Source organism: Novosphingobium resinovorum, assembly GCF_001742225.1.
In the GTDB taxonomy this organism is placed as follows: Bacteria; Pseudomonadota; Alphaproteobacteria; order Sphingomonadales; family Sphingomonadaceae; genus Novosphingobium; species Novosphingobium resinovorum_A.
Window position 1 is genome coordinate 1 of record NZ_CP017077.1, and the last position, 454,856, is coordinate 454,856.

General features: G+C 63.9%; 419 protein-coding genes and 33 pseudogenes (1 of these 452 running past the window's edge). 233 read left to right on the plus strand and 219 right to left on the minus strand.

The window, feature by feature from the left end; translation table 11 throughout:
- Window positions 1–247: 247 nt before the first annotated feature.
- The 9 genes and pseudogenes from BES08_RS25015 to BES08_RS25055 form a co-directional block, all read right to left on the minus strand.
- A pseudogene (locus tag BES08_RS25015) lies at window positions 248–1,505 on the minus strand (NAD(P)/FAD-dependent oxidoreductase).
- A 25-nt stretch (window positions 1,506–1,530) separates the two neighbouring features.
- Window positions 1,531–2,532 carry an ABC transporter substrate-binding protein gene (locus tag BES08_RS25020; protein WP_083274809.1) on the minus strand — a complete coding sequence of 334 codons (1,002 nt, stop codon included), beginning with the start codon at window positions 2,530–2,532 and terminating at the stop codon, window positions 1,531–1,533.
- Entirely contained in the window at window positions 2,529–3,311 is a 783-nt protein-coding gene (locus tag BES08_RS25025) for an SDR family oxidoreductase (protein WP_069709604.1), read from the minus strand. Before BES08_RS25025 ends, BES08_RS25020 begins: the two co-directional genes overlap by 4 nt.
- Before the next feature lie 4 nt (window positions 3,312–3,315).
- On the minus strand, window positions 3,316–4,170 hold the full coding sequence (locus BES08_RS25030; RefSeq protein ID WP_069709605.1) for an alpha/beta fold hydrolase: 855 nt from the start codon (window positions 4,168–4,170) through the stop codon (window positions 3,316–3,318).
- Complete coding sequence (locus BES08_RS25035) at window positions 4,170–4,724, minus strand: cupin domain-containing protein (RefSeq protein WP_069709606.1); 555 nt, start codon at window positions 4,722–4,724, stop codon at window positions 4,170–4,172. Before BES08_RS25035 ends, BES08_RS25030 begins: the two co-directional genes overlap by 1 nt.
- Window positions 4,725–4,749: 25 nt before the next feature.
- Complete coding sequence (locus BES08_RS25040) at window positions 4,750–5,685, minus strand: VOC family protein (protein WP_069709607.1); 936 nt, start codon at window positions 5,683–5,685, stop codon at window positions 4,750–4,752.
- A complete protein-coding gene (locus tag BES08_RS25045; RefSeq protein WP_083274810.1) occupies window positions 5,661–6,461 on the minus strand; it encodes an IclR family transcriptional regulator in 801 nt (266 codons plus the stop codon). Before BES08_RS25045 ends, BES08_RS25040 begins: the two co-directional genes overlap by 25 nt.
- A 4-nt stretch (window positions 6,462–6,465) precedes the next feature.
- A complete protein-coding gene (locus BES08_RS25050; RefSeq protein ID WP_069709609.1) occupies window positions 6,466–7,512 on the minus strand; it encodes a Rieske 2Fe-2S domain-containing protein in 1,047 nt (348 codons plus the stop codon).
- The gene (locus BES08_RS25055) at window positions 7,509–7,829 is read right to left on the minus strand and encodes a recombinase-like helix-turn-helix domain-containing protein (RefSeq protein WP_197524524.1); all 321 of its coding nucleotides are present in this window, start codon (window positions 7,827–7,829) and stop codon (window positions 7,509–7,511) included. Before BES08_RS25055 ends, BES08_RS25050 begins: the two co-directional genes overlap by 4 nt.
- A 183-nt stretch (window positions 7,830–8,012) precedes the next feature.
- On the opposite strand from BES08_RS25055, the gene BES08_RS25060 reads away from it, so the two are divergent.
- Both BES08_RS25060 and BES08_RS25065 read left to right on the plus strand, forming a co-directional pair.
- Entirely contained in the window at window positions 8,013–9,254 is a 1,242-nt protein-coding gene (locus BES08_RS25060) for an MFS transporter (RefSeq protein WP_069709611.1), read from the plus strand.
- Window positions 9,251–10,090, plus strand: a complete 840-nt coding sequence (locus tag BES08_RS25065) for an SIR2 family protein (protein ID WP_069710161.1) — start codon at window positions 9,251–9,253, stop codon at window positions 10,088–10,090. Before BES08_RS25060 ends, BES08_RS25065 begins: the two co-directional genes overlap by 4 nt.
- A gap of 3 nt (window positions 10,091–10,093) precedes the next feature.
- Here BES08_RS25065 and BES08_RS25070 read toward each other — a convergent pair whose 3' ends face one another.
- From BES08_RS25070 to BES08_RS25100, 7 genes are all read right to left on the minus strand, one after another.
- Entirely contained in the window at window positions 10,094–10,897 is an 804-nt protein-coding gene (locus BES08_RS25070; RefSeq protein ID WP_069709612.1) for an IclR family transcriptional regulator, read from the minus strand.
- Between the two features lie 55 nt (window positions 10,898–10,952).
- Entirely contained in the window at window positions 10,953–12,434 is a 1,482-nt protein-coding gene (locus tag BES08_RS25075; RefSeq protein WP_069709613.1) for an aldehyde dehydrogenase, read from the minus strand.
- A gap of 21 nt (window positions 12,435–12,455) precedes the next feature.
- A complete protein-coding gene (locus BES08_RS25080; RefSeq protein WP_069709614.1) occupies window positions 12,456–13,247 on the minus strand; it encodes an aspartate dehydrogenase in 792 nt (263 codons plus the stop codon).
- 2 nt (window positions 13,248–13,249) lie between these two features.
- Window positions 13,250–14,926: a thiamine pyrophosphate-binding protein gene (locus BES08_RS25085; protein WP_231958421.1), complete on the minus strand. Its 1,677-nt coding sequence runs from the start codon at window positions 14,924–14,926 to the stop codon at window positions 13,250–13,252.
- A 4-nt stretch (window positions 14,927–14,930) separates the two neighbouring features.
- The gene (locus BES08_RS25090; RefSeq protein WP_069709615.1) at window positions 14,931–16,910 is read right to left on the minus strand and encodes a glycoside hydrolase family 3 protein; all 1,980 of its coding nucleotides are present in this window, start codon (window positions 16,908–16,910) and stop codon (window positions 14,931–14,933) included.
- 80 nt (window positions 16,911–16,990) lie between these two features.
- Window positions 16,991–19,156, minus strand: a complete 2,166-nt coding sequence (locus tag BES08_RS25095) for a TonB-dependent receptor (protein WP_069709616.1) — start codon at window positions 19,154–19,156, stop codon at window positions 16,991–16,993.
- Between the two features lie 197 nt (window positions 19,157–19,353).
- Window positions 19,354–20,115, minus strand: a complete 762-nt coding sequence (locus BES08_RS25100) for an SDR family oxidoreductase (protein ID WP_069709617.1) — start codon at window positions 20,113–20,115, stop codon at window positions 19,354–19,356.
- A gap of 162 nt (window positions 20,116–20,277) precedes the next feature.
- Between BES08_RS25100 and BES08_RS34210 the strand changes: the two are divergent.
- Window positions 20,278–20,530 (plus strand): annotated as a pseudogene (locus BES08_RS34210) (hypothetical protein).
- Between the two features lie 261 nt (window positions 20,531–20,791).
- On the opposite strand, the gene BES08_RS25110 reads toward BES08_RS34210, so the two are convergent.
- Genes BES08_RS25110 through BES08_RS25140 form a run of 7 tightly spaced genes read right to left on the minus strand, consistent with a single transcriptional unit; the run spans window position 20,792 to window position 28,055 of the window.
- Window positions 20,792–21,811 (minus strand): NADP-dependent oxidoreductase, encoded by a 1,020-nt coding sequence (locus BES08_RS25110; protein ID WP_069709619.1) that lies wholly within the window; start codon window positions 21,809–21,811, stop codon window positions 20,792–20,794.
- On the minus strand, window positions 21,808–23,865 hold the full coding sequence (locus tag BES08_RS25115; protein ID WP_069709620.1) for a 3-hydroxyacyl-CoA dehydrogenase NAD-binding domain-containing protein: 2,058 nt from the start codon (window positions 23,863–23,865) through the stop codon (window positions 21,808–21,810). Before BES08_RS25115 ends, BES08_RS25110 begins: the two co-directional genes overlap by 4 nt.
- Before the next feature lie 27 nt (window positions 23,866–23,892).
- On the minus strand, window positions 23,893–25,449 hold the full coding sequence (locus BES08_RS25120; protein WP_069709621.1) for a class I adenylate-forming enzyme family protein: 1,557 nt from the start codon (window positions 25,447–25,449) through the stop codon (window positions 23,893–23,895).
- Window positions 25,388–26,182 carry an SDR family NAD(P)-dependent oxidoreductase gene (locus tag BES08_RS25125; RefSeq protein ID WP_069709622.1) on the minus strand — a complete coding sequence of 265 codons (795 nt, stop codon included), beginning with the start codon at window positions 26,180–26,182 and terminating at the stop codon, window positions 25,388–25,390. The genes BES08_RS25120 and BES08_RS25125 overlap by 62 nt, the downstream gene beginning before the upstream one ends.
- Window positions 26,175–26,513 carry an EthD domain-containing protein gene (locus BES08_RS25130; RefSeq protein WP_069709623.1) on the minus strand — a complete coding sequence of 113 codons (339 nt, stop codon included), beginning with the start codon at window positions 26,511–26,513 and terminating at the stop codon, window positions 26,175–26,177. Before BES08_RS25130 ends, BES08_RS25125 begins: the two co-directional genes overlap by 8 nt.
- Before the next feature lie 3 nt (window positions 26,514–26,516).
- A complete protein-coding gene (locus BES08_RS25135) occupies window positions 26,517–27,317 on the minus strand; it encodes an enoyl-CoA hydratase/isomerase family protein (RefSeq protein WP_069709624.1) in 801 nt (266 codons plus the stop codon).
- 51 nt (window positions 27,318–27,368) lie between these two features.
- On the minus strand, window positions 27,369–28,055 hold the full coding sequence (locus BES08_RS25140; RefSeq protein WP_069709625.1) for a carboxymuconolactone decarboxylase family protein: 687 nt from the start codon (window positions 28,053–28,055) through the stop codon (window positions 27,369–27,371).
- A 246-nt stretch (window positions 28,056–28,301) separates the two neighbouring features.
- On the opposite strand from BES08_RS25140, the gene BES08_RS25145 reads away from it, so the two are divergent.
- The 4 genes from BES08_RS25145 to BES08_RS25160 all read left to right on the plus strand — a co-directional run bounded on the left by BES08_RS25145 (window position 28,302) and on the right by BES08_RS25160 (window position 34,243).
- Window positions 28,302–29,510 (plus strand): acyl-CoA dehydrogenase family protein, encoded by a 1,209-nt coding sequence (locus tag BES08_RS25145; protein ID WP_083274812.1) that lies wholly within the window; start codon window positions 28,302–28,304, stop codon window positions 29,508–29,510.
- On the plus strand, window positions 29,507–30,589 hold the full coding sequence (locus tag BES08_RS25150) for a phosphotransferase family protein (protein ID WP_069709626.1): 1,083 nt from the start codon (window positions 29,507–29,509) through the stop codon (window positions 30,587–30,589). Before BES08_RS25145 ends, BES08_RS25150 begins: the two co-directional genes overlap by 4 nt.
- A gap of 80 nt (window positions 30,590–30,669) precedes the next feature.
- Window positions 30,670–32,979 (plus strand): TonB-dependent receptor, encoded by a 2,310-nt coding sequence (locus BES08_RS25155; RefSeq protein ID WP_083274813.1) that lies wholly within the window; start codon window positions 30,670–30,672, stop codon window positions 32,977–32,979.
- Between the two features lies 1 nt (window position 32,980).
- Window positions 32,981–34,243: a spinster family MFS transporter gene (locus BES08_RS25160; RefSeq protein WP_069709627.1), complete on the plus strand. Its 1,263-nt coding sequence runs from the start codon at window positions 32,981–32,983 to the stop codon at window positions 34,241–34,243.
- Between the two features lie 101 nt (window positions 34,244–34,344).
- On the opposite strand, the gene BES08_RS25165 is transcribed toward BES08_RS25160, so the two are convergent.
- The 6 genes from BES08_RS25165 to BES08_RS25190 all read right to left on the minus strand — a co-directional run bounded on the left by BES08_RS25165 (window position 34,345) and on the right by BES08_RS25190 (window position 40,108).
- Window positions 34,345–35,352: an acyl-CoA dehydrogenase family protein gene (locus BES08_RS25165; protein ID WP_069709628.1), complete on the minus strand. Its 1,008-nt coding sequence runs from the start codon at window positions 35,350–35,352 to the stop codon at window positions 34,345–34,347.
- Between the two features lies 1 nt (window position 35,353).
- A complete protein-coding gene (locus BES08_RS25170) occupies window positions 35,354–36,529 on the minus strand; it encodes an acetyl-CoA C-acetyltransferase (protein ID WP_069709629.1) in 1,176 nt (391 codons plus the stop codon).
- A gap of 18 nt (window positions 36,530–36,547) precedes the next feature.
- Window positions 36,548–37,726, minus strand: coding sequence for an acyl-CoA dehydrogenase family protein (locus BES08_RS25175; protein ID WP_069709630.1), 1,179 nt, complete (start codon window positions 37,724–37,726; stop codon window positions 36,548–36,550).
- Between the two features lie 173 nt (window positions 37,727–37,899).
- Window positions 37,900–38,679, minus strand: a complete 780-nt coding sequence (locus tag BES08_RS25180; protein WP_069709631.1) for a helix-turn-helix transcriptional regulator — start codon at window positions 38,677–38,679, stop codon at window positions 37,900–37,902.
- A gap of 6 nt (window positions 38,680–38,685) precedes the next feature.
- Window positions 38,686–39,303, minus strand: a complete 618-nt coding sequence (locus BES08_RS25185; protein WP_069709632.1) for a TetR/AcrR family transcriptional regulator — start codon at window positions 39,301–39,303, stop codon at window positions 38,686–38,688.
- 49 nt (window positions 39,304–39,352) lie between these two features.
- The gene (locus tag BES08_RS25190) at window positions 39,353–40,108 is read right to left on the minus strand and encodes an SDR family NAD(P)-dependent oxidoreductase (protein WP_069709633.1); all 756 of its coding nucleotides are present in this window, start codon (window positions 40,106–40,108) and stop codon (window positions 39,353–39,355) included.
- A 101-nt stretch (window positions 40,109–40,209) separates the two neighbouring features.
- On the opposite strand from BES08_RS25190, the gene BES08_RS25195 reads away from it, so the two are divergent.
- A complete protein-coding gene (locus BES08_RS25195; protein ID WP_069709634.1) occupies window positions 40,210–40,950 on the plus strand; it encodes an SDR family NAD(P)-dependent oxidoreductase in 741 nt (246 codons plus the stop codon).
- 5 nt (window positions 40,951–40,955) lie between these two features.
- Here the strand turns inward: BES08_RS25195 and BES08_RS25200 are convergent, their stop codons facing one another.
- A complete protein-coding gene (locus BES08_RS25200) occupies window positions 40,956–41,645 on the minus strand; it encodes a carboxymuconolactone decarboxylase family protein (RefSeq protein ID WP_069710165.1) in 690 nt (229 codons plus the stop codon).
- Window positions 41,646–41,816: 171 nt separating this feature from the next.
- Between BES08_RS25200 and BES08_RS25205 the strand changes: the two genes are divergently transcribed.
- The 5 genes from BES08_RS25205 (at window position 41,817) to BES08_RS32110 (ending at window position 46,486) form a co-directional block, all read left to right on the plus strand.
- Window positions 41,817–42,704: an SDR family NAD(P)-dependent oxidoreductase gene (locus BES08_RS25205; protein ID WP_069709635.1), complete on the plus strand. Its 888-nt coding sequence runs from the start codon at window positions 41,817–41,819 to the stop codon at window positions 42,702–42,704.
- Complete coding sequence (locus BES08_RS25210; RefSeq protein WP_069709636.1) at window positions 42,701–43,453, plus strand: SDR family NAD(P)-dependent oxidoreductase; 753 nt, start codon at window positions 42,701–42,703, stop codon at window positions 43,451–43,453. The genes BES08_RS25205 and BES08_RS25210 overlap by 4 nt, the downstream gene beginning before the upstream one ends.
- Complete coding sequence (locus tag BES08_RS25215; protein WP_069710166.1) at window positions 43,453–44,283, plus strand: enoyl-CoA hydratase/isomerase family protein; 831 nt, start codon at window positions 43,453–43,455, stop codon at window positions 44,281–44,283. The genes BES08_RS25210 and BES08_RS25215 overlap by 1 nt, the downstream gene beginning before the upstream one ends.
- The gene (locus BES08_RS25220; RefSeq protein WP_069709637.1) at window positions 44,280–45,689 is read left to right on the plus strand and encodes a carbohydrate porin; all 1,410 of its coding nucleotides are present in this window, start codon (window positions 44,280–44,282) and stop codon (window positions 45,687–45,689) included. Before BES08_RS25215 ends, BES08_RS25220 begins: the two co-directional genes overlap by 4 nt.
- 125 nt (window positions 45,690–45,814) lie before the next feature.
- Window positions 45,815–46,486, plus strand: coding sequence for a DUF2889 domain-containing protein (locus BES08_RS32110; RefSeq protein WP_420873472.1), 672 nt, complete (start codon window positions 45,815–45,817; stop codon window positions 46,484–46,486).
- 38 nt (window positions 46,487–46,524) lie between these two features.
- On the opposite strand, the gene BES08_RS25225 is transcribed toward BES08_RS32110, so the two are convergent.
- From BES08_RS25225 to BES08_RS25245, 5 genes and pseudogenes are all read right to left on the minus strand, one after another.
- Window positions 46,525–47,586 (minus strand): phosphotransferase, encoded by a 1,062-nt coding sequence (locus tag BES08_RS25225; RefSeq protein ID WP_069709638.1) that lies wholly within the window; start codon window positions 47,584–47,586, stop codon window positions 46,525–46,527.
- Window positions 47,583–48,797, minus strand: a complete 1,215-nt coding sequence (locus BES08_RS25230; protein ID WP_069709639.1) for an acyl-CoA dehydrogenase family protein — start codon at window positions 48,795–48,797, stop codon at window positions 47,583–47,585. The genes BES08_RS25225 and BES08_RS25230 overlap by 4 nt, the downstream gene beginning before the upstream one ends.
- Before the next feature lie 132 nt (window positions 48,798–48,929).
- Window positions 48,930–50,093 carry a thiolase family protein gene (locus tag BES08_RS25235; protein ID WP_069709640.1) on the minus strand — a complete coding sequence of 388 codons (1,164 nt, stop codon included), beginning with the start codon at window positions 50,091–50,093 and terminating at the stop codon, window positions 48,930–48,932.
- Entirely contained in the window at window positions 50,090–50,485 is a 396-nt protein-coding gene (locus tag BES08_RS25240) for a Zn-ribbon domain-containing OB-fold protein (protein WP_069709641.1), read from the minus strand. Before BES08_RS25240 ends, BES08_RS25235 begins: the two co-directional genes overlap by 4 nt.
- Window positions 50,486–50,977: 492 nt before the next feature.
- Window positions 50,978–51,827, minus strand: a pseudogene (locus BES08_RS25245) (oxidoreductase).
- A gap of 49 nt (window positions 51,828–51,876) precedes the next feature.
- Between BES08_RS25245 and BES08_RS25250 the strand changes: the two are divergent.
- From BES08_RS25250 to BES08_RS25295, 10 genes are all read left to right on the plus strand, one after another.
- Window positions 51,877–52,476: a TetR/AcrR family transcriptional regulator gene (locus tag BES08_RS25250; protein WP_069709642.1), complete on the plus strand. Its 600-nt coding sequence runs from the start codon at window positions 51,877–51,879 to the stop codon at window positions 52,474–52,476.
- Window positions 52,477–52,653: 177 nt separating this feature from the next.
- Entirely contained in the window at window positions 52,654–52,953 is a 300-nt protein-coding gene (locus BES08_RS25255) for an EthD domain-containing protein (RefSeq protein WP_069709643.1), read from the plus strand.
- A gap of 82 nt (window positions 52,954–53,035) precedes the next feature.
- A complete protein-coding gene (bdcA, locus tag BES08_RS25260) occupies window positions 53,036–53,746 on the plus strand; it encodes an SDR family oxidoreductase (protein ID WP_069709644.1) in 711 nt (236 codons plus the stop codon).
- Between the two features lie 269 nt (window positions 53,747–54,015).
- Window positions 54,016–54,519: a sigma-70 family RNA polymerase sigma factor gene (locus tag BES08_RS25265; RefSeq protein ID WP_069710167.1), complete on the plus strand. Its 504-nt coding sequence runs from the start codon at window positions 54,016–54,018 to the stop codon at window positions 54,517–54,519.
- Window positions 54,509–55,150 carry an NrsF family protein gene (locus tag BES08_RS25270; protein ID WP_069709645.1) on the plus strand — a complete coding sequence of 214 codons (642 nt, stop codon included), beginning with the start codon at window positions 54,509–54,511 and terminating at the stop codon, window positions 55,148–55,150. The genes BES08_RS25265 and BES08_RS25270 overlap by 11 nt, the downstream gene beginning before the upstream one ends.
- A 111-nt stretch (window positions 55,151–55,261) precedes the next feature.
- Window positions 55,262–55,843: a DUF308 domain-containing protein gene (locus BES08_RS25275; RefSeq protein WP_069709646.1), complete on the plus strand. Its 582-nt coding sequence runs from the start codon at window positions 55,262–55,264 to the stop codon at window positions 55,841–55,843.
- A 59-nt stretch (window positions 55,844–55,902) separates the two neighbouring features.
- On the plus strand, window positions 55,903–56,328 hold the full coding sequence (locus tag BES08_RS25280) for an organic hydroperoxide resistance protein (protein ID WP_069709647.1): 426 nt from the start codon (window positions 55,903–55,905) through the stop codon (window positions 56,326–56,328).
- Between the two features lie 82 nt (window positions 56,329–56,410).
- Entirely contained in the window at window positions 56,411–57,796 is a 1,386-nt protein-coding gene (locus BES08_RS25285; protein WP_069709648.1) for an FAD-containing oxidoreductase, read from the plus strand.
- On the plus strand, window positions 57,796–58,527 hold the full coding sequence (locus tag BES08_RS25290) for an aspartate/glutamate racemase family protein (protein ID WP_069710168.1): 732 nt from the start codon (window positions 57,796–57,798) through the stop codon (window positions 58,525–58,527). Before BES08_RS25285 ends, BES08_RS25290 begins: the two co-directional genes overlap by 1 nt.
- On the plus strand, window positions 58,524–60,197 hold the full coding sequence (locus tag BES08_RS25295; RefSeq protein WP_338043877.1) for an alpha/beta hydrolase-fold protein: 1,674 nt from the start codon (window positions 58,524–58,526) through the stop codon (window positions 60,195–60,197). Before BES08_RS25290 ends, BES08_RS25295 begins: the two co-directional genes overlap by 4 nt.
- 45 nt (window positions 60,198–60,242) lie before the next feature.
- On the opposite strand, the gene BES08_RS25300 is transcribed toward BES08_RS25295, so the two are convergent.
- Window positions 60,243–61,103: a LysR family transcriptional regulator gene (locus BES08_RS25300; protein WP_069709649.1), complete on the minus strand. Its 861-nt coding sequence runs from the start codon at window positions 61,101–61,103 to the stop codon at window positions 60,243–60,245.
- 242 nt (window positions 61,104–61,345) lie between these two features.
- Between BES08_RS25300 and BES08_RS25305 the strand changes: the two genes are divergently transcribed.
- The 7 genes from BES08_RS25305 to BES08_RS25335 all read left to right on the plus strand — a co-directional run bounded on the left by BES08_RS25305 (window position 61,346) and on the right by BES08_RS25335 (window position 66,757).
- Entirely contained in the window at window positions 61,346–61,645 is a 300-nt protein-coding gene (locus tag BES08_RS25305; protein WP_069709650.1) for an EthD family reductase, read from the plus strand.
- Window positions 61,646–61,751: 106 nt separating this feature from the next.
- Window positions 61,752–62,576, plus strand: coding sequence for an oxidoreductase (locus BES08_RS25310; RefSeq protein WP_069709651.1), 825 nt, complete (start codon window positions 61,752–61,754; stop codon window positions 62,574–62,576).
- Between the two features lie 27 nt (window positions 62,577–62,603).
- Window positions 62,604–63,452: an alpha/beta fold hydrolase gene (locus BES08_RS25315; protein WP_069709652.1), complete on the plus strand. Its 849-nt coding sequence runs from the start codon at window positions 62,604–62,606 to the stop codon at window positions 63,450–63,452.
- A 64-nt stretch (window positions 63,453–63,516) separates the two neighbouring features.
- On the plus strand, window positions 63,517–64,047 hold the full coding sequence (locus tag BES08_RS25320; RefSeq protein WP_069709653.1) for a VOC family protein: 531 nt from the start codon (window positions 63,517–63,519) through the stop codon (window positions 64,045–64,047).
- Window positions 64,048–64,115: 68 nt separating this feature from the next.
- Window positions 64,116–65,108, plus strand: coding sequence for an alpha/beta hydrolase (locus tag BES08_RS25325; protein ID WP_069709654.1), 993 nt, complete (start codon window positions 64,116–64,118; stop codon window positions 65,106–65,108).
- Window positions 65,109–65,138: 30 nt separating this feature from the next.
- On the plus strand, window positions 65,139–65,447 hold the full coding sequence (locus BES08_RS25330) for a GNAT family N-acetyltransferase (protein ID WP_069709655.1): 309 nt from the start codon (window positions 65,139–65,141) through the stop codon (window positions 65,445–65,447).
- 26 nt (window positions 65,448–65,473) lie between these two features.
- Window positions 65,474–66,757 (plus strand): pepsin/retropepsin-like aspartic protease family protein, encoded by a 1,284-nt coding sequence (locus tag BES08_RS25335; protein WP_069709656.1) that lies wholly within the window; start codon window positions 65,474–65,476, stop codon window positions 66,755–66,757.
- Window positions 66,758–67,223: 466 nt separating this feature from the next.
- On the opposite strand, the gene BES08_RS25340 is transcribed toward BES08_RS25335, so the two are convergent.
- The 4 genes from BES08_RS25340 to BES08_RS25355 all read right to left on the minus strand — a co-directional run bounded on the left by BES08_RS25340 (window position 67,224) and on the right by BES08_RS25355 (window position 71,789).
- Window positions 67,224–68,417 (minus strand): IS91 family transposase, encoded by a 1,194-nt coding sequence (locus tag BES08_RS25340; RefSeq protein ID WP_069709042.1) that lies wholly within the window; start codon window positions 68,415–68,417, stop codon window positions 67,224–67,226.
- A gap of 4 nt (window positions 68,418–68,421) precedes the next feature.
- On the minus strand, window positions 68,422–69,342 hold the full coding sequence (locus tag BES08_RS25345; protein ID WP_069709043.1) for a tyrosine-type recombinase/integrase: 921 nt from the start codon (window positions 69,340–69,342) through the stop codon (window positions 68,422–68,424).
- 305 nt (window positions 69,343–69,647) lie between these two features.
- Complete coding sequence (locus BES08_RS25350; protein WP_069709657.1) at window positions 69,648–70,808, minus strand: IS30 family transposase; 1,161 nt, start codon at window positions 70,806–70,808, stop codon at window positions 69,648–69,650.
- 207 nt (window positions 70,809–71,015) lie between these two features.
- Window positions 71,016–71,789, minus strand: coding sequence for an AraC family transcriptional regulator (locus BES08_RS25355; RefSeq protein ID WP_069709658.1), 774 nt, complete (start codon window positions 71,787–71,789; stop codon window positions 71,016–71,018).
- Between the two features lie 83 nt (window positions 71,790–71,872).
- On the opposite strand from BES08_RS25355, the gene BES08_RS25360 reads away from it, so the two are divergent.
- The gene (locus BES08_RS25360; protein WP_069709659.1) at window positions 71,873–72,499 is read left to right on the plus strand and encodes an MSMEG_1061 family FMN-dependent PPOX-type flavoprotein; all 627 of its coding nucleotides are present in this window, start codon (window positions 71,873–71,875) and stop codon (window positions 72,497–72,499) included.
- A gap of 83 nt (window positions 72,500–72,582) precedes the next feature.
- Here the strand turns inward: BES08_RS25360 and BES08_RS25365 are convergent, their stop codons facing one another.
- The 5 genes from BES08_RS25365 to BES08_RS25385 all read right to left on the minus strand — a co-directional run bounded on the left by BES08_RS25365 (window position 72,583) and on the right by BES08_RS25385 (window position 76,780).
- Window positions 72,583–73,380 (minus strand): helix-turn-helix domain-containing protein, encoded by a 798-nt coding sequence (locus tag BES08_RS25365; RefSeq protein WP_231958425.1) that lies wholly within the window; start codon window positions 73,378–73,380, stop codon window positions 72,583–72,585.
- A gap of 164 nt (window positions 73,381–73,544) precedes the next feature.
- Complete coding sequence (locus BES08_RS25370; RefSeq protein WP_083274815.1) at window positions 73,545–74,321, minus strand: alpha/beta fold hydrolase; 777 nt, start codon at window positions 74,319–74,321, stop codon at window positions 73,545–73,547.
- A gap of 371 nt (window positions 74,322–74,692) precedes the next feature.
- Window positions 74,693–75,589 (minus strand): sigma-70 family RNA polymerase sigma factor, encoded by an 897-nt coding sequence (locus tag BES08_RS25375; protein WP_268957477.1) that lies wholly within the window; start codon window positions 75,587–75,589, stop codon window positions 74,693–74,695.
- On the minus strand, window positions 75,579–76,022 hold the full coding sequence (locus BES08_RS25380) for a hypothetical protein (protein ID WP_069709662.1): 444 nt from the start codon (window positions 76,020–76,022) through the stop codon (window positions 75,579–75,581). The genes BES08_RS25375 and BES08_RS25380 overlap by 11 nt, the downstream gene beginning before the upstream one ends.
- Complete coding sequence (locus tag BES08_RS25385; protein ID WP_069710170.1) at window positions 76,019–76,780, minus strand: SDR family oxidoreductase; 762 nt, start codon at window positions 76,778–76,780, stop codon at window positions 76,019–76,021. Before BES08_RS25385 ends, BES08_RS25380 begins: the two co-directional genes overlap by 4 nt.
- A 171-nt stretch (window positions 76,781–76,951) precedes the next feature.
- Between BES08_RS25385 and BES08_RS25390 the strand changes: the two genes are divergently transcribed.
- Entirely contained in the window at window positions 76,952–77,407 is a 456-nt protein-coding gene (locus BES08_RS25390; protein ID WP_197524548.1) for a carboxymuconolactone decarboxylase family protein, read from the plus strand.
- 203 nt (window positions 77,408–77,610) lie between these two features.
- On the opposite strand, the gene BES08_RS25395 is transcribed toward BES08_RS25390, so the two are convergent.
- Window positions 77,611–78,522 (minus strand): LysR family transcriptional regulator, encoded by a 912-nt coding sequence (locus tag BES08_RS25395; protein ID WP_069709663.1) that lies wholly within the window; start codon window positions 78,520–78,522, stop codon window positions 77,611–77,613.
- A 96-nt stretch (window positions 78,523–78,618) separates the two neighbouring features.
- Here BES08_RS25395 and BES08_RS25400 point away from each other — a divergent pair, with 96 nt between their 5' ends.
- Window positions 78,619–78,948 (plus strand): nuclear transport factor 2 family protein, encoded by a 330-nt coding sequence (locus BES08_RS25400; protein ID WP_069710172.1) that lies wholly within the window; start codon window positions 78,619–78,621, stop codon window positions 78,946–78,948.
- Window positions 78,945–79,733: an SDR family oxidoreductase gene (locus BES08_RS25405; RefSeq protein WP_069709664.1), complete on the plus strand. Its 789-nt coding sequence runs from the start codon at window positions 78,945–78,947 to the stop codon at window positions 79,731–79,733. Before BES08_RS25400 ends, BES08_RS25405 begins: the two co-directional genes overlap by 4 nt.
- Window positions 79,734–80,109: 376 nt before the next feature.
- Here BES08_RS25405 and BES08_RS25410 read toward each other — a convergent pair whose 3' ends face one another.
- Complete coding sequence (locus tag BES08_RS25410) at window positions 80,110–81,003, minus strand: AraC family transcriptional regulator (RefSeq protein WP_069709665.1); 894 nt, start codon at window positions 81,001–81,003, stop codon at window positions 80,110–80,112.
- A 128-nt stretch (window positions 81,004–81,131) separates the two neighbouring features.
- Here BES08_RS25410 and BES08_RS25415 point away from each other — a divergent pair, with 128 nt between their 5' ends.
- The 4 genes from BES08_RS25415 to BES08_RS25430 are packed head-to-tail and all read left to right on the plus strand — an operon-like array spanning window position 81,132 to window position 83,646.
- Window positions 81,132–81,875 (plus strand): SDR family NAD(P)-dependent oxidoreductase, encoded by a 744-nt coding sequence (locus BES08_RS25415; protein WP_069709666.1) that lies wholly within the window; start codon window positions 81,132–81,134, stop codon window positions 81,873–81,875.
- A gap of 10 nt (window positions 81,876–81,885) precedes the next feature.
- Complete coding sequence (locus BES08_RS25420) at window positions 81,886–82,287, plus strand: VOC family protein (RefSeq protein WP_069709667.1); 402 nt, start codon at window positions 81,886–81,888, stop codon at window positions 82,285–82,287.
- Entirely contained in the window at window positions 82,277–82,633 is a 357-nt protein-coding gene (locus BES08_RS25425; protein ID WP_083274816.1) for a nuclear transport factor 2 family protein, read from the plus strand. Before BES08_RS25420 ends, BES08_RS25425 begins: the two co-directional genes overlap by 11 nt.
- 23 nt (window positions 82,634–82,656) lie before the next feature.
- Window positions 82,657–83,646 (plus strand): saccharopine dehydrogenase family protein, encoded by a 990-nt coding sequence (locus tag BES08_RS25430; protein WP_069710174.1) that lies wholly within the window; start codon window positions 82,657–82,659, stop codon window positions 83,644–83,646.
- A 215-nt stretch (window positions 83,647–83,861) separates the two neighbouring features.
- On the opposite strand, the gene BES08_RS25435 is transcribed toward BES08_RS25430, so the two are convergent.
- The 5 genes from BES08_RS25435 to BES08_RS25455 form a co-directional block, all read right to left on the minus strand.
- A complete protein-coding gene (locus BES08_RS25435) occupies window positions 83,862–84,590 on the minus strand; it encodes an SDR family oxidoreductase (protein WP_069709668.1) in 729 nt (242 codons plus the stop codon).
- Window positions 84,587–85,081, minus strand: coding sequence for a nuclear transport factor 2 family protein (locus BES08_RS25440; protein ID WP_231958427.1), 495 nt, complete (start codon window positions 85,079–85,081; stop codon window positions 84,587–84,589). The genes BES08_RS25435 and BES08_RS25440 overlap by 4 nt, the downstream gene beginning before the upstream one ends.
- Window positions 85,082–85,239: 158 nt before the next feature.
- A complete protein-coding gene (locus BES08_RS25445; protein ID WP_069709669.1) occupies window positions 85,240–85,980 on the minus strand; it encodes an SDR family NAD(P)-dependent oxidoreductase in 741 nt (246 codons plus the stop codon).
- A 111-nt stretch (window positions 85,981–86,091) separates the two neighbouring features.
- Window positions 86,092–86,484: a VOC family protein gene (locus BES08_RS25450; protein ID WP_069710175.1), complete on the minus strand. Its 393-nt coding sequence runs from the start codon at window positions 86,482–86,484 to the stop codon at window positions 86,092–86,094.
- 14 nt (window positions 86,485–86,498) lie between these two features.
- Window positions 86,499–87,227, minus strand: a complete 729-nt coding sequence (locus tag BES08_RS25455; protein ID WP_420873473.1) for an SDR family NAD(P)-dependent oxidoreductase — start codon at window positions 87,225–87,227, stop codon at window positions 86,499–86,501.
- Window positions 87,228–87,350: 123 nt separating this feature from the next.
- Between BES08_RS25455 and BES08_RS25460 the strand changes: the two genes are divergently transcribed.
- From BES08_RS25460 to BES08_RS25500, 10 genes are all read left to right on the plus strand, one after another.
- Window positions 87,351–87,944 carry a TetR/AcrR family transcriptional regulator gene (locus BES08_RS25460; protein WP_069709671.1) on the plus strand — a complete coding sequence of 198 codons (594 nt, stop codon included), beginning with the start codon at window positions 87,351–87,353 and terminating at the stop codon, window positions 87,942–87,944.
- A 188-nt stretch (window positions 87,945–88,132) separates the two neighbouring features.
- Complete coding sequence (locus BES08_RS25465; protein ID WP_069709672.1) at window positions 88,133–89,131, plus strand: zinc-dependent alcohol dehydrogenase family protein; 999 nt, start codon at window positions 88,133–88,135, stop codon at window positions 89,129–89,131.
- A 198-nt stretch (window positions 89,132–89,329) separates the two neighbouring features.
- Complete coding sequence (locus BES08_RS25470) at window positions 89,330–89,662, plus strand: ArsR/SmtB family transcription factor (RefSeq protein ID WP_069709673.1); 333 nt, start codon at window positions 89,330–89,332, stop codon at window positions 89,660–89,662.
- 8 nt (window positions 89,663–89,670) lie between these two features.
- Window positions 89,671–90,102, plus strand: a complete 432-nt coding sequence (gene arsC, locus BES08_RS25475; protein WP_069709674.1) for an arsenate reductase (glutaredoxin) — start codon at window positions 89,671–89,673, stop codon at window positions 90,100–90,102.
- The gene (arsB, locus tag BES08_RS25480; protein WP_069709675.1) at window positions 90,099–91,160 is read left to right on the plus strand and encodes an ACR3 family arsenite efflux transporter; all 1,062 of its coding nucleotides are present in this window, start codon (window positions 90,099–90,101) and stop codon (window positions 91,158–91,160) included. Before arsC ends, arsB begins: the two co-directional genes overlap by 4 nt.
- Entirely contained in the window at window positions 91,157–91,591 is a 435-nt protein-coding gene (locus BES08_RS25485) for a GNAT family N-acetyltransferase (RefSeq protein WP_069709676.1), read from the plus strand. The genes arsB and BES08_RS25485 overlap by 4 nt, the downstream gene beginning before the upstream one ends.
- Window positions 91,588–92,328 (plus strand): arsenical resistance protein ArsH, encoded by a 741-nt coding sequence (arsH, locus tag BES08_RS25490; RefSeq protein ID WP_069709677.1) that lies wholly within the window; start codon window positions 91,588–91,590, stop codon window positions 92,326–92,328. Before BES08_RS25485 ends, arsH begins: the two co-directional genes overlap by 4 nt.
- A gap of 347 nt (window positions 92,329–92,675) precedes the next feature.
- The gene (locus tag BES08_RS33130; RefSeq protein ID WP_156799962.1) at window positions 92,676–92,843 is read left to right on the plus strand and encodes a hypothetical protein; all 168 of its coding nucleotides are present in this window, start codon (window positions 92,676–92,678) and stop codon (window positions 92,841–92,843) included.
- Between the two features lie 160 nt (window positions 92,844–93,003).
- Window positions 93,004–93,219: a hypothetical protein gene (locus BES08_RS25495; protein ID WP_069709678.1), complete on the plus strand. Its 216-nt coding sequence runs from the start codon at window positions 93,004–93,006 to the stop codon at window positions 93,217–93,219.
- Window positions 93,220–93,221: 2 nt separating this feature from the next.
- Window positions 93,222–93,485, plus strand: coding sequence for a DUF3892 domain-containing protein (locus BES08_RS25500; RefSeq protein WP_069709679.1), 264 nt, complete (start codon window positions 93,222–93,224; stop codon window positions 93,483–93,485).
- 61 nt (window positions 93,486–93,546) lie between these two features.
- On the opposite strand, the gene BES08_RS25505 is transcribed toward BES08_RS25500, so the two are convergent.
- Complete coding sequence (locus BES08_RS25505) at window positions 93,547–94,596, minus strand: helix-turn-helix transcriptional regulator (protein ID WP_231958430.1); 1,050 nt, start codon at window positions 94,594–94,596, stop codon at window positions 93,547–93,549.
- A 49-nt stretch (window positions 94,597–94,645) separates the two neighbouring features.
- On the opposite strand from BES08_RS25505, the gene BES08_RS25510 reads away from it, so the two are divergent.
- Entirely contained in the window at window positions 94,646–98,023 is a 3,378-nt protein-coding gene (locus BES08_RS25510; protein ID WP_069709680.1) for a TM0106 family RecB-like putative nuclease, read from the plus strand.
- 132 nt (window positions 98,024–98,155) lie between these two features.
- On the opposite strand, the gene BES08_RS25515 is transcribed toward BES08_RS25510, so the two are convergent.
- The 8 genes from BES08_RS25515 to BES08_RS25545 form a co-directional block, all read right to left on the minus strand.
- Window positions 98,156–98,752 (minus strand): SOS response-associated peptidase family protein, encoded by a 597-nt coding sequence (locus tag BES08_RS25515; protein WP_083274817.1) that lies wholly within the window; start codon window positions 98,750–98,752, stop codon window positions 98,156–98,158.
- Between the two features lie 222 nt (window positions 98,753–98,974).
- Window positions 98,975–99,124, minus strand: a complete 150-nt coding sequence (locus BES08_RS33135; RefSeq protein WP_156799963.1) for a hypothetical protein — start codon at window positions 99,122–99,124, stop codon at window positions 98,975–98,977.
- A 165-nt stretch (window positions 99,125–99,289) separates the two neighbouring features.
- Window positions 99,290–99,859 (minus strand): alpha-ketoglutarate-dependent dioxygenase AlkB, encoded by a 570-nt coding sequence (locus BES08_RS25520; protein ID WP_069709681.1) that lies wholly within the window; start codon window positions 99,857–99,859, stop codon window positions 99,290–99,292.
- Window positions 99,856–100,959 carry a DNA polymerase IV gene (gene dinB / locus BES08_RS25525; protein ID WP_069709682.1) on the minus strand — a complete coding sequence of 368 codons (1,104 nt, stop codon included), beginning with the start codon at window positions 100,957–100,959 and terminating at the stop codon, window positions 99,856–99,858. The genes BES08_RS25520 and dinB overlap by 4 nt, the downstream gene beginning before the upstream one ends.
- An 87-nt stretch (window positions 100,960–101,046) precedes the next feature.
- The gene (locus BES08_RS25530; RefSeq protein ID WP_231958432.1) at window positions 101,047–101,307 is read right to left on the minus strand and encodes a hypothetical protein; all 261 of its coding nucleotides are present in this window, start codon (window positions 101,305–101,307) and stop codon (window positions 101,047–101,049) included.
- 30 nt (window positions 101,308–101,337) lie between these two features.
- Window positions 101,338–104,616 carry an error-prone DNA polymerase gene (locus BES08_RS25535; RefSeq protein WP_069709684.1) on the minus strand — a complete coding sequence of 1,093 codons (3,279 nt, stop codon included), beginning with the start codon at window positions 104,614–104,616 and terminating at the stop codon, window positions 101,338–101,340.
- Window positions 104,613–106,436 carry a Y-family DNA polymerase gene (locus BES08_RS25540; RefSeq protein ID WP_083274818.1) on the minus strand — a complete coding sequence of 608 codons (1,824 nt, stop codon included), beginning with the start codon at window positions 106,434–106,436 and terminating at the stop codon, window positions 104,613–104,615. Before BES08_RS25540 ends, BES08_RS25535 begins: the two co-directional genes overlap by 4 nt.
- Window positions 106,351–107,112 (minus strand): ImuA family protein, encoded by a 762-nt coding sequence (locus tag BES08_RS25545; protein ID WP_197524525.1) that lies wholly within the window; start codon window positions 107,110–107,112, stop codon window positions 106,351–106,353. Before BES08_RS25545 ends, BES08_RS25540 begins: the two co-directional genes overlap by 86 nt.
- 241 nt (window positions 107,113–107,353) lie before the next feature.
- On the opposite strand from BES08_RS25545, the gene BES08_RS25550 reads away from it, so the two are divergent.
- From BES08_RS25550 to BES08_RS25580, 7 genes are all read left to right on the plus strand, one after another.
- Window positions 107,354–107,569, plus strand: coding sequence for a hypothetical protein (locus BES08_RS25550; protein WP_069709685.1), 216 nt, complete (start codon window positions 107,354–107,356; stop codon window positions 107,567–107,569).
- Window positions 107,570–107,623: 54 nt separating this feature from the next.
- Window positions 107,624–108,181 carry an EcsC family protein gene (locus BES08_RS25555; protein ID WP_069709686.1) on the plus strand — a complete coding sequence of 186 codons (558 nt, stop codon included), beginning with the start codon at window positions 107,624–107,626 and terminating at the stop codon, window positions 108,179–108,181.
- A 128-nt stretch (window positions 108,182–108,309) separates the two neighbouring features.
- A complete protein-coding gene (locus tag BES08_RS34525; RefSeq protein WP_069709687.1) occupies window positions 108,310–108,567 on the plus strand; it encodes a LuxR C-terminal-related transcriptional regulator in 258 nt (85 codons plus the stop codon).
- Between the two features lie 353 nt (window positions 108,568–108,920).
- Window positions 108,921–109,595, plus strand: coding sequence for a hypothetical protein (locus BES08_RS25565; RefSeq protein WP_069709688.1), 675 nt, complete (start codon window positions 108,921–108,923; stop codon window positions 109,593–109,595).
- Window positions 109,596–109,630: 35 nt separating this feature from the next.
- Window positions 109,631–110,749 (plus strand): metallophosphoesterase family protein, encoded by a 1,119-nt coding sequence (locus BES08_RS25570; RefSeq protein WP_069709689.1) that lies wholly within the window; start codon window positions 109,631–109,633, stop codon window positions 110,747–110,749.
- On the plus strand, window positions 110,746–113,373 hold the full coding sequence (locus BES08_RS25575; protein ID WP_069709690.1) for an AAA family ATPase: 2,628 nt from the start codon (window positions 110,746–110,748) through the stop codon (window positions 113,371–113,373). Before BES08_RS25570 ends, BES08_RS25575 begins: the two co-directional genes overlap by 4 nt.
- Window positions 113,374–113,462: 89 nt before the next feature.
- The gene (locus tag BES08_RS25580; protein WP_069709691.1) at window positions 113,463–114,392 is read left to right on the plus strand and encodes a lysozyme inhibitor LprI family protein; all 930 of its coding nucleotides are present in this window, start codon (window positions 113,463–113,465) and stop codon (window positions 114,390–114,392) included.
- A 112-nt stretch (window positions 114,393–114,504) separates the two neighbouring features.
- Here BES08_RS25580 and BES08_RS32115 read toward each other — a convergent pair.
- Window positions 114,505–115,565 (minus strand): IS630 family transposase gene (locus BES08_RS32115; protein ID WP_375154548.1). Its coding sequence is split into 2 segments (ribosomal slippage): window positions 114,505–115,094 and window positions 115,094–115,565, totalling 1,062 coding nucleotides; the frame shifts between segments, so codons are not numbered across the junction.
- 185 nt (window positions 115,566–115,750) lie between these two features.
- Window positions 115,751–116,332, minus strand: coding sequence for a hypothetical protein (locus tag BES08_RS33140; protein WP_197524526.1), 582 nt, complete (start codon window positions 116,330–116,332; stop codon window positions 115,751–115,753).
- Window positions 116,333–116,493: 161 nt separating this feature from the next.
- Here BES08_RS33140 and BES08_RS25600 point away from each other — a divergent pair, with 161 nt between their 5' ends.
- Window positions 116,494–116,988, plus strand: coding sequence for a hypothetical protein (locus tag BES08_RS25600; RefSeq protein ID WP_069709695.1), 495 nt, complete (start codon window positions 116,494–116,496; stop codon window positions 116,986–116,988).
- 746 nt (window positions 116,989–117,734) lie between these two features.
- Entirely contained in the window at window positions 117,735–118,358 is a 624-nt protein-coding gene (locus BES08_RS25605) for a plasmid pRiA4b ORF-3 family protein (RefSeq protein WP_069709696.1), read from the plus strand.
- A gap of 203 nt (window positions 118,359–118,561) precedes the next feature.
- Here BES08_RS25605 and rpoD (BES08_RS25610) read toward each other — a convergent pair whose 3' ends face one another.
- The 5 genes from rpoD (BES08_RS25610) to BES08_RS25625 all read right to left on the minus strand — a co-directional run bounded on the left by rpoD (BES08_RS25610) (window position 118,562) and on the right by BES08_RS25625 (window position 123,112).
- Window positions 118,562–120,619 carry an RNA polymerase sigma factor RpoD gene (rpoD, locus tag BES08_RS25610; protein ID WP_375154549.1) on the minus strand — a complete coding sequence of 686 codons (2,058 nt, stop codon included), beginning with the start codon at window positions 120,617–120,619 and terminating at the stop codon, window positions 118,562–118,564.
- Between the two features lie 692 nt (window positions 120,620–121,311).
- Window positions 121,312–121,461 carry a hypothetical protein gene (locus BES08_RS33145; protein ID WP_156799965.1) on the minus strand — a complete coding sequence of 50 codons (150 nt, stop codon included), beginning with the start codon at window positions 121,459–121,461 and terminating at the stop codon, window positions 121,312–121,314.
- A gap of 166 nt (window positions 121,462–121,627) precedes the next feature.
- Window positions 121,628–122,086 carry an alpha-ketoglutarate-dependent dioxygenase AlkB gene (locus tag BES08_RS25615; protein WP_338043879.1) on the minus strand — a complete coding sequence of 153 codons (459 nt, stop codon included), beginning with the start codon at window positions 122,084–122,086 and terminating at the stop codon, window positions 121,628–121,630.
- Window positions 122,087–122,189: 103 nt separating this feature from the next.
- The gene (locus BES08_RS25620) at window positions 122,190–122,819 is read right to left on the minus strand and encodes a DUF2268 domain-containing putative Zn-dependent protease (RefSeq protein WP_083274820.1); all 630 of its coding nucleotides are present in this window, start codon (window positions 122,817–122,819) and stop codon (window positions 122,190–122,192) included.
- Entirely contained in the window at window positions 122,816–123,112 is a 297-nt protein-coding gene (locus tag BES08_RS25625) for a hypothetical protein (protein WP_069709699.1), read from the minus strand. Before BES08_RS25625 ends, BES08_RS25620 begins: the two co-directional genes overlap by 4 nt.
- A 336-nt stretch (window positions 123,113–123,448) precedes the next feature.
- On the opposite strand from BES08_RS25625, the gene BES08_RS25630 reads away from it, so the two are divergent.
- The 9 genes and pseudogenes from BES08_RS25630 to BES08_RS25665 all read left to right on the plus strand — a co-directional run.
- Complete coding sequence (locus tag BES08_RS25630) at window positions 123,449–123,652, plus strand: hypothetical protein (protein ID WP_008829509.1); 204 nt, start codon at window positions 123,449–123,451, stop codon at window positions 123,650–123,652.
- 237 nt (window positions 123,653–123,889) lie between these two features.
- Complete coding sequence (locus tag BES08_RS25635) at window positions 123,890–124,282, plus strand: helix-turn-helix domain-containing protein (RefSeq protein WP_008829508.1); 393 nt, start codon at window positions 123,890–123,892, stop codon at window positions 124,280–124,282.
- Window positions 124,282–125,565, plus strand: coding sequence for a type II toxin-antitoxin system HipA family toxin (locus BES08_RS25640; protein WP_008829507.1), 1,284 nt, complete (start codon window positions 124,282–124,284; stop codon window positions 125,563–125,565). Before BES08_RS25635 ends, BES08_RS25640 begins: the two co-directional genes overlap by 1 nt.
- 203 nt (window positions 125,566–125,768) lie before the next feature.
- Entirely contained in the window at window positions 125,769–127,172 is a 1,404-nt protein-coding gene (locus BES08_RS25645) for a flagellin family protein (RefSeq protein WP_069709700.1), read from the plus strand.
- A gap of 134 nt (window positions 127,173–127,306) precedes the next feature.
- A complete protein-coding gene (locus BES08_RS25650; protein WP_197524527.1) occupies window positions 127,307–127,666 on the plus strand; it encodes a hypothetical protein in 360 nt (119 codons plus the stop codon).
- 100 nt (window positions 127,667–127,766) lie between these two features.
- Window positions 127,767–127,928 carry a hypothetical protein gene (locus BES08_RS33150; protein ID WP_156799967.1) on the plus strand — a complete coding sequence of 54 codons (162 nt, stop codon included), beginning with the start codon at window positions 127,767–127,769 and terminating at the stop codon, window positions 127,926–127,928.
- Window positions 127,929–128,123: 195 nt separating this feature from the next.
- A complete protein-coding gene (locus BES08_RS25655) occupies window positions 128,124–128,792 on the plus strand; it encodes a LysE family translocator (RefSeq protein ID WP_008829503.1) in 669 nt (222 codons plus the stop codon).
- A 6-nt stretch (window positions 128,793–128,798) separates the two neighbouring features.
- The gene (locus BES08_RS25660; RefSeq protein WP_069709702.1) at window positions 128,799–129,350 is read left to right on the plus strand and encodes a hypothetical protein; all 552 of its coding nucleotides are present in this window, start codon (window positions 128,799–128,801) and stop codon (window positions 129,348–129,350) included.
- Window positions 129,351–129,528: 178 nt separating this feature from the next.
- Window positions 129,529–130,064: pseudogene (locus BES08_RS25665) on the plus strand (transposase); the annotation flags it as partial.
- 636 nt (window positions 130,065–130,700) lie between these two features.
- On the opposite strand, the gene BES08_RS25670 reads toward BES08_RS25665, so the two are convergent.
- On the minus strand, window positions 130,701–132,134 hold the full coding sequence (locus tag BES08_RS25670; protein WP_156799968.1) for a replication protein RepA: 1,434 nt from the start codon (window positions 132,132–132,134) through the stop codon (window positions 130,701–130,703).
- A gap of 695 nt (window positions 132,135–132,829) precedes the next feature.
- On the opposite strand from BES08_RS25670, the gene BES08_RS25675 reads away from it, so the two are divergent.
- The 3 genes from BES08_RS25675 (at window position 132,830) to BES08_RS33155 (ending at window position 136,636) form a co-directional block, all read left to right on the plus strand.
- Entirely contained in the window at window positions 132,830–134,011 is a 1,182-nt protein-coding gene (locus BES08_RS25675) for an AAA family ATPase (RefSeq protein WP_276526999.1), read from the plus strand.
- A gap of 1,253 nt (window positions 134,012–135,264) precedes the next feature.
- On the plus strand, window positions 135,265–136,287 hold the full coding sequence (locus tag BES08_RS25680; RefSeq protein ID WP_008827838.1) for a ParB/RepB/Spo0J family partition protein: 1,023 nt from the start codon (window positions 135,265–135,267) through the stop codon (window positions 136,285–136,287).
- A 145-nt stretch (window positions 136,288–136,432) separates the two neighbouring features.
- The gene (locus BES08_RS33155; protein WP_156799969.1) at window positions 136,433–136,636 is read left to right on the plus strand and encodes a hypothetical protein; all 204 of its coding nucleotides are present in this window, start codon (window positions 136,433–136,435) and stop codon (window positions 136,634–136,636) included.
- A 371-nt stretch (window positions 136,637–137,007) separates the two neighbouring features.
- Here BES08_RS33155 and BES08_RS32120 read toward each other — a convergent pair whose 3' ends face one another.
- Complete coding sequence (locus BES08_RS32120) at window positions 137,008–137,247, minus strand: hypothetical protein (RefSeq protein ID WP_083274821.1); 240 nt, start codon at window positions 137,245–137,247, stop codon at window positions 137,008–137,010.
- 323 nt (window positions 137,248–137,570) lie between these two features.
- On the opposite strand from BES08_RS32120, the gene BES08_RS25685 reads away from it, so the two are divergent.
- From BES08_RS25685 to BES08_RS25700, 3 genes are all read left to right on the plus strand, one after another.
- Window positions 137,571–138,836 carry a site-specific integrase gene (locus tag BES08_RS25685; protein WP_008829240.1) on the plus strand — a complete coding sequence of 422 codons (1,266 nt, stop codon included), beginning with the start codon at window positions 137,571–137,573 and terminating at the stop codon, window positions 138,834–138,836.
- Window positions 138,837–139,350: 514 nt separating this feature from the next.
- Complete coding sequence (locus tag BES08_RS25695; RefSeq protein ID WP_008829242.1) at window positions 139,351–139,833, plus strand: pyridoxamine 5'-phosphate oxidase family protein; 483 nt, start codon at window positions 139,351–139,353, stop codon at window positions 139,831–139,833.
- Window positions 139,834–139,911: 78 nt separating this feature from the next.
- The gene (locus BES08_RS25700) at window positions 139,912–140,256 is read left to right on the plus strand and encodes a hypothetical protein (protein WP_008829243.1); all 345 of its coding nucleotides are present in this window, start codon (window positions 139,912–139,914) and stop codon (window positions 140,254–140,256) included.
- Between the two features lie 2 nt (window positions 140,257–140,258).
- Here the strand turns inward: BES08_RS25700 and BES08_RS25705 are convergent, their stop codons facing one another.
- The 4 genes from BES08_RS25705 to BES08_RS33160 all read right to left on the minus strand — a co-directional run bounded on the left by BES08_RS25705 (window position 140,259) and on the right by BES08_RS33160 (window position 141,830).
- The gene (locus BES08_RS25705; RefSeq protein ID WP_069709705.1) at window positions 140,259–140,750 is read right to left on the minus strand and encodes a cupin domain-containing protein; all 492 of its coding nucleotides are present in this window, start codon (window positions 140,748–140,750) and stop codon (window positions 140,259–140,261) included.
- A gap of 337 nt (window positions 140,751–141,087) precedes the next feature.
- Complete coding sequence (locus BES08_RS25710) at window positions 141,088–141,285, minus strand: hypothetical protein (RefSeq protein WP_008829245.1); 198 nt, start codon at window positions 141,283–141,285, stop codon at window positions 141,088–141,090.
- Entirely contained in the window at window positions 141,282–141,470 is a 189-nt protein-coding gene (locus BES08_RS25715) for a hypothetical protein (protein ID WP_008829246.1), read from the minus strand. Before BES08_RS25715 ends, BES08_RS25710 begins: the two co-directional genes overlap by 4 nt.
- 195 nt (window positions 141,471–141,665) lie before the next feature.
- The gene (locus BES08_RS33160) at window positions 141,666–141,830 is read right to left on the minus strand and encodes a hypothetical protein (protein ID WP_008829247.1); all 165 of its coding nucleotides are present in this window, start codon (window positions 141,828–141,830) and stop codon (window positions 141,666–141,668) included.
- Between the two features lie 1,094 nt (window positions 141,831–142,924).
- Here BES08_RS33160 and BES08_RS33165 point away from each other — a divergent pair.
- The 4 genes from BES08_RS33165 (at window position 142,925) to BES08_RS25735 (ending at window position 145,960) form a co-directional block, all read left to right on the plus strand.
- Window positions 142,925–143,296 carry a hypothetical protein gene (locus BES08_RS33165; protein ID WP_156799971.1) on the plus strand — a complete coding sequence of 124 codons (372 nt, stop codon included), beginning with the start codon at window positions 142,925–142,927 and terminating at the stop codon, window positions 143,294–143,296.
- A 61-nt stretch (window positions 143,297–143,357) separates the two neighbouring features.
- Window positions 143,358–144,278 (plus strand): iron-containing redox enzyme family protein, encoded by a 921-nt coding sequence (locus tag BES08_RS25725; protein ID WP_069709707.1) that lies wholly within the window; start codon window positions 143,358–143,360, stop codon window positions 144,276–144,278.
- 22 nt (window positions 144,279–144,300) lie between these two features.
- Window positions 144,301–145,062: a histidine phosphatase family protein gene (locus tag BES08_RS25730; RefSeq protein WP_069710180.1), complete on the plus strand. Its 762-nt coding sequence runs from the start codon at window positions 144,301–144,303 to the stop codon at window positions 145,060–145,062.
- A gap of 1 nt (window position 145,063) precedes the next feature.
- Window positions 145,064–145,960, plus strand: coding sequence for an NAD(P)H-hydrate dehydratase (locus BES08_RS25735; RefSeq protein ID WP_069709708.1), 897 nt, complete (start codon window positions 145,064–145,066; stop codon window positions 145,958–145,960).
- 7 nt (window positions 145,961–145,967) lie between these two features.
- Here BES08_RS25735 and BES08_RS25740 read toward each other — a convergent pair whose 3' ends face one another.
- Complete coding sequence (locus BES08_RS25740; RefSeq protein ID WP_197524528.1) at window positions 145,968–146,735, minus strand: dienelactone hydrolase family protein; 768 nt, start codon at window positions 146,733–146,735, stop codon at window positions 145,968–145,970.
- Between the two features lie 280 nt (window positions 146,736–147,015).
- On the opposite strand from BES08_RS25740, the gene BES08_RS33170 reads away from it, so the two are divergent.
- Window positions 147,016–147,318 (plus strand): hypothetical protein, encoded by a 303-nt coding sequence (locus BES08_RS33170; protein WP_156799972.1) that lies wholly within the window; start codon window positions 147,016–147,018, stop codon window positions 147,316–147,318.
- A 235-nt stretch (window positions 147,319–147,553) separates the two neighbouring features.
- Entirely contained in the window at window positions 147,554–148,405 is an 852-nt protein-coding gene (gene asd, locus BES08_RS25750; protein ID WP_069709711.1) for an archaetidylserine decarboxylase, read from the plus strand.
- A gap of 100 nt (window positions 148,406–148,505) precedes the next feature.
- Here the strand turns inward: asd (BES08_RS25750) and BES08_RS25755 are convergent, their stop codons facing one another.
- The 3 genes and pseudogenes from BES08_RS25755 to BES08_RS34875 form a co-directional block, all read right to left on the minus strand.
- Window positions 148,506–149,063, minus strand: coding sequence for a type 1 glutamine amidotransferase domain-containing protein (locus BES08_RS25755; protein ID WP_069709712.1), 558 nt, complete (start codon window positions 149,061–149,063; stop codon window positions 148,506–148,508).
- Between the two features lie 373 nt (window positions 149,064–149,436).
- Window positions 149,437–151,292 (minus strand): annotated as a pseudogene (locus tag BES08_RS34775) (PAS domain-containing protein); the annotation flags it as partial.
- Window positions 151,293–151,415: 123 nt separating this feature from the next.
- Window positions 151,416–152,444 (minus strand): annotated as a pseudogene (locus BES08_RS34875) (PAS domain-containing protein); the annotation flags it as partial.
- Here BES08_RS34875 and BES08_RS25770 point away from each other — a divergent pair.
- Window positions 152,427–152,924 (plus strand): class I SAM-dependent methyltransferase, encoded by a 498-nt coding sequence (locus tag BES08_RS25770; protein ID WP_231958437.1) that lies wholly within the window; start codon window positions 152,427–152,429, stop codon window positions 152,922–152,924. The pseudogene BES08_RS34875 and the gene BES08_RS25770 sit on opposite strands and share 18 nt — an antisense overlap.
- Window positions 152,925–153,840: 916 nt before the next feature.
- Window positions 153,841–154,326 (plus strand): ankyrin repeat domain-containing protein, encoded by a 486-nt coding sequence (locus BES08_RS25775; protein ID WP_231958438.1) that lies wholly within the window; start codon window positions 153,841–153,843, stop codon window positions 154,324–154,326.
- A gap of 43 nt (window positions 154,327–154,369) precedes the next feature.
- On the opposite strand, the gene BES08_RS25780 is transcribed toward BES08_RS25775, so the two are convergent.
- Window positions 154,370–154,912 (minus strand): PRC-barrel domain-containing protein, encoded by a 543-nt coding sequence (locus BES08_RS25780; RefSeq protein WP_069710181.1) that lies wholly within the window; start codon window positions 154,910–154,912, stop codon window positions 154,370–154,372.
- Window positions 154,913–155,408: 496 nt separating this feature from the next.
- Between BES08_RS25780 and BES08_RS25785 the strand changes: the two genes are divergently transcribed.
- Window positions 155,409–155,672, plus strand: a complete 264-nt coding sequence (locus tag BES08_RS25785) for a DksA/TraR family C4-type zinc finger protein (RefSeq protein ID WP_069709716.1) — start codon at window positions 155,409–155,411, stop codon at window positions 155,670–155,672.
- 81 nt (window positions 155,673–155,753) lie between these two features.
- Here BES08_RS25785 and xth read toward each other — a convergent pair.
- The 3 genes and pseudogenes from xth to BES08_RS25800 all read right to left on the minus strand — a co-directional run bounded on the left by xth (window position 155,754) and on the right by BES08_RS25800 (window position 160,106).
- A pseudogene (gene xth / locus BES08_RS25790) lies at window positions 155,754–156,557 on the minus strand (exodeoxyribonuclease III).
- A pseudogene (ligD, locus tag BES08_RS25795) lies at window positions 156,554–159,075 on the minus strand (DNA ligase D). The pseudogenes xth and ligD overlap by 4 nt, the downstream one beginning before the upstream one ends.
- Window positions 159,076–159,170: 95 nt before the next feature.
- Entirely contained in the window at window positions 159,171–160,106 is a 936-nt protein-coding gene (locus BES08_RS25800) for a GNAT family N-acetyltransferase (protein ID WP_069709717.1), read from the minus strand.
- A 167-nt stretch (window positions 160,107–160,273) separates the two neighbouring features.
- On the opposite strand from BES08_RS25800, the gene BES08_RS25805 reads away from it, so the two are divergent.
- Complete coding sequence (locus BES08_RS25805) at window positions 160,274–160,522, plus strand: KTSC domain-containing protein (RefSeq protein ID WP_069710182.1); 249 nt, start codon at window positions 160,274–160,276, stop codon at window positions 160,520–160,522.
- On the opposite strand, the gene BES08_RS25810 is transcribed toward BES08_RS25805, so the two are convergent.
- The 3 genes from BES08_RS25810 to BES08_RS25820 all read right to left on the minus strand — a co-directional run bounded on the left by BES08_RS25810 (window position 160,493) and on the right by BES08_RS25820 (window position 162,545).
- Complete coding sequence (locus BES08_RS25810; protein WP_069709718.1) at window positions 160,493–160,753, minus strand: hypothetical protein; 261 nt, start codon at window positions 160,751–160,753, stop codon at window positions 160,493–160,495. The genes BES08_RS25805 and BES08_RS25810 overlap by 30 nt on opposite strands.
- A 4-nt stretch (window positions 160,754–160,757) precedes the next feature.
- A complete protein-coding gene (gene ku, locus BES08_RS25815) occupies window positions 160,758–161,651 on the minus strand; it encodes a non-homologous end joining protein Ku (protein WP_069710183.1) in 894 nt (297 codons plus the stop codon).
- Window positions 161,652–162,278: 627 nt separating this feature from the next.
- Window positions 162,279–162,545 (minus strand): hypothetical protein, encoded by a 267-nt coding sequence (locus BES08_RS25820; RefSeq protein ID WP_069709719.1) that lies wholly within the window; start codon window positions 162,543–162,545, stop codon window positions 162,279–162,281.
- A 117-nt stretch (window positions 162,546–162,662) separates the two neighbouring features.
- Between BES08_RS25820 and BES08_RS25825 the strand changes: the two are divergent.
- Both BES08_RS25825 and BES08_RS25830 read left to right on the plus strand, forming a co-directional pair.
- Window positions 162,663–163,156 (plus strand): annotated as a pseudogene (locus tag BES08_RS25825) (nucleoside deaminase).
- A 693-nt stretch (window positions 163,157–163,849) separates the two neighbouring features.
- Window positions 163,850–164,792 (plus strand): annotated as a pseudogene (locus BES08_RS25830) (tyrosine-type recombinase/integrase).
- Between the two features lie 85 nt (window positions 164,793–164,877).
- On the opposite strand, the gene BES08_RS25835 reads toward BES08_RS25830, so the two are convergent.
- A complete protein-coding gene (locus BES08_RS25835) occupies window positions 164,878–165,129 on the minus strand; it encodes a hypothetical protein (protein ID WP_069709720.1) in 252 nt (83 codons plus the stop codon).
- A 102-nt stretch (window positions 165,130–165,231) separates the two neighbouring features.
- Window positions 165,232–165,402, minus strand: coding sequence for a DUF6771 family protein (locus BES08_RS33755; RefSeq protein WP_338043880.1), 171 nt, complete (start codon window positions 165,400–165,402; stop codon window positions 165,232–165,234).
- Window positions 165,403–165,860: 458 nt separating this feature from the next.
- Between BES08_RS33755 and BES08_RS25840 the strand changes: the two genes are divergently transcribed.
- From BES08_RS25840 to BES08_RS25865, 7 genes are all read left to right on the plus strand, one after another.
- Complete coding sequence (locus tag BES08_RS25840) at window positions 165,861–166,469, plus strand: DedA family protein (RefSeq protein WP_069709721.1); 609 nt, start codon at window positions 165,861–165,863, stop codon at window positions 166,467–166,469.
- Window positions 166,462–167,763, plus strand: coding sequence for a diguanylate cyclase domain-containing protein (locus BES08_RS34225; protein WP_231958439.1), 1,302 nt, complete (start codon window positions 166,462–166,464; stop codon window positions 167,761–167,763). Before BES08_RS25840 ends, BES08_RS34225 begins: the two co-directional genes overlap by 8 nt.
- A gap of 167 nt (window positions 167,764–167,930) precedes the next feature.
- Window positions 167,931–168,950, plus strand: coding sequence for a MucR family transcriptional regulator (locus BES08_RS25850; protein ID WP_069709722.1), 1,020 nt, complete (start codon window positions 167,931–167,933; stop codon window positions 168,948–168,950).
- A 108-nt stretch (window positions 168,951–169,058) separates the two neighbouring features.
- Window positions 169,059–169,334, plus strand: a complete 276-nt coding sequence (locus BES08_RS25855) for an HU family DNA-binding protein (RefSeq protein WP_069709723.1) — start codon at window positions 169,059–169,061, stop codon at window positions 169,332–169,334.
- 97 nt (window positions 169,335–169,431) lie between these two features.
- A complete protein-coding gene (locus BES08_RS32130; RefSeq protein ID WP_083274824.1) occupies window positions 169,432–169,662 on the plus strand; it encodes a hypothetical protein in 231 nt (76 codons plus the stop codon).
- Window positions 169,663–170,078: 416 nt separating this feature from the next.
- Window positions 170,079–171,332, plus strand: a complete 1,254-nt coding sequence (locus BES08_RS25860) for a metallophosphoesterase family protein (RefSeq protein ID WP_197524529.1) — start codon at window positions 170,079–170,081, stop codon at window positions 171,330–171,332.
- The gene (locus BES08_RS25865) at window positions 171,319–174,804 is read left to right on the plus strand and encodes a YhaN family protein (RefSeq protein ID WP_069709724.1); all 3,486 of its coding nucleotides are present in this window, start codon (window positions 171,319–171,321) and stop codon (window positions 174,802–174,804) included. Before BES08_RS25860 ends, BES08_RS25865 begins: the two co-directional genes overlap by 14 nt.
- Window positions 174,805–175,239: 435 nt before the next feature.
- Here the strand turns inward: BES08_RS25865 and BES08_RS25870 are convergent.
- The 4 genes and pseudogenes from BES08_RS25870 to BES08_RS25885 all read right to left on the minus strand — a co-directional run.
- Window positions 175,240–175,614, minus strand: a pseudogene (locus BES08_RS25870) (transposase family protein); the annotation flags it as partial.
- Window positions 175,615–175,821: 207 nt separating this feature from the next.
- Complete coding sequence (locus BES08_RS25875) at window positions 175,822–177,315, minus strand: glycosyltransferase family 4 protein (protein ID WP_231958441.1); 1,494 nt, start codon at window positions 177,313–177,315, stop codon at window positions 175,822–175,824.
- Window positions 177,276–177,635: a hypothetical protein gene (locus BES08_RS25880; protein WP_197524530.1), complete on the minus strand. Its 360-nt coding sequence runs from the start codon at window positions 177,633–177,635 to the stop codon at window positions 177,276–177,278. The genes BES08_RS25875 and BES08_RS25880 overlap by 40 nt, the downstream gene beginning before the upstream one ends.
- Before the next feature lie 134 nt (window positions 177,636–177,769).
- The gene (locus tag BES08_RS25885) at window positions 177,770–179,659 is read right to left on the minus strand and encodes a flagellin N-terminal helical domain-containing protein (RefSeq protein WP_069709727.1); all 1,890 of its coding nucleotides are present in this window, start codon (window positions 179,657–179,659) and stop codon (window positions 177,770–177,772) included.
- Between the two features lie 392 nt (window positions 179,660–180,051).
- Between BES08_RS25885 and BES08_RS25890 the strand changes: the two genes are divergently transcribed.
- Window positions 180,052–181,650, plus strand: coding sequence for a sensor histidine kinase (locus tag BES08_RS25890; protein WP_069709728.1), 1,599 nt, complete (start codon window positions 180,052–180,054; stop codon window positions 181,648–181,650).
- Window positions 181,647–182,258, plus strand: coding sequence for a response regulator transcription factor (locus BES08_RS25895; protein WP_069709729.1), 612 nt, complete (start codon window positions 181,647–181,649; stop codon window positions 182,256–182,258). Before BES08_RS25890 ends, BES08_RS25895 begins: the two co-directional genes overlap by 4 nt.
- Before the next feature lie 940 nt (window positions 182,259–183,198).
- Here the strand turns inward: BES08_RS25895 and hxsC are convergent.
- The 11 genes from hxsC to BES08_RS25945 all read right to left on the minus strand — a co-directional run bounded on the left by hxsC (window position 183,199) and on the right by BES08_RS25945 (window position 193,543).
- Window positions 183,199–184,200, minus strand: a complete 1,002-nt coding sequence (hxsC, locus tag BES08_RS25900; RefSeq protein ID WP_231958445.1) for a His-Xaa-Ser system radical SAM maturase HxsC — start codon at window positions 184,198–184,200, stop codon at window positions 183,199–183,201.
- A 161-nt stretch (window positions 184,201–184,361) separates the two neighbouring features.
- On the minus strand, window positions 184,362–185,825 hold the full coding sequence (hxsB, locus tag BES08_RS25905) for a His-Xaa-Ser system radical SAM maturase HxsB (protein ID WP_069709731.1): 1,464 nt from the start codon (window positions 185,823–185,825) through the stop codon (window positions 184,362–184,364).
- On the minus strand, window positions 185,818–186,126 hold the full coding sequence (locus BES08_RS25910; RefSeq protein ID WP_069709732.1) for an HxsD-related protein: 309 nt from the start codon (window positions 186,124–186,126) through the stop codon (window positions 185,818–185,820). The genes hxsB and BES08_RS25910 overlap by 8 nt, the downstream gene beginning before the upstream one ends.
- A 27-nt stretch (window positions 186,127–186,153) precedes the next feature.
- Window positions 186,154–186,411, minus strand: a complete 258-nt coding sequence (locus tag BES08_RS33185) for a hypothetical protein (RefSeq protein WP_197524531.1) — start codon at window positions 186,409–186,411, stop codon at window positions 186,154–186,156.
- A gap of 303 nt (window positions 186,412–186,714) precedes the next feature.
- Window positions 186,715–187,296, minus strand: a complete 582-nt coding sequence (locus BES08_RS25915) for a hypothetical protein (protein WP_069709733.1) — start codon at window positions 187,294–187,296, stop codon at window positions 186,715–186,717.
- A gap of 2 nt (window positions 187,297–187,298) precedes the next feature.
- A complete protein-coding gene (locus tag BES08_RS25920; RefSeq protein WP_197524532.1) occupies window positions 187,299–188,600 on the minus strand; it encodes a hypothetical protein in 1,302 nt (433 codons plus the stop codon).
- Window positions 188,594–189,889, minus strand: a complete 1,296-nt coding sequence (locus BES08_RS25925) for a hypothetical protein (RefSeq protein WP_069709735.1) — start codon at window positions 189,887–189,889, stop codon at window positions 188,594–188,596. Before BES08_RS25925 ends, BES08_RS25920 begins: the two co-directional genes overlap by 7 nt.
- Window positions 189,890–189,918: 29 nt before the next feature.
- Entirely contained in the window at window positions 189,919–190,812 is an 894-nt protein-coding gene (locus BES08_RS25930) for an OmpA family protein (RefSeq protein WP_069709736.1), read from the minus strand.
- Between the two features lie 556 nt (window positions 190,813–191,368).
- Window positions 191,369–192,133 carry an SDR family oxidoreductase gene (locus tag BES08_RS25935; RefSeq protein ID WP_036530003.1) on the minus strand — a complete coding sequence of 255 codons (765 nt, stop codon included), beginning with the start codon at window positions 192,131–192,133 and terminating at the stop codon, window positions 191,369–191,371.
- 29 nt (window positions 192,134–192,162) lie between these two features.
- Window positions 192,163–192,714, minus strand: coding sequence for a carboxymuconolactone decarboxylase family protein (locus tag BES08_RS25940; protein WP_036530005.1), 552 nt, complete (start codon window positions 192,712–192,714; stop codon window positions 192,163–192,165).
- 25 nt (window positions 192,715–192,739) lie between these two features.
- Window positions 192,740–193,543 carry an SDR family NAD(P)-dependent oxidoreductase gene (locus BES08_RS25945; RefSeq protein ID WP_069709737.1) on the minus strand — a complete coding sequence of 268 codons (804 nt, stop codon included), beginning with the start codon at window positions 193,541–193,543 and terminating at the stop codon, window positions 192,740–192,742.
- A 116-nt stretch (window positions 193,544–193,659) separates the two neighbouring features.
- Between BES08_RS25945 and BES08_RS25950 the strand changes: the two genes are divergently transcribed.
- Entirely contained in the window at window positions 193,660–194,601 is a 942-nt protein-coding gene (locus tag BES08_RS25950) for a GlxA family transcriptional regulator (RefSeq protein ID WP_069709738.1), read from the plus strand.
- A 9-nt stretch (window positions 194,602–194,610) separates the two neighbouring features.
- Here the strand turns inward: BES08_RS25950 and BES08_RS25955 are convergent, their stop codons facing one another.
- Window positions 194,611–194,922, minus strand: coding sequence for a putative quinol monooxygenase (locus BES08_RS25955; RefSeq protein WP_036530008.1), 312 nt, complete (start codon window positions 194,920–194,922; stop codon window positions 194,611–194,613).
- Window positions 194,915–195,940: a zinc-binding alcohol dehydrogenase family protein gene (locus tag BES08_RS25960; protein ID WP_069709739.1), complete on the minus strand. Its 1,026-nt coding sequence runs from the start codon at window positions 195,938–195,940 to the stop codon at window positions 194,915–194,917. Before BES08_RS25960 ends, BES08_RS25955 begins: the two co-directional genes overlap by 8 nt.
- A gap of 101 nt (window positions 195,941–196,041) precedes the next feature.
- Here BES08_RS25960 and BES08_RS25965 point away from each other — a divergent pair, with 101 nt between their 5' ends.
- The gene (locus BES08_RS25965) at window positions 196,042–196,389 is read left to right on the plus strand and encodes a winged helix-turn-helix transcriptional regulator (protein WP_069709740.1); all 348 of its coding nucleotides are present in this window, start codon (window positions 196,042–196,044) and stop codon (window positions 196,387–196,389) included.
- A gap of 404 nt (window positions 196,390–196,793) precedes the next feature.
- Here BES08_RS25965 and BES08_RS25970 read toward each other — a convergent pair whose 3' ends face one another.
- Both BES08_RS25970 and BES08_RS25975 read right to left on the minus strand, forming a co-directional pair.
- The gene (locus tag BES08_RS25970) at window positions 196,794–199,307 is read right to left on the minus strand and encodes an ATP-binding protein (protein WP_069709741.1); all 2,514 of its coding nucleotides are present in this window, start codon (window positions 199,305–199,307) and stop codon (window positions 196,794–196,796) included.
- A gap of 362 nt (window positions 199,308–199,669) precedes the next feature.
- Window positions 199,670–200,575: a LysR substrate-binding domain-containing protein gene (locus tag BES08_RS25975; protein ID WP_069710186.1), complete on the minus strand. Its 906-nt coding sequence runs from the start codon at window positions 200,573–200,575 to the stop codon at window positions 199,670–199,672.
- Window positions 200,576–200,689: 114 nt separating this feature from the next.
- Between BES08_RS25975 and BES08_RS25980 the strand changes: the two genes are divergently transcribed.
- From BES08_RS25980 to BES08_RS25995, 4 genes are all read left to right on the plus strand, one after another.
- A complete protein-coding gene (locus tag BES08_RS25980) occupies window positions 200,690–201,442 on the plus strand; it encodes an SDR family NAD(P)-dependent oxidoreductase (protein WP_069709742.1) in 753 nt (250 codons plus the stop codon).
- A gap of 147 nt (window positions 201,443–201,589) precedes the next feature.
- A complete protein-coding gene (locus tag BES08_RS25985) occupies window positions 201,590–205,000 on the plus strand; it encodes an ATP-binding protein (RefSeq protein WP_156799977.1) in 3,411 nt (1,136 codons plus the stop codon).
- The gene (locus tag BES08_RS25990) at window positions 204,984–205,355 is read left to right on the plus strand and encodes a response regulator (protein ID WP_069709743.1); all 372 of its coding nucleotides are present in this window, start codon (window positions 204,984–204,986) and stop codon (window positions 205,353–205,355) included. Before BES08_RS25985 ends, BES08_RS25990 begins: the two co-directional genes overlap by 17 nt.
- Before the next feature lie 278 nt (window positions 205,356–205,633).
- The gene (locus tag BES08_RS25995; RefSeq protein ID WP_037520338.1) at window positions 205,634–207,118 is read left to right on the plus strand and encodes an ISNCY family transposase; all 1,485 of its coding nucleotides are present in this window, start codon (window positions 205,634–205,636) and stop codon (window positions 207,116–207,118) included.
- Between the two features lie 600 nt (window positions 207,119–207,718).
- On the opposite strand, the gene BES08_RS26005 is transcribed toward BES08_RS25995, so the two are convergent.
- The 3 genes from BES08_RS26005 to BES08_RS26015 all read right to left on the minus strand — a co-directional run bounded on the left by BES08_RS26005 (window position 207,719) and on the right by BES08_RS26015 (window position 211,576).
- The gene (locus BES08_RS26005) at window positions 207,719–209,611 is read right to left on the minus strand and encodes a PAS domain S-box protein (RefSeq protein ID WP_197524533.1); all 1,893 of its coding nucleotides are present in this window, start codon (window positions 209,609–209,611) and stop codon (window positions 207,719–207,721) included.
- A 575-nt stretch (window positions 209,612–210,186) separates the two neighbouring features.
- On the minus strand, window positions 210,187–211,080 hold the full coding sequence (locus BES08_RS26010) for an SDR family oxidoreductase (protein WP_069709746.1): 894 nt from the start codon (window positions 211,078–211,080) through the stop codon (window positions 210,187–210,189).
- Window positions 211,081–211,126: 46 nt separating this feature from the next.
- Complete coding sequence (locus tag BES08_RS26015) at window positions 211,127–211,576, minus strand: DUF4142 domain-containing protein (RefSeq protein WP_338043881.1); 450 nt, start codon at window positions 211,574–211,576, stop codon at window positions 211,127–211,129.
- Window positions 211,577–211,835: 259 nt separating this feature from the next.
- Here BES08_RS26015 and BES08_RS32145 point away from each other — a divergent pair, with 259 nt between their 5' ends.
- The 4 genes from BES08_RS32145 (at window position 211,836) to BES08_RS26035 (ending at window position 214,893) form a co-directional block, all read left to right on the plus strand.
- Window positions 211,836–212,276 (plus strand): DUF3597 domain-containing protein, encoded by a 441-nt coding sequence (locus BES08_RS32145; protein WP_083274829.1) that lies wholly within the window; start codon window positions 211,836–211,838, stop codon window positions 212,274–212,276.
- A 163-nt stretch (window positions 212,277–212,439) separates the two neighbouring features.
- Entirely contained in the window at window positions 212,440–212,616 is a 177-nt protein-coding gene (locus BES08_RS33760; RefSeq protein ID WP_197524534.1) for a hypothetical protein, read from the plus strand.
- Between the two features lie 109 nt (window positions 212,617–212,725).
- Window positions 212,726–214,384: an FAD/NAD(P)-binding protein gene (locus BES08_RS26030; RefSeq protein WP_231958448.1), complete on the plus strand. Its 1,659-nt coding sequence runs from the start codon at window positions 212,726–212,728 to the stop codon at window positions 214,382–214,384.
- Complete coding sequence (locus BES08_RS26035) at window positions 214,381–214,893, plus strand: DUF1543 domain-containing protein (RefSeq protein WP_036530018.1); 513 nt, start codon at window positions 214,381–214,383, stop codon at window positions 214,891–214,893. The genes BES08_RS26030 and BES08_RS26035 overlap by 4 nt, the downstream gene beginning before the upstream one ends.
- A gap of 53 nt (window positions 214,894–214,946) precedes the next feature.
- On the opposite strand, the gene BES08_RS33190 is transcribed toward BES08_RS26035, so the two are convergent.
- Window positions 214,947–215,198, minus strand: a complete 252-nt coding sequence (locus BES08_RS33190) for a hypothetical protein (protein WP_155986472.1) — start codon at window positions 215,196–215,198, stop codon at window positions 214,947–214,949.
- Window positions 215,199–215,443: 245 nt separating this feature from the next.
- On the opposite strand from BES08_RS33190, the gene BES08_RS26040 reads away from it, so the two are divergent.
- The 8 genes from BES08_RS26040 to BES08_RS34785 all read left to right on the plus strand — a co-directional run bounded on the left by BES08_RS26040 (window position 215,444) and on the right by BES08_RS34785 (window position 223,433).
- On the plus strand, window positions 215,444–216,262 hold the full coding sequence (locus BES08_RS26040) for an alpha/beta fold hydrolase (protein WP_036530020.1): 819 nt from the start codon (window positions 215,444–215,446) through the stop codon (window positions 216,260–216,262).
- 216 nt (window positions 216,263–216,478) lie between these two features.
- Window positions 216,479–217,288, plus strand: coding sequence for a hypothetical protein (locus tag BES08_RS26045; RefSeq protein WP_231958449.1), 810 nt, complete (start codon window positions 216,479–216,481; stop codon window positions 217,286–217,288).
- A gap of 39 nt (window positions 217,289–217,327) precedes the next feature.
- On the plus strand, window positions 217,328–218,716 hold the full coding sequence (locus BES08_RS26050; protein WP_036530022.1) for an NAD-dependent succinate-semialdehyde dehydrogenase: 1,389 nt from the start codon (window positions 217,328–217,330) through the stop codon (window positions 218,714–218,716).
- A gap of 8 nt (window positions 218,717–218,724) precedes the next feature.
- Window positions 218,725–219,819, plus strand: coding sequence for an alkene reductase (locus BES08_RS26055; RefSeq protein WP_036530023.1), 1,095 nt, complete (start codon window positions 218,725–218,727; stop codon window positions 219,817–219,819).
- 98 nt (window positions 219,820–219,917) lie between these two features.
- A complete protein-coding gene (locus BES08_RS26060; protein ID WP_069709751.1) occupies window positions 219,918–220,211 on the plus strand; it encodes a plasmid stabilization protein in 294 nt (97 codons plus the stop codon).
- Between the two features lie 21 nt (window positions 220,212–220,232).
- Entirely contained in the window at window positions 220,233–220,814 is a 582-nt protein-coding gene (locus BES08_RS26065; RefSeq protein ID WP_036530026.1) for a flavin reductase family protein, read from the plus strand.
- Between the two features lie 433 nt (window positions 220,815–221,247).
- Entirely contained in the window at window positions 221,248–222,357 is a 1,110-nt protein-coding gene (locus BES08_RS26070) for an IS110 family RNA-guided transposase (RefSeq protein WP_069709752.1), read from the plus strand.
- A 533-nt stretch (window positions 222,358–222,890) separates the two neighbouring features.
- Complete coding sequence (locus BES08_RS34785; RefSeq protein ID WP_420873475.1) at window positions 222,891–223,433, plus strand: transposase; 543 nt, start codon at window positions 222,891–222,893, stop codon at window positions 223,431–223,433.
- 7 nt (window positions 223,434–223,440) lie between these two features.
- Here the strand turns inward: BES08_RS34785 and BES08_RS26075 are convergent, their stop codons facing one another.
- Both BES08_RS26075 and BES08_RS34240 read right to left on the minus strand, forming a co-directional pair.
- Window positions 223,441–224,073 carry a response regulator transcription factor gene (locus tag BES08_RS26075; RefSeq protein ID WP_083274831.1) on the minus strand — a complete coding sequence of 211 codons (633 nt, stop codon included), beginning with the start codon at window positions 224,071–224,073 and terminating at the stop codon, window positions 223,441–223,443.
- Complete coding sequence (locus tag BES08_RS34240; protein WP_338043882.1) at window positions 224,070–224,465, minus strand: ATP-binding protein; 396 nt, start codon at window positions 224,463–224,465, stop codon at window positions 224,070–224,072. Before BES08_RS34240 ends, BES08_RS26075 begins: the two co-directional genes overlap by 4 nt.
- Before the next feature lie 630 nt (window positions 224,466–225,095).
- On the opposite strand from BES08_RS34240, the gene asd (BES08_RS26085) reads away from it, so the two are divergent.
- The 8 genes from asd (BES08_RS26085) to BES08_RS26115 all read left to right on the plus strand — a co-directional run bounded on the left by asd (BES08_RS26085) (window position 225,096) and on the right by BES08_RS26115 (window position 229,692).
- The gene (gene asd, locus BES08_RS26085) at window positions 225,096–225,971 is read left to right on the plus strand and encodes an archaetidylserine decarboxylase (RefSeq protein ID WP_069709754.1); all 876 of its coding nucleotides are present in this window, start codon (window positions 225,096–225,098) and stop codon (window positions 225,969–225,971) included.
- Window positions 225,972–226,425: 454 nt separating this feature from the next.
- Window positions 226,426–226,704: a hypothetical protein gene (locus BES08_RS26090; RefSeq protein WP_197524536.1), complete on the plus strand. Its 279-nt coding sequence runs from the start codon at window positions 226,426–226,428 to the stop codon at window positions 226,702–226,704.
- A gap of 111 nt (window positions 226,705–226,815) precedes the next feature.
- Window positions 226,816–227,373: a PAS domain-containing protein gene (locus BES08_RS26095; RefSeq protein ID WP_197524537.1), complete on the plus strand. Its 558-nt coding sequence runs from the start codon at window positions 226,816–226,818 to the stop codon at window positions 227,371–227,373.
- Between the two features lie 18 nt (window positions 227,374–227,391).
- Window positions 227,392–227,727, plus strand: coding sequence for a PAS domain-containing protein (locus BES08_RS34790; protein ID WP_197524538.1), 336 nt, complete (start codon window positions 227,392–227,394; stop codon window positions 227,725–227,727).
- The gene (locus BES08_RS33200) at window positions 227,724–228,122 is read left to right on the plus strand and encodes a hypothetical protein (RefSeq protein WP_156799983.1); all 399 of its coding nucleotides are present in this window, start codon (window positions 227,724–227,726) and stop codon (window positions 228,120–228,122) included. The genes BES08_RS34790 and BES08_RS33200 overlap by 4 nt, the downstream gene beginning before the upstream one ends.
- Before the next feature lie 305 nt (window positions 228,123–228,427).
- Window positions 228,428–228,673, plus strand: a complete 246-nt coding sequence (locus BES08_RS32160) for a response regulator transcription factor (protein WP_083274833.1) — start codon at window positions 228,428–228,430, stop codon at window positions 228,671–228,673.
- A gap of 176 nt (window positions 228,674–228,849) precedes the next feature.
- On the plus strand, window positions 228,850–229,146 hold the full coding sequence (locus tag BES08_RS26110; protein WP_069709759.1) for a hypothetical protein: 297 nt from the start codon (window positions 228,850–228,852) through the stop codon (window positions 229,144–229,146).
- Window positions 229,147–229,386: 240 nt separating this feature from the next.
- Window positions 229,387–229,692 carry a hypothetical protein gene (locus BES08_RS26115; protein WP_069709760.1) on the plus strand — a complete coding sequence of 102 codons (306 nt, stop codon included), beginning with the start codon at window positions 229,387–229,389 and terminating at the stop codon, window positions 229,690–229,692.
- Window positions 229,693–229,723: 31 nt separating this feature from the next.
- On the opposite strand, the gene BES08_RS26120 is transcribed toward BES08_RS26115, so the two are convergent.
- A complete protein-coding gene (locus BES08_RS26120; protein ID WP_069709761.1) occupies window positions 229,724–230,875 on the minus strand; it encodes a chloride channel protein in 1,152 nt (383 codons plus the stop codon).
- Between the two features lie 152 nt (window positions 230,876–231,027).
- Between BES08_RS26120 and istA the strand changes: the two genes are divergently transcribed.
- Complete coding sequence (istA, locus tag BES08_RS26125) at window positions 231,028–232,554, plus strand: IS21 family transposase (RefSeq protein ID WP_083274835.1); 1,527 nt, start codon at window positions 231,028–231,030, stop codon at window positions 232,552–232,554.
- 9 nt (window positions 232,555–232,563) lie between these two features.
- The gene (gene istB, locus BES08_RS26130; protein WP_069709762.1) at window positions 232,564–233,304 is read left to right on the plus strand and encodes an IS21-like element helper ATPase IstB; all 741 of its coding nucleotides are present in this window, start codon (window positions 232,564–232,566) and stop codon (window positions 233,302–233,304) included.
- 152 nt (window positions 233,305–233,456) lie between these two features.
- On the opposite strand, the gene BES08_RS26135 is transcribed toward istB, so the two are convergent.
- Window positions 233,457–233,912, minus strand: coding sequence for an RrF2 family transcriptional regulator (locus tag BES08_RS26135; protein ID WP_069709763.1), 456 nt, complete (start codon window positions 233,910–233,912; stop codon window positions 233,457–233,459).
- 90 nt (window positions 233,913–234,002) lie between these two features.
- On the opposite strand from BES08_RS26135, the gene BES08_RS26140 reads away from it, so the two are divergent.
- Window positions 234,003–234,449: a globin domain-containing protein gene (locus tag BES08_RS26140; RefSeq protein ID WP_069709764.1), complete on the plus strand. Its 447-nt coding sequence runs from the start codon at window positions 234,003–234,005 to the stop codon at window positions 234,447–234,449.
- A 123-nt stretch (window positions 234,450–234,572) separates the two neighbouring features.
- On the opposite strand, the gene BES08_RS26145 is transcribed toward BES08_RS26140, so the two are convergent.
- Window positions 234,573–237,344, minus strand: coding sequence for a sensor domain-containing protein (locus BES08_RS26145; RefSeq protein ID WP_069709765.1), 2,772 nt, complete (start codon window positions 237,342–237,344; stop codon window positions 234,573–234,575).
- A 312-nt stretch (window positions 237,345–237,656) separates the two neighbouring features.
- Here BES08_RS26145 and BES08_RS34245 point away from each other — a divergent pair, with 312 nt between their 5' ends.
- From BES08_RS34245 to BES08_RS32170, 5 genes and pseudogenes are all read left to right on the plus strand, one after another.
- Window positions 237,657–238,835, plus strand: coding sequence for a GGDEF domain-containing protein (locus BES08_RS34245; protein WP_069709766.1), 1,179 nt, complete (start codon window positions 237,657–237,659; stop codon window positions 238,833–238,835).
- Between the two features lie 65 nt (window positions 238,836–238,900).
- Window positions 238,901–239,077 (plus strand): DUF6771 family protein, encoded by a 177-nt coding sequence (locus tag BES08_RS33765; protein ID WP_197524539.1) that lies wholly within the window; start codon window positions 238,901–238,903, stop codon window positions 239,075–239,077.
- A 125-nt stretch (window positions 239,078–239,202) separates the two neighbouring features.
- Window positions 239,203–241,230, plus strand: coding sequence for an RNA polymerase sigma factor RpoD (gene rpoD, locus BES08_RS26155; RefSeq protein ID WP_069709767.1), 2,028 nt, complete (start codon window positions 239,203–239,205; stop codon window positions 241,228–241,230).
- 333 nt (window positions 241,231–241,563) lie between these two features.
- Window positions 241,564–241,968 (plus strand): hypothetical protein, encoded by a 405-nt coding sequence (locus BES08_RS34880; protein ID WP_477529342.1) that lies wholly within the window; start codon window positions 241,564–241,566, stop codon window positions 241,966–241,968.
- Window positions 241,872–242,647, plus strand: a pseudogene (locus tag BES08_RS32170) (IS3 family transposase); the annotation flags it as partial. The gene BES08_RS34880 and the pseudogene BES08_RS32170, both read left to right, overlap by 97 nt.
- A gap of 213 nt (window positions 242,648–242,860) precedes the next feature.
- Here the strand turns inward: BES08_RS32170 and BES08_RS26170 are convergent.
- A pseudogene (locus BES08_RS26170) lies at window positions 242,861–244,154 on the minus strand (IS110 family RNA-guided transposase).
- 153 nt (window positions 244,155–244,307) lie between these two features.
- Here BES08_RS26170 and BES08_RS26175 point away from each other — a divergent pair.
- Window positions 244,308–244,513: pseudogene (locus BES08_RS26175) on the plus strand (integrase core domain-containing protein); the annotation flags it as partial.
- Between the two features lie 23 nt (window positions 244,514–244,536).
- On the opposite strand, the gene BES08_RS26180 reads toward BES08_RS26175, so the two are convergent.
- The gene (locus BES08_RS26180) at window positions 244,537–246,609 is read right to left on the minus strand and encodes a recombinase family protein (RefSeq protein WP_069709769.1); all 2,073 of its coding nucleotides are present in this window, start codon (window positions 246,607–246,609) and stop codon (window positions 244,537–244,539) included.
- The gene (locus tag BES08_RS26185; RefSeq protein ID WP_069709770.1) at window positions 246,599–246,793 is read right to left on the minus strand and encodes a hypothetical protein; all 195 of its coding nucleotides are present in this window, start codon (window positions 246,791–246,793) and stop codon (window positions 246,599–246,601) included. Before BES08_RS26185 ends, BES08_RS26180 begins: the two co-directional genes overlap by 11 nt.
- Before the next feature lie 345 nt (window positions 246,794–247,138).
- On the opposite strand from BES08_RS26185, the pseudogene BES08_RS32175 reads away from it, so the two are divergent.
- The 3 genes and pseudogenes from BES08_RS32175 to ltrA form a co-directional block, all read left to right on the plus strand.
- Window positions 247,139–247,276: pseudogene (locus tag BES08_RS32175) on the plus strand (IS3 family transposase); the annotation flags it as partial.
- Between the two features lie 48 nt (window positions 247,277–247,324).
- Window positions 247,325–247,906, plus strand: a complete 582-nt coding sequence (locus BES08_RS26190; protein ID WP_069708398.1) for a UPF0149 family protein — start codon at window positions 247,325–247,327, stop codon at window positions 247,904–247,906.
- Window positions 247,907–249,040: 1,134 nt separating this feature from the next.
- Window positions 249,041–250,477 (plus strand): group II intron reverse transcriptase/maturase, encoded by a 1,437-nt coding sequence (ltrA, locus tag BES08_RS26195; protein ID WP_231958513.1) that lies wholly within the window; start codon window positions 249,041–249,043, stop codon window positions 250,475–250,477.
- A 121-nt stretch (window positions 250,478–250,598) separates the two neighbouring features.
- Here ltrA and BES08_RS32185 read toward each other — a convergent pair.
- The 3 genes and pseudogenes from BES08_RS32185 to gntA all read right to left on the minus strand — a co-directional run bounded on the left by BES08_RS32185 (window position 250,599) and on the right by gntA (window position 254,569).
- A pseudogene (locus BES08_RS32185) lies at window positions 250,599–251,729 on the minus strand (IS3 family transposase).
- A gap of 1,548 nt (window positions 251,730–253,277) precedes the next feature.
- Window positions 253,278–253,880, minus strand: coding sequence for a DUF1989 domain-containing protein (locus BES08_RS26220; protein ID WP_069710189.1), 603 nt, complete (start codon window positions 253,878–253,880; stop codon window positions 253,278–253,280).
- Window positions 253,881–253,894: 14 nt separating this feature from the next.
- Complete coding sequence (gene gntA, locus BES08_RS26225) at window positions 253,895–254,569, minus strand: guanitoxin biosynthesis heme-dependent pre-guanitoxin N-hydroxylase GntA (RefSeq protein WP_036531110.1); 675 nt, start codon at window positions 254,567–254,569, stop codon at window positions 253,895–253,897.
- Window positions 254,570–255,112: 543 nt separating this feature from the next.
- Between gntA and BES08_RS26230 the strand changes: the two genes are divergently transcribed.
- Together BES08_RS26230 and BES08_RS26235 are read left to right on the plus strand one after the other, a co-directional pair.
- Complete coding sequence (locus tag BES08_RS26230) at window positions 255,113–255,670, plus strand: PRC-barrel domain-containing protein (RefSeq protein WP_036531107.1); 558 nt, start codon at window positions 255,113–255,115, stop codon at window positions 255,668–255,670.
- A 158-nt stretch (window positions 255,671–255,828) separates the two neighbouring features.
- Window positions 255,829–256,358: pseudogene (locus BES08_RS26235) on the plus strand (hemerythrin domain-containing protein).
- Between the two features lie 348 nt (window positions 256,359–256,706).
- Here the strand turns inward: BES08_RS26235 and BES08_RS26240 are convergent.
- The gene (locus BES08_RS26240; protein ID WP_069709773.1) at window positions 256,707–256,982 is read right to left on the minus strand and encodes an HWE histidine kinase domain-containing protein; all 276 of its coding nucleotides are present in this window, start codon (window positions 256,980–256,982) and stop codon (window positions 256,707–256,709) included.
- A 115-nt stretch (window positions 256,983–257,097) separates the two neighbouring features.
- Between BES08_RS26240 and BES08_RS26245 the strand changes: the two genes are divergently transcribed.
- From BES08_RS26245 to BES08_RS26265, 4 genes and pseudogenes are all read left to right on the plus strand, one after another.
- On the plus strand, window positions 257,098–258,012 hold the full coding sequence (locus BES08_RS26245; RefSeq protein WP_069709774.1) for an NAD(P)/FAD-dependent oxidoreductase: 915 nt from the start codon (window positions 257,098–257,100) through the stop codon (window positions 258,010–258,012).
- A 129-nt stretch (window positions 258,013–258,141) separates the two neighbouring features.
- Window positions 258,142–258,789, plus strand: a pseudogene (locus tag BES08_RS26250) (IS110 family RNA-guided transposase); the annotation flags it as partial.
- 307 nt (window positions 258,790–259,096) lie between these two features.
- Window positions 259,097–259,851 (plus strand): annotated as a pseudogene (locus BES08_RS32190) (IS5 family transposase); the annotation flags it as partial.
- A 91-nt stretch (window positions 259,852–259,942) separates the two neighbouring features.
- Window positions 259,943–260,950: pseudogene (locus BES08_RS26265) on the plus strand (IS110 family RNA-guided transposase).
- A gap of 306 nt (window positions 260,951–261,256) precedes the next feature.
- Here the strand turns inward: BES08_RS26265 and BES08_RS26270 are convergent.
- Window positions 261,257–262,192 carry a LysR family transcriptional regulator gene (locus tag BES08_RS26270; protein ID WP_069709776.1) on the minus strand — a complete coding sequence of 312 codons (936 nt, stop codon included), beginning with the start codon at window positions 262,190–262,192 and terminating at the stop codon, window positions 261,257–261,259.
- 113 nt (window positions 262,193–262,305) lie between these two features.
- Between BES08_RS26270 and BES08_RS26275 the strand changes: the two genes are divergently transcribed.
- From BES08_RS26275 to BES08_RS26305, 7 genes are all read left to right on the plus strand, one after another.
- Complete coding sequence (locus BES08_RS26275; protein WP_069710190.1) at window positions 262,306–263,100, plus strand: type 1 glutamine amidotransferase domain-containing protein; 795 nt, start codon at window positions 262,306–262,308, stop codon at window positions 263,098–263,100.
- A gap of 71 nt (window positions 263,101–263,171) precedes the next feature.
- A complete protein-coding gene (locus BES08_RS26280; RefSeq protein WP_069709777.1) occupies window positions 263,172–263,468 on the plus strand; it encodes a putative quinol monooxygenase in 297 nt (98 codons plus the stop codon).
- A gap of 11 nt (window positions 263,469–263,479) precedes the next feature.
- On the plus strand, window positions 263,480–263,656 hold the full coding sequence (locus BES08_RS26285; protein WP_156799985.1) for a hypothetical protein: 177 nt from the start codon (window positions 263,480–263,482) through the stop codon (window positions 263,654–263,656).
- 17 nt (window positions 263,657–263,673) lie between these two features.
- Window positions 263,674–264,414 carry an SDR family oxidoreductase gene (locus tag BES08_RS26290; RefSeq protein ID WP_069709779.1) on the plus strand — a complete coding sequence of 247 codons (741 nt, stop codon included), beginning with the start codon at window positions 263,674–263,676 and terminating at the stop codon, window positions 264,412–264,414.
- Between the two features lie 110 nt (window positions 264,415–264,524).
- Window positions 264,525–264,818, plus strand: coding sequence for a putative quinol monooxygenase (locus BES08_RS26295; RefSeq protein ID WP_069709780.1), 294 nt, complete (start codon window positions 264,525–264,527; stop codon window positions 264,816–264,818).
- A 458-nt stretch (window positions 264,819–265,276) separates the two neighbouring features.
- Window positions 265,277–266,416 carry a glutathione-independent formaldehyde dehydrogenase gene (locus BES08_RS26300; RefSeq protein WP_069709781.1) on the plus strand — a complete coding sequence of 380 codons (1,140 nt, stop codon included), beginning with the start codon at window positions 265,277–265,279 and terminating at the stop codon, window positions 266,414–266,416.
- Window positions 266,417–266,447: 31 nt separating this feature from the next.
- A complete protein-coding gene (locus tag BES08_RS26305) occupies window positions 266,448–267,017 on the plus strand; it encodes a type 1 glutamine amidotransferase domain-containing protein (RefSeq protein ID WP_069709782.1) in 570 nt (189 codons plus the stop codon).
- A 256-nt stretch (window positions 267,018–267,273) separates the two neighbouring features.
- Here BES08_RS26305 and BES08_RS26310 read toward each other — a convergent pair whose 3' ends face one another.
- From BES08_RS26310 to BES08_RS26325, 4 genes and pseudogenes are all read right to left on the minus strand, one after another.
- Window positions 267,274–269,919: an excinuclease ABC subunit UvrA gene (locus BES08_RS26310; protein WP_420873476.1), complete on the minus strand. Its 2,646-nt coding sequence runs from the start codon at window positions 269,917–269,919 to the stop codon at window positions 267,274–267,276.
- A 410-nt stretch (window positions 269,920–270,329) separates the two neighbouring features.
- On the minus strand, window positions 270,330–271,439 hold the full coding sequence (locus BES08_RS26315) for an S-(hydroxymethyl)glutathione dehydrogenase/class III alcohol dehydrogenase (protein WP_043061438.1): 1,110 nt from the start codon (window positions 271,437–271,439) through the stop codon (window positions 270,330–270,332).
- A 215-nt stretch (window positions 271,440–271,654) separates the two neighbouring features.
- The gene (locus BES08_RS32195) at window positions 271,655–271,945 is read right to left on the minus strand and encodes a metal/formaldehyde-sensitive transcriptional repressor (protein WP_083274841.1); all 291 of its coding nucleotides are present in this window, start codon (window positions 271,943–271,945) and stop codon (window positions 271,655–271,657) included.
- A gap of 202 nt (window positions 271,946–272,147) precedes the next feature.
- Window positions 272,148–272,714 (minus strand): annotated as a pseudogene (locus BES08_RS26325) (zinc-binding dehydrogenase); the annotation flags it as partial.
- Between the two features lie 133 nt (window positions 272,715–272,847).
- Here BES08_RS26325 and BES08_RS26330 point away from each other — a divergent pair.
- Together BES08_RS26330 and BES08_RS26335 are read left to right on the plus strand one after the other, a co-directional pair.
- Window positions 272,848–273,477: pseudogene (locus tag BES08_RS26330) on the plus strand (Tn3 family transposase); the annotation flags it as partial.
- 96 nt (window positions 273,478–273,573) lie between these two features.
- Window positions 273,574–274,725: a site-specific integrase gene (locus tag BES08_RS26335; RefSeq protein WP_231958452.1), complete on the plus strand. Its 1,152-nt coding sequence runs from the start codon at window positions 273,574–273,576 to the stop codon at window positions 274,723–274,725.
- Window positions 274,726–274,782: 57 nt separating this feature from the next.
- Here the strand turns inward: BES08_RS26335 and BES08_RS26340 are convergent, their stop codons facing one another.
- Complete coding sequence (locus BES08_RS26340; RefSeq protein ID WP_231958454.1) at window positions 274,783–275,046, minus strand: hypothetical protein; 264 nt, start codon at window positions 275,044–275,046, stop codon at window positions 274,783–274,785.
- 57 nt (window positions 275,047–275,103) lie between these two features.
- Between BES08_RS26340 and tnpA the strand changes: the two genes are divergently transcribed.
- From tnpA to tnpC, 3 genes and pseudogenes are all read left to right on the plus strand, one after another.
- Window positions 275,104–275,556 carry an IS66-like element accessory protein TnpA gene (gene tnpA / locus BES08_RS26345; protein ID WP_069709787.1) on the plus strand — a complete coding sequence of 151 codons (453 nt, stop codon included), beginning with the start codon at window positions 275,104–275,106 and terminating at the stop codon, window positions 275,554–275,556.
- A complete protein-coding gene (gene tnpB, locus BES08_RS26350; protein ID WP_069709788.1) occupies window positions 275,540–275,893 on the plus strand; it encodes an IS66 family insertion sequence element accessory protein TnpB in 354 nt (117 codons plus the stop codon). The genes tnpA and tnpB overlap by 17 nt, the downstream gene beginning before the upstream one ends.
- Before the next feature lie 41 nt (window positions 275,894–275,934).
- A pseudogene (tnpC, locus tag BES08_RS26355) lies at window positions 275,935–277,335 on the plus strand (IS66 family transposase); the annotation flags it as partial.
- 24 nt (window positions 277,336–277,359) lie between these two features.
- Here the strand turns inward: tnpC and BES08_RS32200 are convergent.
- Window positions 277,360–279,426, minus strand: coding sequence for a recombinase family protein (locus BES08_RS32200; RefSeq protein WP_083274844.1), 2,067 nt, complete (start codon window positions 279,424–279,426; stop codon window positions 277,360–277,362).
- Window positions 279,413–279,565, minus strand: coding sequence for a hypothetical protein (locus BES08_RS33770; protein ID WP_197524514.1), 153 nt, complete (start codon window positions 279,563–279,565; stop codon window positions 279,413–279,415). Before BES08_RS33770 ends, BES08_RS32200 begins: the two co-directional genes overlap by 14 nt.
- 103 nt (window positions 279,566–279,668) lie before the next feature.
- On the opposite strand from BES08_RS33770, the gene BES08_RS33775 reads away from it, so the two are divergent.
- From BES08_RS33775 to cofD, 5 genes and pseudogenes are all read left to right on the plus strand, one after another.
- A complete protein-coding gene (locus BES08_RS33775; RefSeq protein ID WP_036529683.1) occupies window positions 279,669–279,911 on the plus strand; it encodes a hypothetical protein in 243 nt (80 codons plus the stop codon).
- A pseudogene (locus BES08_RS32205) lies at window positions 279,827–280,120 on the plus strand (transposase domain-containing protein); the annotation flags it as partial. The gene BES08_RS33775 and the pseudogene BES08_RS32205, both read left to right, overlap by 85 nt.
- A 192-nt stretch (window positions 280,121–280,312) precedes the next feature.
- Window positions 280,313–280,642: pseudogene (locus tag BES08_RS26365) on the plus strand (transposase); the annotation flags it as partial.
- A gap of 415 nt (window positions 280,643–281,057) precedes the next feature.
- Window positions 281,058–281,858 carry a coenzyme F420-0:L-glutamate ligase gene (gene cofE / locus BES08_RS26370; protein ID WP_231958455.1) on the plus strand — a complete coding sequence of 267 codons (801 nt, stop codon included), beginning with the start codon at window positions 281,058–281,060 and terminating at the stop codon, window positions 281,856–281,858.
- Complete coding sequence (cofD, locus tag BES08_RS26375; RefSeq protein ID WP_069709789.1) at window positions 281,855–282,820, plus strand: 2-phospho-L-lactate transferase; 966 nt, start codon at window positions 281,855–281,857, stop codon at window positions 282,818–282,820. Before cofE ends, cofD begins: the two co-directional genes overlap by 4 nt.
- 502 nt (window positions 282,821–283,322) lie before the next feature.
- Here cofD and BES08_RS26380 read toward each other — a convergent pair.
- Both BES08_RS26380 and BES08_RS34795 read right to left on the minus strand, forming a co-directional pair.
- The gene (locus BES08_RS26380; RefSeq protein ID WP_197524540.1) at window positions 283,323–284,003 is read right to left on the minus strand and encodes a sensor histidine kinase; all 681 of its coding nucleotides are present in this window, start codon (window positions 284,001–284,003) and stop codon (window positions 283,323–283,325) included.
- Between the two features lie 32 nt (window positions 284,004–284,035).
- Window positions 284,036–284,158, minus strand: a pseudogene (locus BES08_RS34795) (hypothetical protein); the annotation flags it as partial.
- Window positions 284,159–284,747: 589 nt separating this feature from the next.
- On the opposite strand from BES08_RS34795, the pseudogene BES08_RS26390 reads away from it, so the two are divergent.
- A pseudogene (locus tag BES08_RS26390) lies at window positions 284,748–285,515 on the plus strand (IS256 family transposase); the annotation flags it as partial.
- A gap of 5 nt (window positions 285,516–285,520) precedes the next feature.
- Here the strand turns inward: BES08_RS26390 and BES08_RS26395 are convergent.
- Window positions 285,521–286,894 carry a transposase gene (locus tag BES08_RS26395; protein WP_231958457.1) on the minus strand — a complete coding sequence of 458 codons (1,374 nt, stop codon included), beginning with the start codon at window positions 286,892–286,894 and terminating at the stop codon, window positions 285,521–285,523.
- Window positions 286,895–286,957: 63 nt separating this feature from the next.
- Here BES08_RS26395 and BES08_RS26400 point away from each other — a divergent pair.
- Window positions 286,958–287,428: pseudogene (locus BES08_RS26400) on the plus strand (transposase); the annotation flags it as partial.
- A gap of 28 nt (window positions 287,429–287,456) precedes the next feature.
- Here BES08_RS26400 and BES08_RS32210 read toward each other — a convergent pair.
- Together BES08_RS32210 and BES08_RS33220 are read right to left on the minus strand one after the other, a co-directional pair.
- Window positions 287,457–288,515, minus strand: a pseudogene (locus tag BES08_RS32210) (IS630 family transposase).
- Between the two features lie 123 nt (window positions 288,516–288,638).
- A complete protein-coding gene (locus BES08_RS33220; protein ID WP_156799988.1) occupies window positions 288,639–288,818 on the minus strand; it encodes a hypothetical protein in 180 nt (59 codons plus the stop codon).
- A gap of 219 nt (window positions 288,819–289,037) precedes the next feature.
- Between BES08_RS33220 and BES08_RS26415 the strand changes: the two genes are divergently transcribed.
- Window positions 289,038–289,403, plus strand: a complete 366-nt coding sequence (locus BES08_RS26415) for a nuclear transport factor 2 family protein (RefSeq protein WP_069709794.1) — start codon at window positions 289,038–289,040, stop codon at window positions 289,401–289,403.
- 21 nt (window positions 289,404–289,424) lie between these two features.
- Here the strand turns inward: BES08_RS26415 and BES08_RS26420 are convergent, their stop codons facing one another.
- Window positions 289,425–290,225: an SDR family NAD(P)-dependent oxidoreductase gene (locus tag BES08_RS26420; RefSeq protein WP_069709795.1), complete on the minus strand. Its 801-nt coding sequence runs from the start codon at window positions 290,223–290,225 to the stop codon at window positions 289,425–289,427.
- A gap of 255 nt (window positions 290,226–290,480) precedes the next feature.
- Between BES08_RS26420 and BES08_RS34645 the strand changes: the two genes are divergently transcribed.
- From BES08_RS34645 to BES08_RS26445, 3 genes are read left to right on the plus strand one after another with little or no spacing between them, the layout of a single operon-like run.
- The gene (locus BES08_RS34645; protein ID WP_156799989.1) at window positions 290,481–292,199 is read left to right on the plus strand and encodes a TonB-dependent receptor plug domain-containing protein; all 1,719 of its coding nucleotides are present in this window, start codon (window positions 290,481–290,483) and stop codon (window positions 292,197–292,199) included.
- Between the two features lie 43 nt (window positions 292,200–292,242).
- The gene (locus tag BES08_RS26440) at window positions 292,243–293,265 is read left to right on the plus strand and encodes an LLM class flavin-dependent oxidoreductase (protein ID WP_069709799.1); all 1,023 of its coding nucleotides are present in this window, start codon (window positions 292,243–292,245) and stop codon (window positions 293,263–293,265) included.
- The gene (locus tag BES08_RS26445) at window positions 293,258–294,319 is read left to right on the plus strand and encodes a class I SAM-dependent methyltransferase (protein ID WP_069709800.1); all 1,062 of its coding nucleotides are present in this window, start codon (window positions 293,258–293,260) and stop codon (window positions 294,317–294,319) included. The genes BES08_RS26440 and BES08_RS26445 overlap by 8 nt, the downstream gene beginning before the upstream one ends.
- A gap of 3 nt (window positions 294,320–294,322) precedes the next feature.
- On the opposite strand, the gene BES08_RS26450 is transcribed toward BES08_RS26445, so the two are convergent.
- The 3 genes from BES08_RS26450 to BES08_RS26460 are packed head-to-tail and all read right to left on the minus strand — an operon-like array spanning window position 294,323 to window position 295,857.
- Complete coding sequence (locus BES08_RS26450; protein ID WP_069709801.1) at window positions 294,323–294,571, minus strand: cytochrome C oxidase subunit IV family protein; 249 nt, start codon at window positions 294,569–294,571, stop codon at window positions 294,323–294,325.
- Window positions 294,572–294,586: 15 nt separating this feature from the next.
- Window positions 294,587–295,159: a cytochrome c oxidase subunit 3 gene (locus tag BES08_RS26455; protein WP_069709802.1), complete on the minus strand. Its 573-nt coding sequence runs from the start codon at window positions 295,157–295,159 to the stop codon at window positions 294,587–294,589.
- The gene (locus tag BES08_RS26460) at window positions 295,156–295,857 is read right to left on the minus strand and encodes a hypothetical protein (RefSeq protein ID WP_069709803.1); all 702 of its coding nucleotides are present in this window, start codon (window positions 295,855–295,857) and stop codon (window positions 295,156–295,158) included. The genes BES08_RS26455 and BES08_RS26460 overlap by 4 nt, the downstream gene beginning before the upstream one ends.
- A gap of 140 nt (window positions 295,858–295,997) precedes the next feature.
- Here BES08_RS26460 and BES08_RS26465 point away from each other — a divergent pair, with 140 nt between their 5' ends.
- From BES08_RS26465 to BES08_RS26475, 3 genes are all read left to right on the plus strand, one after another.
- The gene (locus BES08_RS26465) at window positions 295,998–296,375 is read left to right on the plus strand and encodes a nuclear transport factor 2 family protein (RefSeq protein WP_069710193.1); all 378 of its coding nucleotides are present in this window, start codon (window positions 295,998–296,000) and stop codon (window positions 296,373–296,375) included.
- A gap of 72 nt (window positions 296,376–296,447) precedes the next feature.
- Window positions 296,448–297,284, plus strand: coding sequence for an SDR family NAD(P)-dependent oxidoreductase (locus BES08_RS26470; protein WP_069709804.1), 837 nt, complete (start codon window positions 296,448–296,450; stop codon window positions 297,282–297,284).
- A gap of 132 nt (window positions 297,285–297,416) precedes the next feature.
- Window positions 297,417–298,631, plus strand: coding sequence for an aromatic ring-hydroxylating oxygenase subunit alpha (locus BES08_RS26475; protein WP_069709805.1), 1,215 nt, complete (start codon window positions 297,417–297,419; stop codon window positions 298,629–298,631).
- Between the two features lie 45 nt (window positions 298,632–298,676).
- Here the strand turns inward: BES08_RS26475 and BES08_RS26480 are convergent, their stop codons facing one another.
- From BES08_RS26480 to BES08_RS26495, 4 genes are read right to left on the minus strand one after another with little or no spacing between them, the layout of a single operon-like run.
- On the minus strand, window positions 298,677–299,810 hold the full coding sequence (locus BES08_RS26480) for an epoxide hydrolase family protein (protein WP_069709806.1): 1,134 nt from the start codon (window positions 299,808–299,810) through the stop codon (window positions 298,677–298,679).
- 5 nt (window positions 299,811–299,815) lie between these two features.
- Complete coding sequence (locus BES08_RS26485; protein WP_069709807.1) at window positions 299,816–300,910, minus strand: phosphotransferase family protein; 1,095 nt, start codon at window positions 300,908–300,910, stop codon at window positions 299,816–299,818.
- 11 nt (window positions 300,911–300,921) lie between these two features.
- Window positions 300,922–302,520: a phytoene desaturase family protein gene (locus BES08_RS26490; protein WP_231958458.1), complete on the minus strand. Its 1,599-nt coding sequence runs from the start codon at window positions 302,518–302,520 to the stop codon at window positions 300,922–300,924.
- Window position 302,521: 1 nt separating this feature from the next.
- Window positions 302,522–303,358, minus strand: coding sequence for an SDR family NAD(P)-dependent oxidoreductase (locus tag BES08_RS26495; protein WP_069709808.1), 837 nt, complete (start codon window positions 303,356–303,358; stop codon window positions 302,522–302,524).
- Between the two features lie 177 nt (window positions 303,359–303,535).
- Here BES08_RS26495 and BES08_RS26500 point away from each other — a divergent pair, with 177 nt between their 5' ends.
- From BES08_RS26500 to BES08_RS26510, 3 genes are read left to right on the plus strand one after another with little or no spacing between them, the layout of a single operon-like run.
- Window positions 303,536–304,231 carry a GntR family transcriptional regulator gene (locus tag BES08_RS26500; protein ID WP_069709809.1) on the plus strand — a complete coding sequence of 232 codons (696 nt, stop codon included), beginning with the start codon at window positions 303,536–303,538 and terminating at the stop codon, window positions 304,229–304,231.
- An 8-nt stretch (window positions 304,232–304,239) separates the two neighbouring features.
- Window positions 304,240–305,403, plus strand: coding sequence for an acyl-CoA dehydrogenase family protein (locus tag BES08_RS26505; protein WP_069709810.1), 1,164 nt, complete (start codon window positions 304,240–304,242; stop codon window positions 305,401–305,403).
- 28 nt (window positions 305,404–305,431) lie between these two features.
- On the plus strand, window positions 305,432–306,649 hold the full coding sequence (locus BES08_RS26510; RefSeq protein WP_069709811.1) for a cytochrome P450: 1,218 nt from the start codon (window positions 305,432–305,434) through the stop codon (window positions 306,647–306,649).
- Here the strand turns inward: BES08_RS26510 and BES08_RS26515 are convergent.
- The 7 genes from BES08_RS26515 to BES08_RS26545 all read right to left on the minus strand — a co-directional run bounded on the left by BES08_RS26515 (window position 306,646) and on the right by BES08_RS26545 (window position 313,169).
- Entirely contained in the window at window positions 306,646–307,260 is a 615-nt protein-coding gene (locus BES08_RS26515) for a malonic semialdehyde reductase (RefSeq protein ID WP_069709812.1), read from the minus strand. The genes BES08_RS26510 and BES08_RS26515 overlap by 4 nt on opposite strands.
- A 66-nt stretch (window positions 307,261–307,326) precedes the next feature.
- Entirely contained in the window at window positions 307,327–308,553 is a 1,227-nt protein-coding gene (locus tag BES08_RS26520; RefSeq protein WP_069709813.1) for an acyl-CoA dehydrogenase family protein, read from the minus strand.
- A 3-nt stretch (window positions 308,554–308,556) separates the two neighbouring features.
- Entirely contained in the window at window positions 308,557–309,189 is a 633-nt protein-coding gene (locus tag BES08_RS26525) for a TetR/AcrR family transcriptional regulator (protein WP_069709814.1), read from the minus strand.
- On the minus strand, window positions 309,186–309,998 hold the full coding sequence (locus BES08_RS26530; protein WP_069709815.1) for an SDR family NAD(P)-dependent oxidoreductase: 813 nt from the start codon (window positions 309,996–309,998) through the stop codon (window positions 309,186–309,188). Before BES08_RS26530 ends, BES08_RS26525 begins: the two co-directional genes overlap by 4 nt.
- A complete protein-coding gene (locus BES08_RS26535) occupies window positions 309,995–311,164 on the minus strand; it encodes an NAD(P)/FAD-dependent oxidoreductase (RefSeq protein ID WP_069710195.1) in 1,170 nt (389 codons plus the stop codon). Before BES08_RS26535 ends, BES08_RS26530 begins: the two co-directional genes overlap by 4 nt.
- Before the next feature lie 14 nt (window positions 311,165–311,178).
- The gene (locus tag BES08_RS26540; protein ID WP_069709816.1) at window positions 311,179–311,754 is read right to left on the minus strand and encodes an aromatic-ring-hydroxylating dioxygenase subunit beta; all 576 of its coding nucleotides are present in this window, start codon (window positions 311,752–311,754) and stop codon (window positions 311,179–311,181) included.
- A 29-nt stretch (window positions 311,755–311,783) separates the two neighbouring features.
- Entirely contained in the window at window positions 311,784–313,169 is a 1,386-nt protein-coding gene (locus tag BES08_RS26545) for an aromatic ring-hydroxylating dioxygenase subunit alpha (protein WP_069709817.1), read from the minus strand.
- Between the two features lie 92 nt (window positions 313,170–313,261).
- Between BES08_RS26545 and BES08_RS26550 the strand changes: the two genes are divergently transcribed.
- Window positions 313,262–313,462 carry a ferredoxin gene (locus tag BES08_RS26550; protein ID WP_069709818.1) on the plus strand — a complete coding sequence of 67 codons (201 nt, stop codon included), beginning with the start codon at window positions 313,262–313,264 and terminating at the stop codon, window positions 313,460–313,462.
- 101 nt (window positions 313,463–313,563) lie between these two features.
- Window positions 313,564–314,739 carry an NADH:flavin oxidoreductase gene (locus BES08_RS26555; protein ID WP_083274847.1) on the plus strand — a complete coding sequence of 392 codons (1,176 nt, stop codon included), beginning with the start codon at window positions 313,564–313,566 and terminating at the stop codon, window positions 314,737–314,739.
- 50 nt (window positions 314,740–314,789) lie between these two features.
- Here BES08_RS26555 and BES08_RS26560 read toward each other — a convergent pair whose 3' ends face one another.
- The 4 genes from BES08_RS26560 to BES08_RS26575 form a co-directional block, all read right to left on the minus strand.
- Complete coding sequence (locus tag BES08_RS26560; protein WP_069710197.1) at window positions 314,790–315,512, minus strand: SDR family oxidoreductase; 723 nt, start codon at window positions 315,510–315,512, stop codon at window positions 314,790–314,792.
- Between the two features lie 26 nt (window positions 315,513–315,538).
- Window positions 315,539–316,624, minus strand: a complete 1,086-nt coding sequence (locus BES08_RS26565; RefSeq protein ID WP_069709819.1) for an aldo/keto reductase — start codon at window positions 316,622–316,624, stop codon at window positions 315,539–315,541.
- 83 nt (window positions 316,625–316,707) lie between these two features.
- Window positions 316,708–317,148, minus strand: coding sequence for a nuclear transport factor 2 family protein (locus BES08_RS26570; protein ID WP_069710198.1), 441 nt, complete (start codon window positions 317,146–317,148; stop codon window positions 316,708–316,710).
- Between the two features lie 112 nt (window positions 317,149–317,260).
- Window positions 317,261–317,716, minus strand: a complete 456-nt coding sequence (locus BES08_RS26575; protein WP_069709820.1) for a nuclear transport factor 2 family protein — start codon at window positions 317,714–317,716, stop codon at window positions 317,261–317,263.
- 150 nt (window positions 317,717–317,866) lie between these two features.
- On the opposite strand from BES08_RS26575, the gene BES08_RS26580 reads away from it, so the two are divergent.
- Window positions 317,867–318,391: an ester cyclase gene (locus BES08_RS26580; RefSeq protein ID WP_069709821.1), complete on the plus strand. Its 525-nt coding sequence runs from the start codon at window positions 317,867–317,869 to the stop codon at window positions 318,389–318,391.
- A gap of 116 nt (window positions 318,392–318,507) precedes the next feature.
- Here the strand turns inward: BES08_RS26580 and BES08_RS26585 are convergent, their stop codons facing one another.
- The 10 genes from BES08_RS26585 to BES08_RS26630 all read right to left on the minus strand — a co-directional run bounded on the left by BES08_RS26585 (window position 318,508) and on the right by BES08_RS26630 (window position 326,179).
- Window positions 318,508–319,263, minus strand: a complete 756-nt coding sequence (locus BES08_RS26585) for an SDR family NAD(P)-dependent oxidoreductase (RefSeq protein ID WP_069709822.1) — start codon at window positions 319,261–319,263, stop codon at window positions 318,508–318,510.
- On the minus strand, window positions 319,260–320,099 hold the full coding sequence (locus tag BES08_RS26590; RefSeq protein WP_069709823.1) for an alpha/beta fold hydrolase: 840 nt from the start codon (window positions 320,097–320,099) through the stop codon (window positions 319,260–319,262). Before BES08_RS26590 ends, BES08_RS26585 begins: the two co-directional genes overlap by 4 nt.
- 15 nt (window positions 320,100–320,114) lie before the next feature.
- Window positions 320,115–320,666 carry a VOC family protein gene (locus BES08_RS26595; RefSeq protein WP_231958459.1) on the minus strand — a complete coding sequence of 184 codons (552 nt, stop codon included), beginning with the start codon at window positions 320,664–320,666 and terminating at the stop codon, window positions 320,115–320,117.
- A 19-nt stretch (window positions 320,667–320,685) separates the two neighbouring features.
- Window positions 320,686–321,075 (minus strand): MaoC family dehydratase, encoded by a 390-nt coding sequence (locus BES08_RS26600; protein WP_069709825.1) that lies wholly within the window; start codon window positions 321,073–321,075, stop codon window positions 320,686–320,688.
- A complete protein-coding gene (locus BES08_RS26605) occupies window positions 321,072–321,530 on the minus strand; it encodes a hypothetical protein (RefSeq protein WP_069709826.1) in 459 nt (152 codons plus the stop codon). Before BES08_RS26605 ends, BES08_RS26600 begins: the two co-directional genes overlap by 4 nt.
- Window positions 321,531–321,541: 11 nt before the next feature.
- Window positions 321,542–322,705, minus strand: a complete 1,164-nt coding sequence (locus tag BES08_RS26610) for an acyl-CoA dehydrogenase family protein (protein ID WP_069709827.1) — start codon at window positions 322,703–322,705, stop codon at window positions 321,542–321,544.
- Between the two features lie 82 nt (window positions 322,706–322,787).
- Window positions 322,788–323,564 carry an SDR family oxidoreductase gene (locus BES08_RS26615; protein WP_069709828.1) on the minus strand — a complete coding sequence of 259 codons (777 nt, stop codon included), beginning with the start codon at window positions 323,562–323,564 and terminating at the stop codon, window positions 322,788–322,790.
- On the minus strand, window positions 323,561–324,301 hold the full coding sequence (locus BES08_RS26620; RefSeq protein ID WP_083274848.1) for an alpha/beta fold hydrolase: 741 nt from the start codon (window positions 324,299–324,301) through the stop codon (window positions 323,561–323,563). The genes BES08_RS26615 and BES08_RS26620 overlap by 4 nt, the downstream gene beginning before the upstream one ends.
- 5 nt (window positions 324,302–324,306) lie before the next feature.
- A complete protein-coding gene (locus tag BES08_RS26625; RefSeq protein WP_069710200.1) occupies window positions 324,307–325,266 on the minus strand; it encodes a VOC family protein in 960 nt (319 codons plus the stop codon).
- A 61-nt stretch (window positions 325,267–325,327) separates the two neighbouring features.
- Window positions 325,328–326,179, minus strand: coding sequence for a fumarylacetoacetate hydrolase family protein (locus tag BES08_RS26630; RefSeq protein ID WP_069709829.1), 852 nt, complete (start codon window positions 326,177–326,179; stop codon window positions 325,328–325,330).
- A 130-nt stretch (window positions 326,180–326,309) separates the two neighbouring features.
- Between BES08_RS26630 and BES08_RS26635 the strand changes: the two genes are divergently transcribed.
- A complete protein-coding gene (locus BES08_RS26635; RefSeq protein ID WP_231958460.1) occupies window positions 326,310–327,017 on the plus strand; it encodes a GntR family transcriptional regulator in 708 nt (235 codons plus the stop codon).
- A gap of 7 nt (window positions 327,018–327,024) precedes the next feature.
- Here BES08_RS26635 and BES08_RS26640 read toward each other — a convergent pair whose 3' ends face one another.
- Together BES08_RS26640 and BES08_RS26645 are read right to left on the minus strand one after the other, a co-directional pair.
- On the minus strand, window positions 327,025–327,807 hold the full coding sequence (locus tag BES08_RS26640) for an SDR family NAD(P)-dependent oxidoreductase (RefSeq protein WP_069709831.1): 783 nt from the start codon (window positions 327,805–327,807) through the stop codon (window positions 327,025–327,027).
- Between the two features lie 40 nt (window positions 327,808–327,847).
- Complete coding sequence (locus BES08_RS26645) at window positions 327,848–329,518, minus strand: class I adenylate-forming enzyme family protein (RefSeq protein WP_069709832.1); 1,671 nt, start codon at window positions 329,516–329,518, stop codon at window positions 327,848–327,850.
- A 155-nt stretch (window positions 329,519–329,673) separates the two neighbouring features.
- Here BES08_RS26645 and BES08_RS26650 point away from each other — a divergent pair, with 155 nt between their 5' ends.
- The 5 genes from BES08_RS26650 to BES08_RS26670 are packed head-to-tail and all read left to right on the plus strand — an operon-like array spanning window position 329,674 to window position 335,857.
- Entirely contained in the window at window positions 329,674–330,876 is a 1,203-nt protein-coding gene (locus tag BES08_RS26650) for an acetyl-CoA C-acetyltransferase (protein ID WP_069709833.1), read from the plus strand.
- A gap of 40 nt (window positions 330,877–330,916) precedes the next feature.
- Entirely contained in the window at window positions 330,917–333,076 is a 2,160-nt protein-coding gene (locus BES08_RS26655; RefSeq protein WP_069710201.1) for a 3-hydroxyacyl-CoA dehydrogenase NAD-binding domain-containing protein, read from the plus strand.
- Entirely contained in the window at window positions 333,073–334,230 is a 1,158-nt protein-coding gene (locus BES08_RS26660; RefSeq protein ID WP_069709834.1) for an acyl-CoA dehydrogenase family protein, read from the plus strand. The genes BES08_RS26655 and BES08_RS26660 overlap by 4 nt, the downstream gene beginning before the upstream one ends.
- Complete coding sequence (locus BES08_RS26665; RefSeq protein WP_069709835.1) at window positions 334,230–335,096, plus strand: MaoC/PaaZ C-terminal domain-containing protein; 867 nt, start codon at window positions 334,230–334,232, stop codon at window positions 335,094–335,096. The genes BES08_RS26660 and BES08_RS26665 overlap by 1 nt, the downstream gene beginning before the upstream one ends.
- Window positions 335,093–335,857: a hypothetical protein gene (locus tag BES08_RS26670; RefSeq protein ID WP_069709836.1), complete on the plus strand. Its 765-nt coding sequence runs from the start codon at window positions 335,093–335,095 to the stop codon at window positions 335,855–335,857. Before BES08_RS26665 ends, BES08_RS26670 begins: the two co-directional genes overlap by 4 nt.
- Window positions 335,858–335,882: 25 nt before the next feature.
- Here BES08_RS26670 and BES08_RS26675 read toward each other — a convergent pair whose 3' ends face one another.
- Together BES08_RS26675 and BES08_RS26680 are read right to left on the minus strand one after the other, a co-directional pair.
- Window positions 335,883–336,659: an SDR family oxidoreductase gene (locus BES08_RS26675; protein WP_069709837.1), complete on the minus strand. Its 777-nt coding sequence runs from the start codon at window positions 336,657–336,659 to the stop codon at window positions 335,883–335,885.
- Window positions 336,656–337,657, minus strand: coding sequence for a quinone oxidoreductase family protein (locus BES08_RS26680; protein WP_069709838.1), 1,002 nt, complete (start codon window positions 337,655–337,657; stop codon window positions 336,656–336,658). The genes BES08_RS26675 and BES08_RS26680 overlap by 4 nt, the downstream gene beginning before the upstream one ends.
- Window positions 337,658–337,846: 189 nt before the next feature.
- Between BES08_RS26680 and BES08_RS26685 the strand changes: the two genes are divergently transcribed.
- From BES08_RS26685 to BES08_RS26725, 9 genes are all read left to right on the plus strand, one after another.
- Window positions 337,847–340,540: a winged helix-turn-helix domain-containing protein gene (locus tag BES08_RS26685; protein ID WP_197524542.1), complete on the plus strand. Its 2,694-nt coding sequence runs from the start codon at window positions 337,847–337,849 to the stop codon at window positions 340,538–340,540.
- Window positions 340,541–340,645: 105 nt separating this feature from the next.
- Window positions 340,646–341,575: a 3,5-dioxohexanoate:acetyl-CoA acetone transferase gene (kce, locus tag BES08_RS26690; RefSeq protein WP_069709839.1), complete on the plus strand. Its 930-nt coding sequence runs from the start codon at window positions 340,646–340,648 to the stop codon at window positions 341,573–341,575.
- Complete coding sequence (locus BES08_RS26695) at window positions 341,575–342,669, plus strand: CaiB/BaiF CoA transferase family protein (RefSeq protein ID WP_069709840.1); 1,095 nt, start codon at window positions 341,575–341,577, stop codon at window positions 342,667–342,669. The genes kce and BES08_RS26695 overlap by 1 nt, the downstream gene beginning before the upstream one ends.
- Before the next feature lie 182 nt (window positions 342,670–342,851).
- On the plus strand, window positions 342,852–345,227 hold the full coding sequence (locus BES08_RS26700; RefSeq protein ID WP_069709841.1) for a TonB-dependent receptor: 2,376 nt from the start codon (window positions 342,852–342,854) through the stop codon (window positions 345,225–345,227).
- 78 nt (window positions 345,228–345,305) lie between these two features.
- Entirely contained in the window at window positions 345,306–347,642 is a 2,337-nt protein-coding gene (gene cofH, locus BES08_RS26705; protein WP_069709842.1) for a 5-amino-6-(D-ribitylamino)uracil--L-tyrosine 4-hydroxyphenyl transferase CofH, read from the plus strand.
- Window positions 347,643–347,663: 21 nt separating this feature from the next.
- Window positions 347,664–348,320: an NADPH-dependent F420 reductase gene (gene npdG / locus BES08_RS26710; protein WP_069709843.1), complete on the plus strand. Its 657-nt coding sequence runs from the start codon at window positions 347,664–347,666 to the stop codon at window positions 348,318–348,320.
- Window positions 348,321–348,344: 24 nt separating this feature from the next.
- Window positions 348,345–349,013, plus strand: coding sequence for a 2-phospho-L-lactate guanylyltransferase (gene cofC, locus BES08_RS26715; protein ID WP_231958461.1), 669 nt, complete (start codon window positions 348,345–348,347; stop codon window positions 349,011–349,013).
- Entirely contained in the window at window positions 349,010–349,930 is a 921-nt protein-coding gene (locus tag BES08_RS26720) for a TIGR03619 family F420-dependent LLM class oxidoreductase (protein ID WP_069709845.1), read from the plus strand. The genes cofC and BES08_RS26720 overlap by 4 nt, the downstream gene beginning before the upstream one ends.
- A 72-nt stretch (window positions 349,931–350,002) precedes the next feature.
- Window positions 350,003–351,658 (plus strand): FAD-dependent oxidoreductase, encoded by a 1,656-nt coding sequence (locus BES08_RS26725; protein WP_069710203.1) that lies wholly within the window; start codon window positions 350,003–350,005, stop codon window positions 351,656–351,658.
- Between the two features lie 32 nt (window positions 351,659–351,690).
- On the opposite strand, the gene BES08_RS26730 is transcribed toward BES08_RS26725, so the two are convergent.
- The 4 genes from BES08_RS26730 to BES08_RS26745 form a co-directional block, all read right to left on the minus strand.
- Window positions 351,691–352,194, minus strand: coding sequence for a nuclear transport factor 2 family protein (locus BES08_RS26730; RefSeq protein ID WP_069709846.1), 504 nt, complete (start codon window positions 352,192–352,194; stop codon window positions 351,691–351,693).
- Window positions 352,195–352,201: 7 nt separating this feature from the next.
- A complete protein-coding gene (locus BES08_RS26735; RefSeq protein WP_069709847.1) occupies window positions 352,202–353,278 on the minus strand; it encodes an LLM class flavin-dependent oxidoreductase in 1,077 nt (358 codons plus the stop codon).
- A 61-nt stretch (window positions 353,279–353,339) separates the two neighbouring features.
- A complete protein-coding gene (locus BES08_RS26740; protein ID WP_069709848.1) occupies window positions 353,340–354,410 on the minus strand; it encodes an aromatic ring-hydroxylating oxygenase subunit alpha in 1,071 nt (356 codons plus the stop codon).
- A 14-nt stretch (window positions 354,411–354,424) separates the two neighbouring features.
- The gene (locus BES08_RS26745; RefSeq protein ID WP_069710204.1) at window positions 354,425–355,375 is read right to left on the minus strand and encodes a Rieske 2Fe-2S domain-containing protein; all 951 of its coding nucleotides are present in this window, start codon (window positions 355,373–355,375) and stop codon (window positions 354,425–354,427) included.
- Window positions 355,376–355,453: 78 nt separating this feature from the next.
- Between BES08_RS26745 and BES08_RS26750 the strand changes: the two genes are divergently transcribed.
- Window positions 355,454–356,110 (plus strand): TetR/AcrR family transcriptional regulator, encoded by a 657-nt coding sequence (locus BES08_RS26750; protein WP_069709849.1) that lies wholly within the window; start codon window positions 355,454–355,456, stop codon window positions 356,108–356,110.
- 65 nt (window positions 356,111–356,175) lie between these two features.
- On the opposite strand, the gene BES08_RS26755 is transcribed toward BES08_RS26750, so the two are convergent.
- From BES08_RS26755 to BES08_RS26765, 3 genes are all read right to left on the minus strand, one after another.
- A complete protein-coding gene (locus BES08_RS26755) occupies window positions 356,176–356,679 on the minus strand; it encodes an ester cyclase (RefSeq protein WP_069709850.1) in 504 nt (167 codons plus the stop codon).
- 48 nt (window positions 356,680–356,727) lie between these two features.
- Entirely contained in the window at window positions 356,728–357,045 is a 318-nt protein-coding gene (locus BES08_RS26760) for a 2Fe-2S iron-sulfur cluster-binding family protein (protein WP_069709851.1), read from the minus strand.
- A gap of 93 nt (window positions 357,046–357,138) precedes the next feature.
- Window positions 357,139–358,428 carry a sulfotransferase family protein gene (locus BES08_RS26765; RefSeq protein WP_069709852.1) on the minus strand — a complete coding sequence of 430 codons (1,290 nt, stop codon included), beginning with the start codon at window positions 358,426–358,428 and terminating at the stop codon, window positions 357,139–357,141.
- A gap of 147 nt (window positions 358,429–358,575) precedes the next feature.
- On the opposite strand from BES08_RS26765, the gene BES08_RS26770 reads away from it, so the two are divergent.
- The 8 genes from BES08_RS26770 to BES08_RS26805 all read left to right on the plus strand — a co-directional run bounded on the left by BES08_RS26770 (window position 358,576) and on the right by BES08_RS26805 (window position 365,769).
- Window positions 358,576–359,454: a helix-turn-helix transcriptional regulator gene (locus tag BES08_RS26770; protein ID WP_069709853.1), complete on the plus strand. Its 879-nt coding sequence runs from the start codon at window positions 358,576–358,578 to the stop codon at window positions 359,452–359,454.
- Window positions 359,455–359,594: 140 nt separating this feature from the next.
- Window positions 359,595–360,380 (plus strand): SDR family NAD(P)-dependent oxidoreductase, encoded by a 786-nt coding sequence (locus tag BES08_RS26775; RefSeq protein WP_069709854.1) that lies wholly within the window; start codon window positions 359,595–359,597, stop codon window positions 360,378–360,380.
- Window positions 360,381–360,444: 64 nt separating this feature from the next.
- Window positions 360,445–360,963, plus strand: coding sequence for a VOC family protein (locus BES08_RS26780; RefSeq protein WP_069709855.1), 519 nt, complete (start codon window positions 360,445–360,447; stop codon window positions 360,961–360,963).
- A complete protein-coding gene (locus BES08_RS26785; protein ID WP_069709856.1) occupies window positions 360,963–361,727 on the plus strand; it encodes a tyrosine-protein phosphatase in 765 nt (254 codons plus the stop codon). The genes BES08_RS26780 and BES08_RS26785 overlap by 1 nt, the downstream gene beginning before the upstream one ends.
- A gap of 103 nt (window positions 361,728–361,830) precedes the next feature.
- Window positions 361,831–363,024, plus strand: a complete 1,194-nt coding sequence (locus BES08_RS26790; protein WP_069710205.1) for a DUF1214 domain-containing protein — start codon at window positions 361,831–361,833, stop codon at window positions 363,022–363,024.
- Window positions 363,025–363,034: 10 nt separating this feature from the next.
- Window positions 363,035–363,490, plus strand: a complete 456-nt coding sequence (locus BES08_RS26795; protein WP_069709857.1) for a nuclear transport factor 2 family protein — start codon at window positions 363,035–363,037, stop codon at window positions 363,488–363,490.
- A gap of 61 nt (window positions 363,491–363,551) precedes the next feature.
- Window positions 363,552–364,646: a TIGR03857 family LLM class F420-dependent oxidoreductase gene (locus tag BES08_RS26800; RefSeq protein ID WP_069709858.1), complete on the plus strand. Its 1,095-nt coding sequence runs from the start codon at window positions 363,552–363,554 to the stop codon at window positions 364,644–364,646.
- Between the two features lies 1 nt (window position 364,647).
- Window positions 364,648–365,769: a phosphotransferase family protein gene (locus BES08_RS26805; protein WP_069709859.1), complete on the plus strand. Its 1,122-nt coding sequence runs from the start codon at window positions 364,648–364,650 to the stop codon at window positions 365,767–365,769.
- A gap of 135 nt (window positions 365,770–365,904) precedes the next feature.
- Here the strand turns inward: BES08_RS26805 and BES08_RS34265 are convergent, their stop codons facing one another.
- Complete coding sequence (locus BES08_RS34265) at window positions 365,905–366,456, minus strand: hypothetical protein (RefSeq protein WP_231958462.1); 552 nt, start codon at window positions 366,454–366,456, stop codon at window positions 365,905–365,907.
- On the opposite strand from BES08_RS34265, the gene BES08_RS26815 reads away from it, so the two are divergent.
- On the plus strand, window positions 366,391–367,653 hold the full coding sequence (locus BES08_RS26815; RefSeq protein WP_231958464.1) for a spinster family MFS transporter: 1,263 nt from the start codon (window positions 366,391–366,393) through the stop codon (window positions 367,651–367,653). The two genes, BES08_RS34265 and BES08_RS26815, sit on opposite strands and share 66 nt — an antisense overlap.
- Window positions 367,654–367,710: 57 nt before the next feature.
- On the opposite strand, the gene BES08_RS26820 is transcribed toward BES08_RS26815, so the two are convergent.
- The 3 genes from BES08_RS26820 to BES08_RS26830 form a co-directional block, all read right to left on the minus strand.
- Complete coding sequence (locus BES08_RS26820; RefSeq protein ID WP_069709861.1) at window positions 367,711–368,931, minus strand: cytochrome P450; 1,221 nt, start codon at window positions 368,929–368,931, stop codon at window positions 367,711–367,713.
- A 133-nt stretch (window positions 368,932–369,064) separates the two neighbouring features.
- The gene (locus tag BES08_RS26825; protein ID WP_069709862.1) at window positions 369,065–371,458 is read right to left on the minus strand and encodes a TonB-dependent receptor; all 2,394 of its coding nucleotides are present in this window, start codon (window positions 371,456–371,458) and stop codon (window positions 369,065–369,067) included.
- Between the two features lie 206 nt (window positions 371,459–371,664).
- Window positions 371,665–372,498 (minus strand): AraC family transcriptional regulator, encoded by an 834-nt coding sequence (locus BES08_RS26830; RefSeq protein WP_231958466.1) that lies wholly within the window; start codon window positions 372,496–372,498, stop codon window positions 371,665–371,667.
- A gap of 269 nt (window positions 372,499–372,767) precedes the next feature.
- Between BES08_RS26830 and BES08_RS26835 the strand changes: the two genes are divergently transcribed.
- Window positions 372,768–374,039, plus strand: coding sequence for an MFS transporter (locus BES08_RS26835; RefSeq protein WP_069709864.1), 1,272 nt, complete (start codon window positions 372,768–372,770; stop codon window positions 374,037–374,039).
- Between the two features lie 67 nt (window positions 374,040–374,106).
- Here the strand turns inward: BES08_RS26835 and BES08_RS26840 are convergent, their stop codons facing one another.
- Genes BES08_RS26840 through BES08_RS26850 form a run of 3 tightly spaced genes read right to left on the minus strand, consistent with a single transcriptional unit; the run spans window position 374,107 to window position 376,013 of the window.
- Entirely contained in the window at window positions 374,107–374,499 is a 393-nt protein-coding gene (locus BES08_RS26840) for a carboxymuconolactone decarboxylase family protein (protein ID WP_069709865.1), read from the minus strand.
- Complete coding sequence (locus BES08_RS26845) at window positions 374,496–375,398, minus strand: NAD(P)-dependent oxidoreductase (RefSeq protein WP_268957476.1); 903 nt, start codon at window positions 375,396–375,398, stop codon at window positions 374,496–374,498. Before BES08_RS26845 ends, BES08_RS26840 begins: the two co-directional genes overlap by 4 nt.
- A gap of 24 nt (window positions 375,399–375,422) precedes the next feature.
- On the minus strand, window positions 375,423–376,013 hold the full coding sequence (locus tag BES08_RS26850) for a TetR/AcrR family transcriptional regulator (protein WP_069709867.1): 591 nt from the start codon (window positions 376,011–376,013) through the stop codon (window positions 375,423–375,425).
- A 9-nt stretch (window positions 376,014–376,022) separates the two neighbouring features.
- On the opposite strand from BES08_RS26850, the gene BES08_RS34270 reads away from it, so the two are divergent.
- The 7 genes and pseudogenes from BES08_RS34270 to BES08_RS34800 all read left to right on the plus strand — a co-directional run.
- The gene (locus BES08_RS34270; protein WP_069709868.1) at window positions 376,023–376,226 is read left to right on the plus strand and encodes a hypothetical protein; all 204 of its coding nucleotides are present in this window, start codon (window positions 376,023–376,025) and stop codon (window positions 376,224–376,226) included.
- 117 nt (window positions 376,227–376,343) lie between these two features.
- Window positions 376,344–378,746: a TonB-dependent receptor gene (locus tag BES08_RS26860; protein ID WP_231958468.1), complete on the plus strand. Its 2,403-nt coding sequence runs from the start codon at window positions 376,344–376,346 to the stop codon at window positions 378,744–378,746.
- A gap of 49 nt (window positions 378,747–378,795) precedes the next feature.
- Window positions 378,796–379,602 carry an SDR family NAD(P)-dependent oxidoreductase gene (locus BES08_RS26865; RefSeq protein WP_069710207.1) on the plus strand — a complete coding sequence of 269 codons (807 nt, stop codon included), beginning with the start codon at window positions 378,796–378,798 and terminating at the stop codon, window positions 379,600–379,602.
- A 31-nt stretch (window positions 379,603–379,633) separates the two neighbouring features.
- Window positions 379,634–380,095: a nuclear transport factor 2 family protein gene (locus tag BES08_RS26870; protein WP_069709870.1), complete on the plus strand. Its 462-nt coding sequence runs from the start codon at window positions 379,634–379,636 to the stop codon at window positions 380,093–380,095.
- Window positions 380,092–381,465 carry a phosphotransferase gene (locus BES08_RS26875; protein ID WP_069709871.1) on the plus strand — a complete coding sequence of 458 codons (1,374 nt, stop codon included), beginning with the start codon at window positions 380,092–380,094 and terminating at the stop codon, window positions 381,463–381,465. The genes BES08_RS26870 and BES08_RS26875 overlap by 4 nt, the downstream gene beginning before the upstream one ends.
- A 140-nt stretch (window positions 381,466–381,605) precedes the next feature.
- Window positions 381,606–381,776 carry a pentapeptide repeat-containing protein gene (locus tag BES08_RS33225; RefSeq protein WP_156799991.1) on the plus strand — a complete coding sequence of 57 codons (171 nt, stop codon included), beginning with the start codon at window positions 381,606–381,608 and terminating at the stop codon, window positions 381,774–381,776.
- Window positions 381,777–381,808: 32 nt separating this feature from the next.
- A pseudogene (locus BES08_RS34800) lies at window positions 381,809–381,913 on the plus strand (pentapeptide repeat-containing protein); the annotation flags it as partial.
- On the opposite strand, the pseudogene BES08_RS26880 reads toward BES08_RS34800, so the two are convergent.
- Window positions 381,882–382,091, minus strand: a pseudogene (locus BES08_RS26880) (transposase); the annotation flags it as partial. The pseudogenes BES08_RS34800 and BES08_RS26880 sit on opposite strands and share 32 nt — an antisense overlap.
- 357 nt (window positions 382,092–382,448) lie before the next feature.
- Here BES08_RS26880 and BES08_RS33780 point away from each other — a divergent pair.
- A complete protein-coding gene (locus BES08_RS33780; protein WP_197524514.1) occupies window positions 382,449–382,601 on the plus strand; it encodes a hypothetical protein in 153 nt (50 codons plus the stop codon).
- Window positions 382,588–384,654 carry a recombinase family protein gene (locus BES08_RS26885; RefSeq protein ID WP_069709873.1) on the plus strand — a complete coding sequence of 689 codons (2,067 nt, stop codon included), beginning with the start codon at window positions 382,588–382,590 and terminating at the stop codon, window positions 384,652–384,654. The genes BES08_RS33780 and BES08_RS26885 overlap by 14 nt, the downstream gene beginning before the upstream one ends.
- A gap of 27 nt (window positions 384,655–384,681) precedes the next feature.
- Here the strand turns inward: BES08_RS26885 and BES08_RS26890 are convergent.
- Window positions 384,682–385,226, minus strand: a pseudogene (locus tag BES08_RS26890) (IS5 family transposase); the annotation flags it as partial.
- Window positions 385,227–385,534: 308 nt separating this feature from the next.
- On the opposite strand from BES08_RS26890, the gene BES08_RS26895 reads away from it, so the two are divergent.
- The 4 genes from BES08_RS26895 to BES08_RS26910 all read left to right on the plus strand — a co-directional run bounded on the left by BES08_RS26895 (window position 385,535) and on the right by BES08_RS26910 (window position 390,418).
- Window positions 385,535–385,831 carry a LysR family transcriptional regulator gene (locus BES08_RS26895; RefSeq protein ID WP_069709874.1) on the plus strand — a complete coding sequence of 99 codons (297 nt, stop codon included), beginning with the start codon at window positions 385,535–385,537 and terminating at the stop codon, window positions 385,829–385,831.
- Window positions 385,832–386,067: 236 nt separating this feature from the next.
- On the plus strand, window positions 386,068–387,180 hold the full coding sequence (locus BES08_RS26900) for a hypothetical protein (RefSeq protein ID WP_156799992.1): 1,113 nt from the start codon (window positions 386,068–386,070) through the stop codon (window positions 387,178–387,180).
- A gap of 69 nt (window positions 387,181–387,249) precedes the next feature.
- Complete coding sequence (locus tag BES08_RS26905) at window positions 387,250–389,601, plus strand: TonB-dependent receptor (protein WP_197524543.1); 2,352 nt, start codon at window positions 387,250–387,252, stop codon at window positions 389,599–389,601.
- A gap of 64 nt (window positions 389,602–389,665) precedes the next feature.
- A complete protein-coding gene (locus BES08_RS26910; RefSeq protein ID WP_069709877.1) occupies window positions 389,666–390,418 on the plus strand; it encodes an SDR family oxidoreductase in 753 nt (250 codons plus the stop codon).
- 30 nt (window positions 390,419–390,448) lie between these two features.
- Here BES08_RS26910 and BES08_RS26915 read toward each other — a convergent pair whose 3' ends face one another.
- Genes BES08_RS26915 through BES08_RS26925 form a run of 3 tightly spaced genes read right to left on the minus strand, consistent with a single transcriptional unit; the run spans window position 390,449 to window position 395,055 of the window.
- The gene (locus tag BES08_RS26915) at window positions 390,449–391,225 is read right to left on the minus strand and encodes an SDR family oxidoreductase (protein WP_069709878.1); all 777 of its coding nucleotides are present in this window, start codon (window positions 391,223–391,225) and stop codon (window positions 390,449–390,451) included.
- Window positions 391,222–392,676 (minus strand): aldehyde dehydrogenase family protein, encoded by a 1,455-nt coding sequence (locus BES08_RS26920; protein ID WP_069709879.1) that lies wholly within the window; start codon window positions 392,674–392,676, stop codon window positions 391,222–391,224. The genes BES08_RS26915 and BES08_RS26920 overlap by 4 nt, the downstream gene beginning before the upstream one ends.
- A gap of 57 nt (window positions 392,677–392,733) precedes the next feature.
- Window positions 392,734–395,055 carry a TonB-dependent receptor gene (locus BES08_RS26925; protein ID WP_069709880.1) on the minus strand — a complete coding sequence of 774 codons (2,322 nt, stop codon included), beginning with the start codon at window positions 395,053–395,055 and terminating at the stop codon, window positions 392,734–392,736.
- 307 nt (window positions 395,056–395,362) lie between these two features.
- Between BES08_RS26925 and BES08_RS26930 the strand changes: the two genes are divergently transcribed.
- Window positions 395,363–396,577, plus strand: a complete 1,215-nt coding sequence (locus BES08_RS26930) for a hypothetical protein (RefSeq protein WP_069709881.1) — start codon at window positions 395,363–395,365, stop codon at window positions 396,575–396,577.
- A gap of 16 nt (window positions 396,578–396,593) precedes the next feature.
- Here the strand turns inward: BES08_RS26930 and BES08_RS26935 are convergent, their stop codons facing one another.
- Window positions 396,594–397,244 carry a TetR/AcrR family transcriptional regulator gene (locus tag BES08_RS26935; RefSeq protein ID WP_069709882.1) on the minus strand — a complete coding sequence of 217 codons (651 nt, stop codon included), beginning with the start codon at window positions 397,242–397,244 and terminating at the stop codon, window positions 396,594–396,596.
- A 160-nt stretch (window positions 397,245–397,404) separates the two neighbouring features.
- Between BES08_RS26935 and BES08_RS26940 the strand changes: the two genes are divergently transcribed.
- Window positions 397,405–398,589 carry a multidrug effflux MFS transporter gene (locus tag BES08_RS26940; protein WP_197524544.1) on the plus strand — a complete coding sequence of 395 codons (1,185 nt, stop codon included), beginning with the start codon at window positions 397,405–397,407 and terminating at the stop codon, window positions 398,587–398,589.
- On the opposite strand, the gene BES08_RS26945 is transcribed toward BES08_RS26940, so the two are convergent.
- Complete coding sequence (locus tag BES08_RS26945) at window positions 398,562–399,665, minus strand: phosphotransferase family protein (protein WP_231958500.1); 1,104 nt, start codon at window positions 399,663–399,665, stop codon at window positions 398,562–398,564. The two genes, BES08_RS26940 and BES08_RS26945, sit on opposite strands and share 28 nt — an antisense overlap.
- A gap of 82 nt (window positions 399,666–399,747) precedes the next feature.
- Here BES08_RS26945 and BES08_RS26950 point away from each other — a divergent pair, with 82 nt between their 5' ends.
- The 3 genes from BES08_RS26950 to BES08_RS26960 are packed head-to-tail and all read left to right on the plus strand — an operon-like array spanning window position 399,748 to window position 402,411.
- The gene (locus tag BES08_RS26950; RefSeq protein ID WP_069709884.1) at window positions 399,748–401,103 is read left to right on the plus strand and encodes an acyl-CoA dehydrogenase family protein; all 1,356 of its coding nucleotides are present in this window, start codon (window positions 399,748–399,750) and stop codon (window positions 401,101–401,103) included.
- The gene (locus BES08_RS26955) at window positions 401,100–401,588 is read left to right on the plus strand and encodes a MarR family winged helix-turn-helix transcriptional regulator (RefSeq protein WP_083274855.1); all 489 of its coding nucleotides are present in this window, start codon (window positions 401,100–401,102) and stop codon (window positions 401,586–401,588) included. The genes BES08_RS26950 and BES08_RS26955 overlap by 4 nt, the downstream gene beginning before the upstream one ends.
- A complete protein-coding gene (locus BES08_RS26960; RefSeq protein WP_069709885.1) occupies window positions 401,575–402,411 on the plus strand; it encodes a MaoC/PaaZ C-terminal domain-containing protein in 837 nt (278 codons plus the stop codon). Before BES08_RS26955 ends, BES08_RS26960 begins: the two co-directional genes overlap by 14 nt.
- Before the next feature lie 47 nt (window positions 402,412–402,458).
- Here the strand turns inward: BES08_RS26960 and BES08_RS26965 are convergent, their stop codons facing one another.
- The gene (locus tag BES08_RS26965; RefSeq protein ID WP_069709886.1) at window positions 402,459–403,448 is read right to left on the minus strand and encodes an NADPH:quinone oxidoreductase family protein; all 990 of its coding nucleotides are present in this window, start codon (window positions 403,446–403,448) and stop codon (window positions 402,459–402,461) included.
- Between the two features lie 4 nt (window positions 403,449–403,452).
- Window positions 403,453–404,124 (minus strand): nitroreductase, encoded by a 672-nt coding sequence (locus tag BES08_RS26970; protein ID WP_069709887.1) that lies wholly within the window; start codon window positions 404,122–404,124, stop codon window positions 403,453–403,455.
- Between the two features lie 137 nt (window positions 404,125–404,261).
- Here BES08_RS26970 and BES08_RS26975 point away from each other — a divergent pair, with 137 nt between their 5' ends.
- From BES08_RS26975 to BES08_RS26990, 4 genes are read left to right on the plus strand one after another with little or no spacing between them, the layout of a single operon-like run.
- Window positions 404,262–405,425, plus strand: a complete 1,164-nt coding sequence (locus BES08_RS26975) for an acyl-CoA dehydrogenase family protein (protein WP_069709888.1) — start codon at window positions 404,262–404,264, stop codon at window positions 405,423–405,425.
- Between the two features lie 31 nt (window positions 405,426–405,456).
- The gene (locus BES08_RS26980; protein ID WP_069709889.1) at window positions 405,457–406,203 is read left to right on the plus strand and encodes an SDR family NAD(P)-dependent oxidoreductase; all 747 of its coding nucleotides are present in this window, start codon (window positions 405,457–405,459) and stop codon (window positions 406,201–406,203) included.
- A gap of 13 nt (window positions 406,204–406,216) precedes the next feature.
- Complete coding sequence (locus tag BES08_RS26985) at window positions 406,217–406,924, plus strand: CoA transferase subunit A (RefSeq protein ID WP_069709890.1); 708 nt, start codon at window positions 406,217–406,219, stop codon at window positions 406,922–406,924.
- Window positions 406,924–407,610, plus strand: coding sequence for a 3-oxoacid CoA-transferase subunit B (locus BES08_RS26990; protein WP_069709891.1), 687 nt, complete (start codon window positions 406,924–406,926; stop codon window positions 407,608–407,610). Before BES08_RS26985 ends, BES08_RS26990 begins: the two co-directional genes overlap by 1 nt.
- Window positions 407,611–407,789: 179 nt before the next feature.
- On the opposite strand, the gene BES08_RS26995 is transcribed toward BES08_RS26990, so the two are convergent.
- Genes BES08_RS26995 through BES08_RS27005 form a run of 3 tightly spaced genes read right to left on the minus strand, consistent with a single transcriptional unit; the run spans window position 407,790 to window position 410,261 of the window.
- A complete protein-coding gene (locus BES08_RS26995; RefSeq protein ID WP_069709892.1) occupies window positions 407,790–408,023 on the minus strand; it encodes a hypothetical protein in 234 nt (77 codons plus the stop codon).
- 1 nt (window position 408,024) lies between these two features.
- Complete coding sequence (locus BES08_RS27000) at window positions 408,025–409,587, minus strand: AMP-binding protein (RefSeq protein ID WP_083274856.1); 1,563 nt, start codon at window positions 409,585–409,587, stop codon at window positions 408,025–408,027.
- Window positions 409,587–410,261: a hypothetical protein gene (locus BES08_RS27005; RefSeq protein ID WP_156799993.1), complete on the minus strand. Its 675-nt coding sequence runs from the start codon at window positions 410,259–410,261 to the stop codon at window positions 409,587–409,589. The genes BES08_RS27000 and BES08_RS27005 overlap by 1 nt, the downstream gene beginning before the upstream one ends.
- Window positions 410,262–410,675: 414 nt before the next feature.
- Here BES08_RS27005 and BES08_RS27010 point away from each other — a divergent pair, with 414 nt between their 5' ends.
- Window positions 410,676–412,946, plus strand: a complete 2,271-nt coding sequence (locus tag BES08_RS27010) for a TonB-dependent receptor (protein ID WP_197524545.1) — start codon at window positions 410,676–410,678, stop codon at window positions 412,944–412,946.
- A gap of 43 nt (window positions 412,947–412,989) precedes the next feature.
- Here the strand turns inward: BES08_RS27010 and BES08_RS27015 are convergent, their stop codons facing one another.
- The gene (locus BES08_RS27015; RefSeq protein ID WP_069709895.1) at window positions 412,990–413,715 is read right to left on the minus strand and encodes a TetR/AcrR family transcriptional regulator; all 726 of its coding nucleotides are present in this window, start codon (window positions 413,713–413,715) and stop codon (window positions 412,990–412,992) included.
- 249 nt (window positions 413,716–413,964) lie between these two features.
- Between BES08_RS27015 and BES08_RS27020 the strand changes: the two genes are divergently transcribed.
- Genes BES08_RS27020 through BES08_RS27040 form a run of 5 tightly spaced genes read left to right on the plus strand, consistent with a single transcriptional unit; the run spans window position 413,965 to window position 418,875 of the window.
- The gene (locus BES08_RS27020; protein ID WP_069710211.1) at window positions 413,965–415,086 is read left to right on the plus strand and encodes an acyl-CoA dehydrogenase family protein; all 1,122 of its coding nucleotides are present in this window, start codon (window positions 413,965–413,967) and stop codon (window positions 415,084–415,086) included.
- A gap of 13 nt (window positions 415,087–415,099) precedes the next feature.
- Window positions 415,100–416,317, plus strand: a complete 1,218-nt coding sequence (locus tag BES08_RS27025) for an acyl-CoA dehydrogenase family protein (protein WP_069709896.1) — start codon at window positions 415,100–415,102, stop codon at window positions 416,315–416,317.
- Window positions 416,314–417,120, plus strand: a complete 807-nt coding sequence (locus BES08_RS27030) for an enoyl-CoA hydratase/isomerase family protein (RefSeq protein WP_069709897.1) — start codon at window positions 416,314–416,316, stop codon at window positions 417,118–417,120. Before BES08_RS27025 ends, BES08_RS27030 begins: the two co-directional genes overlap by 4 nt.
- Window positions 417,117–417,908 carry an enoyl-CoA hydratase/isomerase family protein gene (locus tag BES08_RS27035; protein ID WP_069709898.1) on the plus strand — a complete coding sequence of 264 codons (792 nt, stop codon included), beginning with the start codon at window positions 417,117–417,119 and terminating at the stop codon, window positions 417,906–417,908. The genes BES08_RS27030 and BES08_RS27035 overlap by 4 nt, the downstream gene beginning before the upstream one ends.
- A 4-nt stretch (window positions 417,909–417,912) precedes the next feature.
- Entirely contained in the window at window positions 417,913–418,875 is a 963-nt protein-coding gene (locus tag BES08_RS27040; protein WP_069709899.1) for an NAD(P)H-dependent flavin oxidoreductase, read from the plus strand.
- 32 nt (window positions 418,876–418,907) lie between these two features.
- On the opposite strand, the gene BES08_RS27045 is transcribed toward BES08_RS27040, so the two are convergent.
- The 9 genes from BES08_RS27045 to BES08_RS27085 all read right to left on the minus strand — a co-directional run bounded on the left by BES08_RS27045 (window position 418,908) and on the right by BES08_RS27085 (window position 427,613).
- A complete protein-coding gene (locus BES08_RS27045; RefSeq protein ID WP_069709900.1) occupies window positions 418,908–419,750 on the minus strand; it encodes an SDR family oxidoreductase in 843 nt (280 codons plus the stop codon).
- A gap of 7 nt (window positions 419,751–419,757) precedes the next feature.
- Complete coding sequence (locus BES08_RS27050; RefSeq protein WP_069710212.1) at window positions 419,758–420,666, minus strand: SMP-30/gluconolactonase/LRE family protein; 909 nt, start codon at window positions 420,664–420,666, stop codon at window positions 419,758–419,760.
- A complete protein-coding gene (locus tag BES08_RS27055) occupies window positions 420,663–421,592 on the minus strand; it encodes an acyl-CoA dehydrogenase family protein (protein WP_069709901.1) in 930 nt (309 codons plus the stop codon). The genes BES08_RS27050 and BES08_RS27055 overlap by 4 nt, the downstream gene beginning before the upstream one ends.
- A gap of 2 nt (window positions 421,593–421,594) precedes the next feature.
- The gene (locus BES08_RS27060; protein ID WP_069709902.1) at window positions 421,595–422,737 is read right to left on the minus strand and encodes an acyl-CoA dehydrogenase family protein; all 1,143 of its coding nucleotides are present in this window, start codon (window positions 422,735–422,737) and stop codon (window positions 421,595–421,597) included.
- Between the two features lie 25 nt (window positions 422,738–422,762).
- Window positions 422,763–423,194, minus strand: a complete 432-nt coding sequence (locus tag BES08_RS27065; RefSeq protein WP_069709903.1) for a Zn-ribbon domain-containing OB-fold protein — start codon at window positions 423,192–423,194, stop codon at window positions 422,763–422,765.
- 5 nt (window positions 423,195–423,199) lie between these two features.
- Entirely contained in the window at window positions 423,200–424,390 is a 1,191-nt protein-coding gene (locus BES08_RS27070) for a thiolase C-terminal domain-containing protein (RefSeq protein WP_069709904.1), read from the minus strand.
- A 70-nt stretch (window positions 424,391–424,460) separates the two neighbouring features.
- Window positions 424,461–425,816: a phenylacetate--CoA ligase family protein gene (locus tag BES08_RS27075; RefSeq protein WP_197524546.1), complete on the minus strand. Its 1,356-nt coding sequence runs from the start codon at window positions 425,814–425,816 to the stop codon at window positions 424,461–424,463.
- A 103-nt stretch (window positions 425,817–425,919) separates the two neighbouring features.
- Window positions 425,920–426,819 (minus strand): alpha/beta fold hydrolase, encoded by a 900-nt coding sequence (locus tag BES08_RS27080; protein ID WP_069709906.1) that lies wholly within the window; start codon window positions 426,817–426,819, stop codon window positions 425,920–425,922.
- Window positions 426,816–427,613 carry an enoyl-CoA hydratase-related protein gene (locus BES08_RS27085; protein ID WP_069709907.1) on the minus strand — a complete coding sequence of 266 codons (798 nt, stop codon included), beginning with the start codon at window positions 427,611–427,613 and terminating at the stop codon, window positions 426,816–426,818. Before BES08_RS27085 ends, BES08_RS27080 begins: the two co-directional genes overlap by 4 nt.
- Before the next feature lie 94 nt (window positions 427,614–427,707).
- Between BES08_RS27085 and BES08_RS27090 the strand changes: the two genes are divergently transcribed.
- Together BES08_RS27090 and BES08_RS27095 are read left to right on the plus strand one after the other, a co-directional pair.
- Window positions 427,708–428,904, plus strand: coding sequence for a CaiB/BaiF CoA transferase family protein (locus BES08_RS27090; RefSeq protein ID WP_083274858.1), 1,197 nt, complete (start codon window positions 427,708–427,710; stop codon window positions 428,902–428,904).
- Entirely contained in the window at window positions 428,901–429,446 is a 546-nt protein-coding gene (locus BES08_RS27095; protein WP_069709908.1) for a 2,4'-dihydroxyacetophenone dioxygenase family protein, read from the plus strand. Before BES08_RS27090 ends, BES08_RS27095 begins: the two co-directional genes overlap by 4 nt.
- A gap of 13 nt (window positions 429,447–429,459) precedes the next feature.
- Here BES08_RS27095 and BES08_RS27100 read toward each other — a convergent pair whose 3' ends face one another.
- The gene (locus BES08_RS27100) at window positions 429,460–430,281 is read right to left on the minus strand and encodes a DUF2889 domain-containing protein (protein ID WP_069709909.1); all 822 of its coding nucleotides are present in this window, start codon (window positions 430,279–430,281) and stop codon (window positions 429,460–429,462) included.
- Window positions 430,282–430,420: 139 nt separating this feature from the next.
- Here BES08_RS27100 and BES08_RS27105 point away from each other — a divergent pair, with 139 nt between their 5' ends.
- Together BES08_RS27105 and BES08_RS27110 are read left to right on the plus strand one after the other, a co-directional pair.
- Window positions 430,421–431,761 carry an MFS transporter gene (locus BES08_RS27105; RefSeq protein ID WP_069709910.1) on the plus strand — a complete coding sequence of 447 codons (1,341 nt, stop codon included), beginning with the start codon at window positions 430,421–430,423 and terminating at the stop codon, window positions 431,759–431,761.
- Entirely contained in the window at window positions 431,762–432,541 is a 780-nt protein-coding gene (locus BES08_RS27110; protein WP_069709911.1) for an SDR family oxidoreductase, read from the plus strand.
- Window positions 432,542–432,583: 42 nt separating this feature from the next.
- Here the strand turns inward: BES08_RS27110 and BES08_RS27115 are convergent, their stop codons facing one another.
- Window positions 432,584–433,759, minus strand: coding sequence for an acetyl-CoA C-acetyltransferase (locus tag BES08_RS27115; RefSeq protein ID WP_069709912.1), 1,176 nt, complete (start codon window positions 433,757–433,759; stop codon window positions 432,584–432,586).
- A 58-nt stretch (window positions 433,760–433,817) separates the two neighbouring features.
- Complete coding sequence (locus BES08_RS27120) at window positions 433,818–434,636, minus strand: SDR family NAD(P)-dependent oxidoreductase (RefSeq protein ID WP_069709913.1); 819 nt, start codon at window positions 434,634–434,636, stop codon at window positions 433,818–433,820.
- A gap of 133 nt (window positions 434,637–434,769) precedes the next feature.
- On the opposite strand from BES08_RS27120, the gene BES08_RS27125 reads away from it, so the two are divergent.
- The 5 genes from BES08_RS27125 (at window position 434,770) to BES08_RS27145 (ending at window position 440,082) form a co-directional block, all read left to right on the plus strand.
- A complete protein-coding gene (locus BES08_RS27125) occupies window positions 434,770–435,882 on the plus strand; it encodes an amidohydrolase family protein (RefSeq protein WP_197524547.1) in 1,113 nt (370 codons plus the stop codon).
- Window positions 435,883–435,991: 109 nt separating this feature from the next.
- A complete protein-coding gene (locus BES08_RS27130; protein ID WP_069709915.1) occupies window positions 435,992–436,753 on the plus strand; it encodes an SDR family NAD(P)-dependent oxidoreductase in 762 nt (253 codons plus the stop codon).
- Window positions 436,750–437,937: an acyl-CoA dehydrogenase family protein gene (locus tag BES08_RS27135; RefSeq protein WP_069709916.1), complete on the plus strand. Its 1,188-nt coding sequence runs from the start codon at window positions 436,750–436,752 to the stop codon at window positions 437,935–437,937. Before BES08_RS27130 ends, BES08_RS27135 begins: the two co-directional genes overlap by 4 nt.
- The gene (locus BES08_RS27140) at window positions 437,934–439,004 is read left to right on the plus strand and encodes a phosphotransferase (protein WP_069709917.1); all 1,071 of its coding nucleotides are present in this window, start codon (window positions 437,934–437,936) and stop codon (window positions 439,002–439,004) included. The genes BES08_RS27135 and BES08_RS27140 overlap by 4 nt, the downstream gene beginning before the upstream one ends.
- Window positions 439,005–439,080: 76 nt before the next feature.
- Window positions 439,081–440,082 carry an NAD(P)H-dependent flavin oxidoreductase gene (locus BES08_RS27145; RefSeq protein ID WP_069709918.1) on the plus strand — a complete coding sequence of 334 codons (1,002 nt, stop codon included), beginning with the start codon at window positions 439,081–439,083 and terminating at the stop codon, window positions 440,080–440,082.
- A gap of 43 nt (window positions 440,083–440,125) precedes the next feature.
- Here the strand turns inward: BES08_RS27145 and BES08_RS33230 are convergent, their stop codons facing one another.
- The 12 genes and pseudogenes from BES08_RS33230 to BES08_RS27200 all read right to left on the minus strand — a co-directional run.
- Window positions 440,126–440,275, minus strand: a complete 150-nt coding sequence (locus BES08_RS33230; RefSeq protein ID WP_156799995.1) for a hypothetical protein — start codon at window positions 440,273–440,275, stop codon at window positions 440,126–440,128.
- Between the two features lie 285 nt (window positions 440,276–440,560).
- A pseudogene (locus tag BES08_RS27150) lies at window positions 440,561–441,684 on the minus strand (IS30 family transposase).
- A 533-nt stretch (window positions 441,685–442,217) separates the two neighbouring features.
- Window positions 442,218–444,914, minus strand: coding sequence for an HAD-IC family P-type ATPase (locus tag BES08_RS27155; RefSeq protein ID WP_069709919.1), 2,697 nt, complete (start codon window positions 444,912–444,914; stop codon window positions 442,218–442,220).
- 30 nt (window positions 444,915–444,944) lie between these two features.
- Window positions 444,945–445,334 carry a response regulator gene (locus tag BES08_RS27160; protein WP_069710214.1) on the minus strand — a complete coding sequence of 130 codons (390 nt, stop codon included), beginning with the start codon at window positions 445,332–445,334 and terminating at the stop codon, window positions 444,945–444,947.
- A 210-nt stretch (window positions 445,335–445,544) separates the two neighbouring features.
- The gene (locus BES08_RS27165; protein WP_069709920.1) at window positions 445,545–446,168 is read right to left on the minus strand and encodes a response regulator transcription factor; all 624 of its coding nucleotides are present in this window, start codon (window positions 446,166–446,168) and stop codon (window positions 445,545–445,547) included.
- A complete protein-coding gene (locus BES08_RS27170) occupies window positions 446,158–447,726 on the minus strand; it encodes a PAS domain-containing sensor histidine kinase (RefSeq protein WP_231958515.1) in 1,569 nt (522 codons plus the stop codon). The genes BES08_RS27165 and BES08_RS27170 overlap by 11 nt, the downstream gene beginning before the upstream one ends.
- A gap of 320 nt (window positions 447,727–448,046) precedes the next feature.
- Window positions 448,047–449,330: a phospholipase A gene (locus BES08_RS27175; protein ID WP_231958501.1), complete on the minus strand. Its 1,284-nt coding sequence runs from the start codon at window positions 449,328–449,330 to the stop codon at window positions 448,047–448,049.
- Complete coding sequence (fabI, locus tag BES08_RS27180; RefSeq protein WP_069709922.1) at window positions 449,327–450,106, minus strand: enoyl-ACP reductase FabI; 780 nt, start codon at window positions 450,104–450,106, stop codon at window positions 449,327–449,329. The genes BES08_RS27175 and fabI overlap by 4 nt, the downstream gene beginning before the upstream one ends.
- Window positions 450,103–451,290, minus strand: coding sequence for an acetate/propionate family kinase (locus BES08_RS27185; protein ID WP_069709923.1), 1,188 nt, complete (start codon window positions 451,288–451,290; stop codon window positions 450,103–450,105). The genes fabI and BES08_RS27185 overlap by 4 nt, the downstream gene beginning before the upstream one ends.
- Window positions 451,287–452,687: a bifunctional enoyl-CoA hydratase/phosphate acetyltransferase gene (locus BES08_RS27190; RefSeq protein WP_069709924.1), complete on the minus strand. Its 1,401-nt coding sequence runs from the start codon at window positions 452,685–452,687 to the stop codon at window positions 451,287–451,289. Before BES08_RS27190 ends, BES08_RS27185 begins: the two co-directional genes overlap by 4 nt.
- A 1-nt stretch (window position 452,688) precedes the next feature.
- Window positions 452,689–454,446 (minus strand): PHA/PHB synthase family protein, encoded by a 1,758-nt coding sequence (locus tag BES08_RS27195; RefSeq protein WP_069709925.1) that lies wholly within the window; start codon window positions 454,444–454,446, stop codon window positions 452,689–452,691.
- Window positions 454,447–454,615: 169 nt separating this feature from the next.
- Window positions 454,616–454,856, minus strand: partial view of an ABC transporter permease gene (locus tag BES08_RS27200; RefSeq protein WP_083274927.1) — the end only. It continues 818 nt past the right edge of the window; the window shows 241 of its 1,059 coding nt (coding positions 819–1,059); its start codon lies beyond the right edge, outside the window; it ends in the stop codon at window positions 454,616–454,618.

A 454,856-nucleotide genomic window follows, 5' to 3' on the forward strand; every position in this document is an offset into this window, starting at 1 on the left:
GACACGCGAACCTCCCTATCATCGCGCCGGTGACGGGAGAGGCTGATGGCAGGCAGGATCGGGCAATGGACAGCGCGTCTAACCGGCTTCTCGACGCCGCTTTTCGGGGCGTCGTGGCAAGCGCCCACGGCCGAGCGCGACGTTGCAGCGCAACTGCTTGCGCGGCTCGAAGATCGCCGTGTGCTGTACAGCCCGAGCGAGGCGGAAGTGCCGCATCACTGCGTGCAGTCGGTAATCGACGAATCCTTCAGTCCGCAAAAAGGTCCTTCAACTGCCCGCCCGCGTCGGCAAGGCGCCCCACATCGGGCGTCGCGCCCGCTTCGACCAGCTTGCGGCCCTGCACGTAGTCCTTGACCATGTTCACGCAGTCCAGCGCCACGACCTTGCCCTGCTTGAGGTAGACCACCGAGAAGCTGCGCCCCCTCGACGTCGCCGCGCGTCACCGTCTGGTCGAAGCCCATGTTGATCCCGGCCGTCTGCAGCTTGAGATCATACTGGTTCGACCAGAACCACGGGAACGCCTTGTAGGGCTTCTCGTCCCCGCAGATCGCCTTGGCCACACACGTCGCCATGTCGTTGGCGTTCTGCACCGATTCCACGCGCATCACCGTGCCGCCCGCATAGTCGCAGGCGAAGGCCGCGCAGTCGCCGATCGCGTAGATGTCCGGCAGCGAGGTGCGGCAGAACTCGTCCACGTCCACGCCGTTGGCGCCCGAGGCGCCCGCCAGGATCAGCGGGCCCACGGCAGGGACGATGCCGATGCCGACGATCACCGCCTCGGCGGGGATCACCTCACCATCGACCAGCTTCACGCCCGTTACCCGGTGGCCGTCGCCTTCGAGGCATTCCACCGCAACGCCGGTGCGCAGATCGACGCCGTGATCGCGGTGTTCCTTCTGATAGAATTCGGACAGCTCCTCGCCCGCGACGCGCGCCAGCACGCGCGGCAGGGCTTCGAGCAGGACCACGCTCAGCCCCATCTTCGACAGCACCGCCGCCGCCTCGAGCCCGATGTAACCGCCGCCGATAACGACGATGTTCTTCGTGCCCGCATCGACCTCGGCCATCAGCGTGTCGCAGTCCTCGCGGGTGCGCACCGCGTGGACGCCCGCAAGCTCGGCGCCGCCACACGACAGGCGCCGCGGATCGCCGCCGGTCGCCCAGACCAGCTTGCCGTAGCCGAAGGTCGTGCCGTTCGAGAGCGTCAGTTCCTTCGCCTCGGCGTCCACCTTGGTGACTTCGGTGGAGAGCCTGAAGATCACTTCCTTCTCGGCCCAGAACGTCGGCGGGCGAATGTATAGCCGGTCGAAGGTCTTCTCGCGCGCGAAGTACTCCTTCGAGAGCGGCGGACGCTCGTAAGGATGCTCCGGCTCGCGGCCGATGACGGTGATGGTTCCGGTGAACCCGTTCTGGCGCAGGGCAAGCGCACACTGCGCTCCCCCATGTCCCGCTCCCACAATGACGACGTCGGCTCTGCCCTTACCGTTCGTGTTAAGGCCCGCCACCGTGTCTTGCAAATTGCTTCCCACGTTATCGCCCGACGATCGAGTTTGTGAAATAGTCAGAGGCCGACCGACGACGTATCACCAGCTTGCGTTCCAACAGTTCGCCTTCGGCGGAGCAAACAGTCGCCTCGTTGAAACGCCCCAATAACTTCAGATCACCGTAGACATGTGTGGCGAGCAACCCGAAAATACGCACGATCTCAGCATGGCTATAACCGCTGGAGGGGACTGCAGCTTCATAGCGCATCGCTGCCCCCTCCGGGTCGCGGGCAATCTGCCGGATCACCTGCAGGGTCGCACGCACGAACCTGCGCAGGACCTTCGGCTTCGCCGCGATCGTGGTTTCCGACGCCATGATCGCCTGCGCCATCGCCGGATAGATCGCATCCAGTTCCCGGTAGTCGAGCCTGACGCCCTCGCGTTCGGCCTTCACGCCCCAGTCGACCGTCCCGATGAATCCATCGATGCGGCGCGAACCGAGCGCGGCGATCAGTTCGGCCGGAGGGCGCGCCTGCGTGCTGATCCGCAGGGAGCTTCCGGGCGAGCCCTCCGCCATCTTCTGCACCGCGTAATACGAGGTGTCCTTCAGCGACGGCACATCGATGGCCTTGCCCTCGAAGCTACCCGACGTCTCGAAGCTGTCGTGCCGCGTGACAAGCGTGAGGAAAGAATGCCGGCCCAGCAGCGCGATGCCCTTGACCGGTAGATCCGCCGCGCGCAGCAGGATCGGCGTATCGCCGCTGGCCCCGCCAAGATCGCCCTCGCCGCGCGCCAGAGCCTCGCCGACGTTGAAGCCGCCCGGAACCATGACGAACCGGACGTCCAGCTTTCCGCGGCGGTAGCGCCCCTCCTGCTCCGCCAGCAGGAACGGGGCGAGCACGATCGCCTCCCTGGGCGCGGGCAACAGGTACGTGACCTTGTCAGCGGGCCGGGCAAGCGCAGGCTGCCCGAGAATGGCGGCGGCGGCGAAGGCGAGCGTGCAGAGCGCCCGTCGACGGCTGCGCCTGCCGAGAGCGAAGCCCATCATGCGAACCGCGAAACGCCGCCCGCCACTTCCAGCGCGGCGCCCGTGATGAAGCCCGCAGCAGGAGATGCCAGGAATACGATCGCCGCTGCCGTCTCCTCCGGTTCCCCGAAGCGCTCCAGCGGAATGTGCTTTTCGCGCGCGAGACCGGCGAGCCATTCCTGGTACGTGACGCCCGGAGCCGCCCGCTCCCTGTAGCGGCGCTCCCACTGACCGCTGTTGACGGTGCCGATGAGGATGGAGTTCACCCGCACCTTGGGCGCCAGTTCGACGCTGAGCGACTTGACCAGGTTCTGCACACCGGCCCGCGCAGCGGAAGTGCAGACCATGTGCGGTTCCGGCTGGCGCGCCAGCAGCGAATTGACGACCACGACCGCGCCCGCATCGCTGGCCTGCAGCAACGGCAGGAACGTGCGGGTTGGATGTATCACACTGAAGAACTTGAGTTTCAGTTCCGCGTCCCAGTCCGTGTCGAGCGTGCTGGCGAACGTGCTCAGGCGCGCCTGCCCGGCATTGTTGACGAGAATATCGACCTTGCCGAAGCGACTGACCGTGTTCTCGGCCAGGCGCTGCACGGCCTCGGGATCGAGCACGTCGCAGGCTTCGGCATGGAGATTGTCCCCGCCGCCAAGCTTCGCGACGGCGCTGTCCAGGCGCTCCCGATCACGGCCACAGATCACCACGCTCGCGCCGTCGTCGAGGAAACGGCGTGCGGTGGCGAGGCCGATGCCGGACGATCCGCCGGTGACGACCGCGACGCGGCCTGCGAGACCCAGATCCATAGCTTCAGTTTCCTCTTGCGCGATCGACGGCGGCCAGGACCGGCCGGATCGCCTCGTTGAATTGCTGCGGGCCTTCGGTCGCAAATGCATGACCAAGGCCCGGTATTTCAATGCCTTGCGCGCCCACGAAGGCCTCGGCGATGCGGCGGCAGCCGGCGGGCGGTGTCACCACGTCTTCCCCGCCCCACACCACCATACCGGGCAGCGAGACGCCATCCAGCAAGGCCGGGAGGTCGCTGGCGGCGAGCAGGCGCACCGCCTGTTCGTAGCCGTCCGGGTTCACCGATGCCATCGCGCTGCGCACCAGCGCACGCACTTCGGGCAAGGCCTTGTCGGTGACGAGGCGCATGGCGCGGCGCTCGGCCATGCCTTCGGGGCCAAGCTCGCGAATGTCGGAAATCCGCCGCGAAATGGTCTCCGGGAGGTCCGCGCCCGGCGGCACCGCATAGCCGGTCGCCGGGCTGGCAAGCACCAGCGCCGCCACCCGCGACGGTGCGATCCGGGCCGCCGCCGTCGCCATGATCGCCCCCAGCGACTGCCCGACAAGGATGCACTGAGCGGCACCCAAGTGGTCCATAAGGCGCCACAAGGCCCCGCCATAGTCCCCGGCGACGGGAGCAGCGGCCGGCAAGGGCACGCTGCCGCCGTACCCCGGCGCATTCCAGGCGATCACCCGCCGCTCGGCGGCGAACGCCTCGAACTGCCCCACCCAGCTTCCGGCATTGGAGCCGATGCCGTGCAGCAGGACGAGCGGCGTCCGCGTGCCCTCTCCGGCCTCGCGCCAGCTGAACTCGGCACCTTCGCGCAGCGGGGCAATGGCGTCGAGGCGTGCGGAAAGATCAGGCGGCGCGAGGTCCATTATGCGTCCGCGTTGATCGGCTTGGGACGCTTCACCTGCGAGAGCGGGTGCTCGGGCGGATACGTCGGCGTCTCGGGAACGTTGGTGCCCAGGCACACGATCATCAGCGCTTCCTCGATGCCCTCGTTGACGAGGCCGCGATAGATGCCCGCCGGGACCGAGACGAGATCGCGCTCGCGCACGTAGGTCTCGTAATATTCGTCCTCGGCCTCGAACATCAGCTTCACCTTGTTGCCCTTCAGGATGAAGAACACTTCCTCGACGTCGTCGTGGAGGTGGAGCGGGCCTTCGCAGCCTGCGGGGAGCACCATCGTCGAGAAGGTGAAGTGCTCTGCCGCGACGGTGTTGGTGTCGTTGGCAACGCCGGTGGCGCCGGTGCCGACGTAGCGCATCTGGGCGCGCTTGTACTTGGGATCGAAGTCGGCCTGGAATTTCAGGGCGTTCCAGTCCAGCTTGCGTGTCTCATAGCGCGCCAGGCGGCTGTCGACCCATTCGGCGAGGGTCTTGCCCTCGGGCACGATCTTGTTGCGCGCGGGCGCTGCGGTGTCTTCCATCACTGTTCCTCCTGAGATTTCGAGATCAGGCGCCGCGTGCCTGGCGCCGTGTATTGCCGTCAATGCCGCCCGCGATGGCCCATTCGGCGAACAGTTCGGGCCTCCGCTCGAACTCGCTGGGCACCCAGTCGGCGGTGCAGTAGTCGTCGTCGGCGTAGAACTCCCACGAGCCGCCCATCGGGCTGCGGAAGTACCAGAAATAGGCCGACGAGATCGGATGGCGGCCCGGACCGATATCGGTGGTCCAGGCCTTCGCGCTCATCGACAGGCCGCTGCCGAAGACCTCGTGGATGTTGCCCACGGTGAAGGCCACGTGGTTGACGCCGGGCTTGCCGGGACGACGCAGCACGAAGGCATCGTGGTGCGGCCCGGGCGTGCGGCAGCGCAGGAACGCGGCGTGGCCGGGGTAGCTGTCGCTGACCACGAAGCCGAGGCGCCTGGTGAAGAAATCCAGCGTCGCGTCAAGGTCATCGATGAACAACACGACATGGCCGATGCCGATCGGCGCGGGCCTGGTGTAGACCGTCGAGCGGCTGTCCACGCGATTGGCGCGGCCGGGGCCGTTGACCAACTGCACATCCGCTACCGCTTCGCCGCGCTGGCGCACACGGAAGCGGTGGGTGAAGCCGGTGGGATCCTTGATGCTGAGCAGGCCATCGGCGTCCGGCGCGGCATCGCTGCCAAGACGCAGCGCCAGCGCGGCAAGTGCAGCCTCGTCGGTCACGCCCCAGGTGACGGCGCGCAAGCTGGCGCCCTCTTCCACGCCGGGTGCCAGGGCCGGATCGTCGCAGTGGCGCACTTCGACTTCGGCGCCGTCACGGGTGACGTAGCGCAGGCAGGCGGAATCGCTGCCCGCGTCGGTCAGGCCCCAATCGCCGAGGAAACGCGTGGCTTCGGCAAGGTCGGTGGTCGAAAACTGGACCGCTTCGATGCCGGTCAGGCTGCTGTCGTGGAGGGCCATGCCCGTTCTCCATTGGAATTGACGAACGCTGCAGGCGATCCGCCCATCAGCGCAGAAATGGTATCGGCCGCCTCGATCACCGCGGCGCGCACGCGCACCGCCTCGGCGGCGCTGGCGCCCGCGCGGGTGGCGTTGATCGCGGCGGCAATGCTGTCACCGCGCTCGCGCACCGGCGCGGCGACGACGGCGAGGCCGGTCTCGTAATAGCCGTCGCTGGCCAGGCACCCGGCGGCGCGGTCCCGTTCAAGCTGCTCCAGCAAGGCCTGCAGCGAGGAAGGCACCGCATCGCCGCGATCGCCGAAGACATGGGCTTCGTAAAGCGCCGCAACGTCCGCGCCGGCCAGCCCGGCCAGCAGCACGCGCCCCATCAGGGTCGCGTGGGCGGGCAGCGTGGCGCCGACCGAGACGTTCTCGGTCACCGCGCCCTCGCCCCGGCAGCGCACGAGGTAGAGGATCGAGGCGCCCTGCCGAACCGCCAGGTTGGTGGTCCAGCCGGTGCTCGCGCTCAGCGCTTCCAGCACCGGCCGCGCCAGCGCGACGACATCCTGCGAGGCGAGGAATTCGTGCCCCAGCAGCAACACCCCGGCGTCGAGCGCATAGCGCCCGTCGCCGTCGCGCCGCAGCAGCCCCATGTCGACCATCTCGGCCAGCAGCCGGTGCAGGCTGGAGCGCGGGATGCCGAGCGCCGCGCCGAGATCGGCGGCGCCCAGCCGGGGCCGCTCGCGCCCGAACTGGCGCAGCACCCTGACCCCGCGTTCCAGGGAGGACTCGGGCATGGGCTCAGGCCCGCTCGTGCTCGCAGGCAGGCTCGGACGCGCTCGCGACTTCGGCCGCCGCCAGCTGGTCGAGCATGCGGCGCAGGCGCACGATGCCCCCGTCGTGGGCGTAGAGCGCTTCCTGTTCGCGGGCCTTGTCGTCCATGCCTTCGAGGATCAGGCGATCCTGCTCCAGCACGTCCCAGTGCAGCGATTCCAGACGCGCACGGTAGAGGAACTTCCACGCATTGCGCGACCAGCCCTGTACCTTGCGGCAGCGCCAGAAGAACACGCGGCAGCTGGTCTCGTCCACCGGCACGACCATGCCGACGATGCCGAACGAGCCGCCCGGCCCTGCCGACTTGCCATAGGGGATCGACAGGCGCAGCCACAGCGCGCCGGTAACGCCCACTTCGGTCCAGTCGAAGTTGACGCCGGTCTGGTTGGTCTTCTCGAAGACGAAACCGGACTCGGTGTCGCGCGCGCGCATGGTCGCGGTCTTGTCGCCTTCGGCCATCGAATGGCTCTGGGCGTGCAGGTACGCGCCGTGCATCGGGTCCATGACGTTGTCGACGGCATAGCGCCAGTTGCACTTCCAGTGCGCGGTGCACAGGATGTCGGCCCATTCGCCGCCGGAGATTTCCTCAGGCAGTTCGAGCGGCGCAGGCTCACCCTCGCCGAACCAGACGAAGATCGCGCCTGCGCGTTCCACTGCCGGGAAGGCACGGTTGAGCTGGCGGCCCTTCATCACGCACTTGGCGAGCGCGGGAATGTCCTCGATCCGACCTTCGCCGTTCACTTCGACGCCGTGGTACCAGCAGGCGACGCGGTCGCCCAGGTTCCAGCCCATCGACAGCCGCGCGCCGCGATGCGGGCAGCGGTCGTCGATCGCCTTCACGCCGCCGTCGGCGTCGCGCCATAGGACGATGCGCTGCGACAGGCGGGTCAGGCCCAGCGGCGCCTGTTGGAGCATCCAGCTGGGCGCGACGGGATACCACATCTCGCGCAGGCCTTCGTTAAGGCGCTGGCCTGCGGTGATGGGGCTCGCTGCGATCTTGGCGGGAGCGTTCATGCGGCGATGCCTCCGGAAACGGGCTGGAAGAGCGCCTGGCCGAGACGATCGAGTTCGGCATCGAGCGTCGGCTCGGTCCACGCGGCGCCGTCAGGCGCGCGGCTGCCGCCGGCATTGAGCGCGGCGACGAGTTCGGGAAACTCGAACGCGCCGGCATCGAACGCGGCGGTCAGGGCCTGCGACAGCGCCTGCTCGAACGGATCGAGCGGACCGCCGCGCGTCTGGAAGACGAAGTTGTCAACCTGATCGGGCTCTTCGATGAAGCGACCGCCGCCCTTGGCGTCGCCGGTTTCGGCGAGATAGAGATTGTACCGCATCGCGACCCTCATGTTTGATATACGAACCATTGTCTACGATATGGGATTGGTGCCGCAACGAAGCCTACCTGTCAAGCGGGGCTGATTGCGTCCGGTTTCGAGACTCCGATTTCGGGCTTTGCAAGGCGATATGTTTGACATAGGAATAATCCGTCTCAATTATGATACATGAGGGCCGCATCCATGACATCTGACGGCTCCGCACTTGCGGAATCGAACCTGGGCTATCCCGGCTGGCGCGTGCTCGCCGCCGCGGTGATCGGCCTCGCCTTCAGCCCCGGCCCGATGATCTTCGGCACTTTCGGCCTGTTCGCCCCGCATTTCGTATCCGAACACGGCTGGAGCCGCGGCGCGATCATGCTGGCGCTGACCTTCTTCAACGTCGCAGGCGTGCTCGTCTCGCCGCTGACGGGATCGCTGCTCGACCGGCATGGCGTGCGCCGCCTGCTTTTCCCGGCAATGATCGCGCTGGCCCTCGGGTTCCCGGCGCTCGCCTATCTGGCGGGAAGCCTGCCGCTGCTGTACGCCGTGACCTTCGCATGGGGTGCAACGACGGTGGCGACTCAGAGCATCAGCTATTCCAAGCTCATCACCGGCTGGTTCGTGCAGCATCGCGGCCTTGCCATCGGCATCGCGGCAGCGGGCCTCGGCGTCGGCTACGTGGTGATGCCGCTGATCGCGGGCGCCCTGCTCTCGGCTCTCGACTGGCGCGTCGCGCTCTCGGCGCTGGCGCTGCTGGTGATGACGGTGCCATTCTTCTGCAACCTGGCGCTGGCACGTCCGGCTGCCGTGACCGCCACCCTCGCCTCCACCACCGCCGTCGCCGGCCTGACGCTGGCGGAAGCGCGCCGCACCCGCGAATTCGCGCTGATGGCGGCAGCGATCCTGCTCGCCTCGGTGGCGCTCACCGGGATCGTGCCGCATATCTCGCTGCTGGCGCTCGACCACGGGCTCAGCACCGGGCAGGCCGCCGCCGTCGCCTCGGCCTACGGCCTCTCGACGATCGCGGGCCGCGTGCTGGTGGGCTGGCTGGCGGACCACTTCCCGGTGCCGCGCGTCGCCATCGCCTTCTTCGCCTGCTCGGCGCTGGGCTTCGTGCTGGCGGTGAGCGTGGGCGCGCATGCGGGTATGGGGTTGCTGGTCATGGTGGCACTCACGATCGGCCTCGGCTTCGGCGCGGAGAGCGACGTCATCGCCCTGTTCATCAGCCGCTACTTCGGCCAGCGCGCCTTCGCGGCGATCTACGGCTACCTGCTGGCGGCGTTCCTCGTCGGCTCGTCGATCGGCCCGGCGCTGTTCGGCTTCGTACGCGACGCCAGCGGCGGCTACGGCGCCGTGATGACCATCGCCACCGGCCTGATGGCAGCGGCCTGTTGCGCGCTGGCGCTGCTGCCGGTGACGAAGCGCGAGCCGGTACCGGCATGATCGTCGCCAGCTTCGAGGAGCTTGCGGCGGCGGTGCGGGACCGGCGCGTCCTGCTGTTCGCCGGCGCCGGCCTTTCGATGAGCGTCGGCCTGCCTTCGTGGCACGAGCTGATAGACCACATGAAGCGCGAACTCGGGCTGGAGGACATGCCGCACCAGTCCGGCTGGTCCTACCAGACTCTATCGGAATACTACCGCCTCAAGAACGGCAGCATCGGCCCTTTGCGCAGCTGGATGGACCGCACCTGGTCGGTCTGCAGCGACAAGGTGCGGGAATCGGAAATCCACGAGATCATCGTCGATCTCGATTTCCCGCTGGTCTACACCACCAACTACGACAACAACCTTGAGATCGCCTATCAGGCGCACGCGCGCGAGTTCGTCAAGGTCGCCAACACCAGCGACATCGTCAACGCCGAGCGGGGCCTGCCGCAGATCATCAAATTCCACGGCGACTTCGACGATGACGAATCGCTGGTCCTGGCCGAAACCGACTACTTCCGCCGCCTCGCGTTCGACTCCCCGCTCGACATCAAGTTCAAGGCCGACGCGATGGGCCGCACGCTGCTGTTCCTGGGCTACAGCATGTCGGACCTCAACATCCGCATGCTGCTCTACCGGCTGTGGCAGATGTGGCAGGAATCGGGGCGCGAGCGCGATCGGCCGCCGTCCTTTGTGTTCTCACCCAAGCAGGACCCGGTGCAGCAGATGGTGCTGAGCCAGTGGGGTATCCGCGTGCTGCACGAAACGGCGGACGATCCTTCGGCCGCCACGCTCAAGTTCCTGCGGCGCCTGCGCGACGCGGTGAGGAACGGGGTCGGTGCGGAGCTGAAGTAGCCCTCACATCCCTGCCCGGTACCCCAGCCCGCGCGAAATCTCCATGCCCGCGCGCTCCACTTGCGTGGAGATGCGGCCCTCAAACGTCTCGCGATCAAAAGTGTTGATCGGGCAGCTGATCGAGATCGCTGCCGCCACTTCGCCCGAGGCGTCATAGACCGGCACCGCAACACTGGCGACGTTGCTGTCGTAGAACCCCCAGCTCACCACCGTCCCGCGCTTGCGGTCGCCTTCGACGAGGCTGACGAGATCGCCCATGCTGTCGGGTGTGGCGTCGGTGTACTTGGTGAACTCGAAGCTCTCGTAGAGTGCCACGACTTCCGACAGGCTCATGTTCGCCAGCAGGACGCGGCCCGGCGCGGTGGCGTGCGCGGGCAGGCGCGAGCCGACGGTGACGGCGCTGATGAGGCTGGTGTTGCCCTGGAACCGCGCGATGTAGACCGCGTCGCGCCCTTCGCGCACCACCAGATGCGTCGAAGTGCCAGTGTCGTCGCGCAGGTGCGCAAGGATTGGGTTGGCGACTTCGATCAGATCCTTCCCCGCGAGGAAGCTGTAGCCGAGTTCCAGCACCCGGCTGCCCAGCTGGTAACGCTTGCCGTCCGCGATGCGCCGCAGATAGCCTGCATATTCAAGCGTATAGACCAGCCGGAACGCGGTCGAGCGGGTCGCGCCGATCTGGCGCGCCACTTCGGCGACGGTCTGTTCCTGTCGTTCGCGGGTAAAACTTTGCAGAACCTGCAGACCCCTGACGAGGCCGGGCACGATGTAGCGCTCGTCGATATCCGGCGAAGTTTCGGGATGGGTCATCGTGTCTCGACTACTAAACAGGAGCCGAAGTCTTTGACTGGCAATTACCCCTGGATCAACCCCAGCCTATGGGTTCTTCGGACATTCCCCAGTAAATCGCTTTCTGGTTCATGTAGGCCTGAATCCAGTGCCGCCCCTTCTCACGGCCGAGGCCGCTGTCCTTCACGCCGCCGAACGGCGTGGAGGAGCTGAACTGCTTGTAGGTATTGATCCAGACCGTGCCTGCCTCGATCCGGCGCGCGATGCGCCAGGCGGCCTTGTAGTCGCGTGTCCAGATGCCGCAGGCGAGGCCGTATTCGTTGTCGTTGGCCTGCGCGACGAGGTCTTCCTCGTCCCGCCACGACAGGACCGCCAGCACCGGGCCGAACACTTCCTCGCGGCAGATGGTGTCGGTGTTGGTCACGGTGTCGAGGATCGTCGGCGGATACCACGCGCCCTCGGCGAATTCGCCTTGCGGCACTTCGCCGCCGCACAGCACGCGCGCGCCCGCCGCCACGGCGGCATCGACCATCGCGGCGACATGGTCGCGGTGGCGGTGGTGGATCATCGGCGCCATCTGCGTGCCCGGCGCATCGCCCCGGCCCATGCGCAGCGCCTTCGCGCGCTCAACCAGGCGGCTGACGAACTCCTCGCGGATGCTTTCATGCACGAACAGGCGCGAACCCGCGATGCACGACTGCCCGGTGGAGCTGAACACGCCGTAGAGCACGCCCGCGATCGCCTCCTCGATGTCGGCATCGGGGAAGACGATGGTGGGCGACTTGCCGCCCAGTTCGAGCGAGACCGGCATCAGCTTGCTCGCCGCGATTTCCGCGATGCGCACGCCGGTGACGGTGCCGCCGGTGAAGGAGACCTTCTTGACGAGCGGGTGGCGCACCAGCGCATCGCCGATCACCCGGCCCGGCCCCGGCAGGACCGAGAGCAGCCCCTTGGGTAGACCGGCGCGGTAGGCCAGCCGCGCGAAGAACAGCGAGACCAGCGGCGTCCATTCGGCGGGCTTGAGGATCACGGCATTCCCCGCCGCCAGCGCGGGTGCGACCTTCTGGGCGTCGCTGGCGATCGGGGAATTCCACGGCGTGATGGCAGCCACCACGCCAAGCGGTTCGTGCACGGACATCGTCACCCACGGCCCGCGCGAGGGCGTCAGGTCCTCGTCGAGCGTCTCGAGCGTCGATGCGACATAGCGGAAGGTGCCCGCCGCCGACATCGCGAGGGCGCGGGTTTCGGTCAGGGTCTTGCCGGTGTCGCGGGTCTGCAGCGCGGCGATCGCGTCGGCATGGGCCTCGATCATGTCGCCGATGCGGTAGAGCACGCGGGCGCGCTCATGGGCCTTGAGATTACGCCACGCCGGATCGGCCATGGCAGCCTGCCCCATCGCCACCGCGTCCTCGACATTGTCCAATCCGGCGATGCCGTAATCGGCGACCAGCGTGCCGTCGGTCGGATCGATGCTGCGCGCGGTGCCGCCGCTGCCCGGCCCGAACAGGCCGCCCACGCAGATTTCGGAAAAGTCGACGTCGGAAAGCAGCTGGGTCATGGCCAAAGTCCTGACAAGTTCTCAGATAACGATCGGTGCTGCCATGCCGTGAAGCAGGCGCACGATGCTGTGCGCAGTCAGCGCGGAAGTCTTGGGGTTGGCCGCAGAGGGCGCACCGGCGATGCGGACTTCGAAGGAGCCGTCGGCGCCTTCGAAGCTCAGCTCGTGGACATTGGTGGCGATCGTCGGATCGGCAACCAGTTCCACCTCGGTACGGTCGAAGCCGATGCCTGCCAGCGCCACGGTGGCCGCGACGTTGGAGTTCTTCGGGTACGTCAGCGCGGCTTCGCGCGCATCGCCCCGGAAGAACACGGCAGGTTCGATCAGCGCGGCGAGGTCGAGGAGATCTTCGGCAGGCGTACCGCGCCATGCCAGCGCAGGCTTGCGACCGGTGTAGCGCACACGCTCCAGCCCGCCCAGACGCGCAGCGGAAAGCCCCTCGATCCCGGCCATCGCGCCCGACGCGAGGACGAGCTGTACGCCGCCTTCCTCGGCCGCTGCGGACAGTGTCTCCGCGAGCGCCGGATCGGCCAGCGCGCCAGTGGAGACGATCATCAGGGACAGTCCGGCCCGCAGCACGTCGGCACCATAGGCGCGCACCGCCTCGTGCCCCGCGCACTCAACGATGACGTCGGGGGCGCGGGCCAGCAGGTCGGCCACGGTCTCGACGCGCAGCGCCTCGTCCAGCCCCTCGCGCGGGCAGCGCGCGAGGATGCCGACGATCGGCGCGGCCCCGCCCAGCGCCTTGCGCACGGCGCGCGAAATGCCGCCGTCGCCGATCAGGCCGATGCGCGGGGGTGCGATGCTCGCCATGCTCAGTCCTTGCGCGGCGGGCCGGCGAAGGCCTGCGGGTAGGCGCCGATCGCGAGCATGTCGATTTCGACGATGGCGGCGCCCGGCGTTGCGCGCGCGCGGTCGAGCGCGGCGCCGACTTCGGCGATGTCGCTCACCTTCTCATGGCGCAGGCCGATCGAGGCGGCGACCATCGCGAAGTCCGGCACGCGGATGTTCGAGTAGTGGCGGCGGCCGCCGTACTCCACGTCCTGGATATTGCGGATCACGCCGTAGCCCTTGTCGTTCATCAGCACGAGGGTCACGTCGGGGTCTTCCTCGGCCAGCGTGGCGAGTTCGCCGAGGCACAGGGTCAGGCCGCCGTCGCCGCTCAGCGCATAGGCGCCGCCGGGCGTGCCGAAGGCCGCGCCGATCGCCATCGGCAGGCCCTGCCCGATGCCGCCGCCGACGGCATGGACGCCTGCACGGGTGTTGCCGACCTGCAGGAAGCGGTTGCCCCACATCGAGTTGGAGATCGTCACGTCGCGGACCCATGCCGCATCGGCGGGGAGACGGGCCTGGATCTCGTCGACGAGGCGGTCGTAGGCGCCCAGGCTCTTGCGCATGGCGGCGTGCATCACGTCGCGCGCGGCGCGGATGGTCTCACCCCATGCGGCGTCGTAGGTCTTGTCGTCCAGCGCCTCGAGCAGGCCCGCGAAAGTCGCCTTGACGTCGCCGTGGATGAACAGGTCGTTGGCGTAGCTGCGGCCGTCCGAGGTCTCGTCGGCGTCGATCACCGCGACCTTGGCGGGCAGGCGCAGCTTGTAGATCCACGTCTCGTTGCCGCGCAGACGCGAACCGGCGACGATCATCAGGTCGGCCTCGTCGTAGAGCGCCTGCACTTCCTTCGTGCAGTTGAACGCGCCCAGCGAGATGGCGTGCGTCTCGGCGACGACGCCTCGACCGTTGGTGGAAGTGACGATGGCGATGCCCTTGTCGGCCAGCGCGGTCGCTTCGGCCTCGGCGCCGCGTGCACCCCCGCCCAGCAGGATCACCGGCTTCTTCGCGGCCGCGAGCATGCCCGCCAGCGCGGCGACCTTTGCCGCATCGGTGGCGGGGCGCCTGGGCGAGAGTTCAGGCAGCACGGCGGGCATCGGCATGGCTGCAGCCTGCACGTCCACCGGAATTTCGATCGAAACCGGGCCGGTGGGCGCCGACAGCGCGGCTTCGGCGGCGGCGCGCATCGTCTCGATCACCTGATCGGGCGAGGTGATGCGGAAGGCGGCCTTCGACACCGCGCCCAGCATCTGCATCTGCGCGGGCGCCTCGTGGATGTAGGCGCGGTTGAGGTCGAGGTGCTCCAGTTCGACCTGCCCGGTGATGTGCATGACGGGCGAGCCCGCCGTCAGCGCCTCGACCATCGCACCCGCCGCGTTGCCCGCTGCGGTGCCGGTGCTGGTGAACGCGACGCCCAGGTTGCCGGTGACGCGCGCATGCGCGTCGGCCATGTTGAGCGCGCCGGCCTCGCCCCGCGCGGAGATGTAGCGGATCGCGCCCTGCTCGCCCAGCGGGTCGAGGATCGGCATGTTGTGGATGCTGATGACGCCGAAGACGTGGCTGACGCCCCAGTGCGCCAGCAGCTGCGCGATCAGGGCGCCAACGGTGGTCTGCGTCTCGGTGGTCGCTGCGGTCTGCGTCATTGGGGTGTCGATCACTTCCATGGTGTCAGTTTTTCCGGGGAGGATAGGAAAGGCCGAAGCCGAACGGGTACGCGGTAGCCGCGAAATCGAAGGGCACGTCCTCGGCCTGCTGCTCGACGGAGGCAGCGTCGGCGGGGAGCGCGAAGGGCAGCTTGCCCGTGGGATTGAAAGCGCCCGTAAGCACATCTGCGAGCGCGTCGTCGCCCGAACCGAAGGTGGCGATCATGCCGGGCACGGTGTCGATGAATTCGGCAAGGACGGCAGGACGCTCCATGCTCATGACCACGACGACCGGTTTGCCGGTGGCGACGGCCTTGCGGATCATCGCCAGCTCATCGGCATTGTCGGCGCCCGCGAAGACGGGGGTGCCTTCATGGGTGCGCACGAAGAAGGCCTGCCCGGTTTTGTTGTCGGCATAAGGCGCGTTGACCTTGACGACGATGACGTCGGCCATGGCAGCATCGGTCACGCTGCCCGCCAGCGCCGTGGGCGTCGCGGCGAAGCCTTCCAGCGCCACCTTCTTGCCGGGCGCCAGCGGCAGGACGCCGCCCGCGTTCTTGAGCAGGACGATGGACTTGCGCTGTGCCAGCTCGCCCTCGGCCACGTATTCGGGCGCCTTGACCACGCGCAGCGCAGCTTCGGGATCGACGTAGGGGTTCTCGAAAAGCCCCATCGCGAACATCGGTTCGAGCACGCGCTGCACCGAGACGTCGATGCGCTTTTCGGTCAGCTTGCCCTGCCTGACGAGGTCGATGATGTACGAGGTCTCGTGCTCGCCGCCGAGCTGGTCCATCCCCGCCCAGACCATGCGCCGCTCGCGTTCGATCTTCGGCTCGTCTTCCAGACCCCAGGGCTGGGCATGCATCCAGTCGGTGATGGCCACGCCCTTGAAGTGCATCTTGGTACGCAGCAGGTCGGTCATAACCTTGCGCGAGAAACTGGAGGCGACGGTGTCGGTCCAGGTCGGGATGCCGTAGCTGCCCATCGCGAAGGCCACGCCTGCGCGGAACGACGGCGCGAACGCTTCGTAGTGCAGCTTTTGCAGCTTGCCGGGATAGACTAGCCTCTTGCCATAGGGATTGTGCGGATCGAGGCCGTGCTCCACCGGGCCGTCGCCGGGGAAGTGCTTGACCGTCGCCATGATCCCATCGGGGCCCAGCTTCGTGCCCTGCGCGCCCAGGATGAACTGCGCGGCGAGTTCGCCGTTCAGCTTCGCATCCTCGCCGAAGGTGCCAGGAATGCGATTCCAGCGCGGCTCGCTGACCACGTCGGCCATCGGGTTGAGGATCATGCGAAAGCCCATCGCGCGCAGTTCAGCGGAGGCGACTTCGCCGAAACGATGCGTCAGCGCCGGGTCGCGCGCCGCGCCGAGCCCGATTTGGTCGGGCCAGCTGGAGGTGATCTTCACGCGGTCCGGCGGCGGCAGCGCGCCGCCCGGCAGGCGGTTGGTGGTGTGGATCGGGTCGGCGCTGAACACGATCGGCACGCCCAGGCGCGCGCTTTCGGCCATCTCCTGCAGCGCATTGGCCCAGCGCGCGGCATCGGCGGGCGAACCGCCCGGCGAGGTCATGATATAGCGCACATGGCGATTGAGAATGAGATCGCGGGGGCTCGGCTTGTCGGCGCGATCGAAGCCGGGCACGCCCGTCACGTTGACCGGCGGTTTGAGCGCGCCGGGAGGCGGCGGAGCCAATTGGTCGAGCACGGTGCCCCCCGCGCCGAAATAGCCCGAATTCACCGCATGCATCATCATGCCCGCCTTTTCGGGCACAGTCATGCGCGCGGTCAGATCCTTCGCGCGCTTCGCCGCGGGCAGCCGCCAGTCCTCGTAAGGATCGAGGCGGCCGTTGCGGTCGAGGTCGCGAAAACGCAGGCCGTCCACCGTCAGCACCGGCGCGGATCGGGTGCCGATCTCGGGCTGCTGCGCCTTGCCCTCGCGCGCCGCCGCCGGATGGGCGGCCAGCGTGGCGAGAGACAGGGCGAGGATGGACGTCATGCGCGGCATCGGTGATCTCCTAAGGTAAGGAAAGAAGGGGACGCGGCAGTTGGGAGGAGGATGGGTAGGCGCCGCGCCCCCTCGCCGTTTTACCAGCGGAAGGTCGCGCGCACACCATACGTACGCGGCGGCGCGTATTGGCTGCGGATGGCGCCGTAGAGGCCGCTTTGCGCCGCCTCGGTCAGCACGACGCTGTTCTCGAGATTGCGGACATAGGCCTGGACCGACAGGTTCGTATCGTCCGGCACGTACTCGAGGCTGAGGTCGGTGCGGGTGTAGGAACCCTGGCGTTCGGTCGAGCGGTTGTAGTAGCTCATCCACTGTTCCGAACGGTACTGCGTCTGCGCCCGCGCGGTGAACTCGCCGCCCAGCGCCGCGAAGCTCTGCTGGATGCCGGCGTTGATCGACCACTTGGGCGACTGGACGAGGTAGTTGCCCTGGTAGTCCACGGTGCAGACGCCGGCCGTGGTCTTGTTGGTGCAGAAGTCGCGATACTTGGCGTCGAGATAAGTGACCGAGAAGTCGATGCGGCTGCCCGCGAACAGCGCCGCGACGGTCTCCGCCTCGATGCCCTTGATGCGCGACTTGCCAGCGTTGACGACGATCGTGTCGGCGCCGATGACCTGCGAGACCTGCTGGTCCTTGTAGTCATACCAGAAGGCGCTGAGGTTCACCTGCAGCTTGTCGTCGAAGAAGCGGTTCTTCGAACCGAGTTCGTAGGCGATCAGCGTCTCGGGATCGTAGTTGCCGAGGCCGAAGTTGTTGAAGCCGCCCGACTTGTAGCCGCTGTCGACCTTGGCATAGATCATGTTCTCAGGGCTGAGCGTGTAGTCGATGCCGCCGTGCCAGGTCACCTTGGTCCACTTCGCGCGGGTGTCGTCGGTGCCGTAGGTGCGCTCGGCAACGCCGTCGCTGGTGTCCTGCGTCAGGCTGCCGACCCAGCTGTAGCCCTTGCGGCTCTTCATGTCCTCGGTGTAGCGGATGCCGCCCGAGACCCGCAGGTTGTCGAGCAGGTCGTACGACACCTGGCCGAACGCCGCTTTCGAGCGGGTGGTCACGTCATAGTGGTATTCGCGCAGGTTGACCGGCGAGCCGCTGACGTCGTTGTCGAAGAAGTTGGCGAGCGTCAGGTCTTCGTTGAAGTAGTAGAGACCCGCCTGCCAGATGAAGCCCGACTTGTTGTTCGAGGCGATGCGCAGCTCCTGGCTGAAGTCCTCGGACACCTCGTCACGGGTATAGATGTAGTACTTGTCGGCCTGGCCGTCGTTGTCCCAGCGGCTGAACAGGTCCTGCTTCATGTAGCCGGTGATCGAGCTGACGGTCGCGAAGTCGAGGTCGTAGTCGACGCGGCCAAGCGCACGGATGTTGGTGGTGTCCATCTTGCCGCGCGTGCTCAGGTCGAAGTGGGTCGCCGCACCGGCCTTGTCCTTGGGGGTGGTGGTGACGACGCCGTTCACGGTGGTCAGCTTGACGCCGTCGTAGACCGCGCCCGAACCACCCAGGTGCATGTAGTCGCCGCTGAGCAGGACCTTGAGGCGATCGGTCGGCGTCAGCAGGAACTGCACGCGGCCGCCCTTGACGTTGGTGCTGTCGCCGCGACCGGCATCGCCGTTGTTGCGGAAGCCGTCGTTGTAGCGCGAGACCGCCGAGGCGCGCATCGCGACGCCTTGTGCAATGGGAATGTTGACGGCCGCGTCGGCGTTGATCGTGTCGTAGTTGCCGCCCTCGACCGAGACGTAGCCCTCAAGCTGGTCGGTCGGCTTCTTGGTGATGATGTTCACGGCGCCGCCGGTGGCGTTGCGGCCGTAGAGCGTGCCCTGCGGGCCGCGCAGCACTTCGATGCGCTCCAGGTCGTAGAAGCTGGCGTTGATGCCGGTCGGGCGCTGCAGGTACTGGTCATCGATGCTGACCGCGATGGCGCTGTCGCCGATCTCGGTGAAGTCGCGGCTGGCGACGCCGCGGATCGACAGGAACGCCGCACCCGAGCTGGCGCCGATGTTGAGGCTGGGCGAAACCGTGGTCAGGCCCGAGACGTCGGCAATGCCGTTCTTCTTGAGCTGGTCAGGCGTGAAGACCTGCAGCGCGGTGGCGGTCTTCTGGGAGTCTTCCGAACGCTTTGTGGCGGTGACGACGATCTCGCCCAGGCCTTCGTTCTCGGCGGCGGGCGCCTGCGCATCCTGCGCGGCGGCGACGTGCGGCAAAGCGGCGACGGCGATCGCCAGCATGGAACTCGTGAATGCACTGCGGCTGAACATGGAAAACTCCCTGACCTGTGATGCGACGTTTGTTTCGTATTTCAAACGGTGTTTGTATTGCAATCAAACCGTCAAATGTGGTTTTTGTCAATGGTCTTTGTGATCGGCGCCCAGTCGCGGCAGCGCTTAACCCGGCGCACGGAAACGGCCGACGTATCGCTACGACGGCCGTTGACAATATTGGAGAAATCAAGCGATCAGGCGGAAATCAGGCCGCCATTCACCGGCAAGATTTGTCCTGAAATGAACGCGCTGGCATCGCTGAGCAGGAACACGGCCCCGCCGACGGTATCCTGCGGCACTTGCGGGCGGCGAATCGCGGCACCGTCCACGTAGAACTGCTTGCGCTGCTCGGGCACATAGTCGGTCGCCGGGACCCGCACGAGCCCGGGCGCAAGCGCGTTGACGGTGATCCCGTCCTCGCCCAGTTCGCGTGAGAGCGAGCGCGTCATGCTGATTACCGCACCCTTGCTCGCGACATAGTGCAACAGGCGCGGCGCGCCCCAGAGTGCAGTGTCCGAGGCAATGTTGAGCACACGCCCGCCCTTGGCGGAACGGCGCAGCATGGGCGCGAAAGCCCTGGTCATCAGCCAGGTGCCGCGCACGTTGATGCGCATGACCTGGTCCCACTGATCGATGTCGATTTCCTCGAAGGTCTTGCCACCGATACCGGTCGCCAGCGCTGCGTTGTTGAGCAGCCCGTCGATCCCGCCCATGCGTCGCTCGACTTCGGCCGAGAGCGCAGTGACGGAATCGGCATCGGCGATATCCACCGCGAAGCCCTCGGCGTCGCAACCGTTCGCGCGAAGTTGCTGCGCGGTGCTGGCGGCGCCCTCGCCATCGATATCCGCGATTGCGAGACGCGCGCCAGCTTCTGCGCAAGCCTGCGCGAAAGCCGCTCCCAGGCCCCGTGCGCCGCCGCTGACCAAGATCGTCCGATCTACCAGTTCAATCGCCATACTGATTGAGTCTCTTATTTGAACACACTGTTTCGCTATCAAACGTTTTGCCGATCATCAAGCGATCACTGCGTGTGCTAAAGCAAAATGCCGAAGAAGGGATGCGCGCGGGTGTCGGCATTCAGCCCTTGAATTCGTGATGATCCGCGATAGCCGCGCCCAATGATGAACATTTCTGGGACAAGTCCGAGACCATGTTCGATCTGGATGGCAGGACGCCGGTGATCGGACTGCTCCTCGAATGCGCCATGCACTTCTCGCTCTTCAAGCCTTTCACCAACGAGCAGGCACGCATCCTGCCAACGCAGCCCGTGTTCCGCGAAGGCCGCAAGACCCGGGGACATGGGTTCTCAATGCCAACGAGCTCGAAAAACTTGTCAAGCGGCTCAATACCGAGACGAAGGCAGCGCAGTAAGCCCGCGCGGTCAGGCGCCATCCCCCCGTGTTAATCACGGCGGCACACGGGGCCAGCAGCAATGGTGAACGTGACACCTAACGATCTCCGCCTGAAGCTTTCGCCGGAGAACGAACAACGACCCTTTGTCGCCATTCAAAAGTCAATTTCGCGTTCCCAGGTGCGGTCGGTCCGCTTTACCTATCGTGAGCAGCCAAATAGCGCCTGTCTGGGATAGAGCGGGCATAGACAAGGCATTGACCGAACTAACAGAAATCAAATCTACGATGCATCAACCACCAACGTTCCCTGATTGACGCCCCGGAAAAGATCGACGAATGCTGAAGGCAGCTGATCGAACCCCTCTCGCCGGTCAATCCTGACCTGGAGTTCGCCGTCAGCCGCCCATTGGCGTAGCTGCGCCCACATTTCAGGATAGTGCGACGCGTGGTCCCCAACGAGAAAACCGGAAATTTGCAACCGTCCATAAACCAGCTTCATCATATCGGGACCACGAGCTACGTCCGCACGGTCATAACTTGAGACCTGTCCGGATACGACGATGCGACCGAACGGAGCCATGTAGTCCACCGCCACATCAAGTGCCGCGCCGCCGACGTTGTCGAAGAACAGGTTCACTTTTCCCGCATCAAGTGCGCGGATCTGTCCTCTAAGATCGCCGGCCTTGTAATCGACAGCGTCCACGCCGCAGATCTCGCGTAGCCATGTGCATTTTTCCCCGCCTCCGGCAATGCCGATTACGCGGCAGCCGAGGTTGCGCGCGATCTGACAGGCCATGGCGCCTACAGACCCCGCCGCGCCGGAAACCATCACCGTTTCGCCTGCACGTGCACGTCCGACCTCCACCAGCCCGGCGAATGCGGTCAGACTGTTGGCAGAGTACAGCGTCATCGCATCCAGGAGGGTCATGCCCTCCTCCATGCGCGTCACCGGCACAGGCGCCCCGTCTGGACTAAGGACCGCGAAATCCTGCCAAGGGGATATGGCAGTGACCAGATCACCCGCCGCATATGCCGGATGGCGGGACTGCAGCACTTCCGCGCCCGTCAGCCCGCGGATGGGATCACCCAGAGCGATCGATCCGCGATAGCTCTTGCCTGGCTCATTTAGCCAATTGCGAATAGTCGGCGCGCAGGAGAACAGGCGATTTCGCACGAGGATCTGGTTGTCCTCGAGCTCGGGCGGAAGGCCAATATCCTCGCTATACGCGAAATCGTCGACCGACACCTGCTCCTGCGGTCGGCTGCGAAGGATCCAGGCGCGGTTGGCGGTGGGGCTCAAAGCCTGCCTCCGTCCAAGGCCAGTTGTTCGAGCATGGCTGCAGGACGGAAAGCACTACCATGGCGAGATTCTAATTCGCGCAAGCCTGCCACGACGCGACCGAGCCCAATGGTATTCGCCCAAAACATCGGTCCTCCCGTATGCACCGGCCAATTATAGCCAAGCATCGCCGCAACATCGATGTCCGCCGAACGCAGCGCGACCTGCTCCTGAAGAATCTTCGCCCCCTCATTGACGACCGGCAGCAACAAAGCCTCCAACAAGGCCTCGCGGTCGCTCGTCGGAGATGGGGCTATACCGCGACTTTCAGCCACCGCTGCGATGACGTCGGCTGAAATCTTTGAGGGATGCGCAGTGCGCTGGTCGTCGTAATCGTAGAAGCCGCCATTGCGCTTTTGCCCCAGCCGTTCCATCGCGACGAGATCGCCCATGATCGTGCGTTCGGTACCGTCGCGGCCTACAACATCCAGTCCAACCAGATCCATCATCTGGAAATGCCCCATCGCGAAGCCGTAATCGCGCAAGGTCGCATCGATGTCGGCGATCGGTGTGCCTTCCAACGCCAGCAGCTCGGCCTGTTCGCCTCGCGGTGCCATCAGGCGATTGGCGATGAAGCCCGGACAGACGCGGCTGAGCACCGGCACCTTTCCGATCCGCTTGGCCAGCTTCATCGCCGTCGCCACGAAGGCCGGCGCCGTCGCTTCCCCGCGCACCACCTCGACAAGCCGCATCACATTTGCGGGCGAGAAGAAATGCAATCCGATGACGCTTTCGGGTCGGGATGTCGCGTTGGCGATTTCGTCGAGATCGAGGAACGATGTGTTAGACGCGAGGATCGCGCCCGGCCGGGCTACAGCGTCGAGCTGCGCAAAAACCTGCTTTTTGACTGCCATGCTTTCAAACACGGCTTCGACGATGAGATCCGCATTGCGCAGTTCTTCGTAGTCCAGCGAGGGCGACAAAAGGCCCATGCGCTGTCCCACCTGTTCGGCCGACAGGCGACCCTTGCGAGCAGATGCCTCGTAGATCCGGCGGATTGTGGCAACGCCGCGATCCAACGCCGCGGCGGCGGTTTCAACCATCGTTACGGGAATACCGGCGTTCAGGAAATTCATGGCTATGCCGCCGCCCATCGTCCCCGCGCCGATTATGCCGACTGCCTTTACATCCACCACGGGCACATCCCGTCCGAGATCGGGGATATGAGCGGTGCCACGCACAGCAAAGAAGGCATGACGCTGGGCCGCAGATTCGTTCGTCGCAAGAAGGCCTTCGAACAGCTGCGTCTCAAGCGCCATCCCATCCTCGAAAGGAAGGGTCACGGCACCCTCCACGGCGGCGATGATGCCATCGGGAGCCTTGAATCCTTTGAAACGCCGCGCGTTTGCCTTTCGAAAGGCCTCGAACATTTCGGGGCGGTTGCGGTCCTTAGCGATCTTGTCTTCTCGATCGCGCACTCGCGGGCGAGCAGCACCCTCGGCAACGATCTGGCGGGCAAAATCCACGGCATCGTCCTGTAGGGCGCTGTCCGCGCTGACGCGGTCCACAAGCCCCAGGGCAAACGCCTCTGCCGAGCCGACCGAACGTCCGGAGGTGATGATCTCCAGTGCCACTTCGGCGCCGGTTATGCGGGGCACGCGCTGCGTCCCGCCAGCGCCGGGCAGCAGACCGAGATGCACTTCAGGGAGCCCGACCCGTGCGCTTTGGGCAGCCACCCGATAATGGCAGACAAGGCTCAGTTCGAAGCCACCGCCTAGTGCCTGTCCGTGAATGGCGGCAATGACTGGCTTGGGCGCATTCTCGATCGCGTCGAACAGCTGCGCGAAACTGGGCTCCTGCGGCGGCTGATCGAATTCGGCGATGTCCGCTCCGGCGATGAAAGTGCGACCTGCGCAGATGAGCACTATCGCCTTGACCGCGTCGTCCGCACACGCAGTTCGCAGCTCTGATAGTGTAGCCCATCGCAGCGCGGCGGAAAGCGCGTTCACCGGCGGATTGTCGAGGGTCACGACGGCCACGCCATCGCGGCTTCGGGTAACGGCTGCGTGCTTCACGAATGCTCCGTATGTTCTGGCTGGCCGTCAGGCGACGCGCTCGCCGATTTCGGTGACGGCGCGGGCCGCCATCGCCTTCTTGTCCAGCTTTCCGGTGGCGGTGACTTCCATCGTCTCCACCAGCAGCAGATGTTCCGGCCACTTCTTGCGCGACACACCCTGCCCTGCCATGTGCTCAAGCACCGCGGACAGGTCGACGATCCCCTCGCCCGGCCTCAACTTGCACACGGCGCAGGCCTGCTCACCCAGCTTCCGGTGCGGAACCGCAACCACCGCAACTTCAGCGATACGCGGATGGCGTAGCAGAACCGCCTCGACTTCCGCTGGGTCGATATTGAAACCGCCCCGGATGATCTGATCCTTGATGCGACCGACGACGCGAACAAACCCATCATCGTCGCGGATGATCTCGTCTCCGGTCAGCAGATAGCCATCCGGCGTCATCCGCTCCTGGCCAGCTCCCAGTCCTGCTGCGTAGCCAAGGAACAGCGACGGCCCCTTAACCCCGGCCTGCCCCCGTTCACCCCGAGGGAGTGGGCCCAAGTTGGCGTCGAATGCCTCTTCCTGTGTACCGGTGAACGGCATGCCATCGAAGATCTGCCGACGTTCGAGGGAATGATCGGGCCGCGTCGAGGCATGGCCCATACATTCAGACATCCCGAACATGCGCAGCGCCTTGAGACCAAGCAGGCGTTCAGCATCGGCGATCAGCTCGGCCGTCATCGCGCTGCCGCCCACGGCCATGGCGCGTAGCGGCAGGGTTCCGCCCCACTCGCCCTGCCGCGCAGCCTCGACCATCGTGAACAGGTGGGTCGGCACGGCAATCGCCCACCCGCAACCGTAAAGCTCGGCGCGGCGCAGCGCTTCCGCCGGGATCCAGGGATCGACCAGCACGAGCGGATGCCCCAACGAGAATGCGAAATGAGCCGTGAAGGTGAACCCGGGCGCACTATCCAATGGCACGATGCCAAGGATCGCGTCGCCAGGCTGCAGTCCTGCAATCGCTGAGCAGGCTCTTGTGGCGTAATTCAATGCCGTTGCGCCGTGCATGACGCCTTTGGGGACGCCCGTGGTGCCGGATGTGAAGCCGATCAGCACAGCCTGGCCATCGCGATCGTCCGACGAATAGGGGCCGGCCGCCAATGCAATCTCGATTTCGCCTGTCGCCATACCGTCGACCCGCGCGAAATGCCCCAGCAGCGCTTCGAGCGCGGCCTGGTCGCCTTCGCCCAGCTTTGGTGAATAGGGGCAGAACACGCCGCCGAGCGCCGATACCGCCAGTGCCACGGCGATCGTCCACGGCGTCTTGTAGGCGGGGACGAGGATGCGATGGCCTGCGCGCATGCCGATGCTCTGCAGACGTTGCGCCACATCACGCGCCAGGGCCTGCATCTGTCCACGCGTCCACAGCGTATCCGCGCAATCGACAAGGGCCAAAGCATCGGGTTCTGCGATGGCCAAAGCCTCGAACTGCGGCCACAGGCGGCGGTCGTCCCAGACAAACGGCGGATGGGTCAGCGCGTCAGGCAAGGGATTGTCCTCCGTCGACCAAGAACGTCTGCCCCGTGATGAAGCTACCTGCATCGGAGGCCAGCAGGGCCAACATGCCGGACACCTCTTCCGGCTTGCCGAACCTGCCCAGCAGTATCGCGGCGCGGGTCCGCTCCTGCGTCTGGGCATCAAGCGTCTGGGTCATCCCGGTTTCGATGGAACCCGGCGCGATGGCGTTGACCCGGATGCCGTCGGCGGCCCACTGCGCGGCGAGATCGGAAGTCAGATGCACGATCGCGGCCTTGCTGGTGGTGTAAGGCACGACCTGCCCGTTCTGCGGGCGGTAGGAGATGAAGGCCCCGACCGAGGCGATGTTGACGATGGCGCCGCCGCCCTGCCCGATCATGTGCCGCGCCGCATGGCGACAGGCCAGGAACGTGCCGGTGACGTTGACGTCCATCACCTTCTGCCACCCCTTGAGCGGGATATCCTGCGGCAGCCCCCACCAGGAGGCGCCCGCGTTGTTGACCAGAATGTCCAGCCCGCCGAGCCGCTCCACGACGGATGCTACGGTGGCCTCCACCGAATCCTCGCTGGAGATGTCGCAGCCAAGCCCCATCGCGGGCACCGAGAAACGCTCGGTCAGAGCGGCGGCCGAAGCCGCGCACTCCTCTTCGTGGCGCGATGCCAGGGCAACCGCGCAGCCAAGGTCGGCAAGCGTGGCCGCCATCGCCTCGGCCAGTGCGCCGCGCCCCCCGGTAATCAGGGCGCGCCTGCCATCCAGCCGGAACCGGTCGGCGGTGAAACCGGGAGAGAGATCAGGCATCGGCGCCCTCCTCAAGCAGGTCCACTTCCTGCGTGATCAGGATAATGCGCCGACCGCGCATGCCCTTAGTCTGCTCGGTCGCCGTCGCCCATTCAGGCGAGGCGAAAGCTGCATCCAGTGCCTGCTGATCGGCGAAGGTCAGCACGGCGTGGCCGTCCCAGCCGGTTCCATCTGGATTGTCGAAGTCCTTGGTCACGACCCCGTGCCGATAGGCGATAAGGCCCGGCAGCACCCTGGCAGCGGCGGCGTGAGGGCCGCGCCACCAGGCGGTGAACTGTTCCTGCGTCCAATCCGGCGGCCGACTGGCCACCACGACCATGCTGACCGCCATGGCTTACTTGCCCGTCCAGACCGGCTGGCGCTTTTCGAGAAACGCGGCGACACCTTCCTTCGCATCGGCGGAGTGATGGACGACGTTGCAGGTCATCGTTTCCAGCGTGATCAGCGAATTGGTATCCGCATCCATGCCGCGGTTGACCGCCATCTTGGTCATCCACATGCAGAACGGGCTCTTGTCGATCAGCGGTGCGCAGAAGTCCTGGATCAGCTGTTCGAGAGCCTCACCGCTGGGGGCGGACGCGTTGCAAAGGCCCCATTCGACGCATTCGGTGCCGGACAGCAGCTTGCCGGTCAGCATCAGTTCCTTGGACTTGCGCATGCCGATGTAGCGCGGCAGGCGATAGATCGGCCCGGCACCGCCGAACAGCGCGCGGCGGATGTGGAAGTCGCCGATCTTGGCGTCATCGGCGGCAATGCCGAAATCGCACGAGATGAACAGCTCGAAGCCGCCCGCAACCGCATAGCCCTCGACGCAAGCGATCGTCGGCTTCTTCATGTTGTAGATCTTGTCGTAGGTGCGCGCCGAATCGATCGCGAGCTGCAGCGAGGTGCTGGTCTCGTGAAGAACCGGCCCGACCAGCTGGCCAAGGTCGGCACCGGCGCAGAAGGTGTTGCCGCGGCCACGGAACACCACGGCGAGCACCTTGTCGTCCTCCGCCGCGCGGTCGACCGCCACTTCGAGGTCACGCAGAAGCTGCGGGCTGACGCAGTTCTTCACATGGGGGCGGTTCAGCCAGATCGTGCAGATGCCGTTATCGGCGACTTCGTACTGAATGACGTCTTTTTCGAGTGTCACTGTATTCTCTCCATCATTTAAGTGTTTTGAAGAAACGGTTCGGGGTTTGGATCAGCGTGGAATGCCGCCTTCCTCTGGCGGTGCGAGCATGGCGCCCACCGCCATCCACGCTGCGATACCTGCAGACGGAACGGCACAGAGCACCGCTTCGGCGATTTCCTCGTCGCTGGCGCCTGCATTGCGGGCCCCGCGCACATGGGTTGCCGCCATCGGGCTATAACCCGCAGCAAGGATCGCCAGCAGCAGCAGTTCGCCATATTTGGGTGACAACGGATTGGCGTCGATGCTGCCCCGACGCATGAGATAATACCCGTCCGCCGCCGCCGGGCTGAGCCGCAGAAGCTGCGCGAGCGGCGTCGGAACGGTGCCGAAGTAGGCGGTGAAGTTGTCCACGGCCTCTCCTGCTGCGGCAGTGGGCAGCGGTTGTGGCTCGGGGAGCGAAACCGTATCGAAACACTCGGCGAGAATCGCGCTGAACGTGCCCGCGGCCCCCTCGCCCCTGAGACTGGCAAGCACGATCAGCCCCGCCGTGGCTTCGGTACGCGTCAGGCCCAGATCCACGCCGCGTCCCATTTCGCGCTGCGCCAGATCCGGCTGATGACGGTCAATCGCGGCGACTGCGGCGAATAGCGCCTTGTATTTGGCCGGCACCGCGCCGTCGGTATCCACGACAGCGCGGAATGCTGCGTAGCCCGCCAAAGTGTAAGGCGCATGGCCGCGCAGCAGAGGGTCATCCATCAAAGGACTTGTCGTTGTCATATCGCTCTCCTGCCGATTAGATGATCGACCGAACGGTCGGGCGTCAACTAAAAAATTTCGCACTATCCAGTTTGACAGCCGACCGGTCGGTCGATTATCAAAACTCCCGACCGATCGGACGATCGAGTCCCCGGTGCATCCGCGGATGCGAGCGACGGGCGATCAGTCCGACTTACCAGGAGGGGTAGCTTGTACTTCGAGCAATCTGCAAAGTCTGTCGCCTGGATGGAGCGTGTACGCACCTTCATCGAGGACAATATCGTCCCGGCCGTTCCGATTTATCACCAGCAGTCCACCACCATCGATCGCTGGGCGGAAATCCCGCCGATCTTCGACGAACTCAAGGCGAAGGCACGGGCCGAGGGCCTCTGGAACCTGTTCATGCCACCGTCGGACCACGACGACGAATTCTTCACGAGCGTTGGCCTCACCAACGTGGAATATGCCCCGATCGCTGAGTTGATGGGGCGCATTTCCTTCGCCAGCGAAGTCTTCAACTGCATGGCGCCCGATACGGGCAACTTCGAAGTGCTGCATCGCTATGGAACGCGCGAACAGAAGCAGCGCTTCATGGTGCCGCTGCGCGATGGCGAGACCCGCTCCGCTTTCCTGATGACGGAGCCGGAAGTGGCATCTTCGGATGCGCGCAACATCCGCACCCAGATTCGTCGTGACGGTGGCGACTATGTCATCAATGGCCGCAAATGGTGGTCGTCGGGGGCGGGGCATCCGCGCTGCGACTTCTTCATCGTCATGGGCAAGACCGATCCCGATGCTTCGGCCTATCGCCAGCAATCGATGATCCTGGTGCCGCGCGATACGCCCGGCGTCACGCTGGTGCGTCACCTGCCGGTCTTCGGCTACGACCATGCACCGCACGGACACTTCGAAGTGCTGCTGGAAGACGTTCGCGTGCCGGCGGAAAACATGCTGCTGGGCGAAGGGCGCGGCTTCGAAATCGCGCAGGGACGCCTTGGTCCGGGCCGCATCCACCACACCATGCGCAACATCGCGACAATGGAGGTCGCGCTGGAAAAGATGTGCCGCCGCCTGCGCTCGCGCCAGACCTTCGGCAAGACCATCGCCGAGCATTCGGTGTGGGAAGAACGCATCGCTCGGGCGCGCTGCGACATCGAGATGTCGCGGCTGCTCTGCCTCAAGGCCGCGCACATGATGGATACCGTGGGCAACAAGGCCGCCCGCGCCGAGATCGCGATGATCAAGATCGCCGCGCCCCGGCTGGCCCAGCGGATCGTCGACGAGGCGATCCAGGCCCATGGTGGCGGTGGCGTCAGCGACGATTTCGGACTGGCCGAGCTCTGGGCGAACACCCGCATCGTGCGGCTGACCGACGGTCCCGACGAGGTTCATGAACGCCAGTTGTCCCGCCTCGAACTGGCGAAATACGATGACGCCAAGGAGCCCGGATCGTGAGCGGCGCGCAGCCTGCGGCCATGATCGGCCAAACCGTCGATGTTCCGCGCAATGGCGCCTTCGACGAAGCGCGCCTTGCGGCCTACCTCACAGGGCGCATCCAGGGCCTTTCCGGTGAGATCGGCGTGCAGAAGTTCGAAGGCGGTCAGTCGAACCCGACGTTTCTTCTGTCCACGCCAGATGCGCGCTATGTCCTGCGCCGCAAGCCGGCAGGCGTACTGCTCAAGTCCGCCCATGCGGTGGACCGGGAATATCGCGTCACCCGCGCCCTCTATGAAGCCGGACTTCCGGTGCCCGAGGCGCTGGTGCTGTGCGAGGACGACGACGTCATCGGCACCGCCTTCTACGTCATGCGCCATGTCCCGGGCCGAAGTTTCTGGGACCCGCGGATGCCCGGCGTCTCACCGCAGGATCGCGCCGCGATCTACGATTCGGCGAATGAAACGCTCGCACGGCTGCACCTGGTGGATCACGAGGCCATCGGTCTTGGCGACTTCGGCCGCGGCGGCAATTATTTCCTGCGGCAGATATCGCGCTGGTCGCGCCAGTACGAGGCATCGCGCACGCAGGACATCCCGGAGATGGACAGGCTGATCGAGTGGCTGCCGAACGCGGTGCCTGCCTCGACAGATCGTACCACGATCATCCATGGCGATTACTCGTTCCACAACCTGCTCATCCATCCGACCGAGCCAAGAGTGGCAGCGGTGATCGACTGGGAGCTTTCCACACTAGGCGATCCGCTGGGCGATCTGACCTATCACATGATGGAATGGTTCCGCCCCGCTGGCGTGGACGTGCGCGGTACGCTGAAGGATGCGGACCTTACCGCGCTCGGCATCCCCACCCCGTCACAGTATGCGCAGCGCTATCGCGAGCGGACCGGGTTTGACTGCGATCCCACGCACCCCTTCTACACCGCGTTCAACCTGTTCCGGGTTGCCGCGATCCTTCAGGGCATCGCGGGCCGCGCGCGAGACGGGGTTCAGACGGCCGCCAATGCCTCAGACATAATCACGCGAATCCAGCCACTTGCCAAGGCTGCTTGGGACTGTGCCCGCGAGGCCGGCGCCGAATGAGCATACCTTCAAGACATTAGAAACACGGCACGCGGGCGATCAACAATAAAACCCCGCGGCCATGATGGGAGAGTGAAGTGATGGGTAACAAGACCTTCGCACTGATGAAAGCCGCGTCGTTCGCCGGCACTGCCACGCTGGCCTGGGCCACGCCTGCGCTGGCTCAGGAAACGCCGCCACCGGCCGAGGACGCCAAAGCAGCACCCCAGCGAGCCGAAGTCGGCGATATCATCGTGACCGCCACGCGCCGCGCCGAACGCATGCAGGACGTTCCCATCGCCGTCAGCGCCCTGGGTGAACAGCAGATCCAGTCCCGCAAGATCGACAACTTCGCCGAGATCGTGAAAATCGCGCCGGGACCGACTTTCGTTCCGGTGAAAGGCACCTCGGTCATCACCGTCCAGATTCGAGGCCAAGGCACCATCAACGATTCGCCTGGCCTTGAGAACCCGGTCGGCGTGTACATCGACGACATCTACTACGGCACGCTGGCATCCTTCGATGCGAACCTGTTCGACGTTTCGCAGGTCTCGGTCCTGCGCGGCCCCCAAGGGACAACCTTCGGCAGAAACGCTGTAGGCGGGGCATTGCAGATCACTAACAACACCGCCGAAATCGGCCACTTGAGCGGCCGAGCCACGTTGACGGCAATGACCTACGATGGCGGCCGGGGCGGCTTCGAGACCGACGGCTTCCTCAATGCACCGATCGCCGAGACGCTTGCCGGCCGCGTCGCCTACAGTGTCAAGTCCGTGGGCGGATATCAGCACAACCTCGTGACCGACAATTATCTGGCAAACAACAAGGTAGCTTCAGTTCGCGGCTCGCTTCGCTGGCAGCCCGGGGATGCGTGGGACGTCGTTCTGAGCGGATCCTACCTGCGCCGCAAGGGCTATGGCGATGGCCCCACCATCATCGGCGACGGCGCTTTAGCGGCCGAGGTGGCGGAACGGACCGGCGGAAACCTGCACAAGGTCATGCTCGATGATGACGGCTTCACCCGGCGCACGATGTGGAGCGGCATCCTCAACATAAGCTACGATACGGGCATCGGCAGGATCAGTTCAATCACCGGCTATCGTTCGCTCAAGGCCCGGCTGGCGGAAGACGCAGACGGCGGCCCCAACCCGATGAATGCCCCTTCCTTCAACACCAATGACGAATGGCAACTGAGCCAGGAGTTCCGCTTCACCTCGGAGTTCGGCGGCAAGTTCAGCCTCGTAGCGGGGGCCTACTTCGGCTACGAGGACCTGAATCATACGACCGTATTCGGTTTCAACGGCACTGATCCGTCGCTTTACTTTTCTGTCCTCAACGGCGGTCAGTACACACCGAACCAGGTGTTCGAGGGTCAGATCGAGAACCGCAGCTTCGGCCCCTATGCCGAAGGCAAGTATGCATTCACCGACAAGCTGGCACTCACCGCAGGCCTTCGCTACTCCTACGAACGCAAGACCGGTTATACGCGCCACAGCGGTTCTTCTCCGTTTCAGGGTGGGCCGTACTACGTGGACCTTCCTGCCAGCGACGACGCGACGGATACCTGGTCTGGCTTCACGCCGCGTTTCATTCTTGAATACAAGCCGGTCGACAACAGCCTGATATACGCCTCGGCCTCCAAGGGCTTCCAAGGCGGCGGCTGGAGTTTCAACGTCAGAACCCCGACGGCAGCGGCAACGCCCCTGAAGGCGCAGACGACTTGGAGCTACGAGGTGGGCACGAAGACCGATTTCTTCGACAGGCTGCTGACGCTCAACCTCACGGCATTCTTGGCCGATACCAGCAATCTGCAGGTCCGCTCGCAGATTAACGGCGTGTTTCAGGACTCGAACGCGGGTTCATTGCGGGCCAAGGGAGTCGAGGTAGAAGCCACCATTCGTCCGGCAACCGGCCTTTCGTTCGCTGCCAACTACGCCTACACCGATGCCTATTATCGCAGCTTCACCGGATGCACCGCGACCGGACTGGACTGCACCGGAAACGCCGCGCCTTTTACACCCAAGCACGACCTGACCATCCTCGGCGATTACGATCTCGATCTGGCCAGCGGCGCGAGGTTGACGTTCCATGCCGATACGAAATTCGCCAGCTCATATGAGGTGACGCCCACGGGCGGAGGAAGGCCGACCGTGCCGCTGACGAAGCGCAACAACATCGCCAACGCCTCGATCACTTATACTGCCCCCAACGGCATGTGGGACGTTCGCTTGTGGTCGAAGAACCTATTCGACAAGCAATACGTCACCAACGGCCTGCAGTACGCCTTCTACCATGCAACGCGCGCGGAAGTGGCGGCCGCCGGCGGGATCGGCAATCTCGATGTCGAGCGCGTCGCCGTCGCACCGCCTCGCTCCATCGGCATCACCTTCACCGGGAGGTTCGGCAAGTAAAATGCGTAACGAAGCTATCGTCGCAGGGTCTGCTCGGGAAGGGAGGCTGGCACTGCTCGTCCTCATCCTCGTCTCGGTGTTCAATTACCTTGACCGAACGATCATTTCCATCCTCCAGGTCCCGATCAAAAGGGACCTGGCCCTCAGCGACGGGCAGCTCGGCCTTCTGACCGGGCTTGCCTTCGCGCTGTTCTATTCCACGCTGGGCGTTCCCGTTGCACGGTTGGCTGACCGGTTCAGCCGCAAGAACGTCATCGCTGCATCGCTGTGCCTCTGGAGTGCCATGACCGCGCTCAGCGGTTTCAGCACCGGCTTCGCCACGCTGGTCTTCTTTCGCATCGGCGTCGCGCTGGGAGAGGCCGGCAGCATCCCGGCCAGTCACTCGGTCATCGCCGATTACTATCCCCCCAACCGTCGGGCTACGGCATTGTCTGTCTGGGGTCTTGCCCTGCCGATCGGAGTCATGCTGGGCTACCTGTCCGGTGGCTGGCTCGCGCAGGCCATCGACTGGCGCGCGGCGCTCTGGATCATCGGCGGCATCGGCGTCCTGCTGACCCCGATCGTGCTGATGCTGCTGAAAGAGCCGCCGCGAGGACGGTTCGAGACCGCCAAGGTCGTGCAGGCCCCACCGTGGAAGGATGGCCTCAGGATCATGGCAAGGCAGAAGAGCCTTCTGCTGCTGTTCGCCGGCGGCGCGCTCAACAACTTCGTCCTGAGCATGGCGCTCAACTGGAACGCTCCGTTCTATGCGCGCGCCCATGACATGGCGCTGGGCGATATCGCCACCGCGCTGGCGCTCATGAGCGGGATCGGCGGCGGGATCGGGATCTTCCTCGGCGGATGGCTCACGGACCGGATCGGCGCGACCAGCCTGCGCATGCGCCCGATGCTCTCGGGAGTGGCCATGGTCGCGGTGATGCCGGCCGCGATCCTGCAGTTCACCGCGTCTTCGCTTTCGGTATCGCTTGTCGCGGGCGGCATCGCCGTCATGCTGATGTTCTTCTATTACTCGCCGATCATCGCCATGACGCAGTCGCTAGTCCCGGCTTCGATCCGCGCCTACACATCCTCGATCCTGTTGCTGTCCGTGAACATCGTAGGGCTTGGCCTTGGACCATGGCTGACGGGCATTCTCAGTGACATGCTGGGAGGCGGCGCGGATGGGCTGCGATATGCAATGGCATCGCTATCCGTGCTGGGACTGGTGGCGGGTGGATGCTTCCTGCTAGCCGCGAAATGGTATGGCGAGGAAACCCTGCGCTGATGGTCGATCGCCATCGGCAAACCAAAAACTTGGAGCGATGGAACCGGCACAACCGGACCCATCGCTCCAAGACTTTTGCTGACGGTGATCGGGTACTGTCTTCAGGCTGCCAGCTTGTGTCCTGACCGGGAGGCTACGTCCGATAGACGCGACAGCAGCAACACGCGCCGCAGGCCACGGCCAACCGCCAGTTCCTCGGTGACGCCCATGCCCCCGTGGAGCTGCACCGCGTCTTCCGCAAGCCGCAGCGCTGCGGTGGCGACGTAAGCCTGCGCCGCCCGCAGCGCCTCTCCGCGAAGGTCCGGTTCGGCCAGTGCTGCGCGCAGCAGCATCGACCGGGACTGCTCCAGAAGCACGAAAAGACGAGCACATCGGTGCTGGATGGCTTGGAAGCTGCCGATCGGCGCACCAAACTGCTTGCGCTGCCCGACGTATTCCACGGTCAGGTCAAGCAGCGCCCCCATCGCGCCGACCATCTCCGCGACGATCGACAACTCGGCCAGATACCCTGCCTCAGCGATCTGCCGCGGATCAGTCCCAATCACGTCGCATGCGGCATCTTCGAAGCGGAGCGCCGCTGCCATGCTGCCGTCGATCAGCCGTATCGCACTGCGGATGACGCCCGGTCCATCGGCCGCGACGAGCGCCATGACGCCGTTTTCGGCGGCAACGACAAACGCCGCGGCCTCCATGCCATCGCGGACCAGACCAGCGTCACCGTTCAACCGGCCGTCACGAACGGTGCCGCCAATCGCATAGGCCATGACCTGCTCGCCGCGTGCCACCGGTTCGACCCACCGCTCGATCTGCGCTTGGGTTCCATGGTCCGCAACAAGCGCCGCGCAGTGCAGCACGCTGTTCGCCAGCGGCGTTATCGCCATGCTGCGCCCAAGCTCTTCGGACACCAGCATGACCTCCACCGGCCCTGCACCCATTCCTCCTGCCCGTTCGGGCAGGAGGAATGCGAACAGACCCAGTTCGCCCAGCGCGAGCCAGTCTTCACGCGACATTGGTTCCTTGGCCATCGTGACGGCGTCGAAGCGGTCACCGAGAAACCGGCGCACCGTGTCGCGCATCATCGCCTGTTCCTCGGTCAGCGTCAGTTTCACGTCAAAGAACCTCGAAGACCGAGGCGTTGGAGATGCCACCGCCCTCGCACATCGTCTGGAGACCATAACGGCCGCCCCTGGCCTTCAGCGCATGGATCAGCGTGGCCGTCAGCTTGGTGCCGGTTGCACCGAGCGGGTGACCCAATGCGATCGCTCCGCCATTGACGTTGAGCCGCGCGGGATCGGCATCGAGTGCCTGCGCCCAGGCCATCGGGATCGAAGCAAAGGCCTCGTTCACCTCGAACAGGTCGATGTCGGCCATGGTCAGGCCCGCGCGCTGCAGCACCCGGCGCGTCGCGGGGATCGGCTCCTCCAGCATGATGACCGGGTCGCCCGCGGTCACCGCAAGGTTCACCACGCGCGCGATAGGGGTGAGGCCATGGGCCTTCACCGCCGCTTCCGATGCGATGAGGACACCGCTGGCGCCATCGCAGATCTGGCTCGCCGTGGCGGCGCTCAGCGTCCCCGTCTCGCTCAGGAGCTTGACCGAGCCGATCGATTCCAGCGTCGAATCCGCGCGAATGCCTTCATCGCGGTCATGGACGATCTGCTGCCCTTCAGCATCGGTGACCGGCACCGGCACGATCTCTGCGGCGAAGGCACCGCTGTCGGCAGCAGCGGCTGCCCGGCGATGGCTTTCAAGAGCGAAGCGGTCGTGCTGTTCGCGCGTGAAGCCGTACTTGTCGGCGATCATCTGCGCGCCGACGAACTGGTTGAACCAGTCCACCCCGAAACGCTCCTTGATCGAGGCCGGGAAGGGATCGGCGCCGATGCCGCCCGCCTGCGCCAGCGTGATCGCGGAACCCATCGGCACGCGCGTCATGCTCTCGACGCCGCCTGCGATGACGATGTCCTGCATGCCCGACATGACGGCCTGCGCGGCGAAATGCAGCGCCTGCTGGGACGAACCGCACTGTCGGTCAATGGTCACCGCCGGAACACTGTCGGGAAGGCCGGATGCCAGCACCACGTTGCGGCCAAAGGCAAAGGTCTGCTCGCCCACCTGACTGACGCAGCCGATGATGACGTCATCGATCGCCGCCGGATCGACGCCGCTTTCCGCCACCAGCGCATCGAGCACAAGCGCGCCCAGATCTGCCGGGTGCCAACTGGCCAGACGACCTTTGCGGCGGCCGCCTGCAGTGCGCCGGGCGGAAACGATATAGGCTTCAGGCATGAGCGATACTCCGTGTGATCACAGGCCAAGTGCGGCCTTGGCAATGATGGAAAGCTGGATTTCGCTGGTGCCTCCGAAGATCGACCAGCTGCGGCTGTTGAGATATCGGGCCGCCGCGACCTGAGCCTGCGCGCTCCCGAATGCAGGTGGCGCAGCATCGCCGTAGAAGGGACGCTGCGCGGGTAGTTGCAGCCCGGCAAGACCGAACCCGTCGACGGCAAGACGATCTATACCCTGCCGGATTTCCGACGCGATCAGCTTGGTCGTCAGGCTGCGCAGCGAAGGCCCCTCGCCGGCTTCAAGCTCCATGAGCGTGCGCAGTTCGGTCATTTCCAGCGCCTCGGCTTCCAGCCTCAGCCGCTCGGCTTGCGATGCTAGGTCGCCACGCCACGCCCCGACGGCCTTGGTCAGTCTTGCCAGATCCGCGAGCAACTGCGGCGCGAACGACGATCCGCCGCGCTCGTTCTCAAGCAGGAACTTGGCGATCGTCCAGCCCTGTCCCTCGTCGCCGATACGGTTGGCGACCGGCACGCGCACTTCGTCCAGGAACACTTCGTTGAGTTCATGATCACCCGACGCGCTGAGGATCGGGCGGACCGAAAGCCCCGGCGTCGCCATGTCGATCAGTAGAAAGCTGATGCCCTTCTGTGGCTTCACCGCAGGGTCGGTGCGCACGAGCGCGAAGAGGTGGTTCGCGAACTGCGCCTGCGTCGTCCAGATCTTGTGACCGGATACCACGTAGTGATCGCCGTCGCGGACCGCCCGCGTGCGCAGGCTGGCAAGGTCGGACCCGGAGCCCGGCTCGGAAAAACCCTGCGCCCAGACATGCTCTGCGCTGCGCAGTCTTGGCAGAAAATGATCCTGCTGCGCCGCGCTGCCGAACGCATACAGTACCGGGCCGACCAGCTTGAGGCCCATTCCAGGCAGCGCCGGCGCACCGGCGAGCGCGCATTCCTTCTCGAATATCCAGCGCTGAAGCGGCGACCATCCCGGTCCACCCGCCTCTCTTGGCCAGTGATAGACCAGCCATCCCTTGGCTTCGAGGATGGCCTGCCATTCGCGCGCGATATCCGGCTCCGCGAATACCCCGGATGTCAGGGCCGATCCGGTTCGTAGTCGCTCGGGCAATGAGCGATCCAGAAACGCTTGGACCTCATCGCGAAAAGCACGCTGCGCATCATCGAGACGAAGCTCCATCTCAGCACCCCATCAATGCTGCGGTCACCTGCCGCGAGATCGGGTGCGCTGGAATTCGTTTCCGGACCGATGAATTGGCCGGGAATTCGGGCTTTGCAGGCATGGATCTTCTCCTTGCCTGCAAGTCTAGTGCGACCCGATCACTATTGGCTTCTGACCAATGCGTCAGCGCGTCAGCGAACCATTCCCAGGTATCCCAGTTGCGCCGCCTTAAAGAGGGTCTGATCCCTGTTAACCGCGTCCAGCTTTCGCGACGCAGCCCGGATATGAAAGCGCACCGTCGTTCGCTGAAGCCCGAGAATCAGCCCGATCTCGTCATTTGTCTTGCCCACCGCAGCCCAGCGAAGGCATTCCACCTCCCGTTTGGTCAAGGACGTCCCATTCATATCGCGGCGCGGCCGCGCGGTGACAGCGAAGTAACATTGGACGAAGGCCCGAGCGATGATCGCCAGCGTGTCCGCGTGCTCTGCAAACGCTTGACTGAGATCATCCTCATCCGGATTCGGGGACAGAAAGCTGGCCGCACCGATCTGTCCAAACGGTAGGTGAACCGGCACCACGAGCGCGGCCGCCGTTAGCGCCCGCAACTGGAAGTCTGAGACGTCCAGCGCGTCGAGCAAGGGATTCGAAATGCGCGTGCGATAGCCCTGCGCATTACACCAGAACGGCTCCGCCTCGACACGGCACGCGCTTGTCAGCGGCGACAATAACGCCAGTTGCGGTGACTGCCACCAGCGGGCATCCTCATCTTCACGAAAACCGAAGACTTCGCTCGCCAGCACGTTGCCATCGCCGTCTCGCATCGGCTCGCGGCTTGCGATGTTGTCCGTCACCGCCGCACGCAGTCCGGATAAGCAGCGGATCGTATCGCGCAACGCTTCTGCCGCAGGGCGTATGCCTTCAGCATGCGTAAAGCGAACCGAACTCAGCGTGGCGTGTATGTCGATGCTCATGAAAGCTTAGACCGGGCTCTTGCTGAGCCCTTCGAAGAAGGGCCGGCATAGGGCATCGGCAACCTTTTCTGGCGACTGTTTTTTGGCGAGAGGAGGGTACCACTTGTAGGCCCAGTTGCACATTCCCAGGAACGCGTAGGTAGTCAGCGTTGGATCGCAATCGCGGAACTGGCCATTGTCGATTCCCTTGACGATGATACCCTGCAGACGCGCGAAATAAGCGTTCCTTCGCTCCTTGATTTGGTTGCGCAAGGTGCCTTCGAGATCGCCGTAATGGTCCATGAAGGCCCGCACATAGCCTGGGTGATCGGCGATCTGGCGAAGGATATCGATACATGCGCTGCGCAGCAGGACAAACGGATCGCCTGTGGCATCGTCGCTGCTCAGCCCTTCCAGCAACGCGCTCATATGCGCATCGTGGATCGCGTAGAGAATGTCATGCTTGCTGCGAAAGTAGTGATAGAGCGTTGGCTTGCCGAGGCCTACCTCGTCCGCGAGCATCTGCATGGATGCCTTGTGATACCCGACCCGATCGAACAGCACGGCGCAATGCTTCAGGATTTCGTTGCGCTTCTCCCCGTGCGCCTCGGTCGTCGGTCGCTTTTTTGTCGCTTGTCGTGCCATGATCGGCTGATACCCTTGTCTTTATCGGGCCCGCGGGCCGGTCCTGATCCTATTGCACCAATGCGCCGCCGTCCACGGCCAGCCCCGTGCCCGTGATATAGGACGATCGATCGCTCGCCAAATAGACGACGGCCTCCACCACTTCGTCCATCTTCGCCATGCGTCCGGCAGGCACGCGCGCCACCCGGCGGGCGAAAGCCTGCTCGTCCGGGTAAGCGGCCCGCGCCAGATCGCTGTCGATGGGACCGGGGTGGACGGAATTGCAGCGCACGCCATCGCCCGCATGCTGCGCAGCCGTGATCCGGGTCAGCATCGTCAGCGCCGCCTTGCTGCAGGCATAGGCCGGGTCCATGATCTGCGACTGCCCCAGCCCCGCGACGGACGCAACATTCACGATCGCGCCGCCGCCATTGGCTCTGAATACCGGCAGCAAGGCGCGCGTGCCCAGAAACGGTCCCCGTGCATTGATCGCCATGCTGCGGTCCCAGTCTTCCGGCAGACGATCTTCGATGGGCACCAGACCCGAAGCGATTGCCGCATTGTTGACGAGAATGTCCACGCCGGACCACTGCGCGACCAGATCCTGCACCGTGCCGGCCCAGTCTTCTTCCCGCGTCACGTCTAGACGGCAGGCGCGGGCATCGCCGCTCATCGCTACAATCGCTTCGATCACACTGGCGCTTCCCGCCACATCGATGTCAGCTACCGCGACCCGCGCGCCTTCGCGGGCGAAGGCGATGGCTATGGCTGCCCCCAGACCATTCGCAGCCCCTGTCACGATCGCGCGCTTGCCGGATAATTGCATCCACTGTCCCTTTTGAGCATCGACCGTCCGGTCGGCCGCCTATAGCCTTGAAGGTGAAGCAATGAATGCGCAAGACGAAACCGGGCGAGAGGACAAGTTTGATGGACCTGAATGGACGATCTGCACTGGTGACCGGCGCCAGCTCAGGGCTGGGGCGCCATTTCGCACAGCTGCTGGCAAAGCATGGCGCCACCGTGTTCGCGGCAGGTCGCCGCGAGGATGCGCTGGTTTCGCTGTCGGAGGAAACGCAGGGGCGCTGCCGACCGGTGATCATGGACGTTGTCGATCCGGCATCTGTCGCCGCCGGGTTCGACCTTATCGCACGCGAAGACGTTCCTCCCCTTTCAATCCTGGTCAACAACGCCGGGGTCGCACAGACGCGCGCCGCGATCGATGTATCGCCCGAAGACTGGCATTCAGTGCTGCAGCCCAACCTGACCGGCGCCTTTCTTGTTGCCCGGCAGGCGGCTCTCGCGATGACGGCAGGCGGCTCCATCATCAACGTCGCATCGATCCTGGGCGAGCGGGTCTCCAAGGGCCTCGCCGCCTATGCCGCCAGCAAGGCCGGGCTGATCCAGTTGACCAAGGCCCTGGCGCTCGAATGGGCACCACGCGCGATCCGGGTCAATGCACTGGCCCCCGGATACATCGAGACGGATCTCAACCGGGCCTTCTTCCAGTCGGAAGCGGGGCTGCGGCTGATCGCTCGCATCCCGCAGAAGCGTCTTGGCGCCATGCACGATCTGGACGGCCCCTTGCTGCTGCTGGTTGGCGAGCATTCGGCCTACATGACCGGCGGGGTGATCGCAGTGGATGGCGGTCACCTCGTCAGCGGGCTCTAGAACACTCAGGCGTCCATGGAGGTCGCGCCGACCACCCAGGCTGACAGGCCGCTGGTGGGCACGGCGCAGATGACCGCTTCGGCGACTGCCTGCTCGCTCGCCCCGGCCTTGCGGGCACCGTTCATGTGAACCGATGCCCAACTGCTGTAATCGGCGGCGAGCACGGTCACCAGCAGCAGCTCCGCATTCACCACTCCCAGCGCAGTGCCGGACAGCGTGCCCTCGCGCATCAGGTAATAGGCATCGGCCGCCAAGGGGACCAGATCGAGCAGCTTTCCCAAGGAAGGCGGCATCGTACCGAAGTAGTGCAGGAAATTCGCCTCGGCATCGCCGGGAGCAACATCGACCGTCTGTTCGTCGGCATGCGGACCGGCTGCGTCGCCGAACACCGATGCGTAGATGCCATGAAACCGCAAGGCCGCACCTTCTCCGCGCACGCTCGACAGGATCGCCACTGCGGCCCCCGCCTGCTCTGCCGTCAGCCCCGCATCACGGGCCGCGGACAATTCCCGGCGGGCCATCTCCTCATAGCCCTTGGTCGTGGCGGCGCAGGCGGCGAACAGCAGTTTGACACGGGCCGGAAGCGCGCCATCGCTCTCGATGACGGATCGGAAGCGGCGAAACCCCGCCACCGTCTTGGGGGCGTCGCGGCGTAGCAGGCCAAGCGTCGGCAAGGGACTGATCGAGGCAGTCATGTTCTCTCCCATATTCCAGACCGTCCGGTCGGTTCGGAACGAACGCTATGCCGAGGCGGACGGTCGGTCAATGGGCGATAAGGCAATTGACGCCCGACCGGACGGTCGATTAACGTCAGTCATGTGCCGAGTCCCGTTCAACGGAGGCCGAGCGAAGAGAGAGGAAGCGAAATGAAGGACTTCTCCGGCAAGACAGCCGTCATCACCGGCGCGGGCAGCGGCATCGGCGCAGCCTTGGCCGGGCTGGCCGCAGCGCAGGGGATGAACCTCGTGCTGGCCGACATCAACCTGCCTGATCTCGAAGCCGTGGCCGCCACGCTTGGCGGCGCGCCGGTGGCTCTCGCCCGGACAGACGTGGCCGATCCAGCATCCGTACAGACGCTCGCCGATATGGCATGGGACCGGTTCGGCGGCGTCGATCTGCTGTGCAACAATGCCGGTGTGGTCCCAGGTGGACGACATCGTCTGGTCTGGGACTATCCGCTGGAGGACTGGCGGTGGGCCTTCGGCGTCAATGTCGAGGGCGTGGTGAACGGCATTCGCAGCTTCATCCCGCGCATGATCGCCGACGGGCGCCCCGGCCATGTTCTGAACACCGCATCTGTTGCCGGGTTCGTCAGCGGGGCCGGTTCAGCGGTCTATGGGTCTTCCAAGCACGCCGTCGTACGCATCACCGAGGCGCTCTACGCGGGCCTGCGCGATGAGGGCGCGCCCATCGGGGTCACCATGCTGTGTCCGGGCCTGGTCGCCACGCGGATTTACGATGCGGAACGGTCGCGGCCCGACAGCCTGCGGCCGGAGCTTGGCAGAGCGCAGGAATCGCAGGAGCTGCAGGACATTGCGGACAATCTCTACCGCAACGCGATCTCGCCGGAGGTCGTAGCCGAGCAGGCATTCACCGGAATCCGCGAAGACAAGCTCTATGTCTTCACGTCCGATGGTTTCGATACGCCGATCGCGGAGAGGACGCAGGCGATCCTGTCCCGCACCAATCCGCAGTTCGCCAGCCTGCTCTCTCTCAGCAAGAGTGATGCACAGATAGAGGACGCCGCGTCGTGAGCGCGCTGCAGGATCGCATCGCGCTGGTCACCGGCGCCGCATCCGGTATCGGCCTGGCGACGGCCAGACGCTTTGCCGACGAAGGCGCACAGGTGCTGATCGCCGATCTGGATGCGGCAGGCCTGACCCGCGCTCTGGATGCCATGCCCGGTTCCCGCCACGAGGCCATCACGCTCGACGTCACCGATGAGCCTGCCTGGATCGCGCTTGCCTCGCGCATCGAGCGACAGTTCGGCCACCTGGACGTGCTGTTCAACAATGCCGGGTTTGGCAAGTTCGGCTCGATCGCGGATACCTCGCTGGACATGTGGCGCTCGGTGATCGGGGTCAACCTCGACAGCATCTTCCTTGCGACCAAGTACATGCTGCCGCTTCTGGAGGCATCCGGGCACGGATCGATCATCAACATGTCTTCGATCCGGGGCATAGCCGCCGCGCCCGATTGTGCGTCCTACTGTGCGGCGAAAGGCGGCGTCCGGATGTTCACCAAGGCGACAGCACTGGAATGTGCTGCCGCCGGAAACGGTGTGCGCGCAAATTCGATTCACCCAGGCCACGTCGCCACCCCTCTGACGGCAGCGGCACATGGAGATCCGCAAGTCGCCCGCCGCTTGCTCGATGACGTTCCTATCGGCCGGATCGGTGTGCCTGAGGAGATCGCCGATGCCGTCGTGTTTCTTGCGAGTGACGCGGCGCGGTACATGACAGGTGCCGAACTGGTGGTCGACGGCGGATCGACCGCGCAGTGATTTCATCCGGCCCCGTAAGCCTGACCATCGACAAGGGCGTGGCCCACCTCACGCTCACCCGCCCGGACACGCGCAACGCGATTTCCCCGGAGATAGCCGAGGCCCTGAGGGAGGCGGTCAATATCTGCGCCGCGTCTGATGACGTGCGCTGCATTCTTCTGACCGGCAGCGGGCGGTTCTTCTCGGTCGGAGGCGATATCGATCTGTTCGCTCGGGCCGGAGCCGATGCGCGCACGCACGTCTTCGATCTGGCGCAATGCTTCCACCACGCCGTCCATGGCCTCGCCACGATGCCCAAACCGTTGGTCACTGCCATCAACGGTCCTGCGGCGGGCGCGGGGATGAGCCTCGCCATTCTGGGCGATATCGTTCTTGCCGCCGCATCTTCGCATTTTACCGCCGCTTATACCGCTGTCGGACTGACACCCGACGGCGGCCTGTCATGGGCTTTGCCGCGGCTCGTCGGGCTACGTCGGGCGCAGGACCTGATCCTGACCAATCGGCGCGTGGATACGCAGGAAGCCGCCACAATCGGCTTGGTCACCCGCGTTGTGCCGGACGAGGCGCTAGCTGAAGAAGCCCAGGGACTCGCGATGCAACTCGCCACCGGGCCGGTCGGCGCGCTGGGAACATGTCGACGGCTTCTGGCGGCATCCCATACCGCGACGTTGCCTCAGCATCTGGAAGCGGAAGCCCATGCGATCGCCGCCTCCTGCGCCGGCAGGGAGGGCCGCGAAGGGGTAGCGGCATTTATGGAGAAACGACCGCCGGATTTTGTGGGGCAACGCAATCTCGAATCCATTTCAAACGACGACGGGCCGCCTTCATGAATTTTCCCACACATCCGCCACAAATCCCCATCCTGACCGCCGCACTGATCGCCTCGACCCTATTTTACGCCTCTCCCGCGCTTTCGCAGGAACAGGAGAGCGAGGCGCCCGCACAGGCATCGCCTGCCGAATCCTCCACCGTGCAGACCGTCCTGCCCGACAGCGAAGACGCGCCGCCGCCTCAGGATCGGTACAAGCGCTTCGACGATCTCAGTCTCAAGGGCTGGGCCATCACGTACCCCCGAGTTGCCGACACGATTCTGGCTGATCACGGCGGCGTGCGTGACGCACTGGCAGACATCGGCATCGGCATTTCGCCGATCAACACCGCCAATTTCCAGTACGACTTTCTGCAGAACGATCGCGGCTATAAGGGCCCACAGTTGTACAATGGACAGGACATCACCCGCACCAACACGACGGTAAGCCTGACGGCAACCTACGACATGGGGATGATCGGCATCAAGGGCGGCCAGATCGCCACGACGTTCAGCCTCGTCGACAACAGCTTCCCGGAAGTGAACGGACCGAAGAAGCTGCGCATCGGGCGTCTGCATTACTACCAGTCGCTGTTTCACGACCGCGTCGATTTCAAGGTCGGCTATATCGACAACACGCAGGAATTTCTGGGCATCAATGTCGGAGGCAATCTCGCCACCGGCAACCTCGGCCCGCAGGCTACGATCCCGTTCCAGCTGGGCCTCAGCTATGGCGGCTTTGCCGCCCCCGGCTTCAACGCCCGCGTAAAGGTCGGCAGGCATCTTTACAACAAGGTCGGCGTACAGCGCAGTCTGCCCCCCGGCGGTGCCACTGCCGAGAATGCGGTCAATCCGGGCGGCTTCCGCTTCCACCCTCCCGGCACCGGTGTGCTGGTAATCGACGAAGTCGGCTTCAACAGCCCCGCCGCGCGCGGGGAAAAGTCGATATGGATACGCGGCGGCGGCATCTACAATACGACGAAGTTCGACACTTTTGACGGCGCCCGCTCCACCAACTGGGCGACGTTTATTGCAGGCGACAAGCAGATCACCCAGCCCGATCCGCAAAAGCCTGCACGCGGCGTCTATGTGGGAGCCACCTTCAACTATGCGCCGCCACGACAGAACCTCTATACCCAATACTACGAAGGACGGGTCTACGCCGTGGGCATGCTGAAGGGGCGCCCCTTCGACCTCGCATCGCTGGTCACCACCTTCAACAAGTACAGCCCCGCAGGCTTGCGGACCAGAACCGCGCAGGGCGAAGAGAACTATCGCGCCACCTGGGCCCTCATCGCCAGTTACGCCTACCGGGTCCGTCCGGGCATCTACCTCCAACCAGGCCTCGGAGTTACGGTCCACCCGACCTACAGCCCTCGCTTCGGGACGGCTTTGAACGGCTATCTCAGCTTGGTGACGATGTTCTGAGATGAGCGCCGGCCCTTTCCCTCCACGATCCGGGTGTCCGAACCATGCGGCCACGTGAACTGCCTTACCCCGGCAACCCGGACTATGGTTCCGGGCTGTGTCGCCGGCTGATACGGGTGACCGGGATGCCTGGCGTGGTCGAGGCACACCTTGCCGACAACTTTCATGAGATGCGATGCCGTATTTTGCACGATGGTTCTGTCGTCACGGCTATCTACGGCACTGCTATTCGAGTGCCGACATCAGCCTGCCCTGCGGCGACCGCAGTTTTGCAAGAACTGGAGGGAATCGCCATCAACGTTCCCGCCGCAGATCTTTATAGTGGCGGCCAAGCCCAGAAACACTGTACACATCTCTATGATCTGGCTGTTCTAGCGATCCGACACGCCTCTCTCGGACTGCACGACACCCATTACGAGGCAATAGTGCCAGACGAGGGCGACCAGCCCGTCACGCTGACAATTTCCCGTAACGGCGCCATTTGTCACAGCTGGAACGTCCAAAACGGCTCAATCCAACTGCCCGCGTCGCTTCGTGGCAAGACTCTGGACAAAGGCTTTGCTGCTTGGGCGACGCGTTCATTCACGGACGCCGAAATTTTTGAAGCTGCCAGCATCTTGGCCAGAACCTGGCTGATCTCGATTGGCAGACGGTATCGTATGGAGATGGCTGCCGGCGAACCGATTGCAGGAAATTCGGAAATGCTGGGACGCTGCTTCGCCTATGACGCCACTCGAGCTGAACTTGCGCGATACAGTTTAGGCAATTCACGCTCATCATCCGAAATCAAGGTTTAGACTGGGCTGTTGGCCTTTTGTGACCTGATCCTTGCCGCTCACGCCGCCGTGAACGTTAGCGCCAGCCTTGCTAGTTCGGGGAAGGCCTCGGCCCGCTCCTTTGCCTGAGCGTTGGAGGCGGTGCCCCGGATCACGCGGCCCTTGATGCCGTGGAAGATCGCGGCGAGGCGGAAGAAGTTGAACGCCATGTAATAGCGATAATCCGCCAGTCCTTCGCGCCCGGTGCGACGGCAATAGGCCGCGGCGTAGTCCTCCTCGCTCGGGATGCCGAGCGCGGCGATGTCCGCTCCGCCAAGGCCCGCCACGATATGCGGCGGCATGTGGTACATCATCGCGTGGTAGGCGAAGTCCGCCAGAGGATGGCCCAGCGTCGACAATTCCCAGTCCAGCACCGCCAGAACGCGCGGTTCGGTTGGGTGAAAGATCATGTTGTCGATGCGGAAATCGCCGTGGATCACGCTGGAGGCGCCATCGTCCTGCGGCATTTCCGCTTCGAGCCACGCGATGACCGCGTCCATGTCTTCGTTGCGGCCTGCGGCCTCATCCTCGAAATACTGCCTGGACCAGCGCCCGACCTGACGAGCGAAATAATTGCCCGGCTTTCCGTAATCGCCCAACCCGATCGCGGCAGGATCGAAGGCGTGAAGCTGCGCAATCGTGGCGTTCATCGCATCGAAGATCGCCGCGCGTTCGGCGTTGGACACGCCGGGGACGGTGGCGTCCCAGAAGATGCGCCCTTCCACCATCTCCATCACGTAGAACCACGTGCCGATGACGCTATCGTCTTCGCACAGCCCATAGACGCGGGCGACCGGGAAGCCCGCGCCATGGAGCGCGGAAAGCACCTTAGCCTCGCGCTCCACCGCATGGGCGCCCTTGAGCAGTTGCCCCGGTGGCTTGCGCCGCAGGACGTAGCTGCGCGTGGGCGTGACCAGCTTGTAGGTGGGGTTGGACTGCCCGCCCTTGAACTGCTCGACGCTCAGCGGGCCGGCGAACCCTTCGACGTTGGCCTCCAGCCATGCGGTCAGCGCCGCCTCGTCGAAGGCATAGCCTTCGCGCACGGCGGTGGTGCCCGAGTTGGCTTCAGCGACGTCCGTCATGCGGGTTCGGCTTCCTTTGCAGCCGCTTCCTGCGCCTTGCGCCAGTCGCGACGGATCTTCTTGGCGAGGCTCCACTTGTGGACTTCGGTGGGGCCGTCATAGATGCGGAAGGCGCGAACTTCGCGGAACACCTGCTCGACGATGGTGCGTCCGGTGACGCCCGTGCCGCCCATCACCTGCACGCAGTTGTCGGCGATCTTCATCAGCGCTTCGGACACCGAGACCTTCGCCATCGAGCTTTCCACCGTGCCGAGCGAGCCCGTGTCGAGCACCGAGGCGCACCAGTCGATCATCAGTTCGGACTGCTTGATGAGGATTTCGTTCTCCGCCAGCATGAAGCCGACGCCTTCGTGCTCGATCAACTGCTTGCCGAATGCCATGCGGCGGCAGGCATAGTCGCTGGCGATCTCGTGCGCGCGCATGCACGTCCCCAGCCAGCGCATGCAGTGCGACAGGCGCGCCGGGGACAGGCGGATCTGGGCATACTTGAAGCCCTCGCCCGGATTGCCGAGCATGTGCTCTGCCGGAACGCGCAAGTTATCGATGGTCAGCGTGGCATGGCCGCCGGGCATGGAGGTGTCGATGGTGTTCGACACTTCGTCGATGCGGATCGCCTCGTCCGGCAGGTCCACCAGGAACATGCAGGCGCCGCCCTTGGTATCTTCCTCGGCGGATGCAGCCATGACGACCCCCACCATGGAGCCCTGCGCCCCGGTGATGAAGGTCTTGCGGCCATTGATGACCCAGTGATTGCCGTCCTTGCGGCAGGTGGTCTTCATCATCGACGGATCGGAACCCGCGCCGCCCCATTCGGCCGGCTCGGTCATGAAGAAGGCCGAACGCCCCCTGCCTTCGACCAGCGGCTTGAGGAAGCGCTCCTTCAGTTCGAGCGAGCCGACGTGGCCGATGAGGTACATGTTGCCCTCGTCGGGCGCCATGGTGTTGCAGGCCAGCGGGCCCAGCGGCGACAGGCCCGACTTGATGAGCACAACCGCCGTCTCGCGCTGGTTTAGGTGCGATCCGTCGGCGCGGATGTGCGGGGTGAGCACGCCGGCCTCGCGGGCCAGACCGCGCAGTTCCATCAGCAGTTCATCGGTCGGCGCGCCGTGATGATCGCGGCGCGGATCCTTCTCGTAGGGCACGACCTTTTCGCGGACGAAAGCCTCGACCTTCGCGGCCATGTCGAGGGCGTATTGGGCAATCTCGCTCATTATTGCAGCACTCGGATCGGATCGGAGCCGTCCCAGTCGCGGGCGGCAACCTTCATCATCTGAAACAGACCTTCTGTGCCCGAAAGCGGCTGAAGGTATTCGATTACTACGTCCAGCATTGAACGGTCGCGCCTAGCGCTCCAGGATAGTGACGGCGGAAACCCCCGGAGCGCCGTAGACGTGGCTGTATGCCGTCTTCGGCGCATTCGGGACCTGACGACCCCCGCCGTTTCCCCGCAGTTGCACGACGTTTTCGTAGACCTGGCGCAGACCCGATGCGCCGATCGGCTCGCCACAGGCGAGGCAGCCACCATCCGTATTGACCGGCAGCGCGCCGTTGATATCGGTGCGCCCCTCGGCTAGCCACTGCTCCTGCTCGCCATCGGCGCAGAAGCCGTTCTCGGCCATGTGCATCAGTTCGGCGCCCACTTCGGTGTCCTGCAGCTGGGCGACGTCGATGTCGCCCGGGCCGATCCCGGCAAGACGATAGGCATCGGCCGAGGCGATGCGCGAGGCGGTTCCGCGCGGGGCCGTGTCATCGGCCACCACGTCCACGCTCGGCGCGAAGACTTCGAAGCTGGCCGGCGGGCGCGTGCGCATGGTCGCGGCCTTGAGCCGGATCAGCGGCTTGCCGAGTTCGCGCGCCTTCTTCTCGCTGGCGAGGATCAGCGCAACGCCGCCCTCTGCCGGCGAGCAGAACATGTACTTGGTATAGGGGTCGCTCACCAGCGGCGCTTCGAGGATCTCCTCCAGCGACACCGGTTGACGACGCCACGCATGCGGCGCGTGGACGGCGTTCCGGAACGCCTTTTCCGAAACCAGCCCCAGCGTCTTCTGCGAGATGCCGAACAAGCTCATGTAGCGCATGATCTTGGCGGCGAAGAACTGCGTCGTCACCATCTGGCCGACTTCGCCGTACCAGTCCGGCAGGTTGTATTCGGCCGGCAGCGCGTTGAACGCGCCGCGCGGATGCTTGTCGAAACCGACCGCGACACCCAGGTCGAACTCGCCCGACTTGATCGCCATCTGCGCAGAGAACAGCGCCGAACCACCCGCCGCGCAGCCATTGCGCACGTTGATGAACTGAACGCCGGTCAGGCCCAGCCGATCGACCATCGTGTCCGGGTTGCCCGCAGCGTCCGAGCTGCCATAGGCGAACTGGATCTGCGGCCATTCCACCCCGGCGTCGGCCATCGCCTCGCGCAGTGCGAAGACGCCCTGGTCAACTCCCGAAAGGCCATCGGTGCGCCCGAAGCGGTGGATGCCGATGCCGACGATGCACACGTCACCGCTCATGCCGCTTCTCCTGCAGGACTATAGGCGGGAATATAGGGGCTTTCCGGATCTTCCGGGTTCAGCTGCGAAGGCGCGAAACGCACCGCCATGCCGACCTTCACATCCTCGAACGCGACATCGTTCAGCCGCGCCTCGACGATAACTTCACCGGGCAGTTCGACATAGGCGACGACCCAGGGCAAGAACGCCTCAGGCCCCAGATAGGGCGGGGTCTTCGGGCGGAAACGCTGCACGGTGTACGACCACAGCGTGCCGTCGCTCGACAGCGGAACTGGCTCGAAAGCGGGCGTCCCGGGGAATGGGAAGACGATGCGGCCGGTTTCCCGGTCCTTCCCGCCGATCAGACGCGGCTGCGCCTCGTCGGTGAACAGGCCTTCAGCTATCGCTCTCATATAGTTCGTCCTACCTGCCGGGCTTCTGCAAGCCGAGTTGTGCAAAACATAGGCACATGTTGCCATGCAAGGTGACTCACCAAAGCGTCAGCGCGAGTCACAATTCGGGATGGAGGGGCAGCCCTATCAGCTGGCAGATAAAGCATGGTGATTGAGCATTAAGCGCTCGCCCGCTGCGGCATCCACGACCCTTGCCGGACGCTCAGCGCCCGATTTTCGCTCCTCAGGTGCGGACCGACAGCTTTCCCATCCTGGGCGCGCAAGACTGGCCGGTAGGCGACTGTCGTGTTTGGAGCGCAGATATAGAGATAGCTGCCGCTCACGCTGCGTCGCCTGCCGACCAGATTACGACTTTCCGTGACGGCAATGTGGACGGCAGATTTCTCCAAAACCTGTCGTATACTTCACGAAATCGGTATGGCAGCGACGCGCCTTACATTTAGCGCCTTGGCCCACAGATGCGTTCCGCAAACCGGATTCTAATCTGCAGCCTTAATAGGCGTCGAAGCCGGTCGACCGAGAAAGCGCCTCCCACCGAGTAACTTCTACGCGTATATCGTCGAGCTTCTGATCGACCAGCCTAAGTGCATCTTCGCCGAGGAACAGCCGAACCGGCGGGTTGTCCTCCTCAACGATCGCCAGCAGCGCCTGCGCCGCCTTGGCCGGATCGTTCGGCTGGTTGCCGCTCTTGGCCTGTCGCGCAGCCCTTATGGGATCCATCACCCCGTCATAATCCGCGATGCTGCGTGGCGTCCGATCCATCGAGCGGCCAGCCCAGTCGGTGCGAAACTGCCCAGGCGCCAGCGTCGTCACTCTTACGCCGAATGCCGCGACCTCCTTGCCGAGCGCTTCGGAAATCCCCTCCAGCGCGAACTTGCTGCCGCAATAGAAGCTGATCCCCGGCATAGTGATGAACCCGCCCATAGAGGTTACGTTGACGATATGCCCGTGGCGACGCTTACGCATGCCGGGCAACACCGCCTGCATCATCGCCACCGGGCCGAACACGTTCGCGGCAAACTGCCGCTGGAGATCGTCCATCGACGATTCCTCGAGCACGCCTTCATGGCCGTAACCAGCGTTGTTCACCCAACACATCGACAGGACCGACATCATGCTCGGCTGCGGCTACCGCCGAAGGAATGGAAGCGAAGTCAGTCACGTCCAGCAGCAGCGGGCTTGCCCGGTCCGGTGCGAGTGAAGCGAATGCAATTGCGTCTTTCTGGCGCCGCACCGTGCCGATGACCCGGTGACCGGCCTTCAAGGCGCCTTCAGCAAATGCTCGGCCCAGCCCGGAGCTGACGCCGCTGATGAGAAAGATTTTTTGGCTATTGTCGGTCACGCGTACACTCCTGCAAGACAAGCTAATTATATCATGATATAGATGCACTATGAGCGAAGACAAGATGGAAACACGTACGAAGCGTCGGGGCGAGCCCGTGCGCCAGCGCGTGCTCGATACGGCAGAGCGTCTACTGCGTGACGGCAAGGCAGAGTTCTCGATGCGTGAGCTCGCCTCGGAAGCGGGGGTCAGCTTCGCGACGCCATTCAATCAGTTCGGCAGCAAGCCGGCGATCATACACGCACTGTCGGGGCGACGGATCGACTCGATGATGACTCGCTTCGATGCGACGCCGCAGCCGCCGCTTGCCGCCGATCGCGTAGCGCTCGCCATCGATATTGCGGTCGGGGTCATGCTTGACGAGCCGATCGTGAACCGCGCGGTGATGGCCTGGATAGGGACGGGCAGCGCGGCGTCGGGCGAAGTCAGATCGAATTCCACCGCCTTATGGGCGCATGCCCTAGGAGACGGGACAGGCCTGCCTTCGCTCCGCCGAGATGAGGCATGTCACATCCTGCCTGGGCAACTCGCGCTCGCTTTCCGGGGAGCGTTGTCCTTCTGGACCGCTGGCGAACTCGCCGATGAGGAACTCGGCCCGGCTGCGCGGCAGATCGCCGACACCCTGCTTAGAGCATATTCTTTCGACTAGAAAGCGGAGTTGAAGCGCTGGAGGCGTGAGTGCAACGGAGAACTCCGCTTCTTGTGTGACGCCGCCGTTCGCGCCGCGTGCTGAACGAACGGTCCGGCGAACCACTCACAATATTGAACAGAGACAATTCAATCCTGTAAGTTCACGATCATTTTCGATCGGTCCATATGCTCGCCGATGACATATGCAACACTGATCGTCACCTGCAGCGGCGGCACCTATTTCGATCGCGACCATTACGTCGATGTCCACCTGCCCTTGGCGCTTGCCTGCTGGCAGCGGCACGGGTTGGAGAGCGCCTCCGCCTTCTTCCCACGTGACGCCAAAGCTGCTGATGTTTCCGTGGGCATCTACCGGTTCCGCGACGAGGACGCGCTGCACGCCGCACTCGCTTCAGCCGAGACGGAGGCCGTGATGGCGGACGTTTCCCGCTTCACGGATGCAACCGTGTCTCGGATCGTCGGCACTCCGCTCTGATCGCGCCGGTGTCGCTAAGGCGCAGCAGACTGCGAACGACACGGGCCGACCAACTTCCTTTCTCCGATCCAGGACAAGCACGATGACATTCTCCAATCGCAAGGTATTCGTCGTCGGCGGCAGCCGCGGCATCGGTGCCGCGATCGTGCGGCGTTTCGCCGCTGCCGGCGCAACGGTGATCTTCACCTATGCCGCCTCCGCTGGCGCGGCCGAGCAGCTCGCCGTCGAGACCGGCGCGCAGGCGCTCCGGGCAGATGCGGGGGCGCGCAACGAGCTGATCGCGGCGGTCCGTGATGCCGGCCCGATCGACATCTTCGTCTACAATGCCGGTTTGCTGGTCTTCGGCGATCCGCTGACGCTCGATGCCGATGAAGTCGACCGCATGATCGACGTCAACGTGCGCGGTGCCTATTTCGGCAGCGTGGAGGCGTCGCGCCTGATGCCCGAAGGTGGGCGCATCCTCGTCATCGGATCCGACACCGCCGACAGCATGCCCTTCCCCGGACTAGCCGCCTATGTGCTGACCAAGGCGGCGATGCAGGGCATGGCGCGCGGTCTGGCACGCGACCTGGGTCCGCGCGACATCACGGTCAACGTGATTCAGCCAGGCCCTACCGATACCGACATGAACCCGGCCGATGGTCCGCGCGCGGCCGGCATGCTCGAGCCGATGGCAATCAAGCGCTATGGCACCGCCGACGAGGTCGCGAGCCTGACGCTCTATCTCGCCGGAACGCAGGCACGCGGAATCACGGGCGCCATGCATACGATCGACGGCGGCTTCGCCGCCTGACTTCCGGCATTCACCCACGCGGCCAAGCAGAGGATGCCGACATGAACGATCAGTCCGACAGCGTCAGCGTCTACCTCCCCCATCGGGGCACGACCGGAACCCACTTCGAGAAAAGTTCGACATGGAGTGACCAGGATGGCTTAGCGCGCGAATAAGAGATCATGCGCTCGGACTTCCTCTCGAGATTGATCTCAAAGCCCGCGTCGAGCACGGCGCCGGCCAGCCGCGAGCGTCCGTCCCGAACCGCGCCGGACGGCTGGAGCAGCCTGATGCTGGCGGCGCAAGACGGCCACGGCGGCGCCTATCGGCGGCTGCTCGGCGAGATGTCCGAGTGGCTCACGCGCTACTTCCAGCGGCGGCTGCCGCCGGGCGACGTCGACGACGCGGTGCAGGAAACGCTGCTTGCGATCCATCGGCGGCGCCACACATATGATCCGCAATATCCACTCGGCCCGTGGCTGGCGGCCATCGCCAAGAACAAATGGGTCGACCAACTGCGCAGCCTGGCGCGCCGCCCCGTGGACGAACTGCCCGAGCACTTAGCCGTAGGCGACCACGAGGCTTCGGTGGTCAGCAGCTCGGTTCTGGCCAGCCTGCTCGACGAGCTCCGCCCCGCGCAGGCCCAGGCGATCCTGCTGGTCAAGGTGCAGGGCTACAGCGTCGAGGAGGCATCGGGCCAGATCGGCCTCTCCGTCTCCGCCGTGAAGATGAACATCCACCGCGGGCTCGCACGCCTGACGACAATCATTGAGAAGACCCCCGATGTCGAGTGAATCCCTGATCGCCAACCTGTCGTCCGACCTCGCGCCCGTGCAGCGCCGCAGCATGGTCCGTGAAGGCGGGCTCGTCCTCGCGCTGGGCACGGTGGAGCTCGCGCTGTTTCTGGGCATGGGCGTCATGCGGCCGGACATGAGCCATATGGCCGGCTCACCGTATCTGATGTGGCGGGTGGGAAGCCTTGGTTTGCTCGCGGTGGTAGCCTGCGTGCTGGCGATCCAATCCTTCTCGCCGACGGCGCGGCCACGCCGGGGGCTGATGCTCGCCTGCGTTCTTGCGGTCGCAGCCATCGTGGTAGGCGCGTTCGTTACACCCGACGGCGCGAATGAGCGCGCGCTGCTCGATCGCATTGATCCGGCCCGCGGCATGCTGTGCGCCGTGTCTATCTTCGTGCTTTCGTTGCCGATCGTGGCGCTGCTCGGTGCCCTGATGCGGAGGGCCGCGCCGACCCAGCCACGGCTGAGCGCGCTCGCCTCCGGTATCGCTGCAGGCGCGTGCGGAGCCTTCGTCTTCGCCTTCTGCTGCCCCTTCAACGACCCGCTCTACGTAGTGGTCTGGTATACCGCCGGGTGCGCCGCCGCGGCGGCCGCAGCGCGATGGCGCCTGCCGCGACGCTTCCACCTCTAACCGGAACCAACGCGGCAGATTACGAGCCGCGCACCGCCTGAACCAACGACACCGATCCACCCGTATTCCGGGACTGGAGAGGTGCGCCTGCATCACAGAAAGGAACATGCCATGAAGACCATCACCGACGCGAAGTCCCCGGACCGCGACTGGCTCAAGACCTACTACTATCTGCGCTTCGCGGTCGCCGCGATCTGGGTCGCGCTCGCCTTCACGGTCGCGAAGGCCATGCCGCCGCTGGCTGCCGTGATGCTCATCGCCTATCCCGCGTGGGACGCGCTGGCGAACTATCTCGACGCCAGCCGGAGCGGCGGCCTGACGCGTAACAAGACCCAGATGCTCAACTTCGTCGTCAGCGTCGTGACCGCCGTAGTCGTCGCCGCGACCCTGCCGCAGGGCATGCATGCGATCCTCCAGATATTCGGCGTTTGGGCGGTCCTCTCGGGCCTGTTCCAGCTCCTCACCGGGGTACGCCGCTGGAAGTCCTATGGCGCGCAGTGGGCCATGATCCTGAGCGGCGCCCAGTCGGGGCTTGCCGGGGCGCACATGCTCAGCAAGGCCGCCGGCACGGCACCGGTCAGCATAACTGACATCGCGCCTTACGCCGCCTTTGGCGCATTCTACTTCCTCATCTCGGCGGTCTCGATGACGATCAGCGGCGCACGCCGGCGCTCGAAGGCCGTGGCGGCCTGACGCGCGCCCGAACCTCTGGCGCCGGAACGGCCTGCGCCCACTCAAGCAAGGACTGAACAATGACTGTCGACGTCAAATACCGCACCGCCGCCACCGCGAGCGGGGGCCGTGACGGCCGCACCTGCACCGAGGACGGGAAGCTAGACCTCCAGCTGTCCACGCCGAAGGAGCTCGGCGGGCCCGGCGGCGAAGGAACTAACCCGGAACAGCTGTTCGCATCGGGTTACGCAGCGTGCTTCCTCGGCGCGCTTAAGTTCGCCGCGCACCAGCTCAAGCTCCAAGTGCCGACGGATGCGACCGTGAAGGCGACCGTGGGGATCGGCATGCGTAGTGAAGGCGGCTTCGGTCTGGAGGTCGAGCTTGCCGTGGCGCTGCCGGGCGTGGAGCGTACTGACGCGCAGCGTCTGGTGGAGGCGGCTCACCAGACCTGCCCCTACTCCAACGCCACGCGAGGCAACATCGACGTGCGCCTCAGCGTCATCTGACTTGACGGGCCTGCGGAGTGCAGGCCCGTTTCCTTCCCAAGCGGCGCTTCGCGCCATGCCCACATCACGAGGTAGCCTCCGCATGCGCAGCTTCGACGCAATCATCATCGGCGCCGGCCAGGCGGGTCCGGCGCTCGCCGGCCGGCTGAACGATGCCGGCCAGTCGGTCGCCATCATCGAGCGCCATCATGTTGGCGGCACATGCGTCAACACCGGGTGCAGGCCGACCAAAACGCTGGTGGCGAGCGCCTATGCCATCCACACCGCGCGGCGTGGCGCAGACTACGGCTTCAGCATCGCAGGGCCGGTTGACGTCGACATGAAGGCAGTCGCAGCTCGGGCGGACAGGATCATCCGGGATGGACGGGCGGGTAACGAGAGCTGGCTGTTCGGCATGGCCAATGTCGAGCTCATCCGGGGGCATGCGCGCTTCGAGAGTTCCGGCGTCGTCATCGTCGATGGGGAACGACTGACCGCACCGCGCATCTTCATCAACGTCGGCGGCAGGGCTGTGGTGCCGGAAATGCCCGGCGCGGACCAGGTGCCGCTCCTCACCAATACCGACATCGTCGCGCTCGACACGCTTCCCCGGCATCTTGTGGTGATCGGCGGAAGCTACATCGGACTTGAGTTCGCCCAGATGTATCGGCGCTTCGGCACCGAGGTCACGATTGTGGAGCGGATGGATCGGCTCATCGCGCGGGAGGACCCCGATGTGTCGGATGCCGTCAGGCAGATTCTCGAGGCCGAGGGCATCACGATCCGGACGGGTGCGGACTGCATCGGCTTCGCGCGCAGCGGTGAGGACGTCGAGGTGCGGGTGGACTGCGCCGAGGACGCGCAGCAGGTCGTCGCCAGCCACGTCCTGATGGCGGTCGGGCGGCGGCCGAACAGCGACGACCTCGGGCTGGAGGTCGCCGGCGTGGCAGTGGATGCACGCGGCTATATCACCGTGGACGACAGGCTGGAGACCAGCGTCCCGGGCATCTGGGCGCTGGGCGACTGCAACGGTCGCGGCGCCTTCACGCACACCGCCTATAACGATTTCGAGATCGTCGCCGCGAACCTTCTGGACGGGGAGGATCGCCGGGTCAGCCAGCGTCTGCCGGGCTACGCGCTCTACATCGATCCTCCGCTTGCACGCGTGGGCATGACCGATGCCGAGGCGGCCAGGACCGGACGGCGGCTGCTCCATTCCAAGCGGCCGATGTCCCGCGTCGGTCGCGCGGTGGAGAAGGCCGAGACCCAGGGGTTTATGAAGGTGGTGGCTGACGCCGACACCCGCCGCATCCTTGGCGCGGCGATACTGGGAACGAGCGGCGACGAGGCGATCCACGGCATCCTCGACATGATGAATGCCGACCAGCCGATCGAGCAACTGCGCTGGGCAGTGCCGATCCATCCCACCGTTTCGGAACTGACCCCGACATTGATGCTCGATCTTCAGCCTTGGAATGGAGAGGCATGATGCGCATGATCGGCCTGATCGGGGGCATGAGCTGGGAAAGCTCGGCGGAATATTATCGACTCCTCAACGAAGGCGCTCGCGCGCGCCTGGGTGCGACGGCTTCGGCCCGTTGCCTGCTATGGTCGTTCGACTTCGCGGAAATCGAAGTACTGCAACATGCCGGCGACTGGAGCCGCCTCTCCGAGTTGATGGTGGACGCCGCACGGCGGCTGGAGGCGGCCGGAGCGGACCTGCTTCTGATCTGCACCAACACCATGCACCGGATGGCAAGCGGCGTGCAAAGCGCGGTTCGCATCCCGCTGATCCACATCGCCGATCCCACTGCGGAGCGGATCGTGGCCGCCGGTTTGCGAAAGGTCGGGCTGCTCGGCACGGCGTTCACGATGGAGCAGGACTTTTACAAGGGACGCCTGACCGAACGCTACGGTCTGGAGGTGATCGTTCCCGACGAGGAGGACCGCGCGACCGTACACCGGATCATCTATGACGAGTTGGTCGCAGGACGCATCGAGTCCTCGTCGCGCGAGGCCTACCGGGCGGTGATCGCGCGTCTTGTCGATGCCGGCGCCCAGGCAGTGATCCTCGGCTGCACCGAAATCATGCTGCTTGTCGGGCAGGAGGACAGCCCCGTGCCGATCTTCGACACTACGGCCCTCCACGCGGCAGCGGCGCTCGATCAAGCGCTGGCGACCGCCCAAGGCACTGATGAAGCGCGGCTGACGGCAGAGTGAGCAACGAAACGATGATCGAGACTGAACTGCGCCGCGGGGCGTTGTCAAAGGCGATCCGCCTTATGCTGGCGTCGGGATTGGCGTCACTCCTCATCGGCGCTGCGGAACCCGAAACGCGCTTCGCCGTGACGCTGCAGTCCGACCTCTTCGAGGATGCGAGCGGCCGGCTGTTGGTGTTCGCCGCGCCGGCAACGATCGAGAACATGACAAGCGACGCGGTCGACCTGGAGCGCGGAGCGGGAGTCTCCGTCGCCGCGCGCGACGTGCAGGGTTTCGGAGCCAGTCGCACCGTGACGATCGATACGCTGAGAGGGGCTTTTCCCAGAAGCTTCGCGACGCTGGCGCCGGGCCGCTACCGCGTACAGGCGGTGCTTGATCACAACGGGGACTACAACTTTGCCGGCCGGGGGCCTGGCGACCTTATATCCAAGGTCGTCACCGTACACTTCCCGCTTCCCTCGATGCCGATCCTCCAGCTCGATCACGCAATGCCGCCGGAGACCGACCAGTTCGACACGACCGGGCTGCCGCCCGTGGCGGCGGAGCAGATCGCCGCATCCCGTCCGCATCTTCACGATGAGCAAATAGAATCCCAAGTGCTGACACGGTTTCGCGGCACGAGCCAGGCCGTGGCCGCATGGGTGCTGACCCCGCCGGGCTATGACCCCGCGTCGCGCACGACCTATCCCACCGTCTATACGGCAGGTGGGTTCGGCGCGGGGCACAAGCTGGCCGGCCAGCAGCTTTCGCGCATGTGGCACCTGATGGAGACCGGCGCCATGCCGCCGATGATCTGGGTCGCCCTTGACCATTCTTCCCCGACCGGCACGACCGAATTTGCAGACAGCGCGAACAACGGTCGTTGGGGCGCGGCGCTGGTCGGCGAGGTGATTCCTACGCTCGAGGCCAAGTACAGGATGGACGCCAAACCGTCCGGCCGGTTTCTGACCGGGCACAGCTCGGGCGGCTGGTTCGCACTCTGGGCCATCGTTCGCTACCCGCAACTCTTCGGCGGCAGCTGGGCGACGGCACCCGACCCTGTCGACTTTCACGACTTCCTCGGTGTTGATCTCTACGCGCCAAACGCGAACATGTACCATGCCGCCGATGGCAAGCCGCGCCCGCTCGAACGCGATAACGACAAGGTGCTCGGCACGATCGCGGAAGCTGCTCGGCTGGAGAGTGTTCTTGGTCACGATGGCGGACAGTTCCGCTCGTTCGAATGGGTTTTTTCTCCTCGCCGACCGGACGGCGCGCCCGCCTTTCTGTTCGACCGGGAAACCGGCACTGTCGATCCCGCCGTCGCGGCCTATTGGCGCGGGCACTACGACATCGGGCACCGGATCGAAGCCGACTGGCCGCGGTTGGGCATGCACCTCAACGGCAAGGTCCATGTCGTGGTCGGGACCGCCGATTCCTATTATCTCGACGGCTCGGTGCGTCGGCTCGATGCCGCGTTTCGCAAGGTCGGCGGCCGCGCCGACTTCCGCTACGTGCCAGGCGCGACGCACAGCATGTCGATGCTCTACGCGAAGGACGGCGACCGCAACGCCTTGTGGAAGGAGATGTCGCGCGCGATGTATGCGGTAGCCAGACCCGGCCAGTTCTGGGGGGCGCCTTCTCACGCCGCCGTCACCGCGCCACCGTCCGCGGAAGCGCGCCAGCGCTGAAATTGGAGTTTCTCCCGGAACCTTGAGTAATTTCCGGGCCGCCCATCATGCGGTCGCGTTCACGAGATGGTCCGATACCGTCGAGATGAACGCGCGAAGACGTCTAAGACGCCGCAGGTCCCGGTGGTATCCCATCCAAATGTCTCGCGTTGGCGGCGGCGTCGGCACGTCGAGTCTGCGGATACCGGGAATCTGATTGCCGACCACGCGGGGCAGGACAGCGATGCCCACACCTTGCCTGCACATGCGCCCCTGGACGTTGCGGTTGTTCGATCGCAGCACCGGTCTCGCGTTGGGGTAACTCTCGATGAGCCAGGCAATGTCAGGGAAATGGCCCGTCGACGTGTCATGGGTGATCAGCCGGAAACCGGAGCCATCGCCATATTTGGGATCAGCCGCCTCCTCGGCGATGTAGACGCCGTATTCGAGCCTGAAGAGCCGCCGCTGAACGACATCGGCAGTGTCGAACGGAACGATACGGAAAGCCACGTCGGCCTCCCGTTGGGCAAGACTGAATTGGCGCGTGCCGGTGAGGATCTCGACGTCGACATTGGGGTAGGCTTTTGAGAAATCCGCCAGGATAGGCGGGAGAACATAGGCTCCAAACCAGTCCGCCGACGAGATACGCAGACTGCCCTTGAGATCCTGCTCCTGCCCCGCGAGCCGGCGCTCCATGGCCAACGCGCCTTCCTCCATCTGCTCAGCCAGCGCGATGATCCCATGGCCCTCTTCGGTCAGAACAAGACCGTCTGCCGTGCGCTGAAAGAGCGTGTGACCGATCGCCTGCTCAAGGGCGCGAAGGCGCCTGCCGACGGTCGGATGGCTTGTCTGCAGAGACCGCGCGGCGCTGCCGAGCGTGCCGGATCGCGCAACGGCAAGAAAGATTCTGACGTCACTCCATTCCATCGCGACCGCTCACACAAAACTGAACGCGGATAGTACAGTTATGTCAGTTCAAGAACAAATCTAAACACCTAGATTCATGCCATCGTCTGGAGGTGCTTCCTTAGCTGGATTCCCCCGCCCATGAGGGCGGCCGCTTGGCTGTGGAGCCCAAGGGAAGCTCATCCGGACTAAGCAAAGAGATTTTCGGAGCCGCGGCAGAACGCAGCGGCCCGCTCCGATGCTTACAAATGAGGACTTCGATAATGATCACGATGCTGGTGACCTATGCGGGCGATGAACAAACGCCGTTCGACCGCGATCATTGGATCAACGTGCACTTCCCGCTCGTGCGAGACAGCTGGGGACCGTACGGGCTGGTCAGCGCCGGCGGGTTCTTTCCGCAAGGTGATGGCGCCGGGCTCATCGCGGTTGGCGTCGTCAACTTCCGAGACGCGGCTGCCATGGAAGCGGCGCTCAATTCGCCGGAGACCGCCCAGGTCATGGCTGACGTCGACATCGTCACCGCCCTTAAACCGCAGCGCAGCCTCGTGAAGCCGCTCTGAGCAGAGCGTCGGTGCGTGTCGATTGCGTCGGTGGCTAATCTCTCCAGGTCTGCGCCGGACACCACGGTCAGCGGCTGCAACGTCTGAAAACAAGGGAGAAGAAGTTATGAAAACGTGGCTTATCACAGGCTGTTCGAGCGGCTTCGGCCGGCGGCTTGCCCTCGCTGCAGCACAGCGCGGCGATCGGGTCATCGCGACGGCGCGCAATGTCAGGACGATCGAGGAAATGGCCAAGCCTTTCGGAGGCCGCATGATCACCTTGCCACTCGATGTGACCGACGCGGCGGCAGCCAAGGCGGCGGTCGCAAAAGCGGTCGAGGCCTTCGGCGGGTTCGACGTGCTCGTGAACAATGCCGGCTACGCATTGTTCGGCGCGATCGAGGAAGGCACGCCCGAGGAATATCGGCCGATGTTCGAGGTGGACGTTTTCGGTCTGATCGAAATCACCAGAGCCGCGCTACCCGTGCTGCGACGGGCGGGCGGGACAATTGTCAACATGTCGTCCGGTGCCGGCATCGAGGGCCGCGGCGGCGGAGGCTATTACCACGCCGCCAAGTTTGCGGTGGAAGGGATTTCGGAGGCGCTCGCCGGCGAGCTCGAACAGTTCGGCATTCGTGTGTTGATCGTCGAGCCTGGACCGTTCCGTACCGATTTCCTTGGCCGTTCGATAACGATGGCGGCCAACGCAATGCCGGAATACGCCGCGACCTCCCGCAAGCACTATCGGGACACCAACGACGGCAATCAGGCGGGCGACCCCGATAAGGCGGTCGCAGTGATCCTTCAGGCCGTCGACGCCGATGACGCCCCGCTCCATCTGCCGCTCGGGCCGGCCGCGCACGCGATCGCCGAGCGAAAGCTGGCTGCGTTCCGCAGCGATATCGACGCCTGGCGCGAGATCACGATCGCCACCGATTTCGACCCCGTTTGAACGCCAACACCTGATTGGAGAGCGATCATGATCGCAGCTTTGAAGGGGTTTACCCAGCAGTTGGTGCCGGTGAATGGCATCAAGATCAACGCCGTCACCGGAGGCTCAGGTCCGCCCATCCTTCTGCTTCACGGCTGGCCGGAAACATGGTGGGAATGGCACCATGTGATGCCATTGCTGGCCGAGCATTTCAGCGTGGTGGCCATCGATCTGCGCGGCGCGGGCTTTTCCGACTGTCCGCAGGGCGGCTATGACAAGGCGACGATGGCGCGCGACGCGCACGAAGTCATGGTTGCCCTTGGGCATGAGCGCTACGCGGTGTGCGGGCATGACATCGGCGGAATGGTCGCCTTGCCGCAGGCCGCCATCTATCGGCAGACTGTTACTCACTTGGCCGTCCTCGACGTTCCGCTTCCCGGCTGGACTGGATGGGAGGCGACGACCGCCAAGCTCTGGCACTTCAGCTTCCATATGAACCGCGATCTGCCCGAGCGCCTGATCCACGGCCGGGAATATGACTATGTTTCGACCTTCATGGCAGAGCGGTTCTACGATCACAGCAGCTTCGATCCGCTGGACATCGAGATCTACGCAAAGGCGATGGCGCTTCCCGGCCGCACGCGTGGCGGCATGGAATGGTATCGCACCCTCGCCGCCGACCATGCGGCCGCGCTCGAGTACAAGAAGCAACGGCTCGACATCCCGGTGCTTGGCCTGGGTGGGGATCAGCGCTTCGGTGCGCAGATGGCGCCGATGCTCAAGGAGTTCGCCACCAATGTGACGGGCGGTTCGATCGCGCGGTGCAGCCACTATGTGGCAGACGAGCGGCCGGATGAAGTCGCAGCCGCCCTGATTGCATTCCTCAAGATCAATTGAAACTCGGCGCCCGCGCGGCCGTGGGCGAGTCGATAGATCGAATAAACAGCAAAGGAAAACTGTCATGACCGCACCCGTCATTCGCGGCGTCAATCATATCGGCATCACGGTGCCCGACATCGAAGCCGCAAAATCGTTCTTGGCGGAAGCCTTCGGTGGCCAGGTGATCTATCAGTCTTTCGGTCCTCAGGATCCGCCGCGGCAAGGACCCGAATTCGAGCGGGCCGTTGGCGCGTTCCCCGGAACGGTCGTACGCGCCCAGGCGATGGTCAAGATCGGGACCGGACCCGATATCGAGCTCTTCGAAATGCACGGTCCCGAGCAAGCCCAGCCGATCCGGGCGAGCGACTTTGGCATCACGCACTTCGCTCTCTACACCGATGACATCGACGCATCGGTCGAGCGCTTCGAGAAAGCGGGCGGTACCCCGCTGACGGCGCCGCGCGCCATCCCCTATGCAACCGAGAAAGGTCCTGGAAACAAGGTCTGCTATTGCCGCATGCCGTGGGGTACGACGATGGAATTCATCACCACGCCGGATCGCATGGCCTATCGTGACCAGACCGACCTGCGTAGGTGGCAGGATGAGGACTGACGAGAGCGGGAGAAGGCCCCGCATCCTCATCGTACAACAAAGAAAACTACCAATCGAGGACCGCGCTCATGGATGAACAAAGCTTCGGTGTGCGGTTGCCCGCCCGCGTGCTTCCCGCTCCCCGCTCGATCAGCGCGGAGGCGCGTGCCGCACTGAACCGTCTCGTCGGCGCCGACGGCATGCCGATCAATGCCAAGTACCCGATGCCGGATCCCGAGGATCACGAAGGCTGGGTTCGGATCAAGGCAGCGGTGGATGCGCACTATGCCGCCAGCATCAAGGGTCTTGCGGGCACGTTGCGCGCCAGCGTCGAAACCGTCCGGGTCGGCAATACCCTCGTCCACGTCGCTACGCCCGAGACCGCGATCGTCACCGGGGCCGCCTATCTCGATCTGCACGGTGGCGCACTGGTATTTGGCGGCGGCGAGGCATGCCGGGTCGGCGCGCAGATGCAGGCGGACCTGCATGGCGTGTGCTGCTACGGTGTCGACTATCGGACGCCGCCCGAGCATCCCTATCCCGCAGCACTGGACGATACGCTGGCGGCCTATGGCCATGTGCTCGAGCGGCATGCGCCATCGAATGTGGTCATTGGCGGCCGGTCGGCCGGGGGGAACCTTGCTGTTGCCATGCTGCTGCGCGCGCGGGAGGCGGGGCTCCCCATGCCGGCCGGGTTGGTGCTGCTGTCGCCCGAGGTGGACCTGACGGAGTCAGGGGACAGCTTCGAAGTGAACCGTCTGGTGGACCTCATGCTGCCCCTGCCGCTGCGCGCGGCGAACCTGCTCTATGCCAGCGGCGCGGACCTCTCCGATCCCGCTCTCTCCCCGCTGTTCGGCGACCTTTCCGGCCTGCCGCCGACGCTGCTGCAATCCGGCACCCGCGATCTTCTCCTCTCCAACACCGTCCGCATGCATCGCGCCCTGCGAAAGGCTGGCGTTCCTGCCGAGCTTCACGTCTTCGAGGCGATGCCCCATGGCGGCTTCCTGGGCGACACGCCGGAGGATCTGGAGCTGAGCGGCGAGCTCGTCCGCTTCGTCTGCACCTGCTTGCGCGGCGGCTGAGGCCTTTGGCCCACTTCTTTCAGGACACGTATGATCGACACCAATCGGCTCCTCCTACGTCCCTATGAACCTGGAGACGAGCGGGCGATTCTGGCGCTGTCGGCTGATCCCGCCGTGCGCAGGTTCATCGGCAATCTACCGGATTCCGAGGAAGGCGCCCGGACAAGGGTGCTACGCTGCGCGGGCCATTGGAGCCTCTTCGGCTTCGGCACGCTCGCTGTCGTCGAACGGCCGAGCGGCAGGATCGTGGGCGAAGTCGCCGCCTCCTACTTCCTCGTCTCGGCAATCCCGTTGACGATCAGCGATGTGCGTCGCCGCGCCAAGGCCGTGGCAGCGTGATGGGCGTCGGGTTTGGAGGTCACGGCATGGCGGTGCATGCCATTCTTTCCGTGGCGGCTGCCGCCGCGGCGCCCCTCAATGCCTCCTCGCCAGCAGAGAACCCGCTGCCGGTCGACGCCGCGCTCGCAAGATGGGACATCGACGAGGCGCGGACGCTCGCGCAGGCGATGCCAGAAGGCGCCGAGCGCTGCGCGGTCGAGGGCGTGATTGCCAACCGCGAGAACCGTATCAAGGAAGCCTCGAAATCGCTCCAGCGATGCTTGGCAATATTGGAACAATCCCATTCTCCCCGGGCACATGCCGCATTTGAGGCGCTGCTCGAATCCTATTTCCGGCAGGGCGCGTACAAGAAGGAATATGCGTTGATCGTGTGGTGGCTTGCGGCCCATGGCAAGCCCGCCGATCCCGACAAGCTTGCCGATCTGCGCGAGGAACTCGGAACGGTGGCGGTGTTGCGCGACGTGTCCGGACCCAAGGCGACAGGCAGCAGTACGGCAACCTTGCGCAGTTACCGCAATGTGCTGGGCACGCGGAATGTCGATCTAAGAGTGCGCGGCGTCACGCTCTCGTGGAATATCGATACAGGGGCTAACCTTTCCGTTGTAACCGAGAGCGCGGCCCGACGGATGCGATTGGCGGTTCGCGATACCCGCGCACAAGCGGTGGGATTGACCGGCCACTCGGTGCCAACACGAATCGCTGTCATTCACAGGCTTCCGGTTGGCGGCGTCACCCTTCGGAATGTAGTGGCGATCGTTGTACCGGACAGCGCATTGTTCATCCGGTCTCCGCTAGCCGACTATCAGATCGAGGCGATACTTGGCTGCCCCGCGCTGGCGCAGCTCGGTCGATTTCGGATCGATGCTGACGGCACGTTCGCGATCGATCGGGCGGGACCGTTGCTCAGGTCGGGAGCGACGCTCTACATGAGGCAGCTGACTCCGCTGGCCGAGGTGGAGATCGCGGGGCGCAAGGGCCTGGTGAGCATCGACACGGGGGCAAACCGAAGCAGCCTCCATGCAAGCTATGCTGCCAGATTTGCCGATCGCGCGCGCCTTTGGTCGAGTAAGCGAGACACGACATTGGGCCTGGGTGGCAGCACCGAAGGCGATGTTGCAATCGAACCCCGACTGACGATCACTGCAGGGGCGGCAACCGTCGTCGAACAGGATGTGGCCGTTACGTTGGAGGGCCACAAGACGGCGCTCGTTCTTGGCAATCTTGGACAGCCCGCATTGACGGCCAACGGCAGCTACACGTTCGATTTTCGTGCGATGCGGCTGTTGCTCGGGCCAGAGGTTTCGAATTGATGTACGGCTCGCTTCGAATCGGCGCCGCTGCGGGTGACCGCTGAATGTCGGCTCCTGACGATAGCGGATGCTCAACTTATCGCCACCCAATGACGGCTTTGTCCCAGCCCCCGTCATAAGCGGACTGACCGCTCATAGGCGCGCCATTTTCCTAATTGAACGGCCTGGATGGTGAAGGGTTTCGGGCGCTTGCGTACGAAAGCCTCCCATGCAGGAACCCGCGTGCCCGGTAGAGTGGGCTATGGGGATTTGCGCTTTCGTGTGGTGTGGCGGGGTGAAGTGCGCGCTTTGATGGAGGCACGACAGCAGCGCAGCGGTCGGTGTCTGGATGCGCCGGAGATGTGTTTGCCAGGCTGTCGATGTTGATGCCAGGAGCGGACGTGGGCGCGGCGCGTGCCGGGGGCAAGTCGGCCCTTTGACCATCGCGCGCTTTGCGTGGCCATCGCGGCAGGCGGATCATGCCGGGTCATGCGATGCGCTCCCGGATCGGCGGGGTTGGCTTGGGCGGTGCGCGGGGCTGGCTCCAGCGTGGGAAGTTTTCAATGACGATCATGCGCCCGCCGCAGCACGGGCATGGCGCGCAGGTGCCGGGCTCGGCTTCGGGCTCTGGCACCTGCGTCTCCGGTGTGACGGCAAGCAGGCGGCGGGCGAGCGCGAGATTGTCGTGGCGCGCGGCGCTGGCGAGCAGGCCGTAATGGCGGATGCGGTGGAAGCCGCGTGGCAGGACGTGGAGCAGGAAGCGGCGGATGAACTCGTCGGCGGTGAGCGTCATGGCACGCTGGCGTTCGGGTCCATCGCGGCGGTAATCCTTGTAGCGCAAGGTCACGCCGTTTTCGTCGAAGGCGATCAGGCGCCGGTTCGAGATGGCGACGCGGTGGGTATAGCGCGACAGGTAAGCGAGCACCGCTTCGGGGCCGGCAAAGGGCGGTTTGGCATAGACCACCCAGCGCTTCTTACGCGCCGGGGCAAGGTGGCGCTGGAAGGCCCGCCGCTTTGTCAGATCGGTCAGGGAGCCGAAGAAGGCGAGCTTGCCGGCATCGTGCAGCGCGTTCAGCCGGGCGAGGAAGAGCTGGCGGAACAGCGCACCCAGAACGCGCACGGGCAGGAGGAAGGCCGGACGCGAGGATATCCAGCGACTTGCATCGGGCGCGATACCGCCGCCCGGCACGATCATGTGAACATGCGGATGGTGAGTCATTGCCGACCCCCAGGTATGCAGCACGGCGGTGATCCCGATCCGGGCGCCCAGATGGCGGGGATCGGCGGCGATGGTCAGCATCGTCTGCGCGGCCGCCTTGAACAGCACGTCGTAGAGCAGAGCCTTGTTCTGGAATGCGATGTCCGCGACCTCGGCGGGCAGCGTGAAGACAACGTGGAAATAGCCGACGGGAAGCAGGTCGGCCTCCCGTTCGGCCAGCCAGGTGCGTGCCGCGGCGCCCTGGCATTTTGGGCAATGCCGGTTGCGACAGCTGTTGTAGGCGACCCGCCAGTGTCCGCAGTCCTCACAGGCCTCGACGTGACCGCCCAAGGCCGCGGTGCGGCAGGTCTCGATCGCGGACATCACCTTGAGCTGGGTAAGGCTCAGGTGCCCGGCATGGGCCGCCCGGTAGGCTGGTCCTGCAGAACGGAAGATGTCCGCGACCTCGAGGTCGGCGCGCACCGGTTCAACCGGCGTCGGCCGACCCTGTGGGTGCCTTGCCTTCCATCAGCGCCATCAACTGGTCGAGCGGGCTCGACACGGCGTGGATCGTGCGGGTCGACACCTTGGTGTAGAGTGCGGTGGTCTCCAGCTTGCTGTGGCCCAGCAGGACCTGGATCACGCGGATATCGACATCCTGCTCGAGCAGGTGCGTGGCGAAGGAATGGCGCAGGGTGTGCGGGCTGACGCGCTTGCGGATGCCCGCCACCTCGGCCGCCTCCTGAACCGCGCGGTGCAGTTGCCGGGTCGAGATGGGGTCGGTGACGTTCTGGCCGGGGAACAGCCAGCCATGCGCAATCAGCACCCCGCGCTTGTGCCCCTCACGCCACCACATCCGCAGCAGCTCGAGCAGCTGGGGCGAGAGCATCGCATTGCGATCCTTGCCTCCCTTGCCCTGTTCGACCCGGATCAGCATGCGCGTGCTGTCGATGTCGTCGACCTTGAGGTGGGCCACCTCCGACACGCGCAGGCCCGCGCCATAAGCCACGCCCAGCGCCGCCTTGTACTTCATGCCGGGCGCGGACTGCAGCAGCCGCGCTGCCTCCTCGACGCTCAGCACTTCGGGCAGCCGGGGCACGATGCGGGTGACGACCAGGGCCCGCGCCAGATCGCGTCGCCTGAGCGTGACGTTATACAGGAAGCGCAAGGCCGACACGGTGCCGTTGATGGTGCTCGGCCTGACCCCGCTCTCATGCTGCATGAGCTGAAAGCGGCGAAGGTCCTCTTCCGTTGCCGTATCGGGAGGGCGCCCCAGGAAGGCTGCAAGGCGCTTCACATGCCGCACGTAATCCTGCTGGGTGTGGGGACCGAGGCCCCGCATCATCATGTCGTGCTGCATCCGCTGGCGCAGCGGGCTGATCGGGGCGGTATTGATCGAGACAGTCATGGCAAGTTCCTCTCCGTTGAAGAACTGCCAGTCTCGCCCCGCTAAAGGCCTACATATAACACGCTACAATGCACCATGCGCCCTCCCGCGAAGCGGGTTCGTGCATGGGCGCATATCAGCCGCCCACTGATGTCGACCCTTGTAAGACGCTCAGCACCCGTTTTCAGCGCTCCAGGTGCGGACGGTCCGCAATCTGGCAGGTGTCGACCAATACTCGCCATTCCGGATCGGTGGCGGAAACGTCGGCTCACGCCGGACCAAGCCATTTGCGACGCGATAGCTATCGGCCAATAAGCACGGCGGGTTCAACGGGTGGCGGCAACACATGCCTGAAAACGCTCTGCGGGTGTTTGGTAGTCGAGCGTTTTGCGAGGGCGTTCGTTGAGCTGACGCGCCACGGCGCTCAGCTTCGCCTGGCTATATAGCGACAGATCGATTCCCTTGGGGAAATATTGGCGCAGCAGACGGTTGGTGTTTTCGTTGGTACCGCGTTGCCAAGGCGATTGCGGATCGCAGAAATAGACTTCGACGTCACTGGCCAGCGTCAGGCGCCGATGATCGGCAAGCTCCTTGCCCCGGTCCCAGGTGAGCGACCTGTAAAGCTCGCGCGGCAGCTTTTGGGTCTGCCTGATCAGCCCTGATACGACGCTCCGTGTGTCCTTGTTGGCGACCTTGACCAACATGACGTAGCGCGACTGTCGCTCGACCAGCGTGGCGATATAGCTGTTCTTAGTGCCGCCGATCAGGTCGCCTTCCCAATGCCCGGGAATGGCGCGGTCCTCGATGCAGGCAGGCCTTTCGCTGATGGAGACCATATCCTTGATCTGTCCAAGGCCATGGCGCTTGAGGCTGGCATGGCGGGAACGGCGGATCGTACGTCGTGCGCGCAGATGCTCCAGCAGTTCCTTCTTCAGGACCCCACGCGCCTGTATATAAAGGCTTCTATAGATCGTCTCATGTGACACCTGCCTGTGCAGCTCCCCCGGGAACGCGCGCCTCAGCCACCCCGCAATCTGTTCCGGAGACCATTTGCGCCGCAGCTTGGCTGATACTGCGCAACACAAAGCGGGTTCACAAGCCAGCTTGCATACCTTCGGCCGCAGCCCGCGATCCCAAGCCGCCTGATCCGATGCCGCCGCGCGGTATCGTCCCGGACCGCCATTACGCTTGATATCACGGCTGATGGTCGAGGGCGCGCGCGCCAAGCCTCGCGCTATCGAACGCAGCGCGACACCTGCGCTCAACCCACGGGATATCTCTTCACGTTCCGCAAGGCTCAAGGCCTGCCTACCACGCTTGCGTTCAGGAGGCCGGATACCTCCGCTCGGCGATATCACCGAAAACACCGATGAGGACTCCCGATCAAACCTGCGACCGATTGAACTCATAGACTCACCGCGCTGCCAACGGTCCCATATCTCCGCCCGCTGTGCAGACGAGTAATATATCCTGCGACGATAACTCATGGCTCGCACTCCATCTTCATTCAAAGATTAAAGTGTTGCCACCACCCGTTGAACCCACCACCCATGCCGGTTGTTAAGCAGTCACAGGCGAACGCGGAAAAGACCTGTTTGTCGTGCGTTTCCTGAATATAAGACGGGGGTCGGGACCATTTCGCTTCCGGCTTTCAGCATTTCGACAGCAAGGCGAATATTCAGCGATCGGCTGACTTAGGCTCCGTTGAAGTACACTGCCGGCGTTTCACCTAGCATCCGCTTGAACATCGCGATGAAGGCACTCACACTATCGTAGCCAAGATCAAGCGCGACAGTCGTCACCGCCCCGCCTTCGGCAAGCATCTCCAGCGCGCGCATAAGCCGCGCCCGTTGGCGCCAGGTGGTATAGCTATAACCGGTTTCGGCGACGAAGCGGCGGCTGAGGGTCCGTTCCGAGACGCCGGCCCATAGGGCCCAAGCGTCCATACCGCGGCGATCTCCGGGATCGTCAAGGAGGGCGCGTGCGATAAGGAGCAGGCGCGGGTCGCGTGGCATGGCTAGACTGAATGGTTCTACAGGAGCAGCCCGAAGTTCGTCGAGGATGAGCAGGGCTATGCGCTCTTGGGGCTCGTCCATCGCGCCCCCATCCCATCGCGAGGCCCGGATCACCGCCTCCCGAAGCAGAGCAGAGGCTTTTATCGTACAGGGGCGGTTGGGCAAAGACGCACAAGCCGACTCTGAGATATAACAACTCCAGCCATCCACCGCACCATGGGTATAGCCATAGTGCGGCTGCCTCGGGGGAAGCCACGCTGCGTGATCGGCCGGCACGACCCAAGCGCCCGCCTCGGTGCCCATCGTCAGTATACCGCGGCGTAAACCGGACAATTGCCCCCGCGGATGCTGGTGCATTCCAAGATGGCGGTACTCCGCCTGCGTCTCGTAGATGGCGATAATGACGGGCTCGAGCGCGTCGCTCGCTGCGAGGGCAAATCTTTCCTCGATCATGGCGGTAACTCGCTACTGAATGGCCGCGATAGCTTAGCGCCGCCCCGCCAAGTCCGCTAGCTTCGTCGAACAGGAGAACCCCTTTGACCCAGCAATGCCCCTCATGCCCGACGCCAGACCTGGACCGGCTTTACGATCCGCCTCTGGAGCACATCCAGAAGTCAGTGATGCCGGAACTGATCTCGTTCCACAGGGACTATCTCGCCAAGGCCACGTTTTTCTGCCTTGCGACCGGCCGGCATAGTGGCCTCGATGCATCCCCCAGGGGCGGGCCCGCAGGCTTCGTCAGGGTGCTGGATGCCAAAACGGTCGCGTTCGCCGACTGGCCGGGAAACAATCGGATCGAATCCATGCGCAATCTCGTCGAGGACGACCGTCTTGGAATGCTGTTCATCTTTCCCGGCCTCGACGTCTTCATGCGGATTAATGGGCGCGGCCGGATCACCGATGATGCCGACCTGTGTGCGAGCCTTGCAGAGGGCAAGAAGACGCCAAAGACGGCTATCGTCGTCTCTGTGATCGAGGTGCTGTTTCATTGCGGTAAGGCGGTCAACCGGGCAAAACTATGGGCCCCTGAATCCAGGATCGATCGCCGCACCTTGCCTACGCCTGGACAGATGCTCGCAGCGATGAACCAGCAGGATGCGGCGACCGCGGATGCCATGGACGTGTTTTACGACGATGCCATGCGCAACGATCTTTACGGCTGAGATTGCCCGCGGTCCTGCGGCGTCATCGATCGCCCGTCTGGCCTCGAATATCGCAACAAGCATCCGAATTTCCCGACCTTGGATCAGTTTTGCTTTCGCCAGACCGCTGGGGCGACACCGACCCGTTTGTGAAAGACGCGAGTGAAGTGCGCCTGGTCGGCGAACCCGCACTGGTTTGCGATTTCAGCGAGGCTCAGACGGCGGCCCCGCAGCAGGTCTGTCGCCCGTGTCACCCGGCGATGGATCAGCCATTGGTAGGGCGGCAAGCCAACGGAGCGCCGGAAAGCATGAGCAAATTGGCTGACCCGAAGGTCGCAGCATCGCGCCAGCTCTTCGAGCGCGACACCGTCCGCAAGGTTAATCTCGATCAGTTCCTTGGCGAGCCGCTCCTGCCAGGTCGACAGTCCTCCGACATATGGTCGGTGGGAGGCGAGATCCCCATAACGGCTCATCATGTAGATCCCAAAGGCCCACATAAAGCTGTCGGCATAGAGGGTATCCAGCATGTCAGGATCGTCGAAATATGGCCGAATTCGGTTTGCCATCGAGACGAGCACGGGGTCGAAGGTCAGGAAGCAGGCATCGTTGCCAAGGTGCGTAACGGCGGGAACTTCGAGGTCCTCGGCGATCTGCCGCATGAAGGCGCGGGGCAGCACCATTTCGATGCTATGGCGTCCGGAGCTGAAATCAACGAAATCGACGGCTGACAAATAGAGAATGTGCGCGAAGCCAGCGCGAGCCTCGAAGTCGAACCGCTTGCCGTGAACGGACGTTTCGCTGACTTCAGGCCGGTACCGAATCCCGATCGAGAATGCATCCTCCCAGCGCGGGAATTCGGCGTTCTGCTCGACGCCGTGTTCGCCATAGTCGACCTCGGCCATCAGTAGCCGGGACTTGAAGAGTGCGCGGGCACGCAATGTCAGCATACTTCGCGCGGAGAGGCCAAGCGGCACCGTCGCGACTTCGACTAATCGGCCAGATGTTACCATCTCCACCTCCGGACATTCCGCTCGCCTCGCAAGGACACGGGCGAGCGGATGTTTCCTTACTTACTGGCCAGCGTCGCGGTAGCCACGCGTTCAATCAAGGCAGCGACAGCTTTAGGGTTGGCAACATAGACGGCATGGCTACCAGGCGTCTCGCTGACCGTAGCGCCGGCCCGGTTCGCCATGGCCCGCTGGGCGGCGGGCGGTATCATCTTGTCATCGCGAGCCACCAGATACCAGCTCGGTTTGGCCCGCCATGCGGGCTTCGTGACCTTGCCCTCGAGCGCTGCCACGCCCCAGGGAACTTGCGAATCCGCCATGAACTGTGCTTCGTCCGGGGCTACGTCAGCGGCAAAGGAAGCGGCGAACTTCTCCTGATCGAGCATGAGGAAGCCGTCGATTGGAGGCAGGATCGGAGGAACGGGCGCGCCGGGAGCGGGATTGGCAATCAGCGCGGCGACGGATTCGTCTGTGTCGGGAGCGAAGGCGGCGATATAGACGAGCCGAGAGACCTTGGGGTCATTGCCCGCTTCGGAGACCACGACGCCGCCGTAGGAGTGGCCGACGAGAATGACGTCGCTTTTAGCGCCGGCGATCGCGCGCCGGGTTACAGCGACGTCGTCGGCGAGCGAGTTGGTCGGGTTCTGAACGATAATGACCGGATAGCCATCATTCTTGAGTTCCTGATAGACGCCGAGCCACCCTGAACCATCGACGAAGCCACCGTGGACTAGGACCACCGTCGGATGCGGGGCTGTCTGGGCTCCTGCAGCACCCGACGAAGTGACTGCCGCAGCTGCAAGGGCGGCGGTGGTGAAGATTGAAGTTGCCGTCATCGTGTTCGCCTTCCTGGAAGTGGCGCGGCTTGTCGCCCACGCTAGTTGAAGGGCTTTAAATTATCTACGGATCAACCGTCGTTCTTGAACGATTCTGCAGTGGCTGATGTAACGTCCCGGCAGGGTTTCGCCGACGCTGGGCACCACAGACCGCCTGATTGTCGTGGATCTTTTGGAAGCCGCAAGGGCATCAGATCTCAGAACGGAGCCGGCAAACGAGCAAATAGCGACGCCCGTCATGTGCTGTCCGTCCGGCAAAGCGAACGGCAGATTACGGTTGAAGCCGAGGCTTCCAGATTCCCCTCGGAATGACCGCTTCGTCCCACGACGCGGCGTTCCGCGTCCGACAGCACGCGACCAATTCACGACCTTCAGTGGCTGTGCTGAGGATGACCGTCTGTGCCGAAAGCTGCCACCACATGGCGGAGCTTGTCAGGATTACGAACTATATAGATCCCCATGATGCGGCCGTCGCGCACTTCAAGCGCAGTGGTCTGGAGCACGTCGCCCCGATCGATACTGATGTAGCCGGGCAGGCCGTTAATGGTCGCGGTGCGTAGCAGCGTCGGCGCTGACGAGTACTTCCGACGCAGCCCGGCGAACAAGCGAAGCGCTCGGTCGATCCCACGCACCACATTGCGAAAAGCGATGACCTTGCCGCCGCCATCGGAATGGATCTCGACGTCGCGAGCCAGCAGTGCCGACAATGCGACCGTGTCACCGTCGCGGGCAGCAGAAAAGAAGGCTCGCGCGATCTGATCGGCCTCCGTCGCCTTTAAGGTGAAACGTGGCCGCGCATGCTGCACGTGCTTGCGCGCGCGCGAGGCAAGCTGTCGCACGGCTGCTGGCTCGCGCCCCAATGTCGTCGCGACATCGGTCAGCGCCATGTCGAACACGTCGTGGAGCAGAAAGGCGGCACGCTCCAGCGGGGACAGGCGCTCCATGGCGAGCATCAGAGTGAGCGTCACGTCATCGGCGATCGCCTCCTCCGACTCGGTCGTGCCCATGAGCGGTTCGGGCAGCCAGGCCCCGACGTAGGTCTCCCGGCGCGCGCGGGCCGACTTGAGCTGGTCGAGGCAGAGACGCGTGACAATGCGGGTCAGATACGCCGCCGGCGTGTCAACGTTCTCCGCCCTTGCCGCCCATCGCAGCCAGGCCTCCTGCACGACATCCTCCGCCTCGCTGACCGATCCGAGCATCCGATATCCAAGACGCAGCAGTCTTGGCCGCTCGGCCTCGAAATCAGCGAGGCGTCCGTCACTGGGCAGCACGGGGGTCCTCCACTGGATGCGACCGACGACTGCCGCCTGCCGCATCGCGCCACGCCCACAGGGCGAGAACGGCCGTCAGTATAGCCGGAAGGGTCACTGCGGGAAAATCCTGGAGCAGCGCGCCCGTCCCGCAGATGCCCACAGCCACCTCCCAGAAATGGAACAGCGCGTGGCCCCCAAGCCAGAGCGCAGCGAGGGACCACAGCGTAACGCGTGTCGCCGGCCGCGCGGCACCGGTCAGCATCGCGATACCGACTAGAAGGAAGATCAGCCCGATGTCGCGCAGAAAGTGCTGGTTGAACGAGCCGGTGGTGGTGACGCCCGGGACCGCGAAGTACCAGTTCGCAGGCGAGATCAGCATGAACAAGCCATTGGCTATGGCCCCGAGACCAAGCGCTACGGCCAGCGCGATAGCAAGGCGCCTGTTCATGCCGCCTGCCCCTGCAAATGAGCGGCAAGCCACGCATCAAAACGCGTAGGCGCGATCCGAGCGTCCTCTCCAGGCACCAGCGTGTGGTCGTCGGCGGGGGCGCCGAAATAGTTGCGATCGTCGGTGACGACGATCCGGCGCGGATCATCTCGCGCGCCAAGCCAGCTGGCGGTGAATTCCGCGAGCGGCGCGCGCTCGGGTCCCGCGACTTCGACAATGCCATCTGTCGGAACAGCCGTGGCTATTTCGGCAAGCAGGGCCGAGATGTCGGAGGCGGCGACCGGCTGTAGCGCAATGCCCGGCAAGTGCGCGACGTCGCCCTGCGTATAGCCGTCCGCGATGGTCGACAGAAATTCGAAGAACTGGGTGGCCCGCACGATCGTGTAGGGAACGCCGCCAGCGGCGATCAGCTGTTCCTGCGCTAGCTTGGCACGAAAATAGCCCGAGGCTTGAAGGCGATCCGTGCCGACGACCGAGAGCGCCACGAAGTGGCCCACCCCTGCATCGCGGGCCGCTTCCAGCAGGTTCGCCGTGGTGCCGCGAAAGAAGGCGAGAGCGGCCGCATCCTCGAACGAGGGGGCATTGCTGACATCTACCACGACGGCGGCATCTGTCAGTGCTTGTGCGAGGCCCGCGCCGGACAGCGCGTCGATGCCAGTACTGGGTGAAGCGGCGACGACCTCATGACTCTCGGCCCTAAGCAGTCCTACGAGGGACCGACCGATCAGTCCCGTGCCGCCGATAATAACGATCTTCATGTCCATGTCTCCGATGCAAGTGACTGCCTGCATGACGAGATGGCCGCCTCCGGTGTGACATGGGACGCAGGCGGAAACGAAAAATATCTGCGTCATAATGTCACGATGCACCGGCGGACCTCGTCAAGTCAGCAAGCGCCGATGCTCGGCGCCGATTACGAGGAAAGCAGCATGACCGAGATGAAGCGTTTGAACTGGTCGGAAATCGCGCCCGAGGGCGCGAAGGCTCTGTTCGGTATCCATCATTATGTGACCACGAAGACTGAGCTTCCTGAAGAGCTGATCCATCTGATCTTTCTACGAGTGTCGCAAATCAACGGCTGCGCCCATTGCATCGATATGCACACCCGTGATCTCCTCAAGACCATTGCGATCGACAAGGTCTCGCTGGTGCCCGTCTGGGCGGAGGTGCCGCACCTGTTTTCTGACCAGTATCGAGCAGCGCTGGCCTGGGCAGAGGAAGTGACCAATGTCAGCACGACCCATGCTTCAGACGAAGCCTATGCCGCCGCTGCCGCCGCCTTTGCTGACAAGGACTTGGTCGATCTCACGCTAGCGATCGCGGCAATGAACGCGTTCAATCGCCTCGGCTCGCCATTCCGCCTTCCGGTCGCCGCGAAGCCATAAGCTCGCGAAAGGGGGAGCATAGCTTTGCTTCCCCTTTCGGCGGCACGCGACCAAACCTCCTATCCCTACCGATATGGTCGGCTCTCAGCGGAATAGCCGCCGCGTACCTACCTTCGCATTGCCGCCGAGCGTGTTCGCTGGCGTCCGCCATTGTTACTTCATCAAACTGCCTAACAGCATAGGCGCCGCGCTCATCACTGGGCTTAAGGCTGCGTGAGCCGTCCAGCGGCGAAATCGCGGGCGAGCGCAATAAACGCTTGGAAGGCGGCGGACGAATTGCGCCGATTGGGATAATAGAGACACAGTGGCGGGAGCGGCGGGGTCCAGTCTTCGAGGAGGCGAATGAGCCGTCCCGCCGCGATGTCCTCGCGGACATCGGTTTCCATGAAATATCCAATCCCGACGCCGTTCATTACTGCGATCCGCGAGAGTGAGGCTTCATCCAGCGTGATCGGCCCTTCGACGTCGATCTGTAGTTCCTCGCCGTCTTTCTCGAAGCGCCATTGGAATAAGGCTCCGTTTGGAAGCCGGATCCGCAGACAGGGGTAGCCGAGCAGTTCCTGCGGCACTTGGGGGATAGCTCTGCCTCCGAAGAACGAAGGGGATGCCGCCACCGCCATGCGTCGCATCTGGCCTAGCGGGATGGCGATCGCGTCGCTTGGCACCAGATCCGCGCTGCGTACCCCCAGATCGAAGCCCGCTGCCACAACGTCGACGAGCCGTCCCTCGGTGATGAGGTCGATATGAACCTGCGGATAGCGCTGCAGGTAGCTGAGCACCAGGGGCGCCATGATCTCGCGTGCCGCCGTCGCGAAGGCATTGATGCGCAAGGTGCCTGATGGCGTCTCCTGCTGAGAGCGCGCCGTGTTCATCGCTTTCTGAATGTCCTCGAGCGCTGGCTTGATCTGCGCGACGAAGATGCGCCCCGCATAAGTCAGCGAAACGCTACGCGTTGTGCGATTAAACAGTCGCACGGCAAGCTCCCGCTCGAGCTTGCCCACCGCGTTGCTGATGGCGGTGGTCGACATGCCGAGATCAAGCGCCGCCGAGCGGAACGAGCCGCGCCGGACGATGGCGAGGACCGCCTCCAACTCGATCAGTGAATGGCGTATCATTATCCCGATTTTCGTTACACGCTATCGCAATTTGTCTCGATTATCAGGCGAAAAGTCCATCACTAAGTATGCCTCATCACCATTGAGGAGATGATCATGCCATTGGACCTTCCCAAGCCGATTGCCGACTACGTCGAGGCAAATGCCCGCCTCGATCTGGACGGCATGTTGAAGCCGTTGCTGCGCGAGGCCCTCTTCATCGACAACGGCAAACATTACGAGGGACAGGCTGCAATCCGCCATCTGCTCGAAGAAGAAGTCATCCCGGTGAAGGCCATATTCACGCCCGATACCATCCGGGAAGAAGGCGGCGATGTCGTGGTAGAGGGTCCCGCTCACGGTGACTTTCCGGGCAGCCCGCTCCGGTTCACCTATCGCTTCACGCTGGTGAGCGGCGCCATCAAGACGCTGAAGGTGACGGTATGATCGTCAGAGCGGATCCCACCGAGTTCGCCGGCAAGCGCGTGCTCGTCAGCGGCGGCACCAAGGGTCTCGGCCGCGCGACCGTCGAACGCTTCCTTGCCGGCGGCGCGCGCGTCATCGCCGCGTCCCGAACGATCCGGAACCCGATCGATGCCGTCGAATATGTCGAGGCGGACCTGACCACGCCGGAGGGCAGCGAAACGCTGGCTAGGGCAGCGATCGATCGACTGGGCGGAATCGACATCGTGGCGCACGTCGTCGGTGGCTCGGCTTCGCCCGCGGGTGGCTTTGCCGCGCTGACGGACGAGCACTGGCTTGCCGAGTTGAACCTCAATCTGCTGGCGACCGTCCGGCTCGACCGTCTGCTGATCCCGCAGATGCTCGAACAGGGCAAGGGCGTCGTGGTGCACGTCACTTCGATCCAGTCCGTCCTGCCGCTGCCCGAATCCACGACCGGCTATGCCGCCGCCAAAGCTGCCCTCAGGACGTACAGCAAGTCGATCTCGAAGGAAGTCGGTCCCAAGGGTGTGCGGGTCAACGCCGTTTCACCTGGCTGGATCATGACCGAAGCCACCGGAGACTTTCTCCAAATGCTTCAGGCAGCCAACGGCGGCACCATCGAGGACGCGCGGCAGGCCGTGCTCGACGCCCTGGGCGGGATACCGATCGGCCGGGGAGCACAGCCCGATGAGGTGGCCGACCTCATCGCCTACCTTGCCGCCGATCGGGCTGCCGCGATCCATGGCGCAGAGTTCGTCATCGACGGTGGGACCATCCGGACTGTCTGAGGCCGGCGCTCGTCCGCAAAGAAGCCGCTCGAAAAACGCTGACCGGCAGCTTCTGACAGGAGCCGCTGGTCGGCCTGTCTCACGTGGACAGCAGATCTGTCCCACGACCGTCGGGCAGCAGGGACCAATCCAAGTCGTCCGTAGAACGAGGCGCCAACGACCGGTTTGCCTCGAACCGGCCATTCGCCTGGTCTGAGGGTCTCGCTCGGTAGCAATTCGGTGCGACAGGCGAATAGCTGACTCAATGACGTTTACTGCGCATGTTACTCGGACGAGTTTCTGAACGCTGATCGACGGCGACAGCCCGCCTTAGCCGATGGTTTGCCGACGTGCAGCAAACGGCCGTTTGATGAACATCTTTGCGAACGAGACTTGATCAGGATGTCGCCAGACGGAGACTTTTTACTATCCGCGATGTGTCTTTCGACGGCGGTAGGCCAAAGAAGCGGGAATACTCACGGCTGAACTGAGTCGCGCTCTCGTATCCAACGCCGAATGCAACCGAAGTGGCGTTCCCCTCACCGTTCATCAGCATTGATCGGGCATGCAGCAGCCTTATTCGCTTCTGGTATTGCAGGGGGCTGAGCGCAGTCACCGCCTTGAAGTGGCGATGGAATGCGGACACGCTCAGCGCCACCATTTCGGCTAAAGCCTCCACGCGCAGCGGGGCCGCGAAGTTCAGCCTGATCCAGCGGATAGCGTTGCCGATACGGGCGAGCGCGGTTCCTGGCGCCGCGATGTCCCGCAGCATCCATCCGTGCGGGCCCTGGAGGACGCGGTAGAGCAGCTCCCGTTCGTACGCGGGTGCGAGCGCGGCGACATCTTCGGGCCGCTCAATAAGACGCAGCATGCGAACCCAGGCATCAAGCAAATCCGCTGTCACTGGCGCGACCGAAAAGCCCGGGCTGTAGAGCGCCCCTCCGGCAGGTTTGGGCAGGTCGGCCAGCAGGTCGGCGACGATCGCCGGCTCGAGCGTCAGGCTGATCGCGAGGTACGGCTCACCCCGTTCCGACGGATGCACCGCGCCAACCGCGGGCAGATCGACCGACATGACAAAATAAGTCGCCGGATCGTAGCGGAGCGATCGATCTCCGACCGTCATCGTCTTGGAGCCGGTGAGGATGAGGTTGATCATCGGATCGTACACGGCTGCAAGGTCGTGTTCCGGGATTTCTCCCTGCACCATCGCGATGCGGGGGATGCCCGTCTCGGTACGCCGGTTCTCGGCTCCGGCGGCCAGCCTGCGCAATTCTTCCAGATGCTCGATCATGGATCGCTGCCTCTCACGTCCCGACATTAGCGCCAAGTCATAAGCAGAATCAGGCAAAAATCGAGGAGAATTGGGTGAGCAGCGGCGGACGCCCGGTCGTACTCCGGAACCGAGATCTGGAGGCACGCATGAAAGTCGTCATCATCACTGGAGGCAGCCGGGGGATCGGCGCCAGCACCGCCCGGCAGTGCGCCATGCAAGGCATGGGCGTCATGATAACCTACAACAGCAACCCGGAAGCCGCAGCGTCGGTCGTGGAAGGGATCGAGGCGGAAGGCGGACGGGCTGCGGCCCTGCGGCTCGACGTTGCCGACATCGCATCGTTCGCCTCCTTTGCCGAAGAGGTCCGTACTACGCTCGCAAGCAAGTGGAAGCGCACCGACTTCGACGCGCTCGTCAACAACGCCGGCTTCGGGATCTACAATCCGATTGCGACGGTGACCGAGGCGGAGTTCGACGGGCTATTCGCCGTCCACCTCAAGGGACCGTTCTTCCTTACTCAGGCCCTTCTGCCGGTCATCGCGGACGGCGGACACATCGTGAACCTTTCAAGCGCCACGGCCCGGGTCGCGACCGCAGGCGTCGCTCCATACGCCAGCCTGAAGGGCGGCCTCGAGGTGCTGACCCGCTACATGGCCAAGGAATTCGGTGAACGCCGCATCCGGGCCAATTCGATAGCTCCCGGTGCGATCCGGACCGAACTGGGCGGCGGGCTCAACGACGAATTCGAAGCGCTGCTCGCCAGGCAGACAGCGCTCCGCCGGGTGGGTGAGCCGGACGATGTCGGCGAGGCGATCGCCGGGCTCCTTTCGGACGGCAGCCGCTGGGTCAACGCGCAGAACATCGAGGTGGCCGGCGGCTACATCATCTGAGGAAACGCACATGCTCGATCACATCTTCCTCACCGTGAGCGACACGGATCGCTCCATTGCCTTCTACGAACGGGTGCTGCCCGTGCTCGGGATCACCGCACGTGGCGACTATGACGGGGAGGACGGACCTCCCGGCCATCCCGACCTGAAGGGCTTCGGCGCCAAGGGCCGCATGTTCTTCTGGCTTCGGCATGGCGTCGCCGCAGCGGGCGCGGTGCATGTCGGCCTGGTCGCCGACTCCGAGGCGATGGTGGACCAGGCGCATGCCGCCGCGATGGCCGCAGGGGCCAGCCAGATCCACCCGCCGGGGCCGCAGCTCCACTACGATCCGCGCTACTATGCGGCGCAGGTTCGGGACCCGGACGGCTACAGCCTCGAGTTCGTCTTCAAGAGCTGGCAGCATGATGACTGAGGCCGATCACACAGGCGACCTGCGACCGATCGCAGACGCGCTGATCGCAGCGACCAACGCGTTCGACGTCGAGGCCGCGTTGGCGCTGTTCGCGGCCGAAGCCTTGATCGACGATCCCTCAACCGGCGAGCGCTTCGACGGGAAGGCCGGCGTACGCGAGTACGTAGAACGCTTCTTCGTCGGCTACCGGACAGTCACTCGGCTGCTCTCGTTCACGAGCGCCGGCGAGCGCAAGGCGCGGCTGCGCGTCGATTTCACCGGCGATTTCGGACACGAGATCGGCCTGCTGGAGATCGTCACCGATCCCACAGGGCTGATCGTCCGCATCGACGCCGACCTCGAATGATCCAGAAGAAAGCGACCGATACGATGAACAGGCTCATGATCTATGGAGCGGCCGGCTACACCGGTCGCATGGCGGCCGCGAACGCGAAGGCGGCCGGTGTCGACGTGGTCCTCGCGGGCAGGCCGCAGGACGAGGAGAAGCTGGTCACGCTGGCCGCGAAGACGGACGCCGAGTACCGGCTGTTCGCGGTGGACGACAGGCCGGCAAGAGAAAGGGCACTCACCGGTGTCGCCGTGCTGCTCAACTGCGCGGGACCGTTCATGCGGACGGCGGAGCCGCTGATGCAGGCCTGCCTGGCCTCCGGCACGCATTATCTCGACATCGCGGCCGAACTGGACAGCTATCGCCTGGCCGAGCGGTACGATCAGGACGCCCAGGCCGCTGGCGTCATGCTGCTACCGGGCAGCGGCGGAAGCGTCGCGATGCTCGGGTGCCTTGCCGGGCATGCCGCCAAGCGGGTGGCAAATCCCACGAAACTGAGCATCGCTCTCCATGTGGCAGGCGGCTTCTCCCGGGGATCGGCCGTCAGCGCGAGCGAGAACGTGACGACCGAGACGCTCCAGAGGGTGGACGGGGCACTCGTCGGCCGCGCGGCCGACGAACTCCGCTCGTTCGACTTCGGCAACGGGCCGGCCATGTCCTTTCCGGTCACCCTCCCAGAATTGATCACGATCTGGCGGGCAACCGGTATCCCGAACATCGAGACGTACGTGCACGTGACCGAAGGCGCTTTCCCGGAGGGCGATCTCGCGGCCATGCCAGATGGCCCCACGCTCGAGCAGCGCGAAGCCAACCGTTACCATGCGGCGGTCGAAGTCACGGGGGAGGACGGCACCGTCGTCCGCTCCATTCTCGATACGGTGAACGGCTACACGTTCACGACGCTCGCCGCGGCGGAGGCGGCGCGACGCGTGGTAGACGGAGAAGCCCAGCCGGGCTTCCAGACTCCTGCCGGGCTGTTCGGCGATGGCTTCGCCGAGACGATCGCCGACACGACGATCGTCGACGCGTGATCGTCAGCACACGTTGCTTGTCCTCGCGATCGGAGGAATCCCTGGCTCTGGGCGGCACGATGCGCTGCCCAGGGCCGATCGTGGATGGACATAACGACACCCAGCATCTGTTCTAGCGTCGACCCGCGCCCGATCGACGATACGGACGCCGCCATGTACAATCAGCAGCAGATTCGACGCGGATCGTAGCTTGGGGTTCCGTGCCAACTCGTTGCTCACCAAGGCTGGCGACCGTCACTTCCGAAAAAGCCGCCGGTCGGACCGTCCTTGTCGATCAGGGCCATCCTGATCGCAGGTTCGGCGCCTTCTTCCGGTGTCAAAAAGCCCGAGTTGCCGTTGAGGTCGGTTCGAACGTTGCCTGGCTCGACCGCATTGACCTTGATGCCGAACGGCTCGAACTCCTTGGCGAAGGAGACCGTCACGGCGTTCAGCGCTACCTTCGATGACGTGTAGGCGAGAAGGTTGACGGTCGAGAACAGCGAGGCCGGATCGGTGATGAGGGTCAGTGAACCCAAGCCGCTGCTCATGTTCACTATCCGTCCGTCCTCGGCGGCCCTCAGGAGAGGGGCGAAGGCCTGCGTCACCCGGATGGGGCCGAAGACGTTTACTTCGTAGGTGGCCTTCACGTCATCCATGCCGAGCTCGCTCGGCGGGGTCTGGAGATCAAGCACCATGCCTGCATTGTTCACGAGGACATGAAGGGCGTCGATCTCATGTCCGAGCGTCTCGGCTGCGCGACGAACGCTCGCGTCATCGGCCACGTCGATCTCCACGAAACGGACGTCGAGGCCCTCGCCGCGTAGGGACTTCACCGCCTCCTCGCCTCGGGAATGGTCGCGTGCGCCCATCCATACCGAGAGGCCGGCCGAGGCGAGGCCCTTCGCGATGGCACGTCCGAGGCCCTTGTTCGCGCCGGTCACCAGCGCCTGGCGCTTGTCGGTCATCGCTGCCTCACTCCGCCGCGATTTCGGCCGGGGCGGCTGCGTGCTTGCTGATGTCGCCGAACAGGCGGGGCTCGATTTCGCGCGATGCGAAGCGCCATTCCCCGTCGTGATGCTCGAAGGTGTCGAATGTAGCGGCCGGTCACGATCGGCTGCAGCGGCAGGCCAGGCAACTCCTGGTGGACGGTGAAGTAGCAGAACGAACTGGCGGCCGTCGCGGAGGCGACGTCGATAAGCACGTTCGAGACCGAGTGCCAGGTCCGGGGCGTGTCATCGACATGGTACTGGAGGTTGTTCCGCAGGAACTGCGCGATGCTGTTGCGTCCCTCCACGATCGTACCGGCGATGTTGAACTTGGCAGCCGCCAGCAGCTCGGCATTCGCATCGACTTTCCCGTAGTCGAGATTGTGGACATATGCTGCAAGCAGACGGCGAACCTCGCTCTCGATGACGAGTTTGTCGATGGCGCTGAGGCAGGTAGCATCGGTAGACATGCTATTTCCTTCATGTTGATTTCGATGTGGCGTTCACGATCGGTGAGGTGCCATCCGTGCCCCCGGCCTGAGGGGACGGGCCGACGGCACGCAGGCTATGATCGCGGGGGGCGAGCGCGATCACGGCAGCTCGGTTGATCGGGGACAAGGATGGTCGATCAGACCTGCGAAGCGCCCCCATCGGCGAACAGTTCGGTGCCGTTGATGTAGCTGGCGGCCTCACTGCCCAGGAAGGCGACCGCGCGCGCGATCTCCTCCGGGCGACCGATACGGCCAATCGTGCTGCGATCGGCAAGGTAGGCCAGCGCCTCGTCGGCCTGCTCGCCGAGGAAGGAACGCAGCGAGGCGGTGTCCACCGGGCCGGGGCTTACGATGTTGATGCGAACGCCCGATCCCTTGATCTCCGTCACCCAGCCACGAACCATCGCGCGCAACGCCGCTTTGGTGCCGCCGTAGACGCTGAGGCCCGGACCTGGCTGGATCGAGGACGTCGATCCCACGATGACGATCGCGCCGCCCTCGCCCATAAGCGGCAGCGCCTTCTGGACGCAGAAGGTCACGCCTTTCACGTTGCTATCGAATGCGCGGTCGAAATGATCTTCGGTGATTGCGTCGAGCGGTACGATTTCGCCAGCGCCGGCATTGGCGACAAGCAGGTGGAGGCGACCGTACCTCTGCTTAACATGGGCATAGAGCGCGTCGAGGTCGGCGAGGTTCGACATCTCGGCCTGCACGCCTTCGGCTCCGCTTCCGAGCATCGCAACTGCCTCGTCGAGCTTTTCACGGTTGCGCCCGGTGATGATGACGGTGGCATTCTGCGATACGAGTTCCTGCGCGACAGCGAGCCCGATGCCCGACGTACCGCCCGTCACGATGACAACCTTATCGGCGAACGACATGGTGAGTTCCTTTATCGATGAGTGGCAGCGCCAATTCTGTCGGCGCGTCGCTGCTGAAATCGTGCGTGGGCGCGGGGACCCGACGCCGGTCCATAGCCGTGCGGACCCGACCTACTCGGTCTGGCAGACGGCCTCGATGTTGTTGCCGTCGGGGTCGAGCACATAGGCGGCGTAGTAGTGCGGGTGGTATCGTTCGCGGACGCCCGGCGCACCGTTGTCGCGTCCACCATGGGCCAGCGCCATTTCGTGGAATGCATCGACGGCCGTCCTGTCGCGAGCGGTGAAAGCGACATGGCTGGGCAGGCGGCTGCCGGTCTCCTCGTGGAACCACAGGCTCGGATATCCATCCCGCCCGAACCCATGTCGCGCGCCCCCATGGGCGGTGCGCGCCGGATCGATGCTGACGACCCGCGACAGCCCGAGCGGCCTCAACGCCGCTTCGTAGAAGCGCCGGGACGCCTCGGCGTCGGCAACGGAAAGTTCGATGTGGTCGATGACGCTCATGGCCGGATCTTCCTTCATGCCTGGGACGCTCCGCCGTCGGCGAAGAGCTCGACACCGTTGATGTAGCTGGCGGCGTCGCTGGCCAGGAATGCCGCGACTTCTGCGATCTCCTCCGGCTCGCCGATGCGGCCCATCGGGCTCTTTTCCCGCAGGAAGGCGAGCCCCTCTTCTGCATGCTCACCGAAGCCATCCCGAAGCGACTGCGTGTTGGTCGGTCCCGGGCTGACGATGTTGATGCGGATGCCGGAGCCCTTCAGATCGCTGACCCAGCTCCTCACCAGGTTGCGCACTGCCGCCTTGGTGGCGCCGTAGATGCTCATCGAGGGACCCGGGTCGATCGAGGACGTGGAGCCGACGACAACGATGGACGAACCCGGCCTGAGCAGTGGCAACGCTGCCTGGACGGTGAAGACGATGCCCTTTACGTTGGTGTCGAACTGCTGGTCGTAAGCCGCCTCGGTGATCTGCCCCAGAGGTGCGTGGACACCCCCGCCTGCATTGGCGACCAAGGTGTCGATCCGGCCGAAGTCGATACGTATCTGCGAGAAAAGCGTCTCGAGGCTGGCGGGGCTGGAGACGTCGACGACGATACCGGATGCGTTCGCGCCCAGCTCACCCACCGCGCGATCCAACGCATCCTTCCGTCGGCCCGCGATGATCACCCGCATCCCAAGGGCAGTCATTTTCCTCGCGATCGCGAAGCCGATCCCGCTGCTGCCGCCCGTCACAAGGGCAATTTTCATATCCGTCGGCATCGCTCACTCCTGCTCATCCACGATAATAGTGATCGCTACTAGCAGTGCGCAAGGGGACGTTGCAACCATTTGTAGCAAACACTATAATCTACCTGCATCCAAGAGGGTCAGATGAGCGAGAACATCCGGAAGAGGCGCCCGAGGAGGCCGTTCGATCGGCAGCTCGGGGTCGAGAAGGCACAGCGCCTGTTTCACCAAAGGGGCTACGATGGCGTGAGCGTCGCCGATCTGACGCAGGCGCTCGAGATCAATCCGCCCAGCCTCTATGCGGCTTATGGCAGCAAGGCGGGTCTCTTCGAACATGCCCTGCGCCGCTACGCGGCGGAACACTCGCTGCCGGTTTCCGAGATCTTCGAGGGCCGTGACCTTGGCGATGCCGTGACAATGATCTTCGTCTCGGCCGCCGAGCAGTATTCCAGCGATGCCGCAGCTCGGGGCTGCCTTGTCACGGAAGGCACGCGCGCAGCCGATCCCGAGGCGCGGGCGATCGCAACCGAGATCAGCGCCGCGATGGTGTCCGCGATTGGAGAGGAAATCCGCAAGCGCGTTCCCCAAAACGGAGATGCTATCGCCGACGCGGTTGTGACCATGGTGCGCGGGCTTTCAGCCGCGGCCTACACGGGAATGGAGGCCAGTCGGCTCCGTGCTGCGGCCGAGCAAGCCGCCTTCATGTTCAAGGCTGGCCTCTCTGCGCTCATGGCTTGACCGCACCGAGAGCATGTTTGTAGTGACCACTATTATCTTGTGGCAGTTCGCCTTATCGTTTATAGCGATCACTATTAGCTCGCCGCGTGCGGGCTAAGCGTCACAGGCGCATCCATCATCGGGCAGGGCTCACCGGCATTCGTGCGCTTCGCTCGGCGTGGACTACGCGCCGCTACAGCGAGAACACCATGCACCACGTCATATTTTACGAGATCGGCGGACCGGAGGTCATGAAGGTCGAACCCCTCGATCTGCCACCCGTCGGCCCCGAGGAGGTTCGGGTCAGGATCAAGGCTATCGGGGTCAACCGGTTTGAAGCACTCTATCGGCGCAACTTCTACGTCGTTCCGGCAACGTTACCCTCGGTCCTGGGTGTCGAGGGCGTCGGGGTCGTTGTCGAGACGGGATCGCAGGTCGACGGCTATGGTGTCGGCGACCGCGTCGCCATCCTTCCCGTTCAGACGCCCTTTGTCGGATCCGGAATCTATGCAAGCCACGCCAATGTACCGGCCGCGGCACTGGTGAAGTCAATCCCTGGGACGACGGAGGTCGAGGAAGCCGCCGTCTGGATGGCAGGGCTACAGGCCTATAATCTTATTACTAAGGTGCCCGTCGGTGCCGGCGATGCCGTGTTGGTGACCGCCGGAACGTCGCCCGTCGGCAGCGCCCTCATCCAGTTTGCACGCGATATGGGGATGATGGTACTCGCCACCACCCGGACCGACGCGCGCAAGCAGGAGCTGATTGACCTGGGCGCACATCATGTCATCGCCACGGACGAGCAGGCGCTAAGTGACGTTGTCATGGAGGCAACCGGTGGCAAGGGCGTGCAGGTGGTCCTGGATACGGTCGGAGGGGCTCTGCTGGCGCAGTGCGTCGCGTGCCTTGCGGAAGGAGGCAGTCTCTTCAGCTACGGTGCCCAGACCTCGCCCGACATCACGACCGCACGTGTCAACGTACCCCTTGTGGCGCTCGACCGGCGCTCCCTCTCCTTCGTGGACCTGTTCGAATTAACCGACGTACCCGAGCGGTTCGCGGCTGCGCAGGACTACATTCGTGATGCGGTCGCGAGAGGCGTCTTCAAGCCTCGGGTGGACAGTACCTTTGGGCTGGCGGACGTGCAGGAGGCTCACCGGCGCATGGAGGACGGAGTGCTAAGCGGAAAGGTTGTCATCACTACGAGCTGATTTCGATGCCAACTTCCGGTTGACGCTGAAGCGCCTGCCGTGAGTCTCGTGGGGCGCTTCCTTTCGTATAGAAAACGTTCCTTTTTCTGGACGCCCGCTCGCGACCAGACCCGTTCTTTCGTGACCGAGCGGCCAAGGTCGGCTTCTGAAAGCTCAGACGCTTCTTGTATAAATCGATGTATCCGCTAACGTGGATATGTGGAAAACGACGCAGCTATCTCGGCCCTCGGCGCGCTCGCGCAGAGCACGCGCCTCGATGCATTCCGCCTGCTGGTCCGCCACGAGCCTGAGGGCCTGGCCGCCGGCGAGGTCGCCAAAGCGCTTGATGTGCCGCAGAACACGATGTCGGTACATCTCGCCACGCTGGCCCGAGCCGGACTGATACGGTCCGAGCGGCGCAGCCGCATCATCAACTACCGCGCCAATCTCGACCAGTTGAAGGCGCTGACCCTGTTCCTGGTGAAGGACTGTTGCGGTGGCAAGGCGGAGCTTTGCGCGCCGCTGATCGCCGAGCTTAACCCCTGCTGCTGAAGGCTGACATGACCGTCGATATCATCATCTATCACAACCCCGAGTGCGGGACGTCGCGCAACACGCTGGCGATGATCCGGAACGCTGGCATCGAGCCGCACGTCATCGAGTATCTGAAGACCCCGCCGAACCGCTCGCGCCTCGTATCGCTGATAGTGCGCATGGGCATCACGCCCCGCGCGCTGCTGCGCGAGAAGGGCACGCCTTATGCCGAGCTTGGCCTCGGCGACGCGGCGCTGGGCGACGATCAGCTCATCGACGCGATGGTCGCGCATCCGATCCTCATCAACAGGCCGATCGTCGTCTCGCCGCTTGGCGTGAAGCTGTGCCGTCCCTCGGAAGAGGTGCTGGACCTACTGCCGGCCCGGCAGCGCGGTGCGTTCACCAAGGAGGATGGCGAGAAGGTCATCGACGACGCGGGCAACAGGATCGGCGCATGACCACCGCAGCGCCGACCAGGCCGGCGATCAGCACATTCGAGCGCTATCTCAGCGTCTGGGTGGCGCTATGCATCTTGGTCGGGATTGCGCTCGGCTATGCTTTGCCGGGCCTGTTCGCCGCCATTGCCTCGGCCGAGGTGGCGCGCGTCAACCTCGTGGTGGCGGTGCTCATCTGGCTGATGATCATCCCCATGCTTCTCAAGATCGACCTCCGCGCGCTGGGTTCGGTCCGCCAGCACTGGAGGGGCGTGGGCGTCACCCTGTTCATCAACTGGGCGGTGAAGCCCTTCTCGATGGCGCTGCTCGGCACGCTGTTCCTAGGCTGGCTGTTTCGGCCTCTGCTGCCGGCAGGCGAGGTCAGCTCCTATATCGCCGGCTTGATCCTGCTGGCTGCCGCCCCCTGCACGGCAATGGTATTCGTCTGGTCCAACCTCTGCGAGGGCGAGCCGACCTACACGCTGAGCCAGGTCGCGCTGAATGACGTGATCCTGGTGTTCGCGTTCGCGCCGCTGGTCGGCCTGCTGCTTGGCGTCGCCTCGATCACGGTACCGTGGGATACGCTGCTGATCTCGGTGATGCTCTACATCGTCGTGCCGGTGATCGTCGCGCAGGTGATCCGTAGCGCCGTGATCGGATCGGGCGGACAAGCGGCACTCGACCGGCTACTAGCCTGGCTCGGGCCGGTCTCGCTGCTGGCGCTGCTCACCACGCTGCTGCTGCTGTTTGGGTTCCAGGGCGAGGCCATCATCGCCCATCCGCTTGTCATCGTGCTTATCGCGGTGCCGATCCTCATCCAGGTCTATTTCAACGCGGGGCTCGCTTACTGGCTGAGCCGCCGGTTTGGGGTGGCGTGGTGCGTGGCGGCGCCCGCGGCGCTGATCGGCGCATCCAACTTCTTCGAGCTGGCGGTCGCCGCCGCGATCAGCCTGTTCGGGCTCAACTCGGGCGCGGCGCTGGCGACCGTCGTCGGCGTGCTGGTCGAGGTGCCGGTGATGCTGTCTGTTGTCTCGATCGTGAAGCGGACGCGGCCCTGGTACGAAGCGAGAGCGAGGGCATGACGCAGATCTATTTCTCGGAAGCTCGGCACGCTGATGATGTCCTGCGGCTCGCGCTTGGCGCCGCGCAACTTCCAACCGACGATCTCGGCGGCCCCGACCAGATTTTCTTCAGCCTGTCCGACGATGAAGGGCCCATCGGGTTCATCGGTCTGGAAGGCAAAGGCGCTGACCGGCTCCTCCGCTCGCTGGTCGTGCTGCCAACCCGCCGCGGCAAAGGATATGGCCGGATGCTGGTTGAGCGCCTTGAAGAGATCGCCGATGGCGCGGTCGAGCGGCTGCACCTCCTGACCAGCGGCACCGGAGAGTTCTTTCGCAGGCTCGGTTACGCCGAAGCCGATCGTGACGCTGCGCCGGCGTTCATTGCCGCGACCGCGCAGTTCACGTCGCTGTGCGGTCCGCGCGCGACTTATCTCGTCAAGGATGTTGGATGACTCGCCTACGTGACTTGGCCGACCCCGAACATCTGCCCGCCCTCGATCGAAGCATTGCTATCACCCGGCCCGGCGCCGGCATGGGTGACGATCAGCCGCCGCCGCGCATTCTGCTGCTCTATGGCTCGCTGCGCGAGCGCTCGTTCAGCCGGCTCGCGGCCGAAGAAGCCGCTCGGCTGCTGATCCTGTTCGGCGCGGAGGTGCGGATATTTGATCCAAGTGACCTGCCGCTCCCCGATCAGGTTAAGGGCGACGATCATCCCGCCGTTCATGAGCTGCGTCAGCATGCACTTTGGTCCGAAGGCATGGTCTGGTGCAGCCCCGAACGCCACGGCCAGATCACCGGCATCATGAAGGCGCAGATCGACCATCTACCGCTGGAGTTCGGCGGCATGCGCCCGACCCAAGGTCGCACTCTCGCAGTCATGCAGGTGTCGGGCGGCTCGCAGTCGTTCAACGCGGTCAACACATTGCGCCTGCTCGGCCGCTGGATGCGCATGATCACCATCCCCAACCAGTCGAGCGTGGCGATGGCGTTCAAAGAGTTCGACGAAGCCGGCCGCATGCGCCCGTCGAGCTATTATGACCGGATCGTCGACGTGATGGAGGAACTGGTACGGTTCACGGTCTTGACCCGCCCGCACGCCGACCAGCTCGTTGAACGCTATTCCGAGCGGAAGGCCGTACAGGCGGAGCGTAACGCAGCAGCCGATCTTGCCTCGCGCGCTCTCGGCTGATGGTTCCGGAGTTGCCCGCGTCCTAGACTACGACTGACCGCTTATTCTGAAAAGTGCCATTCGGCCTAACCCGTCCGAACGGCGGCAAAGTCCCAGCCCCTGTCCATCATTGTCGACCCTTCCCGGTCATTTAGCCGCCAATTTTTCGTCCTCAGGTGCGGACTGTCCGGTAACCCGCAGATCGCGACCAACTTAAGTCGTTCACTAGACTGCCGGAACAGCGGCTCCTAACAAAACCAGACAGATGGCGCCTTTTCAAAGTTCTAATTTGGAATCGGCCATTTCGAATCCGCCAACATAGATGATGTATCGCCGCGGCGCTTTGGAATGGCAGTCGCGCGGTCGAGATGTACCGCCGCTGGGGTGCCGACCGGATTGTGGGCGAGAAGAATTTCGGCGGAGACATCGTGCTCGCCATTGTCCAACCTGCGGATCGCGCTGTTGCCTACAAAGCCGTGGATGCGACGCGAGGCAAGGTCGTGCACGTCGAGCCTATCGCCGCCACCTATGAGTAGGGCGAGATCATCCCACGCGATAGGTCTACAACGCGCGCTGCCTGACCTCATGTTTCGCAGCGTCCAGTCCGACACCCGATGCGACGCGATCTGTCGCATCGGCTCGCCACATTGCGAATCGCGATGAACGAAAGTCGCGTCGAACGATGGAGAAACTTCTATGAGCAAAGGTCGAGGCAGCGGTAGCTACCGCAGCGCGATCAGCGGGCGGTACGTAACCGCCAAGCATGGCAAGGCCAGCCCCCACACGACCGTCCGCGAGAGCGCCGGTCCGAGCGGGAGTTCCAGTCCCCATTACCGCAGTGCCATCTCGGGCCGGTACGTTACGACCGCGCACGGGAAGGCCAGCCCCCACACGACGATCAAGGAGAGCTAATCATGGCGAAACGCTATGTGCGCGCCACCGGCAAGGACCGGCAGGGCGACATCACCCGACTGTGCAATTCCGGCGAATACTGGTCGCCCCGCGGCAAGGCGGATGCGATCAGCGACATCGAACTGGGTCTGCATGAATACTGGGTCAACTGGGCGAATGCTCCGGAGACCAAGATCCGCGTCGTCAACGGATCGACCGGGAAGTATCTGCGGACCGACCGCGACACCACGTCGCGCAACAATCTGGACGATCTGCCCGACTGCTGACGGCTTTGCCGCCAACGGCCGGGATCTGGGCCGGGGCTCACGCTCCGGCCCCGGAATGGCGTCAGGGCATCGAAGGAAAGTCCGAGCGCCGATATGCCGCGACCATCTGCGCGAGTTCGGGCGGCGATAGCACTTCCACCGCATCGCCCCACATATACAGATGCCAGCACATTTCGAGGAGGCCCGCGGCCCTGAACCGCACAACCAGCGAGCCGTCGGGTTCGCGCTCCGTAGTCTGGGACGGATGGAACAGAAAGCCTTCCGCCCAGCGCACCGCCTTGGGAGCAAAGCGCCAGGCGATATCGTGTATACCGCCCTCATGCTGGTAGGAGCCGAAGCAGCGCTCGGCATGGGCATTCAAGTCGAAACCCTCCTTGCGGATGAAGCTTTGCGAAAGAACGGTCGCTTCCTCGATGGCGTCGACCCGGAAATGTTGGATGCCGCCGCCGACCTTGCCGAGATCGACCGCGACTAGGTAGCGGCGCGCGCCGAGCAGCAACCCATGCGGCGCAACCACGCGTTCGCGCGCGACGGCGTCCTTCCATCCACGGTACAGGATACGTAGCTGTGATGTTCCCTTGAGCGCGGTGGAAATGGCCACGTCGACAGTCTCGCTCCCTAGTTGTCTGGGGCCTGGCCGCGCGGCATGGCCCAAGGCCATGAGGAGCGCTTCCTCGTCTGCCGCGAGCCGGCGGCTACGGTCGTCGGGAATCAGCGCCAAGATCTTGGCGTGGAGGCAGCGCAGCGCCGCCACCTGATCCTTGCCAGCTCCCTTGCCCAGCATGTCGAGCGCCACAGTAAGCGCCACCATTTCCTCAGGTGTCGGCGCCAGCAATGGGGCCACCGCCTTGTAAGGCAGTTTCCAGCGCGCCTTGTCCGATTCCTCGTCCTTCACTTTTTCCAGTTCGGGAAAGCATTGCCCCAGGGCGCGGATCAGGCGCTGCGCCGTGCGATAGTCTCGCTCGAGGATGTCCTCGATTTCGGCCAGACTGACGCCGCGCATGGATGCTGCCCTTGCCGCGACCGTCAGCAAGTCAATTGCATTGCGATAAGAAATATTACCCTCCCCCCGGAAGCGACAACTTCTGTCATGTAGTACCATCATGCTCATCTGCCATGACGAGTCGAGTGGTTCTTGCGGCGTATCGAGAGGAACAGGGATGTTGAGGCACGGCGGGCAGACGCTCTATTCCGCGAGCGATCTGGTGAACTTCATGGGCTGCGCGCACGCGACCGTGCTCGACGTCGGCAACCTTGCAACGCCGACCAGTTTCGCGCCCGATGACGACAGCGCGGTCCTGCTCCAGGAAAAGGGCATCGAGCACGAACGCGCCTATCTCGAGAGGCTTCGCGCGGAGGGGCGCTCGATCGCCGAGATTTCAAGCGAGGGCACGCTCGAGCAACGCGCGCAGGCGACGCGCGAGGCCATGCAGGCCGGCTATGACGTCGTGTATCAGGGCGCGTTCCTGGCAGGCCAATGGCATGGCTATTCCGATTTCCTGCTCAAGCGCGACGACGTTCCCTCCTCGCTTGGCGACTTTACCTATGATGTCGCCGACACCAAGCTCGCCCGCTCGGCCAAGCCCAAGCATATTCTGCAGCTCTGCGTCTATGCCGACATGCTGCGCGGCGTGCAGGGCGTAGCGCCCCCGTCGATGCATGTCGTTTTGGGCAGTGGCGACATCGCCACCCTGCCCACGTCCTCGCTCATCCATTATTTCACGATCGCGCGCGAGCGCTTCGAAGGCTTTGCCGCCGCTGTGCCGGACAGCTCGGCCGGCGATCCCTGCGGCCATTGCAGCTTCTGCCGCTGGTCAGATCACTGCACCGCCGAATGGGAAGCGGCCGATCACCTCTCGATCGTGGCCGGCATGGGGCGCAGCCAGCGATCGGCGCTCCGCGAGGCTGGCATCGACGGCATCGGCGCCCTCGCGGCCCTGCCTCCCGGCGCGAAAATTCCCGGTATGCAGGCAGGCACCGTCGCCAAGCTCGCGGCCCAGGCGCGGCTACAGGCTCACCAGCGGCAGACCGGCGAGGGGCGCATCGAGCTGCTCGAAGCCGCGCCGGGGCGCGGCTTTGCGCGCCTGCCGCATGCCGACGAGGGCGACATGTTCTTCGACATGGAGGGCGATCCGCTGTTCGAGGGCGGCCTTGAATATCTGTTCGGGCTGGTGGCTCTGGACCAGGGCGAGGATCGTTTCCACGCTTTCTGGGCGCATGACCGCGAGAGCGAGAAGATCGCGTTCGAACAGGCGATCGATTTCATGACCGCGCGGCTCGCGCGCCATCCCCTCGCGCATATCTACCACTATGCGTCCTACGAAGAGACGGCGCTCAAGCGCCTCGCCATGTATCACGGGACGCGCGAACAGGAGGTCGACGATCTGCTGCGCGGCGACCGGCTGGTCGATCTCTACAAGGTCGTTGCCGAAGCCATTCGCACGTCCGAGCCGCGCTACTCGATCAAGAACATGGAGGCCTTCTATCTTCCCGGAGGCCGGCAGGGCGCGGTCAAGACGGCGGGTGATAGCATCGTGATCTATGAGCGCTGGCGCCGGGTCGGCGGGGACGAGCTTCTCGCGGAGATCGCCGACTATAACGAGATCGACTGCCGCTCGACCCGGCTTTGCCGCGACTGGCTCCTGTCCCTGCGACCCGATAGCACGCCATGGTTCACCGGGCGGACGCTGGCGCCCGCCGATCCGGCAAAAGTCGCCGCACGCGAGGAGGCCGACGAGCGAACGCGGCAGCTGGCAGTGGCCCTGATCGCCGCGGACGACACGCCGTGGCGCCGCCTGCTGGTCGATCTGCTCGAATTTCATCGCCGCGAGGCCAAGCCCAGCTGGTGGGCGATGTTCGCGCGGCAGGAAATGGACGCGGATGCGCTGCTCGACGACGCCGAATGCCTGGCGAACCTCCAGCCCCACCCCACGCTGCGTGCCTGGGCGGACAAGAAGTCGGTAGTCCATCCGTTCACCTTCCCGCCGCAGGACTTCAAGATGAAGGTCGGCGACAAGCCGCTGCGCTCCGGCACGCTGGAGCCCGCAGGGGAGATCATGTCGCTCGACGAGGACACAGACACGATCGAACTCAAGCTCGGGCCAAGCCGCTCGGCCATCGAGCCGGGCACCGCGCTCATCCCCGAAGGCCCGGTGGGCGACAAGATCCTGCGCGCCGCGGTGCACCGCTATGCCCAGAGCGTGGCGAATGGCGATGATCGCTATGTCGCCGTGACCGCAATCCTGCGCCGCGATCGCCCGAAGCTTGCCGGACGCACCTCGGGACAGGCGATCGTGCCCGAAGGCACGGACGCGACTGATGGCGCGATCGATGCCCTGAGCTGGCTCGATGACAGCTATCTGCTCGTCCAGGGTCCGCCGGGCGCCGGCAAGACTTACACCTCGGCCGAAGCGATCGTCGCGCTGCTCGCGGCGGGAAAGCGCATCGGCGTTGCATCCAACTCACACAAGGCGATAAACAACCTGCTCAAGGATGTCGAAGCGAAGACGGCCGCCAAAGGTCTGCGCTATCGCGGGATGAAGAAATCCTCGCGCGAGGATCAGATCCTCGGTTCGGACGGCTGGATTGTCGATGTCGTCGGCGGCAGCGGAAGCGGTGTGTCGCCACATCATCAGCTCGTTGCGGGTACGGCCTGGTTGTTCGCCCGCGAGGACCTCGACGGCACGCTCGACTATCTGTTCATCGACGAAGCCGGCCAGGTCAGCCTCGCCAATGTCATCGCGATGGGAACGGCGGCGCGCAACATCGTGCTGGTCGGCGACCAGATGCAGCTGTCACAGCCGATCAAGGGCACGCATCCGGGCGGCAGCGGCCGATCGGCCCTCGACCATCTGCTCGAGGGACACGCAACAGTGCCTGCCGATCAGGGCGTCTTCCTGCCCATCTCCCGGCGCATGCATCCCGACCTCTGCACCTTCATTTCCGAAGCGGTCTATGAAGGGCGCCTCCAGGCCGAAACGAGCACAACCAGGCAGCACATCGATGTGGACGTCGCCGCGGATCCCGCTGCCCTTGCGGCCACGGGCCTGCGTTTCGTCGCGGTCAACCATAGCGGCCGTACGCAGCGCTCGCCCGAGGAAGCCGAGCGGCTCGCGACTACCTATAGCGCGTTGCTCGGGGCAAGTTGGACCGACCAGCTGGGCGAACGCCATGAAATCAGTGCCGAGGACATATTGGTCGTTTCGCCCTACAATATGCAGGTCGAACTGCTGCGGCGCACGCTGCCCGAAGGCGCACGGGTCGGGACGGTCGACAAGTTCCAGGGCCAGGAAGCGCCGGTCGTGCTGATCTCCATGGCCACCTCGTCGGGCGACGATCTCCCCCGAAACATCGAGTTTCTCTACAGCCGCAACCGCCTCAATGTCGCGATCAGCCGAGCCCGCTGCCTCGCGGTGATCTTCGCCAATCCCAAGCTGCTCGAGATCCCCTGCACGACGATCGCGCAGATGGAGCTGGTCGACGGCCTGTGCTGGGCCAAGCAGTTTGCCGACAATCAGCGAGATCAGGCCAGCGCATGACCTTGGCGGTGCCGGCGACAAGGCAAACTCCCTGCCCCGGGATGCGGAATAAGGTCTTTTTCCACAAGCTGGGAATTTGATCCGACACACGCGGGTTTTCAGTTCGGACTACGATTGGGGCAGATGCGCTCCTTAAGGAAAACGTCTTTGAATGTCCGCTGTCCCGCTGTTGGCGCTCCAAACCGGACCGAGCAGAATGTCCCATACATCGACATTCGAGGCTTCAAGGATCGTCACCATCGCCTTGGGATGGATCGGCTCGACGAGCGAATTGGCATCACACGTCACCATGGCGAAGGCGTTGCCGCCCTCGGTTGGCTTCCAGAACCCGGCGACCGCGAATACCGGCTGGTCGATCACCGAAAACCACATCTCGCCCTTCAATGGCGGCTTGCCGTCGCCGAGATCATGCTTGTCCGGCGTGAACTCGCAGAACTCGGTGAGCGGCACCACACATCGGTTCTCCGGACGCTCGGCGAGCCGCCGCCATTGCGGCATCGCCAGGTTACGCACGTTGGTCATTGGCCAGGCCGCCTTGCCGCCCAGGACATCCCAGGTCATGACATCCCAGTCTCGCACACCGCCTTGTTCGCGTATAACGTAGGACCGGCTTTTGGGTCGCAGTTCCTGGGGATCGAAGCGATTGTCGCGTGGGCGCTCGCTGAAAAGTTCGGCGATCGACCCCCAGATCGTCTCGATCTCACCTTTCAGGCGGGCGCGGTTGCACATAAGCTTGTTCCCGATAAATCGATGCACATCTCTACGGTGTGGATGCCTTCATTGCCATCGCGACGGGCGCATGACCTGTGGCGGTGCCCTGCACCGCGGCGTGTCCTCATAAATCTCGATCAGCGAACCGGTACCGCTGAGGTTCATTAAGCACTTCCAGCCAAGCCGAGGCGAACTCCCCGGCGATGAGAATGGGCAGTGCATGCAATGAGACCTGCGCAATCAGGCCAGAGCGCGCGCCTTTGCTTCAAAGGCCGCAGCGCGGCGCCTGAAACGTTCCGCGAGGCTGCCCCGGGCATTGGCGGCCCTTTCACGCTCTTCATGCGCGCGCTGCCGAAAGTAGGCAGCGTCTATCTGGTCGAACACGATCATCTCTCCTTGCGAACGCCTTTGGCGTTTCGAGCCGAGTCTCTACCAGTGATTCGCGACAAAATCACGACATTCAACCGATAATTGAATTACTTCGCCATGAATTGTCGATGTAACCAATTACATACTTTGATCTCGTCATGAAATCTCAGCGGAAGGATTATAATATTACCTCGCATATGCATTGGCCATGCTGCGAAAGGTGATGGACCACCGCGGCATTTCCATCTCGGCGATACTGTGCTCCCAATCGTATCGAGCACCCCCGCTCATGTGATATCCTGCACGTGGTTCCAGAGGCATTGAGGCCCGCGCGAAGCCTTCGCCGCGCCGTTGCCGGAAGCGCATCGTCGCGGGCTCTCCGAGCGATATGCCGATGATGTGCTCGTAGACCGGGCGATCCCTGTGCCAGCCGATGCCCGCACCTGGATCGTACCGGATCAGCAAGGCCTGGATCAGCAGATCGGGAGCAAGGCCGACAAAATGTGCTGCCCGATCACGAAACGGCTCCAGCCAGTCCGGGATCGGCGGCGCTTCCATGGGCTTGCCCGCCTCGAAGTCATAGCACCACCCGAATGATGTGGTGAACCGTTTGCCGGTCCAGCCCTGAAAGCGGAACGGCTTCAGATCGCTCTCGTCGATCCTGCGGATCAGCATTTGCTCCTCCGATCGATCGATGATGTCCGGCCGCTCGGCGAGACCGGGCAGAACGGGCGTATCGAACAGGTCCAGCATCATGCCGCCTCGCTTTCACCGAAAATCGGCAACTCGACCCCGGCGGCCAAATCCGCCGCCGGGGCCTCACCGAAATTCGACACCGTCACGCCAACCAGCCGGATCCCCTTTATCGGCGGCAACACCGTGCGTACGAGATCGATGGCGCAGCGCTGGAGGTTCTCCTGGGTCAAGATGACGCTGGGCTGACTGCGGCTGCGTGTAATCTGCTGGAAGTCGCCGTACTTGATCTTGACCGTAACGGTCCGCCCGAAGGTTTCGCGCGCCTCGCACCAGCGCCAGACGTCATCGGCCATCCTCAGGATACCGGCCTCGATCTCACCGGGCTCCGTCAGGTCGCGGTCGAACGTCGTTTCCGACCCGCATGACTTGCGCACCCGGTTGGGATTGACCGGGCGATCGTCGACGCCCCGCGCGATCGCGAAGTACCATTCTGCTGAACTGCCGAAGTTCTGCTGCAGGAAGCCCAGCGACTTTGCCCTGAGGTGGGCACCGGTTTCGATACCCAGGCGCTTCATCTTCTCAGCCGTCACCGGCCCCACCCCGTGAAAGCGACTGACCGGCAGCGTCTCCACCCAAGCTTCGCCCATATCCGGGGTGACAGCGAACTGTCCGTTCGGCTTGCGATGGTCGGATGCCAGCTTCGCGAGGAACTTGTTGTATGAGATCCCCGCCGATGCCGTGAGCCCGGTCTCGTCGAGGATGGCCTTGCGGATGGCCTTGGCCGTCCTCCAGGCTGTCTCGATACCGCTCTTGTTCGCTGTCACGTCGAGATAGGCCTCGTCGAGGGAAAGCGGCTGGATTAGGTCGGTGTAGCGCGCAAAGACTTCGTGGATCTGGCGCGACACATCCTTGTAGACCTCGAAGCGTGGCGGCACGAAGATCAGTTCCGGACAGCGGCGCAGTGCTGTTACCGAGGGAAGCGCTGACTTCACGCCGAACTTGCGCGCTTCATAGCTGGCCGCCGCGACGACACCTCGGGACGCGCCATGCCCGACGGCTACCGGACGTCCCCGAAGGGCTGGATCATCGCGCTGTTCAACGGAAGCAAAAAAGGCATCCATGTCCACGTGAATGATCTTGCGGATGGCTGAGTCGACCATGTGCGGGCCATAGCATGGCTGGAACAAATAACGAACATTTTATGCGAGGCCAGATGACCCCCGGGCGCGTGCACAGGACTTCTGCGCTTACGCAGCCCCGTCTTCCTCGTATCGACCCGCTAGCCGCAATTGCCTCACGATGCCGTTGAACGCGGCAGTCACCCCCTGCGCCCTGCCGATCTCGTTGCCCTGCCCTGCAGCATCCCAGTAGAGCTCGAGCGGCCAGCGCTCGCGGCAATGCGGGAGCAGGCACCGCAAGGCGAGGCGCACTTCGACGCTGTCGACCCGGCCGTCCGCACAGCGCACCACGCCGCCGCGCAGGATATGCACCGAAAGCGCGATGATCACGCGCTGATGTCTGGGAAGGGTGGCCACAGGTCAGTGAAAATCATGCGACTTGAAGCGAACCACGTCTTCGGGATCGCGGCCATCGGCATGCGGCGGCCAGTAGCTGTCGTGGGGTCTGGGGCTCCATTTTCCCTTGCCACGGAGAACGTCACCGCGATCCGGCGCGCTGGCATGGCGCGCTCCGTCACCCCTGCCCGTCTGGTGCGGGAACGACATCTCGCCAACCTTATGCAGCAGATCGCCATGATCGATGATCCGGTCGCAGATGACATGGATCACCTCGCCCTCCTTCTGCACCCGCCCCTTGAGCCCCACCATCGAGGCGGACATCACGGTGCGGCGCTGGGCCTCGAAGCGATCGGGCCAGAGGATGCCGTTGGCTATCCCGGTCTCGTCCTCGATGGTGATGAATAGCACGCCCTTGGCCGAGCCCGGCTTCTGGCGGACGAGGATGATACCGGCGACCTCGACCTTGCGGCCATCGCGGATATTCGTAAGGTCTGCGCAGCGCGTGACGCCGCGCCGGGTCAATTCATTGCGCACGAACGTGAGCGGATGGGCACGCAGCGAAAGCTGCAACGATCGATAGTCCTCGATTACTTCCCGGCCATCGGTCAATGGGCGCAGCGCGACCTCCGGTTCGACACCTTCCGCGCTCTTCACTTTTGCTGCACGATCCGCTGCAGCAAAAAGCGGCAGCGGAGCTTCGCCAAGGCCCCGCACCGTCCATAGCCCCTGCCTCCGGTCGGACCCGAAGGCGCGGAAGGCGTCGGCGTCCGCCAGCTTCTCAATCGCGGCGCGCGGAACGCCGGAGCGGCGCCAGGCATCCTCGACGGACTCGAACGGGATCTCTCCACGCGCACCGACGATGCTGGCGCCATCGGCATTGGAGAGCCCGCGCACCTGCCTGAAGCCGAGCCGCACGGCATGGTATCGACCTCGTGTCGGCTCGAGCGAGCAATCCCAGCGGCTCGCGTTTATGCAGACCGGCCGGACCTCGACGCCGTGCTGGCGCGCGTCGCCGACGATCTGGGCCGGGGCATAGAAGCCCATCGGCTGCGCATTCATCAGGGCGGCGCAGAAGACGTCCGGGTGATGATGCTTCATCCAGCTCGAGGCATAGGAGATCTTGGCGAAGCTCGCGGCATGGCTTTCCGGGAAGCCATAGGAGCCGAAGCCTTCAAGCTGGCGGAAGGTGCGCTCGGCAAAGTCGCGCGGATAGCCGCGGCCGACCATACCCTCGATCAGCTTTTCGGAAAAATGCGAGACCCCGCCTGTCATCTTGAAGGTCGCCATCGCGCGCCGAAGCTGGTCAGCCTCGACGGCGGTGAAGCCCGCGCCGACGATCGCGACCTTCATCGCCTGCTCCTGAAAGAGGGGCACGCCCAGCGTCTTTTCCAGAACCGCGCGCAGTTCGGGCCGCGGGTATTCCGGCTTTTCCAGCCCCTCGCGGCGGCGCAAATAGGGGTGGACCATGTCGCCCTGAATCGGGCCGGGGCGGACGATCGCGACCTGGATCACCAGGTCGTAGAAGCGGCGCGGCTTCATGCGCGGCAGCATCGACATCTGTGCCCGGCTCTCGATCTGGAAGGTGCCAAGCGTGTCGGCCTTCTGGATCATGGCGTAGACGTCGGGATCATCGCTCTGCAGGTCGGCAAGGCCGACTCTCAGACCCTTGCTTTCCTCCAGCATGTTGAAGGCCCGGTTCATGCATCCCAGCATGCCAAGACCCAGCACATCGACCTTCATCATCCTGAGCGCATCGATGTCGTCCTTGTCCCACTCGATGATCTGGCGGTCGGCCATTGCTGCGGGCTCGATCGGCACCAGATCATCGAGGCGATCGTGCGTGAGCACGAAGCCGCCGGGATGCTGGCTCGACTGGCGCGGCACGCCGATCAGCTGGCGCGCGAGGTCGAGTGTCAGGCGCAGCCGCCGATCCGACATGTCGAGATTGAGTTCCTCGGCCTGCTTCTCGCCCACGCCTTCGGCTGACCAGCCCCAGACCAGCCCTGCCAGCGACGAGGTCAGGTCCTCTGGCAGACCCATGGCCTTGCCGACATCGCGCACTGCACCGCGCGCGCGAAAGCGGGTGACGACCGCGGTCAGCGCCGCCCGGTCGCGCCCGTAGGTATCGAAGATCCACTGGATGATTTCCTCGCGCCGCTCATGCTCGAAATCGACGTCGATGTCGGGGGGCTCGCGCCGCTCGCCCGAGACGAAGCGCTCGAAGAGCAACTCGTGCTTGATCGGATCGATCGAGGTGACGCCGAGCACGAAGCAGACGCAGGAGTTGGCGGCCGATCCCCGGCCCTGGCACAGGATGCCGCGGCGCCTCGCCTCGGCGACGATCGAATGGACGGTGAGGAAGTAGGGCGCGTAGTTCAGCTCGGAGATGAGTTTCAGCTCATGGGCGATCTGGTCGCGGTAGTCCTGCGGAGGATCGCCGCCGAACATGGCGCCCAGCGCCTCGCGCGCCATTGTCTCCAGCGCCTGCTGCGCGGTCAGCCCCTCGATCACCTGCTCCTGCGGGTAGTGATAGGTGAGGTCGCCAAGCGAGAATGTGCAGGCCTCGGCGATATCGACGCTGGCGCGCAGGGCATCGGGATAGGCGGCGAAACGGCGCTGCATTTCCTCCGCAGACTTGAGCGCGCGGTCGGCATTGACCTCGCGGCGATAGCCAAGGTCGTCGACCCGGCAATTGTGCCGGATCGCGGTCACCACATCCTGCAGCAGCCGGGCATCGGGCGCATGGTAGAGCACGTCGCCGGTGACGACGGCGCGCACCCCGGCCTCCCTCGCCTGGCGCGCCAGCGCGTCGATCCGCACGGCATCGCCCGGGCGGCGGCGCTGGAACAGCGCCATATGCGCGCGCCTGCCATAGACGGACCGCAGATCGACGAGCGCTGCAGCATTCTCGGCATCCGCCTCGTGCGGCAACAGAATGGCGATCACGCCCTCGGACCAGGCTTTGAGCTCATGCCAGTGCAGCAGGCACGCCCCCTTCCCAGCCCGGCGTTTGCCGATGGTGAGGAGGCGCGTGATCCGCGACCAGGCTTGCCGGTCAGTCGGATAGAGCAGCAGACGGCGACCGCAGGACAGATCGACCCGGGTGCCGGCGATAAGGCGTACCCCGGTGGCCTTCTCCGCCTCCCAGGCGCGGACCACCCCGGCGACACTGCCAAGGTCGGCAATGCCGATGGCGGAATACCCGAGCTTCGCCGCGACCGAGAACAGCTCGTCCGGGCTCGAGGCGCCGCGCAGAAACGAGAAGTGCGTCAGCACCTGAAGTTCGACGTAGGCGGTCATGCGAACACCCCGTGCATCCACCACGAGAGATCGCCGGTCTCGCCGGCAACGCCGTCGCCGCGGCGGAACACCCAGTAGCGCCCGCCCCCCTCGTCCTCGACCCGGTAGTAGTCGCGCACGGCCCAGACTTCACCGTTGCGCCGCCACCACTCGCCATGGATGCGCTCGGGCCCGTCGCCGGCCACGACCGTGTAGGACCGTCCGCGCCATTCGAAACGGCGCGGAGGCTGATCGGGCAGCAGTGCGATGACGCGCGACAAGGGCTCGGGCCGCGCGAACAACCGCACCGGCCGCTGCCACGCCGGCCAGGAGCCGGCTGTCGCGATCGGGCTGGTCGGCCTCACGGCACGTTCGGGCACATGGCTCTCGACCGGCGCAATGCGGAAAACCGCGCCCTGTCCGATCCTGCCTGCCACGACGTCGACCAGGCGCGCCGGATCGCGCACCGTACTTTCCCCAGCGAGGATCGCCCCCAGGTTCTCGGCATCGAGCGGCTCGGTATGCGGCGCCAACAGCCTGAACTGTTCAAGACCCATGCCAGGATCGATGCGCTCGATTCTGAGCTTCAGGAGGCGCAGCAGGTGCGCCACCTCACGAGTGGGCCGAGAGGTGCCGATCGCCACCACCTGCTCTCCGCCATCAACGCGCAGAGCAGTCAGGCGCAGCGAGCGCGCACCCAGCCCCCGTCGCTGGAGCACTTCGGCCAAATCCTTCAACAGGTCGTACATGACCTGAGCAATCGCTTCGGCCGTGCCGATCGGTTCGAGCAAACGACGCTCGACCGCAGGGATGACCACGTCCTCCCGCGCGGTGATCGGTTCAGCCTTACCGCCAAGCGCTTGATCGAGCCGGTCGATTGCCGCGAGCCCGAGCCTGCGTGCCAGCGGCCCGCGCGCCACGGGGATCAGGTCGGCGATCGTCTCGAAACCGAACTTGCGCGCGGCGGCCAGCGCCCCGCCTTCGAGGCGCAGCGCGGCGACCGGAAGCGGCGACAGCGCCTTCACCACGCCGCCGTGAGGGATGATCCCAATATCCTCGCGGCCGTAGCGGGCCAGCGCGTGCGCGGCGCCCGGGGTCTCGGCAATTGCGATGCGCGCGGTGAACCCGGCGCGGCGACAGAAGGCCTGCAGCCGCTGGCAGAAACGCTCCTCCCCGCCATGCAGGTGCGCGGCGCCCGTGAGGTCCAGCCAGATGCCGTCAGACGGCGAGACCGCGGCGATCGGCGACCAGCGGCGGATGCCGAACAAAGCGAGGCGATCGAGCAGCGCCTGGTCGGCCTCGGGCTCGGAGGCGCGGAAGTCGAGATCGGAGACGAGCGCGCGGGCATGGGTTGCCACCATGCCGACATGGATGCCCAGCGCTCTTGCCGCCGGACAAGCCGCAACGATCTCGTCGCGGCGGCCGACCTTGCCGATGAGCGCCAGCGGGGCAGCCATGACCTGCGGTGCATCGCCCGCCTCTTGCGATACCACTGAAGAGACCGTCCGCTTGAACGGATGCTCTGCCGTCTCGGAGCGCCGTCCCAGTTCGCGCATCGGCGGCTTGGCGTGCAGCGGCAGCGCCGCGATCTCGCGCTCGACATCCAGGCGTGTGCGGTCCTCGCCCCTGACGGCGCCCTGCCCTCCTGCGTTCTGCCGCTCGCGAGCCCAGCGCGCACCCGGTCGCCATCCGCCCCCGCGAGGGACCGAGCAGGCACCGGGATTGTCGTCGACGGGAAGCTGGAGTGCGCGCGGCTCAGGCCGCGGCGCGGCGAACCGGTCCTGCCGTCTCAGCCGTTCGATGGCCAGGAACGGCAGGAACAGCGAGACGACCCGTCGCATCGCATCCCTCCACGATCAGGGAAAAGCCCTCGCCGCCGCGCTGGCGTGCGAGTTCGACCAGCCAGCGCGGGCGTCCGACGCCGGCGACGCCGAGCCGCTCGGAGGGCGCACTGGATATGCGCCAGCGCGTCCAGGCCGCCGAAGGGTCGGCAAACGGGTCACGATCCCGCCCGCGGTGACGCCGCAGCAGGAGCACCGGAATGTCGGCCTCGGCAGCCGCAAGCTGCAGGCGGCGGGTGGCAACCATCGAAACCTTGCTGGCTTCAGCGACGACGGCCGCCGGCGTTCCATCGCGTAACGCATCCTCGACCACGGCGAGTAGCGCCGCATCGTCGCGCGGCTGCGCGTGGATGACGTCTGCGGAAGCCAGGCCCGCCTGTTCCAGGCCCGGTGCGTACAGGTCATTGCGGCAGCTGACCCACAGGACCGGTGCGGCGGAGCAGCGGGCTTCGCGCGCGGCGATGCCGGCAAGGAACAGCGTAGCCGCGGCATCATCGACCAGCGAGCAGGTCAGCGCGGTCGCTTCATGCAGGGCGCCGGCGCGCAGGCCACCGGATCCGAGGCGGCCATCCAGAGCATCCATACCAAAAGGCATGGTCCGATGATCAGCCAGCGGGGTCGCCAGCGTGCGGAGGGCATCGATGCCCGGATGCGTAAGCGATGAAACTAAGGACATGGTGATTCTTTGAAAGACTCAGAAATGTTCGTTTTATGTTCTCACTTGGGGGCCGGTACGGTCAACCGGTTTGATGGACGAGCGGATTGCGACATGGGGACAAGCCTGTGCACACGACGCATACCTGCGGGCTTCGCAAATCCTAAGCCGCCCCGGACTGTTGGTTTGGAAGCGGCAATAAAGGAATGCGTATGGGAACAAACTGGATGCGGCGAACGATGCAGTTCAAGTTCGAGGTTCGATGACGATGACTCTGGGAAATTCCTGCGCAGCGTTCAACGACGAGGAGGTCGCGGAACTTCGCGCCATTGCGAAAAACTATCGCGAGGCGAGTGGGCCGGTGGTGAAGCTGTCGAACATGCTGGGCAACAAGATCGAAAGCGCGCTCAGCAAAGTGCCGGAAGGCTGGCAGGCCGCCGTCGCGCAGGCGACCGACATTGCCCTGCGCACGTCCTAGGCCGCTGCCAGCGGAACGCAGGCCGAGCCGGAATCGCGTAGCTACCTCAACACCGTGCTTGCCAAATGCGCGGGAGACCGCTGGCATCAAGTCGCATCGTCGGTCAGCGGCGCCATCGGCGGCGTCGGCGGCCTGACGACGCTGGCGCTGGATCTTGGCATGACGACCACGCTCATACTGCGCTCGATCCAGGAGATCGCGATCGGCTATGGCGAGGACATCGGTAACGAGGCCGTCCGTCTGCAATGCATCGGTGTGTTCGGCTTCGGCGGCCCGCTGAGCGAGGACGACGACGTCGACACCGGCCTGTTCGGCGCAAGGCTGGCGCTGCGCGGCAAGACGCTTGAAGCGATGCTGCGTGTCGTCGTCCCGCGTCTGCTGCCAACCGTTACCGCCGAAGCCGTAGCCAAGTCGATGCCGCTGGTGAGCGCGGCGGTCGGCGCGGTGCTGAATCCAGCCTTCACTTCGTATTACCAGACGATGGCCCACGTCCACTTCCGCCTGCGCAAGCTGGAGCGCGATCACGATCCTGAAGCCGTTCTCGCCTGTTTCGCGCGCGTCCTGACCGGCATTCGCCAACAACCACACAAACCGAAGGACGAATCCAGGTGAAAGCGCCGGCCTCCCGACACGCTATATCCTCTGTCCTGGAATTTTCCCGGATGTAAGCTGCGAGACAATCTTTGCCTTACGTCCCAGGGCAGGAAAATCATCGCGCGTTTGAGATTCGGGACAATCCTATGGCGGTCGACCCGCTGGGCCGGGCAGCGCAAAAGCTGGTATGGTCCCCGCGTCATCGCCGCTGTCTCCGCCCTGCTCATCGGCGCGAGCGCGAAATGCTGGCCCCCATGGCGCAGGGTTACACCAACAAGGAGATGGGACCGATGCTCGGCATCTCCGACCGCACGGTGGACGACCACCGCGCCGCGATCATCACCAAGACCCGCACCAACGGCACCGCGCAACTGATCGCCCTGTCCCGCGGCGAATCAACCTGAAGACGCCCGATCCGGGGTTTGCCCAGATGGCCCACTGGCTTGCGACACGCCATTTGAAGGCAGACGTTTCCCGAGGGAGACACCAGGCTTCCGAAGCCGCCCGCCGCTTTCACTCACCCGGTGCGAAGGCTGAGCTGAGGCGGCCCGGGAAGAGCCTGCTTGCCCCGGCTTTGTCACATGGAATTTCCAGATCGCGTAAACCTTCTGGAAAACCGTAATTTCCCCGGATCGACGCGGCGGCACTTAACAGCACACAACGGCATCCAGGAGCGCCACAGCGACGTCACAGCTGCCGCGACCGGAACTGTCACACTGTGCCCCGATACCGATCCCGCAACTGCCAAGGAGCCTCCATGCCGCACGACATTCCGCCGACCGACGGCCGCAACTCCACGCCGATAGACCACGCGATCGCCGGAGCGGTCTATCCCGTCCTCGTCGCCGTCGCCGGGGCACAGGCAGCGCGGACGATCACTTTCGAGAACCTGGTCCTCGACGCCCGCCAGCTGCTGACTGGGCAGGAACACCCGATCCACGCCCAAATCGCGACGAGCATGGGCCGCCGCCTCGAAGTGCTGCGCGGTCATACGCAGGCGTACCGGTATCCCGACCTGACAACCCTCGTCGTCAATAAGAAGGGCGAAAACCCGCTGCCCGACGTGTTCGTGCGGCAGGCTCACGCGCGCGCGTTTGACTGGTCGTCGGTGGACCCACGGTTCCTCGCCGGGCTGGGGATCGACGCCGACACCGGTGAGCACCTCCAGCGCCGCAGCGAGGAGGAGGCGAAGAACGTGATGGCTGCCCATTGGCGCGATCACGGCAAGTCTTACAGCCCGGACATGACCCGGCACCGCTCGGCGATCATCAGGGCGCTCATGCTGGGCAATGACCCCGCCGACGTCTTCGCCGCGATCGACCGGTGGCTGCGCGGACAGGACGGGCCGGTTTCGGCGCAGGTAATCGGAATGCGGCCGGCCAAAGCATCCTCGACCGCTTCTGTCGTAGCCCCGGCGCACAGGCCCCGCTAGACGACACCCCTAAACCCCAGCGGACACCGGACCTCATGCGCTTCATCCACACCGCCGACTGGCAGCTCGGCAAACCCTTCGGCCGCTTCGATGCGGAGACGCGCGCGGCGCTGACCGAGGCGCGGTTCGATGCCATCGACACGCTGGGCAAGGCGGCGGCGCAGCATGGCGCAGGCCATGTCCTCGTCGCCGGGGACGTGTTCGACACCGAGGGGCCGGACGAGCGCACCGTGGTTCAGGCCGTCTCCCGCATGGGAGCCCACGCCTGCCGCTGGTGGCTGCTCCCCGGCAACCACGATTTCGCCCGTAACGGCGGCTTGTGGGACCGCGTGAGGAAGCGCGCCGGCGCGAATGTGACGGTCCTGTCCGAACCCGCGCCGCATGAGATCGAGGACGGCGTGTGGCTGCTGCCCGCGCCGCTGCTCCACCGCCACACGCTCGACGATCCGACCGAGGCGTTCGCCCGCATGGAAACGCCCGGCGCGCGGCTGCGGATCGGGCTGGCGCATGGCTCGATCCGGGGCTTCGGCTCGCAGGGGGACACCAAGAACCTCATCGCGCCCGACCGCGCGCGGCTGTCCAATCTCGACTATCTGGCGCTGGGCGACTGGCACGGCACGCTGCAGGTCGATCCGCGCACCTGGTATTCCGGCACGCCCGAGACCGACCGCTTCCAGCCCGGCCGCGACGATCCCGGACAAGCGCTGCTGGTCGATCTGGAACTCGGAAAGGTGAGCGTCACGCCGCTGCCCACCGGCCGCTTCCGCTGGCTGTCGCGCGACTGGCCGGTGGCCGACGCGATCGGCTTCGCGGCGCTGGCCGAAGACCTCCTCGCCGCCTGCGAGCCTGCCGCCACGCTGCTGCGCCTGACGCTTTCCGGCATCGTCCCGCTGACCGACCGCGTGGCGATGCTCTCGCGCATCGAGGACGACCTGACGCACCGGTTGCGCCATCTCGACGTGCGCGACGCCGACGTGGTGGCCCGGCCCACCGAGGAAGACCTCGCCGCGCTCTCCAGCGAAGGCATGATCGGCCGCGCCGGCGCCCTGCTTCGCGCGAAGATCGAGGCCGACGGCCCCGACGCGCCGCGCGCCCGCCGCGCACTGGAACGCCTCTTCGTCGAAACGCTCCGCGATCAGGGAGACGCCGCATGAGCCTGCTGATCCGCCGCATCGTGCTGGAAAACTTCCGCAAGTTCCGCGCACCTCACGAGATCGCCGGGCTGACGCCGGGCCTCAACATCGTCATCGAGCCGAACGAGACGGGCAAGTCCACCCTGCTCGAAGCGGTGCGCGCGGCGCTGTTCCTCAAGCACGGCTCGACGACGAAGCTGATCCGCTCGTTCCAGCCCATCGGCGACAATGTTGGGCCGCAGGTGGCGCTCGATTTCGAGGTCGGCGGTTCGGCGTGGTCGCTGACCAAGAAGTTCGTCAAGGCCCCCTCAGTGGAGCTGTCAGGCCCCGCCGGACGCCAGCAGGGCGAAGCTGCCGAACAAGCGCTGCAAGACCTGCTCGGCTTCGAGGCGGGGCTCCAGAAAGACCACTTTGCGAAAAATCTGCACGGCGCGCTCGGCATGTTGTGGGTGGCACAGACGGATGGGCTTTCGGTGGAGGCCCCCGGCTCGTCCCTGCGCGATCTGATCGGCGCGACGCTGGAGGGCGAGGCGGGCGCGCTGGTCGGCGGCCCCGCGTTCGAGCGCATCCGCGCGCGCATCGACACCCAGTATTCGGCCTATTTCACCGGCCGGGCGGGCGCACCGACGCAGCGCCTGCTCGCCGCGCAGAAGCGCGTAAGCGCGGCGGTGGAAACGCTGGCCGAAGCCCAGCGGCGCGAGGAATTGCTCGAAGCCGCCTTCGCCGATCTCGATGCCGCGCGCCGCCAGCTGGCGACCCTGCGCCGCGAACTGGACGACGACCCCGACGCCGCCGAGCGCGCCGATGTCCTCGCCCGGCTCGAAACCGCACGCGGCGCGGCGCAGCAGCTCGCCACCCGCAAGGCCGAAGGCGCCGCGGCGGCATCCCGGCTCGGCGGGTTGGAGGACTTGTCCACCCGCCACGTCGCCGCGCTCGAACGGCAGGCTTCGGCGCAGGCGCGGCAGGCGGCGGCGCGCGAACAACTCGCAGGGCTGACCGAGGGTCTCGCCACCGCGCACACCCGCGCCGAGACGGCACGCGGCGCTCTCGATACGGCGCTAACCGCGCGCGACGCAGCGCGTACGGCGCTGACAGAGGCCCGCGCACAGGACATCGCGATACGCCGCCGCGCGCAGATCGCCGCCGCGCATGAACGCCTTGCGCAAGTCACCGCGCTCGAGGCCGAACGCGGCCCGCTCGATACGGCGGTGAAGCAGGCCGTGCCCGCGCGCGTGCTCGAAGACCTCGCTGCCGCCGAGCGCGAGGTGGTGCGCTATGCCGCGCTGCTCGAAGCGGACGGCACCCGCGTCGAACTGATCGGGGCGAAAGGGATCACCAAGGACGGCGCGCCGCTCGAACCGGGCGAATGGACGCTGACGCGCGAAACCCGCATCGGGTTGCCCGGCGGCGGTGAACTGGTGCTGCGCCCCTCGCAGGCTCTGGCCGGGGCACAGGCGGCGCTCGACGGCGCGCAAGGCCGCCGTGCCGCGCTGCTGGCGCAGTGGCAGGTCGCCACGCTGGCCGAGGCTCAAGGCCGCGCCGAAGCCGCGCGCGAGGCGACCCGCGCACTGGAAACGCTGGCCGCGCGCGTGCTCGCCGCCGCGCCGGCCGACCGCGATCTCGGCCTTGCCGCCGGAGCGGCACCCCTGCACGCCTTCGTCGCCGCACACCCGCTGGAGGCCGGAGAGGCTGAGGCCCCTGCCCGCCCCATCGCGGAACTGGAGGCCGATCAGGACCGCGCCGACACCGCCTTCACCCGCGCCGAAGCGCAGGCCCGGCAGGCCGAGGACGACGCGCGCGAGGCCGAGAAGGCGCGCGTTCCCCTCGCCATCGAGGAGGCCGCCGCCGCCAGCGACATCGCCCGCGTGGCCGACGAACTGGCGCTGCTCGCCGCGCATGCCGACTTCCCAGACCTTGCCGCGACGCTGATCGCCGCGCGCGAAGCCGCCGCTGCCACCTCGGTCGCGCTGCAGCAGGCCGAGGCGAACGCGCGCGCCTTCGACGAAACCGCCCTCTCCCGCCGCCTCGACACGTTCGCCGCGCGCCGCCGCACGGCACAGGAGCGCCAGAGCGAGCTGAAGGCGCAGATTGCGGGCCTTGAGGCCAAGGTGGAAAGCGACGGCGGCAAGGGCCTCGCCGAACACGCCGCCGCCGCGCGCGAGGAGGACGAAGCCGCCCGCGCCGCGCTCATCCGCATCGAGGAGGAGGCTGAAACGCTCAAACTCCTGCGCGCGACCATGGCCGAGGCGCAGGCGGAAACCGCGCGCTCGATCACCGGCCCGGTGGCGAGCCGCGCCGCGCGCCATGTCGGCCGCATCCTGCCGGGCGCCGAGCCGGCCTTCGGCGACGACCTCGGCCTTTCCACTATCCGCCGCGCCGGGGTGGACGAGGCCTGCGAGCAGTTGTCGAGGGGCACGCAGGAACAGCTGGCGATCCTGACCCGCCTCGCCTTCGCCGACATGCTGCTGGAGGAAGGCCGCCCCGTCTCGCTGATCCTCGACGACCCGCTGGTCTATTCCGACGACGTGCGCCTGGATGCGATGACCGACCTGATCGTCGAGGCATCGGAGCGGATGCAGGTGATCCTGCTGACCTGCCGCGAACGCGCGTTCCGGCATGTGGCGGGGACGCGGATTAAAATTTAGCAAGACGGCAACTCCGCAGTTTTTGCGGATACCGGTTCGCAAGGAACCGGGCCTATTGCCGCGCCTCCGTACAAATAGGGGGTACAACCATGTTTCGCAGAGCGATCCTGATTTCGGTCGTCAGCCTGTCCCTGACAGGCTGCGATGCCATCTCGAACCTGATTTCCGGCCCGCAGGGCTGCCTCGATCCCGCAGGCCAGACGACCGCGATCGATGCGGTCCGCGAAGCGGTTGAGAAATACGTCCTCAAGGCTGCCGAGAACATGGAGGGCGGATCGCAGCCCACCGGCTCGAAGATCCGCGCGACGCTGGACCAGCTCAAGTTCGTCTTCGAGGATGTGCGCACCACCAAGGAAGACCCGGACAGCAGCAAGAAGTTCTGCACCGGCCATCTCAAGGTGAGCTTCCCCGAGCAGATCCTCAAGGATGCCGACGCGGTATTCTCGCTGATTGGCGAGGAGACGCTGGGCAAGCGCGCCGACAAGGAAGGCATCCGCAAGGACGCCAATGCCATCGTCTTCGACGCCGACTTCAACGTCCAGCCCACCGATGACGGCAAGAAGGTCTATGCCGAAGTGGAGAATCCCGACATGATCACGCACATGATCGGCGATATCGTCGGCGGACACCTGCTGCGCAAGCCGGTCGAACAGGCCAACCGCAGCCGCATCGATCAGGAAGCCGCCGAGCAGCAGCAGGCAGAGCAGGCGCAGACCGACCAGCGCGAGGCGGTCTATGAGGAAGCGAAGGCCACCAACGATCTCGCCATGCAGGGCATCAACGCCTCGTGGAACGCGCTGCCCTCAGAAGTGCGCCAGCGCGTGCTGCCAATGCAGCGCGCCTGGATCAAGCGCAAGGACGCCGAGTGCAAGATCGAGGCGGCCAACACTTCGACCGATCCCACCGAGCGCGAAGCCGCCCGCCTGCAGTGCCAGGCCCGCTTCAACAACCAGCGCGCAAGCGAGATCAACGATCTCGTCAGCCGGACAGCCTACCAGCAGTCCGAAGAGACGTACTGAGAACGAGTGACGGCGCCGGTTTCGGCGCCGTCACGATCCCTCACCGCACCAGCACCATTTCGGAGCGCAGTCGGCTGATGCGCCAACGCGACGTAATACCAAGGTGCATTGATCAGAACCCATGGGCCCATTGACGCAGTCCGAGGGACATGATGCGCCAGGGCTGTTCGACGAGCTTGTTCCAGGCGAAGCAGCAGTGGTCGACGATGTCATCGTAGGATTGGAAGATGCGGTTCGACAGCCAGTTGTCGCGCATGAACTGCCAGACGTTCTCGACGGGGTTGAGCTCCGGGCACCTGGGCGGCAGCGGCATCAAGGTGATGTTGGGCGGCACGACCAACTCGACCGATCCATGCCATCCGGCCTGATCGAGCAGCAGAACGGCATGTGCGCCTGGCGCGACGTGGAAGGCGATCTCCTCGAGGTGCATGCTCATCGTCTCGCTGTTGCAGCGGGGCATGACGATGCCGGCGGCTTTACCTTCGGCGGGACAGATCGCGCCGAACAGCCATGCCGAGGAGCGCCGCTGATCCTTGGGTGCCGAGGGCCGCGTGCCGCGCTTCGCCCAGCGCCGGGTGAGCTTGGTTTGCTGACCGATGCGAGCCTCGTCCTGCCACCACAGCTCTATCGGCGTTCCTCGCGGGAGGCGCCGCCTGATCTGCGCCAGGCGGGCAGCGAAGCTTTTTAAAAATCGGCAATGTCGTCGCCCTTCTGCCCCCGATGGCGGGGCCGCGCCGAGAGCTTGCGGTAGCCCATCGCGCGAAGCTCACGCCCGAGGGTATGGCGCGTGACCGAGAGCGCGAACTCGTCCCAGATCCACTGGGTCAGATCGGCAAGCCGCCAGCGCACCACGCCATGCGCCGCGGGGATTGGCCCTGCCTCGACTATCGCCGCAAGCCGCGCGCGCTGCTCGTCATTGAGGATCGCGGCCCGGCCCGGCGCCTTGCGCGTCGTCAGACCATCGGGGCCGCCTTCGTTGAACCGCAGGACCCAGTCGCGCACGATTTGCAGCGTGACGCCGGCAACCTTCGCCGCTTCGCTCCGGCTCCCGCCGTCCAGGATCAGAGCCACCGCCAACAGCCGCCGGACCTGATCCGCATCATCGCTTCGTCGCGCAAACTGCCGCAAATCCGCCGATGTGTAGTCAGACCGAACCCCAATCGCTGCCGCCATCGCAAGCCTCCACGTGCCTGCTACGTCGAATCAGATTTTCACGAGCTTGGGAATCCCCCGCGTGAGTCAGCCTCAACGCACCTTGGTATAAGTCCCCAAGCACCCAGGCTTCGTCTATGAAGCGGTAAACATGGACCGGGCAACCACGCAGGCCCTGGCATGGTGGCTATCTTCTACATGACCTCCTAGTCTTGCAGCTCATAGGTTTCTACGCGGTCCCATTTTATCATCATTAATCGGCCACCGGACCTACATGTCACAAATTCATCCGGCAGGACCATAAGGTCCTGAACTGTCTCTCTTATCAAAAAGCCTGACCTTAGCTCTTCATCCGTCGCGCCATAGCGATCCTTAAGCCCCGCCAATTCGGCTCTTCCCATATTTCGCACATCCATCTCGGAAGGTACGGCTCCACGCGCTCTCCAATTGGCTACGGCAGGATGCTCGCAGTTTGAAATATCTGAGACAGGAACAATTACGCCGCGCGGCTTCAGGCGTTCATAAGCAGCATACGCCTCCGCGAGAATGTGGAAGCCCCTTTTCTGATTGGCTCCCGTAACGGCGGCTTCCAGAAAGCCTAGCGCAGCCGCACCGGCCAGCGCGACCCCAGGTGAACCCCAAATGCCAATTCCAGTCGAAAAACTACCGACTAGTGGCTGAGCTTCGGCCAATAGCCTTTGCCACTTCGCTATCGCCGCGGCACTGTGAAATAGCACGCCGTCAACTGCTATAGTCTTACCACCCACCATCACTTGAAGTTGCATCACACCTACTTTTCCAAGTTAAAAAATGCACCGGCTTCGCACCATCCCAGCCATCATTATTGGTGAAACAGACGGCCACCGGCATTTAATTGACCAGAGACAGTTGATTGTAAAGATGTGGCAATCTAACGGCCGGACGGCATTTTGTTAACAGGGGAATATTCGTGAAAAAGTTAATTGCGGCGGCGGTCGCGGCCCTCGCCTTTTCCTCCGCGCCAGCTGCTCTTGCCAAAGGCGTGGCAATTGAAGCAAACGGCGCACGCGCCCATTCCGTTTGGGGCGGTGAGTTTGGCGTCGGCTACAACTTCACTCTATCCGGGTTCACTCTTCGGCCGATCGGTGGTGCCTTCGTCTACAAGGGCGACAATGATCGGTACTACGAGGATCACTTCTCGAACGGTCAGTCGCGATGCCGTGACAGTTCCACCGGACAATTTGCGAACGATGCAAAGTGCAGCAACACTGCCGTGAAAGCCTACGGCAAGATCGAAGCGACCTACACTCTGCCGGCCAGCTTTGAGTTTGGCGGTGGCGCTCGATTCAGCAGCGAAAAGATCCGTCCCTACGGAACCGTCAGCTTCCCGATCGGTCCGAAGATCCGCGTGAAGGGAAACGCGGGCGACCGTTACTACGCCCTAGGCCTGCGGGCCGATTTCTAGCCGATCTGGGCCGTCTCGCGATTTCAGTGAGGCGGCTCAAAATGGCGATGATGATTGGTTCCGAACGAGATTGGCGATTACTATTCGCAGCCTGCCCCGTCACCATTTCGGTCTAGATGCCGTGGGTAAGCGTCGACACGCTCCACGCATGTCCAAGATATCCGCCGGCTAGGACAGCTTTGGAATTTCGATCTTGAAGCCAAGGTACTTGCCCTTCCGGGCACGTTCTCCCCAACACGGCGCAGTGGAGACCGGCAAGCCGTCAGGTAGCTGTTACAGGCGTAACCGCCCCCGGCGGCCGCGATCAGCCCAAGTGAGCCTCAACGGCGCAATACCGTGGGGGCTGCGTAACGCAGCTTCGCTGCCTGGTTACCTGCGATGGTTCCGATAATCCGACCAATCATTCGAAATCTTCATTCGCAATGCTCAGGAACGAAAAACGTCATTATTCCGCCAAATGGCTGCGGCGGAGCGCCGCTCTTGCTGTGACGCAGAGGCAGGCTCTCGACATTTTTCGACTAGCTGCCGGAGGATGGATTCTCGGCCAGGGCCGCGGCAATCATCGCGGCCAGCGTCTCCTCCGCACGAGCGCGAATGACGTCGTGCTTCGATTCCAGATCGTGGCGCACCCATTTAGGCGCACGTTCGGTTATGCTGCGTCCGCCTCTGCAGCTACCAACGGTGTGTCACCTTGCCTCGCCAGCCGAGACCTTGATCCCCTACGCTATCGCAGGCATGGTCGCGCCATGGCCAAGCCTTACGACCCCTACGCCTATATCATTCGCGTAGAAGCCCGGATTGTCGGTGTCGAGCCGGCTATTTCGCGCACCCTGGAGTTACCCAGCACCCTCAATTTCGCGCAGCTTCACGAAGTGTTGCAAGCAGCATTCGGGTGGACCGACAGTCACCTGCACCAATTCAATGTCGGGGGCCTTTCCATCGGTGCGCCGGAGGCCATCGAGGTTGGTGCTTACGGGCCGAAGGTCCTTGAGGCGACTGACATACAGCTCAAGGATCTGACCTTCCCTTGCGAGGACGCTGCATCGCTAACGATCACATACCAATATGACTTTGGCGATGACTGGCGCCACAGCCTGGTGCTCCGTCGCTGCCAGATCGAAGATGACGTCAAGTATCCTCGCTGCGTTGCAGGTGCAAGGGCCGGCCCGCCAGAAGATGTTGGAGGTTACCCCGGCTATGCCGAGTTCCTGGAAGCCTGGCTCGATGAGCGACATGAAGAGCATAAGTCAGTACGCCGCTGGGCGGGTAAGAACTTCGACCCTGAGCGCTTCGAACCCGATGCGACGAACAAGGCCATCGCCAGCGCTATGCGTGCGTCTCGCGGCGATTACCAAAGGAGGCGTTCTTGAGCCCGTGTTTGCACTGCCATCATTGACGTCAACTTTAGTCTATTTTCCAGCCGAGCCCGACAGCGCAGCGGCATCATAAGGCTGCCTGTAACGCCTGTCGGACAGTCCGCTCACCATTTTCCTTCATCGAACAGGACAGGTGAATTCTGACGCATCCGGTGCTCGGGTAAGAGGACACACGTTCGCCAAACGGGCAACGCCTATCAGTCCAGGAATGCTCGCATCGCGCGCGACCTGCTGGGGTGCTTGAGCTTGCGCAGCGCCTTGGCTTCGATCTGGCGGATGCGCTCGCGGGTCACCGAGAACTGCTGACCGACTTCCTCCAGCGTGTGATCGGTGTTCATGCCGATGCCGAAGCGCATGCGCAGCACGCGCTCCTCGCGCGGGGTCAGCGATGCCAGCGTTCGCGTGATCATTTCCTTGAGGTTCGCCTGGATTGCCGCGTCCACCGGGATGACTGCGTTCTCGTCCCTGATGAAATCGCCAAGGTGGCTGTCTTCCTCGTCGCCCACAGGCGTTTCGAGCGACACCGGTTCCTTCGCGATCTTGAGCACGCGCTTGACCTTGTCGAGCGGCATCGAGAGCTGTTCGGCCATTTCCTCGGGCGTGGGCTCGCGGCCATGCTCGTGCAGGAAGCGCCGGTTTGCCCGGACCAGCTTGTTGATCGTCTCGATCATGTGAACCGGGATGCGGATCGTGCGGGCCTGGTCCGCGATCGAACGGGTGATGGCCTGCCTGATCCACCAGGTCGCATAAGTCGAGAACTTGTAGCCGCGCCGGTACTCGAACTTGTCGACGGCCTTCATCAACCCGATATTACCCTCCTGGATCAGGTCGAGGAACTGCAGCCCCCGGTTAAGGTACTTCTTGGCGATCGAGATCACCAGGCGCAGGTTCGCCTCGACCATCTCCTTCTTGGCGATACGCGCCTCGCGCTCGCCCTTCTGGACCATGTTGACGATGCGGCGAAACTCGGGAAGCGCCATGCCGATGGTCGCCGCGATTTCCGTGACCTCGTTACGGATACGCTCGGCGGGCTCGGCTTCGGCGGCGGCGAACGCGGCCCATTTCTTGTCCCTGCCTGCCATCTCGGCCACCCAGGTGTCATCCAGTTCACGGCCGACGTAGGCTTCGAGGAAATCGGCGCGCTTCACCTTGTGCCGCTCGACCAGCCGCAGCATCTGGCCGCCCAGCGCCGTGAGACGGCGGTTGGACACGTAGAGGTTGTCGATCAGCTGTTCGATCTTGGCGGCATGGAATTTGACCGACTCCACCTCGGCGGTCAGTTCCGCGCGCAGCTGCAGATACTGTTCCTCGCGCGCATGAGGGAAGGCTATACCCAACCCCGCCGCTTCCGTGCGGTCCGCCTGAACCCGCTCGAAGCTGTGAAAAAGCTCGGCGATAAGCCCGAATTTCTCCAGTGCCTCAGGCATCAGCGCAGCTTCCATCTGGGCAAGGCTGATACTGCCCTCGTCCGCGTCCGCCTCTTCGGTTCGCACGGCCGCGACCGGATTGCCGTCCTCGTCCAGTTGACCGGCGCTTTGCTCTTCCGGCTCCGCTTCATCGCTGAACGATGGGCCTGCGGTCTTCTCGCTGATCTCGCCGCCGTCGTCAGCCTCGGCGTCCTCCCCGAATGTCTCGGGTTGCGGTTCCTTCGCAAGCATTGCGTCGAGATCGAGGATCTCGCGAAGCTGCATGTCTCCGGCATTGAGCGCCTCGGACCAGTGGATGATGGCATGAAACGTCAGCGGACTTTCGCACAAGCCCTGGATCATCATGTCGCGGCCCGCTTCGATCCGCTTGGCAATAGCGGCCTCACCCTCACGGGTGAGCATCTCCGCCGCGCCCATTTCGCGCAGGTACATGCGCACGGGATCATCCGTGCTGCCCAGGCTCTCCGCTTTTTTCGGCTTCGGCCCGCGGCTTTCGAAAACTGCCCCGTCGTCGACGCCCCCTACATCATCATCGGCTGCATCGTCGCCCACATCGTTACCGGGCGCCTGATCGTCGTCGCTCTCATCCTCACGCGATAAGGCGCCCCCGGCGGGCGTATCGTCGGAATCCGGGTCATCTTCGTTCTCGACGATCCTGATACCCATCTCCGACATCGCCGCCATGACGTCCTCGATCTGGTCTGCGGTCATCTGATCCTGCGGCAGGGCAACGTTCAGCTCGTCGACGGTGATCGTGCCGCGACGCTTGGCATAGGCTATGAACTTGGCGACAGACCCGCGGCTTGCCTCGACAACTGGCGCTTCCATTTCACTGCCGCGTTCGCTTCTGCTCATATCTTGGCCGTCAACTCGTTTTTGGAGTGCCGTTCACGAGACCGTGGAAGGCAATTATCGCGGCTCTATTGCCGGAGAAGGCCCCGCAGTTCCAGCGCGCTTTCCACGACTTCGGGAGTATACCGGCGCGGACGTCATTCCAGCTACCCGCATTGCCATTACCGAACTGCGGCCTCTCGCCTCAACGAATTGTTCGGCCGCGTCGAGAAACCCCAACGCCTCGAGCAACTCATGATCGACCCGTCGAAAGACAACGCCAAGACCGCGAACTTGCCCGCTCGGGAAAGTCGCGCGGATCGCTGCATCAAGGTCCTCTGGCGCTATCACAGAGTTCGGCGAGCGATCCCCAGATCGTCTCGATATCGCCTTTCATGCGCGCCCGGTTGCACATAAGCTTGTTCCCGATAAGTCGACGCGCATCTCTACGGTGTGAATGCCTTGAGTGCCATCGTGACGGGTGCATGACCTGTGTCGCATGCCCTGCATTGCAGAGCGTCCTCATAAATCGCCATCTGCAACGAGAATTGTCGACGTTGACCGGGCTTGGCCCACCTCCTGCGGTGATCTGCTCGGCGGCGACAATCGCGACACCGGAAGACCAGGATTTCGCCGAAGCAAGGGACAGGAGACAAGAATGAGCAGCGGATGCAATGAGACGTGGGCAATCAGGCCAGAGCGCGCGCCTTTGCTTCAAAGGCCGCAGCGCGGCGCCTGAAACGTTCCGCGAGGCTGCCCCTGGCACTGCCAGCCCTTTCGCGCTCTTCAAGCGCGCGCTGCCGAAAGTAGGCAGCGTCTATCTGGTCGAACACGATCATCTCTCCTTGCGAACGCCTTTGGCGCTTCGAGCCGAAGCCTCTACCAGTGATTCGCGACAAAATCACGACATTCAACCGGTAATTGAATTACTTCGCCATGAATTGTCGATGTAACCAATTACATACTTTGATCTCGTCCTGAAATCTCAGCGGAAGGATTATAATATTACCTCGCATATGCATTGGCCATGCTGCGAAAGGTGATGGACCACCGCGGCATTTCCATCTCGGCGATACTGTGCTCCCAGTCGTATCGAGCACCCCCGCTCATGTGATATCCTGCACGTGGTTCCAGAGGCCTTGAGGCCCGCGCGAAGCCTGCGCCGCGCCGTTGCCGGAAGCGCATGGTCGCGGGCTCTCCGAGCGATATGCCGATGATGTGCTCGTAGACCGGGCGATCCCTGTGCCAGCCGATGCCGGCACCGGGATCGTACCGGATCAACAAGGCCTGGATCAGCAGTAGGGGAGCAAGGCCGGCAAAATGCGCTGCACGGTCGCGAAACGGCGGCAGCCAGTCCGGGATCGACGGCGCTTCCATGGGCTTGGCCGCCTCGAAGTCATAGCACCACCCGAACGATGCCGTGAGCCGTCTTCCAGTCCAGCCCTGAAAGCGAAACGGCGTCAAATGACTCTCGTCGATCTTGCGGATGAGCCTCGCCGCTATCGTTCCCCTCGGTCATTTCCCCTGCTCCGGGGCGTTTGCAGTGGGTCCACCCGGGCCCGGAACGTCAGCCATGCGGCCCCGTTCCCCAACCGCTCCCGGCGAGAATGTCTTTGGGATTCTTCAGGTCCAGCAGCGTGCGAAGCGCTGCACGTTTGTCGCCGGCCTTGTCATAGAAAGCCCTGGCGATCCGATAGCCCACCCAGTACCCTAGATCGCCGGGCTGATCGGGGGTGCCCACGCCATTGTAAAGCCAGCCAGACAGGTCTGAGCTGTCGGCATCGGCCAGGAACCTCGCATCGATCTCATCGACGTGCCCCTGCGTCCACGACTGCAGGTGTACATTGCTCACCTGACCCGAGATCAGCTCGGCGACGAGCTCGGCAGTTCCTTCGATGAGCGATTGGCGCAGGACAGTGGTCGGCGCATTCTCATCATCGAGCGCTGGGTCCTGCTCGATGTGCCCGTATTCGTGCGCGATCAGGTGGAACAGGCGGTCCGAGGGATCGGGCTGCAACCACGATGCCCTACATGCGACCTCAAGCCCGATAAGCACACCTGACTTTCCGGTCGTCCCTCCACTGTTGTTCCCCCCGACAAGGATCGTGACGGGCGGGAAGGTGGCTTGCGGATCGAGACGGGCGAGCGTGCGAAACGCCGTCTGGAGCTTGCCGGACACCTGTGGCAGCACGGTCATACATGTTCGAGCCTCGTCGTAGACGGCACGGTTCTGCTGAATGACCTTCGCCAGCGAGGACCCGGAGATGATCCGGTTCGGTACAAACTGACGAACCCGTCACTGCCGGCCTCGATGTAATCTTGCTGGAGCACCCGGGCCGAAGGAGCGCCGCGGGCCTCGTCATAAACCCGGTAGAAGCGCGCTACGTCCTCGATGCGGATCTGGGCGAGGTCTTGCGCCTGCACCGGCACGATGAAGGCCAAGACCCCTGCTGCGCTCGCGGCCACAAGACCCAGACGTTTGCGCACCATTTACCCCCCTTAAGCTTCGATCCGCGGCAGCGTAACAGGTCGGGCGCGCGTTGCCAGAGGGGTTGTGCCGGCACCCGCCCGACGCGACCGGCACCGGAATGCGGGAGCCGAACGCGCAGGAGAGCCCCCCACGCGCGCAGGCGCTACGGCCTTGCTGCGGCGCTGCTCGCGCGGCAAGAGGGCAGCCATGCTTGAAGACGACGCCCTGGCAGCCGAACGCACCCGGCCACGACTGACCTGCCGCCATCTCGCCGAAATGGCCCCGTTCATCCCGCCCAGCCTTTCGAGGCGTCGGGGACAGGCGCGAGCATCACGCCCTCTGTGCCCCACACGAACATGTTCCATCTCAAGCTTGATGGCGAGCCGGAGTGCTGGCTGGCATCGCGCGACCGCGTGGCGCGAGAGACGGGCATCTGGCTGTTCGGCAACCTGCGACAATCGCAGGACCCCGCGGCATGCGAGGTCGAGATTTCGATAGGCTCATCCGCGCTTACGCTGCGCAATGAGGAGATTGTGAGGGCCGTCGATCTATTGTTCTGAGAGGCGTGTGCCCGACCAGGCGCTGGCCCGCGCAACGCAACGCTCCCGGCGTGCGGCGCATGATCGATTTTCGAGAGATCGCGCGCAGACATGTGCGGGCGCGCATCCCTCTCACCCTGTTAAAAATAGCGGTATTCCGCATAAAATACTCGATCAATGCGGCTTTTCGCTTGTCATGTCTTCGAAACTGAACTAGCGGTATTACGCATTCAATCGACAGGAATAGCGGCATTCCGCATGATTTATCAGCCATTCCCCATGCTGGGCCAGCAATTGCGCAAGTGGCGCAAAGCCCGCTCGCTGACCCAGCCAGCCCTTGCGCGGCGACTGGGCAGGGATCCCGCCCGGATCTCGGAACTGGAGCGCGATCTGCTGGGATCGCGGTGGGGCCGTGACCGGCTGACGTTGCTGGCCGAAGCCTGTGATGCGCTGAGCGTCGTCCCGGTTCTGGTGCCGCGCGATCAGGTGGACAAGGTGCTGGAGACGGTCGCAGGCACCGCGGGCACGGGCCACCGCGCAAGGCCCGTGACCACCGCCTTCGACGACCTGTTCATCGACCTTGGGAGCGAACACGGCAATGAGTCGGATGGCGAGCCGGGTGACGAACCGGCGAAGGACGGCACTGACTGATGGCCAAGATACCTGCCGTCATGGGCGTGCATCTGCTCGATGCGTCGCGCGGCCCGACGCGGGTCGGGACCCTTACCCGCGATGGCGACGGGGGTGTCTCGTTCGTCGTTGCCGAGACCTACCTTCAGGACGAACAGCGACCTGTCCTGAGCCTGGGCTGGTTCGATCCTTCTTCGGCCGAGGGCACGCGCGACAGGCTTGCAGCGCGCACCCAAAAGGTGGCGATCAACGGTTTCCTGCCGCCGTGGTTCTCCGGCCTGCTCCCTGAAGGGGCGCTGCACGAGATGGTGCTGGGTGAGATGGGCCCCGGGGATCATGACCAGTTCGATGTGCTCACCAGGCTGGGCGCCGACCTGCCCGGCGCCGTCCTGGTGACGCCCGAGACGGAATTTCCCGCCTCGGCCGGGCCGGCCGAAATGGTCGACACACGCGGATTTCAGGCGCCCCTGCCCAGCGGGCTCGTCAAGTTCTCGCTGGCGGGCGTGCAGCTCAAGTTCACCGCCAACCTTCATGACGAACGCCTGACGGTGCCCGGGCGCGGAGAAAGCGGGCGGTGCATCATCAAAGTCGCGAGCGAGCGGTACGCCGGCCTGCCCGAGGCGGAGCATGCTGGCATGCTGCTTGCGCGCTCACTGGGCGTGAACACCGCCGATTGCCGGCTGGTCTCGCGCGACGTCGTCGAGGGGATACCCGAGGAGATGCTGGAGCACGGCGACCAGATCCTGGTCGTCGAGCGCTTCGACCGCTCGAGCGACGGCAACCGCATCCACATCGAGGACACCGCGCAGATCCTGGGCGCTGCGGGAGAGCGCAAGTATACCATGGGTACGAGCGAGACGGTGATCAACGCCGTACGGCGCTTCAGCACCGACAACCGCAGCGACATCCTGGAGGCGGTACGGCGCATTGTCGCCGACGTGCTTCTGGGCAATGGCGACAACCACCTCAAAAACTGGTCTTTCCGTTTTCCGGCGCCCGGGCAGATCCGCCTTTCACCGGCTTACGACATCGTGCCCACGGTTCTGTTCATGCCGGGCGACACGATGGCGCTGCAATTCATCGGCACCCGCAGCTTCGAGACCGTCAACCTGCACCGCTTCGAACGGGTCGCCAGGTTCCTGGATCTCGATCCGCGATGGATGACGCGCGAGGTACGGAATATCGTAGTCAAGGCGCTGGACACCTGGCCTGCCCTGATGCCCGAGTTGCTGCCCCGCGAGCGCGCGAGCGCCCTGCTGTTGCGCCTTGAGGGCCTGCGCATCGTCCAGGAAGCGCGCGGCTGAACCGATCCTCGCACTCCTCGCTGCCCACTGCCCCGCCCCGCAATGCCCCAAGGAGAAGGCCATGATCGACTTTCGGGAGAATGCGCGCAAACAGCTGCAGCGCGCAAAGGACGAGCTTGCGAGCGCTCAAGGGAAAAGCAGTCACCCAGACCACAACACGTACGACCTACAGCCTTCCGGATTCGACAGTAAACCCGGCGCACATGCTCTCCGACCTGGTCGCCGGCGGTGCGGCGAGCGCTATGCCCCCCGGCAGCGATGAAACGCTGGTAAGCGGAACGCGGCGTTTCACATTGCCGACTTCAGACCTTACGCCCAGCGGGTTCGAGGAACTCATTAGCCCGCTGGCGCCGGAAGATCCCTCATATCTGCCGATCACCACCAACGCTGCCCGCACGTTTCAGGTGGACGCCGGCGTCACTTCAGGCCGGATAAACCTTCTGGTCGACACAGGTTCCGCCAGCTTTGAAGGTTCGAGCGGTGCCGGTGTAGTTGAAATCTGGCAGAACGGGGTGCGTGTCGCCGCATCGGGAGCGGACTATGTCCGCAGCAGCGAGGCGGTCGCCCCCGGAACGCCCGAGGCCGGGCCATTCATTCTCAGCTTCGATTACGATCCCGAGAATGGCCAGGACATTGAAATCCGCGTGCCTGCCGGTAACGCCGGTCTCGCGATCGAAGGGCTGCAGCTCCAGGATCCTGACCTTACGATCCCCGAGCCTGTAGAGCGCTGGAAAAGCGCAATTGCCTATCAGACGCCTGCAGCATTCGATTCTCCCCTCGCCTCGGCGGACCCGGAACAGGTGGCTGCGGCCAGAGACGATCCGTTTGGCGAACGTGCATTGCCCGAAGGGGTCGTCGCTCAGTTCCCATTGGATCCTGGCCCGCTGGCAGCACACATCGACATCGCGTTCGACGCCTACGAACGAGCGGATACCATGGAAATATGGCAAGGCGGGATCCGACTTGCCGCCACGGGTCAGCCGGCGGGCACGGAGGGTGCGCAAGTCGGCGAAGGTGCGGCTCGCAGCGGCCTCAGTGTCCTGAGCTTCGACTATGACCCCGCGCGCGGCCCGCTTACAGTCATGGTCAACAACAGCGAGCATGACGCCTCGAGCGCTTGGGCGGTGGGTGCGATTTCGATGGGACCCTACGGTTCTTCGCCCGCATCGACCGGCGATGTCGTTAAGGTTGTCGCGAGCTCGCAAACCACCGGACGAGGGAATGTGCGATACGACTTTGCAACCGATACGCGAGGCGGCACCGAACGCATCGTATCGCGCGATCTCAGCCTCAGATCACTCGGCCTCGATCCTATCGATTGGGACGACCCTGACAGCTTGGCGCAAAAGGTCGAAAGGGCCAGCGGAACCGTAGGTTCTGCATTGCGCTATTTTGGAGCCCACTCGGGCTCCCTTGAGGTGCGCCAACATAGTCAGACCGTTGGCATTGCCATCGCAACCGAGGCGCTCGGCAACCTGGTGGATGCGGACATGTCTGTTCAGTCGGCTCGAATTGCCGCGCTCCGATTGCGGCAGCAACTCGCTGCGCAAACACTGGCCATCACCAATCAGCAGCCGGAGTTCCTGCTGGCACTGTTCCGCACATGATCCGCGGGTGAGGGTTGCAGAGGATCTTCTGGCCAACGTACTTACAATGCCGATGTAGGGAGCTGCGAAAATTGCGTCCTAACACTCTATCCGCCATCTTGGCCGGCCTTCACATCACCCGCGATGACGAGACGATGGCCCGGGCCATCTATCCGGTACTGATGGATGTCATCCGTCGCCGCGCGAGTATTGATCTGGCGAACCTGGCCCTCGCTGTGCGCGAACGTTGTCCCGAGCCCGAGCATCCGATTTATCGGCTGAGACCTGACGATCTTCCCAGGCCGCTGCAGGTCCTGCGCGCCTTCACCTCTCCACGTGGGTACCCCGACATGACGTGTGTGGTGGTTCAAGGCACAGCGCCCCTGACCGCCGAAGATTACGCGGACCCGACGCGGGCGGCCGCTCGCGCGTTTACTTTTGACTGGCCATCCGTGGAAGAGCAGCTTGCACTGCAATGCGACAAGTGGCGCCGAGATTTCGAGGGCAGAGCATAATCAACGCGATGAGGCTATCCGCCGTCAGCGGCCTTGGCACAGATCAGGAGTTGAGATTTCAGGAGGGTTTGGACTTCCTCGTAGTGACAAAGGAACGCATATGAAGCCCAATCGCTTGTTGCGAAAATTGCCAACCAAGGTCTCTGCCGAAGCGGCGGTGAACGGCGCCGGCCGGCAGACGAGGCGGTTTTTCTCTGCAGGCTACAAGTTCGGCATCGTGCTCGAAGGACTGCGTAGCGTGGATAGGGTAGCGGGGTTTTAGCGGCGTGAAGGCAGTGTGCATATGCACGGATTTGTTCCTGCTGATCGACCAGCACCACATGCCCGACTTTCCAATGTTCGACACCGCAAAGCTGCACTGCAATGCCGCCATTGCTCTGGCGGCGCGCGCAGCCTGCGCCTAGTGACAGCGCGGCTATGCCCGCATCGCCGCCACTAGTATTTCCGAAAGACAGCCATGATCGCGTCCCTCATCACCTATTCGGCAGCGCTGGGCATTGCCGCCGCAATTCCGGGCCCAGGGGTCGCGGCGGTCGTGGGCCAGTCTATGGGCAATGGGCTGAAGGCGGCCCTGTTCCTGCTTGGCGGGATCATTCTGGGCGATCTGACCTACCTTACCGTCGCGGTCGCCGGACTTGCCGGTATCGCCAAGGCCTTCTCGGGCGCCTTCCTGGTCATCAAGGTTCTGGGCGGCTGCTATCTTGCCTACATCGCCTGGAAAATGTGGACCAGTACGGGCGGTATCGTTCAGGCGCGCGCAAAGGAAAGCCCGAGCGGCCTTGGCTCGTTTCTCAGCGGATATTCGCTGACGCTGGGCAACCCCAAGACCATCGTGTTCTACCTTGCCCTTTTGCCCACGGTTCTGGATCTCGGCGCGGTCGGTCGGACTGGCGCAATGGGCTGCGCTGGCATGCGTCACGGCATTGACGCTGGTGGTCACGCTGGCGCCTTACGCAATCCTGGCGCATCGCGCCCGCAGCGTGATCGCCCGGCCATCGGCGCTGCAACGCATCACGCGTGCCGCAGCCGCCATCATCGGATCAACCGGCGTGATCGTCTTGGGCCAGGCCGCACGGGAACTCTCGCGCCGCACCTGACCCGCGACCAGGAAGTCATTTCGAATTAGGATACCATGTTGAACTGCCAAAAAATTCGCATCCTGGCTGCGGCATCAATCACGGCGATGCTCGTTCCGAACAGCAGCCTTGCAGCCGGTCCGGCGGCACAGCCGGACTTCTTCGGCGCCGCCCTATGCGAACCCGCCTACAGCTTCGGGCTTGCTACGCAGCTTTATGAGGAAGCCGAAAAGCTCGGTCGGCCCGACACGTCAGTATTGGGTGCGATCTATGCCCTGCCCACGCCCATCGAGCGCGAAGGCCTCACAGCCCGGGCCGCTGTGTTCGCTGGCACCTCCATCGGTGTGCTGCTGGACGGCGAAGTCGCTGAACAGGCAGCGCAGCGCTATCATCTGGTCCGGGAAAACAACCACCTGCTGGGCGCATCGAAACGCGGATTTTCCCGTGAATTGCCCGATGACCGGCAGGCCATGAAAGACCTCGGGATTATCTCGATCGTGGCACGGGAAAGCGGCGCCCTTCATCGTAAAACCTTGCTGGCCTGCGAATTCGTTTCGCACGAAGACCGGAAGGCTCTGCAAAGCCTAGAGGTGGAGAAAGGACGCTAATCTCGCGAAAAGAGGCATGACCAGATCGACGCGATGGTGCGAACCCGCTTCCACAACAACGGTCGGATCTGGGCCCCCGTGAAGCGCATCTATGCACCTTCTGCGGTGGTGGCGGAGGCCGCCAGCAAACTGGCGGCCATGCTGACGGCTTCGTGCTGGGCATCGGCTTGGGCCGGGCGTGACCATGGGGCGAGACGGCCACTATGGCCGCCCCGAGGTCATGGCCTCTGCGAGGCGGCCGGCGTCGACTATGTGTTTGTTCTGCCCACCAACGCTGCGCTGCGCGCTGATCCGGTCATCGTCGTGAGCGCCGACGCCTGCGCGGTCAAGCGCGCCCAGGAAGGCCGGGTGGTTTTGCGCAATTATGCCGGGACCCGTTAGGGTGCGAAGAGCTGGAAATGTCAGCGCCGCGTCGCCGTCCCGATCGAGGCAAGCACGCTCGGGATGGACATCCGCTACGTCGTTACTTCGCTGACCAAGAGCTCGGCCGAGCACATCTACGACACGCTCTACTGCGCCCGGGACCAGGCCGAGAATCTGATCAAGCGGCACAAGGCCCAGCTCGCCAGCGATCGCACTTCGTGCCGCTCGGCCAACGCCAACGAGATGCGGCTGATCCTGCATACTGCCGCCTACTGGGTGCTGTCGCCCATCCAGCAGGCCATCCCCAAGGCCACCGCGCTCGCCACCGCCGAGTTCGCAACGCTACGCCTGCCCCGATGAAACCGTGTTCAAAGACATCGCTACCAGCCTTCCGACTGCCCCCACATAGCCACCGCGGCCGTGCCGCCCAAAGCCCGAAACCTTACCCGTCAGCTTCGAAAAGCCCCCTGATCCCGCCGCGCTGAAAAGCGCACGTGGAGGCGCTCGCCCTGATCACTCGCTCAAAAGCAGATCGCGACCGAACAAGCCTGGCGGTGCTATCCTCAAGAATAGGACAAGCTAAACGTAAACGGTCTGTGAGCGGTTCAGTCAACGAATCCGGCCCGGCATCCGGAGATGCCATGGGTAGCTTGCCGTGGTTGTCCGCATACCTACTCATATGCAAGCCTCTGGGGTGACGCTCATCGGGCAGTTGCACATTGACCCCAAGACGACCGGTTCTGTCGCGCATTGGGGGTCGCTGCTTAAGGTACGCACGGATGCACGACGGTAGTGCGGGCGTACTTCAATCAGCGATTAGGCCAATCATCTGAACGATGGCGTACAAGAGATAGCTCGAAGCTGGAGTGCTGAAACAGCTGAGCTATGCGTCGCTGTTTAAGGTATGGTATGCCCGTTGATGCGTTGTTGACGCAGTGATGCCGATAGCAGATTCTCCAATGGAGAACGGCGCTAACCTGCTTGAAATCAGGCAGGCTTCGGCCATTTTTCTACATATCGCTTCCAGCGGTCCTTGAGCTGGTCGCCCTCCAGACTGTCAATCTCGTTTCCGAGAAGTTTCCTGAAAGCATCGGCCATGACCGTCACGGAGTTGTTTGATCCAAAGTCCCTTCCGATGCGATACAGCTCGGGCTCTGCGAATTCCAGTGCACCACTTTTGGGAAAGCGTATAGCTGGGCCGGACATAACCGGCTTGGGCTTATCGGAACTGTGCAACCTCAGCAGGCCTGCGTCCTCAGGCGCTGCCTGCGCCAGCTTCCTGGCGCCCCTCTTCTCCCCCTGGATAAGCAGCATACCCTTAGTCGGCTTCTCAGCGTAACGCAGGCGGATGATGAGATCGCTCATATCGACCGAGTGACGCGCCTGCTGGTAGACACCAGAGACCTCGTCCCAGGCAGCACGCACGGACTGACGGAATTTCGTCATCGTGCTCGATTGATTCCCCAAATGCTTGGCAAGGTCAGCCCAGTTGAGGCGCACCTCTGTCCCCTGAGGTATGCGTGGAAGCCGATATGCGAGCCAGGTGTAGAGATCGAGCTTCGTGGCACTGTCCTTCAGTGCGACGATCGCCCGTTCATTGAAAGGAACCGAATGCTTCAGCAGCTCTCCATAGAACTCTTCTGACAAGACAAAGTGCGAGACAAAGGTCCCCTCCCCCGTTCTGAGACCCGCGTACCGATTGACGATCCGCATGTCATTGACTGCAAACGCACGCATCTGCTCGCTCGGAACCTTCTCCCCCTTCTTCCCTTTGCCGGCGGGTGGAGCGCTTTCGTCCCAGCGGATTGTCCATTGGCAATTGAGGATTCGATCGATTTGATCCTGAACGCTGGTGCGTGTGCCACGTTTGCCGCCAGAGGAAGTGTTCGTGATCCCCATGCGCCGCAGCCAGCTTGAAAAGGAGCTCCCCAGATAGATTTCCCGGGTTCGCGTGCGCACTGCTTCGGTCATGATATAGATCATGATCAGCCGCGCATGGCGACCATACGGTACCCCTCTGTTCACCGCTACGAATTCACCATTCGGTCCTATGGGCTCCTGCCGCTCCATAGGCTGAATGATAAGCGAGATGTTCCCGTCACGCCTGATAACCGGCGCACTCTGGTCCTTGGGCGCCTTCACTGGAAGGGACATGGCGCAAAGTGCCGAGTGCATGAAGTTTGGAAGCGATTCTTCTTCCATCACATAATGGACGGCGTCGAAAATCCGCTTTGCGTCTGGCGTGTCGGCCAGTGCCCTCACATCGGCAACTGGACTGTGCTTCAAGGCCTCGACAAACTGTGCTCCCAGTGGAAGCATGATCTGAGCATCGCTCTCGCCTGTTTTGCGCCTTGCCACAGAATCACCCTTGGGAATCACCGATCGATGCCCCGATTTTGCCGAAATGCCGGTTAAACGCAAGCTGTTGGCGGTTTTTTAGCCGGGATACCTCCGAAAGTGCCAATGGGTCGCTGATAAAGGTACGCTGCGAAAATTCCATTAAGCTTTTTTTTTTGGAAACCCCGATCGCGTCTAACCGGAGGAAGGTATCTCCCAAAGGGAGTAGGATTCGGTAGTAGGTTAGATCGCATACTTTAAACAGCGCTCGATCGTACGTTTTCCAGCGTATGTTCGTACCTTTTCCAGCGTTCCTTCATACCTTCGTCAGCGATGGTACAATTTTATCCACAGCCCCTGACTCTCCTCAAATGCCGGCAGCATCCCGATTTGCGGTTTTGACGATGAAGCTAACCAGAAACCGCCAATGGATCGCTGTTTACGGTATTCTCGAAAGCGGGATTGAGGAGTGGACCCCCATCGCGAGGTTTGAGTACCGGAAGAGATTTTGTTTGCGCCAATCATCCGGCACCGACCACGAAACCGTACCGTAATCAGCGATGACGTTTGACCTGAAGCTTGCTGGATTTTCCACTTCCGAAGCGGAAAAGTGACAAATGGTCGCTGTTTTCGGTATCTTTGAAACGGAGAAAATGGCCCATGTCTTGGGAATGAACGACAGTTCTAGATTTTCGTTGTCGAAATTCGCGATAGAACCTAAAGAAAATCGACAACGAGGCCGTGCGCCTCGATAATCCGAGAGTCACAAGAGGACAAGCATGGCGTCCCTTTCCCCTGATTTGGGCAGCACAACCAAAGAGTTGATCACCCGGTATTATCACATGGCGAGCATGGTGCTGAGCAAGCTCCAGGAGCGCAACATTCAGCACAACCCACCCCGCAGCGGGCCGACGTTCACAATTTCACAGGCCGCCAGCCTTGTCGGTCGTTCCGCATCGGCGATCCGGATCGCTGAGGCAGAGGGTCGTCTCCCACATCAAGAGCGCAATATGACCGGGCGCCGGAAGGGCTATACGCTCAAGGACCTCGACACGATGCGCCAAGTCTTCGACACGCGTCCTTGGCGCGAGGAGACCGATCCGCCGGCAATCATAGCATGCCAGAACTTCAAAGGCGGCGTCGGCAAGTCGACAATTGCCGTGCATATGGCGCAGTATCTTGCGATACATGGCTATCGCGTGCTGTTGATCGATGCTGATGCGCAGGCATCTGCGACAATGCAGTTCGGATATATTCCGGACAAGGATCTCGACGAACTCGACAGCATTTACGCCCTGCTGCAGGGCAAGCCTGAGAGGGGCATCGCCCAGATCATTCGGAAAACCCACTTCCATAATCTTGATCTGATACCGGCTAATCTCAAGCTCTATAACGCGGAATATGAAGTTGCTGCCCGCATCGGTGTCCACGGCTTCAACGTGCTCACGACCCTTGCGCGCGACATCCATAAGGTGGCAGGCAACTACGATGTCATCGTGATGGATCCCCCGCCGGCGCTCGGCATGGTTTCGCTCTCGGTTATGTACGCTGCGAACGCGCTGCTCATCCCGGTTCCGCCCAGCATTGTCGATTTCGCCTCAACGACTGCGTTTTTGGGCATGCTTGAAGAGACGATGGGCGCACTGGGTGAGCACGATATCCAGCCGGAGTATGGGTTCGTGGGAATGGTGATTTCCAAGAGCGAGGCGAACATCGAGTCTCAAAGGCAGATTGTAGACATCACCAATACGGTGTTCGGACGCAGTGTATTTTCGCAGGAGCTTCGGAGCTCTGCGGAGTTCAACAATGCCGCCAGCCAGTTGAAGACGGTCTTCGACCTGACGTCTTCAACGACGAACCACGCGGTCAGAACCCGCTGCCTCAATCAGCTCAACCAGCTTGGCTGGGAGCTTGAGGAAAACATCAAGAAACTTTGGCCATCGAGACATGGGCTCGACTGAAGCTCGCCGCCTCAATCGCTCTCATCTTGCCCCGGCCACTGTGCCGGGGTTTGCTTTTGCGGCCTGGAAGGGTTGAATGGTTGAAATGCCGCGTCCCCGCGCGTCTGCCGTGCAAGCGGAGGAGAAGGGGAGGGGGGCATTCACGGTTCGGATTGTCCCACGAATTTCGATCGACATTGCTGCCCGACATCTGGGCTCACGTTAGTTGACGGCAAGGTCATTGGCGCAGCGTCTAAACTTGGAGGCTTAGGACCTGAAGCAACAGTCATTCTCCAATGGAGAATGACGATCCGCAACCGATGCCTGGAGCTCACGCCAAGCTCGCAGCAACGAATTTCCGGGATGTCCCGTGCCGTTCTCCATTGGAGAACGGAAGACCTATCGGGTCACTCAAGGATCGCGCGGCACGCAAAGCCGCGAGATCTGCGTCAAGTGGCAATGTCTTGCGCGCGCTCTACCGCGCTCTCTCCAATGGAGAATGTGTGCTGTTAATAGCAGCTATGGCGCAAGGGTGGAAGCGAGTGTGCGAATGCGCGCGGTCGCTATCGGTGGTTTCGTGGCGCCCAAGCGGAGACGAGGAAGTCATTCTCCAATGGAGAAGGGCACCAAAGTGCGCCTGTCCGTAGGCCGCAATCACAACCATCTGAGAAAATATTCTGGACATTGCTGGCAGGGCTCCTGCGCGAACGGAGTGTAAGCCGGCAGAGCAGCTTTCCCGTATAACTTAGGTGCTTCATCGCTGACGCGTCGGCTTCGCGATTATGATTGCGAGAAGTCTCGCGGTGCCAAACTGTGATCGACCGGCGGCAGGTGCTGCGAAACTACGAGCGCATAAAAGGCGGAAGAGAGCCGGCCCGCTGCTTCCGTCGAGAGGGCAGGGCGAAGGATAGGGTCACCCTCGTCTCTCAAGTGTCACCACTTGAGCGCATTTGAATGTTGTCTGCGTAACGCTGGAGGGTGGGCCGCTACCGGAGATTACAATGAAGGTCTCCACATCCGCGGCGATCGCCCGGGCGGGCGAGGCATGAACGAATTACATGGTTCAACCCGGTTCACAGCATCGACGCCGACGCCGGGTGCTTCGTCGGGACCGAATTGCGCGGTGCGACTGTTAGGGGCGCAGGAGGGATTTGGGTACAGGGCAGGGGGCGGCCTTGCGCTTATGGAATCTCATCCGATAAACTCCCCATGGCCGGCAAGAGCGAGATTCGTTCGTTGTATTTCTGCCGGGGCATGTGAAGGGAATTGACGTTATGGCGCGCAAACCGGGTTTTGGGGCTTCTATTGCCTCGGAGGTCGTTGAGGCGTTTGGCCACGGCGATGCACCTTCCCTTCCGACAGGCGATGTACTGGTCAGTCGCGGCAAGGCGCTGAGCAAACTCGGTGCTGACGTGCAGTATGAGCAGTACGAATGGGTGGATCCCGTGCTCTGCAAACCGTCGAACCAGAATGCTCGACGCTATGACGAGCTTACCTACGAGGATTGCGAGGAACTGATTCAGTCGATCCGGTCCGAAGGGCGGCAGCGGATGCCGGCAATCGTTCGCCGCACGGAGGATCCTGCAGCGCCATACGAGATTGTTGCAGGTTCGCGCAGGCACTTTGCCATCAGCTGGCTTCGAGCGAATAACTATCCCGACTTCAAATACCTGATTGATGTTCAGCCCCTCGACGACGAGGCGGCGTTTCGGCTGAGCGATCTGGAGAACAGAGCGCGCGCCGATGTCTCTGATCTCGAGCGAGCACGAAGCTACCAGATGGCACTTCGCTCTCACTACAAGAGCGATACCGCAGCGATGGCTGAGCGCCTAGGCGTGGCGCGTGCCACGATCTACCGCTACACGGCGCTTGCCGACCTGGATCAAGTCTTTGTTTCCGCCTTTGGTGATCCGAAGTCGGTGACAGTCTCTCATCCGCGCGCCATCGCTTCGATCATCAAGGAAGGGGGAGAAGTCGCACAGCGGGTACGCGACGAGGCCATCCGGCTCGCCGGCCTGCAAGCGTTGCGTCTCAACGAGGGGGTATCGCTTATGGCACCAGCTGAGGTGATTGCGGCGTTCAGGAATGCTGCCAGGCCGCCAAAGCCTTCCGTGATCGAGAATACCACCTTCACCATTGGTGCAGCCGATGGCGGGGAAATCCTCACGTACACCAAGGCATCGAGGAAAAAAGGAATGACGATCACGTTGCCGCCAAAGTTAAGCGCCGGTCGATCGGAGGTGGAGGCAGCGTTCCAACTCTTACTCGACGAGTTGTTTGGTGCGCCCGAAGCCTGACAGCCGGAGTTCCGGAACAAAGCGGGAATTAGCTCTATAATCAATTTTGGGCTCGCTGGAGCGAGGTGGCGCCTATTAGGGTGGTACGGGTCATCTCAAGGCAGTTTACGCAGCGTAAGCCCGGTTTCCGGGGAGGCTTTTTGTGATGGGATTTGCAGCCAATTTCACTGGCGATGTCATTCGAACTCGTTTTCAGCGCTTGTATCGAGGTCTGAGCAAGTGCCGCGCCTTTTCCGGCAGCACCCAAGTGCTGCTGGATCCGCGACTTCATACGGCGAAACGGATTTACTGGACCTTCATCCGCTTCGATCGCGATAGCGGCTCTGGCTTCTCTCGCGGTGGTAACTGAGGGCCGGGGCGTTGAAGCAGGCGGCATGCTCCGCGAGTTTTGGTGTCATCGACCGCGCATAGAACTTCCGGGTTGCAGACAATTTGGCGAGTGCGATCTGGATGATCTTCCTGCCCACCAAGCAGCGATCGTGGTTTTAATGACGTGGAGCCTTGCTGAGGCGAATTTACGGCTGCTTTGTGAACGGCGGGCGGGACCTGTGGCCGGTAAGGAATAAAGGAACTGCGAAAATCGTTGTCCGCGTCGTTGTGATCGCTATAGGCAGCGGCAGGGCGATGAAGCGAACGCGATCACGTACCTCACCGCCCACTTGCGAACCTCGACGCCCGATACGACGGAGATTGGGCGGCGGTCCTGTGCGTAAAGGAAACTCAAAGGCTCGGGCTTGTTCGGCTGTAGGCAAGCGGCAAGCGCTCTGCTTCTGCCACGGCGGAAGCCTTCGTCGGGAAGGGCCCAACGTCGTTCTTGACGTTATCGGGCAGCCAGACCGGCAGAAACCACCATCCACCGGAGCGATAACTGACGGCACTACGCACAGAGCCCATGCCGTCGGCCAGAAACCAGCCTAGGTCGATGCCGTCGCGTATCCACAGCGGGGCAGGGTAGTGCATGAGTTCCTCGAAAGTGTTAGCTGATCTGGGCTTGGCCGACCAATGATACCATGCGCCGCAGATGATGCTGGCGCCCGGGCATCCCACGAATGCGATGCGCCGGCCCCGCGCCGTGGAAGCCCGCAGGAATCGCGGAATTTATACCACACGCTAAGTGAAAACGAGATAAATATACATCGAGCTATATTGCATCATCAGCCATATGCGATAATTGCAGTTATTGCAGAAGCATTATCGTGCCGGTAAGATGGCGGCCGTCCAGCGGTGTGCTGAAAAACCGGCGGTTTTGCGCGGATTGCGAAAAAGCATGGAAAAGCAGACGAATGAGCGTGCACCAGCCAAACCCAGTCTCCGGTACCGAAACACTTGGCTCCGCCGGGCACGCCAGCCTTCTCGGTGCGGCGGGTCGCCATGATGGAACAGGGGCGGGCGGCGCCCTGGTGCCGCTGATCACGTCGCTCCGGACGGCGGAGCAGGTTGTCGTGGATGCGGGTTTGCTCGAAGCGTTCCAGGCGGCGGCTTCGAAACATACGCTCGCAGCGCTGCGCTCGGATCTCTCCGCTTTCGATCTGTGGTGCCGCCAGCATCGCCGCATCACCGTGCCGGCACGATCGGAGGACGTTGCGGACTATCTCAAGCGCCGCGGCGGGCAGGGGGCCCGCCCGGCCTCGCTGGCCCGCTACAAGGCGTCGATCGCGCGGCTGCACCAACTACTTGGCCTCATCGATCCCACAACGGCTCCGCTGGTCAAGCTGACGCTGGCGGCAATCCGTAAGGAAAAGGGGGTGGCCCAGCGCCAGGCGGCGCCGCTGCGATTCAAGGGACCTGTCTCCGACATCGAACGCGACCTGGCACGGGGTCTCAATCTTCGTGCGCTGCTGGAAAGCTGCGGTGAGGACCTCGTCGGCCTGCGCGATCGCGCCCTCCTCAGTCTGGCCTACGATACAGGGCTCCGGGCCAGCGAACTGGTCGCCGTCGAAGTCGGGCACATCCTCCCTGCCATCGACCCCGATGCGCGGCTGCTTGCGATCCCGCGCAGCAAGAGCGATAGCGAAGGGGAGGGGGCTACCGCTTTCCTCAGCCCTCGCACCGTGCGTGCGGTCAAAGCTTGGCTGGACGCGGCCGAGATCAGTGAGGGCGCGGTGTTCCGCCGGGTGTTCGTGCGCCGCTACAAGGCGAGGGCCCGCATACCCGGCCGCGATCTGGCGACGCTGTCCGGGCGCGAAGGGTATCACTGGCGCAAGGCACTGCCCCAACCTGCCGTGGCGGCCCGCACCGAATACAGTGTCGGCGATGCCGCGCTTCATCCCGGCTCGATCGGGCCGATCTGGCGCGCGATCATCCGGCGGGCGTTCGAGAAGGGGGCCTTGCCTGATCTGACCCGCGACGATCTGGAGCACTGGCTGAAGCGCATCAGTGGGCACTCCACGCGTGTTGGCCTCAATCAGGACCTTTTCGCGAGTGGTGAGGATCTCGCGGGCATCATGGACGCGCTGCGCTGGAAGAGCCCGCGCATGCCGCTCGTCTACAACCGCAACCTCGCGGCCGAGCACGGCGCGGCAGGGCGGCTGATGCGAAAACTCGGCTGATCCGCCCAGAGGACGGTGATGCCAGAGGCGCTGCCCCAGCATCGGCTTGAACCCGGTCAGGCCTGTGTGCGCGCCGGTTCCGCGAAACCGCTTGGCCGCTGCGCAGGCGGCTTTCGCGCGTCCCGGCGTTCCGCATACCTTTTGTAGGCGTAGCCCCCGGCCACGGCGCCAATCAGGCCGAGCGGACCCATGCGCCGCAGCACGGTCGGGGCAGCGAATCCGAGCAGGGTGCCCGCCGTACCAATGACGCCGCGCACGTGTTCAGCGGCTTTGTTGCCCGCGATTGCGCCGATAATTCTGCCAATTCACAAAGACTAGGAGCACCGCAACGATTTGCGCGAAGAGCGCCTGAATCCGGGCCACAGCGACGTCGAATTTGGCGGCGGTGCTACTCCTGCGGACCGCGAAGGCGGCATGGCGGCGAAAGAGCACAGCCGCTCACCGGATAGGCAACGTTTGCGAAACTCAGGCGGCATACCGGCGTTGTGGCTGGAACACCCTTGAGGAGATGGCAATGTCGACTGACACACAAAAGCTGAAGCAACACCTTTGGGAAAAGATCGAAAAGGGCCCTTTCCTGATGGTCGGCCTTGCCGATGGGAAGAGCCATTCCGAACCGTTGACGGCGCAGCTCGACAAGGATCAGGTCGACACCATCTGGTTCTTCATCGGTAAGGACAATCGCCTTGCCGGCGGCGGCGCTGCGATGGCGCAATTCGTTTCGAAGGGTCAGGATTTCTTCGCGTGTCTGTCGGGCCGCGTCGAATTGGATACCAACCCTGCCATGGTCGACAAGCTGTGGTCGAACGCTGTCGAAGCTTGGTTTCCCGGAGGAAAGACGGATCCCAATCTTGCGTTGCTTCGCTTCGATATCGATGAAGCTGAGCTATGGGAATCCGATGTGTCGCTGACCGGCAAGCTGAAGATGCTCTTCGGCGGTAAGATCAGAGGCGATGAAGCGGGTAGCCACGCCGTAGTAGCGAACACTAAAATCTGAATTGCCGCTTAGAGGCAGGCCCAGCCGGAGAGCGAGCCTGCCTTGATGCGCCTATCATCATCCTCCATCGGGATTTGTATGGCTGAGCCACCCACACGCGTCGCCGGCCACCCCGTGACGCCGGACGGTCACTACTTTGTCGTGGGCGGCCGGCTGTGGCGCATGTCCGATCCCAACCTGCCGCAAGAGCGTCGCGAGGCGCTGGTCAAGAAGCTCATGTCAGCCCGTCGCGCGGTTGGTGTTGCCAGGCGCAAGGGCGATCACGACGCGAAGGAGCGGGCACATGCTGCGATCGATTCAGCAAAGCAGGCGCTGGGCGAGCGCGGACCGGTCTGGTGGGACGATGGCGCCCCCGATCTTAATCGGCATCTGGCAAGGACCGGGCCCTACGCGCAATGGTATGTGCAATTACTGCATCCCTGATTTCACGGGCCGGTGCGCGCACCCCGCTCACCGGTAACGGGATCGTAGGGGGGGTCAGGCAGCGCGGCGATCCGAGCCCGCGTGGCATCGTCCGCAGCCTCCCGGCATATATCCCAGTCCTGCCCTTGCGGATAAGCCCCGACCACTTTGAAATCCTCGTTTGCGGAAAGGCAGCGGTGCCCGGTGCCGGCAGGCAGCATCAGCGCATCGCCAGCTAATACCTCGATCCGGCGTCCGTGTGGTCCACCGATTTCCAGCGTTGCCGAACCGGAAAACACGCCGAGCACCTCATGCGCGGTCGAGTGGTAATGGCGATAGTCGAAAATCCCGTCGCGCCAGTCCGCTGGCCAGCCATGCCCGCCGAATAGCGCTTCGAAGCGATCCGCTAGGTATGGCTCATCACTATCCAGCGCCGCACTATAATTAACTACCGGAAGCCGAGCGTTGTTGGGCACCCAGCCATTCTCGGTAAGTATGAAGCTCTGGATTTTCATCGCTTGGATCCTTTGGGGCGGCGCATGGCATTGTCAGGCAAACCGATCGAGACCGGGGCAGGATCGCTCGTTTTCTCGCAGGCGCGCGGACAACGATCGACGTTTGCTGAGACCCGACCTTTCGCGGTTACCGCATTAAGCAGGAGATGGTCGATACTTCAGGCCAGCGTCGCGTGTTATCGCAAGCAATAGGAGTGCTTGGTGTTTGATCAAAAAAAGATGACTGACGCGGATTGCAGGCGACTAGGCCGGCTGCAATCCGGGCGCTAGGAAGGCGGACAATGGCGGAACGGATGGTACCGAAGTGATCTGTCTCGGCATCGGGTCGAAGAGATCGCTATTCGGCCTTCCTGATCGCGCGTTGCGCGCCATCATGCTCATTCACGCCGGTCTGCTGTTCTTGTTCAAGCTCCTGGGCGTGCCATAAAGTGCGTCCCGCGAACACTAGGACGATAACGGCCAGCAGGATCACCGCCACCATTATTCCCGCGCGGCCGAGGCGACGCGAACTGGGCTGGTCCCGTTCCGGCATCATTGCCCCGTGTTCCTGGCGCGCTGGCCTTCGGGGTAGTCTTCCGGCTTGACGGTTCCGACCGAAGGGCGGTCCTCGATTTTCTCAGGCTTCTGTGCACCTTTCTTCTGGCGGTGCGGGTCGACTGCATCGGGACGGGCGTCTCCCAGTACGCCGCGGCGGGTTCCGGTAGAATCTGTGTCGGGCATGATACGCTCCATCACATGGCGAAAGGGTGGGTCGTGGCGAGCTTTCACCCTTTCGAGGTTGCGATAAGTAAGCGCGCTGCAAGCCGGCTCGTTCCCGCATCGCCGCTCCTCATGATGCCTCGATCCTTACCGGCACCCCCTTTGCTGCGGGCGTCTTCGACAGAACGTCGTGGTGACCAAGCGGGACCAGCGGGTTCAGTTCGGGAAAATAGCCGGCAAGGCAGCCGCGCGGTAGGTCAAAGGGGGAAGACCCCCCACCTCACGGCGCTGGTGCGTGTCGCAATCGGCGACGAGCGTGACCGTCGATGCTTCTTCCAGTCCGGCCTCCTGCATGTCCTCGAGATTCATCAGGACGATCAAACGGCTGCCCTCAAGCCCGCGCGTGGCGGTGAAAGGGGCATGCGGTCACTCCTGATAGCGTCACGGCGTCAGCCGCGCGGGCAGCGGAAGCTGGGTAGGCATGCTCAAGAACTTTTTGGGGGCCAGGGTTCCGCCAGGTTGTTATACTTTAGATCTGTCCGGCCGGTCGTGAGTCTCAGGCCACATCCCCGTTCGCGGTCGTTGATCTTTACGATGCGGGTTGGCGCGGCGTTAGGCACGTCGGCCGCTTCTTCTTCTCGATCACGATAGTTTCCAACTTCTTGTCCTCGCGAAATTCCAGAACACTACGGTCACGAAGGGCGCCTTCGCCCGCGCTGCACCAGAGCATGATCTGGTTGATCCACGGTCGGGCGCATGCACCCGGCAACTCGGCACTATCGAAATGTCTGTGTCACATGCGGCGCTAACATCGGGACATCGATTCGCCAGGAGGCGCCCGTGAAGCTTACCGCTGAACTATTGCTGCGCAGAGCAAAGCAAGAGGCACGCAAGGCCGAGGATGCGCTCAGGCGCGGGAGATGCCTTGCGGCGGTGTACGCGCACCGCGAGAAGGCCGTGATGTATCAAGCCAAAGCGCTTCTCAAGAACCATAGCGAGACATGCCCATAGAAGGTGCGGCACTACGCTGGCGCTGTTAGCTCTTGGTTTTGCCCGGCGATCGAACCCCTCCGTACTCCCTTCTAGAAGGGCTTACCTTATACCGAATTCGGTCGAGATATCGCGCGATTGCCGACATGGCGAAGACGGCCGCGCAACCTTCCCTGCCACCCCAATCCTTCCGGTAACCGGTGAATGCGCATAGCGCACACCGGCCCACCATCATTGCGCCTCGATGTAGCAAATTTCGTGTCACCAAGCGCCCGTACGTAGCCGCCAACCCCGCCGGCCTCACAATATTTTCGGTACAGGACCAAAGATAAGGTCAGCAGATGGTCTGAAAGATCTGCATCGCGCTCAGCCTATCGGACGCACTCGATACTGGATGAGGCGAATGGATCAACGCTCATCCTGTCTCTCGTCCGGGTCAGCTTGTCTTATCGGTGACACTATTAAGATGAATGGGGGAGCCGGCAGTGGCGCAGCGGGATTATCGGAATATGCCGAGTCCAGTCATGCCATCACCCGTCCTTCTACTGGCAGCGCAGCCAGAAGAAATGAACGCCGTAAGAGCGCGGCTTGAACGTGAAGGCCATACCGTCCATCATTTCAAAACGGCGTGGGACGCGCTGGCCATGTTCGGCACCGTGTTCCCAGAAATGGCGTTCATCGGAAAAATCCCCCGAACCCCTTGCCGCGATCTCCTTATCGAGGATCTGAAGCGGTACGGAATCCCGATTTTGTACATCAACGCGCGGCCAATTGAGAAATCCAGCCCCGCATCCATTCGACATCCGCGCACCCCATCGGCGCGAACCGGCGTGGATCCGCCTCGGCCGCGACCGTGAGCGCATTCGCTCGTGGTCACTTCAGAAACCCACGTACCACAATAAAATTGAGGAATGCCCGATGCTGGCCTTTGCCGCCCAATCCGATCGGTCGACCGATTCTTACTTTTCCGACGACTTTCAGCAATCGCTGGCTGTCTGGAATCGGAAACGACTTGCACCCCAGTTTCCCGGCCAGAACTGGCGCGAAGAGCTGCAAAACGACGCGCGGATGCAGATGCTCGAAGGGGAATTCATCGAGCACATGCGTGGGCTGGTCCAAAAGCAGGCGATGGAAGCACCCACTGATCCGACCGGGTTTGTCGAGTGGTTCGAGAACCTCGCGGAAACCGGACCGGGGCAGAACGATCCCTTGTTCCCCTGGCTCGCCGAAGCGGCCGCCCGTGACGATTTGAGGTGGTTCTTTGAGCAGGAGGCTGCGGGCGAAGCTGGTTTCGACGACTTGGTGGCGATGACGCAGATCAAGCTTCCCGAACAGGCGAAAATGGAGCTGGCCCGCAATTACTGGGACGAGATGGGCTGCGGCAATCCCAAAGGTATGCATGGCCCCATGCTGCAGATCGTTGCTGAAGCACTCGATGTAGAACCTTCGATACAATCGACTGTGTCGGAAAGCCTTGCACTTGCGAACGCCATGACGGCAATGGCCACGACACGGCGCTACGCCTGGCATTCTGTGGGGGCGCTGGGGGTGATCGAACTGACCGCACCGGGCCGTTCCGCGCTAGTGGCAAAGGGCCTGCGGCGGATTGGCCTGTCAAATCGAGAGCGGCGATACTTCGATCTCCACGCAGTTCTCGATGTGAAGCATAGCCAGACCTGGAACCAGGAAGCGCTGCGACCACTCATATCCGAAGATGGCAACCGCGCAGCGGCGATCGCGGAAGGCGCGCTGATCCGGCTTTTGTGTGGCAAGATGTGCTTCGAGCGGTACCGCTTGAAACTTTGGGCAAACGGAACTGATCGCAGCCTTGCGGCCTGAGGAGCCTGACCCCATGGCACCTATGTCAGCATCACACCGGTGGCCGAGCACCTTATGGCTGGTACGTCATGGCCAGAGCGCCGGTAATGTGGCGCGCGATGAAGCTCATGCCCAGGGACATGCCCGTATCGCGCTCGAGCATCGCGACGTAGATATGCCTTTATCGAGGCTAGGCGAAGAGCAGGCCCGCGCGCTGGGCCACTGGTTCGCGGACGGACTTGAAGGTCAGCGGCCGGAAGTGATGCTCTCCAGTCCCTATCTTCGCGCGGTCCAATCGGCTGAGCTTTTCCGCGAGGCGGGCGGATGTTCGGCGGACCTGCGCGTTTGCCTGGACGAGCGGCTCCGCGAGAAGGAGTTCGGTATCCTTGACGGATTGACGAGCGCCGGAATTCGCGAACTCCAGCCCGAGCAGGCTCATTTTCGGCAGGTTCTTGGAAAATTCTATCATCGCCCGCCGGGCGGCGAAAGCTGGGTGGATGTCGTTTTCCGCCTGCGCGCTTTGATGGATACAGTATCCTTGCACTATGCAGGCAAGCGCGTAATGATCGTTGCGCACCAGGTCGTGGTGTTATGCATGCGCTATGTCCTGGAGAATTTGTCCGAAGCGGAAATACTGGAGATCGACGCGCTTGGCGATGTCGCCAATTGCAGCATCACCCAGTACAACCTTGAGCCGGCGGATGATCGCCTCAGCCTGCAGCGATACAATGTCACGGCGCCTCTCAAGCGGGAAGGTACGGCAACAACGCGGGAACCAGACTTAATAGCCGGTGCGCGTGGCTGACATGGGGACAGCCGTTCCTCCGGCGCTGGATCGCGCGTGTCTGCGAGAGCATCAGTTGCCGGAGCCCACGGGTGAGGTCGACAAGAACTCCCGAGGCAGGGTAACCGTCATTGGCGGGTGTCTCGAGGTGGCCGGGGGCGTGCGCCTCACGGCGGAGGCCGCCTTGCGTGCGGGCGCTGGCAAGGTAAGGATCGCGACTGTCGCGCCGATAGCTCATATGATCGGGACGCTTTTTCCAGAGGCGGCCATTGCAGCCCTGCCCGCCAGCGCGTCCGGGGAAATCGACGCTGCTGCGTCCGAAATCACATCGCTCGTAGAGAAGTGCGACGCAATCGTGGTCGGTCCAGCCATGTCGTGTCGTAATCACGCGTCACGTCTTGTCGATACGCTTCTGGACGTCGTCACGCTCGACCATCGCCTTGTGATCGATGCCGCGGCGCTCATGTCACTTGCGCAGCACGCGGACCGGATGAGGAGACGCATGCGTCCTGCCCTCTTGACCCCTCATCCCGGCGAGATCGCCGCAATGCTCGGGATTGACCCGAAAGATATTGCATCTGACGCCGCTTCGATCGCCATGTTGGCTGCCCGGAAGTTCAATGCCGTTGTGGTCCTCAAAGGTTCATGCACAACCATCGCAGATCCCTCAGGAACGATTTACCATTTCAATGGAGGTACGATCGGGCTTGCGACAAGCGGATCGGGCGACGTGCTCGCCGGCATCGCAGGAGGGTTGCTTGCCCGCGGTTGCGAGCCGTTAGCCGCAGCGCTGTGGGCGGTTTGGCTCCATGGCGAGGCCGGACGCCGGTGTGCCGAAACAATTGCGCCCCTCGGCTTCCTTGCCAGCGACCTGCTTCCGCTCATTCCCGGTCTGATGCATTCAGCGGGGCAATCCTGACAGCCCGTCAAGCCACCCTTCGGTCGACGTCACCCCTATCGGAGCGTTTGAACGAAATGTCGAAGAACCGCAGCATCGCGGCCCATGAGCTCTCATCCGCTTCGGCGTGATATCCCATTGTCGGATCGCCAAGCGCATCGACGGTGCTGTTAGTAAAGCTATGGAGGGCACGGCCATAGATACCCAGCTGCCAGTCTGCTGCTGCCAGGGGCATTTCCGCCTGAAAAGCCGCGATATGGTCAGGCGGCACAAGCGGATCGAGCCCTCCCGTGAACACCGCGATCCGCGCTTTTAGCGTGTCGCGCGACGCAGGTCGAGAAGTGTTCAGCAGGCCGTGAAAGCTTGCGACCGCGCGAACCGGCACGCCGCTACGAGCGAGCTCAAGGACACAAAAGCCACCGAAGCAATACCCCAGCCCAACCATGTCTTCAGGCTCCAGTCCCGAAATGTCGCTGAGTGCAGCGAGCGCGGCTTGGACTCGGCTGCGCAGTCTGTCGGGCTCGGCGCGGAAGCGCTTAAGTGCGTCGTGGATCGCTTCACCTTCCAGGACCGCACCCGCGCCGTGCATGTCCGCCGCAAACGCGAAGTAAGCCAGCTCTGCAAGTATGCGGGCATGGCGCCGAACATTCCCACCGATGCCATCGGCTTCATGGACGATCAGGGCTGCGCGGCCATTGCCTGCGCCGACGGGAGGAAAAATTTCGCCATGAAGTGTGACATCGCCGTCGCTGTAGGCGTGGAGTAGGCCGGCCTGGCCGCTGCGCGGATCGCACACTATCGCATTTCCTTTTCGAACCAATGTCCTTCAACCGCCGAGTATGGTCGAGGTTCGCCGGACATGATTTAATTGCTGCCACAAGGATCAGCAGCCGGCTTTTAAAATTCCATGGCCGTAGAGGGAAGCGACCACGGCCTGCTCGTTGTCTGACATTTCGCTGTCCTGAGTTTGCTTCTAGCGCCGGTTCTTGTGTCGCCCTCTTTCCTGAAATGCGCGTGAAGCCTGGCATTGGAACCTCGTGTCTATGCCGGCTTTCCTTTTCTGAAAGGAGACGGACATGGAACATACCACATCAGTGGGACCAGAAGGGCCCCGCCCAGACGACGAGCAGGACGGTGGTCCGACGATTGAGCGCGTTGACGCTCAAAGTGCCAGCGAACTCGACCTAAAGCACGGGCGTGCAGGCGTGGAGGCGAAGCCCTTTTCGCCTGCGACCGAAGAAGAACCGAAGGCAAACTCCTCGTTAGATCCACCGCGCAAAGGATTGCACGACGAAGGGTTGATCTCTGACCGCCGTACGCCCGGTCGAGATGACGCAGTAGGCAACTCAAAGACGGACGCGGACGGCTTCGAGCACTGACGCCGGTGGAGGCTCGACAGGGCTCTACAGCGGATTTAGACCCGGTTACGCTACCGAAGGAACGAGTTTTACAGTATTCCACCTGCGACTCTTCACAGATGCTCGTTGGTCGAATTTCTGCGGCCAAATGCAGACGTTAAACGTAGGTTATGAAGGGTCTCCCCGGTCAATCGGCTAGGGGCTGGCGCATCTTGAGACAGACCACTGAACTGTCGCCATTATTTCGAGGTCCACCTTGTCCGAACGTCTGCAAGCCTTGCTGCAACATATCCTTCCCAAGCAGCCCCTGACCAGTCTGGCCGGTCGCATCGCAGGCGCAAAAGGCGGCTCACTTACGACCCGCTTGGTCCGGTGGTTCATCAAACGATATGGCGTGAATATGACCGAAGCCGCAGATGCAGACATTGCAAGCTATAAAAGCTTCAATGACTTTTTCACCCGGCCGCTCAGGATCGGCGCGCGACCATTGGCCCGTGCCGACTTCATCTGCCCAGTGGACGGCGCGATCAGCCAGTTCGGTGACATTGACGACCATCACATCCTTCAAGCCAAAGGGCATCGCTTCACCGTCACAGATTTGGTCGGCGGCGATATGCAGCTTGCGGCCAAGTTCCGCCATGGCGGTTTCGCTAACCTGTATTTATCGCCGAGCGACTATCACCGAGTGCACATGCCCTGTGATGGTATACTGACGCGGATGATATACGTGCCGGGCGCTCTTTTCTCCGTGAATCCGGTCACCGCAAGGCGCGTGCCCAATCTGTTCGCCCGCAATGAGCGGGTAGTGTGTGTCTTCGAATCTGCGGCGCATGGCACGTTTGCCATGGTTCTGGTGGGCGCCACAATCGTTGGCAGCATTGCAACGACATGGCACGGCGTGGTCAATGCGAAACGCACCAAAAAGCCGTCCGACTGGACGTACCCTGACCATCGTCTTTGCTTAAAGCAGGGTGAAGAAATGGGCCGTTTTCTGCTGGGCTCAACCATTGTGATGCTTTTCAGGCAAACCGGCATTGTCTTCAACAAAGAGTGGGCGCCGGAACGGAGTGTGCAGCTCGGCGAGATGATGGGAAACCGCGCGACTTAAAGGGCTGGCGCGTGGCCCCGCGCCAACTTGAGCGGTCGGCAGCAAAATTCTCGGTCCTAGCAAAGGAAAATTCGTTTTCCGGCCCACTCAATCGTATGGGTCATGCGTCCGCGTGGCGCCCTTCGGCGAATTCTTCGACGAGCTTGGCGCAAAAGGCAGGCAGGTCGTGGGGATTGCGGCTGGTGACGAGACCCTGATCGACGACCACCTCCTGATCCGTCCAATTGCCACCTGCGTTCTCGATATCAGTCCGGATCGAAGGATAGGAAGTGAGTTCGCGGTCCTCGACCACGTCTGCTTCAACAAGGAGCCAGGGGCCGTGGCAGATCGCGCCCACGGGCTTCTTTTGCTGAAAGAAAGCGCTGACGAAGTCTACAGCCTGACCATCGGCACGCAACTTGTCCGCGCCCACCGTACCTCCAGGAATGATTAAGCCATCGAATTCTTCGGCGCTGACGTCCGCTACCGTCCTGTCGACGTCGTAGCTGCCACCCGGGTCCAGATCGCCGTTGTTGGTTTTGGCCTCGCCCGGTTCGAGACCGATAACCGTCACTATGCCGCCTGCCTGCTCGATCGCCCGCCTGGGCTGGACGAATTCGGGCTCCTCGGTCCCACGAGGGGCGATAAGAATGGCAATGTTCCTGCCTTCGAGTGTCATGTCTTATCACTCCATGAATCTGCGGCGCCGGTCGGCCACCTGACTAATTAAACTCAGAAAGCCGCTGCGGTTCCTCATCGGGACGATGGACGGTTGGCGCACGGGACGGACGGATCGACCCTATTCAGCCTTTCACCAGCCAATTTCATGCGCCCAAACCCAGTTGGTCTGCTTCATCATTCGGCATGCCCACGGCTGGCCGATGGAGGAATGTCCGATCGGGAGCCGCGCCTTGTGGATGGCCGACATTCACGCGACGTCGACTCTCGACAAACTCACGCTGCTCCTGCGATGCCCTAGGACAGTCGGCCCACGCGAAATCTGCGCTCGTAGGGCAAGCAGCGGTTGAGAAGGCACGCGCGCACTAAGTCTATTCGATCTCTCCTTCGATCACGAGACGCACAGCCGTCGCCAGTTCCTCGACCGTGAAGGGCTTGCCAATCAGATGCACGCCTGGATCGAGCACACCGTTATGGACTACGGCGTTGCGGGTATAGCCGGTGGTGAAGAGAACCTTGAGGTCGGGACGCCGCTGGCGTGCCTCGTCTGCAAGCTTACGGCCATTCACCTCGGGCATGACAACATCGGTGAACATCAGCGCGATTTCGGGATGGGCGTCGATCAGCTTGAGTGCGGCTGCCGCCCCATCGGCCTCGAGCACCCGGTAGCCAAGCTCACTCAGAGCATCGACCGAGAACTGGCGCACACCCGGCTCATCCTCGACAACGAGGATCACTTCCTGACTCTCGCCCAACGGCAGCGCGTCGTCCGTCTGGGCGCTATCCACTTCATCAACTGCGCCCATGAGACGGGGCAGATACACCTTCACCGTGGTCCCCTGGCCGACCTCGGAATAGATCTTCACATGTCCGCCCGACTGTTTGACGAACCCGTAGACCTGGCTGAGGCCAAGGCCGGTGCCGCGCCCAACCTCCTTGGTGGTGAAGAAGGGGTCGAACGCCTTGGCAATGACTTCCTCGGGCATGCCGCTGCCGGTGTCGCTCACAGCGATCATCACATATTGCCCGGCCGGCACGCCGAGATGGCCGGCCGCGTAGCGAGCGTCGAGATGGCAATTGGCGGTTTCGATTGTCAGCTTCCCGCCATCGGCCATGGCATCTCGCGCATTGACCGCGAGGTTCAGAATGACATTCTCGAGTTGGTTGGGATCGGCGAAAGTCCGCCAAAGCCCGCCAGCCAGCACGGTCTCGGGCTGAATATCAGGAAGCGTATGGCGAAGCAGATCGGACATGCCGGCAACCAGCTTGTTCACGTCTAACGCCTCGGGCTTGAGGGGCTGCTGGCGCGAGAAAGCGAGAAGGCGCTGGGTGAGTTGAGCCGCGCGCCGCGCGCCATCCATCGCCGCGTCGACATAGCGCCGGGCCCTGGGATCGGCGTCTCCCATGCGCCGGGTCAACAGGTCCAGCGACCCGACGACGACGGCAAGCATATTGTTGAAGTCGTGCGCGATACCGCCGGTGAGTTGACCGACGGCTTCCATCTTCTGGCTCTGGCGTAGCGCATCCTCGGCTCTTGTCCGCTCGGCGACCTCCTCGGCAACGCGCAGTTCGAGCCGTTCGTTAAGGTCTAAGAGTTGGGCCTCATCAGCCTTGCGCGTCGTGACGTCGATCGCAACGCCGACCACGCGACGGTTCGATATTCCACATCGTAGAGCGCGCGCTGATCAGGATCGGCGGCAGCCGCGAATGCCGCGCTGGTCGCTTGCAGATCGTCGGGATGCAGTCCCGCATAGAAGTCGCGCATGGACACCGGCACATCGGGCGAAATGCCAAACATGCCCTTGGTGCGGGCCGGCCAGATCAACACATCTTTTATGATGTCGACGTCCCAGAGGCCGACATCGGAGGCTTCGGTCGCGAGACGAAGCCGCTCTTCACTTTCGGCGAGCGCGGCCTCTGCCGCCTTGCGCTCGGTCTGATCGAGCATCGCGCCGATCATGCGCACGGGAGCGCCATCGTCACTGCGCAGCACGGCCCCGCGATCGAGCACGAATGCGTAGCTGCCGTCAGCACGCTGGAAGCGATATTCGTCGGTCCAGCCGGTGCCGCTATGATCGATCACCGCATGGATGGTGGCCTCGATCCGCGCGCGGTCTTCGGGGTGGATGTGGTCGAGCCACCACTGCGCGCTTGTCTGCTCCAGTGCATGCCCGAAGCGCGTCGCCAGCGCCTCGTTCCAGACGACGTGGCCGTCGGCGAGACGCCAGTCCCAGATGACGTCACTCGTAGCACCGATGGCGAGCCGGTAGCGTTCCTCAATCTCGCGGTGGCTGGCCTCAATGGCCTTTCGTTCGGTGATATCGAGCGAGGTTCCGACAAGGCCCACCACCGCACCATCGGCATCCCGCAGCGGTGATTTGGTCGACAGCCAGATGGCACGCCGGCCATCGGGAAAATTCACATCCTCCTCGACCTGTTCGGAACGGCCGCTGGCCATGATCCGCTGATCGGTCGCCATTACCATGGCGGCCTGCTGTTTGTCCTCCAGCACCTCCAGGTCCGTGCGGCCGATAAAATCCTCGGGTGCCTTGCCGATGAGTTCGCTCGTACCATGGTTGCCGATCATCAGCCGGCCTTCGCGATCCTTGGCGTAGACGACGCCGGGCATGGCATCGACGAAATTGGTCAGCAGCGCCCGCGCGCTGTCGCGTTCAGCCTCGATACGGCGACGTTCTCCGATATCGATAATCACGCCGGGAAAGCTTATGGGCTTGCCGCCTTCATCATGGACGACGTGTCCGTTGGCCTCGATCCAGTGATACTGGCCATCGGTGCGACAGACGCGGTATTGATGAGCATAGCGGCCACCCCTCGCGAGCGCCTCTTCAATGGCGGCGATCAGGCTGGCGCGATCCTCGGGATGGACGGTCTCGACGATCTTCTCGAGACCGAGACCGTCCCGCCTCAAGGCGGGGTCAAGACCGAACGCCTCGGCAAAAGGCTCATCGACCGTGAAGCGGTCGGCGGGTACATCCCAGAACCAGGTTCCGACGATAGCGCCGGCTGCAAGTGCGAGCTTGAGGCGGTCTGCGTCCAGACGCGAGCGCGCGACGATAGCCTGCAGGTCGTCGATAGTCTTCGCCTCGGTTCCGGTTGAGTCCAATGCCTTAAGCTCCTGATGCCCGCGACTGTATATCTGCGAGGCAAGGCGCGATCCAGTTGAAGCTGGGCGCAGGCCATCGATTTGGAAGCGGAATGTTGCTGGCCGGAAAATGCCCTGAAGCCAAAAGGGCGCACAGCGGTTTCTCCATCGAAGGAGAGGCCGATGAAAGACACAGGCTGGGTTGCTTTGTCGGAATTCTTGCGAAACCCCGGCGCTGTCGGATCGGCCTTTCCCGCGAGCATGAAGATGGTCGATCATTTACTTGGACCGCTCGACTGGTCAAAGATCGCACTGTTGATCGAATATGGCCCAGGAAGCGGTCGCTTCACCTTCGAGATACTCCGGCGCATGTGCCCCGACGCGCGGCTCATGGCGATCGAGACCGGCGCAGAGTTCGCCAGGAGCCTGCGCTCGGACTGCGACGACCACCGGCTGATCGTTGTCGAAGGATCAGCGGCGCAGGTGAACCATCACCTTGGCCGCCATGGCCTCGGCCAGGCCGACTTTGTCGTGACCGGCTTGCCGTTCTCGACGCTCGGGCCCGCTGAAGGCGATGCGATCATGCGGGAGACCGCTTTGGCGCTCAAACCTTCCGGGCAGCTTGCGGCCTATCAGATGCGCACGGCTATCAGGCCCCTCATTGAGCGGCATTTCTCCGACCTGCGCGACGCCTACGAATGGTGGAACATCCCGCCGTGCCATCTCTACTGGGCGAGCGGGCCGAACCGGAATGCCTAGCGCGCGAGAGCGCGTGAGCGAGACCAAGGCCGTTTCTAGGGAGACCACTCAGACGCCTCACCTACCCAATCAGGCGAAGCCGCCAGTCAGGTGCCGCTTTCTCCACGAAAAGTCGCAACGCGGTAGAGGTAGAAAAGCAAGACCGCGACCATGATCGCCGTGCTCGCAGGTCCGAGATTGCGGTCGACCGCATCTAAGCGGCGTCCGAGGATATATCCCGCATGGCCAAGCGCACTCGTCTAGACGCCAGCCCCGGCGGCCGTAAGCAGAACAAAGCTTGCAAGACCCATCTCGAATATCCCGGCGGGAATCGAGATCGGAGTGCGAATGCCGGGTATCAGGTGGCCCACCGGTACTGCCCAGCGGCTGTGCCGATCGAACCAAGGTTGCACGCGCCCGGAGAATAATGGAGCAACCTCGCCGCTCTCCTAACGGTTGAGCGCCTTCGCCTTGCGATCGGCCCACTCTTTGCCCGCGTCACCACCCCAGAGCAACCAGGCGATGAAGCCGGCTGATGGGTCGCTGTCCGAATTCTATTTGTGGGTTTTGCCGTCCTTGTCCACGGCATGCCGTGCGAAGAAGCTGTGCATCGCCCTCACATCGGCTTCGCTCAGGTCGCGGCGCTCGGCAAGTTGATGCGCCCGAGCGACACCCACTTGGGTTCCGCCTCAGTCGAACTTCCCGCGGAGGCGTAGCCCGCGTCGCGCAGCAGACGCCATCCTCAGCGTGGGTTTGAAACTCTGGCTCGACGTCATCGCGCTCTCCTATCGTTAAGGAGAACAATATCCAGCAGTATGGGTTTCGTCGGCGTGATTCCTTTGCATGACACACGCACTGATGTGCATCCGATCACTTCAGAAAGGCGGTCTAACTCCAATGTCCTCGTCCACTGCCGCCGCTCCCTTCGCCCGAACGGGTGCAGGAACTGCTGTTCGACGCTGCCAGGCTGGGGCGCGACGACGTGATACCGGTCCTGCTGGAGGCGGTTGCCGATATCGAGGGTGTCGGTGCGAAGGGGCACACCGCCCTGGTCCTCGCGACCTATCATGGTTTCGAAAAGACCGCCGCGCTGCTGTTGGATCGCGGCGCCGATCCGAACGGCGCGACGGCAAGCGGCAGCCCGCTGATGGGGGTCGCTTTCAAAGGACATCTGCCCATCGCCGACCAACTGCTCGCCGCCGGTGCGGACCCGAACCTGCGCAACGCTGCGGGACAGACCGCGCTCATGATGAGCGCCCTGTTTGACCGGCGAGAGGTCGTCGAACTTTTGCTTGGCGCCGGCGCCGATATCAACGCAGTGGATCTTGCTGGGAACGACGCAGCGATCCTTGCGCGAGTGCAGGGCAATGATAGTTTTGTCCAGTGGCTCACCGAGCGGCAGGAGACACATTCCTCGAGATGATTGAGCCGCTTCCGAGATTTTTCACCTGGAACAGTCAGCGGATCTAGGCCAGTCCATTCGGGGATGCTGGCCATTCCCCTTCCACCAATGTGGGTAGACTTTCGAACCAGGCGCGCGATCCCTTCAGATTCAGCTGGTCGCGGGCGAAATCTATCTCACACCGATCGATGGCTCGCAATTCTTCGCCAAGACCCCCAATCCCGCTCGAAGCCACGACAATATAGCTGACGCTGCCGCTCTCGCAGGAGAGGAGGGCTTCGACCGCCTTGCCGATCGCCTTTCCATCGCGGAGAAGGACAGGCATGCCGGCGATGCCGGTCGCAGTGAACAGGGTCGGAAATCGGGAGCGCCGACTTGCTTCGGTGGCGGACTTACCGCCATCCTCATAGGCTCGCTGCCTGCCTAGCCAGCGCCGGATACCAATGAGATTGACGAGTGTAAGGAAGCCATTGCTAGCGATGAGATTGGTTTGCTGTGACGAAAGCCCGACAACAGACCAGGCGATCGAACCGACGGTGAAAACGACAAAACCCCAGCCCGTCACACGCGCGCCAAGATTGGCCGCAGTCATCATTGCAGCGATCATCGTAGCGGCGGGCGCGATCCAACCGGCTAGATCTTCCAAAAGCAGCTCCATCACTAAATATGAAAATCGGAAACGCGAAGGGCACCTGATAACGCTCGAAATCCGAGTTCAGCTGCGTGCGTTTGCTGTATCCCCTGTGCAATAAGCTCACGCCGGACCCAAAGAGTTCCAGTGGTATGATCTGTTGAAACATTCCAGACGGTACGGGTGCAGCTTGCGATACTGCCCTCTATGTTCCGTCGGCCGGCAAGCGAGCTATGTGTCCAGCAGCCAAGAGATGATGATGCAAAACGCCAACCCGGCTTGGACGCAGGGGTTTTTCGCGCGTTTCTCAACGCCGACCTCCCTGACTTTTGTTTGTGCCGACATCGAGCAGCTTTCGATCAGCCATGCTCGCTCTCCGTAGATGCAAGAAGAGCCCATGATCCAGCCTGCCGTTCTCTCACCTGGAACCCAGGGCACCGTAACTCCATTTTAGAATCTGGAGGTCAAAGCGATGGCGAATGGCTGGGCGCGCGACGGCGCGGTGCAGGATCAGATAGACGATACGGTCAGGGACGCTGTACAGCGCGCGCGAACTATGATGCCCGCTGGCGAGAGCGCAGAGTATTGCGACGACTGCGGCGAGGACATACCCGAGCGCCGGCGGCAGGCGTTGCCCGGCACCCGTACCTGCGTTGCGTGCCAGTCGATACGTGACGCTACTCTACGTTCTGTCGGCATAAATCGCCGGGGCAGCAAGGATAGCCAGCTCAAATAATTTGCCTTCAACGTTGCTGGTCACGGCGATAGCTTGCGTGCAGATGGTTGGTCCCACGGGCAACGCTCCTTTGGTGTCGCATCACGGCCGTCGAGTGCGGCGTGCGACCTTTTTGTCGGAAAGCTCCACCCAGACGGGCGCATGGTCGCTCGACTTCTCCCAACCCCGCACATGAGCATCCACCTGGGCATCGACGAGCCGGTCACGCAGGAGCGGACTAAGCAACAGATGGTCAATGCGCAGGCCGGCGTTTCGGCCATAGGCGTTCCGAAAATAATCCCAGAAGGTGTAGATTTTCTGGTCCGGATGAATCTTCCGAAGCGCATCCGTCCAGCCCTGATCGAGAAGCCGGGAAAAGGCCGCCCGGACTTCGGGCGCGAATAAGGCATCGTCGAGCCAGCGTTCGGGCTTATAGACGTCGCGCTCGGTCGGCATGACGTTGAAATCGCCGAGCAGAATCACCGGAGCTCCGGTTTGCAACAGTTCCGCAGCATTATCGATGAGCCGGTCGAACCAGCGCAGTTTGTAATCAAACTTCGGCCCGGGACGCGGATTGCCATTCGGAAGGTAAAGGCCGGCGACGAGCACGCCGTTAACCGCGGCTTCGATATACCGGCTCTGGCTGCTGTCGGGGTCATCCGGCAATCCGCGGCGGGTCTAATGAATTTCGCCGATACGGCTGAGGATGGCGACGCCGTTCCAGCTCTTCTGGCCATGCCAGATCGCCTGATAGCCAAGCTCGCGAAAAGCGCTTTGCGGAAACTTCTCCTGCGGCGCCTTCAGTTCCTGAAGCATGACTATGTCCGGCTCGGCCTCGGCCAGCCAGCGATCGAGGACCGGCAGACGGCCGTTGACGCCGTTCACATTGTAAGTGGCGATCTTCACAAATCCGGGAGTATCTGGTCGGCGTGGCCCCAGTGTGCGAGTGCCCTGGACCGTGCTCGTCGCACCATCTCGGCGGCATCGCCGATATGCCAATGGGCCGGACTGTCGAGATCGCGCAAATCTTCCCAACTGAGCGGCACGGCAATCGGCGCGAAGGGCCGCGAACGCGCGCTGTACGGCATAACCGCAGTGGCACCGCGCTGATTGCGAAGATAGTCGATGAAGATGCGACCGGTACGTTTTGCCTTGGCGAGCGCTGCGGTGAAGCTGTCGGGGGCGGCCTGCGCCATGGCCATGGCGAAACGATGCGCAAAATCCTTGACCACAGGCCACTCGGCGGTCGGCATCAGTGGCGCGATGACATGAACGCCCTTACCGCCGGTCGCCATCGGAAAGGTCGTAAGCCCCATCTGGCCGAGCACGTCCTGAAGATGGAAGGCAGCGGAGACGACATCCTTGAACTCCAGACCCTCGTCCGGATCAAGATCGAAAACCAGTCGGTCTGCCTTCTCGACGTCCTCGATCCGGACGCCCCAGCCATGGAACTCGATCGTGCCCATCTGAACACAGGTCAGAAGTCCGGCGGGCGTGTCCACGAACAGATAGGGTTCGTCATGCCCATCCTTCTCGCGGATCGCGACATGTTTGACCTCGTCGCCGAAGCTGCCGGCATCATGCTTCTGGAAGAAGCATTTTTTGTCGCGCCCTTGCGGACAACGCACGAGGCTGATCGGGCGGCTGCCGGTCCAGGGCAGCATAATCTCCGCAACGGCTTCATAATTGTCGGCGAGTTGACCTTTGGTGAGCTTGCCCTCTGGGAAGATTACGCGCTCGCGGTTACTGATCGTGACGGTGCTCTTGGCATTCGGAACGGTCAGATCGCCGACCGGCGCTTCGATCTCGATCACCACTGCTTCGGGCTTCTTGTCCTCTCGCAGCCCCAGATAACTCGAATGGCGCAACACGCCTTGTCGGTGAACTCGATGAAGGCGACCTCGGCAACGAGCTTCGGCTTGACCCAGTGGGCACCGCGCACTGCCGCAGGGGGTGCCTTCACGGTTGCGCTCTTTTGTTCGAGCGGCGTCATCAAGGCCATCAGACGCTCGATCTCGTCGCCGGTGAACCCCGTTCCAACCTTGCCTGCGTATCGCAGCACACCCTTCTCGTTCACGCCCAGCAGCAAAGCGCGAAAGCCGCGCTGCTTGTCCGACGGTGTCCATCCGACGACGACGAACTCCTGGCGGCGGATACACTTGGTCTTGACCCAGGTCCCCGAACGCGAGCCAGAGTAACGCGCGTCGGTGCGTTTCGAGATGACGCCCTCCAGTCCCGCACCACAGAAGCTGTTGAAAAGCTGTTCGCCGCGCCCGATGATATGGTCGGAATAGCGCAAGTGGCCTTGGCCCTCGCCGATCAGCGCGGCGAGCAGCGCTTTGCGCTCCAGCAAGGGCCGCTGCGTCAGATCTACGCCGTTGAGCTCGAGCAGGTCGAATGCAAAATAATCGACCGCATTGGGGTCGCTTTTGAGCGCTGCCTGCAAAGCCTGGAAGCTGGTGCGTCCGTCCGGCAGGATCACGATCGCTTCGCCATCGATCAAGGCACTGGCTGCGTCGAGCGTGACGGCGTCGCCGATCAGCCCGGCGAAGCGGTCCGACCAATCCAAACCCGAACGCGTATAGGCGCGACCCTCGCCATTGCCGATGGCGAGCAGCGTGCGGTATCCGTCATATTTGAGCTCATGCAGCCAGCGATCGCCCGGCGGCACATGATCGACGAGAGCCGCCAATTGCACAGGCTGGAACGGCGGCAGGATACCGCCACCCTTCTTCCGCTTTGGCGCCTTGGGTGGAGTTTTGGCTTGCGCCTTTGCGGGGACGGAGGCCGCTGGCGATGGCTTGGCTTTTGATCTTGCAACCGGCTTGCCGGCCGCGATCTCTTCCATTGTGCGTCCGCTCTCGATGCTGGTCAGATGGAGCCCGACCAGATCGTCTGAGCCGCCGGCAAAGGCGTCGTTGACCTTGCGCAATATCCAGTTCTCGCCCTTTTCCTTGCCGCGCGGCTTCATACGAAACAGGATCCATTCGCCCTGCATCCGGCGCCCGTGAAGGATGAAATGAAGATGGCCCTGCGGCAGGGTCTCGCGCGGTTTCTTGCCGGCGATCGTTTCCCATGTTCCGTTGTCCCCCAGCATGACAGTGCCCCCACCATACTCGCCCTTGGAAATGGTGCCCTCGAACCGGGCGTAGTCAAGCGGATGGTCCTCGGTCCGCACGGCCAGCCTTTTGTCATCCGGATTGGCACTTGGCCCACGCGTCACAGCCCAGCTGAGCAGGACGCCGTCCAGCTCAAGGCGAAAATCATAGTGCAGACGGGATGCGGCATGTTTCTGGACGACAAAGCCGTTGCCGGCGGCAGGTTGTGTCGCTCCGGACGGTTCGGCCGTGCGCGCGAAGTCGCGCTTGGCGCGGTAGGCGGCGAGACTGTCCTTTGTCTTGGTCTGTGCCTTTGCCTTTGCCATGTCGACCTCGGATTCCTTTGTTCCTTAATCCGCAGATGCCGTGACTCGTTCCTGTGCCGCCCAAGCGTCCTGGACGTGTCGCATCTGGACACCGATCACTTTGGGTCGATTGAGCGCGCGAAACGGTAGCTGGTCTGCTCGAACTTCAAGGCCCGGAAGAAATTGTGGGAGTTCCTGACCTCGATGTCGCTCATCGCTTCAAGCCGCGTGCAACCTGCCTTGCGCAGCGACGTCATGGCTTCATCGACCAAAGCGGTGGCGATCCCTTTTCTTCGGTGCGCTTCTGTGACGAGCAGCATTGTCAGTCTGCCGACCGGGCCATGCTGGATCATGGGAATGACGGCCCAGGCGCAGCAACCGACGACCTCTCCCAATTCCGCAACGGCCATGCCGGCATCCGCCTTGAGCGCTGCCTTCAGATTTCGCGCGATGCCGAGTTCGTCAAACTTGACCGCCGACAACTGTCGCACGAGCGGGACGAGTGCCTCCGCATCGGCTGCCGTCGCGGTTCGAATGACCAGTTTCAACTCGGGGACCGGCGCTGGATCGGGGCGGCGGTCGTTTCGAGGAGATGCTAATCTGACGCTCGCAGCCTCTTTCGCGGCGGTTTTACGCTGATCTGCTGACTGCTTCTCGGCCTTGTTGCGACCTTTCGAAGGTGCTCGGCTTTGCGATTCCGACTGTCCTACCGACCTGCGTTTTGCGCGTGGCCGGATGACCGATTCCGGATATTCATCTTTGCCATCATTGCCGCCAGTGGGTCGGGCTTTCGGTGCCGGTCTGGCGGGGGTGCTTTCTGCCGATGCTTTCCAGCTGCCGGCGGCACCGGCACGCAGATAGGCCTCAACGTCTTCGGCCGACGCTTCCAGTCCGTTGGCACCGATGCCGAGCAAGGGCTTGCCCCCTGCATCGGTAAGCCCGAACTTGCCATAGTCGCCGACGCCGGGTTTGCGCTTTCGTGATTTTAAGAGCTTGAGGCCGCGATGCTGGGCCATGTCGCGCAGTTTTTCATCGCTTCCCACCTCTGCCATCCTGCCAAAACCCCTTACCTGGCGCCTGGTTCATGGAACCTCGAAACCGAATCTGAGCGTGCCTTCATCCGGCCATACTTCGGACTCGGGTCGGCTTTCGGCAGGGAACATCTCGGCGGCTCTGTCGCTGGGTGCTTATGCGCGCCTGCCGCTTCAACAATTCTTCGATGATCGAGCGTGCCGTGTTCGACGAAGCGGCAGGCACGCTGTGCATCTCGTTTCGTCAGACCGGCAAATATCTCTACCATGACGTGCCTTCCACTGTCTTCGACGACTTGTGCAAGGCCGCCTCGGCGGGCAGGTTCTTCAACGAGCAGATCAAGGGGCGCTTCGCGCACCGTCGCGACCCTGAACGCCGGCGTTTCGGTCCCACGGATGAAACTCCATCAGGTCTCCCCGAGCACCCGATAGACTGACATCAGGTGCTGGCCGGCAACGGCGCGTGCGCGGGGCGATCGCACAGTTTCCTCATTGGTTTCGTGGAGCATCGTCAGCATATCGAGCACCTCCTGACGTGGCATGCCGGTTTCGAGCAGGTGCGTGCCGATCAGCGCCAGAAGGTTGCTCCAGAGTGTGATCGCGCCCTCCGCAAACGCCGCATCATCATCGTCGTTGCTGCCGGGGGTCTTGCGAATTGGATTGGGCATAGGATTATGCCCGCTTGCGCGTCGTCTTCGGCGGGGATTTCGTCGCTGGCTCCTTGGCGGCGCCCTTCGTTGCCTTTTTGGCGGGTGCCTTCTTCCCAGCGGGCTTGGCATCGCCGCTGCCGAGCGATTTCTTGAGCGCCGCCATCAGATCGACGACGTTGCTACCCCGCGTATCAGCTTCGCTATCGTCCGCGTCGATGTTGAGGGTCTTTCCCTTCTTCTTGCGCTCGATCAGATCCTTCAGCGCGTCGACATAGCGGTCATGGAAATCGGCGGCATCGAACTTTCCGGTCTTCTTGTCGATCAGGGTGGTGGCGAGATCGAGAAGCTCGTCATCGGGATCGCCGTCGCCGATTTCGCGGAAATAGCTCGCCGCCTTATTCACCTCATCGGCATAACGCAGGGTTTCCATCACCATTCCCCGTCCGCAGGCCTTTATACTGACGACATATTCCCGCCCGCGCATCGCAAGCTGACCAAGTCCGATTTTCCGGCTGCGGCGAAGCGCCTCGCGCAGTACGATGAAGGCTTCTTCTGCCAGATCGTCTGCGGGAACGACATAATAGGGTTTTTCAAAATAGATCGGGTCGATGTCGTGGCTGTCGACGAACTGGGTCAGCTCCAAGGTCTTCTTGCTCTCCAGCTTGACGCCCTCGATCTCTTTCTCATCGAGCAGGACATATTCGCCCTTGGCATATTCAAAGCCTTTGACGATCTCGTCGAGGTCGACCGGGCCGATGCCGGGCACGACCTTCTCATATTTGATGCGTTTGCCAGACGGCTCGTGAATCTGATTGAACGCAATCGTCGCGCCGCTTTTGGTCGCCGAATAGATTTCGACGGGGATTGAAACCAGAGCCAGTCGAATCTGGCCTTTCCAATAAGGTCTTGCAGCCATGATCGTCTCCAACGCATCATGCCGATAACTGTCTCCGGCAAACAGCGTTCCTGGGCCAAGAGGCAAGCGCTTCAAGCACCATTGTGCATCAACCGCAGGTTTGGCCTACGAATGCGATGCCCGTCCTGAAATGACGGATTAATGTCCGCTGAGGAAACCGCCAAAATCGACGGCCCGTGCGTGGTCCAGCAAATGTTCGTACGGCTCGGCGACGTTGTCTGGGCTTAAAGCTGCAAGCAGCTTGAGGTGTTGTGGAAACCACCGGTTCTTGGGCAATGAAGACAGCCAGGGAGAAGAGCCTGTCTATCCGGGTTCGATCTGACCGATCTGGCGAGCGATTTGCGGGGTGCCCAGAAGGGCGAACTGCCCTATCTGTCTGCGGCGATCCAGCGCGTTGGCTGGCGCGTATCAGTGGGCATTTCACTCGGATCGTGCTAATCAAGACCTGTTCAGCGGAGATGAAGATCCGGTGGGGTCATGGATGCGCTACGCTGCAAATCGCCGCGTATTCAACGCAGCCCCAATCTCTAGCCTGAGCATGTCGCCGCTTATCGGCTGATGCAGAAACTGCGCTGACCCACCGAGGGGGGCTGCCGATGCGGCGCATCAACACCGGCAGCCGTCCCGTCAGGCCTGCATGCGCGTCGGTTCAGCGAAGCCACTCGGTCGCTGCGCGCGCGCCTTCTGCGCGCGCGCCTTCTGCGCGTCCCGCCGCTCTGCATGCTTCTTGTAGGCGTAGCCGCCGGCCACGGCGGCGACGATACCAAGCGGTCCCATGCGCCGCAGCACGGTCGGAGCGGCGAACCCAAGCAAGGTGCCTGCCGTCCCATCGACGCCGCGGACGTATTCGGACGCCTTGTTGCCGGCGATTGCACTGATAATTCTGCCAAGCATCGCGGGGAGGACGTGGCGGCCCTTTTTCCATCCGTTTTGCGGGGCGGCAGACCGCGATGGAGAGAGTTGCCGACATGCATGAATACGTACTATCCGGGCAGGGGCTCTGATCGCGGGATGCTCGACGAACAGGACCGCAAGTGGATGGAAGACGCGATCGGCCTGGCGCGAAGCAAGGGGACGTGCCCCGAAGATACGCCGATTGCCGCTGTCATCGTCATGAATGGACGCGTGCTCGCGCGGGGGTCAATATGACGCAGGAGCATTGCTATGCCACCGCCCATGCCGAGATGATGGCGTTCAGGACCGCAGGACCGAACCACGGAGATATGGACCTTCGCGGTGCCACGTTCTACTCGACGCTACAGCCTTGCGGAATGTGCACAATGGCATCGATCTGGGCGAAGATTGGGCGGATCGCCTATGGGGCAGGGCGCGACGATATTCATCGGATGTATTTCGAGGATCAACACCTCGACACCATGGATTTCATCACCGATGCCTGGCGCCAGGATCTGGTGCTGGAGGGCGGATGCCTGCGCGAGGAATGCGCCGCCCTGTATTTTGGCCCGAATGACGACGTGCCGCGGAAAGAGCAAGGCTACATCTGAGCCCAGCCTCGTGCCCGGAAACGGCGCCGTTTCGGGCTAGGGAGGAGAGCCCGCGTGGAGATCCTTGCAATCCGGTGGTTGGTGTAGCTCGCATCGGCTCTGAAACCAGTTGCGCGCGCACCGTGTTGATGTCCGGACAGACCTAGCAAAAGGAGCACGACCATGCCCGCGACACCGAAGACGACGCAAAGCCCTGCTGAGACCGGCGCTGGCGAGCGCGCCAACTGCAAGGCCTCGGAAAAGGTCTCGCCCGGTGACAGCAGCGCAACGATCGCCGGGCAGGGGCAGGGCAGCCCGGCCATCATAACGACTGCCATTGATGAGCCGACGGCCCCCGAACCGACTTCTGACCGCCCGGAGCGCGGCCCAAGCGGGGCCGCCACGGCCGGCAAGTTCCCAGACCGTTTGCCGGAGAAACCCGGAAGTTGAAGCTGGGCGCCATTTCCGTCTCAATGATCTCTCGCAGGCGAACCCTAAAGCGTATTGTCTTGCCGATGCAGTCAAAAAGCTTTGAGCGCCTTCCGGGCAGAGGAAGCAGTAGCACCCCGCTAGGCCTTACCTCAGATTTTGTTCGCCCGACAACGCTAAGCCGGACATAGTGAGAACATCTCACGCGACGAGACGTAACCTTTCGTTTGGGTCGTGAAGCGGCCGAAAGCCGGGACCGCTGAACGCCGCTTTTTCCCGCAGGTAATCGCCGGTCAGCCCGATGTGCGACCAGCCCATCGGCGACACGTGTGCAAACAGTGTTTCGTCGATTTGCATGGCCTCATCGATCCCACAACGGCTCTGCTGGTCAAGCTGACGCTGGCGGCGATCCGCAAGGAGAAAGGGGTGGCCCAGCGCCAGGCCGCGCCGCTGCGATTGAAGGGACCCGTCTCGAAGCTCGAGCACGACCTGGCACGGGGGCTCAATCTTCGGGCGCTGCTGGAAAGCTGCGGTGAGGACCTCGTGGGTCTGCGCGATCGCGCCCTCCTTAGTCTGGCCTACGACACCGGGCTCAGGGCCAGCGAACTGGTCGCCGTCGAAGTCGGGCACATCCTCCCGGCAACCGACCCGGATGCGCGGCTGCTTGCGATCCCGCGTAGCAAGAGTGATAGCGAAGGGGAGGGGGCTAGCGCTTTCCTCAGCCCGCACCGTGCGTGCGGTGAAAGCGTGGTTGGACGCGGCCGAGATCAGCGAGGGCGCACTGTTCCGCCGGGTCTTCGTGCGCCGCTACAAGGCGAGGGCCCGCATACCCGGCCGCGACCTGGCGACGCTGTCCGGGCGCGAAGCCTATCACTGGCGCAAGGCCCTGCCCCAACCTGCCGTGGCGGCGCGCACCGAATACAGTGTCGGCGATGCCGCGCTTCATCCCGGCTCGATCGGGCCGATATGGCGCGCGATCATCCGGCGAGCATTTGAGAAGGGGGCCTTGCCTGATTTGACACGCGACGATCTTGAGCACTGGCTGAAGCGCATCAGCGGGCACTCCACGCGTGTCGGCCTCAATCAGGACCTGTTCGCCAGCGGTGAGGATCTCGCAGGCATCATGGATGCGCTGCGCTGGAAGAGCCCGCGCATGCCGCTCGCCTACAATCGCAACCTCGCCGCAGAAAACGGCGCGGCCGGACGGCTGATGAAGAAGCTGGCTTGAGCGCACAGGGAGGCCGCGAGGCACCCCGGCACCCCGGCGCTCCGGCGCTCCGGCGCTCCGGCGTCGAAGAGTGCCGCGCCTTGCGTCAGGCCTGGGTCCGCGTGGGTTCGACAAAACCGCTGGGCCGTGCGCGCGGCAGTTTTTCCGCGTTCTGGCCGTCGGCATATTTCTTGGCGGCGTACGCGCCCGCTGCCGCGGCAATCAGCGTCAGCGGACTTAGCCGTCGTAGCAGGATGGGCGCTGCGGCACCCAGAAGTGCACCGCCCGTTCCATTGAGGCCTCGCACGTGCTTCGACGCCTGGGTTCCGGCGATCGCTCCGATAATCTTGCCAATCATGCGATTGTCTCCTTCGGCTCCATCAAAGACGTACCGGCAGAATGGTTCCGCTGCAGCGTATCGTGCCATGCAATTGGAACGGGAGGGGACCTTATGGCCTCATCAGGCGAAAGGTTGGCTCTGCATATCCTGGAGTGCGGCTGAAATCATCGCTGCCAGTGTCTCTTCGGCGCGCGCCCGAAGGGAGTCATCCTTGGATTCGAGATCGTGGCGAACCCACTGCGGCGCGCGCTCGATCACGGCAAGGATGGTGGAAGTCAGCAAGGTCGTCATCGCCTGCCTATGAACGCGCGGCGCGGGATGTGTCCAGCTTGCAGAAGCTCGCGGCTTTTCGCCGCCCAAAAATCGGAAAGCACTGCCGGGCGACGATCAATAGCGCAGCTACGCGTTACCGCTAATCAGAGCCGGCGAGCGCCAAGGCACATTCGCGGGAGGGGTGTGGATAACTTGGAGTATAACCAACGCAAAATCGGTGGGGAATTGGCGGATATGCGGGGGATTGCTCGATGTTCATCGGTGTTGGGTTTTGCTGCGACACCCAAGCCTGAGGCGTGGCCATCTTTGCGTGAACGGCACGGACGATCTGAACGCCGAAAAGGCTTCGAAAGAGCACGAGCGCCCATGCCCTCGGGAACGGGGTGGCGCGAAGCCTGTTTGAGAGGAGACGCATGCGGGCCTGACGGGCAAGCGGCGACGCGTGTGAAGTTGTTCAGGCCCTGGGGGCAGCGCAAATGACCGAATGGATCACCGGCATTGTCGAGAAGCTGGGGTACTGGGCCATAGCCCTGCTCATGCTGCTCGAGAATGTCTTTCCCCCGATACCCTCCGAGGTCATCATGCCGCTCGCTGGCTATACGGCGGCCGATGGCGGTCTCAACCTCGCGCCTGTCATTCTCTCCGGCACGCTTGGGACGGTTGCGGGCGCCGCCTTCTGGTGGTGGTTGGCAGGCAAGTACGGTGAGCGGAGACTGAAGGCCCTCGCGGATCGCCACGGCCGCTGGCTGACGTTGTCAGCCGATGAAATAGATCGCATCGATGACTGGTTCGATCGCCATGGCTCCTGGGCTATTCCTCTCGCGCATGTCGTGCCGGGGCTACGTACGTTGATCTCGATCCCGGCTGGCATGTTCGGCACCCGCTTCGCCCGGTTCATCGTCCTGACCACATCGGGATCGGCGGTCTGGAACAGTCTCCTGGCTGGAGCGGGATACCTTCTGGGGAAGCAGTTCTCGGCGGTTGATCGTTACCTCGGGCCTGCGGGCCTCGGGATCATGGCGGCAGTCCTGCTGTACTACATCTACCGCGTCATCACCTTCAGGCCGAGCACGAAAAATGCTTGAGGACGACATCTCCACCACCCTCATGAGGCTTGGGCTTGCGACGATTCTGGGCCTCGCTCTGGGCTTCGAACGCGAGCGCCGGGGCCACGATGCGGGCTTACGCACGCATGGACTTGTCGCGCTGAGCTCGGGAAGGGCGGCCGATCAGTTGCTGCCGGAGGCCGTCTATCGCGATCTCGTGGCACCTCTTTTTGCCATGGCAACGCCCATACTGGGATTTGGCATTCTCTACGCGGTCGTTGGAATACTGGTCTTCGTCAGTTGGCACAGCCGAGCAGTCCTCGCGCTGGTTGTGTGCTCCAGCATTGTCACCGCCATTCGCCTTCTGATCATTCGCGGGTATCACAGGGCAGGGGGAATGACCCAGGAGGTGTCGGCGCTTCGACGATGGGAGAAGCGCTACACGTGGGCAACATGTGCCTGTGCCGGCCTGATAGCGAGCCTCAATCTGGTGGCGCTCGGAGCGCCTCATCCGCTCGTCCATCTGGCCACCGTCAGCCTGATCTTCACCTTTGGCGCCGGGATCGTATCGCGCAATGCGGGCCGACCCCGGCTCTGTCTGCTTGGCCAGACAATCACAGTTGTTCCAGTCTCGCTGGGAATGCTCGTGCATGCGACGCGGATCGGTGCTTCTACCGTTACCGGGCAGTTCTTCATACTTGAGGCCATTCTGCTTCTCGTCGTGGCCGCGATGAGCATCGAATCCGTCCGACATCTTTATCAATCGGCGCTCGAGCATCTGACGACCAAGCATGACCTTGGAAACCTGGCGCGATACGATCCACTCACCGGCCTCGCCAATCGGTTGCTGGTGCGCGAATGCTTTCTGAGACAGGCGCAATCGTGCCGGGTCGATCGCCAGATCGCCATTCACTATCTCGATCTCGACGGGTTCAAGGCGATCAACGACCAGTTCGGCCATCCCATCGGAGACAGGCTGCTGGTCCAGGTCGCCGAGCGATTGGCGGCTACGGTAAGAGGTGAAGATGTCGTCCGCCGACTGGGCGGCGATGAATTTGTCGTGCTTCAGCCTGACGTTCTTCATGCGGACCAGGCGGAGCTTCTTGCGCGCCGCATTATCCGCCAACTCTCCGACAGCTACCACATCGACGATACGGAGATGCAGATTTCCGCCAGCGTCGGGATTTCGCTCGCGCCGGTTCATGGTCTCGACCTCGACAGGCTTCTGCAATGTGCCGATGCCGCGCTGTACCGTTCCAAGAGGAAGGGCAAAGCGCAGGTGCATTTCTGTGATGACCCGGTGCCGGGCGACCGGGGAAGGGCGGTTGCGTAGGCCCTCGGATTGAGCGACAGACCTTGGATCTCCCCATCAAGACGTTCCGTCCGCAAAATTCAGGATTCTTGGGCACATTGTGACTTGCAAGATGTTAGTCTGAGCATGAAAAGCATGCGGTCGCAAATTGTCGATCCTGATAGGCAGTCTTTGGAGCAGCATCTGTAATGGCCGAACCTGAAAATCCCGCCGATGTCACGGCATTGACGGTGCAGTTGCTGAGCGCATACCTCACCAATAATACCGTTGCTTCGGAGAACCTCGCCGATCTCATCCGCACAACGAGGGCGGCGTTGACGCACGACGCCGCTGATTCTGCGCCAGCTGAGGAGCCTGAGGTGCACACGCCAGCCGTGTCGGTGCGAAAGAGCATATCGTCTCCTGAGTATCTCATCAGCCTCATCGACGGGAAGCGCTACAAGACGCTCAAGCGCCACTTGGCTGCAAATGGATTGACCCCGGAGACCTACCGCGAGCGGTACAAACTGCCGGCGAACTATCCCATGGTCGCCCCGGACTTCGCGGCCAAGCGCCGCGCCATTGCGGAGCAGATTGGTCTCGGCAATCGCCCGAAAACCGCCAGCGCCGTAGGCAATGCGGAGCCCGTTGCAGCGCCCCTGGCCGGGGCAAGCACTGAGCCTGCTGCCGAGAGCAAGCCATCGGCTGCGGAGATCCCTGCGGTCAAATCGCCAATCGCCAGGAAAGGGGCCCCGAAATCCCCAGAACCAGCAGGCAAGGCGAAGCGGAAGGCGGCTACCAAGCCAGTCAAAGCTAAAGATAATGCGCCAGTTGCTGCCGCCGCCGAGGATGACAAGGTTGCTTCGGCCGAGCCAGTCGCACCCAAGGAGAAAGGCAAGCTCAAGGGCAGTCCGACGTCCGCATCGGTAGACGCGGCAGTTCCCCGAAAGAAGCGCGCGGCGAGGAAGGACGCAACGGCTGACGTCGCGCCGGCTCCAATCGCCGAAGCAATTCCGGCGGGCGCGTCGCCACCCGCTCCTACACCGGTTCGCAAGCCGCGTGGCAAGTTAGGTCTATTCGGCAAAGGACAGGCGAAGCCGGGCGACAGTGATCCTGCAGCTGAGGGTCAATTACCTTCTGAACCCGTGCAGGCCGCTAATCCGACCAAGGCGCCGCGGGGCAAGCGGATGGCTCGTGCACCGAAAGCGACCCCGAGCAACGCTGGCTGAGTTTGCCGCCTGCCCTCTCAATAATGGTCGGGTAGTCCGCGTTCGGACGTGACGGATCTGGCCGTCGGCTCTAATGGCCGCCGCCCATTGAAAGAAGAAGGAACTGCTATGAACAACAATGATCTGGCCGAGACGATCGCCACCGATGCCGGCCTAACCAAGGCAGATGCGCGCAAGGTCGTCGACGCTGTGTTCGATGCGATCGCCGATGCGGCTGCCAAGGGCGAAGAGATTTCGCTGAACGGCTTCGGCAAGTTCAAGGTCAAGGACACACCTGAGCGCGAAGGCCGCAATCCGGCCACCGGCGAAGCGATGACGATCAAGGCCGCCCGCAAGCTGAGCTTCACCCCTGCCAAGGGCATCAAAGACAAGCTTAACGGCTGAATATTGGAAAGGCGGCGCCCCCAGCGAGGCGTCGCCTTTTGCCCGAGCTACCTGACGCTGCGCTTGCCTTGTAGTCGGTGGCGGTTAAGTGGATGCAATGACTGCATCGGACCTCGAACAGCTTTTGATTGCCCTGCTCATTCGGGAAAGCGGTGGCACATCGCAAACATGGCGGCGAGCTCTCGGCAAAATCATCGTTCGCGACGCAAAAACCTATACTCATTGCAATTGGGATGTCAGGCCCAGCGGGACAGATAGGCAGCGTTCCGCCATCGAGCGACTTCTCGACGACGTACGCCTTGAACACTCAATCGTCGTTGCCAGCTGAGAGTAGGGCGCACGGGAATGGCCGGGGCTGGGACTTTCCGGGCTGTCCGCTTCGGAGCGCAAAAACAGGAAAACGGACTTTCAGATTGCATTTACGTGATGGCCGCCTCCGCCGACATTCCTGACATTTAACTCCCATGATCGGGGTCGCCAAACCGGTCATAGTGTCATTCTGGCATTGGGATGGTGGAATGCTGGAGCGTGGGACGTTCCACTCGTTCCCAAGCAACCGGTCGCATGGCAGATCTTGCCAGGACCAGCCAGCCATCGGTACCAATCGACTCATCCCAAGGCTGCCCGCCAACTACATCTTGACGAGATTGTGGAGCTCAGACCACTCCCCTCAAGTGCTATGAAATTATTATCACGAGATATTTTAGGGTGGTTTGTGCCATACTGGAGACGGGAGGCCTTCGATTGACCGAATTTACCTTTGTACATGCCGCGGATCTTCATCTCGATAGTCCCTTAGTTGGATTGGCCGGTAAATCTGCGGATTATGCCGTGCGCGTCGAGGCGGCGTCGCGCGAAGCCTTCGATAACCTGGTTTCCCTTGCAATCGAGGAGGGCTGCCGGTTCATTCTGTTGGCCGGTGACATTTTCGATGGCGATCTGCGTAACTTCCAGACGGGTCTTTATTTTATGGAAGGGATGCGCCGGCTTGACGAAGCCGGCATCGCAGTGTTCATGGTCCTTGGAAACCATGACTCCGCCAATCGTTTTGCCGACAAGCTGTCCCTATCGGGCAATGTACATGTCTTTCCCAAGAACAAGGCAATCACGCATCGTCTCGATGATGTCGGAGTCGCGATCCATGGGCGGAGCTTCCCCCGCCCGGACGTCTCCGAAGATCTGGCGCGCGAATATCCGGCAGCAACCGAGGCACTGTTCAATATCGGCGTTCTCCATACGGCCTGTGCGGGCAGCGAAGGTCATCACGCCCGGTATGCGCCCTGCACGCCCGAGCAGCTCACCAATCATGGCTATGACTATTGGGCGCTGGGCCACGTCCACGCCTATACCGTGCTCGGGGAGCACCCGCACATCGTCTATCCCGGTAATCTTCAAGGCCGGTACCCTCGTGAGACGGGCCCCAAGGGAGCCGTTGTGGTCAAGGTCAATGACGGCGGAGTCACCAGCCTCGAGCATCGCGCGCTGGATGTGGTGCGCTGGGCGTCGATCACTGTTGATGTGTCGGGAACGAGCGAACACCCGGAATTACTCGATCTTATTCGCGGCCAGATCACCCGAGGCGTTGAGCAAGCCGATGGACGGCCTCTTGCCTTGCGCCTGACGGTGACGGGAACGACACCGCTTCATTCCAGATTGATCCTCGAGCGCACCGCTTTCCGGGAGGACGTGGAAACACTGTTGGCAACGCTCACGGATGACGTGTGGCTTGAAAAGCTGAGGTTGGAAACGGCCCATCCTGAGGCGCCCGACGCAGTCGATCCAACGGTGGCTGGAAAGCTTGATCAGGAAGTGACCCGCCTCTGCCAGGACAGCGCGATTGCGCAAGTTCTCGAAGCGCGACTTGCCGAGATTCGGACGAAACTGCCCGCTGGAGCCCATGCCGATGCATTCATTGAGCAGATGCGCGCCGAGATACCCGAACGCGCCGCAGCCCTTGCGCGCAGTCTAGTCAGCGAGGCTGGTCATGCGCCTGACTGAACTCAGCCTTGAGAAATATGGCGGCTGCGCCAGTCGTGAGCTCACCATTCCTGAAACGGCGGGCCTCACCGTGGTGTACGGTGCCAATGAGGCGGGCAAGAGCACATGTCTTGAGGCGATCAGCGACTTTCTGTTCTCGATCCCCAAGAATACTCAGCGCGGCAGCTTGTTCGGATATGATGGCATGCGCATCCGGGCTTCGATGCTGATGGCTGATGGCAGCACGGTGACGCTCAAGCGCCGCAAGGGCAACGGCAAAACACTGGCTGACCTGTGTGGAACGGCGCTCGATGACACCGTCCTTGCGCCGGTGCTGGGCGCCATCACGCGGGAGCGGTTCGAGACACTCTTCGGCCTGAACCATGAAACCTTGCGCAACGGCGGGGAGCGATTGCTTCACGCCGATGGCGACATCGGGCGTCTGATCGTCGAAGCAGGCGGCGGCTTGCGCACGCTGGTATCTCGCCTCGAAAGTATCGACGGCGAAGCGGACAAGCTCTTTGATACGAGGCGGTCGGTAAATCGTGTTTTCTACCAGCAGTTGACGACATTCGAGGCAGCCGAAAAGACGGCACGCGGCGCGCAACTGACCCGGGAAACCTTTGAGCAGACGCGCAAGGCATCGCTCGCAGCCGCGGAAAAGCTCGAGGCCCTGCGCATTGAGAGGCGCAGCCTCGGCGCGTCGACGTCCCGGCTGGAGCGCGTCCTGCGCGTCGTACCCCACTTGCGTCAGCTGGCCGGCCTGACGCAGGATCTGGTCTGCTACGACGATGTCGCGTCCTTCCCGGATGATTTCGCGGCCAAGATGCGGACTGCCTTGGACCAGCGCAACAAGGCTGAAATGCGGCTCGAGGGCGCGATCGAGCGGCGGGACCGCCTGAAGGCACGGCTTGATGCGCTGGTGGTGAACCCGGGTCTCAAAGCCGCCGAACAGCGGGTGCGTGATCTGGCCGAACGCGCCATTCACGTCAGCAAGGCCCGGTCCGATCGCGCCAATCGTCAGCGCGAGATTGATGACGGCGAGGCTCAGCTAGCGGCGCTGCGCAGGATGCTTGGCCTGCCGGACGATGCAGACCTTGCACCACTGATCCCGGACCAGTCTGCCCTTAATCTTGTGCGCTCGGCTGCCGACGAGATAGTGGAGCGCCGTCCAGGTCTAGCCTCTGCCAGAAAGCGCCTTGGCGAATTGGTGGCGTCGCTTACGGTGATTGATGATCGTTTGGAAACGGCACGCCAGGCAGGGCATAATGCTCCGCCAGAGGCGTCGTCATCGGCCTTTGCTAGCCTTGCGGCCCAGAAGTCAGCACACCAAGCACGTCAGCAGGCGCTGGATACTGACAACGCAACATTGACCGGACGGCTCAAGGCTCTGGGTTTCGATACCATCGATGTACTTGCCACCCTGTCATGCCCCAGCGTTGACGATATTCGCAGCGAGCAGGCCGCGCGCGAAACGTTAACTTCACAGATCGAGTATCAGGCCAAGCTTAAGCGGCAGGCCGAGCGCGAGATTTCAACCGGAGAGGCTGAGATTGGCTCGCTTCAGGCATCCGGGACCATTGCAAGTGACGCGTCACTTGCCGAAGCGCGCATTCTGCGCGCCGATGCTTGGCGGCCGATAAAATCGGCATATGTCGCGGGACATCTGCCCGATGACGCCACCGCTCGCCTTGCCGTTGCCGACGACTTGGAATCGGCAATCGTGTCTGCGGACCAACTTGCCGATCGCCGCGCCGCAGAGGCAGAACGGGCTGCATCACTTGCACTCGCACTGCGGCGCGTGGCAGACGCAAGGACTGATGTCACGGTGGCAGAGGCCGAGATGGCCGCACTTGTCGCGCAGTTAGAAGTGCGCACTGGGCAATGGGGAAACAGTTTCCCGCAAGTACAGGCCAAACATCCGGAACTGGCCTCACTGCTTAAATTTGCCCAGGCTCGGCAGCTGGTGCTGGACGAATCGGAACGGCTACGCACCCCGTCGAATGCGCTCGAAATTGATGTGGCCCAACTTGCGCCGACCGTCGAACTGCTCGAACGGATCGAACAGAGCCGCAAGCTAGATTCTACACTGTCGTTCTCAGCTCGAGTCAGCGCGGTGCAAACCGCCATCTCCCTGCACGAACAGGCCCATGCCGGATATGTCAGGGACATGCGAGACCGGGAGGACTTCGAACGGCAACGCAAGCTGGTTGAGGCGGAAGTGCAACAATTGTCGGACGCACAGGCTGCCTGGGACGCGGCATGGCCTACTGCGACAAGTGGGCTGGGGCTCAAACCCGACATTTCGCCGACAGATGCCAACAGTGCGGTGACTGAATGGGTCGGCGCACGCGGTGTCCTATCGGCAATAGGGCAGACCCGCCAGCGGCTAAAGCGCATGGACGAAGACGAGACGAACCTTACAAAGGATGTCAGTAGTCTCGCGACCGAACTCGCCATCGAGATCGGCGAAGACTGTGTGGTTGCAGCGCAGATGCTGCTGGCCCGGTTTACCGACAACGCCACCGCGCAAACCCAATATGACGGGATACTCCCAGACTTTGAGGAGGCGAAGGTTGAGGCTGATCAGGCACAAGAGGCTCTCGGCACCGCTCGGGAGGTGCTGGCTAAGCTCGCGGCTTCGGTAAAACTCGATGGCAGCGATGATGGTATCCTTCTGGACACAGCATCACGGTGTGAAGCACGCATGGCTTTGGGCGATGAGATCGCCCTGGTAGAACGCACCGCGACGGACGTAGGCGACAAGCTTGATCTCACTGCTTTGCGGGCTGAATGGGATGAACGCGACCTCGATGAGGTTCGCGCAGAACTGACCGAACAGACATCGCGTGCTACCGAGATCGAGGGCGAAATCGAGGCAGCCATTCTCACCGAGAAGGCCGCGAAGGACGACCTTGCTGTCTATCTGAGCCAGAGCGAGGTCAATCACGCCGTTGCCGAACGCGAGGCGGCGGCAGCGCAGATGCATCTCGCCCTCGAACGCTATCTCGAGCTATCCGTTGCTCGCGAATTGGTGACATCGGCCATGGCAACGATCCGCGCAGAACAGCAAGATCCGCTGATTGCGCGGGCAGGTGAACTGTTCAAGGCGGCGACACTCGGTGAATTTGCCGGCATCGAGACAGATATCGATGACAAAGGCCATCCGGTCGTGGTCGGACGGCGCGCCAATGGCGGTATTGCTGCGGTCGTTGCCATGAGCGACGGCACACGCGACCAGCTTTTCCTCGCCTTCCGGCTGGCGAGTCTAGAAAATTATGCCAGTGCGACGGAGCCGCTGCCCTTCATCGCGGACGACGTTCTGGTGCATTTCGATGATGAGCGCAGCCGGTCCACGCTCGACCTGCTCGCCGAATTTGGCAAGACCAACCAGGTCCTGCTGTTCACACATCATCGCAGCGTCCGGGCCCTCGCCGAACCGCTGGTGCAACAAGGCCTTGCCAACATCATCGACCTAGATCGTGCGGCATGAGGTCGTTCCGCCGCCTTACCCGCCGATACTGGTGCCAGAATTATCGGCCGGTGCGGGCACGAACTGCATGAGGCAGTACAACCTATCATATTGGGGGCGGCTTAAGTTGCGAAAGGTACCTCGGAGGCATTTGAAGGACGGTATGCGCCAACGCGTAGAAATCGTCGAAAAAAGCAAAAACGGCTTTCCGGATTTCCGGCCCTGCCGCGATCAGCGGAGACGAGCGTGCTTTTGGGACGCTCGCAGAACCGCTGTTGTATAAGGCAAGGGGGCATAATGGCTCGAACTTTACAGAAAATCGGCGACGACGGCCCCCTCGTTCGCCCGGATGCCGTTGAAGCGCAAATCGACGCGGCTCTCACGCTGACTCCCCAGCCGCTTCGCGCCCGGCTTGCCATCACCGACCCACGAGACGCCGACCATCTCCGCTCCGAGACGCCGCTTTGGCTTGTCGCCTTCGATGTCGGGCAGGCGAGAGATGCCGTGTCGCTGCAGGCACCGATGCAGCGCTGAGCGGGTCAAATGGGGGATCGACGGCTGCAGGGCATAGAGGCAGTCGTCCAGCGGCAGCAGGGTGTGCCGCCGGAATGCGACAACCATTGCCTCCTCGGCTTCCGACAGGGTGGTAGAATGAGGGGCCTTCGGCCCGGTCTTCAGATCATCGACCGTCGTCCGCTTACGCCACTTCGCGACCGTCTTGGGATTGATCCCCAGCTCCCGGCTTAGCGTCGCGAGCGAAGCCTGCGATCGCTGTATTGCTGCTCGGACGGCGTGCGTGGTCGTGGCGCTCCCGTGACGAACCTGGCCCATAGTGCTTCCTTCCATTCCAGCGAAAGGATCACACCATCAAACCGTGGGATCAAACACCTAGTGGTCAGATTGCAACGGATGAGTCCCTTTCGAAGGCCAGAAAATGGCTGATTTCCAGCAATCCTGGCGGAACCATCCGATTGAATCTAACCACTAGCTGTTGAGCGACACATGCTAAGCAAAGTCAATGCGCCTGTCATTGAGACGCTACGTTGGTACTGGCTGCGACGAACTATTCGCTTGATATTGTAACACCGCCTGCATCAGCAATGCGCGGTGCAGGCGGCCTGTTTCAGTCCAGTCATACCGCTCAGCATAGCGCCGCGTTGCCGAGCGGTCGGGCATATCCGCCAGAATTTTACGAAGAACTCGTTCGATACCCATCGGCGAACGGTCTCCTGTGAGCACTCCTGCTTCCGGGCATGTGATCACGTCGGGCGACCCCCAAACGGACGTCGCGACAAGCGGTGTTCCGCAAGCGATGCTCTCCAGCAGCACATTGGCGATGCCCTCACGGTCCGAGCACAACAAGGTCAGGTCCGCCGATCCGTAGATGGCCGGAAGTTCATGCTGTTCAACATGCCCGAGAAAGCGGACCCGATCTCCAACCCCGAGGTCTGTAGCCAACTGCCTGAGCTTCATCTCTAGCGGACCGTCGCCCGCGATCACTAGTGATGCCCCAGGCAATCCGGCGAGAGCGCGAATGGCCAGATCATGGCCCTTGCGTTCGATCAGGTGCCCGACCGAAAGGATCGTCGGTCCGTGAAAGCCCAGCTTCAGGCGCAGTTGCGCGCGATCATCCGGGGGACTGAACATCTTCAGGTCCACGCCATGCTCAATCACGTGCAGCTTTCCGGCGGGCGCGCCGATGTTTTCCAGCCCCTGCACCAAAGCCTTGCACACAGCCGTCGTTGCCGCCGATTGCCGCACAGCCTTCACGATCATCTTGCGGCTAGGAAGCCAGTTCGGGATTAAGCTTACATCGGTGCCCAATGCCGACCTGATGAACGGGCGGTCAAACATCTTCGCAAGCCATGATGCTGCGACGCCATCAGGATAGAGATAATAGGAGTCGATCACGTCGAAGTCGAACGTGCGCCGCAGTCGCGCAATGTGCCTGTAAAGCGAAGCCGCCATCAATGCAGGTGCAACCGTCTGACCGAACTTCGGCACCGTCAGGTAGCGTGGATGGTCAATCGAAATCCCCCGACGCTCGGCGTCGAGAGGAATGTCAGCGTAACTGGCGTATCGCCCCCAGCGCTCATTTCGCGACGGGAACCATGGAACCGGTGCGACCACCCGCATCTCGATACCACTTGAATATGTGGCAGCGATCCGGTGCTCGATGAATATCCCATGCCGACGCTGCACCGGATTTGGAAATAAGCTCGATAAGACGAGAACTTTCATCGGGACATGGAGAAGGTCATGGAATTGCTGCCGCGGGAAATGAAAAGATTTGAAACTTTCCAAATGCTTAGATGTTTTTTCAACGCCGCTTTGGCGGCAAAATCGTTGCAAATCAAGAGCGGAATTTAGGCTGATGGAAGGAGTGTCGAAGGCTTCACCTTTAGGCAGATCCGCCCAACTTGCAGGACTGTTAGCGGAACACTGCGCGCGACTATGGAAAGTTTGTCTGCCAGTTTCGCTGCCCGAGATGATTACTCCCTGCGCTCGAAATCTCGGCGCCACTTGTCGCATTGCAGTGCGAGCTGCTCTTCCACGGATGGCCAGTCAAAGCCGGCCGCGCGTGCGGCTGCCCGCATCGGGTCCGCGTAATCTTCGGCGGTCAGGGGCGCTGTGCCTTGAACCACCACGCAAGTCATGTCGGGGTACCCACGTGGAGAGGTGAAGGCGCGCAGGACCTGCAGCGGCCTGGGAAGATCGTCAGGTCTCAGCCGATAAATCGGATGCTCGGGCTCGGGACAACGTTCGCGCACAGCGAGGGCCAGGTTCGCCAGATCAATACTCGCGCGGCGACGGATGACATCCATCAGTACCGGATAGATGGCCCGGGCCATCGTCTCGTCATCGCGGGTGATGTGAAGGCCGGCCAAGATGGCGGATAGAGTGTTAGGACGCAATTTTCGCAGCTCCCTACATCGGCATTGTAAGTACGTTGGCCAGAAGATCCTCTGCAACCCTCACCCGCGGATCATGTGCGGAACAGTGCCAGCAGGAACTCCGGCTGCTGATTGGTGATGGCCAGTGTTTGCGCAGCGAGTTGCTGCCGCAATCGGAGCGCGGCAATTCGAGCCGACTGAACAGACATGTCCGCATCCACCAGGTTGCCGAGCGCCTCGGTTGCGATGGCAATGCCAACGGTCTGACTATGTTGGCGCACCTCAAGGGAGCCCGAGTGGGCTCCAAAATAGCGCAATGCAGAACCTACGGTTCCGCTGGCCCTTTCGACCTTTTGCGCCAAGCTGTCAGGGTCGTCCCAATCGATAGGATCGAGGCCGAGTGATCTGAGGCTGAGATCGCGCGATACGATGCGTTCGGTGCCGCCTCGCGTATCGGTTGCAAAGTCGTATCGCACATTCCCTCGTCCGGTGGTTTGCGAGCTCGCGACAACCTTAACGACATCGCCGGTCGATGCGGGCGAAGAACCGTAGGGTCCCATCGAAATCGCACCCACCGCCCAAGCGCTCGAGGCGTCATGCTCGCTGTTGTTGACCATGACTGTAAGCGGGCCGCGCGCGGGGTCATAGTCGAAGCTCAGGACACTGAGGCCGCTGCGAGCCGCACCTTCGCCGACTTGCGCACCCTCCGTGCCCGCCGGCTGACCCGTGGCGGCAAGTCGGATCCCGCCTTGCCATATTTCCATGGTATCCGCTCGTTCGTAGGCGTCGAACGCGATGTCGATGTGTGCTGCCAGCGGGCCAGGATCCAATGGGAACTGAGCGACGACCCCTTCGGGCAATGCACGTTCGCCAAACGGATCGTCTCTGGCCGCAGCCACCTGTTCCGGGTCCGCCGAGGCGAGGGGAGAATCGAATGCTGCAGGCGTCTGATAGGCAATTGCGCTTTTCCAGCGCTCTACAGGCTCGGGGATCGTAAGGTCAGGATCCTGGAGCTGCAGCCCTTCGATCGCGAGACCGGCGTTACCGGCAGGCACGCGGATTTCAATGTCCTGGCCATTCTCGGGATCGTAATCGAAGCTGAGAATGAATGGCCCGGCCTCGGGCGTTCCGGGGGCGACCGCCTCGCTGCTGCGGACATAGTCCGCTCCCGATGCGGCGACACGCACCCCGTTCTGCCAGATTTCAACGACACCGGCACCGCTCGAACCTTCAAAGCTGGCAGAACCTGTGTCGACCAGAAGGTTTATCCGGCCTGAGGTGCCGCCGGCGTCCACCTGAAACGTGCGGGGAGCGTTGGTGGTGATCGGCAGATATGAGGGATCTTCAGGCGCCAGCGGGTTGATGAGTTCCTCGAACCCGCTGGGCGTAAGGTCTGAAGTCGGCAATGTGAGACGCCGCGTTCCGCTTACCAGGGTTTCATCGCTGCCGGGCGGCATAGCGCTCGCCGCACCGCCGGCGACCAGGTCGGAGAGCATGTGCGCCGGGTTTATTGTCGAATCCGGAAGGCTGTAGGTCGTACGCGTCGTGGTCTGGGTAACCGCTTTTCCCTTTAGCAAGTTGACCCCGGAAAACGCGGATGCATCGACGGCCGCGCTGATGCGGCCAAGCAGTTCCTCCATGTCTTTGCGAATGGCGGTCGCCGCGCTGAGGTCACTGCCAGAGGATTGCAGCAGCAGTGCTTTCGCCCCGAGTTGATTGACAAGGTCGCTGACCGTTTGTGCGCCAGCGATCGCAACATCGGTCGTAGACTTCCACCGGTTCAGGCCATCGCCAAGCGTTTGCTGCATGAGGATCTCTCCGCGCAGGCCCTGTGCGCGGACGAATTTCGCACTGTCGTCACGGGCTCCCGAAACGGCGAGCCCGGAAGTGAGGCTACCCTGCGTGACCTTCAGATCGGCATTGACGGTCCCCAGCACCCTTAGCGCTGTCATCGCACCGGCATTGGTCAGGATGGAAGACATCGGTCTTGCATTTCCTCTCGCACGTGGACTGCCTTTGCAAGCTGCCCGGTACGTCACACAGTCCATCCTAGGCAGGACCAGGGCGGGTTTGTCGAGAACGAGCCCCCCAGGTCACCTCGGCAATTGACTTCATGAATTGCATCGGTCGATCCGGGAAATATCCGGTGTTTTCAGTCAGCTTCCGCCGGTCGATGTTCCAAGGAGCGGCTAAATCACCTAATGAGCGGGTCTGTTGCCGCCGCGCGGCAGCAGACCCTCGCGAATTATGGCGGCGTGAGCGATATCCGGGCTGACCGTCGCTGGCACCTGTTGTCGTTTCCGGATCCGATGACAGGCTCGGTCCGTGAATAATCCGGGTTCCCCAGCGAACACGAACCGGCCACAGGCAAAAGATGACTGCCGCGACCTTGCCCCGTTTCTTCAGCGCCTTCAGGCTTCACCTTGTGGACGCGGCGTTACTGGCGATTTACGCGCTCGCTTTCGCGCTGCTGCACTGGGCGGCAAGTCCCTGGGGTGGCGCGGGGTTCTTCTCGCTCTGGTATCCTGCCGCGGGTCTGCGCTTCGCAGTGTTGTGGAGCCGCGGCACAAGGTTGACGCCGTGGCTGATGCTCACCGAAGTGCTGACCGATGGCGCAGTTGGTGTCTTCGCGCTCGTTGGACCCGCTGCCCTTCAGGCGATCACCGGCGCTGCCCGTCCCGGTTTCACCTGCGGTCTCGCCATCTTCGCGGTCCGGCGCCTGATGACGAAGCGCGACGATACACTGGCGCTGCCGCCGATGATGCTTGGTCTGGCTGCCGTTGCCGCACCTGCACTCAACGCGCTGATGGTGGTGCCGTTCGAAGCCTGGCTACCGGCCGATGCGGGGCGCTATCGCATAGGAACCGACATCGTGATCTCGTTGACCGGGCTGGCGGTAGGCGATTTGCTCGGCATCCTCGTCCTTGCTCCGCTGCTGCTGTGGGTTGCCGCGCTTCACGACGGATCGTTCCGCCGCCGCCGGCTGCCCCGCGTCGCCGTGCGCCCACTGCTGGAGGACGTGCTGGTAATGGCGCTGTGCCTGCTGCTCACGGCGGCGCTGTGGCGCGCCGGCCTCGGCGCCCAGCCGATCCCCAGCCTGCTGGCGGGCGCCTGGATCGGGCTGCGTCATGGACGCACTCCGGCCTGGTTCGCGATCCTTGCACAGGTCGCGGTGTTCCTGCCTTACTCGGCCGGCTCGCTCGACGACAGCAGGCGCCTTGAATTGCACCTGGGGCTGGCCGCCGTGGTCCTCGTCACCTGGCTGGCAGGCAGCTTTGCCGACGCGCAAAAGACGTCGCGCGCACTGCTGGACAAGCGCAACAGACTGCTGTTTCAGGCCGAGCGGCTCAAAACCCTGCGCGCGATGTCGGTGGCGGTGATCCACGAAATCAGTCAGCCCCTCTCGACGCTCGCGATCGAGGCTGCCCACCTCAAATCGGTGACCGCGCACCTCGACGCCGACACTGTCGCCAGCGCCGACCTCGTCGACCGCAAGGCCCGCGCTCTGGCCAATCTCGTGCGCCGGCTGCGCCGGTTCGGTGGCCGCGACGTGGACGAGCCTTCGCCGGTTCCCGTCGCCATGCTGGTGCAGACGGCCTGCCAGATCGTCGCCTCGGAGGCCCGGGCGGCCGGAGGCAGGCTGGAAAGCGCTGCCGTTCCCGTCGACCTCGTTGTCCAGGCGCAGGAGATCGAGCTGACGCAGGCGCTCGTGAACCTGCTGCGCAACGCCCTTGCCGCCAGCCCCGGAGAGGCCCTCAACCTCACCGCCAGGGTCCACGCCGAGGAGGTGCTGATTACCGTGTCCAATCCGGTCTTGGAGATGCCAGGCGCCCAGACCGGCGGCATGGGCATCGGCCTCGCCATTGCCCGCACCATCATCGAGGCGCATGGCGGCACCCTCTATCGCCGTGACGAACCAGGCTTCGTGCGCTTTACCATCTCCCTGCCCCTTCTCACCGGAGCTTTCGCATGACCGACGCTTTCGCTTGCGGCGTGCCTTCCAACACCGTCGCGGTGCTCGATGACGACGCCGATCTTGGTGCCACCGTCGCTCGCCTGCTGGGCCGCAATGGCATAGCCGCGCGCGCCTTTACCGCTCCCGGCGAAGTGCTGGCCGCGCTTGGCACCGAGCATTTCGCCTGCGTTGTCAGCGATATCCAGATGGGAGAGATGGACGGCTTTGCTTTTGCCGACGCATTGCGCGCGAAGGATCCGGCGACAGCTCTGGTGTTCATGACCGCCTGGCCGATTACCGCCCACGCCGTGGACGCGGTGCGCCGCCATGGCGGGCTCGACTACCTCGAAAAGCCGATCGACGAGGCGCGCCTGATCGCTGCCGTCTCCGAAGGGCTGGCGTGGTCTGTCCGCGAACGCCGCGTCGCCGCTCTCGCGGCTCTGCTGACACGGCGCGAGCGCGAGGTGCTTGGTCTCATGGTGCGCGGCTATACCAACAAGGAGATGGCCCCGGAGCTGGGCATCTCCGAGCGCACCGTCGAGGATCACCGTGCATCGATCATCGCCAAGACCCGGACCAACGGCATGGCGCAGCTCATCGCGCTGAGCCGGGGCGAAGAAATCTGAAATGCCCTATCCGGGAATTCCCCGGATCGACCGGCGGGACACAGCGGGCCAATTAGGACCCCACGTTCTACAACGAGATACCGAGTTTCCGAGGCGACCCGAGGCTTTCGCGCTCCTGATGCGAGAGCTGAACTAAGCCGGCGCAAGTCCCAAGCTTGCGCCGGCTTTTTCCCAACGATGTCGCTGCATCCAGGCGACTGTTTGACAAGGCCCCCTAAGGTGGCGCGATCCTTCAGTGCCGCATAAGTTGCGCGAAAGGCTTGGCTCTCGCTTTGCCCGCCATCAAGGGGTCCCGCGAAAGCGAAGCCGTCGTCATACGGTGAAGGCATGCTTCCTGTCAGAGCGCCGGTTGCAGAAGAGCTTCGCGTCCGGTTCGATGCGCAGGGAGTGGCTACGGATTGCCTGGAAAGCCTCGGAGGCGCGCCGCACGGGACCGCGCCACTTCCCGACTGCAATGTCGCTTTCTCACCCCCGCACGCGACGTCCTTGAGCATCAGTCGCAGCTATGCGTGCCCCAGTACCTGCGCCAGATGAGTACGGTCCGTGTTTTCAGCATGGAACAGGACAGATCACGTCCATCCGCAAGTTTGCACCAGGCGCCGGTGCGGACCCCCACAGCATTTCCGCGCGAAAGGCAGGTCATCGGCCGCGCTGTGACAAGGATATGTCCGGTCGCTGCCCGGCCCCTTGCGGTGCCGAGCAAAGTGACAAGTGCGTCGCGAGCCTGATCGGCACGGGCGGATGGGCACGGTTGGTTGGCATTGCAGGTGCCGTCCATCTCGCGGGCAGCTATTCCCGCAATGCGGATGCGAGGCCCTTCCGCGCACCAAACCGGCCCATCTCCGTCATAGACATGGGTTGGGGTACACTTGAAGCTTTGGCCTTCGGGTACGACAAGGACTGAAGCAAGGATGGGAAGCAGGATCATGATTTTGGCTGGTTACGAGGCCTTCAGGATTGGGGAAATGCCGCGGCTGTACCGGAACTTGGCGGAGCTGAAGAACCCGCCGCATTCGCCTTGCGCAGCGCATCCCTCGCACTCAGGCATATACTCCTGCTTCCAGTCGCTGATCGAGCGGCGTGAGAAGCGGCGTAGCGACGGCTCGAGGATGCAGTGCTGGCTGTTGTAAATCGAGACCTTCATACCGGCGCGATCGAGGATCCCGACCGCCTCGGTGAGTTCGGCTTGATAATCGACGGGGTCTATCCAGATCCTCTCGAGGTTGGCGCGGGCAAAGCCCGTGAGTTCGAGGCCCATCAGCGCGACGTGATCGACAAACAGGAGATTGCGGGCAAGGAACCGTGCAAGTGGTATCAGTCGCGGGACGGTCTGCTCCTGCAACACAACCCTGATCTCCACGCGGACCCCTTGCGCCTTCAGCGCCAGGATGCCGCGGATCGTCTCGTCAAAGGCGCCATCGGCCTGCACGACGTGATCGTGAACGTGCGCCAGGTCGGCATAGACCGGGATGCCCAGCATGAGGTCTGGATGTCGCACGGCGCCGAGGTCCCGGGCGAGGGTGCCGGTGGCGAAGCTGCGTCCGTTCGACAGGATATGCAGGGCTGTGTTGGGGAGATGGGACCCGGCAGCCTGAACCAATTCGATGAATCGCGCACCCAGCAATGTCGGCTCACCACCGGTGAACCCGATTTCCGTGGCACTGCGATCCATGAGGCGCAAGACCTCGAGAACCTCGTCCACGATCCAGCCGTCATCGACGGCGCGCGGGGGTTGTGAACACATCAGGCAATAATTGTTGCAGCGCTCGGTGAGGAGAAAGTGATTGTAGGCGACCGCCTTGCGGAAGAGCGTGCGGATGCCCGCCTTCGCCGGCTCGAGCCGCACGACGTCGCCATCGCCCAAATGATGGAAATCCTCGGACAGTACGGCGGCGGCGGCACCCCCGGGGATAAGCGCAAGTGTCTCGGCATCCTTGACCAAGTACCAGCCAAATCCATCGGGAATTGGCCCATGATGGTGGATGAACGCCTCGACGGCGCGCAACGGCATAGGACGGTCGGTGCGATCCGAGAGCTTTACGATCGCAGGTCCACGATTGATTGCCGACTGGTTGAATTGGGTCAGGCGACCGCGCAGAGTGATCATACGATATTTGCCCAGCGTTCGAAGATGCGGCGTACTTCGGGGTTGGCCTCCATCCTGGAGATGAGGCCGCGGAAGAGGGCGATATTGCGGGTGCAGAAGGAGGACAGAGGTTTCTTGCCGACAAAGTCGCCCTGTGTTGCATGGTGAAACACCGGCTCGGCACCGCACCACGGCTCGAAGGCGCACCACGAGCAACCGGGCACGCTTGCCGAAAAGGACTGTTCGAGCGGTTCCAACAGTGCATCGCCCATGAAAATGTCGGCGAAATCGTCGTCGTGGACATTGCCCAGAGCGAATGTGGTGTCGCCCATCTCGGCCAGCATGCGGCTTTCGTCAGAGGCGTACACGACGCCGTCGTAATTGTAGACGACCGCACCGATCCCGATCCCTGCTGGGCTCATTAGATCCACGTAACTGGTCTGAAGGGGCGTCAGCATTTTCTTGAGAACCATCGCCGAATAGTGCTCGATGAACTCGAAGCCGCCGAGGTTGAGGTCGATGATGTAGTCGAGGCCCTCGAAGAAGAATTCGAGCCACTTCTTCTGATCGTACGACGCGTAGGATTTGGTCTTGATCGCGAAGCCGTAGGGCGAAAGCGGACGCAGGAAGATTCCGCCGAAGTCCATGCGGATGTATTCGTCGATGATTGACCTGACCTGCGGCAGGCTTGCCGCGGTCGTCGTCATCAGCGCGCCCACATTGTAATGGCCCAGCGCCGTTCGTGCGCGGGCGATACCCTCCACCGCCTTTTCGTACGAATTCTTGCCGGGTCTTGGACGATTGCGATTGTGGAGGTCTGCCGGGCCATCAAGTGACGTCGAGATCAAGATATCGTGCTGACGGGCAAACTGCAGAATCTCGTCATCCAGCACGGCCAGGTTGGTGGCGATCACGAATGCGAGATTGCGGCGAGCCGTTTCTTTGCGCCGCAGGGCTTCGGCGACGATGAACCGGATGATAGGCATGTTCAGGGTGGATTCGCCGCCCTGGAACTCGATCTTGATGGCGGGTGAGGGTGAGCGGAAGGCGAGGTCGAGCGAACGTAACGCTGTCTCCTCGCTCATGTCGAATTCGCGCTTGTCGTCGTTAGCCCGCGACACCTGGCAGTACGGGCAGCTGTGTTCGCAGCGTAGCGTGGTCACGAAGATGTGCAGCCCGGTGAAATTGGCGAGCGGCGCCAGCTTCGTGCGGATCTTGAGACCCAGCAGGTCGATTGCGACCTGGGTGTCGTCATCGATCAAGAAATGCCGAGACTTCAGCTCATCGTAAACCGGCTGATCAGGCCGCAATGCGCCTCCCGCGAAATCCGAGACCTCGCCTGCCGACATCGTGACGTACTCGCCGGCCATATTGGTCGCGACATAGCTCTCGTCGTCGAGAGGCGTGAAGCGCCACGGCAGCATCGTGTAGTCCGATCGAGTGGAAGCATCGAACTCGGCCCGTTCGCGGAATTTAGCCATCCTGAAGCCCCGTGCGCGAGAAGGCGAGGCCGAGAATGGCATCCCTGTAAGGTGCGGTGCGCTCCTCGATGGAGATCCGCAGATCCTGATCGATGACCTCGCGCCGGAAATCGCGTTCAGCGGTTTCCATCGAGATCGTCGCATTCGCCGGAAGCAGGCTGCAGACGAGGTCGTCGCCGACGACGGCCACATCGACATCAAAGCGTGCCATCAAGGCGTAGGCAGCCCGCTTGGCAGCGTCCACGGAAAAGGCGGCCCGGGACAGGGTTACTGTCCGGGCATCGCCAGTAGCAATGGTCATGGTTTTTATCGTTCTTTTGAGGTCGGCTCAGTACGCGCTGGAAGAGTGCGAACTGTGGCTCGAGTGCGAACTATGGCTGGAGTGGCTCGAATGGGAGCCGTGCGCTGCAAGCTGCACCGCCTCGTCAGCCTTGGTCAGCACAAGATCCTTTGCATCGTCGGCCTGGTTAGCGAACTGCGCAACGGCTGCCGGAACAGCCATCGGAACGGTCGCGTGCGCCTGCGAACCCGCGACAAGCGTCGCGAGCGATGCAGCAAACGGCTTTAGAAATGAACGACGTGCCATCATAAACCCCTGTTGAGATATTGCTTTTGCCAACCACTGAACCGTGGTCGGTCGGTTTTTTGGCGACACCGAATTAGTATTTCAGTGAAGTGTTAAAATTCTGTCGCCCAACGACTATCGCATGTCCGTGGCGGATCTTGGCTGCCCGCTGTAGGCGCCGGCAATCCGACCCTTTTTGCCGTGTGGCGGCTTTGTCACGACACGAAGATTGTCACCAGGCTGGAACATCAAGCCAGGGGAAGGCGAGGGAGTTTCGCTTCTCCCTCGCTCCCCCATTTCCCGGCAGGTTCGCCGCGCCTCGTGTCAGATGGATCTCTGATACGGCTCCCAGTCGCCGCTGTCGGTACGACAGAAGGCCTGACTGGGAATGCCTGCCGCGCCTTGAGCCGAGCCGATCGCGCTATCGACGAATCTGCACTCGTGTCCGCCTGTCCCCAGTTGCGGGGATACGGCACTGCCGCCTCCAAGCGGCGTGTATTTGACAGGGACCAGTTGCCCGCCGTCGATCTCTGCCGTGCTGCTGACCATCCCCCGATATTGCATCGGGTTGCCGTTGTCGTCCTGGAAGCTGGTGGCGTAGTTCTCGTTACGCATCGCGGTTTCGCGCTGCGCGGCCAGAATGCGGTCCTTGCGTTTGGCGTTCGCCATCAGAACCGCGCATACGGCGCCGCCCGCCGCCGCGCCAACTAGGACGCCGGTACCCCGGTTCTTCTTGCCTGCGGCAAGTCCGCCGAGCAGCGCGCCGCCAATGACGGCCGCCACGCATTTGCCGATCGCCTTGTCGGCTTCGGTTTTGGCGTACTTGGGTTTTGATGCCGCCCAACCTGCCGGGATGCTGGCGACCATCATCGAACTGATGACGACTGCGCTGATAACCTTCTTCATGTTCACTGGCCCCCCCGAGCCTTGGCTGCTTCGATACCGATGAAATTTTTGCCGTTTCCAACATCGCCTACGTAGGCGTCGGAGACGCTGCCCGTCAGCTTGCCGTTTTTGATTTCAAGCTTAAAATCGCGCATGCCGCCAAATGGCATCTTGTCGTCGAATTCCGGCTCGCCGCCTGGAGCAGGGCTCCAGGACTGCGAGAACTTTCCGTTCTTGGACGTGACGGTGCACTCGTCCGCCGAGGCACATTGCATTGTCCCGGCGAGCGGCAGTGACTGTGGATGGTCGCCGAGCAGCACAAGCCACGAGGCGACGAGTTGATCCTTGGCGTCGCGCGCCAGGCGCAAGGTCAGCGGCTGTGCGCCGGACGGATAGAGGGCGTTGCCTTTGAACGTTTCCACGGAAACTGGGGCAAGGCTTCCCGGTCCAACGCGGCCGGTTGCCGCCGACACGAGCTCGGCCGACTGGGCGAGGAAGAACCCATCCAGGAATGCGCGATCAGGAACATTCGTGCCCTCGGGCTGGACAAGATAGACTTCTCCCAGCTCGAAATCGAATGCCGAGCGGTAGCCTTCGGTGACGCCGGCCTCGAAAGCGCCATTTGCATGCGCGTCGGGCGCTTCTCCCGCAGGACCGTCGATACCGCTGAGGTCCGAAACGATCACAAAGCGCTTGGCTGCGGTACCATTCTCGAACAGTCCGCGCGAATTGCGGATGCTTTCGAACAGTTTCGAGGCCGCCAGCGGGCCGGTCTGGCGCGATGCGGCCTGATCACCCTTGGCAGCGGCGGCTTGCAGACCACCGATCAGGCGCGTGCGGAACTGGTCCTGCTGCTCCTTAAGAGCGTCGCTATCTGAGCCGGTGAAGAACGCGCCGACCGACGACTTGCCGGAGCCGTTCGGTGCGTTCGAGGCTGCGCCAGGAACGCATCCAGAGAAGACCCGGGTTCCCGAAGCGCCATCGCTGGAAAGAACAATGATGGTCACCCGCTCGTTCGGGGCGACAAAACCGCTGGTGAGCGCCTTTACCGGGTCGGCGACGTCGACGAACAGATCGCGCAGCCATCCGTTCTTCTGGGCGGTTTCGACAGCCTTGTCGGTGCGGACAAGTGCCTTGGCATCGACGAGAAGGAAGGTTTCGCGCATCGGCCCGTCGGACGGGTTCTTGGCGCAGGCCGCAAGCGCCTTGATTTCTCCAGCGCCGCCCGCCGCGTTGTCGGCGCCGGGCGTTTCGCCGCATGCGGTTAGCGTGAGGGAGAGGGAGAGGGCGCCCATGGCGACAGGGGTACGAAGTCTGTTCAGCACTTGTAGAGTCCGATCGGAAGGTTCGCGAAATCAGCGGCAGTTAGAGCCGACCGATTGGTCATGGCGGCATTCAGGCTTTCCTGGGCGCTGAACAGGCGCTCATCGGGATCGACAAGGTCGAGCATCCGGCCAACCAAGCGCTGGCGGTATGTTTGCATGACGCCAACGATCTCGGAGTCCTTGCCGGACAGAAGGGCCAGCGCATCGCGGATCTGCGAGTACCCGTCCTTGGTTTCGATTAGCTTGGCAGAGGCCTGCAGCTTTTCGCTGTCCTGTCTGTGCCGACGCTCGGATTCCTTGAGCGGGCCAATCAGTCTGGCGCGCTTGACGCGTTCCATCTCGCCCTTTGCACGGTGCAGTTTCTCGGCTTTGTCAGCGTATTCGGGGTTCTCGTCGTGGATCCAGTAGGTAATTGCCGCACCCAGGATGAAGACGACGATATTGCCGAGCAGAAGGCTGGAGGTGCTCCAGACAACATTGGGCGGGGTGAGGCCCAGGACCTGCGCCTCTTCGATCATGGGGACGAGGTAGTAATAGCGTGCAGCAGCCACGACCCCGAGCGCCATCAATAGGAGGGCCGTAGCGATGCCGATCATGCGAAAGCCCTTGGCCTTTTGGCGTTCGTCGTAGGGCCGCATCCAGTAATTGAATGCCTTCCAGAACCGTCCGGATAGGAACGCGGAAAAACCGATTGCAATGCCCACGATGATGGTCACGCCAAGCGCCATGATACCTGTATGGATCAGTGGGGAGGCCATGAAGCTCTCGAAATTCAAGAGACTTTCAGGGATCAGGATGCTGATCGGGATCGCGATGTCGATCCATTTAGCGGGTGTTTTAGGATCGCGCTCCCCCTCCTCGACCCTGAGCTGATCGTACTCCAGGTTCAGTCGGTCAAGGTTGGCAATCCGCTCGCCATTCTCCTTGGAGAACTGCGAATGGATTTCCGCATTGCGCCGAGCGTGCTCACGCCGCAGACGGTCGTTCTCGATCTCGACAACCTTGCCGCGGTTGGCCTGGCCGATCTGAATGGCACCGCCCAACGCCTCGATCTCTTTCAGTGCTGCCTGCCGGGGTTGGGCGACACGAGTATTGAACCAGGTGTTCATGGCTGGAGTGAGATTGCCACTCGCCGTTCCGGCGTCGCCATCGCCGGTCAGTCGGATGGAGCGGTGGCGCGCTTCATCATCGACCTTCGCCATCAAATCGTCGAAGGCGCCCGAACCCTCTGTCACGGGGATCGCGAGATACTCGTCGATCCTGGCTATACCTGTACGTTCGCCGCTCATAATGCCCCTGGAAAGATGAATAGAAATGGTCAGAGATTGAGTTGAATGTTCCCTGCGCTGCGGCGCTGGGGATTGATGCTGATGGTGCGTGCCGGTTTCGGTTTGACGCCGATCGTCGTCGGGCTTGAGGGTGCGACGCTGCCTAGTGGATTCGAGCCAGGTGCGATCCTTGCTGCCGGCGATCGCTTCACTGCAAGGTTGGCCCGCGCTGGTGCCTGGACGACTTCGCGAACTGTGTAGTCGGCTTTCAGCGAAAGGCTCGCCTTGCATCGTTCCGCGTCGGATCGGTTGCGTGCCTGGCACAGATTGTCGAGCTGGTTGTCGGCAAGCCAGGTTGCCATAGCCTCGGGCTTCGCCGCAAAGAGAAACTCGATGCGCCGGTTGCGGGCAAACGCGCCCTCGTCGTTGCCGGCGACCAGCGGCATGTCCTCGCCAAAACCTATGCGCCAGATTGACGTGAGGCTTACCCCGAACTGGAAAATCTGTTCGGCAATGGCATTCGACCGATCGACCGATAGCGCTTCATTGTACTCGCGCGCTCCCCGCGCATCGGCGTGCCCGGCAACGAAAAGCGCAACATCTGGGGGCTCTTTACGCAGATTTTCTGCGATGAGGGCAGCGATCTCGATGGCCTCGGGGCGCAACCTTGAGGAATCGGTATCGAAAAAGGTGCGTTCGGGAAAGACGACCCGCAGTACAGGGACATCCGTGGCAATGTTTGACGGCAGACGCCAGGCCGGCAGCCGCGTCTCATAGAACATCGGCTGTTCGTCGGGGGGTAGGATTTCGGCGATGCGACGTAATCGCTTGATGCGGTCGCAATGCTCGAGTTCGACGAAAACGCGCCAGTCCTGAAACGTGCCGCGTGCCCCCTGTGGCAAGAGCGATCGGCAGTCCTGTGGCATCGGTCCGATCAGACGCATTGTTTGCGCAGCGACGGACCCTGACGCAGTGATACCGAGCGCCAGCAGTAAGCTGGCGAGCAATGAAGCGAATCTCGAAATGTCGTGCCCCCAAGAAAACGCGCTTAAACAGTGGTTAGTCAGCGGTTTCCATATTCTTGCAAAAATTTAATATTTATCTGCCGACCCCTCTCGATCTCTGCTCTGTTTCCGACCTTCCCCTGATCGTCGTCGTTGCAAGGATCGATTTGAAGTCTTGAGGTAGTCGACTAGACGCTAGCTTACGCTCTGCCTCATGTTCATCCGGAAAATATACGGATCGGTGGCCCTGTGTGAGTATCCACCCGGGAGGAAACAGATCGAACCGCTCCTGCCTTCGCCGAATGTTGTGTGCTACCGCGATATGCGGGTGGACTGCGCGCATGCCGCAATCACCGATGGCGATCACGCCGTTGTGGCGGCTGGCATCCGGTGGGGGAAGCAGACCGACCGCAATTGGAGACGGAAAATTTGAAGCTGAGCGGCCGGAAAGGGTCGGTGGATGAAACGGGACTGACAGGAGCCCCGTTTCAGATTCTCATGCCGCGACCGGGATTGGATTATCCGCAACGCTTTGATTGAAAGCATAAACCAGCGCATGTTCCTGCGCGCCAGGATTGTCGCGCAGCGGCTTTACCGCATCGACCAGCACTTCTGGATCATCCATTTCAAGCGCCACCAGCGTCTGTTCGATGAAGTCGTCGAGCGGCATCGCGCGCGGATCACCGCTTTTGTAGATCAGGTCGGTATCGACCCATGGCGGAGCGATCTCTTGGACCCGCACGCTGCTGTCGCGAAGTTGGAAGCGCTGTGACAGAGCGTAAGAATGCAGCGCTGCCTTGGTTGCCGAATAGATGGCGTTCGTCGCGAGTGGCACAAAGGCAAGCACGCTGGTGGTATAGAGGATAGTGGCTTCGGGCTGAGCCTTGAGCTGTTCGATCAGCGCCGATGTCATGCGGATCGGTCCCAGCAGATTGGTAGTGACGAGCCCCAGTGCCATGCCGTCGTCGATTTTTGCTGCCGCATCGTCGAAAGGCATGATCCCCGCATTGTTCAGCAGCACATTGGTCGCTGGGAAATCGCGCATGACCGCTTCGGCGGCATGAGCGATGCTGGCCGGGTCGGTGATATCCAGTTCGATCGCAGCCATGCCGGGATTGGCGGCCGTGACTTCGTCCAGCAGAGCGCGGCGGCGCCCGGAGATGATGACCTGGTTGCCGCGCTTATGCAGCGCTTCGGCCAGGGCGCGGCCGATGCCGCTGGTGCCGCCAGTGATGAAGATGGTGTTGCCGGTGAGTTTCATCGATTCTGTCCTTCTCTCTGATCGCAGGATCAGGCGGCGGTAGTTCCGACGCGAGCGACGCGCGGGAAGTCGAGGCTGGTGCCGACGATGTTGTTGATGCTGTTGGTCAGGATGCTGACCGCGACATGGGCGATCGTTTCCAGTATCTCGGCGTCGCTCAGGCCGGAGGCCCGGGCCCGATCCAGAACGGCCGTGCCAGCGCGCCCATGATCGGCGTTCACGTCCAGCGCCAGCGCAAGGATCGTTGCGGCATGGCCATCACTGGCCTCGCCGCGCTGGGCATCGGCGAGGTCGGTCGCGGACAGGCCCGCCGCACGCCCGGCCCCCGTGTGGGCGGCAAGGCAATAGTCGCAGCCATTGGCAGCTGCGACGGCAATGGCGATCTGTTCCTGAACCTTTGCGGGGATCACGCCCTCGGCGAGCGCGCCGCGTCCATCCCAGTAGACATCCAGCACAGCCGGGGCCTGTGCCATGACACGGAAGAGGTTGGGCACCTTGCCCATCCGGGCCTTCGCCTCGCGGAAGATGGCGGCGGTGTCGGGCGTGGCATCGGCATCGGAAAGAGGAGTAATGGTCGACATGATCTTGTTCCTTCTTGAAGAGAGTTCAGGCCGCTGTGCGGGCGGCAAGGCCGAAGCGGGCGGCGGGCGTGCTGGCGGGCAACTGGGGGCCAAGAGCGGCGCGGGCGGCTTCGAACGCATCCCAGAGGGCGCCGTCGGCGAGCGCAGGGATCGTGCTGAGCTCGCCGCGATCGAACCCGACCAGCGCGGCATCGACCATGTCCTCGGCGCGCATCACGATTTCCGTAGGCAGGTTTTCGACCGGCAGACCGCCGATTGCCCAGAAATCAGTGGCGGTGGCGCCGGGCAGGACCGACTGGATACGGACACCCTTGTCACCCAGTTCCTTGTGAAGCGACTGGCTGAAGGCCTGAACGAAGGTCTTTGAGCCGCCATAGACGCCGTTCAGTGTTTCAGGCGTAATGGCCACGATCGAGGCAATGTTGATAATCGCGCCCCGTTCGCGCGCCACAAAGGCGGGAGCGGCGGCATAGGCCAGCCGCATGGGGGCGGTGACGTTGAGCCGGACCATCGCCTCCATGCGGTCGACATCGCTTTCCAGCAGGCTGCTGTGCGTCCCGACACCGGCATTGTTGACCAGCATGGTGATGCTGGCGTCGCTGCGCAGCACCGCCTCGACCCGGGCGAGGTCTGCGCTGTCGCCAAGGTCAGCCGCGATAACCTCGACCGCGCGGCCGGTTTCGTCAGAGAGGCTGGCGGCGAGTGATTGCAGCTTGCCTTGGTTGCGCGCAACCAGGATCAGGTCGTAACCGCGACGGGCGAGGCGATCGGCATAGATGGCGCCGATCCCGCTGGATGCGCCGGTGATGAGGGCAGTTCCATGCGACATGGATGTTCCTTTTTCGACAAGCAGTCGGTGACTTTCGACACCCCATTTATGGATCGGATGGACCTTGTCTTAAATGACGTATAATGACATGATTTAGGACATATGGAGATGAACCGATGCCGCATGTCGCGATGGTGCTGACACCGGGCTTCCAGTTTCTGGCGTTGGGCGTGCAGGCTGCCTTCGAACTCGCCAATGTCGTGGTGGAAGAACCTTTCTACACGCTCGGCATCTACTCGATTGACGGCGGGCCGGTCGCCTCATCCAGTGGGTTCGATGTGCCAACTGTGCCTCTTGGCAAGGCCGGGCCGGTCGATACGCTTCTGTTGATGGCTGGCTTGATGCCGCCGCCGTTGCAGGATGCGAAAGCTCTGTTCGCGCTTCATGCCGCCGCGCTGCCCGCACGGCGCATTGCCGGGCTTTGCACCGGCGCCTTTCTGCTGGCGCAGATGGGGCTGCTCGATGGCCGCCGCGCCACGACGCATTGGGCCTATGCGCGGATGATGCGCGATGGCTTTCCGAATATCCGCGTCGAGGAGGATCGCATATTCATCAACGAGGGATCTGTCTGGACATCGGCCGGACTGACCGCTGGGCTGGATGTCGTGGTCGCCATGGTGGAGAAGGATCTGGGGGCGGACGTCGCGCGATCGGTTGCCCGCCGGCTGGTGATGCATCACCGCCGCGCTGGCGGCCAATCGCAGCACAGCGAGATGCTGGACCTGGCTCCCAGCAGTGATCGCATCCAGAAGGCCCTCGTTCACGCCCGCAGTCATCTGCAAAATCCCCTGACGGTCGAGGAACTGGCAGAGGTGGCGGCACTTTCCCCACGCCAGTTCAGCCGGGCCTTCCGTGCAGAAACCGGGCAGTCGCCGGCCAAGGCTGTCGAACAGCTTAGGCTCGAGGCGGCCCGGCTTCTGCTGGAAGATACGCGCCACAGCCTGGAAGCGGTGGCGCGTGAGGTTGGCTTCATCGATCTGCGCCGTATGCGCGAGGTGTTCATGCGCAACTATGGACAGCCGCCTCAGGCCCTGCGCCGGTTGATGCGCACGGCCTGAGGCATCGGCTCAACCGATCCGCCGCAATCGCTCAAGTGACGGCGGCGCAGCGAGCAGGTGCTCGAAGCGAGCGGCAAGCCCGGTAAAGGCTGGTGCAGCGGCATGGGTATCCAGCGCAGCCTGATCCGCCCATGCCTCGATCATGACGATCACGCCCGGCTCATCGCGGCTCTCATGGGCGAGATAGGCGATGCAGCCGGGCTCTGAGCGGACCTGTGGCAATATCGCCTTGATCGCGCGCGCCAGTTCGTCCGCCTTGCCCACCTGCGGCACCAGGCGCGCGACTAGATGCACGGTGGCATCGGCCGCCGCATCATTCATGCTGCCAGCCTTCCAGGACGATCTTGCCGCGCGTGGTCGCGCTTTCGATCTGGCGGTGGGCGGCGATCAGATTGGCCGCATTGATCGGCGACAATGTCTGGGTCAGCGTGGTCCTGATCGCGCCCTGATCCACCAGCTTGGCGACCTCGTCGAGCAGCCGCCCCTGTTCTGCGACATCGGGCGTATCGAACAGCGAGCGGGTGAACATCAGTTCCCAATGGACCGAAACGGCTTTCCGCTTGAAAGCGATAATGTCGAGGCTGGCGGGATCGTCGATGAGCGCGAAGCGCCCCTGCGGCGCGATCAGTTCGGCAATGTCGGCCAGATGGTGGTCGGTATGCGTGGTCGAGAAGACGAAGGCTGGTGCATCAAGCCCAAGAGCCGCGATCTGCGGTGCCATGGGCTGGCTATGGTCGATGACATGATGCGCGCCCAGGCCGCGTACCCAGTCCTGCGTTTCGGGGCGCGAGGCAGTGGCGATGACCGTGAGGTCGGTTCCCGCCCGTGCGATCTGGATCGCAACCGAGCCGACGCCGCCCGCGCCACCGATGATCAGCAGGTTGGCCGGCTCTTGTCCCACCTTGTCCTGCACCCGCAGGCGATCGAACAATGCCTCCCAGGCGGTGATCGCGGTCAGCGGCAAGGCGGCGGCTTCGGCCACTGAAAGCGCGGAGGGCGCGCGTCCAACAATGCGCTCGTCGACGAGTTGATACTGGGCATTGCTGCCATCGCGGGCGATGTTTCCGGCGTAGAAAACCGGGTCGCCGACCTTGAAACGGGTGACATCCGGACCAACGGCCTCGACGATGCCCGCCGCGTCCCAGCCCAATATGCGCTCTGCTCTGCCCTCAAAGGGCGGGGCACCGGCGCGGACCTTGGTATCGACGGGATTTACCGATACCGCCTGCACCGCAACCAGCAGATCGCGGCCTGCGGCAACGGGACGTGGCAATTCGACATCCACGAGCGCGTCTGGTCGGTCGAGGACGCCCGCCTGATGATAAGCAATGGCACGCATGAGAGTACTTCCTTTTGCAGTTGCCTTGCCTATGTGGTCACAGTGCATTCCCATGCGATACGCACAAATATCGCCTATAGTGTCGAAAAGGATACCGTCTCTTGGCCAAGCTGCGCCATTCCCGCCTGGACTGCGCGCCCGGCTGCGCGGTGGAGGCCGCCATCAGCCTGATCGACGGCAAGTGGAAGGCGGTGACCCTTTATCATCTGCAGGACGGGCCCGTCCGTTTCAACGAGTTGCGGCGTCGTAGCGGAAGCGTGACGCAGCGCATGCTCACGAACCAACTGCGCGAACTGGAAACCGATGGACTGATCGAGCGCGAGGTATTCGCGCAAGTGCCGCCCCGGGTGGAATATCGCCTTTCGGAGCGTGGAGGCACCCTTCTACCGATAATCGAGGCGCTCAAGACATGGGGCGATGCGAACATGGATTTGTTCGCTCGGCGATAGATGATGGGCCCTTGCGGGAACTTGTAAGCGGACAGTCGTTAGCTGAAAGCGAAAAATCGGTGATTGAACGGCAGCAAAAGGTAGACGGCGGGTCGGCAGCCACGTGCCCTGTTCGGCAGCATCAGCCACTTCGATGCAATCCCCAGAAGCTGCCGTCTCCGCCTAACCCGTCAGCCGGTATGAGCCGCCGTCTCTGCGGCGTAGCCCTTGAGCTTGCCTAACGGCTGCTCCTCCTCAGCAGTAGTGTCGGGCGATGTCTGCCGCTCCTGTTCGCAATTCAGCTCGGCACCCAGCAAATTTGCCACAAACGCGCTCTTCAACAGTGGGCGGCTGGAGCCGGGAATGTCGGTTCCGACAAAGCCGGGCGTGGGGACGTCAGGTGCCCGGCGGCCAAGTCGAGTGTATCAAGCAGAAGGGACGCCAATGATCATGTCGTGGACCTTCAATGCCAATGCGTCCGCTGCAAACGGCTTTGTCATCATGTCCATGCCCCCACCTAGAAAGTCGGATCGTATCGCGGCATTCTGCGCGTATCCGGTGATAAAAAGCACTTTGAGCGCTGGTCGTACCTCGCGGGCGATCTCCGCCAATTGGCGGCCGTTCATTCCCGGCAGACCGACATCGGTGACCAGAAGATCGATGCGTTCGTCCGATTGCAGCAGTGGAAGGGCCGATGTTGCGTCGGTGGCCTCGATGGCGTTGTAGCATAGTTCACGAAGGACTTCAGTAACGACGAGGCGCACCGAAGGATCATCCTCTACGACCATTACGGCCTCACCGCTCCCGAGCGGGAACTGGGCCTCGCGCCGCTTCACGACTTCCTTTTCGCCATGGCTGCGAGGTACGAACAGCTTGACCGTGGTCCCAAAGCCAAGCTCGCTGTAAATACGAACATGTCCACCTGACTGCTGGGCAAAGCCGTAGATCATCGAGAGGCCAAGTCCGGTGCCCTGACCGACAGGTTTGGTTGTGAAGAACGGCTCGAACACCTTTTCGATCGTCGATGGGGCCATACCGATCCCGGTGTCGCTGACGCTCAGGATTACGTACTGGCCTGGCTCAAGGCCCGGATGATCTCGGGTGTAATGTTCATCAAGATAGGTATTGTCGGTCTCGATGATGAGGCGGCCACCGTCGGGCATCGCATCTCGGGCGTTGATGCACAAATTGAGCAACGCACTTTCAAGCTGGTTGGTGTCGGTGGAAGCTGCCCACAGATCGGCCTGGAAATGCGTCTCCAACACCGTCTGCTCGCCGAGTGTCCGCTCGAGCAACTCGCTCATGCCGGAGACCAGACCATTGATGTCTGTAGGTTTCAGATCGAGTGATTGCCGTCTGCCGAACGCCAGCAGTCGCGACGTGAGCGCAGCCGCGCGCTGAGCGGAAGCATTACCGGCATTGATGTATCGATCGACCCGGTCAAACCTGCCGGCAGCGATATTGCGCTGGATCAGATCGAGACTGCCGACGATCCCGGTGAGCATGTTGTTGAAGTCGTGCGCGATGCCGCCGGTCAACTGTCCTATTGCTTCCAACTTCTGGCTGTGCCGCAGAGCCTCCTGCGCAGCCTCCAGCTCAATCTTGCGCGCATTGGTTTCGGTGAGATCGCGGCCAACCGCTACGAAGTTGATGCCATCGGGTTCCGGTGCGGCGGTCCATTCGATGCTTTTCCAACTGCCGCCCTGCGCGGCGATGCGGTTTTCGAAGCGTGCAGGCTCACGTGATTGCGCCATCCGCGCGATGACCTCCAGTGAATGTGCCACATCGTCCGGATGGATGATGGCGGTATACTCGCGGGTAAGCAGATCGTTCTCACTCCAGCCCAGCACCCGCGTCCAGGCGGGATTCACCGCCGACATCATTCCTGCGAAGTCCGCGCGCGCAAGCATATCCTGCGACAAATCCCATAGCCGATCGCGCTCCGCACGGGCACGTTCGATGGCCGATTTGACGCGCTCGCCGACTTCCTGGACGAGCATCTCCTCCGCCTGGCTCCAGACGCGCGGCGTCGCGTTCTGCACCGCGAGGAGACCCACCCACTGCTCCTCCTCGAACAACACAACGTCGATGAAAGCGCCGACCTCCCTGGCAGTCAGGCCTTCGCGAGCGGGGGCACTCAGCCGATCGTCGCCGGGGACATCATAGACGACCACCGGAGCCCCGTTGCGATAGGCAGCCAGCAGATCAGGCCCAAACGAGGCAAGCGAATGGACGCCCGCGATCGAGCCGACACTGCGTGAATAATCGCGCTCAACGGTCATCATGCCGCTGCTCGTGATCTCGGCATAGAAGACCCGGCTGGCATCGAGCAGTTCACCGACGCGAATTGCGGCAAGATTGGTGATCTCGGCGGGCGTTTTGAGCGACCGCAGATCGTCGGAGAGGGAAAGGAGGAACGCGCTGCGCCGCTGCGCCGCAACCCGTTCGGTCGTCTCGGAGAGGATGCAGATGACGCCCGCAGGATTTCCCTCTGCATCGGGAACTGGCGAGTAGTCGAGATCCATCCAGACCTGCTCGGGTGCTCCATTGCGCAGCAGCGTCATTTGCTGGTCGCGGTAGTGCGCGGTCTCGCCTGAAAGACCTTTCCTGATCACTGCATCGTTGAACGCGGCGACCTCGGGCCAGCTTTCACGAACTGCTGAGCCGAGAGAATCCGGGTGGCGACCACCTGCGAAGTTCGAATAGGCATCATTGTAGAGCATGACGCCGATCTGTCCCCACATCATCACCATGGGGACGCGCGAGCGCAGTAAGAGCGAAAGAGCGCTGGTGAGGCACTGAGGCCATTGCGCTATGGGCCCCAGAGAGCTTGTAGACCAATCTCGGTCTGCAATCAGTTCTGCGCAGACGCCGCCGCCCTGCAGGAACGGGAATGCTGTCTTTGTAGGGGTAAGGTCGAAAATCGGCGCAGTGAACATGGAACGGGGCCCTGAAGCCGCTTTCGGATTGCCGGTGTGGCAAGGTGGCGCGCGCTTGTTTATGGGCAAGGCATAGCCGAATTCGCGCCTATCTGGAAATCTCGTTCTACCCGCTTCCCTACATACATCGCTGCATGAATTCGTCCCGATCTTCCTAATGGCCACCAGCATAGTGTGGGGATGCGATTGGACAGGCGAATACCGACGCTATCTCATTTGCATCCGCAACCTATCGTTTGATAGTCGGCCATCTTGCCCATCCAGTTTGGAAAAGCTGCCCGTCCGCACCCGGGCATCGGAATCTGGTGGCTAAATGGCGGCAAAGGGTCGTCCATGATCTCGCGGTTCACCCGAACTTGAACTCAGAGCGCCGTCGCTACGACCTCGCGGGGAAAACCTGCCGCGAGATGATCGATCAACGCTCGCACGGATGGCGGTAGACCCCGGCGGGTCGTGAAGACAAGGTGCACAATGCCTTGGAGCCCGCGCCAGTCGGGCAGAACGTGGGCCAGCTTGCCGGCGAGCAGCGCTTCGCGACAAACGTGGTCGGGCAGTATCGCGATGCCGAGGCCGTCGATGGCGGCGTTGCGTACCGCGGCCATGTCAGTGCAGCCCATGCGCGGCGCTGTGCGGATCATATGTTTGCGGCCATCCTCGGTCTCCAGGTGCCATTCGAGATCGTCCGCGGCGTCATCGGTGGCGAGCGTCGGCAGGTTTGCGAGCTGCTCCACCTGTTTGATCTGGCATGCCAGTTCGGGGCACGCGACGAGGATGCGCGTCGATCTGCCTAGCGAGCGCATGGTAAGCGCGGCATCGCTGGTCAGCGTGGCGCGCACGCGCAAGGCAAGATCGATCCGCTCCTCGATCAGGTCCACCGCGCGGTCTGTCGCGACGAGCTGCAGGCGCACCTTTGGATAGCGGGCAAGGAACGCGGATATCAGCCCCGAGATGGGCTCGACCATGCCGGTGGGACAGCTGAAGCGGATGCGGCCATGGGGTTCGGTCTGTGCCTCGAGTACCAGCGCCTCGGCCTGCTCGGCTTCGGCGAGGATGGCTCGGCACCGCTCGTAGAAGGCAAGGCCGGTGTCGGTCACGCGGAAGCGCCGACTGGATCGTTCGATAAGGCGTAGGCCGAGGCGCTCCTCCAGCCCGGCGATGCGGCGGCTCAACTTGGACTTAGGCTCCCGGAGCGCGCGCCCCGCCGCGGCAAAGCCGCCGTGCGCCACCACTTCGGCAAAATAGCCATAGTCGTTCAGGTCGATCCGCATCATCGTTCCTCCAGTGGAACGCTAAGTGCCACATCTGCTGTCTACACGCATCATCGTTCTGAGGGCATCTCTTCTGGGCAACGGCGGTTCGCCGGAACACGAAGGGGAAAGACGATGACGAAGAAATTCAATGGCAAGGTGGTGGTGGTGACCGGTGGCACCAGCGGGATCGGTCTGGCTACGGCCAAAGCTTTCGCCGATGAGGGCGCATCGGTGTTCATCACCGGGCGGCGGCAGGAAACGCTCGATACCGCGGTGAAGGCAATCGGCGGGCGCGTCATCGGCGTCCAGGGCGACATGGCCAAGCTCGCCGACATCGACCGGCTCTACGACGCGGTCCAGCAGCAGCATGCGCAGATCGACGTGGTCTTTGCCAATGCCGGCGGCGGCGAGATGATGCCGCTCGGCGCGATCACCGAGGAGCACTACCAGAGCACTTTCGACACCAACGTGAAGGGCGTGCTGTTCACCGTCCAGAAGGCGCTGCCGCTGCTCAAGGACGGAGCCTCGGTGATCCTCACGAGTTCGACCACGAGCATCTCAGGCACGCCTGCCTTCAGTGTCTATTCGGCGACCAAGGCGGCAGTGCGCAACTTCGCGCGCAACTGGATCCTCGACCTCAAGGATCGCCGCATCCGCGTCAACGCCATCAGCCCCGGCGTAACCGAGACCGCCGGGCTCGACCATCTCTTCGGCGGCAGCGAGCAGGCGGCGGGCACCAAGGACTATCTCGCCAGCCTGATCCCCGCGGGCCGGATCGGTCAGCCCGAGGAAATCGCCAAGGCCGTACTGTTCCTCGCCTCCAACGAGGCAAGCTTCGTCAACGGCGTCGAACTCTTCGTCGATGGCGGCCAAGTGCAGATCTGATCACCACGCTCGAAGGCCGGATGGCTTGTCGCCTCGGGTGGCGAACCATCCGGCCGTTTGGCCGCCGCGTAGAAAAAACCGGACCGGCCGAAATCGGGAAGCAGAATTGGGCCGCTGAATGGCGACAAAGGGTCGGAACCATCAGATTTGGCAGGTCGCGGATACGGCCCACGTGTCTCTGCAAACGTTCGCAAATTCCTCAGTCTGGAAATATTCTGCGGTTTTGCGGCACTTTTTGAGGGAGGAAACGTTGATGGCATGCCATCAATGCCGCACTTCGTCTCATCAGTCCTTCCTGAAAGCCTACAATTGCCTCTTATCGATACGCCGGGCCAGCCTGCGGCACAGCAACTTTTCTCCGGCTCCGGTGAAATCCGCTCAATAGGTCGGGATTTGGATTGGACGCAAACGCCGCTGGGATCTGTAGCGAGCTGGCCGCAGAGCCTGCGCTCGACGGTACGCACTTTGCTGTCCTCACAATATCCGATGGTTCTGACGTGGGGCGGCGAATTTACCCAGATTTACAACGATGCCTATTCCAAGCTGATTGGAGACAGACATCCTGCCGGACTTGGCACCGACATTCGGATAACGCTTGCAGAGGCATGGGGGACGCTTGGCCCGATGATCGAGCGTGTAATGGCGACGGGCGATGCAAACTGGACACCGGCCTTACCCCTCGAGATGCATCGTTCGGGATATCGTGAAGAGGCTTACTTTTCGGTGAGCCACGCTCCGGCGGAGGATGACGCTGGTGTGATCACCGGAATGCTTGCGGTGTGCTCGGAGGTGACGGAGCAGATTGTGGGGGAGCGCCGCCTGAAGCTGCTTCGCGAGCTCGCTGCCAGGGCGGGCAGCGCGGTGCAGACGAGGCAAGCTGCGCTCGATATCATGGCCGCGCTTGCGGATGATCCGCTCGACATACCTTATGCTGCGCTGCTGCTGCGCACTGCAACTCGTCATGAGGTTGCCGCATCCTTCGGTCTTGCACCCGATATTCTCAGCCAAATGGGAGAGGGCGGCGATCCCTGGGGCTTGTCCGCTGCACTGAGTGGCTCCAGCTTCGTCATTGACGCGGCCAACACCCATGTATCTGCGCATGGCGGCGCCTACCTTGACCCTGTAGTCTCGGCTATTTGCCTGCCCGTTCTAGGTGAGCAGAATGCGGTCGATGGTCTTTTGGTGTGCGCAATTTCACCCAATCGGGCTCTTGATGAAGCGTACCGCTCCTTCTTCGAGCTTGTAGGTGGGCAGGTCTCCGTTGCGATACGCAATGCCGAGGCGCGTGAGCACGAGCAGCGCCGCGCGGCCGAAATGGCCGAACTCGATCGGGCCAAGACGGCGTTCTTCTCCAACGTTTCGCACGAATTTCGAACTCCGCTCACGCTGATACTCGGCCCCCTCGAGGAAGCGCTGAGCGATGAGCCCACCTCTATGCCGGCGCATCGCGATGCTCTCGAGCTTGCGCACCGCAACGCACTCCGCATGTTGCGTCTCGTGAACACCCTTCTAGATTTTTCCCGAGTGGAGGCGAGCCGGATGACAGCAGCGCCCGAGCCTGTCGATCTCACTGCGCTGACGGTTGACCTGGCGTCGAATTTTCGGGCGGCGATCGAAAAGGCCGGTCTGGATTTTCGTGTCGCGGCATCGCCGCTGTCACGGCACGCCCGCGTCGATCGCGAAATGTATGAGAAGATCGTGCTCAACCTCGTTTCCAACGCCTTCAAGTTCACCAACGAAGGGTCGATTGAGGTCCGTCTCAGTGAGACAGACAATGCTGCCGTACTGACGGTCAGTGACACCGGAGCTGGCATTGCTACCCACGAACTTGATAACATATTCGTTCGGTTCCACCGCATCGCCGGGCAAAAATCTCGCAGCCATGAAGGCTCGGGTATCGGCCTGGCGCTAGTCAAGCAGTTGGTAGAACTCCAGGGCGGCACTATCGTGGCCGAAAGCGCGGGTGAAGGGCGCGGGGCAGCATTCACGGTCAAGCTTCCTCTTGCGCAGCCCGGGACAGGCTCCGCTCCAGTCGGCTCAGTTGAACTCGAAACCACCTCTGCTCGCGCGAGTGCTTACGTCGAGGAGGCACGGCGATGGCTTCCTGAGCAGGCCCCGCTCTTGCCCGAGCCTGCTCCACACCGCCCACGGATTTTGCTGGCAGACGACAATGCCGACATGCGCGCCTACGTCCGCCGACTGTTGGCACCGGATTTCAACGTTACAGTTGCCTCTGACGGCGCTCAGGCTCTGGCTTTGGCCCGCGAGACGAGGCCGGATCTTGTGTTGTCGGATATCATGATGCCGCACCTGGATGGATTCGGGCTCCTTCGCGCGCTTCGAGACGACCCTGCAACGCAAACCATCCCCGTCATTTTCCTTTCTGCCAAGGCGGGTGAGGACGCACGAATTGAAAGCCTCGAGGCTGGCGCAGACGATCATCTTGTGAAGCCCTTCAGCGCGCTCGAGCTGCGCGCGCGTATTGGCGGTGCGCTCGACCTCGCCGAACTGCGCGGCGAAAAGGCGGCCCGCGAGCGGCTTTCCAGGGCGCGGGAGCAAACCGACCTTGCTCAGGCTGCGCAGTGGCGCAGCGAACAGCACCTTCAGGCGCTCACTGACGCCCTACCTGTGCTGATATCCCATGTCGATTGTGACTTGCGCTATCGATTTGTGAACCGCGCGTACGAAGGCTGGCTGGGCCGCCCGATCGACGAAATCCTTGGGGCCCGCGTTGAGGACATGATCGGCTCGGATGCGCTTGCCCACGTTCAAAAGCACATTGACGCCGCGCTGGCCGGTGCGGAAGTTCAATTCGAAACCTTCATGCCATATTCCGGCATCAGGCCGAGACATATTCGCGTGGATTATATCCCGCAACGCGGGCCTAATGGCTCGATTGAGGGCTTCTATGGGCTGGTTCAGGATATAAGCGAGCGCAAGCTCGCCGAGCGGCATCGCGAACTGCTGGTCGATGAGTTGAACCACCGCGTCAAGAATACGCTTGCCGTGGTACAGTCAATTGCCGCGCAATCCTTCAAGGGGGATCGCGAGCCTGCAGAGGCGCGCGCAGCATTCGAGGGCCGCCTGCTCGCGCTGTCCGACGCGCATAATCTACTTACCCAGGAGAGCTGGGATTACGCCATGCTGGCGGACGTTATCGCGAATGCGATTCACCCATTTGGTGGGGGCCGTTTCGATGTCGCTGGACCGGCGATCGCCCTCGAACCAAAGGCCGCCGTCAGTATCGCGCTTGCCCTTCACGAGCTTTGCACCAACGCCGCCAAGTACGGCGCTCTGTCAACGGCCAAGGGGCGCGTGAGCGCTTCCTGGTCTCTGGAGGAAGGGCCGGATCCCAAATTCCATCTGGCTTGGGAGGAGCGCGATGGTCCGCCAGTGGCCCCGAGATCGAGGCAGGGATTCGGCTCGCGGCTCATCGAGCGCGGTCTTGCAGCCGAACTTGGTGGCACTGCGGAGATGTCCTTCGCGCCTGCCGGCTTGAAATGCTTCATCACAGCGCCGCTCGCCAACTTGGGAGACCGCAATGTCTCTTGCGGGTAAGCGCGTGTTGGTCGTGGAGGATGAGATGCTCGTAGCCATGAATATCGAAGACACGCTGACCGAACTGGGCGCAATCGTCGTCGGCCCGGCCATGCGTCTGGATACCGCGCTGGATTTGGCGGAACGAGAAGAGTTTGATCTCGCGATGCTGGATGTGAACATTCACGGGGGACGGTCCTACCCGGTTGCCACGTTGCTGAAATCGCGCGGCGTGCCTTTCATATTCGCCACCGGTTACGGTCACGCGGCCGATGTGGACGAGTTCAGCGACATCGCCACCTTGGCAAAGCCGTTTCGTGGCACAGATCTCGAGCACGCCCTCTGCAACGCTCTTCGCTCATCGTCGAGACCTTGAGGCGCGTCGTTATGACACCCTGATGGGCGTCGGCGCGGGAGGTGGCATTTCGATAGCGTGGAACGTGCGCGGCTCCCGCAAGTTGGATCAGCATGAAAACGACATCGACGCTCATGGCAGCCGCAGCGCTGGCCTGTACGATCGCGGCCTGTGATGGTCCGAAGGTGTAGCGCGACGATTACGGAGTCCGGCGCATTGCCTCAATAGAATTGTTCCCCAAGGCATAGTCGTTGCCTCATCAAGAATGCTCCCGAAGATATTGATTGTGGAGCAGACAAATGAGGAGGGTCAGCATGATGACGCGCGACGACATGATTGCAGCAACTGGCGAGCGGTATCGAAAAGGCGATCGCGCGAATCGAGGGAAGATCCTCGATGTATTCACGGCCATTACAGGCTTTCACCGCAAGCATGCGGCCCGGATCCTGCGCGCTACAGGGCGGCGTGAGCGGGGCGCGCCAAGACCGGAGATGCGTCTCTACAACGACGAGATGGACGGCGCGCTGGTGACGCTGTGGGAGGCCTCTGACCGGGTCTGTGGAAAGCGGTTACACGCAATGCTGCCGCTGCTTGTCGAGGCCATGGAGCGCCACGGACATATGACCCTGCTACCAGCCATTCGGGCTGGGATCCTTACCATGAGTGCGGCGACAATCGATCGCCGTCTGGCGCCGTTCCGCGAAGGGGCCAAGCGGCGGCGACGGGCACCACCGTCGGCGGCCGTGAAGGCAGCGGTCCCGGTCCGCACCTTTGCAGACTGGGGTGACCCGTCACCGGGGTTCTTTGAGGCCGATCTAGTGGCCCATTCGGGTCCGTCCGCAGATGGAAGATTTGTCCAGACTCTGACTCTCACGGACATTGCCAGCGGGTGGACCGAAACGATGCCGATTCCGTTTCGCGAGCAAGAGTATCTGGTGCAGGCACTGACCAAGCTGCAGCGATCACTTCCGATGCCGATCCTTGGGCTGGATACTGACAACGACACGGTCTTTATGAACGAAACTATTCAGGCTTGGTGTGCAGTTCATAATATAACCTTTACCCGTTCTCGCCCGTATCACAAAAATGACCAAGCGTGGGTAGAGCAGAAGAACGGATCCGTGGTCAGAAAGCTGGTTGGATATCGTCGATATGAAGGGCTCGAAGCCCTCCAAATTCTTGAAAATCTCTACGCCGCTTCGCGCCTGTTTGTAAACTTGCTTCAACCATCCTTCAAACTGATCTCAAAGGAACGTCATGGCGCCAAGGTTATCAAACGCTACGATAAGCCGGTCACGCCCTGTCAGCGTCTCCTTGCAGATGCCCGAGTCAGCAATGCTATCAAGACACAGTTGTCGACCATGCAGGCGAGCCTGGATCCCATCGACCTGCTCGCACGCATGCGTCATTGTCAGCAGCAACTGCTCAATCTTTCACAGGATGAGCAGGTTGAGGGGGCAATCCAGCCGGACGCGCGGCTTGGGGACTTTCTGGCGAGCCTCAAGGATGCTTGGCATTCCGGCACCCTGGAGGAACCGGCGCGTCCACAGCGTACTTGGAGGACCCGCGTCGATCCCTTCGCGGCGACGGCAACCGAGGTGACCGCCCTGTTCGAAAGCGCCATGGGGCAAACGTCTCGTGATTTGTTTGAACAGCTTTGCGCGGACCACCCCGGCCTGTACCTCCCAGGCCAGTTGAGGACTTTCGAACGACAGCGCAAACGGTGGCGAGCAGCGAAAGCCGACGCACTGATCCTCGGGGCTGCCGCAGTGGCGGCTGAATAGTGGCGCGAACGGCGCTCCATCCATTGCCTGTTCGCGCGCCGCTTCGCTACGCTCCGCAACCCGCGAACAGGCAATGGATGGAAAGATCTGGCCCAATCGGCTATGGGAACCATTCTGATGAGGCAACGGCAAACGCCTCGGGAACATCTTTGCTTGAGGCAACACGACCGGCCATCGTAGTTGTCGCCGCGCACCGAAGGAGAAGGCAGGTGCCGCGAAGGATGAAGCCGCTGCCAACGCTTCGGGTGTACCTTATGAGGGGAACGGGCCCGCTGAGCGCGCTGGCCGCGCTGCGGACCGCGTAGATCGTGCCGCCGCTAAGGCGCGTGATTCTCAGGCGGATGCGCTCAAGGATCAGGGACACGCTATCGAAGCGCAGGCAGATGCGCAGGCCGACAAGCTGGAGCAACAAGCCCAGGCAATTCGCAATGCCGCCAAAGCGAAGGCCAGAGATCTGGATAGGCAAGCAAAGACGCTAAAGGCGAAGCCCTGATTGGGCCGAAATGCGCATAGGCATCTCCTCTACGTCTGAACCGATGCCTTCCATCGATTAAACGTTCCAAGCCCGCCTGTCGCGTTCCTTATAGGTCGTGTCCATTGTCAGACCTTGGGGAAAACACGTTTGAGATCGACGCTGAAACGCGCCTGCACGCCTTCTGGAAGATATTCGACCAGCGCATCCCGGCTGCCGCAGATGCCCAAGGAAATAAGTCGCGATCCAAAGCCCTTTTGCGCAGGTGGCTTCACGACCGGGCCGCCCCGTTCCTGCCAGAGAAACTGGAAGCGGTGGTCGTCAATATGCCAACTGACCACCACCTGGCCTGCTTCATGTGACAAGGCGCCATATTTCACCGCGTTGGTCGCCAGTTCGTGAACGATTAGGGATAGCGACATCGCGGCTTCGGCGCTGACCTGCATATCAGTTCCGCACAGCGCGATCCGGCCGCTGTCTGCGCCCAGCCACAAGATGCGCTGAAGGAGCGTTGACATTTGCGTGGCGCTCCAGCTCGTCTGGAGGAGACTGTCGTTCGCCTGACCGAGCGCGACGATCCGGCTCAGGAGCGTTTCCCGTACCTCAGGATCGATGTTTCGCAAGGTTTGGGCAGCAAGTGACTGAACCATGGCGAAGCTTTTCTTCACGCGGTGAGACATTTCCCGCATCAGCAACTGCTTTTGCTGCTCTGCGGCCTTGCGTGCCGTCACGTCGATCGATGTCCCGGAAAATCGGTAAGGCTGGCCGGACGCATCGACCACCATCCGACCCTTGCATTCGACCCAGCGGATCTGTTCATCGGGGATGGCGAGCCTATAATCGACGAGGAAATCGGCACCATGCTCGAACACCGCCCGAATGCTGGCACGCAGAGCGGGGAGATCTTCGGCGACGACGTACTTTTGATATTGCTCTTCGGTAAGACCTTCGGTGCACCCGTCCACTTCAAGGCCATAAAGTCGCGCAAAATTGGCATCACCGTGGATGCGATCCGAAGACACCATCCAATCCCAAAGACCCACAGAGCCGCTAGCGGTAAGTGCCATCTGCAGGCGCTCATCTTGCAGGGCCATACGATCCTGGAGCACACGCGACTGGGTTTTGTCGCGCAAAACCTTTACGAAGCCGATGATGACGTCATCCGCATCCTTGAGCGGCATCATTTCTCCGCTCGCCCAGAATCTATCTCCGCTCTTGCGAATGTGCCAGCGCTCATCGGCCCCTCGGCCGTTGGCTAGAGCCTGCCTCATCTCTTGGCTTGGTACTGCGGCGGCGCGGTCCTCCGGTGTGAAAAAGACCGAGAGATCGCGACCAACAATTTCCTCGGCTGTCCACTGGAGAATATTGGCTGCACCGGCATTCCAGTCGGTGATGGATCCTGTGCGATCCATGACGATGATGGCGTAGTCGATGGCGCTGTCGAATATCGACTGAAAGCGCAGCGCGGCGTTAGCGAGCTCATTCTTGACCTCACGCTCCTGCCTCGCGACCTTGCGCAATTCCAATTGGCTCATGACCTGCGTCGCCAGCATCTGCAAGGTGAAGCGTTGCAGCTCGCTCAGCCCTTCAGGACGTGTCCGGGTATCCAATATGCAAAGCGTACCGATCGCGAGCCCTGCCTGATTTTTAAGCAATGCGCCGGCATAGAATCGAATGCCGCCCGCCGCGTCGACCAGGGGATTGGCCGCGAACCGGCTGTCCTTCGTCGCATCGCGAATTTCCAGGAAATCCTCCTCCAGAATCGCGTGAGCGCAAAAGGAGGTATCGAGCGGGGTTTCTCGAACGCCAAGACCCATTTCAGCCTTGAACCACTGTCGATCATCTCCAACGAGATTGACGACTGCGATCGGCGCCGCGCAAACCGCAGCGGCCAGTTTCACAACATCATCGAACTGCTGTTCGCGCGGGGTATCGAGAATATCATATTCGGCAAGCACCGCACTGCGGCCCGGTAAATGAGCATCGGGAAAACAAAAAAATTCGTTTTGTGCGTTGCTCAAATCACGGCTCCATGCGCTAGACCGATCTGTCAGCTGCTGAAGATCTATAGCCGCGGCTCCGGTACCATCGCCACATATAAAACGCCGCAAACCATGACTGGCAGTCGCTGCATGGCCGAGGCCCTTTCCACGCGAAAGTCGAGGTTGGCCGCACATTCTTGACAACCCGTATGATGATCGGGCCGCAGCCGGGAAAAAGCCCGGCACCTGATTTCAGGGCCGGGCAAGTTGAGTAGGGCGGTTTAGCCCTTCGGGTCGCGACGCAGCCATACCGCAGGAATATGTATATCAGAAGGCAATTCAGATCGCTCATCCGAATTAGATGGAATTGTTAACTTCGCTCAGAGAAATTCACTGTGAAAATGAAACGTATTCGTAAAAATCCAGGCAGTTAAGTTATGTGTGAAGGACGGTGGGCGTTGTGGGGCCGGGTGCTACCGATACCCAACGCCCTGGCGACACCATGCATCGCATGCGACGAGCTTTCATGGGGGCGCGCATGCAAAGCCCCGGCGGGAGTACCACTACACTACTGCCGCCGGCCCACCCCCACACTCTATCGAGCATCTATCGTTTCAGGCGATCCCAGCGCCGCCGGTCACGCCGAAGACTTCGCCGGTGATGTAGCTGCCCTCTTGCGAAGCGAGCAGGACGTAAACTGGTGCAATCTCCACGGGCTGACCGGGCCTACCGAAACGACTGTGCTCGCCGAAATGCGCAACCATTTCCTGAGGCTGTCCGCCGCTTGCCTGAAGCACGGTCCAGAACGGTCCCGGCGCTACCACGTTGGCCCGTATGCCCTTTTCCACCAGCTGCTTCGCCAATGCTTTGGTGTAGGCGACAATGCCTGCCTTGGTGGTCGCATAGTCGAGCAGGATGTCCGATGGCTCATAGGCCTGAACCGAGGCCGTGGTGATGACCGAGGCGCCGACCGGGAGATGGGGCACCGCCGCCTGCGTGATCCAGTGCCGGGCGTAAAGGTTGGTCTTGATAGTCTTGTCAAAATCATCAGACGTGACTTCGCCAACATTCTCACGCCACTGCTGACGCCCCGCATTAATGACAAGAATGTCGATCCCTCCAAGCCCCTTCACCGCGTCCTCGACGAGCTGACGGCTCCAGGCCTCGTCGCTTACGTCGCCGGGCAGCGCTACGGCGTTGCGGCCCGCCTCCTCGATCAGGGCGAGAACTTCGCGCGCATCCTCCTCTTCGCTCGGCAGATAGGCGATGGCGACGTCCGCGCCCTCGCGCGCAAAGGCGATAGCAGCCGCACGGCCAATCCCGGAATCGCCACCAGTGACAAGCGCTTTGCGCCCCTTGAGCTTGCCCGCGCCGATGTAACTTTTCTCACCGTGATCAGGTCGAGGCTCCAGTTTGCCTGCGATGCCTGGACGCGGCTGCGGCTGTTTGGGAAAGGGAGGCTTGGGGTATTGGGTGCGGGGGTCCTGCATGGTCAGCCGGTCGGGCATGATCGCTCCTTGGGTCTATGGGAATTTACGGGCGGGGCAAGGGTCGTCAGAGGGCCTTCGCCATGTTGAGGTGAGCGGTGACTGTGGGGACCAATTCGGTTGCGAATGTCTTGAGCGATGCCTGATCCTCGCCCGCTGCGTAGCCTTTGAGCGCATCCAGCGTGGCCTGGTGAGCGCTGACCTGTGCCTTGGCATAGGCCTCATCGAACGCGGCGCCTGTTTTACTCCGGAGGTCGGCAAGCTGTGCATCCTGAGCCGCGGTCATGCGCGGGGCCGGGGTAATCGGCGGTGTGGCAGCCGCTGCGGCTGCGGTCAGCTTCTTGGTAGATCCGGTATGAGCCTTGACCATTTGTTCGGCAAACATCTTCACCTTGGCGGACTGGGCTTTCTCGGCTGCGAGCTTCGATGTCTCGATCTCGAACATGTCGCTCGCAGCCGCTATGTTGGCAAAGACCTGCGCCGGGCTCTCTGCCGAAGTCATCCCGGTTTCGTTCATGGCATCTGCAGCCGGCGCGGAGGTCATTTCGGTGGCGGGCTCAGAGTCTTCTTGTTGCAGGCGCTGAGGCTGAGAACGGCCAGGGATGCTGCCATAAGCGCGTTATTCTTGATCACGATCTGTGCTCCGCGTTGAGTGGTGGGCAATGAGGGCTGAACGATCGGCAGCACGAAGCCGTTCCGCTCAACCATCGACGTGCTGACGCGTTTGAGGGTCTCACCATCGCGTTATCAACCGCGCCATTGTCGAGGAGAGGAGCATGAGCATCTTCGGAAATATCCTGAATAAGATCTTCCATCATGGGACCGAGAAGAAGGCCGATCCTGCAGCCAACGTGGGCGCGCCCAAGTTTGCTCCGGCACCTTCGCCAACGTCCCCTCATCCAGCGTCTGCGGCCCCATCGCCTGCACCCGCAGGCCCCGTTGCGGCAGCGCAACCTTCCGTCGACGTCGGCGCAGTATTAGAAGCCATGGCCTCGATGAAGGCGGACCATGGCGGCAATTACCGCACGTCCATCGTTGATCTTCTCAAGCTTCTCGACCTCGACTCCAGTCTCGCCGCACGCAAAGAGCTTGGGCAGGAACTGGACGTCCATGTCGGAGCGGATGGCACAGCGGAGCAAAACATCGCGCTGCATCGGGCGGTTATGGACAAGCTCGCCAGCAATGGCGGCATCGTCCCGGATACCTTGCGTAGCTGAACATGTATAAACATTAGCGGCGCGTTCGATGTACTCCCGCTGCAGGACGAGGTGAATCTCTCCCTTGCGATGAGTAGAGCAGCGTTTTTGGAACTGTTTCTGTCCCTCGCGCACTTTCATCCTGCAAGGAGCTGCAAAATGCGGACCAGTGCAGGAGATGATCATGAGCATTGAAGGTAAGGCGAAGGAAGCGGCCGGCTACGTCAAGGAGGAGCTCAACGAGCACGGCAAGTCCCCCGAGAGCCAGAAGAAGGCTCAGGAAGGCCGCGACCTGCGTAACGAAGGTCGGATTGAGGATGGCAAGCCGCCGAAGACCTCCGAGCCCGGCACAAGGCAGTGACCAAGGAACCCCCGCTTCGGCGGGGGTTTTCTTTCACCAGCCATCATCTCGGCGAACATCGGCGCTTGCCTGTTTCATGCGGATATCCGGGGGTTGTATGACGTGTTCTGTGGCTATCGTGGGCGCTGGCCCTACCGCCATCTACACCTTGAACGCCTTGCTCGCGCTGCAGCCCGCACCCTTCGAGCTCACCATTTTCGAAAAGCAGCCGTTCATCGGCAAAGGCACTCCCTACCGCCCTGGTTGGAACGATCCGGCGATGCTTTCCAATATCGCCAGCATCGAGATACCGCCTCTCGCGACAAGCCTCGTCGCATGGCTGCACGCCCAGAGTTCGGAGCGACTCGCGGACATGCACATCGACCAGGCTGCCATCGATGACCGGACATTCTATCCACGCGTGGTCTTGGGCGAATTTTTCTCCGAACAGATGCAAATGCTGCTGGAGGAGGCCGCCTCTCAGGGGGTCGTCGTGACCGTGCGCACACGGTGCGAAGTGCTCGATGCCGTCAGCGGGCCTGACGGAATGACCTTGCGCGTCCAGCCCCATCGCGGCGAATGCTTCGAAACCACCTTCGACCACGTCATCCTTGCCACCGGGCATCAATGGCCGGAGCAACCCGAGGTCAGCCTGGGGTATTTCGCCAGTCCCTGGCCGGCGAGCGAGATCGAGAAGATCCCGGCGACCCATGTCGGTATTCGGGGCTCGTCGCTCACCGCCATCGACGCTGCTGTTGCCCTGGCCATCGCACATGGCGATTTCGTGGAGGCTGAACACGGCGGCATCACCTATGTCCCTGCGCCAGGCACTGAAGATTTCCGGATGACGATGCTGTCGCGCAAAGGCCTGCTGCCGGAGGCCGATTTCTATTTTCCGATTCCCTATGAGCCTTTGTCGATCTGTACCGCAGAAGCGATCAACGAGCTCATCGACGCCGATGATCCTTTGCTTCTGGACCGGACGTTCGAGTTGTTCAAACGGGAGCTTGCCGCAGCGGATGCGTCGTACGCGCAAGAAACGCGTCTCGCATCGCTCAACCTTGAAGATTTCTGCGAAGGTTACTTCAGCCAGCGCCTGGCCACCGACCCTTTCGAATGGGCTCGGCACAATCTTGCAGAAGCGCAGCGCAACTACGAACGACATCATGTGGTAGCATGGCGCTATGCGATCCTGCGCATGCATGAAGTGATCGAAGGCATCGTCCCCTATCTCAGCGACTCCGACTTCCTGCGATTTTCGCGGTACCTCAAGACCGCCTTCATCGATGACTACGCGACCGTGCCCCATGAATCGATTTTGCGCATGCTCGCCCTCCATGAGGCCGGAAAGCTAGAGGTGATCGCAGTCGGAGAGGACTACCAGATTGATCCGCACGGCGTCTTGAGCGGGGCGCTACTGACATATGGCTCGACAAGATTCCATTTTCCGGTCTTCATTGAAGCGACCGGCCAGCGCGTACTTTCTGCCAAGGATTTCCCCTTTCCCTCGCTTCGCGAGCAGGGGATCGTCCATGACGTCGATGCCTCGACCGAACACGGTCCTCTGCGCGGTATCGCCATCGACGACCGGTTTCACCCCATCTCCTCGCAGATCCCGGCAGACCAGCTTTTCTGCGTCAGCCTTCCTTTCATCTTGGGGCGGCACCCGTTCGTGCAGGGGATCACAAGCTCACATGAGATTGGTCAGATCGTGGCCGCTGAACTGGTTGCCGCACTCGGCCGCCGATGTGACACCGACGAGGAAGTGAAGGAATTGGACGAGCGATGAAGCTTTTCGCAATCTACATTGGTGGCGAACACCCCTGCGCGAATATCGAGGTGCACGATGTGCGCTTTGTGCTCGCCGACAGCATCGAAGGGGCGTTCCCAATCCTGCGGGAACAATGGTGGGGTGTGCCCAGAAGCCTGCATGTCGATTGCTGGGCCGAGGTCACCGAAGCGGATGGCTTTGCGATCTCACTGAGGCCCGAGCCCTTCGAAGGGGAGGAAAAGCTCTATTTTGTTAATCTGGGCGGCTACCAACCGAAAGAGTTCGCCGAGCGGCATCGCAACGTCTTCGTGGTTGCGCATAGTGGATCAAAGGCGAAATACCGTGCGTTGAAAATGGTGAAGGACTGGATCGACCCGCACAAGGACGATCTCTACGAGGCCGAGCACGCCTATTGCCTGAGCGACGAACCGGTGGGTGAGCGCCTTTTCGTGCACCTCACGCCAATCGACCGCCACGAGCAACCAGAGTTCACCTGTCGCTACATACCGATCAGAAAGGCGAGTTGAGGGAGCCTCCCCCTTTGCGTTGAGATGCGCCGTAGGCGCTTTACCCGTCGCGGCTACTCATCTTCCTCGGGAAAAATCGGATCGCGCTGCGTCCCCGACTGTACGCCCGCTTCTCGCAGAGCGCGGTCGTCCGCTCGACCTTTTTGCGCTTGAGTGGGGTTTGCCCCCATTCCTCCGCTTGCTCGAAGATCCGGGCCGGGATCCCGGCGCTCGGCCTCCAGCGAGCGTATGCCTTCGGCTGTATCGTCCGGGGCTTCGGATGGGGCGACCCGCTCCTTGCGCGGTTCGTGCTGCACGCTTTCCATGACTGTCTCCAGACTTCTTGATCGTGGAAAGCCCGACAGGCGTGCTGCGTTTCCAGGGTCCGAGAGATTGGTGCTGGTTCGTGGCTTACTCGCGATAACGCGCCGCGAAACCGCCTGACGGTTTTGGCTAGACGATGGAACGGCGTGTCTTCAGCGCCTGCGGCTGGGAAAGCGACGAGCGGAGTGAACCATCACAGTCTGTCACGGTTAGGTCAGCAGGCGATCTACGCCAAGGAGCGTTCTGAATGGCTTTCATCGAAGCAAAAGACGGCACCAGCCTTCACGTCAAGGACATGGGTCAAGGTAAGCCGGTGGTCCTCATTCATGGCTGGCCTTTGACCGGCGACATGTTCGAGTACCAGACCTTGGCCCTTCTCGAAGCAGGGTGCCGGGTTATCACCTATGACCGGCGCGGGTTCGGGCAGTCCGGGCATGGTGCCTCCGGCTACGATTACGACACCTTCGCAGACGATCTTGCAGCGGTTCTGGACGAACTCACCCTCGACAATGTCACCCTAGTCGGCTTCTCGATGGGCGGCGGCGAGATCGCGCGGTATCTGTCGCGTCATGGCGCAGCCCGGATCGCAAAGGTGGCGCTGGTGAGCAGCGTGGTGCCCTATCTGCTCAAGGGAAGTGATAATCCTGATGGTGTCGACGAGAGCGTCTTCGACACCATGAAAGCGCAGATTCGTGAAGACCGGTTCGCATTCTTGCAGGACTTTGCAAAACAGTTCTACGGAGTCGGTTTCATCTCGAGCCCTGTTAGCCAGGGGATCCTCGACTGGAGCTTCCTGCTGGGCGCAATGGCGAGCCCGAAGGCTACCGTCGATTGCATCGACGCATTCGGAAAGACCGATTTTCGGCCTGACCTTGCCTCCTTCACCGTCCCCACCCTTATCATCCATGGCACCGCTGACAAGACGGTCCCCATCGATCCTTCCGGGAAGGCTGCGGCGGCGGGCATACCGAGCGCCGAGTTCATCGAATACGATGGCGAACCGCACGGTCTGTTCGCAACGGCACCTACGAGGCTGAACGACGACCTTATTCGTTTCATCGGCTGATAGCGAGGGCCGGGTTTCGACTGCGAGATCCGGCTCCACGCCGGAAAAAGATCCAGATCGGCCAGCAGCGCGAGATTTCGGTCGGCCAATTAGCCCCAACACCATTGGGGTTATGAAGGGTCGGCGCGATAGTCCGAATTCGTTCGGACGGTCCCACCCCTGCAAGGCTTCGTCCCTCCGCCTGCTGGTCATCGGAACGAAGATCGATGCAGACGCTTGGACTGCCATGCCCCAACTCATCCTCGAGCAGCAAAGAGCAGCCCAGGCATGAAACACCTTGCCGAGAGCTTCTGGAATTTTCGCGGCTCCTTCAGGGTCGCGAAGGTTTTCGACGTTGGGACGCACATGTCCCTCGTTCGCAAGGCCGACGGTCAGTTCACTTTGATCGACAGCTATGCGGTGTCGGGTGATGAGCGCGAGGCGCTGATGAGCCTCACGAACAACGGGCGGGCCATCGACACCATCATCAACGTGCACCCGTTTCATACCCTGCATTGTACCGCTGCCCATGAAATCGCTCCGCACGCGCGCCTCTACGGCACGCAGCGACACCGGGAGCAGGCGCCCGAACTGCCTTGGGAGCGGGACGTGATGGAAGACCCGGCAACCCAGGAACGGTTCGACGATCTGGATTTTTCCGTGCCAGCGGGCCTCGATCTGGTGACGACTGACGACAGCGTGCATGCCTCCTCGGTTCTCGTGCGTCACCGCCCCAGCGGTATTGTCCATGTCGACGATACCTTGATGGTCCTCGCCGCCCCCGGCATGCTGGGAAATATCTTGCCGCAGTCGCGCCTGCGCTTTCATCCGATGCTCGCCAAGGCGCTGCAGCAGCGCTCAAGAGCTGCCGACGATTTCGCGGCATGGGCCCAGGCCTTGGCGCGCGAATGGGCTTCGACACGCATCGTCTGCGCGGCGCATTCGGCGGTGCGACAACTTGAACCTGGCGGATGGCATGCGGAGCTGACCCATGCGCTTTCGGCGATCCGCAAGACACTCGACCATCACCGTGCGCAGCACGGCTGATGTGAGCACTATCCTTCCCTTACCGAAAGAATCCAAACTATGAGCGACAAGCAAATCCGCACGATCAATCCGCTGACCGAGGACGTCATTGCGACGTATTCCCTCATGTCGGACGAGGAAGCTGCGGCGACCGTCTCGGCGTGCCACGAGGCGTTTCTCGAATGGCGTCTGCGCAGTCTCGAAGACCGGGCCGGCGTGATTGCCGCCATCGGCCAAGAACTGCGCGATTCCAAGGAGGAATTCGCCGCGCTGATGACCCGCGAGGTCGGCAAGCTGATCGGTGACAGCCGCAGCGAAGTCGATCTCGTCGCTGCGATCTGCGACTATACCGCCAAGCAGGGCCCCGCGGTCCTCGCTGACGAGGAGCGATCCGCCGACGGTGCGACAGCTTATGTCGCTCATGCCCCTATCGGCGTCGTCTACGGCATCCAGCCTTGGAATTTTCCTGCGTATCAGGCGGTGCGCTATTCGATCGCCAGCCTGATGGCCGGTAACGGGGTACTGCTAAAGCATGCCGAAAGCTGCACCGGCAGCGGCCTGTTCCTGCGCGATCTCTATGAGCGGGCGGGTCTGCCCAAGGGCCTGTTCGGTGTGCTGCTGATCTCTCACGAGCAGTCCGACACGGTGATCGAAAACGATCTCGTGCGTGCTGTCACCCTGACCGGCAGCGACAAGGCAGGGCGAGCGGTCGCCGCCAAGGCCGGCGCGCTCGTCAAGAAGACCGTATTGGAGCTGGGATCGAACGACGCATACCTCGTCCTCGACGATGCAGACATCGACCTGGCCGTCGAGACGTGTGTTGCGGGACGCATCTACAACAACGGGCAGACTTGCGTGAACGCCAAGCGATTCATCGTTACCGACAGGAACCATGAAGCCTTCGTGGAGGCATACGTCGAAAAGTTCCGCGCCATTGCCATGGGCGATCCCACCGACGAGAAGACCGCGCTTGGCCCGCTGGTCAGCAAGGCCCAGCGTGACAAACTGCACGAACAGGTCGAGGAGAGCGTCGCCAAGGGCGCGCGCGTGCTTGTGGGTGGTCAGGTTCCTGACCGGACCGGATGGTTCTATCCCGCCACGGTTCTGGTCGATGTTGCGCCCGGGCAGCCTGCCTATGACGACGAACTGTTCGGTCCTGCCGCTTCAATCATTCGGGCCAAAGATGATGAGGATGCCATGCAGATCGCCAACGACAGCCGCTATGGCCTTGGCGGAGGTATCTTCAGCCGCGATGTCGAGCGCGCTCGCGAACTGGCTGCAAAGCACTTCGACACCGGCATGATCTTCATCAACACTTTCGACGTCGCCTCTCCCGATCTCCCTTTCGGCGGGGTCAAGACATCAGGCTATGGGCGCGAACATGGCCCTGAAGGGCTGAAGGAATTCGTCAACGTCAAATCCATCAAGATCGGCACCACCGCAAAGTGAGGAATATCATGACCGGACATTCCAATCTGTTCGAACCTTTGCGGCTCGGCGCGTTCGAGTTGCCCAACCGCGTCCTCATGGCCCCGCTGACACGCAGCCGGGCCCATGCGGACGGGACGCCCGGGGAACTCGCCGTCACCTATTACCGCCAGCGTGCTTCGGCGGGGCTCATCATTTCCGAGGCCACCCAGATTTCGCCAATGGGTAAGGGGTACATAGATACGCCCGGCATCCACAGCGAAGCCCATGTCGAAGGGTGGAAGGCTGTCATCGAAGCAGTCCATGCTGCTGGGGGTCGGATCTTCTGCCAGCTTTGGCACGTCGGCCGGATCAGCCATACGTCCCTTCTGCCGGGCGGCGCGCAACCGGTTTCCGCCAGCGCGGTTCGCGCCAAGGCCCAGACCTTCACAGCCGATGGCCTCACCGACACCTCCGAGCCGGTCGCGCTGGATGCCGATGGTATTGCAGCCACCCTCGATGATTACGAGACTGCGGCGCGCTATGCCAAAGCGGCCGGGTTCGATGGTGTGGAAGTGCACTCGGCCAATGGGTACCTGCTCGACCAGTTTCTGCAGGACGGTACCAACCAGCGCGAGGACGACTACGGCGGCTCGATCGAGAACCGCCAGCGTTTTTTGCGCGAGGTGATGGAGCGCGTCCTTTCCGTGTTCCCCGCTGATCGCGTCGGAGTTCGGCTCTCCCCACTTGGACAGGCGAACGACATGAGCGACAGCAACCCTGAAGCTACCTTCTCATCGGCTTATTGCATGCTGGCAGGACACGGGCTCGCCTATCTGCACGCAATCGAGCAGTTTACCGGGCAGGATACCGACGAGGATCAGCGCGCGCTACTGAAGCGAGTGCGAACTCTTTATGACGGGGTCTATATCGGCAATGGCGATTACGATGCCGACCGCGCCAGCGCAGCGATCGCCGCACAAGAGGCTGATGCCATAAGTTTTGGACGGTCGTTTCTCGCCAACCCGGACCTGCCCGAGCGTTTGCGCGTGGGTGCCGAACTGAACGCACCTGACAAGGATACGTTCTACGGAGGCGGCGCGAAAGGATACGTCGACTACCCCGCTTTGCCCCACATTCATTGATCGATAGCCTGATCGTGCAGCGCGGGGACAGAATCGCGCTGTTCTTTCGGACCAGTTCTCGGGAGCTGCAGTCCGTCGCCAGATAAAGGAGGATAAACATGCCTAAAGGTGACAAGAGCAGCTACACGGACAAACAGAAGCGCCGGGCCGAGCATATCGAGGAAAGCTACGAAAAGCGCGGCACCCCCAAGAAAGAAGCTGAAAGCCGGGCCTGGGCGACCGTCAACAACGAAAGCGGCGGTGGGAAAAAGTCCGGCTCGGGCCGAGGCAAGCCGGAAAATCGCAGCGCATCCTCTCGCGGCGGCAAGGCGCACAAGTCAGGCTCTTCAGAGCAGCGATCGGCTGCGGCTCGCAAGGGCTGGGAGACGCGGCGCCGCAACGGCAACGCATGACCGTCTCCTTTGTAGAACGCGATGTTGCCGGGGGTGCCTGTGGTTGAAAAACACGACCTGCCGGTACACCGGGCACGTGCCTTTCTCGAACCCGGCTCGATCTTGCTGGTGACATCTTGTCATGACGGCGAGCGCAATGTGATGACCATGGGTTGGCATATGGTGCTGGAGTTTACGCCTTCCCTTGTCGGCTGCATGATCTCTGCCGGCAATCATAGTTTCGAGCTGATACGTCAAAGCGCAGAATGTGTGCTGAACCTGCCAACCCTCGACATGCTCGACGCTGTCGTCGGGATCGGCAATTGTTCGGGCCGGGACAAAGACAAGTTCGCTGGGTTTAACCTTGATGTGCAGGCCGCCGACCACATCAGAGCTCCGTTGCTCACCGCGTGTCACGCGAACTTCGAGTGCCGACTGGCGGACGACCGGATGGTCAAGGACTACAATCTCTTCATATTCGAAATCGTAAAGGCGCACGTCGCGCCTCAGCCCAAGCACCCCAGAACGCTGCATTACACCGGGGACGGAGTGTTTGTTGTCGCGGGAAAAACAGTGAGCCGGCGCAGTGATTTTCGTCCAGAACTGCTTGGCAACGGCCGCTAAGAGCCCCAGCCTTGGTTCCGGAAAGATTTAGGCGTGCGCACCTCCCTTGGTGTAAGCGCCGGTTGAACACCCGGCGCAATAACGGATCCATTCAGTGGGATCGCGCAAGCGGCAGGCAGCAAAGAGCTTGATCGTTTTAGCTTATTGATCGACATATACCCATCTTGCTCGACCAAAACGTTCCGTCTGCTAAAGGCCCAGTCTTGGGCATTCAGAATAGGAAAGCAGACCGACCGCACCCGGGCGCGCAAAATCGGCGGCTGAACGGCCGAGAAGGGTCGGCCTTGCTACGAAATCCTCGTAACCGAAACGCGCAACCTGCGACCAAGACGTAAGACCGTATGTCCGCTGCGCGAGAGGGCGGCCCTGCGCTTACACTGTGTTGGCGAGGGCAGCGCAGGTGCTGAGCCTTCGCTATCGCGGAGATGGTGTCATGGATGAGCTACGAGAGGCGTTCGTCGGCATTGACGTTGCAAAGCTACGCAACGCCGTGGCCGTTGCCGACGGCGGACGCATGGGCGAAGTAAGGTATCTGGGCGAGTTCGACGCTGACGAGGCGAGCATGCGACGCCTGGTGAAGCGGCTTGCCGCGAAGCACGAAAGCGTGATCTTTTGCTATGAGGCAGGGCCGACGGGATACGGGCTTCATCGGCTGATCCAGTCGATGGGCTTCGAGTGCACGGTCGTCGCGCCTTCGCTCATTCCACGGCGCCCAGGCGATCAGGTGAAGACCAACCGGCGCGATGCGATCGGACTGGCTCGGCTGCTCCGCGCAGGAGAACTCACCGCAGTATGGGTGCCGGACGAAGGTCATGAGGCTATGCGCGATCTGGTTCGCGGCCGCTCGGCAGCTGTCGAGACGCAGCGCGTCCATCGCCAGCACATCACGTCGTTCATGCTCAAGCATGGCAGGATCTTCCCACGGAAGAAGACGTGGTCGATGCGATATCTGCGATGGCTGCAGGAACAGCGGTTCGACCATCCGGCGCACCAGATCGCCCTTCAGGAGATGGTCGATGCACTGCGGCTGGCCAGCGAGCGGATCAAACGCATCGAAGCGGCGATCGAAGAGTTCCTGCCAAGCTGGTCTCTCGAACCCCTCGTGCGCAGCCTACAGGCCCTCCGTGGTGTCGATCTGATCGTCGCCGTCACTTTCGCTGCGGAGGTCGGCGACGTGACGCGCTTCGAGAATCCTAGGCAGCTCATGAGCTATCTGGGCCTCGTGCCAAGCGAACGATCAACGGGCGCAACCGTGCGGCGCGGCGGCATCACCAAGGCTGGCAACAGCCGTGTGCGGCACATGCTCGTCGAAAGCGCATGGACCTACCGCCATCCACCGCGCATTGGCGTGAAGAAGCTCTACATCCATGAGCGGGTCTCGCCTGTCGTGCGCGAGATCGCCTGGAAAGCACAATCTCGCCTTACCGCCCGATATCGGCGGCTGGCGGCAACCGGCAAGCGAACGACGGTCGTCTGCACCGCGATCGCGCGCGAGCTTGCCGGCTTCATGTGGTCGGTCGGACGCGTCGCGCAGCCAATCTGATCGACCTATCCCACTCGCGCACAGGCGGGGGCAGGATCACGGCAGGGGAACGCCCGACAGACGCTTTGTGGCCGGCTTTTGGCCGACGCCCGTAGTAAGACAGGGACAGCCCCAGACGCTCAATCGGTAATGCGGTATCCAACCCGCGCATCAGAGCTTGATCACCGACGTCCTTCAGGTCCTGCCTCCACCTGTGTGCGATTATCCAAATGGCTCCGGCTGGACCGGTCGCTAGCGCACGCCCGAAACGTTGACAGCGGACATCAGAGCGGTGTGCCGGCTCCACCTTGCCTGTCCCGAGGGCTGTGGTTGAAGTGGGTGGATGGACGAGACCTGCCTTACGAGCGCATTGGACACCGACATTGGAGTGCCTCTGAAGCCTGTCCGTAAGCGGTCAAAAATGCCTCACATTTTCAGAAGCTCTGAGGTTGGTAGTTTCGTCGCATCGAACGGCGAGGTTACCAGTGAGTGATGAAACTGATTTCGAAACATGTTTCGAAACGAGCGCCCCGGGTCAGGTGCAGCGGCTTGACGTGATCGAAAGTGCGCGAGGCAAGCGGCACTGGACGCCCGAGGCGCGGGCGCAGATCATCGCGCAAAGCCTGGAGCCGGATGCCAATGTGTCAGCGGTGGCGCGCCGCCGCCGTATCTCGGCACACGCTTTACAAGCATTTGCACCTCACGAGTGGCCGCTTTCAATCCGAGACTCGCCGTTTTCGAAGTGTGCACACACGACCGTCTTCTTCCACTCCGGTCACATGAACGAAGGAGCAATTTCAGGAAGCGGATTTGGGCTCGGGAACGTCCACGATGAGGGCGATCGAGAGACCGGATCTTGGCCGGAAGCGCTAAACCGGGCGAAGCATTGGCAGTGTCCATGCCTTACTCTAAAAGTGGCCGGCGGGAACGGAATGTCCCGCCGGCCAAGTCCGGTGCGCTCGCCAGCAGGCGTGCGCCCCTCGGGTCGCCTCGGAATGTCGGGCACGGGGCGCGGGGACCCAGTGATTTGCCGGGGAAGATGCTGGCGGCGCCGGGATGGGTCGATCCGGGAAATCTCCGGTCTTACAGATTTTTAACGCGGGTTCAGATCGCTTCCCCCCGGCTCAGCGCAACGAGTTGGGCGAGGCCATTGGTGCGGGTCTTGGCGACGATGGCGACGCGGTGGTCTTCCACCGTGCGGGCCGAGATGGCGAGGTGTTCGGCGACCTCCTTGTTGGAGTGGCCGCGCACCAGCAGCTCGAAGACCTCGCGCTCACGGCGGGTGAACGGCTCGGTCACTGCGGCGATGCGCCGTTCGTGCGCCGACCAGGCGAGGCCTTCGCGAACAGCGGCAATCAAGCGCGGCTCGTCGATGGGTTTCTCCAAGTAGTCGAGGCCGCCATGGCGGCGCACGGCATCGACGGCGTGGGCAGTGGTGGGCCAAGCCGTCATGAACACCATTGCCACGCGCGGATCGCGGGCGCGCAGCGCCTCAGCGCAGGCAAAGCCGTCGGTCTCGCCCATCTGGATGTCGCTGACTACGCAGCGGAAGGTGCACTCGCCCATCGACGCAAGCAGGTCCTGAGGAGCAACGAAGGCCTGCGCCGCTGAAGACGAGGTCGAACTTGGCCGGCCCCTCCTCGAGGAGTGAGAGTGCCGCTTCGCCGTTTTCGGCAAGCGTGACAATCTGTCCGAGCTCTTCAAGCATATCGCGTGCCACCCGAGCGACGGCCTCATTGTCTTCGACAACCAGAACACGCTTGGTGAGCAGGCCCTCCCGGCGCACCCGAAGGTCGGTGCGACGGCCACGATCTGCTCAGCCTTGGCGATCGGCAAATAAAACGTGAAGGCGGTTCCAATACCGACCCGATTTCAGCGTCGATCTCGCCGCCGGACTGCTTAGCAAACCCGCGGACCTGACTGAGCCCGAGGCCGGTCTCCTTATTGAGCCCCTTGGTCGTGAAGAAGTGCTCGAATATGCTTTTCAGGGTCTCCGCCGCGATGCCGCTCCCATTATCTTCCACGCGGACGGCCACGAATTGGCCGGGGGCAGCGCTGTGTCCGCGCACGGGAGGATGGGGCACAGCGCGCGCTCTCTGGCCCCGATCTTTCCGAAGATGCCCAGGCACTGCGCGACCGTATTCGTACAGAGTTTCCCGGCTCGACGGTTCGCCTTCGCGAGACGGGACGTCTTATCCATGTTGAAGTGCATAACCACCATCCCCCCGAAGAGCCAGACCACCCACGGTCCTACTGGGCTGGAGATAGCGATCGATCGTGGCGCATTGCCCAAGTGAGCTTCATTCCACCCACGGATGACGATCACTCCGCGACTAAACCGGGCAAGTGAAGGTTGTGTGAGGCGTCTATATGGCGGTTGCGACTAGCCTACCGCAGACTTTGCCGCAACGAGCCGGCTCCCGAGTCGACATGAAAACATCGCAGCTTCGTAAATTCCGGATCGCTTAATCTCGAACTATGCCACGGCTTAAGCACTGAGGGCGCCGACGTGCCGTCCTATCCGGCGAGGATCCGAAGGCTGCTCACCGTTTGAAATCAATCTTGTCTACGTGCGCCCGTCTCGCAGGAAGGCAGCTGCCTTACGGATATAATCGATGGCGCGAACGGCGGCACCAACATCGCCTGACTGTCAGGACGCTGCTCAGCAACAGCTACAGGAGATGCGCCGGGCTTCCCCTGACGGGTCAAACAAATTCGTCCTTGCGGTTCATCGCGGTAACTCTAGCATTCGAGCGATCATGTCTGATCGCCTTAAGGTCCTGCTCCAATACCTCCTGCCCAAAAAAGGGCTGACCGCACTCGCAGGCAGGGTCGCCCGGGTGAAATGCGGCGCGATGACGGCTCGGCTCATCCGATGGTTTGCACGCAAGTACGAGGTGGATATGACCGAGGCGGTACAAACCGATCTTGATCACTACGACAGCTTCAACGACTTCTTTACTCGGGCGCTTAAGCCCGACGCACGTCCGTTGGCGAGCGCGGATTTCGTCAATCCAGTGGACGGCGCGATCAGCCAGTTCGGCGCCATCGATCACCATCGTATCCTGCAGGCCAAGGGCCATTACTTCAGTATCACCGACCTCCTTGGCGGCGATGCCAGCCTGTCGAGCCAGTTCCGGCATGGCAGCTTCGCGAACGTGTATTTGTCCCCCAAGGACTATCATCGCGCGCATATGCCCTGCGCTGGCATACTCACACGGATGATCCATGTGCCGGGAAGACTATTTTCCGTGAATCCCGTCACTGCGCGCGGAGTGCCGAACCTCTTCGCCCGCAACGAGCGGGTGGTCTGCGTCTTCTCCTCGCCGCGCCACGGGCCATTCGTGATGGTGCTGGTCGGCGCCACGATCGTCGGGAGCATGGCCACAGTGTGGCACGGCGTGGTCAAACCGAAAGCAGCCGGGAAAATCACCAATTGGACCTACTCCGACGACGGCATTTCACTGGAAAAGGGCGCGGAGATGGGCCGTTTCCTCCTTGGTTCGACTGTGGTGGCGCTGTTTCAGCGGGACACCATCGCATTTCACAGTCAGTGGGCGCCCGGTCGCCCCATTCGCCTTGGCGAACCGATAGGCGAGCGCCGAACTATAACGCAGACCGACGGTCTCGGTTGACCGCCAGGAAGCCTTCGAGTTGTATCTTGCTGGATCGGCTAGCTTGCGACCGGGGCAGAAGTCTGCCTTACGCGGTGAACTTCCCCGCCGATGGTTTTGTGCATCCAAGCGGGAGCGACGTCCGGGCGACCGCTTCTATTGCCCGGTGCGGGCCTAGCGATGCTCTCCATCGCCACGAACCAGCGTGAGGATGATCCTGCACGGGGTCCATTGGAGAGCGATCGCTTCCAGGAAGCGCAATAGGCGAAGGGCGTTCCTCCCAGCGGATAGACGATCTCGGGCTTTCAGTGGCAACCGGTTGCAGGCAGATGTCCAAGGCCTGATGATGCCGGCCGCGGGATTAGGAACCATTCTCCGCACGATAGGTTGTTTCCAAAGCAGACCGTACAAAATCGACGGCAGCTTTGGGAGCAGGAACGTGGATACCTTCAAAGTGGGTCCCGTGAAAAGTGGCATGATCGAGCAGACCGGCGAGCGTGACTCTCTTGCCAAACGCCGCGACGTTACCGCGGGATTTACCAGCGCCGTATCCAGATTTGAACAAGCAGAGCCGCAGATCCCTCGAAGCGTCCTGCTGGAAGCAACTCGGGCGGCGGGCGCTTTCCAGCGGTCCGCGCTTGGTTATCTCGACCACCACGAATGGTCAGACCGTGTCCGCAGCGATGGCCAGCGGCTGATCAATGTGCTGACAGAGATTGGCTTTCAACCGGCGGGAACGACGAACAGTAAATGACGGAGGCGATGTTGCAAGGCACCCTGGATTAAACAACCGTCAGTGCTCGGAATTCGCCCGTCATTAATGGTTTTGGTGACTGAATTTATGCTAGACGGGAAAGCGACACTGATGGCGGATCATGCGTCATTTTCCAAGTTATACGGCGAAACAGTTTCAGGTCGTGAGGTCGCGTACACCGACTGGTCAAAGACGTCGTTGGGGAAATTGGAAAGTTGGTCTCAGCCACTCAAGACGCTGGTAACCGCATTGCTTGCCTGTCCGACGCCCATGTTTCTGGCGTGGGGCCCCGACAGACTTTCTTTTTTCAATGACGCGTACCGACCGATTTTGGGGCAACGGGTAAAGGGCGCGATGGGCAGACCCTTCGAACAACTTTGGCATGACATTTGGAGCGATATCGAGCCGCTTGTTCGCGAAACTTACTCTGGCGGCAATGTCGAAATGATCGACATGCGGCTCGACATCCATCGTGATGGCGTTCCTGAAGAAAGCGGGTGGACGTTCTCCTATTCCCCTGTCTGGGATGACAGCAACGTCGTGGCCGGGTTGCCGTGTATTACCCGCGAAACGACCGAGAAGGTGCGAGCGGAGCAGGATCGCAAGAAAGCTGCCGCCCGCCTTCAGGCAGCCTTGTCTATCGGCGATCCAATCGGGTCCTGGGAATGAGACGTTGTGAATGACCGGGTGACTGCCGACCAGCGGTTTGCCGTAATATACAACGTGGATGCCGCGAAGGCTGCTGCGGGGACGCCGCTATCCGAGTTCCTTCACTGCATCCATCCCGACGACCTACCTCTTGTTCAGTCTCAGATTAACAATGCTGTGCGCTACGGGGATCATTACCAGTCGGAGTATCGCATTTTTGACCGAAGGGGAGAAATCCGCTGGATTTCGGCTCAGGGCAGGGCGGTCCTGGATGCCACGGGCAGCTGCATCCGTTTCCCGGGAGTATGCTTCGATATCACGATAAACAAGAAGATCGAGGCGGAGCGCGAGGGCACAGACAGCAGGCCGCGATGAGCTGGGAGACCGGAGCATTCGGATTCAGCCCTGTCGTGCGGATCCGATGGTCGGATCGTCCACAGCAGGACCGTCGTGCGTTCAAGTCGGCTTCGACCGAGTTTCGGCCCGGACTATGGAAAGAGGCAGGCCTCATTTTTCCGGGAGTTGCCGCCGCCCCTCTGATCGCATACTTGGTTTCTATGAAGGCAATTGAAACACTGCTTGGCGCAATCGAAGACGACGTCCGTGAAGCTCTCAAGGCCGCGTCATTTGGAAATTGGCCGCAGGACGACGGCGATCTCCTCGAGTTCTTCATCCTGATGATCGACTTGAAGCTCAGCGGCGGGGTGTTGTCTGCTTCGGAAATCGGCCTGGACGATCCGGACCTGAATTTCCGCTCGACGGACCACTGAAAGCGGTGCAGTTTCCCTACTAATATTGAGGTAATGGGCTGGCCCGAAGTTTACGCGGCTCGGCCGCGGGCCCCGAAGATGGTAGTCCGTTAGGCAACAAGCTAAGGATCGGGACAATAGGCGAGTGCCGGCCAGTTTGCCACCAAGCGTATTGTAGTGGCACCCCTCCTGAAATTCCCCCACAAAAATAAGCAGGAAGTTAACGGGACTTACGTGTATACCGAGTCGCAGGGGTCCAGCTGAAGTAGCCAGAAAACTATAACATAACCTTCAGAATCAAATGGTTAAATTGGGGGCAATTTAAAATGGTTTTGGGAAGCACGAATCCTTCGCTCACAAGTCGTGAGCGCGAGATAGTTAGCCTCGTCACCTATGGACTGTCGGCAAAGGAAGTCGCGATCCGGCTCTCGATTGCGCCGTGCACGGTAGAGCGGCATATTGAAAACGTCCGCCTCAAAACCCGGACGCGAAATCGTGCGCACATGGTCGCGTTCCTGTTGTTCAATGGCCTTGTCGCAGAACACAATCCGGCACCACCAACAATCCAGTAGCCAAGCTGCAGCTGCATGCCGGCTAGTCTGGATCTATGCGAACGCGCGGTCTGTCAGGGCTGCTGCAGCCCTGGCACACCAAGCGACCGGAACGGCTCCATCTCAGCCTTGATGCCGCAGTAGGGGATGCGGTATCATTGCCTCGCAATCCCGATTGACTGGGAGAGGAGGTGGTCATGGACTTGATCCTCGTATGTATAACCTCGGCAGCAGAAATAGCGGCGAGCCTGTTGATCGTTGCTATGGCATGCTCGCTCAGCGTTGCCGCCGGTCAAAAGACACATCACCCCTTCGCCGCTCCTGTCCTGATGACTGCCCTTTTGATGGGCGGCGCATTGTGGGACGGGGGCGGCGGGATCAGGGTCATGGTTCTGGCATTCGACATTGCCGCTATGGCGTTCATGATCCTTTGGATCTGGCTGGGTGACGGACCTGAAAGAGGCTGCGTGAAGAAGGCGCCGCGTGTGAAATGATATTATCCTGCGCTTACCGCGCGGATGGGCGACTTGCGAAGCCCGTCGGCTTCGGAGTTGCGGCATCTGCTACGCAGGCTCAGCCGCGAGCTTCTGACCGACGGTCTGTCAGCGCGGGCCAAGGCAAGGCTCATCAAGGGCGTCGCTCGGGCGGCGTTGAAACAGTAATGCCGACCATCGACCGCATATGATGAGGCTAGAAATGGCGAGCCTCGTCTGCCTTTCGATCTCGGAGTTCGAATGAACCGGTACGAAGACAAGCCGTTTCTCGAGCTGTTGGACAGCTACGTGCTGCGCGCCATCGGGGCGCTTGATCCCGACAAGGAAGCGATCCTGGACGCATCGGAGGTCCATCTCCAGGAAGTCTGGAATCTTCCTGGGCGCTGGCACGACATCGTGGCGAGTCGCATGCAGTTTTCCGCTGATCAAGCAAGCCACATTAATATGGTGTGGCTCGCCGCTCGCGAGGATGGCGCCCGTCATGGCGCAGCCCCGACTCCGCTCGAGTTCACGCGGCTGTTTGTCGATGTGAACTACGCAGGCTGAAAATGTTCCAGCTGATCATCGGCCCACAAGGCTACCGATCTTGCTGATGAGTAGGCGCACCGGGGCTGCGGGTCACCTCAGATCCGCGATAGACATGTCTGATCGTCAACAGGTCGTGCCGGGTGAGAATGCCGACGACTTTGCCGGGCGCCGGCTCGACGACGGGAATGCGGCCGCCCCCCGTCTCGACCATCAGGTCAGCAACGCGGGCGACCGGATCGCGCGGATTCGCATGGGGCAGCGATACGTCACCCAGGACTGCGGCAAGCGAGATGTTGTCTTCGAACGCACCGAGTCGCCAGCCCAGCACATCGGACCGAGAGACTAGGCCCTGCAGCAATCCGTTGCCGTCCACGACAGGATAGCTGCGGTGGCGCGCCTCGCTGCCGAAGAATGCGATGGCCTCTGCGATGGTCATCGTCTCTGGCAATGTCTTCGGTTCCGCGGACATCACCTGCGAGGCTTGCAGAAACTCGAACGGATCGACGGTATACTCCTGCAGGATGTGCCGGCCGCGCCTTGCGACCTTTTCGGTAAGGATGGAACGGGGCATGACGAGAACGCTGACGGCATAGGCCCCGACGGATGCCGCAAGCGTGAGGGGAAGCATCACGAAATCCCCAGTCAGTTCAACAGCGAAGAGGGCAGCCATCAGCGGCGCACGCATGGCTCCGCTGAGAATGCCTGCCATGCCCGCCAATGCCCACAGAGCGCTACCGCCCGGCAGAACCTCGCCCAAGAGATATCCGAGCGCGCCGCCCAGTAGCAGCAACGGCGCCAGGACGCCGCCCGACGTGCCCGAACCCAGCGCAATCAACCACACCGCCGCTTTGACCGCCAGCAGTGCAATCGCCGCTCGCAGCGCCAGCGAACCGCTGAGGAGGCCCCGGATGCTGTCGTTGCCGGCGCCGAGCACATGCGCGTCGATAAGGCCGCCAAGGCCGACGGCCAGGCCGCCAACTGGCGGCCACCACATCCAATGAAGCGGCAGCCGAGCAAACTGATCCTCGACTTTATAAAGGATGCTGGAAAGCAGGGCTGCCTGGGTACCGGTCAGGATACCGACAATGAGGGCGATGCCAAGAACCCTGGCATTCAGCGCCAGGGCATGGTGCGCCGGAAACAGCGGCCCGGCATCGATGAGCAGAGGGCGTGCGGATTCCGGGATCATCGCGGCCACCATTCCGATTTGATCCCGGCCGGGATTCCAAGATGATGCCGGCCACCATTCCGAGCAATTCCCGGCCACCCGGGAGGGAGTGAGAAGTCCGATCGTTGGGTCCATCCCATCGGCGCAGCAGCCGGAGGATGGAGATGCCGACGAGGAGGCCAAAGATGCGCCATGTGCGCGAAGTACTGAGAATGCATCGGGAGGCTTGCGTCCCGATGCGCGAGATCGCCCGACTGACCGGCCTTGCTCGATCTACAGTGCGTGACATGATCGTGCGCTTCGACCGGTCGGGGTTGGAGTGGCCGGTTCCATCCGAGATTGGCGACATAGATCTGGAGGGACGCCTGTATGGCGCCTCTGGGGTCAAACCTGGGCGGCGTAAGCTGCCCGAGCCGGACTGGCCGGTGGTAGCGCGCGAACTGAAGCGCAAACACGTGACGCTGCAGGTGCTCTGGGAGGAGTACCGCGCCGAGCATCCAGACGGATATCGCTATAGCCGGTTCTGCGATCTGTTCCGCCGGTGGGAAGGCCGCCTGCCGCTGGTCATGCGCCAGAGCCATGCCGGAGGCGAAAAGCTGTTCCTCGACTACGCTGGCGACACGGTGCCGGTCGTGGTGGACCGCAGGACCGGGGAAGTCCGCGGTGCCCACATCTTCGTTGCCGTAATGGGCGGATCGAGCCTGTCGTTTGCGCTGGCGACATGGACCGAGCAGTTTCCCGATTGGATCGCGGGCGACAACGCCGCCTTCGCCTTCTTCCGCGGCGTTCCCCAGTTGCTGGTGCCCGACAACGCCAAGGTGGCGGTGATCAAGGCCTGTCACTTCGATCCTCAGGTGAACCGAAGCTACACCGACATGGCGCGGCATTACGGTACGGCGATCCTGCCGACGCGACCGCGCAAGCCGCGGGACAAGGCCAAGGTCGAAGCCTGCGTCGGTATCGTCGAGCGCTGGCTATTAGGCCGCTTGCGTAACCGAATCTTCTACAGCCTCGCGGAGGTCAACGCGGCGATCGCCGAGTGCCTTGCCGATCTCAATGACCGGCGCGTGCTGCGCCAGTTTGGCAAGACGCGCCGCCAGTTGTTCAACGAAGTCGATGTTCCAAACCTCAAGCCGCTGCCGGCAGAGCCGTGGGTTCATGCCGAATGGCGCCGCTGCCGCGTCGGGCTCGATTACCATATCGCGATCGAGCGACATCATTACTCTGTTCCGCACCGCTTCGCGCGCCGCGAGGTCGAAGCCCGGTTCACTGCCAGTACCGTCGAGATCTTCCTGGGAGGCGAGCGCATTGCTGTGCACCTGCGCAGCAGCGGCAATGGCCGGCACACCACCGTCCCCGAGCACATGCCATCCAGCCACCGGCGCTACGGCGAATGGACGCTGGCGAAAATCCGGCAGGAGGCAAGCCGGATCGGGCCGATGCTATCCTTGCTGGTGGAGAAGGTCATCGAGGCGAAGCCCCATCCCGAACAGGGCTACCGGTCATGCTTGCGCATTATCGGGCTCGAGAAACGCTTCGGGGCCCAGCGGCTCGAAGCCGCGGCGCTGCGCGCGCTGGAAATCCAGGCGCGCAATTATCCGTCGGTCAAATCGATCCTCGAGAAGGGCCTCGACCAGGTGCCCGTTCCCCAATCCCCCGAGCAAGAGCCGATCATCCATTCCAACATCCGCGGCTCGAGCTACTACAACTAAGGAGCAAGAATGCTGAAGCATCCCACTCTGGACCTTCTGGGCCAACTCGGCCTCGCCGGCATGGCCAAGGCCTTCGCCGAGATGGAAAGCAACGATGACGCAGCCAGTCTCAGCCATGCAGAATGGCTGGCACTGCTGCTCGACCATGAGGCCACCTACCGAAATGACAGACGCCTCGCTCTTCGCTTGCGACATGCCAAGCTGCGACACCGCGCCGTGCCCGAGGACGTTGATTACCGAACGCGCCGCAGTCTTGACCGCCGGCTCTTCGAAACGCTGCTCGCCGGAGAATGGATCTCCAGGCACGAGAACTTGGCCATTATCGGCCCAACCGGCATCGGGAAAAGTTGGTTGGCCTGTGCGATGGGCCACAAGGCCTGCCGCGATAACCGCTCCGTCCTCTACACCCGGTTGCCGCGGCTGATCGACGAACTCACCTTGGCCAAGGGCGACGGTCGTATTGCTGCTCGCATGAAAAGCCTTGCCCGGGTCGATCTGCTGATCCTGGACGATTGGGGGCTTCAGCCTCTCGACGGCAACGCCCGGCACCACCTCCTCGAAATCCTTGAGGACCGCTACGGCCAGCGCTCCACCCTCGTTACCAGCCAACTTCCAGTCGCCCGCTGGCATCAGACCATAAACGATCCGACCTACGCCGATGCAATCCTGGACCGCCTCGTCCACAATGCGCATCGGCTCGAACTCGAGGGGGAATCCATGCGCCGACCTGCAACGCAAACCGCCGCTTGACCATCGCCAATCCGCAATGCCATCAGGCGAAACGATCTGGCTTCCGCCCGGCCGGGATCAAATCGGAATGATGGCCGGGATCAGATTGGAACAGGCGGCCGGGATCATCGGAATCCGCACGGCTATCTCTCGCGGTTCCGTATGGTTGCTTCCTACAGCACCGTACGCTCGGGTGCGTGTTCCCGTCTCATCGCGAGACGGGGCGGAAGACGGGACGAGGCTGCTGCCTGAGCAAGTGTTTGGCTATCGAGTTCTGCAAGGAAGGCATTCATCGCGCGGTTAAGCATGCCTTTCAAGCCGCAAGTGCTGCTCAAGACACAGCCGTCACAGTCCGCGGGGGTGATGCAGGGCTCGGTGAGGCGCACGACTTCGCCAAGCGTAATGGCCTCAGCCGGCCGGCCGAGGCGGAAGCCCCCGCTTCGGCCCCGAACGGTTTCGAGCAGGCCCGCATTCGCTAGCACGTTCACCACTTTCATCGCATGGTTCCGAGAAATGGCATGATCAGCCGCGCCCTGCGCGATCGACATCAATCCCGCGCCTTCACGCGCCATGAGCGCGGCGTGGAGCAGCATGCGCAGAGCGTAATCCGTGTAGGTCGTCAGGCGCATAAGGGCGCGAACTTAAACATGCAACACCATTGCATCTTTTAAGCGCCGCTGTATACATGCATTCAATTCGCATCTTTAAGGGAAGCTTCTATGGCTGCGCCGCTATCCGAACAGACCATTGCCATCGTCAAAGCCACCGCGCCGGTGCTGCAGCAGCACGGGGTGGCGATCACCACGCGTATGTATGAGCGTCTCTTCGTTAATGAGGAGGTGCGGTCGTTGTTCGACCATGCGGCACAGGAATCGGGCGAGCAGCCGCGCCGCCTCGCCGCCGCTATCCTCGGCTATGCGCAGAATGTGGACAAACTTCAGAACCTCACGCCAGTTGTCGAGCGTATGGTCCAGCGACACGTGGAAACCGGGGTGAAGGCGGAACACTATCCGCTTGTGGCCGAGGCCCTGCTGCCGGCCATTCGTGATGTGGTAGGTGAAGCCGCATCTGACGAGGTGCTTGCCGCCTGGGGCGAAGCGTACTGGTTTCTCGCTGACATCCTGATCGGCAAGGAAGCAGCCGTCTACTCGCAGCAGGCAGCGTGACTGATTTCCTCCCGGCTGATTGAGCCGGGAGGAGACGTGGCAAAGACGCCCGTCAGCGATTGTTTCTAATCGCTGGCATAGCGCTGCGCAGATCCCACCATCCGGACGCGCCTGACCGCAGAGTTATCCTCTGGTCAGGATAGGGTCCCTTCCTCGTGCGTGCATTCCCGAAGCAATGACAGAAAGCACAGACGGGGCGCTCCAGTTCAGCACGACATCGCTGACATGGGCGGCGGCCATTGGCCTGCCGAAGAGGAACCCCTGCGCAATGTCGCACCCCTGCCGAGCGACGTGCGCCGCCTGGAACGGCGTTTCGATGCCTTCAGCGACGGTGGTGATGCCAAGATCCTTGGCCAGATGTATGACCGCGCTGACGATCGCGGCATCTTCGCGGTCCCGCGCGTCTAGCCGGGAAATGAACGAACGATCAATTTTCAGAGTGTCGACCGGAAACTGCTTGAGATGGGTGAGCGAGGCATAGCCCGTTCCGAAATCATCCAGCGCGATCTTCACGCCCGCCTCTGAAAGGGTTGCGAGGGTTTGGCTGACCGTCTCGGCCAGTTGCCCCACGAACACAGACTCCGTCACCTCCAGTTCGAGGAGGGTTGGTGCAAGCCCTGCATGCGCCAAACGGTTCAATATGCGATCGGCGAAGTCGCCCCGCTGAAAATCACCCGGAGCACCATTGATGGCGATGCATCCGACATCGACACCGCTGTCTTGCCAGAACAGCAGGTCGGCGATGACGCGCTCGATCATGCGATCGGTCAATTTGGATGAAACGTCGGTGTCATTGAGGGCGGCTCCGATGGCACCGGGCGAACGCAGGCCGCGGTTGTGGTGCCAGCGCAGAAGGGCTTCGAAGCCCAGACACGCCCCGGAGCGAAGACACACCTTGGGTTGATAGAAGGGAACGATACGGTCATCGCGCAGCGCTTCGCGAGCGTCGTATAACATCTGCGTCTGGCGTTCCGCAGCGGTCTTGAGCTCGGGCCTGAACCAGCAGACCTGGCCGGAGCCCTCGCCCTTGGCTGCGTATAGCGCGAGATCGGCGTTTTTATGGAGCTCTTCAGGATTCTGGCCCTCGCAGAAAGCTGTCGCTGAACCTGCGCTCAGGCTCACATCGAGCTGGCGTCCGTTGAATGTCATGGGTTCGCTTACTACCGCAAGAAGTCGTTGAACCGCAGAAACCTCAAGATTGGTTTGCTGTGCGGCGGGGCAGATGATTGCGAACTCATCGCCGCCCAGACGCGCCACGGTTGCATGAGCCGGCGCAGCTTCGAGAAGCCGGGCAGCAATCTCACACAGCAAGGCGTCTCCCGCATCGTGCCCGAGGGTGTCATTAGTGGCCTTGAAGCGATCGACGTCGAGGACGATCAACTGGACCTGGCCCCCATGGAGGCGCGCCTCCTGAAGCGCCGATTCGAGGCGCTCGCTGAACAGGCTCCGGTTCGGCAGGTTTGTCAGAGCATCGTAGTGGGCCGCCTGCCGCAGCCTCTCTTCGTAGCGCTTCTGGCTGGTTACGTCCTGGAGAGAGCCAATGAGTCGAGCGGGCTTGCCCTTCGCATCACGCACGACATAACCGCGGGCGACCAGATGCAGGTAGGCACTATCACCGGCCAAAAACCTGAATTCCTGCGTCCACTGCGTGAGGTCGGGCGCGTCGAGGTTTTCGAATTGTCCAAGGACCCGGTCGCGATCTTCGGGGTGAAGGCGTTCGACCCACCATTTGCACGAGGTTCCGTTTAGAGCCTCGGGATACCCCAGCACCGTTGCCGCTGCGCCGCTCCACTCGATACGATCATGCCTGAGCGACACGTCCCAGATTACGTCATTGGTGGCCAAAGACGCCAGACGGTAGCGCTCCTCACTGGCCTGTACCGCCTGTTCAGCCGCAACCTGGTCGTGGATGTCTTCAAGGTTCCCATACCAAGAAAGGATCTCGCCGTCCGCATCGAGCCGGGGGAGGGCGCGGGCGCGGAACCAGCGGAAATCGCCGCCGGCAAGTTGAAGGCGATAGCGGACGTCCGCATATCCGCCCGCATCCGCGCATAGCAAAGCGGCGGCCCAGACTTCCTGGACGTGTGGCAGATCGTCGGGGTGAACCGCTGCCGTCCAACGCCACCCGAGAGCATCCTCATTTTTTATGCCGGTCAGTTTCGTCCATCGCGGACTAAGTTCGATAACAGCGCCGGTTCTGTCGGTGATCCAAGGGATCTGCGGGTTGAGCTCTACCGAGTGGCGGTAGTGTTCCTGACTGGACTGAAGAGCGTCGATGAGGGCGCCCATTTCCGAACGCGAGTGCAGCGTTTCTCTGAAGGCGGCGTGGCTTTTGGCAAGCGATCGCAAGATGACGCCGGAAGCCACGAAGAAGGTTAGGCCGATGCCCGTCAGATAAGTGTCGGATGAAAAGACCAGACGCCCCGTGACGGGGAGAGCACCGAAGAGGAGGACGCACCATCCCGCGATCGGCAGCGCATGCAGACAATAGCAGCAGCTGATGGATCCCACGAACACGTAAAGCGCTATTGAGGTGGTGCGGACCGGCTCGGCTTCGCTCATCAGCAGATAGCCCCAACCTCCGAAAGCAGAACTCATGAGCACCGATGCCGCGACCGTGCCCAGAAGGTAGCGACGAATTCTGGCGGGATCGGGATTTCTTTTGCGTCGAAACAGCCAGACCGCGGTCCGAACGCCAATCAGCATGCAAAGCACACCCGGCACTCCGACGCTATGGGCGAATGGCACCTCGCCGTAAGTCGCGGCCGCCAGGAAGAGCATGTTGACGGCCATCAGCGCATACATCAGCGGAATTTGCGTCCGCAGAGCGGAGTACTGCGCCTGGAGCACCGCAGCGGAGCCATGCGCGATCTGGTTACGCGGACTGAATTTCATTGGCGGCATCACTATGTGGCGACTCTGCATGTCCTGATAGACGCGCCGCGTTAAGATTGAGTGTGGGTCGTAGTGATCACAGCGGTCCTGGGCCGATGGAATGAAGGCCTTGCTGAACCGTGAAAGGTGCACCGCGCGGCTGTATCTTTCCTGGATTATGCTCTGACGCGACGGCGACACCCCTCCAACGATCGGAAATCTTTGCCATGCGCGGAACGGTTCGCCGCAGCGTTAGGTTTGTCTTAAACTCTCGAAGAGCGATGGTGATCCATGGAGAGAAGACAAGAAGCGCAGAGGCAAAATCGAGGGGGTATGATGCGGGGGCTTGGACGCGGCAGGATTCCGGTCTCCGACGCGGTCTACCGTGACCTGGTGTCGACCCTCTTCACCATGCGATTGCCCATCGCCGGGTTCGGCGCGCTCTACGGCATCGTCGGCGCGCTCATCTATCTGAAGTGGCCCGACAGCGTTATAGCCGGTTTGACCGTTGCGGCGGTCGCGGTCACGGCTGGCCGCGTCGTGCTCATCAATCGCTATCATCAGGCTGGAGGCGCTTTCCAGGAGGTGCCCGCCCTGCGCCGCTGGGAGCTCGCATATGAGCTGCTGACCTACCTGTTCGCCATTTTGCTGGCGGCTCTCAACGTCCGTGGGCTGACCGCCCACGCCCCTCTGATCCATCTGGCCACGATCAGCCTCGTTTTCACGTTCGGAGCAGGGGTCGTCTCGCGGACCTCTTCGAGATTGCGTCTTTGCATGGTGAGCGTGACACTCGCGGTGCTGCCGACGGTAACCGCCATGCTGGTCCACGCTGCCAGCGATCATGCCGAGCGGCTCCATTCCGAATTCTTCCTTCTCGAAGCCTTCCTGCTGGTCGCTGTCGGGCTCATGAGCCTGCAATCTGCCGCGCACCTCTATGCGTCGGCGGTGGAGCATCTATCCACCAAGCAGGATATGGCGAAGCTTGCGAAATATGATCCTCTTACCGGTCTGCCAAACCGCCTTCTGGTACGGGAAGCCTTTCAAGAGCTCTTCAGCTTTTCCCGGCGGTCGCAAAGCCAGCTTGCAGTGCATTACCTCGATCTGGATGGCTTCAAGGCGATCAATGATCGTTATGGCCATCCCGCGGGGGATAAGCTGCTGGTCGAGGTCGCACAGCGCCTCCTGTCGACCGTCCGAGCTTCCGATCTCGCATGCCGGCTTGGCGGCGATGAGTTTCTCATCATCCAGTCCGATGTCCGGCACCGCGACCAGGCCGAGCTTTTGGGGCGCCGCATCATCAGGCAGATCAGCGAAGACTATGACATTGAGGGCGCGACCATGCGGGTCACGGCAAGCATCGGGGTTGCCATGGTGCCGGAGTGCGGGATCGAGTTGGACAGACTGATCGAATGCGCTGACGCGGCACTTTACCAGTCGAAATCGCGAGGCAAAGCTCAGGTCCTATTTTGCAATCCCGACGATGAGCTTCTGACGGGGCGGGCCGTGGCGTAAGTGGTTGATGCTGTCACCGGCGCCTCAAATTTGCCTCGGGGCCTGCGAGAAGGCATAGGCGGCGCGTGAAGACCAACCTTACCAGCACCATTCTCGCAGCCATTGAGCGCGCACCACAGTGGGTCCGTCACGAACTGGAATCGAAGGACCCGGTCATCCGTTGCCGAGCAGAAGAAACGCTGGCGGCCATTATCGCCAGCGCCCTCGCTGCCACTGTACGCGAGCAGGGACCTGAACGCTGAAGGGGGCGTTAAGTCCAAGAGACCGCTGGAACTCCTCTGCCTTGTCGGGCAAGGGTTGCTGATAGTCCTACGCCTGTCTTGACGGCGCGGTCGTCTGCGGGCGGATACGAGAAAATGGCGGCATAATGAGTCCAAATGACCGGAACGGGGACATCGACCCTGCAATACTTGATGCGGGCGAGGGTTTGATTGCCCAGTTCCTGGCACGGGCTAAGCGCCGCGGCATCGTGACCGTCAGCGATCTGAATGCTGCTTTGCCTCAGGATCAGCTGACTACTGATCAGATCGAGGACGTGATGTCGGCGATGTCGGAAATGGGCATCAACGTCGTCGAGAACGATGAGGCAGAAGACGACGCCGATCCCGCTGTCGACCGGGAAGGCGAAGACGACAATGACCGCGAGGACGAACCGGACGAGGAGGACGAAGCATCCCCGCGGAGGGTGACCGAAAGCAAGAGCGCCGACTCCCTGGGCCGAACCGATGACCCGGTGCGGATGTACCTGCGGGAAATGGGCACGGTCGAATTTCTGAGCCGCGAAGGCGAAGCGGCCATTGCCAAACGTATCGAAGCCGGCCGGGACATGATGATCCAGGGTCTGTGCGAAAGTCCGCTCACGTTCGATGCCATTATCCAGTGGTCTCAGGCGCTGAACGCCGGCGAGATGCAGCTGCGCGAGATTTTGGATCTCGATGCCATGATAGCGAAAGAGCCGACGCCCGACAACCTGACTGAAGACGGGCAGGGTGACGTCAGCGGCGAGATCAGTGAGACGACAGCGGGTCCTTCGCTCAAGGACGACACCGATCAAGACGCCAACGCCGAAGAAGTGGACGAGGACGGTAATTCGGTCGGCGGCGGCGCTGACGCCGAGGACGACGAAGACAATTCCTTGAGCGTAGCGCAGCTGGAGGCCGCACTCATGCCCGAAGTGCTTGAGATGTTCGCCGTCATCACGGACTTGTTCCGGCAATTCCAAAAGGTCCAGGGCGAGCGTCTCGAGGCGCTCGCCCTCGGGATTGATTTCCCGGCAGACAAAGAAGAGCGATATCACGAGCTGCGCGAGGAACTGACCGCAAAGTTGGAATCGGTGAAGTTCCACGCAGGGAGGATCGAACACCTTGTCGACAATCTCTTTGTCCTGAACCGGCGTCTCACCACGCTGGGGGGCCAGATGCTCCGCCTGGCTGAGCGTCACAAGGTCAAGCGTGCCGACTTCCTGGAAACCTACGTCGGCCGCGAGCTCGATGATAGCTGGCTGTCCGAAATGGCAACGCGCGACAAAAAGTGGGCCGCATTCGCGGCAGCGGAAGGCGATGCGGCCGAACGCATTCGCTCCGACGTGGCGGACATAGCGGCCGCTGCCGGCGTGCCGCTTCCGGAATTCCGCCGCATCGTCAACATGGTCCAAAAGGCGGAGCGAGAGGCGCGCATCGCCAAGAAGGAGATGGTCGAGGCGAACCTGCGCCTCGTGATCTCGATCGCCAAGAAGTACACTAACCGCGGCCTGCAGTTTCTGGATATCATCCAGGAGGGCAACATCGGCCTGATGAAGGCCGTCGACAAGTTCCAGTACCGCCGCGGCTTCAAACTCTCCACCTACGCAACCTGGTGGATCAGGCAGTCGATCACACGTTCGATCGCCGACCAGGCCCGTACGATCCGTATCCCGGTCCACATGATCGAGACGATCAACAAGCTGGTTCGAACCAACCGCCAGTATCTTCATGAGCATGGGCGTGAGCCGACGCCGGAGGAGATGGCTGAGCGCCTGTCGATGCCGCTCGAAAAGGTCAAACGGGTCCTCAAAATCGCGAAGGAGCCGATCTCGCTGGAAAGCCCGGTCGGTGATGAGGATGACAGTCACCTCGGCGATTTCATCCAAGACGCCAATGCGATCATTCCCGTGGACGCGGCGATCGAGTCCAACCTCAAGGAAATGATTACCCGCACGCTGGCTTCGCTCACACCGCGTGAAGAGCGCGTGCTGCGCATGCGCTTCGGCATTGGTATGAACACCGATCACACGCTCGAGGAGGTGGGCCAGCAGTTCTCGGTCACTCGCGAACGCATCCGCCAGATCGAAGCCAAGGCGCTGAGGAAACTCAAGCATCCGAGCCGTTCGCGGATTATGAGGACTTTCCTGGATTAGGAAGGCATCGAACACGCGGGTCCTTTTCGGCCGGAACCCGGCGCGAGGCCGCGACTTTTCTCATTAGGCTGGCCGCGAAGCATAAGAACGGTTGGCGCGAAAACGACCAGCTTATGGGAACTAGCGCTTCGGTACGATTGAAGGGATTGGACGTTTATGCCACAGGCCAAGTACCCCGTTGCCGCTTCGGCGTTTATCGCGGCAGTTCCTCTCAGCGCACAGAGTTCGTTCGAGGGCGCCGGCGAGACTGCGACCCTGGATTGTGGCGGTGGGACGGCCGCCGTCACCGGTGCCGGTAACGTCATGACCGTGACGGGCTGATGCGCCGAACTGGTGATTGAAGGCGCCGACAATCTCGTTCGCATCGACCTCGCGCACAAAGGATCAATCCGCATCACCGGTGCAAGCAATCGGGTACGCTGGACCATGCCGGACGGGAGCAAACCCATTGTAAGAGTTACCGCGCCGGCAACAGCGTGTCGCCAGCTAAATAGGACGGTTGCGACGAGATCGCACTTTGATCTGCCCCCCGCTGAGTGGCCGAGAGACTATGATAGTCTGGACCACGAAAGGGACGAAGAATGCCGAGCAAGAAGCACAAGCCGGAAGAGATTATCGGCAAGCTGCGTGAAGTTGAGATCGTGCTGGCGCAGGGGGCATCGACCGCCGAAGCGTGCCGTCGGATCGCGGTCAGCGAACAGACCTACTACCGCTGGCGCAAGGAATATGGCGGGCTGAAAACCGACCAGGCACGGCGGATGAAGGATCTGGAGAAGGAGAACCTGCGGCTACGCCGGGCGATCTCCGACCTCACATTGGACAAGCTGATCCTGCAGGAGGCGGCCAGGGGAAACTTCTGAGCCCCGCGCGGCGGCGACGCTGCATGGATCATGTTCGACGAGAGCTTGCGGTGTCCGAACGACGGATCTGCCGGGTGCTGGGTCAGCATCGATCGACACAGCGCAAGGTCCCGCGCGGGGCAGATGACGAACAGGTGCTGACTGACGACATCATCGCGCTGGCGAAGCAATATGGTCGTTATGGCTATCGCCGGGTGACGGCATTGCTGTGCCACGCCGGGTGGACGGTGAACCATAAGCGGGTCGAGCGGATCTGGCGGCGTGAGGGGCTGAAGGTCCCGCAACGTCAGCCAAAACGTGGCAGGCTCTGGCTCAACAACGACGGATCATGTATCCGCCTGCGGCCGGAGTATCCGGGACATGTGTGGGCCTACGACTTCGTCGAAGGTCGCACGCATGACGGCCGCAAGTTCCGCATCCTGACGATCATCGATGAGGCCAGCAGGGAATGCCTGGCGCTCATCGTCGCGCGACAGCTCAAGCATGAGGATGTGCTGGCTGCCTTGGCGGACCTGTTCATCTCGCGCGGCCCGCCAGCCAATATCCGGTCCGACAACGTCCTGGGTCACGAAGGAAAGCGAGATTTGGTCAACAGATCTCTATGCGCCGACATTGAGCGGCGAGGCATGCATTCTGAGCCAGATGGCTTCCACCGTCAACGGGATCGCTCCCTGCCATAGCAAACACAGGATCCAGCGGCGCCGAAGCGGCCGTGGTCCTCACCGTCCTTAGAACGAGATACGCACCCAGGTGGAAGGCCCGAACATTATCTACAGGGTCGCTTTCGCGCCCTCACGGCACTTGCAGAGAGGGGTCCTTCCACCTGGCATCCGACCGTTCAAGGAACGGTCGGTACTCTGTCCCCGTCTTGATGACGGCATGGGCAACGCGCGCCATCTTGGCGGTGAGCGCCGTCATCGCCTTGCGGCGACGATCGGCATCATCCGCGTGCCCGGCAGTGTATCGTCCGAGCTTGTCGCGGAAACTGTTGTTGCGCTGACGTGCGGCGACCTGGGCAGCCATCCAAAAGGTCCGCCGCAATCGCGCATTACCGTACTTGGACAGCATCGTGCGGCCTCGGAATGTACCGGACTGCCGGGTCGCAAGATCAAGACCGCAGAACTTCAGGAACTGACGGTGATGGCTGAAGCGGCGTAGATCGCCTGCCTCGGCGAGAATGGTCAACGCATTGATGGGCCCAATGCCGGGGATCATGCGCAGGAGCTGATAATCGCGGTTTTCGGCCAGCATGGCATGCGCCGTTCGCTCGATCTCGTCGCGCTGCCGGATCAGGTTGCGTGCTTGGGCGATCACCATGCGGAACATAGCGATCGAGACGGAATCCTCGTCGACAGGTAGCGCCACGGAGGCGCAGGCGGTCTCGTAGATATCGTTGATCAGCCGGGCTTTGGACACCTTGCGGCCGACCAAGTCCCATGCTTCGCGGGAGAAAGTCTCCTGGCCGAGCACAGTCATGCTGGCTGGAGTCGGGAATCGTTCGAGCAGAGCAAGGAACCAGTCGGATCGGCTGTAGCCAGCGAAGCGTTCAATCTCCGGGAAATAGAGCGGCAGGTAGTGGGTCAGGATGCGATGCCATGTCTGCGTCTTAGCCTTGGAGATCGCCTCGTGCGTTTTCGACATCTCCTGCAGGTCGTTGATCCCGGCGGCGAGCAGATCGACGTATCGCTGGGTGGCGCCGATCCGCAGCATGTGCAGGATCACTTGCGCATCCTTGGAATCGTTCTTGTCCCAGCCATTGTGCAGAGCCTCGCGCGTTCGAGCCAAGGCAACGGACGAGATCAAGCGCAACTCGAAGCCGGCGGACAGCAGGCGATGCGCCAGCGTGCGATGGTAGTTACCAGTAGCCTCGAAGCCGACGATGATCGGACGCCCGATGTCGCTAAGGTCCGTTGCCAGGCGATCATAATCTGCCTTTGTCGCCATCACCGTCATGCGACGTCGGCGTCCGCCTTCTGGACGTTCGATCAGGACCTCCTGGCGGTGTTTGGACATATCGATGGCTACCAGCACGGCGTCGGTGGGATTAGAGCTACGCTTGGTCATGGTCGGTCTGTCTCCAAAGGGTTGAGTCGACAACTTCACTTTAGAGACCTGCGGGCCGATCATGACTGCCTTGATGAAGCCTGCGGGCGCTACGCGCCCTTGCCTTCATCAAGGCAGTGCGCCCCTTCGAGGGGCCGCTTCCCAATGTGCTATGGCAGCGAGTTTATCGCGACGGCCGTGCAACAATGGTTGGCCAGGATCGGCGTGAAGACGCTCTACATCGCACCGGGATCACCATGGGAGAATGGCTATAATGAAAGCTTCAACGGGTCGCTTCGCGACGAACTGCTCAATGGCGAGATCTTCTACAGCCCGCTGAGGCCAAGGTGCTGATCGAAGCCTGGCGACGGCATTACAATCCTGCTTCATAACACCCATCTGTCTATGTGGTTGAAGAAAATAGGCTTCGTTGACTGGGATGTGATCCCGTGGGGTATTTTGGATTTTGCCGCGCGCGTTTTGCAAGGTGATGGGCGGCTGATCCGTCGAGTTCAGTGCGACTGAAAATCCATGGTCCTTCTGGCAGAGGGTGGATGCCTTCGATCTCGCAGGCTTCGGCGGCGATCCGGAGGGTTTTAGGAGCCACGCCGACGTGGCGGGCAGCCTGGCTCAGGTTAAGCCACGGCGCGGGGCCGTCGGTGACCGTGCGGAAGACGGGGATCCGGTGATGTGATCGCAGCGCGGTGACCCGCTCGCGAGTCCAGCGGTTGCCGTGTCCCGTCACCAGCCCGTTCCGGTTGAGGATGCCGGCGATCAGATCGTCATTGGCGATGAGAACCAGTTCGCGCACGGCGGCAATGATGTCGGCCGAAGTGCTGTTGCGCTGTCCCTTGCGACGCTTGGGCAGCCGCAAATCGGTGTGGATGCCGCCGACCCAGTGAATCAGTAAAACGATCTCGGATACGTCGTCGTCAATATCGGCGATCACCTCCTGGATGAGGGTGCGCACGATGCGCTTCTTCACACGCGTATCGGAGTGTGGGGCGTTCCACACGGCTTCGAGTTCGCCAGCAAGGTCATCGATATCCTTGAGCGGCGGCAATGGCGGATGCGTTGCCGAGGCGTCGTGCGCGACAATCCGGGCTTCCACATCGCCCACACGCGTGAGGGCGCGGTTCCATCGCGCTTCCAGTTCGGATGCCACCAGTCGGTTCTGCGGATCGGCGGCATCGTATTGCCGAAAAGCTCGGTCGGCTGCGTAGCGTGCCGCCTCGAGATCGCGCATCAACACGTCACGAACCTGATCCCGGCGGCCGGCGGCCTGTGCTTCGGCCTCAACCGAGGCGGCGATCGCTCCGGGTTCAAGGACTTGCAATAGCAATTGCTCGATCGCATCGTCGACCCGTAATCCGCCGAACGCGATGCAGCGCGGCTCGCCGTTGTCGAGCAGTCCCCTCCAACACGAATAGCGTGGGATATCATGCCCGGCGCCGGTGTATCTCACCGTCAGCTTGCGTCCGCACCGTCGGCAACGGATGAGCCCGGCGAGCAGAGCGTCGCCATGCTTGGCGGCTCCATGATGCCGACTAGTGGGAACATTATCGCTCACCATCTTGCGGATATCCTCCGAGCGCTCCCAGCTGACATAGCCTTCATGAGAGCCAGGGATGAGCGCCAGCCACTCATCTCGTGCTTTGCGACGGCTCCTCGATCGCATGGTAGTGCCATCATATCCGGTTGCAGCACGGCTTTTACCATAGGCATAGGCTCCGCCGTAGATCGGGTTCTCGATCATCCGGTGAATGGTAGCATAGCTCGGCCTACGCCACACGACATCGCCGTTGTTGCGCTTTGCGGGCAGATCCAGCCCATGCTCGATGAACCAGAGCAGTGCCTGCCGTGCGCTGCCAAGTTCGCCCACCTTGTCGAAGACAAGGGTAATGGCTTCCTGGATGCGGCGGTCGGGATCCTTCTCGATCCGGTCGCCAGCCTTCACGAAGCCAACCGGGGCGGCAACGATCAGTTCGCCGCGCCGGGCCTTCTCGTAGCGGGCCGAGAGCGAACGCTGGCGCAGGAGATCCAGCTCATACTCGTTGAGGCTGCCCTTCAGGCCGAGCAGCAGCCGGTCATTGCCCTGGCGCGGGGCGTACACGGTCTCCTGGTCGATCAGAACCGTATCGACGACCCGGCACATCTCGATAAGCTGCTGCCAGTCGCGGCTGTTGCGCGCGAAGCGTGAGACTTCTCGCGCCGCGACCGCGCCGACCTTGCCGAGACAGACCTCGGCAACCATCCGATCGAAACCGGCGCGCGTCACGCCGCCTGCCGCGGACCGACCAAGATCGTCATCGACCGTCTCGATTTGCGACCAGCCCAGCGCTGTGAGACGGTCACGCATGGCGTATTGCAGGGCACTGCTCTCTCGGTTGTGGAGGACCTGATGCGCCGAGGACTGCCGCACATACAGGATCGCCTTGCGGTCGAGATGCTGTGGCCCAATCTTCTCACAGATCATCACGCACCTCCCGCTGTTCCATGACGGGATCGTTGACGTGGTCGAGCAGCAGGCGCACGATCAGCGACGTCAATGTCTGGCGCGTCTGCGCTGGCAGCGTGTCCCATCTTGGTGTCGGGGTTATCGCGGAATTGCGGGGACAGGAAAACAGATCGAGCTGCAACACCTTGGACTTGTAAGCCATTGAGACCTCCCGAATGTGAGTCGTGAGGGCTCGATGCTGCGCTCAAAACCGATAATGCCGAAACCGGCTTTGCCGTTCGCAAAAGCTTGGCCAGTGCGCTCAGCGCGCCGACGTCAACCTGGGGCGACGCGCCTATGCGCGTCAGGGCGCAAGCGGCGTGGTCGAACATCCATGCAGGAATCTCGAGCCACCGGTCCGACGTCGCTCCCGTCTTGCTGCAGCGAAGTCTATCCTGACCCGCCCGCACGACCTTCTCATGAACGTGAACACGACACCCTGACCAGGGATGCCAGCGATAAAGAACTTCTCGAACTTCGGTCCCGTGGGCGTTGCGACGCCGCGTTGTACAACACGGTCCGTCCGCACAGCAGCCTGGGTTACCGACCACCGGCCCCGGAAACGGCCTCACCGCCATATCCGGCCTCCGGTTCCGCTTCGCTCCACCTCCGCCCGGATATGGCGGCGGCGACCATAATCCACTAACAATCAACCCGGTCCACTCGACGGGGGCAGGTCAGAAGCGCTGGTAGCATGAGCTTCAAACGTCAAACCGCATCCGGCAGAACGCTCTCATTAGAGCAGCTCGAAATCTGGCTCGATACGCTTGATCCGCCGGTCGCCGGTGTCTCCTCGATCGATGGCTTCCTCGCGGCGTTGGCTGCCGGCCCGTCCATCATCAATCCGGACATATGGCTCAAGAGCATCCTGCGCGAACACGTCCAAAGCGCCCGATCGGCGCCCGCGCGCCGAACGATCCTTAAGCGCTACAACCAGATCTGCATCGAGCTTGCCGAGTGCCCTGAGGTCTATGCGCCGATCTATATGCGGACCGAGGACGGCGAGGTCCTGCTGGAAGACTTTGCCAATGGCTTCTTCACCGCAATGCATCTGGACATGGACGCATGGAAGCCCTTCGTGTCTGATCGAGACTTCGGCCTGCCGCTTGCAGCTATCCTTGGCCAAAGCACGATCATCGATGGCATATCATGGATCGACCAGCTCCAGGATCCTCTCGCAAATCAGGCTCTTGCAGATACCTGGCGGATGATCCCCCAGATCATCTCCTTCATCCATGACCAGTGTGCCTTTGCAAGAACCCTGACCGTACACTGAAGCCTCTCCACATCCCACGTGGGGTCGGTGCAGCGGTTACGCTTGTCTTGCGGTGGCGGTTAAGTGGATGCAATGACTGCATCGGACCTCGAACAGATTTTGATTGCCCGGCTCATTCGGGAAAACGGAGGCACATCGCAAACATGGCGGCGAGCTCTCGGTAAAATCATCGTTCGCGACCCAAAAACCTATCCTCATTGCAATTGGGATGTCGGGGCCAGCGGGACAGATAGGCAGCGTTCGGCCATCGAGCGACTTCTCGATGACGTACGACTTGAACACTCAATCGTCGTTGCCAGCTGAGGGTAGGGCGCACGGGAAGGGCCGGGGCTGGGACAAACCCGCCATCCGGGATAGTGCTGGGGACCGGCAGGTTTCGATTGAAGCGGACGTTCGCGGTTCCACGGCAATCGCCTCCCGGAATGGCCAACCCTGGCCGATGCACGAACCGCTTCGCGGAGGGTGTAATCGGCGCGGTACCTGCATGGATCGAACGTTGCGCTGGGGTTGAGCGTCGCCGGCCTTAGGCAGACCTTGCTGGCTCCTTTCAGTCAAGGAGAGAGGTGGCCTGATTGGTCTGAACAGCGATCGGCGCCTGATAAGTGGATCGTCCGCCGGGTTGCTTTCTTGGATTGCCGATATTGGGCGTCACGCAGGGCGGGCGTAGGTGTGCCGGGCATGGGCACTGGATAGGAGGTGAAAGTCCTTTACGGGGCGAGTTGGTAGCAACCGTAAGTCGAAGACAACTGCACGCAGCGTGCCCATCGTGAGATGCGCAAGGCGCTGATGCCGCGAGGCCGTGTGGGGAGGAAGTCTTAGACGAACCGCAGCACCGAACGCGAGTGAACCCTTGGACAGGCCGATCCGGTCGGGTGAGCGTGCCTACAAACGCGACGCCCAAAATCCAACCGAGACCGGGGCGGTAGTGAGGGCGGCGGCGGCGGCATATCCAGTGTTCTTACCCCGGGAGATCTGTTGGGGTCCGCGTGAGCGGTAGGCGGATAGGAGGAAACGACGACCGCCGATGCCCCTGCAGAAGTCGGATCTCTCCGTAGGAGCGATGAAGCCGGTGAAAGTCGGCTGAGCAAAGGGAGAGATGGGTTGAGAAGGAAAGGACATCATCAATTGAGCTTCGTGTTCGCCGACAGCCCGCGAGGGGGTGGCGATGTCGGAGGTTCGGGCGAACCCGAGCGTCGGTCATGGCTACTGCACACAGCGAAGCACAAAACCATGACAAGTTCTTTCACCCGGGCAGCCGATTCAAATCGGCTGCTGGAGGCGGTAGCGTCCAAGGCAAATCTCGCGCAGGCGCTACTGTCCGTTGTACGCAATAAGGGGGCACCGGGGATCGACGGCCAGACGGTTGAGGAGGCCGAAGCGCAAGCTCCGCATCTGTTGACTGAACTGCGCCGTGTACTGTTGGCGGAACGCTTTTACCCAGGGGATATTCGTCGGGTCTGGATTCCCAAACCCGGTGGAGGTCAGCGCGGTCTGGGCATTCCCAATGTGAGAACGAGGGTGGTTCAACAGGCGGTTCTCCAGATTCTGGAGCCGATATTTGAACCAACCTTCCATCCCAGCAGTCATGGGTTCCGTCATAATCGTGGTGCTCATACGGCAATTGCTGAAGCGACTGAATATCTGGAAGAGGGCTTTCGGACGGTGGTTGATCTGGATCTGGCGCAATTTTTTGACCGGGTTCATCACCAACGCCTGCTGGATCGAATGAGTCAGCGGGTGGCCGACCGGCGGATTCTCAACCTGATACGACGAATGCTGAGGTCGGCCGTGGTGATGCCGGATGGCACACGTATCGAAGTCGTTGAAGGAACTCCGCAAGGCGGCCCGCTTTCGCCATTTCTATCAAACATCGTTCTCGACGAGTTCGATCAGGAGATGGCGCGGCGCGGGCTACGTTTCGTTCGCTACGCCGATGACGCCAACGTCTTTGTGCGCAGTGAGCGCGCCGGGATCCGTGTCATGGCATCTCTTCGGCGTTTTCTGGAGGAGCGATTGCGCCTTCAGGTCAATGTGGAGAAAAGCGACATCAGGAAACCTGAGCAGGTCCACTTCCTCGGCTTTTGCTTCCGCTGTACGGATGGTGTGTCCTCAATCGAGGTCGCGCTGTCCCGCAAAACGAAGCGTCGATTGCTGACGACTATTCGGGAGATGACTCCGCCCAACTGGGGGAGATCGATCATGACCTGTATGGCCGACCTTGGTCGATACCTGAACGGATGGTCGGCATATTACCGCCTCTGCACCGCAGAGGTGGCGTCTGAACTGGGGGTCGTTGACGCCCACGTTCGCCGTCGGCTCAGGGCGATCATCGTGCGTCAAAAGAAGCGTCCGCGCTTCTTGTTCCGGTACCTTTTGTCGCGCGGGGTAAGTCGCAAAGCCGCCGCTGGCACCGCGTATTGCGGAAAAGGGAACTGGGCGAAATCCAATCGACCCGGGATCGTGAGGGCTTACCCTCCTTCATGGTTCCATGGACGACTGATCTCGCTCAAAGCTCGATGGCACGAGCTAAACCCCCCACGGGTCAATGACCAGTTCGTACTGGCACTCTGATATCGACCCAAGGAGCCGGATGCGTGGTCCGCATGTCCGGTTCTGAGAGAGCCGCGGTGGAGTAATCCGCCGCGGCTACTCGACCCCGGCCGGAGAGAGGCCCAATATCGGCGGCCGAATTTTATGCTGCCATCGCCACGGGTAGGTTGTCAAAATATGCCTGGTCGGGGGTCTTGGCGGCGAGGCTCGAATGGGGCCGCCTTGCGTTGTAGAAGCCCAGATAGCGGCCGATCGAAGCCCGCGCTTCGCTGACCGTGCCATAAGCGTGTAGATAAACTTCCTCGTATTTGACGGAACGCCAAAGCCGTTCAACCACGACGTTGTCGCGCCAGGCACCCCGACCGTCAATGCTGATGGCGATTTCCTCGCGCAGGAGCACGCTAGTGAACGCTTGGCTGGCAAACTGGCTGCCCTGGTCGGTGTTGGGGCTTGCCGTAGCGGGCCAGCATTTCCTCCAGCGCCTCGACGCAGAAGTCGGCCTCCATCGTGATCGACACCCGCCAGGCCAGAACCTTGCGGCTGAACCAGTCAACGATCCCCACGAGATAGACGAAGCCCTTGGCCATCGGGATGTAGCTGATGTCGGTTGCCCAGACCTGGTTGGACCGCACGATCGGCAGCTTGCGCAGCAGATAGGGGTAAATCTTGTGTCCCGGTGCCGGCTTCGAGGTGTTCGGACGGCGGTAGAGCGCCTCGGTCGCCATCTTCTTCATCAGCGTCGCGACGTGACAACGACCGATCTCGATGCCCTCCTGCCGCAGCAGGTCGCGTAGCATCCGGCTGCCCGCGAACGGGACCTCCAGATGCAACTCGTCGATCCGCCGCATGATCTTCAGATCGGCCTCCGGAACCGGCCGCGGCAGGTAATAGACGCTGCCCCGGCTGATCCCCAGTTCCCGCGCCTGTCGTACCACGGGCAAGTCGTGCGAGCGGTCGATCATCGTTTTGCGCTCGACAACAGACCGGCCTTCCCGAGCGCGCCGGCCAAAAAATCGTTCGCCAGCGTCAGTTCTCCGATCTTGGCGCGCAGTGTCTTCACGTCCACCGCCGGCTCCGCGGCTTCTGACGCGCTGTCGGCGCGGAAAACTCCCGCGGCCCCATCCAGCAACTGCGTGCGCCACGCAGTAATCTGGTTCGGATGCACGTCGAACAACTGCGCCAGCTCGGCCAGCGTCTTCTCGCCCTTTACGGCGGCCAGCGCCACCTTCGCCTTGAACGCCGGGCTGTGGTTCCGGCGGGGTCGTCTGCTCATCTCGTCTCCTGTCATGCGGCCATCCTGGCCGCCGTCAGGCAGAAAATCCACTTATCACGATGTCCAGATTCCTCAGGCGACCTCTATCGGAAGATGGCGCAGTAAAATCTACAATGGCCATCCGGTCTCGCGCCTTGACCAGACCTGAGTGCTGCTCCAGCGCAGCAGCGCCGGGTCCACGGAAAAGCGAGCGCCATCTAAAGTCGTCTGCGGCATGCCCGAAGAATTACTGGGGGCAGCTGGAATAGCGGTTGGCCGGCGCAGCGGTGACGATTCCAAAAGTGGCTTGGCGGCCGGCGCGGCAAGGGCCGCGAGAGCAATGCCCGCGCTTGAAATCATCATGGCGCGCCGGTCGGGTCGGAAGGAGATCAGGCATGCCTCTAATAATGGCTATGTCGGCTTGCGATTAAATAGTCCTTGGCGACTTTTGCTGGGGCACTTTTGCACTTAAGCGGCAAACCCTTGTAAATACGCGGTCGGCAGTTTGAGACGCCATCTAAATTTCTGGAACAAATTTCCCGCGCTGGCATCTTTTGCTCCTTTCAAACACTGCGTTTGGATTGCAAATCCCGAAAAAGGTCTCGCGAACAGGATGCGAGTGGTGCCAAGGCGCAAGATGTCAGGCCTACCTATGAAACGCCGGGCGTGCATTGTTACGTTGTCGCCCCGTCAGTCACTACAGCTACTGGTGCGGGGCCTTGCTTGGGAACGCCGGTATTTCCGTCCATGACGTCTTGCTGAGCGCCCTCAGCCGCACCCTCCTTCGCCGCGTCGGCAACCGAGTTTTCGAACATTCGCTTGAGAACCCAGCCTACGGCGAAGGTGACAGACGCCGTCACTACCGCGCGAACCGCGGTTTCCTTCAGCGACCGAACGAACTGCTTACGCTGAAGCCGCCCCGGCTGACCCGCGACTACGTCTGCTAGCTTCTCCCTGGTTCGCATCGGACCGTCCCTTAAATTGTTGCATGATCATCGGATAACGCCCAATCGCAGCTCTGGATGCGCTAAATTGATCGCCGGACCTACGATGCAGCGTCTAGGACACCCGCTGACAGATTAGCCGCAGGCGACTTCAACCGCATCAGCGTCGCGGAAAGCCTGAATGACCGCATCGCTTTCATCCTCGTTCATATCCACCGAGACGACAAGCTGGCCTTCGTATACCGCGCCAGAGGCATCGGGCGTTTCCCGGTTTTATCCGCCCGCGACGTCCGCCCCGGCAGGCTCGTCGCCAGCGCTGTTTTTGGTCCCGGCGGGCTCGATGAAGATGTCGGTCCGTTCTATGCCATATTCCTGAACGAGGTGCTCGACTGCAAGCTCGACTTCCCGGCAGCCGGGAAACAGTGCCTTGATGGTGGTGGACGTGCATCTACTCCATTTACAGGTATTGAGAGCGCAAGGGCACTGGCATAGTTCCCGGGGCAGCTCGTAATCGAACTCGCTGATTCCATCGATGTCACCTGGGCGAGGACTTCTACCCGCGCATCGGCAACGCGCTGTTCCTGATCTCGATGAGCTAGGGCGGAACCGGCCCCGGCCTGCCGGTTTAAACCGGGGCCGGCGCCGGTTGTATGGCGTAATGGATCGGCTTGAACGACCCGCCGTTCGATGCATAGGCCGAGCAGGCGGTCAGCCCGATCACGCAGTCCTCGGCGGCGCGCAGGCGGATCAGGTCGCCCGCGACGCTGGTGGGGGGGATCACCGAGATGCGCCCCGTATCCTGCTCCACCGGCACGTTCATGAACAGGTTGAACGCAGTGGGGATCGCGTCCTCCTCGATCCCGTAGGGCGAGAGCGCTGCGGCGAGGTTGCCGAAGCATCCGCGATGGACCGGCTTGTCGGGATAGAAGTGCCGGAACGTCGCCTCGCTGCAGGGGGTCAGCAGGAAGTCGTGACGGCCGACGGTGTCCTCGACGATCTCCAGCAGCACCCGCGAGCGGTTTGACCAGAGCCGGTTACCGGTGGTGAGCGTGATGGTCTCCTCATAGTCGAACGTGCGCCCGTTCGAGATGACCTCGCGCACATCGTGTGCCGCGAAGGCGAGCAGGTCGGCGACCTGGCAACCCTGCGGGTCGGTTACGGTGAGTATCTCGCCCGCGCCGAGCAGGAAGGCGGCGCCGCTGCGCGGGCCGATCACTTTGGGCTCCATCACTTTCGCATCGCTCATACACGCGGGTCCCTGAACGGGCAGCCCCAGTCCGGCTCGACCGCGCGGCCGCTGTACTGGCGCGCCTCGCTCGCCTCGCCGTGGCGCGCTAGCATCGGATTGAGCGAGCCGGCAATGGCGAGGTCACGGTCGAGGATGCGCTCGCGCATGCGCTCGTAGCGGCCTTCGGCGCGTAGTTTCTCGAACTGTTGGTGCAGGTTGAACACCAGCACCGGGCGCGTGAAACGTCGCGCGGGCCGCGAGGCATTGGGGTGCAGGCCGACGACGAAGAACGCGCTACCACCGAAGCTGAGCGAGAAGTGCGGGTCCTCGGGATCGGCGCTCACCGCATCGTCGTAGGGCTGGCCGAGCCAGGCGTCCTTGTCCGCGAAGGACTGGATGCGCTCCCACATCGCGTGTTCGAACGCGCGCTCGGTGAGGTCGTCGGGGCCTTCGAAGACGACGGCCAGGCTGCGCAGTCCTTCCGGGTCGCCCTTATAGTCCTGGCTCCACTGCAGCAGCTCCCGGTGGATCACCACGTCGTTCCAGGCGCTGGTCAGGTCGCGCGCCGCGACGACCTTGAGCGAACCCTTGGCCAGCGCCGACTTTGCCCCCACGCAAGGGAACGCGGGGTCGCGAACGAACGCTGTGAATTCTTCCTCCAGGTTCCGGAGCGAGGGGTCGGCCATCATGCATTTCTCTCCATCGCGGATGTAAACGAATGACGGCCGAAAAGGTGTCCACCCCTCGTCGCGGGATCGAAGAACCTGCGGTGCTCGCTGCTTGGAAAGGGCAATGAAAAGGTGATGCCCTGCACGTACTGATTCGAAGGCGGCCCGCTGATCGCCATGTCGATCCAGTGTGCCCTGCGGGCGCCACCAGCTTTCATATCGTCGAAAACGAACCGATGCGGTAATTCCGCCAGGTTCGGTGCTCGCCAAGCCCTTTGCCAACGACGACCCGGAGCGGGCATTCCGCAAGGCGCTGACGGCCTGAGGAGGCCAGTCGGCCGCCGGCCTTCACGATGCACTGAGAACACCTTCATGGTGGCCGCGCCCTCGACTGAACCAGGGAGGGCAACTGGGTTACGGTCCTGCCTTCCATCGCGGCATGCTCCGCGATGAAATCTCTTCTCCCTTCGGCACCAAGAGCAGCGCTTCGCGTTCCTCGGTTCTATCCGACTAAGGAGTTGCCGCTTGGAAAACGTCGCCAGTTGGATTGCGCCCGCTGCCACGATGATCGCCGCCCTGATGACCGGAGCCAATCTCGGTACACGGGTCACAGGGTGGGGCTTCGTCGTCTTCACTATAGGGTCAATCGCATGGTCGGTCGTTGGCCTGACGACGGAGCAGACCAATTTACTGGCTACCAATGGCTTTCTGACCCTTGTCAACCTGATCGGTATCTGGCGCTGGCTGGGCAAGCAGCGGGCGTACGAGGATGGCGGTAGGTCAGCCACCGAAGCAAGTCGGCGCTCCGCCTATCCCACACTGTTTACCGCGACGGGAATGGCCGGCATGCCTGTTACGACGACCGGTGGCGAGCCGATCGGCAAGGCGGTCGAAGCGCTCGTTAAGTGTGAGGACGGCAGCGTTAGTTACGTCGTGGTGGCCTCCGACGGTGTCGGCGGTATCGGCGAGGAACTTCGTGCCGTTGAACGAACGCAGATCGACTTCGCTTGCGACCAGCTAAAGCTGCGGCGCTCTCGCCATTGGTTCGAAAGCCTGCCGCCTCTCTCTGACGGAGAATGGCCCGCGGCACCCGCAGAGATGGCGCAGCGCGACCGTCGCTGAACGCTTTTCATCGTTTAGGAGTGCCTGCCTTTGCGCGTGCACGGAGTAGGTCACCGCCAAGCCATTTGAGAGTGATCCGCAACAGGAGCGAAAGTCTGGATCGCCGGCTATCGCGGGAGGCAGGCTACCTGCCGAAAGATAACAGCTAAGGAAAAACCATGACCAAGAAAGCGCAGGATGCGATCGCTTTGCTCAAGGCCGACCACCGTACTGTTGAGGAACTGTTCGAGAAATTTGAGAGCGCCAAGGCTCCGACCAAGCAGGCGACGCTTGCGAAGCAGATTTGCACGAGTTGATTATTCACACAATGATCGAGGAAGAAATCTTCTATCCTGCCCTCAAGGGTAAGATCGAGGACGACATGTACGACGAGGCGCATGTCGAGCATGATGGTGCCAAGCTGCTGATTAGCCAGATCCTGGCCGGAGAGCCTGGCCAAGATTTCTGGGAAGCCAAGGTGACCGTTCTGTCCGAGGAAATCAAACATCACGTCCATGAAGAAGAAATGCCCAAGGAGGGGATGTTCGCGCAGGCGCGCGCGGCGGACGTGGATGTGGATGCACTCGGCGCTCAAATGGCCGAGCGAAAGGCCGAACTACAAGCCCAGTTCGAAGCCGACGGTCTGCCAACGCCGACAACGCGGACTCTCAGCCTGGTGGAAGTCGAACTTGGCGCGCCTGTCGCCTAAAACCGGGGACCAAAAGGCCACGCCTTCGTACCGAGAAAACCGGGTCCATGTGCCCAGAATGTAGGCCTTCGATTACAAGATCATCCCGGTAAGGCCTGCGGCTCCCTAAAAAGGGTGCGTTGCGATGCGACGCGCCCTTTTCATCCACGTGGCAGCCAGCTCACGTCAGCTAAGAGTGATTCTAAGTCGGACGCATAAGCCTTCGGGGCGAAAATCAAATTCGGCCCCACAACCCTCGCCGCGAAGGGCGCATGAGATCATCCGCGAGCCGAAACCTTTTTGGTCGGGGGAGGCCGCCTTCGGCCCGCCAGTCTCGAGCCATCTGATTTTCAGGAATTCGATATTACCCTAAACGTAAAGCTCCCAGGCAATCTTCACCGTTCCGGTCAGCTTGGAAAGAGCCCCATATTTCGCTGCGTTCGTGGCCAGTTCATGAAGAACCATGGCAAGCTGCAGCGCGCGCTCAGCCGAGATTTCCACGTCTGGCCCGGTGATTTCGAACCGACTATCGGCCTCAGCAGCAAAAGGGGATACGGCCCGTTGTACGATATGGGTGACGTTGACCGCTTCCCAATCGCGCTGCGTGAGCAGATCATGCGCTTTGGAGAGTTTATCATCTGCCATGATGCATTTCCTCTTTCGCAGCTGTCTAGATTTGCAACCCGTGCCAGGGCCACGAGTTTCAGCAAGGTTGTCTTGAGCAAGGGACCGGCATGCCGCATCGCCGTTTTCGAACCGAATGAAACAGCCGCTCGATTGTCTTGTCATCGGCGCAGGGCCCGCTGGCTTGACGGCGGCTATTTATCTCGCGCGTTTTCACTTTTCGATCGCGATTGTAGATGGCGGTCACAGCCGGGCGTCCCTGATCCCGCGCACGCACAATCATGCCGGTTACCCGGGCGGGATAGCTGGCACCGAACTCCTTCGATTGATGCGGGCTCAGGCGGCCGATTTTGGGGCGATCGTGACCGAAGGTCTGGTCGAAGGACTGGAGAGGGCCGAAGAGGGATTTGTTGCTCGTGCACAGGGCCGTGAATGGTCTGCGCGCACTGTCTTGCTCTGCACCGGCGTAATCAACAATCGGCCTCAGATCGCCCTGGACATCCACAATGCGGCGTTGCGCCGCGGACTACTTCGGTACTGCCCCATATGTGACGGGTACGAGGTCACTGATAAGCGAGTCGGTGTCTTGGGTACCCGTTCCCACGGCTTCAAGGAAGCAACTTTCCTGCGCATGTATACGCGCGATGTGACACTGATCGCTACCGATGGGGAGCATGACCTTTCAGATGATGAAAAGCGTCGGCTCGCTGTGGCTGGTGTGGTCCTGATCGATGGCCCCTGCGCCCCACTGCGGTTGGAAGATGCGCAGATTGTCGTGCCGACGCCGCGCGGCGAGCTCAAATTCGATAGCGTCTACCCGGCGCTCGGTTCCATTATCCGATCCGAACTGGCGACGGCGATCGGCGCGGAAGGCGCTGACGATGGATGTCTCATCGTGGACGAGCATCAGCGCACTTCCCTTCCCGGCCTGTACGCGGCGGGAGATGTTGCCAAAGGTCTCGATCAGATCAGCCATGCGATGGGCGAGGCCGGGGTCGCCGCCGTTACGATCCGCAACGACCTCGCCGAGCGGGGCATCTTATTGCGCTAGAGCGGTTTTCGACCATTCTGAATCGGTATGGGATTCCCTTCCGGCGCGATTTCTGATTATGGGATGGCCCGCCCTTTTCCCAGGCATCTGATATGATGCCGGGGTTAGAGAAGGGAAAGGAACGGACCGATGTCTATTGTGATCCTTGGTGTCGATTTGGGCAAGAATTCTTGCAGCATAGTCGGGGTTGACGGATCGGGTGCGGTAGTCGCGCGCCGAACGATGCGTCGACAGACGTTGATCGAGTACGTTGGCAAGCTTCCGCAGTGCGTGGTTGCAATGGAAGCCTGTTGCGGAGCGCATCACCTGGGACGGTTGTTCGCTACGCACGGGCACGAAATCCGTCTGATGTCGCCGGAGTACGTTCGTCCTTATGTCAAAGCGCAGAAAAACGACGATCGCGATGCTGAGGCCATTGCCGAAGCCGCCTCGCGTCCGACAATGCGCTTCGTCGACCTCAAGAGCAGCGAGCAACTTGATTTGCAGACACTGCATCGGGTGCGGTCGCGGTTGGTGGCCGAGCGAACCGGCCTGATCAACCAAGCGCGAGCAATCCTCCTTAAGCGTGGAGTGACCTTCCCGGCCGGGCGGCGCAAGTTCGAAGTGGGTCTTGAAGCCTTGCTGGCCGATGACGCTGATGCTGGCTTGTCTGCACGTATGCGCCAGCTGATTGGCGAGTTAAGGGCAGAATGGAAGGCGCTTGATATACGGGTCGAAGCGCTCAACGGTGAGTTCGTCGAAACGGCGCGGCAGGATGAGACAATGCGCCGGCTGACGCTTTGAACGCGGCTACCCGGTAGCGGCATGAACCAGATCGGCTAGGCGCTAAAACACGCATAGCCAACGGAAGTTTGCGGGAAGGATCGAAAAGATGGCCTGACAGTCAATCGACGTTTGGAAAGCCCGGAACTCTGAATGGTACTTGATACCGATCTGATTATTGCGGCTCCAGGCGTGCGGATGTCCATCTTGGCCATGGGGCTACCCATGAGACCGTATACGTTGAAGCAGACTGTTCAGAACACCGTAAAATCCTCTTGCAAACGGGGCGGGCCATACGTTCAGGCTCCGCGGGGAGACCGTGATGAGCGATCTGTTTTGGCTAACGGATGAGCAGATGGAGCGGCTGCGGCCGTTCTTTCCGAAGAGCCACGGCAAGCCTCGAGTGGATGACCGGCGGGTGCTGAGCGGCATCGTGTTCGTCAACCGCAACGGGCTGCGCTGGCGCGATGCTCCTGGCGCGTACGGCCCGCACAAGACGCTGTACAACCGCTGGAAGCGCTGGGGTGAGGCAGGCGTGTTCACGCGCAGCATGGAAGGTCTGGCTGCGGTGGGCACCGAACCCGAAACGGTGATGATCGACGCGACCTACCTGAAGGCGCACCGCACGGCATCGAGCCTGCGGGTAAAAAGGGGGATCTTGGCCGCCTGATCGGACGCACGAAAGGCGGCATGAACACCAAGCTTCATGCCCTGACGGATGCGAACGGCCGCCCGATCAGTTTCTTCATGACCGCAAGGCAGGTCAGCGATTATATCGGTGCGCCGCCCTGTTGGACGAGCTTCCCAAAAGCCCGATGGCTGCTGGCGGATCGCGGTTACGACGCCGACTGGTTCAGGGACGCCTTGCAGGAAAAGGGCATCACCCCCTGCGTCCCGGGCCGAAAATCCCGGGACAAGGCCATCAAATACGACAAACGTCGCTACAAGCGCCGCAACCGCATCGAGATCATGTTCGGCCGCCTCAACGACTGGCGGCGGGTCGCCACACGCTACGACAGGTGCCCAACCGCCTTCTTCTCCGCCATCGCCCTCGCCGCGACCGTCATCTTCTGGATCAATGGGTCATCGTGTAATTGCGGCTGCTTCCCTCGGACCTCGGTTGAGGCGCACACATCTGGTTGTCGAATCCTGAAGGAAGGAAGCAGCCATGAAGCATTATGCCGGACTGGACCTGTCGATGGAAACCACGCAGGTCTGCATCGTTGACGAAAATGTCCAGAGGCTGGTCTCGGAGAAGGTAGAGAGTTCCCCCGAGGCGATCGCCATGATGCTGGAGCGATATGGTCCCTATCGAGCGAGCCGTTATCGAAACAGGACGCATGTCTTCGGCGATTTGCCTTGGACTGCGCGAACTGGGCCTCGCGGTCGTGTGTATCGATGCCCGCCAGGCGCACCAGAGCCTGAAGGCAATGAAGGCGAACAAGACCGATCCGCATGATGCCGCCGGGCTCGCCCAACTGGCACGCACCGGCTTCTTCAAGGAGGTACACGTCAAATCCCCAGCAGCGCACGGTGTGCGCAGCGTCATCACCGGGCGGAGCCATTTGGTGGAAGCCCGCGTCCGGCTCGACAACATGATCCGCGGTCTTTGCGCCACGTTTGGCTATCGCCCAGGCGCCGGGCAAGGAAAGCATTCCTCGAAAGGATCATGCAGGCCGCCCACATTCCTGGTCTGGGTGAAGCCATCGCCGCCTTGTTGTCGGTGCGTGCCGAGTTGATGGAGCAGATCAAGGAAATGGATCGTCGGTTGCACGTTATCGCCAGTCAGTCACAAGCCTGTGGAATCCTCATGACCATTCCAGGCGTCGGCGTGCAGACATCGGCTGCCTTTGCAGCTGCAGTCGACGAGGCGGGCCGCTTCCGACAATCGCGCAACGCCGGTGCCTACTTCGGCCTGGTTCCCAGACGCCATCAATCAGGCGAACTCGACAGGACCGGCAGGATCACCAAACAAGGCGACGGGGCCGTGCGCAAGTTGTTGTATGAAGCTGCCAACTCGATCCTGACCCGAAGCCGGGAAAACTTCGCGCTCAAGACGTGGGCCATGAAGATCGCCAAGAGGCGCGGCCTGAAGAAGGCCCGTGTCGCCCTAGCTCGGCGCCTCGCGGTCATCATGCACGCCATGTTACGTGATGGCACTTTGTTCCAGGCGTGAGATGCAGTAAAAGCGGTATGCCAGCGGTGAAGCGTCAAAGTGGATCCGAGGGTGGTGTCCCGAGAGGGAACGCAGGGACGAACGATCTGCGAAGGTAGTCAGATGGGCTGCAAAGCTCGCATCTAGTCAATGCAACGTTCGCCTCTGTGAGACCCGATACAGCACGACCAGGCCTCGCCTCGGCCAGTGCGGACAGATCCATGAAACCCTCAAGGGATCGGCACCACCTAGCTCTGCAATTACAGATCCTAACCCTAAGGAATGTTTGTGAAGTTCAACCGGCGTCGCCCGGCCGAATAAAGTCCATCACGTTGGCGACATCATGGCTGTTGCTGCCGTCTTGTCCTTGAAGTCGGTGATGACTTCGCCGATCAGCGCCCGTAACCAGCGGTGGGCGGGATCGTGGCGGTAACGGACGTGCCAGGCCATCTCGACGGGAAAGCTGCCGAGGTCGACCGGGGCGGGCAGGACCTTCAGCCGGGGGGCGTGCATCAGCTGTCGGCAGATGAGCGAGGGCAGGGTGGCGCAATAGTCGGTCACCGCTACCATTTCGGCTGCCGCGAAGAAGTTGGTCACGGAGATCGCGACGTCGCGCTTCAGCTGCTGCTGCGCCAGCGCCTGGAACAGCCCGGCGCGCATCCGTCCGGGCGGCACGATGTTGACATGCTTCATCGTCTCGAACTGCTCGCGCGTCATGACATCGCCGACGCCCGGATGGTCGGCACGGACGGCGCAGGCGAGCCCTTCGTCCATCAGGTGCTGGACGATGAGGTTGTCGGGCGGATCGACGATACGGCCCAGCACGAGCGCCGTCGTGCCCGACATGACGCCTGTTTCCACAAGATCGTTCCCGTAGGGCGTCAGACGAAGCTTTATGCCGGGGGCGACCTTCTCCAGGCGCGCCACGATAGCGGGGACGAGGACGAACTCGACATAGCCGTTCGGCGCGATCGTGAAGAGCCGTTCGGCCTGTACGGGGTCGAAGGCCTGCTGACCGAGGACCGCATTGTCGAGCTGCGCAAGTGCCTCGGCGATCAGCGGTGAGAGTTCAAGCGCGATCGGGGTCGGCTGGATGCCGTAGCGCTCGCGGACGAACAGTTGGTCCTGAAGCATCAGTCGTAGACGCGATAGGGCATTAGACAGGGCGGGCTGTGTCATGCCCATGCGCTCGGCGGCCCGCGTGACGCTGCGCTCCTCCATCAACGCGACGAAGATCGGCAGCAGGTTCAGATCGTAGCGCATGCAGTCATCCTGTTAGCGTTATATCTGAAATCAAAAAGATAAACTTCTGAAATATGTCAACGAGGCCCATTTCCCATCCATCGGCGACGGGCGCCGCGAACATGGAGGTTCAGATGAGCAAGGGTCAGGTTCTCGTTCTTGGATCGAACGCGACACAGCTCGGTCTGCGTAGCGGCAGTACCGCAACGGTCGGTCAGTATCTCAACGAGACGGCAGTCCCCGCGCTGGCACTGCTCGACGCCGGCTATGATATTGTTCTCGCTACGCCCAACGGGACCAAGCCGCACATCGACGCCGGCTCCGACACGAAGGACCACTTCGGCGGTGATGAGGCGGCATACCAGCGCGCCAAGGACTTCTTCGCCAGCCACCCGGCCATGAACGACGTCCGCACGCTGAAATCGGTCGTCGACGAGGGTCTGGACGGCTTCGTTGGCGTGTTCGTGCCGGGAGGTCACGCGCCCATCGTCGATCTGATGCAGGACCGCGATGCGGGCACGATCCTCCGTCACTTCCACGCGGCGGCCAAGTCGACCGCGCTCCTCTGCCACGGACCGGTGGTCGTTGTCGCCGCGCTCGACGATGCTCCGGCCTTCCGTAAGGCGCTGGAGGAAGGCGATGACGCCGGGGCGGCCGACCTGGCGCGAGACTGGATCTACGCGGGTTACCGCATGACAGTCTTTTCGGCGAGCGAGGAAAAGATCGCCGAGGAGCAAGTGCTGAAGGGCGAACTCTACTTCGACATGGAAAAGGCGCTGCGGGCGGCCGGTGGCGACGTCTCTGTCACCGACAAGAACTTCGCTTCGAATGTCGTCGTGGACCGGGAACTGATCACGGGTCAGAATCCCGCGTCGGACCGGGCCATGGCCGACGCGTTGATCGAAGCCCTCGATCGCGCCGCTGCGTGAGTACCAGGATGACGGGCGGGGCGCGCAGGATGCGCCCCGCTTCGGATATAACCAGGACAGGGTATGTTGCCATGACCGCCAACGTGAAGATCGTCGCCGTCCTGACCGCCCGTGCGGATACCGTCGACCGCCTGCGCGCTCTGCTCGACGCGATGCTAAAGCCAAGCCGTGCCGAACCGGGCAATTTGCGCTACGATCTCTGGCAGGACCAGAGCGATCCGAATCGTTTCGTGCTCGACGAACTGTACGCGGACGCGGATGCAGTCGCCGCCCACCGTGCAACGCCCCACTTCCAGAACTACCTCTCTCAGATCGGCGATCTCGCCGACCGCGCCGCGTTTGTCCTTAACCCCGTCTTGTCAACCTGAGGATGGTGCCAATGGGCAAGCCTGAAGAATGGGTGGGTACGGCACGGCTTGTAAAGGCGTTCGACATAGGCGTGTTGCGGATGACCGGCCTGTTGGCACCTGCGCTTCGCGCGGGGATCTTGGGCATCATTCATCTACGCACCTATCGATGGCACGGGGCCGCGATCCGGCGAAAATTCAACAACTGACTTGAAGGAATACAGTCATGACCAAGGGTATCGAAGGCAAGGTCATTCTCATTACCGGCGGCAGCACCGGCATCGGCGCGGAAACCGCGCGTCTTCTCGCGGAACGGGGCGCCAAGGTGGCCATCGCCGCGCGGCGCAAGGACAGGCTCGACGAGGTCGTCGCGGACATCGCCGCAACTGGCGGCACGGCACGTAGCTACGCGCTGGACGTGACCGACAAATCGGCGGTCCAGTCCGTCGTCGCAGCAATCATTGCCGACTTCGGCCGCCTTGACGTGCTGATCAACAACGCCGGGCTGATGCCGATCCGTCCGATGGCCGAGGTCAACACCGACGAGTGGGACCAGATGATCGACGTCAATCTGAAGGGTACGCTCTACGGCATCGCGGCGGCCCTTCCCGGTTTTCTCGAGCAGGGAAGCGGTCACATCATCAACTTAAGCTCGGTTGCGGGCATCAAGGTCTTTGCACCGGGAGGCACGGTCTACTCCGGCACCAAGTTCGCCGTCAGCGCGATCAGCGAGGGCTTGCGCCAGGAGGTGGGGGAAAAGGTCCGGGTCACGTCAATCGAGCCTGGAGCTGTCGAAAGCGATTTGAAGTTCACGACCTCTGGCGCGGCTGCCGAGACGGTGCTGGACTTCTACAAGCAGGCCATCCCGGCGGCATCGGTGGCGCGTGCTATCGCGTTCGCTGTCGAACAACCTGATGACGTCGACGTAAACGCGATCGTCATCCGGCCGACCGCACAGGAGTTCTGATTTCCAGAGGAGGCGGGGCCGCGTGTGCTCCGCCTCATGGGGAACGTACCGGCCCGCTCGTCCGTTACTTTGCCGTATAATATCTGTCCGTTTCACTTGAGGAGTCATCTATGCCAAAACTTGCCCTGTATGTACCACTGAAGGCCAAGCCCGGAAAAGAGCGCGATGTCGCCGATTTCCTGACCTCGGCATTGCCGCTCGTTCAAGCTGAGGCGGGCACTCTGACCTGGTATGCGATCGAGGAAGGTCCCGGTGCGTACGCGATCTTCGATACGTTCGACACAGAGGAGGATCGGCAGGCCCATCTAGACGGCAAGGTTGCCGCCGCACTGATGGACAAGGCAGAAGAACTGTTTTCTGAACCGCCGCAGATTCGCAAGTTTACCCTGCTGGCCGCGAAATAGCGGAGCGGTCGGCACCCTAAGCTGCCGTTTGACTGCAGGGTAAGGCTCGTGTTTCCATCCGGAATGGATGGCCAAGCCGAACCGGGAAATGAATAAATGAATACGACAGGCCATCCGCGATAGTGGTTGGCCTTGTCTTTTGCGCTTATGACACCTCTGAATTCACTGATAAGGCGCTGTTGATGTGTCGCGACGGAACGGCACCATTGGTCTGCGGCTGATTCCTGAGCACATCAATTCGGCGCGTTATTCGGACGTTCTGGCCCAGTCATTCAGAAAGCCGCCGTGAATCGCTCCTAGGATGGCCCAAAGCGAAGGAACCTCTCAGGTGGCAGAAGGTTCAAGAAACTGAGATCAATTGGAACGGTGCCATGTCCTCCGCAGTTGCGATGGACCGGATCATGACCACGCTCTCGATTTGATGACGCGTTGAGAAGAACTGCGAAAGGAAAAGATCCGTGAAAGCTGTCGTGTACAACGGGCCCAAAGATGTTTCTGTGAATACCATCGATGATCCCAAGATCGAAAAGCAGACCGATGTTATCATCCGGCTGACCACGACCAATATCTGCGGGTCGGACCTTCACATGTACGAGGGCCGTACCAGCTTTGAGAAGGGCAGGGTCTTCGGTCACGAAAACCTTGGCGAGGTCATCGAAGTCGGCGCTGCCGTAGATCGTATCAAGAAGGGCGATCGCGTGTGCATGCCGTTCAACGTCGGTTGCGGTTTCTGCGAAAATTGCGAACGCGGTTTGACGGGTTTTTGCCTCACGACCAACCCTGGAACCGCCGGCGCAGCGTATGGATTTGCCGAGATGGGTCCGTGGCAAGGTGGTCAGGCCGAGTTGATGCGCGTTCCTTATGCGGACTTCAATTGTCTTAAGCTGCCTGAGGACGCTGAGGAGAAGGAGGATGACTATGTCATGCTCTCCGACATCTTCCCCACCGGTTGGCATGGCGTCGAACTGTCAGGTTTCCTGCCTGGCGAAAGCATCGCGATCTACGGCGCCGGTCCGGTCGGTTTGATGGCCGCGCACTCAGCCGAAATCCGCGGTGCCTCTCAGATCTTCGTGGTCGATTCTCACGATGACCGCCTGAAACTGGCCGAGGCGATAGGCGCTATTCCGATCGACATGCGCAAGGGCGATCCCGCCCAGCAGATCCTTGACGCGACCGGCGGCCTCGGGACTGACCGGGGGGTCGAGGCGGTCGGGTATCAGTGTTGCGATCGCCACGGCAAGGAACGCAGCAATTACACGATGAACTGCCTCGTCAAAAGCACGAAGGCCACTGGCGGAATCGGCGTCGTCGGCGTGTTCGTTCCGGAAGACCCGAACGCGCCCGACGATCTTCAGAAGGAAGGCAAGATGGCGTTCGACTTTGGCAACTTCTGGTTCAAGGGCCAGAAGATCGGCACCGGCCAGTGCAATGTAAAGCACTACAACCGGCGATTGATGAAGCTTATCGAGCAAGGCCGGGGCAATCCTGCCCAAATCATCTCGCACCGACTGCCGCTTGATCAGGCACCAGACGCCTACAAGCATTTCGACGAGCGCGATGCTGGTTGGACGAAGGTCGTGCTCAAGCCGGGCACCTGACCTTAGTCTTCGACGGAATAGGAAATAAATTATGACTTTGGGAGGCAAATCAGTTGCCATTCTGATCGCACCCCGCGGGACGGAAGAACCAGAATTCTCGAAGCCCAAGCAAGCTGTCGAGGACGCTGGTGGCAAAGTGACCGTGGTCAGTTTTGAACCGGGCAAGGCTCGCACAGTCAATAGCGATCTTGACGAGGGCGGCAGCTATACTATCGACAAGACGTTTTCCGAGGTCAAAGCCGACGATTTCGACGGACTTGTTGTGCCCGGGGGGACTGTCGGTGCCGACAAGCTGCGCGGCAGCGTCGAGGCAATTGCTTTCATCCGGGCTTTCTTCGATCAGAAAAAACCTGTTGCGGCTATATGCCATGCACCCTGGACATTGATCGAGGCGGGCGTGCTTGAGGGTCGCACCTTGACGTCCTACCCGACGCTGAAGGTCGATATCGAGAACGCCGGCGGTGCATGGACCAATGAGGAAGTCGTGGTCGACAACGGCCTTGTTACCAGCCGCGATCCCAATGATTTGCCCGCCTTCTGTGCCAAACTCGTTGAGGAAATCGCAGAAGGCGTGGGCGCAGCGCTCGCAGCAGGGAATTAAGACGGGGCGTTTCGACGAACCATGTGAGGGCCCTCTCCTTGGAGAAGGTCCGCACAAAGCAAGCGTGGCGGATGGCCATCGATTGGCTGTCCGCCACGCCGCGTATCACACGAACACGGCGCACCTGACGGGCGCTCAAACCCTAAGCCGCGTCAACCGCGGTGACACATCGCCGGCTCCCGCTTACAGATTCGAGCCATTCCAACGTGTGGGTGAGATACACCTGATCGAACGTGCGTTCGGCCAGATTTACGCCCTACAGCGCCGCCTTGAGATAGCGGGCGGTGAGACTGCCTTCCGCTTCCGCAACAACGCCAGGGACACCGCTGGCAACGATACGGCCTCCATCTTCCCCGGCCCCCGGTCCCAGGTCGATGATCCAGTCCGCCTGTGTGATGGCGCGCATGTCATGTTCGACGACTACGACGGTATTGCCGGCGTCTACGAGGCCCTGCAGGTGTTGCATCAGCCGGTCGCCATCGGAGGGGTGAAGCCCCGAAGTTGGCTCGTCGAGGATGTAGATCGTGTTGCCGCGTTGAGCGCGTTGCAGTTCAGTCACCAGCTTGATGCGCTGCGCCTCCCCGCCAGACAGCTCGGTCGCCGGCTGACCGAGCCTCAGATAGCCAAGACCGATTTCCCGCAACACGTCGAGGGAGCGCATCACAGATGCCTCGCCAGCGAAGAAATCGCACGCATCGTCGACCGTCAGTTCGAGCACCTGGGCGATATTGCGCCCGTTCCATTCGACTTCGAGCGTTTGCGAGTTGTAGCGAGAGCCATGACAGGTCGAGCACGGGGCAAAAACGCTCGGCAGGAACAGCAGCTCCACCATGACGTATCCCTCGCCCTCGCACACAGGGCATCGGCCTTGCGCGACGTTGAACGAGAACCTTCCCGGGCTGTAATGCCGCCGGCGGGCGAGCGGCGTATCAGCGAAGATCCGTCGCACATGGTCGAACATGCCGCTGTAGGTGGATAGGTTCGAGCGCGGCGTGCGGCCGATCGGTTTCTGATCGACCCGCACCAGCCTGCGAACATGCTCCATGCCTGCGACAATGCGTCCTTCAGTGTCGTTCTGCGCAACATCGAGCAGCGGATCGATATCCTCCTCCTCGGCCACGGGGGAGCCGCCGAGGTGTTCCGTAACGAGCTCGGGCAGCGCCTGACTGACAAGACTGGATTTGCCCGATCCCGAAACGCCGGTGACAGCGGTGAAGCAGCCGATGGGAAACTCGACGTCGAGACCATGGAGATTGTTCCGCCTGATCCCTTCCAGGCGTAGCCATGCCTTGGGATCGCGCGGTGTGCGCTCACTGCGGAGCGGCTCTGCGAACAGGTAGCGGCGGGTGATCGAAGTCTCGACGTCGGCAAGCCCCTCTATCGGCCCGCTGTAGAGGACTTCACCGCCCTTTTCCCCGGCTCCTGGCCCAACATCGACGAGCCATTCCGCGCGGCGGATCACGTCGAGATCATGTTCGACGACGAACAGGGAGTTGCCCGCAGCCTTGAGACGCTCGAGGATGGTGAGCAAGGCTTCGCCATCTGCCGGGTGCAACCCTGCCGAAGGCTCGTCAAGCACATAGACCACGCCGAAAAGCTGTGACGACAATTGCGTGGCAAGCCGCAAGCGCTGCAGCTCTCCGGAGGAGAGCGTCGGCGTGCTGCGGTCGAGCGAAATGTAGCCAAGGCCAAGATCGATCAGCGGCTCTAGCCGCTCGATCAATTCGCAGGCAAGGCGTTGGGCGGCGATCCGCTTCTCGTCGGAGAGATTGGGCGTGCGGCGTACGTCGGGAGCGCTCTTGTGCGCAGAGCCGCCCGCCGCCACCCGTTGTTCGACCGCTGCATCGCGGGCCGCTTTTTCCAGAACATGGCCCTTTGAGGGGGCGGAGACCGCCCCATACGCGCCATGCGCGACGGGCATCAGCAAGTCCTTCAGCTTGAGCACCGTCAGGTCGCCGAACTCGGCAATGTCGAGGCCGGCGAATTTGACCGACAGGGCTTCGCGCTTCAGGCGCTTGCCGTCGCAGGTCGGGCAATCGCGGCCGATGATATATTGCGAGACGCGCTTCTTCATCAGCGCGCTTTTCGTGTTGGCGAAGGTTTCCAGCACATAGCGGCGCGCGCCGGTGAAGGTGCCCTGGTAGCTCGGCTCCATGCGGCGCTTGAGCGCCGTCCGGGTCTGTTCGGGCGTCAGGCCCGCATAGACCGGCACCGTCGGCGCCTCTTCAGTGAAGAGGATCCAGTCGCGATCCTTTTTCGGCAGGTCGCGCCACGGCGTATCGACGTCATAGCCGAGCGAAACGAGGATATCGCGCAGGTTCTGCCCATGCCAGGCGGTCGGCCAGGCGGCGATCGCCCGGTCGCGAATGGTGAGGCTGTCGTCAGGAACCATCGTCTCTTCGGTCGCGTCATATACGCGGCCGATGCCGTGGCAGGTCGCGCATGCCCCCGCGACCGTGTTGGGGGAGAAATCCTCCGCATAGAGCATGGGTTGATGGCGCGGATATTCGCCGACGCGCGAATAGAGCATCCGCACCAGGCTGGAGAGCGTCGTCACGCTGCCGACCGAGGATCGCGCGTTGGCCGAGCCGCGCTGCTGCTGCAACGCGACCGCAGGCGGCAAACCGTCGATCGCGTCGACCTCCGGCACGCCGACCTGGTCGATCAGGCGACGGGCATAGGGCGCAACCGATTCCAGATAACGCCGCTGGGCTTCGGCATAAAGGGTGCCGAACGCGAGCGATGACTTGCCCGAGCCCGATATGCCGGTGAACACCACGAAGGCGTCGCGCGGTACATCGACGTCAATATTTTTGAGGTTATTCTGGCGCGCGCCGCGAACCTGCACGCAAGCGGGCGGCCCCGTATGCCCATGATCGGTGGCCGGCGTCGTCGCGTGAATATCCTTGCTCTTCAATTCAGTCTTCCTGGCCTATACGCCCGTGCGGCCCGTGGTTCATCACAAGCCGGGTAACAGATGAATGCATTTCCGACTCAATACATCCAACGGCCAGGCTGGCCCGATGTTCGGCACCGTTGAAATATTTTTCCAGCATTATACAAAGGTTACGACAAAACCATTTTTCCCGTTGGGTCGCGCGGCAAGGCCACACACACTCCGCTGGTAAGCGCCTGGGCCAGGCGGCCCTGGTCCGTGCCGCTATCGGCATGTAAACTCCGCACTTCGGCGCTTGCTACCGCATCGCGGCGCGTTGCCCATTTGCCAGAGCGCGCGTCATCATGGCCGGGGTCGGGCCATGATGACGGCCGAGTTGTCGATCCGAGCGCCTCGCGCCGCTTCGGATCGGCGGGTCAGTAGTGAATGACCGTGCGGATCGACTTGCCTTCGTGCATCAGTTCGAAGGCCTCGTTGATCTCCTCCAAACCCATCGTGTGGGTTACGAATGGGGCCAGATCGATATCGCCTCTCATCGCATCCTCGACCATGCCGGGGAGCTGTGTCCGTCCCTTGACGCCACCGAAAGCGGACCCCTTCCATACGCGGCCCGTGACGAGCTGGAATGGTCGGGTGGAGATTTCCTCGCCCGCGCCGGCAACGCCAATCACGATCGACTGACCCCAGCCACGGTGCGCTGATTCAAGCGCGGCGCGCATGACGTGGACGTTGCCGATGCACTCGAAGGTATGATCGATTCCCCAGCCCGTCATTTCGATCAGCACTTGCTGGATAGGCTTGTCATGGTCTTTGGGGTTGATGCACTCGGTCGCACCGAACTGGCGTGCCAGCTCGAACTTGGATGGATTGGTGTCGATGGCGATGATGCGACCCGCCTTCGCCTGGCGCGCACCCTGAATCGCCGCGAGGCCGATGCCGCCGAGGCCGAACACGGCGACCGAGTCTCCGGGCTGGACCTTGGCGGTATTGTGGACTGCGCCGATGCCGGTCGTGACGCCGCATCCGAGCAGGCAGACATGTTCGGGGTTTGCCTCGGGATTGATCTTGGCGAGCGAGACTTCGGCGACGACAGTATATTCACTGAAGGTTGAACAGCCCATGTAATGATAGAGGGGCTGACCATTATACGAGAAGCGGGTGGTCCCATCGGGCATCAAGCCCTTGCCCTGCGTTTCGCGGACAGCGACGCACAGGTTGGTCTTGCCCGACAGGCAGAAGTCGCACTTGCCGCATTCGGCGGTGTAGAGCGGAATCACGTGATCGCCCGGTCCGACGCTGGTGACGCCTTCACCGACCTCGACAACGATGCCCGCGCCCTCGTGGCCCAGAACCACCGGGAAAACACCCTCCGGATCACTCCCCGCCAGCGTGTACGCGTCGGTGTGGCACACACCGGTGTGCGTCACCCGTATGAGGACTTCGCCTTTCCGGGGTGGGGCGACATCGATCTCGACGATTTCGAGTGGCTTGCCCGCCTCGAAGGCTACAGCGGCGCGAGATTTCATGTTGGGATACCCTCGTTGAGTTAAACCGATTGCTGGTGCGAGGCCGTTGCGTCAGCGCAAATTCGTCGACATTATCATACTGGCAGGGAGTATCCTAATCATACTCCCTAGCAGTATACAAGAGGTGTCCTAACGAGGATCTCGAACCAGAGAAGGCAGTAGGGGCTGGCTTCTAAGTGCGGGAGAATACGGGCAAGAAAATGAGCCTGAAATTGTCATTTAAGATAAGTACGCAGAATCTTCATTACGCCCTCCACGCCGTCATCGTGATCGCCACCTGTGCCTCCGACGGCCCGATCTGCGCCCGCACCGAATGTTTCCCTGAGATGACTCTGCATCACTTCTGCCATCAGTCCATTTGTTGCACCACGCATGGCGACAATTTGCTGCAGCAGGGGAGCGCAATCGGCCCCCGCTTCGATCGCGCGTTCCAGAGCGTCCGCCTGACCCTTGATACGCCGCAAGCGTGTGATGGCTCGCTTCTTGTCCTCTGATGAATGTGGCATCGCGTTTTCCCGAGAAATCACTCCATCATACTATACAGGGGGGGAGTTTCAATCCTGCACCGAGCCGGGCGTTTTTCTAATCGGGCGAGGTTCCGGTCATGCTCTCAAGCCTGCGCCACGAGCAGCCTTGGCATGGGCGCCGAGGGGCCGATCCTCTGTCGGGGAAGGGGGGAGCGATCGCTCACTCCCCCCGGTATGCCGGTCAGACCGTAACGACGACCTTGCCGATCTGGTCGTTCGATTCGAGGAAGCGGTGAGCGTCCTGGATGGCGTCGAGCGGGAAAGTGCGCGCGATCCGCGGCTTGAGCGCGCCCGATTCCAGACCCGCCACGATGAACGCCTTGGCGCGATCGAGGGCGGCATCGTCCGAGACGATCTCGCTGTAGAGATACCCCTTGAGCGTGAGGCTCTTGCCCAGCACGGAGAACAACGGGAACGGCGTCGGTTCGCCGCTGAGCGCGCCATATTCGAGCAGGATGCCGCCGCGTGCCATGCTCTCGGTCAGCGGCTCGAACGACGGGCCTCCGACCGGATCGAGCACCACGCGCGCACCCTGACCATCGGTTATCTCCATCACCCTCGCTACCAGATCCTCTTCTCCGGTCGCGACGACATGATGTGCACCGGCATCGATCAGGGCCTGGCGCTTGGCGCCGGTACGCGTCGTCGCGATTACCGTCGCGCCGACCATCCGCGCAATCTGGAAGGCAGCAAGGCCGACGCTGCTGGAGGCAGCAGTGACGATGACGAAATCGCCCTCGCCGAGTTCGGTCGGACCGCACAGGTCGAGATGCTGCTGAAAGCGGGCGCGGACCCTCATATCATGGACGCTTCGGGTCGCACCGCCGCGTCCGTGGCAAAAGCACAGGGCAATGCAAGCGTCGCTGAAAGGCTCAACGGGCCACTTGTTCCGCGATGCGCGGCCAGGGCCGACCATAGCCCCGATGGCCGCGCAAGCCATTGATGAACAGCTCATCGCTAGCCACTGGGAAGACATCGTCCGCCTCGCAACATCTATCCGGACCGGAGTCACGAGTGCCTCCACCATGCTCGAGCGCCTTGGTTCATATCCGCGCGCCAACGGCCTGGCGCTGGCGCTACGCGAGATAGGCCGGGTTGAACGGACGCTTTTCACCCTAGACTGGATCGAAAAGCCGGAAGAACGGCGCCGTGCTACGCGCGAACTGAACAAGGGCGAGGCGCAGAACGCCCTCAAGCGCGCGATCTTCTTTCACCGCACCGGCCGGATACGCGACCATGGGCTACAGGCTCAAGGACACCGAGCGTCCGCGCTCAATCTGGTGGCTGGAGCCATTGTCCTCTGGAACACGACCTACCTCGAGGCGGTGCTTCGCCATATGGAGCAGCAAGGAAAGGAGATCCCGGCCGAATTTCTCCAACATCTGTCACCGCTGGGCTGGCAACACATCAATCTGACCGGCGATTACCTTTGGACGGATCATGACTTAACGACCGGCACGCTACGGCCGCTGCGCCAAAAGATCGGCGCTACCGTGCCCCAAAAGGCTTAGCGTATATCTGTGCCCGTTTTATGTGACGCCCCCAAAAAGGTGGACACGACATCGCCAAATCTCGCGCCCCCGACCGAAGTGCCCTTGAATCATGCATTGATCCTGCTGATCACCTCGCTACGCACGGTAGAGCGCGTCGTCATCGATGCCGCATTGCTTGACGCCTTCCAGGCGGCAGCGTCCGAACATACGCTGGCGGCGCTCCGCTCGGATCTGAGCGCATTCGATCTATGGTGCCGCCAGCACCGGCGCATTACCATCCCGGCACAACCCGAAGATGTTGCCGAGTATCTGAAGGCCCGGGCAGGGCAGGGGGGCAAGCCGGCATCACTGACGCGCTACAAAGCCTCGATCGCGCGGCTGCATCAACTGCTCGGACTTGCCGACCCGACCATCGCGCCGCTGGTTAAGTTGACCCTCGCGGCTATCCGCAGGGAGAAGGGCATCGCCCAACGCCAGGCGGCGCCGCTGCGCTTCAAGGGGGCTGTCTCGGACATCGAGCGCGATCCCGCCCGCGGGCTCAACCTCCGGGCTTTGCTCGAGAGTTGCGGTGAGGACCCTGTCGGCTTGCGCGATCGGGCCATGCTCAGTCTCGCCTATGATACCGGTCTGCGGGCCAGCGAACTGGTCGCGGTCGAGGTGGCGCACATCCTGCCGGTCACCGATCCGGATGCGGGGCTGCTCTCCATTGTGCGCAGCAAAGGCGACAGTGAAGGGGTGGGGGCCACCGCCTTCCTGTCGCCGCGCACCGTGCGTGTGGTGAAAGCTTGGCAGGTTGCGGCCGAGATCAGCGAGGGCGCGGTGTTCCGGCGGGTCTTCGTGCGCCGCTACAAGGCGAAGGCTCGCATACCCGGCCGAGACTTGGCGACCCTATCGGGGCGCGAAGCGTATCACTGGCGCAAGTCACTGCCGAAACCCGCCGTCCCGGCGCGCACCGAGTACAGCGTGGGGGAGGGGGCTTTGCATCCCGGCTCGATCGGCCCGATCTGGCGGGCTATCGTTCGGCGCGCCTTCCAGAACGGCGCGCTCCCGGATCTGACCCGCGACGATCTCGAATACTGGCTGGCCCGCATCAGCGGGCATTCGACCCGGGTCGGGCTCAATCAGGACCTGTTCGTGGCGGGCGAGGACCTCGCAGGGATCATGGATGCGCTGCGGTGGAAGTCGCCGCGCATGCCGCTCCTCTACAACCGCAATCTGGCAGCCGAACACGGCGCGGCAGGGCGGTTGATGCGCAAACTTGGCTGACCCATCTAGGGCGCGCGCCGATGCCGGGTGCGTTGCACCGGCATCAGCGGTTGCCCGTCAGGCCTGCGTACGCGTCGGTTCGGCGAAGCCGCTCGGCCGCTGCGAGCGCGACTTCTGCGCGTCCTGGCGGTCTACATACTTCTTGTAGGCGTAGCCACCGGCAACAGCCGCGACCAGGCCGAGCGGGCCCATGCGGCGCAGCACGGTCGGGGCGGCGAACCCGAGTAGCGTGCCCGCCGTGCCATTGACGCCGCGGACGTGTTCGGCCGCCTTGTTGCCCGCGATTGCGCCGATAAGTCGTAAGCGCGAAATTCCGCGCACCTGTTCGGTTGAGTGACGCGGTGTGAAGGATGTGTCCACCAAGGAAGAGGTGGACACATGGAGATGGCACCGGTGGGCTCCTATGGGCTCGAGGTTGTAAGGGTGACGAGTGACGGCCGGCGCTATTATGGTCGTGCGGGGAAGGTACGGTTGGTCGAGGCGTGCCTCGAGCCTGGCATATCGGTGGCGAGGCTTGCGCTGGAGCATGGTGTCAACGCCAACCAACTGCGCAAATGGGTCAGGAAGTATCAGGAGCGCCAGAGTGCGAACGGGCAGCGGAGCACGGGGCAGTTGCCGGATCCGTCGGCGTTTATCCGGGTGGAGACGTCTCCGGCGCCTGCGGAGCGACACACTGGTGGGATCGGGGTCCGGTCTGCGGGATTAGTACCGTCAGTGCGGCTGCAGGCGTCGATGCCAAATGGCGTATCGCTGACGCTGGAGGGGTGTGACGCGCAGTTGCTGGTGGTGATGATCGATGCGCTGGGGCATTGCCATGTTCCGGCTCGCTGAAGATCTGCGCGTCTATCTCCACCGGGATCCGATCGACTTTCGCTGTGGGATCAACAGCCTTGCGATCCTGGTCGAGCAGTCGATGGGCCTCAATCCGTTCGAGCGCGCGGCGTTTGCCTTTTGCAACCGGCGCCGGACCCGGATGAAGCTGCTGTTCTTTGACCGGTCGGGCTTTGTGTTGGTGCTCAAGGCGTTGACGGAGGACAAGTTCCGATGGCCCAAACGAGCGGAAACGGTGGTTGCGCTCACCGCGGAGCAATTGCGATGGCTGCTCGACGGGATCGATATTGACGCGATGGCCCCTCATCCGGTGCGGCAATATCAGTTTGTCGGTTGAAGGCCGTTGACGCGGGAACGGGCTTTCGATTCAAGACTGCGATGGATCGAGGCGGCATCCCCACTATTGCGGAATTGATGGCGCTTCTGGCGACGAAAGCCGCTGAAGTCGAGGCATTGGCGGCCGAGAGAGACTCCCTTGCCCGGCGCATCCTTAAGCTTGAGGAGGAACTGGCGCTGGCGCGGTTGCACCGCTTTGCGCCGCGCAGCGAAAAGCACCTGGATCGTGTCTTCAATGAAGCCGAGCAGGCCTCCCTTGAGGACGATACCGACGATGGACACGACGACGTCGATGAGTCGGCCGCCGCCGATCTTCCCGACACGGGATTGCCGGAGGCGAGAAAGCCAGAAGGGAAGAAGCGCGGGCGCAAGCCACTTCCTGCCGACCTGCCGCGCCAGCGCGTCGAATATGACCTCGCCGACGACCAGAAGGTCTGCCCGTGCTGCAGCGAACGGATGCATTGCATGGGGGAAGTGGTAACCGAGCAGCTTCACATCGAGGTGAAGGCCACGGCCCTTCAGAATGCCCGCGCCAAATATGCATGCCGCAATTGCGACCGCACCGGGATCGCCACGCCGATCGTCATTGCGCCGATGCCCGCACAGCCCTTGCCGGGCAGCATTGCCACGGCCTCGACGCTGGCCTTTGCCCTTGTTCATAAATACGTCGATGGCACACCGCTGTATCGTTTGGCGCAAACCTTCGAGCGCGCAGGGGTACCTGTCAGCCGTGGTGCTCTGGGCCGTTGGGTGATCGCTTCGAGCGAGAGGCACTTGCATCGCATCTTTGACGCCCTGAAGCTGCGGCTCCGGTCCCAGGAGGTCATTCATGGCGACGAGACTACGGTTCAGGTGCTGAAGGAAGAGGGCAAGGCTCCTACCAGCACCTCGTATATGTGGGCCTACCGCAGCAGCGAGGACAGCGAACAGCCGATCGTGCTGTTCGACTATCAACCCGGTCGCCGGCAGGAACATCCGCAGGCCTTCCTCGGCGACTATCGCGGCATCCTGATGAGTGACGGCTATACGGCCTGGCGCACATTGAAAGGCGCCACGCATCTGGGCTGCATGGCCCACGCCAGACGGCGCTTTGCCGACGCCCTCAAGGCGAGGAAGAAACAAGGCGGGCCGCCCGCACAGGCGCTCAAGTTCTTCGACCAGCTCTACCGGATCGAAAGGCAGGCGCGGGACGAAATACCCGATGAGGGGGAAACGCAGGCCAGCTACATGCGCCGCTTCCGCCAGAAACATAGCGTCCCGGTCTTGGATGCCCTCAAGGCATGGCTCGATGCCATCGCGCCCAAGGTTGTGCCCGACACCAAGCTTGGCGATGCGGTCTCCTACACCCTCAACCAGTGGGAATACCTGACGCGCTACGTCGAAGACGGCAGGATGCCGATCGACAACAATCTTCTCGAACGCGACATCAGGGTTTTTGCAACGACTGGTTCATTATGCACCTCCTCTTCAAACGTCCGGAAACAGGGACTTTTGGTTTTCCATTTTAATGCGACACGGGCCTCTGTAACGCGGAAACTGGGTCACCTCGTCCTTTTCCAGGTCTGCGGCTCGGATTTGGTGCGGCGCATCCGGTACAACTTGTTCGGTAGGGAGCACGCCCTCCTTGATCAGTCGACGGACGCGATGGGCCGTAACCCCAAGCTTTTTCGCGGCTTCGGTCAGTGTGAGCCACTCCCCATTCTTCTCAGCAGATCGGTATCCGTGGATTTTATGGACCGTGCGCAGTGCACTGACACGGCGTGCGGTCCACGTTTTTCCTTGCCCGGTCTGCATTCCCATCCGGTTCAGAGTAGCGGCAATGTCGGCGTCGGACCATCGGGTGGCCATGGACCGCATTACAGCGAGGGCAGCCTCCGGCGTTTTCTGGCCATGTTCGCCAGGGTTCGGTTTGCGAATACGCAGCTGAGAGTGTTGACCACCTTTCCAGTGGATCGTCAAAATGACTTCACGTTGCTCTTCGTCAACATCGGCAACGATATCAGTCACGAGAGTGCGCAGGAGTTGCTGGCGACACCGCGTATCGACGTTTGGTGCGCTCCAAGCAGCCTCCAAGTCAGTGGCAATGCCGGCGAAATCGGGGGTTGGGATGCCCGTGTCGATTTGTCTTGCCTGCGTCAAAGCAGCTTCACAGGTTTCCACGCGCCTGAGCGCGGATTCCCAACTCTTCTCAAGTTGAGCAGCGATCAGGCGGTTGTCAGGGTCGCAAGCAGCATAGCGGCGTTCAGCAAGAGACGCCTCGTATCGCGCTTGCTGCAAGTCCAGCTCCATCATGCGATGTCGCTCTTCCAGATTATCCCGATGTACCCGGTCAGCTTCCATTGCGGACTCGATTGCCATTGGCGTTACGGCGCTCAATATTTCTTTGCCAATAGCAGGGTCGATCCGAGACGCGCCAAAAGTCATGCATCGGGGTTTGGCCAGCATTTGGTTGATACTTTTGCATTGATAATAGGGATGGCTTGGCCGCCCTCTATAGGAAACAGACAACCGCCTTCCACATCGGCCACAGGTGAGCAGACCAGCAAGCAAAGCCTGGCCGCCACGACCAGATTTGATGCCGCCCTTCTTTGCAAAGGTATTAACGGCAATAAGGCTCTGGTTCCTCTCAAACTCGCTCCAATCAATGTAGCCTTCATGATGATCCCGGAGCAGCACTTCCCACGTTCCAAAAGGCTTGCCGTGGCCGTAGCTTTTGCGAGCCCTGCCATCGACAATCTCTGTCCGCTTCTCACTTTTGCCATAGGCGTATGCCCCAGCGTAGAACGGGTTCTTCAGGATCGAAATGACGCTCCGATAGCGAAGCGGCACCCAATCGAAGGACACTCTTTTGCGCCCGTCAGAAGGACGGGGGAAATGGAAATTGTCCGCGGTGAGCGAAATCAGCACCTGGCGGGCGCTACCAAGCTCGCGGAAGCGCGAAAAGATAAGGCGGATAGCCTCCTGCACCCGAAGGTCAGGATCAAGCCCCAGACCATAATCGCGGTGCCAGATATAGCCGATCGGAACACTGAGGCGCAGTTCCCCCCGTCGTGCTTTGGCGCGCGCCGCGTCGAGCATGCGCGTTCGCAAAATGCCGAGCTCAAACTCGCTGATGCTGCCCTTCATGCCCAACAACAAGCGATCATTCGGTCGACAAGGATCATACACGCCATCGAGATCGATCACGCGCGCTTCCACCAGGCCGCACAGTTCCAGGAGGTGATGCCAGTCTCGACCATTACGGGACAGGCGCGATGCATCCAGGTACAGCACCGCGCCGACCATACCTGTGCAGAGGCCGCTCACCAGTCGTTCGAAACCAGGGCGGTCGGCAGCGCCACTGGCGGTACGGCCGAGGTCATCGTCGATCACTTCGACATCACGGAACCCCCAGCGGCGCGCAACATCGACAAGTTCATATTGACGCCGCTGGCTCTCCAGGTTGTTCTGGACCTGGCCCGGGGTGGACTGCCGAACGTAGACGACAGCTTTGCGATTAAGCACCGTGGCCGGAATGAGATTATTGCCCGTCATCGCTCGGCTCCTTCGCCGCGACGCCGGCCGCCGCCATTAGGAGGGTCGCCAACTTGGCGACGACCGTGCTGCGTTCCGCGTCGGTCAGGCCCCGAATCTGCGGCATATCGAGCGGCATGCTCAACTGACGGGCCAGCATCGGTAACGTCGAGGGTGGTGGTAATGCCTTCACAGGGCGCCTCCTGGATGGGGGTGAGACCATCCGACGAAGTCTGCCTGAAACCGCGATCGGTAAGCAGTCTATGAAGCTCCACGAGGCCAGTCACCGCAATCCGCGGTTCGCCCATCGCCATACCAGCGCAAAACGCCCTATCCAGCATCCACTCCGAAACCTGAATGATCTCGCCCGGCCTGATCTCTACCCGGACAATCGCACCACTGGCCCGATCCTCGCGGCCTTCATACCGAAAACGGCCGCCGTGATATGGATGCCAACGGTAATGAAACTCTACCATCTGCCCGACATGGGCAGAATGAACATGTGATAGCAACGGGACGAAAATCCTGGCTCTTCTGCGACACCGTGGACGGCGCACGGGCGAGCGCCGTCACCTATAGCCTGATGCTGACTTGCCGCGCCTGCGGCGTCGAGCCTCTCGCGTGGCTACGCCATGTTCTCACTGAACTGCCCCAGCGACCTCTCGACGCCGATATCGACGACCTGCTGCCATTCAACTTCGAAAAACACGCCTGACCTGCCGACGTCGCCGCGGTGGCCTGTCTCGTCCAGCGTCAACTGTGATGGCCGCACTGCCTCCGGAAGCAGCGTGCTACGAAATGCGCGCTTACGATAAGTCTGCCAAGCATGATGGTGTCTCCTTCGACACCCTCAATGGTGGAAGGCCTGCATTTGTTGCGGCAACCTGTGTCAGCCCATCGTGCTGCGATGGAGAGCTTCGAATGCGGCAGAGACTTTGCCGCCTGGCTGGGCCTCGTCCCGAAACAGCATTCAAGCGGTGGCAAGGAACGGCTCGGCCGCGTCTCCAAGGCCGGGCAGAGCGACATCCGCCAATTGCTTATCATGGGCGCCATGTCGCGATTATATTGGATGGGACGAAAATCGATCCCCGACACCTCATGGCTGGCCCGCATGCTCGCGCGCAAGCCGCGGATGTTGGTGGCAATCGCATTGGCCAACAAGATGGCGCACACGATGTGGACGATGTTCGCGAAGCAGGAAGACTATCGAGCCCCGGCAACGGCAATCGCCGCCTGATCGAAAGGTAGCGCAAGGCCCGAACCGGAAAGAGGGAGTGAGAAGGCGACGACCCGAATGGGCAAAATGATCGAACAGATCTGGAGCAGGAAAACCAGTTGAGAGTCCCGAGCCGCGAACTCGTTAATCAGATTTGGACCTGTTCTGCGGATCACCATACCGGCCAGCGGCTTCTGGAAATCGCCGCAAGCAAAGGCCTGACAGAAGACCGCGCTCGATCACCTGCTCACCGGATCAGAAACTTCTTGCCTCACGGGCGGCAACCACAGAGGACTCTCCCGTTGGAAAAAGTAGGCCTTGCCCACGCATGGGCACCTGCCGGGAGGCAGGTCTGCCTGGGCGACCGTCCGCGCACTGGCTATCGACTTCGCGTAAAAGACAAGTCATGGCGCACAGGCGGTTGCAGGAGAAATGTGTGAGCCGTTCCGACGATACGAATGCCATCGGCGATCTGAGCGTCCACCCGATCGCCGGCCTGCCCATGTTCGCGCGGGGCCTGTCGGTGGCGACTTCGATCTGCGCCGCACTTGCCGAGGGCGGGCAAGCCTTGCGCGATGGCGATATCTGCGTGATCGCGCAGAAAATCGTCTCCAAAAGCGAAGGGCGAACGGTCGAGCTTGCCGCCACGGTGCCGGGCCGGGACGCGCAAGACCTTGCCGCGCGCACCGGACGCGACCCGGCCATGGCGCAGGCGATCTTGAACGAAAGCGCCGAGATCTTGCGCCCGCACCCCGCAGCGATCATCGCCCGGCACCACACCGGCCACGTCCTGGCCAATGCTGGGATAGATGCCAGCAATGTCGAAGGCGGCGATACTGGAGTGGTACTTCTTTGGCCGGTGGACCCCGATGCCTCAGCACGCGCGATCCGCGCGCAACTGAATGCAGCCACAGGCTCGCGGGTTGCAGTGATCATCGCTGATTCCATGGGTCGAGCATGGCGTATCGGTACTATCGGCACCGCCATCGGGTGCGCCGGACTGACGGTTCTCGAAGACCGTCGCGGCAAGGCGGTGGACCTGTATGGCCGCACCTTGCAGGCGACCGTGATCGCCATAGCGGATTCGATTGCGGCGATGGCGGTGCTGGCGATGGGCGAGGGCGACGAGGGCACGCCCGTCGCGCTGGTGCGCGGAGCCATGCGCTGGACTTGCGACGAGGATGGACCCGGAGCGGCCAGCGGGCTGCGCGCGATGGAACAGGACATGTTCCGATGACAGGCAGGCACGTTCTGGCACTTTCTGGCGGCGTTGGCGGGGCCAAGCTGGCGGCGGGATTGGCGGCGATCCTGTCGCCCGGGGAGCTCACCATCGTCGTCAACAACGGCGATGATTTCGAGCATCTCGGCCTGACGATCTGCCCGGACATCGATTCGGTGACTTACGCCCTTGCCGATCTCAACGATACGGAGCGGGGCTGGGGCGTGAAGGACGAGACTTGGCAGGCCATGGTCATGCTGCGCGACCTTGGCGAGGCGGATTGGTTCAACCTCGGCGATCGCGATATGGCGATGCACATCGCGCGGTCTTGGCGCTTGCGTGCAGGGGAGACGCTTTCGCAGGTCACATCCCGGCTGACCCGCAGCCTGGGCATCGCCCATGCCATCGTCCCCATGAGCGATGCTCCCTTGCGCACGCAAGTGGGCACGGCGGATGGATGGCTCGACTTCCAGCGCTACTTCGTGGCCGAACAGTGCCGCCCGGTCGCCACCGGCGTCCGGTTCGCCGGAGCGCCGGGCACCCCGCCGTCGCCCGCCTTCATGGCCGCACTGGCACGCGAGGATCTGGGGGCGATCGTCGTGTGCCCTTCGAACCCGTACCTCAGCGTCGATCCTATCCTGGCCGTGGATGGCGTGCGCGAAGCGCTCGCGGCACGCCGGGTGCCGCTTGTCGCGGTATCGCCCTTGGTGGGGGGAACCTCGCTCAAGGGTCCGCTCGCCAAATTGCTGGGCGAACTGGGCAAGCCGGTGGGCAATGCCTCAATCGCCGGTCATTACGGCGCGCTCCTGGACCATCTAGCGATCGATATCGCCGATGCCGCCGATGCGGCATCCCTGCAGCGCTCCGGCCTGAACGTAATCGTCACCCCGACCGTCATGCGCAATACCCGGGATCGCGAACAGCTTGCACAGACCGTACTGGCGGCGGCGGGGCTTAATGGAGGATGGATTCGGGTGTGACCCGGACGTCGAACGCCTTAATATAGTCCGACAAACGAACCGGCGTTCGTGAGGGGAGAGCGGTATCAGACGCAAAGCAGGCCTTGGGGCGTTATGGTTGGCTCATATTGCCCTGTGGGCCGCCCATGCCTGGGCGGAGATCGTACACAATCCGGCAACGCGGGTCTTCCGATTGATCGGAGGCGAGACGGAATACGACGTCGGCGTGGACGAGGAAGGGCACCTTCAGTCGCTGTACTGGGGTGGGTCCCTCGGGGAAACCGCGCCCTTGTCGGCCACATCCGGGCAGGCGGTCGCGGGGCCTGATGCACCGCACCAAGAACCTGGCGCAGGAATTTGCCGGACAAGGCGAAGGGGTCGTCCTTGAGCACGGCGTAAAGGCCGCGTTTTCGTGATCGAGAGATCTCGAGCCGCACGTTGTTGCGCTGGCAGTTCGAAAAGGACCGCAGGCCCACGACGGTAGAAGTGTCGGGACCGCTTGTCTTGGGCGCACCGGAACTGATCAATGTCCCCTGGGCCGCCATGGCTTCCGCGACGATGGCAAGGCCCAGCCCGCGCCCGGCTTGTTCAGCGGAGCCTTGAAGAACGGCTTGAAGAGCTCCGGCCAGTTCTCGTCCGGCACGCTGGCGCCATGATTGTACACCACCAGCGTGCCCGATGTGCTCACGGCAAGGTCGACGCTGCTGCCGAGCGACGTATGCATCAGAGCGTTCTCGACTAGTTTGGAGATGGCGATGCGCAGGATTTCGGGATTGGCTTCGACCCAAATCCGGTCCTGCTCGTCCAGCTCCAGCGACTTTCCGGCATCGAGCGCCATTGGCGCATAGGCAATGCAGATGTCGCGCACGAGTGTGTTCAGCTCCACCTTGTCCAGCAAGGGATCGGCCGCGCGCCAGGAGCTGAGCTTGAGAAGCTGGGTGATGATTGTCGACATGCGGGCCGCGTCGTGCTCCAGCTCGTGGCGCAACTGGCCTTGGTGCAACTGGGCCAGCCCGCCGGTCAGGATCGCCAACTGGTTGGGGCGGGGCGCAATTCGTACGCCGCCGCGCCGGTGAACGTCTTCTGGCGGGTCATCGCATCGTCGACGCGTGCCAGCGCCCTGTTGACCACCCGGATGAGCGGCAGCAGTTCGCGCGGCACGCGGTCTTCCTACATCGGCCAGCATCCCGGCATCGAACAGCATGTTGATGCCCACGGTTGGCGCGGCGTGGTTGCTCACCCACCTTCAGGCCGTTGGACAGGGTGGGGTCGGAGCTGCGGGAATACGCCGAAATACTGCACCATCTTGGCGCGCGCGGTGGCGACGTCGATATCGCCGACCAGTACGACCACCGCATTGTTGGGTGCGTACTAGGTGCGGAACCACTGCTGCACGTCATCAACCGAAGCCGCGTTGAGGTCTCCCATCGAACCGATCGTGCTTTGCTGATAGGGGTGGCCGGCGGGAAACAGCCTCTCGTTCAGCAGCCGGACGGCGCGTGAATAGGGCTGGTTCTCGCTCAGCTACTGCTCGTTCAGCTTGGCCTGCACAAGTGCGATGAGGCTGTGCCCCATGCGGTCCGATCCAGCCAGACCGTGCGGTCCAGTCCGCTCAGCGGCACCGTCTCGTAGAAATTAATCCGGTCGAGGTGGGGGCTGCCGTTCCAATCCAGCGCACCCATCTGTTCGATCGGGCCGAAGAAATCGCTGTCGTGACGCTAGTCACCTGAATCCGAAGTTCGGTTCGTTGCTTTCTGGCAGAAGCGTTTGACGGAAGCGAGGATGTCGTCGTTAGCGTCCGCGCTCGTGGTGTAATTTCCGGTGTAGATTGAGGCGATCGCATGGGTGGGGCATGCCCCACCCATGCGAATTCGATCTCGGTGGCCACCGGGCTCATCGGTAAGGTGGAGTTACCACACTTCACACGCCCACCGAGGAGTTGATCCCGATGACCGACGATAGATTACCGCTTGCCGAGCTGATGGCGAAGACCGGAGATGGAGATTTCCTGCGCACGATCGCCGAGAACGTATTACAGATCATCATGGAGGCCGACGTCGATGGCTTGGTCGGCGCCGGCCGGCACGAGCGTTCCGGCGATCGCACGACCTGGCGCAATGGCTACCGCGACCGCAGTCTCGACACCCGGCTCGGCACGCTCAATCTCAAGATCCCCAAACTGCGGACCGGCGCCTACTTTCCCGGCTTTCTGGAGCCAAGGAAGACCGTCGAGAAGGCGCTGGTCGCGGTGATCCAGGAAGCATGGATCGCCGGCGTCAGCACCCGGCGCGTCGATGAACTGGTGCAGGCGATGGGCATGACTGGCATCTCCAAGTCCTCGGTATCCAAGCTGTGCAAGGACATCGACGAGCGGGTCCACGCCTTCCTCAAGCGGCCGCTCGCCGGCGACTGGCCCTACCTCTGGCTCGATGCTACCTATCTCAAGGTGCGCGAGGGCGGGCGGATCGTCAGTGTCGCCGCGATAATCGCTGTGGCCGTCAACACCGAGGGCAAGCGCGAGATCGTCGGCCTGCACATCGGTCCTTCCGAAGCCGAGCCGTTCTGGTCGAGCTTCCTCAAGGACCTCGTCCGGCGCGGCCTGACCGGCGTGAAGCTGGTCATCTCCGATGCCCACGAGGGGCTCAAGGCGGCGATTACCCGCGTCATGGGCGCGACCTGGCAGCGCTGCCGCGTGGGGCTGTTGAATAAGACCGTCTTTGATCAAACGACCACGGTGTAGCTGCAGTTGTTTGGTCCGCGACCGGGCCCATTCAGGATATCGGCGACCAGACGACAGAGCAAAGCAGCTATGAATGCGGCTAGCCGCTTCAGGTTGATTGCTGCTGCGGTAAGGTAGGCTTGGATCTTCATATTGCTGAGACCACGGCGAACCGCGCGTGCAAGTCCATGCTGGATCTTTGCCTCCGCGTGGATGCCTTCGACCCGCCATCGGTGGCGGGTGTAGAGTGCTTTATCCCGTTCGCTCCATTGTTCACGTCGGCGTCGGGCTCGCAGCAGCGCCGGATAATCGTCGCCGAGGACCACCGCTTTGTTGGTGCGCCCACCCGATAAGCACAGGCGTGCAAGATTGCAGCGTCGGCAGTCCTTCGCTCGCGAAGTGAAGAAGCGGCCGTGTTTGATCCTGCGGCCCGCTTTGAGCTTTTTGCCACGAGGGCATTTCAGGATGTCGTGCTTCGCATCATAGCGGAACCGACGCATTGGGACGGGCGAACGGATTGGTTCCCGCTTAGGTGGTATGACGGCGCTCGTATCGCGACGTTCCAGCTGGCCGTAGACCTTGGCATAGGCGTATCCGGCATCGGCCGTGACTATTTTGATATGGGTCCCGATTGTTGCCTCGATCCGATCGACCGTCGAGATGAGCTCGTTGCCTTCGTTGATTTCGCCGGTAGTGATTTCGACGTCGATGATCACCCCAGCCTCATCGCACACCGCGGTGTGTTGCTTATATGCGGGTTCAAGTCGCTGATTGCGCCCGGAAGTCGCCATTGTGGCCTCGGGATCGGTCGTGCAGATCTTCTTGTATTTTCCGGTTTTCTTGGTGTTGCGTTCGGCTTCTTCGGCCGGGTTTTCCGCGCCAACCTTGTCAACCCAGCGGGTCGCGAGAGCTTCCCAGCTGACGTCAGCGCGGATCAACGAAGCGTCGATATGGACAACCTCTCCCTTGGCGATCTTGGCTGTGACGCATGCCTCGACCGTGCGCTCAAAAATACGACGAAAGCGCTGTTCGCCCCAACGTTGCCGGATGCGGGTCAAGCTCGAGTGATCAGGCAGCCGTTCGGTAATGCTGAAGCCACAGAACCAGCGGATCGCCACGTTAACCGCCGCATCACGCATCAGCTTGCGGTCGTGCACGATGCCCAAGAGGAACCCGGCGAGCATGAGCCGGACTGCGGTTTCCGGCGCTATGCCGGGGCGGCCGTTGTCGGCACAATAGAGATCGGCGACGTCATCCGCTAGCCACGAAAGGTCGAGCACCCGCGACACCTTGGCCAGGACGTGATCATCCGGGATTAGATCCCGAAGACTGCCAGCGAAGAACTCGTACTGTTCAGGCCGCCGCTCCCCAAGCATTGACGCCTCCCACTGTCGATTTTTCGAAGTGAATCACATCGGCATGGCTTTTTCAACAGCCCCCGCGTCCACTTCATGCGCAACGCCCTGGCCTATGTGCCCAAGGGCCAGAATACCGTCGTTGCCGCTGCAATCCGTCAGGTCTTCCTTCAGCCCGACCATGCCGCTGCGACGCAGGTCTGGCGGCAGGTCGCTGATCAGTTGCGCGCCCGCTGGCCAAAGCTCGGCGCTTGCATGGACGATGCCGAGCACGACGTGCTCGCCTACATGACCTTCCCCGAGCAGCACCGGGTCAAGCTCCACAGCACCAATCCGCTGGAACGCCTGAACAAGGAAGTGAAGCGCCGCGCCGATGTGGTCGGCATCTTCCCGAACGAGGACAGCATCATCCGCCTCGTCGGCGCCGTCCTGCTCGAGCAGAATGACGAATACCAGCTCCAGCACCGCTACATGCAGATCGAGGGCATGGCCGCCCTTGCCACACCAATGATCGAGGAGGCACAGCCGCTACAGATTACACCCAAGGCCGCCTGAAAATGCAGCCCAGTGGCCACACCCGATTTTACACCACATTGACGGACGCGACCATGTCGTCTGCGGATTTGACCCACTTGTAGGGTTTTGGGCTTTCGTTGTGAGCGGCGATGAAGGTAGCGATATCGGCCTCAAGTTCGGCCGTTGATTTGTAGAAACCACGCTGCAATTGCTTGCGTGTCGGCTTGGCGAACCAGCGCTCGACCTGATTGATCCACGATGCCGACGTCGGCGTGAATTGCACATGCCAATGCGGACGACGTGCCAGCCAGGCTTTGATCCGAGGTGTCTTGTGGGTTGCATAGTTGTCCATCACGAGATGCACATCGGGGCCATCAGACATCGCCGCATCAATCTGCTTGAGAAAGTCGAGGAACTCGGTCGCACGATGCCGCTTGTAGCATTTTACGATCACGGTGCCGGTGGCGATGTCGAGCGCGGCGAACAGCGATGTCATTCCGTTGCGAACATAGGTATGAGTGCGCAGCGCGGGGACGCCGGGCGCCATGGGCAGGACGGGTCGCTCACGGTCAAGGGTTTGAATCTGCGATTTCTCGTCCACACACAGCACCACCGCACGATTCGGAGGCGATAGGTAAAAGCCCACGATATCCTGTACCTTGTCGACGAACAGGGGATTGCTCGACAGCTTGAAGGTCTCTGATCGGTGGGGCTGTAGACCGAAGGCACCTCAAATTCCGCAGATCGTGGTATGCGACAGCCCAGCCTCGGCCGCCATCGAACGGATCGACCAATGCGTGCCGGCCTTGGGTGTGGTATTCAGCGTTCGCTCGATCACATGCGCCACTTGCGCGTCGCTCACCGTCCGCGGCCGGCCCGCCCGATATTCGTCGGTCAACCCTTCAATCCCGGGTTGCGCAAAACGACGGGGCCATTTGCCAACCGTGTGTTCGTGAACTCCAAGCCGTTCGGCTACTTCCTTGCTCTGCAGTCCGTCCTCACACAGCAACACCATCCCGCAAAGGTCTGATAATGAGCGAGGAACCTTACGACGCCGCACTTGCGATTCAAGGAATGTCCGATTTGCAGCGCTCAACTTGATAACATCTGCTTGACGACCGACCATCGCATGTCTCCTGTCAATGCAGGGCTTATACAATGCGGCTTATTTCGGTTCCAGGTTACTAGGAACCATTGAACAGCAGGTGCTCGAACAAGTGGGCGAAGCCGGTCCGTTCCGGGCCGCTCGTCACGCGAGCCGACATGATACCAGATGCCGACGTGGACGAAGGGGGATGGTCTTGTCCTGGCTGGCGAACACGCGCAGCCCGCTGGCTAGGGTTATCTTCTCGTACTTGATGACCGTCGACGCGTGGGCCTCGGCGGTTTCGGGCGCCAGCTTCGCGCCCGTGGTCTGCACCGCGGACAAGGCAAAGGCCAGGCAGCAGCGAAGTAGACAATTTCATTGAACCTCCCGAGGAAACGACCATCGAGCGCTTAGCGAGCGAGCTATGCCGCAACCTTGCGGGACGCCTTCGCCGCCCCCGATTTACCGAAACAGGGCCCTGACTACCGACAGGTGCGCCCAGGGGGGCGCGCGCCACGTTTCCCGCGCGTGAAATGACGCGCGGCGAGAGGAGACAAGACGATGACGGCATCGGAAACGCTCGATCTGGATCAGGCGATCCGCGACACCTACCGCTTGTGGAACGAGGGTAGCTATGAGGAACTCAACACGCTTTTCCGCACGATGGGGCCAAATGGCTTCAGCATCGAATACGTCGGTTCTCCCGCGGTGGATGGGCCTGCGGCGATAGAGGCGATGTGGCGCCAATATGGCGGAAAATGCACCACCGAAGCGGTCGAGGTGATCGTCAACGGTTCCGAAGGGGCAGCATATGTCGCCAATCATCTCCAGACCGAGGAAGGCGTTACAATCCTGCCAAGCCTGGAAACCTACCGGGTCGACGACGGCAAACTGACGATCCGGTACTTCCACCGGACGGCGAACTGATAGCGGCCGTCCGGCGCGCGGTTAGTCGCCGGATTCCATGAACGCCAGCAGGTCGGCATAGTGGGGCTGGTGCACGAGGCCGCCGCCGGAAATCGAGATGTTCTCGCCGGTGATGTAGCGGGATTCGTCCGACGCCAGGAAGGCGACCAGCGCCGCTATGTCGTCCGGGGTGCCGAATTCCGGCGTCAGTATATGGCGCTGGATCATTTCCTTCAGCCCCGGCACCGTCTTCTCCAGCGCCTCGGTCAGTACCACGCCGGGCGCGATGCTGTTGCAGCGGATGTTCTGGCGTCCGTGCTGCGTCGCCACGTAGCGGGTGAGGCCGATGATGGCCGCCTTGGACGAGCCGTAGGCGATGCGGGCGAGGTCGCCAGCGCTGCCCGAATTGGACGCGGTGTTGATGATCGAGCCGCCGCCCGTCTCGATCATGCGCGGGATGGCGTACTTGCAACCCAGCAGGTAGCCGGTGAGGTTCACGTCCAGGATTTCGCGCCAGATGCCGATTGGAATGTCGGGCGCGGTGGTGTCCTGGGCGCTCTTGGCGGGATCGGTCATCGCCGCATTGTTGTGCAGGACGTCGAGGCGGCCGAAATGGTCGACCACGCGATCGACGAGGGCACTGACCGATTGCGGATTGGCCGCGTCGAACTGCACGGCCAGCGCCGCCTCCCCGAGCGGTTCTGCGGCCCGCAGCGCCGAATCCTCGAACAAGTCGGCAATGACGACACGGGCGCCTTCCGAAACCATCCGGCGCGCCACCGCCGATCCGATGCCGCCGCCACCACCCGTCACTATCGCAACCTTGCCGTCCAGACGCTTCATCCTTCGTTCTCCCGCAATTGGTTTCGTTCACGGCTGGCACCCGGTTCAACACCATCGTGCCAGTGTATCGCTGCGTGGCTGGTTGCCCGGGCTCGGGCACCCGTCCAACGGCAGGGCGTGCCCCCCTCGTAGCGAGGGTGACCCTGTCTGGAGAGAGGGCATTGCAGTCCCTATCGTGCCATCCTCAAGGCGTACAGCAGGTAAGGACGGGACCGCCAGCGCCTGCCACCGCAGTTCTGGAGGAGGAACAGCTTCATGAGCCAAAGAGCCCGTCATATCTGCGCCTTGCGTGATCGCGCGCTTCTGCTTTGTCTGGCCATGTTGATGGCGGGAGTATCGCCCAATGCCCTGACGCGGGCGAACGAGACCACCAACGCCGCCGCCAGGGAAGTGCGAAACGACGATATCGTCGTGACCGCCCGGCGCGCATGGGAGAATATCCAGGCGACGCCGGTGTCGGTCGCCGCGTTCAACGAAGAGGTGCTGCGTTTGGCCAATATCCAGAGTACGTCGGACCTCATGTTCAAGACGCCGGGCGTCTACTTGTCCGGATCGGGAGGCAGGGAAAACTCGGTGTTCCAGATCCGGGTCCAGACCAAAGCGCTGGGCGGCTCGAACGCGCTCGCCGTCGTCAGCTATCTCGCCGATGTGCCGCAGTCCACATTCGGCAGCGGGGTGTGGACTTACGACATGGCCTCCGTCCAAGTGCTGAAAGGGCCGCAGGGCACGCTGTTCGGCCGCAACACGACGGGCGGTGCGGTACTCTACTATCCGGCGGCGCCCGGATACGAATGGGAAGGCTATCTCCAGGCCGACTACGGCAACTTCGACCACAAGCAGCTCGAAGGCGCCTTCACGCTGCCGATGGTCACGGATCGCCTTTCCGTTCGCTTCGCGGGCCGCCACGACAAGCGCGACGGGTATACGCGCAACATCGGACTGGGCGGCGATCTGGATGACGTCAATTCCCCCGCCTTCCGCGTCTCGGTGCTGGCCGAACCGACGGATTCGATCCGCAATCTCACCATCTTCGACTGGTATCGCAACTATTATACTGGCGATGGTGCGATCCTACTCAACGTCAACGATGCGCCGAGCTTGCTCGACCTGCTGGGCATAAAGGAATCCGCGCAGGCAGCCTTGGCCGCCCAGAAGGCGGGTGGTCCCCGCGTGGTGGACAGCGACGTCGAGCCAACCATGAACCGGACGCGGCGCTGGGGGCTGACCAACCGCACCGACATAACCTTGGGTGACATCGAACTGGTCGCTATCTTCGGGTACCGCAAGACTTACGTGGAATACAACTTCAATACAGATGGCGTTCCCCGACTGGACAGCACCCTGGCGCCTGGACTGAGCTTCCCGCTGCTGAATGCCGGCGCGATCAGCCATGTAGAGCAATATACCGAGGAAGTGCAGCTCAAGGGGCAGCCTGCTGGACGACAAGGTCGACTGGCTGCTGGGAGGGTTCTACCTGAAGAGCAAGCTCTACGGCACCACCGGCACCGGCAACGACGTGGGCTTTTGGACCAGTTTTGCGCTGGCGAACACCAAGACCCGGTCGCTCGATGCACCCGCAGCGCTACAGCCCTATCTCAGCGCACGGGAGATCCCGTTCGATCTGGTTGCCAAGACCACCTACACATTGGGCATGCAGTACGGTCTGCCGCTGGGGGACCTAGGCGATCTTGCCGCCAATGCGGACTATTACCATTCCAGTTCGCTGAAGTACGTCAACACCGCGCTGCCCGCCTATGGCATCGTCAACCCCAGGATCGAATGGCGCGGGTTGGCGGGGCGTCCGTTCGACCTGTCCGTCTACGCCACGAACTTGTTCGACAAGGCCTATGCCGCGATCGGTTCGGTGTCAGCTGCGGCGCTGGGGTTCGATGCGGCCATCTATGGTGCGCTTCGCCAGTACGCAGTGTCGTTGCGGTACCGCTTCGGCCCGTGATCGCTGGCGGCACGATCTGACTGCAGAAATGTCGCCCCGGGCGCGACAGGAAAGGAACAGCCAATGAGCAGGACCAAGGCCGTGTGGGCGCAACTAGTGCCGATGCCGGGGGACGCGCTGGTCGCGCTGGCGCAGTCCTACGAGGCGGCGGGGGTCGACGGGGTGTGGGCGCCGCAAATGTTCGGCGCGCCGTTCTCCACGCTCGCCGCCGTCGCGCCGGCCACGCGCAGCATCAAGCTGGGCACGGGCATCGCGCTAGCCTTCGTGCGCAGTCCGCTGGAGACCGCGTGCAGCGCGATCGACCTCGATCTCATCAGCCAGGGCCGCGTGGTGCTGGGGCTGGGATCGAGCGCGCAGAGCCAGATCGAGGGTTCGTTCGGCAGTCCCTACGGCAAGCCGCTCAGCCACATGCGCGAGATCCTCGGCATGATCCGCGCGATCGTGGCGCGCGGCCACACCGGCGAGCTGGAACGGTTGGAGGGCGAGTATCACACGCTAGACCTGTCGCATTTCCGGCTGCTGCATCCGCCGGTGCGGTTCGCCATTCCGATCGTATTGCCCGCGGTGTTTCAGAAGGCCTGTGCGCAGGCGGCGGAGATCGCCGACGGGTTGCTGGGCCATCCGCTGTGGAACGATGCCTGGATCGCGCGCGAGGTGATCGCGAACGTGAAGGCCGGGCTCGATCGCGGCGGCCGCGCGCGCGGCGACTTCACGCTCAACCTGTCGATCTTCACCGCGATCGCGTCTGACCGGCGCGAGGCGATCGAGGATTGCCGCGCGACGGTGGCCTATTACAGCCAGTCGCCCCAATACTTGCGCTATTTCCAGGAGATCGGCTTCGGCCGCGAGGCGGCGGCGATACAGGATGCGTTCGCGAAGGGCGATCACGCGGCGATGGCGGCCGCCTGCCCCGACGCCATGGTGGAAAGCATCGCCGTCGTCGGCACCGTCGATGAAGTGCGCGCGCGGGTGGCCAGGCGCGCCGAGCATGCCGATGCGATCACGCCGGTCATCCCGCACTACGGCCTCTCGGCGGACAAGAGCGCCGCTTACACCCAGCGCATCGCGGACACCTTCTATGAATAGCGCCACCATCGCCGCGATGGCGGGCGGTGGGCAGTACAACCGCCATTCGCGCCTGCAACTGGCCAACCTGCAATCGGCGCTGCCCTTGTGGGAGCACGCGGCGGCGGCCGTGGGGCAGGACAGCGCCGGCCTCGTGACCATCGCCGACTACGGGGCCTCGCAAGGGCGCAACTCGATGGGGCCGATGGGCCGCGCGATCGACCTGGTGCGCGAGCGGGACGCCGACCGGCCGGTGCAGGTCGTCCACACCGACTTGCCGTCCAATGATTTCGCCTCGCTGTTCACGCTGCTTGCCGACGATCCGGCGAGCTACCTTCGCGGGCGGGGCGAGGTCCATCCGCTCGCGGTCGGACGCTCGTATTTCGACGCGGTGCTGCCGGCGGGGAGCGTCGACCTCGGCTGGTCGTCGAACGCGCTGCACTGGATGAGCCACAGCCCGGTCGAGGTCGACGATCATGCCTGGGCGACCTTCAGCGCCTGCGCACAGGCACGCTCGGCGGTGGACGCGGTGCTGGCGGACGACTGGCTGCGGTTCCTGCGCGCGCGCAGCCGCGAGCTGCGGCCGGGCGGGCGCGTGGTCTGCCAGTTCATGGGGCGCGGCGAGGAGCAGCAGGGCTTCGAATGGATGGCCGACCATTTCTGGCAGGCGATCCTGGCCCTGCGCGCGGCGGGACAGCTTACCGAAGCGGAGACGCGGCGGATGACCGCGCCCTCGGCGGGCCGCTCGCCCGAGCAGATCGCGGCGCCGTTCGCGGCGGGGCTGGTGCCCGAACTGGCGCTCGATCACGTGTCGCGCTTCGTCTCGCCCGATCCGTTCTGGGACGAATACCGCGAGACCGGCGACGCCGCGCGGCTGGGGGCGCGATGGGCGGCGATGATGCGCGCCGCCAACGGTCCCAACTTCGCCGCGGCGCTGGACTCTGGGCTGGACCCCGCCCGCGACCGCGACGCGCTGCTCGATGCGCTCACGCAGGAACTGGCGTGGCGGGTCGCCGCCGATCCGCAGCGCAGCGTTTCGTGGAACGTGCTGGTGTCGATCCGCAAGCGCGGCTGAGTTTCAGGCGAAGAACAGCGCCAGCAGGACGCCGCACACCGCGACGACCCATGACTGGAAGGCCCATAGCATCGGCGCCGGCGCATCGCGCAGTTCCATGAACTCGCGCCCGACGAGCAGGACTTTGGCGAAGGCCACGACGAGGATCACCGCGCCGGAGTTGCCCAGCACGGTCGTCTCGAACGACAGCAGCGTCGCCGCCACCAGCACCGCCCAGACCAGGACGGCGCGATTGGCCAGGATCGAAGGCATCTTGGAATCGTTTCCTTACAAGAGATAAAGCAGCGCGAAGAGGACGATCCACAGCAGGTCGACCAGGTGCCAGAACGCCCCGCTGCCCTCGATCAGCGCCGCACCTCCGGGCATCCTACCGGCCTTGTCGAAGCGCGAGGCGGCGAAGCACAGCACGCCCAGGCCGATCAGCACGTGGACGAGGTGGATGGCCGTGAACATGTAATAGTAGATCGAGAAGCTGTTGGTGTTGAGCGTGAAGCCGTGGCTGATCTTGGCCGCGTATTCGAACGTCTTGACCACCACGAAGCCCGATCCCAGCGCGATCGTGGCCAGCAGCAGCGGCCGGGCCCGCCGGTCGTCGCGGCGCACGGCGGCGACGGCCTGCGCCATGCACAAGCTGCTGGTCAGCAGCAACAGCGTGTTGAGCAGGCCGAGCTGCCGGTCGAGCAGTCGCCGCGAGGCTTCGAACAGCGCATATTCCTGCCGGTGCGCCACGGCGTAAGTGATGAAGAAGACGGCGAACACCACCAGGTCGCCGCCGATGAACACCCACAGGCCTTCCTCGCCCGGCACATGCCCGCCGGATCGGCGTTCGGCGGTGGTCATGCCTCGGCCAGCGCGTCGCGCTTGATCGCCGCCAGCATCGCCACGATCATCAGGTTGAACCAGATGCCGAACACCACCGCCGGCACCCAGAAGGCGAGCACCCCGTTCCATGCGAAGGGGCCGGTCTTGAACAGGCCGACGGCGAAGCCGGGCAGCAGCAGCAGGCCGGTCCACAAGTTCATGTAGCCCAGCCAGCGCGGGAGAATGGGCCGGGCGCGCTTGTCCTGCAGGATCGCCACCCCGGTGACGACATTCTGCACGAAGGCCGGCACCGCGGGCATGACGAACAGGAAGAAGGCGATGTCGCTCAGCATCGCGATCTCGGCGTCGGGCCGGTCGGTGCGATAGGCGGCGACGGTGAAGAACAGGCCCGCGAAGAACAGGGTGACGAAGCCGTAGGCGAAGATCATCACGAAGGCCCAGGTGAGCGGCGAGATCGCGCCTTCGATCTTCTTGAGGAACGTTGCGACGGCGGCGAGGAAGGGGAAGAACAGCACCGACGCAGAGGTGATGAGGATCCCCCCGACGAGGATCCCGGTCTGGTGTGCGCGGTAGTAGTCGGCCACCTGCGCCACCGGCAGCGCGGGGTCGAGCGGCGGAAACATGCGTGCGAGCGGCCAGATGCCGACGAACATCAGCGTCCCGGCCAGCGCCCCCATGTACGTGCACAGCTTCATGGTCGTGCTCTTGGTGTCCATGTTCCCTCCCCCGATCCGGTGCCCTGCCCGGCGATCGCGGCATGCTGGCGGGTCGCGGGGCGCACACCACCCGCCTTCGGATAGGGTTCCGGGCAGGCTCGGCGAGCCGATAAGAGCGCGCGGACAAAGGAGCAGTGACGATGACCGATACCGAGGCGAACAAGGCGGTGGCCCGTCGTTACATGCAGGCGGTCGAGGACGGCGACCTGGCTACGATCGAGGCCCTGCAGCACCCCGACTGCACGTGGTGGATACTGGGCTATGGCGACATGAGCCGCGCGGATTTCATCGCCAGCGTCACCGGCGGGCTGCTCAGCGCCAGGCATCGCAAGGCCGAAGTGGTGGGCCTCACCGCCGAGGGAGACCGGGTGGCGGTGGAAGTGCGCGGCGAAATGGTGTTCCCCGACCGGGTTTATCGCAACGAATACCACAACCTGCTGATCGTCCGTGACGGCCAGATCGTTTCGGGCCGGGAATATATGGACACCCGGGCGGCGGCTGAGGCATTCCCCGCCTGAGCAGGTCCTTCCGTGTCCGCGCGGGGGAGAGGCGAAAGCAGCGGCGGTCAGCGCCCGGACAGGAGACGGTGTTTGAGCAGCAGGAATGAAGACCTCGCAGGACGAGTCGCGATCGTGACCGGGGCGGGGCAGGGCATCGGCCACGAAGTGGCGACGGTCCTGGCGGAGCGCGGCGCGACGGTGGTTCTGGCCGACATTCTCGGCGACAAGGTGGACGCCGCCGCGCTGGCGCTGGGCGAGCGGGGCCTGAAGGCCGACGCGATCGCCTTCGATCTGGGCGACGAGGCGGCGGTGGCCGATGCCGTGGTGCGGATCGTGGGCCGGCATGGCCGGATCGACATCGTCCACAACAACGCCGCCTACCAGACGAACGAGCAGCGCGCCGGCGACCTCGACGTGATCCACCTCGATACGGGGGCCTGGGACAAGGCGTTCACGGTCAACGCGCGCGGGCCGATGCTGCTGTGCAAGCACGCCCTGCCGACGATGATCGCCGCCGGCGGCGGCGTGCTGATCCATTCGGCCTCGGGCTTCGGCCTGCTGGGCGAGATGACGCTCACCGCCTATGGCGCGTCGAAGGCCGCGCTCATCAACCTGAGCCGCTTCTTGGCGACGCAGTACGGCAAGCAGGGCATCCGCTCGAACGTGATCGCGATCGGCTTCGTGCTCAGCGAAACGGCGGTGGAATCGACGCCGCAGGTCGTCAAGGACGTGCTGCTCGATCACCACCTCAACCCCGAACTCGGCAGCCCGCGCGACATCGCCAACGTCGTCGCCTTCCTCGCTTCGGACGAATCCCGCTTCGTCAACGGCGCGCTGATCCCCGTCGACGGCGGGTTCACCGCGCACCAGCCGACGATGGTCGATTTCCAGAAGCTGTTCGCGGCGGCCGGAAGCAACCAGTTGTAAGCCCTTCTAAGCACCGCCCAGGCGCGCGTTGCCGACCCTATCTTTCTGCAGGTTGCCGGGCGGCGATCGGCCCTATCTTTCGCGTCTCGGACCCCCGCGGACACGGGGGCCGGCACAGGACGGGAGAGGACGATGCGCGAAGCGGCACTGGAACTGCTCAAGCGGACGATGGACGAACAGCTCGGGCGGTCGGATCATCCGGCGGAGTTTCCGGCTCTGCCGCCGATCCCCGCCGGGCGCTATACCGACCCGCGCTTCGCCGCGCTGGAAAACGACAGGCTGTGGACCGGAAGCTGGCTGCTCGCCGCGATCGAAAGCGAACTGCCGCAGCCGGGCGCTTATCGCCTGTTCGAGAATCTCGACCGTTCGGTGATCGTGTCGCGCGGCAAGGACGGACGGATCCGGGCTTTCCACAATACTTGCCGCCATCGCGGATCACCGCTGCTGCTGGAACCGCAGGGCCGCGCGATGCGCTTCATCTGCCCCTATCATTCCTGGGGCTATGACCTGGAAGGCACGCTGCGCTCGGTGCCGGGGCAGAGCGACTTTCCCTGCCTCGACAAGGCGGAGAACGGCCTGGTCGAAGTGCGCTGCGAAAGCCATCGCGGGTTCGTGTTCGTCAACTTCGACGCCGATGCGGCCCCGCTCGCGGATTTCCTGGGCGAATTCGTCGCGCTGACCGAGGGCTATCCGCTGGAGCGGCTGGTCGTGAAGGACCGCTTCCTGATCGAGATGGATTGCAACTGGAAGATCGCCTACCACAACTTCCTCGAAATCTACCACGTCAACACCGTCCACCCGCGCACGCTGGCGCCGCACCTGGATTCCAGCAGCTTCGTGATCGCGCTCTACGAAGGCGGGCACATGCGGTTCGGGACGCGCAAGAAGGGCGGAGACTCGCTGTTCGAGACGCCGCCCGTCCAGCCCGGCGACATCGCCGAGGTGTTCCTCGAAAACACGATCGCGCTGCCGACTTTCCCGAACACGTTCTTCTCGCTCGATCCGGTCGGCTTCAACCTGCAGTGCTTCTGGCCGGCCGGGCCCGACCGTTCGATCATGGAAGTGCGCCAGCTCGGCTGGGCCTCGGACAGCGAGGCGGACAAGACGTTCTGGTCGGGCATGCGGACCGCGACCGAGCACATCCTGTCCGAAGACATGTGCCTGTTCGCCAATATCCAGCAGTCGCTGCGCAACGGCGCGCTGCCCGCGGTCGTCACCGGCTACCAGGAGCGCGCGCTCTACTGGTTCGAGGAGGAGATCGACCGCCGGATCGGGCCGGAGCATATCCCGGCGGAGTTGCGCGTCGAACCGCGCATCAGTGCGTTCATGGCACCGCGCAGCGCCTGACGGGCTGTGAAGGGGCGCGCCGTTCGGGGCGCCCCTTTCCTCCGGTTACGCCCCCATCGCGGCGAAGCAGGTGCGCAGTTCCTGTACGAATAGGTCCGGCTGTTCGAACGCGGCGAAGTGGCCGCCTGCCGGCAGCTCGTTCCAGTGGACGAGGTGGGGGTAGCTGCGCTCGGCCCAGCGGCGGCTGGGACGGAAGATCTCCTGCGCGAAGATGCTCACCCCCACCGGCAGTTCCAGCGTCTGCGCCCGGAACGCGTTGGCGCTTTCCCAATAAAGCCGTCCCGAGGACACGGCGGTGTTGTTCAGCCAATAGAGGCTGATATTGTCGAGCATGGCGTCGCGCGACAGCGCGTCTTCGGGATCGCCGCGGTTGTCGGTCCAGGCCTGGAACTTCTCGTAGATCCACGCCGCCTGGCCGACGGGGGAATCGGCGAGCGCATAGCCGATCGTCTGCGGGCGGGTGCTCTGCAGCTTGGCATACCCGGAATCATGGTCCTGGTAATGCTGCATCCGCGCGACCGTCTTCGCCTCGGCTTCGGTAAGGTCGGCGAAATCGCTCTCCTCGGGGAACACCAGCGGCATGTTGAGGTGGACGCCGGTGCATTCCGGCGGGCGGGCCATGGCGATCGCGGTCGTCACCGCCGCGCCCCAGTCGCCGCCTTGCGCGAAGAAGCGGGCATATCCCAGCCGCCGCATCAGCCGGATCCAGGCATCGGCGATCTTCTCGACCCCCCAGCCGGTGCCGCTGGGCCTTTCGGAAAAGCCGTAGCCGGGCAGCGAGGGGATCACGACGTCGAACGCCGGCGCATCGGGCGCGTCCGGCGCGGTGAGCGGGACGATCACGTTCAGGAATTCAAGCACCGAGCCGGGCCAGCCGTGCGTCAGCAGCAGCGGCGTGGCGCCGGGCCGGGGGCTGCACACGTGGATGAAGTGGATCGCCAGCCCGTCGATCTGCGTGGTGAACTGCGGCAGCGCGTTCAGCGCGGCCTCGCAGGCGCGCCAGTCGTAGCCGTGGCGCCAGTAGTCGCACAAGGCCCGCAGCCGGGCGATGGGCACGCCCTGGCTCCAGTCCTCGACCGTCTGCGGCTCGGGCCAGCGCGCGGCGTCGAGGCGGCGGTGGAGGTCCTCGATCGCGGCTTGCGGGATGGCGACGGTGAATGGGGTGATCGCGTCCGACATGGCGTTCAGAACGTGACACCGAGGGCGTCTACGGTGCCCAGGTCCTCGCCCGCGACGAAGATGCGCTCGACGATGTGCAGGCCCTTCTGGCCCCATTCGTCCATGTTCGCGATCCACGCCTGCATCGCGTAAGGCGGCCAGCGGCGGTAGTATTCCCAAAGCGTGTCGTCATCCGGCACGCCTTGCGCCCCGGTCTCGACCAGGCACTGGCGATAGTGGCGCAGCAGGTCGCGGTCGTTGGCGCGGCGCTCGTCGATGGTCAGCGCGCCGAGGATGAAATACGTGAAATCGCGGATCGGGCGTCCCTTGCGCACCAGTTGCCAGTCCAGCCACACGCGTTCGCCATCCGGGCGGACGTAGCTGTTGCCCTGGTGGCTGTCGCCGTGGACCAGGCACCAGGGGCCCTGCTCCTTGGTCTGCGCGAAATCGATCAGCGCGTCGAACACGGTGTGCAGGCGCGAGAGGTTGCCCTTGATCCATGCCGGCAGGAAGGCCTGGTATTCCGCCTTGACGTGATTGCGCTCGGCGAAGCTGTACATCATGTGCAACTGCTGCGTGTCGACCGGGGTGGCCATCGAGACCGGCACCCAATCCGCCGCGTGCAGCACCGGGCTGTCCCAGAAGGCGCCGTGGATGCGTGCCAGACTGGCCACCGCGCGCGCTGCTTCCTCGACACCCATGTGATCGGTGCTGATACCGAAGTGGCCGCCCTCGATCGACAGGTCCTCCATCATCACCAGCCCTTGGCCGCTGTCGGCGCGCGGGTCCCAGGCTTCGAAGTAGGAGCGCGGTGCGGGGAAGGCGACGTGGCCGCGGAAGTCCTCGTAGAAACGCGCTTCCAGGCGGCAGATGCCCTGGCTTTCGAACTGCGCCCAGTTGGCCTTAAGGCACACGTTCTGCGGGATGCCCGCCGCCTTGCCGACGTCGTTGAGCGTCAGCTTGACCTGGTACTTGGTGGTGTGGCTGTTGCGCAGGAAGACCTTTTCCATCGCTTCCACGACGATGCCGGGATAGCGCGGCTGCATGATTGCGGTCAACCACTGCGGGGTCACGTCTTCAAGGCGGGCAGGGATGCCAACCGGATTCGCCAATACCGTCATCGCCCGCTCTCCTATTTCGTTTTCTTGAGTTCGCGCAGCGCGCGGTTGGCGGCGATGCGCCCGGCGATGCCCGATACGCCGCCGCCCGGATGCGCCCCCGCGCCGCCGATCAGGAAGCCGGGGAAGGGTGGCTTCGGTCCGCCGAAGCCGGTGGCAGGGCGATGCACGCCCGATCGCAAGGCGCCGAAGTCGATGTGGGTGACGCAGCCGTTGGTGACGTTCAGCCGCTTCTCGCGCTCGCGCGCGGTTTCGACGAAGCGGCCGACCTCGGTGTCGAGGCCTTCGTAGAACTCGCCCAGGTGCGCCTTGATCGAGGCCATGGTGCTGTCCTTGAGCGCGGGCGACCAGCCCTCGCGCGCGTCGACCGCGACGCCGGGCAGGTAGACGTAAGCGAGCGAGCCGCCGGGCGGGGCCTGCGTCGGGTCGGAGTTGGACAGCGGGCTCAGCGACATCGCGTGGCGCTGCGGAATGTCGCCGCGCCGCGCGGTGGCGAAGGATTCGCGCACTTCCTCGGGCGTGCCGATGAGGCCGACCGCCTTGTTGAGATCGGCGCCGTCGTGGCGCAAGTCCTGGTGGCGCTTGAGCGTCAGCGGGCCCGACATCGCGATGTTGGCGAGGAACGGGGCCGAGTTGGAGCGGTTGGCCGGGGCGTGTTCGATGCGCTGCACCAGTTCGCGCGGGACGCCGCCGGGCGTCGTCAGGCGCATCGCGGTGCGCGGATCGCAGGTGGCGATCACCATCTTCGCGCGGATTACCCGGCCGTCGGCCAGCCGCACGCCGCGCGCCGCGCCGCCGTCGACGATGATTTCGGCGACCGGCGCGTTCAGCTCGATGCGCGCGCCCGACGCCTTGATGCTGCGCGCGAGCGCGTTCGAGAACGACTGCAGACTGCCGATCGGCTTGCCGGTGCCGTATTTGTGAGTCACCGCGAAGATCATGTAGGCGGCGGCGTTGCCGTCGTCGTCCACCGGCCCCGCGCCGGCGGCGATGCCTAACAGCAGCGCTATCGTGGCGGGATGCTCGAAGCGTTCGCAGGCGATCTGGTCCGCCGTCGCCTTGGACATGGCGACCAGTTCGTCCTTCAGGCGCACGTTGCGCACCGCGGCGCCGATCATCTTCGACGCGTTGCGCAAGTCCGGCCGGCCGGGTTCGGACATCATCATCGGAAAGCCGATGTCCATCATCACGTTCAGCGTCTTCATGAACGCGAGGTAGGCCTTGCCGTCGTTGCGGTTGATCCGCGCGATGTCGTCGGCGGTGCGCTCGTAGTCGTAGAACAGCGCGATCGAACTGCCGTCGGGATGGAGGTAGGCGTAGGTCGGATCGGGATCGACTGTGCGCAGGCCGTACTTAGCCAGCTCGAAGTCCTCGATGATCCCGGACTTGCGCGCGAACAGCAGTTCCACCGCGCACGGTGTGACGAGGTGCTCGGGCGCTTCGGGGATCATGTACCCCGAACTGGTCATGCCGCCCACTTTGTCGAGCCGCTCGACGACCACGACCTTCTTGCCCTCGCGCGCGAGATAACCGGCGGCGGCCATGCCGTTATGGCCGGCGCCGATGACGACTACGTCCACCGCCTCGCCGATGACGCTTGCTTGCGCGGCCATTTCAGGCGTCCGCGGCAGCGGTGTAGGCCTTGCCCCACTCGGCCAGGGCGATCAGGCGGGCCTTGCGGTCGGCCTCGATCTGCGGGATCTTTGCCTCGTCCGGGCCATCGGGCACCAGCACCAGCGGCTCTTTGCCCAAGCTGGCGAGCGCCAGCGCGCAGACGTCGGCCGGATCGTAGGCGATCGAATAATCCATGCCCAGCCCCTCGGTGGCGCGGCGCAGCGTGGGCGTGTCCATGATCGGCGCGGCGATTCCGACGATGTCGACGTTGCGGCCCTCAAGCTCGGCCCATAGCGACTCGACGAAGTTCAGCTCGAACGCCTTGGTCGCCGAATACATCACCAGCCACGGCTGCCCGCCCAGCCCCGCGCCCGAGGACATGACGATGATCCCGCCCTTGCCGCGCGCCAGGAAGCGGTTGCCGAAGCCGTGTGTGGCTTCGAGCACGTTGGCGGCGTTCATCCTCAGCAGCCGCAGCGAACGGTCGACCGGCTCGCCGAAGAAGCTGTTGCCGGCGCCGTCCGCGCCCGCGTTCGAAATGTAGAGGCCGATGTCGAGGTCGGCCGTCGCCTCGACCAGCCGTGCGCCCGCGCCGGGTTCGGTGAGGTCGGCGGTCAGGCTGCGGAAGGCGATGCCGTAGCGGTCTTCGAGGCTTTGCCCCAGCGCATCGAGCGCGGCGGCGCGCCGCGACACCAGCACGAGATTGATGCCCATCGCCGCAAGCTGCTCGGCATAGCAAGCGCCGGTTCCCTCGGACGCACCGGCGATGATGGCCCAGGGGCCATAGCGTTCGACGAAGGCGGCTTTGTCCAGTTTTGGCACGTCGATCTTGCGCATCGGCTTCTTCCTCTCGCTCGCGGTGGCTCGGCCGTGACCGGCGACCGCTGTTCGCGAGGGAGACTAGAAGACGGCGCGCCAAGTCCCGCCTATCTAGGGGAAGGAGGTCTGAAATGCCCGGCGGATCCTATCTCCCGGTAGGCCCCGCACCGGCGCGAGAATCGCATTCTATAGAATATGGAACGCGCAAAAGCCCTCACCGCCGATCCCATCGCGCTGCAGGGCGCGTCCGTCACGCTGCGGCAGGCGGTGATCCATAGGCTGCGCGACCGGATCGTCGATGGCACCCTGGCGCCCGGCCTGCTGCTGCGCGAAAACGACCTGGCGCAGCGCATGGGCGTAAGCGCCACGCCCGTCCGCGAAGCGCTGGGCACGCTGGCGTCCGAAGGCCTCGTCGAAATCGAGGCGCACCGGCTCAAGCGCGTGACCCCGATCGACCGGACCGCGACGTGCGACCTGATGCGGGTGCAGGCGGAGTTGTGGCGGCTGGGATACCGCTGGGGCATGCCCAACCTTGGCGCGGCGCAAGTCGCCCTCCTCGACCAAGCGGTCGCCCGCTACCGCGCCGCGCTAGATAGCGGCGAATACATGGCCGCGATCCGGGCGGGGCTCGATTTTCACACCGTGTTCATCATGGCTTCGCAGAACCGCGAACTGTTGCGTTCCACGCTCGACCGGCGCGGCTTGATCGCCCGCTACATCTTCCTGCACGGCATTCAGACGCTCACCTCGGTCGGCCTTTCCCAGCACGTAAGCATCCTGAGCGCCTTCCGGTCGGGCGACCACACGGCGGTTCTGGCCTGCCTTGACCGGATGGCCGCGCGCCTCGTGGCGCTGTGCGACGACGTCGGCGACACCTTTTCCCACCAGTAAGGACGACCATGGATTTCGAACTCCCCGAGGAATATCGCGCGTTCCGCGACACCGTCCGCCGCTGGGTCGACAAGGAAGTGCCCAAGGCCTGGGCGCGAGAACTCGAACGCGACGAGCACGCCTATCCCTTCGCCTTGTGGGACAAGTTCACCGAGGCCGGCTTCCACGGCGTCGGCATCGCGGAGGAGTTCGACGGGCAGGGCGGCGACGTCGTCATGCAGATGCTGCTGGCACGCGAGCTTGCACGGTCGCTGGGAGGGCTCGCGTGGATCTGGGGCATCACCAGCTTTGCCGGCTCCAAGTCCATCGGGCTTTACGGGTCGCCCGAACAGAAGGCGAAGTACCTGCCGCTGATCGCCACCGGGCAACTCAAGGCGGCGATCGCCTTCACCGAACCGGGCGGCGGCACCGACCTGCTGGGCGCGATGGCGACCACGGCGGAAACGGTCGACGGCGGCTGGAAGCTGAACGGCGAGAAGATCTGGTCGTCGTCCGCGCACGTCGCCGATTACCTGCTCGTCATCGCGCGGAGCGACAGGAATGCCGAGAAGAAGCATCTGGGCCTGACGCTGTTCTGGGTGCCGACGAAGACCGCTGGCGTGACGATCACCCCGCTCGCCAAGCTCGGCATGCGCTCGATGGGCAGCTGTTCGGTCCATTTTGAGGATGCGTTCGTGGCCGACGAACAGGTCCTGGGAGAGCCGGATAAGGCCTGGTACATGCTGCTACCCACGCTTAACAACGAGCGCGTCATGGTCGGCGCGTTCTGCTTGGGCGTGATCGATGGGGTGCTGGAAGACGCGCTCGACTACGCGAAGCAGCGCAAGGCGTTCGGCGGCATCATCGGCCGTTTCCAGGCGTTGCAGCACTACATCGCCGACATCGCCACGATGCAGAAGACCACCGAACTGATGCTGCACTACTGCGCGCACAAGCAGGCGCGCGGAGAGAACGTGGGCGTCGAGGCCAACATGCTGAAGCTGATGGCGTCCGAGAACGCCAATGCCGCGGCGGACCTGGGCATCCAGATCCTGGGCGGCATGGGCTATTCGGCGGAAACCGACATGCAGCGCTACTGGCGCGACAGCCGGCTGTGGCGGATCGGGCCGATCACCAACGAGATGGTGCGCAATGGGATCGCCGAAAGCCTCGGCCTGCCCCGCTCCTTTTAAGCGACCGCCAAGCAGGAGGATACGAGAGATGATGTTCGCGCAGCAGCCCATTCCGGGCCACGTGCCGGCCGAACTGGTCGCGCCTGACTTTCCGTTCATTTTCGGGCTGACGACCGAGCAGGACCCCTTCGACGACCTGGCGATGCACGTCCACGAGGGCCCGGACATCGTCTATGCGCCGCACGCTTATCCGGGCGGTACGGCGGCATGGGTGCCGCGCCGGATGGCGCACTTGCGCGCCATCTACCTCGATACCGAGCATTTCTCGTCGACCGATTTCTCGCCGTTTTCCAAGCTGATCGGCGGCGAATGGATCAGCTCTCCGGCGGAACTCGATCCGCCTCGGCATGGCCCTTTTCGCCAGATGGTCAATCCCGCCTTCACCCCGCGGGCGATGGCGGCGCTGGAGACGCGGATCCGCCAGTACGCGGTGGAATACATCGACGCTTTTGCCGCGCGCGGCGAATGCGAATTCATGGGCGAATTCGCATTCGAGTTCCCGATCAAGGTCTTCATGGACCTGATGGGCCTGCCGCATGACCGCGTGGGCGAGTTCATGGAGTGGGAGATGAACCTGCTCCACAACCACGATCTGGCGAAGATCGCCGAGGCGACGCGCAACGTCATCGACTACCTGAGCGCCGAGATCGAACACCGCCGCGCCAATCCACGCGACGATCTCATCACGTACGGCGTCCAGGGCCAGATAGTGGGGCGTAGCTTGACTCAGGACGAGTTGCTGGGCTTCATGTTCAACCTGTTCATCGGCGGCCTCGATACCGTGTCCACCAACATGGGCCTGCATTTCCGGCACCTGGGGCGCAATATGGAGGACCAGGCGCTCCTGCGCGCCAACCCTTCGGACATTCCCCATGCCATCGACGAATTGATGCGGGCCTATGGCGCGGTGACGACGTTCCGCTCCTGCCGGAAGGAGACCGAGCTGGCCGGCGTGCGTTTCATGCCTGGCGACAAGGTGGCGATGTCGACCACGCTGGCGGGGCGTGATCCGGCGGAGTTCGACGATCCGACCGCCGTGCGCCTCGATCGCAAACCGCGCCACGTGGGCTTCGGCTTCGGCATTCACACTTGCGTCGGCATGCACCTCGCCCGCCGCGAACTGCGGATCGCGATGGAGGAGTTCCTCGCCCGCATTCCCGAGTTCCGCATCGCGCCGGGGCACCAGGTCCGTTGCCACCTGGGCATGATCCAGCCAGTCGCACTGCCGCTGGTGTGGGATACTTAAAGGTCGAGGCAGGCTTCTTCGAAATCGAGGCGGGGATTGCGCGGGAACAGGCCCTGCGCGTCCCCGTAGCCGATGTTGCACAGGAAGTTGCTGCGCCAGCGCCCGTCGGGGAAGAACTCGGCGTCGAGCCCCGCCTTGTCGAACCCGGACATCGGGCCGCAGTCCAGGCCCAGCAGCCTGGCCGCGATCATCAGGTACGCGCCCTGCAGCGTCGAGGAACGGGCGACCGTCTCCTCGATCAGTGCCGGTTTGCCTTCGAACGCGGCGCGCATGTCGCGCGCGGGGAACAGCTTGGGGAACAGTTCGTGGAACCGGGTGTCGCCAGCGATGATGACGGTGCAGGGCGCCGTGGCCACCTTGTCGACGTTGCCGGGATTGACGTGCGGCAGCAGCCGCTGCTTCGCGGCGGCGGAGCGCACGAACACGAAGCGGCCCGGATTGCCGTTTGCCGCCGTCGGCCCCCACCGCGCCAGATCGTACAGCGCCCGCACGGTGCGATCGTCGACGCGGCGGTCGGTCCAGGCGTTGTGGCTGCGTGCCTGCAGGAACAGGCGGTCCATCGTGGCGGCATCGAGCGGGGCGGCGTCGAGCGGGTCGGCGGTCACGGTCATGGCGGTTCACCTTTGCCGCAGGATGGCGCGCCGCCCACCGGCAAGGCGGGCGGCGCGTAGAGGCGATCAGTACGATCCGGGCGGCGAGATCGGGTCGGCCCCGGCCTTGTTGCGGCCGTAGATCTCGTAGCCGATGGTCGGGATGTTCTGGATGTGCCGCGTCGCCATCGACACGTCGCGCCAATAGCGGTTGATCGGCTTGTCAGTGGCGAAGCCGGACGAGCCCGCCTGGAACATCAGCGATTCGCTGGCGCCGTGGACCAGTTCGATGATCTGCGCGGTCGCCGCGCGGTGGCGGGCCTTTTCGGGCAGCGTGTACTCTTCGCCGAGGCCCACGCGGTCGAGCTTGGCGGTCACGTCGAACAGGATCAGCCGCGCGGTGTCGATCATCGCTGCGGCTTCGCCGAGGTCGCGCATGTAGGCGCCCGAATTGGTGCGCGGGGTGATGAAGGTCGTCAGCACCGGTTTGCCGGGCGATTCGGCGGTGACGATCTCGAGCATCGCCTCGACCGCGCCGATCAACTGGGCGACGCCGGTGACGCGCACCACGGGGACGGCAGGGAGCAGGTCCGAGGGCGCGCCGAAGTGGCGCTTGGTGCGGTCGATCTGGCCGGCGCGCTCGTCCATCAGCACCATCTGCGCGTCGGGAATGAAGACGTCCTTGGCGATCGCGGTGTCCGAGCCGGTGCCCTGCATGCCGCTGACGAACCAGGTGTCCTCGATCGTCATCGCGTCCATCGGCAGGTAGCACATGCTGATGCCGGGCACGACCGGACCGTCATAGCCTTCCAGCACCACGCCCTGCTGCGCCCACTTCGACTGGCGCGAGCCGGACATGTAGGGCCAGCGGCCGTTGATGATCCAGCCGCCGTCGACCTTGCGGGCCTTGCCGGGCGGGTTGTACGCGCCGCAGACCGGCTGCGGGCCTTCGCCGAAGATCGCATCCTGCACGCCATCGGGCGCGAGGCTGGTGATCCAGCTCGTGCCGTTGACGATCTGCATCACCCAGCTCACCGCCGGATCGCCCTTGGCGATCTCGATCTGGACGCGGCAGAAGTCGGTGGGCGACAGGCCGAAACCGCCGACCCGCTTGGGCAGCAGCAGCCGCAGGAAGCCTTCGTCGGTCAGCATCTGGTGCACCGCCGGGGTCGGGCTGCGGCGCTTTTCGCCCGCCGGGGCCTCGCCCTGCAGGAAGCTGCGCAGGCTGCGGGCCTTTTCGACGAACGCGTCGGCCGTGGCCTTGTCGGCGAAGTCGCCGTCTACCCCGACCTCGATTTCAGCCATAGTCGCCATCGGTCATCCTTTCTCTGATTTTGTCTGATTTCTTGCGATCTTGAGCGCCCATTCGTACAGTCGGTCGGGAGCGTCGTTCCAGATGTTCAGCCAGTCGTCGGTGGCGGGGATGATGAGCGTGCTCAGTTGCAGGCGCACCATGGTGTCGCAGAACGTGTCGCGGTCGAGCGGGCAGCCGACGACGGTTTCGAAATGGTCGAGCACGGGATCGAGCGCGCGGCGCACCGCGGCCTTGTGCCGGGCGAAGTGGGTGCGCAGGAAATTGAGGTGGAAGGCCGGCTCGACCTCGAAGATGCCATCCGGCGAACGCTCGACGGTGAACCGGGCGTAGAAGCGCATGACCGAACGGAAGCGCTCGATCGGCTCGGCAATGGACTCGCCCGCTTCGACGATGCCCCGTTCGAAATTGATGCACACGTATTCGCTGACGGCGGCCAGCACCTCGTCCTTGGAAGCGAAGTAGCGATAGAGCGTACCGCGCGAAACGCCGCTGCTTTCGCTGATGTCGCTCATCGAGAGCCGGCGCGCGCCCATGCTGCCGATCGCCCGCAGCGTCCCGTCGAGAATCTTGAGGACGCTGCCGGTCTGGTCGGTCTCGACCAGATTGCTCCAGTTCGGAGGTGGCATCAGTTTCATGTTTGCGCTTCCATCTCGGCGAGATTGTGGGGAACGCTCACATAGCCCGGTAGATGCTGGCCGCCATCCACATTGATAAGCTCGCCATTGACGAAGCGGGACATTTCCGAGGCTAGGAACAGCACGACCGGGCCGATGTCCTTTTCCGGGTCGCCCGCGCGTTTCAGGGGATTGCTGGCGGTCGCCATGTCGAGGAAGCCGGGAACGGTGTCGACCAATTCGGCGAAGACCTGGCCCATGCCGGTTGGCGCGATCGCGTTGGTGCGAATGTTGAAACGCCCCCATTCGACCGCCGCGCTGCGGGTGAGACCCAGGATCGCGCCCTTGTTCATGTTGTAGTCGGCGTGGAGCCACGCGCCGGTCTGCGCGTCGATCGAATAGAAGTTCACCACCGAGCCGCCGCCGCGCGCCTTCATGTGCGGGAAGGCCGCGCGCATCGCCCACCAGGTGCCCCAGGTGCCGATCTCCAGCGTGCGCTGGAGCATTTCGTCGGTCTTCTGTTCGAGCAGGATGTTGTCCGAGAGCAGCGAGGCGTTGTTGACGAGGATGTCGAGACCGCCGAACTCGGCGACGGCGCGTTCGACCATCGCCTCGACGTGGTCCTTCACGCCCATGTCCGCGGATAGGCCCGCCGCGCGCACGCCGAACTCTTCGGTGAGTTGCGCCGCGACCGCTTCTGCGGCGGCCCCGTCGCGGCCGGTGACGAGCACGTGCGCCCCGTCGCGGGCGAGGCAGCGCGAGATGCCGTAGCCCAGACCCTTGGCGCCGCCGGTGACGATCGCAACTTTGCCTTTTACCAAACCCGTCATGCTGCAAGTCCCGTCGTTTGCTCGCTCAGAGCGCGGTCCATGTTCATGCGCTCCTGGCAGTAGTCTTGTGTGAAAACGTAGCCGCGCACGGAACCGCGCCGATCGCGGAATAAGTACTTCAGGCCCTTTTCGTCGTTCGCCGTCTCCTCCCAGGCACCCTCGACCCCTTGCGGGGCGGGCAGCAGGACGACGGGGCACGCGGTGGTCTTGACCTGCACCGAAAGCGGCGGGAAGCGGATTTCCATCGGCGTGCCGAGCACGCTGGGCGCGATCGCCCGCGCCGCCGCCATAATCGGAGTGACGTAGGCGGCCAGCCCTTGCGGATACTGCGCGCAGTCGCCGATCGCGAAGATGTGCGGGTCGCTGGTGCGGCCGGTCTGGTCCACCACGATGCCGCGCGCGACATCGAGCCCCGCGTCTGCCGCCAGTTGCAGATGCGGGCGCAGGCCCACGGCCGAAAGCACCGCCGCGGCTTCGATCGTCTCGCCGCCGTCCAGTTCGGCACGGATGCCGGTGCCGGACTTGTGGATCGCGAGGACCTTGCGGCCGAGGTGCCATTCGACGCCCTTTGCGGCGAGCGCCTCGCGGATAGCCGATCCGACGCCCGCCGGGACCAGTTGTGCCAGCGGATGCGAGAGCATGTCCACCACCACCGGGCAGTAGCCGGTGGCGGAAAGGTCGTTGGCGAACTCGGTGCCGACCAGCCCGCCGCCCATCACCAGAACGCGTGCGCCCTCTGGCAGGATCGCGCGGAATTCGCGGTAGTTGTCGAGGTTGTTGACCGCCAGCGCGCGATGGGCGGCGTCGCCGTCGATCGGTGGTCGCACCGGATCGGCGCCCAGCGCCAGCACTAGCTTGTCGTAGAAGATCGGCCCGCCGGTGGTCAGCACCGCCTTGTCCTCGCGGTCGATCGCCTCGACCTCGCGCCCGGCGCGCAAGTCGAGGCGAAGCTGCGCGGCCATCTTTTCGGCAGGCGTGGTGACGAGCGTGTCGGCGACCTTGCCCTTGGCCAGCGCGGTGGACAGCGCCGGCTTGGAGTAGAAGTGCCCATCGTCGCGCGTCACCAGCGTCAACCGCGCGTCCGGCGCAAGTTTGCGAAGCTCGCGCACGACGCCGTAGCCGGCCAGGCCACTGCCGATCACCACGATATGCGGGGATGCCGTCACCACCGTGCTCCCGGTCAGAGGAAAATGGCGAAGTTGGACATGCCCAGCGTCGACTGGTCGACGATGATCTCGCGCCGGGCCAGCTTGTATGCGCCGTCGACGAGCCGCCAGACGTCGCGGCGCTCGGCGGTGATCGTCTCGTTGTCCGGATTGTCGAAACGGCTGCGCTCGACGTAGAGGTAGCTGACCACCTCGTATTCGCCGGGTGTGTCGCATTCGGCGGCGCGCACGTTGGTGACGAAGCGGCGGGTGCGCGAGGGCGGGTCTTCCGCCCAGGCGCTTTTTGACAGGCGTCCGGTGCGCATCAGCATCGAATCGTAGTTCTCGTCGAAGTGCTTCATCGTGCGCACCACGTCGCGGTCCTTGTTGGGACCGTTGCGGGTGAGGCGCAGCGGCGCGGTGTAGCTGAGGTCTTTTTCGAGATAGGCGACCCAGTCGTCGAACCGGCGCTCGTCCAGCGCGGCCGCTTCGTCGTACAGCGTTTCGAGCAGGCGGTTGTAGACTTCCGAGCCGAGCGGAACGCGCTTGGTCGAGACCAGGCCGCGCATGACGCCGGTCTTTTCGACCGCGGCAGTGGCGTAGTTCACCATGATGGTATCCTCTCTCTTGTTCGGGCGGCTCAGGCGCGGGTCATTAGGTCGTAGTAGGCCATCCACCAGGCCCACTGCGTGTCGTCCTTGGTGAAGCCGGGGTAGAGATCGCCGCCGCCGACCCAGCCTTCGGGACGTTCGTGGCCGTGGAGCGCCTGGTACTTGAGCGTGATGGTCTTGCTCATGTGGCCGCGCGAATTGCGCATGATCTGCGGCCAGGTGTCGGCATCGTCCTGCTCGATCGTGCCCGAGGTGCCGGTGCTCCAGATCGCGTTCTGCAGCATGTCGCGCTTGACGTCCTCGGGTGCGTCCTTCTCGGCGAAGATGAAGTTCACGAACTCCACCCGGTCCGGCCCCTTGGGCACGTAAGTGTGCAAGGACAGCGCCCCCGAAGCACCGCCGTCCGCGCGCGGGGCGAAGATGAAGGCGATCAGGATGTTCGGGAACATGCCGCCGACCTGCGGCGGGATGGTGGCCAATTGCTTCACCTGGTCTTCCGACAGGTTCTTGAATAGCTGCGGGATCAGGTCCTTGGTGATGCCCGGCGGCGGCAGCAGGTGGAGGCATTCCTCGACTGACTTACCCTCGAAGCTGACGTCGGCGAACATCTTGAAGGTCTGCGCCGCCTCGAGGCAGCGCAGCGTGTGGCCCTGCGGCACCGACAAGTCGACGCCGTACATGCCCGGCGCGGTGTCGTAGATCGATTCGGCGGTGCCGCCCATGATCCCGCCTTCCATCAGCGAGCGGTGCAGTGTCAGCGTGTGGAAGCCGTCGGAACCGGACTGCTCGCCAGGAATCTTCCAGTTGCACGGCAGCACGAAACGCTGCGGGGGGCCAAGCATCTCCAGCCCGCTGTCAGTGCGGCAGAACAACTGGTCGAGGTAGAACTTGGCGTCGCCCAGGTACTCCTCGAAAGGCAGGTCCTCGTTCCAGGTGGCGAAGATCAGGCCGCCGTAGAGGTGGACCTTGGCCTTCTTGAGCCCGAGTTCGTCCTTCCCCCGCTTGTTGCCGTGCATCTGCTCCTTTTCGATTGGCGCGCCGATGAAGCTGCCGTCGGCGCGGAACGCCCAGCCGTGGTAGATGCAGCGGTGCGCGTGGGCGTTGCCCGCTTCCGCCGTGCACACCTTCATCCCGCGATGCGGGCACACATTAAGCATGACGTGGATTTCGCCGCTGCGATCGCGCGAGACGATGACGTTGTCCTCGGCCATGTCGCGCATGACGTAGTCGCCGGCCTTGGGGATCTCGGTCTCGTGGCCCAGCAGCAGCCAGGTGCGCGCGAAGATGCGCTCCATTTCGACTTCGTAGAGTTCCTTGTCGTTCATCACCCGCAGCGAGACTTCGTTCATGTCGCGGTCGATGAGGTCGTCGATGGTCGTGCCATCGGTCAGCGTAAGCCCCGAGTTGTGAAGCATTTTCCTCTCCTTGGAAAATATCGTTGTTCGCATGATACATATTGAACTAAAACTGTTCAAGCTGTAATATCAGTGGGAGAGGAGAGAAAGCGATGACGCTGAAGGTTGTGATCGATAAGGCGGCGTGCTGCGGGTACGGGGTCTGCGCGGAAATATGCCCGGACGTGTACAAGCTGGACGCCAACGGCATCGTCTACGTCGATGACGAAACCGTCCCCGAGGGGATGGAGGACCTGGCCCGCGAAGGCGCCGAAGCCTGTCCTCAGTCCGCGCTCGCGGTGGTCGATGCGTGACGTTTCTCTCCCTCGGCCGCGCGCCCTTGGCTGCGCGCGATCGCCGCTGGAAAAACCTGCCCTCGGATAGGTCCTATGACCTGTCGCGCTGGACAGGATCCATGCGCGACAAGGGAGAGATACTGGTGGGCGCCGATACCGACATTCTGTTCACGCCGTTCGATGCGGGCGGGCTGACGCTGCGCAACCGGTTCGTGATGGCGCCCATGACGCGCAATTTCTCGCCTGGCGGCATCCCGTCCCCAGGCGTGGCCGACTATTACCGGCGGCGGGCAGCGGCGGACGTCGGCCTGATCGTGACGGAGGGGGTCGGGGTCGATCATCCCGCGGCGCTGGGCCGCGAATCGGTGGGCGGCGGCGCCTCGCCCGTGCTGCACGGCGAGACGGCACTGGCGCGCTGGCGCGAGGTCGTCGCTGCGGCGCACGAGGAGGGGGGCAAGATCGTCCCGCAACTGTGGCACCAGGGCGTGATCCGCGCTCCCGGCACCGGCTATCACCCCGAAGCGCCATCTGCCCGCCCTTCGGGAACCTGGGGGCCGACCGAGGGGGCGATGGTGCCGCCAGACTACCTCGAACTGGTCCGCCAGGATACCGCCCCGCTGACCGAGAGCGAGATCGGCGACATCATCGCCGGCTTCGCGCGCAGCGCCGCCAACGCCCGCGCGGTCGGCTTCGACGGTGTCGCGCTGCACGGGGCGCACGGCTACCTGATCGACAGCTTCATCTGGCAGCAGACCAATCGCCGCGCCGATGGCTGGGGCGGCGACCTGCCGGCGCGCGCGCGCTTCGCAGCCGAAGTGATCCGCGCGGTGCGTGCGGCCACCGCGCCGGACTTCCCGATCGTCTTCCGATTCTCGCAATGGAAGCTGCAGGACTACGACGCCAGGATCGCCGCAACCCCGGCCGAGCTGGAAGCCTTGCTCGCCCCGCTCGTCGATGCCGGGGTCGACGTGCTGGACGCCAGCACCCGCATCTTCACCCGGCCCGCGTTCGAAGGGTCGGACCTTGGGCTGGCGGGCTGGGCGAAGAAGCTCACCGGCAAACCCACCATGGCGGTGGGCGGAGTGGGCCTCGACAAGGACCTGCAATCCTCCTTCGCGCAGCCCACCGTCATGACCGACAACCTCGCCCTCGTCGCCGAGCGCGTTGCGAAAGGGGAGTTCGATCTCGTCGGCGTCGGCCGGGCGCTGCTGATGGACGCCCAATGGGTCCGCCGCACGCGCGAAGGGCAGGCGGTGAATCCATTCCGGCTGGAAGCCTACGGCTCGCTGGACTGACCCGCGAGCAATCCGTCGTCCCGGACTTGATCCGGGACGACGCCCCCCGCTCAATGGCTATCCGCCGCAGCGTAGACCTGGATGCGCGCAAGGTTGGTCCGCTCCGGCTGCAGCGCCATATGGACGATGGCGCCGGCCACGTCCTCGGGCTGCATTGGCGGAATGAAGCTGTCCCAGCCCGGTTCGCCGCGGCTCTTCATGTCGTCGAAGATTTCGGTGCTGGTCGTGCCGGGCGCGACGATGCCGACCTTCACCCCGCTGCCCGCCAGTTCGACGCGCAGGCAGTCGGTGAACGCCTCCAGCGCGCGCTTGAGGCCGCCGTAGACGCCGACGCCAGGAGCGACGATCTGGGCGCCGATGCTGGAGATGTTGATGATCTGGCCGCGCCCCGCCGCCTTCATCGTGCGCCCGAACAGCGTGCTGGTCCGCACCACCGCTTCGTAGTTCAGCGCGATCATCGGGCGCAACTGGTCGAGATCGAACAGGTCGAGCGGCGCGGCGTGGAGGATGCCGGCGTTGTTCACCAGAATGTCGGTCCGTCCGAAACGGTCGAGGACGAAATCGTGCACCGCCTGCGCCGCGTTAGGTTCGGCCATGTCGATGGCGAAGGGCTGGCTGTCGGGCCCTAGCGCGCGAGCCAGGGCCTCAAGCTTTTCCGCCCGGCGTGCGACGGGGACGATGGTAGCGCCTTCGCGGGCCAACGCGCGCGCCGTCGCCTGGCCAATGCCCGAGGATGCTCCGGTCACGATCGCCACTTTTCCGTCCAGGTTCATGAGAAATCCATCGTCCTTGCGATCGTTCAAAGTTGCGCGGCATGGCCCGCGCCGCGCGGCAGGATCGTGGTCCCCCCGGTCAGTCCGCGGCGGATCATGGGCGCGGCGAGGAAATCGTGCGGGAAGCCCGGTTCGAACCGGCTCGCCTCCTCCAGCCGCGCGACGTGGTCCGCTTCGAGGGCGACGCCCAGCGCGCCCAGATTGTCGTCCAACTGCCGCATGGTGCGCGCGCCGATCAGCGGCGAAACCACGGCGGGGTTGCGCAGCGTCCAGGCGATGGCGACTTGCGCGGAGGTGACGCCGATCTCGTCCGCGACCGCCTTCACCGCATCGGCGATCGCGACGGCGCGCGCGTTCACCCGGCCCGTCGCCGCGAGCAGCGGCGCTCGCCCTCCCGGTTCCTCGGCCGTTTCCCCGGCCGTCGCGCCGGTCGCATATTTTCCGGCGAGCCGCCCGCTCGCCAGCGGAGACCACGGCAGCACGCCGATGCCCAGCGCCTGCGCTGCGGGGATTAGGTCGCGCTCGGCGGTGCGCTCGATGAGGTTGTATTCGACCTGCAGCCCCGCGAACTGCGTCCACCCGCGCAACTCCGCCACGGTCTGCAGCCGGGCGATCTGCCATGCGGGGGTGTCCGAAATGCCCAGGTACAAAACCTTGCCCTGCCGCACCAGATCGTCGAACGCGCGCAGGATTTCGTCGCCGGGCGTGGTCCCGTCCCAGACGTGGAGGAAAAACAGGTCGATCCGGTCGGTGCGCAGGCGCTTGAGGCTGGTCTCCACCGTCTGCATCATCGTGCGGCGGCTGTTGCCCGCGGCGTTGGGATCGCCCTCGCCACGCGTGAGCGAATACTTGGTGGCGAGGACCAGGCGTTCGCGCTTGGCATGGGCGAAAGCGCCGGTCAGGTCTTCGGAGCGGCCGTCGGCGTAATAGCCTGCGGTATCGATGAAGTTGCCGCCGCGATCGACGTAGGCGTCGAACATGCGGCGCGACTCGTCCTCGGGCGCGCCCCACTCCTCGCCGAATGTCATGGTCCCCAGCGACAGCGGCGATACGCGCAGGCCGGAGCGGCCGAGCAACCGATACGTGTCGAGCGAAAGCGGCGCCTGTGTCATCGAATGTCCTGTCTCGAACGTGTCCTGCGCCTATTCACCAAGCGCGGCCGCGCCGGTCCCCCGCCGGGCGACACGGCCCGCCGTCATTCGTCGAGGCTCGCCTTGACGAGGGTGAAGCGGCGGCGCGCGATCTTCCAGCCATCGGACGTTCGCACCAGCGCATCATCGTAGTACCCCTCTGCGCGGTGCGTGACGCCCGAGTGGACCGGCGTCAGGATCGCGTCGACATAGCTTCGCGCCAGAACTTCGTTGTTCTGGTTTTCGATGGTGATGTTGGTGATGCGAAACAGAGTCGGCCCCAGCCGCCGGTGCGTCGCCTCCATGAACTCGGCGATCTCGCGCAGGCCGCGCCAGTGCCCGAACGCGCCGTAATCGGCTTCGCAATCGGGCGAGAAGCAGGTCCTGAACAGCGGCCAGTCGCGATTGTCGATGCTGGTCGCGTAGCGGAACAGCAGCCTGGATATTTCCCGCTCGTCCTCCGCGCAAATCGGTCGTCGCCGCGCCAGGCTGCAGTGTCCTCGCATGGTGTCGCTCCTGTTTGCCTCGACCGACACCATACGTGTACCGTGTAGTGGCTGGCCCGCCGAACGATAGGGGGCGGCGCCGATCGCAGCGTTTTCGTCCACCGACGGGCGATCAGCCGGGCAGTTGCGCGGCGAGCCAGTCGGGCACGTTCAGGCTGTAGCATTTCTGCTCGTAGAGGCGGGCGATCCGCCACCCTTGGGCGGTGCGCACGAAATCGTGCAGGTACCACAGGCCGAACACCAGCGTATCAATGGTGGTGCCATCGTTCACCGTCATCGGATTGTAGCAGGCGGTGCGGGTCTTCGCGCGATCGCCGTCGATCTCGTAGCGGGTGGTCGACACCGCGTGCTGGAAGGCCTGGATCGGGGCCAGACTTTCCGACAGGAACCGCTTGATCTCCGGCAGCCCGCCCTTGACGCCGACCATTTCGGAATAGTCGATCACCGCGTCATCGGTGAACACCGCGTCCAGCGCGTCCCAGTCGCGCGAATCGACCGCATAGCAATAGCTGACGATCAGGTCCTGAATCTCGAACCGATCGGACATTTCCTGCAGACTGAGCGGCATGGCTTCTCTCCCGTTTCCTGAAGCGGGGGCTCGCATGCGCACAGTGTCTCGCGGCCTTCCGTCGGGTAGGTGCCGGTAGATGCACGGCGAATGAAGAAAGCGGTACCACGGCGCTGCTGCGGACAATTTTACGATAAAGGAGAGATATTTATGGGCCTCGCCCCATTCACCGAAGCCGATTTCGTTCTGTCCCCGGAGAAGCGGGCGGAAATTACCGATGGGCTGACCGATCGCCAGGCGTTCATGGTCAACCACTGGATGGACCTGCACGAAGTCATCAACCGCGGCGACTGGGACGGCATGGACGCCTTCTTCAACACCGAAACGATGACCTACGACAATCCGAACCGCCCGGATCTCGGCACCTATCACGTCTGGAAGACCTCGCCCCAGGGCCTCTACACGACGTTCCCGCCCAGCATCTACCGCACGCTGAAGGCCTGGGGCCGCGGTGAGGACGAGATCTGCGTGCTGTGCCACCACCACGGCAAGCACACCGGCGGTCCCTACATGGGCGTCCAGCCGACCGGCAACGAGCTGAACGTGCTGTGGTTCTCGTGGCTGCGCTTCCGTGGCGACAAGATCGACCACATCTATTCGATCTCGGACGTGCTGACGATGCTCAAGGACCTCGAAGTCATTCAGGTTCCGCAGCCGGTCGATCCCTACAAGTGATTACTTGCGCTACCCGGTCGGCGCGAAGCCGGCCGGGGGCGTGTGGATATAATCGTCCCCTTCGCGCAGCGATGGGGAGGGGGGAGGACTAAGGGCTCACCTAACTAAGGCCTCTCCTACAAGCTGAACCCGCCGTCGACGATCAGCGTCTGGCCGGTGATATACCGCGCGCGATCGGAGGCCAGGAAGCCGACCGCCTCGGCGATCTCCTCGCCGCTGCCGAAGCGTTGCAGGGCGATGCGTTTGCGCTGCGTTTCCCAGATTTCGGGCGTGTAGAGCGTTTCCAGGAAATCGGCACCAAGCCCGGCATCGATGATCCCCGGCGCGACCATGTTGGCGCGGATGCCGTAGCGGCCCTCTTCCTTGGCGACCGCGCGGCCGAGCGCCTCGATACCCGCCTTGGGGACCGACGACAACGCATCGCCCGGCGGGAAGCAGTAGTTGGCGACCGACACGACCGACACGAAGTTGCCGCGCCCCGCCTTGCGGAAATAAGGCAGCGCGGCCGCGACGATGCGGGAAAAGCCGATCAGTTCGACCTCGATCACCTCGCGCCATTGGTCCTCTTCGATGCGGCTGACGAAGGGTTGCGGGATGGCGACGCCGCCGGCGAATATCACCGTGCCGATCATGCCGTACGCGCGCTCGGCCGTGTCGAAGGCCGCTGCGATCGAAGCGCGGTCGGCCAAGTCGCAGTGCACCGCGCGCGCATCGCCGGCGCGCTCGCCCAGCGTGTCGATCACCGCGCGCGCCTTGTCGGTGCTGGAGCGGTAGCCCACCGCGACGCCGTCCCACTCCGGGGCGAGGCGGCGGCAGATCGCACTGCCCAGCCCGCCTGTCCCGCCGACGACGAAGGCTGCGCCGTCGTTCATGCCGGCATGTACCGGGCCAGATGGTGCAGCAGGCGCTCGGCGAAGGAATCGTTGCGGTCGCCTGTGAACATGTGGCCGACGCCGTCGGCCTGTTCGACTTCGAGGTGCGGGGTCAATTCGCGAAAGCGCCGTACGCTGTCGGGCGAGACGATGTCGCTCAGCTCCGCGCGGATCAGCACGACCGGGGCTGCGACCTGCCGGGCTGCCGCGATCAGGGTCTCGCCTTCCGACGGCGGGTTGAGGAATTCGGGCGAAGCGGTGCGTGGATCCCACTGCCAGAACAGCCTGCCACGGTCCTCGCGCAAGGCGCTGGCAAGACCCGACGAATCGGCAAGAAGCGGGCGGCCGAGGTGCACATGCAGCGCTGCCGCTGCCTCGTCGGTGGAGACGAAGCCGTCCTCGCTGGCGCGAAAGAACGCGCGCACCCCGTCGACCCCGGTATCGTCCATGTAGGGCGAGACGTCGGCCAGCATGATGAGCCCTACCCGATCGGGATGGCGCGAGCCCCCTACCAGCGCCGCCTGGCCGCCGCGCGAGGCGCCGACCAGTGCGGCGGTGCGGCCAAGCGCGGCCAGTATCGCTTCGACGTCGCGGCCGAAGGCTTCGAGCAGGTAGTCACCATCGCGCGCCCAATCGCTTTCGCCGTGGCCGCGCAAGTCGAAGCTGAGGCCGTAATAGCCATGGCGCGCGACCTGGCGGGCGGAGCCGCGCCACGACCGGCGGCTTTGTCCCCCGCCGTGGAAAAAGCACACCGGCGGGCCCGACGGGTCGCCATAGGCATCGGCGACCAAGGTGAGCCCCGCGCCCGGTAGGCGAATGCGATGGGCCATCGTCATGCCGGGCTCAACGCGTCATTCGGCGGCGATCGGGGCGATCTCGGCGAACGAGGGGTGCTCGCCCGGGCCCTTGTACGCGAACTTGCCGGGCGCGTGGTGCCACTTGCCGTCGTTGCGGCTTTCGTAAGGCGAGGCGACTTCGATCAGGCAGCCGTGGGTGCTCTTCGGGCCGACCCAGCTCCACTTCTGCCAGGTCATGTCGGGATCGTTGTAGGTCTTGCCGCCGCCCATCACGTGCAGGCCTTCGGCGGCGAGCTTCTCCATCGCGCCCGGCACGTCGTCGGTCGCGAAGCAGAAGTGGTGGACGTGCTCGCCCACCTTGTCGAGCCGTTCGCCCATCGGCGTGCCGGGGGCGGGCTGGATGAACTGGATTTCGGTGCCGGTGGGATTTACGAAGGTCGCCCACTTCATGCCGGCGTCATCGCCGCTGGAAAACTCGTCGTACTTGACGATCCGGTCCTCGAGCGAGGCGGGATCGAGGACGCGCAGGATCTTGGTCCAGTCCTCGATCGCGGTGTCGAGGTCGCGCACGACCATGCAAACATGGGCGAAGGGTCCGCTTGGCATAAATTCACTCCTCTCGAAATCAGGTTTCTATCGTTGCGGTGCCGGAATTGACGATGCCCCGGCCTTCTATCTCCAGCACGAACTCGCAGGTGACCGCGCCGTCTTCGATGGCGGCGACCTTGCCGGTCACGGTCGCGCGGTCGCCGCCGTAGACGTTGTCGAGAAAGCGCGAATCCATCGCCGTGATCCGGCCGCCGGGGAAGGCGCGCGTCAGCATGTTGATCATGTAGGCGACGTTGATCGGCCCCTGGTTGATGACGCGGTCGCCCAGTCCCTTGGCCTTCACCACTTCGGCGTCGAGGTGGATCGGATTGGGGTCCGCCAGGAACACCGCCCACTGCTTCATCGCCTCGGGGCTGACGCTTGCGATCGTGAACGGCGGCAGGGTATCTCCCACAGCGTAGATCATGCGGCGAACTCCTTGCGGGGCAGGACCCATACGTTGTCGGTTTCCAGCACTTGCGTGCCGTCCAGCAGGTGGAGGCGCAGGCGGTAGGTCAGCACGTCCATCACCCCCAGCTTGCGGCTGCGCTTGCGGATCAGGCTGAGGATCTCGCCCGTGACCTTGTAGCTTTCGCCGACCTGCAGCGGCGCGTCGAAGCGCACGCCGCTGCTGCCCATCATCGGGCCATCGTCGACGTCGAATTCGCAGGCTTCGCACACGCCGGCCACGGTCTTGCCCATCGCGACCTGGGTGGCGATGTAATAGTAGATCGGATGCGCGGTGCCGTCCGCCGCCGGTTCGATCCCGGTCGAGCGGCACAGCGCCGTGTTTTCCTCTGCCGAAATGGTGAACACCGCGGTGCCGTCCAGCGAGGTGCCGGCGGCGAGGGGAGCGGGGGGAAGGTCGTCGAGATCGCTCATGGATCGTCCCTTCAGAAGGAGCGCGGCAGGCCGAGGCTTTCGGCGATCGTGTTGCGGACCATCTCGTTGCTGATCGGGGTCATCCGCAGGATGCGGTGGTCGCGCCAATAGCGCTGCATGTCGGTTTCGGCCGAATAGCCCATGCCGCCCAGGATCTGGATGCCCAGGTCCGCCGCCTTCACCGCGTTCTCGGTGGCGACCATCTTGAGCATGTTGGCCTCGGTGCCGCAGGGCATGCCCTGTGCCTGCATCCAGGCGACGTTGTAGAGCAGCAGTTCGGTGGTCTTCTGCCAGGTGGCGATGTCGGCGACGTAGTGTTGCAGCACCTGGAAGCGGCCGATGATTCCGCCGAAGGCCTTGCGCGTCTTCATGTAGGCGAGCGCGTCTTCGAGCACGCCGTCGATCGCGCCCAGGCACTGCGCGCCGACCATGATACGCTCGTTGTTGAGCGTGGGCAGCATCGCGTACCAGGCCTGGCCGGGCGTTCCCAGCACGTCCTCGTCGGGAACGAACACGTCTTCGTAATGCACCTCGCACGAGCCCATCGCGCGCATGCCCAGCTTGGGCAGCAGCGAGGCGGTGATGCCTGGCGACTTGGCGTCGACGAAGAACATGGTCAGGCCGTGGTGCTTCTTCTCGACTTTCCTGTTGGTCCGCGCCAGCACCAGCAGGCGGTCGGCGACCTTGGCCGCCGTCGTCCACATCTTGGCGCCGTTGAGCAGCCAGCCGCCGTCGACCTTCTCGGCGTGCGTCTTCATCGCGCCCAGCACGTCGGTGCCGCCATCGGGCTCGGTCATCGAGATAGATACGCGCAGTTTGCCTTGCGCCATCGGTCGCAGCCAGCGTTCCTTCTGCTCGTCGGTGCCCACTGCGCCGATCGTCTTGGCGCCGCCGAACGAGGTCAGGCCCCAGACCCACAGCAGGCCGCCGGCGGTGCGCGCCAGTTCGCGCGCGAAGATCATCTGCGTAACGACATCGCCGCCCAGCCCATCGTATTCCTCGGGAATGCCGACGCCGAAGAAGCTCTGTTCCGCCAGCTTGTCCCACAGCGCGAAGGGATAGTTCTCTTCATCCGCTTCCAGCGCGCGCATCCAGTCCTTGGGGGCTTCGGCATCGACCCAGCGGCGCACGACGTCGCGAAACGCCTGCTGTTCCTCGGTCAGCGAAAAATCCATTGTCGTTCCTTCCTGTCTCGAAGGTATCGTGGCCGCTGGCGGGTCGTTCCGAACCTATCGTCCTATAGGGTGAGGGGGCGGCTCATATTGACAGCCCGCCTTCCACGGGGATGACCGAGCCGGTCACGTAGGCGCCCGCGCGCGAGGCGAGGTAGATCGCGGTGCCGGCCAGATCCTCGGGCGTGCCGACCCGGCCGCGCGGCACCATGCCCTCGACCATCGTGCGCATCTCGTCCGAGGTGATGACCGTCATCTCGGATTCGAAGAAGCCCGGCGCAATGACGTTGGCGGTGATGTGTTCGCGCCCCAGCCGCTTGGCGAGGCCCTTGGCGAGCCAGTGGATCGCGCCCTTGGACGCCTGGTAGGCGTAGTTTTCCTTGGGTCCGACCTTGAGCGCGCCGACCGAACCGATGTTGATGACCGTCGCGGGGCGCTGCGCTGTGCCGCCTGCGCGCAGCAGCGGCAGGAACTTCTGGAGCACGAAGAACGGCGCCTTCAGGTTGAGGTCGATGACCGTGTCCCAGGCGTCCTCGCCCGTCTCGTCGATCGGCGCTTCGGCCATCGTGCCGGCGTTGTTGACCAGGATGTGCAGCGCGCTTTCCTGCGCGCCGATCGTCGCCACCAGCGCGTCGATGCCGGGCAGGGTCGCCAAGTCGGCGGCGAGACCGATGCAGGTGCCGCCGGTGGCCGCGCCGATGTCTGCGGCGGCGGCGAGAATATTGGCTTCGGTGCGTGCGCAGATATAGACCTTGGCGCCCGCGGCGGCGAGGCCGGTGGCGATGTGCCGGCCGATACCTGTCGATCCGCCGGTGACAAGGGCGATGCGGCCCTCGACCGAAAACAGCTCGGCGACGTTCATGCCGCCACCTTGCCTTCGGCGATCGCGAGAATCAGGTCGACCGTGCCTTCGGGATCGCCGACGAGCAGCGCGTGGTCGCCCGGATGGTCGTGGATCGTCCAGCCGAGCGCGCGTGCGCGATCGTGCATGGCAGTCATTACCGTCACCGCAGCGGCGATGTAGTCGACCGGCTTGGCGATCGTCTCGGCGCCGACCGGGATCAGGCACGAGGTCGCCTTCATCGGCTGGTCGGAGAGGTTGTCGAGCAGCCATTTCTCGCGCTCGGGCACCATAAGGTGCGGATGCTCCTTGGCGGCGGCGCGCTGCATTTCGTGCACGCCCGAACCGATCGGGCCTTCGCCGGCGTCGAGCATGGCATCCAGTCCGGCTAGCTGCTCCTCAGGCACGTAGCCCATCAGCGAGGCGATCCGCTCGCCCGAATGCGGCACTATGGCGTCGAGGTAGATGACTTTCGCCACCCGGTCGCCCACTTGCGCCAGCACGCCCGGCGCCACGGTGCCGGCATAGCTATGCGCGACGAGGACGACATCGTGCAGGTCCTCGAACCGGAAGACGTTGACGACGTCCTGGACGTGGGTGGCGTTGCCGACGTCGCGCGCGATCAGGTGCTCGCGTTCGCCGAAGCCGGTGAACGTGGGGGTCAGCACGCGATGGCCCTTGGCCTCCAGCAGTTCGCGGACGAATTTCCAGGTCCAGCCGCCCATGCCGCCGCCGTGGAGAAGTACGAATGTGGTCATGGCGCTCAGGCCTCCGCTGGTTGTTCGGTGTTCTGGATGAATTCGGGGAACGGGTCTGGCCCCCACAGGAACATGCTGTCTTCGGGCGCGTGGTTCGCGGCCGGCCAGTCGACGTCATGGGGGATGAAGTCGATGTCGGCCGAATATTCGCTGAAGCTGCCCCAGGGATCGCGGACGTAGAAAAAGTAATTGGCGCCGAGCACGTGCTGGCCCACGCCCCAGTTGGGGCCATAGCCCGCGCGCGCCATCGTCGCGCCGCCCAGGCCCACTTCCTGCACCGAGCCGACGTCCCAGCTGTTGTGGTGCATCCCGCGCCGGTCGGACAGGACGAGCGCGAGCAGATGGTGGTCGCTGCCATGGGCGCCGTGCAGGAAGGCGACCGCGGGCTCGCTCTTGTCGGACAGGCGCAGGCCGAGCGTCCTTTCGTAGTAGTCGATCGCGGCGTTCACGTCGGTGGTGAAGATCGCGAAGTGCGACAGGCGGCGCGGGTACACCGGCGGGGCCTTGCTGTTGGGGATCGCGCCCGACTTGCCCGGTTCCGAGCTGACGAACGAGAAGCGGCTCTTTTCGTCCGGTGTCGTCTTGTCGGCCACGCGCACGTTCACCGGCAGTCCGTCGAAGCTCTCGAACCAGATGCCGTCGGCATCGGCGCCCGCGGGGGCATCGATGAAAGTCACGTCGCACCCTTCGAGACGCGCGCGGAAGGCGTCGATCTCGTCCTCGTAGACGCCGAAGCTGAGGTAGCGCAGCTTGCGCCCGCCGGTGCCCGCGGTCACGACCGCCCAGCGATGCGGATCGCCCTTGGCGTACAGATCGAGGCCGCCGTCCCGGTCGCACACGTCGAGCCCGAACAGCGTGTAGAATGTGCGCGCTTCTTCGAGGTCGGGGACCTCGATCGCGAAGTGGTCGATCGAATGGACGCCCAGCGCACCTTCCCGCCGCCCGCCCTTGCTCAGTTCACTCATCCCGTCCTCCACAGCCGGGGCGGGCAGCGCCGTTCCGCTGCCCGCCGCCACGATCATCCCGTCAGCCCGCCTTGATCGGATTGACCAGCAGGCCGATCTTCTCGATCTCCACCTCGCACACGTCGCCGTCCTTCATGAACAGCGGCGGCGTGCGCGCCAGGCCGATGCCCGAGGGCGTGCCCATCACCAGCACGTCGCCCGCTTCGAGCGTGAAGCAGGTCGACAGCAGCGCGACGGTATCGACCACGTCGAACACCATGTCCGAGGTATTCGCGCTCTGCACCACCTGGCCGTTGAGCCGCGTCTCGATCTTGAGACCGGCGCCGCCGGCGGGCAGTTCGTCGACGGTGACCAGCCAGGGGCCGAACGCGCCGGTGTCGTCGAAGTTCTTGCCCACCGTCCACTGCGGCGTCTTGAGCTGATAGTCGCGCACCGAACCGTCGTTGAACACCGAATAGGCGACGATGTGCGAGAGCGCGTCCTGCTTGGCGATGTCTTTGCCCGCGGTGCCGACGATCGCGACCATTTCGCCTTCGTAGTCGAGCTGGTCGGAGGTCGGCGGCTTGATGATCGGCGCACCATGGCCGATCAGGCTGGAATTGAAGCGACCGAAGACGGTCGGAAATTCCGGCACTTGGAAGCCGCCTTCAGCCGCGTGGTCCTTGTAGTTGAGGCCCAGGCAAATGATCTTCGGCGCCTTCACCAGTGGCGGCAGGAAAGTCAGCTCCGCTTCTGCCACCGGCTCCCCCTCGGCCGCTACTCTTGCGCCCGCCTGCTGCAGCGAGTCGCCGCCTTTTGCGATCAGCGCATCGATGTCGCTTAGTGATTCGTCACCGAACACCGCCTTGATTCCATCGCCGTTGGAGACTGCCAGTCCCGTAATTCCATTCTTGGAAACTTTGGCCAAACGCATGTTTCAATCCTTCTGAAGCCTCTCCCATCGTGCTGATCGATTGCGCATCGGTCAACACGAAATATATTCTAAATGCCGAAATAGACTATGATGAGTTGCGTCCTAGTTCAAAACTGCTATGTCTTTCGCGATGACGAAGAAGATCAGCCTGACCGAGCGGGCCTATCGCCAGTTGCGCGACGATCTGCTGACGTGCCGGCTGGTGCCGGGCGAACGGATCAACATTAAGGATCTGGCCGAGGTTCGCGGCTTCAGCCTCGGCGCTGTGCGCGAAGCGCTGGCGCGGCTCACCTCCGAAGGTTTCGTCACGCAGGACGACGCGCGCGGGTTTCGCGCGACGCCGATCTCGATCGCCGATCTGGTGGACCTCGTACATGTGCGTAGCGACATCGAAGGACAGTGCCTGCGGCGCGCGATCGCGGCGGGCGGGCTGGAATGGGAGTCGGCAATCGTCAGCGCCGCGCATCGTCTGAGCCGGACGCCCACGCGCGACCTCGACGATGCCGCCCGTCTCAACGAGGATTATGCCGACGCGCATGCCGCGTTCCATCACGCGCTCGTAGCGGCGTGCGACAGCCCCTGGCTGCTGCGCATGCGCGACTGGCTCTATGCCCAGTCCGAACGCTATCGCTATCTCACCGTGCCACTGGCGCGGGGCGAGCGCGATCTCGTTCACGAGCACGCTGCCATCGTCGATGCGGTGCTGGCGCGCGACGCCGATCGCGCCGTCCAACTGCACAACGACCACCTTGCCGCGACGGCGCATATCCTGATCGACGGACAGGACCTGCCGTTGCCGGCGTTCGCGCTGCATTTGCCGCGGGACAAGGTGGCCTGAGCACATCTCAGCGCTGCCGCTGCTGCCCGGTGCCGCCGCCGCTGGCGGGCATCAGCATATTGCTCATGCCGCCGTCGACCAGCACGTCGATGCCGCTGATGTGGCCCGAGTGCGGACCGATCAGGAACAGGATCGCGTTGGCGACGTCTTCGGCCATGCCCAGCTTGCGCAGCGCGATGTTGGCCTCGCGCTGGTCGCGGCGCGATCGGTCCTCATAACCGGCGGCGGTCATCGGGGTGTAGGTCGGCCCTGGCGAGACGGTGTTGCAGCGAATTCCGTCGGGGCCCCATTCGATGCAGAACTGGCGCATCAGCATGATGAGCGCGGCCTTGCTCGACGAATAGAAGCCCAACCCCGGCGTCGGCTGCGTGCCCGACATCGACGCCGTGGCGACAAACGAGCCGCGGCTCTCCTTGAGGTGGGGATGCGCCGCCTTGGCCAGCAGCCAGGTCGAGCGGGTGTTGATCGCAAAGATGCGGTCGAAGTCGTCGGCGGGCTGGTCGATCAGCGCGCCGCCCATGATGATCCCGGCATTGCTGACGACCGCGTCGATCCCGCCCATGTGCGCCAGACCCGCCGCGACGATGCGATCCCCGCAGTCCGCTTCGGCGAGATCGACGACGCAGCCCGCCGCTGCCGGACCGATCGCCTCGACCACCGTGCCGAGATTGCCCGCGTCGCGGTCGGCCAGCAGCACCTGGTGCTCGCCCGGCACGACCGCGCCCGCGGCCAGCAGTTCGGCGCAGGCGCGGCCGATACCGCTTGCCGCACCGGTGATGATTACGCGCATTCTTCTCTCCCGTGCATCCGCCTTGCGTGCGGTTTTCGCATCAGTCCGCCAGCCCCAGTTCGTCCATCAGCGCCGCGCGCAGCTTGAACTTCTGTATCTTCGACGCCGACATCGGCCATTCGTCGATGAACCGGATATGCCGGGGGACCTTGAACGATGCGAGCCTCTCCTTGACGTAGGCGATCAGTTCTTCGGGTGCGACCGCGACGTCGCCATCGCGCTCGACGTAGGCGGCTGGGATTTCGGCCAGCCGCTCGTCAGGCAACCCCACCACTTGCGCGAGGCGCACGGCGGGATGGGCGGCCAGCACCGCCTCCACTTCGGCGGCGGCCACGTTCTCGCCGCCGACCTTGAGCATGTCCTTGAAGCGGCCGTGGAACATGACGTGGCCATGGGCGTCGATCGAACCGATGTCGGCGCTGTGATACCACCCGTCGGCGTCGAAGGCCTGGGCGGTCTTTTCCGGATCCTTGTAATAGCCGTCGAACAGATTGTAGCCGCGGATAAGGATTTCGCCGCGCTCGTCGGTGCCTTTCTCCTCGCCGGTCTCGGGATCGACGATCTTCATTTCGATCCCGGCGAGCGGATAGCCCAGTTTGCTAAAGCCCATTTCGGGGGGCATCGCGTAGCCGCCGGTGGTGACGATGCCGGTCGCCTCGGTCATGCCCATCGTGCCGACCTGGACCATGTTCGGGGCCTTGTCGCGATAGGCCTGGCCGACCCGGTCGGGCATGAAGGCGAAGCAGCTGTTCTGCAGGCGGACCGAGGACAAGTCGGCGCTCGCCCAGTCGGGATGGGCGATCATCGCCTGGTGGAAGGTGACGAAGGGCAGGAACATCATCGTGACGCGCTCCTCGCCGATCTGCCGGAGGCTTTCGCCGGCGTCGAAGTGAGGCTGGCCGATGAAGGTGCCGCCCACGTCCATCGCGCCCAGCATGCACAGCATCGCGGCGATGTGGAACAGCGGCAACGGCGACCACGCGCGCTCGTCGCTGCGAAATTCCCAGCGATAGCGAGCAAGGTTGCCGGCTTCGCGCGTCACCGCCTCGTGGCTGAGCAGGCAACCCTTGGGATTGGCCGAGGTGCCCGAAGTGTAGAGGATCATCGCGGTATCGCGCACCCGCACCGTCAGGCGGGTGGCATGAATGTCCGCCTCGCTCACGGTCTCGACGGCGGCGTCGAACCGGGCTTCGTCGACGAAGCCGGGCAGGCTGTTGCCACCGAGCATGACGATCCGCTTCAGGCGCGGCGCTTCGGGCAGGTGCAGTTCGCAAGGGTCGGCGGCGGATGCCAGGCCGGGCAGGGCTTCGTTCAGGCGCGTCCCGAAATCGACATGCTCGCTGACCAGATCGTTGGTGACGATCGTCGTCAGGTCGGCGTTGTGCGCGACGTAGGCGACTTCGGGCGCCTTGTAGCGGGCGTTCATCAGCACCGACACCGCGCCGAGCATCGCATTGGCGAACAGTGTTTCGACGAATTCAATGCTGGACGGCAGCAGGATGCCGACATGATCTCCGCGCTTCACCCCGAGCGCCTTGAGCCCGCGCGCGCGGCGCAACACGCTGGTGATGACCGCGTCGTAGCTCTTGCGCTCGCCCGGAAAGACCAGCGCCTCCTTGTCCCCCCCCAGGTCCCTGCCGCGCAGCAGCAGGTCGCCCAGGGTCGTCGCCGAAATTCGGATGGCGGCGTAATCTTCGCCCGTAGTGCCCACCAGTGTCCGCTCCACAATGCTCGAGTGTCTGAATGTCGCTCGAGATTGCAGCGACCCGCGTCAGGTGCGCCTTTCGTCGGATAGGTGCGGACGGGCCCGTGCGATCCAACAGCAGGACCACGATACTTCGTGGGATCACTTGTCGGGAATTTACGATGGAAGCCTATATCTACGATCACGTGCGCACCCCGCGCGGCAAAGGTCGCTCGGACGGCGCGCTGCACGAAGTCACTTCGGTCGAAATGGCGACGCAATTGCTCAAGGCGCTGCAGGAACGCAACGACCTCGATACGGCGCTGCTCGACGACGTGATCATCGGCATGGCGCAGCCAGTGGGCGAGCAGGGCGGTGTGCTGGCGCGCGCGGCGGTGCTGCAGGCCGGCTATGCGCAGACCGTGGCGGGCCAGCAGATCCACCGTTTCTGCGCGACCGGGCTGGACGCGGTGAGCCTGATCGCGGCGCAGGTCCATTCGGGCATGATCCAGGCGGGCATTGGTGGCGGCGTCGAATCGATGAGCCGCACCACCATGGGTTACGATTCCGGCGCCTGGACCTCGGACCCGGCGGTGGCCTACGGCAACTACTACGCGCCGCAGGGCATCGGCGCCGACATCATCGCGACGCTGGACGGCTACACCCGCGAGGATGTCGATGCCTTCGCGGTCGAAAGCCAGCGTAAGGCGGCGCATGCCTGGCAGAACGGCTATTTCAAGAAGTCGATCGTCCCGGTGAAGGACATCCTCGGCAACGTGCTGCTTGACCATGACGAGCACATGCGCCCCGGCACCACGCTGGAAAGCCTGGCCAAGCTCAAGCCCGCCTTCGAAGGCTTCGGCAAGGCCGGCTTCGAAGCGGTCGCCAAGGCGCGTTATCCCGAGATCGAGGACATCGGCTACGTCCACCATGGCGGCAACAGCTCGGGCATCGTCGATGGTTCGGGGCTGGTGCTGGTCGGTTCGCTGGAATTCGGCGAGAAGGCGGGGCTCAAGCCGCGCGGCCGCATCCGCTCTTACGCCAACATCGGTTCGGAACCGACGATCATGCTGACCGCCCCTGCCGCGGTGTCGCGCAAGGCGCTCAAGGCCGGCGGGATGGAGGCGGGCGACGTCGACCTGTGGGAACTGAACGAGGCGTTCGCCAGCGTCGTCCTGCGTTACCAGCGCGACATGGACATCCCCGACGAGCGGATCAACGTCAACGGCGGCGCGATCGCGATGGGCCATCCGCTCGGCGCGACCGGCGCGATGATCCTGGGCACCGTGCTCGACGAGCTGGAACGGCGCGACCTCAACACCGGCCTCATCACGCTGTGCGCCGCCAACGGCCTCGGCACCGCCGCCATCATCGAGCGCGTCTGAGCGCCAACTGACAACCAGATCGGGAACACCCATGGAAACTATGCGACTGGACAAGGCCGCCGACGGCTTTGCGATCCTGACCCTCGACGCCGAAGGCGCGATGAACGTCGTCAACGATGCCTTCATCGCCGACATGGAAGCGGTGACGCAGCAAGTCGCCGAGGATGACGCGATCAAGGGCGTGGTGGTCACGTCGGCCAAGAAGACCTTCATGGCCGGTGCCGACCTCAAGCAGCTGGTCAACGGTTTCGAGACGCTGAGCGTCGACGAGGCCTACGCTTTCGCCAAGCGCGCCACCGACATGCACCGCGCGATCGAGCGCTCGGGCAAGCCCTGGGTCGCCGCGATCAACGGCCTGGCGCTGGGCGGCGGGTTCGAACTCGCGCTCGCGTGCCATCGCCGTATCCTGGTTGACGATCCCAAGGCGGTGGTCGGCCTGCCTGAAGTCAACGTCGGCCTGCTGCCCGGTTCGGGCGGCACCGTGCGGCTGGGCATCATCGCCGGTATGAAGACGGCGCTCGACCTGCTGCTCTCGGGCCGCTCGGTCGCCCCGGCCGAGGCCCTCAAGCTCAAGATCGTCGACGAGGTCGTGCCCGCCGACACGCTGATCGACGCGGCGAAGGCGTGGCTCGCGACCGGTCCCGATCCGGTCAAGCCCTGGGACGTCAAGGGCTGGGTGCCGCCGCAGAAAAAGGGCATGACCGTGCCCGAGGATTCCGCTGCCTACATGATGGCGGCCGGCGGCATCGCCAAGTCGGGCTACAACCAGCCCGCGCCGCTGGCGATCCTCAATGCAGTGTTCCACGGCCTGCAGATGCCCTTCGACAAGGCGCTCGCGGTCGAGGGCAAGTATTTCGCCAAGCTGCTGACCAACCCGGTTTCGCGCAACATCGTCCGCACCACGTTCATTTCCAAGCTGGCTGCGGAAAAGGGCGCGCGCCGTCCCGAAGGTTTCCCGAAGTATGAGGTGAAGAAGGTCGGCGTGCTGGGCGCCGGGATGATGGGCGCAGGCATCGCCTATGTCTCGGCCAACGCCGGGATCGAGGTGGTTCTGATCGACCGCGACACCGCGACCGCGCAGAAGGGCAAGGACTATTCCGCGAAAGTCCTGGGCAAGCTGGTCGAGAAGGGCAAGCTGACGCAGGACAAGGCCGATGCCGTCCTCGCCCGCATCACTCCGGCGGACGATTTCGCGCTGCTCGATGGGTGCGACCTGATCGTCGAGGCGGTGTTCGAGGATACCGCGATCAAGGCCGAGACCACGCGCAAGGCCGAAGCTGTGCTGCCGGAACATGCGGTCTATGCGTCGAACACCTCGACGCTGCCGATCTCGCAGCTGGCGCAGGCGTCGAAGCGGCCCGACCAGTTCATCGGCCTGCACTTCTTCTCGCCGGTCGACCGCATGGCTCTGGTCGAAGTCATCATGGGCAAGCAGACCAGCAAGGAGACGCTGGCCAAGGGGCTCGATTTCATCGCCCAGTTGCGCAAGACCCCGATCGTCGTCAACGACAGCCGCGGCTTCTACACCAGCCGCGTCTTCCAGATGCTGATCCACGAAGGCGCGGCGATGCTGGCGCAAGGCGTTCCGCCCGCAGTGATCGAGAATGCCGCCAAGGCCGTGGGCATGCCGGTCGGTCCGCTGGCGCTGCTCGACGAACTGACGCTCGACCTGCCGCTCAAGATCGTCGACCAGGCGATCGCCGAGGAAGGCGATGCCTATACGCCGCCCGCCGGGGTCGCGGTGATGCGCCGGATGCGCGACGAGATCGGCCGATCGGGTCGCAAGACCGGCGGCGCGTTCTACGAGTATCCCGAAGGCGGCAAGAAGCGCTTGTGGAGCGGGCTGGGCGAGCACTTCCCGGTCGAGGACGGCTGGGACGTCGAGGAACTGAAGACCCGCTACCTTTACGCGCAGGCCATGGAAACCGCCCGGTGCCTCGAGGAAAACGTGCTGGAGACACCGCAGGATGCGGACCTCGGCGCGATCTATGGCTGGGGCTTCCCGTCGTGGACCGGCGGCACCGTCAGCTACATCGATACCATCGGCGTCGCCCGGTTCGTCCAGGAAGCCGATCGCCTGGCGCAACTTTACGGCCCGCGCTTCCTGCCCTCAGCCTGGCTGCGCGAAAAGGCCGCTAAGGGCGAGGCGTTCTACACGCCCGCGCAGGCCAGCGAGACCAAGGAAGCGGTGCCGGCATGAGAAGGCTCACCTTCGAGGCGGAGCACGAGCAGTTCCGCGACAGCGTCGTCAAGTTCATGAAGGCGGAAGTCGGCGCTCACGCCGAACGGTTCCGGGCGCAGGGCATCGTCGATCGCGAACTGTACCTCGAGGCCGGTGCGCAGGGCCTGCTGTGCACCTGGGCGGACGAGAAATACGGCGGTGCGGGGATCGACGATTTCCGCTTCGAGCAGATCATCATCGAAGAGAACATGCGCCACGGTGATGTGGGTTTCTACATCAACCTGCACAACGACCTCGTCGCCCCCTATATCGCCAAGCTGGGGACCGAGGCGCAGAAGGATCGCTGGATGCCCGGCATCGTCAGCGGCGAGACGATCCTCGCCGTCGCGATGACCGAGCCCTCGACCGGAAGCGACCTGGCCGGCATGCGCACCACCGCGGTCGACAAGGGCGACCACTGGCTGCTCAACGGCGCGAAGACTTATATCTCCAACGGCATCCTGGGCGATCTCGTGATTGTGGCGGCGCGCACCGATCCGGAAAGCCGGCATGGCCTGGGCCTGTTCGTGGTCGAACGCGGCATGGAAGGGTTCGAACGGGGCCGCAAGCTCGACAAGATGGGCCTCAAGGCGCAGGATACCGCCGAGCTGTTCTTCAGCGACGTGAAGGTGCCCAAGGATAACGTGCTCGGCGAACCGACGCAGGGCTTCCGCTATCTCGCGCGGTTCCTGGCGCAGGAACGGCTGGTCGCCGCGATCGGCTTTCTGGCGACGGCGCAGACTGCGTTCGACCTGACGCTGGACTACGTCAAGGAACGCCGCGCCTTCGGCAAGCCGATCGGCGCTTTCCAGAACACCCGCTTCAAGATGGCGACGATGCGGGCCGAACTCGATGCGCTGCAGACGTACGTCGACCAGAGCGTCCTGTTGCTCAACGCGGGCGAATTGACGGCCGAGGACGCTTCGTCCGCCAAGTTGCTCACCAGCGAACTGGAGGGCAGGGTGATGGACGAGTGCGTCCAGTTGCACGGCGGCGCGGGCTATATGGAAGAATACCGCATCAGCCGCATGTACACCGACGCGCGCATTAGCCGAATCTTCGCGGGAACTAGCGAGATCATGCGAGAAATCATTGGCCGGGGGCTCGGCCTCGACGAACGGAAGTTGAGCTGATGGCGGTGCTCGATATCGAAAAGCTGCTGGCCTACCGGTTGCCGGAATATCGCGAGAGCTACGACATGCGCGATACCATCCTCTACGCACTGGGCGTGGGGGCGGGGCAATCCCATACGGTCGACGAACTCGACTTCGTGTTCGAACGCGACCTCAAGGCGCTGCCGACGATGGCCTTGGTGCTGGGCACGCCCGGCTTCTGGGCGATGGACCCCAAGGCGGGGCTCGACTGGAAAAACATCCTCCACGGCGAGGAATCGCTGGTCATCCATCGCGCGATCGAAGCGACCGGAGAACTGATCGGCACCACGCGTATCCTCGACATCGCGGACAAGGGGCCCGGCAAGCCGGTGATGATCCGCAGCCGCCGCGACCTGACGACGCTCTCGGGCGTTCCCGTGGCGCAGACCACCGGCGTTTGGGTGCTGCGCGGTGCGGGCGGGTTCGGTGGCACGCGAGATCTTGGCGGCGACCCGCTGCCCGCCGTGCCCGAGAGGTCCGCCGACTGCGTGATCGACCTGCCGACGTCGCGCAACCAGGCGCTGGTCTATCGCCTGTCGGGCGATCGCAACCCGCTGCACGCCGATCTCGCGCTGGCGCGCAGCGTCGGGTTCGACGAACCGATCCTCCACGGCCTTTCCACGATGGGCGTGATCGGCAGGGCGCTGCTTCACAAGTGCGCCGACGGCAATCCCGACCAGATGCGCTCGATGCGCCAGCGCTTCACCGCGCCGGTGATCCCCGGCGACACGATCCGCGTCGAAATCTGGGACGAAGGCGATGGCTCCGCCCGGTTCCGCGCCTCGGTGCCCGAACGCGGCGTCGTCGTCGCCGACAGCGGCGTGGCGACGTTCGGATTGCCGTGATCCCCAGCACCATCGTGGCCGCGCCTTCCCACCCGGCTCCGGCCGGGCCGGGGCTGGCGTTTCTCGTCGGCACGACCATCATACTCGCCGGCATTTTGTTGTGGTGGCTACTGTCCGGCGAACGGGCGCGGCAGGGCTATCGACTGCCGCTGGTCTTTGCCGGCACGGCGTTGTCGGCGGTGCTGATCGAGCCCATCTTCGACAACACCTTGCTCTACTGGTATCCGCCGGTGAACGATCTGGCGTTCTTCCGCGGCTACGACCGGACTATCCCGTATTACGTACCGTTAGGCTACGCGTGGTTCTTCGGCGGAACCGCCTACCTGCTCGCGCGCGTGTTTGCCGCAGGGACCAGCTACGCCCGCGTGTGGCGGCTGTTCGCGGGTACCGTCGTGGTCGACTGGCTGGCCGTGTCGATATGCGAGTGGTGCGACCTGAGCGCGTTCTACGGGCGGCAGCCGTTCCATATGTTCGGCTCGCCGCTGTGGTTCTCGTTCTGCGACGCCACGGGCGCTTTTGTCCTGGCCGCCGCATTGAGAGCGTTCGACAGGCATCTCACCGGCGGACGCCAGGCCTGGCTCCTGCTCCTGCCGACGTTCACGTACGGTGGGACGCTTGGGGCGGTGACGGCGCCGATCGCGCTGGCGCTCAATTCGGGATGGCCCGCGGCCCTGCTGTGGGCGGCGGGTGGTGCGACGATGGCGCTGTGCATGGTCGCCATCCACGCCATCGCGCTCTACGCGGCGCGCGCTAAGCCCTGACTCGCCGAGTCAGGGTCGCTCCATTTCAGCCGCAGCCGACGACCCCGCCGTCGACCGGAATCTGCGCTCCGGTGACGTAAGCGCCCGCGCGCGAGCACAGGAACACGACGATCCCGGCGATGTCCTCGGGCGTGCCCAGGCGCTTCATCGGAATATGCGCCAGCAGCGCGGGGTCGACGACGTCTTCGTCGCGCATGTGCGCGGTCATCTTGGTCGGGAAGAAGCCCGGGATCACCGCGTTGACGGTGATGTTGCGGCTCGCCAGGTCGCCCGCCAGATCGCGGCTCATCATATGGACGGCGGCTTTGCTGGCGGCGTAGCTGTAGGCGCTCAGCCGCTCGGTCTTCATACCGGCCACCGAGCCGATGTTGACGATCCGCGCCGGATCGAGCGGCGTGCCCGAAGCGCCCAGTTCGGGAAGCAGTTCGCGGATCATGGTGAAAGGGGTCTGGACGTTGACCGCCATGACGCCGGGCCAGGCCTTGTCGGGGAAGGTATCGATGTCCCCGCCCCAGGTCTTGCCGGCGTTGTTCACCAGGATATGGCACCCGCCCAGCGCTTCGCGGTACCGCGCGACGAGATCGACTGCCGCTTCCGGGGTCGACAAGTCCGCCGGCAGCGCGACGCAGGCGCCCAGCGCGCTCATCTCCTGCGCGGCGGCTTCGCAGATCTCAGCCTTGCGCGAGGTGATCGCGACCGTGGCGCCGGCATTGAGCAGGCCCTCCGCGATCATCCGCCCCAGCCCCTGGGCGCCGCCGGTGACGAGCGCCTTGCGGCCGGCAAGACTGAACAGGTCGCTCACATCGTCACCACGATCTTGCCGAACTTGTGCGCATCGCGCAGGTGGAGCAGTGCCTCCCTGGCCTGTGCCAGCGGGTACGTCGCCTCGATCACCGGCTTGATCGCGTGTTCCTGCGCGAAAGCCAGCATGTCCCTGAAGTCCTGCGGATCGCCCACCTGGCTGCCGACGATGCTGGCGCTCTTGAGGAAGATGTCGGTGGCGTTGAACTTGATCTCGTTACCGGCGGTGGAGCCATAGATCACGATCCGCGCGCCCGGCTTGATCGCACGCACGTAGTTCGCGAAGCTGGGCGAGGGCGCGCCGTCGAGGACCACGTCGATGCCGCCGGTCAGCTTGCCCACCTGCTTGCGCCAGTCGGGGTTGGTGTAGAGCAGGCCGCCCTTGGCGCCCATCGCGATGGCGCGGTCGATCACCTCCTGGCTTTCGCCGGTGACGTAGACGTTGGCGCCCTTGGCCACCGCGAAGGCGAGGCCGAACGTGGCGACGCCGCCGCCCACCCCGCTTATCAGCAGCGTCTCGCCGGCCTGGAGCCGGCCCTTGAACATGAGCGCGCGCCACGAGGTGAGCGCCGTCAGCGGCATCGCCCCGGCTTCCTCGAAGCTCATGAAGGCGGGCTTGGGCGCAAGGTTCTCCGCAGGAACGCAGATGTACTGCGCGATCGTGCCGGCGAACGGCATCCCTAGCAGGCCGAAGTCTGCAGCCGGCGCATGGCGATCCGGCCCCCAGTTGCGCGCCGGGTACAGCACCACTTCGTCGCCTTCCGCCACGCCCGAAACGCCTTCGCCGATCATGTCGACCACGCCCGCGCCGTCGCAGCCCAGCGTCGCGGGCAGGGTCATGCCGGGGTATTGGCCATGCGTAACGAACAGTTCGCGGTGATTGACCGAGGCGGCGTGGATCGCGACGCGCACTTCGCCGGGACCGGGCACCGGCGTCTCGACATCGGTGACGACGGCAGCCTCGGGACCGTCCGCCTTGTCGAGATAGAGAGCCTTCATGGTCGACCTTTCCTGATTTGGGCCCCGATTTGGGGGGGCATCCTCGATTATCGGCATGGACACTGTTCGCCGTGCCTGATGTCCTATCTGCGGATAGGGAAAGCGCTTGCATTTAAGATTTTGGTGCGTGAAATATATTCCGAATAAAAAACGAATCGGAAAGATTCGCGAGTTCTCGGGAGAGACGAGATGAATGTTGTGCCAACAACGATTCTGCCGCCGCAGGCGGCGCGTACGGTAGTGAGCCGCCGCGCGATCGAAGATCTGACGGACAAGGTATCGCAATCCCGGCTGACGGCGGTTTCCGCCCCGGCGGGCAGCGGCAAGACCACCGCGATGCTCTATTGGGCCGAACGGCTGCGCGATCAGCGTCGCCCGGTGCTGTGGCTGGCGGCGCGCGCCGGGATCGGTGGCAAGGCTTCGTTCCTCCAGGCGCTGAAAGCGGCGGGCACGGCAGCCGGTCTGGACTGGGAAGGGCTTCCGGTCTCGGCTCCGGACGAGGCGTGGCTGCGCACCCTGGCGGCCGCGCAAGGCCCCAGGCTGGCGGTCATGATCGACGATGCCCAACTGCTCGACACGCCGACGCTCGAATTCATCGCCCAGCTTTCCGCCAGCGCGCGCGATGCCATGACGATCGTGGTCGCCGCGCGCGGGGCGATCGGCCTGCCGCTCGCCAGGATCCGCGCGCTGGGCTTCCTCGTCGAAGTGGGCAACGCGGACCTGTCGTTCACGCTGGGCGAGGCGACCGAGCTGATCACCCGCACCGTCGGCGTTCCGGTCGACACGCAGGCGCTGGGCGAGATCGTGCGCGACACGCAAGGCTGGGTCTCGGGCATCGTCATCGCCTGCGAACTGTATCGGCGACAAGGCCTGGGTTCGAGCACCTTGCAGATCACCGGCCTGCGCCCGGAGTTTGCCGAATATTTCCATGAGGAAGTGCTGACGCAGCAGCAGGACGACGTGCGCCGCTTCCTCGTCGACACCTCGATCCTGGACGAACTGACGCCGTCTGCCTGCGCCGCCGTGACCGGGGACGAGAACGCCCGGACGATGCTCGACCAGGTGTTCCGCCAGGGCCTGTTCCTCAACGCCGTGGACGAGGAGCGCGGCCGCTATTGCTACCATCGGCTGTTTCGCGAGATGGTGCTTGGCCGCTTGATGGACCGGGCGCCGTCGCGGGCCGCGGTGATGCACCGCCGCGCGAGCCTGCACTTTGCGAAACAGGGCGAACTGCAGATCGCCATCGAGCATGCCCGCCTCAGCGGCGACGCTGAATTCCTCGCCGATCAGCTCGATCGCCTTGCTGATCCGCTGATCTATTCGGGATATCTGTACCGTATCGACGAACTTGGCGCGGAGCTGCCCTGGCCGCTGCTCGAACGGCGCCCCAGCCTGCTGCTCGCGCTGGCCTGGCGGCGCATCCGGCAGCTTGCGTTCGCTTCGGCCGACCGTTTCATCGCCGCGGCCCAAAAGGCCCGTGACGATCAGCACGCGGCGGGGAGCATTTCCGACCACGATGCCGATCGGCTCCAGCTCATCATCCGCCACCGCCTGGTCATGCTCCACGCCGCCCGCGACGACATGGTCAGTGTCGAGGCGGATGCCGAAGTGCTGCTGCGCGAACTCGACGAAGGCCATGCCTATCTGAACTGCACGCTGCTGGCGCAACTGATGTCGGCGCGCCGCGAACTCTATCATTTCAGCGACATGCTCAAGCTGGAGGCCGAAACGCGGGTCGCCCTGGCGCGCCCGGGTTCGGGTTTCGCCTCGATCGCGCTCAAGGCGTCCGTTGCGCCGACGCTGATGGCGCAGGGCAAGACGCAGTTCGCCCGGCGTTTCCTCGAAGAAGCCCTGAACCTGGCCCACCAGATCCACGGCGAAGGATCGGGGCTGGCGGCGCTGCCGGCGCTGCCGCTGGCCGAACTGCTCTACGACGCCAACGACGTCGACGGCGCCGCAGCGCTGGTGGACACTTATCTGCCGGTGGTGCGCGAATGGGCGTTCGCGGACCAGATGGCCTCGGGCTATCTGGTGAACGCGCGTCTTCGTGCCGCGCGCGGGGACCTTCCCGGCGCGCTGTCCACCCTCAACGATGCGCACCTCGTGGCGATCGAGTGCGGGCTGGAGCGCCTGCGCGCCATCGTGGTGGCGGAGGAAGTGCGGCTGCTGGTCAAGGCGGGGCAAGTCGAGGAGGCGGAGCGCCATTTCCTCGCCGGCGACCCCCAGATCGATGGCGAGCCGATCCCGACACTGCGCCCCACCCGCCGCAACGAGAGCATCGCCATCGCCTGGCTGCGCATCGAAATGCAGCGCCACCGGCTGGGACGCGCGCGCAAGGTCGCCTATCGCTGGCTCGAATTCGTCAAGCGCAGCGGCGCGACGCGGTCGGCCGTCACCTTCGAATTCTTGCTTGCCGAGATCGCGGTGCTGCAGGGCAACCGTTCGGAAGCGCGCCGGGCGGTCCGCGCTGCCGTGGAAATGGCGGAGCCGGCGGGATGGGTACGCATGTTCCTCGATGAAGGCGAAGTGATCGCATCGCTGCTGGTCGAAGCCTATTCGACCGGACCGGACCTCGACACCCCGGCGGACCGTTTCGCGGTGAGCCTGGTCTCGCTGATGCGGGCAGGGCCGAAAGTGCGCACCGACGAAGAGGACGAGGAAGACGAGGAAGACGACTTCGGCCTCACCGGACGCCTTGCCAACCGCGAGGTCGATATCCTCACCATGGTGGGCGGCGGCCTGCGCAACCGCGAGATCGGCGACCGGCTGGGCCTGACCGAGGGCACGGTCAAGTGGTACATGCAGCAGATCTACGACAAGCTCGGGGTGCGCCGCCGTCCCCAGGCGGTCCTTCGCGCCCGCCAGCTCGGCATCCTGCCGTAACGGCCTCGGGCGCGATCGGCCGCGGTCGCGCCCGTCATCCTATCGAAGGATAGATTGCCGCGAACGGGGGGCCTGCCAAGGCCACCCGGCGCGAAAGGAATTGTCATGGCCAAACGTAAAGTCATCATCAGCTGCGCCGTCACCGGCGCCATTCATACCCCGTCGATGTCGCCCCACTTGCCCGTCACCGCCGAGGAGATTGCGGAATCGGCGATCGGCGCCGCCGAAGCGGGCGCGGCGATCATCCACCTCCACGCGCGCAATCCCGTCGATGGCCGCCCCGATCAAAACCCCGACTTGTTCGAGCCTTTCCTGAAGGTCATCCGCCAGCGCAGCGACGCGGTCATCAACCTGACCACCGGCGGCCACCCGTCGATGACGGTGGAGGAGCGCATCCGCCCGGCAAAGACGTTTGCGCCCGAAGTCGCCAGCCTCAACATGGGCACCATGGGCTTCGGCCTGTTCCCGATGCTCGACCGCTACAAGGACTTCAAGCACGCGTGGGAACCCGCCGCGCTCGAGGCGTCGCGCGATCTTGTGTTCAAGAACACCTATGCCGACATCGAGCACCTGCTGACCACGCTGTCGCCCCTGGGCACGCGTTTCGAATTCGAGTGCTACGACACCAGCCACCTCTACAATCTCAAGTATTTCCTCGATCGCGGGCTGGTTAAGGCGCCGCTGTTCATCCAGACCTGCTTCGGCATCCTGGGCGGCATCGGCGGCCATCCCGACGATGTCATGCACATGAAGCGCACCGCCGATCGCCTGTTCGGCGACCAGTACGAGTGGTCGGTGCTGGGCGCGGGCGCGCGCCAGATGGGGATCGTCGCGATGGCCGCCTCGATGGGCGGGAACGTCCGCGTCGGTCTGGAGGATTCGCTGTGGGGCGGCCGGGGGCGGCTGGCCGAGACGAACGCCGAGCAGGTCCGCACCGCGCGGCAGATCATCGAAGGGATGGGCCTGGAAATCGCCACGCCCGCCGAGGCGCGCGCGATGCTCGATCTCAAGGGCGCGGACCGGACCAACATCTGATGGAGGAAGCGAGGGGGCCGCTCGCCGGCATCCGCATCGTCGAGATCGACGCGATCGGTCCGGTTCCGCTCGCCGCGATGCTGCTGGCGGACCTCGGCGCCGACGTCGTGCGGGTCGCCCGCCCGGCCAGCGCGGGGGCAGGTGCGTGGGAGGACGTCGGCGGCGATATCCTCCACCGCAGCCGGGCGGTGACGCATCTCGATCTCAAGCAGGACGCCGACCGGGCCCGGCTGCTCGACCTGATCGCCCATGCCGACGGGCTGATCGAGGGGTACCGGCCGGGGGTGATGGAGCGCCTCGGGGTGGGGCCCGATGCCTGCCTCGAACGCAATCCCCGCCTCGTCTTCGGGCGCATGACCGGGTGGGGCCAGTCCGGGCCGCTGGCGCTGCGCGCCGGGCACGACATCAATTACCTGGCGATCACCGGCGCGCTCCATGCGATGGGCGAAAAGGGCGCGCCGCCGCCGGTCCCGCTCAACCTCGTGGGCGATTACGGCGGCGGCACGATGTTCCTCGTCATGGGCATGCTCAGTGCCTTGCTGGCAGCGCAGCGCACCGGACGGGGGCAGGTGGTCGACGCGTGCATCGGCGATGGCGTGGCCTCTCTCATGAGCCTTTTCTTCGCCTGGCAGCCCAAGGGCCTGTGGCAGGATGCGCCGGCGTCCAACTTGCTCGACGGGGCCGCCCCGTTCTATCGCAGCTACGCCTGCGCGGACGGGCGCCATGTCGCCGTCGGCTGCCTGGAGCCCAAGTTCTTCGCGCAGATGCTGATCGGGTTGGGCCTGTCGGACCACGATTACGACCAGAACGACCGCACCGCGTGGCCCGCCATGGAGGCGGACTTCGCGGCAGTGTTCGCCACCCGCCCGCGCGACGAATGGGCGGCGGTGTTCGAGCCGACCGATGCCTGCGTGACGCCGATCCTGTCGATGGCGGAAGCGCCGCACCACCCCCACAACCGGGCGCGCGGCACGTTCGTCGAGCGCGGCGGGTTTGCGCATCCGGCACCCGCGCCGCGCCTGTCGGGCACGCCTGGCCAAATCGGCGAACCACGCGTGGTCGACATCGCGCAGGCGATACGGGACTGGTCCTGATCGTAGGGTCGCGTCGGGGCGTCCGCCCTGGAAGGCAATCACGCAAGAAACAGGATCAAGGTTTACGCGGCCTATCGCGAGATAGGTGGAGAGAACCCGGCAAGGCGCGCAACTAGCGCCACCACTGGCCCCGACCCAACGATCGCGGCCGGCAACGATAACAGTATTTGGACGGGATAAAAATGCATACGAAAATCCTGAAAGGCGCGCTTTTCTCGACTGCCGCCCTGTTCGCCATCCCGGCCGCCGCGCAGGAGAGCGCCGCGCCGGCACGGCAAGCCGAAGCGGCGAGTCCATCCGACATCGTCGTGACGGCCCGCAGGCGCGCCGAGCGGTTGCAGGACGTTTCGGTCTCGATCACCGCGTTTTCGGCCGATGCGCTCGAGCGCAGCACGGTCCAGACCGTCAGCGATGTCAAGACCATCGCGCCCGGTTTCACGTTCTCGTCAGAGGGCGGCAAGGACAACGTGGCGCTTACACTGCGCGGTATCGGACAGTTGCCGCTGGGCGAAGTGACGCCCGGCGTGGTCATCTACCTGAACGACATTCCGCTTCCGTCCGTCGGTTCGAACGTGCCGACCTACGACATCGGCAGCATCCAGGTGCTCAAGGGCCCGCAAGGCACGCTGTTCGGGCGCAATACATTGGGCGGCGCGGTCGTGATCGGCAGTGAAAAGCCGTCCTACGAATTCGAAGGCTACGTCGAAGGCACGTATGGCCGCTTCGATTACCGCGAGATCCAGGGCGCGGTGAACATTCCCATCGTCGAGGACAAGGTGGCGTTTCGTGCGGCGGGCCAGATCCGCCGCCAGGATCCGCGCACGATCGCCTTCGACGGCGGCCCCGGCTTCGACAATATCCATCAGGACGGTTTCCGCCTGTCGTTGCTGCTCGAACCCGTCGACGGACTGAAGAGCACGACCATCTACGAATACTTCAAGGGCGACGAACTGGCAGGCGGGCTGTATCTGCTGCGCGAGAACTATCCGTTCGCAGCGCTCGGCCTGGGCGCGGCCCAGCCGCAGGTCGGTGCAGCGCTTGCCACGCAGCGGGCGAACAGGCGCGGTTCGTTCGACGGCGGGATCGACGGCGGCGCGGCTTATCGCAAGACCACCTCGATCACGAACGACACCTCGTTCACCTTCGGGGCGCTGACGCTGCGCAACATCTTCGGCTATCGCAAGAACTACAGCTACCAGCTCATCAACACCGGCGGCCTGCCGATCCTGGAGATCCCCACGGGGCTCGCCAACCCGGCGTCGGTGCCGTTCACGCTGTTCACGGCCTCGTCGGTGCTCGACCGCCAGTATATGACGAACGAAACACAGTTGCTCGGCGATTTCAACGGTTTCAACTTCATCGCAGGCGTATTCTACAACAACGACAAGCCCGCGGGTGCCAGCGGTTCGCAGTTCACCGCCTTCTCGGTCGGCTCGGTTCCGGCGCCGGCGGTTACGGCCCATGTGCGCAACAAGAACTGGGCGGTCTACGGCCAGATCGGCTACGAGATCACCGACAAGCTCAAGCTCAACCTGGGCGCACGCTATAGCTGGGACAAGGTTTCCGCCTGTGGCGGCGCGATCGGCACCACCTACGCCACCGAAGCGACCTGCCTCGCCGTCGCGGGGACCGGCGCGATCGACGGCGTTGGTACCGTATCCAACAAGGGCCAGGAGCCGAGCTGGACCATTGGCCTCGATTACAAGCCGAATCCGGACTGGCTGCTCTATATCGTGTCCCGGCGCGGCTATCGCGGTGCCAACGTCAATACGCCGCTTTTCGAAACCCCCTTCACCACCGGCGGCGTCGATCCGGCCTGCGTATCGACCGGCGGCGTCTGCGCCGACTTGCGGCCGTTCCAGAAGACCGGCGAAGAGACGATCACCGACGTCGAAGTCGGCTCGAAATATAACTACCACGTCGGTTCGGCGCGAGGCCTGCTGAATATCGCCGCCTATTACAGCAAGTACAAGAACGCCCTTCAGTTCCTGAATTCCCAGACGACCGTCCCGAACGGCACGCCCGATTCGCCGAGCAACGGATCGCTGGCGGTGAACGCGGCGGATTTGCGTATCTGGGGCGTCGAACTCGAAGCGTCGATCAGCCCGGTGCCGAGCATGACGATCAGCTTCAATGCCGCTTACACCAACGTACAGGTCGAGCGCGTTACCATCCCGGGCACCTTGCCGTCGACGATCGTGCTGGGTCCTGATCAGGTCAACAAGTATTCCCCCACCTTCTCCGGCACGGCCAGCCTTAGCTGGATCATGCCTATCCGTCCGGCGGACGGGGAACTGACGTTCAACGCAGATCTGTTCATGACCGACGACTTCGGCGGCCAGAACGGAGAGAAGCTGCCGGGCTACGAACTCGCCAATGCCCGTCTCGATCTGCGCGGTATCGCCGGGACCAGATTGGACCTTGGCGTCTTCGTGAAGAACGTGTTCAACGTGAAGTACTACTCCGCGTCGAGCGTGCTGCTGCCCTCTTTCCCGACCAGCTCGGTCTATGCGGGCGAGCCGAGGACGTGGGGGGTATCGGCGAAATACTCGTTCTAATCAGTGTGCCGGGCTGGGGTCGCCATCCCAGCCGGCAATGGTCTGGTCAAGGCGTGGAGCCAAGGCGTGGAGTGTGATGTGACGTTGGACAGGCTCTATCAAAGCGACGGGAATGCGCAGGGTATCGCCAGCCGGCTCCTGCGCGTTCGGCCCGACGCCATGATGGCGGCGGCGGAGGCCGCCACGCTGGCCGGGCACGGGCACCGCGTCACGTATTCGCGCAAGGTGTTCATCCCGCTCACCAGGCTGTGCCGCGACGTCTGCCATTACTGCACCTTCGCGACCACGCCCGCGCGGTCGGGGACGGCCTATCTGGATCCGGAGGAAGTCCTGGCGATCGCGCGCGCGGGCGTTGCGGCCGGGTGCCGCGAAGCGCTGTTCACCTTGGGCGATCTGCCGGAGGCCCGCTATGCCGCCGCGCGCAAAGCGCTGGCCAACCTGGGCTATGAATCGACGCTGGCTTATCTTGGGGCGATGGCGCAGCTCGTCCTGCGCGAAACGGGGCTGCTGCCGCATCTCAATCCCGGTCTCATGGATACGCACGACTACGCCATGCTCCGCCCGCATGCGGCCTCCATGGGGATCATGCTGGAAAGCGTATCCGAGCGTCTGTGCGCCCGCGGAGGGCCGCATTTCGGCTCCCCGGACAAGGCCCCTTCCCGCCGCCTCGCCGCGATCGAGGACGCGGGAAGGGCGAAAGTACCGTTCACGACCGGCCTGCTGATCGGGATCGGGGAGACCCGCGGCGAACAGGTCGAGGCGCTGGTGGCGATCCGTGATCTGCATCGCCGTCATGGGCATATCCAGGAAGTCATCGTCCAGAACTTCCGCGCCAAGCCGGGCACGCGGATGGAAGGTCACGCGGAACCTTCGCTCGAGGATCATGTGTGGGCCATCGCCGCCGCGCGGTTGATCTTGGGGCCGGAGATGACCATCCAGGCGCCGCCGAACCTGCACGAACGGGTCGATCTGGCGCCGCTTATCCGCGCCGGGGTCAACGATTGGGGCGGGGTTTCTCCGGTCACGCCGGATCACGTGAACCCCGAAGCGCCCTGGCCGCACCTCGAAGTGCTGGAGACCGCGACCCGCGATGCCGGTCGCACGCTTGCGCAGCGGCTGGCGATCGGCCCGCGCCATGCGCTGGGCGCGAAGGAATGGGCGGATCCTGCGATGGCCACGCGCGTCCTGCGCGCGATCGACGCGCGCGGCTTGCCCAAGCGCGACGACTGGGCGGCCGGGCGCGGTGACGCGGTGCCCGAGGTCGCCTGCATCGGGGCGCGGCCCGTATCTCCGCAACTCGCATCGATCTTGGACCGGGCCGAGGCGGGGCAGCCGCCGAGCGAGCGCGAGATCGAGGTGCTGTTCGATGCCGAGGACGACGATTTTGCCGCCGTCGTGGCGCTCGCCGACCGGCTGCGGCGGCACAGTTCGGGCGAAACGCTGACGTATGCGGTCAACCGCAACATCAACTACACCAACATCTGCCTCTACAAATGCGGGTTCTGCGCCTTCTCCAAGGGCAGCACCAAGGCGATGCGCGGCCCCACCTACCGGCTGGACATGGCCGAAGTCGGCCGCCGCGCCGCCGAGGCGTGGGAGCGCGGCGCCACCGAAGTGTGCCTGCAGGGCGGCATCCACCCGGACTATGATGGCAATACCTACCTCGAGGTGTTGCGCACGGTGAAGGCGGCGACGCCGGGCATTCACATCCATGCGTTTTCGCCGCTCGAAGTCACGCACGGCGCGCAGTCGCTGGGCCTGCCGTTGGAAGACTACCTCGCGCGTCTGAAGGCCGCCGGGTTGGGCTCGCTTCCGGGCACCGCCGCCGAGATTCTCGATCCGGAAATCCGGGCCGTCATCTGTCCCGACAAGGTCAGCGCCGACGAATGGATCGAGGTCATGCGCGTGGCGCACGGCGTCGGGCTGCGCAGCACGGCGACGATCATGTTCGGCCACGTCGAACAGTATCGCCACTGGGCGCGCCACCTGCTGCGCATCCGCGCCTTGCAGGAGGAGACCGGCGGCTTCACCGAATTCGTGCCGCTGCCTTTCGTCCACATGGAATCGCCGATCTGGCGCAAGGGCCTCGCCCGGTCCGGGCCAAGCTATCGCGAGGCGGTCCTGATGCATGCCATCGCGCGCATCGTGCTGCACCCGGTCGTCACCAATATCCAGGTGTCGTGGGTCAAGATGGGGCCGGAAGGTGCCGCCGCGGCGCTTCAGGCGGGGGCGAACGACATGGGCGGGACGCTGATGGACGAATCCATCACGCGCGCGGCGGGCGGCGTCAACGGACAGGAATTCGGTCCTGCGGAGATGCGTGCGCTGGCGGCGTCGGTCGATCGGCCGGTGCGCCAACGCACCACGCTTTATCGCGATGTCGCTGCGCGCGTTCCGGCGCACGGCGTGGGTTGAAAAACGAAGGAAAACCTCAGCATGACCCTACCAACCATAGCCGTCGTGGGCGGCACCGGGAATCTGGGCGCGGCGATCGCCTGGCGGCTCGCGCGGGCGGGCTATCCGGTCGTGATCGGGTCGCGCGGCGCGGAAAGCGCCGAGAAGGCGGCGGCAGATCTCGGTCATGGCCTGCGCGGTGCGACCAATGCCGAGGCAGCGGCCCACAGCGATATCGTCATCGTCACCGTCCCCTTCGCCGCGCAGGAGGCGACGCTTGCCGACATCGCTCCGCACGTGAGCGGCAAACTCGTCGTCGATACCACCGTTCCGCTGCTGCCGCCGCGCGTCATGCGAGTGCAACTGCCGTCGGAAGGATCGGCAGCGCTCAAGGCGCAGGCGGCGCTGGGCGAGGGGGTGACGCTGGTTTCGGCATTCCACAACGTTGCGGCGCACAAGCTGGCGCAGGACATCGACATCGGTTGCGACGTGCTGGTCTTCGGGGATGACAAGGCAGCGCGCGGGCGCGTCGTGGCGCTGGCCGACGCGATGGGTCTGCGCGGCCTGCATGGCGGCGCGCTCGCCAACTCCGCCGCTGCCGAGGCGCTGACTTCGGTGCTGATCTTCCTCAACAAGACGTACAAGGTGGACGGCGCGGGGATTCGCATCACCGGAGAGCTTGTTCCGCTCGAGGATTAAACCCTCAGACAAAGGACCGTTCGCTTGCAACGATGGACTGCGCTGGTAGCGATGAAGCAGGGTTCACAGGTCAAGTCACGCCTGTCGAACCTGCTCGACCTCCCGGCGCGGACCAGCTTGGCCCAGGCGATGGCGCGCCGTGTCGTGACAAGCCTGCGGGCGGTCAAGGGCATCGAGGACGTGCGGTTGCTGGCACCCACGCCCGTCCTGACCGGAATGACGACATGGATGCGCGATCGTGGTGCTGGGCTTAACGAGGAACTGGCGCGTGCCTGCGCGGCGCTGCCGGATCGGCCGCTGCTGGTGATCCATGCCGACCTGCCGTTCCTGTCGCCCGAGGACGTGGAGGAAATCCTCGCCGAGGCATTCGACACGGGCGTCGCCATCGCCCCCGATCGGCATGGCGAAGGCACCAACGCGCTGGCGCTGGCCAAGGGCGGCGCGCGCCGCTTTGCGTTCGGGCCGGGCAGCCTGGGGCATCATCTCGGTTTCTGGCCTCAGGCGGCGATCGTGCGCCGGCGCGGCCTGGCGTTTGATCTCGATACGCCCGACGACTTCGCCGAAGCCCGGCACTGCGCATCGGCGCTCGTTTCAGGCCGAAGAAGCGGCGCCCTTCCGTTTGGAAGGTGCGATCGCCCGGTGCGGGCCGATCATCGCGGCCGACACAAAGGCGAAGAGGGGAAGAGGGTATGAAGCTGAACGTGGGCGTGCCGAACAGCATGCACGTCGCGGCGATGACCCAGCCGTGGGAACACGCGCTGACGGGTGACGACATCGGCCACGCGTTGCAGGTCGCGGACGATCTGGACTTCAACAAGTGCATGCTGGGCGAGCATTTCATCATACCCCAGGAGCACATAGAGCTGTCCGGCGACCATTACGTGCACGGCACCGTGGCGCTGGCGTTCCTGGCCGGGCGCACCAAACGGATGCGCGTCAGTTCCTCGGTTTCGATCCTGCCGCTGCAGAGCCCGATCGTGCAGGCCAAGGCCTGGTCCACGCTCGACTGGCTGAGCGGTGGGCGGGCGACGGCGCTGTTCGGCGTGGGCTGGCTCAAGGACGAGTTCGACATGCTCGGCGTCGACTTCCACCAGCGCGGACGCATCGCCGACGAATACGTCGCCGCGATCATCGAGTTGTGGACCTCGGACAATCCGGAGTTCGACGGCGAATTCGTGAAGTTCAAGGACGTCGGCTTTGCGCCCAAGCCGGTGCAGCAGCCGCGCCTGCCGATCTGGTTCGGCGGCGATGCCGAGCCCGTGCTCAAACGGGTGGCGAAGTTCGGCGATGGCTGGTCGCCGTTCCGCACGCCGCCCGAGAAATTCCCCGAGTGCATCGACATCATCCGGGCGCAGCCGGAATACGATGGTCGCCCGATCGACCTGTTCTTCGCGCTCGAAATGCTCAACGTCGGCGCGCATCACGAGATCATGGACGATCCGCGCGCGCCGGGTACGCGCGATGCGCAAAAGATCATCGACCAGATCGGATGGCTCAAGGAATTGGGCGTCAACGAGACGATCGTGCCGCTGCCGCCCGGCATTTCGGGGATCGACGAATACCTGGATCGGCTGCGCTGGGTAGCCGAAGAGATCATGCCCAAGGTCTGAACCTACCGGGCGGAGGGGGCAATGCCCCCGAAACGGGCGAGAGTGAAGCAGGACAGGGAGCGGGAGACCCCGATGCGCGAATTTGACGTGGTAGTAGTGGGATCGGGCGCCGCAGGCATGACAGCGGCCTTGCGCGCGGCTGCTACAGGCGCATCGGTGCTGGTGCTGGAGAAGGCGCCGCAATTCGGGGGCACCACTTCGGTATCCGGCGGGGGCATCTGGATCCCCGATAGCCCCCAGGCGCGCGCGGCGGGGGTGAAGGACAGCCGCGCGGTTGCTCGCCAGTACGTGCTCGACGTGATCGGGCCGACCGCCGAGCCGGACCTGATCGACGCGTACCTCGATGCCGGCCCCGAAATGGTCGAATGGCTGGAGCGGCACAGCGCCGTACACTTCCTGCTCTCCCTCCCCAGCAGCGACTGGTACCCACAAGTCGCCGGAGCCGCCGACCACGGCCGACTGCTGGCGCCGCAGGAGTTCGACGGCAAGAAGCTGGGCGTGCACTTCGCCGATCTGAAGCCCGCGCGCGAGGAGTTCAACGCGCCCGGCGGTTTCATGATCGACTTGTTCGACTTGCCTTACCTGGCGCAGATGCCGTCGGCGCGGTCCATCATCCATTTCGGCAAGCTCGCCGCGCGGTTCGGCGCCGACAAGGTGCGTCGCTATCCGCGTGGAACCCGGTTGACGATGGGCAATGCGCTGGCGGCCCGGCTGCTGCGCTCGGCGCTCGACGCGGGGGTCGTGATGGAGAAAGGCGCTGCCGTCGACCAGCTCGTCGTGAAGGACGGCCGGGTGACGGGCGTGCGCGTCGGCGCGGAGCAGATCGGCGCGCGAATGGGGGTGCTGCTGGCCTCGGGCGGTTTTTCGGCGAGCGAGCAGTTGCGCAAGGCCTACATCCCCTTTGCCGAGCAGCACGTCTCGATCCTGCCTTACGAGAACACCGGCGATGGCATGAACATGGGACTGGACGCCGGCGCGGCGCTGGGCGGTGAAAACATCGTCAACGCGGTCTGGGCGGTGGTTTCCAAGCTGACTCGTCCCGACGGTTACGTGGCACGCTATGCCCACCTCATCGACATGTCGAAGCCGGGCTGCATCGCGGTGAACGCCAGGGGCGAACGCTTCGGCAACGAGGCGTCGGTTCACTTCGTCGAAGCCATGCACGCCGACGGTGCGGTGCCCGCGCACATCATCGGCGATGCGGCTTTCGTCAAGAAATACGGGATGGGCATGGTCTATCCCGGCGGTGGCGGCCTCAAGAAGCTGGTGGCGGCGGGCTACGTGATCGAAGCGCCGACGCTGCGCGCGCTCGCCGCCAAGATCGGCGTCGATGCCGATGGGCTGGAAAAGACCGTCGCCAGGATGAACCGCTTTGCCGAAACCGGCACGGATACGGAGTTCGGCAAAGGCGATACGCAGATCGACATCGAGATCGGCGATCCCAAGCACAAGCCGAATCCCTGCCTCGGCCCGGTGGAGAAGGCACCGTTCTACGCGATCAAGATCTATCCCGGCGATGGCTCGACCACCGTTGGCCTGAAGATCGATGCCCGGTGCCGGGTCATCGGTGCCGACGGACGGGCCGTGTCGGGGCTCTATGCCGCCGGGCTCGACGCCAATTCGATCTGGCGCGGCAAGTCTCCGGCCCATGGTTGCAACGTGGGCCCGGCGATGGTGACGGGCTTCATCGCCGGCAAGGCGATGGTCGAGGAGCTGGTGCCCGCCTGATGCGGTGGGGCGCGGCGTCGCGCCCCTGCGGCTTAGGGCTCGCCTGAAAGCACCGCATAGGATGGGTCGCTGCGGTCGCGCGTGCCGCCGAAGGCGCCGACCAGCGGGGCGCCGGCGTCGCGCAACTCGTCCATGTCCTGCACGTAGATGCGGTGGTCGATGGCCCAGTGCCCGTCGCGCAGCGACCAGCGATCGAGATACCGTCCGAACACACTGCCGACCATGTTCCGGCCCTCGCGGCTGAACCGCAGGGTGGCGTGGACGTAGGCCTCGCTCGAAGCCCGGTCGCCGCGCACGTCGATGAGCACGTTGGTTATATGATGGGCGTGAGCGGTCATCTGGGCATGCGTCGCACAAACCCAGTCGACGAAGCCCCGGCCCCTGCCCCGGAACATGGTGCCATAATCGGCGGTGCCGTCTTCGTGCCAGACGCGGTAGCCAAGTTCAGGGTCGATGCGGTCCACCGCGCGCGCATAGTTGCTCAACTGGTCGGCGATGGCCTGGCGCGCGGGTATCGGGTCCTGCGTCCTCGTCACTGCCGCCCTAAGCCGATTGCAGCGCCGCGCCGGCCCGTGCCTTGGCGGTGGCGACCAGCTTGAACAGGCCCGCGTTGTATTGCGTCAACTGGTCCATCGTCAGGTCGCGATAGGGCGTCATCGGGCAGAGCGAGTCGACCACGTCCCAGAACGGCTCGATCTTCTCCAGTACCTCATCGATCGGGCCGCAGGTCACGAAGGCTTCGACCATCTCGTCCGAGACGTTGCCGATGACCTTGGCGATGTCGCCGTGTTCGCCCAGACTGAGCTGGCAGGCGCGCGCCTGGTCGCCGAAGCCGATCGCTTCGAAGAACGGCTCGTACTCCTTGTAGCCCGAATAGGCGGCGACGGTGGCGCGGCTGTCGTCGATGGCCTGCTGCTTGTCGTCGTTGACCGCGATCCACGGCCAGGCGTTGATCTCGATGTCGGCGCGCGTGCGGCCGAAGCGTGCCAGTGTTTCGTTGAGGAAAGGCAACTTGCTTTTGGTGTAGGCGGCAGACCACAGCGCGTGGACCATCAGCCCGTCGCCGATTTCCAGCGCCAGCGCGGTCATCTTGTCCTGCAGCGCGGCGATCCAGATCGGGATCTCCTCGCGCACGGGCGGGGCGGTGAGCATCATTTCCTCGAAATCGGCCGAGAAATACTCGCCCGCGATCGGATCCAGGCCCTTGTGGGCATTGGCGATCACGTAGCGGATGACCTTCACGCTTTCGCGCAAGTGTGTGAGCAGCTTGCGCTCGGGCTCTCCGTACATGCCGGTGACGCAGCTCTTGATGCTCGAACCCAGGCCCAGCACGAAGCGGCCGTCCGAGATGCGATCGACGTCCATCGCGGCGTAAGCGGTTTCGACCGGGCTGCGGGTGCCGGCAATGGCGACCCCGGTGCCCACCTTGAGCGTGCTGGTCAGCGCCGCCGTCGCGGCCATCGGCACGAACGGCGGGCCGTAGATCTGGAGCGAGAAGCAGCCTTCGAAGCCCGCCTGTTCCATCTGCTGGCCGATACCGGCCATCGCCGGGGCGGGCAGGGTAGGCATGACGGCCCACCAGCGGCGTTCACCGCCGACGGCGTTGGTGAAAGTGGGCATGTACCCTCCCGTTATCGGAAAAAAAGGGCGGACTCGCGGCCCGCCCAGTGGAGAGATCAGGTCAGAACTGGAACAGTTCCTTGCGCAGGCCGATGATGTCGCTGCAATCGGCGCTGACGTTGTCCCGATAGGCGAAATCGCCCTTCTCCTGGCGCTCGGCGAGTTCCATCATCGCCATGCGATAGCGCTGTCCGGCCTGGTCGAACTTGCTGTGCAGGTCCTTGCGGTCGGTATGGCGCATGTAGCGCGGGCTTTGCGGCGAGGTCATGTAGCTGTCCTGGCGCGAGACCTTGTAGCCGGCCTTGGGCATGACATGGCGGAACATGAGCCCGGCATTGGAGGTGTTCATCACCATTTCCATGCGCGTGCGGTCGCGCGTTTCGGGCGTGCAGGGGTGGAACAGCGGCACGTCGTCGCCGGGGTTGAACTGGCCATAAGCGATCGCGCAGTGCGAACGCAGATAGATGCGGATCACCTGGCGCACGTTCTGGGTCGGCTGGCGGATGCCGCTGAAGAACTTCATCACCGGCGCCACCGACTTGTTCACCAAGGTGCGAACCATGGTGACGGTCTCGCTGTCGTAGAAAGTCTCGACCGTTTCGCTGTCCGAACGTTCATCACCCACGACGTCGGCATGCAGAAAGTCGGCATGCGTCAGATCGATCAGGTTTTCGAGGCTGATGGGCGCGGAGGATTCGAACCGCACGGTGGCGGTCATGTGTTTGGGCAGGCCGCCCTTTGGGGGCAGGAACGGCAGGCTCGGCAGGTGGACCGGGTCGGCGGCCTGGGGGTTCCCGAACCACACCCAGACGACACCGTAGTGCTCCATGGTCGGGTAATGACCCTTTACGTCGGTATAGACGCTCTTGTCACGGGCTATGCGTTCGTTGGGGTGGAACTCGCTGGCGACGACGACGCCGTCCTCGCGCCACAGGAAGATCGGGTGCGAATAGATCGCGCGCCGCACTGGCTTTCCGGTCACGGAATAGTTGTGGGCTACCGGAAACCAGCTATCGCGCATCACGATGTCGTGCGGAACCCAGCGGTTGATTGCGTTCAGCGAAATCGGCGTGGACGCGCGGGTGGTCGGGCTTTCGTCCGTTTGCAAGGGACGGTCGGCTACTTCGAGCATTGGGGTATCCTCCTTCAGGCAGCCACGGTACGATCAACCGGAGGCTGGGAGCTGTCATGAGTGGCGCCGCGCAATTCCGCGCGCAGGTCTTCGCCGTGCAGAGAGACCGTCGGCTTGGTGGTTCGCAGCTTGGTTCCGTCGATCGACGAGAGGACCGAAAGCGGATTGCTGCCGCGCAGCAGCGCGCCCCGGATGCCGGCGTGGCGCTCGCCCAGTTCGGCCCGCCAGCGTACCGCCGTGACCCCGCGTGCCGCCGGTACCGGCGCCAGCACTGCGTGGAGCAGTTCCTTCGCCTGATCGTCGCGCAAGGTGAGTTCGGTTTCGCCGCTGACCGGATCGGTGCTGGTCAGCAAGGTGAGCGGAAACTCGGCGACGAAGTGGGCCGGCCAATGCGGCGTCTTCCACTGGCAACTGCGTTCCATGACCAGCCTGCCGCCCTGCTCGTGCAGTTCCGACATCAGATAAGGGGTGAAGTGCACCGCGCGGATGGCGATCAGCAGGCTGGGATCGTCATAGAGGGCATCGAGGTATTCCTGATGCCGCAAGCTCACGTTGGCGGTGCCGCTGTACTTGTAGTGCGGCGACGCACTGGCCGGCGCCTCGGCCTTGGGATCGAGGCATACGCGCACGAATCCGGCCTGCTCGCTGACGGCGAAGGCGGTAGCCTTGTAGACCGGCGGAAACTTCTGCTGGTCCTTCATGTTCGGGATTTCCTTCAGGCGCCCCGTTTCGCCGTCGTAGCTCCAGCCGTGATAGCCGCACTGGATCAAGCCGTTGTCGCGGATGCAGCCCAGCGAGAGCGGGGCCCGGCGATGTGGGCAGCGGTCTTCCAGGGCGCGCGCGATGCCATGATTATCGCGCCACAAAACGATGGGCTGATCGCCGATATCGACGGACAACGGCTTGTCCGAAGTGACTTCCTCCGACCGTGCGACGGCCCACCAAACATCCTTTTGCAGACTCATAGCGGCATCCATTCTCCTTGCGTTTAAATTGACGGATGACAATTTATAAGTCAACGCCCATTCGCTAAGGGACACGCAATGCTCGATCAGCCCCAACGCAGCCGCGGACGCCCCGCCCAGAACGCCGACCATTCGGTGGATGAAGACGTATTGCTTGGGGTGGCCTTCGCGACTTTCGCCGAGCGCGGCTACGAAGGGACGACGCTGCGGGACCTCTCGAAGCGGCTGGGGGTAAGCCACAATCTGCTCAACGTCCGCTTCGGGCGGAAGGAGGACCTGTGGGTGCGTGCGGTCGACTGGCGCATGGCGCAGGCCTCGCCTTTCGTCGAAAGCGTGTTCGAGGAACGCGCCGATGCCGAAAGCCGCCTGCGCCATCTGGTGGAGCGGTTCTGCCTGTGGGCGACGCTCAACGCCGATATCGTGGCCTTGACCAACGTGGAAGGGTGCCGGTCGACCTGGCGGCTCGATCATATCGTCGATCGCTTCGTGCTGCCGTTCCAGCACCGCCTGGACGACCTGCTGGATGCGGTGCGGCGCACGCGCCCGGTGAACCATATCTCGACCCCGGCGCTGATGGCGTTGCTGGTCCAGGGCGTGGGGTACTATTTCAGCGCCGTGCCGATGCAGCAAAGGCTGGGCGCGGGCTCCGAGGTGGACCAGGATCACGCGACGGAACAGGCAGGGCGCATGGCCGCCTTCCTCCTCGCCGGCCTGCTCCCTCCGGTTCAACCGTAAGGACGCACGGCGTGCGCGGGAGATCGAGTTCCCACGCACGCCGCCGGTGATGCCGATCGCTCGGATTACTTATAGGGATCGACCGGCTGCGGCACGTCGACCACGCCGATGTCCTTGAGCATGGTCAGCACATCGGAAATGCTGAAGATGTTGATGATCTTGTCGCCCGCGAACTTGACGATCGAGAACCAGTTGACCTGGAATTCGTTGCCGGTCGGCTGCACGCCCATGTAAGGGCCGCCCACGTGCTTGCAGTAATGGGTGGCGTAGATCCAGATCTCGTCCTCGCCCTTGCCCACCGCGTCGATGGTCTTGTAGGCGGCCGGGAAGAAGGTCTTGTAGAGCGCGACGGGTGAGGTTTTCCATTGCTCGTACGTGCCAAGGTCGGGCCGGTTGGGGTTGCCGTAGCGGAAATCGGGATGGAAGAAGCGGTCCATCCCGTCGAAATCGCCAGCGTTCAGCGTTTCCTGAAGGTCGGTCCAGTGCTTGACCATCGTTTTCTGCCGGTCGGTCAGCAGGGTCGAGCCGGTTACGTCCAACTGCTCGCGAATGGGTTCTTTCCAGGCCACTGTGTTTCTCTCCGTTTCGTTCTGTTCGGGTGCGGATCGGTAGGGACTTCAATCTTCGGGTGCGATGGTGACATGCATTCCGGCAAGCGCGGGAGTCATCATCACCTGGCACGACAAGCGCGAATATTCGCCGCGATGGGAGGACCCGTCCAGTAGATCGCTTTCGTCTTCGGAGATCGGTGGCAGCGCCTGCGCAAAGGCCGGATCGACGAAGATGTGGCAGGTCGCGCACGAACAGCATCCGCCGCAAAGTGCCAGCAGTTCGTCGAAGCCGGCATCGCGGATCGCCTCCATGACGCTGACATCGCTTGCGGCCTCGATCGTCCTGAGCGTTCCATCGCGCGTGACGACGTTAAGTTCGGGCATTGAATACCTCTTGAGAGACGGGGTGATGCCCACTCATAAGGAGCGTCGCCGGGACGCCGTCCTGCCGGACGGTAGGAATGCAAGGGCCCGATCTTATCGGACCTCGACCTTGACCGGAAAGCGCTCGAAGTAGAAGTCGAACGGCCGCCGCAGGTCTTCTCCGGTGACGTGGAAATCGCGTTCGAGATCGTAGACGATCTTGCCCTTCTTCTGCTCGCCATGCTCGGCAAGATAGGCGTGAAGGTCCGCCAGCACGTCGTCGGTCAGCGGGATGTCGGCGATGCGGTAGATTTCCTTGACGATGGGGTCGGGGTTGCGGATCCAGTCGTGGAAATAGACGTCGATGGTCTGCTCCGGTGGCAGCACGTCACGGTCGCGCACGCAGGCGCGCAGCAGGGTCTCGTAGCGGGCGGGCCAGTAGCCGAGCGGTTCGCGGATGTCGACGGACTTGCGCAGCATCCGCGCGGCATAAGTATACATCGTAAGCTGCGAGCGGATCGAGCCGACCGGATCGCGGTGAGTCAGCACGAAGGTGGCATCCGGAAACGTCCGGTATAGCGCCGGCAGTTGCTCCATGTGCTGCGGGCACTTGATGACCCAGCGGTTGGGCCCGTTGAGGAACGTCAGAACCTGCAGGCATTTCCTGAGGTAGGCGTAAGTGCCGGACTGGTCGTGGCTGAGGTAATAATCGCGCCAGCGCGGTACGTGGGCCAGCCATTCGATCAGGTAGGACGAGAAGTCCACCGCCTGCAACTCGATGTCCTCGCTGATATGGTCGGGCGAGAATTCGTGCATGATGGCCATGTACGGCAGGATCGATTCCATCGCCCGCCATCCATGTTCGGCCTTGGTCCAGCGGGGGTTAGCGTCCTGCGAGGTCGGTTCCTCATCCGGGGCCGGGACCGGGGCGATCGCCTCCCACCAGGGCAGGGAGCGGAAACGACGGTCCGCCGAGAGCAGCCCGAGCAGATGCGTGGTGCCGGAACGCGGCAGACCGGCGACGATGATCGGCCGCTCGATCGCGATCTCCAGGATTTCGGGGTGCCGCTTCACAATGTCCTCGATACGCAGCCGTGTCGCGGCGAGGCGGATCATCATCTGGAACAGGTTGGCGCGGGCGACGGCAGAAGCATTCGCGTCTTCGTCGACCGCCTGGCACCAGACAGCGAGGCGCTCGCGGAAATCGGCGGGGCCGAAATCGGTCAGGCCGGTCTGGCCTTGCGCGTTGGCAAGGATCACGGCGGGATCGAACACGATCTGGTCGGCGCCGGCCTCTGCGCCCGCCAGGACCTGCTTTTGTATGTCGGTGAGGATCGGTTCGTGCAAGTCGGTGATGTCGATGACGTTGCGGCTTGCCGCCTGTTCCTGCGCGAGGCTGCTCATGTCGCTCTCCCTTGTCCATGGTCGCTGTCCGTCGAGGACGCGCCAGAGCACGATCTAACAAGGCCGACCCTTTCCTTCGCAAGGTGCGCGGCTATCGCCGCCGCGCCAAATTCGGCGCGAGAACGCCATGGTTGAGGAAGCGGGCTGATGGAGAGCACCTCCCACGTCTACGATCTGCCGGCCACGTCGGGCATGGACTGCGCGATCCGGGGGCGGATCACGTTGCCCGGCGTGGTGATGGAACTGCACGACTACCGCTTCGACGGGCCGCAAGGCGGCGTGTTCTCGTCGCCGCGCAGCTTTCTGGACCTGGCGCTGTCGCCCCGGCCGGGCAGGCCGCGCGGCGGCTATGCGGAGATCGATCACGGCGCGACCACGGCGCTGGGGCCGGTCATCTTCATCCCCGCCGGGGCCCGGTTGCACACCTGGTGGGGGGAAGGGCGGCAGACCTCGATCTGCTGCGGTTTCGACGGATCTGGCCTCCCGGCCGAGGAGATCGGCATCTGCGAGGATACGCTGCGCGCCACGCTCGATATTCGCTGCCGCGCGCTGGACCAGGCGCTGCGGCGCATCGCCGAGGAGATCGCCCGGCCCGGATTTTGCAGCGACATGCTGGCGCACGCTGTGTGGATGCAGGCGACCATCGAGCTGCATCGCTATCTGCACCAGGCGACCAGCCGCGAGGCTGGCGATGCCGCCCGCCTGTCGCCTATGCAGATCGCCCGGATAGACGAACGCGTCGAGCAGCCCGGAAAGCTACCCCAGGTCGCCGAACTCGCGGCGGAATGCGGCCTGTCGACACGGCACTTCTTCCGGCTGTTCCGCGCCACCACCGGGCAGACGCTCACCACTTACGTCGCCGAACGCAAGATCGCGATGGCGCGCCGGTTGCTGGCGCCCGGCGGCCCGGCGATCAAGGTGGTGGCGTGGGAGTGCGGCTTCGACAGCGCGGCGGCGTTCTCGGCCGCGTTCCGCAAGGCGAGCGGCTTGACGCCGCGGCAGTTCCGGCAGGCAATGTTGTCGTGACCGGCCAGTGGCCGCGCCAGGGCGGTTTGACGATGATATTGGCACGATGACGAAACACCGCCTGCTTGCGCAGTGACGGGGGCGACTGCAGGTTTCCCCAAAGCGCGGCCGTTTCGGGCCGGCGTGAGCGGAGAGAGCGATTGCCGGAAAATCTGTTCGACCTCACCGGCAAGGTGGCGCTCGTCACGGGTGCCAATTCGGGGCTGGGTTTCGGCTTCGCGCAAGGGCTGGCGCGCGCGGGCAGCGACGTGGTCCTGTGGGGGCGCCGCGCCGACAAGAACGAGGAGGCCGCCGCAGCGCTGCGCACCTATGGCGTCAAAGTCTTTGCCGACAGCGTCGACGTGGCCAGCGAGCCAGACATCGTGGCCGGCTTCGCGCGGGCGCTGGAGGCGATGGGCCGGATCGATACGGTAGTCGCCAACGCCGGCATCGCCAGCCAGGTCGCCTTCACCGACATGGACGTCGGCACCTACCGCAAGCTCATCGACGTCAACCTGGACGGCGCCGTGTTCACCTTGCGCGAAGGCGCCAGGCACATGAAACAGCGCAGCGAGGCGGGCGATCCCGGCGGGTCGCTGATTATCTGCGGCAGCGGCTCGATCTTCCAGGGCGTGCCGACCATGGCGCACTACGGCATCGCCAAGGGCGCGCTCAATTCGCTCGCGAAGGCGCTTGCGGCCGAACTCGGACCGATCGGGGTACGCTGCAACGTCATCGCGCCGGGCTTCATCGAGACGGAGATGACCTTCGCCGATCCGGCAGTGGGCCGGATGCTGGCCGACATGGTCGCGGCCAAGGCGCCGCTTGGTCGCGCCGGGAAACCCTCGGACCTCGCCGGCGCCGTCGTCTATCTCGCCAGCGACATGTCCTCCTACCACACCGGCGATACGCTGGTCGTGGATGGCGGCAAGATGTTCGCCAACTGACCATCCGGCAGGGTGCATGCGGCCGTCCCGGCCATAGCGTGCGCTGCGCATCGAGGAATTCAGCATGTTTGCACGGCCCAATAGCCAGCACTGCCAGGTCGCCTACGTGACCAACGATCTCGTCGCGGCCATGGCCCTGATGAAGGCCGAATACGATGCCCCCGGCTTTTTCGAACTGACCAATATCCAGCCCGGCGAAGACCCGGCGGGAAGGCCGGTGCTCAAGGTCGCGCTGACGGTCGTGGGCGGGGTCGAGATCGAATTGATCGAGCCGGTCGGCGATACGGCGCCGCTGTTTCGCGACGTCCTGCCCGGTGGCGATGCCCTGGCGATCCGTTTCCACCACGTAGCGACCCGTATCACTGGCCCTGTCGAAAACTGGGAGGCGCATCTCGCCTCGCTCGACCTTGCACGCCATCCCGTCGTGTTCGAGGGCAGCGTCGGCGAGATGCTGCGCTACATCTACACCGACGAGCGCCATACGGTGGGCCATTTCGTCGAGCATGTTTGGATGTCGGACGAACTGCTTGGCCAGATGGCCGCGGTCGTGCCTTCTTATCCCCCCGCCAAGGACCCTAGCTGATGACTGCAGCGCTTTCCCGTCTCAATTTCCGCGACGTGGGCGGCCTGCCATGCGCAGGCGGGCGGACCGTGCGACCGGGCATCCTGTTCCGTTCGGAAGGGCCCGCCAGCTTCCTCGACGAGCATAATGCGGAGCTTGCCGAATTCGGCTTTCGCACGGTCGCCGATCTTCGCTCGTCGATGGAGCGCGACAAGGCGCCGCACTTGTGGTGCGGACCTGAGTGCCGCCTGCTCGACCTCGACATGAACACCGACTTGCGCGCGCAGGGCGAGGACATGTGGCAATCGCTCGGCCGCGATCCGACCGCTCGGCGGGCGACCGAGGTGATGACTCACAACTACGGCCTGATGCCGCAATCGTTCCTGCGCCATCTTGCAGCGATGACCGACGCGTTGCTGGAAGGGGAAACGCCGATGCTGGTGCATTGCACGGCGGGCAAGGACCGCACGGGTGTCGTTGTGGCCCTGTTCCTCGACCTCGTGGGTGTGCCGCGCCCGGTCATCCTCGACGATTATCGCAAGTCCGATGTCTTTGGTGCCAATCTCAAGATGTCGGGCAACCTCAAGCACGATCTTCACGCGACTTTCGGCTTCGTGCCGCCGGACGACATGGTCGCGGTGCTGATCGGCGTGGACGATGGCTTCCTCCAGGGGGCCTTTGACGTGCTCGATCGCCAGTGGGGCGGCATCGAGGGTTATTTCGAGGCGGCCGGCATCGACGCTGCCCGGCGCGAGGAACTGAGGGACCTGCTTGCCACACACTAGGCGCGATATCTGCGCGGGCGCTTCGGCCTTGCTGGTCGGCGCGGTCCTTCCCGTGGATCGCGTTCTTGCCTCGCCCGGCATCAGACAGACAGTGGAGACGGACATGACCGATACCGGCATCTACCAATGGGAAGACCTGCTCGACCAGTTGCGACCGCTGGGCCAGAAGATGCGCGAGCGTATTCCCGAACGTCTGCGCGACGACCCGCAGGTCATGCAGGAATCGCTGCGACTGCTGCTTTCGGGCGTGTTGCGCACCACCAACGACGCCATCATGCATGATCGTAGTCACCCGATCTTCGTGCCCGAACTGAACATCTGCCAGAACATCTTCCAGCCCAACGCCGACACAATCTACAAGGCGGCGCTGATCGAAAAGGGCGGCACGTACCGCATCCGCGGCGATCGCGGCACTACGCGCATGATGATCCTGGCGCAGTTGGGGCCGGACACCTTGCGCACCGGCCAGCACCATCCCGCACAGGACGCCAACGACTTCGACGACCTGAAGATCGCGGCGGACGGCGGTTTCGACGTCATCCTTTCGCCCAGCCGGCCCGAAGGTCATGCCGGCGACTGGTGGGAACTCAAGCCCGAGACCGAGAAGCTGATGCTGCGCATCGTCGGATGCGACTGGGGCATCGAGCGCGAGCCGCGCCTCGGCATCGTCCGGCTTGATGCGGCGCAGGCTTCGAAAGGGCGCCCCACGCTGGCGCAACTCGCCCACAGGTTCGCCGAGATACCCGGCACGGCTGCGGTCTGCGCGCTCGCCTTTCCCGACAAGGTCCAGAAACTGCGCGACGAAGGGTTGATCAACATGTTGAAAGTCGTCGACTTCTCGCAGATGAGCGGGCTGGCGCGGCAATCGTACTACGAAGGCGCCTACGATCTTGCCGAGGATGAAGCGCTCGTCACCGAAGTGCGCATTCCCAAGGAGGTCGATTACTGGTCGCTCATCCTCACCAACGAATTGTACGAGACGACCGACTGGTACCACAACCAATCCAGCCTCAACGCCGCACAAGCGGTGATAGACGGCGATGGGGTGTTCCGCGCGGTCATTTCCGCGCGTGATCCGGGAGTGCATAACTGGCTGGACACCTCCGGCTATCCGCGCGGGGCGGTGCAGGGGCGCTGGTTCAACACCGAGGAGCGGCCGACGCCGACGATCAGGAAAGTGAAGCTGAGCGAGGTGAACGCGCATCTTCCCGCCGATACCGTGCGTGTCACGCCCGAGCAGCGCGCAGAGGCCATTCGCGAACGCACCTTGCGCGCGCACATGCGCGTGATCTGGTGAGGGTGCGGACATGACCGACGATCTGGCAAGGCTGCTCGACTACGAAGCCATACGCATGGTTAAGGCCCGCTACTGCCGCTTTCTCGACACCAAGGACTGGGACGGCTTCATCGGTCTGTTCACGCCCGATGCGGTGATGGACGTTCGCGAAGACACCGGCAATCCACCGATCTCCGGCCATGCGGCGATCCTCGACCAGGTTCGCTTCGCCGTGATCGATGCGCGTTCCGCCCATCAGGTCCATTCCTCGGAAATCGACTTGCGCGAGGACGAGGCGGATGTCGTCACCGCCATGCAGGACCGGGTGGTGTGGTCGCCGGGCAAGTGCCCGATCCCCGGCGGGGCCTCGATCACCGGGTTCGGCCATTATCACGAGCGCTACGTCCGGCAGGACGGGACCTGGAAGATCGCCGCGCTCAAGCTGACCCGGCTCTATGTCGAGGTTCATCCCGCCCCTGTCGCCTGATAGGTTGCGGTGAAGGACGGCGAGGGCAATCCCGACGCGTCGACAAGAGAGGACGAATGTGATGACGCAAGTGCGGCACGTGGCGCAGGAGCCGGGGGCGCGGGCCCTGTTCGACAAGTTCGGCACGTACATCCTGCCCGGCCGGGTCAGCGATCCGCGCCGGGGTATCGAGGAAGCGCAGGAGGCCGAAAGGATCGGCCTGGGCTGCGTCTGGATTTCCGAACGCTATTCGCTCAAGGAGCCGGCGGTGCTGGCCGGCGCCGTGTCGCAGGCCACCTCGAAGATCCGCATCACCGGCACCATGTATGCGACGATGCGGCACCCGCTAGTCACGGCCAGCGTCGCCGACATGATGCAGGCGATGAGCGGCGAGCGGTTCCGCCTGATGTTCGCGCGGGCCGTGCCTGCCTACATGAAGATGCTGGGATCGCCGCCGATCACCATGGAGCGGCTGGCCGATCTGATTTCGATCTGCCGCCGTCTATGGGCGGGGGAGAAGGTCGATTACGATGGCATCCTCGGCAAATTCCCGGCGATCAGCCTGACGGATCGGCACGGCGGCACCCCGCCGCCGATCATCTTCACCGCCATCGGGCCCAAGAGCCTGGAATTCGCGGGCGCACATTGCGACGGTGTGCTGCTGCACCCCTTCGTCTCGGCACAAGGCGTGCGCAACAGCACCAAGATCGTGCGCGATGCGGCCGAGAAGGCTGGGCGTGATCCGATGTCGGTGCGTATCTATCACAACATCATCGTCGCGCCGGACTTGCCCAAGGCGGAGGAAGAGGCCGTCGTGGGCGGCCGGGCTATCACCTATTTCGAACTGCCCGGCTTCGGCGACCTGATCGTCGACATCAATGGTTGGGACAAGACGGTACTGGACGCCATTCGCGCCCATCCCAAGATCGCCGGGCTGAACGGCAAGCCGGCCGACCAGGCCTATACCCGGCAGGAACTGGTCGACGTGAGCAAGCTGCTTCCGCAGCAGTGGCTGGACGAAGGGGCCGCCGTAGGCACCGCGGCGCGCTGCGCGGACCAGTTGATGGATTTCCTCGACGCCGGTGCCGACGAGATCCTGCTCCATGGATCTTCGCCCAAGGACATGGGGCCGCTGACGGCCGAGTTGAAGCACGCTCTGGCCGCGAAGGGGCTCTGACATGGAAGTTCTGACCCCCGACCGCATCACCGTGCAGTTGCAGGACTGGCTGGCCACGCAGAAGCCGGACTGGCGCGACATCGTCGTGAAGCCCTTGAACGTCACGCTGGGTGCCGGTTTTTCGGCCGACATATTCTTCGTCGACGTCGATTACGTCGAAGCCGGCGAAGCGCGGGGCCAGACCCTGGTGGTGCGCCGGCAGCCCACCGATCTTGAGGTCGTGTTCGGCAGCAGCCTGGCGCTTCAAGGCAAGATGATGGCCGCGCTCGATGCGCGTGGCGACCTGCCGGTGCCGCCCTGGATCGGCATGCATCTGGAGTCCGATATCCTGGGCCTGCCGTTCCTGGTGATGGGCAAGGTCGAGGGCGAATGCGCCAAGCAGAAGCCCAACTACAACCTGGAAGGCTGGCTCGTCGAGATGACGCCGGCCCAGCGTGGCCAAACCTTCGCCAACGCCATCGCGGCCTTTGGCAGCATGGCGCGTATCGACTGGCACGATGGCTTCGAGTTCCTCGCCCTGCCGGACCTCGGCAAGCCTGGACTCGACCAGTACGTCGGCGCGCTGGAAGCCTGGCACAAGGCGGCGGGCAAAGGGCGCGCGATGCCGATCGTCGATGCCGCCATGGCCTATGTCCGCGACAATATGCCCGACGATGCCGGCGTCAACGTGCTGTGGGGCGATCCGACCCCGTCGAACGTGATGTTCGCGCCCGATGGCGGCGTCAACGCGCTGATCGATTGGGAACTGGCCGCGCTGGGCCCCGCCGAACTCGATCTGGCGTGGTGGCTTTATTTCGACGACCTGTTCGGCCGCCGCTTCGGCGTGCCCCGGCTCGAAGGCCTGCCGAGCCGGGATGAGACCATTGCCCTGTGGGAAGCGGCCAGCGGGCAGACCGCCAGACACCTCGACTATTACGATATCGTTGCCGCGCTACGCATGGCGCTGGTCGCGGTCGGGGCCTTCGACCGTCAGGTCGGGATCGGCAACATCCCGGCGACGAACAAGTCGCTCAACGACAACTTCATGACGCAGTATCTGGCGGAAAAGCTGGGCCTGCCGCTGCCCGAGTTCGGGCCGGACTTCGTGGCCTTCATGAAGAACCTGACGCCGGTAAAGGAATAGGGCTTCGTTCGATGCCCGCTGCATTCGGGTGATGCGGTGGGCGGGTCGCCCTGACCTTCAAGTGTATGGCGGCTCCGCCGGTTGGGACGGGACCCGGGGGTCCCGTCCAACACCTTGCCGAGCTGACGCGAACCGTCAGAGCTTCTTGAGTTCGGCGTTCGTCAGGCTGGTCGTCAGGCCCTTTTCGCCGGTGCTGAGCGTCTGCACCGGGATCGTGATGAACTTGCCGCGATAGATCACGCGCACCGTGCTGGCAGTGCCGTCGGCCCCCGGCAGGACGCGGTCGATCTTGCCCAGCTTTGTTCCTTCTGCCGAAAAGATCGCCTCGTTGCGGTCTATCACAGGCGCGTCGGCGGCAAAGGCGGGGGCTGATAGGGTGAGGGCGGTGAGAGCGAGCAAAAGCGATTTCATTGGCGGAATCCCCGATAGCAGTTTGACCTTGCTGTTGGCCCAAGCCCCTTTCCAGTTCAAGAAAAAATTGTGCAAATGAGAAGAAATCTGTTCAATATGTTCAATGCGCGAGACAAGACCTTGTCCGTGTTGGGAGAGAACGTAGACATGGCAGTTACAGGCTTTGCCGCCAGGGACCGATGGTTCCTGACCTTGCTGGGCGCGATTTTCATGATCAATTTCGTCGATCGCACGATCATCGCGGTCGTCGGCGAAGCGATCCGGCGCGATCTGCAATTGAGCGATCTGCAGTTGGGAATGATGGGCGGTCTGGCCTTCGCGCTGTTCTACGCGGTGTTGGGAATACCCCTGGCCCGCCTGGCGGAGCGCTTCAATCGCGTGCGCCTGATCGCTGTGGTTACGGTGCTGTGGTCGATCATGACCGCTCTGTGCGGCGCGGCCGGGGGATACGTGCAACTGCTGCTCTGCCGCATGGGCGTGGGCGTGGGCGAAGCCGGTTTCACACCGGCGCTGGTTTCGATGATCTCCGACCGGTTTCCCGTCGGGCGCCGCGCCCTGGTATATTCGCTGATCGCGCTGGGCGCGCCGCTTGGCAGCGCCTTCGCCGCGGTTGCGGGGAGCGCCTTTGCCCAGCATTTCGGCTGGCGCTGGACGATGGCGGCGGTCGGTGTGCCGGGTCTGGTGCTCGCCCTGCTGCTTTATACGACGATACCCGAACCCGAGCGCAACGACGCCGGCGACAAGGCGCTGACCCCACGCTTCACCGAAGTTCTCCGGCGGCTTGGCCGATCGGCATCGTTTCTTCACTTGACGTGCGGCAGCGGCCTTGTCGGGCTGGTCGGCTTCGGGACCAACTTGTTTCTGATCCCTCTGCTGGTGCGGCGTTTCGAATTGCCGCTGTCGCAGGCCGGGCTGATTTTCGCGATGTCGTTCAGCCTCGCCACGATGGTCGGCCAGATCACGGGCGGCAATATCGCCAGCCGCTTGATCGAACGCGATATACGATGGGGGGCATGGGCACCGGCGATTACCGTCGGGATGGCGCTGCCGCTATATCTGCTGGCGCTCTACCAGTCCGACTGGCGCGTCCTGGTCGGTTTCCTGTTCGTCGCCACGGCGCTGCTCTACGCCTTCACGCCTGCAGTGATGACGGTGACGCAAACCCTGGTCGAGCCGCGCATGCGCGCATCGGCGGCGGCGTTGCATGCGTTCGGGCAGACGGTGGCGGGGCTGGGGATCGGTTCGGTCGCCTTGGGTTATCTGAGCGATCGGCTGGCGGACTACCATTTCGCGGGCGACTATGCCGCGCAGTGCCTTGCGGTGCATGGCGCCAGTCCGGCACCCGGTTGCCTGGCCGCGTCGGCGACGGGATTGCAGCAGAGCATGCTGATATCGGCGCTTGTCCTGATCGTCGCGGTGTTCAACTACCTCGTTGCCGCGAAGCATCTGCCGAGCGAGGCAAAAACGGCCTGACCGCAAATTGCCCGAGCGGTCGCGGTGACGCGAGCCGCTCGGGGCAGGAAAATTACGTCAGTCCCACTGCAGTTGCAGGTCGGGCACGTGCAGGATGTTGCCCACGAAATAGGGAACCTGGAAACCGTCCTTGGTCCGGAACTCCGGGACGCGCTTGACGAACTCTTCGACCGCGATCTGCAGTTCGAGCCGCGCGAGGTGCATGCCGAGGCACTTGTGGATGCCGCTGCCCAGCGACATGTGCGGGGCCTTGCGGTCGAACCGGATGTCCTGGGGATCTTCGTAGAACGCCGGATCGCGGCCGACGACCGGCGAGCAGAACGCCACGTATTCGCCGGGCATGATCGTCTGGCCCTGGATTTCGATGACCTTGGTGGCGATACGGAACGCCGTGACCGGCGCGAAGGCGCGCAGGAATTCCTCCACCGCGAGCACGATCTGCGAAGGGTCGGCACGAAGCTCGTTCTGCTTCTCGGGATGCGAGGCCAGGTAGTTGAAGATGTTGCCGAGCAGCGAGGTGACCGTGTCGAGACCGCCGATGTAGAGGTTGAAGCAGTGGCCGAGCACTTCGTCGTCGGTCCAGAGACGGCCGTCGACGTCGAAATCCAGCACTTTGGTGATGTAATCGTCGCGCGGTTCCCTGCGGCGCGCCTCGATTTCCTCAAGCAGGTAGTCCTTGACGCATTTCACCGCGTTGCCGCGTACCTGCCAGTCGTTGGTGTGCAGCAGTTCCTTTTCCCACTTGAGGAACTGGGCCATTCGCTCCTGCGGCAGGCCCAGCAGATCGAGCACGATGAAGATCGGGAACTTCTCGGAGAACTCGACGATGAAATCGCAGTGTCCGCGATCCTTGAAGGTGTCGATCAGGACGGCCGCGCGTTCGCGCACCTGTTCCTTCATCGCGAACATCTTCTGCGGCGAGAAATGCCCGTTGAGCGCCTTGCGGTAAGCGGTGTGGACCGGCGGATCGGCTTCCGTGGGAATCACCAGCCAGTTTTCGCCGATGTTCTGCGCCCACTTGCCCATGCCGTTCTTGGTGAAGTTATCGGGATCGCGCAGCATCGCCTGTACGTCGGCGGCGTTCTTCAGCAGCCAGCCGGGCTGGTCGCCCGGAAAGATGTTGGTGACGTAAGTGATCGGCGGCAAGTCGGCATGCATCGCCGGGATCAGCGTTTCCTGCGGGTTTTCATAGACCACCCGGCGAGAGAACAGCGGCAGCGCCATCGCCAGTTCTGGCGGGACATGATCGGGCAATGGCTGTTGCACAAGTTGGGTCATGACGATCTCCGAAAAATCACTGTGTTGTATTGTCGCGCCGGGACCTCGGCGTTCGTGGACCATGAGGGTCCTCGGGAAAGGAAGATGGCCCGTTTCCTTTCCCGAGGATTTTCGCTCTATTCGTGGACGTGCTTCAGAACTTGAACGTTGCTTCGACACCGTACGTGGCGGGCTGTCCGACGTAGGCCGCGGCGATGCCCAGGGTCCGGTAGAGGTCCGGGAAGCGTCGCAGGAGGTACTTCTTGTCGAAGATGTTGCGGCCGTAGGCGGCGATCTCGATGTTGGAATCGTCGAGCTGCAAGGCGACGCGGCCGTTGAAGATGCCGTAACCGGGCACGCGGCCCAGGGCATTCTCGGTTGCGTAAGCCGCCTTGGTCGCGGCCGAGGCCTGATCGGCGGCCTTCACGGCATCGAAATGCTGCGCACCGACATAGGCGTAAGCGCCGGTGACCGCGAGCGTGGCCGAGCCGACCGGGATTTTCTGCGTCGCGCTGATATTGAGCTGCTTCTTGGGAAGCTGCAGCAGCGGCAGCCCGCTCAGATCGACCACGCATCCGTTGGTCACGCCCGCACTGTTGGTGCAGCCGCTGCCCGCCACCACCTGGATTTCGCTGAAGGTGCCCTTGACGTACTTGCCGTCCTGCAGCGACCCGTTCGCGGTGACCGTCATGCCTTCCCAAGGCACTGCGGTCAGTTCGCCTTCGATACCCCAGAGGCGGACCTTGCCGTTGTTCTGGATGTACTGGGTCACGCCGATGCCTTGAACGAAGCTGTTGACGATGGCCTGGTTGTCCGACTTCCAGGTGTGGAACACCGCCGTATTGAAGCGCACGCGCCGATCGAACAGGTCGACCTTGAGGCCCGCTTCGACGTCCTTGACCTTCTCAGGCGCGAAGGCGGGCAGACCGCCGGCACGAAGGTTCCAGCCACCCGCCTTGGCCGCACCACGCGTGGCGGCGTAAAGGAACAGATGGTCGCTCGCCTGCCAGTCGACGCCGAAGTTCCACGAGGGATAGCTGAACTTGGCGTTCTGGTCCTGGTTGCAGGTCGTCGCCGTCACCGGGACGGTCGGCGTTACCGTGCAGTTGATCCCGGTCGGGGTGCCGGCCACGGCTACGTTGTAGGGTAGGCCCAGCACCTGCGCGTTGTGAAGGACGCTGTCGCGCGTGTCCCAGGTGTAGCGGAAACCGCCCACGGCGCGCAGGTTGGACGTAAGTTCGTAATAGGCCTGCGCGAACAGGCCGAGCGTCTTGTTGGTGACATCGGCGTTACTGTCGCGGATCAGCCCGCCGAAGATCTGCGAGCGGCTGAATTCATAACCGCTTTCCTTGCCGCCATACGCGCCCGCGATGAAGTTGAGGCTGTCGGTGATGTCGCCCGAAATCTGCAGTTCCTGCGAGATATAGTACGAACCCGAACCCGCATAGGTGCCCAGCAACGGGACCGCGGTGCCGTCGGTGTCGCTCAGGCCGTAGTTCATCGAATGACGATAGCCCGTGATCGACTTCAGGTTGAGGCCGCCCAGTTCCACGTTGAGAGTTCCGGAAAAGCCGTAGACTTCCAGCTTGTTGAACGGCTGGACGCCGTAAAGCGCCTGAACGTCGGCCGGAAGCGCGCTGATGCCGGCGTTGGTCGCGGTGCCGGTGGCGGTGTTTTCCCACCAGTGATCCTTGCTGAGCAGACCGGCGGTGAGGCCCGGCTGGAAAGCCGCGGGCACGATGGCCGGATTGAACGCCCAGAGCGCGATCTGCTGGCCGTGGTTCGACTGGCGGTTCCAGTCGCCGGTCAGCGTCAGGTCCCAGCCGTTGCCTTCGTACTTGATCTTGCCGCGCAGGAACTTGCTTGAATTGTCGGCGAAATCGCGGTCGGTATTGGGATTGTTGCCGTAGCCGTCGCGCTCGTTGATTGCCCCGCTGACGCGCATCGCCAGCCCTTCCGCGAGCGGGATGTTGAAGCTCGCCTGGACACCGAGATTGTTATAGTTGCCGTATTCGACCTTGAACTTGCCGCTGAGTTCGTCGGTGGGGTCGTTGGTGATGATGTTGATGGCGCCGCCGGTGGTGTTGCGTCCGAACAGCGTGCCCTGGGGACCGCGCAGAACTTCGAGGCGCTGGATGTCCTGGATGTCGGTCATGCCGGTCGAAGGGCGCGGAATATAGATGCCGTCGACATAAGTCGCCACGGCGGGGTCGTTCGCCAGGATCGGTTGCAGGTTGCCCTGGCCGCGAATGGCCACGAACACGATGCCGTCGCCGCCCGCCGAGCCGCGTCCGATCACCAGGCCCGGAGCCGTCGCTTGAAGATCGACGACGTTTTCGACTTTCGCCGTCGTCAGCGCTTCCGAGTTCAGCGCCGTCACCGCGATCGGCGTCGTCTGAAGGCTTTCCTCGGTCCGGCGTGCCGTGACGATGATGTCCTGGATCTCGTTGGTCGTTCTTGTCGAAGTGTCCTGTGCCCACGCCGGCTGCCCAAGGGCAGTAACCATGGCGCCGATCGCGATTCTCCCGAGAATGTCCGCTTTATTCATTTATGCCTCCCAACGGTTTTTATTTCCGCTCCGTCGTTGTGCGGCGCGGTGATGCCGTGGGGACCTATCCAAAGGATGGCGGCCGCCAAAGATATCGAACCTGAATTGACCCGACAGCGACAGGTTTTGGCCGTCGATCGATACTTCCACCCGGCAAGGGCCTGTGCTGCATCCCCAATGCCCATCGGGCATTTTCAAACAGGGCCTCAGTGCACCTGTTGCGGCAGGCAGCGATAGTCCTTGGGCGTCTGCCCTGTCGCGGCGCGAAAGGCGGCGGAAAATGCGGAGGTGCTGGAAAAGCCGCAGCGCCAGCTCACTTCCTTGACGCGCACGTCACTGCCGCGCAGCAAATCCTTCGCAAGGCCGATTCGGCTGCGCGCCACGAATTCGCCCAGACTTACGCCGGTGTCGTTCTTGAACACGCGCGCGACGTGGCGCACGCTCATGTTGCAGTTGAGCGCGATGTCGGCAATGCCCAGCGGCGCCGAGAGATTCTCCATGACGTAGTCGACGATCTGGCGCACCTGCCGCGCATTGCGCGTGCCCGATCGGTCGGTGTCCCGCGCGCCAAGATGGCGGTACAGTTCGACGGCCATGCTCATGAGCATGGACTGGATCATCGTGGCGCTTGCGAAGCCGGGCGCGCGCAATTCCGTCGCCAGCGCTTCGAACAGGCGGCGCATCGCAGCATTCTGCAAATTCACGCAGGGGTCGAGGCCCAGCAGCGGGCGTTCGCCATCGAACAGCGTGTCGAGAAACTGATCGCCCAAAGCCACGCAAACCAGATGGCGTTCCTGCAATGCGGGCTCGCCGATATATTCGCGATGGGGGGGCATGTAGAGAATATCGCCCGCCGGCATGCACCGATTATGCGCCCCCAACCTGATGAGGCTGCGCCGTGGCTGGCTGTCGAGCGAGTAGTCGAGGTAGTGCTTTTGCGGGCTGAAGATTCCGCGGGACGGCAGGACCCAGTTGAAATGACGCACGTCCACGGTAGCGTCCTGCACGGTCGCCATCGCCTCGATACAAAAGTCCTTCACGCCGAACCTTCCCTGTCCGGTCCAATCGCTCTCCGGTCGAAACATTGCCTCTCCGCCTGTCCCGTTTCTCGTCGGCCATTCGATAGGCAGGTCGTCTCCCGGTCTTCTATCCGCCGATAGGTGCCGGGCGATCTGTTCTCGCCAAACGCTGGCCGCCGGTGAGCATAGCGCAGGACCGACGAAAACCGCCAGAAAAGTTGCGCGATCAATCGGGCACAATCGGAGAGGCATACCATGCAAACACAACCGACGTCGCGGCGGCACGCCCGATGAGCACGGCGACGCAGGTGAGCAGGTATCCCTGGTATGTTCTGGGCGTCTTGACGCTGGCCCAGACCTGCCATGGGATCGATCGCGCGATCATCGGTCTGGTGCTGGCACCGCTGGGCCGTGAATTCGCTCTTTCCGACACTCAGCTCGGCATCCTGGCGGGATTTGCCTACGGCATATTCTTCGCCCTGGCGGCCTTGCCCTTCGGTATTGCGGTGGACAAGTTCAATCGGCGCAACCTGATGACGGCGGCGCTGACGTTGTGGAGCGGAGCGACCGCGCTGTGCGGCCTGGCCACCGGCTTCTGGACCCTGCTGGCCGGCAGGGCCTGCGTGGGCGTGGCGGAAGCCGGAGGATCGCCGACGGGCATGTCGCTGCTCAGCGACTACTTCGGGGAAGACCGCCGCGCGACCGCGATCGGCATATGGTATCTGAGTTCCGGGATCGGCCTGGCCATCGCCTTCATACTGGGGGGCATGATCGTGCAGGAGGCGGGCTGGCGATGGGCGTTCGTCGCGGCCGGCATTCCCGGGCTGGTGCTGGCGCCGCTGCTCCTGTTCACCGTCCGCGAGCCGCGACGCGGCGCACACGACGCCGTGGTGGTGGCCGAGGCCGGCCAGCCGCTCGGCCTCTTGCAGCGCATCGGGCTGCTGGCGGGGCGGCCCGGGTTGCTGCTGTGCATTTGCGCGATCGTGCTCATCGCCGCCGGAATCTACGGGATGAGCACCTGGCTCACCACGTTCCTGATCCGCGTCCACGGCATCCCGATCGCGCGGGCAGGCATGTTCATCGCGATCGCCTATGGCGGACTCGGTTCGCTGGGCGGGTTCCTGGCAGGATGGGTCATCGATATCGTCAACCGTCGCCGAGGTGGGTTCGCGCCGGCGCGCACCACGCTGTTCGGCGCCACCATACCTTTGCTGACGGCGGCGACCGGCATCGGGACCGTCCTCGTCCGGGATCTCGATTCGATGCTGGCGCTGCTGATGGTGTGCGGTTTTCTGAGCGCTTCGTACAATGGCCCGATCTACGCGGTGATCGTGACGATCGCCGGGCCGCGCCTGCGCGGTCTTGCCGTTTCGCTGGTGCAGTTGGGCGCGAACCTCATCGGCGTCGGGGCCGGCACGTATCTGATCGGCGCGATCAGCGACTACGTCGGCGGCACCGAGGGTGTGGCCTGGGGGATCGGCACGGCGATGCTCTTCACGTTCGCGGGAGGCGTGCTGTTGCTGCTGGCATCGCGATCGATCCGGCGGGCCAGCGGGCGATAGGCGATCGAAAAAGCGGCCCGATCGTTTCGGATCGGGCCGCCGTTTTTACCTTCAAGTCTATACGCGCTTACTTCGCGGCGGCGCGTTCCTTGCGGCGTGCCTTGGCCGCCTCGATACCGCGGAACACGGCGGTGGTGTTCCCGGCTCCGGCGTAGAACAGGACGAAGTGGGGAATGAAATCCAGCTCCTCGTCGGTGAACTCGCCGTTGATGAGGGCGCCGTTCATCTGGATCTCGACGAGGTCGGGCCGGCCGAGCATCGCGGTCGCACCCAGCACGAGCAGGCGCTTTTCACGCATCGAGAAGACGTCGCTCGCCCACAGGTTGGCGAACTGGTTGCCGACGATTTCCTGATTGAACGCGGAATCGCGGTAAGGCAGCGTCATTTCCGACGAGCCGGGGCCGTAGACCGCGTCGAACGTCTTGAGGCCCTTGTTCCACTGTGCGTCGTCGATGCTCATGCTTTCTCTCCCATCACGTCGGCGAGGCCGACGACGGCGTGATCCGTCTTGCGGGTCAGTTCGACCAGCGGCACGGTTATGCCGTAGCTGCGGGCCAGGTCGATCGCCGCATCCAGGTCCTTGACCATCAGCCCGCGGGTATATTCGCGAATGGCGGCTTCCTGCGCGCTGGACTCCGGATCGTCGCGCACGGCGAGCATCAGCGGGCCGCCGACGCTGTCCGAACTGGCATCGATGACTTCGCTCAACTGGCGAATGTCGACGCCGGCGTTGCGGCACAGGATCGATGCCTCGTATCCGGCACGCAGTCCGCCGAATACGATGACGTTACGCGCGATCTTCGCCGCCATCCCTGCGCCGGGACCGCCCATATGCGCGACAAGCTTGGCGAAGCCGTCCAGCACGGGGCGAACTTTCGCGACCGCGCCGTCGGTCCCGCCGACAAGGCATACCAGGCCGTTTTCGCGGGACTTGGGCCCGCCGGTCACGCCGCAGTCGATCAGGTCGACGCCCGCCGCGTCCGTCAGCGCCCGGATCGCATCGAGGTCCTCGATCGAGACGGTGGCGACCAGCACGACGCTCAAGCCGGGACGCGCCTGCGACAGGACGCCGTCGGGCCCCGTCAGCACGTCCACCGTCTGCTTCGCGTTGACGACCGCGATGATGACGACATCGGCCTGCCGCGCCAGTTCGGCCGGCGTCGCCACGACGGCGGGAACGCCTTCAAGCGTCGCCGCTGCATCCGGGCGAATGTCGTACACCGCTGCCAGTTGGCCGGTCCGCGCGAGGCAGATGGCGACACCCGCTCCGATCTGGCCGAGCCCTATAACGCCTGCTTTCCCCATTCTTGATCCTTTCCACTGTAGGTATGGTTTTTGTGCAATGCCGGATCGTGACACGCCGCCTTCGCGGGCGTCATCCTGTTATCCGTGATTGGCCGGATGCCGACACGATTGCGCGGCATCGCGACACTTTCGGCGGTCCATGCCGTAGGTTCCGCGCGGTGCCGCGAGGGTATTCCTGGCAAGACTCGTCAATTCTCGTTCCAGCAGATCGGCAACGTAATGGCGCAGCGCGCCGTGATCCGTTCCGGGATGGAGTTCGCAGTGCGCCATCATGGCCCAGGCCGTTGAAATGATGAAGTCGGCCAGCCTGAAGCGCTGCTCCGGCAGCGCCAGCGGGGCGAGGCAATGGAGCGCTGAATCGAGGCTGCGGCGCAACCGTGCGTCCTGGGCGAGGTTGATCGCCGCGATCTTGGGATTGCGGCCGACTTCGGCCAGAAGCTCCGACATCAGCCGGCGGTTCTCGGCCGACGGTGTATCGGTTGCGATCCGGGTGATCCAGGCGCGGATGGCGGTGAAATCGCGCCGCTCGACGGCAGCCTGCAGTTTGGCCTCTTCAAGCCACGCGATCAGGTTCGCTTCGCAGATGGCGGCGACGATTTCCTCCTTGTTCGCGAAGTCCCGATAGATCTGGCCTACTGCGATCCCCGACGCCTGGGCGATCTGCGCCATGCCGGCCTGGTGGAACCCTTTCTCGACGAAAATCCGGCGAGCGGTGTCCAGAAGGTGCTGGCGGCGCACCGCGTATCGTGCGGTGCGGGGCCGATCGGGGGCGTTCACATCCGGCATTTTTTCCACGTTGCGGTTCCTGGCGAGATCGTGGCGATGAAGATCACGCGGAACATGGACGCGCACCTGTCCGAATGCGGGGCCTTGGAAAAATAGCCGACGGGCCGGGCGGCAAGATGAAGTGCCTTCCTTTCGGCAGGTCCGATCCCCGGCGCGCGGCACTTATGGGGCCACCAAGCGGCGGATCAACGTCGCAACTGGGGAGAGCCGGATATGCGTAGAACTGCTTGCCTGCGGGCGCTGATCGCCTCGACAACGATGCCGCTGGCAGCCATGCCCGCGATCGCGTCCGCGCAGGACGCCAATCCTCGGCAGGACACGGCCGCTGCTGCATCGCAGGACATCGTGGTGACGGCGCGCCGCGTCGCGGAGAACATCCAGTCGACCCCGGTATCGGTCACCGCGTTCAGCGCCGATACCCTGCGCCAGGCCACGATCCATGACACCCAGGACCTGCTCGTCAAGACGCCCGGCGTGTTCCTCGCCGGCTCGGGCGGGCGGGAAAACACGAACTTCTCCATTCGCGGCCAGGCCAAGGCGCTGGCGGGCAACAGCGCCGCCGCGGTCATCAGCTATTTCGCCGAAGTGCCGTCTCCTACCACCGGATCGAGCATTCCCACGTACGACCTGGGTTCGGTCCAGGTCCTGAAAGGTCCGCAAGGAACGCTGTTCGGCCGCAATACGACGGGCGGCGCCATCCTCTATTACCCGACGGCGCCTGACTATTCGGTCGGCGGCTACCTCCAGGGTACCTACGGAAACTACGACAGTCGCCTGCTGGAAGGGGCGCTCAACATGCCCATCGTGGATGGAAAACTGGCCCTGCGCCTCGCTGGCCAGTACCAGAAGCGTGACGGGTGGACCCGCAACATCGGTATCGGCAGGGATGCCGACGATTTGAATTCCCGCGCCTTGCGGGGCTCGCTCCTGTTCGAGCCGACCGACTGGATTTCCAACACCACCATCGTCGATTTCTATCGCAATCGCTCCACCGGCGGTGGTTCGGTCCTCATCAACGTATTGCCGGGGCCCAATGCGCTTTCGGCCACCGGGACCTTGTCGGCGGCGCTGGCGCAACTGGCCCTGCAGCGGCAGCGGGGCCCGCGAGTCATCAATTCCGACGTCGACGCCTTCGAGCGGGTCAATCGCTTCGGCATCACCAACCGCACGGAAATCCACCTCGGCGACGATACCGAGTTCGTAAGCATCTTCGGCTATCGTCATACCAAGGTCGACTATTACTCCAGCGTGGATGGCTTGCCGACGCTGATATCGGACGGCACCGGCGCCATTCCGGCGGGCCTGCCGGTCACGGTCGTGGGTGGCCGGCAAACCTCGGATGTGGAGCAGTACACCCAGGAAGTGCAGCTTCGCGGCAAGCTGTTCGACCAGAAGCTCGACTGGATCGTGGGCGGGTTCTACCTCGCCAGCGACCCGTCCGGCCCGAGCGGCACCTATATTCCGACGTTCATTCTGCCGGGCATGACCGATGCGCCGTTCAACTACAATTTCTACTCGGAACGCAGCAAGGCGCTGTTCGCCAACATCGGCTACGATCTGGGTTCGGCGGTCGAAGGCCTGCGCTTCAATGCCGGTTTCCGCTACACCTGGGACGACATCACCGCGTGCATCGGCAGCGGCACCTCCTCCCAGCCGCAGGCGACGCGGGCGGACTGCCGCAACGGTTCGCCGCTGATCCGCAACGCCAGCAACAACAAGACCTCGTCCAAGGCCCCGACCTGGACGATCGGGCTGGACTGGCAGGCAACCAGCGATCTGTTCTTCTACGCCGTGACCCGGCGCGGCTATCGCTCGGGCGGCATCAACGGTCCGACGCTGGCGGGCCGGCTGACGCAGTTCCAGTCCTTCGCGCCTGAAAAGGTGACGGACGTGGAACTGGGCGTCCGCTCGGATTTCGACGTCGGCGGCGTCGCCATCCGGCTCAACGCATCGCCGTTCATCGGTTGGTACAGCGGCGTGCAGGTGCCGATTTCCGGCCTGAATACCCAGGCTACCTGCAGCCTCACCGCGCCGGGTGGTACCGACGCACCGCGCTCGCCCGATGGCGACTGCACCACCAGCAACGATCCCGCGGGCGGTACCCTGCTGGTCAACGCGGGCAAGACGCGTGTCGCCGGCGTGGACCTTTCGGGCCGGATCGCACCGACGCATACGCTGTCGCTGGACCTTGGCGCGACGCTGCTCGATCCCAAGTCCCGCGCGTTGACGGTGCCGGCGGCGCTGCTGCCGTACCTGCGGATCGCCGAGGTGCCGTTCAACCTCGTCGCCAAGACCACCGTGACGATCGGCGGGCGCTGGGAACTGCCGTTGCCGGCGCACGTGGGACAAGGAAGCCTCGCGGTCGACTACTACCATTCCAGCAAGGTGCGCTCCTCGGACAACGTGCTGCCCGCCTACGATCTCGTCAATGCCCGCCTCGACATCCGGCAGGTGGGCGGGACCGGGCTGGATGCCGGCGTCTTCGTGCGGAACATCTTCGACAAGAACTACCTTGCGTCCAGCAATGTCGGCTCCGCCCAGCTCGGTATCATGAGCGGCTTCTACGGCGCGCCGCGCACGTACGGGATCGAGCTGCGCTATCATTTCGGAAACTGAACGCGATCGCCCCTGCTGCGTGAACGGCGGCGTAAAGGAAGGAAAAGGCATGGCCCGGCTCGAGGACAAGGTCTGCATCATCACCGGCAGCGGGAGCGGTATCGGCCGGGCCAGCGCGCTGATGTTCGCGCGCGAAGGGGCGAGGGTGATCGTCGCCGACATTCGCGGCGAGACCGCCGAAGCGACCGCGCACGCGGTCTGCGAGGCAGGCGGCACGGCGCTGGCGATGACCGTGGACGTCGCGCGGGAGCCAGACCTGGAAACGATGATCGCGCGGACGGTGGCGGAGTTCGGACGGATCGACGTGCTGTTCAACAACGCGCTCTACGTGAACAAGGAGCACGCGCTGCGCGACATGGATTTCCTGTCGTTCGACCCGGACATCTTCCTTGCGAACTTGCGCGTGAACGTGCTGGGTGCGGTCCTTGCGAGCAAGCTGGCGATCCCTCACATGCTGGAGCGTGGCGGCGGCTCTATCATCTCCACCTCGTCCGGCAGTTCGATGGGCGGGGACATCACCGCCTATAGCTATGGTTCGTCGAAGGCCGCCTTGAACTGGTTCGTCCAGGCGATCGCCGCGACTTATGGCAAGCGCGGGATCCGCAGCAACGCGATCCTTCCGGGCCCCACCCAGACGCCCGCCAAGCTGGACTGGTCGACGCCGGAAATGGACCGCCTGTTCCTCGAGGTGCTCAACACTCCCTTCATCGGCGAGCCCGAGGACATCGCCGCCATGGCGCTGTTCCTGGCCTCGGACGAATCTCGCTACGTCAACGGGATGCTCTACCCCGTCGACGGGGGGCAGAGCTGCACCGTGCCGTTCATCGGCGTCACCCGGGCCCTGATGCGCAACTGAACGCGCAACCGTTACCGCGAAAGGACAGATCATGGGAATCGAGATCGAGGACAAGGTCCGCGAGTTCTGCGCGGCGTGGGGCGATGGCAGCGATACAAGCCGGCCGGACGTCGACAGGATCCTGGCGATGATGGCGCAGGACGCCGAATGGCAATTGTGGGTGCCGGGTGGCCCGATCGTGAAGGGGCAGGCCGCGCTGCGCGCGGAAATCGAGCGCCAGATGGGCTTCGCGACCAACAACAAGTGCAACGAAGTCAACATCGTGTCGAACGAGCGAATGGTGATGCAGGAGCGCTCCGACACCGCGATCATCATGGGCAGGCCTTGCCCTCACCAGATGGTCGCGATCTACGAATTCGACGACGACGGACTGATCGTGCGCTGGCGCGAGTATCTCGACATGGCCGATCTCACCCGCAAGATGGGCATCGACGAGGCCGCCGCGGGTGGCAGCGAGATCCCCGAACAGGCCGCCACGGGTGCCTCGGCATGACCGCGCCCACGGCCCTTAATGTCTACGACGATGCGGCGGTGGCGCGGATCACCGCCTTCGTCGAGCGCGAAACCGGCGGCAAGGTCGTCGGGCTCGAGCGTCTGGTGCGGTGGCGGCCTTCGTGGTTCGTCGACGTGGAGAGCGCCGGTGCGGTGCGCCGCTTCCACTTGCGCGGCGATCGCGGCGGCGACGTCTCCATCTTTCCCGATCTCAAGCGCGAGGCGGACATCATCGCGCTGCTGCACGGGCAAGGGCTGCCGGTGCCGGAGGTCCACGCCTATCTGGCCGATCCGCCCTGCATCCTCATGGAAGCGATCGCGGGCACGCGCGATTTTTCGGGATTGGACGCCGCCACGAAAAGTGCGATCGGCCGGGTCTACATGCGGGCGGTCGCCGGGATGCACCGTCTGCCGGTGGAGCCGTTCGTCGAAGCGGGCGTGCATTTGCCCGAAAGCGCCGAAGGCGTCGCGCTGGTCGGGCTGGATGCCTACATGGACCACTACGTGCGCACCAAGAGCCGGCCCGAGCCGCTGATCGAGTTCGTGATCGTTTGGATGCGGCGGAACGTCCCGCGCCATCGCGGCGGGCGCGCCGGGTTCATCCAGTTCGATTCCGGTCAGTACTTGGTCGATGATGGGGCGATGACCAAGCTCTACGACTTCGAATTCTCGATGATCGGCGATCCTTTGTTCGACATCGCCACGATGGGCATGCGCAACAGCTACGAGCCGCTTGGCGCGCCTTTGCCCGAGCTTGTGCGCTATTACGAAGAGGCAACCGGCGAGCCGCTCGATCACGCGGCGGTCGTCTTCTACGTGCTGCAGTTCTCGGTGCTGGGCACGATGCAGTTCACCGGGACCGTGGGCGAGCCGGTTCCCGGCGATCCGCATTCGGTCTATCTGATGTTCGACCTGTCGCTGCGGCGGTCGATCCTGCTGGCGCTGTCGGCGCTGATGGCCGCGCCCTTGCCGGAACTGCCGCCGCTGGGGCGGGATGCCGGCGACAACGGCCCCCTGCTGGCCAAGCTCGCCGACACGCTGGCCACGCTGCCGGTCGAAACCGAAGCGGCGCGGGCGCACAAGGTGCAGGTTGCCGAACTCGTCGAATGGGTGCGCCGGGCGGACAGCCACGGCGCCGATGTGATCGCGCGCAACCTCGCCGACGTATCGGCATTCCTCAAGCGCCCGTTCGGCACCTGGGGGGAAGCCAGCGCCGCGCTGGAGGCTCACATCAAGGTCGCGGGCCCGGCCGAGGACGCGGCGATCTTCACCTTGCTCGCAGCCCTGGAGGGGCGCCGCCTGCAAGTGTTCGGGCCGACCGCGCTAGGCGTAGCGGCGATGCACGTCGTATTGCCGGATACGCGCGGTTAGGCCGGCTTAGAAGCGGCAACGTCGGTTCTGCAAATTACCGTCGCGCGGGTCGTTCGGCGGCACGTTCGAGTGAAGGCACGCTCAAGTCCAGCCCCAGAGGCGGGTTCCCACCACACGGACCAGCGGCCAAAGAGGCGGGCATGGCCCGTCCAGCCCCGACGCCGCGTAGGCTGATCGAATGGGACCTCGACCTCAGCGGAGTGAGGTTCGAGCGCTGTTCGATGCCCGGCGTGCGGGTCGAGCGCGCGTTGCTGATCGGTGCAATGTTCCACGGCTGCCGGGGGTCGCAGCGCCTCGTTCGCGGGGGATGACCTGACCGACACGGCGATCGACGGGGGATTTCAACAACGCCTCGTTCCGCAATGCGCGGTTCGAACGCTGCAAGCTGACCGGCGCCGATCTAGGGCGCGGACTCATTACGCGTTGCACCACAGCCTCACGCAGATGAGCTTGATGGCCGCGAGATAGTTGGCAGCGTCCTTGTCGTATCGCGTGGCGATGCCCCGGAACTGCTTGATCCGATTAAAGAAGCGCTCGACGAGATTACGCTGGCGGTAGAGCCATGACGAGAAGTCGAAGCGCTGCTTACGGTTGGAGCGGTTGGGAATGTTGGCCCAGATGTTTCGGGCCGCCGCTATCACATGTTCATTCTGCCCATGTCGGGCAGATGGTAGAGTTTCACTACCGTTGGCATCCATATTACGGCGGCCGTTTTCGGTATGAAGGCCGCGAGGATCGGGCCAGTGGTGCGATTGTCCGGGTAGAGATCAGGCCGGGCGAGATCATTCAGGTTTCGGAGTGGATGCTGGATAGGGCGTTTTGCGCTGGTATGGCGATGGGCGAACCGCGGATTGCGGTGACTGGCCTCGTGGAGCTTCATAGACTGCTTACCGATCGCGGTTTCAGGCAGACTTCGTCGGATGGTCTCACCCCCATCCAGGAGGCGCCCTGTGAAGGCATTACCACCACCCTCGACGTTACCGATGCTGGCCCGTCAGTTGAGCATGCCGCTCGATATGCCGCAGATTCGGGGCCTGACCGACGCGGAACGCAGCACGGTTGTCGCCAAGTTGGCGACCCTCCTGATGGCGGCGGCCGGCGTCGCGGCGAAGGAGCCGAGCGATGACGGGCAATAATCTCATTCCGGCCACGGTGCTTAATCGCAAAGCTGTCGTCTACGTTCGGCAGTCCACCTCGGGCCAGGTCCAGAACAACCTGGAGAGCCAGCGGCGTCAATATGAACTTGTCGATGTTGCGCGCCGCTGGGGGTTCCGTGATGTCGAAGTGATCGACGATGACCTCGGCCGTACCGCCAGTGGCGCTGCCGACCGCCCTGGTTTCGAACGACTGGTGAGCGGCCTGTGCACAGGTATGGTCGGCGCGGTGCTGTGCCTGGATGCATCGCGCCTTTCCCGTAATGGTCGAGACTGGCATCACCTCCTGGAACTGTGCGGCCTGGTGGAAGCGCGCGTGATCGATCTCGATGGCGTGTATGATCCTTGTCGACCGAATGATCGCTTGTTGTTGGGCATGAAGGGCAGCATCAGCGAGTTTGAGCTCGGCATTTTGCGAACGCGCATGCTCGACGCGGCGCGCGCTAAAGCACGACGGGGGGAACTGCGCCTCAGTGTTCCGATCGGCTATATCTGGCACCGCGATTATGGTCTGGGGCTTGATCCTGACCTTCGGGTGCAGGAGGCTATCCGCCTTATCTTTTCGCGCTTCCGCGAGCTTGGTAGCGCCCGCCAGGTGCTGATTTCGCTCACCACGGACAATTTCCATTTCCCCCGTCCTTCTGACGGGCGCAAAAGAGTGTCCTTCGATTGGGTGCCGCTTCGCTATCGGAGCGTCATTTCGATCCTGAAGAACCCGTTCTACGCTGGGGCATACGCCTATGGCAAAAGTGAGAAGCGGACAGAGATTGTCGATGGCAGGGCTCGCAAAAGCTACGGCCACGGCAAGCCTTTTGGAACGTGGGAAGTGCTGCTCCGGGATCATCATGAAGGCTACATTGATTGGAGCGAGTTTGAGAGGAACCAGAGCCTTATTGCCGTTAATACCTTTGCAAAGAAGGGCGGCATCAAATCTGGTCGTGGCGGCCAGGCTTTGCTTGCTGGTCTGCTCACCTGTGGCCGATGTGGAAGGCGGTTGTCTGTTTCCTATAGAGGGCGGCCAAGCCATCCCTATTATCAATGCAAAAGTATCAACCAAATGCTGGCCAAACCCCGATGCATGACTTTTGGCGCGTCTCGGATCGACCCTGCTATTGGCAAAGAAATATTGAGCGCCGTAACGCCAATGGCAATCGAGGCCGCAATGGAAGCTGACCGGGCGCATCGGGATAATCTGGAAGAGCGACATCGCATGATGGAGCTGGACTTGCAGCAAGCGCGATACGAGGCGTCTCTTGCTGAGCGCCGCTATGCCGCTTGCGACCCTGACAACCGCCTGATCGCTGCTCAACTTGAGAAGAGTTGGGAATCCGCGCTCAGGCGCGTGGAAACCTGTGAAGCTGCTTTGACGCAGGCAAGACAAATCGACGCAGGCATCCCAATCCCCGATTTCGCCGGCATTGCCACTGACTTGGAGGCTGCTTGGAGCGCACCAAACGTCGATACGCGGTGTCGCCAGCAACTCCTGCGCACTCTCGTGACTGATATCGTTGCCGATGTTGACGAAGAGCAACGTGAAGTCATTTTGACGATCCACTGGAAAGGTGGTCAACACTCTCAGCTGCGTATTCGCAAACCGAACCCTGGCGAACATGGCCAGAAAACGCCGGATGCTGCCCTCGCTGTAATGCGGTCCATGGCCACCCGATGGTCCGACGCCGACATTGCCGCTACTCTGAACCGGATGGGAATGCAGACCGGGCAAGGAAAAACGTGGACCGCACGCCGTGTCGGTGCACTGCGCACGGTCCATAAAATCCACGGATACCGATCTGCTGAGAAGAATGGGGAGTGGCTCACACTGACCGAAGCCGCGAAAAAGCTTGGGGTTACGGCCCATCGCGTCCGTCGACTGATCAAGGAGGGCGTGCTCCCTACCGAACAAGTTGTACCGGATGCGCCGCACCAAATCCGAGCCGCAGACCTGGAAAAGGACGAGGTGATCCAGTTTCCGCGTTACAGAGGCCCGTGTCGCATTAAAATGGAAAACCAAAAGTCCCTGTTTCCGGACGTTTGAAGAGGAGGTGCATAATGAACCAGTCGTTGCCGCCTCGCGAATGGTGGTGCTGTCATAGCCCTTGTCGCCGAGCAGGGTAGCGCCCTCGGGGATGGTCTCTATCAGCGCTTCAGCTTCGCACGCATCATGGACCTGCCCACCCGTCAGTCGCAGGCCGACAGGACGTCCATCAGCGTCGACAAAAGCGTGGAGTTTGGTCGTAAGGCCGCCCCGGGAACGTCCCATGCCATGATCGCTGCATTCCCCTTTTTGCCCGTCGCACCGTGCTGGTGGACGCGCATGCAAGTAGAATCGATCATCACCAACTCGCCGTTGAAACCGGCGGAAACCGCCGCCAACAATCGGTCCCACACTCCGGCCTTTCGTCAGCGGATGAACCGGTTGTAGCAGGTCGTCGATGGACCATAGCGCTCCGGGACCTCTGCCCACGGCGCACCAGAACGGAAACGCCAGAGTATCCCGTTCAGCACCCGGCGGTCATCGACGCGTGGCACTCCACGCGGCTTGTTGGGCAGCAACGGCTCGATGATGAGCCATTCCTTGTCCGTCAGTTCATACCGCCGCCGCGTCATAAGCCCTCCGTTTCCGAAGGCCGCCTGAATCACGCCAAGGCCGACAACTCAACCCGATTTATGAGTTTGCACCCTAATCAATGCTGGCACGATGGGCCTCGATTTCGAGGAAGTGCTGTTCTCCTACGCCAAGCTGCCGGGCGTCTCGTTCCGTTAGGCAGTGCTCAAGCGTGTGGACTGGCCGAGGCGGACTTGCGCGGCGCGGATCTCTGCGGGATCGAGATGATGGACGCGCGGCTGTTTCGCGGCGCCCTGATCTCGCGCGATCAGGCGGCGGATCCGCTGGCGCAGATGAGGCTCAAGGTGCTGTGAGCGCGATCAATCCGCACGCGCGCAACTTGTCGCGGCTCTCGGTCTCGAGCACGATCGCGCTACGCGAGCGGCGCTTGGGCGTCGTCTTGTTCGAGCGGCGGCGTGGCGGCATCGCGCTGACTCACGAGTGCGAAGTGCTGCGGCGCCGGGCCGAGGCGCTCTCCACCCTGCTGGCCGACGCCGCCAGCGAGGTCGAGCGTGCCCGCCACGACATCCTTGGCCTCTTGCGCCTGTTCGCAGGACTACGGAGATTATTCCCTATTAACAATATGTTAAGTTCCGCAATAAGGTAAACAAAAAAACTATATACAGATAAATTAAATGCTATTAGTTTTTTGTCGAAATGAGGGATGCCGGAACGGCGGACCGACACGATAGAAGCCTGACATCACTGATTGGGCTGGAGAGAGGACCCCGAATGCTGAGAGACACCGCTTTGTCGTTCGTTTCGCGCCGCTCGATGTTGGTAGGCGGATCTACAATGTTGCTGGCTGGTACGGGGGCGGGTCGCTTGTTCGTGGATGATGCAATGGCGACCGTCGCCAAGCAGACACCGGCGCCGGGGAAAGTCGACCAGAGCGTGCTGTTCCAGATGGTGTCCCAACCCATCAAGCTTTCCGACGAAGGTGCGAACACCCGCGGCCGGGAGCAGATGGAGACGTTCAACGACAGCGGCTTCATGATCCGCGCACGCGCGGAGACCGGTGAAGACATTCAGCTTTGGACATTCCTGTACCAACAGCGTTCCAGCGAAGTCATCATCAACGGCGATCTGTGCCAGACCTGCCTGATTGTCAGCGATTTTCCGGCCGACGAGCAGTCGACGATGCACGATACACCGTTCCTCAACAAGGGGCAGAGCGTCGAGGACTACTACAAGCCGGGCGACCTCAAGATCACCGAAACGCCCTCGAAGGTGACATGGTCCCTGGGCGGGCGCGAGATCATTGCCACCAAGGACCTCTGGGAAATCAAGGGGACGCACAACGGCGTTCGGACCGACCTGCGGGCCAGGCCGCTCGGGCCGGGCTTCTTCCACGTGGGCACCTTCGAGAAGCTGGGCAAGCAGGGCGCTGCCGGATACCAGGCGCACATGGCCATTGAGGGCGAGATCGAGGCGAAGGGCAAAGTCTACAAGATCACCGGGTACGCCGTCCACGAACGTATCTACATCGCCTTCCCGACCATTCCCCCGCGCCTTGAAAAGAACCGGGGAGGCGGCTCCAACTGGCTGCACTGCTTCGGCCCGGAATTCAGCTTCTACATCCTGAATGCGTCGGTCGGCGGCCATGCCACGGCGATGGTCCAGGCCGGGGGCAAGCAGTATCTCGCCGGGGGCGATGCCAACATCCGCACCACGCCCACGGAATACTGGATCGACCCGAAAAGCGCCCAACGCGTGCCGTGCAAATGGGACATCTGGATCAAGACGTCCGACGGGAGCGAGATGAAGGCGACCGCGGTGGCCAATGGCCGCAGCTATTACTACTGGCTCCGCCGCGGTGGCCTGCTGACCGTGCACCAGTTCAAGGGGGACAGCGAGGCGACGTTCACGATGGCGGACGGCAAAGTGCTGCGTTCGAAGCAGTTCTTCCACAACGAATTCATGCGCACGTACTACGAGCAGGTCACCGGAGACTGACGCCCTGCGTCACCGTCGGCCGCTCAGCAAGGCTGCGGCGATAACATAGAAAAAATGGGGGAAGAGACGATGAATATCCGTGCAGTGCTGGCCTGCGGTGCAGGATTGATGAGTTTGGTCGCAGTGCCCTTCCAGGCGCGGGCCCAGGAGGAAGCACAGGGCGTTGTGCAGGAGGATGCCGATGCGCCCCAGCACCACGCCCCGGCGGCCGGCGCGGGCGACATCATCGTTACCGCGCGCCGCGTCGCGGAGAAGCTTCAGGACATTCCGTTGGCGGTGACCGCCCTGAGCGGCGAGGCGCTGGCGGCGCAGGGTGTGCGGCAGCTCACCGATCTCAGCGCGACGGTGCCCAACCTCAACATCGTGGGCGCCAACGCCGATGCCCAGACGCTGTTGGTGACGATCCGCGGCCAGAACGCGGCGAATTCGATCCTGACGACCGACAACTCGGTGGGTCTGTACATCGATGGCGTGAACGTGCCGCGGACTTATGGCCTGCGTGCCGGGCTGGTGGACATGCAGCGTGTCGAAGTGCTGCGCGGGCCCCAAGGCACGCTCTATGGGCGCAACACCACGGGCGGCGCGATCAGCTTCATCACCAAGGACCCGAACGACGAACTGGGCGGACAGGTCCAGGCCACGCTGGGGAACTACGATCTGCGCGGCGTCACCGGCATTCTCAACCTGCCGGTGACGGACGGGGTCGGCGTCCGCTTCGTCGCGGTCCGGTCGAAGCGTGATGGCTTCGGCAGGTCTCCGATCACCGACAGGCAGCTGATGAGCGATGATTCGACGTACCTGCGCGGCAAGCTCAAGGTCGACAAGGGTGATTTCACGGTATCGATCACCGGGGACTACCAGCGCAACAATGCCGGCGGCCTGATGTCCAAGTTGACGGGCCTCACGGCATCGCCGACGTCTTCGATTATCCGGGAAGCGGCGGCCGAAACCTTTGGGACTTCGACGCCGGATGCGGCGCAGCTTGCGGCGGCACGCACCATTCTGGAATCCTACATCAAGCGCGGGCCGTTTCGGACCAGCTACGGATACGGGAACAGCATCTTCGGCGCCAACTCGTCGGGAGTGGACCGCCGGCCGGCATCGCGCAGCGAAACCTGGAGCGCGGCGCTCAACGTGGACTACAACCTGTCCGACTCTCTTACCTTGCGGTCGATCACCGGGTATCGCAACGTCAAGAAGTTCTCGACCAACGATTACGATGGAACGCCGTTCATCGTGAACAGTTCGCAGCTATCCACCAAGGACGACTTCTTCAGCGAGGAGTTCCAGCTACTTGGAGAGGTGGGCAGCCTGAATTACGTGGCCGGGCTGTTCTACAGCTACGAAGACGGGACCGAGAAGCAGGAAGCCACCAGCCTGTACTACCTCAACAATCGTTCCCTCACCGTCTTCGACGGCGACATCACCTCGAAAAGCTATGCCGTCTTCGGGCAGGCGAACTGGAATTTCGCGCCCGGCTTCTCGCTGACGGTGGGTGCACGGTACACCAAGGAGGTGCGTGAGTTCCTGAACCGCAACCGGCTCATCTCCGGGGCCGGGGTGGTCACGTATCTGCCTCCGGCCCTCAACGCCGACGGGACCCCGGGCAAGTTCTACGAGAACACCTTCAAGAAGCCCACCTGGCTGGCGTCGCTGGACTACAAGATTTCGGACGATGTCCTGGTCTATGGCAAGATCACGAGGGGCTTTCGCGGAGGCGGGCAGCAGCAGCGTTCGACCACGCTCATCAATGCAGTACCCTTCGGACCCGAAATCATCACCGAATACGAGATCGGCCTGAAGTCGCAGTTCTTCGATCGCAGGCTGACGCTGAACCTGGCGGGCTTCTACGACGACTACACCGATATCCAGCGTACGCTGCTGTTCGCGACCGACTTCGGGACCGGGACGCTGCTGACCAATGCCAGCAAGGCGCGGCTGATGGGCTTCGAAGGCGAGGCGACCTTGCGGGTCACCGACGAACTGACCCTGCGGGCCAGCGTCGGGACGTTCGATCCCAAGTACAAGGACTATGTCGACGCCGCCAACGTCGATCACTCGAACGAGCCGTGGCCGGCGCCGACGACGAACTACCAGCTTGGCGCGGATTTCCGTAAGCCCGTCGGGATCGGAGAGTTCGCGGCAAACGTGAACTGGAGCTGGCAGAGCGATTTCAACACTTATCCCAGCGCGGCGCTGGCCGACCAGGTCACGCAGAAGGGATATGGCCTGCTGAGCGGAAAGCTTGGGCTCAGCATCGATGCCTGGAATGCCGACATCTCGGTGTTCGGCCGCAACCTGCTGGCCAAGAAGTACTACAATGCCGGCGTGAGCCTGGAGGCGCTCGGCTTCAACACACTTGCCGCGGGCGATCCGCGCACGTTCGGTGTGCTGTTCATCAAGCGGTTCGGCGGCGAATAGCCGCCGTCCCGCGCCGGGTGGCGGCAGGCCGCGCCCGGGACTTGTCTGGACGAGGAGGTCGGATATGCCGCAACTCACGCTGGCAGGGAAAGTAGCGCTCGTTACCGGAGGGTCGCGCGGCATCGGCGCGGCGATCGTGCGCCGTCTTGCGAGCGAGGGCGCCCATGTTGCGTTCAGCTATGCAAGTTCGCCCGGGGCGGCCGAGCAGGTCGAGCGTGCCTGCATCGAGGCCGGAGGGACAGCCAAGGCGTTTCGGGCCGACCAAGGGGACGCCGCGCAAGCGGAGACCTTCGCGCGCGTCGCCGGGGATCATTTCGGGGGCGTCGACATCCTGGTCAATTCGGCGGGGATCTATGCACCCGGAAGCTTCGACGAGCCGGATTTCGACCTAGCCGCGTTCGACCGCATGATGCTGGTCAACGTCCAGGGCGTCGTGCGGACCGTTCTGGGCGTCGCGCCGATGCTGCGCGACGGAGGCAGGATCATAACCGTGGGGACCAGCGGCGTGCACATGGGGCGTTTCGTCGGCTCGGCGGGCTATGTCGGCGCAAAATCGGCACTCACCGGGTTCACGCGCGGCTGGGCGCGCGATTTCGGGCCGCGCGGCATCACCGCCAACATCATCCAGCCCGGCCCCATCGACACCGACATGAATCCCGAGGGCACTCGCTTCTCGGCCAGGCTGATTCGCACCACCTGCCTCGAACGCTATGGCAAGGTCGAGGAAGTAGCAGGGGTGGTGTCGTTCCTGGCGGGCCCGGACGCGGGGTACGTCACCGGCGTTTCGCTGCTGGTGGATGGCGGGCAATGCGCATGATGCGGCGGCCTCGACGGAACGAGGGCCGCTTCAGGGCCGGATGATCCAACCGCCGTCTACGTGCAGGACCTGGCCTTGTATCCAGCTTCCGGCGTCGCTGCACAGCAACAGGAGGGGGCCTACGAGGTCCTCCGGCTGGCCATCGACCCGCATCGCCACCGTGCGTTCCAGCATCTGGCGAATCGGCGATTCCTGCGGCGTCAGCTTCTTGCCGGCATCGCTGTTGGTGATCCCCGGTGCGATGGCGTTGACGTTGATGTTGCGGGGCCCCAGTTCGTAGGCGAGCGCGGTCGTCAGGCCGACCAGCGCCAGCTTGCTGATGCCGTACAGCCCCATCGGCGGGAAAGCACCGCCCGAGACTTGGTTGACGATCTTGCCGCCACCACGCTCCACCATCATCGGCACGACCGCCTGGCAACAGTTCAGGGCACCCGTCAGGTTCACCTGCAGGACCTTGTTCCAGTCTTCGAGCGGGCAGTCCATCAGGGGGCGCCGCGTGATTTCAGCCATCATCGCCGCGTTGTTCACCAGGATGTCGACGCCGCCCCAGGCACTGCGCGCGACTTCGGCCATCGCGCCGACGGAATCGGGATCCGCGATGTCCACGCGTACCGCCCCGGCCTCGCCGCCGCGCGATGCGATCTCGTCGACGACCGCTTGGGCGCCTTCCAAGTTGAGGTCCGCCACCAGCACGCGTGCGCCCGCCGCGGCGAGGGCCAGGGCGTAGGCGCGACCGATGGAGTTGCCGCGCCCGCCGGCGCCTGTGACGATCGCGACCTTGTCGGCCAGGGTTTTGGCCACGCTCATGCGACTACGACCGTCTTGTAGCGTAGGAACTCGTCCAGGCCGGCGCGCCCGCCTTCCTTCCCGTACCCGCTCAGGCCCAGTCCTCCGAAGGGCATGTAGGGTGCGGTCTGCGGTGCCCCATTGACGTAGACCCCGCCGGCTTTGAGGCGTTCGGCGATGCGGTGGACGCGGGCGATGTCGTTCGACTGGATATAGGCGGCCAGTCCGTAGGGGGTACTGTTGGCGAGTTCGACGCCGTGGTCGTCGTCGTCGAACGGCATGCAGATGACGACCGGGCCGAAGATCTCGGTCTGCGCGATCTCGCTGTCGGGATCGACGTCGACGATGATGGTCGGTTCGATGAAATTGCCGCCGACCAGGTCGCCGCCGCAACGCTTTCCGCCCAGGACGATCCGCCCGCTGTTATCTTCGCGGACCCGGTCGATCATCGCGATCACCCGGTCGCAGGCCTGGGCGCTGACCAGCGGACCGACTTTCACGTCCTCGTCGAACGGGTCGCCCACCTTGTAGCCCCTGGTGATCTCGATCAGCCGTTCGATCACCTGATCGTAGATGCTGCGATGGATAATCAGGCGGGTCGGCAAGGCGCAGCCCTGGCCGGCGAGGATCGCGAACGTCCAGGCGGCGGCGCGTTGGCACACGGCGTCGATGTCGACATCGGGATAGACGAGGCTGGCGGACTTTCCGCCAAGTTCGAGGACGGCGGGCTTGAGCTGCTCGGCGCAGGCCACCAGGATCTTCTTCGCGGCGACCGGCCCGCCCGTAAAGCTGATCTTCTCCACCCGGGGATCGCGGACCAGGGCCTCGCCGGCCTCGATGCCGCCGGGGAGGATCGACAGCACCCCGTCGGGAATGCCGGCATCCTTGGCCAGGCGTGCGAAGAGGTCGGGCGCGAACGGCGTGTTCTCTGCGGGCTTCACCACCACGCAGTTTCCTGCCGCGAGGGCCGGGGCCACTTTCATTCCGAGCGAGATGAGCGGCCCGTTCCAGGTGATGATGATACCCACGATGCCGATCGGTTCGGGGCTGGAGTAGCTCAGGTGGCCGCGCGTGTGGTGGGTGGAAATCAGCTGGCCATCGATCTTGTCGGCCCATCCGGCATAAGTCGCGAACCAGTCCCCCGCGCGCTGGGCCATGCGGCGCCCATGCGCGAGCGGAGTGCCGCCATCCCTGGCAGCGAGCCGGGCGAATTCCTCGACATGGTCCCAGATCAACTGGGCGAACCGCAGAAGGATCTGTCGCCGTTCGTCCGGGTTCGTGAAGCGCCAGGCCTCGGCTGCCTGCGCGGCGCGGTCCACGGCCTTGCGGACCTCGACCGCGCCGGCCAGCGGAATGGTGCCCTGGGGCGCGCCGCTGACCGGGTCGTGATGGACGAACGTTCCGGCGCTGCCCTCGGACAGCGCATCGTGACCGATGCGAATACTGGCGGAAAGCGGACTGGAATCGAGCATGGGACGAGCCTCGGACAACGGAAAAGGCGAAGGGAGGATGGATGCCTCGGGGCCGGGCTACATGCCCCCGAACCGGAAGCGGACCTGCACGCCCACCGTGCGGGGGTCGCCGGCGGCCAGCGTGTTGAAGCCCAGGCCTTCGAGGCTGACGCCGGCGTTGTAGTATTTCTTGCCGAGGATGTTCCGCCCGAAGATCGATATGTCGGCGTTCCAGTCGTCGAGAGCCAATGCGATCCTGCCGTTGAGCAGTCCGTAAGCCTTCTGGGTCACCTGGTCGGTCTTTACCGCGCTGGGATAAGTATTGAAGGCGCTCTGCCAGCTCCAGTTCGCATCGAGGGTGAGGTCGCCTACCCCGGTGGGCAACACGTAGTTCGCTCCGAGCTGATAGTTCGTCGTCGGAGCCGGCCAGTCCTCATCGGAGTGGTCGACGCCGTTGTCGTCGACATAGCCCTTGTATTTGGCATCGAAGGTGCCGATGCTCGCGCGGAGCGTGAATTCCGGCGTAACCTTGAATGTCGCCTCTCCCTCGAAGCCGAGGATGCGCGCCTTGCTGGCATTGGTCAGCGCGGTTGCGGCGCCATAGGGCGTGACGATGAACAGCACGCGCTGGACGTCGGTGTAGTTGTCGTAGAACCCGGCCAGGTTGAGCGTGAGGCGTCGGTCTAACAGTTCCGACTTCAGGCCGAGCTCATACTCGGTGATGACTTCCGGGTCGAACGAGGTTGCCGCCGCCAGCGAGGTCGCGCGCTGCTGCTGGCCGCCCCCGCGGAAGCCCCGCGCGGACTTGGCATAGACCATGACGTCGTCGCTGATCTTGTAGTCGAGCGAGGCGAGCCAGGTGAACTTCTTGTAGCTTTCCTCGTACTTCCTGCCCGGCGTCCCGTCGTCGTTGAGCGCCGGAGGCACATAAGTGATGGTTCCGGCCGCATTGACCACCCGGTTGCGGTTGACCAGTTCACGCACTTCTTTGGTGTATCGCCCGCCAAGGGTGAGCGAGAAGCCGGGCGCGAACTTCCAGTTGGCCTGTCCGAAAGCGGCGTAGCTCTTCGAGGTCACGTCACCGTCGAACACGGTACGCGAACGGCTGATGTAGTAGGTGGAGTTCGATTGCTGGACTTCGGTGCCGTCCTCGTAGCTGTAGAACAGGCCGCCGACGTAGTTGAACTGGCTATCTCCGCCAAGGACCTGAAGTTCCTGGCTGTAGAAGTCGTCCTTCGTCTCCAACTGTGCGCTGTTGATGATGAAGGGCGTGCCGTCGAAGTCGGTGGTGGTGAACTTCTCGACATTGCGGTAGCCGCTGATCGACCGGATGGCGAGATCGTCGGAAAGATCGAATTTCAGGTCGAGCGACGCGCTCCAGGTCTTGCTCGTCGATGCCGGCGACCAGTCCACGCCGCCCGCGTTCTTTGCGAAGATGCTGCTACCGTAGCTGTAGCTGTCGTGGAACGGCGCGCGCTTGACGTAGGACTGCAGGATGTTGCGCGCGGCCGCCAACTGGTCCGCGGTAGGCGACGTGGTGCCGTAGACTTCGGCCGCGACTTCGCGGATGGCAGGCGAGGTGGCCGCGTCGGTGATACCAGTGAGCTTGGAGATCAGGCCTCCGGCGTTGTTCTTCTGATAGTCCACCGTCGCCGCAGCCGTCAGCGGGCCGCCGGTATCGGCCTTGATCTTGGCGCGCAGATACGTGCTGTCGTCGCTCATCAGGTCGTCGCCGGTATTGGCGGACTTGCCGTAGCCGTCGTGCTGGCTGCGCACCGCTACGAAGCGGGCGCCCACGCCATCGGTGATCGGGACGTTGAGGATGCCGGTCAGGCCCCACAGGTTGTAGTTGCCGCCGGTCGCCTGGATCGAGGCCCCGAGCTTGTCGTCCGGGTCCTTGGTGATGAAGCTGATCGCGCCGCCGGTCGTGTTGCGGCCGTAAAGCGTACCCTGGGGCCCGCGCAGCACTTCGACCCGGGCGATGTCGACCAGGCCGGCACGCAGGCCATAGGTGCGCGGGACGTTGACGCCATCGATGTACATGCCCACCGAGTTGTCGGTCGTGAGGATGGAGTTGGCGGCGTTCTGGCCGCGGATCGTCACCAGCAGCGTCTGGGCATCGGCGTTGGCGCCCACGATGCTGAGGTTCGGAACCGTGGCGCTGAGGTCGGTGATCTGGCGGACGCCCTGTTGTTCCAGCGCAGCCCCCGACACCGCCGAAATCGCGATGGGCACGTCTTGCAGCCGTTCCTCTACCCGCCGTGCCGTCACGATGATGTCGTTGTCGGTCGCAGGCGCGGCCTGCTGCTGGTCTTCGGCATCAGCCGCCTGCGAGGCAAGCGGCCATGCGAGCACGATCAAGCTTGCATGGCACAGCAGCATCTTCGCCTTGGTAAGCACACCTTCTCTCCCCTCTCCAACGCCCGCGCGATCTGCGTCGGCAGGCGGCATATCGCAAACAGTTCATTCCTGACGCGCGGCCATCAGGCGGAATATGGAAATTGGACCCGGCCCATCCGCTGTCCGGCGATGGTGGGGGATCAATGATACCGATTGGGATCATAACAGCGATATCAGGGCGCGCAACAAAAACTTTATAGCATTCTTTTATTGTTGCTCATTGAGTTGGCGTCGATATATGATACCAATCGGTGTCATTATAGCCGACTTGTGGTTAAGCCCAAGCGCCGGAAAAGAGGAGTGGGAAATGCGTGCTGGCTACGACTTGTTCGACATGGGAATCAGCCGTCGGGCAACGCTGGGCGGCGGTGGAATGCTGCTGGCCGGGGCGATGCTGCCCGGGGTGGGCGCGCTGGCGCGGGAAAGCGCCGACAAGGCACCGGACGCGGCCAAGTCGTCCGCCGTGCTGTTCCAGATGATCTCCGCACCGCTGACGCTTGCCTACGAGGGCGCGTTCACCCGGGGGCGCGAACAGTTCGAGCTGTTCAACGACACGGGCTTCCTCGTTCGCGCCACGGCCGAGACCGGCGAAGACGTGCAGCTCTGGGTGTTCTTCTACCAGCAGCGCGGGAAGGAAATGGTGATCGATGGCGATCTGACCCAGACCGCGCTGGTCGTCACCGACTTTTCAGGCCCGGACTCCGAGAAAATGCACGACACGCCCTTCATCAACAAGGGGCAGAGCGTGGAGGACTATTTCGCCCCCGGAACCATGAAGATCGTCGAAACACCGACCAGCGTCACCTGGTCGATCGGCGGGCGTGAAATGCACACCGATGGGAAGACCTGGAGAGTGACGGGCGAGCATGCAGGCGTGAAAACCGATCTGCGCTTCACGCCCCGCGGCCCGGGCTTCTTCCATGTCGGTCGGTTCGAGGACCTGGGCACCCGGCCGGGAGCCGCCGGATACCAGGCGCACATGAATGCCGAAGGGCTGATCGAATTCCGGGGCAGGGTATTGAAGGTCAAGGGTTACGCGGTCCACGAGCGCATCATCCTCTCGTTCCCGACCCTGCCGCCCCGCCTCGCCAAGAATCGCGGTGCCGGATCCAACTGGATGCACAGCTTCGGCGACGAGTTCAGCTTCTACATCCTGAATGCAGCCGAAGGCGGGCATGCGACCGGGATGATAAACATGAAAAGCGGGGAGCAGTACCGTGCCGTCGGCATGGAGAACATCATCGTCGAACCGACCGACGTCTGGGTCGATCCGCTCACCCTCCAGCAACTGCCGCGGCAATGGCGTATCACCATGAAGACCCCGCAGGGCGATCTGCATGCGACCATGTCGGCCAATGGCAGGGGATATTACTACTGGATGCGCGAGGGGGGGCTGATGATCGTCAACCAGTTCGCCGGCGTTTCGGACGCATCGTTCACGCCGAAGGACGGCAAGGCGATCGTTTCGCGGCAGCTGGCGCACAACGAGTTCATGCGCACGTTCTACGAACAGCACGCATGACGGAACCGAGGGGAGCTCACGGTGGGGTGATGGCGCCGTTCAGTAGCAAGGCGACGGCGCTGCGCACCCAGTCCTCGCATTTCTCGGGGGGCCAGGGCGCGCCGATCAGGGCGGCGCGCTGTGGATCGAAAAGGATCATGACCGTCGCAAGCCGCGCGTTACGATCGATATCGTCCATTCGCAGGCGCCCGCGCGCCACTTCGTCGCGCAGGATTTCCGCAAGCTGGGCCTCGCTGCTCTTGGACCGCACCGTGCCGGCAAGTTCGGCAAGGTGCGGGAACCGCCAGCCGTCCGTGATGAGCAACCGGAACAGGCCCATGATCTCCGGGCGCAGCGCCAAGCGGACCAGGCTGTTCCCGAACGTGATGAGTCGCTCCGTCGGGCTTACGTCAGGGCCCGGGTCTTCGAGCGTCACGCGTGCGCCCGTCAGCAGGCTCTCGATCACTTCGACGAGCAGTGCGTCCTTGTCACCCAGCTTGAGATAGATGGTTCGCTTGGTGACCCCCGCCGCCACCGCGATCTGGTTGAGGCTGGTGGCCTCGAACCCCTGTGCGAGCATGAGCTGCTTCGCGGTTTCGACGATCCGGTGCGGAAGCTGGTCCGCGTCGTCTTTCGTGGGCCGGCCAAGCTTGGAACCTTCGGCTTTCGGGTGTTGCGTGCGAACCATTTGGCGGCGGGAATAGCAGGACCAAGTCAGTGTTGTCACGCGCGTCCTGCGAGGTTCTGGAACTGCCGATCGGGGAGCGTGTATTGTCGGCCGTTTTGTCATCGCCCTCATCTTTCCCCTGCCACGGCCTGGATCGGCCCTTGTATGGAGATTTTCAATCGTGACTGCCCGAAAGATACCCCTGTGGCTGCTGGGGCTCATCACGCTGAGCGGATCGCTCGGCATGCACGTCTTCGTGCCCGCGCTGCCGCTGGCAGGCATGGAGCTGGGAGCGGACCCCCGCCTGATGCAGTGGACGATCGTGGCCTACATCCTCGGCATGGCGCTGGGTCAGCCGTTCTACGGGCCGATCGCGGATCGCTGGGGACGCCGGCCGGTGCTGCTGGCCGGTCTCGCCACGTTCGTCGTCGGCGGCGCGGCGGCGGGGCTGGCGACGGGCGCGCATGGTCTCATCGCGTCCCGCTTCGTGCAGGCGCTGGGCGGATCGGCGGGGCTGGTGCTGGGCCGCGCGATCGTGCGCGATTCGGCGATGGCGGGCGAGGCGGCGAGCAAGCTGGCGCTGATGAACCTGAGCATGACGATCGGCCCCGGCCTAGCGCCGCTGGTGGGCGGGGCGATCGCCACACTGCTGGGCTGGCGGGCGATCTTCGCGGTGCTGACCGTGGTGGGCCTCGCCAACCTGGCCTGCGTCTACGCGCTGCTGCCCGAGACCCGCGCGGTGCGGGCCGACAAGGGGCCTTCGGTGCTGCGCGGATACGGGCATTTGCTGCGCTCGCCGGCCTATCTGTACTACACCATCGGCGGGGGCTGCGCGACCTCGTCGCTCTACGCCTTCATCAGCGCGGCGCCGCTGATTTTCGTGCATCAACTGCACAAGGACCCCGCAAATCTGGGGTTCTACCTCACCACTATCGCGTTAGGGCTTTCGGCCGGGGCGCTCACCGCGAACCGGATTTCGCGGCGGGTGGCGGTGCATCGGCTGCTCGGCTGGGCCACGCTGGTGAGCCTGCTGGGGGCGGGGACGTTCCTCGCCTCGGTGCTGGCGGGGCAGCTTGGAGTGGCGGTGACGCTGGCCTCGATCGCGGTCTTCACCTTCGGGGCGGGGTTGGCGAGTCCCTCGGCATTGGCGGAAGCCTTGGGGGTGGACCCGGCGCTGGCGGGTTCGGCTTCGGGCCTTTACGGTGGGTTGCAGATGGCGAGTGGGTCGGTTTTCGCGGCTTTGTCAGGGGTCGGGGGCAATCCGGCGCTGGCGGCGGCGCTGGTGCTGGTGGGGGCGGTGCTGGCGAGCCAGTGGTGTTTCTGGCGCGCCGACCGGCTTCAGGCGAGGGCTCCGGCGCTGGCCTGAAGGTCGATGATCGCCTTGCATTCCTCGAGCAGGCGGGGGACCAGGCTTTCGAATATCGCGCCGACTTCCTTGCTTTCGAGGCCGATAGCGGCCCTCGCCACCTTGTACTCGACAATGCAGGCCAGTTTGAACTGGGCTAGGGTCATGTAGTAGTCGAGACCTCCCGTATCGCGTCCAGTGCGTTCGGAGTAGCGGCGGGCGACGGCCTGGCGGGTGGGCATGCCGGCGGGGTCGAAGTAGGCGGAAACCGGGCGTCTGAGCGGATCGCGCTCGTCGTGGAGACTGTAGACCAGCAGGCCGAGGTCGAGCAGCGGATCGCCGATCGTGCACAGTTCCCAGTCCAGAATCGCCGCCAGACGGGTGGGCAGGCCATGCCCGAACAGGCAGTTGGGTGCACCTATGTCGCCATGAACGATACCTGGGAGTGACATGGGCGGCCGGTTGGCGTCCAGCCACGCCGAGACTTCCTCCAGCCAGGGCAGATCGCGCGCCGTCCACCCCGGATACTCCCTGGGATAGCTGGCGAGCTGCGAGCGCCAGCGTCCGACCTGCCGTTCGAGGAACCCTTCGGGCCGCCCGAAATCCTCCAGCCCCGCCGCCCGCCAGTCGACGCTGGCGAGCGCGGCGATCGCGTCGGCCATCGCGAACATCACCTCGCCCCGGTGCGGTGCGCGGTCGAACGGGGGCGGATAGTCGCAGCCGGTGGCGGTGAGTTGCCCGGCCCAGCCTTCGACTTTGGCGGTGATCGTGAACGGCGCGCCGATCACGCCTGCATCCTCGCACACCGCGTAGAGGTGGGGGTGGGGCACGGCGGTCCCCGCCAGCGCGCCGAGCAGCCGCGCCTCGCGCAGCATCGAGCGGGCGCTGCCCGGCGGCGCGTCGAGCGGAGTGCGACGCAGGATCGCCAGGGGACCGCCGCGATCGACTCCGATCGTCGCATTGCTGGTGCCGCCGTGCAGGAACGCGAGCTCCAGCGGCCCCGATCCCAGTTCGGGTACATGCGCATCGAGCCACTGGGCCAGGCGCGCGCGGTCGACCAGGGAATCGAGGTCCATCTTCTGGCGCATCATGCTCATACCGCAACTACTTCCCAAATTGACAATATGTTGTCGTTTAGCTAGGGAGGCCCCAGCAAGGCAAGGCAAAGAGGATGCGCGCATGATCTCGTTCGACGTCGAGCCGAAATATCAGGAGCAACTGGACTGGGCCCGCGCCTTCGTGCGCGAGGAGGTCGAGCCGATCGACTTCCTGTTCCACCAGGACCAGGTCTACAATCCCGCCAACCAGAGCCTGCGCGCGATCCTGGCGCCCTTGCGCGAACAGGTGCGCGCCAGGGGGCTATGGGCCTGCCACTTGCCCAAGAGCCTGGGCGGTGACGGCTACGGCCAAGTCAAGCTGGCGCTGCTCAACGAGATCCTGGGCTACAGCTTCGCCGCCCCCACCGTGTTCGGCACCGCCGCGCCCGATACCGGCAATGCCGAGATTATCGCGCACTTTGGCACCGATGAGCAGAAGCGTACCTACCTTCAGCCGCTGCTCGATGGCGACATCGTGAGCTGCTATTCGATGACCGAGCCAGGCGGCGGCGCCGACCCGCGCGTATTCACCACCCGGGCGATCCGGCAGGACGACGGCACCTGGAAGCTCTCCGGCCGCAAGTGGTACTCCTCGAACGCGCGCTGGGCCTCGTTCCTGATCGTCTTCGCGGTGACCGACCCCGACGTCCCCGTCCACCAGGGCGCCTCGCTGTTCCTCGTCCCGCGTGAGCGCGAGGGGGTGCGGATCATCCGCAATGTCGGCACCGTGGGCGACCTTCCGGGCACGGGCTCGGAAGGCTATATCCACTATGACGACGTCGTCGTCACCGATGCCGATCTGCTCGGCGCCCCGGGCGATGCCTTCAAGATCGCCCAGTTCCGCCTCGGCGGCGGGCGGGTCCACCATGCGATGCGCAGTGTGGCGCAGGCACAGAAGGCGCTCGACCTGCTGTGCCGCCGCGCGCTGGGGCGCTACACGCAAGGCAGTCTGCTGTCGGAAAAGCAGATGGTGCAGGACGTGATCGCCGAATGCTGGATGGACATCCAGCAGTTCCGCCTCTTCGTGCTCCACACCGCCTGGAAGATCGACAAGGAGCAGAACTACAAGTCGGTGCGCGAGCATATCTCCGCCGCCAAGACGCTCGGCGCGCGGGTGGTGGTCAACACCGTCAGCAAGGCGATGCACCTGCACGGCTCGCTCGGCCTGTCGAACGAGCTGCCCTTCGGCGAGATGCTGATGCGCGGCTTCGTGATGGGCATGGCCGATGGCCCGGACGAGGCGCACAAGGTCGCGGTTGCCAAGCAGGTGCTGCGCCAATATCAGCCGGACGAGGCCGAGTTCACCGCGATGCATCAGGTGACGCAGGTAGGAAACGCCATGGACAAGTTCGCGACCGAGCTGGCGCTGCCGGGCGAAAAGAGCCCCTGGATCGATTACGTCCGCGAATTGCAGGAACAGGGATTGTACGGGCATTGAGGACGCGCGCCGACTACCATGACGCCCACTCGCCGCAGGGCGCGCGCTTCGTCGACTTGCTCGACGAGGTGATGCGCCTCAACGGCCGGATGCTGGCGGCGATGCGGCGCTCGACGCGGGTGACGGGGCTCAGCCCCGCCGAATCGATCCTGCTGTCGACCGTGGTGTGCTCGCCCAGCCCGCCCACGGTGCCGCGCGTGGGCCGCGCGCTGGGGCAGACGCGCCAGGGCGTGCAGCGCACCGCCGACCGCCTCGTCGAGCTGGGGCTGATCGAATGGTTGCCCAACCCCGACCATGCCCGCGCGCACTGCATGGGGCCGACGGCGGAAGGCCGCGAACTCTACGACCGCGACAACGCCGAAAGCGCGCAGTGGGCCGACCGCACCGTGGCGGGCATGGACCCGGCCGCGCTCGACCTGACGCTGGAAACGCTGCGCGAATTGCGCCGCCGGCTCGAGGAGGCGGAGCGCGATGCTGGACCCTGATTACCTGCGCGCGCTCGACATGGGCGAGGCGCGCACCGTGATCGCCGGGCGCGACGCGATGCTCTATGCGCTGTCGATCGGCCTCGGCGCCGATCCCATCGATCCGTTCGACTTGTGCTACACTTACGAACGCGACCTTGCGGTGTTCCCGACGATGGCGCTGGTGGTGATGGGCGCACCGCACTGGCTGGACGATCCGCGCACCGGCATCTCGTGGAATCACGTCGTCCACGGCGCCGAACATCTGGTGGTCCACCGCGAGTTGCCGCTGGACCGCCCGATCACCGCGCGCCTGCATGTGGCCGAGATCTTCGACCGCGACGACAAGGGCGCGCTGCTGGTGCTCGAACGCCGGCTGAGCGACGCGGACGGAGCGCCGCTGGCGACCATCCGCCAGCAGGTCCTGTGCCGCGCCGACGGCGGCTTCGGCGGGCAGCGCGGCAGCGTGGCGCGGCGCCCGGTGCCGGAGCGGGCGCCCGACCGCGTGCTGGACGTGGCGCTCCCAGGCTCTGCGGCATTGCTTTACCGGCTGAACCAGGACCGCAATCCGCTGCACGTCGATCCCGCCTATGCAGCGGCGGCAGGCTTCGCGCGCCCGATCATGCACGGGCTGGGCACGTTCGGCTTCGCGGTGGCGGCGCTCCTGCGCGCGCTCGGCGGCGGCCGGGTGGCGGAGACCGGAGTGCGCTTCGCCGGGCCGGTCTATCCCGGCGAGACGCTGGCGCTGTCGGTATGGGACGAACCCGGCGGCGCGGCGTTCCGCGGCATGATCGAGACGCGCGGCGCGATAGGGCTGGACGACGGTTTCGTGCACCTCGCCTGACCGCCAGCGCCATTCCTCCCCATTGCTGCGCAACAGGGAGGATGGGATCACTCCATCTCCACCACCACCCGGCCTACCGTCTCGCCTGCGCGCACGTCCTCCATCGCAGCGCGGAAGTCCGCCAGGGCATAGCGTCGGCCCACCGCCGGGACGATCGCGCCTTGCGCATGAAGCGCCAGCAGCGCGGCCAGGTTCTGCGCTGCCGCCTCGGGAAAGCGCTCCTCGAACTGCTTGATGTCCACGCCCACCAGCGCCGCGCCCTTGAGCAGCGCGAGGTTGGTGGCGAGGCGCGGGATGGCGCCGCCGGCGAAGCCGATCACCAGATGGCGGCCGCCCCAGCCGAGCGAGCGGAACGCAGGCTCGGTCGCCGTGTCGCCGAGCGGATCGACCACGAGGTCGAGCGGGCGGCCTGCGCAGGCGGCGCGCACGTCCTCGCGCCAGGTCTCGCTGCGCGCTTCGATCGCGGCTTCGGCGCCGCCGGCAAGGGCGAGGGTGCGCTTGGCGGGGGAGGAGGCCGAGGCGATCACCCGGGCGCCCAGCGCGCGGGCGACCTGTACCGCCGCGTGGCCCACCGCACCGCCGGCGCCCAGCACCAGCACCGTCTCGCCGGGGCGCAAGGCGCCGCGCTGGACCAGCGCGTGCCAGGCGGTGGTGAAGCTGACGCGAAACACCGCCGCCTGGTCGAACGGCATCGTCGCGGGGATCGCCAGCACTCGCTCGGCCGGCGCGATGGCGCGCTGGGTGAGGGCGCCGCCCCAGCCAGAGCCGCAGACCCGTTCGCCCGCGCGGACGTGGTCGACGCCTTCGCCTACCGCCTCGACGATGCCGGCGAACTCGGTGCCGGGGATGAACGGCAGGGGCGGGCGCACCTGGTATTCGCCCGAAGCGATCAGCAGGTCGACGTGCGAGAGCCCGGCGGCAGCGACGCGTACCGCGACTTCGCCCGCGCCCGGCGCGCGGGAAGGGGCGGGGCCGAGCGCGAAGCTTTCGGGCGGGCCGAAGCGCTCGACGACGACGGCGCGAGGGGTGGCGGGCATCGGCTCAGGCCTCGTGGAAGCGGGCGAAGGCGTCCACCGGCACGCGCGGGGAAGCGAGCCCGTTGATCGGCGCGGCAGGGTCCTCCTTCCCGATCGAGAGCCCGGCGAACAGCATCGCATGGTCGGGAAGGTCGAGGAAGTGGCCGACGGTTTCGGGATACATCGCCCAGCACCCCTGCGGGCAGCTCGCGAGGCCATTCTCGGTCAGCAGCAGCATGAGGCTCTGCAGGTACATGCCCAGTTCCGCCCACTGCGCGGGGCCGAGGCGGCGGTCGATGCAGCACATCAGGCCCACCGGCGCGCCGAAGAACGCGAAGTTGCGGGCGAACTGCGCGCGGCGCGCCGGCCGGTCGGCGCGGTCGATGCCGATCTGGCCGTAGAGCGCCTCGCCGATTCCGGCGATGCGCTCGGCATAGGGGCTGACCGGCTCGGGCGGATAGACGGGGTACTGCGGCTCCTCGCCGCGCGGCAGTTCGGCGATGCGCGCGGCGATCGCCTCGCGGAACCGCGCGAGGGCGGGGCCAGTGAGGACGTGGAGCTGCCAGGGCTGGACGTTGCCGCCGCTGGGCGCGCGCGCAGCGACGGCGAGGAGGCGGCGCAGGAGATCCATGTCGATCGGGTCGGGCAGGAAGGCGCGGACGGACTTGCGGGCGTGGAGGGCATCTTCGATGGTCATGGGCGGCCTTGCTGGACGGGGATGAGGATAAAAATTAATTGGCTTTATTTTATGCTGGCGATGTTGGATAGGACAAGTCGAATCTCGATGCCGGGCCCCGGCGCGGGATAACAGAGAAGCCAGGAGAAGGATGGGCCATGACCGCGTTGCAGGTCGCGATTCCCGATTACATGCAGGACCCCGAACTGGAGATGTTCGCGGATTCGGTGGCGCGGTTCTTCCAGCGCGAGGCGCCGCCCGCCCGCGTCGAGCAGTGGCGCGAGGCAGGCCAGGTGGAGCGCGACATCTGGACGAAGGCGGGCGAGGCCGGGCTGATGGGGGTCAGCGTGCCGGCCGAATACGGCGGCGCCGGGGGCGATTTCCGTCACGACATCGTGATCTTCCAGCAACTGGTGCGCAACGACGTCGACGGCTTCGGGCTGCAACTGCACAACGGCATCGTCGTGCCCTACATCGTCGCGCACGGGACCGAGGAGCAGAAGCACCGCTGGCTCCCCCGGCTGTGCAGCGGCGAGCGGATAACCGCCATCGCCATGAGCGAGCCGGGCGCTGGCTCCGACCTCGCCGCGATCCGCACTACGGCGGTCAGGGATAACGGCGGCTACCGGATCAACGGGTCGAAGACTTTCATCTCCAACGGCCAGCTCGCCGATTTCGTGGTGGTGGTGGCGCGTACCGATCCGGCGCTCGGCAACAAGGGAATCTCGCTGCTGGTGGTCGAGACCGACGAAGTCGAAGGATTCCGGCGCGGCAAGAAGCTCGACAAGATCGGCCACGATGCGCAGGATACTTCCGAACTCTACTTCGACGACGTATGGGTGCCGGCGGAAAACCTGCTCGGCGGTGAGGAGGGCCGGGGCTTTCCACAGTTGATGAAGGAACTGCCCAAGGAGCGCCTGATGATGGCGATCAACGGCGTCGAGACCATGGACATGGCGATCGCCGCGACGGTCGAGTACACCCGCTCGCGCAAGGCCTTCGGGCAGCCGATCTACGATTTCCAGAACACCCAGTTCAAGCTCGCCGAATGCCGCGCCAAGGCGGTGGTCGCGCGCCGCTTCGTCGAGGACTGCGTGCGCCGTCTGCTCGACGGCACGCTCGACGGCACCACCTCGGCGATCGCCAAGATGTGGGTCACCGACACCGAATGCCGGATCGTCGACGAATGCCTCCAGCTTCATGGCGGCTACGGCTACGTCAACGAATATCCGATCGCCCGCATGTACCGCAATTCGCGCGTGCAGCGCATCTACGGCGGCTCGAACGAGATCATGAAGGTCATCATCGCGCGCTCGCTGTGACGCGCGGCAGGCCTGGGGGAGAAAGAGTACGATGTTCGACCTGACCGGCAAGCGGGCCCTCGTCACCGGCGCATCGAGCGGGCTGGGCGCCCATTTCGCCCGCGTCCTCGCACGCGCCGGGGCCCACGTCGTCGTCGCCGCGCGGCGCGAGGAGGCCTTGCGTACGCTGGTCGAGGAGATCATGCGCGCCGGCGGCAGCGCGGCGGCGGTGCGCCTCGACGTGACCGACGCGGCCTCGGTGGCCGAAGCGGTCGCGGCGGCGGGTCGGCTCGACGTGCTGGTCAACAACGCCGGGGTCACCAACACCAAGCCGGTGCTCGACCAGACCGAGGACGACTTCGACTTCATCCTCGACACCAACCTCAAGGGCGGCTTCCTCGTCGCCACGCAAGTCGCGCGGGCGATGCGCGATGCGGGCACGGGCGGGTCGATCGTCAATGTCGCCTCGATCCTGGGGTTGCGGCAAGGGGGGCAGGTGACGCCTTATGCGATCTCCAAGGCAGGCGTGATCCAGATGACCCGCCAGCTCGGGCTGGAGCTGGCGCGCTTCGGCATACGCGTCAACGCGCTGGCGCCCGGCTACGTCGCCACCGAACTCAACGACGCGTTCTTCGCCAGCGAGGCGGGGCAGGTGCTGGTCCGCCGCATCCCGCAGCGGCGGCTGGGCGCGCTGGAGGACCTCGACGGCCCGCTGCTGCTGCTCGCCTCCGACACCTCGCGCTACATGACCGGATCGACGATCACCGTCGATGGCGGCCACCTCGTCAGCACGCTTTGAAAGGAGCGGATCGATGGTCCAGAAAGTCTACCCCGATGCCGCCGCCGCACTCGACGGACTGCTGCGCGACGGCATGACCGTCGCCGCCGGGGGCTTCGGCCTTTGCGGCATTCCCGAGACGCTGATCGACGCCCTCGTCGCCAGCGGCGTGGGCGGGATGACCGCCGTATCCAACAACGCCGGCGTCGACGACTTCGGCCTCGGCAAGCTGCTGCGCACGCGCCAGATCCGCAAGATGGTCAGTTCCTACGTCGGCGAGAACAAGGAATTCGAGCGCCAGTACCTCTCGGGCGAACTTGAGATCGAGTTCAGCCCGCAAGGCACGCTGGCCGAGCGGATGCGCGCCGGCGGGGCGGGGATACCGGGGTTTTACACCCGCACCGGCGTCGGCACGCTGATTGCTGAGGGCAAGGAAACCCGGGACTTCGATGGCGAGACATACGTGCTCGAACGGGGCATCGTCGCCGACCTCGCGATCGTCAAGGCGTGGAAGGGGGACCCTTACGGCAACCTCGTGTTCCGCAAGTCGGCGCGCAATTTCAACCCGATGGCGGCGACCTGCGGGCGGGTGACGGTGGCCGAAGTGGAGCACCTCGTGGGCCCGGGCGAGCTTGAGCCCGACCAGATCCACACCCCGGGCGTCTTCGTCCAGCGCCTGATCCTCGCCACCGCGAACGAAAAGCGCATCGAGCAGCGCACGATCCGGCAGGAGGCCGCCTGATGCCCTGGACCCGAGACGAAATGGCGGCCCGCGCCGCCCGAGAGCTCCAGGACGGGTTCTACGTGAACCTCGGCATCGGCATCCCCACGCTGGTGGCCAACCACATCGCCCCCGGGCTCGACGTGACGCTGCAGTCGGAGAACGGCATGCTCGGCCTCGGCCCCTTCCCGCGCGAGGGGGAAGTCGACGCCGACGTCATCAACGCCGGTAAGCAGACCATCACGGAACTCGACCGCACCAGCTACGTCTCCTCGGCCGACAGCTTCGGCATGATCCGGGGCGGGCACATCCAGCTTTCGGTGCTGGGCGCGATGGAAGTGGCCCAGAACGGCGACCTCGCCAATTGGATGGTGCCGGGCAAGATGGTCAAGGGCCCCGGCGGCGCGATGGACCTCGTGGCGGGGGTCGGGCGCATCATCGTGCTGATGGACCACGTCGACAAGGCGGGCGCGCCCAAGTTCCGCAAGGCCTGCAGCCTGCCGCTGACCGGCGCCAACGTGGTGGACATGATCGTAACGAACCTTGCGGTATTCCGCCGGCCCGATCGCAGGAGCGGGTTCGAACTGGTGGAACTGGCTCCCGGCGTCAGTGCGGCAGAGGTGCGCGCGAAGACCGAGGCGGGGTATGTGGAGATGATTCCCGGCAGTGTCGCACCGCAACTTTCCGCTTCAACCCCGTCATCCTGAACTCGTTTTAGGATACATCGGGCAGTTGCACCGGAGGGATAGCGTCACCATCGCCCCTTCGGTTTGCGGCGGCAAAACACAAGGCTTGGGGCACGATGGACCCTGAAACGAGTTCAGGGTGACGAAAAAAAGGGGATGGATCAGGCTGATCCTTACGCGATGATCCTCCCCAGGGAGGATCAGTACTCCGTCTGCCCCCATAGCTCCCACAATTCCGCCTGAAGCGCGGCGTGGTCCATCAGCACCGTGCCGTCCATCGCGACGATGCGCATCGGCGCCATGCGGCGATCGGCCAGCGCGTCGTAGGCGGCGTCGATGGCGCGGCTGACGTTGGCGTGGGGTTCGGCGAGGTCCGTCCCGTCGTGCAGGCCATGCAGCACGACGGGGCCGGTCAGCGGATCGATGCCGTGCATCTCAGCCCACCTTCGGGTAGCCGCCGCCGCCCCAGCCGGCATCGACCGCGGCGCGGTCGACGAAGCCGTTGGGAAGGCGGGGCAGGGCGGGTGCGAAAGCGACGATCTTGGGCTTCTTGTACGAGGCGATCGCGTGGCGGCAATGCTCGATGACCGCGTGCTCGTCGAGCGCGGCGGTGTCGTTCAGCACCACCACCGCCTTGACGCTTTGTGCCCAGCGTTCGTCGGGCACGCCGATCACGCAGACGTCGGAGACTTCGGGCAGTGCCCGGATGCAGGCCTCGACTTCGGCGGGGTAGATGTTCTCCAGTCCGGACTTTATCATCGTCGCCTTGGGGCCGACGAAGGACAGCGAGCCGTCGGGGTTGCGCCGCCCGAGGTCGTTGGTCCTGTACCAGCCGTCGGCGCTGCGGGCCTGGTTGACCGCGTCGGCGCCGTAGTAGCCGTTCATCACCAAGGGCCCGCGTGCGGCGATCTCGCCGGTCTCGCCATCGGGCACCTCGCGGCCGGCCTCGTCGAGCAGGCGGATTTGCAGGAACGGCCCGGGTCGCCCGGCGCCGCTGCCACCGAGCCATGCCAGCACCACCGAGCCCATCAGCTCGGTCTGTCCGTACTGTCCCATGTGGTGGCGCATCGGCGCGTGTTCGGGAATGGCGAGGGGGGGAGCCCAGTCCTTGAGGTCACGGCTGGGGAACAGCGAGGAGAGATCGCGCTTGCCCGCCGCATCCAGCTTCATCATCTGGTCGACCACGGGCCCCGGAAGATATGCGTGGCTGACATGTTCGCGCTCGACGAGGTCGAGCAGCTCGGCGGCATCGACGCGCCGCACGTAGACGCAGCGGCCCCCGGCGACGAACGCGGCGAAGCCGCCCATCAACACGCCGACGTGGAACATCGGCCCGGACATCAGGTAGCTGCTGGTCTCGTCGATCGCCTGCCCGCGGGCCGAAAGCAACGCCTGGAGCAGGATGGCGTTGTGCGAAAGCTGGGCGGCCTTGGCGGCGCCGTCGAACGCGGCGGTGTAGATTGCCAGAAGCGGCGTGTCGGCATCGACGAAGGTTTCGGGATCGTGGTCCTCACCCGATTCGATCAGCGCCTCGTAGCAGTCCGCCCCGGTGCCGTCGTGCTGCACCCACTGGCGATCGTGCGTCTTCCAGGTTTCCTTGTTGACGTGGTAGATGTCGCCCACCTCGATGTCCTGCCAGAAAACGATCTTGGGATCGAAACGGTGGACGAGATCGGCGAACTCGGGTGGGGAGACACGCCAGTTGGCCGGGCAAAGCTGTGCGCCGATCTTGGCACAGGCGAGCAGCAGCTCCATCACCCGCGCGGAGTTCTGGCCGACCCACATGATCCGGTCGCCCGGCCCGACGCCGCGCTTGCGCAACCCGTCGGCGACCTTGTTCACGCGGCAATCGAGTTGGCGGTAGGTCAGTCGTTCAGGCCCGTCGACCGAGGCGATCATGTTGGGCCGCGAGCGGCTGTGTTCACGCAAGGTGTCGGCAAAGTTGAACTGGCGGATGGCGGGGAACTGGTCGATCCGCATATCTGGAGCGCCGTGCATCAGCCCAGCGCCAGCCGCAGGTCGGCATTGCCGCAAGGGCAGGGTTCGGCGATCAACGCGCCGGGCACCTCGCTGCGGTGCGCCTCGAAGGGGGTCGCGCGCAGCAGCCGGCTGGACAGCACTATGGCACCGTCGCTGGCGGTGCAGTACCACTCTATGCTGTCGACGTGGACGCCTTCGCCCGCACTGCACTGGAGAGCGAAGGCGGGGCCGACTTCGGCCATGAGACGCAGGCTGCGGATGCCGGGGACCTGCGAGAGCCGGTCGAAGGCATCGGCGCGGGCCCAAACGATGCGGTCGCGGAACACGGCGTCGAGCGCGAAGCCTGCCTCGTCGAGCCCGGTCAGCACTTCGGCGCTGACGCCGACGACCGCGGCGACGTCGAAGCGGCGGCAGATCGATTCGATCCGCACGGCTTCGTAGCGGCTGTCGTCGGCATTGGTGCACAACAGGCCCATGTTCATGATCGCCCGTTCGAACGGCTGCGCGTAGGCGCCGTTCTCCAGCAGCGAGATGAGCAGGACGAACCGGCCATAGGCAAGCGGGAAGCTGCCCAGCACCCGCTCGATGGCGAACTGGGTGCGGCCAAGTTCGGGGCCGGAGACGGGCAGGAATTCCCGGCCATTAGCGGCGGGGTAGCTGCCCACCAGTGCTGGTTCGATGGTTCTGGTCACGATAGGCCTGCCCTTCTTGTGGGATATGGATGCACCGCGGCGGGCCATGAGGGCCGGACGGGAAATCGTGGTGCCGTCACATGCCTCTCCCCCGTGCGCCGCAATTAAATGAATGCAGTTAAGTGACGTCTAGGGTGATATCGAGGGATTCGCAAGGCGTAGATGATGATGGCAGGTCCCGGGCCCGGCTGCTTGTGCCCCTAAAGCGCGTATCTGCGCCGCTGGCGGAAATGAACGCAATTATAATTTATGCACTTCATTTCTAATATCGGCTGTTCTAAGGATGAGTGGCCGTCAGGTCAGCGGGTCCAGGCTCGTCGACCATGCGCGGAGGCATTCGCCTCCAAGCGTCGTCACAAGGTCGCAGGCTCCGCCAAGAGAGAGCTGCACGACCCCATTGGGAGGGAATATATCTTGAGAAGCACATTGCTGTGTTCCGTCGGCGCCCTTGCGCTCGTCTCCAGCGCGGCGGTCGCCCAGGCGCAGGAAAGCGCAGGCGCGACCGCGCAGCCGCAGGATACCAGCGGCCAGATCGGCGACATCATCGTCACCGCCCAGCGCGTGTCCGAAAGCCTGCAGACCACCCCCGTCGCGGTCAGCGCGGTGACTGGCGAGGCGCTCGATCGCAAGCAGATCAGCAACGTCACGCAGATCCAGTACACCATCCCCACGCTGCAGATCGCTACCGCCAAGGACGGCGACAGCTCCAGCGCCAACATCGGCCTGCGCGGGCAGATCCAGACGTATTCATCGATCACCGTCGATCCTTCGGTCGGGCTCTACGTCGACGGTATCTACGTAGCGCGCAATGCAGGCGCGGCGCTCGACCTGCTCGACCTGGAGCGGGTCGAGGTGCTGCGCGGGCCGCAGGGTACGCTGTTTGGGCGCAACACCACGGGCGGCGCGATCAACCTGATCGCCAACAAGCCGGTCTACGAACTGACCGGGTCGGTGCGTGCCAGCTACGGCAACTACGATGCGGTGAACGGCCAGATCGTGCTCAACGCGCCCCTGGTCGACGATCAACTGGCGGTGCGCGTCGCCTACCAGCACAACCAGCGCGACGGGTATGGCCGCTCGCTCTACACCGGGCAGTCGCTCGCCGACCAGAACGTCGACTTCTTCCGCGCGCAACTGCTGATCGAGCCGGGGGCGGGGCCGCTCAAGATCCTGCTCAGCGCCGATGGTAGCTGGAGCGAGAACAACGGCAGCCTCCAGCACACTTACTACGTCAGCCCCACCGGCCTCGCGCCGGCGGTGGTCGCGGCCTGTGCGGCCAATTCGGCGCGGGTGGGGTGTCCTGCCGGCAGCCCGCCGCTGGTCGACGCGTCGGACGGGTTCTACACCAGCCGGGCGGGCCTGCTCGGCTATAACAAGAGCCGCACCCTGGGGTTCGGCGGCACCATCGAGTACGATCTGGGCGGGGCGACGTTCAAGTCGATCACCTCCTATCGCGAACTCCAGCGCACGTATCACCAGGACCTTGACGGCACCTCGTATTCGCTGCTCGATACGTATCGCGGCTATATCGACCAGGACCAGGTCTCGCAGGAACTGCAACTGCTCGGCAAGGCGTTCGGCGACCGGCTGTCGTGGATCGTGGGTGCCTTCTACTTTCGCGAGAAGGGGCAGGACCTCACCGATTCCAACTCGCTGGCGCCGGTCTCGCCGACCCGGGCGGTCAAGGACGTCTATGCCCGCAATACGTCCAAGGCGGGCTACGGGCAGCTCACTTACGAGATCGTCGACGGGGTGCGGCTGACCGGGGGCCTGCGCTATACTGACGACGTGCGCCGGATGCGCAAACGCGCGCCCACGCTCAACATGGCGACCGGGGCCACCGGCTGCGCGCTGCGCAGTGGGCTGACCGCGCCGTGCGAGTTCGAAGGCAAGGCCAGCTTCAACTACTGGTCCTATACAGCCGGAGTCGACTGGCAGGCCAGCCGCAACGCCTTCGTCTACGCCAAGGTGACCAAGGGCTACCGCGCCGGCGGGCTCAACCAGGGCGGCGTCGACACCGTCAGCCTGGCGCCGTTCGATCCCGAGTCCGTCCAGTCGTTCGAGGTCGGCGCCAAGCTCGACCTGTTCGACCGCCGGCTGCGGATCAATGCCGACTACTTCTACGGCAACTACGACAATGTGCAGCGCGCCACGGTGCGGGTCATCAACAACCTGTCGAGCAACTTCGTCGTCAATGCCGCCAAGGCGCGCATCCAGGGCATCGAAGCGGAGATCGTCGCCAAGCCGTTCAAGCCGCTGACATTGAGCGGCAGCTTCGGATGGATCGATCCCAAGTACAAGGAATTCATCGACATCTACAGCGGTCTCGACCGCAGCGCCGAGCCCTTCCCGCAATCGCCCAAGTACACCGCCGGCGGCGCGGCGGACTTCGTGATCCCCGCCTCGTTCGGCTCGGTGACGCTGCACAGCGACTATAGCTGGCGCTCGGCGCAGTACTACGAGGCCACGCAAGTCTCGCGGGTCGGGGCTTACGGGCTGTGGAACGCGCAAGTCAGCGTGCAGCTCAACGATCCCGACCTGCAACTTTCGGTGTGGGGACGCAACCTGACCAAGGTGCGGTACTACCAGTCGGTTACCGACGTGAGCAGCACGGTCCTGGGTTACGCCACCGCCAACCCGGGCGAGCCGCGCATGTATGGCGTGACCGGGACTTATCGCTTCTAGGCATTCGGGAGGGCCCTCATCTCGAGGGCTCTCCCTATCCCCGTCAGCCCGCTGCGGCGGCCGCTTCCTCGTCGCTGCGGTACTTGCCGCGCACCATGCCGATCAGCATGAATGCCGCGGCGTCGAGGAAGCGGTCGCGGTCCCAGCGCGAATCGCCGAAGCTGCCGTAGGGCGAACTCGCGGTGGCGGCGCAGTGGTCCACCAGCGACAGCGCGGCGCCGGCAGTTTCGGGCACTGAAAGCTCCTTGGGGATGAAGCCGCTCTGCTGCGATTCCGCGACGCGCTGCTCCAGCCGTTTGCCGATCGGCTTGGTCATTTCCACGCGCATGCGCATGAACCGCTCGTCGCCCTGTTCGGACATCAAGTTGCGGTAGTGCAGCGCCACTTCATATTCCTGCCAGTAGGCGGCATAGGCGCGCACGAAGCGGCGGGCGCGGTCCCAAAGCTGGGTTTCGGGCCAAGGCTCCTCAAGCATGTCCATGTAGGGATGGCGCAACGTCATGATCTCCTCCAGCCGCGCCAGCACGACCTCGGGAACGCCCGCGAAATACAGGTAGAGCGCGGGCGGAGTCAGCCCGCAGGCGCGCGCCACGTCGGCGGAGGACAGGCGGTGCGCGGGAGTTTCGCGCAGCAGCAGCATCGTCTGGTCGATGATCCGGCGCCGCGTCGACAGGCCCTTGTTGCGCATGACCTGGCCGACCTTGTTCTGCCCTTTCGGCTTGGCCTTGGCCTTCGGCTTGGTTTTCGCTGCGTTTTCCACTTTCGACATGACGTGTCGCTGCCCTCGATCCAATCCCCCCCTTCACGCCCGGGCATCTGCCCTTCGGACCGGGAAAGGTCCCTTCTCGCACGAGAGCCGATGTTGACACAACACGCGCGCGACCATATGCCCGACTCATAACTTTATAGCATTCATCTTTGGAGAGGACGGTGAAGCGGATGGCCGGCGTGCATGGAGCGCCCCGGTCGAGGCTCGCCCCCGCTCCGGCAAATCATCCGCGACGGGGAGCGTACTTCGGTGAACTTCGATTTGACCGACGAACAGAAGATGCTGCAAGAACAGGCGCGCCGCTACCTGGCCGAACGCGTCGGCTACGACCGCCTGCGAACCGCGATCGAGCAGGGCGACGAGACCGACCCGGCACTGTGGAATGGCATGGCCGAACTCGGCTGGCTGATGGTCGGCATTCCCGAGGAATACGGCGGGCTGGGGCTGGGCACTTTGGAACAGTGCGTCATCGCCGAGGAACTGGGGCGGGTGGTGGCGCCGGTGCCGTTCACCTCTTCGCTGGGCCTCGCCGCCGAAGCGATCCTGGCCCGTGGCTCGCACGCGCAGAAGGAACGCCTGCTACCCGCGCTCGGGACCGGCGAGGCAGTCGCGGCGCTGGCTTTCTTCGAAGGCCCCGGCGCGCCCGAACACGCGGTCATGGACGCTTTCGCCTGCACGGTGCGCGACGGGTTCCTCAGCGGCGTCAAATGGCCGGTGCTCGATGGCGGCGTGGCGGATCACCTGATCGTCGCGGCGAAGGACGCGGCCGGCGTCGTCGGCCTTTACTGCGTCGATGCGCGCGGGGAGGGTGTCGCGCGCGAGCGGATCAGCGGGTTCGACCAGCTACGCGCCGGCCACGTCGTCACCTTCACCGCGGCGCCTGCCGAACGCCTCGGCACCGGCGATGCACGCGCGGCGATTCTCGCCTGCTTCGACAAGGCCGCGGTGCTCACCGCGTTCGAGCAGGTCGGCGGGGCAGAAGCCGCGCTCTACATGGGCCGCGACTATGCGCTGGAGCGCAAGGCCTTCGGCCGCGCCATCGGCTCGTACCAGGCGATCAAGCACAAGCTGGCGGACATGCTGACCAAAGTGGAGCTCGCGCGCTCCAATGCCTACTACGCCGGCTGGGCGATGGAGAACGAGGCACCCGACCGGGCGCTGGCCGCCGCCACCGCGCGGGTCAGCGCGATCGAGGCCTACGAATTCGCGGCGCGCGAGAACATGCAGGTACACGGCGGCATCAGCTTCACCTGGGAGGCGAACTGCCACTTCCACTACCGCCGATCGCGCCTGCTCGCGGTCTCGCTGGGCGCCGCCTCGCACTGGAGCGGGCGCATCATCGACCAGTTGCTGTCCGCGCAGAGCGCTTGAGAGGGTCACCGCCATGGACTTTTCCGACACCCCTAGCGAAGCCGCCTTCCGCGCCGAGGCGCGCGCCTGGCTGGCCGAGAACGCAGCCGAATACGCCGCCCCGCCGCCCCACCCGTGGGGCGAGGCCGAACTGGTCGAGCGCGCCCGCGCCTGGCAGCGGCGCAAGCTGGAGGCGGGCTTCGCCGGGATCACCCTGCCGGCCAGCGTCGGCGGCCGCGGCGGCTCGACGATGGAAGCGCTGATCTTCGGCGAGGAGGAGGCACGCTACCACATCCCCACCGGGCCGTTCCTCCACGTCGGCGTGCAGATGACGGTGCCGGCGTTGCTGGCCCACGCCCGGCCCGACCAGGTCGAGGACCTAGCCGCGCCGACGCTGCGCGGCGACGTGCTGTGGTGCCAGCTCTATTCCGAGCCCAGCGCCGGGTCAGACCTTGCCGGCATCCGCACCAAGGCGGTGCGCGAGGGCGACAACTGGGTGGTCAACGGCCAGAAGGTATGGTCGAGCTGGGCGCATCACGCGCACAAGGCGATCCTGCTGGCGCGCACCGATGCCACCGTGCCCAAGCACAAGGGGCTGACCTTCTTCCTCCTCGACATGGCGACGCCGGGAATCGAAATCCGTCCCATCCGCCAGATCACCGGGCAGTCGGAATTCAACGAGGTGTTCCTCACCGACGTGGTGATCCCCGACAGCGCGCGGCTGGGGGCGGTCAGCGGCGGCTGGGGCGTCTCGATGGCGACCTTGATGAGCGAACGGATGATCGGCGACGAGGCGGGCGAGAGCATCACGTTCGACGACGTCTTCGCGCTGGCGCAGCGGCCGGGCCCATCGGGCCGCGCGCCGGTCGAGGACGGTGCCACGCGCGAGAAGCTGGCGCAGTGGTACGCGCGCGGGCAGGGGCTGGCGTGGTATCGCTATCGCCTGATGACGCTGATGTCCAAGGGCGGGGTGCCCGGGCCCGAGGCGGCGCTCGCGAAGCTCGCCTTCGCCACCAAGGTGCAGGAGATGGCGGCCTTCGCGATGGAACTGGACGATGCCGCCGGGGTCTTCGCCGGGCCGCTCAACCCGCACCAGCGCCAGAGCTTCGAGGCCTACATGTTCGCCATCACCATGCGCATCGCCGGCGGCACCGACGAGATCCTGCGCAACCAGATCGGCGAGCGGTGCCTGGGCCTGCCGGGCGAGCCGCGGGTCGACAAGGACAAGGCGTTCCAGGACCTCGTGGCATGAGCGAAACTCAGGACCACGCGCTGCTGCACGAGGCGGACGGTGTGCTCACCGTCACGCTCGCGCGGCCCGAAAAGCTCAACGCCATCGACGATGCGATCACCGAGACTTTGTGGCAGGCGGTGACCGCGCTGCGCGACCGGCCGGACTTGCGCGTCCTCGTCATCGCCGCACAGGGGCGCTACTTCTCCGCCGGGATCGACCTGAAGACGGTGACCGGCCGCGGCGGTGACATTGCCGCCGACACCCCGGCTGCAGGAGCGGAATACCGGACGTTCTACCGCCGGCACCACCTGCTCTACGACGAGATGGAAGCGGTGGAGAAGCCGATCGTGCTGGCGGCGCAGGGGCCGTGCCTGGGCGCGGGGCTGGAGATGGCGGTCTCGTGCGATTTCCGCCTCGCCAGCGACGCGGCCAGTTTCCGTCTGCCGGAAGTGGGGTTGGGGACGATATCGGGAAGCGGCGGGGTCAGCCGGATGACACGCCTCGTCGGCCCCCACTGGAGCAAGTGGATCGCGATGGCGGGGCAGTCGGTCGATGCGGCGCAGGCCCTGGCCATCGGCCTTGTCCACGCGGTCCATCCGGCCGAGGTCTTCGCCGAGCGGGTCGATGCCTTCGCCCGTGAGCTGGCAGCGCTCCCGCGCGAGGCGCTGGGCTTGAGCAAGCTGACGATCGATGCGGTCGCCGCCACCGATCGCGGCACCGCGCGCGATATCGAGCGGATCGCCCAGACCTCGCTGATCTTCGGGCACGAATTCCAGGCCCGGCGCGAGGCTTTCACCAACCGCAGCAAGGACGGCCGATGACCTATCGCGACATCGAGGTCACTTGCGCCGACCGCGTCGGCACGATCGCCATCCACCGGCCCGAGGCGCGCAACAGCGTGCGCGCCGAGACGATGGACGAGATCGGCCGCGCCGTGGTGCAACTGACCGACGACCCCGACGTCGGCGCCATCGTGCTCACCGCGAAGGGGCGGCATTTCGTGACGGGGGCGGAGTTCTCGTTCCTGCAGGACCTGTCGCGCACCCCGGCGCTGGTGGTGAAGGACAAGGTCTATCGCAGCTTCCAGGGCGCTGCGCGGGCGCTTTGGCACTGCCCCAAGCCGACGCTGTGCGCCTTTGCCGGCGCGGCGGTGACGGTGGGCTGCGAACTGGCGCTGGTGTGCGACTATCGCCTCGTCGCCGATACCGCATTTTTCCAGGAGAGCTGGATCAAGCTGGGCATCCTGCCGCCGCTGGGGGGCATGATGCTGCTGCCCCGGCTGGTCGGGCTGGGCCCCGCGACCGACATGGTGCTGCGCGGCCGGCCGATGAAGGCCGACGAGGCGCTGCGGCTCGGCCTCGTGGTCGAGGTGGTCGCGCCGGAAGCGCTGGCCGAGCGGCGCGAGGCTTTCGCGCGCGAGCTGACGCAAGTGGCGCCGCAGGCCTATGCGCTGGCCAAGCAGGGCCTCCATCGCGGTCTGGAATCGACGATGGAGAAGGAATGGGCCGCCAACGTGCTGGCGCAGGCGATGCTGCTGGGCAGCGAGGATTTCAAAGAAGGGCTGGGGGCGGTGATGGAAAAGCGCGCCCCGGCATTCACCGGGCGATAGGCACATGAAGACGAAACTGACCGAACTCGTCGGAGTCGAGCATCCGATCGTGCAGGGTGGCATGCAGTGGGTGGGGAGGGCCGAACTGGTCTCCGCCGTCGCCAATGCCGGCGGGCTGGGCTTCATCACCGCGCTGACGCAGCCTTCGCCCGAGGCGCTCGGCCGGGAGATCGCGCGGTGCCGCGAGATGACCGACAAGCCGTTCGGGGTGAACGTCACCAACCTGCCGACCATCAACGCCACCCCGCTCGCCGAATACCGCCAGGCGGTGATCGAGGCGGGGGTGCGCATCGTCGAGACGGTGGGCCGGCCCGAGGAGGCGGTGGCCGAGTTCAAGCCGCACGGGGTCACCATCATCCACAAGTGCGTGGCGGTGCGCCATGCTCTGAAGGCCGAGAAGCTGGGCGTCGACGCGGTCTCGATCGACGGCTTCGAATGCGCCGGGCGCCCGGGCGACGACGACGTTCCGGGCCTCGTCCTGATCCCGGCGGCGGCGGATGCGCTGACCATCCCGATCATCGCCTCGGGCGGTTTCGCGGACGGACGCGGACTGGTCGCGGCGCTGGCCCTGGGTGCACATGGGATCAACATGGGCACGCGCTTCCTCGCCACAAAGGAGGCGCCGATACACGAGAACGTGAAACGCCGCATCGTCGAGAACGACGAGCGCGAGACCGACCTCGTCTATCGCCCCTTCCGCAACACCGCCCGCGTCGCCCGCAACGCGATCAGCCGCGAGGTTCTTGAAATCCAGGCGGGTGGCGGCAGCTTCGAGGACATCAAGCACCTCGTCGCCGGATCGCGCGGGCGGATCGTCTACGAGACGGGGGACCTCGACGCCGGCATCTGGTCCGCCAGCCTCGCGCAGGGGATCATCCACGACATTCCCGATTGCCACACCCTGATCACGCGGATCATGGCGGAGGCTGAAGCGGTGACGGAACGGTTGCGCGGCTTCGTGGGCTGAACCGATCGCCGCTGCACGAAACCGACCACACCTTAACCGCCGGAAAACTCCAGCACCGCGCCGATGCCGCCGTCGACCAGCAGGTCGGTGCCGGTGATGAAGGAGGCCTTGTCCGAGGCTAGGAATTCCACCGCGTCGGCGGTTTCCAGCATCGTGCCTTCGCGGGCCAGCGGTGTGCGGTCGAGAAGGTCGATCTTGCCGGGCTGGTTGGCGAACTCCAGCGCGCCCATCGGCGTCGCGATGAGGCCCGGCGACATCGAGACGATCCGCGCGCCGCGTGCCCCCCAGCGCGGCGCGGCGCGGCGGCACAGGCGGTTGAGGGCGAGCTTGGAGAGGATGTAGGCCTGCGTCGGTGTGTGCTCCGCCACGGTCTCGCTCAGCCGGTCGAGGAAGTCGGCGGCGAGCGGGTCGTCGAGCAGGTCTCGCAGCGCCGGTGCCAGCGGCGGGGCCATGTGCGCGGCGAGCGAGGAGACGAAGATCGCGACGCTGCCCTGGCTCGCCAAGCCGAGCATCGCGCGCTCCATCCGCGCCGCGCCGACCAGGTTGACCCGCCAGATCGTATCCCAGTCCGCCATGCTAGGCGAAAGCGCCGCGACGTGCGCCAGCGTGCGGAAGCGGCCATGCCCCCCCACGAAGCGCGCCAGTCCCTCGACCGACGCGGGATCGGTGACGTCGCACTGCACCACCGCGACGTCGAGGCCTTCGCCTTCGAGTTGTTCGCGGCGCGCTTCCATCCGGCCGGCGGACTGGCTCGCCAGCACCAGACGGTGGTTCTGCCCGAGGCGGCGGGCGATCGCCATGCCCATGCCCCCGGCGCCGAGCACGACGGCGATCGGCAGGTCGGGACGTTCGCTCGATCCGGTGCGGCGGGTCATGGGCGTGCTATCCGTTGTAGGCAAGGCGCAGGCCCGGCTCGTGCCAGTCGAGCGCCACCAGCTTGCCGGCGCCGGCGAGGGTGACGTAGGCGGTGCGCAGGTCCTCGCCGCCGAAGGCCAGGTTGGTGACGTGCCCGTCGGGCAGCGGATGGTGGCGCATCGCCGACCCATCGGGCCAGATCTCGCTGATGCCGCCATTGGTCAGGGTGCCGACGAGGACTTTGCCCGAGGCCGAGATCGCGAGGCTGTCGAACCGCTGGAAGTTGGCCGAGCCGATCACGAAGCGCCCGCCGTGGGGAATGTCGTTCTGCTTGAGCTTTCGCACCTGCCCCGGCCCGGTGACCTCGAAGGCCCAGAGCCGTGCGGTGGGCGTCTCGCTGACGTAGAGCGTCTTTCCATCGGGCGAAAGGCCGATGCCGTTGGGGCTGGTCAGCGGGAAGGCGACGCGCCGGATCGCCGAGCCATCGGGCAGGGCGTAGTAGATCGCCCCGCGCTCGTTGATGGCGGCGGTCGTCTTGCCGCTGTCGGTGAAGTAGAAGCCGCCGTGTTCATCGAACACGAGGTCGTTGGCGTGGCGCAGCGGGCGGCCGTCGCAGGCATCGTAGAGGCGTTCGACGGCGCCGGTGGCAAGGTCCACCGCCTCGATCCAGGCCGGATCGGGCAGGTTGCCGGCGGGGCGCAGCTTGCCGCCTGCCTCGACGAACTTCACCCCGCCGTTGTTGGCGACGTAGCACCGCCCGTCCGGGCCGATGGCGGCGCCGTTGGGCGATCCGCCGAGGTCCGCGATGATTTCGACCTTGCCTTCGCCCCAGGCTCGGCTGAGCGTGCCCCGCGCCAGTTCGACGAAGATCACCGAGCCGTCCTTCATCGCGACGGGTCCTTCGGGGAACTTGAGCCCCTCGGCGACGATCCTCATGCCGCTTCGCTCCACTGCAGTTGCGCCGCGCGGCGGCCCTGCACCGAAGCGCCGCCCAGCTCGCCCGCTAGCGCCTTGAGCTTGTAGGTCCAATGGTGCAGCACGTATTCGAGCGTCAGCCCCATGGCGCCGTGGAACTGGTGGCAGTCGTAGACGATCTGCGGAACGTGTTGCTGCGCGTAGCTGGTCGCCAGCGCAATCTCGGCGGAATCCCCGCCAATCGCCGCGCGGTGGGCGAGGTAGTGCAGCGCCTCGATGTGGGTGGCGCCTTCGGCCAGCCGGTGCTGCACCGCCTGAAACGCGCCGATCGCGCGCTTGAACTGGTGGCGCTGCTTGACGTAGTCCACCGTCAGCGCGTGCGCGGCGCGCAGCGCGCCAAGGATTTCGAAGGTCAGCCCCAGCGCCCAGCCGTCGCGCAACTGCTGTGCGTTCACGCCTGCGAGCGGACGCAGGGCATCGGCCGGGTAGCTGGCGAGGCGGGCGAAAGGATAGGCGAAGATGGTGTCCTGCGGCACGATCTCGGCGCCTTCGAGGTCCAGCGCCAGGACCTGTTCTCCTTGCGCCACCAGCAGCGTGCGCGACTGGGCAAGGAAGCGGATCGGCACCCGGGGGTCGAGGCTTTCGGCCAGCGCGATCGGGCGGGGCAGGGCAATCCCCAGCGCCGGCGCCACCGTCAGCGAGGCCATCGCCGGGACCGCGAAGGGGCACTGCGCGATCTGGTCGAGCAGCAGTGCGGCATCGGCGCGTTCGAGGTCGAAGCCGTCCGCGTCGCCGTAGAAACCGGCGGCGTCAAGTGCCGCGTCGAGGTCGCCCCCGACGACCACGTAGTCTGGCGCGGCAGGCTGGGGCAACTGGCGATGCTGCGCCAGCAGCGGCTCGATGGCGCTGAGCAGCATGCGCTGGTCGGAGGACAGGTCGAGGTCCATGGTCAATGGCTCCGGGGCAGTTCGAGGAAGCTCTGGGCGACGATGTCAAGCTGGATTTCGGCGGCGCCCGCGCCAAGCCCGGTCGAGGCGGCTCGGCGGAACTGGGTGAGGATGGTCTGTTCCTCGCGCGCCAGCAGCGCATCGTGGAGATGCTCGCCGATGAAGTCGCCCACCGCGCGATCCGCCAGCGCCAGCGCATAGCGCGCGACGTTGGTTTCGCCGCCGGGTGAGACGTTCTTCATGCGCCCGTCGATGATGCGGAAGCACAGCAACTGGCAGGCATCGACGGCGGCGCGCGCCTTGCCGAGCCCGGCCTGGATCGAGGGAACGTCGAACCGCCCGTCCTGGCGCAATACGCGCGCCGCCGCATCGAGCGCGCGCTGCGCCATGATGTAGCGCGGGGCGCCGATCCGCTCGTTGTGGAGCACCGCCTTGACGATCGCCCAGCCGGCGTTCTCCTCGCCCAGCCGGGTCTCCTCGCCGACGCGGACGTCGGTCAGGAACACTTCGTGGAGCGAGCGGCGCCCGGTCAGCGACATGACCTCGCGCACTTCGATGCCCGGCGTGTCCATCGGCACCAGGAACACCGATATGTCGCGCTTGGTCGGGCCGGTGCGGGCGAGCAGGAAGCAGTAGCTGGCGAAGCTGGCGGCCGAGGTCCAGATCTTCTGCCCGTTGATCACGTAACCGTCGCCGTCACGCTCGGCCCGGGTCTTGAGCGCGGCGAGGTCGGAGCCCGCGCTCGGCTCGGAGAAGCCCTGGCACCAAAACACCGAACCGCCGGTGATCTGCGGGATGTGCAGCGCCTGCTGCGCCGCGCTGCCGTAGCGCAGCAGGGCCGGGCCGATCCAGTTGACGTTCATGTACTGGTAGCTGCGCGGCTCGCCTACCGCGAACATTTCCTCGCCCAGAATCCAGTGGAACCACGGGTCGGCGCCGCCGCCGCCGTGTTCGACCGGCCAGTGCGGGATCAGCAGGCCTTCGGCGGCCAGCGCCGGGCAGAAGTCTCGCGCGAAATCGACGACGTAGGGCGAGCCCGGATCGTAGTTCGATTTCGCCTCCCAGTCGGCCGGCAGCGCCCTGGCGATGAAGGCGCGCAAGTGCTGGCGATAGTCCTGCTGTTCGGGTGTCCAGGTGAAGTCCATAATCGTGTTCTGCCGTTCGTCGGGGTCAGGCGAGGGGGCGGAAGGCGGGCAGGCCCCAGCCATCGCCGTTGAAGATCCAGTCCGTTTCGACCCGCATGCCGATGGCGAGGTCGGCGGTGTCGACGTCGATCATGTTGCCGGCGTAGCGCACCCCCGGAGCCTGCGCGAACTCGACGATCGCGGGAGCGAGCATGGTCTGGTCGTCCGCCGTCTCGCGCTGCGGGTGGGGGTAAAAGGTGAAGCTGTAGAGCGTGCCGGGTTCGGTCAGCTCCACCCATTCGACCTCCTGCGCGTTGCAGTTGGGGCAGAACGGCAGGAACGGCACGCGAAAGTGCGCGCAGTGGGTGCACCTGGCCGCCACCAGCCGGCGTTCGCGCGTGGCCTGCCAGTAGGGTTCGGTCATCGGGCTGACGGTCACGGCGATGCCCTCGCCGGTCAGGGCCTTGGTCTGTGCCATATCCGTTATCTCCGAAGGATCATGCCGCTGACGGGCAGGTTGGCGGGGCCGCCGGTGACAAGCGCAATCTCGGCGCCGGCGACCTGGTTGGTCGCCTCGCCGCGCAGTTGCTCCACCGCCTCGCGGATGTGGGTCATGCCGATGATGTAGGCTTCCGAAAGCTGGCCGCCGTGGGTGTTCACCGGCAGCGAGCCACCGTCGAAGCGGATCGCCCCGCTTTCGACGAAGGCGCCGCCTTCTCCCTTCGCGCAGAACCCGTAGTCCTCGAGCTGCATCAGCACCATCGGTGAGAAGTGGTCGTAGATCAGCGCCACGTCGATGTCCTGCGGGCCGACGCTGGCCTTCTCGTAAAGCCGGCGGGCGACCGGGGCATGACCTGACGAGGCGAAGTATTCGTCGCTCATCTGCATGCCCATGAAAGCGCGGCCCCAGTCCTTGGAACCACCATGGGTCGAGCCCATCACGTAGACGGGTTTGCTCTTGCCGTCCCTGGCGCGGTCGGCGGTGGTGGTGATGATCGCGATGCAGCCGTCGGTTTCCAGGCAGAAGTCGAACAGGCACAAGGGGTCGGAGACCATGCGCGCGTTGAAGTAGTCGTCGAGCGTCATCGGCTCGCGCATGATTGCGCTCGGCCGGTTCATCGCGTTGATGCGGCTGGAGATCGCGATCTCGGCGAAGGCTTCGCGCCGGGTGCCAAACTCGTGCATGTGGCGGCGCGCCAGGATCGACATCAGGTGCCCCGGCCCGACGAGGCCCGAGGGCTGGAGGAACGAGGTCTCGGGCGTGGGCGCCAGGGCGGCGAACGAGGAGCCGAGCCGCTGCTTGCGCTGCTGCAGCGCCATCAGCGTGACGCAGTATTTGGTTTCGCCCGCCAGCAGTGCCGCCGCCGCCAGCCCCACCGCACCCGCCGAGCCGCCGCCGCCGCCGGTCAGGGTGCCGGTGAAAGTGACTTCGGGAATGCCAAGCATCTCGACAATGGTGGCCGTGTCCATCGCCTCGGCATAGCCGGAGGAGGCGTTGGAATAGTACGCGAAGCCGTCGATGTCCTTTACCGAGATGCCGGCGTCCTCGGCCGCGGCGATGATGGCCTCGCCGATCATCGTGTAGATCGTCTTGGGCCAGCTCTGCCCGCGCCTGTAATAGGGCGTGGCGCCGACGCCGACGATGGCGACCTTGTCCCTGATATTACCGTCCACCCGATCCTCCTCTTGTCCCGGCCTGTCGCCGGCTGTCGTTCCCGTTTTGCCGTTCAGGCCCGTTTGCCGTTCAGGCTTTCGCGACGCGCGGTATCTTGTGCGGTGGGCCCAGCTTGAGCAGCTCCGCATCGGGCGTCAGCAATACCTCCACCGGCACGCCCACCGCCCCTTCGAGCGCATCGCGCAGCGCCTCACCGTGCGCCTCGATCGTGCCCGCCAGCGCGGCGGGGTCGTAGCCGATGCGGATGCGAAGAGCGTCCATCTCGTCGGCGAAGCGGATGATCTGGAACAGCCCGGCGCGGCTGGCGCGCTGGCCCTCGATCGCCAGTTGCAGGTCGCGCGGCATGACCGGCCTGCCGGCGACGAACGTCTGGTCGCTCTTGCGCCCGACGATGCGGATGCGCGCATGGGTGCGCCCGCAGGCGCAGGGGCTGCGGCTCACGGTGACGAGATCGTCGGTGCGATAGCGCACCATCGGCTGGAACGGATCGTTGAGCACGGTCACTACCAGCTCGCCCACTTCGCCGTCGGGCACCGGGCTGTCGTCGCGCACGTCGAGGCATTCGATCAGCGCCTGGTCCTCCCAGGCGTGCATGCCGTCGTGCGCGGGGCATTCCACCAGCGTCAGCGATTCGCCAAGGCCGCTGACTTCGAACAGGTCGAGCCCCCAGCTTCGCACCACTTCCAGCCGCCGGGGGCTGAGCGGTTCGCCGCCCACGGTGGCGCCGTGGCAGCCGTCGAATATGGCGCGAGGATCGGTGCCGGTCTTCTCGAAATACTCCTCCATCGCGATCAGCAGCGGGGTGGAGAGGAAGTAGTGCAGGCTCGGGCGATAGAGCCGGGCGGCGCGGAAGAAGTCGGGCAGGATCGCGGGCGCGTGCTTGAACAGGATCGGGATCAGCCCCGCCTCCTGGTAATGCCGGTTGACGTGGCCGACGCGGAAGGTCGGGCGCACCACGGTTACGTAGTCGCCCGGCCGTGCGCCCAGCATCCAGCTATCGCGCATCGTGCAGATTTCCGAGATCGAGCGCCCGCCGCGTAGCACCGGGGTGGGATCGCCGGTGGTGCCCGAAGTGAAGGTCACGCCCTTGAGATAGTGCGGATCGGCGCTGTTCATGCCCCCGAACGGATCGCCGCCCTGGTCCCGGAACGCGCGGACGTGATCCTTCGAAGTGAACGGCGCCTTGGCCGCGAAGTCGTCCAGCGAGCGGATGTCCGACGGGGAGACGCCGGCCGCCTGCCACACCTGCCGGATCAGCGGCGCATGCTCGTAGGCGTGGCGCAGCAGCAGGCGCAGACGCGCTTCCTGCAGTGCGGTGATGTCGGCACGCGGCATCGTCTCGACCCGTTCGTCGAAGTAGGCCGGGAAACGCCCGCCACCCGCCGCGACCGGTACGCTGCCCACGCTGTCTGAACGCACTTGCAAGCCCTTGCCCTCTTCCTGGTCCCATGCGGTCGGGGGAGGGGGCTCGTCGCCGAGCCGGCCGATCCATCATCCCCGCCAACAAATGAATACTATTAAGCTATCACTAGCTGCGCGTCTCGCCCTGCGCAAGCCCCTCGCTGCGAACGATCTCGTCCGCGATGGCGCCGATCGCCTCTGCAAGCGCGAGCGGCTGGTCGATGGGGACGTGGTGGGCAGCTTCGGCTATCTCGATCACCTGCGTGCCGGCGGGCGCCTGCGCCAGGATCAGCGCCATGCGCGCGGGCGTGGTGACGCTGGATTGCGCGCCGTTGACGACGTGGAGCGGGCACTGGATACGCGGCAGCAGGTCCCACGCCGCGCGTGCGCTGAACGTGCCGCGCAACGCCGGGTCAAACGACCAGGTCCACCCGCCCGGCACCCGGCGCAGCGACTTTGCGGCGACCCACGCGACGAGGAACGGGTGGACGATCGCCTGCGCCGGCACCAGCCGGTAGCGCGCCACCGCTTCCGCCACCGTCGCATAGACGCGGGCGGGCTTGCCCGGTGGCTCGCCGAACTCGACCCCGCCCGGCAGGATCGCGCTGTCGACGATGATCGCCGCGCCGCACCGCTCGGGCCCCGCGCGCGTCGCCAGTTGCACCGCCACGCCGCCGCCCGCCGAATGGCCGGCTACCACCGGCGCCACCCCGCTCGCGAACAGCCCGGCGGCGCGCGCGGCGGCGATCGCCTCGTCGGCATAACCGGCCACGGTGTAGGGCGGGTTGTGCGCGGAGGCGCCCATCCCCGAGAATGAGAGCGCGGCGACGCGGAAGCGGTCGGCCAGCAGCGGCGCGATGACGGCCCACCACCAGGCGTTCGCCATGCTGCCGTGAAGCAGCAGCAGTCCGGGTCGTCCCGCATCGCCCCACACGAGCAGTTCGATCCGCTTGTCGCCCAGCGCCAACGTGGAGACCTCGGGCGCGGCCGCGACCGCGCCGTCGAACCACGCCGGCGTTGCGCTCATCGCCCCTGCCACTGCGGCGCGCGCTTTTCGAGGAAAGCGCGCGAGCCCTCCTGCGCATCGTCCGAGGCGAAGACCGGGCCGCCCAGCGTGAGCGACAACTCGCGCAAGTCCGCGTCGCCCCGTTCCGAAGCCTGCCGCGCGACCACGAGGCTTGCCGTCACCGCAAGCGGTGCGTTCGCCGCGATCGTGCGCGCCAGTGCCAGCGCCGCGCCCAGCACCTCGGCGCTGGGCACCACGCGGTTGACGAGGCCATAGGCGCGCGCGTCGGCGGCGCTCATCGGGTCGCCCGTGGCGATCAGTTCGAGCGCGACGTTGCGCGGGATGGCACGTGGCAGGCGGTGCACGCCACCGGCGCCCGCAAACAGGCCGCGCTTGACTTCGGGCAGGCCGAAGCGCGCATCGTCCGAGGCGACGATCATGTCGCAGGCGAGCGCCAGTTCGCACCCGCCGCCGAGCGCCGCGCCGCGCACCGCCGCGATCAGCGGCTTGCGGCGCTGCGCGTCGATCAGCCCGGCAAAGCCGCCGTCGGGCGTCGACAGTTCGTGGCCCCGCCCCTCGGCCATCTCCTTGATGTCGGCCCCGGCGCAGAACACGTTCTCCAGCGAGGAGGCGAGGATCGCGACGCGAATCGCCACGTTGCCCTCGATCTCCTTGAGGTAGCCATCGACCAGCCGGGCGATTTCGCCATTGATCGCGTTGCGCTTTTCCGGGCGGTTCAGGGTGATGACGGCGATGTGGTCGTCGACCAGTTCAAACGTCGCCGGCTTGGCTGTGACCTCGGTATTCGTGCTCATCCCTAACTCCACTTGGTCTTGCCCGCAGCTTTTTCCGCAGGGGTGATGCTCAGGCTTTACATTCCGGCGCGACAAAGCCAAGAAAAAATAAAAGATGTTCAGTTATTGGGAGAGCGAGCCGATGGGCCCCTTGCACGGGATACGGATCATCGAGATGGGCGGCGTCGGGCCGGGGCCTTTCGCTTGCATGCTGCTGGCGGACCTGGGCGCCGAGGTCATCCGCGTCGACCGCCCCGGCGGCGCCAACCAGGGCGGGCTGCTGCAGGATTACGACGTGCTGGCACGCTCGCGCAGATCGATCGTGCTCGACATGAAAGTGCCTGGCGCGATCGACGTCCTGCGCGATCTGGTGCGCGGCGCCGATGCGTTCGTCGAAGGTTTCCGCCCGGGCGTCGCCGAACGACTCGGGCTGGGGCCCGAGGCGCTGCTCGCGGTCAATCCGGCGCTGGTCTACGGGCGCATCACTGGCTGGGGGCAGGACGGCCCGCTGGCGCCGACCGCCGGCCACGACCTCACCTACATAGCGATCTCGGGCAACCTGCACGGCTATGGCCGCGCCGGGGGCAAGCCTACGCCCGCGACCAACGCGGTGGGCGATTTCGGCGGCGGCGGCATGTTGCTGGTCGCGGGCCTGCTCTCCGCGCTGTTCGCCGCGCGCGCCAGCGGCACGGGGCAGGTAGTCGACGTGGCGATGGCGGACGGCGCGGCGCTGCTTTCCAGCATGTTCTGGGGGATGCTGGCGCAAGGCACCTGGCGCGACGAGCGCGGCGTCAACCTGCTTGATACCGGCGCGCCGTTCTACGACACCTACGAGACCGCCGATGGCCGCTTCGTCGCCATCGCCCCGATCGAACCGCAGTTCTACGCGCAGTTGCGCAAGCTGACCCGCATTGCCGACGACCCCGATTTCGACGAGCAGTTCGACGAAGGCCGCTGGCCCGTCATGCGCGAAAAGCTCGCCGCGATCTTCGCCAGGCGCACCCGCGACGAATGGGAGGCAATCTTCGCGGGCAGCGACGCCTGCCTCGCCCCCGTACTCTCAATGAACGAGGCGCCGCGCCACCCGCACAACCTCGCGCGCGGGGCATTCGTCGACGTCGCCGGCATCGTCCAGCCCGCTCCCGCACCCCGCTTCAGCGCCACCCCGCTGCCGCCCCCGCGCCCACCCCGGCCGCTCGGCGCAGATGGCGAAAGCGTGCTCCTCGACCTCGGATACACGACCGACGCGATCGCAAACCTCGCCTCCGAGGGCGTGTTCGGCGCGAATCGCAGCGAAAGGACCAGACCATGACGCAAGGCAGGACGCTCAACCGGGACACCGAGGCGATCGCCTACCAGTTGCCGCAGCCGGCCGGGATGATCGCCGACCTGTTGGTGCCCGGCGGCGCGCAGATCGACTGCGACGAGCGGCTTTGGGTGCCACAGGGCGAGAACGTGTGGTTCCGCCCGGTTTCCTTCGCGCCCGAGCAGGGGTTCTACATCAATTATTTGCGCGTGCGCGGCGCCGGCGTGCTGTCGCGCCATCGCCACAACGGCGCGGTCCACGCCTTCACCCAGCGGGGCACGTGGCGCTATCTGGAGCACGACTGGGTGGCGACGCCGGGCGACTACGCCTTCGAGCCGCCGGGCGAGACGCACACCCTCGTCATCCCCGATGGCGTGAGCGAGATGATTACGCTGTTCTTCGTGACCGGCGGCTACGTCTACGTCGACCCCTATGGCAAGGCGATGGGGTACGAGGACTGCTTCACCAAGATGGCCGCCGCGCGCGAGCACTACGTCGCCTGCGGGCTTTGCGCCGACTATGTCGACCGGCTGGTCATAGGGCGCTGAGCTGACCAGGCGCTCAGGGCGTGACCGCGCGGTGGGCGAGCATCGCCTCCCGCGCGGTTTCGTAGTTGCGGTCGGAGCCGGAGAGGCGGAACGCGACGTCGCGCTGGCCGGGCTGGAAGCTGTGGCAGGCGGCGGGCATGTTCTGCGCGGCCGAGGTGGGGAACACGTCAAGGTCTTGGTAGCGCCCGCCCGCGACCAGCAGTGCACGACGGATAATCGTCGCGTGTTCTGCCTCTTCCTCGGGCATCGTCTCGGTCCACTGGCGGAAGCCCTGGCCCAGCGAATGGCCGCCATAGGGGTCTGGGCCGGTGATCGTCTGCCCGTCGAGGCTCCAGTGCATCACCCGCTCGCCGTCGCGCAGCAGCGAGACTTCGCCAGGGCCGAACAGGTTGATCTCGGCGGCATTGGCGGCATCGGGATTGACGGTGACGGCGCGGTCGGGGACCTGCACCTCGTAAGTGCGGTCCGGCCGCCCGGTCGCCGCCTGGACCAGCGCCAGCGCCACGAGGTCGAAGACGTGGGTGCATTGCAGGCGCATGTCGATCAGCCGGCCCAGGTCCGAGGCGCGGGTGATAAGTGGCTGGCCGACCAGTGCGCGCAGCGGTACGGCGGCCCCGGCGCAGGTCGCCCAAGGAAAGCGCGGCGCGGCCATGCGCACGTCGCGCACATGCCCCTCGGCATGGTCGATGGTTACGCCGAAGTGGTGGTAGTGGTCCTCCAGCCAGCCAACAACGCGGCCGGGGCCGCGGTGATCGAGCGAGATCGCCCGACGGAACAGCCCGCCGGGGTGCGCCTGGACGCCGAACACCGGGGTCTGGCCTGCCTTGGACGTCATTGCGCGAACTCTCCCGTGTCGCCGCCGGGCCGCGCATTTTGGTGCAGCTCAAATTGGCAGTTTCAAAAATGAATGGTGTAAGTTAATGGGGGTCGGGTCAAGCGGTTCTCGCCAGAAGGTCCGCTCGGGAGAAGACGGCATGGATCAAGAGGCGAAATTCGCGCGGCGGAACCGGGCCCTCAGGCTGGGACGGGCGCAGTGGTATCTGCTTGTCCTGTTCATGGTCGTCCATGTCATGCTAGGTGTCGATCGGGCCATTCTCTCGGTGCTCGCCGAACCGATCAAGCGGGAGTTCGGGCTGACCGACACACAGCTTGGAATCCTCGTCGGAATCGGCTTTTCGGCCTTCTATTCGGTCGCCGGGCTGATCCTGGGCTGGGCGGTCGACAACCTCGACAGAAGCCGGATTCTCGCGGGTTGCGTGGTGGTTTTCGGCGCCGCGACCGCCAGCGCGGCATGGGCTGGGACCTTCGCCCACTTGCTCGCCTCGCGCCTCCTCGTCGGCGCCGGCGAGGCCGGCGGCGGACCGGCGATGGTCTCGATCATATCCGAGCGTTTTCCCCCCGAACGGCGCGGCCTGGCGATGAGCATCTTCTACGCGGGGGCTCCGCTCGGGTTGCTGTGCACTTTCCTCCTCGGCGGCCTGATCGCCGCGACCTACGGCTGGCGCGCCACGTTCCTCATCGCGGGTGTGCCGGCGGTCCTGCTGGGCCTGCTGGCCGGTTTCACCATCGACGATTCAGATCGCCGCAAGAGCCCCGAGGCAGAAGCCCTGCCGTTCCGCGTGGCCCTGCGCCACATCGCCGGCCAGCGCAGCGCGCGGCTGATCCTGACAGGCGTGATCTTCTACACCGGCTCGCTGACCGCGATGGTGGCGTTCCTCACCTCGTTCCTGATGCGCGTCCACGGCTTGAGCCTTGCCTCCGCCTCTGCCTTCCTGGCGCTCGCGTTCGGCGGTGCGGGGGCGCTGGGCGTACCGCTATCCGGCTACATCGTCGACCGCCTTGCCGCGCGCGACCTGCGTTGGCGGTCGTGGTGGTGCGCGGCGACGCTGCTGGCCTCGTTCGTGTTCTCGGTGGCGGCGTTGCTGGTCGACGTGACGGTGGGCGCGCTGGCGCTGTTCTGCGCGTGGGGGCTGTTCTCCAACGCGGTGAGCGGGCCGGGCGTCGCCACATACCAGTCGTTGCTGGCGGTGCGCGCGCGCGGGATCGGCATGGCGATCTACTACCTCGTCGCGCACCTGCTGGGCAGTACTTGCGGAGCGCTGCTGACGGGCATGCTGAGCGACCATTTCCAGGCGCGGCACGGCAACCTGTCGCTGCGCTATGCCCTTGCCCTGGTGGCTTTCGCCAACCTCGTCGGCGCGTGGCTGTGGTTCCGCTCAGGACGCAGCGTGGCGCAGGACATGCAGCGCGCGGACGATTTTCATTTTCAGGTCGGCCCGGCTGTGACCGGGCCCGTTTCGAGAGGAGTTGCGTGAATGGAGATTGCAAACATCGCCGCCGTCGTCACCGGCGGGGCATCGGGGCTCGGTGCCGCGACGGCGCGGGCGCTGGCGGCACAGGGAGCCAAGGTGGCGCTGTTCGACCTCAATGCCGATAAGGGCGAGGCTCTGGCCGCCGAACTGGGCGGCGCGTTCTGCAAGGTGGACATCTGCAACGACGCCGAAGTCGACGCGGCTTTCGCGAAGGCCCGCGCCGCCCACGGGCAGGAGCGCGTGCTGATCAACTGCGCGGGCACCGGCAAGGCGGTCAAGTCGGTCCGCCGTGACCGCAAGACGGGCGAGATCGTGGTGCTGGCGGCCGAAGACTTCGACCGCGAGATCCAGATCAACCTCGTCGGCACCTACCGTTGCATAGTCAAGGCGGCGGCGGGAATGCTGACCCTGGACCCGCTGGAGAACGGCGAGCGCGGGGCGATCGTCAACACCGCCAGCATCGCGGCGGAGGACGGCCAGACGGGACAGGTGCCCTATTCGGCATCCAAGGCCGGCATCGTCGGCATGACCCTGCCGCTGGCGCGCGACCTGTCGGGCGAGGCGATCCGGGTCAACACGATCCTGCCCGGCATCTTCGACACCCCACTGATGCAGGGCGCGCCCGATGCGGTGAAGGAGGCGCTCTACGGCTCGATCCCGTTCCCCAAGCGCTTCGGCGCGGCGGAGGAATTTGCCCGGCTCGCGGTCGAACTGGTGGGCAACGGCTACATCAACGGCGAGGATATCCGGCTCGACGGCGGCATTCGCATGGGACTGCGCTGAACGGTTCGCAGGCGCCGGTTCCGGCCGGCGCCTGCGATATCCTTAAAGCGCCTCGACGATGGTGACGTTGGCGATGCCGCCGCCTTCGCACATCGTCTGCAACCCGTAGCGCAGGCCCCGCGCCTTCAGGGCATGGATCAGCGTCGTCATCAGCTTGGTGCCCGAACTGCCCAGCGGATGGCCGAGCGCGATGGCGCCGCCGTTGACGTTGAGCTTCGCCGGATCGGCGCCCAGTTCCTTGAGCCAGGCGAGCGGGACGGGGGCGAAGGCCTCGTTCACTTCGTAGAGGTCGATCTCTCCGATCGTCATCCCGGCTTTGCCAAGGACATGCCGAGTCGCGGGGATCGGCTCCTCCAGCATGATGACCGGGTCGCCCGCCGTCACCCCGAAGGCGTGGATGCGCGCGATGGGAGTGAGGCCGTGCGCCTTGAGCGCTTCGCCCGAGACGATCATCACCGCCGAGGCGCCGTCGCAGATCTGGCTGGAGGTTGCGGCGGTGATGATACCGCCCGGCGTCACCAGCTTGACGCTCTGGATCGCCTCCAGCGTGGCGTCGAAGCGGATGCCCTCGTCGACGACGTGGAGTTCGGTGGCGCCTTCCGCCGTCACCACTTCCAGCGGCAGGATCTCGGCCTCGAAGGCACCGGCGCGGGTGGCGGCGATGGCGCGCTGCTGGCTTTCGAAGCCGAAGGCGTCGAGATCGTCGCGGGTCAGGCCGTGCTTGGCGGCGATCATCTCGGCGCCGGCGAATTGGGTGATCTCGGTGACGCCGTAGCGGTCGAATATGGCCTGGGTATAGGGGCCGGTGCCGATGCCCTGCTGCAATGGTGCACTCAGCGCCAGGCCCATCGGCACGCGCGACATGCTTTCCACGCCCGCAGCGATGACGACGTCCTGCGTGCCCGAGAGCACCGCCTGCGCCGCGAACTGGATCGCCTGCTGCGACGATCCGCACTGGCGGTCGATCGTCACTGCCGGAATGCGGTCGGGCAGCGAGGAGGCGAGGACGGCGTTGCGCCCGACATGGAACGCCTGCTCACCGGCCTGCGTGACGCAGCCCATGATGACGTCGTCGATGACGTTGGGGTCGATGCCGCTGCGCGCGACCACCGCTTCGAGCACGCGCGCGGCCATGTCGACCGGGTGCCAGTCGCGCAGGCGGCCGTTGCGGCGTCCGCCGGCGGTTCGTACGGCGCTTACGATATAGGCTTCAGGCATTTCGGGTTCTCTCCGTTGGATCGTGGGAATATGGGGTGCGTCGCAGGTTAGGCGAGGGTTACGTGCCCGTGCCCGCCTGCCGCGCGGCGGTGTTCCAGCCGCCGCTGAACGAGAAGTACTGCGCGGTCTGGTAGCGGCTGGAGCCGTCGAGCAGCGGCATGCAGAAGGCCGCGAGTTCGGCCATCGTGCCCATGCGGCCGGCCGGACTCTCGCTTTCGAGTTGGCGGCTCCAGGGGCCGGAGGGGACGTGGCGGTCGTCCAGCCCCTCGGCCGGCGCGCCGGGGAAACCGGGGCCGACGACGTTCTTTGAGCCCACCGCGTTGATACTCAGCCCTTCGCCCGCATGTTCGAGCGCGGCGGCCTGTACGAGAAAACTCTGGCCTGCACGCACGGCGCCGTAGATCGACCAGCCGGGTTCGGGGCGAGCGCCGGCGTCGCTGGTGAAGACGACGATCTGGCCGCCGCCCGCTGCCCGCAGGGGCGGGATCAGGACCTGCAGTGCGTGCAGCGTGCTCGTCGCATAGCCGGCGAGTTCGGTGAGATCGGAAGGGGCGGCGGCCAGCAGCGGTCCGCTGCAGAAGACCGCAGCAGTCCCGCTCGGCGGATAGATCGCCGCGCAATCGAGGCGGCCGAAACGGGCGAGCGCGCCATCGACCAGGCGTCGCCAGCCCGTTGCCTCGGCAAGCGAGCCGGGCCCGGTGAGCGGCACTTCGGCGAGGCCGATCGCACAGACCTGCGTTTGCCCGCCCAGTTCCTCCACCAACGCTTCGTCGGCGCCATGGAGGACGAGCGAATGGCCACCCGCGGCGAGCGCTCGGGCCAAGGCCGGCCCGACGTATTCACCGGCCCGAGTCACCAGCGCAACGCGATGGTCCATGCGAAAATTTCTCCTCTCTCCGGCGCAATCCGCGCTTTCGCGCCAGTTTCCCGGCAGCGCCGCGCCCTTGCGTTGCTATCAGGATCGGACTATAAATTAATACAAGTAATTTCACAATCTCGTGGAGTGGATGATGAAAAACCGCATTTTCAGCGCGGACGCGCATATCGTCGAGCCGCGCACGCTGTTTCTCGACGGACTGCCCGCCAGCCTCCAGAAGCACGCCGTCAGCGCCGCGATGGAAGACGGCTACATGAAGATGAAAGTCGGCCCCGACGTCGTCCACCGCCAGCGTCTGTCGGCCGCCGCGCCCGATGGAGGAGACATCGGCCGCTCCAAGCGCAAGGGGGCCTCCAACCTCGTCGGCCGCCTGGAAGACATGGAGATGGAGGGCATCGACTGCGAACTGGTGTTCCCGACGCTTGGCCTCGTGCTCTACTTCGTGCGCGACCGCGAGGCCGCGGTGGCCTCCAGCCAGCTCTACAACGACTGGGCGCTGCAGTTCTTCGGGGAGCACCGGCACATGTTCGTGCCCTCTGCGATGCTGCCCGCGCTCGCGATCGAGGATATCCTCGCCGAACTGCGCCGGGTGGGCACGCTGGGCTACACCGCCGCGATGCTGCCCACGATTACCGGCGCGGCGCTGCCCGCCTACAACGACGAGGCGTGGGATCCGGTGTTCCGCCTTGCCGGCGACCTCGGCATCGTCTTCACTTTCCACACCGGCACCGGCGACCGGCCGTGGATTTCGGAGCGGGGCCCGGGCGCGGCGGTCATCAACTACGCGACGCAGATGAACGAGGGGATCGACGCGACGATGCGGCTGGTCTCGGGCGGAGTGCTCGATCGCAATCCCGATACGAAGATCTGCTTCGTGGAAAGCGGCGCGAGCTGGCTCGCCGCGCTCGCCGAGCGGATGGACGAGGTCTACGAGGCGCACAACTACTACGTGCGCCCGGTGCTGAGCCTCAAGCCCAGCGAGATCATCCAGCGGCAGGTGAGCTGTGCGTTCCAGCACGACCGCGCCTGCATCATGTCGCGCGAGGTCACGGGCCTGAAGTCGCTGCTCTGGGCGACCGACTACCCGCACGCCGAAGGCACTTTCCCGAAATCGCGCAAAGTCGCCGCACACTTGTTCGACGGGATCGAGATCGGCGAGGATGAGAAGGCGGCGATCCTGGGCGGCAACGCTTTTGACCTGTTCCGTCCCGCCCCGCCGCCGCAGGGAATCAAGGCGGCGGCCTGAGCGGAACGGCATTTTCGGTCCATTCGCGGTGCCGCCAGGTTGGCGGCACCGTTGGCGCGGGCGTTCGAGACGCGCGGGGCTGACCGGATTATTCGAGAAGGATGAAGGCATGGAATTGCAAGGGGTGGGGGCGATCGTGACCGGCGGCGCTTCGGGGCTGGGCGGTGCGACCGCAAGGATGCTGGCGAGCCACGGCGCTAAAGTGGCGATCTTCGATCTCAACGAGGAGGTGGGCAGTCAGACCGCGGAAGCGATCGGCGGCATCTTCTGCAAGGTGGACGTGGCCAACGAGGCCAGCGTCGTCGCCGGGATCGACAAGGCGCAAGACGCCCATGGCGTCGCGCGCGTGCTGGTGAACTGCGCGGGCGTGGCGCCGGCGATCAAGACGGTGGGCAAGGAGAACGTGCCCCATCCGCTCGACGCCTATCGCCGCGCGATCGAGATCAACCTGATCGGGACCTTCACCGTCATCAGCAGGTTCGCCGCCCGGCTCGCCGATGCCGATCCGCTCGGCGAGGAGCGCGGGGTGATCGTCAACACCGCATCGGTCGCCGCCTACGACGGGCAGGTGGGGCAGGCTGCCTATGCCTCCTCGAAAGGCGGGGTGGTGGGCCTGACGCTGCCGGTCGCGCGCGATCTGGCGCAGCACCGAATCAGGGTCATGACCATCGCGCCGGGCATCTTCCTCACGCCCATGCTGATGGGGCTGCCGCAGGCGGCGCAGGATAGCCTGGGCACGCAAGTTCCCCATCCCAGCCGGCTCGGCAGGCCCGAGGAATATGCCCAGCTGGTCGAGAGCATCATCGCCAATCCGATGCTCAACGGCGAAGTCATCCGTCTCGACGGCGCCATCCGGATGGCGCCGCGATGAGCGACGCGGCCGTGCTTTCGATCGATGCCGAAGCGATCGCCGACCGGGTAGAGGCTTTCGTGCGCGAGGTCGTGGTGCCTTACGAGAAGGACCCGCGCATCGCCGTTCACGGCCATGGGCCGCCCGAGGACCTCGTCGTCGAACTGCGGGCGAAGGCGCGGGCGGCGGGCGTGCTCACCCCGCATATCCTGCCCGGCGGCGCGCACCTGACGCAGCGTGACACGGCGAAAGTGCTGATCCGTTCGGGCCTGTCTCCGCTGGGACCCGTCGCGGTCAACACCATGGCGCCCGACGAGGGCAACATGTACCTGCTGGGCAAAGTCGGCTCGGCCGAGCAGAAGACACGGTTCCTCGATCCGCTGGTGCGCGGCGAGGCGCGCTCGGCCTTCTTCATGACCGAACCGGCGGCCGAAGGGGGCGCCGGTTCCGATCCTTCGATGATGCGCACGACTTGCGAGATGGACGGCAACCACTGGGTCATCAACGGGCGCAAGGCGTTCATCACCGGCGCGCAAGGGGCCAGGGTGGGCATCGTGATGGCGAAATCGCAGGACGGCGCCTGCATGTTCCTGGTCGACCTTCCCGATCCGGCGATCCGCATCGAGCGGGTGCTCGACACCATCGACAGTTCGATGCCGGGCGGCCACGCGATCATCGCCATCGAGAACCTGCGCGTTCCCGCCGACCAGATGCTCGGCGCCAGCGGCGAGGGGTTCCAGTACGCGCAGGTCCGCCTGTCGCCGGCGCGCCTGTCGCACTGCATGCGCTGGCTGGGCGCCTGCATCCGCGCGAACGAGATCGCCACCGCCTATGCCTGCACCCGCCAGGCCTTCGGCAAGCTGCTGGTCGACCACGAGGGCGTGGGCTTCATGCTGGCGGACAATCTCATCGACCTGCGCCAGTGCGAGCAGATGATCGACTGGTGCGCCGGGATACTCGACGGCGGCTCGCTGGGCACGGCGGAAAGCTCGATGGCCAAGGTCGCGGTCTCCGAAGCGCTGATGCGGGTGGCGGATCGCTGCGTGCAGGTGATGGGCGGCACCGGGGTTTCGGGCGACACCATCGTCGAGCAGGTCTTCCGCGAGATCCGGGCCTTCCGCATCTACGATGGGCCCACCGAAGTCCATAAATGGTCGCTGGCCAAGAAAGTGAAGCGCGATTTCCTGAAGGCCAAAGCCGCATGAGCGGATTGCCGGACGAGAACGTCGGGACCACGGCGGTGCGCGAAGGCTATGGCTTCGACGAGGCGGCCCTGGCGGACTGGATGCGCGGCCATGTCCCCGGCTATGCGGGGCCGCTGCAGGTCGAGCAGTTCCGCGGGGGCCAGTCCAACCCGACCTACAAGCTGGTCACGCCGGGCAGGACCTATGTCCTGCGTCGCAAGCCGCCGGGCCTGTTGCTCAAAGGTGCGCATGCCGTAGAGCGCGAGGCCAAGGTGCTGACGGGGTTGGAAAAGGCAGGGTTTCCGGTTGCCCACGTCCATGCCCTATGTACCGACGACGCGGTGATCGGGACGTGGTTCTACGTCATGGACATGGTCGAGGGGCGGATCTTCTGGGATGCCACGGTGCCCGGCGTCCCGGCCGGTGAGCGGGCGGCGATCTTCGATGCGATGAACGCGGCCATGGCCAGCCTGCACATGGTCGACTACGCCGCCGTCGGCCTTGCCGACTACGGAAAGTCCGGAAACTACTTCGCCAGGCAGATCGCCCGGTGGTCCCGGCAGTACCTCGACGATAGCGAGGCAGGGCGGGACCCGAACATGGACCGCCTGCTGGAGTGGCTGCCCGCCAATATCCCCGTCGGCGACGATGCCACCACCATCACCCATGGCGATTTCCGCATCGACAACATGATCTTCCATCCCACCGAGCCGCGCGTGCTCGCGGTGCTCGACTGGGAACTTTCGACGCTGGGGCATCCCGGCGCCGACTTCGCGTACAATGCGATGATGTACCGGATGCCACCGTATATCGTGGCGGGGCTCGGCGGTGCGGACATCGCCGCGCTGGGGATTCCCGGCGAGGAGGAATACGTCGCTGCCTATTGCGCCCGCACGGGGCGCGAGTCGCTGCCGGGGTACGACTTCTACGTCGCGTTCAATTTCTTCCGCCTCGCGGCGATCTTCCACGGCATCAAGGGACGGGTCCTGCGCGGCACCGCCTCTTCGGCGCAGGCGCACGAGCGGGTGCGGATCCTGCCCGAACTTATGGAACTGGCCTGGCAGCAGGCGCGGCGGGCAGGGGCGTGACAGGCGATGCACGCGGGCCATCGCCGCATGCGCGCCGCACCGCGCCGTGCGGCAGACTTCATGGGAGTGAACTGACATGACGACGATCAACACACGGATCACCCGGATGCTCGGCATCGAGGCGCCGATCGTCCAGGGCGGGATGATGTGGGTCGGCCGCGCCGAACTTGCCGCCGCGGTGTCCAACGCCGGCGGGCTGGGTATCCTGACCGCGCTGACCCAGCCCACGCCCGACGACTTGCGCAGGGAGATCGCGCGCTGCCGCGAGATGACCGACAAGCCTTTCGGGGTCAACCTGACGATCCTGCCGTCCGTGAGCCCGCCGCCTTATGCCGAATACCGCAAGGCGATCATCGACAGCGGCGTTACGATCGTCGAGACCGCCGGGCACAAGCCCCGGGAGCATGTGGAGGATTTCAAGGCGCATGGCGTGACCGTCCTCCACAAGTGCACTGCAGTGCGCCATGCGCTCTCCGCCGAGCGGATGGGCGTGGATGCGATCTCCATCGACGGCTTCGAGTGTGCGGGCCATCCCGGCGAGGACGATATTCCGGGCCTCGTCCTGATCTCGGCGGCGGCGGATCAAGTGACCGTGCCGATGATCGCCAGCGGAGGGTTCGCCGATGGCAGGGGGCTGGTCGCCGCGCTTGCGCTGGGGGCCGAAGGCATCAACATGGGGACGCGCTTCTGCGCGACGGTGGAGGCACCGATTCACGAGCGGGTGAAGCAGTTCATCCTCGACAACGACGAGCGCGGGACCAACCTGATCTTCCGCAAGTTCCACAATACCGGACGCGTCGCCCGCAATAGCGTGTCGGACGAGGTCGTGGCCATTTCCGCGCGGGCGGATGCCGTCTTCGAGGACATTCGCCCGCTGGTGTCGGGCGCCAGGGGCCGTCTCGCGCTGGAGACCGGCGACATCGATGCCGGGCTCGTCTGGGCAGGACAAGTGCAGGGCCTGATCCGCGATATACCGAGTTGCGCGCAGCTTGTCGCGCGCATCGTGCGCGAGGCTCGCGAGATCATCGCGTCGCGGCTGGCCGGCATGCCGGGCGTGACGTCGCAGGTCGCTGCCTGAATCGGAAATCGCGCCGGTTTGATCGATGAAGCCGACGCGGGGATCACTTGGCCGCAAGTTCCCCCTTCGACACCGGCGAGGCCATGGTGATTTCGGTGGTAGCACCAAACCTGAGGTGGGCGGTGATCTTGCCCAACCTGTCCAGCAGCACGCCCTCGCGGTTGCGCACATAGCTGCCGTCGACGACAGTCACCTGGTCGGGCGCCGCGCTTGCCACCGCCCCGCCCGGGTGGCCCTGGAAATGGCTGCCAGCACGGCACTCGGTCGCAACCTAATTAGAGCTACGTCGCGGCTTTCACCGGCTTGCGATTACCCATAAGTTTCGAGCCCCACGCCGATCTGGATGTCGGCAAGTCGACGTAGGCCGCGCCAGACGACGGTGTTACCCGGGGCGGGTCTGAAGTTCTTGCGAGATAACCGCCGAGACGGGCCAATTTCATTCGCTCGTCGTTCGTATTCTGGGTTTGCATCGGCGGGTTCAACGGGTGGCGGCAACACAAGCTTGAAAGCGCTCTGCGGGTATTTGGTATTCGAGCGTTTTCCTTGGTCGTTCGTTGAGTTGCCGGGCAACGGCACTCAGCTTGGTCTTGGCTGTATAGCTACAGATCGGTTCCTCTGGGGAAATACTGTCGCAGCAGGCGATTGGTGTTTTCGTTTGATCCTCGCTGCCAGGGCGATTGCGGATCGCAGAATGATCGGCCAGTTCCTTGCCGCGATCCCAGGTGAGCGACTTGTAGAGTTCGCGCGGCAGGCGCTGCGTCTGCCTGATCAGCGCAGATACGACGCTCCTTGTGTCCTTGTTGGCGACCTTGACCAGCATCACATAGCGCGAATGGCGTTCGACCAGCGTGGCGATGTAGCTGTTCTTCGTGCCTCCGATCAGGTCGCCTTCCCAGTGGCCGGGAATGGCGCGGTCCTCGACAGAGGCGGGGCGCTCGCTGATCGACACGGTATCCCTGATCTGGCCGAGGCCATTGCGCTTGAGGCTGGCGTGCCGCGATCGGCGGATGGTGCGCCGGGCTCGCAGATGGTCCAGCAGTTCCTTCTTCAGAACTCCCCGCGCCTGTATGTACAGGCTTCTGTAGATGGTCTCGTGCGACACCTGCCTGTGGGGCTCCTAGGGAAAGCTGCGCCTGAGCCACCCCGCAATCTGTTCCGGTGACCATTTGCGGCGCAGCTTCGCCGATACTGCCTTGGCCATGGCGGCGAGCAAGCCAGCTTGCAGGGCTTGGGCCGCAAGACACGGTCCCATGCCGCCTGATCGGACGCGGTCGCGCGATACCGTGCAAGGCCGCCGTTACGCCCGACTTCGCGACTGATCGTCGAGGGCGCGCGGCCCAGTCGCCGTGCTATCGCACGCAAGGGTTCACTGGCGCTCAGGCCGCGCGATATCTCCTCCCGCTCGGCAAGGTTCAGCGCACGGCTGCCACGCTTGCGATCGGCGGGCCGGATACCGCCGGTCGGCGAAATCACCGAGAATACCCACAATGACTCGCGATCGAACCTTCGTCCAATCGAACTCATCGACTCCCCGCGCTGCCAACGATCCCATATCTCCGCTCGCTGGCTGGCCGTGTAATATATCCGACGACGCTGCTTCATCGCGGCACTCCATCTTACCCAAAGGATTAAAGTGTTGCCTCCACTCGTTGAACCCACCATCCACTAGTGGACGTTTCGTATCGCATGCGACACGCATCAATTAAGAAGGGACATCATTACATCGACCTTCTAGAGATTGAACCAACACCCGGTGTTTCGGAATTTGATCCTGATTGGCATTCGGTTCGAAAAGAAAGGTGAAACTGTCACTTTCAGGAGCAGGAAGCCACGGGATGCTCGCGTCGGATAAGTGATCCTTTGGTACTTCAAAACTGGTGCCCAGCAACACTTTGATGGGTGGCTTATGCAAGTGCTCCTGCCGCCGCCCATAGCGTTGCTGCTGCTCCGATAGCTACCGTAACGGCTTTCATCATCGCGCCTTGCTGCACCACGCCGAGCCTTGTCGCAAACGTCCGTGATGGGGTGGTTGCTGCCGAAAGCCAAGGCTAGGCTTCAGTCAGGCAGGTAGGGGTCCCTTTCTGTGCCAGCCGGTCCGCTCCTAAATATATTTTTCAAATATATACAGGGCCTTACTATGGGTCGGGTTGGGGCTCCGCTTTGGCGTCGATATACAGTTCACGCTGGCGCAGAAGCAGTTTTTCTGCTTCGAGCACGAGGAAAAGCAGCAATCCGGCCGCAAGCACCATCACCCAGTCGATGAGGGACATGGGACGGCTGGCAAAGGCGGCGTGCATGAAGGGCGCATAAGTGAACAGCAACTGGGCACCCGCCACGACGCCGATCGCGCCGAGTACGGCGGGGGTCCCCAGCGCGCCGTGCCAGGTCATCGAGCGCATGTGCAGGTAGCGCACGTTGAACAGGTAGAACACCTGTCCGACCACTAGGGTGTTCACGAAGATGGTCCGTGCAGTGTCGAGGTCGCGGCCCGTGCCGATCGCCTGGAAGAACATGCCCAGGCCGAGCCCCGCCAGCAATAACGAGACGAGCAGGGTCCGCCATAACAGGAACGAAGAGATCAACGGCGCATCGCGGTGGCGCGGGGCGCGGTCCATGACACCGGGTTCCGATGGCTCTAACGCCAGGGCCAGGCCAAGCGTGACCGCGCAGATGAGGTTGATCCACAGTATCTGCGTCGGGGTCATCGGAAGGGTGAAGCCGGCAAGGATCGCCAGCACCACGGCGAGGGCCTCGCCGCCATTCGTCGGCAGTGTCCAGGCGATGACCTTGCGGATGTTGTCATGCACCGTCCGACCCTCGCGCACGGCAGCGACGATCGATGCGAAATTGTCGTCGAGCAATACCATTCCGGCGGCTTCCTTGGCGGCTTCGGTGCCCTTGTCGCCCATCGCCGTGCCGACATCGGCCTGCTTGAGCGAAGGGGCGTCGTTCACGCCGTCGCCCGTCATGGCCACGATCAGCCCGTGGTACTGCAGGGCGCGCACGATGCGCAGCTTGTGCTCAGGATTGGTGCGGGCGAAAACATCGATCTCCAGCACAGCATCCGACAGCGCGGCATCCGACAGTCGTTCGAGCGCGGAGCCGGTAGTGACGTGCGGTTCGTCGGCGATGCCCAACTGGCGGGCGATCGCCAGGGCGGTGGCGGCATGGTCGCCCGTTATCATCTTCACGGCGATGCCGGCGCGGCGACATTGGGCGATGGCCGCCGCCGCTTCGGGGCGCGGGGGATCGACGAAGCCCATCAGGCCCAGGAACTCGACGTCGCTCGCGAGGTCGTCGAAAACGAGGCGCGTGGTCGGCGTGGTCAGGCGTTTCCTGGCAAAGCCCAGCAGGCGCTCTCCATCCCGCGCCGCTGCGGCGATCCCGAAGGCCCAGGCCGCGGGCTCGATGCCGGCGATGGCCATCACTTCTTCGGGGGCGCCCTTGATGAAGATCGTCGGTTCGCCGCCGGGGCCGACATTGAGCGTCGCCATGAAGCGATAGGATGCATCGAAGGGGATTTCGTCGATGCGCTTCCATTCGCTCCGGGCGTGATCGCAATCGAGGCCCGCCTTTGCCGCCAGGGCCACCAGGGCTCCCTCCATGGGATCGCCGTTCACCCACCATCGCCCCGTTTCCTGCGCCAGGGTCGCGTCGTTGCACAGGAGGCCGCAGGCGATGATCGGGATGGCCCTGGCGATCGCGGCGGCATCGTCCTGTCCGCCCTCGCTGGTGAACCCGCCTTCCGGTGCATAGCCCGAGCCGCCGACGAGAATCTCGTCCCGGTCGATCAGGATGCGGCGTACCGTCATCTCGTTGCGGGTGAGGGTGCCGGTCTTGTCCGAACAGATCACCGATACTGCGCCCAGCGTCTCCACGGCGGGAAGTCTGCGGATCACGGCATTGCGCCGGGCCATGCGCTGGACGCCGATCGCCAGGGTGATAGAGATGACTGCCGGAAGGCCTTCCGGGATGATGCCTACGGCCAGCGCGACGACGGCCAGCAGCGCATCGCCCCACTCGTACCCGCGCAGCGCGATGGCGAAGGCGAACAACGCCAACGCGCCCATGGCGACGAGCGCAGTGAAACGGCGGGCAAAGCGGTCGATCTGGCTCAACAGGGGCGGCCGGGCGACCTTGACGGATTGGAGCAGACTGCCGATCCGCCCGATCTGGCTATGCGGGCCCGTCGCCACCACTACGCCGCTTGCCCGGCCCGCCGAAACCAGCGTGCCGGAAAACGCCATGTTGCTCCGATCGGCGACCTGGGCGGATGCAGCGACGGGGGCCTGCCCCTTTTCGGCGGGAACCGATTCACCCGTCAAGGCGGCTTCGTCGATGCGCAGGCCATGGACGCGCAGCAGGCGCACGTCCGCAGGAACCCGGTCGCCCGCTTTGAGCGAAACGATGTCGCCCGGGACCAGTTCGGAAACCGGGCACCTGCGGCGTATCCCGTTGCGCAGGACCAGGGCATGGGGCGCGATCATGTCGCGGATGGCGGCGAGCGCGCCTTGCGCCCTTCCTTCCTGGACGAACCCGACCACCGCATTGATGAGCACCACCGCGACGATCACGATCGCGTCGACATGATGGCCCAGCAATGCCGCCGCGACCGAAGCGGCGAGCAGGGCGTAGATGAGGGCGCTGTCGAACTGGGCGAGGAAGCGCCTGAGCGGATGGACGGCGGCTTCCACCGGCAGGGCATTCGCTCCGTGAAGCCGAAGCCGGTTGCGGGCTTCCATCTCGTCGAGGCCGGCCGGGCCGGTGTTCAGGCCGAGGAGGACCGTCTCGGCCGGCAGCTCGTGCCAGATCGTCTTGTCGGCGGCTTTCATCGCTCGGGGCATCTCCGCTGCAGATCGCGCTCAGGCACGACCCGTCGCCCGGTCGACGCAGGCGAGCAGGCGATGGTCGAGGAGCGGTTTTTCGAAGACCTCGTCGAACTGCGTGCCGTCATCGCCCAGCGCGACGGCGTCGCGCCGGTAGGCGGTGATGAGGATGGCCGGGCGCCGCCAGCCCGCCACGCGCAGGCCACGGAGCAATTCGGCGCCGCTCATGTCGATCATGCGATAGTCGGTGATGAGGCAGGCGGCCTCACCGACCGCGGGGTCCGCCAGCGCCGCGACTCCGCTGGCAAAGGCGCGCACTTCGTACCCGCGCGCCTGCAGCATCAACTGGATGGATCGGCGCACGGCGCTGTCGTCCTCCACGAGAAGGACGCTAGGACGCTGTGCGGGTAGTGCCGGAACCGTCATGGTGACATCTCCATGGCCCATCACGCTGGATCGGCCGATGCCACCATGCGATTGTTGTGTCGCCCCGTCGCTACGTATTGGTACTAGAGTGGGATGACGTAACGTCGACCCGCCTTTCGTCGTTGCGACCCCGGCCTGCGCCGCGGTCGCAATGACGATCCAACGTAAAGACATCACGCTCCAGGCGCGCAATAATGGAGTGCGTGCGGATCAGTTCTCGTCCATGCCCAGGCCGGCCGAGAAGGCGATGCGCAACGCTTCCGAAAGCGATCTGACCTGCAGCTTGGCCATCAGGTTGGCGCGATAGACCTCGACGGTGCGGGCCGATATTTCGAGATCGTAGGCGATCGTCTTGTTGGGCAGGCCCTTGGCCATTCCTGCAAGGACGTCGCGCTCGCGAGCAGTCAGGCCGGCGATGGCGACTGCGGCTTCGCGGGCGGAAGCGGCCTTGCGGTCCTGATCCTCGGCTTGCGCGAAGGCGGCCTGGATCGCATGGAGCAGGGCAGTGCGTTCGAACGGCTTCTCCAGGAAATCGACGGCACCGGCCTTCATCGCCCGCACCGCGATCCCGACGTCGGCATGTCCGGTCAAAACGACCACTGGCATCGCCACGCCCCGTTGCGCCAGGATCTGCTGGATTTCAAGCCCGTCCATCTCGGGCATCCGCACGTCCAGCAGGATACAGCCGTCCGCAGCGTGGCGCGCGGCCTTGAGAAAATCGACCCCCGAAGCCCAGGTTCGGACCGCATAGCCGGCGCTCTTGAGAAGGAAGCTCGTCGAGCGGCGGATTGCATCCTCGTCGTCGATGACGTGGACGGTACGTCTATCCTCCATCGGAGCCCTCCGTGGCCATGTGGATCAGGGTGAAATGAAACCGGGTGCCGCCGGGCTTTTGGCTTTCGGCCCAGATTCGCCCGCCATGGGCTTCCACGATAGTCCGGCAGATCGACAGGCCCAGCCCCATGCCTTCGCTCTTGGTGCTGAGGAAGGCCTGGAAGAGCTGGCCGGCGATCTCGTGGGCCAGCCCGGCCCCGGTGTCGGCCACGGTGACGCGCACGAAGCCGGGGCTGTCGATCGCGGTCCGGATGGTCAGGACGCGCTCTTCGCTATCGGCCATCGCTTCGGCGGCGTTGCGGATGAGGTTGACCAGCACCTGCTCGATCTGGACACGGTCGGCAAGGACCGGGGTGGCGGCCGGATCGAGCAGCAGCACCGGCGTCACCCCGTTCGCGCGCAGGCCCGCCAGGCCCAGCGAACAGGCCTCGTGGATCAGCGCCGGGAGGTCCTCGACCTGCTTGTGGACCTCGCCCCGCGCGACGAAATCGCGCAGCCGGCGCACGATATGGCCGGCCCGCAGCGATTGCAGCGCGGCTTCCTCCAGCGCGCCGCGCACCAGTTCGATGGCTTGCGGGGTGGCGTCTTCGAGCAGCACACTGGCCGTCTCGACATAATTCACCACGGCGGTGATCGGCTGGTTGAGTTCGTGCGCAAGGGTCGATGCCATGGCCCCCATCGCGCTGACCCGCGAGACGTGGATGAGTTCGGACTGCAACTCCTTCAGCCGCAGGTCGGTGGCATCCTGCTGGGTGAGATCGCGCATGAAACCGGTGAACAGGCGGCGCCCGCCGGCGGCGGTCTCGCCGATCGCCAGTTCGTGGGCGACCAGCGAGCCGTCCTTGCGCCGACCGATCACGCGGCGGTTCCGGCCCATAACCCGGTGCTCCCCGGTGGCGAGGAAACGCGCGATGTAGCCGTCGTGCGCCTCGCGGTCGGGGGAGGGCATCAGCATCGCGATGTTGCGCCCCAGCACTTCGGGCTCGGCATAGCCGAACATTCGCTCGGCGGCGCGGCTGAACGACAGCATCGTGCCTTCCTCGTCGATCACCACCATCGCGTCGGGCACGGTGGCGAGGATCGAGTTGAGATGCGCCTCGCGCGCTTCGATGGCGCGTTCTGCGGCCTTCTGGTCGGTGATGTCACGCACGATCTTGGCGAAGCCGCGCAAGGTCCCGTGCTCGTCGCGCAGTGCGGTGATCGTCATGTCGGCGAGGAATTCCGAGCCGTCCTTGCGTACGCGCCAGCCCTCTTCCAGCACCCGGCCTTGCGCGCGCGCGCGGTCGAGATCGGCATAGGGCTTGCCCGTGACGACTTCCTCGGCCGGATAGAAGATGGCGGTCGACTGGCCCAGGACCTCCTCCTCGGTCCAGCCCTTGATCCGCTCCGCGCCCTTGTTCCAGATGGTGACGCGGCCCTGGGGATCGAGCATGTAGATCGCGTAAGTGGTCGCCCCGTCGATCAGCAGGCCGAGTTCCTCCGCCGTCTCGCGGGCCTCGCGCGACTTCTGCTCCGCTTGCGCCGCGTGGGCGCTGGCCGCCTGGCGCCAGTGCGCCATGCGTGCCTTCAGGGCGATGATGGCGAGCGAGACCAGCGCGAACCCGGCCGCGTCGACGAGATAGTCGGGATCGCGCAAGGATGCGCCCGGCAGCAACAGGCCGGTCAGCGAGGCGAGGAACAGCGCGAAAGCGGCCGGCCGCCATCCCTCCATCCACGCCGAACCGAGGATGGCGAGCGCCAGGAGCGGCCAGATGGGCCGGTTGGCCATCACCGATTCGAGCATCAGCGCCGCCGCCGCCGCCAGCGCGACCGCCGCCGCCGCCAACCCGCGTGCTCCCAGTGCTCCGGCGAGCCCGGGCCGGTGGTCCGGGGCGCCGGTCACCGCACCAGCGCCAGGCCGATCCTGAAGCGGGTCATCCGCTTGTCGTAGTCCAGCAGGTTCTCGCCGTAGCCGACGAAGCTCTGCCCGAAGAGATAGAAATCCGGTCCGCCCCCCAGCAGGCGGGCGAGGGGATAGGACACGTCGGCGTTGAGCGCGCCCTTGCCGCGGGAAAAGTTGAAGCGGGTCGTGGTGCTCAGGCGCCAGCCCTCGTCCTCGCCCAATTCGAGGAACAGGCCGGTGTTGCCGCGATAGCGGGCGATATCGGGATTGTCGCTGCGGTCGCCGACGTAGAACTGCAGCCGGGGCGCGACGGTGAGACGGAGCCTGCCGCCCAGCGGGATCGCGACCATCGGCGCGACATAGACGCTGTTGATGCTGCGCGAGGCGTCACCGTCCCGCCCGTTCGATTCGTGGCGGATGCCCGCCTGGCCGCTCAGGGTGATTCCGCTGGCGAAGCTGGCCGACGGGGTGATGTAGATCAGTTCGGGCTGGTAATCGATGTTGCGGAAGGGCGAGGATTGCGCGCCCAGGTCCCAGAACATGCGCTGGGTATAGGCAAAGTGCAGCCCGTCGCGCCAGGACCGGGGCAGGCCTTCGGTACGGCGCGATCCGAACAACAGGTACTTGAAGCTGAACTGGATGCGGGCCTCGCTGTCGGTGCCAGGGCCGTAGACGGCGTAGATCGGCTCGTGGGCGGACAGGTTGGCGACGAAGGCATTGCCCGCCGTCCGATCCGAAGGGGGCGGAGCGGCCACAGCCAGTTCGGCGGCATCCATTGGGGCATCCGCTGGGGCATCCATTGGGGTATCCACTGCGGCGACGCGCGGTGCGGTCGGCACCGCGCGCACGACGACCTGCTGGCGGCTCCAGGCGGGAATAGACAGCTTCAGTCCTTCCGGCGCGGCGAGGGGAGAGGACGGCAGGCGATATTGGGCCCGCGCGAAGCTGCCGGGGGCCACTTCGAGCCGGGCCGGGCTGGTTGCCGCGCGTTCGATCCAAACGGTCCCGCCGCCCGGTTCCAGGCGGGCCTCGATCCGATCGGGCAGGATCACGGGCTGCGGTGTTGCGGTGCCGTTGAGGAAGCGCAGGTCGACCAGCACCCGGCCGTCCGCGTCGAGCGCGCCGGCATCGCCGATGAGCGTCTCGACGGCGAGCGCGGTTTCCGGCTGCGGCGCGGGAGCGGCCAAGGCGGGGAGCGCCGGCAAGGCGAGGAAAGCCGGCAAGGCGAGGAAAGCCGGCAAGGCGAGGGCAGGCATGCAGCAGCGCAAGGCGTGGCTCATGCGAACAGGTGCTGCCCGCTGTCGACCGGGATCACGGTGCCGGTGATCCGCCGCGCCGCGTCGCTGACCAGGAAGGCGGCCAGTCCGCCGACGTCGTCGATGTCCACCAGTTGGCGTTGCGGCACTTGCGCGGCGGCGCGTTCCAGCAGTTCGTCGAAGCGGTCGATCCCGCTGGCCGCGCGCGTGGCGATCGGGCCGGGCGAGATGGCATGCGCGCGAATGCCCTTGCCGCCCAGTTCGGCGGCGACATAGCGCGTGGCGCTTTCCAGCGCCGCCTTGACCGGCCCCATGAGGTTGTAGTGCTCCACCACGCGCTCCGAACCGTAGAAGGTGACGCACAGCAGGCAGCCGCCATCGGTCATCAGCGGCTCGGCCAGCCGGGCCATGCGCAGGAAACTGTGGCACGACACGTCCATCGCCACCGCGAAACCTTCGGCCGAGGAATCCACGACGCGCCCGTGCAGGTCCTCCTTGGGCGCGAAGGCGATGGAATGGAGCAGGAAATCGATGCCGCCCCATTCGCGCCGGGCCCGTTCGAACAGTGCTTCGAGCTGCCCCGGCACCCGCACGTCGCAAGGCGCGGTCCATTCCACGCCCAGTTCCTCGGCCACCGGGGCGACCCACTTCTCGGCCTTGTCGTTGAGATAGGTCGCGGCGAGCCGGGCACCGCAGCGGGCGAAAGCCCGCGCGCAGCCGGCGGCGATGCTGGTGTCGTTGGCGATGCCGATGACGAGGCCGCGCTTGCCGGCCAAGTCTACCAGGGGGGCGTTGGTCATGCGTTCTCCTCGATCAGGCGCAGGGTGTGGAGCGCGATCATGCGTTCCTCGTCGGTGGGCACGACCCGCACGGTGATCCCGGCCCCCGGAGGCGATATGATCGGTCGATGTCGGGCATTCGCCGTTTCATCCACCGCAACGCCCGCCCATGCAAGGCCCTGGCATATCCGGGCGCGGATATCGGCATTGTTTTCGCCGATGCCGGCAGTGAAGACGATCCCGTCCAGCCCGCCGATCGAGGCGATCAGCCCCGCCATCTCGCGCGTCGCGCGCCATGCGAAAAGATCGATCGCCTCCCGCGCTTCGGGGGCGGAACTCTGCGACAGCGCGCGCATGTCGCTGGAGAGGCCCGAGACGCCCAGCAGCCCCGAGCGCTTGTAGAGCAGGTCCTCGACTTCGGCGGGGGAAAGACCGCAGCGCGTCTGGAGATGGAGCACGACGCCGGGATCGAGGCTGCCGCTGCGGGTGCCCATCATCAGCCCGTCGAGCGCGGTGAAGCCCATCGTCGTGTCCACGCTGCGGCCTGCGCGCATGGCGCACAGGCTGGCACCGTTGCCCAGGTGCGCGGCGATCACCCGCCCGGCCGCCATGGCCGGATCGACTTGCGCCAGTCGGGCCGCGACGTATTCGTAGGACAGGCCGTGAAAGCCGTAGCGGCGGATGCCCTCGTCGTGCAGTGCGCGGGGCAGGGCGAAGCGCGTCGCGACTTCGGGCCGGTCGTGATGGAACGCGGTGTCGAAGCAGGCGATCTGGGGCAGGTCCGGGCGCAGCGCGGCGATGGTGCGGATCGCCGACAGGTTGTGCGGCTGGTGCAGCGGGGCGAGCGGGGACAGCGCGTCGAGCGCATCGAGCAGGGCCGGATCGACACGGCGCGGCGCGGCGAAGGCGGTGCCGCCGTGGACGACGCGGTGCCCCACCGCGATCACCTCGTGGTCGCCCAGGTGATCGACGCCCCAGGCGAACAGGGTTTCGAGCAGCGCACCATGGTCGGGCGCGGCATCGGCGGGCCAGGTGCGATCGGCCACCACGACCCCGGCCGCATCGCGCGCGGTAAGCCTGGGCGCGGTGCCGATGCCTTCGATCTTGCCGCCCGCCGCCAGCACCGGGCCGCCCCGTGCGTCCAGCGTGTAAAGCGCGAACTTGATGCTCGACGAGCCCGAATTGAGGCTGACGACGGCCTTCATGCGGGCGCGGCCTGTGCCGTCCCGCGCACCAGCAGCACCGCGATCGCGCAGGAGGCGAGGCGGGTGCGCAGGCTGTCGGCACGGCTGGTGAGGATGATCGGCACGCGCGCCCCCAGCACCACGCCCGCCGCGTCCGCGCCGCCCAGGAAGGTGAGCTGCTTGGCCAGCATGTTGCCGGCTTCCAGATTGGGCACGACGAGTACGTCCGCCTTGCCCGCCACCGGAGAGGCGATGCCCTTCTCGCGCGCGGCGGCCTCGCTGATCGCGTTGTCGAAGGCCAGCGGCCCGTCGAGCAGGCCGCCGGTGATCTGGCCGCGATCCGCCATCTTGCACAGCGCGGCGGCGTCCAGCGTCGATGGCATGGCGGGATTCACCGTCTCCACCGCCGCCAGGATGGCGACGCGGGGAACCTCGATGCCGATCGCATGGGCCAGGTCGATGGCGTTGCGGATGATGTCCGCCTTTTCCGCCAGGGTCGGGGCGATGTTGATCGCGGCGTCGGTGATGATGAGCGGGTTGGGATGGTCGGGCACGTCCATCAGGTAGGCATGGCTGATGCGCCGCTCGGTGCGCAGGCCCGTGGCCGTGGCGACGACGGCACCGATCAGCTCGTCGGTATGCAGCGATCCCTTCATCAACAGCGCTGCCTCGCCCGCCCGCACCAGCGCGACCGCCTGCGCGGCCGAGGCATGGCTGTGCGCCACAGGGACGAGGCGGTAGGCGGAGATGTCCCTGTCGGCCTCGGCAGCGGCGGCGCGGATGCGCGGTTCGGGACCGATCAGGATCGGGTCGATCAGGTTCGCCTGCGCGGCGTCGACCACGGCGATGATCGCGGCGGCGCTGCAGGGGTGGGCCACGGCCGTCTTCACCGGCTCGCCCGCGCGGGTCCGTTCGATCAGGCGGCGATAGCCGTCATGGTCGGAGACGCGGATGTCGGGCAGGGCCATGCGCGCACGGCGGACCTTCTCGGTGGGCGCCTTCACTTCGGCCTCGCCGGTGATGACGTCCTTGCCGTCCTGGTTGACGCAGCGGCAGTCGAGCACGACGTGCCCGTGTTCGCGCTTCTCCCGGACCGTGACCGAGGTAGTGATGGTATCGCCCACCCCTACCGGCCGCACGAAGCGCAGCGACTGGTTGAGATAGATCGCGCCCGGTCCCGGCAGTTCGGTTCCCAGCACGGCGGAGATCAGGCCGCCGCCCCACATGCCATGCGCGATCACGCGCTGGAACATGTCCGTCGCGGCATATTCGGCATCGAGGTGCGCGGGGTTCACGTCGCCGGAGACGAGCGCGAAGAGCTGGATGTCCTCGGTCGTCAGCGTGCGGGTGGTGCTGGCGGTGTCTCCCACCCTCAGCTCGTCGTAAGTGCGGTTCTCGATCATCTCTGCGTCGTTCATGTCAGTGCTCCAGCACATAGGAGCCGGGGGCGGCCATCAGCGCGGCATAGCCCTTGTCCGGCGCGCCGACCGGCGGCGGGGCGACCGGGGTGCCCGAACGGGCATCGAGCCATGCGCCCCATTCGGTCCACCAGCTTCCCTCCTTGCGCTCGGCGCGTTCGCGCCATTCCTCTGGGTCATAGGCGGTGCCGCCAGCCTCGCGCGCCAGCACCGCATAGCGTCGTCCCTTGTGCCCCGGTTCGGAGACGATGCCCGCATTGTGGCCCCCGCTGGTCAGCACGAAGCGGATTTCGGCCGGCGAAAGCATGTGGATCTTGTGGACCGACCGCCAGGGCGCGACATGGTCGCGCTCGGTCCCGACCGCGAAGATCGGCAGGCGCAGGGCGGAAAGCGAGATGGTGCTGCCCTCGACCTTGTACTTGCCCTCGGCCAGGTCGTCCTCCAGGAACAGGCGGCGCAGGTACTGGCTGTGCATCGCATAGGGCATCCGGGTGCCATCGGCGTTCCAGGCCATCAGGTCGTTCAGCGGCGCGCGCTCGCCCATCAGGTACGTGTTGAGCACCCGCGACCAGACCAGGTCGTTGGACTTGAGGATCTGGAACGCGCCGCCCATCTGCGCGCTGTCGAGGTAGCCCCGGCTCCACATCATGTTTTCGAGCACGTTGAGCTGGGCCTCGTCGATGAACAGGCCAAGCTCGCCGGGCTCGCTGAACTCGGTCTGCGCGGCCAGCAGGGTCATGCTGGCGAGCCGGTCGTCGCCGTCGCGCGCCATGGCCGCCGCCGCGATCGAAAGCAGCGTTCCGCCCAGGCAATAGCCGGCGGCGTGGATCGCCCCCGCCCCGGTGATCGCCCCGATCGCATCGAGCGCCGCCATCGGGCCGAGCCCGCGATAGTCCTCCATGTCGAGGTTGCGATCGCCGCCGCCGGGGTTGAGCCACGAGATCATGAAGACCGTGTAGCCCTGCCCGGTCAGCCATTTCACCAGCGAGTTCTGGGGCGACAGGTCGAGGATATAGAACTTCATGATCCAGGCGGGCACGATCAGCACCGGCTCGGGACGGACCTTGTCGGTCGTCGGTTCGTACTGGATCAGCTCGATCAGGCGATTGCGGTAGACCACCTTGCCGGGTGCCGTCGCAACCGTTTCGCCCACGACGAAGGCGTCGGTGCCGATCGGCGGAGTGCCGCGCACTGCCTGCTGGATGTCCTCGAACAGGCGGTGGAACCCTTCGACCAGGCACTGGCCGCCGGTTTCGAAGATGCGCTGCTGCAGGACGGGGTTGGTGGCGAGGAAGTTGCCCGGCGCCAGCGTGTCGAGCAACTGGCGGGCGGCGAATTCCACCATGTCCTCATGATGCTTGGTTATCCCGCCGATGCCGGTGGTCGCGGCGTGCCACCACTGCTGGTTGAGCAGGAAGGCCTGGACGAACAGGTTGAACGGCGCCGCGCGCCAGGCCGGATCGGCGAAGCGCTGGTCCTGGGGCAGCGGCGCGATCGCCGGTTCTGCGTCGGGATCGCTGGCGCTGCGCACCGCGTAGTCGGCCAGGCGCATGACCTTGCGGCCGGTCTTGGCGGCGAGTTGCAGTTGCTTGCCCGGCGAGAACGCCAGGTGGATCGCCCAGTCGGACCAGGCCTGCATCAGCGTGGCCGGGGACAGCCCATGCGTGATCTGCGCCAGCGCGGCGATCGCGGCGCGGTCGAGGGTTTCGGCGATGCCGTCGAGCGGATCGGGTGCTTGCTGCGTGGGGGAAGCAGTCATTGGCCATACTCCAGGCGGATGATGGGAGGGAAGGGCGCGGCCCTCGCGTTACAGCCTGGCGAGGATCGCCACGAAGATGAACACGAGCAGGCCGAAGGCGACGAACGCGACCGTGAGGACGTCGAGCGATCGCAGAAAGCGGGTGATGATCTTCATGTCCGTGGCTCCGTCATCCCATCGCGCCGATCGTCCTGCGGAAGCGCGCAAGGGCGATGGCGAAGAAAAAGCCGCCAATGACGACCAGCGCCAGCAACTGCGGCCACACCACGTCGAGCCCGGCGCCGCGATAGAGGATTGCCTGCGCCATCTTGACGAAGTGGGTGGTGGGCGCGGCGAGCATCAGTTGCTGCACGATTTCGGGCATGCTCTCGCGCGGGGTCATGCCGCCCGACAGCAGTTGCAGCGGCAAC

Excerpts from the sequence above, each read along its gene's own strand:
- BES08_RS25605 (WP_069709696.1), top strand. The coding sequence starts at position 117,735 with ATGGCCAAGCCTTACGACCCCTACGCCTATATCATTCGCGTAGAAGCC.
- BES08_RS25095 (WP_069709616.1), bottom strand. The coding sequence starts at position 19,156 with ATGTTCAGCCGCAGTGCATTCACGAGTTCCATGCTGGCGATCGCCGTC.
- BES08_RS26840 (WP_069709865.1), bottom strand. The coding sequence starts at position 374,499 with ATGAGCATCGACGACGCACAGTGGAACAAGGGCCTCAAGACGTTCGAC.
- BES08_RS26545 (WP_069709817.1), bottom strand. The coding sequence starts at position 313,169 with ATGCTTCACAACTCGGGGCTTACGCTGACCGATGGCACGACCATCGAC.
- BES08_RS26725 (WP_069710203.1), top strand. The coding sequence starts at position 350,003 with ATGCGCGAATTTGACGTGGTAGTAGTGGGATCGGGCGCCGCAGGCATG.
- BES08_RS25975 (WP_069710186.1), bottom strand. The coding sequence starts at position 200,575 with ATGCGGATCGACCTGAACGACTATGGCTATTTTGCCGAAGTGGTGGCG.
- BES08_RS33780 (WP_197524514.1), top strand. The coding sequence starts at position 382,449 with ATGCTGGCCCGTCAGTTGAGCATGCCGCTCGATATGCCGCAGATTCGG.
- BES08_RS25385 (WP_069710170.1), bottom strand. The coding sequence starts at position 76,780 with ATGAAGATCGTTATTATCGGCGGCACGGGACTGATCGGTCGGTCCCTC.
- BES08_RS34645 (WP_156799989.1), top strand. The coding sequence starts at position 290,481 with ATGAGCCAAAGAGCCCGTCATATCTGCGCCTTGCGTGATCGCGCGCTT.
- BES08_RS26620 (WP_083274848.1), bottom strand. The coding sequence starts at position 324,301 with ATGACCACATTCGTACTTCTCCACGGCGGCGGCATGGGCGGCTGGACC.
- BES08_RS27030 (WP_069709897.1), top strand. The coding sequence starts at position 416,314 with ATGAGCGAAACTCAGGACCACGCGCTGCTGCACGAGGCGGACGGTGTG.
- BES08_RS27045 (WP_069709900.1), bottom strand. The coding sequence starts at position 419,750 with ATGACCCGCCGCACCGGATCGAGCGAACGTCCCGACCTGCCGATCGCC.
- BES08_RS27085 (WP_069709907.1), bottom strand. The coding sequence starts at position 427,613 with ATGAGCACGAATACCGAGGTCACAGCCAAGCCGGCGACGTTTGAACTG.
- BES08_RS25355 (WP_069709658.1), bottom strand. The coding sequence starts at position 71,789 with ATGATCGAGGAAAGATTTGCCCTCGCAGCGAGCGACGCGCTCGAGCCC.
- BES08_RS25170 (WP_069709629.1), bottom strand. The coding sequence starts at position 36,529 with ATGCCTGAAGCCTATATCGTTTCCGCCCGGCGCACTGCAGGCGGCCGC.
- BES08_RS26140 (WP_069709764.1), top strand. The coding sequence starts at position 234,003 with ATGGCTGCGCCGCTATCCGAACAGACCATTGCCATCGTCAAAGCCACC.
- BES08_RS26120 (WP_069709761.1), bottom strand. The coding sequence starts at position 230,875 with ATGGTGGCCGCGATGATCCCGGAATCCGCACGCCCTCTGCTCATCGAT.
- BES08_RS26935 (WP_069709882.1), bottom strand. The coding sequence starts at position 397,244 with ATGGTTCGCACGCAACACCCGAAAGCCGAAGGTTCCAAGCTTGGCCGG.
- BES08_RS32120 (WP_083274821.1), bottom strand. The coding sequence starts at position 137,247 with ATGCACTACCCTGCCCCGCTGTGGATACGCGACGGCATCGACCTAGGC.
- BES08_RS25335 (WP_069709656.1), top strand. The coding sequence starts at position 65,474 with ATGGCGGTGCATGCCATTCTTTCCGTGGCGGCTGCCGCCGCGGCGCCC.
- BES08_RS25960 (WP_069709739.1), bottom strand. The coding sequence starts at position 195,940 with ATGCGTGCCATTGCTTATCATCAGGCGGGCGTCCTCGACCGACCAGAC.
- BES08_RS26870 (WP_069709870.1), top strand. The coding sequence starts at position 379,634 with ATGGGAATCGAGATCGAGGACAAGGTCCGCGAGTTCTGCGCGGCGTGG.
- BES08_RS26865 (WP_069710207.1), top strand. The coding sequence starts at position 378,796 with ATGGCCCGGCTCGAGGACAAGGTCTGCATCATCACCGGCAGCGGGAGC.
- BES08_RS26990 (WP_069709891.1), top strand. The coding sequence starts at position 406,924 with ATGCCCTGGACCCGAGACGAAATGGCGGCCCGCGCCGCCCGAGAGCTC.
- BES08_RS25675 (WP_276526999.1), top strand. The coding sequence starts at position 132,830 with ATGGCGTCCCTTTCCCCTGATTTGGGCAGCACAACCAAAGAGTTGATC.
- BES08_RS26070 (WP_069709752.1), top strand. The coding sequence starts at position 221,248 with ATGGATGAGCTACGAGAGGCGTTCGTCGGCATTGACGTTGCAAAGCTA.
- BES08_RS26560 (WP_069710197.1), bottom strand. The coding sequence starts at position 315,512 with ATGAACCTGGACGGAAAAGTGGCGATCGTGACCGGAGCATCCTCGGGC.
- BES08_RS25290 (WP_069710168.1), top strand. The coding sequence starts at position 57,796 with ATGCGCATGATCGGCCTGATCGGGGGCATGAGCTGGGAAAGCTCGGCG.
- BES08_RS26230 (WP_036531107.1), top strand. The coding sequence starts at position 255,113 with ATGATCGCCGCCCTGATGACCGGAGCCAATCTCGGTACACGGGTCACA.
- BES08_RS26860 (WP_231958468.1), top strand. The coding sequence starts at position 376,344 with ATGCGTAGAACTGCTTGCCTGCGGGCGCTGATCGCCTCGACAACGATG.
- BES08_RS25955 (WP_036530008.1), bottom strand. The coding sequence starts at position 194,922 with ATGAATGATGCGGCGGCCGATGCCACCGTGCATCTAGTCGCGCGCCTG.
- BES08_RS26540 (WP_069709816.1), bottom strand. The coding sequence starts at position 311,754 with ATGGTGAACTACGCCACTGCCGCGGTCGAAAAGACCGGCGTCATGCGC.
- BES08_RS25580 (WP_069709691.1), top strand. The coding sequence starts at position 113,463 with ATGTTTCGCAGAGCGATCCTGATTTCGGTCGTCAGCCTGTCCCTGACA.
- BES08_RS34225 (WP_231958439.1), top strand. The coding sequence starts at position 166,462 with ATGCTTGAGGACGACATCTCCACCACCCTCATGAGGCTTGGGCTTGCG.
- BES08_RS25465 (WP_069709672.1), top strand. The coding sequence starts at position 88,133 with ATGCACCACGTCATATTTTACGAGATCGGCGGACCGGAGGTCATGAAG.
- BES08_RS26380 (WP_197524540.1), bottom strand. The coding sequence starts at position 284,003 with ATGCTGTTCGATGCCGGGATGCTGGCCGATGTAGGAAGACCGCGTGCC.
- fabI (WP_069709922.1), bottom strand. The coding sequence starts at position 450,106 with ATGACCAACGCCCCCCTGGTAGACTTGGCCGGCAAGCGCGGCCTCGTC.
- BES08_RS26570 (WP_069710198.1), bottom strand. The coding sequence starts at position 317,148 with ATGCGAGGACACTGCAGCCTGGCGCGGCGACGACCGATTTGCGCGGAG.
- BES08_RS26685 (WP_197524542.1), top strand. The coding sequence starts at position 337,847 with ATGAATGTTGTGCCAACAACGATTCTGCCGCCGCAGGCGGCGCGTACG.
- BES08_RS26220 (WP_069710189.1), bottom strand. The coding sequence starts at position 253,880 with ATGGAGCCCAAAGTGATCGGCCCGCGCAGCGGCGCCGCCTTCCTGCTC.
- BES08_RS27035 (WP_069709898.1), top strand. The coding sequence starts at position 417,117 with ATGACCTATCGCGACATCGAGGTCACTTGCGCCGACCGCGTCGGCACG.
- BES08_RS26180 (WP_069709769.1), bottom strand. The coding sequence starts at position 246,609 with ATGATCTGTGAGAAGATTGGGCCACAGCATCTCGACCGCAAGGCGATC.
- BES08_RS25410 (WP_069709665.1), bottom strand. The coding sequence starts at position 81,003 with ATGATCGAGCATCTGGAAGAATTGCGCAGGCTGGCCGCCGGAGCCGAG.
- BES08_RS26815 (WP_231958464.1), top strand. The coding sequence starts at position 366,391 with ATGATCAATTTCGTCGATCGCACGATCATCGCGGTCGTCGGCGAAGCG.
- BES08_RS26525 (WP_069709814.1), bottom strand. The coding sequence starts at position 309,189 with ATGAAACTGATGCCACCTCCGAACTGGAGCAATCTGGTCGAGACCGAC.
- BES08_RS27105 (WP_069709910.1), top strand. The coding sequence starts at position 430,421 with ATGGATCAAGAGGCGAAATTCGCGCGGCGGAACCGGGCCCTCAGGCTG.
- BES08_RS25280 (WP_069709647.1), top strand. The coding sequence starts at position 55,903 with ATGACTGTCGACGTCAAATACCGCACCGCCGCCACCGCGAGCGGGGGC.
- BES08_RS25190 (WP_069709633.1), bottom strand. The coding sequence starts at position 40,108 with ATGCAATTATCCGGCAAGCGCGCGATCGTGACAGGGGCTGCGAATGGT.
- BES08_RS25065 (WP_069710161.1), top strand. The coding sequence starts at position 9,251 with ATGATCGTCGCCAGCTTCGAGGAGCTTGCGGCGGCGGTGCGGGACCGG.
- BES08_RS25995 (WP_037520338.1), top strand. The coding sequence starts at position 205,634 with ATGAGGAGGGTCAGCATGATGACGCGCGACGACATGATTGCAGCAACT.
- BES08_RS25950 (WP_069709738.1), top strand. The coding sequence starts at position 193,660 with ATGCCGCATGTCGCGATGGTGCTGACACCGGGCTTCCAGTTTCTGGCG.
- BES08_RS26970 (WP_069709887.1), bottom strand. The coding sequence starts at position 404,124 with ATGACCATCGAAGATGCCCTCCACGCCCGCAAGTCCGTCCGCGCCTTC.
- BES08_RS25840 (WP_069709721.1), top strand. The coding sequence starts at position 165,861 with ATGACCGAATGGATCACCGGCATTGTCGAGAAGCTGGGGTACTGGGCC.
- BES08_RS25805 (WP_069710182.1), top strand. The coding sequence starts at position 160,274 with ATGATCGAGCGTGCCGTGTTCGACGAAGCGGCAGGCACGCTGTGCATC.
- BES08_RS26960 (WP_069709885.1), top strand. The coding sequence starts at position 401,575 with ATGCTGGACCCTGATTACCTGCGCGCGCTCGACATGGGCGAGGCGCGC.
- BES08_RS26445 (WP_069709800.1), top strand. The coding sequence starts at position 293,258 with ATGAATAGCGCCACCATCGCCGCGATGGCGGGCGGTGGGCAGTACAAC.
- BES08_RS26770 (WP_069709853.1), top strand. The coding sequence starts at position 358,576 with ATGGAGAGCACCTCCCACGTCTACGATCTGCCGGCCACGTCGGGCATG.
- BES08_RS25250 (WP_069709642.1), top strand. The coding sequence starts at position 51,877 with ATGAGCGAAGACAAGATGGAAACACGTACGAAGCGTCGGGGCGAGCCC.
- BES08_RS25715 (WP_008829246.1), bottom strand. The coding sequence starts at position 141,470 with ATGCCCGACACAGATTCTACCGGAACCCGCCGCGGCGTACTGGGAGAC.
- BES08_RS25945 (WP_069709737.1), bottom strand. The coding sequence starts at position 193,543 with ATGTCGCATGGAACTGCCCTCATCACCGGCGCATCCAGCGGGATCGGC.
- BES08_RS25925 (WP_069709735.1), bottom strand. The coding sequence starts at position 189,889 with ATGAGCGGCGAACGTACAGGTATAGCCAGGATCGACGAGTATCTCGCG.
- BES08_RS27110 (WP_069709911.1), top strand. The coding sequence starts at position 431,762 with ATGGAGATTGCAAACATCGCCGCCGTCGTCACCGGCGGGGCATCGGGG.
- BES08_RS25300 (WP_069709649.1), bottom strand. The coding sequence starts at position 61,103 with ATGGAATGGAGTGACGTCAGAATCTTTCTTGCCGTTGCGCGATCCGGC.
- BES08_RS27190 (WP_069709924.1), bottom strand. The coding sequence starts at position 452,687 with ATGAACGACGCAGAGATGATCGAGAACCGCACTTACGACGAGCTGAGG.
- BES08_RS33130 (WP_156799962.1), top strand. The coding sequence starts at position 92,676 with ATGTACCGCCGCTGGGGTGCCGACCGGATTGTGGGCGAGAAGAATTTC.
- BES08_RS32145 (WP_083274829.1), top strand. The coding sequence starts at position 211,836 with ATGAGCATCTTCGGAAATATCCTGAATAAGATCTTCCATCATGGGACC.
- BES08_RS26035 (WP_036530018.1), top strand. The coding sequence starts at position 214,381 with ATGAAGCTTTTCGCAATCTACATTGGTGGCGAACACCCCTGCGCGAAT.
- BES08_RS26395 (WP_231958457.1), bottom strand. The coding sequence starts at position 286,894 with ATGCTTGGGGAGCGGCGGCCTGAACAGTACGAGTTCTTCGCTGGCAGT.
- BES08_RS27115 (WP_069709912.1), bottom strand. The coding sequence starts at position 433,759 with ATGCCTGAAGCCTATATCGTAAGCGCCGTACGAACCGCCGGCGGACGC.
- arsH (WP_069709677.1), top strand. The coding sequence starts at position 91,588 with ATGACTCGCCTACGTGACTTGGCCGACCCCGAACATCTGCCCGCCCTC.
- BES08_RS25345 (WP_069709043.1), bottom strand. The coding sequence starts at position 69,342 with ATGACTGTCTCGATCAATACCGCCCCGATCAGCCCGCTGCGCCAGCGG.
- BES08_RS26315 (WP_043061438.1), bottom strand. The coding sequence starts at position 271,439 with ATGAAATCTCGCGCCGCTGTAGCCTTCGAGGCGGGCAAGCCACTCGAA.
- BES08_RS34245 (WP_069709766.1), top strand. The coding sequence starts at position 237,657 with ATGATGCGGGGGCTTGGACGCGGCAGGATTCCGGTCTCCGACGCGGTC.
- BES08_RS25450 (WP_069710175.1), bottom strand. The coding sequence starts at position 86,484 with ATGAGCGTCATCGACCACATCGAACTTTCCGTTGCCGACGCCGAGGCG.
- BES08_RS27130 (WP_069709915.1), top strand. The coding sequence starts at position 435,992 with ATGGAATTGCAAGGGGTGGGGGCGATCGTGACCGGCGGCGCTTCGGGG.
- BES08_RS26640 (WP_069709831.1), bottom strand. The coding sequence starts at position 327,807 with ATGCGCGTAATCATCACCGGTGCGGCAAGCGGTATCGGCCGCGCCTGC.
- BES08_RS26630 (WP_069709829.1), bottom strand. The coding sequence starts at position 326,179 with ATGCGTTTGGCCAAAGTTTCCAAGAATGGAATTACGGGACTGGCAGTC.
- BES08_RS25935 (WP_036530003.1), bottom strand. The coding sequence starts at position 192,133 with ATGAAACTCACCGGCAACACCATCTTCATCACTGGCGGCACCAGCGGC.
- BES08_RS25800 (WP_069709717.1), bottom strand. The coding sequence starts at position 160,106 with ATGGCAGAGGTGGGAAGCGATGAAAAACTGCGCGACATGGCCCAGCAT.
- BES08_RS26760 (WP_069709851.1), bottom strand. The coding sequence starts at position 357,045 with ATGCCCGAACTTAACGTCGTCACGCGCGATGGAACGCTCAGGACGATC.
- BES08_RS26495 (WP_069709808.1), bottom strand. The coding sequence starts at position 303,358 with ATGCGCAAGATCGACGTGCCAAAACTGGACAAAGCCGCCTTCGTCGAA.
- BES08_RS26110 (WP_069709759.1), top strand. The coding sequence starts at position 228,850 with ATGGACTTGATCCTCGTATGTATAACCTCGGCAGCAGAAATAGCGGCG.
- BES08_RS26750 (WP_069709849.1), top strand. The coding sequence starts at position 355,454 with ATGCTCGATCAGCCCCAACGCAGCCGCGGACGCCCCGCCCAGAACGCC.
- BES08_RS25550 (WP_069709685.1), top strand. The coding sequence starts at position 107,354 with ATGACGATGACTCTGGGAAATTCCTGCGCAGCGTTCAACGACGAGGAG.
- BES08_RS25810 (WP_069709718.1), bottom strand. The coding sequence starts at position 160,753 with ATGCCCAATCCAATTCGCAAGACCCCCGGCAGCAACGACGATGATGAT.
- BES08_RS26115 (WP_069709760.1), top strand. The coding sequence starts at position 229,387 with ATGAACCGGTACGAAGACAAGCCGTTTCTCGAGCTGTTGGACAGCTAC.
- BES08_RS26575 (WP_069709820.1), bottom strand. The coding sequence starts at position 317,716 with ATGCCGCTCAGTCTGCAGGAAATGTCCGATCGGTTCGAGATTCAGGAC.
- BES08_RS26680 (WP_069709838.1), bottom strand. The coding sequence starts at position 337,657 with ATGAAGGCTCTCTATCTCGACAAGGCGGACGGTCCCGAGGCTGCCGTC.
- BES08_RS27060 (WP_069709902.1), bottom strand. The coding sequence starts at position 422,737 with ATGGACTTCACCTGGACACCCGAACAGCAGGACTATCGCCAGCACTTG.
- BES08_RS25685 (WP_008829240.1), top strand. The coding sequence starts at position 137,571 with ATGAGCGTGCACCAGCCAAACCCAGTCTCCGGTACCGAAACACTTGGC.
- BES08_RS25755 (WP_069709712.1), bottom strand. The coding sequence starts at position 149,063 with ATGACACTCGAAGGCAGGAACATTGCCATTCTTATCGCCCCTCGTGGG.
- BES08_RS26475 (WP_069709805.1), top strand. The coding sequence starts at position 297,417 with ATGCGCGAAGCGGCACTGGAACTGCTCAAGCGGACGATGGACGAACAG.
- BES08_RS26190 (WP_069708398.1), top strand. The coding sequence starts at position 247,325 with ATGAGCTTCAAACGTCAAACCGCATCCGGCAGAACGCTCTCATTAGAG.
- BES08_RS25175 (WP_069709630.1), bottom strand. The coding sequence starts at position 37,726 with ATGGAGCTTCGTCTCGATGATGCGCAGCGTGCTTTTCGCGATGAGGTC.
- BES08_RS25080 (WP_069709614.1), bottom strand. The coding sequence starts at position 13,247 with ATGGCGAGCATCGCACCCCCGCGCATCGGCCTGATCGGCGACGGCGGC.
- BES08_RS25640 (WP_008829507.1), top strand. The coding sequence starts at position 124,282 with ATGGCCAAGATACCTGCCGTCATGGGCGTGCATCTGCTCGATGCGTCG.
- npdG (WP_069709843.1), top strand. The coding sequence starts at position 347,664 with ATGACCCTACCAACCATAGCCGTCGTGGGCGGCACCGGGAATCTGGGC.
- BES08_RS27195 (WP_069709925.1), bottom strand. The coding sequence starts at position 454,446 with ATGACTGCTTCCCCCACGCAGCAAGCACCCGATCCGCTCGACGGCATC.
- BES08_RS25035 (WP_069709606.1), bottom strand. The coding sequence starts at position 4,724 with ATGGAAGACACCGCAGCGCCCGCGCGCAACAAGATCGTGCCCGAGGGC.
- BES08_RS27015 (WP_069709895.1), bottom strand. The coding sequence starts at position 413,715 with ATGTCGAAAGTGGAAAACGCAGCGAAAACCAAGCCGAAGGCCAAGGCC.
- BES08_RS26095 (WP_197524537.1), top strand. The coding sequence starts at position 226,816 with ATGGCGGATCATGCGTCATTTTCCAAGTTATACGGCGAAACAGTTTCA.
- BES08_RS26595 (WP_231958459.1), bottom strand. The coding sequence starts at position 320,666 with ATGCCAAGCGGACCCTTCGCCCATGTTTGCATGGTCGTGCGCGACCTC.
- BES08_RS25780 (WP_069710181.1), bottom strand. The coding sequence starts at position 154,912 with ATGATCGCTGCAATGATGACTGCGGCCAATCTTGGCGCGCGTGTGACG.
- BES08_RS26615 (WP_069709828.1), bottom strand. The coding sequence starts at position 323,564 with ATGAACGTCGCCGAGCTGTTTTCGGTCGAGGGCCGCATCGCCCTTGTC.
- BES08_RS26930 (WP_069709881.1), top strand. The coding sequence starts at position 395,363 with ATGCGTGCTGGCTACGACTTGTTCGACATGGGAATCAGCCGTCGGGCA.
- BES08_RS25100 (WP_069709617.1), bottom strand. The coding sequence starts at position 20,115 with ATGGCGATTGAACTGGTAGATCGGACGATCTTGGTCAGCGGCGGCGCA.
- BES08_RS26305 (WP_069709782.1), top strand. The coding sequence starts at position 266,448 with ATGACTTTGGGAGGCAAATCAGTTGCCATTCTGATCGCACCCCGCGGG.
- BES08_RS25850 (WP_069709722.1), top strand. The coding sequence starts at position 167,931 with ATGGCCGAACCTGAAAATCCCGCCGATGTCACGGCATTGACGGTGCAG.
- BES08_RS25040 (WP_069709607.1), bottom strand. The coding sequence starts at position 5,685 with ATGGCCCTCCACGACAGCAGCCTGACCGGCATCGAAGCGGTCCAGTTT.
- BES08_RS25990 (WP_069709743.1), top strand. The coding sequence starts at position 204,984 with ATGTCTCTTGCGGGTAAGCGCGTGTTGGTCGTGGAGGATGAGATGCTC.
- BES08_RS25735 (WP_069709708.1), top strand. The coding sequence starts at position 145,064 with ATGGGGACAGCCGTTCCTCCGGCGCTGGATCGCGCGTGTCTGCGAGAG.
- BES08_RS25185 (WP_069709632.1), bottom strand. The coding sequence starts at position 39,303 with ATGGCACGACAAGCGACAAAAAAGCGACCGACGACCGAGGCGCACGGG.
- BES08_RS26245 (WP_069709774.1), top strand. The coding sequence starts at position 257,098 with ATGAAACAGCCGCTCGATTGTCTTGTCATCGGCGCAGGGCCCGCTGGC.
- BES08_RS25155 (WP_083274813.1), top strand. The coding sequence starts at position 30,670 with ATGGGTAACAAGACCTTCGCACTGATGAAAGCCGCGTCGTTCGCCGGC.
- BES08_RS27065 (WP_069709903.1), bottom strand. The coding sequence starts at position 423,194 with ATGGCACAGACCAAGGCCCTGACCGGCGAGGGCATCGCCGTGACCGTC.
- BES08_RS25855 (WP_069709723.1), top strand. The coding sequence starts at position 169,059 with ATGAACAACAATGATCTGGCCGAGACGATCGCCACCGATGCCGGCCTA.
- BES08_RS25045 (WP_083274810.1), bottom strand. The coding sequence starts at position 6,461 with ATGCCCGAGTCCTCCCTGGAACGCGGGGTCAGGGTGCTGCGCCAGTTC.
- BES08_RS26660 (WP_069709834.1), top strand. The coding sequence starts at position 333,073 with ATGAGAAGGCTCACCTTCGAGGCGGAGCACGAGCAGTTCCGCGACAGC.
- istA (WP_083274835.1), top strand. The coding sequence starts at position 231,028 with ATGCGCCATGTGCGCGAAGTACTGAGAATGCATCGGGAGGCTTGCGTC.
- asd (WP_069709754.1), top strand. The coding sequence starts at position 225,096 with ATGTCTGATCGCCTTAAGGTCCTGCTCCAATACCTCCTGCCCAAAAAA.
- BES08_RS27025 (WP_069709896.1), top strand. The coding sequence starts at position 415,100 with ATGGACTTTTCCGACACCCCTAGCGAAGCCGCCTTCCGCGCCGAGGCG.
- BES08_RS25520 (WP_069709681.1), bottom strand. The coding sequence starts at position 99,859 with ATGATGCTGGACCTGTTCGATACGCCCGTTCTGCCCGGTCTCGCCGAG.
- BES08_RS32160 (WP_083274833.1), top strand. The coding sequence starts at position 228,428 with ATGGTTTTGGGAAGCACGAATCCTTCGCTCACAAGTCGTGAGCGCGAG.
- BES08_RS25485 (WP_069709676.1), top strand. The coding sequence starts at position 91,157 with ATGACGCAGATCTATTTCTCGGAAGCTCGGCACGCTGATGATGTCCTG.
- BES08_RS26835 (WP_069709864.1), top strand. The coding sequence starts at position 372,768 with ATGAGCACGGCGACGCAGGTGAGCAGGTATCCCTGGTATGTTCTGGGC.
- BES08_RS25785 (WP_069709716.1), top strand. The coding sequence starts at position 155,409 with ATGGCGAATGGCTGGGCGCGCGACGGCGCGGTGCAGGATCAGATAGAC.
- BES08_RS27170 (WP_231958515.1), bottom strand. The coding sequence starts at position 447,726 with ATGGCGCACTGGCGCCAGGCGGCCAGCGCCCACGCGGCGCAAGCGGAG.
- BES08_RS25020 (WP_083274809.1), bottom strand. The coding sequence starts at position 2,532 with ATGATGGGCTTCGCTCTCGGCAGGCGCAGCCGTCGACGGGCGCTCTGC.
- BES08_RS25225 (WP_069709638.1), bottom strand. The coding sequence starts at position 47,586 with ATGACGGACGTCGCTGAAGCCAACTCGGGCACCACCGCCGTGCGCGAA.
- BES08_RS27000 (WP_083274856.1), bottom strand. The coding sequence starts at position 409,587 with ATGCACGGCGCTCCAGATATGCGGATCGACCAGTTCCCCGCCATCCGC.
- BES08_RS26900 (WP_156799992.1), top strand. The coding sequence starts at position 386,068 with ATGGCGACCGTCGCCAAGCAGACACCGGCGCCGGGGAAAGTCGACCAG.
- BES08_RS25180 (WP_069709631.1), bottom strand. The coding sequence starts at position 38,679 with ATGAGCATCGACATACACGCCACGCTGAGTTCGGTTCGCTTTACGCAT.
- BES08_RS26420 (WP_069709795.1), bottom strand. The coding sequence starts at position 290,225 with ATGAAGCGTCTGGACGGCAAGGTTGCGATAGTGACGGGTGGTGGCGGC.
- BES08_RS26455 (WP_069709802.1), bottom strand. The coding sequence starts at position 295,159 with ATGACCACCGCCGAACGCCGATCCGGCGGGCATGTGCCGGGCGAGGAA.
- BES08_RS25940 (WP_036530005.1), bottom strand. The coding sequence starts at position 192,714 with ATGTCGACCATTACTCCTCTTTCCGATGCCGATGCCACGCCCGACACC.
- BES08_RS25275 (WP_069709646.1), top strand. The coding sequence starts at position 55,262 with ATGAAGACCATCACCGACGCGAAGTCCCCGGACCGCGACTGGCTCAAG.
- BES08_RS26515 (WP_069709812.1), bottom strand. The coding sequence starts at position 307,260 with ATGACCGTGACCGCCGACCCGCTCGACGCCGCCCCGCTCGATGCCGCC.
- BES08_RS25390 (WP_197524548.1), top strand. The coding sequence starts at position 76,952 with ATGACCGAGATGAAGCGTTTGAACTGGTCGGAAATCGCGCCCGAGGGC.
- rpoD (WP_069709767.1), top strand. The coding sequence starts at position 239,203 with ATGAGTCCAAATGACCGGAACGGGGACATCGACCCTGCAATACTTGAT.
- BES08_RS26995 (WP_069709892.1), bottom strand. The coding sequence starts at position 408,023 with ATGCACGGCATCGATCCGCTGACCGGCCCCGTCGTGCTGCATGGCCTG.
- BES08_RS27080 (WP_069709906.1), bottom strand. The coding sequence starts at position 426,819 with ATGAGCGCAACGCCGGCGTGGTTCGACGGCGCGGTCGCGGCCGCGCCC.
- BES08_RS25090 (WP_069709615.1), bottom strand. The coding sequence starts at position 16,910 with ATGCCGCGCATGACGTCCATCCTCGCCCTGTCTCTCGCCACGCTGGCC.
- BES08_RS26275 (WP_069710190.1), top strand. The coding sequence starts at position 262,306 with ATGAGCAAGGGTCAGGTTCTCGTTCTTGGATCGAACGCGACACAGCTC.
- BES08_RS25930 (WP_069709736.1), bottom strand. The coding sequence starts at position 190,812 with ATGCGTCTGATCGGACCGATGCCACAGGACTGCCGATCGCTCTTGCCA.
- BES08_RS25075 (WP_069709613.1), bottom strand. The coding sequence starts at position 12,434 with ATGACCCAGCTGCTTTCCGACGTCGACTTTTCCGAAATCTGCGTGGGC.
- BES08_RS27145 (WP_069709918.1), top strand. The coding sequence starts at position 439,081 with ATGACGACGATCAACACACGGATCACCCGGATGCTCGGCATCGAGGCG.
- BES08_RS26580 (WP_069709821.1), top strand. The coding sequence starts at position 317,867 with ATGGGCCTCGCCCCATTCACCGAAGCCGATTTCGTTCTGTCCCCGGAG.
- BES08_RS26610 (WP_069709827.1), bottom strand. The coding sequence starts at position 322,705 with ATGGATTTTTCGCTGACCGAGGAACAGCAGGCGTTTCGCGACGTCGTG.
- BES08_RS25545 (WP_197524525.1), bottom strand. The coding sequence starts at position 107,112 with ATGTCCTTAGTTTCATCGCTTACGCATCCGGGCATCGATGCCCTCCGC.
- BES08_RS26780 (WP_069709855.1), top strand. The coding sequence starts at position 360,445 with ATGTTTGCACGGCCCAATAGCCAGCACTGCCAGGTCGCCTACGTGACC.
- BES08_RS27100 (WP_069709909.1), bottom strand. The coding sequence starts at position 430,281 with ATGACGTCCAAGGCAGGCCAGACCCCGGTGTTCGGCGTCCAGGCGCAC.
- BES08_RS25500 (WP_069709679.1), top strand. The coding sequence starts at position 93,222 with ATGGCGAAACGCTATGTGCGCGCCACCGGCAAGGACCGGCAGGGCGAC.
- BES08_RS25660 (WP_069709702.1), top strand. The coding sequence starts at position 128,799 with ATGTTGAACTGCCAAAAAATTCGCATCCTGGCTGCGGCATCAATCACG.
- BES08_RS25240 (WP_069709641.1), bottom strand. The coding sequence starts at position 50,485 with ATGAGAGCGATAGCTGAAGGCCTGTTCACCGACGAGGCGCAGCCGCGT.
- BES08_RS25415 (WP_069709666.1), top strand. The coding sequence starts at position 81,132 with ATGAAAGTCGTCATCATCACTGGAGGCAGCCGGGGGATCGGCGCCAGC.
- BES08_RS26135 (WP_069709763.1), bottom strand. The coding sequence starts at position 233,912 with ATGCGCCTGACGACCTACACGGATTACGCTCTGCGCATGCTGCTCCAC.
- BES08_RS25120 (WP_069709621.1), bottom strand. The coding sequence starts at position 25,449 with ATGCAGGTAGCTTCATCACGGGGCAGACGTTCTTGGTCGACGGAGGAC.
- BES08_RS25505 (WP_231958430.1), bottom strand. The coding sequence starts at position 94,596 with ATGAGCATGATGGTACTACATGACAGAAGTTGTCGCTTCCGGGGGGAG.
- BES08_RS34525 (WP_069709687.1), top strand. The coding sequence starts at position 108,310 with ATGGCGGTCGACCCGCTGGGCCGGGCAGCGCAAAAGCTGGTATGGTCC.
- BES08_RS25160 (WP_069709627.1), top strand. The coding sequence starts at position 32,981 with ATGCGTAACGAAGCTATCGTCGCAGGGTCTGCTCGGGAAGGGAGGCTG.
- BES08_RS25700 (WP_008829243.1), top strand. The coding sequence starts at position 139,912 with ATGGCTGAGCCACCCACACGCGTCGCCGGCCACCCCGTGACGCCGGAC.
- BES08_RS26440 (WP_069709799.1), top strand. The coding sequence starts at position 292,243 with ATGAGCAGGACCAAGGCCGTGTGGGCGCAACTAGTGCCGATGCCGGGG.
- BES08_RS25220 (WP_069709637.1), top strand. The coding sequence starts at position 44,280 with ATGAATTTTCCCACACATCCGCCACAAATCCCCATCCTGACCGCCGCA.
- tnpB (WP_069709788.1), top strand. The coding sequence starts at position 275,540 with ATGTTCCGGCTCGCTGAAGATCTGCGCGTCTATCTCCACCGGGATCCG.
- BES08_RS25455 (WP_420873473.1), bottom strand. The coding sequence starts at position 87,227 with ATGAAAATTGCCCTTGTGACGGGCGGCAGCAGCGGGATCGGCTTCGCG.
- BES08_RS25565 (WP_069709688.1), top strand. The coding sequence starts at position 108,921 with ATGCCGCACGACATTCCGCCGACCGACGGCCGCAACTCCACGCCGATA.
- BES08_RS25435 (WP_069709668.1), bottom strand. The coding sequence starts at position 84,590 with ATGACCGACAAGCGCCAGGCGCTGGTGACCGGCGCGAACAAGGGCCTC.
- arsB (WP_069709675.1), top strand. The coding sequence starts at position 90,099 with ATGACCACCGCAGCGCCGACCAGGCCGGCGATCAGCACATTCGAGCGC.
- BES08_RS26720 (WP_069709845.1), top strand. The coding sequence starts at position 349,010 with ATGAAGCTGAACGTGGGCGTGCCGAACAGCATGCACGTCGCGGCGATG.
- BES08_RS25235 (WP_069709640.1), bottom strand. The coding sequence starts at position 50,093 with ATGAGCGGTGACGTGTGCATCGTCGGCATCGGCATCCACCGCTTCGGG.
- BES08_RS26295 (WP_069709780.1), top strand. The coding sequence starts at position 264,525 with ATGCCAAAACTTGCCCTGTATGTACCACTGAAGGCCAAGCCCGGAAAA.
- BES08_RS26800 (WP_069709858.1), top strand. The coding sequence starts at position 363,552 with ATGACGCAAGTGCGGCACGTGGCGCAGGAGCCGGGGGCGCGGGCCCTG.
- BES08_RS27155 (WP_069709919.1), bottom strand. The coding sequence starts at position 444,914 with ATGAAAGCCGCCGACAAGACGATCTGGCACGAGCTGCCGGCCGAGACG.
- BES08_RS33170 (WP_156799972.1), top strand. The coding sequence starts at position 147,016 with ATGGAACATACCACATCAGTGGGACCAGAAGGGCCCCGCCCAGACGAC.
- BES08_RS25895 (WP_069709729.1), top strand. The coding sequence starts at position 181,647 with ATGACCGACGCTTTCGCTTGCGGCGTGCCTTCCAACACCGTCGCGGTG.
- BES08_RS26465 (WP_069710193.1), top strand. The coding sequence starts at position 295,998 with ATGACCGATACCGAGGCGAACAAGGCGGTGGCCCGTCGTTACATGCAG.
- BES08_RS26945 (WP_231958500.1), bottom strand. The coding sequence starts at position 399,665 with ATGAGCATGATGCGCCAGAAGATGGACCTCGATTCCCTGGTCGACCGC.
- BES08_RS25370 (WP_083274815.1), bottom strand. The coding sequence starts at position 74,321 with ATGACGGCAACTTCAATCTTCACCACCGCCGCCCTTGCAGCTGCGGCA.
- BES08_RS26765 (WP_069709852.1), bottom strand. The coding sequence starts at position 358,428 with ATGAGCAGCCTCGCGCAGGAACAGGCGGCAAGCCGCAACGTCATCGAC.
- bdcA (WP_069709644.1), top strand. The coding sequence starts at position 53,036 with ATGACATTCTCCAATCGCAAGGTATTCGTCGTCGGCGGCAGCCGCGGC.
- BES08_RS26050 (WP_036530022.1), top strand. The coding sequence starts at position 217,328 with ATGAGCGACAAGCAAATCCGCACGATCAATCCGCTGACCGAGGACGTC.
- BES08_RS25890 (WP_069709728.1), top strand. The coding sequence starts at position 180,052 with ATGACTGCCGCGACCTTGCCCCGTTTCTTCAGCGCCTTCAGGCTTCAC.
- BES08_RS25310 (WP_069709651.1), top strand. The coding sequence starts at position 61,752 with ATGAAAACGTGGCTTATCACAGGCTGTTCGAGCGGCTTCGGCCGGCGG.
- BES08_RS26415 (WP_069709794.1), top strand. The coding sequence starts at position 289,038 with ATGACGGCATCGGAAACGCTCGATCTGGATCAGGCGATCCGCGACACC.
- BES08_RS25445 (WP_069709669.1), bottom strand. The coding sequence starts at position 85,980 with ATGTCGTTCGCCGATAAGGTTGTCATCGTGACGGGCGGTACGTCGGGC.
- BES08_RS26820 (WP_069709861.1), bottom strand. The coding sequence starts at position 368,931 with ATGACCCAACTTGTGCAACAGCCATTGCCCGATCATGTCCCGCCAGAA.
- BES08_RS26460 (WP_069709803.1), bottom strand. The coding sequence starts at position 295,857 with ATGGACACCAAGAGCACGACCATGAAGCTGTGCACGTACATGGGGGCG.
- BES08_RS25420 (WP_069709667.1), top strand. The coding sequence starts at position 81,886 with ATGCTCGATCACATCTTCCTCACCGTGAGCGACACGGATCGCTCCATT.
- BES08_RS25430 (WP_069710174.1), top strand. The coding sequence starts at position 82,657 with ATGAACAGGCTCATGATCTATGGAGCGGCCGGCTACACCGGTCGCATG.
- BES08_RS33200 (WP_156799983.1), top strand. The coding sequence starts at position 227,724 with ATGAGCTGGGAGACCGGAGCATTCGGATTCAGCCCTGTCGTGCGGATC.
- cofD (WP_069709789.1), top strand. The coding sequence starts at position 281,855 with ATGACAGGCAGGCACGTTCTGGCACTTTCTGGCGGCGTTGGCGGGGCC.
- BES08_RS26600 (WP_069709825.1), bottom strand. The coding sequence starts at position 321,075 with ATGATCTACGCTGTGGGAGATACCCTGCCGCCGTTCACGATCGCAAGC.
- BES08_RS25025 (WP_069709604.1), bottom strand. The coding sequence starts at position 3,311 with ATGGATCTGGGTCTCGCAGGCCGCGTCGCGGTCGTCACCGGCGGATCG.
- BES08_RS33775 (WP_036529683.1), top strand. The coding sequence starts at position 279,669 with ATGAAGCTCCACGAGGCCAGTCACCGCAATCCGCGGTTCGCCCATCGC.
- BES08_RS25695 (WP_008829242.1), top strand. The coding sequence starts at position 139,351 with ATGTCGACTGACACACAAAAGCTGAAGCAACACCTTTGGGAAAAGATC.
- BES08_RS25645 (WP_069709700.1), top strand. The coding sequence starts at position 125,769 with ATGCTCTCCGACCTGGTCGCCGGCGGTGCGGCGAGCGCTATGCCCCCC.
- BES08_RS26590 (WP_069709823.1), bottom strand. The coding sequence starts at position 320,099 with ATGACGATGGCCCATCGCATTCGCCTACCGGGCGCGGGGCTCACCTTG.
- BES08_RS26550 (WP_069709818.1), top strand. The coding sequence starts at position 313,262 with ATGACGCTGAAGGTTGTGATCGATAAGGCGGCGTGCTGCGGGTACGGG.
- BES08_RS25625 (WP_069709699.1), bottom strand. The coding sequence starts at position 123,112 with ATGGTGCGCAAACGTCTGGGTCTTGTGGCCGCGAGCGCAGCAGGGGTC.
- kce (WP_069709839.1), top strand. The coding sequence starts at position 340,646 with ATGGCCAAACGTAAAGTCATCATCAGCTGCGCCGTCACCGGCGCCATT.
- BES08_RS25705 (WP_069709705.1), bottom strand. The coding sequence starts at position 140,750 with ATGAAAATCCAGAGCTTCATACTTACCGAGAATGGCTGGGTGCCCAAC.
- BES08_RS25910 (WP_069709732.1), bottom strand. The coding sequence starts at position 186,126 with ATGACCATTGCTACTGGCGATGCCCGGACAGTAACCCTGTCCCGGGCC.
- BES08_RS33190 (WP_155986472.1), bottom strand. The coding sequence starts at position 215,198 with ATGGAAAGCGTGCAGCACGAACCGCGCAAGGAGCGGGTCGCCCCATCC.
- BES08_RS25710 (WP_008829245.1), bottom strand. The coding sequence starts at position 141,285 with ATGATGCCGGAACGGGACCAGCCCAGTTCGCGTCGCCTCGGCCGCGCG.
- BES08_RS26825 (WP_069709862.1), bottom strand. The coding sequence starts at position 371,458 with ATGAATAAAGCGGACATTCTCGGGAGAATCGCGATCGGCGCCATGGTT.
- BES08_RS25330 (WP_069709655.1), top strand. The coding sequence starts at position 65,139 with ATGATCGACACCAATCGGCTCCTCCTACGTCCCTATGAACCTGGAGAC.
- BES08_RS26055 (WP_036530023.1), top strand. The coding sequence starts at position 218,725 with ATGACCGGACATTCCAATCTGTTCGAACCTTTGCGGCTCGGCGCGTTC.
- BES08_RS25620 (WP_083274820.1), bottom strand. The coding sequence starts at position 122,819 with ATGACCGTGCTGCCACAGGTGTCCGGCAAGCTCCAGACGGCGTTTCGC.
- BES08_RS25395 (WP_069709663.1), bottom strand. The coding sequence starts at position 78,522 with ATGATACGCCATTCACTGATCGAGTTGGAGGCGGTCCTCGCCATCGTC.
- BES08_RS25575 (WP_069709690.1), top strand. The coding sequence starts at position 110,746 with ATGAGCCTGCTGATCCGCCGCATCGTGCTGGAAAACTTCCGCAAGTTC.
- BES08_RS25650 (WP_197524527.1), top strand. The coding sequence starts at position 127,307 with ATGGCCCGGGCCATCTATCCGGTACTGATGGATGTCATCCGTCGCCGC.
- BES08_RS26950 (WP_069709884.1), top strand. The coding sequence starts at position 399,748 with ATGATCTCGTTCGACGTCGAGCCGAAATATCAGGAGCAACTGGACTGG.
- BES08_RS26975 (WP_069709888.1), top strand. The coding sequence starts at position 404,262 with ATGACCGCGTTGCAGGTCGCGATTCCCGATTACATGCAGGACCCCGAA.
- BES08_RS26510 (WP_069709811.1), top strand. The coding sequence starts at position 305,432 with ATGATGTTCGCGCAGCAGCCCATTCCGGGCCACGTGCCGGCCGAACTG.
- BES08_RS25515 (WP_083274817.1), bottom strand. The coding sequence starts at position 98,752 with ATGTGCAACCGCGCCCGCCTGAAAGGTGAGATCGAGACGATCTGGGGG.
- BES08_RS26490 (WP_231958458.1), bottom strand. The coding sequence starts at position 302,520 with ATGGCCGCGCAAGCAAGCGTCATCGGCGAGGCGGTGGACGTAGTCGTC.
- BES08_RS25510 (WP_069709680.1), top strand. The coding sequence starts at position 94,646 with ATGTTGAGGCACGGCGGGCAGACGCTCTATTCCGCGAGCGATCTGGTG.
- BES08_RS25085 (WP_231958421.1), bottom strand. The coding sequence starts at position 14,926 with ATGGAAGTGATCGACACCCCAATGACGCAGACCGCAGCGACCACCGAG.
- BES08_RS25630 (WP_008829509.1), top strand. The coding sequence starts at position 123,449 with ATGTTCCATCTCAAGCTTGATGGCGAGCCGGAGTGCTGGCTGGCATCG.
- BES08_RS25270 (WP_069709645.1), top strand. The coding sequence starts at position 54,509 with ATGTCGAGTGAATCCCTGATCGCCAACCTGTCGTCCGACCTCGCGCCC.
- BES08_RS25680 (WP_008827838.1), top strand. The coding sequence starts at position 135,265 with ATGGCGCGCAAACCGGGTTTTGGGGCTTCTATTGCCTCGGAGGTCGTT.
- BES08_RS25730 (WP_069710180.1), top strand. The coding sequence starts at position 144,301 with ATGTCAGCATCACACCGGTGGCCGAGCACCTTATGGCTGGTACGTCAT.
- BES08_RS25725 (WP_069709707.1), top strand. The coding sequence starts at position 143,358 with ATGCTGGCCTTTGCCGCCCAATCCGATCGGTCGACCGATTCTTACTTT.
- BES08_RS26920 (WP_069709879.1), bottom strand. The coding sequence starts at position 392,676 with ATGCTCGATTCCAGTCCGCTTTCCGCCAGTATTCGCATCGGTCACGAT.
- BES08_RS26185 (WP_069709770.1), bottom strand. The coding sequence starts at position 246,793 with ATGGCTTACAAGTCCAAGGTGTTGCAGCTCGATCTGTTTTCCTGTCCC.
- BES08_RS25885 (WP_069709727.1), bottom strand. The coding sequence starts at position 179,659 with ATGTCTTCCATCCTGACCAATGCCGGTGCGATGACAGCGCTAAGGGTG.
- BES08_RS26450 (WP_069709801.1), bottom strand. The coding sequence starts at position 294,571 with ATGCCTTCGATCCTGGCCAATCGCGCCGTCCTGGTCTGGGCGGTGCTG.
- BES08_RS26480 (WP_069709806.1), bottom strand. The coding sequence starts at position 299,810 with ATGTCGGACGCGATCACCCCATTCACCGTCGCCATCCCGCAAGCCGCG.
- BES08_RS26010 (WP_069709746.1), bottom strand. The coding sequence starts at position 211,080 with ATGCCCGACCGGCTGACCATGCAGGACCCCCGCACCCAATACCCCAAG.
- BES08_RS26285 (WP_156799985.1), top strand. The coding sequence starts at position 263,480 with ATGGGCAAGCCTGAAGAATGGGTGGGTACGGCACGGCTTGTAAAGGCG.
- BES08_RS26485 (WP_069709807.1), bottom strand. The coding sequence starts at position 300,910 with ATGACGGTATTGGCGAATCCGGTTGGCATCCCTGCCCGCCTTGAAGAC.
- rpoD (WP_375154549.1), bottom strand. The coding sequence starts at position 120,619 with ATGGAAGCGCCAGTTGTCGAGGCAAGCCGCGGGTCTGTCGCCAAGTTC.
- BES08_RS26745 (WP_069710204.1), bottom strand. The coding sequence starts at position 355,375 with ATGAGTCTGCAAAAGGATGTTTGGTGGGCCGTCGCACGGTCGGAGGAA.
- BES08_RS25285 (WP_069709648.1), top strand. The coding sequence starts at position 56,411 with ATGCGCAGCTTCGACGCAATCATCATCGGCGCCGGCCAGGCGGGTCCG.
- BES08_RS25915 (WP_069709733.1), bottom strand. The coding sequence starts at position 187,296 with ATGAAGAAGGTTATCAGCGCAGTCGTCATCAGTTCGATGATGGTCGCC.
- BES08_RS25495 (WP_069709678.1), top strand. The coding sequence starts at position 93,004 with ATGAGCAAAGGTCGAGGCAGCGGTAGCTACCGCAGCGCGATCAGCGGG.
- BES08_RS25320 (WP_069709653.1), top strand. The coding sequence starts at position 63,517 with ATGACCGCACCCGTCATTCGCGGCGTCAATCATATCGGCATCACGGTG.
- BES08_RS25655 (WP_008829503.1), top strand. The coding sequence starts at position 128,124 with ATGATCGCGTCCCTCATCACCTATTCGGCAGCGCTGGGCATTGCCGCC.
- BES08_RS26555 (WP_083274847.1), top strand. The coding sequence starts at position 313,564 with ATGCGCGACAAGGGAGAGATACTGGTGGGCGCCGATACCGACATTCTG.
- BES08_RS32200 (WP_083274844.1), bottom strand. The coding sequence starts at position 279,426 with ATGACGGGCAATAATCTCATTCCGGCCACGGTGCTTAATCGCAAAGCT.
- BES08_RS25050 (WP_069709609.1), bottom strand. The coding sequence starts at position 7,512 with ATGAACGCTCCCGCCAAGATCGCAGCGAGCCCCATCACCGCAGGCCAG.
- dinB (WP_069709682.1), bottom strand. The coding sequence starts at position 100,959 with ATGGTCGACTCAGCCATCCGCAAGATCATTCACGTGGACATGGATGCC.
- BES08_RS25255 (WP_069709643.1), top strand. The coding sequence starts at position 52,654 with ATGACATATGCAACACTGATCGTCACCTGCAGCGGCGGCACCTATTTC.
- BES08_RS25635 (WP_008829508.1), top strand. The coding sequence starts at position 123,890 with ATGATTTATCAGCCATTCCCCATGCTGGGCCAGCAATTGCGCAAGTGG.
- BES08_RS26650 (WP_069709833.1), top strand. The coding sequence starts at position 329,674 with ATGGAAGCCTATATCTACGATCACGTGCGCACCCCGCGCGGCAAAGGT.
- BES08_RS25315 (WP_069709652.1), top strand. The coding sequence starts at position 62,604 with ATGATCGCAGCTTTGAAGGGGTTTACCCAGCAGTTGGTGCCGGTGAAT.
- BES08_RS25980 (WP_069709742.1), top strand. The coding sequence starts at position 200,690 with ATGACGAAGAAATTCAATGGCAAGGTGGTGGTGGTGACCGGTGGCACC.
- BES08_RS32130 (WP_083274824.1), top strand. The coding sequence starts at position 169,432 with ATGACTGCATCGGACCTCGAACAGCTTTTGATTGCCCTGCTCATTCGG.
- BES08_RS25970 (WP_069709741.1), bottom strand. The coding sequence starts at position 199,307 with ATGTTCACTGCGCCGATTTTCGACCTTACCCCTACAAAGACAGCATTC.
- BES08_RS27055 (WP_069709901.1), bottom strand. The coding sequence starts at position 421,592 with ATGGACCTCGACCTGTCCTCCGACCAGCGCATGCTGCTCAGCGCCATC.
- BES08_RS26500 (WP_069709809.1), top strand. The coding sequence starts at position 303,536 with ATGGAACGCGCAAAAGCCCTCACCGCCGATCCCATCGCGCTGCAGGGC.
- BES08_RS26530 (WP_069709815.1), bottom strand. The coding sequence starts at position 309,998 with ATGACGGGTTTGGTAAAAGGCAAAGTTGCGATCGTCACCGGCGGCGCC.
- BES08_RS33760 (WP_197524534.1), top strand. The coding sequence starts at position 212,440 with ATGAGCATTGAAGGTAAGGCGAAGGAAGCGGCCGGCTACGTCAAGGAG.
- BES08_RS26910 (WP_069709877.1), top strand. The coding sequence starts at position 389,666 with ATGCCGCAACTCACGCTGGCAGGGAAAGTAGCGCTCGTTACCGGAGGG.
- BES08_RS25540 (WP_083274818.1), bottom strand. The coding sequence starts at position 106,436 with ATGCGACGGGTCGTCTCGCTGTTCCTGCCGTTCCTGGCCATCGAACGG.
- BES08_RS26565 (WP_069709819.1), bottom strand. The coding sequence starts at position 316,624 with ATGACACAGGCGCCGCTTTCGCTCGACACGTATCGGTTGCTCGGCCGC.
- BES08_RS27090 (WP_083274858.1), top strand. The coding sequence starts at position 427,708 with ATGTTCAGTTATTGGGAGAGCGAGCCGATGGGCCCCTTGCACGGGATA.
- BES08_RS25200 (WP_069710165.1), bottom strand. The coding sequence starts at position 41,645 with ATGACTGCCTCGATCAGTCCCTTGCCGACGCTTGGCCTGCTACGCCGC.
- BES08_RS25365 (WP_231958425.1), bottom strand. The coding sequence starts at position 73,380 with ATGGCCGAGGTCGACTATGGCGAACACGGCGTCGAGCAGAACGCCGAA.
- BES08_RS26280 (WP_069709777.1), top strand. The coding sequence starts at position 263,172 with ATGACCGCCAACGTGAAGATCGTCGCCGTCCTGACCGCCCGTGCGGAT.
- BES08_RS27135 (WP_069709916.1), top strand. The coding sequence starts at position 436,750 with ATGAGCGACGCGGCCGTGCTTTCGATCGATGCCGAAGCGATCGCCGAC.
- BES08_RS26980 (WP_069709889.1), top strand. The coding sequence starts at position 405,457 with ATGTTCGACCTGACCGGCAAGCGGGCCCTCGTCACCGGCGCATCGAGC.
- BES08_RS25055 (WP_197524524.1), bottom strand. The coding sequence starts at position 7,829 with ATGCGGTACAATCTCTATCTCGCCGAAACCGGCGACGCCAAGGGCGGC.
- BES08_RS26735 (WP_069709847.1), bottom strand. The coding sequence starts at position 353,278 with ATGCCCACTTTCACCAACGCCGTCGGCGGTGAACGCCGCTGGTGGGCC.
- BES08_RS26240 (WP_069709773.1), bottom strand. The coding sequence starts at position 256,982 with ATGGCAGATGATAAACTCTCCAAAGCGCATGATCTGCTCACGCAGCGC.
- BES08_RS26885 (WP_069709873.1), top strand. The coding sequence starts at position 382,588 with ATGACGGGCAATAATCTCATTCCGGCCACGGTGCTTAATCGCAAAGCT.
- BES08_RS26520 (WP_069709813.1), bottom strand. The coding sequence starts at position 308,553 with ATGGCGACTATGGCTGAAATCGAGGTCGGGGTAGACGGCGACTTCGCC.
- BES08_RS26290 (WP_069709779.1), top strand. The coding sequence starts at position 263,674 with ATGACCAAGGGTATCGAAGGCAAGGTCATTCTCATTACCGGCGGCAGC.
- BES08_RS25195 (WP_069709634.1), top strand. The coding sequence starts at position 40,210 with ATGGACCTGAATGGACGATCTGCACTGGTGACCGGCGCCAGCTCAGGG.
- gntA (WP_036531110.1), bottom strand. The coding sequence starts at position 254,569 with ATGATGGCCGACCCCTCGCTCCGGAACCTGGAGGAAGAATTCACAGCG.
- BES08_RS25535 (WP_069709684.1), bottom strand. The coding sequence starts at position 104,616 with ATGACCGCCTACGTCGAACTTCAGGTGCTGACGCACTTCTCGTTTCTG.
- BES08_RS25835 (WP_069709720.1), bottom strand. The coding sequence starts at position 165,129 with ATGATTGGCAAGATTATCGGAGCGATCGCCGGAACCCAGGCGTCGAAG.
- BES08_RS25460 (WP_069709671.1), top strand. The coding sequence starts at position 87,351 with ATGAGCGAGAACATCCGGAAGAGGCGCCCGAGGAGGCCGTTCGATCGG.
- BES08_RS27160 (WP_069710214.1), bottom strand. The coding sequence starts at position 445,334 with ATGACGGTTCCGGCACTACCCGCACAGCGTCCTAGCGTCCTTCTCGTG.
- BES08_RS26790 (WP_069710205.1), top strand. The coding sequence starts at position 361,831 with ATGACCGATACCGGCATCTACCAATGGGAAGACCTGCTCGACCAGTTG.
- BES08_RS25820 (WP_069709719.1), bottom strand. The coding sequence starts at position 162,545 with ATGCTTGGCAGAATTATCAGTGCAATCGCCGGCAACAAGGCGTCCGAA.
- BES08_RS26625 (WP_069710200.1), bottom strand. The coding sequence starts at position 325,266 with ATGAGTGAACTGAGCAAGGGCGGGCGGCGGGAAGGTGCGCTGGGCGTC.
- BES08_RS27165 (WP_069709920.1), bottom strand. The coding sequence starts at position 446,168 with ATGGAGGATAGACGTACCGTCCACGTCATCGACGACGAGGATGCAATC.
- BES08_RS25265 (WP_069710167.1), top strand. The coding sequence starts at position 54,016 with ATGCTGGCGGCGCAAGACGGCCACGGCGGCGCCTATCGGCGGCTGCTC.
- BES08_RS27050 (WP_069710212.1), bottom strand. The coding sequence starts at position 420,666 with ATGAGGATCGTCGCCGAGGGGCTCAAGTTCCCCGAAGGACCCGTCGCG.
- tnpA (WP_069709787.1), top strand. The coding sequence starts at position 275,104 with ATGGAGATGGCACCGGTGGGCTCCTATGGGCTCGAGGTTGTAAGGGTG.
- BES08_RS26785 (WP_069709856.1), top strand. The coding sequence starts at position 360,963 with ATGACTGCAGCGCTTTCCCGTCTCAATTTCCGCGACGTGGGCGGCCTG.
- BES08_RS32195 (WP_083274841.1), bottom strand. The coding sequence starts at position 271,945 with ATGCCACATTCATCAGAGGACAAGAAGCGAGCCATCACACGCTTGCGG.
- BES08_RS33225 (WP_156799991.1), top strand. The coding sequence starts at position 381,606 with ATGGCCCGTCCAGCCCCGACGCCGCGTAGGCTGATCGAATGGGACCTC.
- BES08_RS25305 (WP_069709650.1), top strand. The coding sequence starts at position 61,346 with ATGATCACGATGCTGGTGACCTATGCGGGCGATGAACAAACGCCGTTC.
- BES08_RS26740 (WP_069709848.1), bottom strand. The coding sequence starts at position 354,410 with ATGCTCGAAGTAGCCGACCGTCCCTTGCAAACGGACGAAAGCCCGACC.
- BES08_RS25140 (WP_069709625.1), bottom strand. The coding sequence starts at position 28,055 with ATGGATGACCCTCTGCTGCGCGGCCATGCGCCTTACACTTTGGCGGGC.
- BES08_RS26635 (WP_231958460.1), top strand. The coding sequence starts at position 326,310 with ATGACGAAGAAGATCAGCCTGACCGAGCGGGCCTATCGCCAGTTGCGC.
- BES08_RS26060 (WP_069709751.1), top strand. The coding sequence starts at position 219,918 with ATGCCTAAAGGTGACAAGAGCAGCTACACGGACAAACAGAAGCGCCGG.
- BES08_RS27140 (WP_069709917.1), top strand. The coding sequence starts at position 437,934 with ATGAGCGGATTGCCGGACGAGAACGTCGGGACCACGGCGGTGCGCGAA.
- BES08_RS26700 (WP_069709841.1), top strand. The coding sequence starts at position 342,852 with ATGCATACGAAAATCCTGAAAGGCGCGCTTTTCTCGACTGCCGCCCTG.
- BES08_RS26915 (WP_069709878.1), bottom strand. The coding sequence starts at position 391,225 with ATGAGCGTGGCCAAAACCCTGGCCGACAAGGTCGCGATCGTCACAGGC.
- BES08_RS26505 (WP_069709810.1), top strand. The coding sequence starts at position 304,240 with ATGGATTTCGAACTCCCCGAGGAATATCGCGCGTTCCGCGACACCGTC.
- BES08_RS33150 (WP_156799967.1), top strand. The coding sequence starts at position 127,767 with ATGAAGCCCAATCGCTTGTTGCGAAAATTGCCAACCAAGGTCTCTGCC.
- BES08_RS33145 (WP_156799965.1), bottom strand. The coding sequence starts at position 121,461 with ATGATCGTGTTCGACCAGATAGACGCTGCCTACTTTCGGCAGCGCGCG.
- BES08_RS25350 (WP_069709657.1), bottom strand. The coding sequence starts at position 70,808 with ATGAGTTATCGTCGCAGGATATATTACTCGTCTGCACAGCGGGCGGAG.
- BES08_RS25060 (WP_069709611.1), top strand. The coding sequence starts at position 8,013 with ATGACATCTGACGGCTCCGCACTTGCGGAATCGAACCTGGGCTATCCC.
- BES08_RS26695 (WP_069709840.1), top strand. The coding sequence starts at position 341,575 with ATGGAGGAAGCGAGGGGGCCGCTCGCCGGCATCCGCATCGTCGAGATC.
- BES08_RS25425 (WP_083274816.1), top strand. The coding sequence starts at position 82,277 with ATGATGACTGAGGCCGATCACACAGGCGACCTGCGACCGATCGCAGAC.
- BES08_RS25125 (WP_069709622.1), bottom strand. The coding sequence starts at position 26,182 with ATGCCTGATCTCTCTCCCGGTTTCACCGCCGACCGGTTCCGGCTGGAT.
- BES08_RS26795 (WP_069709857.1), top strand. The coding sequence starts at position 363,035 with ATGACCGACGATCTGGCAAGGCTGCTCGACTACGAAGCCATACGCATG.
- BES08_RS27120 (WP_069709913.1), bottom strand. The coding sequence starts at position 434,636 with ATGGACCATCGCGTTGCGCTGGTGACTCGGGCCGGTGAATACGTCGGG.
- BES08_RS27175 (WP_231958501.1), bottom strand. The coding sequence starts at position 449,330 with ATGAGCCACGCCTTGCGCTGCTGCATGCCTGCCCTCGCCTTGCCGGCT.
- BES08_RS26605 (WP_069709826.1), bottom strand. The coding sequence starts at position 321,530 with ATGAGCGATCTCGACGACCTTCCCCCCGCTCCCCTCGCCGCCGGCACC.
- BES08_RS26875 (WP_069709871.1), top strand. The coding sequence starts at position 380,092 with ATGACCGCGCCCACGGCCCTTAATGTCTACGACGATGCGGCGGTGGCG.
- BES08_RS27040 (WP_069709899.1), top strand. The coding sequence starts at position 417,913 with ATGAAGACGAAACTGACCGAACTCGTCGGAGTCGAGCATCCGATCGTG.
- BES08_RS26075 (WP_083274831.1), bottom strand. The coding sequence starts at position 224,073 with ATGAGGCCGTCGCTCGGGTGGCACGCGATATGCTTGAAGAGCTCGGAC.
- BES08_RS26585 (WP_069709822.1), bottom strand. The coding sequence starts at position 319,263 with ATGAACGACGGCGCAGCCTTCGTCGTCGGCGGGACAGGCGGGCTGGGC.
- BES08_RS25880 (WP_197524530.1), bottom strand. The coding sequence starts at position 177,635 with ATGGCCCGGGCCATCTATCCGGTACTGATGGATGTCATCCGTCGCCGC.
- BES08_RS25145 (WP_083274812.1), top strand. The coding sequence starts at position 28,302 with ATGGAGCGTGTACGCACCTTCATCGAGGACAATATCGTCCCGGCCGTT.
- BES08_RS33185 (WP_197524531.1), bottom strand. The coding sequence starts at position 186,411 with ATGGCACGTCGTTCATTTCTAAAGCCGTTTGCTGCATCGCTCGCGACG.
- BES08_RS25205 (WP_069709635.1), top strand. The coding sequence starts at position 41,817 with ATGAAGGACTTCTCCGGCAAGACAGCCGTCATCACCGGCGCGGGCAGC.
- BES08_RS25405 (WP_069709664.1), top strand. The coding sequence starts at position 78,945 with ATGATCGTCAGAGCGGATCCCACCGAGTTCGCCGGCAAGCGCGTGCTC.
- BES08_RS25380 (WP_069709662.1), bottom strand. The coding sequence starts at position 76,022 with ATGAACAGGCGCCTTGCTATCGCGCTGGCCGTAGCGCTTGGTCTCGGG.
- BES08_RS25865 (WP_069709724.1), top strand. The coding sequence starts at position 171,319 with ATGCGCCTGACTGAACTCAGCCTTGAGAAATATGGCGGCTGCGCCAGT.
- BES08_RS27125 (WP_197524547.1), top strand. The coding sequence starts at position 434,770 with ATGAAAAACCGCATTTTCAGCGCGGACGCGCATATCGTCGAGCCGCGC.
- BES08_RS25030 (WP_069709605.1), bottom strand. The coding sequence starts at position 4,170 with ATGGACCTCGCGCCGCCTGATCTTTCCGCACGCCTCGACGCCATTGCC.
- BES08_RS26985 (WP_069709890.1), top strand. The coding sequence starts at position 406,217 with ATGGTCCAGAAAGTCTACCCCGATGCCGCCGCCGCACTCGACGGACTG.
- BES08_RS26665 (WP_069709835.1), top strand. The coding sequence starts at position 334,230 with ATGGCGGTGCTCGATATCGAAAAGCTGCTGGCCTACCGGTTGCCGGAA.
- BES08_RS25440 (WP_231958427.1), bottom strand. The coding sequence starts at position 85,081 with ATGTCTACCGATGCTACCTGCCTCAGCGCCATCGACAAACTCGTCATC.
- BES08_RS26065 (WP_036530026.1), top strand. The coding sequence starts at position 220,233 with ATGTTGCCGGGGGTGCCTGTGGTTGAAAAACACGACCTGCCGGTACAC.
- BES08_RS26015 (WP_338043881.1), bottom strand. The coding sequence starts at position 211,576 with ATGAACGAAACCGGGATGACTTCGGCAGAGAGCCCGGCGCAGGTCTTT.
- istB (WP_069709762.1), top strand. The coding sequence starts at position 232,564 with ATGCTGAAGCATCCCACTCTGGACCTTCTGGGCCAACTCGGCCTCGCC.
- BES08_RS26805 (WP_069709859.1), top strand. The coding sequence starts at position 364,648 with ATGGAAGTTCTGACCCCCGACCGCATCACCGTGCAGTTGCAGGACTGG.
- BES08_RS25230 (WP_069709639.1), bottom strand. The coding sequence starts at position 48,797 with ATGAGCGAGATTGCCCAATACGCCCTCGACATGGCCGCGAAGGTCGAG.
- ku (WP_069710183.1), bottom strand. The coding sequence starts at position 161,651 with ATGGCTGCAAGACCTTATTGGAAAGGCCAGATTCGACTGGCTCTGGTT.
- BES08_RS33755 (WP_338043880.1), bottom strand. The coding sequence starts at position 165,402 with ATGACGACCTTGCTGACTTCCACCATCCTTGCCGTGATCGAGCGCGCG.
- BES08_RS25130 (WP_069709623.1), bottom strand. The coding sequence starts at position 26,513 with ATGGCGGTCAGCATGGTCGTGGTGGCCAGTCGGCCGCCGGATTGGACG.
- BES08_RS33155 (WP_156799969.1), top strand. The coding sequence starts at position 136,433 with ATGGGATTTGCAGCCAATTTCACTGGCGATGTCATTCGAACTCGTTTT.
- BES08_RS25325 (WP_069709654.1), top strand. The coding sequence starts at position 64,116 with ATGGATGAACAAAGCTTCGGTGTGCGGTTGCCCGCCCGCGTGCTTCCC.
- BES08_RS25570 (WP_069709689.1), top strand. The coding sequence starts at position 109,631 with ATGCGCTTCATCCACACCGCCGACTGGCAGCTCGGCAAACCCTTCGGC.
- BES08_RS26850 (WP_069709867.1), bottom strand. The coding sequence starts at position 376,013 with ATGGCGCAGATCGCCCAGGCGTCGGGGATCGCAGTAGGCCAGATCTAT.
- BES08_RS25875 (WP_231958441.1), bottom strand. The coding sequence starts at position 177,315 with ATGCGACAAGTGGCGCCGAGATTTCGAGCGCAGGGAGTAATCATCTCG.
- arsC (WP_069709674.1), top strand. The coding sequence starts at position 89,671 with ATGACCGTCGATATCATCATCTATCACAACCCCGAGTGCGGGACGTCG.
- hxsB (WP_069709731.1), bottom strand. The coding sequence starts at position 185,825 with ATGGCTAAATTCCGCGAACGGGCCGAGTTCGATGCTTCCACTCGATCG.
- BES08_RS26965 (WP_069709886.1), bottom strand. The coding sequence starts at position 403,448 with ATGCCCGCCACCCCTCGCGCCGTCGTCGTCGAGCGCTTCGGCCCGCCC.
- BES08_RS33135 (WP_156799963.1), bottom strand. The coding sequence starts at position 99,124 with ATGATCGTGTTCGACCAGATAGACGCTGCCTACTTTCGGCAGCGCGCG.
- BES08_RS26145 (WP_069709765.1), bottom strand. The coding sequence starts at position 237,344 with ATGAAATTCAGTCCGCGTAACCAGATCGCGCATGGCTCCGCTGCGGTG.
- BES08_RS26040 (WP_036530020.1), top strand. The coding sequence starts at position 215,444 with ATGGCTTTCATCGAAGCAAAAGACGGCACCAGCCTTCACGTCAAGGAC.
- BES08_RS32110 (WP_420873472.1), top strand. The coding sequence starts at position 45,815 with ATGCCTGGCGTGGTCGAGGCACACCTTGCCGACAACTTTCATGAGATG.
- BES08_RS26905 (WP_197524543.1), top strand. The coding sequence starts at position 387,250 with ATGAATATCCGTGCAGTGCTGGCCTGCGGTGCAGGATTGATGAGTTTG.
- BES08_RS26655 (WP_069710201.1), top strand. The coding sequence starts at position 330,917 with ATGCGACTGGACAAGGCCGCCGACGGCTTTGCGATCCTGACCCTCGAC.
- BES08_RS27095 (WP_069709908.1), top strand. The coding sequence starts at position 428,901 with ATGACGCAAGGCAGGACGCTCAACCGGGACACCGAGGCGATCGCCTAC.
- BES08_RS33770 (WP_197524514.1), bottom strand. The coding sequence starts at position 279,565 with ATGCTGGCCCGTCAGTTGAGCATGCCGCTCGATATGCCGCAGATTCGG.
- BES08_RS25070 (WP_069709612.1), bottom strand. The coding sequence starts at position 10,897 with ATGACCCATCCCGAAACTTCGCCGGATATCGACGAGCGCTACATCGTG.
- BES08_RS25400 (WP_069710172.1), top strand. The coding sequence starts at position 78,619 with ATGCCATTGGACCTTCCCAAGCCGATTGCCGACTACGTCGAGGCAAAT.
- BES08_RS26090 (WP_197524536.1), top strand. The coding sequence starts at position 226,426 with ATGATCGAGCAGACCGGCGAGCGTGACTCTCTTGCCAAACGCCGCGAC.
- BES08_RS26270 (WP_069709776.1), bottom strand. The coding sequence starts at position 262,192 with ATGCGCTACGATCTGAACCTGCTGCCGATCTTCGTCGCGTTGATGGAG.
- BES08_RS25770 (WP_231958437.1), top strand. The coding sequence starts at position 152,427 with ATGAAGATGGTCGATCATTTACTTGGACCGCTCGACTGGTCAAAGATC.
- BES08_RS27185 (WP_069709923.1), bottom strand. The coding sequence starts at position 451,290 with ATGAAGGCCGTCGTCAGCCTCAATTCGGGCTCGTCGAGCATCAAGTTC.